Genomic DNA, 396,263 nt, shown 5'->3' on the forward strand with positions numbered 1-396,263 from the left:
GTGCACGGCATCCCGCGGCACCTTGCCGGAGCGGAGCGGCATGGAGACCTCCCTGCTAGGCGGACCTACCGGGATTGTCCCCCGCGCGACCCCGCCGCACCCCTGCCGCCGACAACGCGACTAGCCCAGACGGACCCGCCCCAGCACCGGAAGGTGGTCACTCCCGGTCGCGTCCAGGGCGAACACCTCCGTCACCTCGGCTCCTCTGCCCAGCACCTGGTCGATCCGCGCCACCGGGAAGGAGGCCGGCCAACTGAACGCGAACCTTGGGGAAGGGGCGTCCAGTTGGGAGGTGAGCGGTCCGAGTCCCCGGTCCCACACCGTGCCGTTGAGGTCGCCCACCAGCAGGAGCCTCTCGGCCGGGTCGTCCGCGATCCGCACCCCGAGCAGTGCCGCGCTCTGGTCACGGGCCGCCGACGCCAGACCCGTCGGGCCCAGCCGGACGGACGGCAGATGGACCACGTACACCGCGATCTCTCCGCCGGGCGCGGACACCGTGGCCCGCAGGCCGCGCTGCCAGCTCTCCGGAAAGCCCTCCGGCCGGATGTCGACGGGCCGCACGTCCGACAGGGGCCAGGCCGACCACAGACCCACCGTGCCGTGCACCGCCCGGTGCGGCCGGGAGGCGCCCAGGACCTCTTGGTACGCGGGCCGTGCGGCAGGCGTCAGTTCCTCGACGGCCACCAGCTCCGCACCCGTGGCGAGCAGCGCCCGTGCGGTGCCGGAGCGGTCGGCGTTGTCATCGGCCACGTTGTGCTGGACCACCGTCAGGTCGTGGGACTCCGGCGGCGAGGAGAACCACTGCCCGCCGAACATCCAGAACCAGACGGCCACGGGTGCCAGGCAGGCGAGCAGCCCCGCCTTCGACCGCTTGAGCGCGGCGAGACAGCCGAGCAGAGGAACGGCCACGCCCAGCCACGGCAGGAACGTCTCCAGGAGACTTCCGAGCCGTCCCGCCCCGTTGGGCACGGCGGAGTGCAGGGCCAGGAGGCCGGCGACACCGACGGCGCCCGCGACGAGCCAGGCGTCCCACGACCGCCCCTCTCTCACCCGTGCTCCCTAGCCCAGTTCCGACGCCAGCAGCGCGGCGGCCCCGGCCACCAGCGGGTTGTCGGACGGGGCGTCCTCCTCCGGCTGGGTGGTCAGGACGGACATCACGATCGGCGGACCGTCCGGCGGCCAGGTGATGCCCACGTCGTTGTTGCCGCCGTAGCGTCCGCCGCCGGTCTTGTCGGCGACCAGCCAGTCCGCGGGCAGCGCCTTGCGGAACTTCTCGCCGCTCGTGGTGTTGCGCAGCAGCCAGTCCGTGAGCCGCGCGCGGTCCCGGGGCTCCAGCACGTCGCCGAGCACCAGACGGGCGTAGGTCAGGCCGATGGCGCGCGGGGAGGTCGTGTCGGTCACGCGCCATGGCTCCGCGCTGTTGAGCTCGGGCTCCCAGCGGTCCAGCCGGGTGACCCGGTCACCGATCGAGCGGCAGAAGCGCGTGACGGCCTTCGGCCCGCCCAGCTCCACGAGCAGCAGGTTGCCCGCGGTGTTGTCGCTGAAGCGGATGGTGGCGTCGCAGAGTTCACCGACGGTCATGCCGGTCGCGACGTTCTCCTTGGTTATCGGGGAGTACCCCGATTTCGTGACGTAGTCCTGCGTGTAGTGGATCCGCTTGGCCAGGAACTCGCCGTCGCGGTCGAGATCGCGCAGGACGGCCGCGGCGGCCAGCGTCTTGAACACCGAGGCCATCGGGAACCGTTCGTCCGCCCGGTAGGCCACGGTCCGGCCCGTGCGCAGATTGCGGGCGTAGACGCCCAGCCGTGCGGTGTGCTTCTGCTCGAGCTCCCTCAGCCGTGCGGTGACACCGCCCGAGGCGGGCAACGCGTGGGCCGTGCCGCCGCCCAGCGAGAGAGCGGCGGCCGTGCCCACGGCGAGGGCCGTGCGGCGGGACAGGCGTGAGTGTGTCGCGTGCAAGGTGTTCCCTCCAGAGGTGATCACGTACGTAGTCCAACACGCGATCACGCCCGCGCCGGTTTCACCGCGCGCCCGCCGGGACTCAGGACGCCGAGGGCGCCTCCCGTACCCGGAACGCCTCCGCGTCCCACGTACCGTCCAGGCGAGGCGCCAGCCACTGCGGCGCGGCCGAGCGGAAACTGGCGGGGGAGAGGCCCCCCGACCCCGCGGGCACGGAACCCAGCAGCGGCGCCCCGGCCACGTCCGGCAGGTCGGCCAGATTGCAGCGGGCGGCAAGGTCCGGTGCCACGGGCCAGCTCCCGATCACGATCCCGGCCGGGTCCAGCCCCCGGGAGCGGAGTTCACGCGCTGTCAGCTCCGTCGTGTTCAGGGTGCCGAGTCCCGCCGGTGCCACGACCAGCACCGGCGCCGACAGCAGCCGGGCCGCGTCCGCCAGGGTGCCGCCGGCCGCGTCGAACCGTACGAGCAGTCCGCCCGCCCCCTCGACCAGCACCAGGTCGTGCTCGGTGGCCAGTTTGGCGGCGGCCTCCGCGATCTCGTGCGGATGCACCGGGGTGCGACCGGCCCGCCGGGCGGCCGTGGCCGGGGCCAACGGCTCGGGATACCGGGCGAGTTCGGCCGTCGTCACGGCGCCCGCGAGACGCGCGACCTCGGCGGCGTCGCCCGGCTCGTCCGGCCGTACGCCCGTCTGCGCGGCCTTCAGCACGGCCACCGAACGGCCGGCCGCCCTCGCCGTCGCGGCGACGGCGGCGGTCACGACCGTCTTGCCGACCTCCGTGCCCGTGCCCGTGATCACCAGTACCGTCATGTCATCCCTCCCGCGCCGCCGCGCACACCGCCCGCGCGATCCGCGCCACGTCCGCGTCGCCCGTGACGTACGGCGGCATCGTGTAGATCAGATCGCGGAACGGCCGCAGCCACACGCCCTCGCGTACGGCCGCCTCGGTGGCCGCCTTCATGTCCACGGCGTGGTCCAGCTGCACGACCCCGATCGCGCCGAGCACCCGCACGTCCGTCACCTGCGGCAGGTCCGCGACGGCCGAGAGCCCGTCCCGCAGCCCCGTCTCGATCCGCTTGACCTCCGCGAGCCAGTCCTGGCCGAGCAGCAGCTCGATCGAGGCACAGGCCACGGACGCGGCCAGCGGATTGCCCATGAAGGTCGGGCCGTGCGCGAGCACCGGCACCTCGCCCCGCGAGATCCCGTCGGCCACCCGCGCGGTGCACAGCGTCGCCGCCATGGTCAGATAACCGCCGGTCAGCGCCTTGCCCACGCACATCACATCCGGCGTCACGGCCGCGTGCTCCGCCGCGAACAGCGCGCCCGTACGGCCGAAACCGGTCGCGATCTCGTCGAACACCAGCAGCACGTCGTGCGCGTCGCACGCCTCGCGCAGCACCCGCAGATACGCGGGGGAGTGGAAGCGCATCCCGCCCGCGCCCTGCACCACCGGCTCGACGATCACCGCCGCCAGCTCGTCGGCGTGCCGCTCGACCGTCGTGCGCAGATGCTCGGCGTACGCCTCGTCGTACTCGGCGGGCGGCGCGTCCGCGAACACCTGACGCTGGAGCACCCCGGTCCACAGCTCGTGCATCCCGCCCTCGGGATCGCACACCGACATCGGCTGCCAGGTGTCCCCGTGATAGCCGCCACGCCAGGTCAGCAGCCGCTGTTTGCCGGGACGCCCCAGCGAACGCCAGTACTGCAGGCACATCTTGACCGCGACCTCGACCGACACGGACCCCGAGTCGGCGAGGAAGACATGCTCGAGCCCTTCGGGCGACATGTCGACAAGGAGCTTCGCCAGGCGTACGGCGGGCTCGTGGGTGAGCCCGCCGAACATCACATGGCTCATCCGCTCCAGCTGCCCGCGCGCCGCCTCGTTGAGCACCGGGTGGTTGTAGCCGTGGATCGCCGACCACCAGGACGACATGCCGTCGACCAGCTCTCCCGAGCCGTCGGCGAGCCGCAGCCGCACCCCGCTCGCCGACTCCACGACGAGCGGTTCCTGCCGTCCGGGCATCGGGCCGTACGGATGCCACACATGCCGCCGGTCGAGCTCCAGCAGCTCGGGCACCGTCAGCTCCGGCACCGTCCGCTCAGGCATTGGGCGCGAGGTCCGTTCCGGCGCCCCGGCGACGGACGGCGACCAGGTCCGTACGGGCGTCGCCGGCCGTACGGGGCTCGGAGACCTCCGGGGCGGCGTCGGCGGAACCGCAGCCCCCACCGCCCTCGGAGCCGCAGACCCCGCCGCCGTCGTGGCAGCCGCCGGACCGGTGCTCGGGCAGCGTCACCTGGTCGGTGCCCTCCACCTCGAACCCGGCGTCCGCGATCATCTCCAGGTCGGCCTTGCCCGCCTGGCCCTCGGTGGTCAGGTAGTCGCCGAGGAAGATCGAGTTGGCCAGGTTCAGGGCGAGCGGCTGCATCGAGCGCAGATGGACCTCCCGGCCGCCCGCGATGCGCACCTCGACGTCCGGGCAGACGAAGCGCACCATCGCCAGGATCCTGAGGCAGCGCTGCGGGGTGAGGTTCCACTCCTTGGCCAGCGGGGTGCCCTCGACCGGGATCAGGAAGTTGACCGGAACCGAGTCCGGGTCCAGCTCGCGCAGCGAGTAGACGACGTCCACCAGGTCCGCGTCCGACTCGCCCATGCCGGCGATCAGCCCGGAGCAGGCGGAGAGGCCCGCCGCATGGGCCTTCTCGACCGTGTCCACGCGGTCGGCGTAGGTGTGCGTGGTGGTGATCTCCCCGTACGTCGCCTCGGACGTGTTGAGGTTGTGGTTGTAGGCGTCGGCGCCCGCCTCGCGCAGCCGCTCGGCCTGCCCGTCGGAGAGCAGTCCGAGACAGGCGCACACCTCGACGCCCTCGTTGCTCTCCTTGATGGCCTTGATCGTGTCGGAGACCCGGTCCACGTCCCGGTCGGTCGGACCGCGCCCGCTGGCCACCAGGCACACGCGCTTGGCACCCCCGGCCACACCGGCCGCCGCCGCGTCGGAGGCCTGGTCGGGTTTGAGCCAGGTGTACTTCAGGATCCCGGCCTGGGAGCCGAGCCGCTGCGAACAGTAGGAGCAGTCCTCGGGGCACAGGCCGGACTTCAGGTTGACGAGATAGTTGAGTTTCACCCGTCGGCCGAACCAGTGCCGGCGCACCTTCCCGGCCGCGGCCACCACATCGAGCAGGTCGTCGTCGGACGTCGCCAGGACGGCGAGTGCCTCTTCGCGGGTCGGCAGCTCGCGCCGAAGCCCCTTGTCCACCAGCGTGTTCAGCAGGTCCATGAGAGCCGATCCTGTCCTACGGACCCGCTCCGGGCCAAGGAGAGTTCGTACAACAGAGTCGCTTCGACGTGTGGGTATTGCCACATACTGACCTGCTGGTGGTCCCGCTAGTGTCTGTGCACTGCCTACAAATTCTCCCGGAGGACCACCCATGGCGTTCGGCTGGATCGACGAGCAGGCGCGGGTGCGCCGCCGCGCCGGACTCGTACGGACTCTGCGCCCCCGTCCGGCAGCCTCACCGCTCCTCGATCTGGCGAGCAACGACTACCTGGGGCTGGCCCGGCACCCCGAGGTCACCGAGGGCGCGGCCCGTGCCGCGCGGGTCTGGGGCGGCGGTTCCACCGGCTCCCGGCTCGTCACCGGCAGCACCGAACTGCACGCGGAACTGGAACGGGAACTGGCCGAATTCTGCGGTGCCGAGGCGGCCCTCGTCTTCTCCTCCGGCTACGCGGCCAACCTCGCGGCGGTCACCGCGCTGGCCCCGCACGGCTCTCTGATCGTCTCCGACGCGGGCAACCATGCCTCGCTCATCGACGGCTGCCGGCTGGCCCGCGGCACGACCCAGGTGGTGGCGCACGCCGAGCCGGACGCCGTCCGCAAGGCACTCTCGGCACACGAGGGCGCCGCGATCGCCGTGTCCGACACGGTCTTCTCGGTCGACGGCGACGCGGCCCCGCTCGCGGCCCTCGCCGCGGCTTGCCGGGAGCACGGCGCCGGGCTGGTGGTCGACGACGCCCACGGCCTGGGCGTCCTCGGGGACGGCGGCCGGGGCGGCCCGCACGCGGCGGGGCTCGCGGGCGCCGACGACGTCGTCGTCACGGTCACGCTGTCCAAGTCGCTCGGCAGCCAGGGCGGAGCCGTCCTCGGCCCCGCCCGGGTGATCGACCACCTGGTCAACGCGGCACGGACGTTCATCTTCGACACGGGACTCGCCCCCGCGGCGGCGGGGGCGGCCCTGTCGGCCCTGCGGCTGCTGCGCCGCGAGCCGGAGCGGGCGGCACGGGCCCGCGCGGTGGCGGGCGAACTGCACGCACGCCTGACCGCCGCGGGTCTGGAAGCGGTACGTCCGGACGCCGCGGTGGTCTCGGTGCGTGCGCCCTCTCCCGAGGACGCCGTGCGCTGGGCGGCCGAGTGCCGCGCGGCGGGCCTGGCCGTGGGCTGCTTCCGTCCTCCTTCCGTGCCCGACGGCATCTCGCGACTCAGGCTGACCGCCCGCGCGGACCTGACCGGGGAACAGATCGAACGCGCTGTACGGCTGATCGGCGAGACGCGGCCATGAGTCGGCGTGACACGGCCGTGCGTCACACGATGACGGACTGATCAGAAACGGTCAGATGTGGTCGACCGCGGCCGTGAACTCCGCCCAGCTCCTCGATGAGAAGAGCAGCGCGGGCCCGGCCGGGTCCTTGGAGTCGCGCACGGCGAGCAGTCCGGCCCAGGGCGGGGTGTCCGGACACGCGGTCTCGACGCAGTTGTTCGCGCCGGTGCTGTAGCTGCTGCGCAACCACCGCACACCGTGCAGTTCGATGCTTGAGGGGACATGACGAGGCAGTGCACGCATGGTGCCTCCTTACGCGCCGGCGGCTGTCCCGGCGATGTAATCCAACGAGTCCTCGGGCGAAAGGGCGTGGATCTGAAGGGCGTTGAAGGCCTCCGTGTAGGCCTGGAGGTCTTCTTTCCGTTCGAGGTAGAGGCTACTCGTCAAGTGGTCGAGAACAACCACGTTCAGATCAGAAGTGCTCGAAAATGAGAAGACAACGAAAGGGCCGGTAACACCGATGTGTGCTCCGGCGGCGAACGGCAGTACCTGGAGCCGCACTTGGGGCAAGCGTGCGGCCTCGACCAGGCGTTCCAGCTGCCGGGACATGACCCCGGGCCCGCCCACCTCCCGCCGCAGCACGGCCTCGTCCAGGACGGCGCTCAGCTCCAGCGGCGGATCCGCGCGCAGCACGTCCTGCCGGGCCAGTCGCACCTCGACCAGCGTGTCGAGCCGGTCCTCCGACAGCCCCTCCACCGCGGCCTTCGTCACCGCGCGCGCGTACTCGGGCGTCTGGAGCAGCCCCGGGACGACGGTGGTCTCCAGCGTGCGCATGGCGGTGGCCTGCGACTCCAGGCTGATGAAGTCCCGGTAGGTCGGCGGCAGCACCCCGCGGTAGGCGTGCCACCAGTGGTGCCGGCCGCTCCCGTCGTCGGATTCCGCCAACACCAGGAGCAGTTCGCGAAGTTGGGAGTCCGTCACACCGTAGGTGTCGAGAAGTAACCGCACATCGGCCGGTTTCACCCCGCTCGTGCCCGTCTCGATCCGGCTGACCTTGGACTGGTGCCAGCCCACCAGCCGGGCGGCCTCACCGCTGGTGAGACCCGCCGAGGTGCGCAGCGCGCGCAGTTCGGCGCCCAGTTTCCGGCGGCGCACCGCGGGACCGTGCTGCATGGGCTTCTCCTTACTCCTTCCGAGCCACCCGAATACGGTCTCGCGTCGTAGAGTTCACCGCTTTGGGCGACAGATATATGCATATCTTGGTGGATCGCCGCCCTTCGCGGGTGTTCTGGTGGCACTCTGGCGGCGAAGCACCAGTCCGGGACCGTACTCGAACCGTCCGCTCCGTGTCGGGCTGCGGTCCCGTGGGAAAGGGACGACGTCGCCATGGCAGACCATTTGGAATCATCCGTCACTCTGCCGAGCGATCCCGCCTCGGTCTCCGCAGCGCGTGCCTACGTGGTGGACACGCTGGCGGAGTGGGGCCTGCCGGCGTACACGGAGGTGTCCGACACCGTCCGGCTGATCATCTCCGAGCTCGCCACCAACGCCGTCCAGCACACCTTCGGGCAGTCGCCCACGTTCACGGTGGACGTCGCCCTGGACCGCGACGAACGGCTGCGCATCGGTGTCACGGACAGCCACCCACGGCTCCCCAGACGGCTCCCCGCCGCCGTCCAGCAGGACAACGGCCGCGGCCTGGTCATCATCCGCTGGCTGACCGCCGAATGCGGCGGCAGGCTCAGGATCCGCCCCACCCGCGAGGGCGGCAAGACCATCTCCGTCGAACTTCCCTGGACCGTCCCGGCCCAGCCCATGACGGCGGCGGGACAGCAGGAGCCGTAGCCCCACCGCGCAGCCGCCGTGGGCGTGCGGCGGCGCGTCTCAGGCAGCGCCGCACGCCCGTGGGATCACTTCACGCGCCCGTACCAGACACTCTTGGTCCAGATCTTCTGCAGCCGCACCACGTCCCCGCTCTTCGGGGCGTGCCAGAGCTTGTTCTTACCCGCGTAGATACCCACGTGGTACACGTTCCGGCCCGAGTGGAAGAACACCAGGTCTCCCGCCTTGCGGTTCTGGGCGGAGATGTGGCGGGTCTTGTTGTACTGCTGGGCGGCAGTGCGCGGCAGCTTCTTGCCGACCTTCTTGAACGAGTACAGCGTGAGGCCCGAGCAGTCGAACCGGTGCGGGCCGGTGGCGCCGTACTTGTAGGGCGATCCCTTCTTCGAGGCCGCTATCTGGAGTGCCTTGGTCGCCGACGTGGCTGCCGATGCCTCGGAGGAGAGGCCGGGGGCCACGATCGAGCCGCCCACGGCGGCGATGGTGAGGGCCGAGGCCGTACCGGCCCGGACCATGAGCGACGGGACACGATTGAGCGCAGTCATGCGCAACCCTTCGTCAGCCGCCTGTGAAGGATGACCTGTCGGATTCGGGCTGGCGAAGTTGCCCGGCCGCTGACGCGGCTTCACCCCAAGGGCTGCTCGGTTCCGGTCATGGCGTGACCGTCCCGGCGACCCGTCGTGCTTGGGTCCTCCACTCCTGCCGATCCACTCCTGTCGACCGGTCATCCAGGCGGCGGCAGGACTCGGCGTCCGCCCGGATCGCCCCGCCGCTGTGGCGGGGTCTTGTCGTCAGTCAGGGATCTTGACTGATGGTTGTCATGAAATCCCAACGGAACCGGGGATTTGTGTTGTTACTCACCACTCACCCGTTCGGGTGGACACGTCTGTGTTCGACCGGGTGTCCACCACGCCGCGCACCGCCGGACCAGCGACGGAATGTCTAATTCCGCTCCTCCGGCGTGCGCGTCGCGCAACCGTGACGGTCCAAAAATTGGTGTCCCGTCTACTCCGAACAGCGGTACGTCGTTTGGCCCGTTTCGACTCAAGCCCGGACGCCACGTCGACAGAGCGCGCGTCCGGGCCGATGGATCGGCCGGCTCCGCGTCAACCGACGGACTCCGGGGGCAGGGTGACGCGGGCGGTGCGGCGCTCGCCGTCCAGCACCCGCAGCGCCCGGGCCAGTGTGTCGGCGTGCAGCTCCGTCTCGCCCCGCTGGTGCATCAGGGCCAGCGCGTCACGCAGCGCGGTCGCCTTGCCGACCAGGGCCTGGGCGGCGCGCAGTCCGCGGTAGGTGTCGCCGTGCAGCGCCGGATTGACGCGGCCGAGCAGGTCCACGACCTCCAGATAACGGTCGATCAGCTCCGCCTCCGCACGGGTCAGGGCGGGCAGCGGCGGCAGTTCGGGCGGCAGCACCGGCGGCTCACCTTCCGGTCGGCGCGGCCATGGTGGCCTTGCGGTCGGGGACGATCCGGTCCACCAGGCCGTACTCCACCGCCTCCCGGGCGGTGAGGATCTTGTCCCGCTCGATGTCCTCGCTCACCTGCTCCCGGGTGCGGCCCGTGTGCAGCGCGAGCATCTCCTCCATGCGGGTCCGGATCCGCAGCAGCTCGTCGGCCTGGATCGCCAGATCACTGGCCTGTCCCTGGACCGGCTCGGGCAGGGAAGGCTGATGGATCACCAGGCGCGCGTCCGGCAGCATGGACCGCTTGCCCGGCGTGCCGGCCGCCAGCAGCACCGTGGCGGCCGCCCCGGCCTGGCCCAGGCAGACCGTCTCCACGTCGCAGGTGACGTAGCGCATCGTGTCGTAGAGGGCCGTCATCGCGTGGAACGCGCCGCCGGGGGAGTTGATGTAGAGCTGGATGTCGCGGTCCGGGGCCTGGTGCTCGAGGTACATGAACTGAGCCATCACGTCGTTCGCCGAGATCTCGTCCACCGGCGTCCCGAGGAAGACGATCCGCTCCTCCAGCAGCTTCGAGTACGGGTCCATGGTCCGTTGCCCGGAACTCGTGCGTTCCGTGAGCTCGGGCAGCACATGACGGGCGGACGGTCGGGTCATGGTGAACCCCTCCTCGCGGCAGGGCTGTCCTCGGCGACAGCTTCCTCTGTAAAAAATGTACAGGACGTACGTCACGTTATGATGAGGACATGGCCTATGAGATTCCGGTGACGCAAGCCAGGGCTGAGCTCGCCGACCTGATCAACCGCGTGGTGTACGGCGGCGAGCGCGTCGTCGTCACCCGGCACGGCAAGCCCCTCGTCGCCCTCGTCTCAGCCGATGACCTGCGGCGACTCGAAGAGGCCCAGGAGCTCCCGGAGCCCGCCGAGGAGCAGGTGATCAGCGCCGTCTCCACGGTCCGCGAGGTCGCGTCCGCTCCTCGCGAACGACAGCGGTTCGGGATCGCGGCGGAGCATCGGGGGGCCGGCCCGGCGTAGCTGTCCGGGCGCGTCGCACAGGCCTGGAGGATCACAGCTCGGTTAACGTGCCCGAAACCCGGTCCAACTAGCCTGCCGCCACGCCACCAGGGCTTTTCCCCGGGGCTGCGGCAGCCGGGCCCCGCACGGTCCGGAGCGAGGACTGTGAGGTGGGACGTGCAACTGACCCCGCACGAGCAAGAGAGACTGCTGATCCACGTCGCGGCGGACGTGGCCGAGAAGCGCAGGGCCCGCGGGCTGAGGCTGAACCACCCCGAGGCGGTCGCGCTCATCACCTCGCACCTCCTCGAAGGCGCCCGTGACGGCCGTACCGTCGCCGAACTCATGTCCTCCGGACGCAAGCTGCTCACCCGGGACGACGTCATGGAGGGCATCCCGGAGATGATCCACGACGTCCAGGTCGAGGCCACCTTCCCGGACGGCACCAAGCTCGTCACCGTCCACGACCCGATCGTCTGACGGGGAGCCGCCGTGATTCCCGGAGAGATCCTCTTCGCCGAGGACCCGATTGCGTACAACGAGGGCCGCGAGGTCACCCGGCTGACCGTCCTCAACGCCGCCGACCGGCCCGTCCAGGTCGGCTCCCACTACCACTTCGCCGAGGCCAACCCCGGCCTGGAGTTCGACCGCGCCGCGGCCCGCGGCAGGCGGCTGAACGTCGCCGCCGGCACGGCCGTGCGCTTCGAACCCGGGATCCCCGTCGACGTCGAACTCGTTCCGCTCACCGGCGCCCGTGTCGTGCCCGGTCTGCGCGGTGAGACCGGAGGTGCCCTCGATGCCTGAGATCTCGCGTGCCGCGTACGCCGACCTGTTCGGCCCGACGACCGGCGACCGGATCCGGCTCGCCGACACCGACCTGCTGGTGGAGATCGAGGAGGACCGCTCCGGCGGCCCCGGCCTCGCCGGTGACGAGGCCGTGTTCGGCGGCGGCAAGGTCATCCGAGAGTCCATGGGCCAGGCGCGCGCCACGCGGGCGGAGGGCACCCCGGACACCGTGATCACCGGCGCGGTGATCATCGACCACTGGGGGATCGTCAAGGCCGACATCGGCGTCCGCGACGGCCGGATCACCGGCATCGGCAAGGCCGGCAACCCCGACACCATGGACGGCGTCCACCCGGACCTGGTCATCGGCCCGGAGACCGAGATCATCGCCGGCAACGGGCGGATCCTCACGGCCGGCGCGATCGACGCCCACGTCCACTTCATCTGCCCGCAGATCGCCGACGAGGCGCTCTCGGCGGGCATCACGACCCTCGTCGGCGGCGGTACGGGCCCGGCCGAGGGCTCCAAGGCCACCACCGTGACCCCGGGCCCCTGGCATCTCGCGCGGATGCTGGAGGCGATGGAGGCCTTCCCGCTCAACATCGGCCTGCTGGGCAAGGGCAACACCGTCTCGCACGAGGCGATGCTGTCGCAGATCCGCGGCGGCGCGCTCGGCCTGAAGCTGCACGAGGACTGGGGCTCGACCCCGGCCGTCATCGACGCCTCGCTGACCGTCGCCGAGCAGACCGGCATCCAGGTCGCCATCCACACGGACACGCTCAACGAGGCCGGCTTCGTCGGCGACACGCTCGCCGCGATCGCCGGGCGGGGCATCCACGCGTACCACACCGAGGGCGCGGGCGGCGGGCACGCGCCGGACATCATGACCGTGGTCTCCGAGTCCCACGTGCTGCCGAGCTCCACCAATCCGACCCGGCCGTTCACCGTCAACACCGCCGAGGAACACCTCGACATGCTGATGGTCTGCCACCACCTCAACCCGGCGGTGCCGGAGGACCTGGCCTTCGCCGAGTCCCGGATCCGGCCGTCCACGATCGGCGCGGAGGACGTGCTGCACGACCTGGGCGCGATCTCGATCATCTCCTCGGACTCCCAGGCCATGGGACGCGTCGGCGAGGTCGTCATGCGGACCTGGCAGACCGCGCATGTGATGAAGCGGCGGCGGGGCGCCCTGCCCGGGGACGGCCGCGCCGACAACCGCCGGGTACGCCGCTACGTCGCCAAGTACACGATCAACCCGGCGCTCGCCCAGGGCCTGGCCCGGGAGATCGGGTCGGTCGAGAGCGGCAAGCTGGCCGACCTGGTGCTGTGGGAACCGGCGTTCTTCGGCGTCAAGCCGCAGCTCGTCATCAAGGGCGGGCAGATCGCGTACGCGCAGATGGGCGACGCGAACGCCTCGATCCCCACACCGCAGCCGATCCTGCCCCGCCCGATGTACGGGGCGATCGGTCGGGCACCGGCCGCCAACTCCTTCAACTTCGTCGCCCCCTTGGCCGTCGAGGACGGGCTGCCGGAGCGGCTGGGCCTCGGCAAGCGGTTCGTGGCGATCGACTCGACGCGCGGGGTCACCAAGGCCGACATGCGGGAGAACGACGCGCGCCCGGACGTGCGGGTCGACCCCGACAGCTTCGCGGTGTACATCGACGGGGAAGCGGTCGAGGCGGAGCCCGCGTCCGAACTCCCCATGGCGCAGCGCTACTTCCTGTTCTGAGGACGCCCCCTATGTCACGAGCAGCGCTTCTCGTCCTGGCCGACGGCCGCTTTCCCGCCGGCGGCCACGCACACTCCGGCGGGGCCGAGGCCGCGGTCAAGGCCGGCCGGATCAAGGGGGCGGCGAGCCTCGCGGACTTCTGCCGGGGGCGCCTGCACACGGCCGGAGCGGTGGCGGCGGCGCTCTCGGCCGCCGCCGCGCTGGGGATCGACCCCGTCGCGCTGGACCGTGCCGCGGACGCCCGTACACCGTCACCCGCGCTGCGGGTCGCCGCGCGCAAGCTGGGTCGCCAGCTGATGCGGGCCGCCCGGTCGACCTGGCCGTCCGCCGAACTGGACGCGCTGGCACGCGAGTTCCCCAAGGGTGCCCATCAGCCGGTGGTGCTCGGCCTGACGGCCCGGGCGGCCGGACTGGGGCCGGTCGACGCGGCGTACTGCGCGGCCTACGAGAGCGTGAGCGGCCCCGCCACGGCGACCGTCCGGCTGCTGAGCCTGGACCCCTTCGACGCGACGGGCGTACTGGCCCGTCTGGCACCGGAGTTGGACCAGGTCGTGGACCGCGCGGTGGAGGCGGCGCGGCGGGTGGTCGACGAAGGGGTCGACGCACTGCCCGCCGCGTCGGCACCGCTGCTGGAGATCGGGGCGGAGGTGCACGCGTCCTGGGCGGTACGGCTGTTCGCGTCGTAGCTGCTCGCCCCAGGGGCGCGGGGAACTGCGCGAGAAACCCCCACCGACCCGCACCCCGAAACCAGCGCCCGCCACCCCGAACCGGTCGCCCCAAACCAGGAGCCGCACATGCACCTCGACCACCACCACGACGGCGCGCCAGCCGTCAGCGCCGACGCCCACCGCCCCGACGGCACCCGCCGCGCCCTGCGGATCGGCCTCGGCGGACCCGTCGGCTCAGGAAAGACCGCCACCGTCGCCGCCCTCTGCCGCGCGCTGCGTGACGAGCTGTCGATCGCGGTCGTCACCAACGACATCTACACCCGGGAGGACGCCGAGTTCCTGCTCCGGGAAGCCGTGCTGCCGCCCGAGCGGATCACCGCCGTGGAGACGGGCGCCTGCCCGCACACCGCGATCCGGGACGACATCTCCGCCAACCTGGAAGCGGTGGAGGACCTGGAGGACGCCGTCGGGCCGCTGGACCTGGTCCTCGTGGAGTCCGGCGGTGACAACCTCACCGCGACCTTCTCCAAGGGGCTCGTCGACGCGCAGATCTTCGTGATCGACGTGGCCGGGGGCGACGACATCCCGCGCAAGGGCGGACCGGGCGTCACCACCGCCGACCTGCTCGTCGTCAACAAGACCGACCTCGCACCGTACGTCGGCTCCGACCTCGCGCGCATGGCGGCCGACGCCAAGGCACAGCGGGCCGAACTGCCGGTCGTCTTCCAGTCGTTGCGGAGCGAGGCCGGCGTGACGGACGTCGCCGCGTGGGTGCGGGCGCAGCTCACCGCGTGGACGGCGTGAGCGTGCACGGTGCCGGGGTGCGGTCCGTGGCGCGGATCGTCGCCCGGGACGACGGCCGGGGCGGGACCTCTCTGCCCGTGCTGGAGAGCGACGGACCCCTGGCGCTGCGGCGGACCAGGGCCAGTGGCCCCGAGGCGCGGGTCATGCTCGTCGGGGCGATGAGCGGGCCGCTCGGCGGCGACCACTTCACCGTGGAGGCCCGGGTGGAGGAGGCGGCCCGGCTGTCGGTCGGGTCGGCCGCCGCCACCATCGCGCTGCCGGGGCAGTCGAAGAGCGAGGCACGCTACGACGTGCGGCTCGATGTCGCCGACGGTGCCGAACTGCACTGGCTTCCGGAGCAGTTGATCTCCGCCCAGGGCAGCGACCTGTATGTCACGACCCGCGTCGACCTCGCCGCCACGGCCCGGCTCGTGCTGCGCGAGGAGCAGGTGCTCGGGCGCGTCGGTGAGGAACCCGGACGGCTGACGAGCCGTCTGACCGTGCGGATCGCCGGGCGGGCCGTGCTCGACCAGGAGCTGGCCTGCGGGCCCGGCGCGCCGGGCGGCTGGGACGGGCCCGCCGTGCTCGCGGGGCACCGGGCGGTCGGACAACTGGTCGTCGTGCGGCCGGAGTTCGCCGCCGAGCCGGTGACGGCCCGGGCGCTGGGGGAGGGGGCCACGGTCGTGCCGCTCGCCGGCCCCGCCGCGCTGGTGACCGCCGTGGCGCCGGACGCGCTGCGGCTGCGGCGGCTGCTCGACGAGGCGTTGACGTCCCTCGCGTAGGCGCTCGCACGGCCGTCCGTAGAGCAGAATTCCTTCTCCGTTTATCGGATTGGCAAAGAAGCGCGACAGACCCTGTTCTCAGCGACCTCACAGCCGCGAGGATCCCCGTACTGATCGCAACGATGTACGGGGAGGTCCCCCTTGAGGGGTACGAGACCGAAGAGGCGGGTGGCGGCGCTCGGTTCGGCCGGAGCACTCGTCACGGCCACGCTGATAGCCGGCGCCGTCGCGGCGCCCTCGGCGAACGCCAGCGCGGACACCCGCCACGGCCAGGACCGCGAGGCCCGGGGTGTCGCGACAGCCGCCGCCCGGGCCGCGAAGGCCGGTATCGACTGGCAGGACTGCCCCGCCGACTGGAATCTGGCCAAGCCGATCCAGTGCGGGTACGTCACGGTGCCGCTCGACTACGCCAAGCCGCACGGCAAGCAGATCAAGCTCGCGGTCGACCGCATCGGCAACACGGGCACCAAGGCCGAGCGGCAGGGAGCGCTCCTCTACAACCCCGGTGGCCCCGGCGGCTCCGGACTGCGTTTCCCCGCCCGGGTCACGAGCAAGAACCCGGTGTGGGCCAACGCCGCCAAGGCCTACGACTTCGTGGGCTTCGACCCGCGCGGCGTCGGCAAGTCGGCGCCCATCTCCTGCGTCGACCCGCAGGAGTTCGTCAAGGCACCCAAGATGGACCCGGTGCCCGGCTCCGAGGCCGACAAGCTCGCCCAGCGCAAGCTGGCCCGCGAGTACGCCGAGGGCTGCCAGGACCGCAGCGGCGCGATGCTGCCGCACATGACCACGCCGAACACCGCACGCGACCTCGATGTCATCCGCGCCGCCCTCGGCGAGAAGAAGCTCAACTTCCTGGGCGTCTCCTACGGCACCTACCTCGGCGCCGTCTACGGCACCCTGTTCCCCGGCCATGTGCGCCGCATGGTCGTCGACAGCGTCGTCAACCCGTCCCGGGACAAGATCTGGTACCAGGCCAACCTGGACCAGGACGTCGCCTTCGAGGGCCGCTGGAAGGACTGGCAGGACTGGGTCGCCGCGAACGACGCGACCTACCACCTCGGCACCACCCGCGCCGCCGTCCAGGAGAAGTGGCTCGAGCTGCGCGCCACGGCGAAGAAGAACCCCCTCGGCGGGGTCGTCGGCCCGGCCGAGCTGATCTCCTTCTTCCAGAGCGCCCCGTACTACGACTCGGCATGGGCCTCGGTCGCCTCGGTCTTCAGCAAGTACGTCGCCGGAGACACCCAGGCGCTGATCGACGCCGCCGCCCCCGACCTGTCCGACACCGCGGGCAACGCCTCCGCCGAGAACGGCAACGCCGTCTACACGGCCGTGGAGTGCGCCGACGCCAAGTGGCCCACGAGCTGGCGCACCTGGGACCGGGACAACACCCGGCTCCACAAGGACCACCCGTTCATGACCTGGGCCAACGCCTGGATGAACCTGCCGTGCGCCACCTGGCCGTCCAAGCAGCACACGCCGCTGGACGTCAAGAGCGGCAAGGGCCTGCCCGGCGTGCTCATCGTCCAGTCGGAGCATGACGCGGCCACGCCGTACGAGGGCGCCGTCGAACTGCACAAGCGGTTCAAGGGCTCCCGCCTGATCACCGAGAAGGACGCCGGCTCGCACGGCGTCACCGGGCTGGTCAACCCGTGCGTCAACGAGCGGGTGGACAGCTACCTGCTCACCGGCAAGCTGGACCGTCGCGATGTGACCTGCACCCCGCACGCCACGCCCAAGCCGTAGTCACGGCCGGAGGGGGGCGGTCGTCCGGCCGCCCCCCTCAGTCGCCCCCTCAGCCGTCCCTCTCCGCCAGCCAGGCGTCCTCCGCCGCGTAGTCGAAGAGGTCGCCGTACGCCTGGACCATCTTCGGGTACGCCTCCCGCCAGTCCCGCCCGGCGAGTTGTTCCTCGATCGAGGCGACCGTCTCCGGCAGGGTGTCCGCGTACCGCACCACCGGCCGGTAGCCCAGCTCGCGTTCCGCCGCCGACATGTCGCACACCACGGGCACCGGCACCGACCAGGGCGTCTCGCCCACACCGGGTTCGGGCGGCGGGCCGTCCACGAGCACGTCCTCGGTCTTCACGCCCATCACCGCGTCGATCTCCGCCGCGATCCGGGCCACCGTCGGCGCGTCCGGGTCCACGGCGTTCAGGACGCGGGCCCCCGGCCGGGCGGCGGCCAGCCGGATCAGCTCGGCGATCGTGTGAACGCTCGCCGGATGGAACCGGCTCTCGCCGCCGTAGGCGAGCACGCGCCGCCTACGGCCGTCGAGGTTGCGCTTCACCATGTACAGCTCGCGCGGGGTGCGGCAGTACGCCCCGTGGATGGCGCCCGCGCGCAGCAGCGTGGCCGGCAACCGGTCGCCCGCCGCGAGGAGTTCGCGCTCCAGCGCTGCCTTCCGGGTGCTGTACGAGGCGTCGCCCGGCCGTACCGTGCGCTGGGCCTCCGTCATCGGCAGCGGATACTCGGGAAAGCCCCCGGGCTCGCTCTGCGTGTCGAAGCCGCGGCCCTGGTCGTCCTCGTACACCGACACACTGGAGATCACCACCGCCGAGCCGACCCGCCCGGCCAGCCCCGTCAACTGCCGTGCGTGCCCGGCGCCGAACGCCACCATGTCCACCAGGACGTCGCAGCCGTCACCGACCACCGCGGACAGCTCCGCGTCGTCCTCCCGGTCGGCCCGCACGGCCTGGACGCCCTCCGGCCACCGGGGGTCCCGGCCGCCGCCCCGCGAGACGGCCGTCACCTCCCAGCCGTCCCGGGCCAGTGCCCCGACCGCCACCCGTCCGATCTGTCCCGTCGCTCCGATCACCACAGCACGTGTCATACGGCGACCGTACGGCGGCCCAGGGCCGGGCCACCTGCGGTTCTGCCGACAGCAGAGGCATCAACCGAGCGGCATGCGCGGCAACTTCCGCTTCTTCGCGGCGGCGGCCTCCTCGGCCTTCACGACGGCCGCGTACTGGTCGACGTACTCCTGCCCGGACAGGGAGAGGATCGCGTACATGAGTTCGTCGGTGACGGCGCGCAGGATGGCCTTCTCGTTCTCCATGCCGGCGTAGCGGGAGAAGTCGAGGGGCTTTCCGAAGCGGATCGCGACGGGGTGGATGTTGGGGATGACCTTGCCGGGCGGCTGGGCCTCGAAGGTGCCGATCATCGCGCAGGGGATGATCGGGACGCCGGCCTTGAGGGCCATCACGGCGACCCCGACCTTGCCCTTGTAGAGCCGGCCGTCGTGCGAGCGCGTGCCCTCGGGGTAGATGCCGAGCAACTCGCCCTTGTCCAGCACGCCGAGGCCCTCGCGGATCGCGGCCTGGCCCGCGTCCTTGCCCGAGCGGTCGACCGGGATCTGCCCCGCGCTGCGGAAGAAGAAGGCCGTCAGCCGGCCCTTGAGGCCCGGGCCCGTGAAGTACTCGGCCTTCGCCAGGAAGGTGATGCGCCGCTTGAGGATCGCCGGCATCAGGAAGTGGTCCGAGAACGACAGGTGATTGCCGGCGACGATGGCGGCGCCCTCCGACGGCACGTGCTCCAGCCCCTCTATTCGAGGGCGGAAGACCAGTCGCAGCAGCGGGCCCAGCAGCACGTATTTCAGCAGGTAGTAGAACAAAGCGGGCGCTCCTCGACTCTGGCGGTGAACTCAACCGCCGCGTTCCAGCAGGTCAACCGGCGTGTCGTGGGGTGCCAGTGTAGGTGCAGGCGCAGCCACCGGGCACCTCGTGCGGCAGGACCTCGTCGATCCTTCACCTATTGACTGACGGTCAGTCAGTCGGGGGGCGGTGTCCGGTGGTGCTCATGCGGCTGGGGAGGGCCGCGGGACCAGCGTGCTGGTCCGTACGGGTGATCGGCAAGCCGAACGGGTGGCATGGCCGGGATGTGAAGGGTGCCTGGCCAACCGGTGGTTCTTGCGGCCCCGGCGAGTAGTCTGCGCAGCATGCGGATCTCTGTTTCCTCGGACATGGACGAGCCCGTCGCCCGCGCCCTCGTGGCCGTGCTGCGGGACCGAGGGCACGAGGTGCGCCCGCACGGTGCCCTCGGCTCCGGGGGCGACCCGCAGTGGGCGGTGTGCTCGGAGGCCGCGGCCCGCGAGGTCGCCGACGGCACGGCCGACCAGGCCGTGGTGTGCTGCTGGACCGGCACGGGCGCCTCGATCGCCGCGAACAAGGTGCCCGGCGTACGCGCCGCCCTGTGCACCGACGCCTACACGGCCGACGGGGCCCGCCGCTGGAACGACGCCAACGTCCTCGCGCTCAGCCTGCGGCTGACATCCGAGCCGCTGCTGACGGAGATCCTCGACGCGTGGTTCGCGGGCGAGCCCAGCGGCGACACCGAGGACCGGCAGAACGTGGACCGCGTCAGGCTCCTCGACCACGGACGGAACCGGCTGTAGGGCGCCCGGCCCCTGCCCCCCTGGTCGCAGCCGCTGGTCACAGCCGCACGATGACCAGCGCGGTGTCGTCCGTGGCGCCGCCGTGCGGCAGCAGCTCCAGCAGGACGGTGTCGGCGAGGGCCTCGGGGTCCTGGTCCCGGTTCCGGGCCAGCGCGTCGGCGAGGCGGCCCAGACCGGTGTCGATGTCCTCGCCGCGCCGTTCGATCAGCCCGTCGGTGTAGAGCACGAGGGTGGCGCCCGGCGCGTACGAGGTGTCCGCCTGGGGTCTGGGTATCGGGTCGGGGCGGGCGTCGAGCGGGGTGTCGGTGGCCCCGTCGAGCAGCTCCGTGCGGCCGTCGGCGTGGACCAGCACGGGCGGGGGATGGCCGGCGCTGCTGTAGGTGATGGCCTGCCGGTCGAAGTCGATGAAGGTCGTCACGGCGGTCGCCGACTCGGCGCCCTCGACGACGTGCGCGTAGCGCCCCAGCACGTCCAGCGCCTGGGCCGGGCCCTCGGCGACCCGGGAGGCCGCGCTGAGCGCGCTGCGCAGCTGGCCCATGACACCGGCGGCCTCCAGCCCGTGCCCGACCACGTCGCCCACCGACACCCCGACCCGGTGGCCGCCGACCAGGTCGACCAGGTCGTACCAGTCCCCGCACACGTTGAGCGCGCCCACGGCGGGCCGGTAGCGGACGGCGGCCCGGTGGTGGTGGCTGACCTGGCGGCGGTCGGGCAGCATCGCCTCCTGCAGTGCCAGGGCCACCTCCCGCTCCCGGGAGTGCGCCTGGCGCAGCCGGTCGTTGAGCTCCTGCAGCTCACGGGCGCGGGTGTACAACTCGGCCTCCAGGACCCGGGCGCGGCTGCCCCGATTTCCCCCGGAGCGGCCCCGGGCCCGGATCAGCTCCGTGACCTCCTCGACCCGGTGCAGGATCAGCACCACCTTGCCGTCGGGGCCGACCAGCGGGGCGTTCACGGGACTCCAGTAGCGCTCATGCCACTCCCCGGGCCGCTCGGGATCCTCGACGTCGTAGCGCTGCAGGGCCATGGCGTCGCGCTCCCCGGTCGCCAGCACCCGGTGCAGCGAGGCCTCCAGGTTGCGCATGCCCGTCGCGGCCGGGTCGTTGGGGTTGTCGGGGAAGACGTCGAACAGATAGCGGCCGATCAGCTGCTCGCGGGAGCGGCCGGACACCCGGATGAACTCCTCGTTGGCGTCCGCGTACATCAGCTCCGGCGTCAGCAGCGCCACCATGCCGGGCAGGGCCTGGAACACCGCCGCGTACTCGATCGACGAATCCGTCATGGCTGCCTCACCACTACCGGGACCAGACTATTTTCCCACGGTATGTCCGATTCTGGGCCTCGGCTTCACTCCGTGAGGTCCGTCAGTGACTGCTCCGCCCAGATGATCTTTCCGTCATGGACGAACCGGGTGCCCCACCGCTGGGTCAGCTGGGAGACCAGCAGCAGCCCGCGCCCGCCCTCGTCCGTCGTGCGGGGGTGGCGCAGATGGGGCGCGGTGGCGCCGCCGTCGAAGACCTCGCAGACCAGGGCGCGCTCCCGGATCAGCCGGAGCCGGATCGAGCCGGTGGCGTACCGGATGGCGTTGGTGACCAGCTCGCTCACCACCAGCTCTGTGGTGAAGACCAGCTCGTCCAGGCCCCAGTGCGCCAGCTGCCGGGTGGCCGTGCGGCGGGCGTCGGCGACGACGGCCGGGTCGGAGGGCAGGTCCCAGGCCGCGACCTGCTCGGTGTCGAGCCGCTTCGTCCGGGCCATCAGCAGGGCCACGTCGTCGTACGGGCGCGCCGGGACCAGCGCGTCGACCACGGTCAGGCAGTGCGACTCGAGCGGACCCGCCTGTTCCAGCGCCCCGCGCAGCCGTTCCCGGCCGGTGTCGACGGCCCAGGTGGTCTCGCCCCGGGCCAGCAGCCCGTCGGTGTGCAGGGCGAGCGTGCTGCCCTCCGCGAGGGACAGCTGGACCGCCTCGAAGGGCGGACCGCCCACGCCGAGCGGCGGCCCCTGCGGCAGATCCACGAACGTCACCGAGCGGTCGGGCGCCACCACGGCCGGGGCGGGGTGGCCCGCCGCCGCCATCGTGCAGCCGCCGTCGACCGGGTCGTAGACCACGTACAGACACCCGGAGCCCACGGACGACGACCGCCCGCTGTCGTGGCCCGCCGTGCCCGGTTCGACGCCCTCCTCCCGCGCCGACCGCGCCACCAGGTCGTCGAGGTGCGCCAGCACCTCCTCGGGCGGCAGATCCAGCGCGGCCAGGGTCCGTACGGCGGTCCGCAGCTGCCCCATGGCCGCCGCGGCGTCGATGCCGTGCCCGGGCACCTCGCCCACGACGAGCGCGACGCGGCCGCCGGACAGCGGGATGAGGTCGTACCAGTCGCCGCCCAGGCCGGTCAGCTCGTCGGCCGGCCGGTAGCACGCGGCCACCTCGACGGCGTCCTGCTCGGGCAGCCGGTGGGGGAGCAGACTGCGTTGCAGAACGAGGGCGGCGTCCCGCTCGCGGGTGTAGCGCCGGGCGTTGTCCAGACAGACGGCCGCGCGGGCGACGAGGTCCTCGGCCAGGTGCAGATCCTCCTCGTCGAACGGCTCCCGGCGGTGGCGGCGGAAGAAGGTGGTGACGCCCAGGGTGGTGCCCCGCGACCGGATCGGCACGGCCATCACGCTGTACAGGTCCAGCTCCAGAAACGTGGCGGTCCGGCGGCCTTCCGGGAGGTCCGTGGCCCATTCCCGGGTCACCGGATCGAGCCGCTCAGCGCGCCAGGAGCGTCCCGTGGTCAGGCAGCGGACCGGGGGCGACCCGGCCAGGTAGGTCGCGACGTCGCCGACCTCGAGGGCGCCCTGCGGGAGGTCTTCCTCCTCGGACCGCTGGCCGGCGCGGCGCAGCGCCACCGGATCCGTGTCCGCGAGCGGCCCGGGAGCCGGCTCGGCGCCGCGCAGCACCGCCTCCAACAGGTCCACGGTGACGAAGTCGGCCACTCCCGGCACGGCCACGTCGGCCAGCTCCTGCGCGGTACGCAGGACGTCGAGGCTGCGGCCGATGCTCTCGCCGGCCCGGTCGAGAAGCGCCAGCCGCTGCCGCGCGCGGTGCCGTTCGGTCATGTCGACGACCGTGTAGTACACGCCCAGCGGGTGGCCCCGGTCGTCCTCGAGCCGGGTGAACGACAGCATGTGCGCCGTCTCGCGCAGCGGCGCCGAGCGCACATGGCCCACGTGCTCGTAGCCGACGACCGCCTCGCCGGTCGCCAGGACGTGCCGCATCTGCGCCTCGACCGCCTGGGCGTCCATGCCCGGCTGGACGTCCGCGAAGCGCAGCCCGAGCCGTCGCGGTGCCGGTCCGCCGCCGAACTGCTCCAGGGCGGCGTTGGACCACACGAAACGCAGGTCGGTGTCCACGATGGCGATGCCGACGGAGGCGTCGGTCACCATCCGCTCCAGCACCGTACGGCTCATGTCCCAGCCGGGGGCCTGGCCCAGCTCCGACAGGAGCACCAGCCAGCGCGAGCCGCTGTGCGTCTCCTCGGTGGAGGTGATCCGGGCCACGACCCGCACCGACTGTCCGTGCTTGCGGCGGACCGTCAGCAGCCCCGTCCAGCCGCCGTCCCTGCGGCAGCGCTCGACCAGGTCCGGCACACGCTCCGCGTCCTCGGCGGCCAGCAGATCGGACAGCTTCCTGCCGACCGCCTCGGAAGCCGGGTAGGCCAGCAGCCGCCGGGCGTCGTCGGTCCAGCCCGTCACGACGCCCTGCGGATCGAGCAACAGGGGCACGGCGTCGGCCACGTCGAACCGCCGCCGGGCAACGCCGTACTCCTCGTGTGCGCCCACCGGCCGACCTCTCTGTCGCTGAGAGTGGTCTACCACCTCTTGCCCCCATCTTCACCCTTTCCCGCGTGCGGGGGCGGCTTGTGCAGGTCCGGTCGGGGCGGCCGGGGCGCCGCCCTACCCCAGCACCCGCTCCAGCGCGGTGAGCGCCCCCGCGAGCTCCTCGCCCGTGATCGTGAGCGGCGGTGCCAGGCGGATCGTGGAGCCGTGGGTGTCCTTGACCAGGACTCCCTCCCGCATGAGGCGTTCGCTGACCTCGCGTCCGGTGCCGAGGGCCGGGTCGATGTCGACGCCCGCCCACAGGCCCCGCGAGCGGAAGCCGACGACGCCCTTGCCGACCAGTTCGGTCAGGCCGTCCCGCAGGGTCGTGCCCAGCTCGGCCGCGCGGCGCTGGAACTCGCCCGTCTCCAGCAGTTCGACCACCGCCGTGCCGACCGCGGCGGCCAGCGGGTTGCCGCCGAAGGTCGAGCCGTGCTCGCCCGGCCGCAGCACCCCGAGGACCTCCCGGCGGGCCACCACCGCCGAGACCGGCACGATGCCACCGCCCAGCGCCTTCCCCAGCAGCACCATGTCCGGGACGACCGACTCGTGCTCCACCGCCAGGGTGCCGCCGGTACGGCCGAGCCCGGACTGGATCTCGTCGGCGATGAACAGGCATCCCTCGCGCCGGGTCAGCTCGCGCACGCCGGCCAGGTAGCCGTCGTCCGGGATGATGACCCCCGCCTCGCCCTGGATCGGCTCGATCAGCACCGCCGCCGTCGTCTCGTCGATCGCCGCCTCCAGCGCGGCCAGGTCGTTGTACGGCACGATCCGGAAGCCCGGCGTGAAGGGACCGAAGCCCTGCCGCGCCGTCTCGTCCGTGGAGAAGCTGACGATCGTCGTCGTACGCCCGTGGAAGTTGTCCGCGGCGACCACGATCGTCGCCCGGCCGTCCGGGACGCCCTTGACGTCGTAGGCCCACTTGCGGGCCACCTTCACGGCGCTCTCCACCGCCTCCGCGCCGGTGTTCATGGGCAGCACCATGTCCAGGCCCGTCAACGCGGCCAGCCGCTCGGCGAACTCGGCGAGCCGGTCGTTGTGGAAGGCGCGCGAGGTGAGGGTCAGCCGGTCGAGCTGGCGACGGGCCGCCTCGATCAGCGCCGGATGCCGGTGGCCGAAGTTGAGCGCCGAGTAGCCGGCCAGCAGGTCGAGGTAGCGCCGCCCCTCCACGTCCTCCACCCAGGTGCCCTCGGCGCGGGCGACGACCACGGGCAGCGGATGGTAGTTGTGGGCGAGGACCGGCTCCTCCGCGCGGATGAGTTCCTGCGAGTCACGGGTGCGGACAGGTGCGGTCATGAACGGATCTCCCGGATCTCCTGGGTGCAGCACTTGATGCCGCCACCGGCCTTCTGGAACTCGGACAGGTCGACGGGGACGGGGACGTAGCCGCGGTCGGCGAGCTGCCCGGCCAGGGCCGTCGCCCCCGGTGAGATGAACACATGGCGCCCGTCGGAGACGGAGTTGAGCCCGAACGCCATCGCGTCCTCGCGGGTGGCGAGCACCGCGTCCGGGTACAGCCGGGCCAGCACCTCGCGGCTGCCCGGGGAGAACGCCTCGGGGTAGTAGGCGATGTTCCCGTCGTGCCCGTCGTCGAGGACGAACAGCGCCGTGTCCAGGTGGTAGAAGTACGGGTCCACCAGCGTCAGGCTGATCACCGGCACCCCCAGGTACTCCTGCACCTCGCTGTGGGCCTCCCGGGTGGTACGGAAACCCGTCCCGGCCAGCATCCAGCGCCCGGCGGGCACCAGGTCGCCCTCGCCCTCGCACACCGACTCGGGGTGGTAGACCTCGTAGCCCTCCGACTTGAACCACGCCTCGTACGGCACGGACTCGGGACGGCGCTCGGGCGCGTGGAAGAGGGAGCCGAAGACGCGGCCGTCGACGACGACCGCCGCGTTCGCGGCGAAGACCATGTCGGGCAGGCCGGGAACCGGTTTCACACTGTCCACGGTATGGCCGTGGACCCGGTAGGCGTCGACCAGCGCCTGCCACTGGTCCAGGGCGCGGATGACATCGACGGGTTCGTCGGGGTGCATCCAGGGGTTGATCGCGTACTGCACGGCGAAGTGTCTGGGTTCGCAGACGAGATAGCGCCGCCGGCGCGGCACACGGGAGTCGGGCACAGAGGGGTACCTCCGCTTCCTAACGGTGTGTGACTGAGGGTTGACACCAAGGTAGGAAGTGACGGAGGCGGTCCACAAGAAACATCAGTTGCGTCTTCACGCAGGAACGCTGCGTCTTGAGCCCGGTCAGCGCACGTGTAGTGCGCCGCCTCCCGGGCTATTCCGGCGCGGGATGGCTGGCCCCCGCCTCCGGGCTCTCCGGAAGCAGATGCGACAGCACCATCACGCTGATCGTCTTCCGGATGAACGGCTCCTGGCGGATCCGCTCCAGCACCTCCTCGAAGTGCTCCACGTCCCGGGCCCGCACATGCAGCAGCGCGTCCGCGCCGCCGGTCACCGTCATCGCCGCCGTGATCTCCGGGTAGTCGCGCACGACCTCCGCGAGCCGTCGCGGCGGGGCCGCGCCCTCGCAGTACACCTCGACGTAGGCCTCCGTGCGCCAGCCCAGCGCCGACGGCTTCACCGTGGCCGTGAAACCGGTGATCACACCCGTTTCGCGCAGCCGGTCGACCCGGCGTTTGACCGCCGTGGCCGACAGCCCGATCGCCGTGCCGATCTCGGCGAAGGACGTCCTGGCGTTCGCCATCAGCGCGGTGATGATCTTCCGGTCGAGTTCGTCGAACGGCGTGGACCTGCTGTTCATGCGGGCACTGTATCCAGCGGGAACGTGCACCCCCGGCACATGTCCACACGTACGGATCGCCCCTACACTCCGGGTTCATGCTGCGCGCCCTGGCTGTCGACGACGAACGCCCCTCGCTGGAGGAACTGCTCTACCTGCTGCAGGCGGACCCCCGCATCGGCAGCGCGGAGGGCGCCGGCGACGCGACCGAGGCGCTGCGCCGCATCAACCGCGCCCTGGAGTCCGGCCCCGGCGGCCCCGAGGCGATCGACGTCGTCTTCCTCGACATCCAGATGCCCGGCCTCGACGGCCTCGACCTGGCCCGGCTGCTCACCGGCTTCGCCCGGCCCCCGCTCATCGTGTTCGTCACCGCCCACGAGGACTTCGCCGTCCAGGCCTTCGACCTCAAGGCCGTCGACTACGTCCTCAAGCCCGTCCGCAAGGAACGCCTCGCCGAGGCCGTCCGCCGCGCCGCCGAGCTGCGCGGCGCCGCCCCGCGCATACCCGTGCACGAACCCGACCCCGACCACCTGCCCGTCGAGCTCGGCGGCGTGACCCGCTTCGTCAGCGTCGACGACATCACCCACGTCGAGGCCCAGGGCGACTACGCCCGGCTGCACACCGGCCAGGGCAGCCATCTGGTCCGTATCCCGCTGTCCACCCTGGAGGAGCGCTGGCGCTCGCGCGGCTTCGTCCGCATCCACCGCCGCCACCTCGTCGCCCTGCGCCACATCGGCGAACTCCGCCTCGACGCGGGTACCGTCAGCGTCCTCGTCGGCTCCGAGGAACTCCAGGTCAGCCGCCGCCACACGCGCGAACTGCGCGACCTGCTCATGAGGAGGCCGTGACAGTGCCCCAGGACCACACCGAACGCCGCGTCGTCGTCACCGCCCCGCCCCGCCGCACCCGCCGCACCCACCGGGCCTCCGGCTACTACCGCCCGCGCACCGAGATCGACGAACAGACCACTCTCGGCCACACCTACGTCCGCTCCCTGATGCGCACCCAACTGCGCGCCGCCCTCACCGTGTTCGCGATCCTCGGCCTGCTCGTCGGCCCGCTGCCGCTGCTGTTCGCCGCGACGCCCGGCACCGGCCGCCTCGAATGGGCCGTCCTCGGCTTCGGCCTCTACCTCCCGCTCGTCCTGCTCGCCCACTGGTACGTCCGCCGCGCCGAGCGCAACGAACGCGACTTCGTACGCCTCGTCGAAGACCGCTGAAGCCGCCCCCATGAACTCCGGCTACGCCATACCCTCCGTCGCCCTGGTCGTCGTCGCCACGGTCCTGGTCGGCGCCTTCGGCCTGCGCATCTCCCGCACCACCTCCGACTTCTACGTCGCCTCCCGGACCGTCGGCCCCCGCCTCAACGCCGCCGCCATCAGCGGCGAGTACCTCTCCGCCGCCTCCTTCCTCGGCATAGCGGGACTCGTCCTGGTCCAGGGCCCCGAGATGCTCTGGTACCCGGTCGGCTACACCGCCGGCTACCTGGTCCTGCTGCTCTTCGTCGCCGCCCCGCTGCGCCGCTCCGGCGCCTACACCCTCCCCGACTTCGCCGAGGCCCGCCTCGCCTCCCAGGCGGTACGGCGCCTCGCCGGCGCCTTCGTCGTCGGGGTCGGCTGGCTGTACCTGCTGCCCCAGCTCCAGGGCGCCGGACTGACCCTGACCGTGCTGACCGGGGCGCCGGACTGGCTCGGCGGAGTGATCGTCGCCGTCGTCGTGACCGCCACCGTCGCCGCCGGCGGCATGCGCAGCATCACCTTCGTACAGGCCTTCCAGTACTGGCTGAAACTCACCGCCCTGCTCGTCCCCGCCCTGTTCCTGGTCCTCGCCTGGCAGCACGACGGAGCCCCGCGCCACGCCTTCGACGAACCGGCCACCTTCCGCGAACAGCGCGTCGTCCGGGTGGACGACAGCATCGCCCTCACGCTCGACCGACCACTGACGGTCACGGTGACCGGCACCGTGGACAGCCGTGCGCACACCGATTCCCGCCTCGAACTCCCCGCGGGCACCCACCACATCGAACGCGGCACCCGGCTCACGTTCGCCGCGGGGGCGACCGTCCCCGCGGCCGAGCGCAGCGGCGGCGGCGACCTGTCGCCCTCGCAGGACGAGGGCCGCGGGGAACGCCCGCTGTACGCCACGTACGGGCTGATCCTCGCCACGTTCCTCGGCACCATGGGCCTGCCGCACGTCGTGGTCCGCTTCTACACCAGCCCGCACGGCGTCGCCGCCCGCCGCACCACCGTCGTGGTCCTCGGCCTGATCGGCGCCTTCTACCTCCTGCCGCCCGTCTACGGCGCACTCGGCCGCCTTTACGCCCCCGAACTCACCCTCACCGGAGACCCGGACGCCGCCGTCCTGCTGCTGCCCGACCGCATGATCGGGGGAGTGGGCGGGGACCTGCTGGGCGCGCTGGTGGCGGGCGGTGCCTTCGCCGCGTTCCTGTCCACGGCCTCGGGGCTGACCATGGCGGTCGCGGGCGTCCTCACCCAGGACGTCCTGCCGTCCCGGGGCGTACGGCACTTCCGGCTCGGCACGGTCCTCGCCATGGCGGTGCCCCTCGTGGCCAGCGTCCTCGTCGGCGGGCTCCCGGTCGCCGACGCCGTCGGGCTCGCCTTCGCGGTGTCCGCCTCCTCCTTCTGCCCGCTGCTCGTCCTCGGCATCTGGTGGCGGCGGCTCACCCCGCCCGGTGCCGCCGCAGGCATGCTGGTCGGCGGCGGCTCCGCCCTGCTCGCCGTCGCCGCGACCATGGCGGGCTACCCGGGCAAGGGCGCGCTGCACGCCCTGCTCGCCTGGCCCGCCCTGTGGTCGGTGCCGCTGAGCTTCCTCACCATGATCCTGGTCTCCCTGGCGACCCCCGGCCGGGTGCCCCCGGGCACGGCGGCCGTCCTGGCCCGCTTCCACCTACCCGAGGAACTGCGCACGGAGGTGAAGACGCCATGAGCGGATTCCTGGCGGGCCTGTGCGTCGCCGTGCTCCCGGTGCTGGCCGCCGGGGTCTGGCTGGGCCGGCGCACCGCACGGGACAAGAGCCTCGGCGGCCTCGGCACCCCCGTCGAGCACGCCACCTTCGAGACCCTGCACACCGCCTCCCTCGCCGCACCCCCGCTGCGAGCCGGCCTGACCGAGGAGACCGCCCGCAAGTCCGCCCGCAAACTGCGCTCCCTGCTCGGCACGGACGCCCTCTGCCTCACGGACCGCGAACAGGTCCTGGTCTGGGACGGTGACGGCGCCCACCACCGCACCGAGATCATGGAACGCCTCGCGGGCGCCCTGGACACCGGCCGCGGCGAGGCCTTCCGGCTCACCTGCGACATCCTCGACTGCTCGGTGCGCTGGGCGGTCGTCGCCCCGCTCACCGTCGACGACCGCGTGCACGGCGCCCTCGTCGCCTGCGCGCCCCGTGAGTCGGCGGTCCTGGTCCGGGCGGCCGGTGAGGTGGCCCGCTGGGTGTCCGTCCAACTGGAGCTGGCCGACCTCGACCAGTCCCGCACCCGCCTCATCGAGGCCGAGATCAAGGCGCTGCGGGCCCAGATCTCCCCGCACTTCATCTTCAACTCGCTCGCGGTGATCGCCTCGTTCGTCCGCACCGACCCCGAGCGCGCCCGCGAACTGCTCCTGGAGTTCGCCGACTTCACCCGCTACTCGTTCCGCAGGCACGGCGACTTCACCGCCCTCGCCGACGAGCTCCACGCCATCGACCACTATCTGGCGCTCGTACGGGCACGCTTCGGCGACCGCCTCTCCGTCACCCTCCAGATCGCCCCGGAGGTGCTGCCCGTCGCCCTGCCCTTCCTCTGCCTCCAGCCGCTCGTCGAGAACGCCGTCAAACACGGCCTTGAGGGCAAGGCGGACAAATGCCGCATCCAGATCACGGCCCAGGACGCGGGTGCCGAGGCGCTCGTCGTCATCGAGGACGACGGCGCCGGCATGGACCCCGACCTGCTGCGCCGCATCCTCGCCCGCGAGGTCAGCCCCTCGGGCGGCATAGGGCTCTCCAACGTCGACGACCGGCTCCGCCAGGTCTACGGCGACGACTACGGCCTCGTCATCGAGACCGCCACGGGCGCGGGCATGAAGATCACCGTCCGGATCCCGAAGTACCAGCCGGGCGTGCACTCGGCGGGCCGGCTGACCCGGGAGTGAGCCGTCAGGTGCTGCGGGTGGTCACCACCAGCCCGAGGGTGATCAGTCCCAGGACGACCCAGCCGAACCACAGCCAGCCGTTGCTTCCGAGCGCCACCGTGTAGGCCGTCACCACGACGAGGCCACCGAGGGTGAGCACTCCCATGGTCTTGGTCGAGTTTGAACCGTGCGTGGAACCGGGCATCGCAACACCCTCCTCGTGGTCCGATGCCTCCATGGTGCCTGGTGGAGGCCCGGCGCGCACGGTCCTTACGAGAGCCGGCTTCAGCGCCCCTGCGTGTTCAACGAGGCCAGATAGGCGTTGTACGCCTCCAGCTCCTTGTCCCCGTCGCGGTCGGCGGCCCGGTCCTTGCGCCTGGCCTGGCGCTGGTCGGAGGCGTACCACTGGAACAGCAGGGCGATCAGCACCAGCACGGACGGGATCTCGCTGAACGCCCAGGCGATGCCGCCCGCCGCGTTCTGGTCGGAGAGCGCCTCGATGCCGAGCGAGGCGGGCGGGTTCTCGAACGTCCCGACCATCGGCTCGGACGCCATCATCAGCGCGATGCCGAAGAAGGCGTGGAACGGCATGCCCGCGAACAGCTCCAGCATCCGCATCAGGTAGCCGGGACGGTGCGGCCCCGGGTCCACGCCCATGATCGGCCAGAAGAACACCATGCCGACGGCGAAGAAGTGCACCATCATCCCGATGTGCCCCGGCTTGGAGCCCATCAGGGTGTCGAAGAGCGGCGTGAAGTACAGCCCGTACAGGCTCGCGATGAACAGCGGGATCGTGAACGCCGGGTGCGTGACGATCCGCATGTACCGGCTGTGCAGGAACATCAGCAGCAGCTCGCGGGGCCCCTTGCGACCCCGCCCCGCCGTCGGCAGGGCGCGCAGCGCCAGCGTGATCGGGGCGCCGAGCAGGACGAGGATCGGCGACACCATGCTGATCACCATGTGCTGCACCATGTGCACGCTGAACATGACCATGCCGTAGTCGTTCAGCCGGGTGCACATCATGAGCGCGATGGTCAGCACACCGATGACGAAGGCGACGGTCCGACCCACGGGCCACTTGTCCCCGCGCCGCACCAGCCGCACGACACCCCACCCGTAGAGCCCCAGACCGAGCAGGCAGGCGACGAGAAAGAACGGGTCCGCCGACCACTCCAGCCCTCGTCCCAGCGTGAACGGCGGCAGATCCATGGTCATGCCGTGCCCGCTGTGATCCATTCCGCCGGCTCCTGTTTCGTGGGGGTGTGCAGCAATCTGTCCGCCCACAAGAGTAGAACCGCCCCCGGCCACACATGTGACCGGGGGCGAAGTTACAGCAACCTCAGAGAACGGTCTCCGCCTCGGCGTACCGCTCATCCGGCACGGTCTTCAGCGTCTTCACGGCCTCGGCCAACGACACCATCACTATGTCGGTCCCGCGCAGCGCGGTCATCTGCCCGAACTCACCCCGGTGCACGGCCTCCACCGCATGCCACCCGAACCGCGTGGCGAGCACCCGGTCGTAGGCGGTGGGCGTACCACCCCGCTGCACATGCCCGAGAATGACGGGCCGGGCTTCCTTCCCCAGCCGCCCTTCCAGCTCCACGGACAGCTGCCGCGCGATCCCCGCGAACCGCTCGTGCCCGTAGATGTCCTTGCCGCCCTCGTCGAACTCCATGGACCCGGCCCGGGGCTTCGCCCCCTCCGCCGCCACGACGATCGCGAAGCGCTTGCCGGCCTCGAACCGCTCGCCGACCCGCCGGGTCAGTTCCTCTATGTCGAAGGGCCGTTCGGGGACGACGATGGCGTGCGCGCCGGCCGCCATGCCGGAGTGCAGCGCGATCCAGCCGGTGTGCCGCCCCATGACCTCGACGACCAGGACCCGCTGGTGGGACTCGGCGGTGGTCTTCAGCCGGTCCAGGGCCTCGGTCGCCACCCCCACGGCCGTGTCGAAGCCGAAGGTCACGTCCGTGACCGCGATGTCGTTGTCGATGGTCTTCGGCACACCCACGACGGGCAGGCCGCTGTCCGACATCAGCCGGGCGGCCTTGAGGGTGCCCTCACCGCCGATGGGGATGATCGCGTCGAGGCCGAGCTCCTCGACATGGCCCTTGGCCCGCTCCACACCGTCCCGCAGATGGGAGGGCTGGACCCGGGAGGACCCGAGAATCGTGCCGCCGCGGGCGAGGATGCCACCCACCGCGTCGAGGTCGAGCTTGAGGTAGTCGCACTCCAGGAGGCCCTTCCAGCCGTCCCGGAAGCCGATGACCTCGTCGCCGTGGTCCACGACGGCGCGGTGTACGACGGACCGGATGACGGCGTTCAGGCCGGGGCAGTCGCCGCCGGACGTGAGGACACCAATACGCATAGCCCGAAATACCTTCTCAACGTGGGCCGGGGACCGGACCACGTTGTCCGGCTCGAATTCCCGCCACCCTAGCGTCAGGAAGGGGCGGGACCGAACCGCGCGTCCGCCTGCTGGACTACCCCGCTCACCTGTGCGGATGTGCCGTCAGACGGGCTGTTGACCAGCAGGTTGACGCGTACCTCGGGCAGGCTGCGACGCAGTGCCTACGCAGGCTGCTGAGCAGCCGCGATGCGCTCGTCCCGCAGTGCCTCGTACCAGCGGTCGTCGGTCGGAGGCAGCGCGTTGACGTCGAGCGCCAGCTTCAGCAGCAGATCCGCGATCAGCGGGTTGCGCGCGAGCACGGGGCCGTGCATGTACGTGCCGAAGACGGTGTCGTTGTACGCGCCCTCCGTGCCGTCGCCCGTGCCGTTGCCGTTGCCGAAGCGCACCTGGGCGAGCGGGCGGGCGGTGGGGCCCAGGTGGGTCACGCCCTGGTGGTTCTCGAAGCCGGTCAGCGGGGGCAGACCGAGGCGCGGGTCGACGTCGCCCAGCACGTCACCGACGCACCGCTCGCCCTCGCCGCGCACCGACACCACGTCCAGCAGCCCGAGGCCGGGCTCGCGCTGGCCGAGGTCGTTGATGAACTCGTGGCCGAGGATCTGATAGCCGGCGCACACGGAGAACACGATGGCGCCGTTCTCCACGGCCCGCTGCAGACCGCCGTCCCGGCGCAGCCGCTCGGCCGCGAGCCGCTGCGGACGGTCCTCGCCGCCGCCGATCAGGTAGATGTCGCCGGAGGTCGGGATCGGCTGGTCGCTGCGCACGTCCAGCCGGGCCACGTCCAGGCCGCGCTGGTGGGCACGGCGCTCCACGACGAGGACGTTGCCCTGGTCGCCGTAGGTGCTGAGCAGGTCGGGATAGATCCAGACGACCCGCAGTTGGTTGTCGCTCACAAAAGTCCCCTGACGTCTCGTGCTCAGTTGCCGACGCGGCGGCGCAGATCCTGGAACGCCGTGTAGTTGGCGATGACCTCGATCCGGCCCGGCGGGCACGCCGCCACGGCCTGGTCGAGGTTCTCGTAGACCTGGAAGTGCTGGTCGGCGACCTCCAGCCGGACCGCGAGGTCCAGCCTCCGGTCGCCGACGACGCAGATCGGGTGACCGGTCAGACGCGTGTAGTCGACGTCCCACAGCCAGGAGGTGTCGGTGCCGTCGGCGCCGCGCGCGTTCACGGAGAGGATCACCGGGGTCGGCGGCGGGTCGATCAGCGAGAACGTCTCCAGCCAGCCGGCCGGGTTCTTCGCGAGCAGGAGCCGCAGGTCACGGCCCTGGAACTGGACGATGTCGTACCGCCCCGCCACCGCCTGCACCTGGTACATGCGCTCCAGCGCGACCTGCGGCGGCACCCCGAACACGGCGGCGACGGCGGCCGAGGAGGCGGCGTTGGCCTTGTTGGCGCGGCCGGGCAGCTGGAGGTGGATCGGCCAGGCCGAGCCGTGCGGGTCGAGGACGTGGTCGCCGGAGAGCGCCCAGCTCGGCGTCGGACGGCGGAAGCCGCACTCACCGCAGAACCAGTCGTCGCCCGGGCGCTGCATCACGCCACCGCACGACGGGCAGGACCAGGCGTCGTCCTTCCACATCTGCCCGGCCGCGACCCAGATCACATTGGGGGAGGAGGACGCCGCCCACACGACCAGCGGGTCGTCGCAGTTGGCCACGACCACGGCCTTGGAGCCCGCGAGTCCCTCCCGCCAGTTCTCGGCGAGCATCCGCGTCTCGGCGGCCCGGTCGAGCTGGTCGCGGGAGAGGTTCAGCAGGGCGATGCACTTGGGGGCGGTGTCCCGCGCGACACCGGCGAGGTACTTCTCGTCGACCTCGATCACGCCGTACCGGGCTTCCGAGCTGCCCGCCAGCGCCGAGGTGATGCCGGCCGGCATGTTGGCGCCGAGGGCGTTGGAGACGACCGGTCCGGCCGCCCGCAGTGCCTCGGCGATGAGCCGGGTGGTGGTGGTCTTGCCGTTCGTCGCCGAGACCAGGATCACGTCCAGGTTCTGCGCGAGCCGGGCGAGGAGGTCGGGGTCGAGTTTCAGCGCCACCCGGCCGCCGATCACCGAACCGCTGCCGCGCCCTGCGGCGCGGGATGCCGCTGCGACCGCCTTGCCCGCGGTCACGGCCAGCTTGGCCCGCGGCGAGAGCGGGTCCGAGTTGCCTGCCATCAGTTCTCGATCCTCCTTGCGTACGCGCCGCGCCTTGAAGCCTGACGGCCACGTGGTGTGGACCTCAGCCTATCGAGATCCATTAGCACTCCCGAACCGCGGCACTGTGGCGAACTCGTGTGGGAGGCGCGGACCGACAAGGACCTTACTCTTGCCGCCATGCGACACAGCCCCATCCCCGGCGCCCACGGCCGCGTGAGACCCCTCACGCTGCACGGCGACCCGCTCCTGCACACCCCCTGCGTCGAGGTCACCGACTTCGGCCCCGAACTGGCCCGGCTCGTCGAGGATTTGTTCGCGACCATGTACGCCGCCCAGGGCGTCGGCCTCGCCGCCAACCAGATCGGCGAGTCGCTGCGGGTCTTCGTCTACGACTGCCCGGACGACGAGGACGTCCGCCACCTGGGCCATGTGGTCAACCCGCGCCTGGTCGAGGCCGACGGAGTGGTGATCCGGGGCCCGGAGGGCTGCCTGTCCCTGCCGGGCCTGGAAGCGGGCACGGAGCGCCACGACCACGCGGTGGTCGAGGGCTTCACGATGACCGGAGACCCGGTCACCGTCCACGGCACGGGCTTCTTCGCCCGCTGCCTGCAACACGAGTGCGACCACCTGGAAGGCCGTATCTACGCAGATCACCTGACAGGCCGGCGCCACCGCAAACTGATGCGCCAGGTGGCCCGGGCTTCTTGGCGCCGAGCTGAGTAGTTCCTCAGGGGCGCGGGGAACTGCGCGAACAACCCCCACCGGCCGTCAGTCGAGACATGACGGTCAGAACCCCGGACCGCCGACCTTGTCTCCCGCAGCAGCAAGACGCCCCCACAACAGGTCCGCCAAACTCCGCACCAACTCACTACGGGAACAAGGCCGTTCTCCCAGCCACCAATCCCCGGCCGCATGCATCATGCCGACGATCCCATGCCCCCACACCCGCGCCAGCTGCTGTCCGCCCGGCCCGAGATCCAGCCGGTCCTCGATGACCTGCGCGAGTTCCTCACCCATCCGCCGCAACAACGGCGCACTGTGCTTGCCGACATCGAACCCCTGATCCCCCGGCTGGCTCCCCTCCGCCGGATGCATCAGAAACCGGTACACCTGGGGCCGCAGCTCGATCGCCGTGAGGTACGTGTCCAACGTCGCCTCGACCCGCTCCCGCCGGTCGGCCGGAGCGTCGAGCGCCGCCCGCAGTGAGTCCAGCAAGGCGTCCGTGTGCCGCTTGGCAAGGGCCGCGTAAAGTCCGCCCTTGTCGCCGAAGTGCCGGTACAGAATCGGCTTGGTGATGCCCGCCTCCGCGGCGATCGCGTTCATCGAGGCCTGCGGGCCGTCGCGCAGCACCACCCGGTCGGCGGCCTCCAGCAGCTCGCGCCGCCGGCGGTCGGCGGACCGTTGCTGATCGGTCCGCTGCGTGGTGTCCATGTGCTCTCCCCACCCGTGCTGATTCGATGACGCCAGCGCAAACTAACACCCAAGCATGCACCGCACATCGAACGGGTGCCGACCGGTCGGTAGGAGTTGACTTCGACTACCGACCGGTAACAGGATGGTGTTACCGCAAGTAACATGCACGTGTGCCGCCGCTGGAGGGGACGACATGGCCGAGTTCACCATGGAGCTCAACGACGAACAGAAGGAGGTCCGGGACTGGCTGCACGGCTTCGCCGCCGATGTGATCCGCCCCGCGGCGTCCGAATGGGACGAGCGTGAGGAGACTCCCTGGCCGGTCATCCAGGAGGCCGCCAAGGTCGGCATCTACTCCCTGGACTTCTACGCCCAGCAGTACTTCGACCCCACCGGCCTCGGCATACCGATGGCGATGGAGGAGCTGTTCTGGGGCGACGCGGGCATCGCCCTGTCCATCGTCGGCACCGGCCTCGCCGCCGTCGGCGTCCTCGCCAACGGCACCGAGGAGCAGATCGGCACCTGGATCCCCCAGATGTACGGCGACGCCAACGATGTCAAGGTCGCCGCCTTCTGCTCCTCCGAGCCCGACGCCGGCTCCGACGTGGCCTCCATGCGGACGCGGGCCGTGTACGACGAGGCCAAGGACGAGTGGGTGATCAACGGCACCAAGACCTGGGCGACCAACGGCGGCATCGCCAACGTCCATGTCGTGGTCGCGGTGGTCGACCCCGAGCTCGGCTCCAAGGGGCACGCGTCCTTCATCGTCCCGGCGGGCACCGCGGGTCTGGCCCAGGGGCAGAAGTTCAAGAAGCACGGCATCCGCGCCTCGCACACCGCCGAGGTCGTCCTGGACAACGTGCGCGTTCCCGGCTCCTGCCTGCTCGGCGGCAAGGAGAAGCTGGACGAACGCCTCGCCCGCGCCCGGGAGCGGGCCAAGCAGGGCGGGGAGCGCGTGAAGAACGCGGCGATGGCCACGTTCGAGGCGTCTCGCCCCGCGGTCGGCGCCATGGCGGTCGGTACCGCCCGGGCCGCGTACGAGGTCGCGTTGGACTACGCGAAGACACGCGAGCAGTTCGGCCGGCCGATCATCGACAACCAGGGCGTGGCGTTCCAGCTCGCCGACATGCGGACGTCCATCGACGCGGCCCGGCTCCTCGTCTGGCGCGCCTCCTGGATGGCGGTCAACGGCAAGCCGTTCACCGCCGCCGAGGGCTCGATGTCCAAGCTGTTCGCGAGCGAGACGGCCAAGCAGGTCACCGGCCAGGCGATCCAGATCCTGGGCGGCAACGGCTACACCAGGGAGTACCCGGTGGAGCGGATGCACCGCGATGCCGCGATCTACACCATCTTCGAGGGCACGAGCGAGATCCAGCGCCTCGTCATCGCCCGGACCCTGGCCGGTACGCCCATCCGCTAACGGTGTCTGAGCGGCGTCAGCTGCTCGATGTCGTACCTCGCCCGCAGCTCCTGGATCGCGGCGTGATCGGGCGGGCCCCCGCTGCCGAGGATCTCCAGCAGTTCCTCGAAGTACCGCTCGTGATCCGGCGGCGGGCTCGCCTGGAAGAACATCTTCGCGGGTTCGTCCGTCGGGTTGGCGAACGCGTGCGGGCAGCCCGGGGGTACGACGATCACCGTTCCGGGCGTCGCGCGCACCACCCGGTTGCCCGAAGGGGACTCCCACTTCTGCCAGGTGTCGGGGGTGCGGATGCGCGGTTCGAAGGCGAGGACGTCCAGCTCGCCCTCGAGTACGTAGAACAACTCCTCGCTGCGGGTGTGCACATGGGCGCCGACGTCGAAACCCGGCGGCACGACCACCTCGAAGGTGGACGCCATGCGCGAGTGCGAGCCGGTCACCTTGAACGTGACGTGCTGGGCAGGAGCCTGTACCACCCGGCCGTGGCCGGGTGGTACGAGCAGTCCTTCCGTCGTCGTCATCGCCCGCTCACCACGTCACGGGCAGGGCCTCGGGCCCGCGGATCAGCGCGCCCTTCCTGAACGGCACCTCTTCGGCGGGTACGGCGAGCCGCAGGCCCGGCACGCCGTCGAGGAGCGCGTCGACCAGGAGTTGCGACTCCAGCCGGGCCAACATGCCGCCCGGGCAGTAGTGCGGGCCGAACCCGAAGGACACATGCGGGTTGGGGCTGCGCAGGAAGTCGATCGTCTCCGGGTCGGGGAAGACGTCGGGGTCGCGGTTCGCGGCCAGGTACGACACATAGATCGCGTCGCCCGCCCGGATCCGCACCCCCTTGATCTCCACGTCCTCCAGGGCGATCCGCGACAGGCCGACCGCGTTGCGGTGCGGGATCCAGCGCAGCAGTTCGTCGATGGCCTGGGGGCGGATCTCCGGCTCGGCGCGCAGCCGGTCGGCCAGGTCGGGCCGGGTCAGCAGCACGTAGAACATCTGGCCGCTGTTGTTGGTGACCGCCTCGCCGCCGATCTGGAGGAGCACCGCGAGTCCCACCCCTTCCTCCAGGGTGATCTCGCCACGGCCCAGGGCGGCACCGAGCAGGGACGCGACGTCCTCGCCCGTGCTGCCCTCGCGCACACCGATCAGATCGGCGAAGTAGGAGCTCATCTCCTGCTTGGCCTTCTCGCTGACCTCGGCGCCGTGCGAGGAGGACAGGATGAACTGGGTCCAGCGGTGCATGTCCTGCCGGTCGGCGGCCGGGACGCCCATCAGCTCGCAGATGACCGCGATGGGGAACGGGCTGAGCACACTCTCCGTGAGGTCGGCGGGCGGGCCGTCCTGCAGCATCTCCTCGACCAGTTCCGCCAGCATGCGGCGGGACCGCTCGCGCACCCGCTCCACCCCGCGCGCCGTGAACGCGGCGGCGACACTGCGGCGCAGCCGGGTGTGGTCCGGCGGGTCCAGGAAGCCGACCGCGCCACGGGCCGGGATGAAGTGCGGGGCGAGCCGGGTGACCTGCCGGTCCATGACGGCCTCGCGGCTGAAGCGCGGATCGTTGGTCACCATCCGCGTGTCGTCGTAGCGGGTGACCAGCCAGGCCCAGCCCTCGCCGTTGGGCAGCTTGACGCGGGTGACCGGGCCCTCGTCCATCAGCTCCCGCAGGACCGGGTCGAAGTCCGCGCCGGACAGGTCGAGCGCGGGCCAGTCCCGGACCGGGGGCAGCGTTTCGGTGATCGTCTCGTCGCTCATCTCACATCGTCTCGTCCGCGCGGTGCCAGCGGCCCACGGTCATCTCGGCGGTGATGCCGGGTCCGAACCCGGCGAGCAGCCCGCGTGCCCGGTGCTGGGCGCCGCCCTCCTCGAACAGCCGGCGCAGCGCGTCCAGGACGACGCCGCTGGCGATGTTGCCGTACTCGGTGAGCGTGGCCCGGCTGAAGCGGAAGGCGTGCGGGTCGACCTTCAGGAAGGTGCTGAGGTCGTCGAGAATGCGGGGCCCGCCCGCGTGGACTATGTAGAAGTCCAGGTCGGAGGCGTCCCAGCCATGGTCTCCCGCCAGCTCCTTCAACGCCGGGGCGAGCGGCTCCATGGTGGCCGGCACCCGCTTGTCCAGCAGGAAGTGGAAGCCGGTGGCCCGTACGTCGTACATGATCCACTCTTCGGTCTTGGGGATCAGGTACGAGCCGTTGCGCTCCAGGCTGACGCCCTCGCCGCCCCGGCCGCGGACCACGGCGGCGGCGATACCGTCACCGAACAGGCCGTTGGACAGCAGCGAGCCGACACCGATGTCGGTGGGCTGGTAGCACAGCGAGCAGAACTCGCAGGCCACGATCAGCGCGTTGGCCTCGGGGTAGGCCGTGCAGAAGTCGTGCGCCCGGTTGATCGCCGCGCCGCCGGCCGCGCAGCCCAGCTGGGCTATGGGCAGTTGCCGCGTGGTCGGGTCGAAGCCCATCTCGTTGATCAGCCAGGCCGTGAGCGAGGGCATCATGAAGCCCGTGCACGACACGTAGATGATCACGTCCACATCGGTGGTGAGCAGCTCGGCGTGGTCGAGTGCCTCCTGGATGACCGCGGGCACCCGCGCCTTCGCCTCGGCCTCGTAGAGCTTGTTGCGGTCCTCGAACCCGGGGTGTTTCAGGGTCTCCTCGATGGGCTGGACGATGTGCCGCGTGCGTACGCCGGTGTTCTCGATCAGCCTGAGGGCCAGCGGCAGTTGGGGGTGATCGGCGTGGCGCTCCCGCGCCAGCTCAAGCGTCTCCTCCATCGTGATCACGTGCTCTGGAACGGACACCGAGGGTCTGCACAAAGTCGCCATGAACCGTGCCTGCTTTCGCCTCCCGGGAGGCCTTTCGCCTCCCGGTCAGAAGGTGGTTCACCTCAGAGGGTGGTCCCTCCACGATCACCCGGTGGGCCGCCGACTTCGCGTCGGACTGCTCCATTTCGGGGACCCCGTGCCAGGCTCGGGGCAGACCTGTCCACGGACACGCACCGACGGAGGACGCGATGACGCGCACGGCCCGGGACCTGCTGCGGACGACCACCACCCGACTCGCCCCGGACCCGCGGTCCAACCCGTTGGTCCCCCGGATCGCCCAGGGCACGGCCCCCCGAAGCGCCCTCGCCGCCCTCGCCCTGGAACAGTCCTGGGTGATCCCCGCGGACCGCCGCGCGTTCCTTCATCTGGCCGAGCGTTCCCTCGTCACCGCCCCCGAGGCCGCGGCCTTCTTCCGGAGCCTCGCGGAGGGCGAGGCACTGGCGGAGGAACTGCTGCCCTCGCTCAGCCAGGCGTGCGGCGTGGACGAGACGACGGCGGCGTCGTACGAACCCCTCGCCGGCTGCCAGGCCTACCCCGCGTACGTCGCCTGGCTGTCCCTCAACGGCTCACCGGCGGACGTCGTCCTGGCCCTGACCGCCAACTTCTCCGCGTGGGGCGGCTATTGCGCGACGATCGCGAAGGCCCTACGGGCTCACTACGGCTTCACGGACGAGGCCTGCGCCTTCTTCTACTTCTTCGCGGAACCGTCACCCGAGCTGGACGCGAAGGCCGTGGCGGCGGTACAGGCGGGCCTGGACACCGGGCAACTGAACGAGTCCCTGGCAGACGGATACGGCCGCCTGCTCCAGCACTACGAGGCGATGTTCTGGTCCACGCTGGCGGATCTGCCCCTTTAGGGGCGCGGGGAACTGCGCGATCAACCCCCCCCACACCCGCAGTCGCCGGCTCAGGTCGCACCCCCACTGCTGTGCGCAATACAGGCCACATCAATCCGATCGGCCAACTTGGCCAACTCGATCGTCAGCGCCGCGACCGTGTCCTCGTCCAGCCCCGACTCCCCGGCCTCCACCAACCGCACCCACCGACCCCCCAACGTCCGCAACAGCTTGCTGACATCCGCCGCAGCCACCTGCAAGGTCCCGTGGTCGTCGACGATCAACGGCAGAGTCACTTCGCGGTTCACAGACGGGATCGTAGCCCCGCAACACTCACGCACCATGCCAAACAGTCGTGATGTTGCAGAACTCCCGGATTCCGTGCCCGGACAGCTCACGGCCGTACCCGGACCGCTTCACCCCGCCGAAGGGGAACCCCGGATGGGAGGCCGTCATGCCGTTGAAGAACACGCCGCCCGCCTCCAGATCCCGTACGAACCGGTCCACCTCGGCCTCGTCCCGCGTCCACACGTTCGAACTCAGTCCGAAGGGTGAGTCGTTCGCGATCAGAACGGCCTCGTCGAAGTCGGCCGCCCGGTACAGCGTGGCGACCGGACCGAACGCCTCCTCCCGGTGGATGCGCATCTCGCGGGTGATGCCGGCGAGGATCGTCGGCGCGTAGTACCAGCCGGGCCCCTCGGGCCGTTCGCCACCGCACAGCACCTCCGCGCCGACGCGCACCGCGTCGTCGACGAGTTCCTCCACATCGCGCAGTCCCTGCTCGCTGGAGAGCGGCCCGACGTCGGTGTCCTCGGCCAGGGGGTCGCCGACCTTCAGCGCCCGCATGCCCTCGGCGAAACGCGCGGCGAAGGCGTCGTACACGTCCGTGTGCACGATGAAGCGCTTGGCGGCGATACAGGACTGCCCGGTGTTCTGCACCCGGGCGGTCACCGCGACCTTCGCCGCCCGGTCGATGTCGGCGGAGGGCATGACGACGAACGGATCGCTGCCGCCCAGCTCCAGCACGGTCTTCTTGACCATCTCGCCGGCGGTGGAGGCGACCGCGCGGCCCGCGGGCTCGCTGCCGGTGAGGGTGGCCGCCCTGACCCGCTCGTCGCGCAGGATCTCGTCGACCGCGCCCGAGCCGATCAGCAGGGTCTGGAAACAGCCCTCCGTGAAGCCCGCCCGGTGGAACAGGTCCTCCAGGTAGAGGGCGGTCTGCGGCACGTTCGAGGCGTGCTTGAGCAGGCCCACGTTCCCGGCCATCAGCGCGGGCGCGGCGAAGCGGATCACCTGCCACAGCGGGAAGTTCCACGGCATCACCGCCAGCACCGGCCCCAGCGGCCGGTAGCGCACGCGGACGCGTGAGGCGCCCGAGTCCTTCACATCGGTGGCGGCGGGTTCCTCGTCGGCGAGCAGTTCCTCGGCGTGCTCGGCGTACCAGCGCATCGCCTTGGCGCACTTCGCGGCCTCGGCCCGGGCCTGCTGGATCGGCTTGCCCATCTCGGTGGTCATCACGCGGGCGATGTCCTGCTGATCCTCTTCGAGGAGGTCTGCGGCCTTGTTCAGCAGCCGGGCGCGCTCGTCGAACGTCGTCGTCCGGTACGTGCGGAACGTGGCCTCCGCGAGCTGGAGCCGGCGCTCGATCTCCTCCTGGCCCATGGCCTCGTACGTCTTGAGCGTCTCGCCGTTCGCCGGGTTCACCGTCGCGATGGGCATGGCTGACCTCCCTCGGTGCGGGCTGTGTCTCGACCTTCCCGCGCGACGGAGGGGACCGCAACGCGGGCGCGTCTGCTCAGGGCGAGTGCTCAGCCAGGCGGTCGAGAAACGCCGTCTGCGCCTTGACGATCACCTCGCGGGCCCGGTCGAGACCGAACCACGCCACCCGGTCCAGCTCGGGGAACTCCTGGAGCCGTCCCGACCTCGGCGGCCACTCCATCCGGAACGTGCCGGGCGTGATCGTCGCCGGGTCGAGGTCCGCCTCGATCGCCCACGCCGTGACGATCTTGCCGCCCGTCTGCCGTACCTCGCCCAGGGCGATGGCCTCGCCGTCGGGCGGGGGCAGCCCCAGTTCCTCCTCGAACTCGCGGCGGGCGGCGGCCCAGGCCGACTCGTCGGACTCGTACTCGCCCTTGGGAACGGTCCACGCCCCGGCGTCGCGCCGGGCGAAGAACGGGCCGCCCATGTGGCCGAGCAACACCTGCGGGCCGTCGTCGGTGTGGCGGAAGAGCAGCAGGCCCGCACTGCGCTTCACGGGTGCACCTGCGGATGCGCGGCCAGCAGGGTCTCCACCGTGTCGGCGTCCTCCGGCCGCTTGTCCTCCCGGTAGCGGATCACGCGGGCGAAGCGGAGGGTGACGCCGGCCGGGTAGCGGGTGGAGCGTTGCAGGCCGTCGTAGGCGATCTCGACGACGAGTTCCGGGCGTACGGTCACGACATGGCCGTTGTCGTCGACGGCGAGCTGCTGGAGCCGCTCGGTCTGCCAGGCCAGCAGGGCGTCGGTCATGCCCTTGAAGGTCTTGCCGAGCATGGCGAGGCCGCCGTCGGCGGTGCGGGCGCCGAGGTGGAGGTTGGAGAGCTTGCCGGTGCGGCGGCCGTGGCCCCACTCGGCGGCCAGCACCACCAGGTCGAGGGTGTGGACGGGCTTGACCTTCAGCCAGGACGCGCCGCGCCGGCCCGCGCTGTAGGCGGCGTCCAGCGCCTTGACGACGACGCCCTCGTGGCCTCGCTTCAGGGTCTCGGCGAGGAACTCCTCCGCCGGGCCCACGTCGTCCGGGCCGGACATCGTCGTGCGCCGCACCCGCATCGGCTCGGGGACCAGCCGGGCCAGCTCCGTGTGCCGCTCGGCGAACGGCAGGTCGAGCAGGTCGCGGCCGTCCACGGACAGTGCGTCGAAGAAGACGGGGGAGACGGGTACCGCGCGGGCGGCCGTCGCCACGTCCGCGCGGGAGCCGACGCGACCGGCGGTCTCCTGGAACGAGCGGGGGCGGCCGCCCTCGTCGAAGGAGATCACCTCCCCGTCCAGGATGAACCGCTCGCCCCGCAACTCCAGGGCGGCGGCCGTCACTTCGGGAAGGCGGCCGGTGATGTCGTCGAGGGTGCGGGTGTAGAGCCGTACCGTGTCGCCGTCCCGGTGCACCTGGACACGGATGCCGTCCAGTTTCTCCTCGACCGCGCAGGCGCCGAGCTTGTCCACCGCCTCGGCGACCGAGGAGGCGCTGTGCGCCAGCATCGGCCAGACCGGGCGGCCGATCGTGAGGCGGAAGCGGTCCAGGGCGGCGGGGCCGTCCGCGAGCAGCGCCTCGGCCACCGTCTGGAGGGAGCCCGCGAGCATCACGGCCCGCCGTACGTCCGCCGGGGGCGTCCCGGTCGCCTGGGCCAGTCCCTCGACCGCGACGGCGTCCAGCGCGCCCTGCCGCACCTCACCGGTGAGCAGCCCGAGCAGGAACCGTTGCTCATCCTCGGTGGCCGCGCCCATCAACTCACCGACCAGCCGGGCCCGTTCCGCCTGGGAGCCGGGGCCGGACACCTTGCTCAGTTCCGCGAGCCGGGCGTCCACCTCCCGCACGGTCAGGCCCGGCTCGGTGGCCGGGGCGACCGGGCGGCTCAGCACCTTCCAGCCGACGCCGATCCGGCCCTGCGGCAGCCGTCCCGCCAGGTACGGGATGACGATCGGCACGTCTTCCGCCTCCGCGTCCCGGAACAGCTCCGCGAGCAGGGCCGTCTTCCGGGACCGCGCCGAGGTGGCGGCGACCTCCTGGGACACTCGGGCCAGCCGGTGCAGCAGCATGCAGCCATGGTGCACCGGAGGCGGCGCCTCTACACCCGGGCGGACTGCGGAGGCCGGTCATCGGAGCCTCTACCCCTGGGCAGCCGCGTCGAGGTCCTCCATCAGCAGATCCCCGACGATCGCGGACGCCGCCCGGTAGCCGCCGCTCGCCGCGTGCACGACCTGCTCGGCGAAGCCGATCGCGTTGCCCGCGGCCCACACGCCCGGCACGGTCGTCAGGCCGGTGGGGTCGACGACCGGGTACGCGCCGAAGGGCGTCTCCTGCAGCTCGGCGCCGAGCTGTTCCAGCAGGCCGGTCTGCGGCACGGCGTGCGGGGCCACGAACAGCACGGAGCGGGCATGCGTCGTACCGTCGGCGAGTCGGACGCCGGTGAGCCGGTCGTCCTCGACCACCAGCCCCGCGACCTCGCCCGGCACCACGTCGACCCCGGCCGCGGCGAGCCGGCGCAGATCCTCGTCGGACAACTCCTCCTCGGCGACCGTGTGCAGGAAGAACCGCACGTCCTTCGACCACTGGGACACCATCAGCGCCTGGTGCACGCTCTTGGCGGCCGTCCCGAGCACGCCGAACGGCAGGTCGCGCACCTCCCAGCCGTGGCAGAACGGGCAGTGCAGCACGTCCCGGCCGAACCGCTCGGCCAGGCCGGGGACCGCCGGCAGCTCGTCCTTCAGCCCGGTCGCGACGACCAGCCGCCGGGCCCGCACGGTCCGCCCGTCGGCCAGCACCACGGCGAAGTCCTCGCCGTTCGCCACTTCCACCACCCGGTCCCGCACGAGCTCGACGCCGTAGCGCGCGATCTCCTCCCGGCCGATGGCGAGGAACTCGGCGGGCGGCATGCCGTCCCGTGTCAGGAAGCCCTGCATGTGCGCGGCGGGCGCGTTGCGCGGTTCGCCCGCGTCGACGACCAGCGTGCGCTGCCGGGCCCGGCCCAGCACCAGCGCCGCCGACAGGCCCGCGGCACCGCCGCCGACGACCACGACGTCGTACGTCTCGGTGTGCTTCTCGGTCATGTGACCACCTCCACTGCCGAGAGTCGCCCCGGCCCCGCGGGATTGACAAACATGTTTGCCGAACCTGCAATACGACCATGACCACGGACGAGGTACTCGCGGGCGTCGGCCCCCGGCTGCGGCAGATGCGCAAGGAGCGGGAAGTGACCCTGGCGGCGCTCTCCGAGACCACCGGCATCTCCGTCAGCACCCTGTCGCGGCTGGAGTCCGGACTGCGTAAGCCCAGTCTGGAACTGCTGCTGCCGATCGCGCGCGCTCACCAGGTGGCCCTCGACGAGCTGGTCGGTGCCCCGCCGACGGGCGACCCGCGGGTGCGGGCGAAGCCGATCGTGATGGGCGGCCGCACCCACTGGCCGCTCACCCGCCAGCCCGGCGGCCTCCAGGCCTACAAGGTGCTGGAACCCCGGCGGAGCCTGGAGCCGGATCCGCGCACGCACGAGGGTTACGAGTGGCTGTACGTGCTGTCCGGGAAGCTGCGCCTGGTGCTGGGCGAGCACGACGTGGTGCTCACGGCGGGGGAGGCCGCCGAGTTCGACACGCGGGTGCCGCACTGGTTCGGGTCGACGGGGGAGGGGCCCGTGGAGTTCCTCAGCCTGTTCGGTCCGCAGGGGGAGCGGATGCATGTGCGGGCGCGGCCCAGGAAGTCATGACCCGATGACTGTTCCCTGATCGGCAAGCAACCGCTTAGTATGCGAACCGACCCCGGTCGTACGACGCAGTCGACGCAGTCCCGTGGAGGCCCCGCATGCAGGCATGGCAAGTGCACGAGAACGGCGAGCCGGGCGAGGTGTTGCGCCTGGCGGACGTGGCGCGCCCGGTGCCCGGCGACGGCCAGGTCCTGCTGAAGGTGCGCGCCGCGAACATCAACTTCCCGGACGCCCTGCTGTGCCGGGGCCACTACCAGGTCAGGCCGCCGCTGCCGTTCACCCCCGGCGTGGAGATCTGCGGCGAGACCGAGGACGGCCGCCGCGTGATCGCCAACCCGGCACTGCCCCACGGCGGCTTCGCCGAGTACGCCGTCGCCGATGCCGCCGCCCTGCTGCCCGCACCGGACGCCCTGGACGACGCGGAGGCCGCGGCCCTGCACATCGGCTACCAGACCGGCTGGTTCGGACTGCACCGCCGGGCCGGTCTGGAGGCCGGCGAGACCCTGCTCGTCCACGCTGCCGCAGGAGGGGTCGGCAGCGCGGCCGTGCAGCTCGGGAAGGCCGCCGGCGCCACCGTCATCGGTGTCGTCGGCGGCCCCGGGAAAGCGGCCGTCGCCCGTGAGCTGGGCTGCGACGTCGTGATCGACCGGCGCGCCGAGGACGTCGTCGCCGCCGTCAAGGAGGCCACCGGCGGCCGGGGCGCCGACGTCGTCTACGACCCGGTCGGCGGCGAGGCCTACACCCAGTCCGCCAAGGCCGTCGCCTTCGAGGGGCGCATCATCGTCGTCGGCTTCGCCGGCGGCACGATCCCCAGCCCGGCCCTGAACCACGCCCTGGTGAAGAACTACTCGATCATGGGCCTGCACTGGGGCCTCTACAACACCAAGAACCCGAAGCTGGTCCAGCACTGCCACGAGCAGCTCACCGAGCTGGCCGCAAGGGGCGCGATCAAGCCGCTGGTGAGCGAGCGCGTCCCGCTCCCGGGGGCGGCCGCCGCCGTGCAGAAGGTCGCGGACGGCCTGACCACCGGACGGATCGCCGTCGTCATGGAGGAGGCAGCAGCATGACCAGCGCCGAGGAACTGCGCCGTCGTACCCGGGAGTTGCTGGCCGCCCATCCGCCTGCCTCGACCGACCGCCTGGACTTCCTCCGGGCCCGCTTCGACGCCGGACTCGCCTGGGTGCACTACCCGGAGGGCCTCGGCGGGCTCGACGCCCCGCGCTCGCAGCAGGTCGTCGTGGACGCCGAACTGGAGGCGGCCGGCGCTCCCGACAACGACTCGCGCCGCAACGGCATCGGGCTCGGCATGGCCGCCCCGACGATCCTCAAGTACGGCACCGAGGAGCAGAAGCAGCGCTATCTGCGGCCGCTGTGGATCGGCGAGGAGGTCTGGTGCCAGCTGTTCAGCGAGCCCGGCGCCGGCTCCGACCTCGCCGCCCTCGGCACCCGCGCGGTACGCGAGGGCGACGAGTGGGTGGTCAACGGGCAGAAGGTGTGGACGTCCGGCGCGCACAACTCCCGCTGGGCGATCCTCATCGCCCGCACCGACCCGGACGTGCCCAAGCACCGGGGCATCACCTACTTCGTCTGCGACATGACCGACCCGGGCGTCGAGGTACGGCCGCTGCGGCAGGTCACCGGCGAGGCCGAGTTCAACGAGGTGTTCCTCACCGACGTCCGGATCCCCGACGCGCGCCGCCTCGGGGAGGTCGGCGACGGCTGGCGGGTCGCGCAGACCACGCTGAACAACGAACGCGTCGCCATCGGCGGCATGCGCCTGCCCCGAGAGGGCGGCATGATCGGACTCGTCTCCAAGACCTGGCGCGAGCGGCCCGAGCTGCGCACCCACGACCTGCACCAGCGGCTGCTGAAGCTCTGGGTGGAGGCCGAGGTCGCACGGCTCACCAGCGAACGGCTGCGCCAGCAGCTCGTCGTGGGCCAGCCCGGTCCCGAAGGCGCCGGCATGAAGCTCGCCTTCGCCCGCCTCAACCAGGAGATCAGCGGCCTGGACGTGGAACTCCTCGGCGAGGAGGGCCTGTTGTACGACGACTGGACGATGCGCCGCCCGGAACTGGTCGACTTCACCGGCCGCGAGGCCGGCTACCGCTATCTGCGCTCCAAGGGCAACAGCATCGAGGGCGGGACCACCGAGGTCCTGCTGAACATCGTCGCCGAACGCGTCCTCGGCCTGCCCGCCGAACCGCGCACCGACAAGGACGTCGCCTGGAAGGACCTGGCCCGATGACGGATCTTCTCTACTCCGAGGAGGAAGAGGCGCTGCGGGCCGCCGTACGGGACCTGCTCGCCGACCACTGCGACGCGCCCGGTGTGATCGCCCGCACCGAATCGGACACCCCGCACCACCGTGAGGCGTGGAAGGCGCTCGCCGACGGCATGGGCCTCGCGGGGCTCCTCGTGCCCGAGGACAAGGGCGGCCAGGGCGCCACGCACCGCGAAGCCGCCGTCGTCCTGGAGGAACTGGGCCGCGCGGTCGCTCCCGTGCCCTACCTGACCAGCGCCGTCGTCGCCACCGAGGCCCTGCTCGCCTGCGATGCCGACGACCTGCTCGCCGACCTGGCGTCCGGGCGGCGGATCGGCGCCCTCGCCGTCGCGCTGAACGTCGCACCGGGCACCGCTTACAAGGTGGTCCGGCACGAGGACGGCCGGCTGCGCGGGGAGCTGACCGGCATCGCGGACGCGGCCGTCGCGGACGTCCTGCTCGTGCCCGCCGACGACGGCGGCCTCTACGCGGTCGACACCACGGCGGTGACCGTCACACCCCAGGTCTCCCTGGACCTGACCCGGCCGCTGGCGACCGTCACGCTCGACGGCGTGCCCGGCCGTCTGCTGGGCGACGCCGAACCCGCCGTACGCCGGGCCCTGAACGCCGGAGCCGGACTGCTCGCCTCCGAACAGTTCGGGCTCGCCGACTGGGCGCTGACGGAGACCGTCCGCTATCTGAAGGAACGCAAGCAGTTCAACCGGCCCGTCGGCGGCTTCCAGGCGCTCAAGCACCGGCTGGCCCAGCTGTGGCTGGAGGTCGTCAACCTCCGCGCGGCCGCCCGCAACGCCGCCGACGCACTGGCCACGGGCGAGGACGTCGAGGTGGCCGTCACCGTCGCCCAGGCTTTCGCGGCACCCGTGGCCGTGCACGCCGCCGAGGAGGCACTGCAACTGCACGGCGGCATCGGCATGACGTGGGAGCACCCGGCGCACCTGTATCTGAAGCGCGCGAAGGCCGACTCGATCGCCTACGGCACGGCGGGCGCCCACCGCGAGGCCCTGGCCGGACTCGTCGACCTCCAGGCCCCCTGACGTACACCTGGTCGACGCGCGCGGAAAGCCCGTCCCACCTGGGGCGGGCTTTTTCGTGCGCACCGCTCCGGTGAAGTGAACGCGGGGCGGCAGTCCGGCCAACTCCGTGCACGGGCCTGCTTCTTGGACCTGCCCGGACCCCATACTCGCAGGGTTCCCGTACGGCACTTCCAGGGAGGCAGAGCATGGCCCTCACCACCCGTCGCAGAGCCCTCACCACCCTCGGCGCCGCCCTCGCGGGCTCGGTCGCCCTCCCCGCCACCCCCGCGGCGGCCGGCGAACGACGGCACGGGTGCCGCCCGTTGTGGCGCGCCCACGCCCACAACGACTACGAGCACCCGCGCCCACTCCTCGACGCCCTCGACCACCGGTTCGGCAGTGTCGAGGCCGACATCTACCTCGTGGGCGACCAGCTTCTCGTCGCCCACGACCCGGAGGACCTCGACCCGTCCCGCACCCTCGAGTCCCTCTACCTCGACCCGCTCGCCGCCCGCGTCCGGGCCGACCGAGGCCGTGTGTACCGGGGGTACCGCGGCTCGCTGCAACTCCTCGTCGACATCAAGACCGAGGGCTCGTCGACGTATCTCGAGCTCGACCGCCACCTCAGGCGCTACCGGCACCTGTTCACGACGTACGCCCACGGCCGGGTCCTCCCCGGCCCGGTCACCGCCGTGATCTCCGGCGACCGCGCGGCCCGCGCCCCCATGGAGGCCCAGAGCGTCCGGCGCGCCTTCTACGACGGCCGCCTCGCCGACCTCGGCAGCCAGGCCCCGGCCTCCTTCATCCCGCTGATCAGCGACAACTGGACGCTCAACTTCAGCTGGCAGGGCGTGGGCGCGTTCCCGGACGCCGAGCGGGAGAAGCTGCGGGGCATCGTCCGGGCCGCGCACGCGCGGCGCCAGAAGGTGCGGTTCTGGGCGACCCCGGATCTGGCCGGGCCCGCCCGTGACGCGGTGTGGGCCGAACTGCTCGCCGCGGACGTCGACCACCTCAACACCGACGACCTCGCCGGACTGGAAGCCTTCCTGGACGCCCGCCGGGCGGCGTAGGACTTCACACGTTCGGCGGACAGGTCAGCCCACCGGACGAACCCTCCGCTACGCCACACTTGCGGCCGAACGCCGTGAATCGGATAGGGCGGCGTGGCGGAGGAGTTGACGATGGCCATTTCCATCTCTGTGGTGCTGCTGCTCGTGATCCTTGCGGTGATCTTCCTGCGCAACGGCGGGCTGAAGGTCTCCCATGCGCTGGTCTGCCTGCTGCTCGGCTTCTACCTGGCCAGCACGAGCATCGCCCCCACCATCCACAGCGGCATCACGGCGACGGCGGAGATCGTCAGCAGCTTGCGGCCTTGAGGCCCTCAGCTCGAGAACACCCCGATGCCGTTCGGCACGGCGCGTTCGGCGCCGCCGCTGGGGTGGTTGCGTACGGACACGGTGCTCGCGCCCGACTTCCGGGCGACCAGCGTCGACGACCCGCCGCCGTCCAGGCTCAAGGCGTCCTGTGAGCCCAGGCGCCGCATGGTGTCGGCCACTTCGGCGATCGTCAGTCCGCTGCGGTAGGCGGTGCCGCCGTCCAGTGCGAGCAGCAGCATGCGCCGCCCGTCGTCGGCGAGCCCCACGGCCGTACGGACGGCGGACGTCCTGTCGTCCAGACCCGGCAGCGGCCGGCCGCCCGAGAGGACCGGGTAGCCGCCGACGGCGAGACGGTACGGGACGCCGCTGGTGGCCGCGACGAGAGCGTGCTCGATCTCGACCGGTTCACCGGTGGAGAACTTCCGCAGCTGCTGGGCGCCCGCCTCCCGGCCGACCAGCACGGTCGTCCCCGCGGCGATGGGGCCGCGGCCAGGGGTGTCGGCGGCCGATACGACCCTGCCGTCGCGGACCGTCACCTCGTAGGTGTCCGTGCTGCACGGAGCGGCCCGGTCCGTGTCCGTGCCGCAGGTGGCGCGCACCCGGGAGGCGCTGCCCCATTCGGAGGTGAACGCGCCGACGGACCCCACCGGCAGCGCGTACTGGTTGAGCCCGCCGAGCGGCAGCCGCGTCCCGGAGGCGCGGACCGAGCCGTCGAGGGCCAGCCGGTCCAGCCGGGCCCGTCCGTCGGTCCCCACACCGAGCACGTCCTCGGTGGTCGTGCCGGGCGGCAGCTCCGGGCCGAACCGCTGGCCGTTCGGCACGGCCGCCTTGAGCGTCCGCCCGGCCGTGATCGCCGGACCCACGCTCGCGCCGGTCGCCTCGACGCCCGGGTGCTGTGTCTCGGTGATGTTGAAGAAGTCGCCGTTGACACCGGCGACCGCGCCCTGCGCGTCGGCCATTCGCGAGACCGGCGCGCGCGAGGCCACCGCCCCGGGGTACAGCAGATCGACCTGTACGCGCGGGTTGCCCAGGTCGACCTTCAGCACATGCGCGTGAGTCACCCCCTTGGCCGCCTGGATGTCGAAGTGCTCGTAGGTGACGCCCGGCGCGACACGGACGCGCTTCTGGACGGCGTCGGCCTCAGCCGCCCCCGCCACACCCGCACCGACCAGCGCGCCGAACGCCGTGAGGAACGCCAGGACCGCTCTGCTTGCTCCGCGCCGCTTGTGACGACGTGTCACCGTGCCCCCTGATGTCTCGTCAGATGTCCTCAGGGCAGTGGACCAGACGTCGGGGCTCAGGAGTACGGCTGACTGCCGACTAAGCGGAAACAGTCGGAAAAACACACCCCTCCGGGTGCTTCAGCCGCCGTCCGTTCCGGTGGCGTACGGCGTGTAGTGCGCGGGCGTGTGGTCGATCGGCAGATCCGGCCGCCAGGCGGTGAGGGCCTGCGCGCTGCACACGAACAGCTGCTCCGGCAGCCGGTCCAGGCCGAACCAGCGCCAGCGGCCCACACTCTCCTCGGGCTGGTCCGCCGGCTCGCCCCGCCAGACGGTGACCCGGGCGGCGACGGTCACCCGGACGACCCCGCCGGCATCGTCGAGGAGCGTCCCCAGCAGCCGGACGTCCTCCGGCCGTGCCGCGAGCCCGGTCTCCTCGCGCAGTTCGCGCGCCACCGTCTCCCGCAACGACTCCCCGGGTTCCACCGTCCCGCCGGGCAGCTCCCACGTCCCGCGCCGGTGCCGGCCCAGGAGCAGTCCGCGGGGCCCGTACAGGATGGCCCCGACCCCGAGCGCGGCATGGGCCTGTGGCGGTCGGTCGACACGCGGCCGGGAGGAGACGCGGACGGGCCGGGTCACCTGGAAGAGCCGGTAGGAGGCGTGGTTGCCGGCCTGCGGTGTGTCGAGGACGTCGACGTGCTCCACGCGCAGCCCGTACTCGGTGAGCAGCTCCGTCCAGAGGTCCGGGGTGAGGACCCACATGTGGACGGTGGTGTCACCACCGCCGGCCAGCCTCAGGACCTCGGGCCGGGCCTCGGCCCGGTCCGAGGGGCCGTCACCGCGCGAGTTGGTGTGCAGCACCGTGAAGCAGAGCCTGCCGCCCGGCCTCAGCGCCGAGGCCACGGCGGGCAGCAGCCGGTGCGGGTCGAGGTACGGGACCGCATGCAGGGAGTAGATGACGTCGTACGGCTCCGCCGTGCGCAGATGCTCCACCGCGTCGGCCAGGACCAGCCGCAGCCCGGGCAGCGAGCCGTAGCGGGCACGGGCTCGTTCGTACTGCCCGTCCGAGGCGTCGACCGCGTCCACCAGCGCGCCGCGGTCACGCACCAGGTGGGCGGCATGCCGGGCCGGACCGCATCCGAGGTCCAGCACCCGCCGGCCCGCGAGTTCCCCGAGGACCTCGGCTCCGGGCCCGGCGCCCTCGCACCCCCAGTCGATCCGCGCCACCTCGGGCAGCTCCGTGCCCCGCCGCAGGTGGTGGGCTCCGTACGCGCGCCAGGCCTCGGCGTTGGCGTCCTCCGCGGGTGTCACCAAGGCTCAGCCGCCCGCGGCGGCGTCACGCGGAAGCACCCTGACCCGGTGGAAGTTGCATCCGAAGGGCCGCGGCTCGTCGGCGGCGGGCGGGGTCTGGTGGGCCTTGAGCGCGATGCTCACCAGGCTCAGCAGCAGGTCGACGTCGGCTTCGCAGTCGAGGTGGACCGTCACCCAGGACGATCCGGGAACCAGGTGGATCGCGCTCGAACCGGCGAGGTCGTAGTGGAAGCGCTGGATGGCCCGGCGGGTGAGGTGGAGGTCCACGTCCCGTGCCGAGTGGAAGTGGACGATCTCGTCACGGACGGAACGGAGCGCCCGTCCGGTGCCGCAACTCGCCGGGCCCGGCATCAGGTCGGGCCAGGCCTGCAGTCGCTCCATGGCGCGCTGGGCCAGAGTCATGGCCCCATCGTTGCGTGCTTACCGTGCCGCAACCAGAGGTTGAGCGCTTTGTAACCGGGACGTGAGGTGGGGTGAGGGGGTGGGCGGCCGCTCGGGCGGATACTTCTCAGCCGGAGTCCTGGACCAGTCTTATGTAGCGCTTCCAGTCCCAGTGGCGGCCCGGGTCGGTGTGGTCGCTGCCCGGTACCTCGTGGTGGCCGATGATGTGGGTCCGGTTCCGGGGTATGCGGTGCCGCGCGCAGATCGCCGCGGTGAGCCGGGCCGATTCCTCGTACACGGCGTCGGTGAAGTACGAGGGCTGGTCCACCCAGCCTTCGTGCTCGATGCCGATGCCGCGCTTGTTGTAGTCCCAGTTGCCCGCGTGCCACGCGATGTCGGCCTCGCGCACGCACTGCGCCACATGGCCGTCGGCCGAGCGCACCACGTAGTGCGCGGACACCTGCTTCCTCGGGTTCCGGAAGATGGACAGGGTGCCGGCGAACGTCGTCTGCGCGACATGGATGATCACGCGGTCGACGGGATGGCCGCGGGGTCGGTTCGACGCCGTGTAGTTGGCGCCGGTCGCCGGGTGCCACTCGGCTCCCGGATGGTCGGGGGCTTGGGGCCGGGCGGCGGCCCGTGTGCCGGGGAGCAGGACGTACGGGACGGCGGTGAGAGCGGCGCCCACGAGGACGCCCCGCCTGCTGGGGAGCGGCGATGCCTGGTCCATGACGGGATGCCTTTCGCTTCGACGGATCATCACGGTACGGCGCCTGCCGGTCCGTCAGAAGAGAGCGAGGTGTTTCGGTGGACGGGCCGGCGATTGTGGATAACTCGCCCACCCCAGCGGGTGATTCGGGCTGCCCTTAGGGTCAGGCCCGCCCGGCGACGGCCGCCGGATCGTCCAGCACCGCCCGCACGACCGAGTGCGCGGCCCCCAGCAGCGGCCCCTCCGGACCCAGCCGTGACACGGACACGGGACAGGCCGGACCCGCCGTGCGCCGCGCCAGCTCCTCCTGCAGCGAGGGCAGCAGCCAGGGTGCGAGACCGGACAGCTCCCCGCCGAGCACCACGCTCTGCGGGTCGAGCAGGTTGACCGCACCGGTCAGGGCGACACCGAGCGCGGTGCCCGCGTTGCGCAGGGCACGGCGTACGTCCTCGTCACCCTCGGCGGCGCGCCCCGCGAGCAGTCCCACGCGGTCCTCGTCCGGCTCCAGGCCCGCCGCACGCAGCACCGCCTCCTCACCGGCGTACTGCTCCAGGCATCCGCGCCCGCCGCACGCGCACGCCGGCCCGTCCGGCCGCACCGGCACATGTCCCAACTCGCCCGCGAACCCCCGTGTTCCGCGCAGCAGCCCGCCGTCCACGACGACGGCCGCGCCGATGCCGATCTCCGCCGACACATGCAGGAAGTCGCGCGGAGTGCCGTCCTCGAGCCAGAGTTCGGCGAGCGCGCCGAAGTTGGCCTCGTTGTCCACGGTCAGCGGCAGGTCCGCCGGCAGCAGGGCACCGAGGTCCGTGTCGTGCCAGCCGAGGTTCGGGGCGCGTACGACGGTCCGGGCGTCGCGCGCCACCAGACCCGGTACGGCCACGGCGAGCCCGGCGGGCCACAGGCCCTCGCCCTCCGCCTCGGCGACGACCCGGCCGATCAGTTCGGTGAGCTCCGCTGTCACGGGCCCGGGGGAGCGGCCGCGGTTCGCGCCCTGTCGTATCGCCCGTGCTCTGGTCGTGCCGCGCAGGTCGACGGCACAGACCGCGAGATGGTCGACGCCGATCTCCGCGCCGATCCCGGCCGGGCCCCGTCCGCTGACGGCGAGCGCGGAGCCGGGACGGCCCACCCGGCCGGGCCGCTCGGGCCCCAGCTCCTCGATCAGCCCCGAGCGGACGAGTTCGTCGACGAGCGTCGACACCGCGGCCCGGGTCAGCCCGATCCGCGACGCGACGGCGGCCCGGGACAACGGCGCCTCGGCGCGGACGGCGTGCAGGACACGGGCGAGATTGCGGCGGCGCATGCCCTGCTGGGTGTCGGGCAGCGCGCGTCCCGGCCCGGCGGGGTGAGCCTCGTGCGGCGGTGCGGTCATGCCTGACGCCAGTCCTCAGTGGGTGTCCGTGGGCCGCTCCAGCAGCGGGGCCGCGTCGGAGAGTACCCCGGCGATCCTGGCCAGCGTCTCCTCGTCCCGCTCGACGGCGTCGAGCACCGGCCCGGCCGCCGTGTCCCAGCGGCGTGCCACGGCCGCCGCGTCCTCCCCGGTCAGCAGCCCGGCCGCCTGCGCGGCCGCGCCGAGCGCCACCAGCTCCTTGGCCTCGGGCACCTGCACAGGACGTCCCGAGAGCCTTCGTACGGTCTGCTGCCAGGCCGCGCCCCGGGCGCCACCGCCGATCAGCAGCAGGGGCGCCGAGGGGTCGGCGTCCTGGTCCAGGACCAGGTCGAGCGCGCCGAGCAGGGAGTGCACGGCACCGTCGTAGGCGGCCTGGAGCAGCTGGCCGCCGGTGGTGTCGTGGCGCAGGCCGTGCAGCAGGCCGGAGGCGTTGGGCAGATTCGGGGTGCGTTCGCCGTCCAGATAGGGCAGCAGGGTGACGGCCGTGCCGGGCTCCACGGCGTCGCGGTCCAGGCCAAGGAGCGTCGCGACGCGGTCGACGGCGAGTGTGCAGTTCAGGGTGCAGGCCAGCGGCAGCCAGTCACCGCGGGCGTCGGCGAAGCCCGCCACCGTGCCGCTCGGGTCGGTGGGCCGGTGCCGCGAGACGGCGTACACCGTGCCCGAGGTGCCGAGGCTCATCACCGGCACGCCCGGACGCAGCCCGAGGCCCAGCGCCGCCGCGGCGTTGTCACCCGTCCCGGGCGCGACCAGAGTGCCCTTGGAGAACGGCAGACCGTGGCTGTGCACCGTGCCCGCCACCTCCCCGGGCCGGACCACACGGGGCAGCAGGGCCGGGTCGAGCCCCACGTGCGCCAGGATCTCCTCGTCGTACGACTCCGTCCCTGACGCCCACCAGCCCGTTCCGGAGACGTCGCCGCGGTCGGTCGTGCCCTGCCCGGTGAGCCGCTCGGTGAGGTAGTCGTGGGGGAGGCGCACGGCCTTCGTGGCCCGGACCGCCTCCGGCTCGCGCTCGGCCAGCCAGGCCCACTTGGTGACCGTGAAGGAGGCGGCGGGGACGCTTCCGGCGCGCTCGGCCCAGACCTTCGCGCCGCCCAGTTCCTCGGTCAGCCGGCGTGCCTGCGGCGCCGAGCGCACGTCGTTCCACAGCAGGGCCGGACGCACCGGCTCGCCCCGGTCGTCCAGGGTGACCAGGCCGTGCTGCTGCCCGCCGACCGACACCGCGGCGGCCTCGTGCGCCGCGTCACCGCACTGGCGCAGGGCCTCGCACAGCGCGTCCCACCACTGGCGCGGATCGCTTTCGCGTCCCGCCCCCGAGGAGACGGTGTGCGGGGCTTGGCCGCTCGCCACGACCCGGCCGGTGGCCGCGTCGACGACCAGCGCCTTGGTGGACTGGGTGGACGAGTCCACGCCGACGACGAGCGGACCCTCGGCTGCTGACATCGGGCTTCTCCCTCTTCTCTCGTCCATCTCCGGTCCTGCTTCTCTCGTTCCGAGACACCTTGTCTCTTCCCCGAGGAGTGTTGTCTCTTCCCAGAGAGGTGCTCGCATACTAATTTGTAAATCGCCATGACGAAATAGTCTCAGCGAGCGAGGAGCCGCGGCATGAGCTACCAGCCCACCCCCGAGGACAGGTTCACCTTCGGCCTGTGGACCGTCGGCTGGCAGGGACGGGATCCCTTCGGCGACGCCACGCGACGTGCACTCGACCCGGTCGAGACGGTGCGGCGTCTGTCCGAGCTCGGCGCGCACGGCGTCACCTTCCACGACGACGACCTGATCCCGTTCGGCTCGAGCGACACCGAGCGCGAGGCCCACATCAAGCGCTTCCGGCAGGCGCTGGACGCCACGGGCATGAAGGTCCCGATGGCCACCACCAACCTCTTCACCCACCCGGTCTTCAAGGACGGCGCGTTCACCGCCAACGACCGCGACGTACGCCGCTACGCGCTCCGCAAGACCATCCGCAACATCGACCTCGCCGCCGAGCTCGGCGCCCAGGTGTACGTGGCCTGGGGCGGCCGGGAGGGTGCCGAGTCCGGTGCCGCCAAGGACGTCCGCGCGGCCCTGGACCGGATGAAGGAGGCCTTCGACCTGCTCGGCGAGTACGTCACCTCCCAGGGCTACGACCTGCGCTTCGCGATCGAGCCCAAGCCGAACGAGCCGCGCGGCGACATCCTGCTGCCGACCGTCGGCCACGCCCTGGCGTTCATCGAGCGCCTGGAGCGTCCGGAGCTGTACGGCGTCAACCCCGAGGTCGGGCACGAGCAGATGGCCGGGCTGAACTTCCCGCACGGCATCGCGCAGGCGCTGTGGGCGGGCAAGCTGTTCCACATCGACCTCAACGGCCAGTCCGGCATCAAGTACGACCAGGACCTGCGCTTCGGCGCCGGCGATCTGCGTGCCGCGTTCTGGCTGGTCGACCTGCTGGAGTCGGCCGGCTACACCGGCCCGCGGCACTTCGACTTCAAGCCCCCGCGGACCGAGGACCTCGACGGGGTGTGGGCGTCGGCGGCCGGCTGTATGCGCAACTACCTCATCCTCAAGGACCGCGCAGCGGCCTTCCGTGCCGACCCGGAGGTCCAGGAGGCGCTGCGCGCGGCCCGCCTGGACGAGCTGACCCAGCCCACCGCCGCGGACGGCCTCCAGTCCCTGCTCGCCGACCGGTCGGCCTTCGAGGCCTTCGACGTCGACGCGGCCGCCGCCCGCGGCATGGCCTTCGAGCACCTGGACCAGCTGGCCATGGACCATCTTCTGGGAGCGCGCGGCTGAGTCCACCGCCTGGAATGCTACGGAATCGTGCGATCCACGCCATGAGTCCGTAGCAACTCCCGTGCACCGCTCGCGCCTTGAGCGGTGCACGGTGACCCTGGTCGGTATGGCCATGCCGCCCGTACCGCCTCAGCGGCGGAATCCGCTGCTCATCCTGATCACCGTGCTCGTGGCCGCCGCAGCCGTGTGCGCGGTGGTGCTGATGGCCAGGGGAGGCGACGACTCGCCGGACCGGGAGCCGCCCGCCGGGAGTACGAGCCGCACCCCTGCCCCGTCCTACGGCATCCCCACCGAACTGCCCACCAAGGTGCCCACCGAAGTGCCGAGCGAGCTGCGGACCCGGCTGCCGTCGGGCTTTCCGAGCCGGCTGCCGAGCGATCTGCCCAGCGACCTCGAATCGCTCCTCCCGTCCCTGGACACCGGCGAACTACTGCCGTAGGGGCGCCTCTTCCGGTGCGGCTCCGTCTCCGGCGGCGGGCTCAGCCGACGTCAGGGCCGTCGCCGGATCCTGTGCGGCACCTCCCGCCGGCACCCAGCGGCCGCGTTCCTTGCGGTACGGCCACCACCGGCCGTCCCGGCCGAGGCGCAGCTGGACCGGAGCGTCGGCGACCGTCCACCGGTTGCCCCGCGCCCGCAGCAGGGGCCTCTCGTCCGTGTCCCAGGCCGACTCCAGGGCGGCATGCGCGCGTGCGAGCGTTTCGCCCTGGACCCGCCACTCCTCGTCGAGCACGGCCAGCGCGGCCGTACCGCCGAGGTGCCAGGCACGGACCGCCGTCTCGAGCCCCTCCCGGCCGCGTCCCGACCCGTCGGCGAGACGGTCCGCCACATCGCCTCCGGGGGCGCCCGCGGCCAGCCGCACCGCGTCCTGCGCCACCGTCAACTCCACTTCGGAGGTGCCCCGGAGGGCCTCAGCGAGCAGACGGTGGGCCTGTACGGCGGTCCGTGCGGCCAGGAACTCCAGCGCGGCCGGGTCGATGCCGGGAGCGGGCGGCGTCTCGGCGTCCAGGGACGGCGGCACCCCCGGCACGTCGGGGAGCGCGGGCAGGTCCGGCAGTGGAGGCAGGATGTCACCGGCCGCATACGCCTCCACAGCGTCCACACCCTCCGGACCGGAGGACTCCGCTGCCGATCCACCGCCGCGGGTCTGGAGAGCGTCCAGCAGGGCGGCTTCGTCGCGGCCCCGCATCAGCATCAGGACGAACGGATCCTGGTCCAGCAGGCGCGCCACCTGATAGCAGAGCGCCGCCGTGTGCCCGCAGTGGTCCCAGGCACCGCAGTCGCACTCCGGCTCCAGATCGCCCAGGCCCGGCAGCAGTTCGACACCCGCGGCCGCCGCGTCCTCGACCAGGTGCGGCGGCATCTCCCGGTCCAGCAGCGCCGCCACATGCCCGGCCCGCTCCACCGTCATGTCCAGGAAGTGGTCCCACTGCTCGGGCGAGAGCTCCTCCAGCAGGACGTCGGCCCGGTGCGCCGTGCCGTCGCGGCCCTGGACGACGGCCGTGAGTCGTCCCGGGCGCACCGACACCGCGCCGACCGCTCCCGCGCGGGCGAGCCGTCGGCCCGTCTTGAGCTGCGCCGAGTCCAGCGCCGTGTCCTCCAGGGCCTTCAGCCAGGCCTGGCCCCACCAGGTCTCCGCGAAGCCGCGCCCGTGCGCGGGCGGCAGCGCGGCGAACGTGCGCTCCGTGTCACCGTCGTACCGAGTCATCACAGGCCCCCTCGCAGTTCGACCAGTTCCGCCAGCTCCGCGTCCGTCAGCTCCGTGAGCGCCGCCTCGCCGGAGCCCAGGACGGAATCCGCCAGCTCCCGCTTGCGGACCAGCAGTTCGGCGATGCGGTCCTCGATGGTTCCCTCCGCGATGATCCGGTGCACCTGCACGGGCCGGGTCTGGCCGATGCGGTAGGCGCGGTCGGTGGCCTGCGCCTCGACGGCCGGGTTCCACCAGCGGTCGTAGTGCACGACGTGCTCGGCCCGGGTGAGGTTCAGACCGGTGCCCGCCGCCTTCAACGACAGCAGGAACACCGGCACTTCGCCCTCCTGGAAGCGCCGCACCATGGCCTCGCGTTCGGCGACCGGCGTCCCGCCGTGCAGGAACTGCGAGGGCGTGCCGCGGGCGGCCAGATGCCGTTCGAGAAGGCGGGCCATCTGGACGTACTGCGTGAAGACCAGCACGCCCGCCTCCTCGGCGAGAATCGTGTCGAGCAGTTCGTCCAGCAGCTCCAGCTTCCCGGAGCGTCCGGCGATCACCGGGCGCTCCTCCTTGAGGTACTGCGCCGGGTGGTTGCAGATCTGCTTGAGGCCGGTCAGCAGCTTCACGATCAGGCCGCGTCGCGCCATGCTGCCGGCGCCGGAGATCTCCGCCAGCGCCTCGCGCACCACCGCCTCGTACAGACCCGTCTGCTCCTGGGTGAGCGACACGGCGTGATCGGTCTCGGTCTTCGGCGGCAGCTCGGGCGCGATCCCCGGGTCCGCCTTGCGGCGGCGGAGCAGGAACGGCCGGACGAGCCGGGCCAGCCGGTCCGCTGCGGCCGGGTCCTGACCGCCCTCGACGGCCTGCGCGTACCGCCTGCGGAAGGTGCCGAGCCGGCCCAGCAGTCCCGGAGTGGTCCAGTCGAGGATCGCCCACAGTTCCGACAGGTTGTTCTCCACCGGGGTGCCGGTGAGCGCCACGCGCGCGCGTGCGCCGATGGCACGCAGCTCCCGCGCGGTCGAGGAGTACGGGTTCTTCACGTGCTGGGCCTCGTCCGCCACGAGCAGGCCCCACGGCACCTGGGTGAGCCGGGGCGCGTCCAGGCGCATCGTGCCGTACGTGGTGAGCACGAACTCCCCGTCGGCCAGGTCGTCGAGGCTGCGCCGCGCACCGTGGAAGCGCCGCACGGGAGTGCCGGGCGCGAACCGCTCGATCTCCCGCTGCCAGTTGCCCATCAGGGACGTCGGACAGACCACCAGCGTGGGCCCGGCGGACTCGGCGTCGGTCTGCCGGTGCAGATGCAGGGCGATCAGCGTGATCGTCTTGCCGAGCCCCATGTCGTCGGCGAGGCAGCAGCCGAGGCCCAGGGAGGTCATGCCGGCGAGCCAGTTCAGGCCCCGCCGCTGGTAGTCCCGCAGGGTGGCCGCGAGCGCGGCGGGCTGCTCCACGGGCCGCTGTGCCTCGGGGTCCGCGAGCCGTTCCCGCAGGGCCGCCAGCCATCCGGTGGGCCGCACCTCGACCCGGCTGCCGTCCACCTCCGCCCAGCCCGTCAGGGCCGCGCCCAGCGCCTCCACCGGGGTGACCTTGTGGTCTTGCCGGGAGCGGGCGAGCCGTACCTCCTGAGGGTCGATCAGGACCCACTGGTCACGCAGCCGCACCACGGGGCGTTTGGCCTCGGCGAGCCGGTCCAGCTCCTCGCGGCTCAGCCGACGGTCGCCCAGCGCGAACGACCAGTTGAAGGCGAGCAGCGCGTCGGCGGACAGGAACGACGGAAGGGCCGCAGCGGACCTGCCGGGCTCCTCGGCCTCCTCCGAAGGCCCCACCGGCCCCACCTCCGCGCGCGTGCTGAACTCGCGGGGCAGTCCCTTCGGCCAGTGCACGTCGACCCCGGCCGCCGCCAGCGCACGGGCGCCCGTGCCGAGCAGCTCGGTGACCTCCTCGTCGGCGAGGTCGACGGCGTCCGGCACGGTCGCGGACAGCAGCGGCGCGAGCGGGGCCCAGGCCCGGGCCGCGCGCCGCAGGGCGAGCAGGACATCCATCCGCGCGCGCGGGCCGAAGGCCTCGCCCCTGGTGCCGGCCCAGACCTCCGCGGCGTCCGCGACCAGCGCGGGATCGCTCACGCCGTGCACCTGGAGCACGGCCCGGAACGAGACGTCCGCGTCGGCTGCCGTGTCCGTCAGGCCGGGCACCTCGATCAGACCGGGCGCCTCGATCCGCAGCGACAGCCGCACGCCCGCGTCGTGGCCCGCGGCGACGTCGGCGGCCCAGGCACGCTGCTCGGGCAGGTGCACCGGCTCGGGCGACGCGTAGGCGGGACCGCCGGTCACCAGCGGTGCGGCGGGGGAGCGGGGCAGGGTGTCGGCGACGGCGTCGAGGAAGGCGCGCAGGAGCCGCTCCGGGTCGGGCAGCCGCAGCGGTCCCGCGCCCGCGAGCGGCACGGCGTGCGCCTCGGGCGGCATCGCGGCGGCGAGCCGGCGCAGCGCCTCGATGTCCTGGGCGCGCAGGGGACCCGTGCGCCAGGAGTCGTGGTCGCCCGGGGACAGCCCCGGCAGCAGCAGCCCGCGCGCCACGAGGTGCAGGCCGTGCACGGCCGCCGCGCCCCAGAACACGGTGGACCGATGCCCCTGCCCGCTCAGCCGCGCGCGGGTGAGGACCGGCAGGGCCGCGTGCACCGGCATCAGGACGGCGGACACGCCCTCCGCCTCGATTCCGTCGCCGCCGGGCACGACGACGGTCAGGTTCGCGGCGGAGGCCGGTGCCACGGTCGGCGATGTCACGGACGCCGATGCCAGGGTCGGCGGGGCCACGGTCGGCGGGGCCTCGCCATCGGGCCGCCAGAAGGCGATGCCGCCGGTGCGGGCCGGGTCGCCGGGCAGGAACACGGCGCGGCAGTGGGCCAGTTCGGAGGAGACGGAGGCAGGTGCGGTGGAGGGCGAAGTGGAGGGCGAGGAGGACGGTGCCGGGGAAGTCGAGTACTCGGCTATGACTGATTCCTCAAATTTGACTAGTGGGTCGGAGCCGCCGAGGGTACAGCACGTCTGGCGCGCACGGGTATGACTAAGGTGTGAGCTGGGCCACTATGAGGGGGGCAGGGGTGTGTAGGGGTCGCACCTCAGGGATGTCTCAGGGTCGCGGTCAGGAACCGCCACGGGCGCGGGCCCGTTTTCGAGACAGAGAGCGGCAGTGGCCGCGAAGGAGGCGACACTCATGTCCAAGAACGCCAAGATCGCCGCAGGTGGTGTGGCGGTCGGGCTCATCCTGTTGATCTGGCTGCCCTGGTGGGCATCGCTCCTGATCATCCTGGGCGTCCCGGCCGCCGCGTATCTCATGCTCGACCCGTCGCAGCGGCGCAGGCTGCGCCGTGCCACCCGTAAGGAGATCGGTCGCTGAGGTGCCGGCCCGGCCCGGCGCGGCCCGGTCCGGCGCGGCCGAAGGTCGTCGCCGGATCAGTTCGGCCGCACGGCCATCTTGTCGAGCGCCTCGAGGAGCCCCGGCAGCTCCGGCCCCCGGCCCACCGGCAGGACCTCGCCGGGTTCCTCGTCGAGCAGCACGAAGGCGATGTCGTCGGTCCTGGCCACGAGCGACCAGCCCGGACCGTCCGCCCGCAGGATCCGCGCGTCACCCGTCGCGAACGACGACCGGACCCGGCCCAGCGGCGGCGGCGAGTCGATGTAGGTGCGGGCCTCCGCGAGGACCCGCCGGATGACGCTGTGGCCCGGCCGGCCGTTCTCCCCGCTCGTGTCCGGAGCGTCGGCCGCCTCGCCCTCGTCGTCCGGCGTGTCCGGGGATCCGGGCACCGGAAACGCCGAGTCGTTCACCTGCTCCCGCCAAGTCGCCCACTGCAGCGCGACCTCGTCCGCGCCCAGGCGCCGCTGCGCCGGCCCCCAGACGGTGGTGTCCGGCGGGGCCAGCGCAGGCCGTTCGTCGGCCTCCGGGTCGGGATCGTGCGGCGCGGGCACGCCGGGCGCCGCGACGGCGACCGCGAGCGGCCAGCCGGGCAGGGCCGCGACGACCGAGCGCTCGTCGGGCGACAGCTCGTACTCCATACCGCAGTCCCAGGACGCGATCGCGACGGCCACCAGGGAGACGTCGTCGATGGCGACGGTCCACCGGCAGCCGTCGCCGTCCTGGCCGAGCACCAGCCCGTACCCGTCGGCGAGCGGTGCCAGACCGAGCGCCGCGCACGCCTCCGGATAGTCGTCGCCCAGGACGCTCGGGAACTTCGCAGGCGTCAGCAGCACCGCCGTGAGCACATAGAGCGCGTCGTCCGCGGCGGCGACGGCGTCCTCGTCCGTCCCGGCCATCCCAGCCTCCCCATCGATTCGTCCAACGGCGCGCACCCTAGTGCGCGCGCAAGCCGCTTGTCACTGCCCGCCAGCGCACCCGAGCTGCAGTTTTCCGGCGGACGGGGCGAATCGGCCGTCCGGACCGCCCTCATCTCGCCGTCGGCAGCCCCAGCAGCTCACGGGCCACGGTCCGGGGGGACTCGCCGCGTTCCCGTGCGAGCGCGATGACGGCCCGGCAGGCCAGCTCGTTCACCCCGAACGACAATGCCTCCGGCGACACCCAGCCGGCCGCCTCGTCGGCCCGCTCCTGGTCGTCCTCCGCGCCCGCCGCGACATAGACCGCGGCGGCCTCGAAAAGATTGTGCGGACGTTTGTCCCCGTCGGTCTTCGTCTCCGTGCGCAAGGCATCGGCGACTCGTCCCCCGGCCTTGCGGAACCTGCCCCACATGCTGACCACCTTCCCCCTGTGCGGTTGTTGTGTCTGATCTTTCATCTCCCGGTCCCCAACGTAAAGTTGGAGAACCTGCGGCAGAAGGGGGACGGCACGGTGAAGCGCTTCGACCGGCTGGTTCGGATCCGGCGGATGGACCCGTATCGGGAGGCCACGGAGATCTACCGGCTGAGCGTGGCGTACGAGTTCCCCTGGGACTTCGCCCGCGCCTTGGAGCTGGCCCTGTACCGCACCTACGCGGTTCCGAGCATCGGCCGGCTGCTCGCGGAGACCGCGGAGCTCACGGAGCGGACGCAGAAGCGCTACGACGACACCTCGCTGCTCCTGGACGCCGTCGTCGAGCACGGCTTCGGCAGCGACCCGGGAAAGACAGCGATCCGCCGCATCAACCAGATGCACCGCGGTTACGACATCAGCGACGACGACATGCGCTACGTGCTCTGCACGTTCGTCGTGATGCCCAAACGGTGGATCGACGCCTACGGGTGGCGCAGGATGTCACGCCACGAGATCGTCGCCAGTGTCGTCCACTACGGCACGCTGGGGCGGCACATGGGCATCAAGGACATCCCGGAGACCTACGAGGAGTTCGAGACCTGCCTCGACGCCTACGAGGCGGCCCACTTCGCCTGGGACGCGGAAGCCCGGCGGGTCTCGGACGCCACGCTCGGCCTGATGGCGTCCTGGTACCCGCGCCCGCTCGCACCGCTGCTGCGCACCACGACCCTCGCGCTGCTCGACGACTCGCTCCTGCGCGCCTTCCGCTACACCCCGCCGAGCACCGCCACGCGCGCGTGGGTGCGTCGCGCGGTACGGCTTCGAGGGCGCGCCGTCCGCCTGATGGCGCCCCGGCGCGCCCCGCACTTCGCTCGCCAGAACCGGGAGATCAAGGGCTACCCGTACGGATACCGGCTCGCCGACCTCGGCACGCGTCCGGTCCCGGGCCTCAGGGGCTGCCCCGTGCGGCACGGGGAGGCGACGGAGACCGGGGCCGGGTGACACGGCAGCTCAGTCCTCGCGGACGGCGAGCGCCAGGAAGCGGGTGTCCTCGTCGACGTACGACGTCATGCGCCACCCGGAACCGGCCAGCAGCGGACGGAGGTTGGGCTCGGCGCGCAGGTCGTCCGGGGTGAGCGGGCGGCCGTGGCGAGCGGCCAGCGCCGCCCTGCCGATCGGATGGAACAGCGCCAGCACACCACCGGGACGCACCACACGCGCCAGCTCGCGCAGGTTCTCGGCCGGACTCGCCAGGTGCGAGACGAGGCCCGCCCCGAACACCGCGTCCAGCGACCGCGAACGCAAGGGCAGCGCGGCGACGTCCGTGAGCAGCAGATGCCCGTCACGGTCCCGTCCGGCCCGTACGGCCTCCCGCAGCATGGCCGGGGTCAGATCGGCCCCGAGGACCACCCCCGAGGGCCCCACGGCGGCCCGCAGCGGCGGCAGGGCCCGTCCGGTGCCGCAGCCCGCGTCGAGCACCCGGTCGCCCGCGCGCAGCCCGAGCTCGGCCACCGCCGCCGCGTAGGCCGGACCGTCGTCGGGGAACCGGCTGTCCCAGTCGGCGGCACGTGAGGTGAAGAACTCCTGGACACGCGTCTGGTCGTCGCTCATGTACCGCATGATTCCTCACCGGCACGGAAGGACGCCTCTGTGCACATGTTCGAGCGTGACGCGATCGTTCCGGTACATCCTTGCGTCATATTCCAACACCTTTCGAAATGCGCCCCTTTCGTGCGCCCTTGCCGGGTCTAGCGTCCCGGGGCCATGGGACACCTGGACCACGCCGCCCTGGGGTGGCTGACCCCCGCGCTGTCGTACGCGATGGCCTGCACAGGCGCCGCGCTCGGACTGCGCTGCACCGTCCGCGCGCTCGGCGCCACCGGGCGTTCGCGCCGCAACTGGCTCGTCACCGCCGCCTCGGCGATCGGCACCGGAATCTGGACCATGCACTTCGTGGCCATGCTCGGGTTCGGCGTCGCCGGCACCGACATCCGCTACGACGTACCGCTCACCCTGCTGAGCCTGCTCGTCGCCATGGTCGTCGTCTGCGCCGGCGTCTTCGCCGTCGGCTACGGCCGGGACCGCGGCCGGGCCCTCTTCCTCGGCGGCCTCACCACCGGCCTCGGCGTCGCGAGCATGCACTACCTGGGCATGGCGGCCGTCCGTCTGCACGGCGACGTGACCTACGACCCGGTGCTCGTCGGGCTCTCCCTCCTGATCGCCGTCGTCGCGGCGACGGCGGCCCTGTGGGCGGCTCTCAACATCAAGTCGCCCGTCGCGGTCACCCTCGCCTCCCTGATCATGGGCGCGGCCGTCAGCAGCATGCACTACACCGGGATGTTCGCGGTGAGCGTGCGGGTCACGCCCTCCGGGGAGGCACTGCCCGGGGCCACGGCGATGCAGTTCATCTTCCCCCTCGCCGTCGGCCTCGGGTCCTACCTCTTCCTGACCTCGGCCTTCGTCGCACTCTCGCCGACGGCGGGCGAGCGCGAGGCGTCCGCCTCGGCCCAGCGGCCGGTCGAGAGCGTCGCCCCCTAGGGGCTCCTGATGGCTCTCCGCGGCGCCACGACGCCCGGCACGCCCCCGAACACTCCCCAGCGAGGAGTCCATGCGTACACCCCGTAGGACCCCCACAACCGGCGCCGAGGCGCCGTCCCCGCCCGCGCGCGGCCGCCGCGCGCACGCCGGGCCACCGGCGGACGAGAGCCCGGAGACAGCCTCGGGCGCCGCACCGGACGGGGCGGCCACGCGCGCGGAGCGCTGGCACATACGTCCGCGCACCGTGCGCGCCAAGATCGTCTGCCTGCTGATGGTGCCGGTAGTCTCCCTCCTGGCCCTGTGGGCCTACGCCACCGTCACCACCGCCCAGGACGTCGCCCGGCTGCGGCAGGTCCAGCGCGTGGACGCCATGGTCCGCGCCCCCGTCTCCGCGGCGGTCGCCGCCCTCCAGGCCGAACGCGCGGCCGCGGTACGCCACGCCACCGAACCCTCGGCCGTACCCTCCGGCGAACTGGACGAGCTCGCGCGGCGCACCGACCGCGCCGTCGCGAAACTGCGGCTCGGCCAGGGCAACACCGTCGCCGACAGCGAGGAACTCCCCGCCGGAGTCGCCCACCGGCTGGAGGCGTTCGTCACCGGCACCGAGGAACTGCGGCCGCTGCGGACCGCGGTGCGGGACCGGAGCGTGGGCTGGGCCGAGACGTACAGCCGCTACACCCGGACCATCTCGGCGGCCTTCGGCGCCGGCGGTGCCCTCACCGGCATCCAGGACGCCGACCTCGGCTCCGACGCGCGCGTGCTGCTCGAATTCGCCCGCGCGGGCGAGGCGTTGGCCCAGGAGGACGCGGTGCTGGCCAGTGCCCGCCTGTCCGGCAGCCTGACCGGGGAGCGGCTCCGGCTCTTCACCGGCGCCGTCGACCTGCGCCGTACCCTCACCGAATCGGCCGTCGCCGACCTGCGCGGCACCGAACGCTCGGCATGGAACGCCCTCGCCGACAGCAGCGCCTATACGGTCCTGGGCGACGCCGAGGACGGGATCCTCGCCCGCGGGCCGGGCGCCAGGGCGGTCGAGGCGGCACCCGAGGGCACCTGGAACACCGCTCACACGCGCGTGCAGCACGAGATGCGCACCATCGAGGACGACGCGGCACGCGGCGTCGCGAAACGGGCCGACCCCTTCACCCGAGGAGTGCTCACCCCGGCCGGGGCCGCCGTCCTGCTCGGTCTCGCCGCCGTCGCCGCCTCGCTCGTCATCTCCGTACGCATCGGACGCGGCCTGGTCGTGGAACTGGTCGGCCTGCGCAACGGCGCGCTGGAGATCGCCCGGCGCAAACTCCCCGAAGCCATGCGGAGACTGCGCGCGGGCGAGGAGATCGACGTCCGCGCCGAGGCACCGCCCGGACCGCCCGCGGAGGACGAGGCCGGGCAGGTCGCCGAGGCCCTCGGAACGGTCCACCGCGCCGCGCTGCGGGCCGCTGTGGAGCGCGCGGAGCTCGCCAGCGGCATCTCCGGCGTCTTCGTCAACCTCGCCCGCCGCAGCCAGATCCTCGTCCACCGGCAGCTGAGCCTCCTCGACAGCATGGAACGCCGCTCCGACGACCCGAACGAGCTGAGCGACCTCTTCCGCCTCGACCACCTCACCACCCGCATGCGGCGCCACGCGGAGAGCCTGATCATCCTCTCGGGAGCCGCTCCCGGCCGGGCCTGGCGCATGCCCGTGGTCCTGACCAACGTGGTCCGTGCGGCCGTCTCCGAAGTCGAGGACTACGCGCGCGTGGAGGTACGGCCGCTCCCCGAGGCAGCCGTCATCGGCACGGCCGTCGCCGACCTCACCCACCTGCTCGCCGAGATCATCGAGAACGCCGCCCAGTTCTCGCCGCCCCACACGCGCGTGCGCGTCACCGGCGAACCCGTCGGCAACGGCTACGCCGTCGAGATCGAGGACCGCGGCCTCGGCATGGGCCAGGAGACCCTCGCCGAAGCCAACCGCCGCATCGCGCAGTCCGAGGCACTCGACCTGTTCGACAGCGACCGGCTCGGCCTGTTCGTCGTCAGCCGACTCGCCGCCCGGCACGATGTCAAGGTCCATCTGAAGACCTCGCCCTACGGCGGCACCACCGCCGTCGTCCTGCTGCCCACCGCCCTTCTGCACACCGGAGCGACGGAACGTTCCCCCGGCGCAGCGGAACACGCGCGGCAGCCCGAGGAACGCGCCTACGCGCGCGTGCCCGACGACACCCCGCTCCAGGATGTCGTCCCCGCCCCGGCCGACCGGCGTGCCCTCGTGGCTCCCGTACCGGCCGCGGCCGAGACCACGAGCCACACCCCACCCCCAGGAGTCGCCACCTTGCGACTGCACCGACCCCAGGAGCAGCCCGAAGGCTCCGAGGACCTCCCGCGTCGCGTACGACAGGCCAGCCTCGCCCCCCAACTGCGCGAGGGGCGCCCCGAGGAACCGCCACCGACGCCGGCTCCCCGGGACGACGAACGCACCCCCGAAGTCGTACGCGACCGCATGGCGGCCTACCACGACGGCTGGGCACGAGGCGGCGGCAGGCAACCCGGCCGCGGCACCACTCCCGGCCCCGCCAAGGGCAGAGACAGCAGCGAAGGAGACCCCGCATGATCCAGCACCCGAGCACGCATACCGCCCGGCGCTCCGGCGAACTCGACTGGCTGCTGGACGATCTGGTGCTCCGCGTGAGCGACATACGGCACGCCGTGGTCCTCTCCAACGACGGCCTCGCCGTAGGCGCCTCGACCGGCCTGCGGCGCGAGGACGCCGAACACCTAGCGGCGGTCGCCTCGGGCTTCCACAGCCTCGCCAAGGGAGCCGGACGGCACTTCGGCGCCGGCGGTGTCCGCCAGACCATGGTGGAGATGGACGAGGCATTCCTCTTCGTGGCCGCCGCCGGCGACGGCTCCTGCCTCGCCCTTCTCACCGCCGTGACAGCCGACATAGGCCTCGTGGCGTACGAGATGGCCCGCCTGGTCAAACGCGTCGGTGAACACCTCGGCACCGCGCCCCGAGCCGGCGCACGGCCGCCCGCCGCCGGATGAGCCGGGAGAGCGGTCCGCGCAGATGACCGAGGACACGACAGGCACCCTGAGCGAGCAGGGCAGCCAGTGGTACGACCACGAGGCCGGCCCGCTCGTCCGCCCCTACGCCATGACGGGCGGACGCACCCGGCCCGGGCCCACCGGCGTGCGGTTCGACCTGATCGCCCTGGTCACGCTGGACCCCGGCGCGCCCGGTGTGGACGACGCCCCGCTCGGCCCGGAACACCGGACCCTCCTCGACCTGTGCCGCCCGGAGACCCAGTCGGTCGCCGAACTCGCCGCCGGAGCGGACCTGCCCGTGGGCGTGATCAGGGTCCTCCTCGGCGACCTCCTGGAACTCGGCTGCGTCACCGTCAGCCGCCCCGTACCGCCGGCTCAACTGCCCGACGAACGGATCCTGCGCGAGGTGATCGCGGGACTGAGGGCGCTGTAGACGACCGACGACCGCACACCCCACCCGACACGAGAGAAGTGACTATGGTCTCCGAGCACTCCGACGCCTCCGACGCCTCCGACGCCTCCGACGCCTCAGGCGGCGACACCGGCGCACTGGCGTTGAAGATCCTGGTCGCCGGCGGCTTCGGCGTGGGCAAGACCACGCTGGTGGGCGCCGTCAGCGAGATCCGGCCGCTGCGCACCGAGGAACTGCTCAGCGAAGCGGGGCAGTCGGTGGACGACACCGGCGGCGTGGACCACAAGACCACCACGACCGTCGCCATGGACTTCGGGCGCATCACCATCCGGTCCGGCCTCTCCCTGTACCTGTTCGGCACACCGGGCCAGGACCGGTTCTGGTTCCTGTGGGACGAGTTGTCGCAAGGGGCGCTCGGCGCGGTGGTGCTCGCGGACACCCGACGCCTGGAGGACTGCTTCCCGGCGGTCGACTACTTCGAGCACCGGCGCATCCCGTTCGTGGTGGCCGTCAACTGCTTCGCGGGGGCCCGGCAGCACGGCGCCTCGGACATCTCGCGCGCCCTCGACCTCGACCGGGGGACGCCCGTGGTGCTGTGCGACGCCCGTGACCGAGACTCGGGGAAGGAGGTGCTGATCAGGCTCGTCGAGTACGCCGGGCGGATGCACACCGCCCGGCTCCTCGACTCGGTCGGCTGACCGGAGACACGGACTCTCCTTGAGGTCAGTCCGCGATGTCCCGCTCCGCCAGGACCCGGTCGACGGCGACACGGACGAGCAGCTCGCCCGGGACGCCGTTGCGCGTGCCGAACTCCTCGGCGCGGTCCTCGCCCATGTACCGGGCGCCGATCCGCGTCGCCCAGTGCCGCACCTCGTCGAGGTCGCTCACCAGTCGGGCACGGCCCTGGACCACCACGAAGGAGTAGGGCGGCCGGTCGTCGTCCACGCACAGGGCGACTCGGCCGTCACGGGCGAGATTGCGCCCTTTCACGGTGTTCTCGCCGGTGTTGAACACCACCTCGTCCCCGTCCAGCAGGAACCAGATCGGGGCCACGTGCGGACTCCCGTCGGCCCTGACGGTGGAGAGCTTCGCGGTGCGGGTGCCGTGGGAAACGAACTCCCGCCATTGCGCATCGGTCATCTTCTCTGCCATGGCTCCTATCCTCCTTGCCCCGGCAGCGGTCGTGGGGAAGGCTGGCCTGGAGATCCTCCGGCCAGGGGGAGAATCGCACGGGGAGAAAACGGGGAGATCGGAACATGGCGCAGAACCAGGGACTCGACTGGCTGCTGGACGACCTGACCGAGCGCGTCCACCAGGTGCGGCACGCACTGGTCCTGTCCAACGACGGCTTGGTGACCGGGGCGAGCACGGGACTGCGCCGCGAGGACGCGGAGCATCTCGCGGCCGTGTCGTCCGGGTTGCACAGCCTGGCCAAGGGGTCGGGACGGCATTTCGGCGCGGGCACCGTACGCCAGACGATGATCGAGTTCGACGACGCGGTGCTCTTCGTCACCGCCGCCGGCACGGGCAGTTGTCTGTGCGTCCTCAGCGGCGCCGAGGCCGACATAGGCCAGATCGCGTACGAGATGACACTTCTGGTCAACCGGGTCGGCGAGCATCTCGACGTGGATGCCCGCCAGCCGGAACGGAAACCGGCCACAGACGTCTGACCTGCAGATTCGCCCTTCCCCCGCGGAGTTATCCACAGGCTCGTCACGCAAAGTGCCGAAGCGGTTACGGTTTTCTCACGGCGACCGCACACGGCGTGAGCCGCCGACTCCACGGGGGAGACCGACCATGTCAGGCACCATCGCGAAACCCGACCGCCTCACCTGCGCCCCGAGCCGGGCCGCCCGCGAACTCGACCTCAGGCGCGCTGAGTTCGACCTCGCGGTGAATCTCGGGCTCATCCGGACCGTTCCCGACGAAGGCGGCGGAGGGCTACGCGTCGCCCGCTCCGAGATCGACCGGCTGCGCGCCGGGGACGGCTTCCCGGACGAGTTGCGTGAGCGGGTCGCGACCGTCGGCACCCATGAGGGCGCCGGGCTCCTGGGGGTGACCCCCGCCAGATTCACGAGTCTCGCCCGCTTCGGCCTGCTCGTGCCGGTGAAGTTCTACCTGAACCGCTACCGGGCGGTCGTATGGCTGTATCTGGCCGAGGAGCTACGACAGTTCGCGGCGGAGGAGAGCAACGCCGGACTGCTCAAGGGGCGCACCCCCGCACAGATCCGGGAAGGGCAGAAGGACGGACTGGACCGGCGGCCTCGCAACTGGCGGGGACGCCACATCGGATTCCTGACGCGAGAGGCGGGGGACGACGCCTGGGCTCGCGCGGCAGCCGTCGCCTGTCTTCTCGACCCCGCCGACGTGGCGGACGTCGTGGCGGACCCCCACGAGCGCGCCCACCTGTACCGCCTCCGTCCTCACCTCCCGGCGCACGGCACCCCCGGTTCACCCGCCGCCGAACGGGCCGAGACGCTGATGACGGCGGGCGAGCCGGACGAAGTGGCCTGGTTCCGAGCGGACCTGGCCCACACGATGGAGACAGCGCGAAGGCAGCACCCGGCACCGCGCCCCGCCCCGGAACCGGCACCACCGGCTCCACCGGCAGCGCCGACCGAGCCCCCGGACCGCGCCCCCTCACACGGCCTCCTGGGATGGCTGCATCGCAGAGGCCTGCGACGTCCAGGGTGAAGAGCGATGAGTTTTCGGACGCGTTCCGGTCGGAATTCCGAGGAGACAATCCCAGGAGGCGATCATGTTCAGTGAGACGAAGGCGTTCAGCGGGTTCTCGGTGAACGACATCGACGCGGCCAAAACGTTCTACGGCGACACCCTCGGGCTCCGGGTCTCCGAGGAGAACGGCCTGCTGTTCCTGCACATCGCGGGTGACCGGGACACCCTGGTCTATCCCAAGCAGGACCACACCCCGGCGACGTTCACCATTCTCAACTTCCCCGTCGACGACATCGAGGCCGCGGTCGACGAGCTGACGAAGAGAGGCGTGCGGTTCGAGCACTACGACCACCTCAAGGGGGACGACAAGGGCATCTTCCGAGGCGGCGGCCCGCTGATCGCCTGGTTCACCGACCCCGCGGGGAACGTGCTGTCCGTGCTCCAGGAATCCTGATCGGTCAGTCGGTCAGCCGGTCACGGTCAGTCGTCAGGATCCAGAACGGTCGGCGCCCCGGCGAGGACGCCGCCGTCCACGATGAACTCGCAGCCCGTCGAGAAGGTCGCCTCGGCGACGATGAAGAGCACCATGCGGGCGACCTCCTCGGGCTCACCGAACCGGGGAATGGGCTGCCCCTCGGTGTACGCGTCGCCGAAGCCGGCCGTCATCGGGGTGCGGATGGCGCCGGGGTGGACGGAGCAGACCCGGACCCGGTCGGGCGCGAGTTCCAGCGCGGCGACCTTCGTCAGACCCCGCAGGCCCCACTTGCTGGCCGCGTACGCCCCGACACCGGCGTAGGCGGTCAGCCCGGCAAGGGAGGACATGTTCACGATCACACCGCCCCCGGCCCGGCGCAGCGACGGTGCCACCGCCCGCATGCCCAGCCAGGCGCCCGTGAGGTTGACGTCGACGACCCGGCGGAAGGACTCGGGACTCTGCTCCTCCATCGGGCCCCAGTCGACGCCCCCCGCGTTGTTGACCAGGACCGAGACCGGGCCCAGGTCCCGCTCCGTCTCGGCGAGGGCCCGCTGCCAGTCGTCTTCGAGGGTGACGTCCAGGTGCAGGTAGCGAGAACGGCCACCGAGTTCGTCCGCGAGGTTCGCCCCCTCGGTGTCCCGGATGTCGGCGACCACCACGGAGGCGCCCTCGGCCGCTAGCGTGCGTGCCACCGCGGCCCCTATGCCTCCGACCCCGCCGGTGACGATCGCCACCCGCTCGCTGAGACGCTCCATCGTGACCTCCTCGACTCAGGGCGCTCCAGCCGTCTGACGTTCCTCGCCCGGAGCCTCACCCGGAGCCACCAGCGACTGGGTGAACGGAATCCGCGCCAGGGCGAACACCCCCGCGGCGATCAGTACGACGCCGACCAGCTGGGGCAGCAGCCACCACCCGGAGCGGATCGTCTCCTCGTACAGGAGGATGCCGAGGGCGAGGCTCACCAGCGCGTCGCCGAGGGTGAGCGCGGGCTGCGAGGCGACCAGCGGGCCGGCCTGCATGGCGTTCTCCAGCAGAAACAGGGCGCACACGCCGGTCATGGCGAAGGCGTACGTCTGCCAGGCGGTGAAGAAACCCACGAGTCCCTGTTCGTCGAGGATGTGCATGGCGGCTTTCATCAGGGCCGCGGTCACCGCGTAGCTGATCGCCGTCGCGGCGCCCAGGCATGCCGCCCGGGCGCGGCCCTCCGGGCGCTTGAGGGCGGCGAGGGCGAGGGCGACGACCGCTCCCGCGCACACGGCGAGGGCGGGGATCCAACGGTCCAGCTCCACATGGGTGCGATTGCCCGAGGGAGAGGCGGCGGCGAGCGCCACCGCCAGCCCAGCCACCACCACCGTCACGGCCAGCCAGCCCGCGCCCGGCAGATGCCGGTGCATCAACAGAGAGGCGACGATGAGAGTGAGCGGCAGCTCCAGAACGAACAGCGGCTGCACGATCGTCAGCGGCCCGGTCGCCAGCGCCAGCGCCTGGCAGACGGCGGCGGCGATCACCGCGAGGATGCCGGCCAGCCAGACGCGCCGTCGCAGCAGATCGAGGATCAGCCCGGCCCGGAAGCCTTCGGAGCGCGGCACGGTGAGCGCGGCCTTGCGCTGCAGCACCGTCGCCACGGCATTGCTGAAGGCCGCGCAGATCGCGAAGAGGACGGGGAGCACGGTGTGCAGCGTGGCCACCTCCCGGATCGGCGGGCGTGTGACGCCTGCGGTGCCTCCTCCTGCCATGGTCACCGGATCGGGGCACGGGCGCGAACGGAGTGCCGAAGCGCGCGTGCCCCGAGCGGCAGAAGGCCAGGTCGGGCCGGCTGCGGACCGGTCAGTCCAGCTTGCGGAAGAGTCCCTCCTGCACGACCGAGACGACCAGCCGGCCCTCACGGTCGTAGATCCGGCCCCGGGCCAGACCACGGCCGCCGACCGCGATCGGCGACTCCTGGTCGTACAGCAGCCAGTCGTCGGCGCGGAACGGGCGGTGGAACCACATCGCGTGGTCCAGGGACGCCATGTCGAAGCCCCGCGGGCCCCACAGCGGCTCGACCGGGATGCGGACGGCGTCCAGGAGGGTCATGTCGCTGGCGTAGGTGAGAGCGCAGGTGTGCACCAGCGGGTCGTCGCCCAGCGGTCCGACCGCGCGCATCCACACCGCGCTGCGCGGCTCGGAGTCCTCGACCTCCTCGGCGCTCCAGCGCAGCCGGTCCACGTAGCGGATGTCGAAGGGCTGGCGGCGGGCCATCCGCTCCAGCTGCTCGGGCAGCGCGCCCAGGTGCTCCCGGATCTCGTCCGTGACCGTGGGCAGCGACTCCGGGTCCGGGACCTTGCGGGCCGGCGGCAGCTGGTGCTCGAAGCTGCCGTCCTCCGGCTTGTGGAAGGAGGCGGTGAGATTGAATATCGTGCGGCCCTGCTGCACGGCCGTGACCCGGCGGGTCGTGAACGACCGCCCGTCGCGCACCCGCTCGACCTGGTAGACGATCGGCACCCCCGGGATGCCCGGGCGCAGGAAATACGCGTGCAGCGAGTGCACGGGGCGGTCGCCCTCCGTGGTGCGGCCGGCGGCGACCAGGGCCTGGCCCGCCACCTGGCCGCCGAAGACCCGCTGCAGGGACTCCTGCGGGCTGCGGCCGCGGAAGATGTTGACCTCGATCTGCTCCAGGTCGAGCAGGTCGACGAGTCTCTCGGCCGGGTTCGTCGTCATCGGTGGGATTCTCCTGTGCTCGCTGCGGTCCGGCCGTTCACAGCTGGCCGACGTCGGTGACGCGGACGATGGCACGGCCCTCCGCGTCGGAGGCCGTGAGGTCGACCTCCGCGCTGATGCCCCAGTCGTGGTCGCCGTTCGGGTCGTGGAAGATCTGCCGGACCCGCCACAGGGCGTTCTCCGGCTCCTCCTCGATGAGCAGAAGCTTGGGGCCGCGGGCGTCGGGGCCGGTGCCGAGGTCCTCGTACTCGTCGAAGTACTTGTCCAGCGCCTCGCCCCACGCGTCGGCGTCCCAGCCGGACTCCCCGTCCATCTCGCCCAGCGTCTCGACCTGGTCGAGGGCGGCCAGCTCGACCCGGCGGAACATGGCGTTGCGGACCAGCACGCGGAAGGCGCGGGCGTTGGCGGTGACCGGCTTGACCTCGTCGGCCTTCTCCTGGGCCTCCTCGGCGGTCATCTCCGCCGGGTTGGCCAGCTGCTCCCACTCGTCCAGCAGGCTGGAGTCGACCTGGCGCACCATCTCGCCCAGCCACGCGATCAGGTCTTCCAGATCCTCGGACTTGAGGTCGTCCGGGACGGTGTGGTCCAGGGCCTTGAAGGCGCTGGCGAGATAGCGCAGCACGATGCCCTCGGTGCGGGCCAGCTCGTAGTGGGACACCAGCTCCGTGAAGGACATCGCCCGTTCGTACATGTCGCGGATGACCGACTTCGGCGACAGCGGATGGTCGCCGACCCAGGGGTGGCTCTTGCGGTACGTGTCGTACGCGTGGAAGAGCAGCTCCTCCAGGGGCTTCGGGTACGTGATGTCCTGGAGGCGCTCCATGCGCTCCTCGTACTCGACCCCGTCGGCCTTCATCAGGGCGACGGCCTCGCCGCGCGCCTTGTTCTGCTGGGCGGCCAGGATCTGCCGCGGATCGTCGAGCGTCGACTCCACGACGGACACCATGTCGAGGGCGTACGACGGGGACTCGGGGTCCAGCAGCTCGAACGCGGCGAGCGCGAAGGTGGACAGCGGCTGGTTGAGTGCGAAGTCCTGCTGGAGGTCGACCGTGAGGCGGACGATGCGGCCCTCGGCGTCCGGCTGGTCGAGCTTCTCGACGATGCCGCCGTCCAGCAGCGAGCGGTAGATCGCGATGGCCCGGCGGATGTGCCGCAGCTGCTGCTTGCGCGGCTCGTGGTTGTCCTCCAGCATGCGGCGCATCGCCTCGAAGGCGTTGCCGGGGCGGGCGATCACCGACAGCAGCATCGTGTGCGTCACCCGGAACCGGGAGGCCAGGGGCTCCGGTTCGGAGCCGATCAGCTTCTCGAAGGTCTGCTCCGACCAGGCGACGAAGCCCTCCGGCGCCTTCTTGCGGACGACCTTGCGGCGCTTCTTCGGGTCGTCGCCCGCCTTGGCCAGCGCCTTCTCGTTCTCCACGACGTGCTCGGGCGCCTGCGCGACGACGAAGCCCTCCGTGTCGAAACCGGCCCGCCCGGCGCGGCCCGCGATCTGGTGGAACTCCCGGGCCCGCAGGGTGCGTACGCGAGTGCCGTCGTACTTGGTGAGAGCGGTGAACAGCACCGTGCGGATCGGGACGTTGACGCCCACGCCGAGCGTGTCCGTGCCGCAGATGACCTTCAGCAGACCGGCCTGCGCCAGCTTCTCCACCAGGCGGCGGTACTTGGGCAGCATGCCCGCGTGGTGGACGCCGATGCCGTGCCGGACGTAGCGGGAGAGGTTGCGGCCGAACTTCGTGGTGAAGCGGAAGTTGCCGATCAGCTCGGCGATCCGCTCCTTCTCCTCACGGGTGCACATGTTGATGCTCATCAGCGCCTGCGCCCGCTCCACGGCCTGCGCCTGCGTGAAGTGCACGATGTAGACGGGCGCCTGCCGGGCCTCCAGCAGGTCGGTGAGCGTCTCGGTGAGCGGGGTGTAGCGGTACTCGTAGGACAGCGGCACCGGACGGGTCGCCGAGCGGACCACCGCGGTCGGGCGGCCGGTGCGGCGGGTGAGGTCCTTCTCGAAGAAGGAGACGTCGCCGAGCGTCGCCGACATCAGCACGAACTGCGCCTGCGGCAGTTCCAGGATCGGGATCTGCCAGGCCCAGCCGCGGTCGCCCTCCGCGTAGAAGTGGAACTCGTCCATCACGACCTGGCCGACGTCCGCGTCCTTGCCGTCGCGCAGCGCGATCGACGCCAGCACCTCGGCGGTGCAGCAGATGACGGGGGCGTCGGAGTTCACGGACGCGTCGCCGGTCAGCATGCCGACGTTCTCCGTGCCGAAGATCTTGCACAGTTCGAAGAACTTCTCCGACACCAGCGCCTTGATCGGAGCCGTGTAGAAGGTGACCTCGTCGCGGGCCAGCGCGGCGAAGTGCGCACCCGCCGCGATCATGCTCTTGCCGGAACCGGTGGGCGTCGACACGATCACGTTCGCGCCGGAGACCACCTCGATCAGCGCCTCCTCCTGGTGGGGATAGAGCGTGAGACCCCGCTCGCCGGCCCACGACTCGAAGGCTTCGTACAAGGCGTCGGGGTCGGGGGTCCGCGGCAGCTGATCGATGAGGGTCACGCCCCCATCTTGCCTGGCCTGATGCCCGATGGGGGAATCGGCTGCGGGCCCGAAGATCACGAACGCTACGCTGGGTCGCCGACGACACGTCAGCGCACCCGGTCAACTGGACAGCGGCACACGAGGAATGGGGCGGGCAACTGCCATGATGGGACCAGCACACTCACTGTCGGGCGCCGCCGCCTGGCTCGGCGTCGGTGCGGCGGCCGCCGCGGCCGGGCACCCGATGCCCTGGCCGGTCCTCCTCGTGGGTGCCCTGATCTGCGCCGGTGCCGCGCTCGCCCCGGACCTCGACCACAAGGCGGCCACCATCTCCCGGTCCTTCGGCCCGCTCTCACGCTGGCTGTGCGAGATCGTGGACAAGCTGTCGTACGCCGTCTACAAGGCGACGAAGAAGCCGGGCGACCCGCGCCGCTCCGGGGGGCACCGGACGCTCACGCACACCTGGCTGTGGGCGGTCCTGATCGGTGCGGGCACCTCGGTCGTGGCGATCACCAGTGACCGCTGGGGCGTGCTGGCGATCCTCTTCGTGCACCTGGTCCTGGCCATCGAGGGGCTGCTGTGGCGGGCGGCGCGCGGCTCCAGCAGCGATGTCCTGGTGTGGCTGCTGGCCGCGACCACGGCGTGGATCCTCGCGGGTGTCCTGGACAAGTCGGGCAACGGCGCGGACTGGCTGTTCACGGCGCCGGGGCAGGAGTACCTGTGGCTGGGGCTGCCGGTCGTGCTGGGGGCGATCGTCCATGACATCGGGGACGCGCTGACCGTGTCCGGGTGCCCGATCCTGTGGCCCATACCCGTGGGGCGCAAGCGCTGGTACCCGCTCGGGCCGCCGAAGGCCCTGCGGTTCCGGGCGGGCAGCTGGGTCGAGCTCAGGGTGCTGATGCCGGTGTTCATGCTGCTCGGCGGGGTGGGCTGCGCGGCGGCGCTCAACGTCATCTGAGCGCGCCCCGGCCTGGCAGACGGGGCTCAGGCGCCGCCGTACCGCCGCTCGAACCGGGCGACCCGGCCCTCCGAGTCCACCGTGCGGGCCTTGCCCGTGTAGAAGGGGTGGCTCTCCGAGGAGATCTCCACGTCCACGACCGGGTACGTCTCGCCGTCGTCCCACTCGATGCGTTCGCCGCTGGTCGCGGTGGACCGGGTCAGGAAGGCGTATCCGGCGGTCCGGTCGCGGAAGACGACCGGGTGGTAGTCGGGGTGCTTGTCCTGCTGCATGGATGCTCCTTGCCTCAGCCGGACAGAGTGTCCTCGTCGACGACGTGCACGGCGGCCTCCTCGGCCGACGCCGCCGCGCCGTCGATGCCCACGTCCATGGCGACCAGCGCGCTCTCCTCGTCCTCGTGCGCGCCCTCGTCGGGTGCCACGAGCCGGCCGGAGCGGGCGTCGCCGACCTCGTTGTCCAGGAGTTCCCCGTCGGTGCCCTGGCAGTCCCCGAGACCGTCACCGTCCGGCGCGGCGGAATCCGGCAGCTCCTCGGAGAGCCGCTGGTCCAGCGTCTCGCCCGCGCGCCGCTCGGCCGCCGTCACACCGAGGTGCTCGACGGCCCAGGGCCGCTCGGGAGGGGACCAGCCCCGGTCCAGGGGATCGTCGACGCCGTCGTCCACCAGGGTGTCCTCGGCGTCGAGCAGCCCCGTGTCCTCTCGCTGCTCGTCTTGATCCGGTTGGTAGACGTCGTCTCCCCAACCGTCGGACCTGTTCACGGGTACCTCCAGGGGGTGGGGACGGGCCCGTTCCCCGAGCCGGTGCCTGATTCCAGCCTTCCACCGGGTCTCGTCCCCGCGCAACGCCACGGACCCCTGCCGGGGGCTTCGCCGCGTAGGCACCCAAGCCGCGTACGCACCCAAGCCGCCCGGCCTGCCGCAGACGCCGGCGATGGCGCCCTCCAGCCGACGGACCGATTCCTGCCCCCGGCGCCTCCCGGCCTCAGCCGTGCCAGGACCTCCACAGCGCCGCGTACGCCCCCTCCGCCGCTACCAGGTCGTCGTGACTGCCCAGCTCGCTGATCCGGCCGTTCTCGACGACGGCGATGACATCCGCGTCGTGGGCGGTGTGGAGGCGGTGGGCGATGGCCACGACCGTGCGGCCGTCGAGGACGCGAGCCAGGGAGCGTTCCAGGTGGCGGGCGGCTCGGGGGTCGAGCAGGGACGTCGCCTCGTCCAGGACCAGGGTGTGCGGGTCCGCGAGGACGAGGCGGGCCAGGGCGATCTGCTGGGCCTGGGCCGGGGTGAGCGCCAGGCCGCCGGAGCCGACCTCGGTGTCCAGACCGTCGTCGAGAGCCCGGGCCCAGCCGTCCGCGTCGACCGCGCCAAGCGCCGCCCAGAGCTCGGCCTCGACCGCGTCGGTCCGGGCGAGGCGCAGGTTGTCGCGCAGGGAGCCGACGAACACGTGGTGCTCCTGGTTGACCAGCGCGACATGGGCGCGGACGCGTTCCGCCGGCATCCGGGACAGCTCGGCGTCGCCCAGCGTGATCCGGCCGTCCCGGGGCGCGTAGATCCCGGCGAGCAGCCGCCCCAGCGTCGACTTGCCCGCACCCGAGGGCCCGACCAGGGCCAGCCGGGTGCCGGGGGAGACCTCCAGGGACACCTTGCGCAGGACGTCCACGCCCTCCAGATAGCCGAAGTGCACCCGGTCGGCCCGCACATGGCGTCCCTCGGGCGCCACGGAGGAGTCGCCGGCCTCCGGTTCGATGTCCCGGACCCCGACCAGCCGGGCCAGCGACACCTGGGCCACCTGCAGCTCGTCGTACCAGCGCAGGATCATGCCCACCGGGTCGACGAGCATCTGGGCGATCAGCGCCCCCGTCGTGAGCTGCCCGACGTCGATCCAGCCCCGGAGGGCGAACACACCGCCGACCAGCAGGACCGAGGCGAGCACGGTCACGTGGGTGACGTTGAAGACCGGGAAGAGCACCGACCGCAGCCACAGCGTGTAGCGCTCCCAGGCCGTCCACTCCTTGATCCGGCGCTCGGAGAGGGCCACCCGGCGATCACCGAGGCGGTGCGCCTCGACCGTACGCCCGGCATCCACCGTCTCGGCGAGCGCGGCGGCCACCGCGGCGTACCCGGCGGACTCCGAGCGGTAGGCGGCCGGCGCCCGCCGGAAGTACCAGCGGCAGCCGACCACCAGCACCGGCAGGGCGAGCAGCACGGCGAGCGCCAGCGGCGGCGCCGTGACCACCAGCCCGCCCATCAGCAGCACCACCCACACCACGCCGATCGACAACTGCGGCACGGCCTCGCGCATGGCGTTGCCCAGCCGGTCGATGTCGGTCGTGATCCGCGACAGCAGGTCCCCGGTCCCGGCCCGCTCCAGCACGCCGGGCGGCAGCCCGACCGACCGCACGAGGAAGTCCTCGCGCAGGTCGGCCAGCATCCGCTCACCGAGCATCGCGCCGCGCAGCCGCACCTGGTGGACGAACGCCGCCTGGACGGCCAGCGCGGCCACGAACAGCCCCGCCGTGAGTTCCAGGCGCAGGTCCCGCGCCCCGTCGGACACCCGCTCCACGAGCCCGCCCAGCAGCCACGGACCGGCCATCGAGGCGATGACGGCGACCGTGTTGACGGTGATGAGCAGCACGAACGCCCGGCGGTGCCGGCGCAGCAGTTCGCCCGCGTAGGCGCGGACGGTCGCGGGGGCGCCGACCGGCAGGGTGTTCGCCGTCGTCGGGGCGGCCGGGTCGTACGCCGGTGGCGCGACGCCGATCATGCCTTCTCCTCGATCTCTTCCAGTTCCGCCAGTACGTCGGTCAGGTCGGCCGCACCGTTCAGGGCGGCCTCGTCCTCGGTCTCGCGGGTGACCACCGCCCGGTAGCGGGGCTCGGTGCGCACCAGCTCGCGATGGGCGCCGACCGCGGCGACCTCGCCGTCGTGCAGGAACACGACCCGGTCGGCGCGGTCCAGCAGCAGCGGGGAGGAGGTGAACACCACGGTCGTGCGCCCCGCGCGCAGCTCCCGCACGCCTTCGGCGATCCGTGCCTCGGTGTGCGAGTCGACGGCCGAGGTCGGCTCGTCCAGGACCAGCACCTCCGGGTCCGTGATCAGCGACCGGGCGAGCGCGAGCCGCTGGCGCTGCCCGCCGGACAGGGACCGGCCGCGTTCGGTGATCCGGGCGTCCATGGGGTCGGCGGCGTCCAGCGAGCCCTGCACCAGCGCCGCCAGCACGTCGTCGCACTGCGCGGCGGCCAGCGCCTCCCGCGGCTCCACGGCACCCGACGCGGGTACGTCGAACAGTTCGCGCAGCGAGCCGGAGAGCAGCACCGGGTCCTTGTCCTGGACGAGGACGGCCGTACGGGCCGAGGCCAGCGGGAGTTCGTCGAGCGGCACACCGCCCAGCAGCACCGAGGTGCCCTCCTGCGAGGGGTGTCCGCCCAGCCGTTCCGCCAGCCGGCCCGCCGCGTCCGGGTCGCCGCAGACCACGGCGGTGAGCCGGCCGGGGGACGCGAGCAGCCCGGTGTCCGGGTCGTACAGGTCTCCGGCGGGGGCCTCGGCCGCGCGGGACCCGGCGGTGTCCGTGGCCCGCTCCAGCGACAGCACGCCCGCCGCCCGCTTGGCCGAGGGCCGGGAGAAGGAGTACGCCATGGCGATCTCCTCGAAGTGCCGCAGCGGATAGGTGAGCACCATCACCGAGCTGTAGACGGTGACCAGTTCGCCGACGGTGATCCGGCCCTGGCGGGCCAACTGCACGCCGTGCCAGACGACGGCGATGAGCAGCAGACCCGGCAGCAGGACCTGGATCGCGGAGATCAGCGACCACATCCGGGCGCTGCGCACGGCCGCGTGCCGGACCTCCTGGGAGGCGCTGCGGTAGCGGTCGAGGAACAGTTCCTCACCGCCGATGCCGCGCAGCACGCGCAGTCCGGCGACGGTGTCCGAGGCGAGTTCGGTGGCGCGTCCGGCCTTCTCGCGCTGGGTGTCGGCCCGCCGGGTGGCGCGGGGCAGCAGGGGCAGCACGGCGAGTGCCAGCACGGGCAGGCCGACGGCCACGACCACGCCGAGCGCGGGCTGGTAGACGAGCAGACCGACGCAGACCAGCACGATGGTGACCAGGGCCGCGGTGAACCGCGACAGGGCCTCCACGAACCAGCCGATCTTCTCGACGTCGCCCGTGGACACGGCGACGACCTCACCGGCCGCGACGCGCCGGGTCAGCGCCGAGCCCAGCTGGGCGGCCTTGCGGGCGAGCAGTTGCTGGACGCGGGCGGCCGCCGTGATCCAGTTGGTGATGGCGGTGCGGTGCAGGAAGGTGTCGCCGACCGCGTTGGTGACGCAGACCAGTGCCAGCAGACCGCCCGCCAGGGCGAGCCGCGTGCCGGAGCGGTCGACGACGGCCTGTACGGCGACACCGACGCAGAACGGCAGCGCGGCGACGGAGGCGAAGTGCAGCAGCCCCCAGGCCAGCGACTTGAGCTGCCCGCCGAGCTGATTGCGGAAGAGCCACCACAGGAATCGGGGACCCGAACGCGCGTCCGGCACGCCGGGGTCGGCGTAGGGAAGGTCTTGAATCTGCATGACGTCCCAGTGGCTCGTGTCAGGGTGATGGGGGGTTCGGCCGATGGCAGCAAACCGTGACAGGTTCGCGTCGCGGCATGGTCGGAGGCAACCGGTTTTCCGGTGCGCGAGCGGCCCACCGACCGGAACCGGCCGCCAGGGGTGGGAACAGCGCTGCCTCGACGGGCGGTTGCTCATTGCGGAGGCGGCGGACTCCCCGTAGAACACCGGCCATGAAGAGACGGATCGTCATGTCCATGCTTGCCGGGGCGACCCTCCTGGCGAGCACCCTCCTCGGAACCGGCCCCGCCCGGGCGGCCGACGTCCCCGCCGAGTTCGGCACCGACTGGCACGACCCGGTCACGGCCGCCCCGCCCGTCGTCAGGCCGGGCGGGAAGGCCTGCGAGGTCACCGTCGCCCAGGCGCAGTTCCGCGACTTCACCCCGTACCGGGGCACGTACACCCCGCCCGACGACTGCGGCGACCGCTGGAGCAAGGTCGTGCTGCGGCTCGACGGCAAGGTCAAGGGGCGCCAGTACGACCGCCTCGGCTATCTGCACGTCGGCGGGGTGGAGATCTTCCGTACGTCGACGCCGCAGCCCTCGCCCGACGGCATCGAGTGGTCCGTGGAGAAGGACGTCACGCGCTACGGCGACACCTTCCGCGGGAGCCAGGACGTCGAGATGCTCATCGGCAACGTCGTCGACGACACCTACACCGGCGTCCTCGACGTCAAGGTCACGCTGACGTTCTACGAGGGCCGCCCGGACAGCAGGAGCCCCGACCGGGTGCTCACCCTCGACGACGACTCGGCCCTCACCACCCCGCGCAACAGCGAGCGCATCGTCGCCGAGGTGTACGCCACCGGTTCCGGAGGCGGCTGCGAGGAGTACTGGTACCTCTCGGTGCCCGATCCCGCGCCGTACTCCTGCAAGGCCGGCCGGGGCCCCTACCGCGAGGTGCAGATCCGTATGGACGGCCGGCTCGCGGGCATCGCCACGCCGTTCCCGACCGTGTGGACCGGCGGCTGGTCCAACCCCTTCCTCTGGTACGTGACCCCGGGCCCGCGCGCCTTCGACATCAAACCGATCACCTACGATCTCACCCCCTTCGCCGGGCTCCTCAACGACGGCCGGTCGCACCGCGTCGAGGTCTCGGTCGTCGGCGTCCCGGAGGGGCAGGCCGGCTGGAGCACCCCCGTGAACGTCCTCGTCTGGCAGGACGAGCGGCGCACCCATGTCACCGGGAAGCTCACCGCGCACCGGGAGGGCGATCTCACCGACTCCTCGGACTACACGCCCGGTTCGGAGCACCGGGTGGACACCGAGGGCGCGCACCGGCTGACCGTCGCCGGATACGTGGACACCTCACACGGCCGCGTCACGACGACCGTCGGCCGCTCGCTCGCCCACACCTCCGAGCACCGCTGGACCGACGGTGAGACGACCGACGGGCTCGAGGCCACCTGGACCGACGACGAGTCCGTGACCGTCGACGGGCGCGGACCGGCCCGCAGCACCCGCACCCACCGGACTTACACGATGGACGGCACGACCACCCTCGGGGCGGGCGACCGGCTGCGCACTGTGCTGGCCCTCGGCGACCGTGCCGCGACCGTCGAGTCGCGGGGCGGTCGGCGCACCGCCTGGTCGCGCCTCGACGACTCCTACACGGGCGATGCCACGTACACGGCGAACGTGCCCCGCGATCAGCGGCACGCGGTCGGCACCACGAGTGAGCGCTACCGGCTGTACGGCTCGCACGGCTGCTACGACCGCACGCTGACCACGGTTCAGGGGGTGCTCACGGGAGACCGCGACCGGTGCTGAGGGGAGCGGTGTGGTCGGTGTGACATGCATCACTTAAGCCACTTTTACGTGTCCGAAACATTGCGGTCTTGTGCGCGATCAAGACAGCCTCCAGAGTGTTCGGTTACGGAAGCAGCTTTCCGTATCGCAGAAGTCCCCTCCGGCCTCTGTGTAGCCCGTCCCCCCAAGGAGGCCCCGTGCCACCGTCCGTACCGTCTCTGCCGCGACGTGTCGCACGCACACTGCGTACCTCACTTTTCGCGCAGGTTCTCTGCGCGCTCGTTCTCGGAATCGTCGTCGGAAAGCTGTGGCCGGACACGGCCACGGCTCTCCAGCCGCTCGGCGACGGTTTCACCCGCCTCATCAAGACCGTGATCTCGCCGCTGGTGTTCTGCGTGGTCGTCGTCGGCATCGCCAAGGCCGGTGACCTGAAGGCCTTCGGCCGGATCGGGGTCAAGGCCCTGATCTGGTTCGAGGTCGCCTCCACGGTCGCCCTGGTCATCGGTCTCCTCGCCGCCAACCTCGTCGGGCCCGGCAAGGGCATGAACGTCGACCCCGGCTCGCTGGACGCGGCCGCCGTGGAGAAGACGACCGGCGGCGGGCATCTGCCCTCGACGACCGAGTTCCTCCTCCACGCGCTGCCCGAGAGTTTCGTCGGCGCCTTCGCCGACAACGAGTTGCTCCAGGTCCTGATCCTGGCCTGTCTGGTGGGCGCCGCCCTGCTGCACCTCGGGCACACCAAGGTGCCGAAGATCCTGCCCGCCATCGACCAGGCCCAGGACGTCATCTTCGCGGTCGTCGGCTTCATCATGCGACTGGCGCCGATCGCGGTGTTCGGTGCGATGGCCCACCTCGTCGGCAACTACGGGCTGGGCGTGATGAAGACGTACGCCAAGCTCATCGTGCTCTGCTATGTCGCGGCGGCGCTGTTCATCGCGCTGCTCGCCGTCGCCCTGCGCCTGGTGACCGGGCTCAGCCTGTGGAAGTTCCTGCGCTACATCCGCGAGGAGATGCTGCTCGCGCTCGGTACCGCGTCCACCGAGGCGGTCATGCCGCGGGTGATGCAGAAGCTGCGGCGGGCCGGCGCCCGCGACGACGCCGTGGGTCTCGTGCTGCCCACGGGTTACTCCTTCAACCTCGACGGCGCCTCGCTCTACCTGTCCATCGGCACGCTGTTCATCGCCCAGGCGGTGGGCGTGGACCTGACCCTGGGGCAGCAGGTCACCGTGGTGCTGGTGCTGATGCTGACCAGCAAGGGCATGGCGGGCATCCCCGGCTCGGCGTTCCTCGCCCTGTCCGCGACCGCCTCCTCGCTGGGTGCGATTCCGGCCGGAGCGGTCGCCCTGCTGCTCGGTGTGGACCGCATCATGGACTCGATGCGCGTCGTCACGAACCTGCTCGGCAACTGCGTCGCCGTGTTCGCGGTGTCCCGCTGGGAGGGCGCCCTGGATACCGACAGGGCGAAGAAGACGCTCGACGGGGACTACGCGGCTCCGCCGGAGGACGACGACGAGGGCGACGGCGACGGCGGCAAGGGCGTCGGCGCCAGCGCCCCGGCGATCAAGCCGACGGCGGCCGATGCCCCAGCCTCGGGCATCCCCACCCAGAAGCCCAAGGAACCCGCCCCCGAGGTCGGTTGACCCAAGCTGAACGGCCCGCGGCCACCGCTCCAGCAACACGAGCGGCGGCCGCGCCCCGTTTCACGGGCCGTGGCGGGTCCAGGCTTCAGCGCCCCGGCGCCGCCACACGGGCCCCCGGCCGACCGGCGCGGCATGTGGCGCCGTCGTCGGGCCGTCGCCCAGCTGAAGGGATCGCCGCCGCCGGGCCGTCCCCCGCTTGACCGGTGAAGCCCTCAGCACCGCCGACCCACCCCCCCCGCCTGATCGGCGAAGCCCTCAGCACCGCCGTACCGGCGCCCCGTCGATCAGCGTGTCCAACAGCCCCCCGAGCGCCGCGCGCTGATCCTCGGCCAGCGGGGCGAGGATCTCCTCCGCTGCCGATCTGCGCGCCGCCCGCAGCTCGCGCAGCGCGCCATGCCCGTCGTCCGTGAGTTCGATGCGGATCACCCGGCGATTCGCCGGGTCCGGGACCCGCCGTACTTTCCCGCTCGCCTCCAGCGCGTCGACCAGCGTCGTCACGGCCCGCGGCACCACCTCCAGGCGCTCGGCCAGATCGGCCATGCGCGGCGGCGAGCCCCAGTGCGCGAGGGTGCGCAGCAGCCGGGACTGGGCCGGGGTGATACCGAGGTCGCGCTGCTCCAGATGGCGCTTCTGGATGCGATGGACCCGGCGGGTGAGCCGCAGCAACTGCTCGGCGAGCAGGCCGTCGGGATCGGGCGTGGTCATACGGGAACAATATCAGGATGCAGTTCATTGTGAGTATAGGTAACAATGAGCTACGATCCGACCCGCCCGGCGCCCGCCGGTGCCGTACCGCTCTCGAAGGAGCCCATGCCTCCCGATCACGAAACCCCCTGGACCCCACCCGACGGCTCGAAGGAACAGCCCCGGCAGGTCCGCCGCATCCTCAGGCTCTTCCGGCCCTACCGAGGCCGCCTCGCGATCGTCGGCCTGCTGGTCGGCGCCGCCTCGCTGGTCTCGGTCGCCACGCCCTTCATGCTGAAGGAGATCCTGGACGTCGCGATCCCCGAGGGGCGCACCGGCCTGCTCAGCCTGCTCGCCCTCGGCATGATCCTCAGCGCCGTCCTCACCAGCGTCTTCGGCGTGCTGCAGACCCTGATCTCGACGACGGTCGGCCAGCGCGTCATGCACGACCTGCGCACCGCCGTCTACGGCCGGCTCCAGCGCATGTCCCTGGCGTTCTTCACCCGTACGCGCACCGGCGAGGTGCAGTCCCGCATCGCCAACGACATCGGCGGCATGCAGGCCACCGTCACCTCCACCGCGACCTCCCTGGTCTCCAACCTGACAAGCGTCGTCGCGACGATCGTCGCGATGGTCGTCCTCGACTGGCGTCTGACCGTCGTCTCGCTGCTGTTGCTGCCGGTGTTCGTGTGGATCAGCCGCCGCGTCGGCAAGGAGCGCCGCAGGATCACCACCCAGCGCCAGAAGCAGATGGCCACCATGGCCGCCACGGTCACCGAGTCGCTCTCCGTCAGCGGCATCCTGCTCGGCCGCACGATGGGCCGCTCCGACTCGCTGACGAAGTCCTTCGCCGACGAGTCCGAGGAACTCGTCGACCTCGAGGTGCGGTCGAACATGGCCGGCCGCTGGCGCATGGCCGTGATCACGATCGTGATGGCCGCCCTGCCCGCCGTCATCTACTGGACCGCCGGCATGGCCCTCCAACTGGGCGGCCCCCAGGTCTCCCTCGGCACGATCGTCGCGTTCGTCTCGCTCCAGCAGGGCCTGTTCCGCCCGGCCGTGAGCCTGCTGTCGACCGGTGTGCAGATCCAGAGCTCGCTCGCCCTCTTCCAGCGCATCTTCGAGTACCTCGACCTGCCCGTGGACATCACCGAGCGCGCGGACCCGGTCCGCCTCGACCGGGTCAAGGGCGAGGTCCGCTTCGAGAACGTCTCCTTCGGCTACGACGACAAGGACGGCCCGGTCCTCGACGCCATCGACCTCACCGTCCCGGCGGGCAGCAGCCTCGCCCTCGTCGGCTCCACCGGCGCCGGCAAGTCCACCCTCGGCTATCTGGTGCCCCGGCTCTACGACGTGACCGGCGGCCGCGTCACCCTCGACGGGGTCGACGTCCGCGACCTCGACTTCGACACCCTGGCGCGCGCGGTCGGCGTCGTCTCGCAGGAGACGTACCTCTTCCACGCCCCGGTCGCCGACAATCTGCGCTTCGCCAGGCCCGACGCCACCGACGAGGAGCTGTACCAGGCGGCGAAGGCGGCGCAGATCCACGACCACATCGCGTCCCTGCCCGACGGCTACGACACCGTCGTCGGCGAACGCGGCCACCGCTTCTCCGGCGGTGAGAAGCAGCGCCTGGCCATCGCGCGCACGATCCTGCGCGACCCGCCGGTCCTCATCCTCGACGAGGCCACCAGCGCCCTGGACACCCGGACCGAGGCCGCCGTCCAGGAGGCCATCGACGCCCTGTCGGCCAACCGCACCACGGTGACCATCGCCCACCGGCTCTCCACGGTGCGGCATGCCGACCAGATCGTGGTCCTCGACTCGGGGCACGCCGTCGAACGCGGCACACACGAGGAACTCCTGGAGCGGGACGGACGGTACGCGGCGCTCGTACGCCGGGATGCCCAACTGGAACCGACAAACTGAAGATATGCCAGGTTTATGACGAAATGCGAGTTACCGTGCCCGCATGCAGACGAACACTCCGCCACGAAGCGCCATGCGACTGACGCGCCGGGGCCGTATCGTCCTCGTCGCGACCGGAGCCGTCCTGGTCGGCACCGCCGTGGCGGTGCCGCTGCTGATTCTGGGGCCCGGGGACGGCGACGGCCGGACCGCGACCCTGGTCATCCCCGAGGGCTGGCGCGCGAGCCAGGTCTACGCCGCCGTCGACAAGGCCCTCGCCCTGCCCGCCGGCAGCGCCAAGAAGTCCCTCGCGAAGGCCGCCGCGAAGCTGCCGGACGACGCCAACGGCAACCCGGAGGGCTACCTCTTCCCGGCGACCTATCCGCTCCCCTGGAAGACCAAGCCGGAGAATCTCCTGGCGCGGATGATCGACACGGCGAACGAGAAGTTCAACGGCGCGCCCATCGCCGCAGGGGCCCAGCGCAACGCGATGAACGTCTACCAGGCCGTCACCATCGCGAGCATCGTCCAGGCGGAGGCGGCCACCGCGGACGACATGGGCAAGGTGGCCCGGGTCGTCTTCAACCGCCTCGAACGCGGTATGCCGCTCCAGATGGACTCCACCGTCAACTACGCGCTGGGCCGCTCCACTCTGCGGACGACGGAGAGCGACACCCGGATCGAGAACCCCTACAACACGTACCAGCGCATGGGCCTGCCGCCCACACCCATCGACAACCCGGGCGAGGAGGCGATGCACGCCGCCGTCAACCCGCCCGCGGGCGACTGGCTGTACTTTGTCACGGTCCGGCCGGGCGACACCCGCTTCACCGCGGACTACGCGGAACACCAGCGCAATGTCGCGGAGTTCAACGCCCAGGTGAAGGGCACGGGCACGGCGGCGGCCCCTGAGGGGAGCGGGGCACTGCGCGACCAGCCGTGAACGGCCCGCAGCCCATAGCCGACATCACGTCACGTTGTCGTCACGCCGCGGCCGGCTCGGACGTCAGCAGTCGCCTGATGTCGCGGACGGCCGCCCGCCCGGCCCGGTTCGCGCCGATCGTGCTGGCCGACGGTCCGTAGCCGACGAGGTGGATCCGCGGGTCGGCGGCCGCGCGCGTGCCCTCGATACGGATGCCGCCGCCCGGCTCGCGCAGCCGCAGCGGGGCGAGGTGGTCGACGGCCGGCCGGAAGCCGGTGGCCCAGAGGATGACGTCGGCGTCGACATGCCGGCCGTCCTTCCAGTCCACCCCGGTGGGCGTGATCCGGTCGAACATCGGCTGCCGGTCGAGCACCCCGTCCTCGATGCCCTGCCGGATCGCGTCGTTGAGCGGCAGCCCGGTGACCGAGACGACACTCCTGGGCGGCAGCCCCTGCCGTACCCGCTCCTCGACGAGCGCGACCGCCGCCCGGCCCGCGTCCTCGTCGAAGGGCCCCTCACGGAAGACGGGCGGGCGCCGCGTCACCCAGGTGGTGGAAGCGGCGTACGCGGCGATCTCCAGCAGATGCTGCGTGCCCGACGCACCGCCGCCCACCACGACGACCCGCTGCCCGGCGAACTCCTCGGGTCCGGGGTACCGCGCGGTGTGCAACTGCCGTCCCCGGAAGGTCTCCTGCCCGGGGTAGCGCGGCAAGAACGGCCGGTCCCAGGTGCCGGTCGCGTTGATCAGCGCCCGCGTCGACCACACGCCGTCCGAGGTCTCCACGAGCAGCCGCCCGCCGGAACCCTCGCGCACCGCGCGTACGTCGACCGGGCGCCGCACGCGCAGGTCGAAGGTCCGTTCGTAGCGGTCGAAGTAGTCGCTGATCACCTCGGCGGACGGTCGTGCCGGGTCCGCGCCGGTGAGTTCCATCCCCGGCAGCGCGTGCATGCCGTGCACCTTGCCGTACGTCAGCGACGGCCAGCGGAACTGCCAGGCGCCGCCGGGCCCGGGGGAGTGGTCCAGCACGACGAAGTCGCGGTCCGGCTCGAAACCGGCCCGCCGCAGGTGAAAGGCGCCGGCCAGACCGGCCTGACCTGCGCCTATGACGACCACCTCGACCTCGCGCGTGTTGTTCACGCTTCTACCAACCGCGCCGCAGTCATGGATCTTCCCGCACGGTCGGGTCGGATCAGGTCAGGTCACGAGCCTTCCGACGGCCGGGGCGCGGTGGTCGACGGCGGCAGGTCGCCGTTGAACCGGGTGTCGGTGAAGTCGGCGAAGTCGACCTTGCGCGGGATGAGCTTCAACGCCGTGAACGTGTCGGCGATCTCCTGCTCTGAGGCGATCAACGGCTTGTCGACCGCGACCTCGACCCGGGTGGTGTAGGTGCGCTTCACCGCCGCGAGTGCCACGTCCTCGGGGAGCCCGGTGTCCTTCGCCCAGACCTTCGCCCACTCCTCCTCGTGGTCGTACACCCAGGTGTAGGCGCGACGCAGCCGCTCCAGGTAGTCCTTGACGGCGGCGGCCTTCTTCTTGTCCTTCAGCGCCTCCGGTGCCGCGACCTGGAAGGTGAGCCCGTTGGTCACACCGTCGCCGTCGCTCAGCACGCGGCCCTGCTTGGCCTTGAGCACCTGTGAGGTGTACGGGTCCCACACCGCCCACGCGTCGACCTTGCCGGCGGTGAACGCGGCGAGCGCGTCGGCCGGCTGGAGGTACTTGACCTTGACGTCGCTCAGCTTCAGCCCGACCTTCTTGAGGTTCGCGACCAGCTGGAAGTGCGCGGAGGATCCCTGGGCGACGGCGACCGACTTGCCCTTGAGCTGCGCGGGGTTCTTCAGGGACGAGTCGTTCGGGACGAGGATGGTGTCGCCCTTGGACGTGCCGTGCCATGCGGCCACGACCTTGATCTTCGAACCCGCCCCGGCGGCGAACACCGGCGGGGTGTTGCCGACGCCGCCGATGTCGACGGCCTTGGCGTTGACGGCCTCCAGCAGGGGCGGGCCGGAGGTGAACGTCGACCACTTGATCTTGTAGTCGAGGTTCTTCAGTTCCCCGGCGGCCCGCAGGATGGCCTCCGAACCGCCCTTCTGGTCACCGACGTTGATCGTGACGTCGCCCTGGCCGTCGGTGCCGCCGTCCGACGTGCTGGCGGCCGAGTTCCCGCCGCAGGCGGAGAGCAGCAGGGCGAGGGGGAGAAGCAGGGCGGCGGGGGCGAGGCGTCGTCGCATGGCGGTTCCGTTCATGTGGGTCGTACGGGTTGTACGGGTCGTGCGTGAGGGGTTCGCGCAGGTCAGGCGGCTTCGGCCGTAGGGTTCGTACGGTGCGGTGCGCGAGGTGGGTCAGGCGGCTTCGGCGGCCGTCGCCTCGACGCCCAGGCGTTCGAGGAGTCCGGCGCGCAGCGCGGCGAAGCGCGGGTCGGCGATGTCGCGGGGACGGTCGAGGTCGATGTGCTGCTCGTGGGCGATGACGCCGTTGTCCATCACCAGGACGCGGTCGGCGAGCAGCACGGCCTCCTCCACGTCATGGGTGACGAGGAGCACCGCGCACCCCCGGCGCTGCCACAGCTCGCCCACGAGCCGCTGGGCCTTGATGCGGGTGAGCGCGTCGAGCGCCCCGAACGGCTCGTCGAGCAGCAGCAGATCCGGCTCGCGCACCAACGCCCGTGCCAGGGAGGCGCGTTGGGCCTCGCCGCCGGAGAGGGTCTTGGGCCAGGCGTCCGAGCGGTGGCCGAGGCCGACCTCGTCGAGGGCCTGCTCGGCGACGGCCCGTTCGGGCTTGCCCGGCAGACCGAGAAGCACGTTGCGCCACACCTTCTTCCACGGCATCAGCCGCGGCGCCTGGAAGGCGACGGCCTTGCGGCGCGGCACCAGGACGCTGCCCTCGATGTCGCGGTCGAGCCCGGCGAGGATGCGCAGCAGCGTCGACTTGCCGCAGCCGCTGCGGCCGAGCAGGGCCACGAACTCGCCCGGTCGGACGTCCAGTCGCAGATCGTCGATGACGGCACGGCCGTCGAAGGAGCGGGTGAGCCCGTCGACATGGACGGCCTGGGGGGTCACCGGCCGGTGAACGTCGGTCGCCATTGCAGCAGCACCTTTTCGAGAGAGCGGACGATGAAGTCGGCGAGCAGGCCGAGAAAGGCGTAGACGACCAGGCAGACGATGATCACGTCGGTCCGCAGGAAGTCCCGCGCCTGCACCATGAGGAACCCGATGCCGGAATCGGCGTTGACCTGCTCGGCGAAGACCAGCGCGAGCCAGGCGATGCCGAGCGAGTAGCGCAGACCGGTCATCGCGCTCGGCAGCGCGCCGGGCAGTACGACATGCCGTACGAGGCCCCACCGCGACAGGCCGAGGGACTCCCCGGCCTCGATCAACTGGGAGTCCACGCCCCTGATCCCGGCGTAGACGTTGAGATAGAGCGGGAAGGTCACGCCGAGCGTGATGATGGCGACCTTGGGGGCCTCGCCGATGCCGAACCAGATGATGAACAGCGGGATGAGCCCCACGAACGGCACGGTCCGCAGCATCTGCAAGGGCGCGTCCACCAGGTCCTCGCCGATCCGGAACAGGCCCGAGAGCAGGGCGAGTCCGGTGCCGACGACCAGGCCGAACAGCAGCCCGACCGCGACCCGCTGGAGCGAGGTGCCCATCGCGGCGGGCAGCGAACCGTCGGCGACCATGTCCCCGCCGACCTGGGCGATACGGCCGGGCGAGGCGAGCACATCCGGCGGCAACGAGCCCGTGCTGCTCAGAAGTTGCCACAACACCAGCAGCAGAACCGGTCCGGTGGTGCGGCGCAGCCAGCGGGGGACGCGGGTGCGGCGGGAGGAGGTGGGGACGAGGGGCTGGAGGTCGAGATCAGAAGCCGATACAGGCGAAATATCGGGTACCGATGACCTCGGCGGGGCATGGCTGATGCTCATGAAGAGGCTCCACAGGGGGAGAGCGAGGGCCGTTGACGGCACGCCTCGTCCTCACCGCGCCCACGGGATCAGGGGAGACCGGCGGGCAGGCGCGACGAAGGCGAGGTGAGCGGAGAGGGGGGGGAGAGAAAGGGGCGTCAGCAGCCGCGGCGACACGCGGCGGAGGCCACCCGCAGCAGGTCGATGTGACCGCGCGTGGTGAGCAGGGCTGAACGCAACATGCGGCTGAACCTAGCCAGGTGGCATGCGCACGGTCAACGGCGTCTCGTCCAGTGGACGCCGGTATCGCCACTCGGTCCGGCCTGACCCGGTGAATCGTGGCGCGTGCGTCAGGATGGGGAGCATGTCAGATGTCTTCACCACCCGAGTTCTGAACATCACCTCCGGGTCCACTGAGAGGGTCGTCGACATCACCGGCGACTGCGAGTCCTTCCTGCGCGAGGCGGCCGCCGGCCGCGACGGCCTCCTCAATGTCTTCGTCCCCCACGCGACAGCCGGGATCGCCGTTCTCGAGACCGGCGCCGGCAGCGACGACGACCTCCTGGCCGCGCTGCACACACTGCTGCCCGCCGACGACCGCTGGCAGCACCGCCACGGCAGCCCCGGCCACGGCCGCGACCACGTCCTACCCGCCCTCGTCCCGCCCCACGCGACCCTGCCGGTGCTGGACGGCCGGCTGGAACTCGGCACGTGGCAGTCGGTCTGCCTGGTGGACACCAATAAAGACAATGTCAACCGTCAGATTCGACTGAGCTTCCTGGGCTGAGCAAGATCGTCCTGGGTGTGGCCGCCAAATCTCCGTACCTTGCGTGTTCGAAACGGAGAAGTCTTGCGCGGTACGGACCTGAACATGATCGAACGCCCCTACGACGGATGCGGGAAGTGCCTGCTCGGCGTGCGACGGCTGTCGCGGATGAAACTCGCTACGTCGTCGCCGGAGCGGCAACGCGAGGACGTGCTGACCGCCGCCGCGTCAGTCGGGGGGCACATCATCGGCTGGGCCGACGATTGGGAGGTGTCGGGCGCCACCGACCCGATGACCCGGCCGAAACTGGGCCCGTGGCTTCGCGATGAGCAGGGTCCGTACGACGGGTTGGTGGCCGCAGCCGTGGACCGGCTCGGCCGCAACGTCGTGGACTGCCTGAACACCGGCTACAAGATGCGTGACGAAGAGAAGCTGCTCGTCACCTACGGGCATGACGGTCCGTGGGATCTGGATGACCAGGTCGACGAGAACCGCTTCACTATGGAGGCCTGGGGCGCGCAGATGGAACTGCGGGCCATCCAGCGCCGAAACCGCAGCGCTACGGAGAAGACGCGGGCAGCGGGACGCCCGAAGGGGAAGCCTTCCTACGGGTGCAGGCGAGCCGGAGCCACGCCCGCGGGCGCCTGGACCGAACCGCCGTCGGCACCGGCCGCCAACTTCCTCTGCCTAATCTGCCTCCGAGGCGGAGCGGGGCTGGGAGACCCAGATGCGGATTCGATCAGCAGCAGGCTCAGCAGCCCGCCGTCGAAGACGCGGTAGCGCACCAGGTCGACCCGCTCATGCAGGCGCTTTACCGCGACCCGGTCGTGGTGAGAGAAACTGGCCGCAATACAAACCATCCGCGGGTTCCGCCAGTCGATCGACTGGGCGGCCTCGGAACCCAGCTGCTCCTTGACCAGCGCCTCGAACTCGTGACGCGCGGAGTCCAACCACGACAGGTAGGAGACGGCCTGCGAGAGGACACCGCTGTCGGCGCCTTTCTTGTACTCGATCAGCGCAGGCGTGCCGTTCTCGTCCAGGCCGAGCGAGTCGATACGGCCACGGTGCCACGGCCCGGTCGGGTACTCGGAGGCGAGGAAACGGATGCCGAGCATGGCCTCCATGCCGGCCTCGATCCGGCGCTGCAGATCGACCTCCAGCGCCATCGTTGAACCGCGCAGCTCGACGTCCCGGCCGTCTGCGTCGAGCCGGAACAGCTTCAGTTCGCTCACCAGCGGTTCCCCCTGTTGCGTCCGAGCCAACTACGGGAGAATCCGGCAGGGCTTCGATCTATTCCTGCGGGCACGGAACCGCTGGCTGGCCCTGTCGAAGCCCCCGACAGGACGTCAGAGCCGCTCTGTTCCTGATTCACCCGCTTGAGCAGCGTCTTGCGGGATCCGCTGCTCGAGGGGTGTCACTGGGCTGCCGTAGCCTGACTGGCATGCTGCTAAGTCGCCCCCGCGCGGCCCGAAAGGCCGCGCGGGGGCGGCTGATTTCGGCATGGCTTTGGGGCATAGGACATCGCCTGGGTGCTGCCAGCCACTCGGGTGGTCGCCGGACGATAACTCTGGATGTGATGCACCCTGCGGAAGAAGGCCGACGCGATGTGGGATGGTCTGAATAGCCGTCAGCGTAGCTACTTGCTCGCCTGCTTTCGTGAGGACCAGGAAGCGGAGCGCCGAGCTAGGGCGGCTCGGTCCACTTATCAGGACCCAGGGCCGGCCTCCGCATGGCGCAAGCTGCCGTTTTCGATCAAAGCCGACCTTCCGTTCGCGGAGTACACCACGATTCAGAGACGCCTTCGCGATGACGGTCGCCTCGACGCCGGAGCCGGAGCCACCCTGCACGCTCTCGCTCGCAGAGGGCTTCTGAAGATCACTGAAGATCGGATCGACGTTCCGGAGGTCGGTCTCGTTACCCGTGTTCTGGTGGAACTGACCCGTGCGGGCCGGGCATGTGCCCGTGTCGGACTAGGCATCGCCCCTGCGCCGCGCCGTCCCAAGCACCTGTTGTCGGAGTGGCTGTGGGGCAATCTGGCAAGGGTCGCCGCCGCCGGTCCAGACGGGCTGCCCGAGGACGTGATGGGAGGCAAGGCCAAGTACTACCTCGGTACCGATTACCGCCCCAACGGCAAGCCGAGTCGGGGTTACATCGATTGTTTCGCCGTTCGTACCGAGAAGGGGCGAGGGACGTTCGTCCTGGAGTACCGGTGGCGGATCACCGAGGCTGGAAGGCGGCACATTAACGCGTACCGCGCCGCATATCAGACTGCGTATCCAAATGTCCAGGTCAACGTCCCGGATTCGCTGTAACGGCCCTGATCGCCGCTCGATTGTCAGACCCCTGGTCTATGTTGCCGAGCGTGATGTTCACTTCCATGACCGAGCCGATCAGTCATGACGTAATCCGGCAGATGGTGATGCGGGCGGCGGCCATGTCGGCCGAGGCCTTCACGAACACTGAGCAGTCTCCCGAAGGCCGCCTGCGCACTCTGATGGAGGGCCACGGGGAGGTCCTCGCCGCCCGTGGACCCGGCCAGCCGCTCCCCTTTGACGCCTTCCTGGAGATACTGACCGGCGAGCTCGCCCTCCTCCTCCCTGACGGGGTGCCGCCGGAGGAGATGACCGGCGTCCAACTCATCAATGACGATGGCCTGTTCGAAGAGGACCTGTTCGACCTGGATCATGAACAGAGGGAGGTCGCGCGAGCCGTCCTCAAGGCGACCCGGGACGGCCGGTCCACCTCCCTCGCGGAACTCGAACAGGAGATGGACCAGGTCACTGTCTATGAGGGGTTACGGAAGCGAGGCACCCAAGAGGCATACGTCAAGGGTCGTTCCGACCTGTCTCGTATGCAGGCCGGGACCGAGACGGAGGTGCGGCGGCTGAACCTCCCTAGCGTCGTCGGCCAGTTCTACCGGCCCATCAGCTTTGCCGCGCTCTACGATCAGTGGTGGTTCGCCTGCCCCGTGTGCCGCTGGCCGATGAAGGTCACCCAACACCGTTCCCGCAAAACGGTCACTGGCAGGGTCCGCTGCTTCTACCGGCCGCACGCGGAGCTGATGGGAGCCTCCTACACTTTCAAGATCCCCGATGCCGGGAAGCCGCCGTCGCTGATCCCGGGCGCCCCACCCCCGGCCCCCACCGGAGCGGCGTCCGTCCTCGCCCCCGTCCTGCGCGGGCCCGTGCCGCAGCCGTTGCCAGCCGGCGGGCATCTCGCGCTGACGCGTGGCCCGTGGCGTTACACCACTGTTCCTGGCCTCGTCGAGATCGCCTTGTACGACGCGCTGCGCTCACGCGGTTTCGTCGCCGCCCCGGAGCCCTACATGAACCCCGTCGCCCTGGGCGTCGGGGCCGATTGTCCCGGCACGATCACCCTGTGGCCCTACCAGGATGCCTATGACCTGCACGTGGATGTGTGGCACCGCGACGACGAGACGGAGTCCTTCCTGCTCGACATCAAGGACTTCACCTCGGAGAAGCTGCTGGCGAAGAAGATCCAGGCTGACGGCGGCGATGCCGGTGGAGCGGAGTGGATTGTCGTCCCCGACCACCGCGAAGCCTCTCTTCCCCTGCTGCGCGGGGTGTGCGCGGAGTTCGGCCTGAACGTGGCCACCGCAGGTGACATGGGCGAGAAGATCTGCAGGAGGGCGGGAGTCCGATGGGCCTGACAAGCAAGCTCCGCAAGGACGACGCGGCGGTCTTCTGCGCGCTGGCACTCGCCGCCCACTACTTCCCCGGTCCGCCTGACGAGCACGGGCAGCCCACCGCGAGGTTCAGGTACGCCGCATTCCTCCTGTCCGGCCAGTACGACAAGTGGTCGGCCTGGGCGAGCCTGCCGCACGAGGAGAAACAACGACTCGCGGACGTTCTCGTCAACGCCCCCGGTGAGTTCGCCAGCGCGCCGCCCTTCACCCAGGCCGCCCGTAAAAGACTGGCAACGCCTCCTGCCGGGCAGGCCCCCCAGTTCGTTCCAGTCGGTGAACCGCCCGTGGCGGAAGCAGCCTCGCCCCGGGTCGGAGACGATCTTCTGGACTATGTGGACCGCACCCTGAAGCGGGTCCACAAGGATCACCCCCGTCCCAAACCTGCATCGCCCGCCGGGGCCGGGGTGTGGATGACACGCAAGCTCTACGCCGGAGGCATCGGGGAGATCCAGGGCCGCGCCCTCCTCCCCACGTTCGCGGGCACCTCCGAAACCGACCCGTGCCAGAGCTCGCCGCAGGTGAACACCGCGGCCTACACCCCGAACGTCGAGATCCCTACCAGCGGCCTACTCGATCTCGCCCGGCAGCTGGATCAGCGGCTCAAGCCCGAAGGCCGACACCTGCACCAGGTCCTCAAGGCGCTCTTCGGCCAGCTCAACACCACGGACACCATCTCTCCGAAGGAGATGATCCGCCTCCGCGCCGGTGCGACCGAGGTCTTCAACGCCCCCACCGGTACCGGGAAGAGCGTCCTCGTCCGCGTCATGGCGTCGTGGTTCGCCATCAACAGGCGGACTCTTGCGATCGTCCTGCCCACCGTGGAGGCGACACTCGCGGCAGCCTGGGATATCAGCCAGGACCTCGCATACCTTGGCCGCCCCGAGACGTGTACGCCCCTGATGTCTCCGTACGGACTGCACGAGCGGGCCATGAAGGTCGCCTCCCGCATCGAGGGCTCGATCGCCGAGCAGTCGGCCAAGATCCGGTGGAAGATCAGCCAGCTCTCCTACGGCTGCTCGCTGAACCGCTTCACCGAGTCCACGCACCCCTACCCGGTCGGCTCGGAATCCTGTATGAGCCTCTACCCGCTGCCCCCAGCCAAGGGAACCCGACGCTGCCCGTTCGTGCCGGTGTGCGGGAAGTACCAACAACACCACAACGCGTGCACCGCTTCCATCGTGGTGACCAACCACCACAACTTCATGATGGGCCGGATGCCCATCGGCATCGACCTCGACGGTCGGCCCACCGACGGCCTGAGCGTGGCCGAGTTCCTGCTGCGCCGGTGCCATGCCACCCTCATCGACGAGATCGACCAGTTCCAGTCCACGGCCATCGGGAAGTGCTCCAGCGAGCTGGTCCTGGACTCCCGCCTCGACAAGAAGATCCCGCTCCAGCAGCTCCACGACGAGCTTGGCAAGCAGCCGCCCGCCACGGTCAAGGAACTCGTCCCGCCGGTCACCTACGCCCGCTACCTCACCGAGTTCCTGTTGGCCGCCGTCTGCGAGGGGCAGCTCCACCTGCGGCACGACGAGGGCGATGGAGGCCCCGTCGGAGACCGGGCGGGTATGAACAGCACCGGATGGCACATCTCCGGGGGCCGGGACCGCCGTCTGATCCACCTGCTGTTCCCCGAATCAGGCATCACCAGCGAACACGAGATCCCGCAAGAGCTGTTCGACACACTCAATGCGCTCAGACCGCCCAAACCCGGACATGACCCGCTCGACGACCCGTTCAGCATGGTGGAACTGGAAGACCATCACCGGGAAGTGCGTAGCGTCCTTGGTGACCTTCTCGGCCACCGCGGTACTGATCTACTTACCCACGCACAGCACCGCCTGGACGACGTCCTCAGCGGCATCGTCAAGAACGAGCACGACCGCGCCGAGGCCGTCGAGCTGCTCATCGTCCGCACCTGGCTGTCCGAGCTGGACGACACCCTTAACGACCTTACGGGCAAGACGGCCCAACTTCGCTCCAGCGGTCTGGCCTCGGCCCGCGCCCTCGCCGAACGCCTCGAACGAGGCATCGGAGCCAACATCCTCCCGTTCGGCATGCTCGGCCGCGCCCTGTTCGGCTACCGCGTCACCGGCTTGGACGACCCGGCCAAGACCGGTGAGCTCACCTCCCAGAGCATCACCGGAGACCCGCACACTTACACCGCCCAGCTGGGCAGCATTGTCTCCCTCGCTCTCGCCGGCGTGGAGCGGCCCGTCATGGGCCTGTCCGCGACGGCGTACTTCCCGCAGGCCGTCCGCGAGCACATCCACAGCACCGTGAAGTGGTGGATGACCGACGCTGCGCCGGACAGTATCCGCGCGAAGAAGCACACCATCACCGACTCCCTCAACAACCCCATCCAGATCTCCGGGCTCCCCCAGAACCTCAAGGCCGCCGCCCTCAAGGCGCTCGGCGAGAACCTGTACGACACCCGCATCCACCCCGAGCTCGAACGCTTGGAGAAGGAGGACAAGGACCGCGCCCACGCCGCCGTGGTGGTCAACTCCTACCTGCACTGCCGCTACATCGCCCTTGGTATCTACAACTCCGGCAACTACACCGGCGGCCTGTGCGTCGCCGTCCCACCGGACAAGGAACGCCGCAGCGACCTGCCACCGCTACCCGCCGGCATCGTCGAGTTGACACCCGAGGAGTTCGAGACCTTCCCCACCAAGGGAAAGATCCTCGTCGTCCCCATGGCGCGCATCGCCCGCGGCCTGAACATCGTCATCGGCACCAAGTCAGCGATCACCCCCGTCTATTTGTGCACCCGCCCCCTGGCGCTCTTGAGCGATCCTCCGGAGATGTACGCCTCGGTCAACGCCGCTGGCCTCAACAGCCTGCCGAAGGAGCCCAGCGACGACCCCGTCAGCGCTCTCACCGCGGCACGCACCGAGGCGTGGAGACGCCTCAGCCTGATCATGCGCTCCGCGCCCGGCTTCGGGTCGACTCACAAGGTCCTGCAGGAGGAGATCGTCGCAGGCATGGTCGTGGACATGATCCAGCTCGCCGGACGAGCACGGCGCGGTGGAACGGACATGACTCTGCACCTCGTGGACTACGCCTTCCACCGCGACTCGTGGCAGGCCGACCTCGCCAGCATCCTCAAGCGGATGCACGACAACTGGGACGAGGACGAACGCCGCCGCATGAGGGACATTTACCGCGAAGCCCTCGCCGCCTTCCTTGCCTACGCCGGAATCGACCTTGCTGCATGACCTTCGAAGGAGAACCCGTCCCTATGTCCTCCCGCCCGCCCAAGGCGACCCAGCGTCTCGATCTCCTCGCCGTCCGGGTCACGCGCAGCCTCCTCTCGGACGCCTCCGTCCACGTCCGTGACTGCGGCCCGGCCGGCGTCAAGCTGTGGAACACCTTCGACAACGCCTACCGCCGCCGGGCAGGGCGGGACGAGGTCCAGGCCCCACACTCCGTTGCGACAACGGCCCTTCGCGCCCTCACCGGCGGGTACGTCTGGCTCGACGCCAAACGAGCCGTCCTGGCCAGCCGGGACCCCATCGACGACGACACGGTCCGCGACGTCTTCACGCTGCTGTACGGACTGGCGACCGGCGAAGACATCGACGACATCGACCTGAACCAGCCCGTCAGCATCGCGGAGAAGTTCGCCTCCACCACCCAGGAACAGCGCGCACTGGCCGACTACCTGGGGTCCTCGCCGAGCAGGCAGCCAGACGCCCCCAACTGGGTTTATGAGACTGTCGCCTGGGACCTCGCCCGCCGGATCTCGGCCGAACCCTGGGCGATCGACGGCCTGTCCGTCCGGCTCCGCCCCGACACGGCGGGTGGTCTCGTCGCATGGGACGACCCGTGGCCGGACGAGAGCGGAACTCGGTTCGCCCTTCCACGGATCCGGCTGCGTATGAAGACCGAGCCCAACGTGAAGGACCTCCTGATCCTCGTCTCCGCCTCGGCGACCCGTATCAGCAGCTCCATGGACTTCGCCCGCACCGTCCTCGCCGAGCAAGACCGTGCAGACCGGCCGCTGGTCGAGGTCGAACTCGATGGACGGGGCCGCCTACGTAACGTCAACCGGCTTGCCCTCCAGACCCTCTCCCGGCTCGGCATGGGCCGCTCAGTCATCCATGGGGTAGACCGGCAGATCCATGCCGACAGGCTGGCTCGCCAGCAAGCCCAGGAGAAGGGTGAGGAGAGGCCCGCCCCGCAGCCACTGGGCACCGTGCGGCCCATCATGGCCAAGAACTTCTATTTCCCCGTCGGCTCGGGTGTCGGCATGGGCTACTACCGGGGGTTGTACAACCACGTCCAGAGCACCCTCGGCGACAACTGCCAACCGTTGTACGGATTCTTCGAAGGTGGCAACTTCAAGCAGGCCAAGAAGGACGAAGTCCTCATGGAGCCGCTGGACGTCACCCGCTCCCTGGACGCCATGGGTCTCAAGCACCTGCGCATCGTGTGCCTGTGGGCGACCGACGAAATCCGTCAGCGGATGATCAACGCACTCGCCCGCGCCTACGGACTCGACCCCGCCGGTCTCAACCCCGCCGAAGGCAAGAGCGTCACGCTGCACGGCACCCGGGTCAGCGTCGTCTTCCACCACGTTCCCGAATTCCTCCAGCACGGGCCCGCAGCCGGCCGGTCCGCGCACACGGCCGACTTGGTCTCCTTGAAGGCGGCGTCGGGGGAGATCGTCGGTGTATGGGCGGAAACCGAGTACGGCGACGGGAAGAAGGGCTCCCCGCAGAGGCCGAAGGACAGCGAAGACGCAAAGCACCAGACCCACCGCGTCCTGGCCAGAATGGACCTGGTCGTCCAGTACATCGACCGGGCCGTCCAGACCGGCATCGACAAGTCCACCGGCATGGACCACCAGAGCCTGTCCTGCCTAATGGATCTCTACCGCAACCTCGGGTTCATCGACCGGCGGATCTCCCGTGTTCTGACCAAGCCCATCGGTGAGCTCCCGGCCGACGGTGTCGCGCACTGCGGCGTTCACGTCCGGAGGCAATCACGCCGCCAGGGCGAGAGGGACGCCAGGATCTCCGTCTCCGCAAGCGTCCTCAAGCCCCCCACCGCGCCGGACGGTGCGTGGACGCTCCACGGATGGTCCTACACCGACCGCACCTGGAGGCCATACCACCTGGCCGAAGCCGCCTTCCACGCCGCCGACTATCCGGCCGGGAAGATGACGGAGTTCATGGACAACTTCGCCGGCTACTCCAGCACTGCCAAGGTCATCGACCAGGCGCTGGAAGACCTCGCCGACTACCTGGGTGGCATCCCGTACACGGTCACGGTGGACGGCGTGGCCTGCCGGCGGCTGTGGAAGGGCCTGAACAACAGGACCCAAGGCCAGCCACCCGAGCCCAACACCACCTGGCTCCCGGGCTCCACGATCGCTCCCAAGTACCGGCCGATCGCCGTGATCCGCCTCAACACCACCGATGAGGAGGTCCCGCGCCCGGTGCAGGTGACCATCACGGACGAGGACGACAGCGAGATCAAGACCAAGGAACGCACCACGCAGGTCTTCCGGATCGACCCGGATCCGGATCTCGGGGAGCAGGGCACCTGGCTGCTGGTCAACACCACCCATCAGTTCGACGGCAACGGCGCCGGCAGACAGGGTTCGAAGAAAACTCGCTATGGCGCACTGCCCTGGAACAAGGGGAAGAACGAGATCAAGGCGAACTACTACGCCATGACCGCAACCGAGATCTTCCCGATCGCCGTGAACAATGAGCACCGCCGAGAACTGATGATGGTGACCGCCAGGCTCTGCCACCAGGCCCTCGCCTGGAAGCACCGCACCCGCTACCCGATCCCCCTCCACGCGGCCCTCCAGATGGACAAGGACCACCCGCAATACCGACGCACCGTCACGCCTGAGGATGTCGACGGCGAGACGAATAGCGAGGAGGAGTAGCCTCGTCGCCTCTTCCCTACAATCGCGGCCCCACCATGCAGAGGAATCGCACCTGCCGTCGTTCTATGGGGTTCGAGTGGTGGGCGGTGTCCGTGGCCTCTGGCGAGCCAACGGCTCTTTGCTGATCCAATGCGGTGTCGGCTGGTAGCAGCTGAGGAGTGCGCCCAGGCGGTCACCGCGCAAGCGCTGGCAAGCTATCAGGGCGGAGTGGACATGGAGGTGTTCATCGACGGCTCAGCGATGCCGCCATCGCCGAACGGCTGCGGATTGCCATCGGTGGGCGGGGTGCCTGCTGGCGCTTCAAGGACGTGCTCGCCCGTGATGAGCGAGCCTGGCGCCGGTTCTGCGATGAGCGGCAGCGTGGTCGCGCCCACGCCTGGCTGGCCGAGGAGGACCATCGCGCGATTGGTCTCCCCATTCTCCGGCGGACGGTGCGATCCTGACTCAGACAGGGGCAGGGGCAAGGGCAAGGGCAGGAGGAACTGGCTTGTACCGCTGTACCCGCAGCCGACGGCTCGCCGAATCTGTACTGCGCGGGACAGAGGGGGTGTGACGCTGGTTCGAGTGCCGCGATGATCGTATCCGACCATCGCATGATGGGGCTCGTAGAAGAACGGCAACCCCATGCTCGGGGATGACCCCGCACCTGCTCAGTGGATCTCCCCACTCGCCCTGGCCGTCTGGGGCGGTCTCGCCACCATGCTTCCGGGCGAATGGCGATCTTCCACCCTGCCGAGCTACGCGCTTTTCGGTACCCGGAACGTCCTGGCCATGCTGCCGATTTCCCGCAGGGCCAGTCTGCGCACTTCGCCGATCGGCGGATACATGCTGTCCATGGTGATGGGTTTGTCCAGGGCCTTCAGACGGTCGCGCAGTCCGCGTTTCCATTGGGCTTCTATACGCACCGTCCACGCCTTGGCAGGCCAATTTTTTCCGGGAACGGCGTAGTCCGGGAAGAAGATGTTGAGGTTGGTGATCTCGTCTTGTTGTTGTGCGGTGAGCCGTTTCCCCTCGAACCTCATAGGTCGGCCCGGATAGCTGGCGGTCAGCCCGCCGACGAGGAACCGACCCCTCTGGGCGCGCATGCGGGGGTCGAGATCGTTGGGGTGGATCACAGCGACCCGGTTCGTCCACGCGGACTTGGCGTTGCGCGGACCGAGCGCGGTGCCTTTCCACTCCAGCTCGTCCTGGGCGGTGAGGAGGATGGTGTCGGGCTGGCCATCCCTCGTCACGGCGGGGAGCTCGATGATGAAGAGGCGGCCATCAGTGTCTTCGGCGCGGTCGACAGCGAAGAACAAGGCTTCGTATGGCTCGGCGGAGACGTCGATGAGCCGGGTGGGGATCCCGTGGTGCTGGAGGACCGCGAGAAGTTCTCCGTCTGTCATCAGCCGCCCTATTCCTTCAATGTGCTTCATGACCATCAGGAGGTTCTTTTCAACCTCTTGCATTTTCATCTCGGTCACGTCGGGGTCATTGGCCCATATTTCGCGAAAGAGGCTGGAGGTGAGTGCATAGTCTGCATTTGGCTGCCCGCGATAGAACGTTCGCTTGGAACCTGGAGCTGGCGGTTTGGCTCCTTTCGGAACGGGAACAGGGGCGCCTGATTCCATCCATTCCCACAGGGCTCCCAGGGAATCGATGCCGAACTTCTTGTGGATTTCCCTCGTTCGGAAGAATCTGCCGGGGAGGGGGCCTTCATCTTCGGGGGGTTCGTCACGCTCCATGGCGGCTCCTCGCGCCGGTCCGCCCCTGGATCGAGCGTGCCACACGAGCCGCACGGGTGCGCGGCTACGAGCGGACTGTCCAGGGTGAGCGAAGCCCAGCGCGTAGCGCCGCGCGTGGAAACAAGGGATCTTCTGTACATCGGACAGACAACGACTACGCTCGATTACTCTTGATCGGCGCCCTGCCTCCAATGGTCGGCGCGGGGGCAAGGAGTGCTGAGTAGCAAATGGTGGGGATGCCCGAGCGGATCGGTCGGTACACCGTGGCCAAGGAGCTGGGCTCGGGCGGCATGGGAGAGGTGTATCTCGCGTACACCCCCGGTGGTGATCCGGTCGCGGTGAAGCGGATCCGGAGCGACAAGCTGGATCCCCTCATGCGGGCGCGATTCGAGAAGGAAGCGCTGATCGCGCGGACCGTGATCGGTACGAACAGGGTGGCGCGGTTCCTGGACGCCGACCCGTTTGCCGACCGGCCGTGGCTGGCCATGGAGTACGTGGCCGGGCGCACGCTTCTTGCGTGTGTCGACGAGGAGGGTGTCCTTCCCACGGCGCTGGTCGCCAGCCTTGGTGCGCTGCTTGCCGAGGGGCTGAGTGCTGTCCATTCAGCTGGACTGCTGCACCGGGATCTGAAGCCCCAGAACGTTGTCATGGGCAAGGACGGTCCCGTGATCATCGACTTCGGGCTCGGCGCGTTCATGGACGCCGCGACGGAGTCGCTGTCGCACAGCGGCATGATCATCGGGACCGTGCGCTGTATGCCGCCGGAGCAGGCGAGCGGGCAGCCGAAGGTGACGCCTGCCGCGGACGTGTACGCGCTGGGCACGGTGCTGTTGTACGCGGCGGCCCGGCACTATCCGTACGACGGCGCGGCGTGGGAAGCCGTCGCCGTGCAGGTGGCGAACCCCGCAATCGGACCGGATCTGAGCGGCGTACCGGACGCGATCAAGCCGTTGATCGCATCGATGCTGGCCCATGTCCCGGAGGAGCGGCCGACGCTCGGGGTCGTGACCGACGCGTGCGCGCAGCTGCTGAAGTCCGCCGGGCTGCCCCCGGCTGAAGCACGGCTTCAGCTGATCGCTCGTACGACCGCGGGTGGCACCCCTGATGCGGCCAAGGAGCCGCTGTCACCGTCGTTCGAGATGCTGCTTGAGGCACAGGGCAAGATCGTGGAGATCTCGGGTCCCGACTCACCCCTCGACGGTCTGAGGACAGATGCAAAAGCGGATGCCGATGCTGCCGAGGCGGACGTGGAGCAGAACGTCACGCCGGGGGAGCCCGCCAGGCCGGTCTCGGATGCACCCGCGGAGCCGAAGGTCCGGTCCAAGGCCGGGAGGTCGCCCGCCTCGAAACGGGTTGCGGACGAGCTGCGGACGGAGTACGCGGTTGATACCGCACTGTGACGGTCGAACCGTCCGTGGCTGGTGAGAAGCTTGGCGGGCACGCGTGTGGAGTGGCCTGGGGCTGCCCATACGTCGTGTGACCGGTGAACCGCGTGGGGTGTGCCGTAGGTGTGAGGATCGGAGCGAGTGTGGGCGTCGAGGCGGGGGCTGTGAGCGGTCGGAGCGTTACGGTGGAGCCGGACGAGGCCGCGGAGGGAACGCGGTCGCTGGGCTCGTCCGGGTACGCGCCGGGAGCGCAGGTCCTGATCCGTGACGAACTGTGGCTCGTGCGCCACTGCACGTGGACTCGTGACGGTTGGATGATCGAGGTCACCGGGATCTCGTCGTTCGTCCGCGGCATGGACGCCACGTTCTACGACCGGCTCGACGCCGTTCAGGAGCTGGATCCGCGCGAGACCGAGCTGGTCGCGGACGACTCGCCGAACCACCGCCGCTCCCGGCTCTTTCTCGAAGCGATCATGCGCAAGACGTTTCTGCCGCAGACCGAGCACGGGCTGGCGCTGGCGGACAACTTCCTCATGGACCAGCAGGTCCATCAGCTGCGGCCGGCGGAGCTGGCGCTCTCCATGAAGAATCCGCAGCCGCGGATCCTGATCGCCGACGTGGTGGGGCTCGGCAAGACCCTGGAGATCGGCGTGCTCCTGGCGGAGCTGATCCGGCGTGGGCGCGGTGAGCGGATTCTGGTGGTGACGCCGCAGCATGTCCTGGAGCAGTTCCAGCGGGAGCTGTGGACCCGGTTCGGGATCCCGCTGGTGCGGCTCGACTCGACCGGCATTCAGCGGGTGCAGCAGGACATCCCCGCGGGCCGTAATCCGTTCGCGTACTTCAAGCGCGTGATCATCTCCGTGGACACGCTGAAGAGCGATGTGTACGCGCACCACCTGGAGCACACCGACTGGGACGCCGTCGTCATCGACGAATCCCACAACCTCGTCAACCGCGGCACGAAGAACAACGCGTTGGCCCGTCTGCTGGCCCGCCGGACCGAAGCCCTGGTGCTGGCCTCGGCCACGCCGCACAACGGTGACGCCGAGTCGTTCGCCGAGCTGGTCAGGATGCTGGACGAGGCGGCGATCGCCAATCCGCGCCAGTACAAGGTGGAGAACCTCGACCACCTCTACATCCGGCGTACGAAGACTTCGCCCGAGGTCCGCGAGTCACTCAAGGGCGCGTGGGCCGACCGCGGCCCGTCCAAGCCGCTCCACGCCGCCGCCACCGACAAGGAACTGGCGGTCTTCAAGGAACTGGCCACGCGCTGGATCCCCGCCGACCCGTCGGCGCCGTCGGCCAGCAGGCATCAGCTCGTGCCGTACCGGCTGCTGAAATCGTTCCTGTCGTCGCACAAAGCCCTGCTGGAGACGATCAAGACCCGGATCGGGAACCTCGACAGCCCACCGCCCGACAAGGCCAACGGCACCAAGCGGCAGACCCGGACTGAGGATCCGGCGGTTCGTGAAGCGGCGCGGAAGGCGGAGAGGGCCGCGCTCGTCGACCTGCGGGACCTCGCCGAGCAGATCGATGACCAGGACTCCGCCAAGATGGCGGCGCTGGCCGAGGAACTGCGCGCCATGGGTGTCAAACCAGGCTCCGACACCCGGGTCGTGGTGTTCTCCGAGAGCATCCCCACTCTGAAGTGGCTGGCGGAGACCGTGCCGGCCGCGCTCGGCTTCCGGCTCGCCACCAGTCCGGACGAGAAGAAGCCCTGGCTGGGCTACGGCGGAGCCGTGCAGGTCATGCACGGCGAAGCCACCACGGACCAGGACCAGCAGGACATCGTCGAGAAGTTCGGCCTGCGCGACGACCCGGTGCGCATCCTGTTCACGGGCGATGTTGCCTCCGAGGGCGTCAACCTCCACCAGCAGTGCCATCTGCTGATCCACTACGACCTTCCGTGGTCCCTGATCCGCATCGAGCAGCGCAACGGCCGTATCGACCGCTACGGCCAGGAACACCGGCCCGAGTTCCGTGCCCTCGTCCTGACCAGCGACATCCCGTGGCGCACCGACGAGGCGACCGGGCAGCCGCGTACCCTGGACGACCGCCTGGTGGGGGAGAAGCTCCTCAAGCGTGAGGAGGAGGCGCACCGGATCGAGGGGTCGGCGGAGGCCGTCACCGGTCTCTACCGGGCCAAGGAGGAAGAGAACCGCCTCACCCAGGACCTGATCGCCGGCCACACGGTCGAGGAGTCCATCAAGCAGTCCCAGAAGGGCGGCGCCGCCTTCCTTGCTGGCCTGCTCGGCCAGGTGGGCGCGGTGCACGAACACCCCGAGGTAGCCCGCGCGGTGGTGCCGAAGCTCTTCCGGTCCACGGCCGACTACTTCGAGGAGGCGCTGCGGCAGGTCTGCCGCCCCAACCCCGAGGACATGCTGTCTCTGCGCCGCGACGACGACGGCACGATCGCCTTCGAACCCCCGCAGGACCTGCTGTACCGGCTCAAGGCGCTCCCCAAGTCGTACCTGGACGAGCAGCAGATCCTGCCGCGCAAAAACGAACCGGGGCGCATCCGCGTCACCTTCTCCAAGAATCTTGCCGGCACCCGACTGAAAGCGGCACGCGAGACCACCGAGTCGCAGTGGCCCAACGTCTCGTACGTCACCGACGTCCACCCCGTCCTGGACTGGCTCACGGACAAGGTGCTGATCGAGATCGGCCGCCACAAGGCACCTGTGCTCGCCGCCACCGTGGACAGCCCGACGTACCTGGTGCAGGGCATCTACTCCAACGCACTCGGCAAGCCTACGGTCGTCGAGTGGATGGCCGTATCCGGCCTGCCCGGCAGCCCCGTCGTCGAGAGGCTGACCGCGGAGGCGCTGGAACGCCACGGCGTCGGACCGAGCATGCCCGGCCGCGCCACTCCCCGTGACCTGCCCGGCCTCAGCGCACTCGTGCCCGACGCGATCGACGCGGCGCGAAGCCATCTCGTCGCCCTCGAAGCCGAGTACCGCAAGCAGATCGACGGCACCCTCGCCCCCTACCGCGAGCGGGTCGCGGAATGGCGGCAGGAAGCGCTCTTCGCCAGCGCACGGCCGAAGGAGGCGGAGCTCGACCGGACGGCCCAGCGGCGGCTGAAGCTGGTCAACTCCCTGGAGACGGCAGGCGAACCCATGCTGCGCCTGCTGGCCGTCCTCGAACCGTACACCGCCGCCGAAGGAGGCACCCAGCGATGAGCACCGACTTCGACTCCTTCGCCAACCGCGGCGAATACCTCTCCGCGCACTACTTCGCCGATCAACTCGGTACGGACCTGAAGAAGGGCCTGTTCGCCACCTGGGCCCTACGCGAGGGCGACGAGAACGACCCACGCAAGAGCGCGCGCGAACTGCTACGCACCCTGCGCACGCCCTACCTCGCCGAGGAGGTGCGCGGATACTTCGCCCAGACCACCCAGGCTGACGCCGATGACGAGGCCCGCCTCAACACGCACAACAACCCGGAGTGGGCCAAGCGGCTCGCCGAGTGGCACCAGACGGTTCTGCGGGGCCTCGGTTACGACTCCGCGCCGGCCGACCTCACCGTGCACCGCGCCGGACGCGACCACACCCTGCCTGTCGCCTACCACGGCCACGGCGTCATCGCCCTCGACTGCGGCTGGTCCGCCGACAACGACGCGGCCCTGGATGTCGACGGTGCCGGACGCCTGCTCACACCCTTCCGGGCTGGTTCGGGCGAGTCGTACGAGACGGGGGCGGCGCTGGCCTCCTGGCTCTTCCAGAGCGAACTCGGCGAGGCGGGCGGCCCGCACCCCCGCTTCGTCCTGCTGCTGTGTGGCGGCGTGATCATCCTCGCCGACCGCCGGTCCTGGAACGAGGGCCGCTACCTCGCCGCCAACCTCGACGCCGCGCTGGAACGCAACGACCGCACCCAGCAGGGCGAACTCGCCACCATCGCAGCCCTGTTCAGCCTGGACATGCTCCGCCCCGGCGAGAACGACCAGAGCCGGGCGATCGACGCCCTCCTCAAGTCCTCCGGCGACAACGCGGCCGGCGTCTCCAACGAACTCCGCTACGGCCTGCAGCATTCCGTGGAGCTCATCGCCAACGAGGTCCTGCACCGGATGGCCGAGCCGGACAACGACGTCACCCCAGCCGACGTCGAAGACCCCAAGATCCCCTTCACCAAGGAACTCACCCGCGAGTCGCTGCGCTACCTCTACCGCATCCTGTTCCTGCTGTACGCCGAGGCCCGCCCCGAACTGGGCATTCTGCCCGCCGACGACGGCTCGTACGAGGCCGGGTACTCCATGGCCCGGCTGCGCGACCTAGTCGAACGCGACGAGGAGTTGGTGGAGGAGGAGGCGAAGAACGGCTTCCACCTCCACGAATCCCTCGACGTCCTGTTCAACAAGGTCAACTACGGCCATCGCGCATACGGCACCGAAGCCGACGACGACCTGCCCGGCGACGACGAGGAGACCCGCAAGGCCAAGGCGGCCCGCCGTATCGAGGGCCGAGGCCTGCGCTTCGAGCCCTTGCGCAGCGAACTCTTCGAACCGGACGCCATCCGCCTCATCGGCCGCGGAGTCATCGACCCGCGCAGCGACGAGGACGAGGCGCCCCGCTGGCTCGACCTGCGCCTGCGCAACGAAGTCCTGCATGAGGTGCTGCGCCTGCTCACCATGAAGAAGGGTCGGCGCGGTGAGCGAGGCGGCTTCATCTCGTACCGCAACCTCGGCATCGACCAACTCGGCGCCGTCTACGAGGGGTTGATGTCCTACACCGGCATCATCGCCGAGGAGCAGCTGTGCGAGGTGGCCCGCGGCGGCGACCCGGAGCAGGGCTCCTGGCTCATCCCCGCGCGCAAGCGGGACCAGTACCCTGACAGGACCCTCGTCCAGTACGGCGAGCAGGACGCCCGCAAGGGCCTGCGCGGCGTGAAGAAGTACGAGAAGGGATCCTTCGTCTACCGGCTTGCCGGCCGCGACCGGGAGACCTCTGCCTCCTACTACACCCCCAAATCGCTGCGACAGGTCACGGTCGAACTCACCCTCAAGCATCGCCTCGACCAGGAACGGGACGGGCACGGCAACGTCATCAAGACGCGGGCCGCGGAGCTGCTGAAGTACAAGATCTGCGAACCGGCCCTCGGTTCGGGCGCGTTCCTCAACGAGGCCATCGACCAGGTCGCCGACGAATACCTCCGCCGCCGCCAGGAGGAACTCGGCATCACCATCCCGACCGCCGACGCGATCACCGAGAAGCAGAAGGCCAAGGCGTACATCGCGCTGCACAATGCGTACGGTGTCGACCTGAACGCCACGGGTGTCGAGCTGGCGGAGGTGTCGCTGTGGCTCAACACCATGCACCCCGGCATGCGAGCCCCCTGGTTCGGCCTGCACCTGCGTCGCGGCAACTCGCTCATCGGCGGGCGACGAGCCGTGTACGAGGGTGACGACGTCTCGGGCGCGGAGAAGGCGTGGCTGAAGGCGAAGGGAGCGCTCGCTCCTACGCCGCTGCCCTTCCTCAAGGACGGCGAAGCTCAGCCGCTGCCGGAGGACGCCGTTCACCAGTTCCTGCTGCCGTGTCCGGGGTGGGCGGCGGTTGCCGGGTCCAAGGAGGCCAAGGAGCTCGCGAAGACGGGCGTCGATCAGCTCGCCGCGTGGAAGAAGGGGATTCTCCAGCGCCCCAAGCGCAGCACCGCGCACCTCAATAAGGACGGCAGCCGCAAGATCGACAGCAAGACCGGGAAGCCCAAGGCGGAAGCGTCCTCGCAGTTCACGAAGTTGCGGGATGCTGCCCGGCGGGTCGAGTTCCTGTGGTCCGCCGTCGTCAAGCGCATGGAGTTGTCCGAGGAGGCGATCGCCCGGCGCATCGACGTATGGCAGGCCGACCCGGCCGATCCCGAGTACGCGTTCCTGCAACGTCCTAAGCAGGCGGTGCGGAAAGAGAAGGTGCTGGAGGATCTCTTCAACGCCGTCGACACGCCGTACTGGCGGCTGAAGACCGTCATGGACGCGTGGTGTGCGCTGTGGTTCTGGCCGGTGGAGAAGGCCGGGCTGCTGGATGGGGCCGATGGCGAGTACACGGTGGGGGCCGATGCCGCCGAGATCGGCGACGCGGAGGGGCTCAGCGAGGTGCTCGGCGGGGTGCCGCTGACGGGGGAGCGGGTTGAGGTCGTTCCCGCGGCTGTGGAACCGCGGTTCGTCGAGGCTACGGCGTTGTTCGCGATGGGGCCCGAGCAGACCTGCTTCGAGGACCTTGAGCTGAGTGCGGACGACGAAGGGGTCGTCGAACTGAAGCGGGTCGGGGCGTCTCGGTCCAAGTCGGGTACCTCGAAGGTGCGCGCGAAGGAGCCGGAACGGCGTTGGTTCGTGCCGCTCAAGAATCTCGACGACTGGATCGAGTTCCTGGAAGCGATGCTGGGTACGGCGGATGTGCCCGCGGGCACGCTGCTCGACAGTTTCACGAGCCTTGAGGCACTGAAGAGCTTCGAGGAGACGCTGCCTGGGTTCATGGGCATGGATGCCGGCAACCCGGAGGACCGGTTCCCGTGGGTGCGGGTGGTGCGGAACATCGCGAAGGAACAGGGGTTTCTGCACTGGGAGTTGGAGTTCGCTCTGGTGTTCGCGCGAGGTGGAGGCTTCGATCTTCAGGTGGGGAATCCGCCCTGGGTGCGACCGCGGTGGAACGAGTCGGCGGTGCTGGCTGAGCATGAGCCGTGGTTCGAGCTGGAGGCGAAGGCTTCTACGGCGGACAAGGGGCGTCGGCGGAATGAGGTGCTGGGGAGTGAGGGCGCTCGGCGGTATGTGCTGGGCGAGCTGACCAACACCAGTGCGCAGGTTGCCGTGTTCGGATCGTCGCAGATGTATCCGTTGCTGACGGGGACGCAGCCTGATGTGTACCGGGCTTTTATGTCACAGGTCTGGGCGCACTCTTCGGCTGACGGAACGGCAGGGATGGTCCATCCCGATACGCATTTCACTGGGGACAAAGAGGGAGCTCTTCGGGAGGCGGCATATCGACGGCTTCGGGTGCACGGGGACTTCGTCAACGCTGTCTGGCGCTTCTTCCCCAAGCCCGTTGGCCACACCACGCATTTCGGAGTCCATGTCTATGGCAAGGATGGGGAGATCAGCTTTGACCATCTCTCCTGGTTGGTCTCTGCAGATGCGTTGCGGCACTCCGCTCAGCATGACGGCTCGGGTGAGGTGCCTGGAGTGCGGTATCGCAACGGGGAGTTCGACGAGCGTCCGCATAAGGCGCGAGTTGTGCGAGTGGACGCGTATCAACTTGCTGTGTGGCAGCGGCTGTTGGACGAGGTCGACCGACCAGTCGAGCAGGCTCGCATGCTCTTCCCGGTCAGCACAGCTGAGGCAGCGGCGATCGAGGCGTTGGCGGATTATCCGCTGAGACTTCGGTCTCTGGCGCCGCAGATCACACGTGGCTACGAGGAGAGCGGAGCCAAGAAGGACAACCTGATCGACTACAACCAGCCCGATCCCAATACAGGTCAGCTGTACAAGCCAGAGCGGTGGCGCCGGGTGATCCTCAAGGGCACCCAATTCAGCGTCGCCACGCCGATTTTTAAGCGGCATGATGCCAGTACTAACGATCCGTACGGGGCTGATCTTGTCGCCCTTGCGCCGGACTTTGTTCCAGACACAGAGTACGTACGGGTGCCCGGCGAGACACAGGCGTATCTGAGCGAGCAGGACCGATGGATCGACCACCGTGCTCTTGCGCGTCTACAGACGAGTGAGAAGGGAATCGCCCGCACCCGGTGCAAGATTGCGCGCGATCTTGGCATTCCCGAAGCACAGGTGACGGTGGAGCAGATCGATGCCGCGCTGGAGGAGCGGGCTCGGCGGCGGTACGCTATCTTTCCTCGGCTGGCATGGCGTCGCCAGATTGCTCCTGACACCGAGCGGGCCTTGTACGCGGCGCTCGTTCCGCCGGGCACCGTGCACATCGACGCAGTACACAGCCTGGCAATGCCCAGCGCCTGTCTCACTGCCCTGGTGGCCGGGTTCTGGGCGGCGTTGCCGTTGGACTACTTCCTCCGGGCCACCGGCCGAGGTGACCTCCGCATCGCCGGTGCCAAGGCAATGCCGGCCCCCACTCACGATCACCCCTTGGCCCCTGCCCTCCTCCTCCGAACCCTCCGGCTCAACTGCCTAACCACCGCCTACGCCGGCCTCTGGCAAGACCTCCACGACCCCAGCTGGCGCACCCAGGAGCCCTGGGCCTGCACCTGGCCAGGCCTCCCGCCCCTCAACGACGTAACCCCCGACTGGACCCCCGACACCCCCCTCCGTACCGAACGCGCCCGCCGCTCCGCCCTAGTCGAGATCGACGCCCTCGTAGCCGTATGGCTGGGCATGGACGCTGACGCCCTCATCGCCGCGTACCGAGGTCGTTTCCCAGTCCTCCAGAAGTACGAGGCAGTCACCTGGTTCGACGCCGACGGATGGAAGCTCGCCGGTAACGCCCGCACGATCGGCCAGCGTCAGACGAAGGAGACCTGGAAGCAGTTCGAGGCGTACCAGGCCGCCCGGGACACCGCTCCCGTCCCCGACGGCTACACCCTCCCCTTCCACAGGGCGGACCGCGAGCAGGAGATGCGTGAGGCGCACGCCTACTTCAAGAAGCGGCTCGACGAAGCGGTCGCCGACGGCAAGTTGGACCCGGTGAAGCAGGAGGTACCGAACCCGTGAGGCCGACTCTCCAGGCGCGCGGGCTCAAGGAGAGCCTGCTGCAGTACCTGTCGACGACGTACGCACTCACCGACGAGGGCGCCCGAGAAGCCCTGCATCGGTTCCTCGGGGACGAGACGTCGGGGATGTTCCGGGGCCCGTACCTCCGCATCCGTACGCCCTTCACCACGGCCGACGACAGCTGGCGTGAACACCTCGAATGGCAGCGCGAGGGATTCACGCCGTACGCCCACCAGGCCCTCGCCTTCGCCCGGTTGGCCTCCGCCAACGGGCACACCCCGCAGCCGACCCTTGTCACGACCGGCACGGGCTCGGGCAAGACGGAGTCCTTCCTTTACCCGGTACTCGACCACTGCCGCCGGGAGCGCGAGGCCGGGAAGACCGGGGTCAAGGCGGTCTTCCTGTACCCGATGAACGCGCTTGCCACCGACCAGGCGCAGCGCATAAACGACCTGCTCACGCGGAACGAGGCCGGGCTCGGCAAGCTGTGGGCGGGGCTGTACATCGGGGACCGTGCGGCGACCAAGTACGAGAGGGTACGCACCCGGCGATCCGACATGCAGCTGTCGCCGCCGGACATCCTGATCACCAACTACAAGATGCTGGACCTGCTGCTGCAGCGTGAGGACGACGCCCCGCTGTGGCAGGGGGCGGACATCCGGTACGTGGTGGTCGACGAGTTCCACACGTATGACGGCGCTCAGGGCACCGACGTGGCCATGCTGCTGCGGCGGCTCGCCTCCGCCGTCGGGGTGTCCGAAGAGGGGCGCCCGCTCGGGTCCATTTGCCCGGTGGCGACCTCCGCGACGCTCGCGTCGGGGACGGACGACGACGGCATGGCGCGGCTGCTCGACGTGGCCACCGATGTCTTCGGCACCGAGTTCACGGCGGAGTCCATCGTCGGGGAGAACCGGCTGTCGGTCGAGGAGTTCGTTCCGCTCACCGACGTCAAGATGCAGGGCCTTCCCACGCCGGACGAGATGCTGGCGCTGCCCGATCCTGCCTCCGGCGAAGAGGCTCTGCTCGACCTCATCGAGTCCGTGACCGGCATCCGCGACAAGGATCCGCTCCTCCTCGGCGAGAACCTGAAGCGACACCTGTTCACCCGAGCCGTGATGCAGGCGCTGGACGGTGAGGTGAAGAACAGCGCCGAGGTGCTGGACGTCATGTGGCGGGCCGGTGCGGCTGGTTGGGCGGAGGCGGTGGCCCGGCAGCCGGAGAAGGCCGCCGAGGCGCTGGCCAGGTTCGTGGCGTTGTTGTCGTACGCGCGTGATCCGAAGTCTCCGCCGGGGGAGCCGCGGCCGTTCGTGCATGTCGAGGTGCACCAGTGGGCCCGGTCGGTGTCGAGGCTGCTGCGTGGCGTACTGCCGTGGCCGAAGGCGGAGTTCCGCTGGGACGCTGCCGGGCTGGCCGACGCGAGCGCGAGTGACAGCGGACGTCCGGCTCCCGTAACGACGGCGACCTCGGGGCAGAACGCCAACCTCTTCCTGCCGGCCGTCTACTGCCGTGACTGCGGGCGGTCAGGATGGGCGGTGTTCTCCCCGGAGAGCGACGACCACGACGTCCAGTTCGATACCTTCAAGATCCGGCGCGCCTCGCTCGGCCAGGACAAGGCGCGCGTGCGGAACCTGATCGCGGCTACCGACCGGGAGGCGCGGGAAGGGTCCGGCGCGGCGCCCATGGCCGGTGGGGGCAGGGGCACGAACGGCGCCTCGGCCGGGCAGGGTGCCGGCGGGCTGCTCATGGTGCTCGACGGTGTGCGCAAGCGGCTGCGGCTGCCCGACCCCCTCAACGACTACGACAAGGACACCAAGGAGCCGCGCCTTACGGCCCGCGACTCGGCCTTCGTGCTGGTCCACTTCGGCGGTACGGTCGCCAACACCGCGGCCAGAGAGGACTGGTGCCCGGCCTGCGGTGAGCGCAACGCGATCCGCTTCCTGGGTACTGGCTCGGCGGCGATGGCCGCGGCCTCGATCACGCAGCTGTTCACGGGCGGGGAGCTCGACAGGGAGCTACACGAGAACAAGACACTGATGTTCAACGACTCCGTGCAGGACGCCGCGCACCGGGCTGGGTTCGTCGCGAACCGGTCGTACACCTTCTCGTTGCGCGCGCTGCTGGCCAAGCACCTGAGTCACGACGAGCCGACCGCGCTCAACGATCTGATCGCGAACGTCGTCGAGGCCACCACGGACAAGGACACCCTTGCCGCCGTCGTGCCACCCGACCTGCACGTCTACAAGGGAGTTGAAAGGCTGCTGTCCGGTCAGGGGCGTGGTGGTGGCATGCCGGTGTGGCGGTTGATCGGGCAACGGCTCGCCTTCGAGGCGCTGATGGAGTTCGGGTTCCGGTCCCGCAATGGCCGTACGCTGGAGCTGACCCGTACCGCCGCAGCGCAGGTGCGCATCGACGACACGGCGGCCGTGGTGGCGCTGGTCCGGCGAATCCATGAGGAGTGCGTGCGCGACGGGGTGCCGTTGGTCGCCCAGGACGACGCCCGCTACTTGGCGTTCGTACGGATCTTCCTGGAGCGGCTGCGGACCCGCGGAGCGGTCGCGCACAAGTGGCTGAACAAGTACATGGACGAGGCGGGTACCAGCCGGTATTTCGTCTGGGGTGGGCGCGCGCCGGGGATGAAGGCGTTCCCCAAGCGGGTGGCGGCCCCGGTGTTCCTGCTCAACCAGCCCAAGGACGGCAGCGAGTTCGACTTCGCCACCGGCCGGCTGTCCTGGTACGAGCGGTGGGCCGGCCGCTGCCTTGAGCTACCGCGTGAGCTGGCACCGGAGTTCTGGTCGAAGCTGCTGCCCGAACTGGCCGCTCTCGGACTGCTGTCGGTACGCACTCCGCAGGACACGTCGCTGCGGGTCTACGGGCTCAAGCCGGGCAACATCGAGGCCCGGCTGCTGGACGACGAACAGGTGCGGCACGCCTATGTGCGCTGCCCGGTGTGCTTCTGGGAGCAGACGGTGCATCCGTCGCTGCTGGACCAGTGGCACGAGCAGCCCTGCCCCTCGTACCGCTGCCGCCGGGGCCGTCTGGTCGCCGGCGACCGGCCCGAGGGGCTCGGAGTCCACCACCGCGACCGGGACTACACCCGCGACTACTACCGGAGCCTCTACCGCCGGGCCGGCACCTATCAGGTGGTCACCGCCGAGCACACCGGCATGCTCACCCGCCCGCAGCGCGAGCAGGTCGAGCAGGCCTTCAAGCGGCGTGAGGGGTTCAAAGACCCGAACGTGCTGTCCTGCACGCCGACGCTGGAGATGGGCATCGACATCGGTGACCTGTCGGCGGTGGTGCTGGCCGCGCTGCCGCGCCGCCCGGCCTCGTACGCCCAGCAGGTCGGGCGAGCCGGACGCCGTACGGGCAACGCGTTCCTGCTGACCATCCCGGACCGCAGGCGCCGGGACCTGTACTTCCTGGAGCGTCCCAAGGACCTGATCGCGGGCACGATTGTGCCCCCGGGCTGCTACTTGTCGGCCATCGAAATCCTGCGCCGCCAGTACCTGGCCCATCTGCTCGACCACGCCGCCGCCGGGCGGCTGGTGCGCGCGGACGGGATCGTGCTGCGGGCCCTGCCGCACAAGGCGCCGCGCCTGTTCGGCCCGTCGGGGTATCTCGTCGACCTGGTGGAACTGGCCATCGCCCAGGGTGAAGAACTCGCCAAGCAATTCCTGGAGTTGTTCCCCACCGGTGTCAGCGACCAGGCCAAGGAGGACCTGATCAGGTACGCCACGCACGAACTGCGCGGCAAGGTCGAGGAGGCCGAACGAGAGTGGTTCCGGGGCGAACGCGCCCTGCGGGCCCGGCTGAAGGAGATCGACGAGGCCCACGACGAGCTGCACGACTCCGACCCGGACCAGGCCCGGCAGAAGGCCGAACTCGACGCCGAACGGCGCGGTGTCGGGCGGCGTCTGATGAACCTGGGCGAGACCCCGGCGCAGACCGCGCTGTGCGACCTGGGGCTGCTGCCGAACTACGCCCTGATCGACTCCACGACCATCCTGTCAGCGACCTTGTACGGCGAGGACGGTGTAGACCCCGAGACGAAGAAGACGAAGTACACCTCCGACACATACGCCTACGAGCGGCCCCGGCGTATCGCGCTGGAGGAACTGGCGCCCGGCAACACCTTCTACGTCAACGGCTACAAGCACCAGATAAGCGGCCTGGAGATCGCCACCGGTGGCAAGCAGGAGTGGCGCACCTGGCGGGTGTGCCCCGGCTGCGGCTACGTCCGTACCGAGAACGCCGCCGAGGACCGCTCGCCGTGCCCGCGATGCAAGACCGCGCACATCGCCGACGACGGCTCGTGCCTGTTCCAGATCGTCGAACCCGCCACCGTCACCTCGCGCGACAAGCGGGAGGATGCCCGGATCCGTGACGACAAGGACGACCGCGACCGCCGTTCCTATGCCGTCGTGGACGCGGTGGACATCCCGGAGGCCGACATCGAGCCCGGCTCGTGGCGGCACAAGCATCAGACGTTCGGGGTTGACTACTGCCGTCGGGCCATGATCCGGCGGATCAACGTCGGGCCGGTCCGCTACGACGCCCAGTCCCGTGACGACTTCGCCGGACACCTGGTGCGGCTCAACCCGTTCCACGTGTGCACGGCGTGCGGCGCGGCCAGCGCCGACGGACAGCCCGTCTTCGACCACGACACCGACGAACTGGACTCCCTCGCCGCCCGCAGCGGTCGCCTCAAGCACCACCGCCCGTGGTGCCCGCTGCGCCGCGGCAAGAAGACTGGCGCCCGCCAGGAGCCGGTGCTGCTCGCCCACCAGTTGCAGACCGAGGCACTGCGCGTGCTGATCCCGGCCGCCACCGCGGACGTCGACGCCAAGGTGCACTCCTTCCGGGCCGCACTGCGGCTCGGCGTGGACCTGCACTTCGGGGGCGACCCGCAGCACTTGGCCACCACGGTCGCCTCCATGCCGGACACCGGCAGCGGGGAACGACGCTGGTTTCTGGTGCTCTTCGACTCCCTGCCCGGCGGCACCGGCTACCTGGACCGGCTCACCGACCGGGATGCGTTCCGAGACACCCTCCTGGCGGCGTACGAGACGCTGAAGAACTGCCCGTGCGCCGAGGAGCAGCGCCGCGCCTGCCACCGCTGCCTGCACCGTTACACCCCGGAGCCCTTCCAGGACATCGTCTCGCGCCAGTCCGCGCTGACCATGCTGGAGTCCCTGCTGTTCACGAAGGACGGCGAGGACGGCTGGGAGATCGACGACGTCGAGCACACCGGGCTCGTCGGCCTGGACGCCCAGGTGGAGTCCGACCTGGAGGCCCGCTTCCTGGCCGCCCTGCGCGACTGGGTGAAGGTCACCGACGACGCCTCCCTGGACGAAGACGGCCACGCCAGCGGCCACCTCCGCTTCACCAGCAGTGCCGGCGAATCCAGCGGCTCCGGTGTGATGCACTGGCGGCTCACCGCCCAGCAGCAACTCCGGGGCACCGTCAGCGACTTCACCTTCACCCGCGTCGACGGACCGGCCCAGAGCGTCAAGGTCTACCTCGAAGGTTTCCGCTTCCACGCCAGCCGCGAGCACAACCAGATCGCCGCCGACGCGGCCAAGCGCACCCGCCTGCGCGCCGACGGTGAGATCGTCTTCCAGGTCACCTGGGCCGACATCGACCTGTTCGAGAACCGGCCCACCCGCACGAAGCCCGTTTGGCCGCCTTATCGAGGCACCGCGCAGGAGGGGGCCAAGACGGCGTACGAACAGTACGGCGGCCAGCGCGCCCACTTCGCCGGAGCCGTCTTCGCCAACCCCATCGACACGCTGATCGCCTACCTGCGCGACCCGGACCCCGAGCGCTGGACCCGCCGGGCCCGCGCGCTCGTCACCGGGCTGACGGCCCAGCCCGGCACGGCCCCGGTCGCCGCGACCGGACGGCGCAGTGAACTCGTCGCCGCCCTGCGCGGCCAGCTAGCCACGCTCTCCGCCGCCGACCGCCACGATCAGCCGGTCGCCCCGGACGCCGCCGGCATCGGACCCGTGCATGTCTTCCGCTCCCAGGACGACACCGGGCTGCCGATCGTGTTCGCGGTGGACGGTGCCGACCCTGAGAACCTGAAGTGGACCGCGCTCACCGTCCTCGACGACAGCGACGCCGTACTGGACACCGACGAGCACAAGGAACGCTGGCGGTCCTGGCTGTACTGGAGCAACCTCACCCAGTTCCTCTCGTCGGCTGGTGGCGACGGTGTGCAGCTCGCCACCAGCAAAGCCGCCGAATTCGAGGTCGAGATCCTTGCCGTCTGCGGCGGACTCGGTGAGCTCGACTCGCTCATCGGCGTACCAGCCGTCACGGTCAAGCCGGCAGACCCGAGCCCGGACGAGGACTCGGCGGCCGAGCAGGCCGTCGCCCGGCTCCTGCGTGACGCGGCCTGGGACGAGGAGATTCTGGAGCTCCTGCGCGAGGAGCCCGTCGAGGCGCCCGACCTGCTCCGCCTCGCCGAGCTGCTCGCCGACCGGGGCAAGCGGGCGCCCGTCTTCGGCTACGAACTGGGCAGCACCAGCCGCTGGCCGGCCGACTTCGCATGGCACGTCTCCGGCGTGAAGATCGCCGTGGTCCCCGCTCCCGCGAGCGAGGACGACGACGAGGCACACCGGCGCGACGGCGCCTACACCGCGGACGGCTGGACCGTACGGACCGCGGCCGCATGGCTCGACCACCTCGACGAGCTGATCGCCCAGATCCCCGACACGGAAGAAGGCACACCCCGATGACCGCCCGGCTCCGCCTGTACCGCAAGGCCGAACAGGAGCTGTACAAACTCGACCGCTCGGTGAAGTCGGACTTCTACAACTTCTGCCATCACTTCCGGGACAACCCCGAGCTGCCGGGCCTGCGCAAGAAGCAGCTCAAGGGCGACTCACGCATCTGGTCCGCCCGCGTCAGCAAGGACTACCGTGCTCTGCTGACCCCCACCGGCGTCGACGCGGACGGTATCGAGAGCTGGCTGCTCATCGCCGTCCGGCACCGCAAGGACGTCTACGAAGAGCTTCAGGTCGCCGTCAACCGCGTCACCGGTGAAATCGAATTCGTCGACCTGTCGGTCGTCGGCCAGAGTGCTCTGAGCAGGGCCGGCATCACGCTGACCCCGGCGGAGCCCGAGCCTGAGACGAAGCCGCAGGCCGTGAAGCCTGCCCCCGAGCCGGTACCCGCGGCACCGGCCCTGCTGTCCGCGTACGACGCCGGACAGCTGCGCGAGCTCGGCGTCGCGGACCAGCTCATCGAGCTGGCGCTGATCGTGACCACCAGCGAGGAGCTCGACCAGCTCCTGGAGGGTGCCCCGCTGCTGTCGAAGGACGTCCTGTACGGCCTCGCCGCGGGCATGGACATCGACGACGTACGCCGCGAGATCACCGCCCCCGTCGAGCTCGACGAGCGCCCCGACCTCGACGACTTCGCCGCCGCCCTATCGCGCACGAAGGTGACCACGGTCGACGACGATGTACGTGACGCCATCGAAGAAGGCGACTTCCGCGCCTGGAAGGTCTTCCTCCACCCGACCCAGGAACGCCTGGTCCACCGCCACTACAAAGGCCCCGCCCGGGTTTCCGGCGGCCCCGGCACCGGCAAGACCATCGTCGCCCTGCACCGCGTCAAGCACCTCGCCGAGCAGCTGCCTCCCGGCCACAGCAAGCCGATCCTGCTGACCACCTTCACCAAGAACCTCACCACCGACCTACGGCTCAGGCTCGCCTCCCTGATCGAACCCGAGCTCCTGGCCCGCGTCGACATCGCCCACATCGACCAGCTCGCCGCGCGCGTCCTCGGCGAGAACACCGCCCCCGGCCGCGGCAAGCAGCGCGTGTACGACCACGTGGCCCTCAACGAGATGCGCCAACTGCTTGCCGAGCTCGACGACCGGCGCTTCGAGCCGGAGTTCCTCCTGGAAGAGTGGGAACAGGTCATCCTCGGCCAGGCCGTCGCCACCCGCTCCGACTACTTCAACGCCCGCCGGGCCGGTCGCGGCCGGGCGCTGACCCGCCCCGAGCGCAACCACGTCTGGAAGCTCATCGAGCAGTTCACCGCCCGCCTCGACAAGCTGGGCGTGGAAACCTGGGGCCAGGCCGCCGAGCGCGCCGCCCGACACGAGATCGAGCGTGCCGCGAAGATCAGGGCCCGCCGCGAGTACAAAGAAGAGATCGGCGGCAAGGACCTCATCCACCGCGACAACAGCTCCGGCATGCGCTACCTCGGCTACCGCTACCGGCACATCGTCGTCGACGAGGCCCAGGACCTGCGCCCCGCGCACTGGAAGATGCTGCGGGCCATGGCCGACCCCGACCTGCCCAACGACCTGTTCATCGCTGGCGACACCCACCAGCGCATCTACGACCACCAAGTCGCCCTCGGCGCCCTCGGCATCAACATCCGCGGCCGAGCCTCCCGCCTGACCCTCAGCTACCGCACGACCAAGGAGATCCTCGCCGAGGCCCTCCGCGTCGTGGAGCCCAAGGAGAACAGCGGGAAGATCACCTACGACGATCTCGACGACGGCACCGACAGCCTCGCTGGATACCGTTCCGTGCTCCACGGCCCGAAGCCGGGCTTCGTTCCGTACGCGACCTGGGAGGACGAACTCGCCGGCCTCGCGGCCACCTTGGCGGCCTGGCGTGCAGAGCTGTCGACCGACGAGAACGGAGCGCCTCTCGACCCCAGCGGCCGGATCGCCGTGTGCGTCGCCGACCGCGACATGGTCAGCCAGACCATGTACTACCTGGAGACGAAGGCGGGCATCACCTGCGCCGAGCTCACCAAGGAAGGCCCCAAGGGCGACGGTGAGATTCACGTGGGCACCATGCATCGCTTCAAGGGCCTGGAATACCAACGCCTCGCCATCGTCGGCGCCAGCGACGGCATCATTCCGCGCACCAGCGTGATCGAGCGCTATCGCACCGAGGACCCGCCCCGCTACGAGCGCGAACAGCGCAAGGCCCGCTCTCTACTGTTCGTCGCCGCCACCCGCGCCCGCGACGCCCTCAACATCAGCTGGCACGACAAGCCCAGCCCCTTCCTGCCGATGTGAGGGGCCGGTGGCGCACCTGGGCCGGTAGCCGTTTATGGAGCTCCGGCCCGGGAGAGGGAACTCGGTTCGTAGCGCAGTTGGTAGGAACGTACGCCTGCGCCATTCATGCGGTAGAGCGTGATCGCGGACAGGAACTGCTCCTTGACCTGAACGGTGCGATGGCGTTCCTTCTCCCCAATGCCGCTGATCCATTCCTCGATGTGCTCTGGGAGCTTGAAGGCCAACTCATAGGCGCCGACCGCGTCTGCCGGTGAAAGCGTCCACTCTGCCGCGGTCCCCGTGCCCCGTCGCCTGATCCGCACCGTATGGTCGGGCTTTGCCTCGGCGTACTCCAGGAACCCTCGGTGATCATCGGCGGTGAGCGGCAGGATGAATGGCGCAGCCGGGAAACCGAGGAGTAGCTCTGCGTCGCTGTGCTGCCGGAGCACCGTGGCGAAGTCCTGAATCACGGTGCCGGCGGCCTGCTTGAACTTCCCCTCGGGAATGGAGACAGGTGGCAGCTCCAGCGGGGATGTCCCCAGCGCCTTACGTAGCTCCGATCGCATCCAATTCAGCGGAAAGGGGGCTGACTTCGGCAGATGCTGCTGTGCCGAGCACAGACTCGTTGCCGTAGCTCCGATGTGGCCAAGCAGCCAGGTGAAGGAGGCGCCGGACAGGTCCACGAGAGAGATCTGGTGGGCGAGCGCGTACTTCTGGGCGTCAGGTGTGAACCCGCTCGCGGAGAACAATGCGTATGAGTATTTGTACCGCTGCCGGGGCCGCGTCCCGGCGCCCGTCATGAAGTTCTCGTTCACGTCGTGCACGACACCGTGGGCGTTCCGGACGACCTCCAACTCGCAGCGTGTCTGGTAGTACTTGGCTTCCAGAAACAGCCGCACCGGCATGGAGAACGCCGGGGTGAAGGCGAACTCCCCGAGAACGTCGACCTGGTGGAGCGCGCCCCGCCCTCGGACCCGGAGAGTCTGGCCCTCCGTCACCAACTCGACCGGATCCTGATCTTCGTGGACGAGAAGCTGATAGCCGCTGAAGCGCAGCAGCCAGGCCAACGACTCTTCCAGTAAGTAGCCCCGCAACGACGAGTCCTTGAGCACTCTTGTGCTCCTTCCCGCTGAGCTGAACATGCACAGGCAACGTGATCATCTCATTCGGGCGGTGAGCGGCCATGTGACGAGTCACTGCAGGTTGGCGAACAGGTCGGCGAGGGCCTTCTTTTGCGCGTGTGGTTTGGGTGACCTTCGCAGGTGCAGAGCGGACAGACCCGTGGGCTCCAGAGACGTCGAGTCCAGCGGACCACCTCCGCGCGTTCGGAGCGGAGGTGGACCAGCAACCCATCGTGGAGAACACAAACAGGTGACCTCCGAGGGTTCGGAGGCGGACCAGGGATCGCGTCCCATGGAGCCCAGCGGGACATGACCTGCAGTCGAATGCCTAGGGACTGTCCAGTGGCCAGCAGCCTGGCAAACCGTGGCCATCACTGCCACTCCTTCGGCTCAACCGACCGCAGGTCCGTACCTCGATGCCACCGGCATGAGCGGACTGATCGCGGCCACTGCGTGGAACAGTGTGGGCCAGCTGCGGTCGTGTAGGGCGTCCCGCCGGCATTCCCGATATGGAGGCTCTGTGAAACTTGTTGATGGATTCAGCTAACCTGCCTGTGTGTACGACGCATTGGGGGAATCGGACCCTGCCGTCCGTCGGCAGGCCGCAATTGGCGAGAAGAAGGAACGTCTGGCCAGGGCGTGCAGAGGCGAAGATCGCGGGATCGCATGGGGCCAGCGGGTTCGTGCGCCGTAAGTGGGCGTGGCTCGAAGTGGACGGCGCCAGGGTTGTGGTTGCCGTGGCGGAGATCGCGCGCGTACTGGCGGGGATGCATGGGCTGCCGGAGCGGTCGCGAGTGGTGCTGCAGGCCGCAGCTGGCGCCAGGGCGGACGGGGAGGCGTTGCTGCCCGCCGAGGGGGGTGCGTCTTGGTGTGTTGTGCGCCGTTAAGTTGCGCCGAGCGGTAACGGTCAAGGGCTGCACGGCCGACGGGGACGGCGCCCGGGGGCGCTCGGCAGCAGACTGTTGGTGTCAATGGCGGGCTCTAGTGTGACGCGGAGGACCGTTCCATGCCCAGGGGGATTTCACGAACAGGGCATCGGACCCTCTCTTTTGGGGACAGAGTGGACCATTCTTATGGGGCGTGGCAGGAAGTGCTGGCCGAGGAGTTCTTCGGACGGCAGCACGCCGGCCACCCGACGTTGTTCTACGTTGACGACGACGTGGAGCAAGAGCTCAGGCGCGGATACGGAATAGAGGAGCCTCTCGCCCAGTGTGTGGGCAAGTTCCTGCGGTTGGGAACCGCGGAACCGTACAGCGCCCTCGAGGCCTACCGCTGGCGCAAGCGACAGCAGGACAAGGAGGGCGTACCCGCCTTCCTGCCGCTGCTGGCCTGCTCAGTGATGGCCGCGTCCCGTATGGTGAACGACCGGAACCACCGGGCTACCGCCTACCATGCCCGCTTCTCCGAGTTGCTGACCGGCGACGAGAAGCAACTGGGCAGCCAGCACTACGAGCCCATCTCTCGTATGTGGCAGGTGCTGGCCTCCTGGCAGTTCAGCCAGAGGGGCGCACGGGGTCTCTGCACCGTTCCCGCCCCCGCAGATTTGCCCTCCAATCGCAGCATGATCGGGTTCGCCCAGTCCCAGGCGCTCCTCAGCGGCGCGGACCGGTCCTTCATGCCGAAGCTCTTCCGGTCGCTGCGGGAGTACGGCACGACCTGGCCGCTGCCGGGGAAGACACTGCTGGCCCAGATCGAGATCCGGGGCATGGGGCAGCACTTCTCCAAAGGCTTCCGCAACGCTGTGCAGGAGGAGGAGTTCCGCCCCTTCCTCGCCAGGCTGATCGGCAACTACGCGGCATCCTGGGACGGTTCGGACGAGCTGGTGCCCACCGGTGTCACCCGGGCTGAACTCCTGGTGCGGTTGGACGCGGGGCGCCTCAGCTGGGTGGCGCGCCTGCGGTCCGCGGATCAGAAGAAGCGCATCAAGATTGAGGGTGGCGTCGTCCTCGAACAGCTCGGCGACACCGCCTACTACGAGGTGACGGGCCTGCCCGCCCCGAGCGCGGACACTCTCGCCAGCGGCATCCGCCGCGACGGGGACAACCTGGTGCTCAGCCGCCCCGCCTCCTCCGTCCTGGTGCTCGCACGGGACGACGTGCTCGGCGTCTGGGCTGGCACCGACGGCTTCCGCCCGGGAGAGGCACACGTGGTGCTCGCCGCCCCGACCGCGCAGCGGGACGTGCAACGGCTGCTGGACAAGGCCGCGACCACGGGCCGGAGCGCCGACACCAGCAAGCTGGCCTGGGTGCCGCACGGCTGGTCCATGCACAAGCCCGTCACCTTCGACGACGCGGTCACCCTGCGCCGGGCGCTGAAGGAGGTCCAAGGCGCGGTCGGCCTCCTGCAGCCCCCGGCCCAGTTCAAGCTGCGCCTCGAGGGCGGACTGAAGCTCGCGCCCTCGTTCGATTCCCACTTGTATCTGCGGGGAGGCGAGCCCCACGTGGTCCTGCCGGACGCCGTGGAGTGCACGGGCGCCCTCCTCGTCGACGGAAAGGAGCGGTCCGAGCTCAGGAAGGCGATCGCCGCGGGCCGCCCCGTCCCCCTGGCAGCGCTCAGGCTGGAGCCCGGCCGCCACACGGTGGGCTACGCAGGCGTGGAGATCGACTTCGTCACCGCGGACCAGGCCGTCGTAGAGCCGAAGATGACCAAGGTCTGCGGCTTCACCGTCGTGGACGGCGAGGCGTCGGAGTCGCCCTCCCTCCTAGTAGAGGAGACCCTGCCGACCGGCATCACCGGCGCCCACCGCGCGGGCGCCACCACCCAGGACGTGGCAGCCGGCATGGAGCTGTGCCGTCGGGACGCGGACGAGGTGCTGTTCGCGGCGGCTGACGGACGGCTGTGGACGTTGGAGGCCCCGGAACAACCGGACTGGTGGACGGAACGTCTACCCGACACTCCCGCCCCGTTCCGTTTCGAGGCCGACTTCCACGGCATCGGCGGCTGGCTCCTGGAGCGCCGGAGCGGACGCTGGAAGGGCCGCCCAGTCAACCCCGGGACGCCGAGTCCGAAGAGCGCCGGCAACCCGCGGGCATGGGCTCGCGCCGTCCTCAACGCCCAGCAGGCCTCCGCCGAGCCCTCGTGGGCCGCGTACGTGCAGGCAGCGAAGGAGCTGGACCGATGAGCAGCACCGACTTCGGTGGAATCCTCCTGCGCTGGCTGAGCGAGAGCCGCAGCGGCAAGGCGTCCGCACTGCGCGACGGGATCCGTAGCCAGGCCCAGGCATGGGGCCTGAAGCTGAAGGAGTACGCCGACTGGGACTGGATGCGCCAGGCCGCCGCCCTCGGCTTCATCGACGCGGACCTGCGCGCCGACCGCTGGTCGGTGGCACCGCCGGTACTGACCCGGCTGCCCCACGCCGACGGCCTCGCGTTGCTGACCGGTGCCCGAACCGCGCAGATCAGCACGCGCGTCGAGGAGGCGGCAGGGGAGTGGATGGAGCTGATCACCGTCCCCCACCGGCCGGAGGCCGGTGAGGCCCCGCTGCCCGACACCCTCCTGTTCCAGTACGAGGACCCGCGGACCCTGCGGGAAGCCGCGGAGTTCTTCGGGGCACGCTACGTGCCCTGCGCTGCCCTGCAGTTGATGGAGCTGCTTCCGCAGGCTGCGCCGGGCCCCGAGTCCGCACCGCCCGGTGGGAGCACCGCCAGCACGCTGGAGAGGTACGAGCCGCGCCTCCAGCGGTTCGTTCCCGTGGCAAGGGACGACGAGGACGGCCTGTACCGGTGGCGCGGAGCCGACTACGCACGCCTGACCCGCGTCCGCCGCAACGGCGTCTTCCACGCGGTGGAACGCGAGACGGGCATCTACCTGGAGCTCGCCCGCCACCGCACTGGCGTCATGCGCTGGCGCCCGGAACCAGGCAAGGGCCGTGCCGACATCGGCCGGCTCTTCGTCGACCGGTACGCGCCCCTGCCCGCCCTCCACGAGCGCGCGGCCGTCCTATGCAGCGGCTTTCCGCCCTCAGCGGGCAGGCAGACGCAGACCCGCGCGTACGACAACGTGCCAAGGGCGCTCGCCGAGGCGATCGCGGCCTCGCTGCGGCAGAACCTGGAGACCATGCCGCGACCGGTGGCGGCCACCGGCGGGAGGTCCAAGTGAGCGTGGAACGGCAGACAACGGCGGCGACGGGCACCGACGTCCAGGACGTCATGGGCACTTTCGACGACCTGCGCAGCGCGCTCTTCCGCTACTACGACACCCCGTTCAGCGTCGACGATCGTTCCGTCATGGACGAACGGCGCAACCTGCTGGACCGGGACAACGGGGCCTGGCGCGACCCGCTGATCGAGCTGCGCCCGCAGTACGCCTCCCGGGGCGTCAGCATCGCGAAGTCATTCGCGGAAGCAGGGGCACACCCCGACGCGGCCGAGTTCGCCCGCTTCACGCTCCCCGACGGCGTGACCAGCCTCTACCAGCATCAGCACGACGCCCTGGTCGCTGCCTGCGAGGGCAAGGACTTCGTGGTCACCGCAGGCACCGGTTCCGGCAAGACAGAGTCCTTTCTCCTGCCGGTCCTCGCCGACTTGGTCGCCGAGTCCGCCCACTGGCAGGGCACACGTGCGGCGCAGCGGGAATGGTGGCAGCAAGACGGCGACCACGTGCCCAGCCGACAGAATGAGCACGGGCACCCCGCCGCCCTGCGCGTGCTGATCCTCTACCCCACCAACGCCCTCGCCGACGACCAGCTGGTCCGGCTCCGCAAGTCGCTGGACAGCCGCGAGGCCCACGCATGGCTGGACCGCAAGCGCAACGGACACCGCTTCTACTTCGGCCGCTACACCGGAGCGACTCCCGTCTCCGGCAGCAGCGATTCCGAGCCGGCGAACTTCCGTCTCCGGCAATACCTGCGGGAGGTCCAGGAACGGCAGGGCAAGGCCGACGGGAAGCTCGACGAGGAGCTGCGGCCCTTCATCCCGCGCCTCGGCGGAGCGGAGATGCACGCCCGCTGGGACATGCAGGCCGCGCCGCCGGACATCATGGTCACCAACTACTCGATGCTGAACATCATGCTGCTCCGCAAGCAGGAGGAGCACATCTTCAGCGCCACGAGGAAGTGGCTGGAGAAGACCCCCGGCGCCCGTCTCACCCTGATCCTCGACGAGCTCCACATGTACCGGGGCACGGCCGGTACAGAGGTGGCCTACCTGCTGCGCAACCTCCGCCACCGCCTCGGCCTCGACAAGAACCCCGAGAAGCTGCGGGTGCTCGCTGCCTCCGCCTCCCTGGAGGCCGGCCGGGACGACGACTTCCTCGACGGATTCTTCGCCCTGCCCGGCTCCCGGCGCGTGATCATCCCCGGAAAGGCGAAGGAGATCCACGGCGGGGGCGACCTGGCCGCACACACCGCACGCCTCGCGCAGGCTGCGAAGGCCCCCGTCACCCAGGTCGGAGCCGTCGCCCTGGCCCGGGAGACCGGCCTCGGCCCGGCGCTCCAGCGCGCACTCACTCCCGGCGGCAAGCCTCGTGCTCTGCCCGCTCCCGAACTGGCGAAGAACCTCTTCCCGGACGTCCCTGAGGAACAGCGCAAGGACGCCCTCCACGGCGCTCTGCGCATACTCGGCTCTGCCCAGGACCCCGAACTTCCCCAGCTCCGCGCCCATTTCTTCTTCCGGAACATCGAGGGCATCTGGGCCTGCTCCGACCCCAGCTGCCGCCACATCCCCGTGGAGCACGGCCCTGAACGGCGGGTAGGCCGGCTCTTCGCCGAGCCCACGTCCCGCTGCACCTGCGGCTCCCGCGTACTTGAGCTTCTCTCCTGCCAGGCTTGCGGCGACCTCTTGCTCGGCGGGTACGCCAGCCCCAAGGACACCCAACGGCGTAAGTTCACCGGTGCCCTCCACACCGACTTCCCGGACATGGACCTGCTCCCCGACGAGGCCAGCGGCACGCCAACCGCGGCGAACTACGTCGTGTACTGGCCGCGCACCAAGGGCCTCGGCCTCGACGACCCCGGCTGGCACGCAGGCCTGTCCGACGGCGGGCCGCAGGTCGGGTTCGAGTTTCGTCGCAGCGCCTACCAGCCCGCCACCGGCCGCCTGGAGAACCGGGACGTCCAGCACACCGGATGGTCGTTCCACATCTCCGTGCCCCTGGACAAAGAGGGCAAGAAGGCGGCCTACGACCCGGCCCGGCTGCAGGCATTCCCCACCCGCTGCCCCGCCTGCGGCGACGACTGGGAGATCAAGTACGACAGGGACGGCCGTTTCGTTCCGCTGGAATCTCCGGACCGGCTGCGCAACGCGCCGGTCCGGCGGATGCGCACCGGTTTCTACAAGATCAACCAAGTGCTGGTGACCGAAGCCCTCGGCCACCTTCCCGACGGCCGGCGCAAGGCGATCGCCTTCTCCGACAGCCGCGACGATGCCTCCGAGCTCGCCAGCGGTCTTGCCCTCCGCCACCACCAGGACCTTCTCCGCCTGCTCAGCGCCCAGGTCGTCGAGAACCAGGGGGATCCGTTCGGAGACCTTCAGCTGGTGAAGGCCCACTATGCCGGGGAGCCGGTCGATCGTGCGGGCGCCCGTACCGCCATGGAACGGCTGAGGGACCGCAACCCAGCGGACTGGGGGCGCCTGAAGGCGATCCTTGCCGACGACCTCGACGCGGAACCGGAACTCTTGCCCGACCTGGAGCGGAAGTTCTCCGAGCTGCCCTCCCTGGACGACCTCGCCTCCGACCTCGAGGGCATGCTGCTGAAGTACGGCACCAACCCCGCCGGTCCCGCGGCCTCGCTCCAGCAGACCTCGGCCGGACAGCCTTGGACCGCGCTCTACAACTGGGAGCGAGACCGGGAAGCGGTGGTGGAGACCCAGGCACAGGAGGAACTCCTCAACCGCCTCCGTTCCCGCCTCCGCCTCGAGACCATCGGAAGCCTCTTCTCCGGCGGCGGCCGTGACTTCGAGTCGCTCGGACTCGGCTGGCTTTGCCTGCGCGACGACCGCTCGCCTCTGGAGACCGGCCCGGACAGCGATCAGGCAGTGGCGCGAGCCAGTCTGCGACTTCTCGGCCTGATGCGGCGCTTCACCCGCATACGTGCCTCTCTGCAGAGGCCGCCTGCGCCTCTGAAGCGTTTCTGGAAGCAGGTCGCCGAACGTCAGGGCACCGATGTGCAGACGATCGAAAACCGGGTGCTCGGCGTCTGGAAGGACGCCGTGGTCGACTACGTCATCAAGCCGGAGAAGGTGGCGCTCCGCCCCGGCGAGAGCAAGACCTGGACATGCCGTTCCTGCCACCGGCCGCACCTTCACCCAGGCGCGGGGCTATGCACCAAGTGCCTGGCCCCGCTGCCCGTCGTGCCCCAGCAACACAGCGGAGTCCTCGAAGACGACTACTACGCGTGGAAGGCCGCCCACCGCACCGGTGACTTCCCCCTGCGCACCGCGGAACTGACCGGTCAGACGGACCGGCTGGAGGCCCAGCGTCGGCAGAGCCTCTTCCAAGACGTCTTCCTCGGCGACAACGACGTTCCGCAGGCGGACGGCCTGGAACTGCTCTCCGTGACCACGACCATGGAGGCCGGTGTCGACATCGGCCCCCTCAACACCGTGATCATGGCCAACATGCCGCCCACCCGATTCAACTACCAGCAGCGGGTGGGGCGCGCAGGCCGACGCAACAGCCCGGTCGCCGTGGCCCTCACTGTCTGCCGCGGCCGCAGTCACGACGAGCACTACTTCGCCCGCCCGGAAGCCATCACCAACGATCCGACTCCGCCCCCCTACCTGGTCCTCGGCATGGTCTCCGTCTTCCGGCGGGTCCTGCTGGGAGAGGTCCTCCGCCAGGCCTTCGAGCCCCTGCAGCCGGAGGGCCGCCGGAAGGGGCCGGACATGACGAGCAACGTTCACGGACAGTTCGGCCTTGCCGCCGACTGGCCGACGCATCGCGGCGCCGTCCGCCGGTGGATCGCGGAGCACCCTAACCGCGTCAGAGCCGCTGCCGCCGCCCTCCGGGCCGGAACACCGGAGAGCATCGCTGCCATCGATTCGGTGGCCGCCATCGATGAACTCCTCGGCCAGGTCGACGAGGTGGCAGCCCGGACGGTCGGCCACTCCGACCTCAGCCAGCGTCTGGCAGAGGCGGGTCTGCTGCCCATGTTCGGCTTCCCGACCCGCTCCCGCCTCCTTTACCGGAGCATCCCTCAGAAGACCTTTCCCTGGCCGCCGGCCGATTCGGTCAACCGTGACCTGGCCGTCGCCCTCAGCAAGTTCGCACCGGGCAGCGAGACCCCGCAGGACGGCCGTCTGCTCCGTTCCAGGGGAGTGGTCTCCCTCGTCCCGAGCGGGCGCGGAGTACAGGCCGCCGAGGACCCGTTCGGACCGGAACAGTTGGTCGCCATGTGCCGGATCTGTTCCCACGTGGACCCACAAGCCGTCGTCGCCCCGGAAACCGGGAGCGCTGGCACCTGCCCCGCCTGCGGCGCGGAGAGCAAGTACTACAGGGCCATTCCCTTCCGGGAGCCCGCAGGCTTTAGGGCTGCCCACGAAGCACGGGACTACGACGGCTACCGGGAGCTCGGCTCCAACGCCACCAGCGCACGGACCGCCACCGACCTCGAGAAGACCGCCCCCCGCATCTACCGTGCCGCCGACGACTGGATGGTCGTCCACACCGGCAGCGGCGACCGCTACATCGTCAACACCAACGCCGGAAAGCTCTTCCGGTTCGTCAAGAACACCGGCGCGTGGCGCGGATACCTCGCTCTGGACAACCCCAAGGCGGAAGCTGACCTGGAGATCGCCCTCGGCGCCACCCAGCACACAGACATGCTCTTCATCGGGGCCAAGAACGCCCTCGACACGATCCGGGGCCTTCGCTTCGACATCTCGAAATCCCAGCAGATCGACGGCTTCCCCGAGGCCTACCACGGCCGGCGCGCCGCCTGGTACTCGCTGGCGGCCCTGCTGCGCCGTGCCGCCGCTCCGCACCTGGACGTTCAGCCGGAGGAACTCCTCAGCGGCATCCACGGTTCGGACGCCCCGGTGGCCGCTCCCGTCATGGCCTACCTGGCGGACAGCCTCGACAACGGCGCGGGCTTCAGCACCTACCTCGGTTCAGAGGAACACATCGAGGAGTTCCTCCAGGCGGTGGACCGCTACGTGCACGACCTGGAGGCCGACCATCATGCGCAGAACTGCCGCAGCTCCTGCTATGCCTGCCTGCGCGACTACTCCAACATGCGCCTCCACCCGCTGTACGACTGGCGGCTCGCCCGCGACCTGACCGACGCCCTGCGCGGCCGCAAACCGCGGATCGACCCGGACGAGCACGCCGTCCTGCTGAAGGGCTGGGCGGACGAGGAACCCACCGTCAGCCTGAAGGAGACCGCCGCTGGACCGGTGGCCTTCTTCACGTCGGACTTCACGGGCGAGCCCGTCGCGGTGGCCGTCAAACATCCGCTGGAGTCCGCCATCGAGGAGTTCGGGAACGAACGGCTCCAGGCCCTTCGTAACGAGGTCCGTGACGGTGGCCTCGCCACGAGGATCGCCTTCGCCGACTCCTACAGCATGGACCGGACCCCTGCCGCGGTGATCGAGCAGGTGCACACGTTCGCGGAGGAGCTCTGATGACGGCAGGAACCCCGCTGGGAGCGGGCCACGACGAGCAGGCCCGACTGGAGGAGCTGCGGCAGCGCGAGATCGCCCGCCGCCTCGCCCTCCGCCAGGCCCGCGCCCAGGGCCGGACCATCGGGAGAGCAACGCAGGGCGCGGAAGCCGCCGACGGCCCTGCTCCGGTCGTTTCGCCGCAGAAGCATCCGGGGCCGGAACCGGCCGTGCCCCAACCGGTCCCCGAGGGATTCGCCGACCAGGAGGCCTGGGAGCGAGCCCGCTCCTTCGCCGAAATCGTGCTGCCCGACGCGCTGAAAGCGGAGGCCGGGACGCTTTCCGCGCGGAAGCTGGCGCGGGCTGCGGCCGATGTGGCGTCCCGGCAGGACGATCCGGTCTCGGGCGTCTCCTTGCTCGTCATGGCAAAGGACCATGGGCTGGATGTCTTCAACGGCCCGCTCGACGACCGTGCCCGCGCCCTGCTGGAGGACAGACCACTGCCGCTCCTGGGGGAGCCGGACAGCATGTGGCAGATCTACCAGGACGACCGTCGCCTGATGGAGACCAACCTGCCGGCCCCTCGGCAAAGGGCGCTCCTGGCGAAACTTCCCCGGCCGCTTCTCGACGACTACATCGACGAGGAGTGGATCGGCGCGGTCCCCGAGCGCGACAGCACCGCCCGTGCCGCCTATTTCCGCGCCCGCCTGGACCCGGCGTCCCTCACCGACGAGGAGATGGACCTGTTGGCCTGGTCCCTGGAGCGGGAGCGCCGAGAGGCAGGCCCCGGAACCGAACCCGGCCGTGACTGGCCGCCGGACTGGCGCCTGCTGGTGAGGCTGCAGGCCGACGACGCCAAGGCCATCGCCGAGGAGTGGACCGACCTCCTGCCACCGACGCAGAAGGTTCTCGACGCCTTGCGCGAGGTGCGGCGGACCGGAGAGGTTCCGGACGACCTTGTCGCCGACGAGCGGCTGTGGGTCCTCCTGGAGAGGATCCACCCGAGTGTGCGCAGCGCGAGCAACAAGAAGTTCAACGGCTGGATCGGCGTGCGGACCCTGATCAGGGCCGTGCGGCAGATGCATCGTGCCCTCCTCCGCGGGGACGACGAGACGGCGGAACTGCGGAGGAAGGCGGCGCTCACCATGGCCGCGAGGCTCCGGCACCACTCACAGCCGGTGCGCTGGGAGGCCCAGAATGTTCAGGCCTACCTGCGCGCCGGCCAGGAGACGAGGGAGTGCCTCGAACTCCTGGAGCAGGATGCCGAAGGCCGACCCCCGGTGCGGGACCAGCTCGGGGGCGGCGCCATTGTCACGCTGCGGAAGAATCGGAGCCTCCTGGAGCGGCCCCGTGGGGAACGCGACCAGCCGCTCAACCCGTACATGGTGCTCGGCGTGCCAGACGGGGCGGACGACTGGAAGAAGGCCTGGCGAGCCCTGAGGAAGGAGCTCGACGACAGCGGCCGCGTTCGGATCAACCGCGCCAAGGACATGATCGAGAAGGCCGAGCGTGAGCAGCAGGAAGTACCCTGTTTCGCCGTCCCGCTCGCCCCGCACCGCTGGAAGGACCCCACCGGCACAAGCCACCGGCTGGAGCTCCCGCCCGAACCTCTGCAGCGACTCACCGAGCTGCCCACGGACAGCGACCGCGAGTGGTCTCGTACCGAGGCTGCCCGAGAAATAATCACCAGGGCGACAGAACGCCTTTCCCCGGCTGCTGACCAGCTCGCAGCCCTTGAAAACCCAGAGAGCAGCACATCATCGTGAACAACGGAGCCGGTAAAGGCGACAGTGGTTCTGGCCCCCGTGACGGATCCCAGCGGAACCGGAGACGCGGGCCGAACATCGGCAGTGTGCGTAATCGTGGGGAGCGCAGGGCAGCCGAGGCTGCTCCCTGGCGGTTCACCGAGAGCTGCCTGCCCGAGTTCACCCCGGGGACCCTGGACGCCTCCGCGATCCTGAAGTCGGTCAACGAGACGCTCCTGCCCGTGGTGGAGAAGGAGTTGGAGGAGGCGACGGAGAAACTGGGCGCAGCTCTGGCTGACAAGCAGACCGAGACAGATCTGGTCTCCGTCTTCCGGGCCGAGCTGATGCGCCGAGTGCTTCCCCAGTTCACCGAAGCGGTGCGCAAGGGGGTACTGGAGAGTATCCGCACGCGCCAGATGCACCTGGCCCAGCTGGCCGTTCTCCACCGGCAGGCGCTGGACGCGAAGACCTTGAAGGTGGTGCTGACCCGCCTCGACCACGAGGCGGCGAAGGCTGGCCTGCAGATTGTCGGCGACACCGGCGATCAGTCGCTGTTCAACGTCGTGGAGGACCAGCCCGGCGTGATGAAGACAGGCCCGGTCACCTTTGAACTCGTCGCGCCGGCCTACGTCGACAAGGAGTCCGGGAAGCTTGTCGAACGCGGCTGGTTGCGGGCCGTTGCCAAGGTCCCGCCCGAGGAACTGACGCGCCAGCAGAGGCGTAGAGCAAGCCATACCGAAGTCAAGAAGAGGCAGCCGGAGAAGGAGACTCCTGCACAGCAGGAGAGGAAGAAGCACCACCGGGGTCAGGAATCCGAGAAGCAACAGAGCAGAGGCAACGGACGGCGAAACGGCGGGTCGCGCCCGGGCCATGGTGGAAACGGGGACCGCCGGACGAAGCGGAGGGGAACGCGATGACTTTCGGTATCGACTTCGGCACCAGCAACTCCGTGGTGGCCCACTGGAACGGGCACACCACCGAAGTGCTGCCGGTCGACGGCGACAACGTGCCCGCCCAGTGGCAGATGTCCGAGTTCGAGCAGCTCTTCCCCTCCGTGCTGTCCGTCCGCGACCTCCAGCGCACACTCTGCTTCGGCTGGGAGGCAAAGACCGGCACCAGCGAGCCGCTCGACGCAGTGAAGCGCATGCTCGGCACGCGTTCCAGTGCCGCGAACGACGGCGACACCGACGGCCTCGAAGTCACAGCCCAGCTCGAGGAGCACCACGTCTGGGTCGGCTCCGAGAAGTTCCACAGCACGGTCGCGGCCGCCTCCCTCTTCAGCCGCATGAAGGAAGGCGTCTCCGCCCAACTGCTCGACCTCTCCGACGCGGTCGTCACCGTTCCCGCCAACGCCACAGGCGGCGCCCGCTACCGCACCCGTGCCGCGGCGGCACTCGGCGGAGTGAAGGTCCGGGCCTTGCTCAACGAGCCCACCGCGGCTGCGATCTCGTACGCCCACGACGTCCCGATTCCCGGCCGTTTCCTCGTTTTCGACTGGGGCGGCGGCACTATCGACGTCACCGTCCTCGAATACGACGACGGCCTCTTCGAGGAGCAGACCTCCCGCGGCATCACCGCTCTCGGAGGCTTGGAGTTCGACAACGCGCTGGCCAAGCTGATCCAGCAGAAGATCGGCCTGACCGCGGACCAGCTCACCAAGGCCGAACGCCGTCGGTGGCGCCGGTCGGTCGAGCTGACGAAGATCGCCCTGTCCTCCGTGCCGATGGACGGCGCGCTCTTCTTTGACCTCCCGGTCGGCCTCGCCCCCTCAATCTCGAGGCGCGAGGTCAGGATCACTGCGGCCGAGTACACCGAGGCGGTCACCCCGCTCATCACCCGCGCCATGGAGCCGGTCCAGCAGGCGCTGGAGGACCTGGCCATCACCGCGGACGACATCGACTCCGTCCTGATGATCGGCGGCACCTCGCAGATCCCCCAGGTGCGTCACGCCTTGGGCGAGTTCCTCGGCCACGACCGCATCGTCGACAGCGGCCTGTGCCGACCCATGACCGCCGTCGCCCGAGGCGCAGCCATCTACGCGGCCTCTCTCGACGGCGAACTCGGCGACGACAGTGACTTCTCCCTGGTGACCAGCTACGACCTGGGAACGGCCGTGAGCGCGGGCGGACAGAAGGGCTTCCGCGCCATCATCCGACGCAACGCCACCCTTCCCGCGGAGGGTTCGGCCAACTTCTACCCGGACACGCCGGGCGCCTCCTTCGTGCGCGTGCCGGTGATCGAGGGCGAGGTCGGCTTTCGGGCCGACAGCGACCGCGCCTTCCCCCTGGCCAACATCGAGGTGCCTCTCCCGACCCGCGAACAGGACGTCCGCCGGAACAAGATCGAGATCAAGTTCCGCTACAACGAGAGCGGCATCCTGCGCTTCACCGCCACCCACGCGGAGACCGGCGTGGTGCTTGAAGAGCGTGAGATCGACTCCTTCGGCCCCGACGGCACAACACTGCAACAGGGCCTCGACGACGAGCTGACCCGCCTTCTGGCCCACACCGTCCGTCCGTTCGCCGACGGCTCCTCCAACGTCCGACACCTCTCGGCAGCCGAAACGGCCAACGCCCGCCCCGCACCGATCGACATGTCCGTGCGCGTGGTGGAGGCCGACCCTGCAGTAACGGTCAACGGGGAGCCGCAGAGAGTTGTGACGGGGGGACTTTGACCAGCCGCTGGACTCTGTTGCGTAATTCCCGGGTACGCCAGTAGCTCGCTCCACTGCCAGCGACGGGACAGTACGGTCTTCTGCGCTGTAATTCCCGGTCATGGAAGAACCCCTGTCAAAGAAATCAAGGCAGGTAGGTCCTGCCACGATGACGCGTCAGATGAGGAAAGCGGGGCGACGTTAGCCATGCGGTACGAGCAGAGCCGGGCGGACAAGCTCGATGAGACGATGCTCGAACTGCTGCTGCCGGAAAGCGCGGTGGAGTCACTGGGGAGGTGGCTAGCCGACCCAGAGCGCGGTCAGCGGTACGCGAACGGAAGCGGCCCTCACAGCATCCCGTACACGCCATCCAAGTGGATATTCGTAGCGCCGTGGCCACGCACCTTCGCCGACCGGACGGCGGCCGATTCGGCCTCGGTGAGCCGAGCCCAGGTCGTGGCCGCGGTCCGGGCCGCGGAGCAGTCCGAGAGCTGGGCAGAGGCTTTCGTGGCCACGCAGGTGTGGGGCTACGGTGTTACAGGCTACGGCCCGTACCGAACTCGTCAGGTGCTCGCCCAGCCCAGCGCTGAGGCCGTACTCACCGAGGCGGTGTCCACGCTCGTCGATGAGGGCGCGGTCGCAGCCTACGAGGTGCTGAACACTCTCGATGGTCTCGGTCCGGCGTTCCTCACCAAATTCCTCTACTTCGCGGGCCAGGCGCTGCCAGAGGTAAAGGGCCCGCGTCCCTTGATCCTCGACAGCGTGCTCGCCGGGGCCCTGCGCCGGCACGCCACGAAGGTTGGACGCGCGGTTGGCTACGAGTGGTCCGAGGCGATCGCCAAGTGGATCTGGCGCGACAGCGGCTGGAGTTCCCACCGTTACGACGTCTACCTCCGGTGGATGTACGCCGCCAACGATCGACTCGCGGCCGCGTCGATCGACTGGCCCGCAGCCCCAGACGTGCTCGAGCTGGCCCTCTTCAGTGCCGTCTGGGACCCGGAATAACCGTATCGCCGGGGGTTCACCCTCCGATGCCCGCTTGGTTCAGGTGCTTGCCCAATGGCCGCAGCTAAGTCCCGAGGCCTCGAACGTCAGCAGACAATGACCGTCCACCATGGAGATGGTCCCGCCAGGTGGTGTAGGGGATCAAGGCGCCAGAACGGCTTCCGTGGACCCGAATGGCTCCAAGCTGCTCACGCCCAATTCGAGCAACTTCGCACGCGTCTCGGCATCAGTCGAGTAAATGACCGTTCCCACCATGCCGCGCGTCAGCAGCACCTTGTACGTGTTGCGGATCAGGCGGTCCACGTCCTCGTCGGACGTCGTCCTCTTGAAGACCGGGTCCCTGGACGCCGTACGGTCCGTGATCCAGCGGTCGCCGCGCCAAACCAGGTCGGGGCCGATGATGACGCCCGACCAGTCGTATTCGAAGCCCTGCGCGGTGTACACGCAGCCAACCTGACTGAAGCCGGCCGGGTCGGTGGCCCACAGGGCGGACGGGGGCGCGCCGGAGATAGTTCGGTCGCCGCGCAGGTTCCAGGGGCGGGCCCAGTCGCCGATCACTACGTCAGCCGGGAGGGGGTCGCCCGGCTTGGGTTCCGGGGACCAGGGCCAGCAGAAGCCAGCGGACATGCGGGCGCTGTACCCATCGGCGCGGCGGGTTTCGAGGAAGGCCTCCATCTTCCGCGGGCTGTCGGCGACCAGGAGATGCATGCGGTCGTCGGGATCCCACGCCACGGGTCCGCCCGGCTCCAGGCCGAGGAGGCGTACGACCCAGCGCAGGAAGGCGTCGCTGCCGCTGCGGAACTGGCTGTCCAGCGGCACGACGGTGCAGCGCAGGCCTCGCCTCGCGGCTGCTGCCATGATCTCAGCCACTGTTCCCATCTCGCCGGGGCGTACCACCTGATGCTCGTCGAGGAGGAAGACGGGGACGTACGCGACGTCGATGAGTTCGTCGATCTGGGCCTTGCCGGTGAGGTGCTCGGCGCGGGTGTAGCGGTTGGCGGAGGTCTCGCGGATGCTGTGGGCCTCGTCGCAGATCAGGGCGCCGAGGCTGTTCTTCTCGGCCGTCATGAAACTGTTGAAGTACTTGAAAAGATCCTGCACTTCGCGCTTGCGCTCGCCTGCGACCTTGCGCATGGTCTTGGTGAACGACTGCGATCCAGTGGCGTGCAGCGCTGGTACGCCACGCCGGTACAGCTCACCCAGCAGTTGGAGCGCGATGGCGCTCTTGCCCGTGCCGGGACCGCCTGTCACGACCACGACTTCCTTGTGGTCGGAGTGCTTCGCCTTCTCCACGGCGTTGAGCACCGTCCGGTAAGCGACCTGCTGCTGATCGAGGAGTACGAACTGCCGACGCTCTCTGACCTCTTTGGCAGCAACGGACATCAGCTGCTTAGACGGAAGCGTCTTGCCGGCAAGGAGTTCGTCGGCCGCCCGGACCCCCGGATGCTTGTCGCTCAGCTTCGACCGGAGGTAGTCGAGGAACTCCCGCCGGTGCTCGGCGGTGAACAGTTGGCCCTGCTCGTCGAGTTCGATCGCGCGCAGTCTGCTCGCTTCAAACTCGGTGGCGTTGTGGAGGTAGGCCACCCCGTGGACGCGATGCGGGCGCTCGGCCACCGCGGCGTTGAAGTTGACCAGGTACTGGCAATAGCGGCGTACCTGCTCGATGGGGTTGAGGACGGGGTGCTTGTAGGCGTCGACATGGCATAGGGCCGGGTCATCTTCGTCCGGCGTAGCTTGGAGCCACTGCTTCAGTTCGACTACTACGTAAGACGGTTCGCCGGTGACGGGGTGAACTCCGGCGAGTACGGCGTCGGCGCGCTTGCTGCTCAGTGGCAGGGCGAATTCGAGGATGACCTCGACATCGCCCAGTCCCGCCTCGTTCAGTGTGTTGGCCAGGGCGGGGATGCTCCGTTCCCAGTAGCGGGTCTGCGAGGCACTGGGCCTGTACCCGTGCGCATGTATGAATTGTTCGGTGAGTCGCAGCCTCAGTGACCCAGTGAGGCATTGGGCCGCAACTGCCTCGGCGGATGCCCGCAGCAGGAAATTCCCTGATGCAGCGGGCAGTGCTCGGACCTCGGCCGGTACAGTTGACGATCCTGGCGGCCGTATGTCGCGCGTTCTTTCTAGGGCGAGGTCGACGAGAACAGCGAAGGGCGACGCGCCCTCCGAGAGCCTGATGCTTCCCGTGGCGTCGGCCATGAGCGCAGGGAAATCTGGCAGTCGGCCGAGATAAGGCGTGAGTGCTCGGCCTACGGCCTCGACGACCTCCTGAGACTGTTGTCTGCTGAGTCCCGTGGACAGCAGTTCCCGTACACCAGGCCTGAAGTCGTAGGCATCTCCAAGCCCAACCCCCGGCAGCTGCTGGAGCTCGTGCTCGTCGTCGGTGACTGGCTGGAGCAGACCACCGAGCAGAACCTCGGCGACGTGTGCCGAGGTTCCCTCGGGAAGGGTGGTGATGCGGACTAGCTGCATCAGCAGCGGGCTGAGCGGCCTGATCGCGGACAGGCGGACTGCCAGACGATACGCCTGGGGCGAGAAGGATCCGCGGAACGCGGCGATCAGCTGGTCGGGGAGTAGCCCCTCGCGAGCCTGTGCCACATTCCATGTCTCGGTACCGAGGGATCCCAGCACAGCCGTCTCGACGAGCTGGGGCGTGCCGGGGCGGGTCAGTAGTTTTGCCCACGAGGCAAGCGAGGAGGGCGACAGGGAGACGATAGGCAAGGGCAGTTGGTCTGACGTGAGCTCTGTGGATTTCCCCGTCAGAGGATCCAGCATCAGCACGTCCTCCGACAGCGGGAACCGCTGGTGGGCCCTGAGAAGGTGCGGCAGAGGCTGGAATGCGGTGTAACGCCACAGTCGCTGTGGCAGGGGATTGAGAACGGCGACGGGACCACTTCGCCCCCAGGCCGCGACGGTCCGGCCCATCACAGGACTCCTCCAGGCCGGGTGAACTCCGTCAGTCAGAAGGAAGGTGACTGATGAGCCTGCACCGTAAGTGCGGTGCCGGTGGTGCAGCTCTCTTGGGTCAAATCTGCGGACATGGACCGTACGGAAAACTCCACTCCGTTCCAGCAGACGACCGACCTCTACGATGAGCGTTCGCCAGACCTGCATGGACGGAGCGTCGTCGACGAGAAGAACAGCGGCGTTCCGAAGCTCCCGTACGGGACGCAGAACCACATCGAGGATGCCGGATTCCGCGGTGAGCCTGACGGTGGCGTCCACATCGGCGACAGTGCGGTAAAGGTGCTCCCGGTGCTCGCGCAGTGGACGGAGCGACCGGGCGAGGCTGCGCGCGCCGGGCAGGGCACGCGGTCCAGGGACACGTATGGCACGGGCGGTGCGACCTTGGGCGGCATCGGCTGTCCCGCCAGCCGGGAAGAGCGCGTAGCGGGTGCCTGCTGGCTGTGATTCCGTGGCTGCACCCGACGATCGGTTCGTGCTCTTCGACGAGAGTTCCGGAGTCAGTGCTTCGTCGTCGTCGGTGTCTGTCGGCTCATCTCCAATCACGAGGCCGGTGTCCCATGTGTCCGCTGGCTCCTGAGCGGCGCCCAGACCGCTCGTCTGGCTTCCGGCCATGACACGGGCCAGCCAGAGGACGTCCAGGAGTTCCGCACCTCCGATCGGGTATCCGAGGTGGTCCAGTACCTGTCGCAGCCGTTCCATCAGGCGGGAAAGGCCTCGTCCAGACGATGCATGACGGCGTTGACCAGTTGATCTAGGGTCAGATCGGCTCCCGAAAGGCGAAGGTGAACTGCGGCAAGGAGCTGATCGGTCGCCAGTGTCTGCTTGGTTGCTCTGTGCAGGAAGTTCTGGATGAGGTCATCGGCCGTGGTAAGGGCTTCCTCGCCGAGATGGAGCCGGATGATCTCACGGAGCTTCGCTTCGTCAGGATCGGGCAGGTCAAGGCGTACACAACGACGAAGGAAGGCTGGAGGGAAGTCCTGCTCCCCGTTGCTGGTCATGATGACGATCGGAAAGTACTCGCATGACACCGTCCCGCGGTGTACGTGCACGCGTTTCCTGCTGCCCGTGGTAAGGACGGAGGCGCTCTGCTGCTCCTCGGGCAGGCGTGCGAGTTCGGGAATCTCGAACTCGCCTTCCTCCAGAACCACAAGGAGGTCGTTGGGGAGGTCGATGTCCGCCTTGTCCAATTCGTCGATGAGGAGGACGCGCGGCTGGTCCGTGGCTGCGAGGGCCGTGCCCAGCGGGCCGAGCCGCAGGTAGTTTCCGATGTCCGACTCCCGTCGAGCGCGGTATCTCAGCCTCATCGAAGGGCCGCGTGGGGACGGCCGTTCGCGATGCAATGATGCCTCGCGCAGACGGCCCACCGCGTCGTAGCGGTAGAGGGCGTCCGCCAGAGTCGAACGGCTGTTGACCGGCCAGTGCAGGACGTCGCCCAGCCCCAGGTCCTCAGCGACGGCATGGGCGAGGGAGCTCTTGCCGGTTCCGGGGCGCCCTGTGACCAGCAGCGGACGGCGAAGGTGCAGTGCGGCGTTGACGATTGCCACGTGCTCCGGGCTCATCAGGTAGTCCTGAGGCCGTCTCGCTCGGCGGGATGCGGGGAGGCGCCGCCAGGGCGGCGGGGGAGGCAGGTCCGCCGGACCGCGGAAGGCCCACCAGTGCTCGGCAGCCGCACTGCTGTCGTGGTCGGGCGCTGGGTTGTGCGACACAGTCGCTCTCCTTGGCATGGTGGGTTCAGGGCTGGGTCAGCGCCCAGGCGTCAGGTGCGAGCGGTGGCGGTCTGTGGTCCGGCCCGTCATACAGGAGCGACAAGCGGCGTCCGTGATGGGTCGGGCGGTCGGGCTCGGCCAGCGCTCTTGCGCGTTCCAGACGCACGTTTTCCGGAATGTCCGCGTGACTGATGCCTTCTACCAGGGAAAGTAGCTGCTTGGCCGACTCCGCGTCGTGTTCTTCCCGGTGCCACAGGACGGTGTGCACCCCTGCCTGGAGGCATTGCCGAAGTACCTTGCTCTGGTGCTGTTGGTCGCAGCATACGATGACGATGCCGGCTTCCGGAGCCGCTTCCAGCCTGGCCTGAACGACAGCTGGGTCCACTGAGCGCTGATCGAGAACGAGAGGCTGGGACGATGCGAGCGCTTCGGTGCGTCGCTTCCAGCTGGCGTATGTCTCTCTCGTCCGTCCGGAACTGCGGAGGACGACACGGCGGCTGATGCCCAAGAAGAACGCCCCGTCCTCTTCGTTGCCGCGCAGCTTCCAGGTGTCCACCTCGAGCCGCAACCATGCGGGTGCCACGAAGAACTCCACCAGAGCGTGATCCGGATGCTCGTGCACCTCGTTGCGCAGCACCGTGCGGATGGCCTCCACCACCTGCTCGCTGGAGACCTCTGAGTCTTGCGCCATGACGACCTCGTGGCGTCCGTCACTGCTCCAGACCCAGATCTGGTAAGTGAAGCGATTCCCCGGGGCGATAGGCAGGAGTTCGACCTGGATGCGCGGAGCGGCATTGATATGGGGTCCGTTGGGTCGAGCGCACACCGCGGGGCCGACATCTGCACGGAACTGGTCAAGGGCTGGTTCGGTTATCCCAAACCGCCGTGCCGTCCGCTCCACCCAAGCGTCCAGGTCGTCCGACACATGGTTTTCCGAAGAGCGCTCCGCAAGACCGATCCGGACGACTGCCTGGAGGAGCGGCGGCATCGGCTGACCGGGGAGCGGGTCATATCCCTCAAGGACGTCGGTCGCATCCGCAAGGCCGGAAACCAGCGGCAACTCGTCGGCGTACGGCAGCACGGCGCCCAGCAGCACCATGGGGTTGGTGCCGCGGCAATGCGTGAGCAAGCCGACCAGGTCCCGTCGCTGTTGCACCGTGAGCAACTCTCGCGGACTAACCGTGCGTGCCGCGTGAGTAAGGCGTTCCCAGTCGTCCGATGCCTGGCCCGATGTATCGACTGCGCCGGTGTCCGTCAGGTGGTGTCGGACCACCTCCAGAAGTTCCGGAACGCCGCGTCGCACACCCATGGCCAGTGCAAGCAACCGATGAAGGTCTGCCGCCGGTCCCCTTGATGGTCTGCCGAGCCTGGCAGACAGCCGCTGCTCGCACTCCAGGACAGGCCTCGTTCCGGGAAGAAGCCTTTCCAGGGCCGCCAGCATTTGCTGCCTGCCCCGCCCGGCCATGGGAACTGCCACCGGCGGCAGATCCGGCAACTCGGATTCGATCGTGGGCAGACCGATCGCGTACATCGTGCCCGGTGACCCGGTTGCTGCGCCGGGTCCTGTCAGGTGCATCGCGACCACGATTCCGACCACCGCCTCGCGCTTCCGGTCCCACAGCGGCCCCCCACTGAATCCCTCGTCGACCGAGCCTGCAACGACATCTAGCACGATCCAGGGCGGGGCCGCGGCCCGCGGTAATGCGCACACGGTGGTCAGCGTGTTGCCGCTCGCCCACAGCCCCGTGACCTCGTGGCCGTCGCGCTCGGGGAGAAAGGGTGCCGGCTCTGCACCCTCAGGAACCGGCCCATCGAGCTTGAGCACGGCCAGATCCCCGAAATACGGCAGCCTCCCGGCGGCCGGAGAGGCACCGATGGCGGGCGAAGGATGAGCACGCGGTGGACGCCACATAGTGCGTACGACCCGGCCGACCAGCTCCTGGTCGCGGGCTACATGGGGCATCCGCAGCCGAGCCACGTCTTCATGCCCCGGAACGGATGGATCGAACCGGTCCCGTCCCAATGCGCTATTGACGACATGGGCACAGGTGAGCACCAGGGTGTCGGTGATCAGTACAGCGGCACCGACGAACCCTTCCTGGCCGCGGACGGACACGAACGCCTTGAGATGCGCCGCGTCGGTCTGTGCTGAGTGGTGCACGTCGTTCAGCGTTCCTTCACGACACAGTCGGAGACATCGCTCCGTTCGTTGAAGGCGCCGACTCCGGTGCGGGAAGGAGATCGGGCGAGTTGTTGAGGTTCCAGGTTGCGGAAACCGTGAAACTCGCCTCGCCCTTGCCGGAAAACACCCCAAGGCTCAGATCGCTGCCCAAAGTCACCCCGAACTCCACCGTTACCTCGTCCGGACGCTGGGCGAACTGCGCGAACGACCGATGGATGCCGCCGAGTACTCCGCCTAGCGGACGAAGAGCGTCAGTAAGTGCTTCGCCTCCGCGAGTGAGCGCCTGCGCGGCACGTCCGTTGACACTCACGGGCTGCGCGGAGCCGAAGCCCTCCGGAAGCTCCAGAAGTTCGTCCGTCTCCGCCTCCTGTAAGCCGGCCACCGGCTCGCGCGCAGCAGAGGCCTCAGTGAACGTAGGAGTCAGGTGCAGACGCACGACTGAGCCGTCATCGAATGTGAGATTCACGTCCCCCATGCGCACCATCTTGGCATGATCGCGCCCCGCCCGTCGCCCGAACCTGAAGCCAAAGGCGCGATCCCTCAGGACCCGGGTCAGCACAGCTGCCGCCGCCCGCCGACGAGCGAGGCACGAGGACCACACCGCCGGGAGGACGACCCCGGCGCAGGAGCCGGACCCTCACGGCACACGAATGAGCCGGGAGCTAGGAGGCGTGGTGGCCTGCCGGTTAGTCAGGACGTCGATGCCGCGATGCCCAGGGCCCTGGGCGAAGTCACCCAAGGCGACCATCTGTAGCGCCCCGTCCTGCACATCGGGTGCGGCCCATCAGGTCGTTTATCCACTCCAGCCGCACCACGTGCACGATCCTCGACTTTTCGGATCGCCCATCCTTGTGCAGGCGGCGAATTTCGCCCGTAGAGACTCGACCAACGGCCGCCGATGGGCCACATAGGCTGCCCCTCCGTCGTCGCCAACGTTGGCAGATCGCAGCGAGTAGCCCCGCAGGGGAGATGGGTAGTCTGGGGTTGTCCTAACGGAGGTTGGCGGATACCAATAAAGACAACCCCGACCGTCAGGTGCGGCTGAGCTTCCTCGGCTAGGGATTCGCTTCGGCGGAACTGTGTCGGCGCGTCCGGCCCCGCCACTAGAGGTGACGGCGCATCACCTCGACGCACGTGGCCCGGGCCGCGATCGATTGGTCCCGCGGATATGGGACGCCGAGGTTCATCCCACCGTCGGTGGTGATCGGGGGTTGCCGCCAAGCGAGACTCATCTGCGCGCCGGCCTCCGCTCGGGCCGTGGCAACGAGGGTGGAGTAGGGGCCCGCGACGGCCGATGCCTCGATCTGGAGCCACGCTTGGTGGAAGGCCGTCCGGGCGAGTAGGCCGCTGACCTCGTCGGTGAGCTGTTGCCTTACGGCGGAAGAGGACTCGGGCCGGCGCCGTATGCGATACGGCATCTCCAGGTACGCCTCGACCGCTGTCAGCGCTTCGGCGAAGGTCTTGGCCCGGTGTTCCCTTCGTGTAGCCCGCTGGTTCAGGGTGTATGTCAGGAAGGCGCCGAAGAGGGCGATGCACGGGACGATCAGCGCGATTGTCTGGGCCCAGGTCCAGCCGCTGTCCGTCGTCCACGGTGGAGTTCGACGGCCCGCCGCGGCAGGCGACCACGTACCGGACCGGCCGGGCCCTGCTGGCCGGGGACGCGGCCCACGTGTACATGCCGGTCGGCGACCAGGGCCTCAACGTCGGTATCGTCGACGCGGCGAACCTCGGCTGGAAGCTCGCGGCCGTGGTATGCGGCTGGGTCGGCGAGGACATCCTCGACACGTACACCACCGAACAGCATCCGGTCGCGGCGCGCCTGCTGCAGAACACCCGGGCCCAGATCGCCCTGATGCGACCCGACCCGCAGGCGAGGGCGCTGTGGGAGATGTTCTCCGACCTGATGCACCTCGACGACGCCTACCGGTACGTCGCCGGCATGGACGGCCGGTACGACCTGGGCGACGACCACCGGCTCGTCGGCACCCTGTGCCCGGACATGAAGTTGACGCTGCAGCGGCCCGACCCGGACGTCGTCACCGCGGTGACCCGGTCGGCGGACCGGCTGCGTGAGGGTCGTGGGCTCCTGCTCGGCCGCGCGGACCGGACGGGACAACACCGTCACCGCCCGCACCGTACTAACGGTCGTCTCAGGTTCGCTCGTTAGGAAGTAGGCGTCCAGACAAGCGATGTAACCCGTATGTAGGAGGCCAGTGATGGCAGTCAACGCAGCGCCGTCCGGGGAAGCGCCGGCCGGTCGGTTGGCAGGCCGGTGGGTGCCGTGGTTAGTGATTGGCTTGTGGCTGGTGCTGGCTGCGGGCATGGTGCCGCTGAGCGGAATGTTGAGCTCGGTCACCACCGACAGCGCCGTGGACACCCTGCCGGCCAGTGCCGAGTCCACCAAGGTGGCGGTGCTGGACGACAGTCTCCCCGGCGGTGACAACAACACGTTCGTCTTCGTGTACCACCGCGCCGACGGCATGACCGACGCCGACCGCGCGACGGTCGAGCGCCACTACAACACCCTTGCCAAGCGGTACCCGCCGAAGGCGACGGCGGAGGCCGGCGAGGACGACGAGGGCTCACCGACGAGCCCCTCCACCGACCGCAGGGCGATGATGTTCACCCTCGAGGTGAGCACGGCCTACGGCGCACCGGAGGACATCGTCGGCCCGTTGCGTGACGCCGCGAAGGACCGCCCCTTGGGCCTGGAACTCGACGTGACCGGCCCGGCCGCGATCGACGGCGACATGGATGCCGTCTTCGACGGCATCGACGTGCAGGTCCTCCTCACCACCATCGTCGTCGTCACGCTCCTGCTCATCCTCACCTACCGCAGCCCGGTGTTGTGGATCATCCCGCTGGTGGCCGTGGGCGTGGCCGCACTGACCTCGATGGGGACCGTCTACCTGCTCGTCAAGGGCTTCGGCATCGTGGTCAACGACCAGAACTCGGCGCTGCTGACGATCCTGGTGTTCGGCGTCGGCACGGACTACGCGCTGTTGCTCATCGCTCGATATCGGGAGGCACTGCACCACCATGAGAACGTCCGGGTCGCGATGGTCCACGCGCTCCGCGGCGCGGCGCCGGCCATCGTCGCGTCCGCGGCCACCGTGGTCGCCGGCCTGCTCTGCCTGCTCGTCGCGGACCTGAACAGCACCAGCGGGTTGGGCCCGATCGGTGCGGCCGGCATCCTGTGCGCGCTGGTGGCCATGCTGACGCTGTTCCCGGCGGTGCTCGTGGTGCTCGGCAGGCGGATCTTCTGGCCGGCCATCCCGCGGTTCAGCACGGCCGTGGAGGAGAAGCCGGGGGTGTGGGGACGGCTCGGCACCGCCATCAGCCGCCGCCGGTGGGTGGCGACGCTCGGCTCGCTCGGAGTCCTCGGCGTGCTCGCCCTCGGGCTGGCGGGCAACACCGGCGCCCTGCGGGAGCAGGACCAGTTCCTGTCCGCGCCGGAGTCGGTCACCGGCTTCACCGTTCTCCGCCAGCACTTCCCGGAGCTCGGCGGCCAGCCGATGACGGTCTTCACGCGGCCGGCGCACCAGGAGCGGGTGCTCGACATCGCCAAGAACACTCGCGGTGTGGCCCTGGCCGTCCCGGAGCAGACCAGCGGTGGCTGGGCCAACATCTCCGTGTTCCCGAAGGACGCGCCGGACACCGTCGCGGAGTACGACACGATCAAGCGGGTGCGCACCGCCGTGCACGCGGTGAGCGGGGCGGAGGCGATCGTCGGCGGGCCGAGTGCGGAGAACCTCGACACCGAGGTGACCACCAAGCGCGACGAGAAGCTGGTGATCCCGCTGGTGCTCGCCGTCGTCCTGATCGTCCTCGGGCTGCTGCTGCGCGCGATCCTGGCCCCGCTGGTCCTGATGGCCACCGTGATCGTCTCATTCGCCGCAGCCTTCGGCGGCAGCGTGTTCGTCTTCGACACGATCCTCGGGTTCAAGGGTGTCGACTATTCGGTGCCGCTGCTGGCATTCCTGTTCCTGGTGGCGCTCGGCGTCGACTACAACATCTTCCTGGCCAGCCGGGCCCGGGAGGAGACCGTGCGTCTCGGCACCAGAGAGGGCATGCTCAAAGCCCTCTCGGCCACCGGTGGCGTCATCACCTCGGCGGGCCTGGTCCTGGCGGCCACGTTCGCGGTCCTCGCCACACTTCCGCTGGTGATGCTGATCGAGGTCGGGTTCCTGGTGGCCTTCGGCGTGCTGCTCGACGCCCTGCTGGTGCGGTCGGTCCTGGTGCCCGCCCTCACCTTGCTGATCGGCCGGCGGATCTGGTGGCCGAGCAGGCTGTCCCGGCCGGCGGCGGAGCTGCCGGACGGCCAACAGCCGCTCGCCGACGACGAGGAGCCCGCGCTGCAACGGTGAGCGCGGCGGCACGGACGAGATCCGGGACGGGGCCCCAGGCCCGTCCCGGATTTTTTCATGGGCCCGACGGCCGCCGCTCTTTGGTCCTGTGCCGTGCGGCCGGGCCGTGCGGCCGGGGCTGGGGTCGGGGCTGGGGTCGGCGCACCGCGGTGTCCTGCCCCGAGGGTGAGCCGCGCGGGGCCATGCCCGAGGGCCGCCGTCCCTTGTCCTGCGCCGCGCCGCCGGGGCGGTCAGCGCACCGCGGTGTCCTCCCCGGCGGTGAGCCGCGCGATCGGGGCGGGCGGGGCCGCGGCCGGAAGGTCGACCCGAAGCAGCGCGCCACCGCGTGCGGAGCGGGCGACGGTGGCCCGGCCGCCGTGGGCGTCGACGACCCGCTGCACGATCGACAGCCCCAGACCGGATCCCGGCAACGCCCGGGCGCTGTCGGCACGGTAGAACCGGTCGAACACCCGCGGTACGTCGGCGGCGTCGATGCCCGGCCCGGCGTCGTCGACCTCGAGCACCGCCGACGCGCCCTCGGTACGGAGCCGGACCTGGACCGGCTGGTCCGCGGGGGACCACTTGCCGGCGTTGTCGATGAGGTTGAGCACCGCCCGCTCGAGCGCAGCGGGACGCCCGCTCACCCACACAGAGGCCACGTCGAGCGCGACTTCGATGTCGGGCGCGCGGGAACGCGCCCGGGTCGCGGCGGCCGCCACCACGTCGGCGAGGTCGAGCAGCTCGGTGCTCTCGTCGCTGATGTCACCGCGCGCCAGGTCGGTCAGCTCGGCGGCAAGGGTGCTCAACTCGGCCACCTGGGCGCCGAGATCGTTGAGCAGCCGGGTCCGGCTCTCCGCCGGCAGTGCGCTGTCCAGGGTGCCGCGCCGATCGAGCCGGATCAGCAGCTCGACGTTGAGACGCAGGCTGGTGAGCGGGGTCTTGAGCTCGTGGGCGGCGTCCTCGGCGAGCAGCCGCTGGGCCCGCCGGGAGTCCCGGAGCGCGGCGAGCATGTCGTTGATCGACTGGATCAGCCGCCGGATCTCCCCACCGCCCTCATCCGGGATGTCGGCGTCGAGATCCCGGGTGTGCGCGACACGTACCGCGGCGGCGGTCAGCCGGTCGATCGGTGCCAGCCCGGTCCGCGCCACGGTCCGCCCGACAACGGCGCCGCCGACCACGCAGAACAGCCCGATCAGCAGCATGCCCAACCCGAACCGGTTGATCGGGCTGTCGTCGACGACCTGGGCCACCTGGACCGCGCCGTCGCCCGCCCGCAGCGTGTAGATGAGGTAGCCGTCCTCGTCGCTGTCGTTCGACTCCATCAGGTCGGCCGACGCGCCATGCGCCACGCGCCCGGCGTGCTCGCTGACCGGGGGCAGCGCGGGTTGGCCGGCCGGCGTCCGGGTCGAGCCGTCGGGCAGGATGACCCGCACCAGCCGACCGGATCCGGGATACGGCGGTAGCTGGACCTGCGCCGGACCGGCGCGCTCCGCGTTCGTCGCCAGGACGCGGGAGTCGGCGCGTAGCTGATTCTCGGCGGTGTCCTGCAACTCCCAGTCCAGTAGCTCGCTGGCCACCTGGAAGGCCACGAACACGCTGACCGCGATGGCCGTCGCCGCGATCACCGTCAGCCTGGTCCGCAGGGACCGCCGGCGCCACCATCGGGTCAGCCGGCGCGGTTCCCGGCCGGCGGGCCTGCTCACGGAGGAGTCTCCCGCAACGTGTATCCCAGGCCGCGCAGCGTGTAGATCAATCGCGGCTCACCCTCGGCCTCCATCTTGCGGCGCAGGTAGCTCACGTATACCTGGAGGTTGTTGGCGGTCGAGCTCATGCCGAAGCCCCAGATCGCCTCGAACAGCGCGTCGCGGGTCACGACCCGGGTCGCGTTGCACATGAGGACCTGCAGGAGGGAGAACTCGGTCCGGGTCAGGCGCAGCGGCCGCTCGCCCCGCCATGCCTCGAACCTGTCGGGATCGAGCCGGACGTCGGCGAACGACAGGATCTGCGACTCCTCGTCGGTCGGCGTGCGCCGGCGCAGCAGGGCCCGCACCCGGGCCAGTAACTCCTCGGTGGCGAACGGCTTGGGCAGGTAGTCGTCGGCGCCCGCGTCCAGCCCCGCGACCCGGTCGGAGACCTGGTCACGGGCGGTCAGCATCAGCACCGGCAGATCCCGACCCGCGGCCCGCAACCGCCGGCAGGTCTCCAACCCGCCGAGGCGGGGCATCATCACGTCGAGGAGCAGCAGATCCAGCGTGTCACCGCCGGCCCCACCGACCCCGTCGAGCACGGCGAAACCGTTGGCGACGGTGCTGGTGTCGTAACCCTCGACCTGGAGCACCCGCTCCAGCCCCTCACGGATGGCCACGTCATCATCCGCGATCATGATCCGCACGCCGGCCCGCCCCCTTCGAGTCGATGCTTTTTCCGCTCATTCTCCCCGATCAACCTGAGGCCAGGATTAGAGCGTCGCTGGGGACCGCGCTCTTACGGATACCTAAGAAATCGAACAGAGCCAGCGCCAGATCGGACGGCCGGACACTCCGCCGGGCCTGATGGGCGAGTGCGACCACCAGAACGAACGCCTCCTCCCGCGGAACCGACGCACCCCCCGCCCTCTGACCGAGCGACCGCGCCACGTTCCCCGGCAGCAGACCCGCCCGCGCCACATCTCGAGCCGCTTCACAGAGACCAGATGGCCGTGCTTCCGCGCGTGGTGGACGAGCTGCTGATCAGTGGGGCTCGGGGCACTCCTGGAAGGCATGTCGCGAGGCTAGCTCCCCTCGGTCCGCGGCGGGCCTTACGTCGTCATCGTCGGCGTCGCCCTGTTCCACCCCCGCTGCTCCCGCCGGAAGGAAGCCCGCGAGATCCTGGACTGCCAAAGACAATCCCGACCGTCAGGTGCGGCTGAGCTTCCTCGGCCAAGGGTTCGCTTCGGTGGAACCGTGTCGGAGCTGAACCCGCGACATCTACGTCCGAAACGAGGAGCACGCAGGTCGCCTCCCTGGCGCAGAGCCCTCATTCGCGCACAGTGACGTCCACGTCCGATGCGTCCAGCCGTACCTCGATCCCGGCTCGACCGCTCCAGTGGACCTCGAGCCCGCCGACGCCGTCCGCTCGCACGGACACCAGCTCGGTCAGCGGCAGTGGATGCGGCTCGGCGGTCAGTCGGGCCAATGCGACGAACAGAGCGTTCCCCTTCCCTGTGACCCCCTCGACCCCTTCGAGGGTGTCGGTCAGGCCGAGAGCAGGCAGGAGTTCGGCACTGACGCCTCCCTGCGGCGCCCATCCCGTGAGCCGCACCCGCGTCCCCGGCGGGGCACCGGCGACGAGATGAGCCCGCACCTCCACCGCCCCCTCGGCGAGGACCACGTTGGTCACGGTGATGCCGTCGCGCACGGTGTGCCGGGAGGCGATCCACCCCTCACCCGTGCCGAGCGGCTCGATCTCCGTCCGGGTGGCGTCCCCGCCGACGAACACGCTGTTGTCGTACGACGGTGCCGGCACGGTCGCGGTCGAGTAGGCCAGCCGCGTGTACAACGCCGCGTAGCGGGTGTCCTCGCTGCCGTGGTTGTGCAGCCGTACCAGGCCGTCCGAACAGGTTGATGCCAGCAGCCAGTTGGGCGCGGCCAGGGACCTGACCCGGTCGGCACGCTCGACCTGGGCCGGCTGTTCCGGTGCCGTCCACACCTCGTGGTCCGGCGGCAGCAGCAAGCCGAGGAAACCCTTGCTCGCCCAGTAAGGGGAGGCCGGGCCCGAGTAGGTCTGTACGAGCGACTCGTCGGGACCGAGCCAGCCGAGTGGCAGGAGACCTCGCTCGTCGACCGCCCCGCCGTCCAGGAAGTACCGCAGGGCGCCGGAGCCCAGTCGCCGTGTCTCGCCCGGGGACAGCGGGGTGTGCCCGGTCAGCGCGCCGAGCCAGAGCGGGGCCGTCGTGGCGAAACGATAGGTCAGGGAACGGCCCTGGAACACGGGTGCGCCGTCGCCGCCGAAGAGCGAGGGGTAGTCCTCGAGGTGCTGTGACAGCCGTCCGCCGTACAGGGAGAGCAGCGCGCTGTCGTCGGCCAGCCATGCGTGCAGGACCGGGTACAGGTGCATGGCCCAGCCGTTGTAGTAGTCGAACTTCCGGCCGTCGCCGTCCGTGTACCAGCCGTCGCCCCGGTACCAGTCCTCGATGCGTTCCAGGCCTCGGTCGATCGCCCGGCGCGCCGCGTCCGGCCGGTGGCCGATCTCCTGGAGGAAGCCGCCGACGGTGACCGGGAACAACTCCCAGTTGTTCGGCCAGGGTTCTGCGGTGAGCGCGTCCGACAGCCAGTCCGCCGTCCGCTCGCGCACCCGCTGCTCCAGGCGGTCCCACAGCAGCGGCCGGGTCAGCCGCAGGGCGAGAGCGATCGAGGCGGCTTCGACAAGCGGCTGGCTGTGGTCCTCGATCCGCGGCCACACGCCGCCGGGTCCGGCCGCGAGGCCCTCGGCGTAGCGGCCGAGAAGGGTCTCGTCCTGACGAAAGGCGGCCAGCAGCAGTGTGCGGGCGTACCCTTCCAGGCCGTCGGAGAGGCGGCCGGCCTGGCTCACATGGCTGCCGGGCAGGTGATAGAGGGCGCGGTCGGCGGTGGCGTACGGTGCCACGGCGGCGAGCAGGGCATCGGCCGCGGCCTCCCAGTGAGCACGGGTGTAGCCGGTGTACGGACTGGACTCGCGGTCATCGGCGTGCAGTTCGATCACTGTGGTCGCATTCCTTCCGGGGCGGCGGTGGCCGTCGGGATGGTCTTGTCGTACCGCCTTCACAAGGCCTCACAAGGGAGGAAGCCCCATCCGCGTCCGGTGCGCGTCCCGCAGCAGGCTCGCGGGGCTGACGGCCGACGCGCCGGCATCCAGGACGATCTCGCTGCCCGTCAGCATCGCCCCGTCCGGTGAGGCGACGAAGGCGACCGTGTTCGCGATCTGTTCGGGCTCGCACAACAGCCTCAGGGGATTGCTCTGACGCAGCCGTTCCAGATCGCGCTCGCCGTCCAGCCGGGACTCGGTGGCCGGCGTCCGGACCCATCCGGGGGAGACGGTGGCGAAATGAATTCCGTACTGGCCGTAGTCGACGGCGAGTTGGCGGGTGAGCGCGGCGATGGCGCCCTTGGACGCCGCGTAGGCGGGAAGACCCGGTGCGGCCGTCCGGTGCAGGACGGATCCGACCGTGATCACGGCACCGGTTCGCGCCGTCATCATGGCGGGCAGGACCTCGCGTACGTACAGGAAGACCGATGACAGATTGACTGTCATGACGGAGTTCCACTCCTCCAGGCTGGACTGGTGCAGCGGCCGGCCCTCGGTGATGCCGACACAGTTGACCAGGACGTCCACGGCGCCGCTCGCCGCCTGCGCCACGCGTACCGCCGAAACCACCTCCGCGGCGTCGGTCACGTTCGCGCGTCGATAGGTGACACCCGGAAGTTCGGGGTCCGTGATGTCGACGCCCACGACGCGGAAGCCGTCGGCGACGAAGCGGGCGGCGATGGCGCGGCCGATACCTCCGGCCGCTCCGGTGATCAAGGCGGTGCGGGTCATGGGCGGTGCCTCACAGGTAGCTGTCCGTGTCCCCGGGCAGGGCGAGGAGGGTTGAAGTCGGAGGGGAAGAGTATACGATCTACGAAACTCCCTCAATCGTGCCTCGGAGGCATCCGTGCGACCACACGACTTCCTTTACGCCCTGCAGACCCAGCGCCTCATGGCCATCGTCCGCGGGGCGGACCCCGAGGCGGCGCTCACCACGGTCCTGACCCTCGCCCGGACCGGGATTCCGCTCATCGAGGTGTCGTTGAGCGGCACGGACGCGGTGTGGGTGATCGAACAGGCCCGCAGCGTTCTCGGGCCGGAGGCGCTCCTGGGGGCGGGCACCGTGGTGACATCCGAGGACGCCTGGCGGGCGGCCAAGGCGGGCGCGGGGTACGTGGTCACACCCGGCCTCAGTGACGCCGTCGGCACGTCGCGCGCACTCGGCCTGCCCGTCCTCGCGGGCGCGGTGACGCCCACGGAAGTCGCGGCCGCGCTCGCGCAGGACGCCACCGCGGTGAAGCTCTTCCCGGCCGGGGCGGTCGGCGGGGTGAAGCTGCTGCGCGCGCTCCGGGCGCCCTTCCCCGACGTTCCGTTCGTGCCCGTCGGGGGCGTCGACGTCGCCCAGGCACGCGAGTACCTGGAAGCGGGTGCCGTCGCGGTCGGTGTCGGCTCGCCGCTCGTGGGGAACGCCGCCGACGGCGATTCCAGCGGACTCGCCGGACGGGTGCGCGCCTTCCGTGCCCTGACCGGGGTGGTGGCATGACCGACGTACTGACCTTCGGAGAAGCGCTCGTCACGCTGCGCGCCGACCGGCCGATCCGCAGCGGCGGGGCGCTGCACATGTCCGTCGCCGGAGCCGAGGTGAATGTCGCGATAGGCCTCGCCCGCCTCGGCCACCGTGCGCGCTGGGTGGGATGCAGGAGCCGTGACGAGTTCGGAGCGCTCGTGCTGCGCACCTTGCGCGCCGAGAACGTCGACGTGTCGAACGTGGAGCAGGCCGAAGGGCCCACCGGGCTGGCCGTCTTCGAATCCCGCATCGCGGATGTGACCCGCGTGTCGTACCACCGGTCCGGGTCCGCCGGTTCGCGGCTGACTCCCCGGCACCTCAAGGCACCCCTGCGCGAGGGGGCCAGGGTCGTGCACATGACCGGCATCACCGCGGCCCTGGGCCCCGGACCTCTGCGGGCAGTGCGCACGGCTGTGTCGGCCGTGCGGGCGAGCGGAGCCACGCTCTGCCTGGACGTGAACTATCGCGCCAAGCTCTGGTCCCGTGAGACGGCCACCGCCACACTGCGCCCGCTCGCGGCGCAGGCCGACATCCTGGTGGCGTCCGACGACGAACTCGCCCTGGCCGCGCCAGGCGGCACCGTGACCGAGGCGCAGCAGGTGGAGGCCCTGCTGGCGTGCGGTGTCCGGGAGATCGTCGTCAAGCGGGGGGCCGAAGGCGCCGAAGTCTTCAACGCCTCGGGTGCCGTCGCCCGCCCCGCCCTCGACGTGCCCGTGGAGGACACCGTGGGAGCCGGGGACGCCTTCGTGGCCGGCTATCTCTCGGCCCTCCTGGACGGCGAGCCCATCGACCGGCGCCTCGAACGCGCTGTGACCCTGGGTGCGTTCGCGGTCGCCTCCCGAGGAGACTGGGAAGGGCTTCCCGCGCGGGAAGAGCTCGGGCTGGTGCACGCCGTTCCGGGCAGCACGCTCCGATGAGGGCGGCAAGGGTCGCCAGGCGGTGGCGGCCCTGCGTCGCGGACCGGTATCAACTCGCCGAAGGCGCCCGATGGTTCGATGGCGGGCTGTTCTTCGTCGACCTTCTCCGCGGCGACCTGTACAGCTGCCGGGAGAGCTCCGGTGGCAGGCCGGAGCAAGTCCTCGGTCTCGGTATGCCGCTGGGCGCGGTGGCGCCTGCCGCCGTCGGGCGAAGGCGGGGCTGGATCGTCGCGGCCGGCGTCGGCATCGCGCTGACCGACGGCCGCGGCGCACCGGAGTGGCTGGCGCGGCCCGGCGGCAGAGCCGACCGGGCCATGCGGATGAACGACGGAGCCTGCGATCCGGCGGGCCGGTTCTGGGCCGGCAGCATGGAGATCCACGCCGCACGGGACGCGGGCTCGCTCTACCGCACGGATCCCGACGGCACGGTCCACGAGGTGCTCGACGGTCTCACCGTCCCCAACGGGCCTGCCTTCACCGCGGACGGAAGGCTCATGTACCTGGCCGACAGCGCCCGCGGCACCATCACGCGCTATGCGACGGACCCCGTCACGGGTGCGCTGGGCCCGCCCGAGTCGTTCGCCGAATTCACGCTCGCTGAGGGCCGTCCCGACGGCATGACGGTCGACGACCACGGCAACCTGTGGGTGGCGCTCTGGGGCGGGGGACGCGTCCTGTGTCTGGGGCCGGACGGGAAGCGTCTGCGCACCGTGCGCCTGCCCACGCCCCACGTCAGCAGCATCGCCTTCGGCGGCGGCCGGATGTATGTGACGACGGCTCTGCATCGTCTGGAGAGGCCGGGGTTGCTCGACGGTGCCGTGCTCACCAGCGCGACCGCCGTGACGGCGCCACCGGCGCTGCCGTTCGGGGCGACGCGTCCGGCTCATGCCCCGGCCGAGCCGTAGAGCCCCGCCGGTCGCAGGAAGCTGAAAAATTTCCCGCCGCACCTCTGGACGTTATTTCGTATACGGAATACCTTCAGCCTTCGCTGGATGTTCCTCCTGGCGTCCGGTCTTCCTCTCTAGGCGGTGTACGTCCCCATGAGCACGTTCTCGACCCCCAGATCCCCGGCGGTGAGCCGGCCGAAGCCCGCCGGCCGGCGGCGCACGATGGTCGCCAGCACAGTCGGCACGGTGATGGAGTGGTACGACTTCAATCTCTACGGCCTGGCCTCGGCGCTGGTCTTCGGCCCGCTGTTCTTCGGGTCGTCGTCGACCGGCGCGACCCTCGCCTCCTTCGCCACCTTCGCGGTGGGCTTCGCGGCCCGCCCCGTCGGCGGCATCGTCTTCGGCCACATCGGCGACCGGGTCGGCCGCAAGTACGTCCTGCTGGTCACGATGCTGGTCATGGGCGTGTCGACGGCGCTGGTCGGCATGCTGCCCACACACGCGATGATCGGCGTCGGGGCCCCGATCCTGCTGATCGTCCTGCGCATCGCCCAAGGCATCGCGGTCGGCGGCGAGTTCGCCGGGGCGACTCTGCTGACCGTGGAGAACGCCCCACCGGGGCGGCGCGGCCTGTACGGCGCGATCCCCGCGATGGGCACCGGAGCGGGCTTCGTCCTGGCCAGCGCGGTCTTCGGCCTGATCTCCCTGCTTCCCGAGGACGCGTTTCTCCAATGGGGCTGGCGCATCCCGTTCCTGCTGAGCTTCGGCCTGGTGATCTTCGGTGTGTGGGCCCGCCGCGGTATCGAGGAGACGCCCGTCTTCGCCGAGTTGGAGGAGCAGGACGACAAGGTCCGCTTCCCGCTGCTGCACACCCTGCGCACCCAGCCCGGCGCGGTCGTACGGACCATGGGGATCACCGTCTCCGGGTTCGTGTGGGGCTACCTGATCCAGGCGTTCACACTCGCCTACGCCACCAGCACGCTGGACATCCCGAAGTCCACACTGCTGTGGGCCATCGCCCTCGCCGCGACCCTGGAGATCGGGGCGATCCCGCTGTGGGGGCTGGTCTCCGACAAGATCGGCAGGCGGAGGACGGTCGCCCTCGGCCTGCTCGCCACCGCCGCGTTCGTCCACCCCTTCTTCCAGCTCCTGGAGACCCGCAGCACTCCGCTGGTCTTCCTCGCCTATGTCATCGCGATGCCGATCTGCAAGGACATGGTCTTCGGGCCGCAGGCCGCCCTGGTGGCCGAGCAGTTCGACGCCAAGGTCCGCTTCAGCGGTGTGAGCACCGGCCGTGAGATCGGTGGCGCGCTCTTCGGCGGCACCGCTCCCTTCATCGGCACGGCCCTGCACGCCTCGACGGGCTCGACCGCCCCGGTCGCCCTGTACGTCGTCGCCGGCTGCGTCGTCACCCTCGTCGCGGTCTTCACCGGGCGCGAGACCGCCCGCGACTGACCGGCACCCGCACCGACGCCGGGCGGCCGCCCACCCGCCCGGCGGCACGATCCACTGGAGAAACCACCTCATGTCCTCGCACCCCGTGCGCATAGCCAAGATCGAGGCCCTGGCCCTGTCCGCCAGCTTCGACGAGCTCTACGACTCACCGGACGACGTGCCCGACTGGCTGCGCTACCCGGCCTCCAGCCACCTCGTCCTGCCACGACGCGGCCAGTACGCCACGCTGGTCAAGGTCCATGCCGAGGACGGCACGGTCGGCATCGGCGAGTGCTACGGGCTCCCTTCCCCCCAGGTCACCGCGACCGTCGTCACCACCGTCCTCGCACCGCTCCTCATCGGCCAGGACGCCCTCGCGACCACCGCGGTCTGGGAGCGCCTCTACCAGGGCCAGGCGGCCGGCGGCCACAACCGCGGCTTCTACCTGGAGGCCCTGGCCGGGATCGACCTGGCCCTGTGGGACCTGCGGGGCAAGCTCGCCGGTGTCCCCGTGCACCGCCTCCTCGGCGGCCCGGTCCGGGAGCGGATCGACTGCTACGCCAGCCCGGTCGCCCTGCACGCCGACCCCGCCGACTCGGCCCGCCAGGCCCTCGGATTCGTCGAGGACGGGTTCAAGGCCCTCAAGGTCAAGATCGGCCGCGGTGAGCGCACGGACCGAGCCCATCTCACCGCCGTCCGCGAAGCGGTGGGCGAGGACATCGACATCCTCACCGACGTGAACTGCGCGTACGACCTCGACCAGGCCACCCGCGTCGGCGGCGTCCTGCGCGACCTCGGCATCTCCTGGTACGAGGAGCCCCTCCAGGTCGACGACCTGGCCAACCTCGGCGAGCTGCGCCGCCGTACCGGCCTCACGATCGTCAACGGCGAGACGCACTTCACCCGCTTCGACCTGCGCGACTCGCTGCTCAACCGGGCCATCGACGTCTTCATGCCGAACGTCGCCCGTTGCGGCGGCTTCACGGAGGCCACCCGGCTCGCCGCCCTCGCCTCGGCGTTCCACGTCGACATCGCCCCGCACGGCGTCGGTTCGGGAGTGAGCCTGTGCGCGGCGCTGCAGCTCTGCGCGGCCACCCCGAACCTGCGCACCTACGAGTACAACCGCCTGCCCAACCCGATCCGCGAGCGCATCCTCACCGAACCGCCCGAGTTCAAGGACGGCGCGCTGACGGTTCCCCAAGTTCCCGGCCTGGGCGCCGAGATCGACGACGACATCGTCGACCGCTACACGATCGCCCGGTTCTGACCCACCGCCGGTCCAGCGGCGTCCGGCCACGGGACGGCCGGGCGCCGCAGCGAAGTACTTCCTCCATCCGCCTCTCAGACACCTGGCTTTCAAAGGAGATCGCACAGTGTCCACACACCGAAGCCGCCCGAGCCGCAGGAAGATCATCGGCGGAATCGCCGCAGCGGGAGCCGTCGCCGCGGTCACCCCCTTCGCCGGGGCCTTCAGCGCCCAGGCGGCCGCCTCCGGCAGCTATGTCATCCGGTACGACAAGAAGCGTCAGCAGACGATCCTGGGTCTCGGGTTCGAGATCCAGTCCGATTCCATCGGCTCCAACAACAACGGGCTGCCGAAGGCCGTCAGCGCGGTACCGCACGACCTCACGAAGTCCGAGCGAACCCGGTTCTACCAGCAGATGCTCAAGGCGGGGCGTTCGGACCGCGGCTTCCGCTACTGCCGCCTCGCGATGGGCCTCTACTACCGGGGCCTCGACGACTCACGCCGCCATATGCGCGGGCGCTACCCCGGACAGGACGAGCTGCTCGCGGACATGATCAAGCAGGCCGGCATCGAGGGCACCTCCGTCGAGTACTGGTCCCCGGCACCCGCCTTCAAGAGCACCGACTCCTACCTCGGAGGCAGGCTCGCCTCCTTCGCCCGCAAGGACCTCGACGCGCTGGGCGACGCCATGGTGGCCGACCTGGATCACCTCACCGGCAACGGCATCCCGGTGTCCATGTGGGGACTGCAGAACGAACCCCGCCACAAGATCGACCGGTACTCGCACTGCCACTACAACGCCGACCAGTACCTGGCCGCCTTCAAGGCCGTGGCGCCGAAGATCCGCGCCAAGTACCCGGACGTGATGATCATGGCGGACAGCATCGACGGCTGGGAAGAAGCCATCGGACGGAAGCTCTCCAAGGATCCCGAGGCCATGTCCCACATCGATGCCTGGACGTATCACCGCATCGGTAACGACAGTAACGAGCAGATGACCAGGAACTTCCGGTCGGGTGCCGCCGGAAAGCCGGTCTTCAACAACGAGTTCGAGTACCTGGACAACAAGACCTCGGACCGGCGCTGCATCAACACCGCCCAGTCGATCATGAACTGGATGGTCTTCCAGGACGCGCCCACCTGGTTCTGGCTCCACGCCCTCAAGCCCATCGCCAACGCCGAGGCGGCCGGCTACTCCCTCGGCTTCTGGCGGCCGCCGTCCGACAAGGACTTCTCCCGCTTCCCGGACCTGAAGCCGGGTCACTGGACCTGGAACCCGCAGAACTGGAACGCCGTCGCGGGCTTCGTGAAGTACATGCCGTGGGACTCCGTGCGTTACATGGTCGACGAGTCGAAGCGACTGTCGGACCAGCGGATCATGGCCTGGAAGACGCCTTCCGACAAGCAGGTGTTCGCGATCACCAACCGGTCCAGGACCGAGTCGTTCACCTACACCGTGGACACCCAGACCTCCGCGTCTTTCGAGGGGCACCGCTACGGGCCGAAGACGAACGACCAGCGGATCGGCTCCAAGCAGGGCCCCAAGCTGACGCTCACCGTTCCGCCGCTCTCGATCGAGTTCTGGGTTCGCAGCGCCTGATCCCTCGCCTCCTCTCGTCCACATGGGAGAACGCACCATGGCACGCCCCCGATGTCGTTGGCTCACAGCCGTGTCCCTGGCGTCCGTATCCGCGATCACCGCCTCGGCCTGTTCTCCCTCCTCCGGTGGCTCCACCGGGTCGGCGGGTGACGGCAGGGGAACGGTCGAGTTCTGGTCCATGCCCTACTGGATCGGTCAGGACGACAAGGTCAAGGAACTCGTCGACGACTTCAACGCGTCGCAGAGCGAGGTGAAGGTCAACCTGACCCAGCTCGAGTGGAAGGACGGCCGCGAGAAGATCAAGCAGGCGATCGCCGCCGGCAAGGGCCCCGATGTGTGGCTCATGAACAACGGCCTCGAGCTCGACTACCTCAAGGCCCGGTCCCTCGCCCCGCTCGACAAGCTCGGCTACACCGCCGCCGACACCGCGCGGTTCAGCGACCTCGTCGAGGTCAACGAGTACGAGAACAAGCTGTACGGCGCTCCGCTCTACTTCGACGCCGGCGTCATGCTCTACCGCACCGACGTTCTCGAGAAGTACGGCCATGAGAAGCCGCCCGCCACCTGGGAGGAGCTCAAGCGGACCGCCTCGGCGATCACCGAGAAGTCCGCAGCGGACGGCGGCAAGATCAGCGGCTGGCAGTTCAAGGGCATGGACGACCACGTCAACGCCATCAACTCCACCTGGGAGAGCTTCCTCTGCCAGGCCGGCGGCAGCCTGACCTCGCCGGACCACAAGAAGTCGACGCAGCACACCGAAGCCGGCAAGACCACGATGAACCACATGCGCTCCTTCCACCGGGACAAGACGTCCCCGGTGGGAACCAGCGCGCTCAACGGGTTCATCGACGGCAAGGTCGCGATGTTCTCCTTCTTCCAGTCCGTCATCGCCAACGTCGAGGCGGGCGGGGACAAGACCGAGGGCAAGTGGGCCGTCGCAACGAGCTGATGCGGACCCTTCCGGTCGGACTGGCCCGCTTCCAGAATCAGTTCGCGCCTCGCTGGGACCTGCTGATGGCCGGGTCGGTCATGGCGGCCGTCCCCGTCGTGCTGGGCTTCGTGCTCCTGCAGCGCCTCTTCGTCCGAGGACTGACCGGCGGCGCTGTGAAGGAGTGAGTACGGAAGCGGCCGACGGCCAGGTACAGGGCTCCCGCCGACATCCGGCTGGCCGGATATCGGATACGATGGACGGATGGTGGAAAAGGCCTGGGTCGGGCGACTGCCCGCAGTGAAGAGCAAAGCCGATCTCGTCTACGACAGTCTGCGAGCGGCCATCGCCGAGGGGCAGCTGCGCCCGGGCGAGCGCGTCAACATGGACGAGCTCGCCCGGGACTTCGGCGTGAGCAAGATCCCTGTGCGCGAGGCGGTCAAGCGGCTGGAATCGGAAGGACTGCTCGTCGCCCGGGTCCATGCCGGCGTGACGGTCGCCGAGGTCGACGTCACCGAGATGAGGGGCGTCTTCCTCGCACGCGAGGCGATCGACGTCCTGGTGGCCCGCCTCGCGGCCGAGAGCGCCGACGACACGTTGCCGACGAGGCTCGAGGAGACTCAGCAGGCCATGCGCGCGGCGCTGGACGAAGCCGCCCTCGACCGTCTGCCGGAACTCAACACGGACTTCCACCAAGCGCTCGCCGGAGCGACCGGATACCGCATTTTCGGCGAACTGACCGAGCAGCTGCTGATGACCATCCGGCGCTATCGCATCGTCGCGCCGACCGACCCGGTCAACTGGCGGGCCGTGATCGAGGAACACGACACCATCATCGAGGCCTTGCGCACCGGCGACCCCGCCGCGGCGGCCGAGGCGGCGCGCGCCCACACCGTGTCGCAGGCCCGCCACGAGGTGGAGAGCGACTGAGGAAGTCCGGGTGCTCCCGGACGCGCCGATCCCCGGGGACGTGGAGTCCCCGGGGACATGTGTCGTGGCACCGAGCCCGTCGGGAGGACCGATCGGGCCCGTCGAACGGGCCGGACCGAACCGGGTCAGTGGGGCAGCCCGACGGCTCGTTCACCGCTGCGGCGTTGCTGGATGACGACGGCCACCACCAGCAGGGCGCCCTGGGCCACGTTCTGCCAGAAGGAGTTGATGCCCTCCACGGTCAGGCCGTTCTCCAGGCAGCCGAGCAGCGCGACGGCGAGGAGAGTGCCGCCGATTCCGCCCTTGCCGCCCTTGAGAGCGCAGCCGCCCAGAGCCGCCGCTGTGATCGCCTTGAGTTCCAGGCCCTCGCTGCCGGAGACGGGCTGGCCGGAGCCGGTGCGGGCGGTCAGCAGAACGCCGGCGACGGCGCACACCACGCCGATGAGGGCGTAGACGAAGACCAGGTACTTGTTGATGCCGATGCCGGCCAGGCGGGCGGCGGTGTCGTTGCCGCCGATGGCATAGAGGTTGCGGCCGATGTCGGTGTACTTGAGCAGCAGATGGACCACGAGGGCGGTGACGACCAGAATCCAGACCATCACCGGCAGCCCGGCGATCTTGCCGCGGCCCAGGAAGACGAAGACATCGTCGTTGAGGACGTAGCCCTGGGCCCGCCCGTCGGACAACAGCTGCGCGAGGCCCTTGTAGGCGGCGAGTCCGGCGAGCGTCGCGATCGTGGGGTTGACCCGGCCGTAGACGATGACGACGCCGTTGAGCAGACCCACCAGCAGGCCGACGCCGACCGCGGCCAGCATGCCGACGAACGCGTTGGAGCCGGAGGTGGTGAAGACCATGGCGCTGACGACGGAGGCCACGCCGACCTGGGAGCCGACCGAGATGTCCAGCCCGCCACAGATGATCACGACGGTCTGCACGATGGCGAGCAGCCCCGTGATGGTGGCGGCCTCCGCGATCACCTGCATGTTGGACAGGCTCAGGTAGTTGTCGTTGAGGAGGCCGAACAGGACGAGGACGAACACCAGGGCGCCGATGAGGCTGACGTTCTGTCCACCGAGGCCCGCGAACCGCTTCGGCCGAGGGGGCTCGGGGGTTTCCGCGTTCTTGATGTGCGGGGAGGTGTCGGTGATGCTCATGAGGATGCTCCAGAGGCGTCGGCGCCGACGATGTCGTCCGCCATCGCGAGGGCGAGTATGGATTCTTCGGTGGCTTCGTCGCGGTTGAGTTCGCCGGTGATCCGGCCTGACTGCATCACGACGACGCGGTCGGCGAGACCGAGGAGTTCGGGCAGTTCGGAGGAGATGACCAGCAGAGCCACGCCCTCCTTGGCCAGGTCGGCGATGATCTGGTAGATCTCCGCCTTCGCGCCGACGTCGATGCCGCGCGTGGGCTCGTCGAGGATCAGCACCTTCGGCTTACGGGCCAGCCATCGGGCCAGCACGACCTTCTGCTGATTGCCTCCGGACAGCTTGCGCACCTCGTGCTCGATCGAGGGGGTGCGCACCCGCAGCCGGTCCACGTACTGCTGTGCCAGTCGCCGCTCCGCGCCACGGCGCACGAAGCGGAAACGGCGCAGCCGGTCCAGGACCACCGTGGAGGTGTTGTCGCGGATCGAGCGGTGCAGGAACAGAGCCTGCGCCTTGCGCTCCTCCGGGGCCAGGCCGAGACCCGCCCGGATGGCCTCGCCGGGCCTGCCCTGCCGCAGATGCCGGCCGTCCAGGGTGACGACACCGCTGTGGACGGGCAGGTCACCGGCGAGGGCCAGGGCCAGCTCCGACCGTCCCGCCCCGATGAGTCCGGCCAGGCCGACCACCTCGCCGGCGTGCACCCGGAGGTCGATGCCGGTGACGTCGTCGGTGGTGACCCCCTGGACGTCCAGGACCAGGCGGCCGGGGGTGACGCGCTCGCGGGAGAACATCGTGGTCAGGTCGCGGCCGACCATGAGGCGTACGAGTTCGCCCTCGTCGGTGGCGTGGGCGTCCTGGACTCCGGCGAGAGCGCCGTCGCGCAGTACGGCGATCCGGTCGGCGAGCTGGAAGATCTCCTGCATCCGATGGGAGACGTACACGACCGCGATGCCCTGGTCCCGCAGTCGGCGGATCAGTGCGAAGAGCGCCTCGACCTCGTGCTCGGACAGCGAGGAGGTCGGCTCGTCGAAGGCGATCAGCCGCGCCTCCGTGTCTCCCGTCAACGCCCGCATGATCTCTACGAGTTGACGCTGCGCCGGAGTGAGCTGGGAGCCCAGCAGCCCGGGGTCGAGGACGCCGGCGAACCCCAGCCGCTCCAGGTCTGCCTCGACCCGGCGGCGCAGTTCGGCCCGGTCGAACCGTCGTCCGCGCCGACGGGGCAGTGAGCCGGCGTAGACGTTCTCGGCGACCGAGATGTGCGGGATGATCTCCGGCTCCTGCGGGATGATCCGGATGCCCGCGGCGCGGGCATCGGCGGGGGAGTCCAGTTCGACGCGCTCGCCGTCCACGACGACCCGGCCGTCGGTGGGCTGATGGTCACCGGTGAGGATCTTCAGCAGGGTGGACTTCCCGGCGCCGTTCTCGCCCATCAAGGCGGTGACCCGGCCGCCGGGGAAGTCGATCGAGACGCCGCCCAGCGCTTGGACGGCGCCGAACCGCTTGACCACCCCGGCCACGCCGACGGAGCCCGCCGGGGACGGGTCCGTGGCAGGACCGCCGGTGAGGCTCGGGTGGTTGTTCGGATCAGGCGCTCTGGTCATGTGTCGGTTCACCTCGAAGCCGTTGTGCGGTGGACAAGGGGGCCCCGGCCGGCCCGCTGGAGGAAGTGGCCGGCCGGGGCCCGGAGGGCCGGTGATCGCAGTGGTGACCACCGGCCGGCTCAGGGGGGTCAGCCGCAGGTGAGTCCGGCCTTCTTCCAGCTCGTGGAGTCGACCATGGTGGTGGGGGCGAAGGCCTCGAGCGGGAAGTCCATGCCGTTCTTGAGCTTGTCGTACATGGTCTGGACGGCGAGCGCGCCGACGTCCTTGCCGTTGATGAACAGCGCGGCCTTCATGCCCGTCGGCTTGTCCGACTGCCACTCCTTGCAGGCCAGGTATGCGCCGAGCCCGACGCCGACGACATGGGCGGGCTTGACGCCCGCGTTCTGCAGCGCCGTCACCCCGCCCATGACGTTCTCGTCGTTGCAGCCCCAGACGACCCAGTTCTTGACGCTCGGGTTGGCGGTGACGGTGGCCGCGATCTTGTCCTGCGCGCCGGTCGGGGTGTTGTCGGTGGCGACGTCGATGTTCCTGACGCCCGGCACGGCTGTCTCAAACGCCTTCTTGGCCCCGGCGACACGGTCGCCGCATACGGTGACGTCCTGCTTCCAGGCGGAGATGACGCGAGTCTCGGCCGCCTGCCAGCCGGCCTTCTCGAACTCGGCCGCCGCACGCTTGCCGACCTCCCTGCCCATCTGGACGCCGCTGAACCCGACCCGGGGCACGAGGTCGCCCTTGGCGCAGGCGGCCGGGTCCGGGCCGGTGGTGCAGATCTGGTCGTCCGAGGTCAGCAGGGCGACCTTGCCGTCCCTGGCGGTCTGGACGACCTGGGGGCCGACGGCCGGGTCCGGCACGACGACGATGACACCGTTGGTCTTCTGGGCGATGGCCGACTGGACCTCGCTGACCGTCTTGTTGGCGTCGTTGCCGAGGTTCACGACCTTGAGATCGATACCGAGCTCGGCGGCCTTCGCCTTGGCGCCGGCGGCCTCGCCGACGAAGTACTCCTGATCTCCCTGCTTCTGAAGGTACGTCAGGGTGATCTTGCCGTCCGCCTTGGCGACGGTGTCGTCCTTGGCCTCCTCCTTGCCGGAGGAACAAGCGGTCGTCGTCAGGCCCAGCGTGAGCAACAGGCTTGCGGCCACGGAGGCATGGCGGTGGGACAGGGACATGATGGAGGGCTCCTTGGATACGCACACCCGATCCGCCGGGCAGGCGGACATGAACACGGGTGGGAAGAGGCCGCGAGGGCGCCCGTCGTGGTGGTCGGTGACACGACGAGCGAACGATCTGGCGAAGCGGGCTGCCCGCTCCTGGACCAAAGTCAACAGATTCGAACGCGGCGTGGATATGACATCCCTGAAGCTCCGTCATGTCAAGCCCATGGGCTCGATTCGCTTCCGCAGCAGCTCTCCGACGAGGTGAACGGACCGGGGATCTGGTCGAGTTCAGGGGATTGACGTCCGCTCTACGGCACTCTACGTTCCATTCTGTTTGTTAATGGTTGGTCGTGTGTACGGTTGCTCGAACGCATTCCGTCACCGACGCCTCCCACATCCCCCGCTGGTATGCCGCTGTGCTCTCGCCTCAGCCTGGCTTCCGTCCTCATGCCCCCGCATGTCGCGGGTTGTCGCGGCGCGTCTCTCCCGGTCGGTCGCCACCGGTGGTCGCCGCTGCCATGGAACCTCGCCCAACCGATGAAGGGACCTTCATGACCCACAGACGCGAACTCGTCATCGCGGCCACGGCACTTGCCTTGACGGCCGGCCTCGTCACCGGAACCGCCGGCCCGACCTCGGCGTCGGCGCGGAACAGTTGGACCTCCGTCCAGCCCGGCGCCGGGCCCACCGGCTGTCAAGGCGTCCGAGCGACCGTCGAGCTCGACGGAAGCGGCAATCCGTCCTTGAGGGCCTCATGGAACTGCGGGCAGGTCCTGCGCCCGGCGCCGATCGGTCTGGTGACCGGCGACACCGACTTCGGTTCCGGCCTGGACTTCGTCAGCCGCGCGGACAGGAAGATCACGCAGACGTACCGGACCACCGTCGGGAACTCCCGGGTCCGCAAGCGCACCGCCACCGAGACACGCCTGGTCTTCGCCAAGGACGGGGAGCGGATCACCGTGACCGTGCGCACCTCAGCGGACGGTGTGGCGCTGCGCTACGAGTTGCCCTCCGGGGCGACCGTTCTGCGCGAGGCCACCTCCTTCGAACTCCCCGCCGACGCGCAGCTCAGCCACGACACGTTCTCATCCGCCCACGAAGCCCTCTACCGCACGTCGGCCGTGTCCGCGGTGCCGACCGGCGAGTACGGGATGAGCATGTTCGGCAGCCTGGCCAACGGGGCCCGGGTCCTGCTCTCCGAGTCCGGTGTCGACGGCGGCTACTCCGGCGGGCGCTTCACTCACGAACGGGGAACCGGCCGTTTCACCGTGAAGCTCGCCGATGCGCGGGTCGTGCGGGACTCCGCGTTCACCACACCGTGGCGGGTCGCGGCGATCGGGAGCACCGAGACCGTCGTGGAATCGACGCTGGAGGACGACGTCGCCCCTTCGTCCAAGGTCACCGACACCTCGTGGATCAAGCCGGGCGTCGCGGCCTGGCCCTGGTTCGACGGCAAGCACGCGACGCAGCGCGACCTCGCCAAGCTCAAGGGCTGGGCCGACTACGCCTCGACGCAAGGCTGGCCCTACCTGCTGGTCGACGACGGGTGGAAGGGCGTCACCTGGATGCCCGAGCTGGTCGAGTACGCCAAGGCCCGTGGTGTGCGCATCATGCTCTGGTACCACTGGAAGGACCTCGACACGGAGTCCGAGCGCCGGGCCGAGTTCTCCAGGATCAGCGACTGGGGTGTCGCCGGCGTGAAGATGGACTTCATGGGATCGGAGTCCCAGGAGCGCCACCGCTGGTACGACGAGGCGCTGGCGGACGCGGCCGAAGCGGAGCTGGTGGTCGACCTGCACGGATCCCGGCTGCCGGTCGGCGTGCACCGGACATGGCCGCATGTCCTCACCACCGAGGCCGTGCGCGGCGAGGAGTACAACACCGGCCGCACCATCGGGCACGTCACCGCGGTTCCGTTCACCCGGGGCGCGCTCGGCTCGGCCGACTACTCGCCGATGAGCTTCCAGCGCGCCAACCCGAACAGCGACGGCGCGGAACTCGCCCTGGGCGTGCTCTACGAGAGCGGCCTGATGCTGCCCGGAAGCAGGATCTCCGACTATCGGGCACGGCCCGAGGCCCAGCGCTGGCTGCGACAGCTGCCCACCGTCTGGGACGAGACCGAATTCGTCCAGGGCGACCCGGTGGGCGGCGCGGTCATCGCCCGCCGTGCGGGCGACCGCTGGTTCGTGGGCGCCATGACGGGCGGGGGTGCCGGCACCCTCACGTATCCGACCGCGTTCCTCGGCAGCGGGCGCTGGCACGCCGAGATCACCACGGACGGTCCCGACGGTCTCGTGCGCTCGAGCAGGATCATCCGGGCCGGTGACTCCCTGGAATTCCCGGCTGTGGCCCGGGGCGGCCATGCGGTCAAGCTCACGAAGGTGGCCGCGCCGCCGAACGGCTACCGCACCTTCACGCCCGTCGGCGGCGACGACGTGATGGCCGTCGAGGGAGGCGCGGCCGGGTGCGACGGACGCATCGTCCGGGCCCCGGGCGACGGCAGCACGGGCCGCCGGTTCCGGCTCGCACCGGTGGGCGACGGCCATGTGCGGATCGTCAGCGAAGGCAGCGGTGAGGACGTGGTCGTCGAGGGAGCCTCACGCGACGCCGGTGCCAAGGTCGTCCCATGCGAGTACGCGTCGGGTCCCAAGACCAACGACGAGTGGCTGGCGGAGGACGCGGGCAGGGGACGCGTCCGCTTCGTCAACCGGTACAGCGGGCTCTACCTGACGGCTGGCTCCACCAGGGGTAGCCAGTTCACCCAGCGGCCGTTCGACGGCTCCGGCCGGCAGATGTTCAGGCTGTCCTGACGGGTGGTGGTGGGTAGATCGTATATCCGATATCGTAGTTGGGCTGGGTCGGTCGGGCCCGGTCCTCCACTCACCCTCCGCAGTCCCAAGGAGCAGGACATGCCCCAGTCCGAGCAACGCGGCGCGAGTCGCGGATTGTTGCTCCTCGATACATCCCATCTTTAGGTAGAGGGCTTGATCTTAAGTCGACCGTCGTTGTCCTGATTGATGCATAAACTATGCCCATTTTCAGGATAACTTTTCACATGGGGTGGACGGAGTGACGGCGAGCGCTACAAGATACATCCCATGTCTCGCTCTCTGAGGCCTTGATCGGCATCCATTCGCATCCCGTCACGCCTTGAAAGGGCGGTGGGCATGAACCTCATCACCGGGGTCGACGCGCTGGACGTACGCTTCCCCACCTCGCGGCAGCGCGACGACGAGGGGCACGGCCTCGCGTTCATGGCCGCCGCCGCTGTCGTGAACGCCGTGCGGGACCGCTACGGCCGGCTCACCGGCACGCCGGTCTGGCGCCTGCCGGCCGAGACGAGCCCCGAACAGCTGTTAGCCCTCGTCGACTTCCGCTACCTCCACGACGCGCTGACCCCGCAAGAGGCTCTCGGCATCCTCCGGGGTGCCGAGCCCGGCCGGGCTGAACGACGGCAACGCCTGCTGGAGCACGGCTGCCCCGCCGACCCCGCCGCCGATCTGCGCCGGTTGCGCTCGGCACGCGAGACCGTCGGTCCCGGGGTGAGCCCACCTCCCCGGACGACCTCCTCGGCCACGTGGCCATCCGGGACCGCGCGGCCCCCGTCAAGGTCGCCACGGGGGAGCACTGCCACCACCAGGTCATGTTCAAGCAGCTGCTCCAGGCCGGCGCGATCGACATCCTCCAGCTCGACGCGAGCCGGGTCGCCGGGGTCACCGAGAACGTCGGGATCCTGCTGCTCGCCGCCGAGTTCGGCATACCCGTGTGCCCGCACGCCGGCGGCGTGGGCCTGTGCGAGATGGTCCAGCACCTGTCGATGTTCGACTGCGTGGCCGTCAGCGGCAGCACCGACGACCGTGTGATCGAGTACGTCGACCACCTCCACGAGCATTTCACCGCGCCCGCCCGGATCAGCGGCGGCCGCTGTGTGACGCCCACCGCCCCCGGCCTCGGAGCGCAGCTGCGCCCGGCCTCGGTGGCCGATCACCTGTACCCCGACGGCCCTGTCCGGAGCCGCTCCGCCAGGGGCTGAAACCCACCGCCACCGGTGCGCCCCCGCCGTGCTCGCTCACCTCACCCGCTTCTCCGCTCCACACTCCTGGATGGCAGATGCGATACCACCGACTCGGCCACACCGACTTGACCGTATCCGAACTCGCCTTCGGCGCCGCCCCGTTGGGCTCGATGTTCGGTGTGTTCGCCGAGCAGGACGGCGTCGACGCCGTCCGCACGGCCCTCGACGCGGGCGTCAACCTGTTCGACGTCGCCCCCTACTACGGAGCCACTACAGCCGAGACCGCGCTCGGCGACGCCCTGCGAGGTGTCGACCGCGACACCTATCTGCTCGCCACCAAAGTGGGGCGATACGGCCTGGCGGACTTCGACTTCAGCGCCCAGCGGGTCAGACGCAGCGTCACCGAGAGCCTGCGCCGCCTCGGCACCGACCACCTCGACCTGATCCAGTGCCACGACATCGAGTTCGGTTCGCCGGCGCAGATCGTCGCAGAGACCATTCCCGCACTGCGCGCACTCCAGACCGAAGGACTCGTCCGCCACGTGGGTATCACCGGATATCCGCTGCCCATGCTCGCCCATGTCGCCGCGCGAGCCCGTGTGGACACCGTGCTCTCCTACTGCCAGTACACCCTGCAAGACCGGCGGCTGGCCCGCTGGGAGGAGTACTTCACCGCGTGTGGAGCGGGCGTCGTCAATGCCGCGCCGCTCGCCATGGGGGCACTCACCCGGCAGGGAGCGCCGGACTGGCACCCCGGCTCCTTCGCGCTGCACGCCCGCTGTGCCGAGGCCGCCGATCTGTGTGAGGCCCTCGGCGGCGACCTCGCCAAACTGGCCTTGCAGTTCTCCGTCACCGCCACTCCCGCCGCCACCACGGTGGTCGGTACCAGCAGCCCTGACGAGGTCCGCCGCAACGTGGCCTGGCTGGCCGAGCCGATCGACCGGGAACTGCTCCGGGCCGTCGAGACCTGTCTCGAGCCGGTCCGCGATCGAGGCTGGAGCAGCGGTCGGGGCGCCGGCCCGCGCTGACCTCGGCCACCGCCCACGAGGCCTGACGCCCTCACCGCTCATCGACCACCCACCATCGGAGGCCCCGATGCGCCAAGCCACCTATACCGGCAAGGGGACGGTGCTCGTCCACCAGGCCGACCCGGTACCGCCCGCCGCCGGACAGGTCCGTATCGATGTCGCGTACACCGGTATCTGCGGCACGGACCTGCACATCTTCCACGGCGCGATGGACGACCGCGTCACCCCGCCCACCGTCCTCGGCCACGAGATGGCCGGCCGGATCGCCGAGGTCGGGGACGGTGTCACCCGCTGGAGAGCGGGCGACGCCGTCACCGTGATGCCGATCGCCTCGTGCGGTGACTGTCCTGCCTGCTCGGCGGGGCACGCCCATGTCTGCCACCGGCTGGTCTTCCTCGGCATCGACCGCGACGGAGCGATGCAGAGCAGCTGGACGGTCCCGGCCGACCTCCTGGTACGTCTGCCGGAGGGCCTGCGCCTCGACCACGCCGCGCTGGTGGAACCCACGGCCGTCGCCGTTCACGACGTACGCCGCGCTCAACTGTGCCCCGGCGAGAAGGCCGTCGTGTTCGGCGGCGGCCCGATCGGAGTCCTGATCGCCTCCGTGGCCCGCCGGGCCGGAGCCCAGGTGCTCATGTTCGAACCCAACGCCCAGCGACGGGCCATCGCCCAGCGCCTCGGACTGACCTGCGCCGATCCGCACACCAGCGACGTCCGTGCCCTGGTGGAGGAGTGGACCGGCGGCGTGGGCGCGGCAGTCGCCTTCGAGGTGTCCGGCTCCGCCGCGGGTGTCACCGGCGCCGTCGACTGCCTCCAGGTGCACGGACGTCTCGTGGTGGTGGCCATCCACCCCGTCGCGCGTGAAGTCGAACTGCACCGGATCTTCTGGCGGGAGCTGACCGTGCTGGGCGCCCGGCTCTACTGGCGCCAGGACTTCGAGCAGGCGGCCCGGCTGCTCGCCGCGGGCCGTGTCCCCGTCGGCCTGATCTCCAGGATCGAGCCGCTCACCCGCGCCGAGGTCGCCTTCGACGCTCTCGACTCCGGCGCCGGCGTGATGAAGGTCCTGATCGACTGTCAGAGAAGCGAAGGGAACGGACCGGCATGACCGCCGATTCACACCAGCGGCTCTTCGACCTGAGCGGTCGGCTCGCGGTCGTCACCGGCGCCAGCCGGGGCCTGGGTCTGGCCATCGCCGAGTCGTTCGCCGCCGCCGGAGCCGACATCATCGCCGTGAGCGCGAATCTGCCGGCCTCCGGAAGCGAGGTCTCCGAGCGGGTCACCGCCCTCGGACGGCAGTGCCGCACGCTGCGCGCCGACTTCGCGGACCGGTCGGCCGTCACGGCTCTCGCCGCCGAACTCGGCTGCCTGGAGCGGCCGGTGGACATCCTCGTCAACAACGCCGGCACCATAGCCCGCGCACCCGCGGCGGAACACACCGACGCCGATTGGGATCACGTCCTGGCCGTCGACCTCAGCAGCCAGTTCGTCCTCGCGCGCGAGATCGGCCGGCGGATGCTGCGCCGAGGATCCGGAAAGATCATTTTCACCGCCTCGCTCCTCAGCTACCAGGGCGGAATCTCCGTCCCGGGCTACGCCGCCGCCAAGTCCGGCATCGCCGGCCTCACCCGGGCCCTGGCCAACGAGTGGGCGGCCCGGGGCGTCAACGTCAACGCGCTCGTGCCCGGATACGTCGCCACCGACAACACCCGTGCCCTGCGCGAAGACCCGCGGCGCAACGCCGCCATCCTCGACCGCATCCCCGCCGGCCGCTGGGCCACGCCACAGGACATCGCCGGTGCCGCCGTCTTCCTCGCCTCTCCCGCCTCCGACTACGTCCACGGAACCCTGCTGCCCGTGGACGGCGGCTGGCTCGGCCGGTGACCGCCGACCGACACCGGCAAACCCGAAAGGACAGGCCCGGTCCGCCTCCCATCGCTGTGCCGTTCGATCACCCCTCGCGCCGAACCGAGCAGAGGACCCATGAACACCACCGACCCACGACCTTCCCCGGACCACCCGGCATCAAGAGACCGGCTTGTCACCCGCACCGACTGGCGGTGCTTCCTCAGCGGGCTCGACCCCGTGTGGCAGGCCGTCCCCACCGGCTTCCACGACGGCCCCTTCCTGGGCAACGGCGGTCTCTCGGTCTCCCTGCGCAGGCCGAGACACGCCACCCGGCTGACCCTCGTACTCGGGGACAGCCGGGTCCGCGACCACCAGGAGGCCGGCGGCCCCCTCTGGGGCGGGACACGATTACCGATCGGCCGCCTCGTCCTTACGACGCGGGGGGAGGTCACAGGCGTCGACCTGCGCCTCTCCCTCTGGGACGCGGAAGTCGCCGGCACCGTCGAGACCACCCGCGGCACCGTCACCATCAGGGTGTTCGTCCACGCCTCGAAGGATCTCCTCGTCGTGAACTGCCGCCCGCTGCGGGGCGCGGAGCAGGTGTCCTGGAGGTTCGTTCCGCAGGCGGCCGTCCCTCCCCGGGAGGCGTTCTACCCCGAACAGCGCCCGACCGGGCTCAAGGACAACCCGCTTCCCGTGCTGACCACACGCGACGGCGAGAGCGTCTGCACGCAGGATCTGGCGTGCGGCGGACGTACCGAGACCCGTTGGAGCACCCGCACCGAGCCGGACGGCGAGACCACCACCCTGCTGTGCACGGTGGCCCACAGCGCCACCGACCCCTCGGCGAGCCACACGGCGGTCGCCGCCATGGCCGACGCCGCCGAGCTGCCGACCGACCGGCTCGTCGCCACCCATCGCGACTGGTGGCACGCCTACTACCCGAAGAGCTTCCTCTCGGTCCCCGACGGCCGGTTGCAGAGCTTCTACTGGATCCAGATGTACAAGCTGGCCTGCGCCACCCGTGCGGACAGGCCGGTGCTCGCCACCCATGGCCCCTGGCTGGAGCACACCCCCTGGCCCGCCGCCTGGTGGAACCTCAACGTCCAGCTCGCGTACTGGCCGATCCACCCGACGGGTCACACGGAACTCGACTCCTTGCGCACCGCGTTGGAGAACGGCGAAGCCGGACTGCTCGCCTCGACCCCGCCCGCCTACCGCGGCGACTCCCTGGCCATCGGCCGCTCCAGCCAGGACGACCTGCGCAGCGAACCGGCCGGCGTCCCCGGGCGGACAGAAGTACTGCCCGAGACGGGCAACCTCCTCTGGGCCCTGCACAACGCCTGGCTCGCGTACCGGCACACCATGGACGAGACCTTCCTGCGCACGACGGTCTTCCCCCTGTTGCGCAGAGCCGTCAACTACCACCTGCACTTCCTCACCGAGGACGACTCCGGCCACCTGCACCTGCCGGCCACCTACTCGCCCGAGTACGGCATCACGGCCGACTGCAACTACGACCTCGCGCTGCTGCACTGGGGGTGCGGGACGCTCCTCGACGCAGCGGCCCGGCTCGGGATCACCGACCCGCCGGCGGACCGGTGGCAGTACGTCCTCGATCACCTCACCCCACCGCCGCGGAGCGCTGAAGAAGGCCTCCTCATCGGCCGCGACCTGCGGCTCACCAGCTCCCACCGGCACTACTCGCACCTGCTGTGGTTCCATCCACTCCACCGGCTCGACGTCGCCGACCCCGGCAACCGGGCCCTCCTGCAGCGGACCATGGAGCACTGGCTCAGCCTGACCGGCGAACTCCAGGGCTACAGCTTCACCGGGGCCGCGTCGATGCACGCGCTCCTCGGCGACGGCGACGCGGCACTGGTCCGGCTCGGCGAGCTGCTGGACACCTATGTCGAACCGAACACCATGTACGCCGAGACGGGCCCGGTCATCGAGACGCCGCTGTCCGGCGCGCAGAGCCTGCACGACATGCTGCTGCAGAGCTGGGGCGGCATCATCCGGATCTTCCCGGCCGTCCCCCGCGCCTGGGCGGACGTGACGGTGCACGACCTGGTCGCCGAGGGCGCCTTCCGGATCAGCGCCTGCCGGCGTGACGGTGTCACGCGCTGGATCCGCGTCCGCAGCGAGGCGGGGGAGCCCTGCCTTCTCGCACCGGGCCCCCTCACGGGCGCCGCGGCTGTCCGCCCGCTCGACGGGCTCCCCGGACCGGCCACCTGGAGCCGGTGTGACGACGGCCTGCTGCGGATCAGCCTTCCTCCCGGAGCCGAGTGCCTGATCACCGGTGCCGGCGACACCCCCGACCTCACCGTCGAGCCCGTCGACTGCCGCACCTTCCGCTGGGGCCTGCCCCATTCCTGAAGCGCCCATCGGGCCGCACCCCACCGCATCCACCTGATCGACCATCACCGAACAGGACACGCGTATGAACATCACCGCCCGTACCAGAAGAATCGCCGCCGTAGCGGCTCTCGCGCTCGCCACCGGCACGCTGAGCGGCTGCGGCTCCTCCTCCGATGACGAAGGCGACTCCCTCACCTACTGGTCGATGTGGAACCAGAACGAGCCGCAGGCCAAGGTCATCAAGACGGCGTCCGACCAGTTCACCAAGGACACCGGCATCAAGGTGAACATCCAGTGGCAGGGCCGGCAGGTCATCCAGAAGATCACCCCGACCCTGAGGAGCGGCGCGGCGGCAGACCTGGTCGACAACTCGGTCAACGCGCTCGGCACGCTGGTCTCCGCCGGTCAGAACGCCGACCTCAGCCCGGTCTACACGGCGAGGATTCCCGGCGAGAACAAGACCGTGGCCGAAGTCATCCCGGAGAAGTACAAGGCCTACCTCAACGACAAGAACGGCAAGCCGTTCATGGTGCCGTACTCCGTAGCCACCGAGGGCGTCTGGTTCGACGCCGCCAAGTACCCGGAGCTCGCGGCCACCCCGCCGAAGACCTGGGAGGACCTCGTCGAGAAGCTCGACGCCATCAAGGCGACCGGTGTCGCCCCGATCGCCCTGCCCAGCAACGACCCCTACTGGACCCTGCTCACCCTGCAGCGCCAGTTGGGCACCGAGGGCGTCCGCGAACTCGCCGCCGACAAGACCGGGGCCGCCTGGGACGACCCCGGGGTCCGCGCCGCCGTGGAGAAGGTCGAGCACCTGCGGGACAACCACTTCATCAAGGGCTACGAGTCCACACAGGGCACTCAGGCCCAGACCAGCTGGGCACAGGGCAAGGCCGCGTTCTATCTGAACGGCACCTGGGTGCCGGGCGAGAGCAAGCCCAACGTCGACGCCGATTTCAAGTACGGCAACTTCCAGCTCCCCGCGATCGACGGCGGCAACACCGCGGTCGGCGTCAACTTCTTCGGATTCGCCGTCCCCAAGACCGCCGAGCACGCGGCGGAGGCGGAGAAGTTCATCGCGTACTTCATGAACAAGAAGCACCTGACCGGGATCGCCACCCAGGCACTCAACATAGCCCCGCGCCCCGACGTCCCCGCTCCCGAAGAGCTCGCGGCGGTCGCCAAGGCGCTCGACGGCAACGACGTCTACGCCGATCAGGCACGGTTGTTCGTGGACTACGCGGCCTGGGCGACCAAGGCGTACACCCCGAACGTGGTGCGTTTCATCCAGGGCGTGACGAGCGCGGACGAGTTCATCGACCAGACCAAGCGGGCCTCTGTCGACTTCTGGAAGGCCAACCCGTGAGCGCGACCACCCGGTCGCCTTTGGAACGTCGCCGGGGACGGATCTTCGCACCGTTCCTGGCGCCGGCCGTGGCCCTGTACACCGCGCTGTTCATCGGGCCCACCCTGTACTCGCTGTACACCAGCTTCACCGACTGGGACGGGATCAACTCCCCCGAGTGGGCGGGCACCCGGAACTACACGCAGCTGCTGAACGACCCCGCCTTCCGCTCCGCGTTCGGCAACACCCTGAAGATCGTGTTCGGAGTCGGCGCCGCGATCTTCGTGCTGAGCTTCGGCTTCATGCTGATGCTCCGTGAGATGCGGGGCCGCCGGGTGATCCGCGGGGTGATCTTCCTGCCCCACATCGTCTCCTCCGTCGTCCTGGCGATCTTCTGGGGCGTCCTGCTCAGCCTGGACGGCTTGCTGAACCAGGCCCTCGACGGGATCGGGATCGACCCCGTCGAGTGGCTGAGGCCGGGCTGGACGATGAGCGCCATCCTCGTCGCCCTGGTCTGGATCAACACGGGCTACTACGTCACGATCCTGATGGCCGGCGTCGACCGGATCCCCGTCTCCTTCTACGAGGCGGCCCGGCTCGACGGCACCAACGCCTGGCAGCGTTTCCGCCATGTCACCCTGCCGCTGTCCTGGGACGTCACCGCGGCCGCAGCCGTGCTCTGGACCATCACCTCCGTGAAGATCTTCGAGTTCATCCTCGCCTTCGGCGGCAACCAGGGCGCTCTGCCGCCCACCTACCAGTGGAACAACGCCATGTTCGTCTACGGCGAGACAGTCGGCGGCATCACCCCGGTGAACCAGTTCGGATACGCGGCCGCGTCAGCCGTGACGACCCTTCTCTTCGTCGCGGTCCTGGTGATCGTGCTCCGTCGGCTGATGCGCCGTGAATCGCTGCAGTTCTGAAACCATCAGGAAGGTACCCGCGATGACCACCACCGTCGCGACCGAGCCGGCCGGGCCCCGGGCCCCGGCCAGGACCCCCCGCCGCAGACGCCTGGCGCGCGTCCTCGCACGCCTGCCGGGAACAACCGCCGTCTGGCTGTTCACCGGTTTCTGCCTGTTCGCCTTCGCCTTCATGCTGATCAGCTCGTTCAAGGCCAGCAGGGACATCCTGGAGCGCCCCTGGTCCCTTCCCGCCACCCCGCGCTTCGAGAACTGGGCGACGGCCTGGAACGACGGCGGCTTCGGGCCGGCGTTCATCAACTCGACGGTGCTGGTGGTCACCGCGTCGGCCGTGACCGTCGTCATCGCCGGTCCGGCAGCGTACGTGCTGGGCAGGAGGCCCGGCCGGCTGTCCAACGGCCTCAACCTGTACTTCGTCCTGGGCCTGGGAATTCCCGTCCAGGTGATGGTCCTCCCGCTCTACGCGCTGATGAACTCCCTGGAGCTGATCAACAGTCTGTTCGGCCTCTTCGTGCTCTATGTCGTCGTCTCCTTGCCGTTCACCGTCTTCCTGCTGACCTCGTTCTTCGCCTCGCTGCCCGCCGAACTGGAGGAGGCGGCGGCCCTCGACGGGGTGTCCGCGGCGATGACCTTCTGGCGGATCATGCTGCCGCTCGCCCGCGGGGGCCTGCTGACCGCGACCCTGCTGAACGCGATGGGAATCTGGAACGAGACTCTTCTGGCGCTGATGTTCATCCAGACCAACGACAAGTTCACCCTTCCCCTGGCCCTGCTGAACTACTTCCAGCAACAGCAGTTCACCGGCGCGGACTTCGGCGCCCTGTTCGCCGGGGTATCGATCTCGATCCTCCCGATGATCGGCCTCTACGCCTGGCTCGGACGCCGCATCACCGAGGGCATCACCATGGGCGCCGGCAAGTGACCACGAGGGCGGGCGCCCGGGGCACCGGCGCCCGCCCCTGTCCTCTCCACTGCCGACCTATCGAATTCGATGTCATTCGATCGAATGATAGATTCGACTATGTTGGGCAACCAAGGGAGGGGCGCCATGTCCGCTGCCGCCGACAGGCGCAGAGAGGGGATCCTCGCAGCGCTCCAGAGTCTGGGGACGATCCGGGTGACGGATCTGGCCCAGCACCTGAACATGCCGGCGGTCACGCTGCGCCGGGACGTGGCGGCACTCGCGGAAGCGGGTCTTGTCAGCCGGTCCCATGGCTCCGTCTCCCTGCCGAACAGAGAGGCGGGAGGGCCGGCCCTCGGCCTGCTCGTGCCGACGGTGGGGCAGTACTTCGGAGAGGTGATCGCTGGTGCGCGCGCTGCCGCCGGAGCCGCGGGCGCCCACCTGACGCTCGGGATCTCCTCCTATCAAGCAGAAGCCGACCGCGCCCAGGTGGAGCAACTGCTCGCCACGGGGGTTGAGGGGTTGCTGCTCGTTCCCCACTGGATGCCGACCCGGTCGGCGGACGACCTGCTCTGGGTCGGTGAACTGCCGGTCCCGGCCGTCCTGGTCGAACGCCGGGCGCCGCACGGAAGCCCTCTCGCCGAGCTGGACTCCGTCGGCTCCGACCACCACCACGGAGTGTTCATCGCCCTGCGGCACTTGGCCGCGCTCGGTCACGCGCGGGTCGCCCTGGCCGCCCGCAAGGACACCTGGACAGCCCTGAAGGTGCGCGATGCGTACGCCGAAGGCTGCGCGCTCCTCGGACTGCCGGCCGAGCCGGTGATCGACATCGATGACCCCGCCGCGCATGCCGAGGACGTCGCCCGGCAGATCGTCGAAGCCGTTGAAGGCGGGGTGCGAGGCGTGCTCGTTCACAATGACCAGGACGCCCTTCAACTGTCCCCGTCGCTGCGTGACAAGGGCCTGCGGATCCCCGAGGACATCGCGCTGATCAGCTACGACGATGTGGTCGCCGCCCTCGGCGCCCCACCCTTGACCGCCGTCTCACCTCCGAGGCACGCCGTGGGCGCCGCGGCCGTCGAGCTGATCCTGCGCCGGCTCAAGAGTGACTCGGCGCTGCCCGTCCACCACCTCGGCCTCCTGCCGGAGTTGAAGGTCCGAGCTTCCTGCGGCGGTGCACCGAGCGTGTGAGCCTGACTGCCCTGCCCCGGTCCAGTCAGATCACTGACCGCGATGAGGCGGATCATTCGCTCAATGTTCGGTCTTTTGATACGAACATGTTGACTCGCTCACATGCTCTACCTACGGTGCGAACGGGCCCCTCACTCCTCCCCGATCCGGGAGTCCGACCATGCTCCTGCCTGCCGTACTCAGACGCGCCGTACTCGTACCGCTGACCGCCGTGATCCTCGCTCTCCAGAGCCTCCTCCCGGCCGTGGCGGCGACTCCCACCACCTGGTACCTCGACTGCTCGGCATCCCGCAACGGCACCGGCCGCCATGCCAGCCCCTGGAACAGCCTGGCGACCGCCAACGCCCATCTGTTCCGGCCCGGTGACCGGTTGCTGCTCAAGCGCGGCACCACCTGCAAGGGCACTCTCAAGCCGCGAGGCTCCGGCACGGACGGCGCGCCCATCACCCTCGCCGGCTACGGCGCGGGCCGCGACCGCCCTGTCGTCTCGGGCGACGCCGCCGCCACCGAGAAGGCCGCGGTTCACCTCCACAACGTGGAGCAGTGGGAGATCCGCGACCTGGAGATCACCTTCCCCGACAGCTCCACCGCCAGGCGCGAGCGCAACGGCCTCCTGGTCGAGATCGCCGACCTCCCGGACGGCGTCGGCACCCACTACGTGGTCGACGACGTCCATGTGCACCACGTCGACGGCGACGCCACCAAGTGGTCCAACGGCATCCAGTTCCGTGTCTCCGGCACCACGAGGCCGACCAACTTCGACGACGTCCTGGTGCAGAACTCCCGGATCACCGCCGTGGACCGGGAAGGCCTCACCAACCGCACCACCTGGATGTGCAGGCCGATCTACGGCTCCGGCGACGGCTGCGGATCCACCGTCAACTGGCGTGCCAACACCGGGATCGTCTTCCGTGGCAACAGCGTCAGCAACACCGGCGGCGACGGCATCGTGGTCCGTGCCTCCAGCCACGCCCTGGTCGAGCACAACACCGTCCACGACATCGCGATGCGCCCCATGGGCTCCAACGTCGGTATCTGGACCATCAACAGCGATGACACCCTCATCCAGCACAACGAGGTCCACCACGTACGCAAGCTCCCCGGCAACGGCGACGGCCAGGCATTCGACTCCGACTACGGAAACAACCGGGCCGTGTTCCAGTACAACCACAGCCACGACAACGAGGGCGGTTTCATGCTCTTCTGCGGCGGCTGCGGAACAGGCTCCAGCAGTCACGGCACCGTCGTCCGGTACAACCTCAGCCGCTCCGACAAGGGCCGGGTCTTCGACGTCACCAAGGACGACAACGCCAGGGTCTACAACAACACCGTCTATCTCCCCGCAGGGTCGCGCACTGCCGTCGTCCATCAACGGGCGGCCACCACCAACATGGTGCTGAGCGGCAACATCTTCTACAACCTCGGCTCCGGCGGCTACTCCGGACCGAAGTACACGCCCTCCGACTTCCTCTGGAACGGCAACACCTTCTACGGCCACCACCCGGCCGACGAGCCTGTCGACGCAGCCAGGAACACAGCTGACCCGAAGATCGAGAACCCGGGCGGCACGAGGCCCGGCGACTACCGGCTGACCCCCGGCTCCCCGGCGCTCCGCGCAGGAGGACCGGTCGCGGCGGGCGCCACCGAGGACTACTTCGGGTCACCCGCCCCGGGAGTCTGCCGCCCCGACGCGGGGTTCCACCAACTGAGCGACTTCGACGACGGCGACTGCCCGGCCCCCGACCTCGCCATCGACACCGGATTCGAGTCGGGCACCCTCGCTGCCTGGTCCCCCTACGGGAGCGTCGGCGTCGTCACGACGCACACACACAGCGGACTCCACGCCGTACGAGTCGGTCCGGCTCAGGCCGCCGTCGAACAGGTCGTCCAGCTCAAGCCCCACACCACGTACCGGCTGAGCGGGTACGGAAAGGTCTCGTCCGCCGGCACCCAGGTCTCGCTCGGGGCCAAGGGTTACGACGGCGCCGGCTCCTCCACCCGCCATGTCTTCACCCGCACCTCCTACACCAGAGGTTCCACCACGTTCACCACCGGTGCCACGTCCGACACCGCCAAGATCTACTGCTACGCGCGCTCGGGCACCGGCAACGGGTACTGCGACGACATCACCCTCTTGGAGAACTAGCCGTCCCCCAGGTCAGGTTGGAGACCCATCCGTCATGCACACGGCTCAGCGAACAAGAAGCCGCAAAGCTCCCTGGATCCGGGCCGTCACCGGTCTGATCGTCTGCTGCGCACTCCTCTTCAGCGGGAACACCATGCCGGCCGCCACCGCGGCCCTAGCCTCGACGGAGATCACACTCGACGGGGACAGCGCCGGACGAACCTTCGACGGCATCGGGGCGATCAGCGGCGGCGGTGGCAACTCCCGCCTGCTGCGCGACTACCCCGAGCCACAACGGTCACAGATACTCGACCACCTCTTCAAGCCGGGCCACGGCGCGGCCCTCCAGATGCTCAAGGTGGAGATCGGCGGCGACACCAACTCCACCGACGGTGCCGAGAGCAGTCACCAGCACACCCGGGACACCGTCAACTGCGCCGCGGGATACGAATGGTGGCTGATGAAGGAGGCCAAGCAACGCAATCCGTCGGTCAAGCTCTACGCCCTGTCCTGGGGCGCGCCCGGTTGGATCGGCAACGGCGACTTCTGGTCCCGGGACATGATCGAGTACCTGATGAACTGGCTCGACTGCGCCAGGCAGCACGATCTGTCCATCGACTACCTCGGTGGCTGGAACGAGCGTGAGTACGACGCCGCCTGGTACAAGGACCTGGCAGCCACGCTCAGAGCGGAGGGCCACACCACCACCAAGGTGGTCGGCGCGGACGACAACTGGGACATCGCCACCAGCATGCGCGCCGACAGCGCCCTCCAGGACGCCGTCGACATCATCGGCGCTCACTACCCGTGCGGGTACCGGTCGCCGATGACCAACTGCGCCACCACCACCGACGCACTGGCCACCGGCAAGCAACTGTGGGCCGGCGAAACCGGCTCCGACGACGCCAACGCCGGAGCACCGGCCATCGCACGCGGCATCAACCGCGGGTACCTGGACGCCAGGATGACCGGCTTCCTCAACTGGCCGCTGGTCGCCTCCCTCTACCAGAACCTGCACTACAACACCATGGGCCTCGTCATCGCCGATCAGCCCTGGTCAGGGGCGTACAGCGTCGGACGCAGCACCTGGGCCACCGCACACACCACGCAGTTCACCCGGCCCGGCTGGAAGTACCTGGACACCGCGTCCGGCTATCTGGGCGGCAACCGCGCCCACGGCAGCCATGTCAGCTACCGGGCGGCGGACAAGTCGGCATGGAGCACCGTCTTCGAGACCATGGACGCCACCGCCCCTCAGAACGTGACCCTCAGGACGGCCGGCGGCCTGCCGGGCGGCGCGCTACGCGTCTGGTCCACCGACCTCTCGGACCGCACCACCACCAGCCACCTGGTGCGCGGCGGCGACCTCACCCCCACGGCCGGGGCCTACACCCTCACCCTCCGGCCCGGTCGGATCTACACCGTCACCACGACCACCGGCCAGGGCTCGGGAACCGGGACGGGTCCGATCCGCTCACCGCTCCCGCTGCCCTACGCGGACAGCCTCGCAGGCACCGGGCCAGGCCAAGAGGCGCGCCTCTTCTCCACCATGAACGGCGCCTTCGAGACGGCGCCCTGCGCCGGCGGGCGCGCCGGCCGGTGCCTGAGGCAGCAGGCCCCGCTCTCCCCGATCCGCTGGACCGACGAAGCGAGCAATCACCCGTACACCCTCATGGGCGGACTTCACTGGGCGGACTACACGGTCGGTTCGGACGTCCTGCTGGAACAGCCGGGCACCATCGAGATCCTCGGCCGCGTCGGCACCCAGCGCCGCAACAACAAGGGACTCAACGCCTATCACCTGCGTCTGTCCGACACCGGCCGCTGGTCGCTGCAGAAGACCGACAGGAACTGGAACTTCACCACTCTTGCCGACGGCAGGGTCGCGCCCCCCGGCACCGGCACATGGCACCACCTCGCCCTCACCTTCGAGGGCGACACCATCACCGCGCGCATCGACGGCACCGAGGTCGGCACCGCCAGGGACGGCAGCTACGGCGCCGGTCAGATCGGGCTCGGCACGGGCGGCTACCACGGCGCACAGTTCAGCAGGCTGAAGGTCACCCCCGGCTCCGATGCCGCCCTCGACGGCACCTACACCCTGGTCAACGCCAACAGCGGCAAGGTGCTCGACGCCCACGCCCGGGGTACGGCCGACGGGACGCCTGTCGTCCAGTGGGATGCCCACGGCGGCACCAACCAGCGGTGGCGCCTGACCTCGACCGGTGACGGGTACTACACGATCACCGGCGTCGCCGGCGGGAAGGTCCTGGCCGTCTCCGGGAACTCGGTTCTGCCCGAAGCACAGCTCAACTTGTCGACAGGCGACAAGAGTTCTGGTCAGCAGTGGCTGGTGGCGCGGTCCGACTCGGGTGGCTTCGTCCTCGAGAGCCGCCTGCACGGCCAACTGGCCGAGGTATCGAAGGCGTCGAAGGCCGCGGGTGCCAAGGTCGTCCAGCAGCCCGCGAGCGGCAGCTCGCACCAGCGCTGGAAACTCGTCCCCGTCCGCTGACCAGGGGGGCCGAGCCGATTCTCTGCCCCGTCCCCGGACCGGCCTGGTGGCGGCCGGACCGGGGACGGGAAGCGCGCCCGGTTGGGGGTAGCGGAGGCGGGCGGCTTGTCGAGGCGATTCGCCTCGGCGACGTGCGTTCGATATGGCTCCTTTCCTTCGCGGATCAGGTTGCGGTTCTGGACGGAGCGGAGGACCGATCCTCTTCGATCGGTCACTCCGTCCGGCGATCTCCAGCTCCGCGGTGCTGTTCCCTTCGACCGGTGTCCTGCTTCTTGAGGGGTTCTCGTGGGAGGGACCTGGAAATCCGCACCCCGTCCCGGTCGTTTACCAATCCTTTACCGTCGCTCACGTTTCTTGGCTTCATGCGCGCCATGCTGTACCTTCGCCGGGCGATCTCCAGAACTCCTTCCGATGCATCCCTGTCCCCGGGTCCTCCAACGTTGGAGAGCACGTGGCAAGGAACAAGCACAAGGCGACGCGCATGGCCGCGGTCCCCGTGGCCATGGCCGTCGCGGCCGCGCTGGGCTGGGCAGCTGTCGGTATGCCCGGGTGGGCGAGCGAGGAGCAGGCGGAGAAGAAGTCCTCGTCGGCCGCCGCCACCACGACGCCCCCGGTCGCCTGCGACCAGCAGGACAGTTCCAACAAGGGCTGGTACCAGCCGGTCTACGTTCACCGGGCAGGCAAGGACCCGGCGGCCGGGGTGAAGAGCGTCCGCCACATCATGTGGAGCGCCGACCAGATCTTCGAAGCCAGTGCCAAGCGCTTCGGCCAGGGGGACAGCCGCCGTCTGCGCTTCGTCCAGGACAAGGACTGCCAGATCGACGTCATGAGCGTCGCTGTTGACGGCTTGCCGGGCAGGCCCTCCTTCCCCCAGGCCCGCATGAAGGCGGAGGCGGCCGTTGCCGCCGAGATCCGCAAGGCTCCCGCGGCGGTCAAGAAGCGGTTCAAGCGCACCCGGCCGGTGTACTTCTTCGACACCAAGCCGCGTGGCTGCGGCGCCGCCACGACGCCGAAGGCACGCCTGCGATCCTCCATGTTCAGAGGGCGGGCCGCTGTCTCGTGGGGCTGTGCCACCGTCCCCGCGGTCACTCATGAGATGGTCCATCAGTTCGGTGTCAGTCACTGTGACAACAAGCGTGACCAGGGCGGCGATCCCATCTGCCGTGGATACGACCGCACCCCGCGCTGTGGTGACCTCATGGCGAACGTCTTCCTGGACTGCGCCAAGGACGAGTTCTCCTACTTCCGCCCCCGGCCCGAGTCGGGCAGCATGCTGGCCGAGCGGCCCGGGTACAACATCGCCAACAGCCCTTATCTGATCAAGGATCAGCCCGCTCCCGCCCTCGAGATGCGGCTCGCCGGGAAGCGGGGCGGACTCTGCCTGGGGCGCGGCGAGGGTGACTCGGTCGTCCAGCAGGACTGCGGCTCCGGCGACAAGCAGGTCTGGTCGAGGGCCATCGGCAAGGACGGTTACCTCACTGTGGCGCTGAAGGGCACCGACAAGTGCCTGACCGCGCCGTCCGGCAAGAGCGCGACGGTGCTCACCACCTGCGCAGCCGGTGACAAGCGTCAGCAGTGGTGGATGCCTTCGGGGCGGGGGAACGGAGCTGACGTCTATCAGCTCGTCAACCACGAGACCCGGAAGCCGCTTCGGATCGACGGCAAGGGCGAGGGAGCCTCTGTCGCCCCCTCCGGCCGTGGGCCGGCTGCCGGGTTCCGGATGCTGCTGACCAAGTAGAGCGGCACCTGAGCCGGGTGCCGACTCGGCACCCGGCTCAGGGTGACCCGCGGGGCACGGCAGGCAGGAAGTCGCCGTGCCCCTTGCTCCCTGGATCCTTCTGCCCCACCCCTCGCCTGGCCCTGCCCTGCCCAGATGCCCGACCCGTTCCACCAGGAGGTGGCTCCGATGCCGCCACGAACTTCTCTCGCACTCATTCGTCGCGCCGGTGACAGCGGCGTGACGCCGATGCGCCGCGCACCGAGCAGCGTCCAGTGCCCCGAGCCGCAGACCGGCCGACGTCGGCCTGGCTCACGGCCGGTTCGGCCGCTACGGCCCCTACGGGCTCGCCTCTCGGGCACCGTCGGCGGCTTGGAGACATCCGGTCTGTCCAGATGAGATCCCACTTCAGTGATCACGAACGAAAGGCGAACATGAACGAGCGCAAGCACAAGCGACATGGCTTGCTGAGATCCAAGGCGATGCTCGCGGTCGGTATGGCCGCGCTGCTCGGCGGCGCGGCTCTCACCGCACCTTCAGCGCTCGCCGAAGGCGACGGCGAGGTCTGGGCGGTGAAGCAGCCTCAGTCGTCCTCGGCGGCGCTCACCGCCACCGTCGCGCTGGACGGCTCCGGGGCACTGACCCTCGCGGTCCGCCGTGGTGACACGACCGTCCTGCAGCCCGCCCCCCTCGGGCTGGTGACCGACCAGGCCGACCTGACCACCGGACTACGGCCGAAGGGCGGCCGCAGCGACCGCGAGGTCACCGAGAAATACACGGCTACCACAGGCAAGCGACTGAAGCGCGAATCCCGGATGACCGAGACCCGGCTGTCGTTCACCGGCGCCGAGGGAGACCGCATGGACCTGATGGTCCGGGTCTCCGACCAAGGGGTCGCGTACCGCTACGTCCTGCCGGACGTGAAGAAGGGAACCGTGCGCCGAGAGGCGTCGGCATTCCAGCTGCCCGGCAACGCGAGAGCGTGGCTGACGAAGTACCACCCCGCTCATGAGCAGCACCACAGCGAGAGCACGGCCTCCCGTGCGCCCAGCGGCTCCTTCGGCTACCCCGCCCTGTTCCAGACGGGGGAGTCGTACGTGCTGCTGTCGGAGTCCGGCGTCAACGGCGGCTACGCCGCCGGCAGGCTCACGCACAAGTCCCGCAGTGGGCGGTACTCGGTCGCGTTCGCCGAGGGCAAGGTCGTCATCGGCGGCGCGCTGACCACCCCGTGGCGCGCCGCGGTCATCGGTGATCTTCAGACGGTCGTCCAGTCGACGTTCATCGACGACATCGCCCCGGCCTCCCGGATCAAGGACACCTCGTGGATCCGCCCGGGCAAGGTGGCCTGGTCCTGGCTGGCGGGGGCCAGGCCCGTGCAGCGCAGCCTGGAGGCCCAGAAGAAGTTCGTGGACTACAGCGCCGCCCACGGCTGGCCGTACACCCTGGTCGACGACGGCTGGGCCGACGAGAAGTGGATGCCCGAGCTCGTCGAGTACGCCTCCTCGCGCGGGGTGAGGATCCTGGCGTGGATGCCGTGGACCGACCTGGACACCGCGGCTGAGCGCGGCACCGTCCTCGCGCGGATGAACGAATGGGGCATCGCCGGACTGAAGATCGACTTCATAGGCTCCGAGTCCCAGGAGCGCTTCAAGTGGTACGACGAGGTCCTGAGGGCGACCGCCGACCACAAGCTGCTGGTCAACTTCCACGGCTCGACGGTGCCCAACGGCATGCAGCGCACGTGGCCCCATGTGATGACGCTCGAAGCGGTACTGGGGGCCGAGTACCGCCGGAACGGGCCGACCGCCAGGGACGTGGCGACGTACCCCTTCACCCGGAACGTCGTGGGATCCGCGGACTACACGCCCATGGCTCTCCAGCGGAAGAGCCATCCGCACTCCACGGCCGCCGAGCTGGCGCTGTCCGTCGTCCTTGAATCGGGCATGCAGAACTTCGCCGGATCGTTGGAGACCTACTCCGAGCACCCCGGGATGGAGCGCTTCCTGGCGCAGGTGCCGACCGTCTGGGACGAGACCCGTCTGCTGTCCGGCCGGCCGGGAAACGGTGCGACCTTCGCGCGCAAGAGCGGGGACCGATGGTTCCTCGGGGCCTACCTGACCGGTGCCGCGCACACGGAGCGCACGCGGCTGGACTTCCTCGGCGGCGGTCGCTGGCTGGTGGAGACGGTGCGGGACGGCAAGGACGGGCTTGTTCGCGAGACACAGCGGGTGGACAGCGCGGACACCCTCATGGTCCGCGTTCCGGCTAAGGGCGGATTCGTTGCCGTGGCGTGCCCGGACAAGCCGGACCTCAAGACATGTGACCGGCCGGTCAGGGGCGGCAAGGGGTAGCCGGGACCGACCCGGTGAGAGGAGCGGCCGGCCGTGCCGCACGGCTGCTCCGCCCCTGCGTACCAGGGAAGGAAATGAAGTTCGCACGCGCGAACAGATGAGGCCGTCCGCGGTCTCCGTCGTTCTCGTCCACGGGTCCGTTCAGGACCCTCCTAGGGGAAGCCAAGTGCCGATGTCCACAGCACAGAAACGTTCCATCGTGAACTGGACGGATGAGGAACTGGCCGCGCCCCTGCGTCGCGGTGAGTCCGGGGACGAGCAACTCGCGGAGCTGTACGAACGCCACCGCGGGGCCGTCCGCTCCTTTGCCGCGTCCTTCTGCCGAGACGGCTACACGGCTGACGACCTCACCTCCGAGGCGTTCACGCGAACGATCGACGCGATTCGAAAGGGTGGCGGCCCTCGTGGGCCATGGCGGCCCTACCTGATGACGGCGGTCCGTCACATAGCCGTGGACTGGGCCGCCGACAGGAACCGCACCCAGCCGAGCAGTCAGGTGCAGGACCGGGTCGACGAAGCGCCCGGGGGAGAGGAGCTGACGCTGGACCAGGAGGAGAACCACCTGGTCGTGCAGAGCTTCCAGCGGCTGCCCGAGCGCTGGCAGACCGTGCTGTGGTACACGGCCGTGAAGGGCGAGCCCACCGCCACGGTCGCGGGCCGACTCGGCATCAGCGCGAGCGGAGTCGCCTCCTTGGCCGAAAGGGCCCGCGAAGGCCTGCGCGAGGCCTACCTCAGCGTCCATGTGCACGACAACGGCGGGGAGGATTGCGGGCGTTACGGCCGACTCCTCGCTGCCGTCGTGCGGCGCAGGGCGAGACGGCCGGGCAGAGACCTGAAGCGTCATCTGGCCGACTGCGGCCACTGCCGCCAGGCCCTACGCGACCTGACCGACCTCAACTCCCGGCTGAGGGCCGTGCTGCCGGGAGCGATCCTGTTCGAAGAGAGTGTGAGAGTCCTGATCGCCAAAGGGGCGGCGGCCGGGGGGCCCATCCCGGCCTGGGCAGGCGGCTCCACGACCGCTCTCGTCAAGGGGGCGGTCACGGTGGGCGCTTCGGCCGCTCTCGGTATCGGTGGCTACTTCCTGCTCGCTCCGACCGAGACACCGCTGCCCGCGCCGCGCCCGCCCCAGTCGGCGTCAGCCTTGTCACCGTCCGCGACGCCCGCCCCCCAGCCCCCGCCGGACCTCCCGACGGAGAAACCGACACCTTCTCGCTCCCTCCCGGTCGCACCGTCGACGGACACGGCCGAGCGCGTACTCCGGGAAGGTCTTCGTACGACACTGCGCTCCGTCCCCGATGGGCGCTGTCTTGAGCCGGCAGGGCCCCGTGCGGGCTCCGCGGTGCGGGGCGGGGGCTGCGACGGCGGCGCCGGCCAGACGTGGGCGCAGCTTCACTTCCTGGGCTCCGAGGTGCTCCTGCGCAACTCGGCGACCGGCCTCTGCCTGCGTGCCCCCGGACCCGGCGCGGCGCGGGAGACCCAGGTGGCCTGTGACCAGAGCGACGACCGTCAAGTGTGGCGAGTGCAGTTCAGCCTGAAGCACCGTTCCATGGCCGTCAGCGGTGGCAAAAGGACCTACCTCACATGATCCGGAGCAGGCTCACGATCAATAAGGACACCAGCTCATGACCCGCGCGCAGGCACGTACTCGCCGTTCCACCCGCCGCCGGTCCTCGCCGGCCGAACAGGATCGACCGACCGCCGGCACACGCCGGGGCGAGGTGCCGGTGGGCGGCGGTCCCGGATCCGGCGGCGCCGGCTCGACACGTCATACAGGGACCACCGCCACAGCCGAACGCGTTCGGGCGGCGCTCGAGTGCCTGAAGCTGATGGCACTGCGGCAGCGCTGGGCCGCGGTCGGCGACACACTCGTCGTGGACCGTGTCTGCCGGGGCAGCGGTGAGGCGCTCAGTGTCCTCGTCGGACGCCACCAGGCCGCGGTATGCGGCTACTTGAGCACCTGTCTCATGGACCACGCGACAGTGGAGCGGGCCACGGAGGAGACATTCCGACGTGTCCTCGAGGCGGCCGAGCGAGAGGACGCGCTGGCGATCAACCGGATCCGGCTGCTCGCCACGGCGCGTACGGTGGCCGTCCAGACCTGGAACGCCGATCCCGGAGCCGGTGCGGCCACCCCGGAGTTCCTGGAGTGGATCGCGGCGGGCGGCGCGTGGCCCCTCGCGACTCCCGCGGCGCTGTACGACGCCTTCCGGTGTCTTCCTGTGCGCTGGCAGGTGACCTTGTGGCACATCGCCGTGGAAGAGGACGATCCCGCTCTGATCGGCGACGTGCTGGGCGTCTCGTCCACCCGGGTCAGATCACTGGGGCACAAGGCCCGCCATTCTCTTCGGGACTTCTACCTGGCCGCCTACGAACGAGCGGTCGTCGACCGCCCGGCGTGCCTCTCCTACGCGCGGGAGCAGGTGGTCCTGGCCACCCGCTCGCCGGGCACGACCATGACCGAGCATCCCCCGAACTGCCGCCCCTGTGCCCGTGTGGAGCGGAACCTCGCCGATATCGACGCCGGGCTCCGACGACAACTGCCGGGCATGTTGCTCGGCTGGTGGAACGACGGACGCTACCGGCAGATGAAGGCGCTGGCCCTCCGCGACGGAGACCCGCGTCCTGTGGCTCGACGGATCCGGGACACGTGACCGCGGCCGCCGGCGATCAGTTCCTCGAACGGAAGAGCCCCGCCGGCGTGGCCGAAACGGACACCGACGGGGCATGGAACGGTCTTCAACGCCGCGGCGAGACGGTTGCGTTGTCGTCGTCGCACCGTCTTGCCGGGCTCATGAGCCCGGAGTCCAGAATTCGATGGACAGCGGAGGAACGGTGAGGGTGAGCTTCGGTCCCTTCTGGCCATCGACGCTCACGTTGTTCGTCTCCGCGCGCGGACCGTACCGGTGGCCCGCGAAGGTACCCCGGCTCCGGGTGTCGACGGTGTAGGTGAACGCGTCCTTCTTGGACGCGTTGGTGACGACGAAGACCGGATCGCCCTTGGGGGTCTGCCAGGCCATGATGCGGTGCAGCGGGTCCGGCTTGCCGTCGGCGTTCGCCGGCTCGTCGACGTGGTAGCGGACGGAGTCCCACGGCATGTACCGAAGGAATCCTGCCACCGCGTTCCAGTTCAGCGGGTTGAAGGACCAGTGACGTGGCTTCAGGTCCGGGAACCGGTCGAGGTGCCTGCCGAGCGGCGAGCGCCAGTAGCCCAGCGCGTAGCCGGTCGCCTCCGCGTTGGACGTGGGCTTGAGGGCGTGCAGCCAGAACCAGGAGGGCGCGTTCTGGAACGTCATCCAGTTCATGATCGACTGGGCCGTGCGGATGGTGTGCTGCGGCGTCACGCTGCCGTAGTGGAGGTACTCGAACTCGTTGTTGAACACGGGCTTGCCCACGCGGCCGGAGGTGAAGTCGACCTCTATCTGCTCGGTGCTCGGCGTCCCTACTCGATGGAAGGTCCATGCGTCCACGTGACGGACGGCGTCGGGGTCCGCCTTGATCGCCGCGCCGATCTTTCCCTTCCAGCCATCCTGACTGTCCGCGATGACGAGCGTCTTCGGATACTTCTTCTTGATCTTGGGCGCGACGGCCTTGAAGGCCTTCACATATTCGTCGGGCGTGTACGTGCAGGACGAGTACTTGGTCGACTCGCGGGGCTCGTTCTGCAGGCCCCACATGGAGATCGGCACGCCCCGGGCGGCGAGGTAGTCCAGGTCGCCCACCATGGCGTCGCCGAGGGCGCCCAGGGCCTCGGGAGAGAACGAGGCGAGCTTCCCGCCGATGTAGGACTTGTTGTTCTTCCAGCCGGGGGCCGGTGACCAGTACTCCGCGGACACGCCCTCGATCCCTGTCCGCTTGATCATGTCGGCCAGCAGATCCGTCTGGCCCTTGTAGCGGTCGACGATGTGCTTCTTCGTGGGGTCCAGACCTCGGTGGTACAGCCCCATGGCCAGCCGGCAGTAGCGGAAGCCCCGGTCGCCGCCGCCCATGAGCATCTGCCGGTAGAACCGGTCGCGTTCGCTCTCCGTCAGGTCGTACGGGACGCCGCTGATCACCTTGTCGTCCATGCCGTTGTTGCCGGATCCGATGGAGTCCGACTGGATCTCGAAGCCCAGGCCCCAGATGGTCTGCCGGGGGGACTTGTCGAAGCGGATCGTGTACGCGCCCGCCTCGGCCTTCGACGCGCCCATGGCGTCGGACTGACCGAGCGTCGGCCAGAGAACCGCTCCCGCACCGGTCGCGGCTGCTCCGGCCAGCACGGTTCTGCGGGGGAACGCTTTGTGGGACGGCATGCGTGGGTCTCCTCAGGTGGGTGGTCGAGTGCGGGAGAAGCTGCTTCACTTCCGGCTCCGCGGCGCCGACGGCGGTAAAGTATGCGATATACGAAATCTTGGCCAGGGGGTGTGACAGCTGAAATTTCTTGAGCGCCTCGCGGTACCTGAACCGACGGCGCACGCTGGGCTGCATCCCGCCTCTTTCCCTGGTCTTTACCTTCTGTCCGGCGGCCGGTCGTTCCTCAGCGCGGTGAAGAGGTCCCGTGCCTTCTCCCGGTCCCATCTGATGGCGCTGCCCTTGGTGGTTCGCACGCCCACAGCGCCGACCGGGACGTTGACCCGCGCCCCGGAGCCGGGAGCCGAGACGCTCTTCATGGCGCGCAGCAGTCTCACCAGATCCCACAGCTCCATGTCCTCGTCCACCACCAGCGTCTCCAGCGCGTCCCGGGTCGCCGGGTAGATCCTGGACGGATCGAGCATGACGTCCCTCTGGGAGACCTTGTCGGCGAGCGCGGCGAGGAAACGCTGCTGGTTCCTCGTACGGCCCAGATCCCCCTGCAGCTCCTGATGGCGCTGGCGGACGAAGGCCAGGGCCTGGGCGCCATGGCGGTTGTGGCAGCCCTTGCGCAGGTTCGCGCCGGACTTCTCGTCCTTGATGTCGCGGTCCAGGCACAGCCGTACGCCCCCCACGTCATCCACGAGGTCGACGAAGCCGCGGAAGCCGATCTCGGCGTAGTGGTCGATACGCAGGCCCGTGCTGCGTTCCACGGTCCGCACCAGCAGCTCGGGACCGCCGATGGAGAAGGCGGCGTTCAGCTTGTCCGGTGCCGGATCGTGGCGCTTCCCCGTCTCGGGCTCGGTGTACGGCGGGAGGACGACCCAGGAGTCACGCGGCAGGCTGACCATGGTGGTGCCGTGCGCGCCGGTGTGCAGCAGGATCATCGAATCCGTACGGCGGCCCTCGGCCGTTCCGGTGTGCAGTTCCCGCCGGGCTCGAGAGGACAGGCCTTGGCGGCTGTCGGAGCCCACGATGAGGTAGTTCGTGCCCCTCCCTCGCGGTGGCCGTTCGGGGATTCCGCCCAGATCCACCTCGCGGTTGAGCCTGATATCGGCCCACAGACAGACACCCGGGGGTGTGAGCAGCAGCGCCGAGAGCACGAGGAGCAGCACTCGGCGCAGCGTCCTTCGGCGCCGGGGTGGAGCGGCTGTTCGTCCGCTGCCGCGGTGCCGCGGCGCCCGGGACGAGCCGGCGTGCGGCCGGTCGTCGTACCGCTCACGCATGGGGCCTCCTTTGCGCCGGCACGACATCCGGAACGGTCTGTCCAGGGGCCAACTGCCCATGGCCTGGGCCAAGACGACGGGAGCCGCGGTTCCCGGCTGTCCCGTCCGCGTCCCGTCGCAGGGCCTGGTTCGTGAGGTCTCCACCCAATTGCTCAACGGCGGTCCCGGTCCGCCTGATGCGCTGCCAGGTCAGACCGGTGCCGAACACGGCAGTCGCCAAGGACTGGATGACCACCAGATACATGAGCTGCCGGTAGGCGAGAAGCTGGAGCGGCAGCGCCCACAGCGCGCTCATCCGCTCACCGCCGAGCCGCAGCGCGTAGCCGGCGCACGCGATCTGCAGACCGAGGAAGCCGGCCCACAGAGCGCCGGCCCACGCCGAGTCGAGGAAGAGCGCCCCGTACAGGCCGAAGATGTCGACGACCGGTGCGAACAGGGGCAGCCCGACCTGGAAGACGGTGAGATACGTCAGTGCGCGCCGCGCGAAGCGCCCGGCAACCCCCACTTCGAGCATGGCGCGATGATGCTTGCGCATCGCCTGGAGCGTGCCGTAGCACCAACGGTAGCGCTGCCGCCACAGTTGGCGAAGGGTGGTCGGGACTTCGGTCCAGGCGATCGCGGAGTCCTCGTACACCACCCGCCAGCCCGCCCGCCACAGCGTCATGGCCAGGTCGGTGTCCTCCGCGAGGGTGTCCTCGCTGACCCCGCCCACGCCCATCAGCGCCTCGCGGCGGAAGGCGCCGATGGCGCCGGGCACCGTCGGCATGCACTCCAGTACCTCGAGCATGCGTAAGTCGAGATTGCACCCGCAGGCGTATTCCAGGTGCTGCCACCGGCCGAGCAGTCCGCGCCGGTTGCCGACCTTGATGTTTCCGCTGACCGCGCCGATGGCCGGGTGGGCCAGCGGCTGGATGAGCCGGTGAATGGCCTCGGGTTCGAAGAGGGTGTCGGCGTCGGCCATCACCACGATGCCGTGGCTCGCGCGGGCGAGTCCGTTGTTGAGCGCGGCGGCCTTGCCCGCGTTGCGTTGACGTATCACCGTGACACGGGGGTCGGGGATGTTCCTCACGATCTCCACGGTCCGGTCCGTCGACCCGTCGTCGATGACGATGATCTGAAGAAGGGAGTGGGTGGAGGCGAGCAGCGAACGGACGGTGGACGCGATGCCCACCTGTTCGTTGTACGCGGGAACGAGGACCGTCACCGGCTCATCGACTCCCCGCAACCACGGCGAGCCGGGGCGGAAACGGCCCAGACGCCGGACGTGGACGCGGGCGAAGACGACGAGGAGGAGCTGGCGGAGCGTGCCGAGTCCGCCCACGATCGCGAGCACCCACAGCGTCCCGTTCGCGACCGTGTGGCTGGCGGTGTCCATCCATGTCAGAGCCATGCCCTGCACCCGCTGGTCCGGCGGGGCCGGCGTGTTGGCGGAGCGGATCCCCAGTCCCGCCGTCACGGTGGTGAACCTGTCGGCATCACGGGCCCGGAGCAGCCCTTTGACCTGTCGGTAGGCGGCTTCGGACTGATCGAACTGCCGGACCACGCCCTTCGACGGTTTGACGGACCGCCGGTCGGCGGTGACCAGCAGATATCCGTCCCCGCCCGCGCGCAGGGCCGCCTGCCACTCGGCACCGCACAGTGTGTCCACCGACGTGGTTCCGGGCATCCGCAGCAGAGTGGTGGTGACGCCCGCGGTGCCGGCCAGTGCCTTCTGGTTGAGCGCCAATTCGATACCGGCGCGACTCGGCGAGGCGGAACCGAGGACAGCACCGGAGTAGGTGTGCAGTCCGATCTCATGGCCTTCGGTGAGGATGCGCCGCGCGAGCTCCGGATGGCGGCCGGCCTCGGAGCCGAGGAGGAAGAAGGTCGCACGCGCACCCTGTCCGCGCAGCAGACGGAGGATGCGGGGGGTCCATACCGGATCGGGTCCGCCGTCGAAGGTGAGCGCCACTGTATGAGCGGGCATCGACGCGGACTTGACCGAACCCCCGCTCAGGCGCAGCACCGGCCCTGCCTCGTGCAGCACTCGCGGAGCGGGCGTGACGCAGGGCCGGCGCGCCTCGGCGGCGTCGACCTCGTGGGCTGTCCAGCCCTGGAAGAGCAGTGCCGCGGCGATCGCGGCGTACAGCGTCCCCAGGAACAGCCAGTGCACCCGAGGCTGACGTCGTTGCGCGTGCCGGCCCGTCACCGCTCGGCTTCTCGATTCACGTGTTTCTCCAAGAGGGGGGTGCTCCGGTCGGTGGGCAAGGGCGTGCGGCCATGTGTCCCTTGCTGTGACGGGGTGAGGCGCACTATGTGAGTCACGCAGGCGCCGACGTCCTGATGAAGTCGGCGCACCACGTTTCCTTGACCCCCCTCCTGGACCGGACGCTCAGCCGACAGAGTCGCTGCGACGGTCAGAACTCAGTCGCTCGCTGTCGCCGCCGTTGTCGTTCCCGTTGTTGTTTCCGTTGTCCTGGCCGTCTCCGGCGCCGTTTTCGTTGCCATTGGCATTGCCGCTGTCCTGGCCGTCTCCCGTGCCGTTGACATTGCCGTTGTTGTTTCCGTTGTTCTGGCCCCTGCCATTCCCGTTGCCCTGACCGTTCCCGTTTCCGTTGTTCCGGCCGTCGCCGTTGCCGTTCCCATTGCCGTTCCCATTGCCGTTGCCGACTCCGGGCCTGCTCCCGCCGGCCCCTGGCGGGACGGCGTCGGTGTCGGCGATTCCCGTGCCCGGGGCGTCGGTCTCGGGCTCTTGTGCGGTGGTGCCGTCCGGGTCGGCGCGCAGCGTGCACACGGCCAGCTGCTCCAACTGCCCGGACACGCCGGCGTCGTCCGGCTGAGTCAGCGAAACGATTCTGCGGATGGCCGAGCGTCGTTCGTTCTCCAGGGGAGTCAGGATCTGCTCCCGCGCCAGGGCGGGATCGCTTTCGAGTCGCTCTCTGTCGTCGGAGAAGCGCTTGTTCGCGGCGATGACTTGGGCATCCAGAAGGATCAGAGCCTGCTGCACTTCTCCCCTGTGCTCCGTGGAGAACTGCGGGATCTCGCTTTCCACGTCCGGGCACTCGATGACACGTGCCGACGCCTCGTTGATGTCGTCGATGCCAGGAGGAAACGTTGCCGCGGCTTTTTCGCCGGACCTCTGTCCGCTTTCTCCCGCGGAGGCGGAGACACCGGCCATGACAATCCCGCCGCAGCCTACGAGAAGGACTGCCGAGAGGGCGGCCACTCGGATCCCGGGTATCGAATTCATGCGCGATGCGCGCTTCATGATTTCTCCCGTCGTGCGATTCTTTTCCGTTCTTTCGCTACATACGGGGTGCCCGGGACCTGTGTTCAGGGATCTCACAGGAAGGAGAGCGGCGCGGTGAGCGCCTGTGGACGCGCGGGCCGGCGAGCCGGCGTTCACATGGCGGGGTGGTGCGGCCCCGCCTTCGGCCGGCTGCTCCGGTCCCGGTCGTGCGACGAAGTCGTCGCGGCCGCCTGTTCCAGGGCTTCCGCGATGACGTGCGCGAGATCTCTCGGAGCTTCGCGGAGCAGATGGCTCACGGATTCGGCCGCCCTGACGGTGCCCTCGGCTCCGAGGTGCGCGCGCCAGTCGTCCGGCCGGTCGTGAATGAGCGAACCCAGTCCGCAGAGCACCGCCCACCAGGCCATCAGCGGATGCAACTCCGCCCGCAGAGAAGGGATCACCGGCATGAAGTACCGGTTTCCCGCGTATTCGGTGGTCATCGAGCGCAGCCGGTCGAGGCGGGCTGACCGGCCGGTTTCGCCCTGCGGCATGACCCAGTCCATGCGAATGCCTCCGCGGCCGTGCGGGAACGGGGAGAGTGCCGGAACCAGGGTTCCGCCCCGGACGTGACAGCCGTAGCCGTGGCAGGAGGCCGCGGGAGGAAAGAACTCCAGATGCTCGTCCAGTGCTTCGCGGGTTCCCGCCCGCATCACGTGGTCCGGGATGTCGCACACGGAAACGGTCAGGATCGCGCGCGGTTCGGCGTCTCCCACATCGCCGTGGACGTACAAGGGCGTACGCCGGCGCCTGTCCGTCAGCGGATGGTCCAGGTTGACGGGCAGAGCGTCCCAGGCGTCCTCCAGGCGCAGGGGCGTGTCTCCCCAGACCGGTGAGCCGAGGATCTCGCTCACCCGGGCGAAGCCACCCGCGGATCCGGACGGCTCCGTGACCAGCGCGATGTCCGCGAGGTCGCCGGGCAGGGGAGCGGTGGAGCGTATGCCGTTCGACGTGAGCCGCCAGCCGTCGTCGGCGAGTCCGGGTGCGCAACTGGCGATGGCGCGAGCGGCCTGGCACAGACCGTGGAGAAGGGGAAGGGGCCGAGCGGCCGGGGGCTGCTCCTCCGCTTGACGGAAGAGCCGCTCCATCGACTTGAGGGCGTCCACGAACGTGTGGTGACGCTCCTCGTGGGAGTGCACGGCTCTCGCCGGGACTCTGCGGTGGGCACGCAGCCGCCGCCAGGATCTTTCGGAACCGGCATGAAGATACATCGCCCGTCGTCCTCGCTGTTCAGGTTCAGGCAGGGGTCCATGGCTCCTGATGACCTGGTCCGGCCGCCGAGGGGAGCGGCGGCCGGACCAGGTCGGCTTGGCGCTCAGAAGCCGTGGCACATCTGGCCGTAGAAGTCGGCGCACGAGACGGTCGCCGTGGCCTTGGCGGTCTTGCCGTCGCGATCGGTGTAGGTCACCGTCGGCGCGTATGTTCCGAGGCCCTTCGGGAAGGCGTGGGTGACCTTCGCTCCGGTACCGGTCGTGCCGTCGCCGAAGTCCCAGGTGTAGGTGCCGTCCGCGCTGCCGAGGGTGCCGGCGTCCAGGTCACAGGACGTACCGGAGGAGTCGCAGGAGACCCCTATGCGACCGGTGCCCGGCTCGGACGGGGCTTCGGGGGTTCCCGGCTCGGACGGCTCTCCGGACGCGGTGGGCTCCCCGGACTTGGTGGGTTCCCCCGGCTCGGACGGCTCTCCGGGCCGGGTCGGCTCTCCCGGCTCGGTCGGCTTCCCGGGCTGCTCCGGGTCCTGGGCGTCGGCGAAGGCCGGCTTGAAGACTCCGGCGTCGTGCACGTCGAGCAGCGGCTCCTTCGTTCCGTCCTTCGACGTGTCCGTCCAGTTGTCCTGACCCGCCTTCAGCAGCTTGTCGCGCACGGCCATCACGCCCTCGCGGTCCTTCGGCTTCTCGGAACCGCTGACGATCAGCGCCGCGGCGCCGGCCACATGCGGCGCTGCCTGCGACGTACCGCTCCAGTTGGAGTAGTCGTTCTTGTTGCCCGTCGCCTGAATGCACTCGCCGGGAGCGGCGATGTCGATGCCCGGGCCGAAGTTGCTGCTGCCGGAGAGCGTGTCGTCCTTGTTCTTGTTGTCCTTGTTGCACCAGCCGAAGTCGCCCTGACCGCCGGCCTTTCCGTCGCCGTCGGCGAGGTTGGAGACGGTGATGGCGTCGGGGATGTTGGCCGGAGACGCCGACTTGACGTCCTTGCCGTCGTTGCCGGCGGACACCACGACCACGATCCCCTTGGCTATCGCACGGTTGACGGCGTCGGCGATCGCGCGGGTCTCGCCCGTGTATCCGGCGCTGATGTTGACCACGTCGATGGTGTCGGCGTGGGCGGTGACCCAGTCGAGGGCGCCCACGATCTCCGAGGTGCTGCCCCTGCCCTCTTCGTCCAGGATCTTGAGGGAGTGGATCCGCGCACCGGGCGCCACACCCGTGAAGCCCTGGTCGTTGTCGATCTCGGCGGCGATGCCCGCGACGTTGGAACCGTGTCCGTCGTCGTCCATGCCCTCGTCCTCGACACACTTGTCGACCTTGCTGCAGTTGACGCGCTTGACGACGTTCAGGTCGGGGTGGTCGGCGACTCCGGTGTCGAGGACGGCTATGTCCGCGTCGACGCGTTCGTCCTTGCCGTCACCCGTCTTCAGGGCCTTGTTCTCCAGGGCACGGATCCGGCTGACCCCCTTGGGCGTCTGCTGGCCGTTGATACGTCCTTCGCCGTCACGCTCGACATAGGCGACAGCCGGGTCCCCGCTGAGCTCGCTCACCTCGTCGCGGCTCAACTGTGCCGAGAAGCCGTCGAGCGCGGCGCCGTACGTCGCGGTGATGTCGACACGCGGCTTCCCCGAAGCGAAGAGCGCCGGGCGCTTGTCCTGTTCCTTCAGGACGACGATGTAGCCGTCCTTGCTCGGTGAGGGTGAGTCGGGTGGTGTTGCTCCGATGCCCTGAGCCACCGTCAGGCCGACGGCGGTGATCGACAGGGCCGTGATGACGACACGTCTTTTCACTCGGTGCCTCCAAGGAGGGATTCGGTGGGGGAGGAGGAACGGCGTCCGGGATCGGCCGGGGTGCCTGCGGAAGGCCCGGACGGTCGAGGGCCGGTGGCCCTCGGAACGGGTGGGTCCGTGCGGAGCGAGGCACAGACACACCCGCTCCGGGAAGGTGCGATCTCAGGGGCCGACGAGCCGGGAGTCAGGTGTGGGCGGTCGTCGGCCCGAAGCCGCGGTTACGCCGCGGGCTGGTCCGACGGCTGAGCGCCCTCGCCCGGTTCGCCCGGCTCTCCGGGCTGACCCGGCTCGCTCGGCTGACCGGGCTGACCCGGCTCTTCCGGCTGACCGGGCTCGCTCGGCTGACCGGGCTGACCCGGTTCCTCCGGCTGGCCGGGCTCTCCCGGCTGACCCGGCTCGGCCGGCTGGGACGGGTCGGCCGGCTCAGAAGGCTCGGCCGGCTCAGAGGGCTTGCCGCCGCCGCAGTCGTCGCTCGGGGGAGTGCCCGGAGCGTCGCCGCCGCCTATCTGGGACCCCGTTGCCTCAAGGGCTTCGAGCACCGGCTGGAAGAACGTCACGCCGCCGGAGGCGCAGTCGCCACTCCCGCCCGAGGTGAGCCCCACCGCCTTGTCGCCTGCGAACATCGCACCGCCGCTGTCGCCCGGCTCCGAGCAGACATCGGTCCGGATGAGTCCCTCGACCGTCTCTCCCGTCTGGTAGTTGACCGTCATGTCGAGGCCCGTGACCTTGCCGTCATGCAGCCCCGTCGTCGTGCCCATGCGCTTGACCTCCATGCCGACCACCGCCGCCGCGGCACCGGAGATCTTCTGGTTCCCCCCACTGCCCAGGTTCACGAGGCTCGGAGCGTCGGCCTTGGGGTCGTTGTACATGGCCAGAGCCCAGTCGCTGCCGGGCCATTCCTTGTCGGTGACCTTCGCGACCGGCTGACCACCCTGCTCGAGGGACCACTCGTCACCGCCGGCCGCGGTGCAGTGACCGGCCGTCAGGAACCCGGGCTTGCCGCCCTTGGTGACGTTGAATCCGAGCGAGCAGAGGCCACGGCCCGCGTAGATGGCGTCCCCGCCGCCGGCGAAGGGCTTGAACTCGCCGCCGACGCGCTTGACGGTGACCCGGTCACCCAGCCGCTCGGTCTGGCGCGACAGCTTCGCCCAGTCGTCGCCCTTGACCGTGCCGTCCACGATCACCGACAGCTTGTTGGTGCGCGGGTCGACGGACCAGGCGGTGCCCCCCACGGGCGACTCGCCCAGCTTCTCCGCCGCGGACTCGAGTTCCTGGGTGCTGTACTTCACGACCCGGGCCTCGGCACCCTCGGAGGAGGCCTGGTCGGCCTCGTCCTCACCCAGCACGTTCATGACCAGACGGTCGGAACGGTCGTCGTAGTACCAGCCGGCCGCCTTGTCGCCGAGGTCGGACGACAGGGTCTGGCCGAGTTCGGTCGCGGCTCGCAGACTGAGCTCACGAGGGTCGTCCGTGTCGGTGCTGGCGTTGGCGTGAGGCAGGAGGACCGCTGCCGCGGCGAGGGCCACCGCACTCGAGACCGCGATGGTTCCGGTCTTCTTGTTGATGCGGCGATGATTGGCTCGTCGCTGATGGGACATGGTGTGACCTCCAGTCGGACTTCGGCGGCACAGAACGGGGGGCTCGCCGAAGGAGATCCGGCTTCGACGCCGGAGCAATTGATTGCTGGGAATTGCTATCGCGCCGGATAACGATTCCGCAACCCGATCCCGTGAATTCTTCCGCTGGAGCCCCATCCAGGTCTCGGATTCCTGCACCGAGTATTGCCGGGGTGACCTGCGCGCTTCCCCGTTCGAGCCCCGGCCGCCGAACCCGGAAAAGAATCTTGAAGCTACACCGCATGCCGTTCATAAATGCACCGCATTCCGAATTTGGGCAGCGCTGTAGGGCTCCGCAGCATGACGTCGCAGCGCAGCTCAGGGGTGAGGGTTCGGCGTCGAACGCACTGAGGCGAATGTCGAGCGCACCTCCAGGCGTGTAAAGGGGAAAAGGAATAGAGGGTCGGCCCCCACTAATTCGGGCATTAGGCGTTAATGTGGCTCGTCCGGAATGCGGCTCACATGAAGAGCGGCGCGTGCTGTCCGAGCCCGCGGAAATCGCATGGGGAATCCGGGCAAGGCCTGGAAGTCTCCTCACTGTCCGGTCCTGCCATCAGTTCAGACCGGCGTGCACGCCACCCGTCCCGGCGCTTTGCCAATGCTTTGCCTGGGATGGCGGAAGGTAAGGGAATGGTCAAGTGGCAGGACTGTGCGCGGACGGATCCGTCTGTCCTGACGACCACCGCGACCGAGCAGAGGACCACGCGACGGACCACGACGCCGCGCGGGCCGTCCCCCGCCTCGCGGTGCCCGCATGTCCCTCGCCCCCGACGGAAAGGCCCGGCACCGATGCACAGCGCGGATGTTCCCAAACGGCTCCCCTTGCACCGCAAGGGCCTCATCGCCACGTCGAAGCGGCCCGCCCCCGGCGCTCTCGCCACTCCCTCGCTCGAACCCCCTCGTGCGTCGTTCGGGCCGGACCCGGCCCAACAGGCGCTGGCAGCCCGGGAGACAGGCAGTCGCATGCGGGAGCTGCTCGGGCAACTGCCGTGGACGCACCTGTCGCGGCGTCGGACGGCGGCAGGCGGCTCCCTGCTCGTCGACCGAGCGCACCGGGGCGGCGGTGAAGCGCTCAGCGTGCTCGTAGGACGGCATCAAGCCGCGGTCTGCGGCTACCTCAACACCTGCTTGACGGATCCGGCCATGGTGGACTGGGCCACTGAACTCACGTTCCGTCATGTGCTCCGGGCATCGGGGCATCACCCGTCGCATGCCGTCCCTCGAATCCATCTGCTGGACACGGCACGGTCGGTGGCGGCCGGGGCATGGCGTTCGCATCCCGAGTCCTGCGCGGTGACCGAAGGCTTCCGGGAGTGGATCGTCGAGTCCGTCGGCCCTTGGCCCCCGCAAGGGCCCACGCCGCTGTACGAGGCGTACCGCTGTCTGCCGGCTCGCTGGCAGACGGCTCTGTGGCACCTGGCCGTGGAGGACGACCACCCCGCGCTGATCTCCGACATGCTGGGCCTGTCGCCGGGCAGGCTGGCCCTGGCGCGTCAGCGCGCCCAGCACATGCTGAGTGACCTCTACCTGACCGCCTATCGGCGAGCGGTCAGCGGTCGTCCCTCGTGTACCTCGTTCGTACAGCACCTCACGGTGTACACGACCTCTCGCGACATCGCCGCGACAGGGCATGCGGAGTACTGCTCCTCGTGCTCACGGGCCGAGGCGGATCTCACCCATCTGGACATCGGAGTCCGGCTGCACCTGCCGGCCCTGCTCCTGGGGTGGTGGGACGACACGGCCTATCGGCAGATGCGGTATCTGGCACTCCGTAACTCCGACCCGAGAGGCATGGCCCGTCGGCTACGCCGGGACCTGGACTGATCCATCGCGCGACCGACTCGCGGAGCGGCCCGCTCGGCTGTCCACCCGCAGACGGCACGACGTACTCGTGCCCGAACGCTCTTGGGGCCAGGACGGCCGTCCTCCCCGACGGACGCCCTGCCCCCCTGGTTCGGTTGCCCACCCCTCCGTCCCGGCGCGGGTCCGGCCCCTTCGGCCAACCCCGTGCGTGTGCTGCCGTCACTGCCGTCACCAGGAAGAACGTGTGCGAGGCAACCGTGTCTCGCGACATTGCCCACGCTTTACCTTGACTCATGCCGAAACGTTTGGCCACGATGTGGCGACAGCCCCGTGGCCCTCCGTCGGCCTCCTCCCTGCTGGGCGAACCGCACCCGCCGCGCATGTGACCCCACTGCGCGCCGTCTGCGGCAAGTCCGCCACGCGTACGGCCCCTTCAAGGCTCGTACGCTCGGAAGTCAGGTGTTTGGATGTCTACGACGCAACAAGGCAGTCACGTCGACCGGACGGACGACGAACTGGCGGCACCGCTGCGCGGCGGTGAGGCCGCGGAAGAAGAGCTCGCCGAGCTGTACCGGCGTCATCACACCGCGGTGCGCGCGTACGCCGTGTCCCGCTGCCGGGACGCTCATACGGCGGACGACGCGGCATCCGAGGCCTTCGCCAGAACGATCGAAGCGGTCCGTCGCGGTGGTGGACCGCGTGGCCCGTGGCGCCCCTACCTCCTCACCGCGGTGAGACGCATCGTCATCGACTGGGCGGTCATGAACGGCCGGGCACTGCCCAGCGACGAACTTCAGGACGAGGTGGACGAGGCCCTCACAGGCGAGGAAATGGTCCTCAGCCGCGAGGAGGGTGCCCTCGTCGTCCGCAGCTTCCAGCAGTTGCCGGAGCGCTGGCAAACGGTCCTGTGGTACACGACGGTGCAAAAGGAGCCGACTGCGAAGGTCGCCGAGCGCCTCGGGATCAGTGAGAGCGGAGTGACGTCGCTCGCCGAGCGAGCGCGGGAGGGGTTGCGCGAGGCGTATCTCAGCGTCCACGCCCATGCGGGCGACCAGGACGAGGACAGCGTCTGCGGCAGGTACAGCGGTCTGCTGGCAGCGGCCGTACGACGCCGGCGGCGGCCGGGCAGGGACCTCAAGCGTCATCTCGGCGACTGCGCCGACTGCCGTCAGGCCTTCGTGGACCTCACCGACCTCAATGCCCGTCTGCGGGTCGTGCTGCCCGGCGCGATTCTGTTCGGGGTGGGCGCCGAGCTGGCTTCCGCCGCGGGCACGGCGAAGGCGTCGGCCGCCGCGCTGAGTGCGTCCGGGGCAGCGGTCTCCGACCCCACCGTGCTCGCCTCGTCGTGGCACGCCCTCCCCTTCGCCAAGAGCGCCGCGTCCGTCGGCGCGGGTGTGGCCGTGGTGACGGCGTGTTACTTCGCGCTGCAGCCCTACGAGTCGACGATCACACCGCCGCCCCCGAGCCCTTCGGCGTCGGCGACCACCACGCCGTCCTCGCCCCCGAGCGAAGTCACCAGGCCGGACATCCCGTACGGCCCGACCGCCGTGCTCCGGTCCGCGGCGGGCGGCGACTGTCTGGAACCGGTGCCGGGGCCGGCGAACAAGGTGCGCACGGCCGACTGCGACGGCAGCACGAACCAGACGTGGGTGGAGGACCACGTCCGAGGCGCTCGGCTGCTGCTGCACAACTCGGGAACAGGCCTGTGTCTGCGGGACTTGGAGGCCGGCACGGCCGCTGTCGCACAGGCGCGGTGCGACGCCGGCGACCCCCGTCAGGTGTGGGTGATCCGGTACAGCCGGGAGCATCGGTCGATGGTCGCCATCGGCAGGGACGGGGAGACGTACTTGGTTTGACCTCGGTCCGGGACATCGTCGGGCGGGGGGACCTTCGTGTCACTCGGCGGGTGGCACACGTGACCATTGCTGATTGCTCGCCACCACGCAGTCGTATATTTCGATGGGCGTGCCGGGATCGTTGAAGCCGTAGGTCACGTCGACACACATGCCCGCCTGCCGGATCGTGCCGTCGCCCGCCAGTCGCCATCGCTGCCGGGCGTCGGAGGTGCAGGGCGCGATGACGACCGGTGCGCTTCGGACGGCGCCCCCGCTCGCGGTCACGCAGCGGTCGCCATAGACGCGCAGTTCGCCGTCGACCGTGTGCGTGAACTGCTGATTGCTTCCTCCGTGGCAGGGCCAGATGGTGAGTTGTGTGCCCTCGGCCCGCGAAGCATTGGGGACATCGAGACAGAGGCTCGAGCGTGTTCCGACGTACGCATAGGGGAGCGGCTGACTGGTTGCTCGAGCGGTCGGTGACGGATCTGGCCGGCGGGTGGGCTCGGCACGCGACTCGGAAGCGGATGGAGTGGGCGACGCCTTTCTGCGTACGGGTGTGTGCGATTCCGCCGGCGAAGCGGTGACGAGCGGTGGTGGCGGGGGAGTCGGCAGTCGCGACGGCGGCAGTTCGGACGCAGGAGCGAGGCTGGTCGTAGGTGACCTCTCGGGAGAAGACACAAGGAGTGCAAGAAGAGAGGCCGCTCCGACGAATACCGCGACCAACACCGCCGTGCGGCGGAACGCGGGATGGTGCTCGCCGACCTCTTGGCTGTCGCTCGCCGGGACGGCCGGTGACGGCTCCTGGTGATCGAACGCCGACACGGACGCCGGGTCCAAGGGGGCAGCGGCGTTCGGGATGAAGACCGGCGGGACGGAATGCGAGCACACGTGCTGTCCGGCAACTGATTCCCCGGTACATGACGGGTCGTCACAGGGCTGGTACGACGTCATGACGCCCCCTTGTTTCGGTGAGTTCGAAGGTTCCTCATGGGCGCTTCGCGGCCAGCGCGTACAGGCCGAACGCCACGAGCACGAGCAGGAAGCCCAGGGTGGCCACGTACCAGTACCCTGGCGGCCGAGCACGACGTCGTCGTCCGCTCCGGGCGACGCGCCGGAACGCGCCGCGGGTACGTCGAGCGGTCGCCGAGACCGGGGCGGTGGCGCCGGCGACCTCGTACTTGGCGGAGCGGTAGGCTTCGGCCGGCCACCACCCCAGCAGTCGTTGCGGAAGCCGGGCGGCGAGCCGGACGCTCAGGTTGCTCAGTTCCCGGAAGACCTCGCGGCACTCCGGACACTCCCGCAGATGCGTCGTGTCAGCCGCATCGGCCCAGGACTCGGCCGAACCGAAGACGACGGCGTTCACGAAGCCCAGACAATCCTCCCGGTCCAGGCGCAACGCGTACCTCTCGGCACAGCCGCGACGAAGGGCGTGCACCGCTTGTGCGACATACTCGCTCACGCCGCCTGCCGGGATTCCCGCGATGCCGCCCACGGTGGCCGGACTGTCACCCTCGACCATCGCGTGCCACAGCAGACACTGTTGGGTGCCGGGCAACTCCTCGAAGGCGGAACGGAGTTCGGCGTCCTCCGTCAGTGACCACACCGCTCCGCCACCGACCCATCGGCCGAACGACGGAGTCAGCATGGTCGGATTCAGAGCCGCCCATTGGATGGCCACGCCGCGGATGCTGTTGAGAATGCTGATGCGGACGCAGCTCTCACCCGTCTCGGCCCGCCCGATCCTCAGGCGCAATCCGGTCAGGGCGTACGCGGTCACCGCTTGTGCGTCGCCAGGTGACTTCAAGCACGTGGAGGCATAGGCCCACGCCGCGCGTTCGTGGCGGCGTTGCAGCACACCGAATGCGTCGGGGGCTCCATCGCTCACCCTCTGCAGCAGTTCGGCATCGGACAACTCCTGCGGTTGCGAGCCGGAATTCCAGAGCACAAACCCACCTGCTCGTCGGGGTCGGATCCATTGGAATGCACAGTCAGCGGGCACTCGGGCGCGGGTCGGTTCACCGAACCGCGAGGCGCGGTCAGCCCTTCAGGGCGCCCTGCGTCAGATTGCCGACGATGCGTCGGCCGAACACCAGGAAGAGGAGCAGCAGCGGCAGGGTCCCGAGGAGCGCTCCAGCCATGATCACCGACTGGTCGGGGACGTAGCCCTGGGCCAGCTTGACCATCGCCACCTGCACGGTCGGGTTCTCCGAGGTGAGGATGACGAACGGCCAGAAGAAGTCGTTCCAGGACTGCACGAACGTGATCAGGAACAGCACCAGCATCCCGGGCCGAGCCGCGGGCAGGACCACGTGCCGATAGATCCGATGGGAGCCCGCGCCGTCCACCCGGGCCGCCTCGATGAGTTCGTCGGGCAGTGCCTCGGCGAGGTACTGGCGCATGAAGAACACACCGACCGCGCTGACCAGCGTCGGGGCGATCACCGCCGGCAGACGGCCGTACCAGCCCAGTGAGGTCATGATCTGGAACAGGGGAATCACACTGAGCTGGGGCGGCACCGCGGCGGTGGCGATGACGACCAGCAGAAGGGCGGTGCTCAACCGGAAACGAAGCTTGGCGAAGGCGTATCCGGCGAGGGTGGCGAACAGCACCGTGGACGCTGCCACCGACCCGGACACCACGAAGGAGTTGAGGACGGCCTTGCCCAGATCCGCGTCCCGCCAGGCAGCGCCCAGGTTGCTGATCAGCCTGTCGCCCGGCAGCAGCGGAGGGGCCGCTCGGTTGACGGCCTGGCTGGAGGTCGAGGCGGCGACGACCGTCCAGTACAGGGGGAACAGCGAGATCACGGCCATCAGACCGAGCAGCAGGTAGGCGACCGGGCCGCCGTGCGCCTGCCGGCCGGCACCGGGCCGGAACGGTGCCGCGGAGCGGCGGGGGCGGACACCGCGGGCATCGGGGCCGCGCACCCGCGAGGGCCGGCGGGAGAGGGTCGTCTCCGTCGGGGCGGTCATGGCGTCATCGCCTCCGTGCGCGTCGCGCGACAATCGCCTGGGCCAGCGCGATCAGGATGATCAGCAGAAACATCAGCCAGGCCAGCGCCGAGGCCCGCCCGGCGTTCCCGTTCGCCCACCCCGTCTGGTAGAGGAGCAGGCCCAGTGTCTGGTACTGGCCGTCGGCACCGCCCTGCACCGCTTGCGGCCCGCCCCCGAAGATCAGCGGTTCGCCGAACAGCTGGATGCTGCCGATGGTGGAGATCACGATGGTGAAGACGATGGTGGGGCGGATGCCGGGGATCGTCACGTTGAGGAGCTGCTGCCGGCGGGACGCGCCGTCCAGTGCCGCCGCCTCGTAGCGCTCCTGCGGGATCGCCTGGATCGCGGCCAGGAACAGCAGCGCGTTGTAGCCGGTCCAGCGCCAGATGACGATGGCGGAGACGGCCAGCTGGGAGGAGAGGGTGCCGCCCTCCCAGTCCACGGGGCCCAGGCCCAGGCTGTGCAGTGCCCAGTTCACCAGGCCGAAGTCGCGGCTGAACGCGAACTGGAAGAACAGCGCGGCGGCGCCTGTCGAGGTCGCGTACGGCACCAGTGACGCCACCCGCCACACCAGCGCGCCGCGCAGACGGTAGTTCAGCAGGTGTGCCAGGCCGAGCGCCATCATCAGTTGGGGAACCGCCGAAATGACCCCGATGGAGATCGTGTTGAGCGTCGCCTTCCAGAACCGCGGGCTGGTCAGCAGTTCGTCGTAGTTCCCCAGTCCGGTCCAGGACAGCGCGTTCAGCTCGACGAGCTGAACGTCGTGCAGGGACAGCCAGGCGGTGTACGCCAGGGGATAGAGGCCGAACGTACCGAACAGCACGAAGAACGGCGCCACATACGTGTACGGGGTGATCTTGAGGCCCCAGCGGTAGCGCCGGCCGCGCCGTGCGGAGCGCCGCGCGGAGGAGGAGATGGGCGCGAGGGGGGATGCCATTGCGGATCGCTCAGTCCTTCCCGATGGCCGACTCGACCTCGCCCAGGGACTGCCGCCAGGACTCGTCCGGATTCATTCCCTGTTGCTCGACCCGGGTCAGACCGCTGGAGATGACGTTGGTGATCAGGCCCTGATCCGGACCGATGTTCAGCGTCGGCATGTCCTTCGCCGCCGTCCCGAAGATGCGTCCCACGGGAGCGTTGCTGAAGTACCGGCTCCGGGTGCCGGCGACCGAGGGGTCGGCGGCGGCGGTGGGGGAGGACGGGAAGTTGCCCGCGGAGGCGCCGGCGAAGGTCTTGGCCTGCTGGGCCGGATCGGTCAGCCAGGCGGCGAGCTTCTCGGCCTCGCCGCGGACCTCGCTGTTCTCGGGAACGGTCAGGAAGGAACCGCCCCAGTTGGCGGGGGCAGGCGCGCTGGCGACGTCCCACTGACCCTCGCCCCCGGGACCGGCAGCCTGGGAGATCTGGCCGAGCATCCAGGAGGGGCAGACCACGGTGGCGAACTTCGCAGCCGAGAACGACTTCCGCCAGTTGGTCTGGAACTGCTGCAGCCTGGCGGTCATCCCCGAGGCGTTGGCCCGGGCGGCCAGGTCGTAGGCCCGTCGGACACCGGGGTTGCTGTCGTGGACCAGCTTGCCGGAGGAGTCGTAGTAGGACGTGGTCTGTCCGAAGATCATGGCGTTGTAGAGGCCGTTGCCGGTGTCCATGAAGCGCAGGCTCTTGTCCTCGGTCTGCTTCTGGAATCTCTCGCCGACGTCCACGTACCTCTCCCAGCCGGCTGCCCACAGGGCGCCCACGGCATCGCGCTGTGTCGGCAACCCGGCCTGCCGGAACAGGTCCTTGCGGTAACACACGGCCATGGGGCCGATGTCGGTCCCCAGACCGAGCACCCGGCCGGCCTCGGCCTTGGCCTGGGCCCACTTCCACGGGTAGAAGGAGTCGGCGCGCACACCCGGGGCCTGTGAGAGATCGGCGAACATGCCGGCCTTGCTCCCGGCGATGGTGCGAATGCGGCCCACCTCGACGCTGACGATGTCGCCCAGGCCCTGACCGCTGCTCAGTTTGGGCTGCAGAGCCTGCCAGTAGGTGGCCTCGTCGGCGGCGTTGTCCTCCTCGATGCTGATGCCGGGATGGAGTCTCTCGTACTCCTCGAACAGCCCTGACGTGTTGAAGCCCATGTTGGAGAAGGTGGAGATCCGGATGGTGACCCTTCCGGATTCCGGGCCGCCGGAGCTGTCGCAGCTTGTGGTGGCGACAGCCAGCGCCAGAGCTGAGGCGACGGTCGTGGTGACTCGCAGAGCACCGCCTGGATTCATCGAGGCACATCCCCCGTACGGCCGAAACATTCGGCAACTTTCCTTGTGCACGTCGGGCAAGTTAGGGGCACGTGCGGGGCGTCGTCAAGGGAAGGTGGCGGCAAGTACGCGCCCAGGGAGGGCGGATCGGCATAGCAAGGGCTTGCCGAAACTATCGGCGGCGCTGCGTATGCTTGCCGCAGCGAGCCGATACAGAGACGAGGTCATTCATGCCCGGCGGACGGAGCAGCAGCGGAGCGACGGTCCGGACCGGCGCTGCTGATCCCGCTGCGCGTGTCACCATCGCCGAGATCGCCCGGGAAGCCGGGGTCTCGGCACCGACGGTCTCCAAGGTCCTCAACGGCCACGAACAGGTGGCGCCGGAGACTCGGGCCCGTGTCGAGGAACTGCTGCGGCGGCACAACTACCTGCGCCGCCGCGCCCGCCCGAAGAGGACGGCCGGCTGGGTCGACCTGGTCATCCGGGAGGTGGACAGCCTGTGGGCGGGTGAGGTGATGCAGGGAGTGCAGAGCGCGGCCGCCGAGCACGGTGCCGAGGTGGTCGTGACCGCGGCCCACGGAACCACCACCGACACCGGGCGCTGGCTGGACAACGTGTCCACGCGCGGCTCCGACGGGATCATCCTGGCGGTCACCGATCTCACCCCGGCCCAGCGCGAGCAGGTCGATGCCCTTGGCATCCCGCTGGCCGTGGTCGACCCGGTCGGCAGCCCCGACGCCGGAGTGCCGACGGTCGGCGCGACGAACTGGCAGGGCGGCCTGGTCGCGACCCGGCATCTGCTCGATCTGGGGCACCGCAGGATCGGCATCCTGCGAGGCCTGGAGGACGCGCTGTGCGCGCGAGCACGCCTGGACGGGTACCGCGCGGCACTCGAGGGAGCGGGCATCGAGGTCGACCCGGCCCTGCAGCGGCCCGGCGACTTCTACTACACCACCGGGTTCTCCGGCATGCGTGACCTGCTCACCCTCCCCGACCCGCCCACCGCGGTCTTCGCCTGCAGCGATCTGATGGCCCTGGGCGCATACGAGGCGATCAGACAGGCCGGGCTACGGGTCGCGGCCGATGTGAGCATCGTCGGGTTCGACGACGTTCCGAACGCCGCCTGGGCTTCCCCGCCGCTGACCACGGTGAGCCAGCCGTTGCGCGAGATGGCGGCCCTCGCGGCGCGCATCGTGCTGCAGGGCGCGGACACCGTGCTCCCCGGCCCGACGCTGCGGATGGAGCTGGCCACCCACCTGGTCGTGCGGGAGAGTACCGCGACCGCGCCCGGCAGCTCCAACGCCTGAAACCCACGCCGGTACATGACCGACGAGCCGGCCCGGCCGGACGCGGAGCGCGGATCAGGGAACGGTGACGATGAGCACCTGGCCGTGAGCGGACAGATGTTGTGCGTCCTCCATACTGGCGACCCAGCTGGTCAGGGCGTAACGGCCTTGCTCGAGGGGCATTCCGAGGACCGCGCTCCGGCCCGGGGAGAGCGGTGGCGTGCCCAGTTGCGCGGCGAGGTTGAAAGGCGCGGCGCTCCGCGGGTCCTGGAAGAACCTCTGGATGTCGGCCTCGGTGACGGAGTCGTCCGTGAGGGGGTACACCGCGAGCTCGTCGACCTGTCCTCGCATCGCGTTCACATAGCGCACGGGCCGGCCCCGGTGCATGCGTCCTTCCAGGACGAAGCGCGGGCCCCGCTTCGTGTCGACGGCGGTGACGGTGGCGGACGGGCGCGGGCACCCGGCCCCGGCCTCGTCCGCCGCGTGGACGAGGAGCGGGCTGACGTGCTCCGCGCCGGGGAGGGGATCGCGTCCGACGTAGGGCCCCTCGAAGTCCTTGTACTCCAGGACGAGGTACCGGCCGGGCGGCAGCCACGCGGTGAAGGACGACTGCGAACCGCGGACCGCCATGGCGCCGCCGAACAGCTCGGCGTCGGCCATCAGATCCCTGGACGCCTGAATGACGTCCCGCGCTTTCTCCTTCTCGAAGACGTCGCGCAGGTGCCTGCGGAAGGCGGCCTCGCCGATGCCTCGGCGGAGCCGGGCGATGCCGACGATACCGGTACGGCCACTGGTCGTCCGTACCCGGAACGTCACCGCGCCGGCGGCCGCGGTCGCCGGCGCTCTGAACCCGTCCTCGCCGGTGACGATGTCGAGCGGCTCCGGCCCCCGCGTCGGCGATCCGGCGCCGACGAGCGCGGCGACTCCCGTCGCCGTTCCGGCGGCCAGAAGTCCGCGCCTGGTCCATGTGCTCATGATCTGCTCCTCTGCTTGCTGTGGCATCGGATGGTCGTGTGCCTCATAGGGGTTGGACGTGGGTTCAGGACCGGCCGGGCACGCACGGGTGCCGGGAGTTCACTGGCAGGTCAGACGAACGGGCCGCCCACCAGGCGGTACTGGAGCAGCATGCTCGCCATCGCGACCGCTGCCACCGCCGTGACGGTGAACAGGATGCGGCCGGACACGTTCCACCAACCGCGGAGCCAGGCCGCGATCGCCCCCGCCACCACACCCAGTGCCAACAGCACGAGTGCCGTTCCCAGCATCGTCACGATGGACAGCAGCGGCGGCCCCAGCAGCACCGCTTCCATCATCGCGTTGCCGTCCCGGACGACCGCGGCGAGTGCGGCCGTGAACGCGGCCGCGATCAGCCCGGTCGCCGAGGCCGTGGCGCGTGCGACCCGTGCCGCGGGAGGGTGCGGGGTTCGGCCCCGAAGCCGCCGTACCAGGGCGGTGACGGGAAGGGCGATCGCGGCGAGTACCAGCGTGCCCGTGCCGGCACCGAGCAGTCCCAGGTGCAGGGACGGGGACTGGCGCCAGGTCAGCTTCGCGTACGTGCTCGACGGCACCGCCGACGAGACGAGCATGCCGTCCCGGGTGAAGGCCAGGGTCGCGCGGCTTCCGCCGCGCTCCTGGAACAGGCCGTCGCCGAGCGCGAGCCAGCGCTGTTCCGGCTGGTCGGGGTCGAGGGAGAGCCCGGTGGTGCGCAGCCCGTTCTCGCCGTCCTCCCGGACGGTGACACTCGCGACCAGGCCCTCCAACGCCATGAGACCGGTGCGGCTGACCCGGCCCGGGCGGTAGGTGCCCGGGTACGAGGCGAGGGACGGATCGGTCACGGCGCCCGGGGTCGCGGATGCGGGGCCGTCCGGGACGAGGGCGTCCACGATCCGGTTGATCAGGTCCTTGCCGTCCCAGGAGGCGCGTCCGTCCCTGCCGTCGCCGTTGAAGACGACGAACACCCCCACGTCGCGGGCGGGGACGAGCAGCAGGTTGGAGTGGAAGCCGGGGATGTCGCCGTCCTTGAACCAACCGGTGCGCCCGCCGCGTCGCCACTCCTCGAATCCGTAGCCCAGGCCGGGCATGCGGGGATCCTGCCGGTAGTGGACCCGCTGCATGAGGCCGTTCGCCGTCGTGTCGTCGGTGAGCTGCCCCGTCATCCAGCGGCCCATGTCGACGGCGGTGCTGACCGCACCGGGCCCGGACGGGCTCCACGCACCGTACTGGCCCTTGTCCTCCGTCCAGCCGGACGTGCCGCTGGGGCGGTAGCCGCGGGCGAGGCCGGCGGCGATCGAGGCCGGCGGCGGCTGGGCGAACGTGGAACCGGTCATGCCCAGGGGCTCCAGAATGTGCTCGTCGACATAGGCGGGGAAGGACCGGCCGGAGACATCGGCGACGAGCCGGCCCGTGAGCGCGTAGCCGTAGTTGTCGTAGGCGGCGGTCGTGCCCGGGGCTCGGACCCGGGGCGGACGGCGTGTCACGAGGCTTTCGGCGAGCGGTTCGACGTCCTTCGCGCGGGTCCTGTTCCGGCCGACGAGGTCACTGTCGAAGCCCCCGGTGTGGGTGAGCAGTTGGTCCAGGGTGACGGGGCGCCCTGGGTATGTGTCGGGGACGGTGACCGCACGGAGGTGGTCGTTGACGTCCGCCTTCGGGTCGACCTTCCCCTCGGCGACGAGCTGGGCGGCGGCCTGCGCCGTGAACAGCTTGGCGAGTGAGCCGAGGAAGAAACCGGTGCGGTGCGGGTCGACCGGGGTCCGGGTGCGGACGTCGGCGACGCCGTAGCCCTTGGACAGGACGGTCCGGCCACCGGCCACGACGGTGACGGCCGCGCCGGGGATGCGGTCGTCTTCCAGGTGGTCGGCGACGGCGGCGTCGACGAGGGACTCGAGACGGGGCGGAGCCGCCGCGTGAGCGGGGGCCGCGACGGAGAGCAGCGCGGCGGAGGTGATCGTGAGGGCGGCTGCCATCGTGGTGAGGGTCCGTATCGACGTCGTACGCATGCGTCGACGATCTCGTTCGGGAACGGGGCGGCGGCAGTGCGAGGCGCATCAGCCGATGTGTATTTCACATGGGTGGGGCGGGTGCGGTGCACCGGCGTGCGTCTAACGTGACCTCATGAACGGGTGGGGCTGGGCATTTCGGTGCGGGCGGGGAACCAGGCCCAGGGGCACCGCTCCGAGGACTTTCACCGGTACGGATGCCGGCTCCGACGCCGGTCCGACGCCGGCGGTCGTATCGGTGATCCTCGTCGTCGTCGTTCTCGGCTTCGCCTTCGAGCCCGGTGTCGTCCTGCCGCGCCCGGCCGCCGTGCCGATGCTGCTGCTCCAGTTGGCCATCTGCCTGCCTTCGACGCGGCGGCTGCGCGGGGCCTGGACCCTCGCCGCGCAGATCCTGCTGATGCCCTGGTCGGGGCTGCCCGGCTTCCTGGGCGCCTCCGTGCTGCTGGTCTTCGAACGGCGCCTGCGATGGGCTCTGTTCACGGTCGTCGTGCTGGCGGCGGGGCCGCTCGCATCGGGCGACGGCAGTGTCCATTCCGTTCTCAACGGCATCGGGAATGCCCTCGCCCACGGACTGGTCCTCTACGCGCTGACCCGGCTCACCGACCTCTACACCGAACTCCGCGCCACGCGTGGCGCATTGGCGCGGGCCCGGGTCGCGGCCGAGCGGGAGCGCGCGGGGCGTGACCTGGACGCGGTACTGGGAGCGGCCCTGGCGGAGATCACCCGGCTGGCCGGGCAGGGTACGCGGGCGGCGCGGGAACTCGTGACGGTCGCGCGGGCGGCGACGGAGCGCGTACGCGCCGCGCCGCCCGCACAGTCGGCCGACGGAACGGACGTCCCGGCGGGTGACCTGGCGCACCGGCTGGTGTGGCCCATCGTGGTCGCCACCCACGTCGAGTACCTGATCGTGGGCACCGTCTTCCTGCTCGGTGCCGGGATGCCGGGCGGGCGGGTCGCCGCGTACGCGGCCGCCCTCGCGGCCGTGGTCGGACTCCAGGCGTACCACTCCCTGCCGCGTCCGCCCGGTGTGCGTCCCCCGTACGTCGCGTGGACCCTGGGCGCGCAGCTCACCGTCGCCCTGGGCGTGCTGGCCGCTCCGGACGGGCCGTACCCCCAGCCGGTGGGGTTCGCGGCCGCCTCGGTGCTGATCGTCCTCCCCGGGCGCACCGCCTGGCCGGCGGCCGGGGCGCTGACCGCACTGGCGGCGATCGCGATGCTGCTGAGGACGGACGGGCTCGGAGCTCATGGCACCGCTGTCCTCCTGCTGGACATCGTGGTGATCGCTTCGGTCTTCTACGGCCTTGCCCTGCTCAGCGGCCTTGTCCGCCAGGTGCGGGAGGCCCGCGGAGCGCTGGCGTCGCTGGCCGTGGCGCGAGAGCGCCGGCGCATCGCCCGGGACGTCCACGACCTGCTGGGCTACGGGCTGTCGGCGATTGCCCTGAAGGGCGAACTGGCGCTCCGCGACCCTGACCGGGAGCGGGCCGGCCGGCATCTCGCCGATGCGGCGGCGCTGGCGGACCAGGCGCTGACGGACCTTCGGGCGATCCCGGGGGAAGGCGTGGGGATCTCGCTGGCCGAGGAGGTGGCCTCCGCCCGGGAAGTACTGGCCGCCGCGGGCGTCGCCGTGCGGGTCCGGGGCGAGGCGGACGAGGTGGAGGGAATGCCGGAGGCACTGTTCGCGACGGTGTTGCGCGAGGCGGTGACGAACGTGCTGCGACACGCGGCGGGAGCGCGCCGGTGCGAGGTGTATGTCGGCCCCGGGCTGCTGCGGGTGGCGGACGACGGCCGCGTGGTTCCCCCACCGTCACGGGGGGAGGGCGGCCGAGCGGGTACCGGCGGCAACGGGCTGAGGAATCTACGGGAGCGCGCGACCGCACTCGGCGGGGTCCTGGAGGCCGGACCGGCCCCGCACGGCCGCGGCTACGTCCTGACCGTCCGTCTGGAATCCGCTCCGGTCCCCGTCGGCGGGTGACTCCGTGTCACCCCAACCAGCCGTGCTCCCGGGCGATCCGTACCGCGTCGAGCCGGTTGCGGGCATCGAGCTTGGTGACGGCCGCACCGAGATAGTTCCGTACGGTGCCCTGTGAGAGGTGCAACTCGCGGGCTATCTCGTGGAGTTCGGCGCCGCCTGCGGCCAGCCGCAGCACATCGGTCTCGCGTGGGGTGAGCGGGTTCACCTTGGCGGTGAGCGCCGCGGCGGCCAGTCTCGGATCGATGACATGCTCCCCGTCCGCCACGCTGCGGATCGCGGCGGCGAGTTGCTCCGGCTGGGCGTCCTTGAGCATGAACCCGCCCACCCGGGCGGCGAGGGCCGACCTCAGTGCCTCGGGCCGGCCCAACGCGGTGAGGATGAGGATCCGGCAGCCGGGAAGGGCGGCTCCGAGGTCGCGGGCGGCGGAGAGTCCGTCGGCGCCGGGCATTTCCAGGTCGAGCACCGCGACGGTGGGGTGGTGGGCGAGAGCGGCGGGGACGACGGCGTCCCCACGTGCCACCTCGGCCACGACCTCCATGTCCGGCTCCAGGCCCAGCAGGGCTGCCAGCGCCCCACGGATCATGTGCATGTCTTCGGCCAGCAGAATGCGGATCACAGTCCCCCCCGGCGAAGGATCGTACCTCCGGCCTGTGGGCGCGCACCGCGTCCGCCTCCATGCCGGCGCCTGAGGCCGCTCCTGCCGGCGGCTCGCCCGGATCGTCAGCGTCTGATCCGGGCGAGCATCCGGTCGGTGGGTCAGTCCGTGTCGCGCGGGTCGAAGGACTCGGTGTCGATGGTCAGCGGCTTCGGGAAGGCGGTGGCCACCGACTCCCAGCCGGTGAACTTGAAGTCGGTGCCCTCCCGGTCCCCGTCCGCGGGTGTGGCCTCGCCGTCATGGGTCACGAGCAGGCCCTGGGGGAAGGTCCGGCCCAGCGGCACGTTGACCACGGTGGCCCCGTCGGATTGCTGCACCCCGTCGGTGGCGGCGCCGTCGGTGACGGCGAAGGAGCCGAGGTAGGCGTTGCGGCCCTGGCGCTCGTACACGGCGAAGGTGTTGTCGCCCTGGCTGGAGGCGAGCAGATAGCCCTTGCCGTCGTCGGCGTGGTAGATCGTGGCGCCCTCGGCGTCGGCGCTCAAGTGCTCACCGCCGAAGCCCGGGTCGTTCGCGGTGTCGAGGACGCACTCCTCCTTCTCCGTGTCGTAGGTCCACGGCGTGCCGTACTCCCGCACCCGGTCGATCAGCTTCGGCCGCTCGAACTCCTCGTCGTCGAGGCCGATCCGCCACAGCCCGACGTCCTCCTGGGCCGCGTACAGCACCTGTTCCTCCTGGTCGACGACCATGCCCTCGACCTGGGCGTGGTCTCCGGGGTCGGCGCACGGCGTCCAGTTCCCGCCGTCGGGCAGGGTGAAGGAACGCGGAAGGTCGAGCGTGTCCTCGGCCTTGTAGCCGACGCGCCCGTCGTGGTCCTCCAGTTGCAGCAGCCGTACCCGGGTCTCCGAACGGCGGGACACCACCGCGTACGCGTGGTCGTCGTCGCTGAAGGCGGCCAGTCCGTAGGCGGTGCGCTGGTCGTCGACCTCGGCCTCGCTCGTGGCGAAGACCGGCGCGATGTCCGCCGCCGTCACGTCCTTCAGCGGGGGCGTTCCCGCGGCGACGGCGGCCGGGTCGATGGCGTAGGCCCGCACCCGGTCCCGGCCACGGTCGCTGACCAGGGCCAGGTCGGTCTTCTTGCCGCCCAGTGAGAAGCCGTAGACCACGTCGACGTTGTTGAAGCGGCCCGGGGCGGCGTCCTCGCCGGGCGCCGCGGGCGCGGTGAGGTGCTGCAGGCGCCGGCCGTCGAGTCCGTAGACATCGAGGCCGGCCTCCTTGAGGGTGCTGATCACGATGCTGCGGTCGGGATCGCGGGGGTCGACCCAGACGGCCGGGTCGTCGGCGTCGGCGTTGCCGCCCGCCTCGTCGTCGTACACGGCGGGTGTCTCCACGCGAGCGGAGACAGGGACCGGCTGCGGGGCGGCGGACGCGCCCGTGACCATCAGCAGGGCGGCGGTGAGAGTGCTCAGAGCAGAGGCGCTCACGATACTCCTCGGTTGGAAGAGGGTCTGGTGAGAACTTATGGGTGCGGCGTGTGGGTGAGCCGACCAAACCGTGAACACCGGATGGCTCTTGCGACCGGCGCGTCTGACCCAGGTGTCGAAGAAGGCCCCTTCCCGACGCTGACCGGGGGTGCGGCGGTGTCGGGAAGGAGCCCGGTCACGAGGGCGCCTCAGCAGTGGAAGGTGGCGTTGCCCCAGTCGGCGTGGTCGAAGCGGGTGCCGTCACCGGCGTCTGTCACCACGAGGCGGACGCTGTGGGCGCCGTGGATCGCGGCGGAGAGCGTCCGGGCGGGGTCCGTGGCCGGCACGGTTCCCGTCGAGGCCACCTTCCTGCCGTCGGCCCAGATCTCGAAGGTGACGCTGCCCGCCTGGCCGGTCTCGTCGTCCAAGCCGACCTGCGCGGTGAATGCGGAGCACCGGCCGCCCGTGTAGTAGGTGACCGTGCTCGCGGCGTGGACGCCGAGGCCCTTGGCGTAGGTGACGCCGCCGATGGTCAGCGTACGGCCGTCGCCGGGTGGTTGGTTCCCGTTGCTCATGTCCTTCTCCACCGGTCCGTATCCGTTCTGCGCGCTGACCCAGTCCAGGTCGCTCGCATGGCTGCTGCCGGTCGGTGGGGCCTTGGCCACGTGGACCTCCAGGGACGAGTCCTGGAGTCCCTTGACGCGCCTGGGCGAGTGGTAGTCGGCGCGCACCTTCACCGTGTACACGCCGGGCTTCGCGTCGACGGGCGGGGTGAGCCGCCAGCCCGTGGTCAGCGACTGGCCCGGTTGCACCCGCTTGTCGTACGGCTTCGAGGTGGGCGTGACGCGCCAGCCCTCCGGGGCGTCCACGTCGACCAGCACCGAACGGGCCTGGCCGCGGCCGAGGTTGGTGAAGACACTGCTCAGCTTGGCCGGGGCGCCCGGTTCGGCAATCGTGGTGCCGTCGAGGACGAGGTCGGCCGCGGGCGGGTAGGACTTCCCGTTCCGGTCGGCGGAGACGCGGTAGAGCACGGTGCCGTGCGCGGGCACGGTGGCTGAGACGGTTCCGCCGGACTGGTAGGTACGGTGCTTCCACAGGTCGCGCAGCGTGTACCCCTGGGCCTGGCCGAGCCCGACCTCGGCCGCGGAGGTGGAGATGCGCTGGGGCCGGTCGCTCTCGTTGAACAGGGCGACGGTGCGGCTGCCGTCCTGCATCTTCTTGGAGATGACCCAGCGGCCGTCCTCGGAGGAGACCACCGAGCCCTGGACGCCCAGTGGGTCCTGGTCGACGGCGATCACCTCGCGGTTGCCGAGGATCTCATAGGTCGCGGGAGTGGCCTTGCGCAGATCGGTGCCGATGAGCAGCGGCGCGGCCATGATCGACCAGAGGGAGAAATGGGTGCGGTACTCCGTGTCCGTCATCCCTCCGTTGCCGACCTCCAGCATGTCGGGGTCGTTCCAGCGGCCGGGACCCGCGTACTCCGCCAGCGGCAGGGTCTGCTTGGCGTTGCGGAGCATGGCGTCCCAGTTGTCCAGGATGTCGTAGGTCGTGCGCCAGAGGTGGCCGCCCGCGCCCTTGGCCCACTCCCAGGGCTTGTTCTCCCCCCATTCGCAGACGCTGTAGACGATGGGGTGGCCGGTGGCCTCGGATGCCTCCTTCAGGGCGTTGCCCATGTCCTGGTAGCGCTTCTTGGCGTCGATGCCGTTGTTGTTGCAGTTGTCGTACTTGAGGTAGTCGATGCCCCACTCGGCGAACTGCATGGCGTCGGACTTCTCGTGGCCCAGGGCGCCGGGGAAGCCGCGTGGGCGGTCGCAGGTCTTGGTGCCCGCGCTGGTGTAGATGCCGATCTTCAGGCCCTTGGAGTGGACGTATTCGGCGAGGGCCTTCATGCCGTTCGGGAAGCGCTCGGGTACCGGGACGAGCTTGCCGTTCCGGTCGCGCCGGGGCTGTGCCCAGCAGTCGTCGAGGTTGATGTACTCGTAGCCGGCGTCCTTCAGTCCCTTGGAGACGAAGAGATCGGCCGTGTTCTTGATCAGCTGTTCGTTGAAGTCCGGACCGCAGTGGGTGGCGTTCCAGTTGTTGAAACCCATCGGCGGGGTCAGTGCGAGTCCGTCCTGCCCGGGTGAGATGCCCCGAGCGTGCGATGCGGGGGAGGCCTCGGCAGCGGAAGCGGATGGGGCGGCGGGGAGGGACAGGCTCATGGCCGTGAAGGCCAGAACGCATAACCCTCCTGGTGATCTCAGCCGGCTCTTGCGAAGAGGTGAGCAGTGCACAGTGCGGCTCCTCTGACCTTCTCGCGCGCGGTCCGACCTGACCGCGCTGCTGATGTGCGCTCAAGTTAGGGCATGTTGGATGCTGTTGGAATAGGCGGGAGTGAAGTGTTCATGCGGCACGAAAATGCCGTTGAAAGTGGGAATAAGTGATCGCAATTGTTTGAGTGTGGGTGGTGCGGCGTGGACTACCCAGAGCGCCGGTATTTCGAGCTGGGCGCTGTGCGCGACCACGACGGCCCGGCCATCGGAGTTCCACCGTCAGTGGCCGACCGGCTGGGGCGTGCCGATGGACAGCAGGGCGGGTATGTCCGCCACGCTGGGAAGCAGGTGCGTGTGGCGGACCTTGCCGAGCGCCGTGGCGTCCAGACCGCCCGTGAGTACCCCGACAACCATGCCGGCGCCGGCGTTCGTGCCCGAGTCGAGGTCGCGGACCGTGTCACCGGCGGTGAGTACCTTGCTGACGTCCCGGACGCCGGTCCTCTCCATCGCGCGGAAGATCATGTACGGGTAGGGGCGGCCGGCTCGGACGTCGTCCACGCAGACGACTGCGTCGAGCACCGTCTCGTCCCAGCCGATCGTGCCGAGCAGCGCGTCGGTCACCGCGCGGTCGAATCCGGTGGTGAGTGCCACCTTGACCCCCGCCGCCCGCAGCGCGGCGATCGCCCCGGCGACGCCTGGCAGGGGCGTCGGCGGGCGTTCGGCGTACGCGGCCTCCAGCCGGCGACGGAAGTCGGCGTACGCGGTGTCGACCACGGCGGACTCCGGCGCCGTACCGAAGGCGTCGGTCAGCATTTCGGTGATGGCCTCGCGTTTGTCCGCGCCCATCCAGAGCTGTATGTCAGCGAGACCGGGATTCGCCCCCGCGGCGCGCACGGCCTCCTCGAGGGCGATGTACACGCAACCGTGCTCCTCGACGGTGGTGCCGGCTATGTCCAGAACGACCAGTTCGAACACGAGGGTTGTCCTCAGGGAAGTGCGGCGGCCCCGAGTGCTCGGGGCCCGGTGGTACAAGGTCAGTTGGGGCTGCGCAGCAGCGCCGGGTGAGACTGCTGGGAGTTCTCGATGGTGAAGGAGACGACGTCCGGGCGGTAGCGATCGTCGGAGTACTCGAGGGCCTCGCCCGTGAGGGAACGGGTGCGCCGGCGCTCCCGCAACAGAGGAGTTCCTTGAGGGGTCGTCAGCAGTGAGGCGTCGGTGCTGTCCGCGGCGACCGCGTCGATCACATGACGGGCCACACTGAGGTCCACGCCCTGGCCGCTCAGGTAGGCGTAGATCGACCCCGAGTCGCAGTCGAAGTCGAAGAGCAGGTGGCCGACCGGCCAGACGAATGTGGTTCTTTCGATCATCGCTGGCACGCCGTCAAGAAGCCGCAGCCGGAGGAGTTGGACGACGGGTTCGCCCTCCTCGAGTTCGAGGGCGTCGGCCGCCTCCGGCGACGCCGGGCGGCGGGCGACCTCGAGGGTGCGCTGGCCCGGCGTGCGGCCCAGTTCCTCGGCCCATCGCGAGAACGACCAGAAGGTCTCGAATGGCTGCGGCGCCACGTGGCTGCGCACCACCGGCGGCTTGCCCCGGCCGCCGCCGATGAGACCCTCCGCGCGCAGGGTGGCGAGCGCTTGCCGGACCGGACCGCGGGAGGCGTTCCATTGCTCGCACAACTGCGATTCGGAAGGTACCGGTGCGCCGAGTGGCAGCTCCTGAGAAGCGATCCGGCGGCGCAGGTCAGATGCGATGCGCCCGTGCAGAGGTCCGTCCATGACACTTGACCATACAGGTTGTGGAGGGGGTCGGAAAGGGCTGCCTGTCGTAAAGAAGTCCCTCTGAACTGCGAAAATGACCTCTCGATGAACTGTGGATGACTACATGCCCTTGAGTCTTGACGGCTGATTCGGCGTCCGCGACTTTACTTGTCATGACAAGTGCGCAGCAGCGGAACCAGCCTCTCGGCTCCGCCGACCTCGTGGTCGTCGGCGCGGGCATCGTGGGGCTCGCCCATGCCGTGGACGCGGTGCGCCGCGGCATGTCCGTGGCCGTCGTCGAGCGTGACGAGCGGGCCACCGGCGCATCGGTGCGCAACTTCGGGCACGGTTGTTTCACGGCGCAGGACGGCGACGCACTGCGGTACGCGCTCGAGGCACGGAGCCGCTGGCTGCGACTGGCCGACGAGGCCGGACTGAGGGTGCGCGAAAGCGGCACCGTGGTGGTTGCCCGGGCCGAGGACGAGTACGCCGTGCTCGAGGAGTTCCAAGCCGCCCGGGGCGGCGACCAGGTGGTGCTGCTCGACGCGGTGGGGGTGTCCCGGCGGATGCCCGTCGGCCTCGGGGTCCTCGGAGGCGCCTGGCTGCCGCTGGACATCCGCGTCGACCCGCGCCAGGCGGCCCACGCGATCGCCGACTGGCTCGCCCTCCAGGGCGTCCGCTTCCACTGGGCGACCACGGCGCACACGATCGAACCGGACCTGGTGGGCACCAGCAGGGGCCGGATCCGGGCCGGACGCACCGTGATGGCCGTCGGCCACGACGTCGACCGTCACTTCCCGGAACTCGCCGAGCAGGCCGGAGTACGGCGCTGCGCCCTGCACATGCTCCGCGTCGCCGACCCGCACGGCCGGGCCATCGACCCCGCGGTGCTCAGTGGTTTCTCGCTTCTGCGGTACGACGGCTTCGGGGTCTGCCCGACCCGGGCGAAGGTCCGGGACCGGCTGGGAGCGGACCACCCCGAGCTGATCGACATCGGGCTCAACCTGATGTTCACCCAGCGGCCCGACGGCGACCTGACCATCGGCGACACACATACCTACGCGACCACGCTCGATCCCTTCAACGCGGAGGCCCTCGACCAGCACGTCCTCAAGGAGACCGCGCGTCTCCTGGGGGCCGAGCGGCTCACCGTCCGGGAACGCTGGCGCGGCGTCTACGCGGCCGCCGACCGGCCGTTCCTGATCGCCTCGCCCATGCCCGGCGTCCGGGTGGTCTCCGTGACCGCCGGCATCGGCATGACCACCGCGCTCGGGCTGGCCCCGGAGGTCCTCGACGACCTGCTGCGCTGACCGGCGCCCGGCTGCCCGCCTCGCAGCCTCCTCCGCCCCACTCCCACCGCAACCCGTTACATCCGTTCCGCCCCTGCTGAACCCGCGCCGGACTGCCACCCGGTGGCCGGCGCCTCCCCCCGGAAGAGAGAACGACCATGCGCAGAACGCGCTCCCTGACGGCCCTCGCGGCCGTCTCGGCCCTGGCCCTGCTCGGCGCCGGCTGCAGCTCCGACCCGTCCGGCAGCAAGGACTCCGGCAAGGCCGCCGCTTCCTGCCCGGGCGGCAGGATCCGCTTCGGTATCGAGCCCTACGAGGACCCGGCCAAACTCACGCCTGCCTACGAGGTGCTGGCCAAGGCCCTGGAGAGCAAGCTGGACTGCCCGGTGGAACTGAAGGTCGTGGAGGACTACTCCGCCGAGGTGCTCGCCATGCGCAACGGCCAGCTCGAGATCGCCCAGTTCGGCCCCCTCGGCTACGTCTTCGCCAGCGAGAAGGCCCATGCGCGGGCCCTCGTCTCCTTCGCGGACGCCAAGGGCGCGCTGAGCACGTACACCGGGGGGATCTGGGTCCCCGCCGACTCGCCCGTCAAGTCTCTCAAGCACCTCAAGGGCAAGTCGCTCGCACTCTCCAGCCCCGGCTCGACCTCGGGTGACGCCTTGCCCCGGTACGCGCTGAAGACCACGAACGTCGACAAGGTGAAGATCAACTACGCGGGCGGTCACCCCGAGGCGCTGCTCGCCCTCACCAAGGGCAAGGCCGACGCAGCGGAGATCAACAGCCAACAGCTGGAGACAGCGAAGGCCGAGGGCAGCTTCGACCCCTCCGAGTACCGCCGGATCTGGACCTCTTCCCCCATCCCGAACGACCCGATCACTGTCTCGGACAGACTCGACCCGAAGTTCCAGGACGCGGTCAAGAAGGCTCTGCTCGACCTCGAGTCCGACGCTGTCGCCGAGGTCGGCGCCTTCCTCGACATCGACCCGCCCGGCCCGCTGGTAGCCGTCACCAAGGAGACCTACAAGCCGCTGTTCGAGCTCGCATCCGCCCTCGACCTGACCGAGAAGGACGTCTGATCGCCATGCCGACCGACGACGCGCCGTACTCGCCGGCAGCCGTCCGGGGGGTTCCGGGGGCGGGCAAGCCTGTCCCCGGCTCGCCCGGGGGTTCCGCCATGGAGCGGCCCACGGCATCGGGCACGCCGCTGGCGGTCCGCGGGCTGAGCAAGTCCTTCTCCGGAACGGCCGTGCTGGATTCGGTCGATCTGAACCTGCGGGCAGGGGAGTTCGTCAGCCTCCTCGGTGCCAACGGTTCGGGAAAGTCCACCGCGCTGCGCTGCATCATCGGGCTGGAGACCCCGGACGGCGGCTCCATCGCCCTTCACGGCCGTGAGCTCGGTGGACTGCATGGCGCCGAAAGGGCACGGCTGCGGTGGCGCACGGCCATGGTCTTCCAGGAGATCCATCTGGTCCGCCGCCGTTCCGCGCTGGACAACGTCTGTGCCGGGGCGCTGGGCCGTCTCCCGCTGCGATGCTCCCTGACCCCACTGCTGTTTCCAGCCGCGCTCCGCGAGGAGGCGATGGAGTGCCTGCACCGGGTCGGCCTGGCCGACCGCGCGGCCGAGCCGGTCGGACGGCTGTCCGGCGGGCAGCAGCAGCGAGTCGCCATCGCGCGGGCGCTGTGCCAGCGCGCCGACATCGTCCTCGCGGACGAGCCCGTATCGGCCCTCGATCCGGCCGCGGCCGAACAGGTGGTCGCCCTGCTGGCGGACCTGGCCCGAGAGAAGGGCCTGGCCGTCGCCGCCGTACTCCACCAGCCCGGACTGGCCCGCCGCCACGCCGACCGCATTGTCGGCCTGCTGGGCGGACGAGTGACGCTCGACGCGCCCGCCGACCAGGTGAGCGAGGCCGACCTGGACGCCCTCTACGCCCCTGATCGCCGTCTCCCCCGGCAGGAGTCCCGATGAGCACGGATGTTCTCACGCCGGTTGAGCGGCCGACCCCGCCGCGACGGCGATGGCCGTCCCCGGTGACGCTCACGATCACTGCCGTCCTGGTCGTCGCCCATGTCCTGGCCTGGCGGGGCACTGACTTCTCGCCGACGGCACTGGCGCAGGGATGGCGCGGAATGGCCGACTTCATCGGCCAGGCGCTGCCACCGGATCTGTCGTGGTCCGAGGTGCTGAAGCCGAGTATCGACGCCGCACTGGTCACGCTGTACATCGGGCTGCTCGGCACCACGCTGTCGGTGCCGTTCGCCCTGGCCCTGGCTCTCGCGGCGGCTCGGACGACCGCGCCGAACCGCTGGGTGTACCAGGCCGCGCGGTCGGTGCTGTCCTTCCTGCGCGCGGTGCCCGACGTCGTCTTCGCCCTGGTGTTCGTGACCGCGGTGGGCCTGGGGCCGTTCGCCGGTGTGCTGGCTCTCGTGTTCCACAACACCGGTGTGATGGGCAAGCTGTGGGCCGAGGCGATGGAGGAGATCGACCAGGGCCCCCGTGACGCCCTGCGCGCCAATGGCGCCTCAAGTCTGCAGGTTGCCGCGCACGCCGTGCTGCCGGCGGTTGTGCCCCAGTTCGTGGGCCTGCTGCTCTACAGGTTCGACGTCAACGTCCGCTCGTCCCTGGTCCTCGGCCTGGTCGGCGCCGGCGGCATCGGATTCCTCGTCAACAAGTCCATCAAGCTGTTCCGGTTCGACGAGATGGCCACCCATCTGCTGGTGGTCATGGTGCTCGTCGTGGCCGTCGATCAGCTCTCGGCCTTCGTACGCCGCCGCATCGGTACGTAGCACCCCGAGCCCGGGGCCCGGCGGCCTGGGTTCGGCGCGCGGTTCGGTCCGGTAGCCCGGGGCTTGAGACATGCGCAGGGCCGCGGGTTCGCCCGAAGGGCAAGCCGTCGTACGGCTTCCGGGTCCGGTATGTGTGGCCTGAGGTTGGCGCATCTCTTGTACGCCGTGGCCGAGTTGGGCGTGGCCGATCAACTCGCCGAAGGTCCGCTGCCGGTTGACGGTTCACCGAAGTGGCTCCGAACACCTTCGCGCTCAACACCTTGGCCGAGACATTGCGCTCGGAAATACCGGGTTCCTTGCGGGATCATTTCCGCTACGAGGGACAGCCGGCATTGCAGCAGGCGTACGCGGCGCTCGGGCACGTCATCCGGACCGGAGAGTGCCCTTTCGAGTACGTGCGCGGTACCGACCTGTTCTCGCATCTGATCGCTCGCCCGGAGCTGGGACAGATCTTCAACAACGCGATGGGGCGGCGGATCGTGGACATCGGTGGCGGTCATGGGTATCTGTTGGCTCGGATTCTCCGGCGCTACCCGGAAATGCGCGGCCTGGTCGAGCTGTACCAGGGTGACACCCTGCGCCGGGCGGGTGCGGGGCCAGACGCTTGATAGCGGCCCATCGGCGGTCGTCCGAGCGCTAACGTGCTGTGGGGGCGCTGTTGCAGCGCGTCCAGGGGGCGGGGTGGGACGTGGTTGAGATTCCTGCGCGGCTGCTGGCGTCGCTGGCGAGGCGCGACGCCGGGGAGCGTGAACGGCAGGCGTGGGCCGCGCTGAGTGACCTGGTGCGCGGCTCCGTTGGACTGGAGCAGCCGGACGCGGTCGGCATGACCCAGGCGGCCGGGTCGGGGGCTCGCGAGATGGCCGCACTGGAGGAGGAACCAACCCGGACAGAGCGTGCTCACCAGCTGAGAGCCGCTCTGTCCGCACGGGCCGCCGCGGACGTGGAATTCGCTGCGGCTCTGCGCGCATGGGCCGAGCGGACCGGTGAACCGGACATGCTGGCGGACCCGGTCGAATCCCGGTCAGGCCACGTGGCTCGAGATCACCATCGCAGCCGTCTGATCGCCTTGGTGCGACGGAGCGCGGCGGCGGCGCGTGCTCTCGGCAGGGGAGACACGGACGAACGGCTCCTGCGGCAATCCTCAGCCCTGGCGAACGACCGCTTCCGGGTCGCAGTGGTCGGCCCGAGCCGCGCGGGCAAGAGCACTCTGATCAACTCCCTCATGGGCGCCGAGGTGCTCTCCCACGAGCGCGGCAATGCGGTGGCAACCGAGGTCTCCTACGGACCGGCCCCCACGGCATATTTGTATCCAGCCCTCTCCGGCGGATCTCCTCCACCGCCCCGCACAGAGGTCGCCGTCCAGGACGTCGCGGCACACCTCACGCCCGGTTACGACAGCTTGAGGCCGGATGCGCGCTACGAACGCGCCGAGATCCGCTGGCCGGCGGAGCTGTGCCGGGACGGCCTGGTCCTTGTCGACTCACCCGGCCTGAACGCGGAGCGCCCCTATGGGTGGCACGACAGGGCCGAAGCCGTGCGAGACGCCGACCTGCTGATCGTGGTGCTGACGGCGGGTGCTCCGCTGTTGTACGAGGAATCCCGCTTTCTGGGCGATCGCCTACGAGCACGGCAGTCCGTCCCCGTGTTCCTCGTCGTCAACAAGGAGGACTTGGTGGCCGAGGACCAGCGGTCCGCCCTGCGCGCGCTCCTGCGCGAGCAGGTGACTCCGCTGATGCGCTCCGGCGACGAGCTGTTCTTCGTCCAGGCCCGAGGGGCGCTGATCGCCCGGGAAGGACAGGACGGTGCGGCGATCACCGACACCGGCGTTCCCGAACTCGAACGGGCACTGTTACAACGGGCCGCGACACAGCGCAGGCCCGCTCTTCTGCGGTCCGCTCGTGACCTGGGAATGGCTGTGGATTCCCTGGTGGGATCCGGGCACGACGCACTGGGGGTGCTTCGGAGCGAACAAGCCGTCCTCGCCGAACGACACCGGCAGGCCGTTCATGAGGGGGCCACTCTTGTCGAGCGGACCCGCGAGAGAGTCGTTCTGGAGGGGGAGCGCTTCTTCAACCACGTCGCTGACGAGTGCCCGCGATGGGCGGCGGAGGCCCAGCTCACGGCGAAAGTGACACTCCGGGTGCATGAATCCCTGCGGGCGCGGGCCGATGAACTGGCCAGCCTGCTTCTGCAGCGGGCCCAACAAGAGGTGGACATCTGGTCTGACGCCGTGCAGAACAGGCTGGAGGACGTCGTGCGTCAATTGGGGGATCTCTTCGGCACGGAGCCTGTCGGCCTACACGAGGACTCTTTCATGCCGCGCATACTGGCCGCCACGGTGACGCCGATCTCTGCTTCGACGCTTTACCGCATCCAGGGCAGTGTGCCCCTCCCCGGCATAGCCCAGGTGACCGCCTGGTTGATCTCCCTGGCGTCGTTCTCCGAACTGGAGGCGCGGCTGCGGGCCGATGTCGCCGCGAAGGTGGCCACGGCGCTGCGAAAGAGCGCATCGCACGACGCCGAGGAAGTGGCCGCATTGGCTGTGGAGCCGCTGCGCGGGTTCCTCCTTACCGCAGAGAGCCATGGGCCGGAAGGCATCATGCCGCGGGCCCGGACCGTGCGGCGACAGCAGGCGGACCTGGTGTCCTGCCTCGACTCGCTGCATGACATCGAGGCGGAGTATCGCCTGCTCGTCGAGGAGATGCGCGCCGCCGAGGAGGAGCACGCGGCTGAGCACCTCCGACTGGCCACGGGCGGGCGGCAGCCGTGGGCGCCTCGTCTGACACTGCGGTCTGTGGCCCTGCGAGTCGGTGAGCCGGTCGTGGTGGAGGTAAGGCTCGAGCCGACCATCCCCGGCGGGGCGGCAACGGAAGGCAAGCTGCCTCCGATGGTGTTGGTCTCCTCCGCCCTGTCTCCGGCTCTCCTGGAGCCGCCGGCGATCGAGTACGCCGCCGAAGGCGCCCCTGCGGCGTTCAACTTCATCGCGCGTGAACCCGGCGCTCACCGACTGCGCTTCACCGTGTACGACCGTGACCTCGGGCGGGTGCTCCAGGACTTCGAGGCGATCGTCGACGTACCGGCGCCCCTGCTCGCACCCGTCTCCGGCACTGCTGGAGGGGGAAGCAGTTGACCATGTCTCAGGAGGCGACGGTTCATGTTCTGCACAATCCGTCGCGCGACTTTACGGCTCTGCCCCCGCGCCGAGGAGCACCAGAGGCGGCACCGCGCGGGGTCGCCCCGCTGGACCTCATCGTGGCCCTGCGACGCAGCGGAACCGACGGGCTGCACATGACCGCTTTCAGGCCCGGCGAGCGCGGCCCCCGGACACGGATCCACCATGCGTACCTCACCGCGTCCGTCACCAGCGTCCTCAGGACGGCCGGGCGGCTGCGTACGACCTGGCGAGATCTGTTCGTACGGCATCAGCCGGTGGACGCCGACGGCACCGCCATCGCCGGTTTCCCCCTCGCCGAAGCAGCCGATCTGACCCCGCACTCGGCGGTTGCCGAACTGCTCACAGCCGAGCTCGCCAGGGAGGGCCAGTACTTGCTCGACCGGCTGCTCGCCGGGGAGAACCATGAGGTGAAGGAGTTCCGCTCCTACCTGTTGGGCGTACTCGGCGGGGAGGAAGGGCTGCGCATCAGCTTCGACTCCGATCTCCATCTGCCCTGGCCGATGCTCGCCGTCGAAAGGCCGGACGACCGTCACCCGTTCGCCGGTTTCCTCGGCTACCGGCATCAGGTGGAGCAGACCGGTGCGTCGTACCCGATGATCCAGGGGGAGATGGCGCGTCGTCGGTTGCCGGCGGCGAGCCTCAACACCGATGTGTCCCTTGCTCACGTGGGCCGAGCACCCCAGGTTCGCAAGCTGCTGGAAGAACGCGCGACCCTGACGGTGCGGGCGCAGTCCGCAACGCTGCTGAGCGCTTTGGCGGAGGCCGTCGTGGACGACGACATCATGTACTTCTGGTGTCACGGCCGCTTCGTCGACAACGGCTCGCAGCATCACCACCTCGCCGTCAAGCTCTCGGACGAACGGTGCATCGATGCGGATCTGGTCCTGCGGGAACGGACCAGATACCAAGGTTCCCCGGACGCGGTCTTCCGCCCTTTCGTGCTCCTCAACGCCTGCCACACCGGCCAGGCAGCCGCGTCGCCGGAACTCGAGCATCTGGGCAAGGCCCTTGTCGACATGGGTGCGTGCGGTGTGCTGGGCTCACAGATAGAAATTCCGCAGTGCTTCGCTGCGGAGTATGCGTACGCATTCCTCGATCTCTATCTGGGCAGTGGTCTGACGGCCGGCGAGATCACCATGGCCCTCGTGCACCGTTTCGCGCGCGAATTTGCCAACCCACTGGCGTTGACCTACTCGTTGCACTGCGGAATCGACAGCCGAATGGAGGCCACACGATGAGCCGTCGGTCCCCGGACATCGCCATGGTCGCCTCGGCCGTCGTCCGGCTCGACGACCAAGGCCGCCTACTCGGAGCCGACGGCCGAACACCGGTTCCTCAGCACCGGATCGCTGAACATCTCGCAGGGCACGTGGCCGTTCCGCCCCGAGCCACGGACATCTACGTCTACGTCCACGGCTGGCAGACGTCCCCGCGCACCGCCGTCCGCCATGCCACCGGCCTGATCCAGTCGGCCCGGGTACTGGCGACGACCCAACCGGGCCTGTACTCCGGACTGGAAGGCGGCTACCGGCCATGGGTCGTGGTCGTGTGCTGGCCGTCATCCAGCTCTCCCTCCCGGTCGGGATACCGGAAGATCCGCGACCGCGCCCACGCGATGAGCACTCCCGGGACAGGTCACGCGCCGCAGGTGCTCGGTCACCTCCTGGGATACCTGGAACACCATCGGACCGTCCCCGACGGACCGCCGGTCATGGCCAACAGCAACGGCCAATACCTGCATCTGCTCGGTCACTCCTTCGGGGGCCGCTTCCTGTGTGAGGCCGTGCAATGGGCGGCGGGCCACCCCGAGCTGCCCGCCGTGCTGGGATGGGCATGCACCCCGGGCGATCTCAGACGACCCTTCACGGTCGACAGCGCTTTGATCTTCCAGATGGCGGCACCCCGCGACGCCTTCTCCCAGATGTTCCCGGATCTCTTTCCGCAAGCCGGAAAGCCCGGAGCGCCCCTGGGAGGCCCACTCGTCCTGACGTACTCACGCTGGGACACCGCAACGGGCTTCTGGCATCTGAGAGCAGAGTCCGCTCCCGGCATCGGCCATTCCGGAGCAGCGGTCGCACCGGCGCCCCAATTCACCACCCGCCTGCTGCCGACCGACGAGCCCTACTCCCATGCAACGTTGGATTATCGGATCGTCAATGTGGATGCCGCATGGCGCTACCGCGGGCCCAGAGTCAGGTACCTGTCCGTGGGCGGTGCTCACTCCGATTTCCACCACCCGGAGTCCTCCCATCTACTCCTCAGCCTCTCTGCATTGTCCCGATGAGAGGACCACGTATGGGACCTTGAGACCACGAGCAGCCCATGGCAGGCTCATGCGGCATGATCGATGAGTTCGCGAAAGACAACCTGCACCGGAGACTGCGGCGGGACCGCGAGGCGCTGCTCTGGAAACTCGACGGCTTGTCCGAATACGACGCCCGTCGGCCTTTGACGGCGACCGGGACCAACCTCCTCGGCCTGGTCAAACACGTGGCCACCGTCGAGGCCAGATACTTCGGCGAGGTCTTCGACCGCCCTTCCCCGGAACCGCTGCCCGGGTGGCAGGACTACGACGGCAGCGATTTATGGGCGGCCGAGGACGAGACCCGTGATCAGATCATCGGGTTCTACCGGCGCACGTGGGAACACTCGGACGCGACGATCAACGAGCTTCCCCTCGACGCCCCCGGCCACGTGCCGTGGTGGCCGGAGCCTTATCTCAACACGAACCTGTTCGCCATCATGGTCCATGTCCTCGGCGAGTCCATCCGGCATACCGGGCACGCCGATATCCTGCGCGAGGGCCTCGACGGCCGGACCGGGGTGCGCGCCGAACACGAGCAGCAGATCGACGAGGAAGCCCGTGCGGCCTACTGCGCGAAGATCGAGCAGGCTGCCAGGTCGGCCTCACCAATCAAGGCTTAGAAGTTGTCTCACGTGACTTGATGTTCGTGCGGCATGTGCCGGTCGTGGGTGCTGATCCATCGAAGCGTCTGATTCCTGATGAACTCTGAGCGGTGCTGGACGAACTCGGGGCCCTGGGCGAGGTGGACTGAACCCCGGTGACCGTCGACGCGGCCTCCGTTCACACCAATAGGGGTAGGGCGGGACCATCGTGGTGCTCCTTCACCCGGTCGCGATCCGCCTTTGTGATCTCGTCGTCGATCCAGGCGAACGCCCGCACGCTCTTGCAAACAGCGGAGCGCGCAGGACCACTTCGCCGCGAGTCGTTTCGGACTGTCGACCGGCCGCTCAACGTTCGCTTCCCTCGCCGAGAGCGCTGTCGGTGATGTCACCGCCGGCCGTCATCCCGCCCCGCCGCGCGCGCACGTCATCACCGTCGCGCTGTGCCGGCGGGGTACGGGGTGGAACCGTCGCCGTCGGCTACGTGCTGCCGCTGGCGCCGCAGCGCGGTGAGGTCGGTGAGCCGGTCCATGACCTTGCACGGCCCCGGGCTCTTACTGCGACCTGCGACCCGCATGGAGCGGCTCCTTTCCACGGGCTGCCCGCTAGGCCGAGCCCCGTCCCGTCGCGTGTCCCGCCCTTGCCGAAGGCCCCTCGCCGCGGGCGAGGGCGCTGGGCCACCAGGCCCGGGGGCCGATGTCGATCACGAGTGCGGGTACCAGCAGCGAGCGGACCACGAGGGTGTCGAGCAGTACCCCGAAGGCCACGATGAAGGCGATCTGCACCAGGAACGCCAGGGGGATGACCATCAGCGCCGCGAACGTGGCGGCGAGCACCACACCCGCTGAAGTGATCACCCCACCGGTCGTGGTCAGCCCCCGCAGCACCCCCGCACGTGAGCCTCGTTCGAGCGCCTCTTCTCGTACCCGGGACATCAGGAAGATGTTGTAGTCGACGCCGAGAGCCACCAGGAAGACGAATCCGTACAGCGGGACGGACGCATCCGTGCCGCTGAACCCGAGGAGATGCTCGAAGACGAGCGCCGAGACTCCCAGCGTCGCCAGGAAGTTGAGCGCGACGGTCGCCACCAGCAGCACCGGTACCAGAATCGAGCGCAGAAGCAGGACCAGGATCAGCAGGATGATGCCGAGCACGACGGGAACGATCACCATGCGGTCCCGGGCCGCGGTCTGCTGGGTGTCGTACTGCTGCGCCGTGTAGCCGCCCACCAGCGCGTCGGCCGCGGGGACAGCGTGCACGTTCTCGCGCAGCCGCTCGACGGTCTCCTTGGCCGCGTCACTGTCCGCCGCCGCGTCCAGCGTGGCATCGATGCGGACACGTCCGTCGACGACCTGCGGCTCACCGGCCCCAGGCCGTCCCGAGGCGGAGACCGTGCCCGCCGATGCCACGCCCTCGGTGTTCCGGACGGCGGCCGTCACCGCATCGGCACGGTCGGCGTCGGCGATGACGACAGCCGGATTGCCGGAGCCCCCGGGGAAATGCTCGCTGATCGTCTCCTGGGCGGCGACGGAGGGAGCGTCGTTCACGAAGATCTCGTCGAGCGGCACGCCCTTGGCGGACAGCGTGGGTGAGAAGGCCGCGAAGACGGCGAGGCCGAGCACGGTCACGACCCAGGTCCGGCGCGGTCGCGCGTCCACCCGGGCGGCAACCCCGCGCCACACGGCGTGGCCTTCCGCGGACGCGTCCGGGGCTTTCGGACGCGAGGGCCAGTAGGCGGCACGGCCCAGCAGGGCCAGAGCGGCCGGCAGGAAGGTGAGCGTGGAGAGCACGGCGCACACGATGCCGATGGCGCCCACCGGTCCGAGGGCGCGATTGTTGGTGAGGTCACTGGCGAGCAGGGCCAGCAGCCCGAGGGCCACGGTGGCCGCGCTGGCGGTGATCGCACCGAACGAGCGGCGCACCGCGGCCCGGGCTGCCATGGCCCGGTCTCCGCTCACGGCGAGTTCCTCGCGGAAGCGCGCGGCCAGAAGCAGGGCGTAGTCGGTGGCGGCGCCGATCACCAGAATGGACAGGATGCCCTGCACCTGGCCGTCGACCCGGACCACGTCCCGCTCCGCCAGCGCGTAGACCACCGCACAGGCCAGTCCCAGGGCGAAGACGGAGCCGAGGATGATCAGGAACGGCAGCAGGACGCTGCGATAGACGAGCAGCAGGATCACCAGCACGGCGGCCAGCGCCACGCCCAGCAGCAGTCCGTCGATACCCGCGAACGCGTCCGACAGGTCGGCCTGGCTCGCCGCCGGGCCGGCGACCTGCGCCTCGGTGCCCGGTACCTTCCGCGCCGCGGCGCGCACCTCGTCGAGGACCTTGGGCAGTTCCTCGCCCAGTTCGGGCTTGAGTTGGACGACGGCCTGCAGCGCCTGCCCGTCGTCGGAGAGCAGGGCGGGGGAGGGCCGGCCAGCGACCCCGGCCCTTCCGGCCAGTGCGCCGACGGAGTCGGTGGCGGCTGCCCGCTGCGCCTCGGTGACCCGCTTCCCGTCCGTCGTCCAGACCACGATGGCCGGCAGGGTCTCGGACTGGTCGAACTTCTCACGGGCCGTGAGGACCTTGGTGGACTCGGCACTCCGCGGCAGGAATGCGGCCTGGTCGTTGGTGGCCACCTCGCTCAGCTTGCCCGCATACGGTCCGAGCGTTCCGCCCACCCCCAGCCAGACCAGCAGCAGCACGAGGGGCACGAGCCACCGGGCCCAGCGCGGTGCGCGGTTCCCGCGGTCATGCCCAGCACCGGAAGTAAGTCGACGAGTAAGTATCTCAATCATTGAGTGATCATATACTGGAGGCATGAGTGGCTCAGGCACCCCTTCGACACCTCTTCCGGGAGACGACCCGACGGGGTTGCAGTCCTTCGCCGTCCTGTTGCGCAGGATGAACGGCGAGTTCAACCGCATCGCCCACGAGTTCGCACAGGCGCACGGCCTTCATCTCACCGACATCCAGGCCCTGATCGCGATCCTGGACGCCGACCCGGACGGTGTGGGCGAGCCCATGACGCCCACCAGCCTGCGCAGGCAGCTCAACCTCACGTCCGGCGCGGTCACCGCGTGCCTCGACCGACTGGAGAAGGCGGGTCACATCCGCCGGGTCAGGGCCGCCGACGACCGGCGTGTGGTCCACCTGCACTTCGCGGAGGCGGCCAGGGGTCTGACCAGGGAATACTTTCGGCCGCTCGCGCGGAGCACCGACACCGCGCGGGCCCGCTTCACGCCCGAGGAACTCACGGTGATCGCACGATTCCTCGGGGAGATGAACCAGGAGCTCGTCCTGCTGCGTCGCGACCGGAGCTGAACGTCCTCGCCGTGCCGGACGGTCTCTCGCCCGCTGTCAGGCCGGTCGGGAGGTCACCGCGTCCGCTTGCGGGTCTGCTTCACTTCCCGGTCGACGGCCCAGGCGTCGGCGACTGGGCCGAGGTGGCCGAGCTTGTCGGGGTTGATGACCGAGCGGATGGTCTGGATCTGTCCGTCGAGCACATCGAGGGCGAGGATGTGGAGGACCTTGCCGTTGCGGTCGCGGAAGAGTGCGCCGGGCTGGCCGTTGACCTCGTGCAGTTCGAATGTGATGTCGACCCGTGCCATCAGCGGGTAGACGGTGGCGAGCAGCCTGGCCACATTTTCGGCGCCGGCGACAGCCCTGGCCAGCTGCGGGGCCTTGCCACCGCCGTCTCCGACGAGCTGGACGTCGGCGGACAGCAGGCTCCGCAGTCCGTCCACGTCTCCGTGCGCCAGTGCCTCGAAGAACTGCCTCGCCAGCTCCTGCCGCTCCTGGCGGTCCGCCTCGAACCGGGGCCGTCCCTCGTTCATGTGGCGGCGCGCCCGTACGACCAACTGTCGGCACGCCGCCTCCGAGCGCCCCACCGCCGCGGCGATCTCGTCGAAGCCGAAGCCGAAGACCTCTCGCAGCACGAACACCGACCGCTCCAGCGGGCTGAGCCGCTCCAGGAGCAGCAGCGCCGCCATCGACACCGAGTCGGCCAGCTCCGCCGCGCGCGCCGGGTCCTCGTACGGATCGTCCAGCAGCGGCTCGGGCAGCCAGGGTCCGACGTATTCCTCCCGCCGCACCCGGGCGGAGCGCAGCACGTCGATGGCGATCCGGGTCACCGTGGCCGACAGGAACGCCTTGGCCGACACGGGCCGGGTGGTCGAGGCGTCGTAGCGCAGCCAGGTCTCCTGCACCGCGTCCTCCGCCTCGCCCACGCTGCCCAGGATCCGGTACGCGATCGAGAACAGCAGCGGCCGCAGCTCCTCGAACTCCTCGACCTTGCTCACGCCGACTCCCCCTTGCGGTCCGAGCGCCCGGCCGGACGCGCGCCGACGAGGCATCCTTCGAGGATGATCCGATGCGCGAGCGGAGCGGGCAACGCTCGCACCCGCGACCGATCTCAGTGGAACCTGCCGACCTGGTGGTCGCCGGCGGGCTGCCGGCGCGGTGTGACCCACGTCTCTGCGCTGTCCGGGCTCGGGCATGTCACAGGCCGCGTCGCTGCCTCGTCTCGGGTGTGACAGTCCTCGATCAGGGAGTTGAGATGAACGTCGCGCTGTGGGTCGTCGCCGGAGTGCTCGCCACCGTCTGCCTGGTGGGCAGCTCCAAGATGTTCGTGCCGCGGGAGAAGCTGGCCGCGATGGGCTCCTCTGCGCAGTGGGTCCTGGAGTTCAGCCCCGGCGCTCTCAAGGCCATCGGTGCCGTCGAGCTGCTGGCCGCGGTCGGCCTGATACTTCCCGCGGTGCTCGACATCGCGCCGGTCCTGGTGCCACTGGCCGCCACCGGACTCGTCCTGCTGTTCGCCTGCGCGGTCACCATGCGTCTACGCCGTGGCGAGAGGGCCACGATCGCCGGCGACCTGATCTACCTGGCCCTGGCCGCCTTCGTCGCATGGGGCCGCTTCGGCCCCGAGTCCTTCACCGGCTGACCGGCTTCCCGTCACCTTTGGCAGTAGCCCGACCGCGTGACGTGCCCGGCCGAAGTGCGGCTGCGTTGCGCGCCGGTCGGTCCCACCCGCGACGCCGGGTGCTTTCGTCGAAGGGCCGGGTGTGCGACGGCTCCTGTGTCGATCCCGACGGGCCGGCCGACGTCCAGCAGAAGGAGAGATGGTGATGGCAGGAAACGTCAGCGAGCGCCGCGGGGTGGTGTCCGCGCAGCTTCTCAGGGGACAGAAGGCGCTGGTGACCGGTGCCAACTCGGGCATCGGTCTGGCGACCGCCATCGCTCTGGGCCGGGCCGGAGCGGACGTGGTGGTGAACTACGTCGCCGGCGCGCACGAGGCGGAGAACGTGGTGAAGGAGATCGAGGGCTTCGGGGTCCGCGCCTACGCCCACGAGGCCGACGTGTCCGACGAGGACCAGGTGGCCGCCATGGTCGCGCGGATGGTCGAGGAGTTCGGCACCATCGACATCATGGTGGCCAACGCGGGCCTCCAGCGGGACGCGGCCGTGACGGAGATGACGCTCGCCCAGTGGCGGAAGGTCATCGACGTCAACCTGACGGGCCAGTTCCTGTGCGCGCGGGAGGCCGCCAAGGAGTTCATCCGGCGCGGCGTGGTGGAGGAGGTCTCCCGGTCGGCGGGAAAGATCATCTGTATGAGCTCGGTCCACCAGATCATCCCGTGGGCGGGCCACGTGAACTACGCCTCCTCCAAGGGCGGTGTGGGCATGCTGATGCAGACCCTCGCCCAGGAGCTGGCCCCCCATCGGATCAGGGTCAACGCGGTCGCGCCCGGCGCCATCCGCACGCCGATCAACCGCGACGCCTGGTCCACCCCCGAGGCCGAGGCCGACCTCCTGCGCCTGATCCCGTACCGCCGCGTGGGCGACCCGGACGACATCGCCAACGCCGTGGTCGCCGTCGCGTCCGACCTGCTCGACTACGTCGTCGGCACCACCCTCTACGTCGATGGCGGAATGACGCTCTTCCCCGGCTTCGCCACCGGCGGCTGATCTTTGATGCAGGATCACATCACGCCACGCCGGGTGGTGATCCTCGGCGGAGGGTTCGCCGGGCTGTTCGCCGCCCGCGCCCTTCGGAAGTCACCGGTCGCGGTGACCGTGGTCGACCGCCGCGCCCACCACCTCTTCCAACCGCTGCTGTACCAGTGCGCCTCCGGGATCCTGTCCGAGGGGCAGATCGCACAGCCGCTCCGAGGGGTCCTGCGGCGTCACCACAACGTGAGGTGCGTGCTCGCCGAAGCCACCGACGTCGACGCCGGCGCCCGGCTGGTCCACGCCCGGCGACCCGAGGGCGAAGCAGTCGTCCTGCCGTACGACGATCTGATCGTCGCGGTGGGCATGCGTCAGTCCTACTTCGGGCACGACGAGTTCGCCGCGCACGCGCCCGGCATGAAGACCCTGGACGACGCGCTCGACATCCGCCGGCGGATCTACCGGGCGTTCGAGATGGCCGAAACGGCCGCGGACGAACGGGAACGTCGGCAGTGGCTCACCTTCGCGCTCGTCGGCGCCGGGCCGACCGGCGTCGAACTCGCGGGACAGATCCGGGAGATCGCCGGCCACACGCTCGACCGGGAGTTCCGGAAGATCGACTCCGCCGAGGCCCGGGTGCTGCTCTTCGAGGGGTCCGACGCGGTCCTGGGCGCGTTCGGCCCTCGACTGGCCCACCGCGCGGCCCGGACCCTCCAAGGGCTCGGTGTGGAACTCCACCTGGGCACGCGGGTCACCGGCATCGACTCGCGCGGCCTGACGGTACGGGACCATGACGGCAGGACGACCGGGTTCGAGGCCCGCACCGTGCTGTGGACGGCGGGCGTCGAGGCGCCGCCGATCGCGGCCGCGCTGGCCAAGGCGACCGGCGCCGAACAGGACCGGGCCGGACGCATTCTCGTCGCACCCGACCTCACCGTCCCCGGCCAACCGGAGATCCGCGTCACCGGCGACGTGATGAGCCTGGACAAGCTGCCGGGCCTGGCCGAGGTCGCCATGCAGTCGGGTGCCTACGCGGGCCGTAGCGTGCGGCACGCCGTCGAGGGCAGGACGAAGCAGCCGAAGCCCTTCACGTACGTGGATCTGGGCAGCGCCGCCTACATCGCCCGCGGCCGGGCCGTGGTCAAGGCCGGACCGCTGCATCTGTCGGGCTTCACCGGCTGGCTGGCCTGGCTCCTCATCCACCTGGCCTTCCTCACCGGCTTCCGCAGCAGGCTCGGAGCGTTGCTCAGCTGGTCCGTCGCCTTCGCCACCGGCTCTCGCCGCGAACGCGCCTTCACCCTGCCCGACGCCGAAGTGCCGACAGCCCGCGCGGCCGGGCCGAAGGCGTCTCCGCCCGTCTGAGAAGGCCCCGGCCGGCCCGCAACGCCCTCCCCACAGCCCCGCCACCCCGCACGGCAGATCATCGAGGCCCCCATGCTCAGCACCGCTGCCCTTCTGGCAAACAGCACCCCGGCCCAACTCCTGCCGGCCCGAGAGCTGATGGCCTTCACTCTGGCCTCGCACATCCTGCTGGTCCCCTTCGGCGTGGCACTGCCGTTCATCACGTTGCTCATGCACCACCGGGCGCTCCGCCGCAACGACCCCGTCGCCCTCACACTCGCCCGGCGCTGGTCGGCCGTGATGGCCGTCCAGTTCGCCATCGGTGTCGTCACCGGCACCGTGCTCTCCTTCGAGCTGGGCCTGCTGTGGCCCGGCATGATGGGCCGCTGGGGAGACGTCTTCGGCCTCGGCTTCGGCGTCGAGGCATGGGCGTTCTTCCTGGAGGCCGTCCTGATCGCCATCTACCTGTACGGATGGCGCCGGCTCAAGCCCTGGACCCACTTCTGGCTGGCCGTACCGCTGCCGCTGGCCGCCCTGATGGGGGCGTTCGGCATCATCGCGGCCAACTCCTGGATGAACACCCCGCAGGGATTCCGCCTGGACGCCCGGGGCAACCCCGTCGACGTCGATGTGCGGAAGGCCGTCTTCACCCCGATGTTCGGCCCGGAGTACTGGCACTTCGTCGTCGCGATGCTCCTGACCGCCGGCTACGTGGTCGCCGGTGTGTACGCGGTCGGCTGGCTGCGCGGGCGCCGTGACCGCTACCACCGGCTGGGCTTCACCCTGCCGTTCACGGTCGCCGCGATCCTCACTCCGGTCCAGTTCATGCTCGGCGACTCCGCGGCTCGCGCCGTCTTCCACAAGCAGCCGATCAAGTTCGCCGCCATGGAGATCGTCTGGAAGACCGACACCCACGTACCGGAGTACATGTTCGGGCGCCTGCATCCCGACGGGACGGTCACCGGCGGCCTCAAGATTCCCCAACTCGACTCGATCCTCGCCGGATTCAGCCCGGACACCAAGGTGACGGGCCTGTCCTCGGTCGCGGCGAGCGACCGCCCGACGGCCACGCAGGCCACCATCGCCCACTGGGCCTTCGACATCATGGTCACCATCGGCAGCGTGCTGATCCTGCTCGCGCTCTGGTACGCCTGGTCCTGGTGGCGGCATCGGGACAACCCGCGAAGCCGCTGGTTCTACCGGTGCGCCGCGCTCGCCGGAGTCGCCTGCCTGGTCACCGTCGAGTGCGGGTGGATCACCACGGAGGTCGGCCGGCAGCCCTGGATCGTCTACAACCACATGAGGGTCTCGGAGGCGGTGACCAGCACGGGCGCCGGATCGCTGTGGGCGATGCTCGGCATCGTCATGGTCGTGTACGTGGCCGTCTTCGGCGCGTTCCTCGCGGTCATCCTGAAGATGCGCACCCGCTGGCGCATCGCCGACGAGGGCTCGGCCGCGCGCGCCGAACCACCGCCGGAGACCGACACCCCCTACGGGCCCAGAAGCGAGCCCGAGCCCACAACCACCGGGGCCGCGCCCGGCGACGGGTCCGGCCACACCTCCGGCGGTGCGTCCTGATGGCCGACTTCATCGCCTGGGTGATGGTCCTCGCGATCGCCGCCTACGCCTGCGCCGGAGGCACCGACTACGGCGCGGGCTTCTGGGATCTCGTCGCCGGCGGCGCGGAGCGGGGCAAGCGGCCCCGCTGGCTGATCGACCATGCCATGGCACCGGTCTGGGAGGTCAACAACGTCTGGTTGATCTTCATTCTGGTGATCATGTGGACCGGTTTCCCCACGATGTTCCAGGCCGTCTTCTCCGCGATGTGGCTGCCGCTCACCCTGGCCGCCGTGGGCCTGGTCCTGCGCGGTGCCGGGTTCGCCCTGCGCAAGCCGACCCGCCGTCTGGCCCAACGACGTGTCTACGGCGTGGCGTTCGCCCTCTCGTCGCTGCTCACGCCGTTCTTCCTCGGGGCGGTGCTCGGCGGCATCGCCTCGGGTCGGGTGGAGCCCGGCACCACCGCCTCCGCCGACGCATGGGCCAATGGAACCTCCGTCCTGGCGGGCCTGCTGGCCATCGCCGCCGCCGCGTTCCTCGGGGCGGTCTTCCTCTGCTCCGACGCCCTGCGGTTCGGCGCCGACGACCTCGTCGACTACTTCCGCCCGCGGGCGATGATGGCCTTCGCCGCGGTCGTCGTCCTCGCGCTCATCGGCCTGCCCGTCACCCACGACGACGCCCGGTACGTCTGGGACGGCCTCACCGGGGGCCTGGGACTGCTGCTGATCATTCTGGCCGCGGTGTGCGGTCTGACCACGGTGCTGCTTCTGTGGCGCCGTTCGTACGGCTGGTCCCGCTACACCGCGGTGGGGAGCGTCGCCCTGGTCGTCGGCGCCTGGGGCTGCGCGCAGCGGCCCTACGTGCTGCCCACCTCGCTGACCGTGACCGAGGCGGCCGGGGCCGCCGACACCCTGATCTGGCTGATGATCGTCACGGGCATCGCGATCGTGCTGGTCGGTCCGGCGCTGGTCCTGCTCTACCGGCTCGACACCATGGGGGAGCTGGAGGAACTCACCGATGCCGACACCCGGGCCGCCAGGGCGCCCGGCGACAACGTGTAGCGGCGCCCGGCCGGCTCACCGGGCGCAGAGCCCCCGTCAGCTCAGCCGGCCGGCGATGTGGTCGCCCACCCGCAGGGCGTTGGCGATGGCGGTCAGTGACGGGTTCACCGCTCCGATGCTGGGGAAGAAGCTGGTGTCCACGACGTAGAGGTTGTCGAGGTCGTGGGCCTTGCAGTGGACGTCGAGGGCCGAACTCCTCGGGTCGTCGCCGAACCGCACGGTGCCGGCCTGGTGTGCGGTCGCGCCGATCGGCATGCCCTTGTGCAGATAGATGCTGTGATCCAGCAGGTGGTGCTCGTGCATGCCCAGGTGCCCGAGCATCCCCCGCAGCTTGTGCTGGAGGCGCTTCAACCCGGTGATGTTGTTCTTCTCGTCGAGAGTCAGATGGACGGCGTCGTCCTTGTCGAGGGTGACCCGGCTGTCGGGCAGGGGGAGGTCCTCCCCGCACAGCCAGAAGTCGACGGCGTGGTGCGCCAGCACCTCGAACGGCATGTCGGGGGAGACCGAGCCGGCCCAGCGCGGCGCCTCGCCGTGGATCTGGTCGGCGTCCGACTTGCCGAGCATCTGGATGCCGCCGAGCGGATAGTCCCAGTCGTCCGCGCCCAGGTACCAGTCGTTCAGCGCCAGGGTCTTCTGGAACCTGGTGGGGTTCGGTTCCTCCGACACCGCCATCAGCGCCAGGTTGTTGTGCCGCATGTAGTGGCGTCCCACCACGTCCGAACTGTTGGCCAGACCGCCGGGGTGTCTGTCGTTGGCCGAACGCAGCAGCAGAACGGCGGAGTTGACCGCGCCGGCGGCGACCACCACGATGTCGGCGCTGAAGCCCTCGGTCGCTCCGTTCCGGAGCTCGGCCACGACCCTGGTGACGGTGCGTCCGGTCGGGTCGGTCTCCAGGCGCCGCACATGGGCGTCGGTCACCATCGTGACGTTGTCGTACGTGCACGGGGAAGTCGACGCCCTCGGTGGAACTCGGGGCGGTGTCGTTGTTCCCGTCGCCTCCGAGCACGGCGACCCGCCGATCGGCGAGGAACTCCAGCGCGGACGGGTGGAGCCCGGCGCGCTCACGTGCCGCGTGCCACGCTCCCAGTTCGGCGCGGCGTCGGCGATGGCCCACCCGAACGAAGAGGAGGTCGCCCTCTCCCACGCGCAGGTGCTGGGCCGTCTCGGCCGCGGCGAGGTCGTCGGCGGTCACATGGTCACCCGGTTCGAGCCAGGGCACGCCGCGCAGCCGCGGAATGTCCAGCAACACGCCGCGGCCGACGATCCCGTCGCGCCCCGTCTCGACGGAGAGCGCGGTGGCCCCGTCCGCCGTGACGCTGCTCGCGGGCACGCCGCCGTGCAGTGTGCCGTCGTAGATCACGTGACACAGGGCGTCGAGGTGGCTGTCGGCGTCGCCGTGCACGTTCATCGCGAAGCTGTCCCTCGCGAACCGGAGCCCGCTGGAGGCGCCTTCGTCCGGCCGGCCGCTCATCCGGTGTCGCGCGGGCTCCGGATTGTCGGGGCCGGGCCGCGTCTCCACCGGCGCGGCGAGGGTCACCGTCCGGCCGGTCCGCACCTCCCGGGTGGCGGCCACCACCCGGGCGGGAGTGATCGCGTCCAGAGCGCCCCGGTCTCCCGAAGCCCAGGCGGCGCGCGAGAGCAAGCGCCGGTACAGCGCGTCGAACGCGTCCTCCGTCAGACGTGGCGGCCCTGCCGGGCGGGCACGGGCGCCCATGCGTCAGCGCCCTTGCTCGGCGTCGAGCGCCCCGTCGAGGGTGGTGGCCGCCATGATGAGCGACAGATGAGTGAACGCCTGCGGGAAGTTGCCCAGTTGCTCCCCGGTCGGACCGACCTCCTCGGCGAAGAGCCCGACGTGGTTGGCGTACGTCTGCATCTTCTCGAAGGTGTAGCGGGCCTGGGACAGCCGCCCTGCCCGGGCCAGCGCGTCGACGTAGAGGAAGGTGCACAGACTGAAGGTGCCCTCCGAGCCGCGCAGCCCGTCCGGCGACGCCGCCGGGTCATAGCGGTACACGAGGCTGTCGGAGACGAGCTTGCGGTCCATCGCGTCGAGCGTGGAGAGCCAGACGGGGTCCTTCGGGGCGATGAAGCCGACCCTCGGCATGAGCAGCAGGGAAGCGTCCAGGACGTCGCTGCCGAAGTGCTGGACGAAGGCGCCCTCCTGCTCGCTCCAGCCGCGTTCCATGACCTGTTCGAAGACGGCGTCCCTGGCGTTGCGCCACTTCTCCAGGTCGGCGGGCCTGCGGAACTGCTCGGCCAGACGGAGCGCGTGGTCGAAGGCGACCCAGGACATCACCCGGCTGTAGGTGAAGTCCTGGCCTCCGCCGCGGGTTTCCCAGATGCCTTCGTCCGGACGGTCCCAGGAGTCGGCGAACCAGTCCAGCATCCTGGCCAGCGCCTTCCACGCCGGGTAGGTGGCCTGCGGCATGATCTCGCGGCCCTGGGACAGCGCGTAGATGGCCTCGCCGTAGATGTCCAACTGGAGCTGGTCGGCGGCGCCGTTGCCGATACGGACCGGGAAGGAGCCCCGGTAGCCCTCGAAGTGTTCGAGGGTTTCCTCCGGCAGGTCGGGGTTGCCGTCGATCCGGTACATCGTCTGGAGCGGTTCTTCCTCCTTGCCCTCGCGCTCGTGCAGCCTGTCGACGAGCCAGTGGAGGAAGGCGGTGGCCTCCTCGACGAAGCCCAGGTCCAGCATGGCCCGCACGGACAGCGCACCATCGCGTACCCAGGTGAACCGGTAGTCCCAGTTGCGCTCTCCGCCGATCTGCTCGGGCAGGCCCATGGTGGCCGCCGCGACGAGGGCGCCGGTGGGGGCGTAGGTGAGGAGCTTGAGGGTGATGACCGAGCGGTGCACCAGCTCCGGCCAGCGGCCTCGGTAGCGGGACTGGTGCAGCCAGTTCTGCCAGAAGAGGCCGGTGTCGTCGAGCTGGGCGGTGAGCCCGTCGACCGTCAAGGGTGCGGGCGCCTCGCCGCCGGGGGCGCAGACCGTGAACACGGCGCCGCCCGACTCGCCGGCGTTCAGTGTCACCCTGCCGCGCACATCCTGGCCGTCCCGCTCCAGCGGGAAGGAGGTCTGCAGATGCGCGTCCATTCCCGGGGCACGGAACAGGCCGCCGCTCTCGCCGAGCTCCAGCCGGTGCTCGGCCCGGCCGTAGTCGAAGCGCGGCCGGCACTCGAGCGTGAAGTCGACGGTCCCCCGCACGGCACGCACCACGCGTATCAGGGTGTGACGGTCGGTAGCGGTGCGGGTCCGGTCCGGCGGCATGAGGTCAACCACCTCACCCACGCCGTCCGGTGACATGAACCGGGTCACCAGGATGGCCGTGTCGGGGTAGTAGAGCTGCTTGCACGTCGCCTCGGGGTGCTCGGGGGCCAACCGCATGTACCCGCCGCCGTCGTGGTCGAGCAGGGCGGCGAAGATGCTCGGCGAGTCGAACCGGGGAGCGGCGAACCAGTCCACGACACCCTGCGACGAGACGAGCGCCGCTGTCTGCAGGTCGCCCACCAGGCCGTGTTCGGCGATGGGAGGGTAGCGGTCCATGGCTGCTCCGAATGGCCGGAAAGAGCCCCCTACGTTCACTATCGGCCACTCGGGTGGTTCTTGCGCGTCGGAAGCGACCGCTGTGACGGGGGGCGATCATCGGAGCTTCCGTGAGTCGGTGAGGTGCCAGGGAAGGTGACGGCGGGCCCGCTTCGTGCGGGCCCGCTTCGACATGGGCATCAGTTCCGTTTCGTAGGGGGTGAGTTCAAGCGGTACGGCCGACGAGCAGGTCGGCGGACTGGATGGAGCCGGTGAGGTGCAGGGAGGACGAGACGTTGACGACCCGGCCGCCCGGCTCGCTGGTGAGTGCCGGTTCCAGCAGGCAGGTGAGCAGGTAGTGGGCGAGGAAGTTGTTGACGAGGACGTCGAGGTGCGGGTGTTCGGCGACGACACGCGCGGCCATGGCCTCGACCTCGTCGAGCCGTGCGAAGTCGGCGGCGCGCGCCTCTTCGGCGGTACGGCCGTGCAAGAGCACGGTGGCGCCGCGCCCGGCGAGTTGCCGGCGGTCTCCAGGCCGATGCCGGAGGTGGCGCCGGTGACGAGGACGGTACGGGACGAAAGGATTGCGTCAGACATGGTCAATCCGGGAGTACGCGTACGGGTTCGGATCCCGCACGACTGGGCGCACGGGCAGGAGAAAGTGCGCCGGACAGGAGTCGCGGCGCCCCAGGGGCTGCGGAACGCGCGTCAGCGACAGGCGGACGCGGGTGCTTCCGGGCAGCGGGGCACACGACGGGGCGCCTGATGAGGCGGCCGGTCGATGAGGAGCCACTCGCTGTCCATACGCCCATGGAACCCGTACGAGCCGCCCCGGACAAGCTCGTCCCGTGATCCCTTACGCGCTCCTGACGGACTAGCGGGCGGGTGACCCGTTCTGGGCGTCGGACGCGGACTGCCATGCCCGCAGACCCGCTCGGGACGCCTCCTTGGCCTGCTGCCACTTCGCGGCCGCCTGCTGGGTCGGGGGCACGTCCATGTCGCGGATCATGCGTCGGCCTGCCGTGAACACGGCGAAGGCCGCGATGGCCATTCCGGCGCACGCCACCACGGCACCGGCCGCGGTGAGCACGGCTCCGGTCGTGACGAGCCGGGTGTCGATCTCGATCGCCCGATGGGGCTGGTGGTGGTGCTGGTCCATGACTCCACCATCCAACGGGGCGAACCACCTCGCATCCCGACCGGCGGCACACGACGCCCCACTCCTGAGCACGGTCCAAGTCGTCCGGAGCACCGTCCGGAGGTAGGTTGTCAGTGGATGCGCCTGTCTCATCCGGCCGGGCCGTGACACCGTGCACCGTGGCCAACGCCCTGTGCGTCGGCCGTCACAATCGTGGAGCGTCCACCATGAGCGACAACCATCTGTCCGGCGGCGAGACACGACACCTCACCCCGCGCGAGCGGGTCGCCCGCGGCAAGGCGGCACGCGCCGACGTCCCCCGTTCCAGCCACGCCGAGTTCATGCCCCCACCGAAGCGCACGGACCCGGTGGAGATCATCGAGAAGCAGTCCGCGACGCGCGTGCCGGAACTCGTGCCGATCCGCTACGGCAGGATGAGCGAGGCGCCGTTCCGCTTCTACCGCGGGGCCGCCGCCATCATGGCCGCGGACCTCGCGGAGACGCCGCGTACCGGGATCAAGGTGCAGTGCTGCGGCGACGCACACATGCTGAACTTCCGGTTGCTCGCCTCTCCGGAGCGCCGGCTGATGTTCGACATCAACGACTTCGACGAGACGCTGCCCGGACCCTGGGAATGGGACGTCAAGCGGCTGTCGGCGAGCCTGGTCATCGCGGGCCGGGCCAACGGCTTCAGTTCCAAGGAGCGGGCGTCGGTGGTGCGGGCGGCCGTGTGGTCCTACCGCGAGCGCATGCGGAGCTTTGCCGGACTGGGCAATCTCGACGTCTGGTACACCCGCTTCGACGCGGACGAGCTGCAGGAGCAGTTCGCCCCGGTACTGAGCGCCGGGCAGCGCGATCGCTGGGAACGCGCCCGGGAACGGGCACGCGCGCATGACACGCTGCAGGTCTTCGAGAAGCTCACGCACGTCATCGACGGACGGCGTCAGATCGCTCCCGACCCGCCGCTGCTGGTGCGGCTCCAGGATCTGCTGCCGGATGCCGAGCGCGGCAGGCTGGAGCAGGAGATCAGCCGGCTGATCGAGCGCTACGGCCAGTCCCTGTCGACGGACCGCCGGTTCCTGCTGGAGAGCTATCGCCTTGCCGACATCGCCCGCAAGGTTGTCGGTGTGGGCAGTGTGGGAACCCGCTGCTGGATCGTCCTGCTGCTCGGCAAGGACGACGAGGATCCCCTGTTCCTCCAGGCCAAGGAGGCCGACGAGTCGGTTCTGGCGCCCTACGTCGGAGGCAGCGCGTTCAGCACGCAGGGCGAGCGCGTCGTCGCCGGCCAACGGCTCATGCAGGCCACCAGTGACATCTTCCTGGGCTGGGAACGCGTCACGGGCATGGACGGCAAGCGGCGGGACTTCTACGTACGCCAGCTGCGGGACTGGAAAGGCATCGCCGTGACCGAGAACATGTCGCCGAAGCGGATGGGCCTGTTCGGCCGGCTGTGCGGCGCCACGCTGGCCCGAGCCCACGCCAGATCCGGGGACCGTATCGCGATCGCCGCGTACCTGGGCGGCGGCGATGTCTTCGACCGCGCGCTGGCGACGTTCGCCGAGCTGTACGCGGACCAGAACGAGAAGGATCACCAGGCCTTGGTCGATGCGATTCGAGCCGGACGGGTCCCGGCGGAAGCGGCCTGACGGCCAGGCGGCCTGGGCGTGCCGACTGCTGCGGGCCCCGGGGCCGTGGACGACTAGGCGGTCCTGCGCAGCCCGTGCCGCGTATGCGTGGCGGACGCTGACGGCAGGAGGCTGTCAGCCGCCGCGCGCTGGCCGCCGCGACCCCCACTGGACGAGCGACTTCCGTGACGCGGGCCATCGCAGGAACACGACGGTGAACACAGAGCCGTCGTATGCGTGTTGTCGTACAGCAGCCCGTTCGTGGCGAGGCCGTCCATGTTGGGGGTTTCGATCGGGCTGCTGCAGCAGCCGAGTTGGCCGAACCCGGTGTCGAGCGGGCCCGGTGGCGTGGGTGTGTCCGCTGACGGGGCGGACCGTGGTCAGCAGCGGGAATCGTCGTTACGGGTGGAGGACCTTCTCCTTGGCCTGGCGGAACTCCTCGTCGGAGATGTCGCCGCGGGCGCGGATCTGCGAGAGCTTGGCGAGCTGGTCCGCCTCGCTGCTGGGGCCGGTGGCGCCGACGGTCTCGCGGATGTAGCGGTCCGTCTCGTCCATGCGGGCCTTGACGTGGTCCTGTTCCCGCTTGCCCATGCCCTTGCCCCTGGCGACGACGTAGACGAAGACGCCCAGGAAGGGCAGGACGATGGTGAAGACCAGCCAGCCCGTCTTGGCCCAGCCGCTCAGGGAGTCGTCGCGGAAGATGTCGACCACGACGCGGAAGAGCAGGAAGATCCACATGACCCAGAGGAAGATCCACATGACCGTCCAGAAGGCCCCGAGGACGGGGTAGTCGTAGGCCAGGTTCACGTAACTGTCCATTACTTCTCCTGTTCTGCGGGGAGGTCCAGCCCGAACGCGTCGCCGATGGCGCGTGCGGCGGACACGACGCGGGCGCTGCCCACCACGGGGGCGATGGCCACGAGCGTTCCCTGGATCTTCTCCAGCGGCACGCCGACCTCCGCGGCGGTGCCGATGTTGAGGAGGTAGGAGGGAGCGGAGGCGTCCATGGCCACCAGAGCGGCGATGCGTGCCAGCAGATACGTCTCCTCGTCCAGCCCGGACCGCTCGAAGGTGTCGAGCGTCATCTGGACGAGCGTCTCGAACACAGGCGCGTTCGCCTCGGCGAGAGCGGCGACGCCGCTCGCCCCTGTCTCTTGCTCAGCCATCTCAGGCTCCTTTCGCTGGTGGTTGGTGTGACGTGTCGTCGTCGGGGGCGGCGGGACGTGGTGCCGTGCCGGCGGCCGCGGCGAGGATTCCGAAGAGGATCAGTACGAGGAGGACGATGCCGAGGACGAGCGCCACCGACCCGGGTGTGGGGTAGTTCCACAGCACCAGGGCGAGCGCTCCGCCGGTGATGGCGATGCCGGTGGTCCACTTGCGGCGCGCGTCCAGGAGACGGCCGGTCTCCCCGGTGCGCAGACCGTGGCGCGCCATGGACCGGCCCGCCGCCCCGGTCCCGCCCGCCGCCGCCCGTCTGATCCACCGGGCACCGCGTCCGGGCCCGTACAGGTAGGCGGCCAAGGCGGTGATCACCGCGATGACCAGGACCGTGACCGTGCTGTTCTTGAGGAAGCGGAGGAAGACGTCGTAGATGTCGGCCGCGGTGTCCTGCGGGAGGGCGGTCGTGGCGACGGAGTCCAGATAGACCTGGCGCATCACGGCGAGGCCGACGAGCAGCACGATCATCATGACCCCGACGCCGATGGCCGTGGTCATCAGGGCGACGCGGTGCGCGGGCCCGCTCCAGACGGCGAGGGCCGCCAGGACCAGGACCAGGACCGGGAGCCAGACGCCGAGGATGTTCAGCAGACGCATGGCGCCCTGCGCCTCGTTGAGCTTGTCGGTCTGGAACAGGGTGATGGTCTTGTCGACATCGGGGATCTTCGAGGCTTGATCGAACCCGGCGTCCACCAGCCGCTGCTTGACGTTGTCGACGACGGTGCCGATGTTCAGGTCGATGCTGTCGTCGCCGGCCTGGACGGCGCTGCCGCCCTCGCCGGTGAGGACCTTGACCACGGCGGCGTGCGCCCGTCGGTTGGCGTCGTCCCACACTTCGGCGAACTGTTCGCTGGTCACCACTCGGTGCACGATGCTGTGGACAGCCGAGTTGAGCGCGCTCTTCAGCGGGCCGGTCAGCGCGTCGGCGCCCTGGACCACCCGAGGCGGGGCGCCTTCCCGCTGCAACGTCCGCGCGACGGCCTCGGTGAAGGCGGCGACATCGACGTTGTCGACCACGCGCTTGGTGAGCCGGTCGGTGACGGTGTTCTGGACGGAGGGCTCCGTGGCGATCGGAGCGACGGTCTGGACGTACCGGTCGGTGTCGGCGACCTGCGAGTCCACCCAGGCGGCGACCACGGCCAGCGGTGCCAGGAGGAAGGTCAGCACCAGCAGTACGGAGGTCGCGGTGTAGCGCAGACGCCGGTGGTGAACGGAGGCCGCCTTGCGCAGCCGCTCGTACTCCTCCCGTTCCACGGTGCTCAACGGAGGTCCGGAGGCCGGACGGTCAGCACCTTCGGAAGCCGACGACGAACCACCAGAGGAATCCATGAGGTGTTCCTTGGGCTTGGAGGTCGGTGGGAGAAGCGATGTCCCGCCGCCCGGTACGCCAACGCCGTTACAGGGGTCAGTGGTTGGGGAAGGGCGGTCCAACACGCTTTCGCCGGCCGCCGTTGCGTCCGATATCTCCGCTCCGTCGCCGACCACGGGCTCGTCGGAGCTGCGTTCTTGTGTTCTCCCTCCTGCCAACCATAACCAGGGGGTAAGGGCGGCGCATGGCCAAGCGGTGGGGCGTCCTGCCTGCCACCTGGCCCGTCTCGCGGCCACCGCCGCTACCGCCGGAAGGAAGCCCGCGGGAGTCGGCGCGTGACGACAGCGCGGCAGACGGGCGTGCCGGGCTCCGCGTCCGCGGCGTGATCCGAACGGCAGGCCCCCAGGTGCCGCCCGCCCTGACGGGCCAAGCGAATCGTGACTCATGCCCGCAATGCCCGTATCCTCATCAATGCACGATTCTTTCCGATGAGCGGATTCATCGCAGGCGCAGGTGAGGCGAAGCGTGGTTCGGTCCGGCGAGGAACCCAGGCCGGCGGGGCGTGCGACGGACGGCACGGGGCCCGCCCGCCCTCGCGAGCGGTTTCTCCAGGGCGAGTCCGTCGAGGCGGGCGTACGGACGTCCATCCTGAACTCGTGGCAGCGCTGCCGGACCCTGGGCCTGTCGCCGGACGAGTCCGACCTCCCCTTCCGGGACGACTTCGACCCGGCGGGCCGTATCGTCCGCGCGGCCGTTCCCGTGCTGGACCGGCTGCAGTCCGCGTTCTCCGGCAGCAAGGTCAACATCTCGGTCGCGGACGGGAACGGGACGGTTCTGCTGCGCCGCTTCGGGGATCCGGCGATGGCCAGGGACCTGCCGGCGATCCAGCGGGTCCCCGGGTTCGTGTTCGCCGAGCAGGTCGCCGGCACGAACGGCATCGGTCTGGCCCTCGCGGAGCGGCAGCTCATCCGCGTCCACGGTGCCGAGCACTTCGCGGAACGCGCCCAGCAGAGCGCCTGTGTCGCGCTTCCCGTCCGTGACCCGCTCAGCGGGCGCATCGAGGGCGTCCTGTGCTTCGGCTACCCGCGTGGTTTCGACCGCCCCGCGCTGGCCGCGGCGATCCGCCGGGCGGCCGAGATCATCGAGCGGCGGCTGCTGGGGCAGAGTTCCGCGCACGAGCGGGCGCTGCTGCGGGCGTATCTGGCGACCGGGGCCGGGGCCGGGGCTGGGGCCGTCGGCCTGCGCGGCGGTCCCGCGACGGGTGCGCCGGTGCGCGACTTCCCCCCTCGTGACCAGGCGATTCTCCGGGAGAAGGCCGCCGAGCTGATCTCCCGTGCGCAGCGGGCCGCCGTCGACGTGAACCTGCCCGACGGTCGGCGGGTGACGCTCGTGAGTCGCCCGATGGCGACTGCGTCCGGGGTGCAGGGCGTCGCCATCGAGGCAGTGCCGCACGACTCCTCGGCGAGCGGGTCCCTCCTCCTCCCGCGACGGGCTGACGAACTTCCGAGCCTTCCCGCCGTCCCGGCCGCACCCATGGCCGCCCGGCCCTCGATCACCCTCCCGTCCGGGCACCCCGCCGAACCCGGCCCGGTCCTCGCGACCGACGGCGGCCGGGGAGCCGGGAAGCCCGGCGGGGGCGTCACGGCCGACGGTGATCGGGGCGCCGCCGGGCTTGGGGAGGCCGTCACTGCCGGCCCTGGTGAGGCCGTCACGGGCGGGTCGGGCGACGCTGTTGTGGCTGACGGTGATCGGGGCGCCGCCGGGTTCGGCAAGCCCGCCACAGTCGACCCTGGTGAGACCGTCGCAGGCGGGCCGGGCGACGCTGTCGCGGCCGACGGCGGTCGGGGCACCGCCGGACCCGGCGGGACCGTCACGGGTGGACCGGGCGACGCCGTCGCGGCCGACGGAGGCCGCGACGCCAGGGCCCACGGGGCGCGCGACGCCGGGGCCGGCGGGGGCCGCGACGCCGGGGTCGGTGAGGGCCGCGACGCCAGGCCCCCCGGGGACCGCGACGCCGGGGACGATCGCGCCGAAGCACCCTTCCCTGCCCGAGGCCTCGTGATGCTGGGGGAGCCGCATGTCGGGGCCTACGCTCTGGCCGCGCGGCGGCGGCTGGAGTTGCTGTCCGAGGCCAGTGCCCGTATCGGCACCACCCTGGACGTGCGCCGCACCGCGGAGGAACTGGCCGAGACGGCGGTTCCGCGACTGGCCGACTTCGTCACCATCGACCTGCCCGACGCCGTCCTGCGCGGCGAGGAGTCCGCCGACCCCCTCGCCGACCTGCGTCGCACGGTGCTGTACGGCGTACGCGAGGGCCTGCCCTTCACCCCGCCCGGCAAGCGCGTCGACTTCGGTCCGACCTCGCCCCAGCTGCGCTGCATGGACAGCGGTGAGGCGGTGCTGGAACCGGATCTGAAGGCCGCCGCGGGCTGGCTCGCCCAGGACCCCGAGCACACCGCGCGCCTGCTGGCCCACGTCCACTCCCTCATCGCGGTGCCCCTGCTCGCCCGCGGTGTCCTCCTGGGCATCGCCAGCTTCTACCGGGCCGGGAGTTCCTTCGGCGACGACGACTGTTCCCTGGCCCAGGAACTCGCCACCCGCGCCGCCCTGTCCATCGACAACGCCCGGCGCTACACCCATGAACGCACCATGGTTCTGGCCCTCCAGCGCCGCCTCCTCCCGCACGGTCTGCCCGACCAGGACGCCGTCGAGGTCGCCCACCGCTATCTGCCCGCCGAGTCCGACGTGGGCGGGGACTGGTACGACGTCATCCCCCTCTCCGGTGCCCGCGTCGGACTCCTCGTCGGCGACGTCGTCGGCCACGGCATGCTCTCCGCGGCCACCATGGGCCGGCTGCGTACCGCCGCGCGCAGCTTCGCCGAGCTGGACTTCTCCCCGGACGAGGTCCTCGTCCACCTCGACAACCTCGTGGGGCGCCTGGACCGGGAGGACCCCGACGGCAAGGGCGCCGGCGTCATCGGCGCGACCTGCCTCTACGCCGTCTACGACCCCACCTCGCAGCGGTGCCTGATGGCCCGCGCCGGGCACCCGCCGCCCGCGCTCGTCCACCCCGACGGCACCGTCTCCTACCCCGACCTCCCGGCCGGACCCCCGCTCGGGCTCGGGGGCCTGCCCTTCGACGCCGTCGAGGTCGACCTCCCCGCGGGCAGCCAGCTGGTCCTCTACACCGACGGCCTCATCGAGGACCGCAACCGCGACGTCGACGTGGTCCTGGAGCAGTTGCGTACGGCCCTGGCCCACCCGGAGCGCGCACCCGAGGACACCTGCCAGGCGGTCCTCGACACCGTGGCGCCCGCGCACCCGCACGACGACATCGCCCTGCTCGTGGCCCGCGTCCACGCCCTGGACGCCGACCGGATCGCCGCCTGGGAGCTGCCCGCCGACCCGGCACTCGTCGGGGAGGTCCGCGCGGACGCCACGCGACGGCTGACCGCGTGGGGCCTCGAGGAGACCGCGTTCGCCGCGGAACTGATCCTCAGCGAGCTGATCACCAACGCCATCCGGCACGGCGCCGGGCCCATCCGGGTACGGCTGCTCCACGGCCACACCCTGATCTGCGAGGTCTCCGACGCCAGCAACACCGCGCCGCATCTGCGCCGGGCGGCCGGCACCGACGAGGGCGGGCGCGGACTGTTCCTCGTCGCGCAGCTCTCGCAGAGCTGGGGCACGCGTTACCTCCCGGAGGGCAAGGTCATCTGGGCCGAATGCGGGCTCGACGCCGCGTGACGCGTCCGAGGCCATGGGCGCCGCAGCGCCCCGGTGGAGCCTCAGCGCCCCGTGAAATGCCCGAAATGCTGTAATTTGATCGAGTGCGCGACGCTCCCGACATGCCGGCGAAGGCGGCTTCGCCCTTCGGACCGGAGCCCTTGGTCCGTATCCGCGGGCTCAGCAAGCGGTTCGGCGGGACCGTCGCGCTGGCCGGGGTCGACCTCGATGTGTACGCGGGCAGTGTGCTCGCCTTCCTCGGTCCCAACGGGGCCGGAAAGTCCACGCTCATCAAGGTGCTCGCCGGAGTCCATCACGCCGACGCGGGGCAGATCACGGTGGACGGTCAGCCCCTCGGCAGTCCCACCGCCTCCCGCGACATGTCCTTCATCCACCAGGACCTCGGTCTCGTGGAGTGGATGACGGTCGCCGAGAACATCGCCCTGACCACCGGCTACGGGCGCCGGACCGGGCTGATCTCCTGGCGCCGCACGCGTGCGCGCTGCGTCGACGCCCTGCGCGTCGTCGCCGCCCACCTCGACCCCGACGCCCCGGTCTCCGGGCTCGCACCGGCCGACCGCTCGCTGGTCGCCATCGCCAGGGCGCTGGCGGCCCGCGCGAAGCTCATCGTCCTCGACGAGCCCACCGCCCGCCTGCCCGCCACGGACAGCGCCCGGCTCTTCCACGTCCTGCACGACCTGCGCGACCGCGGCCACGCCGTCCTCTACGTCAGTCACCGCCTGGACGAGGTCTACCAGGTCGCCGACACCTTCGCCGTCCTGCGCGACGGCCACCTCGTCAGCCACGGCAGCCTGAGGGACCACAGCCCCGCCCGCCTGGTCCAGGACATCGTCGGCGAGGAGAAACCCCTCGCCGCCCGCCCCGCACCCGCCTACACGCCGACGCCCCCGGCGGCGCCACCCCCCGTCCTGACCCTCGACTCCGTACGCACCCCCCTGGCCGGACCCGTCAGTCTGGAACTCGCGGGCGGGGAGGTGCTCGGGCTGGTCGGGCTCTCCGACGCCGGGCACATGGACCTGGGCCGGGCCCTCGCCGGCGCCCGGCCGATCCTGGACGGGCGGGCCGTGCTGTACGGGCGGTCGTATCGCCCCCGTACGGTCGCCGAGGCCGTCGGTCTCGGTGTGGGGTTCGTGCCCGGGGACCGGCTGCGGGAGAGCTGCCTCGCCGAGTTGACCGTCCGGGAGAACCTCCTGGCCAACCCGCGCGCCGGCGGCGTGCCGGCGCCGCGCTGGATCGGCCCCCGGCGCGAACGTGCCACGGCCGCCGCTCTGATCGAACGGTTCTCGGTCCGCCCCCGCGACAGCGAGACCCCCGTCGCCACCCTCTCCGGCGGCAACCAGCAGAAGGTCGTGATCGGCCGCTGGCTGCGCACGGACCTGCGGCTGCTGATCCTCGAGGAGCCGACCGCGAGCGTCGACATCGGCGCCAAGGCGGCGATCCACCGCCTGCTCGACGAGGCCCTGGAGGCAGGCCTGGCGGTCCTGCTCCTGTCCACCGACTTCGAGGAGGTCGCGAGCGTGTGCCGGCGCACCCTGGTCTTCGTTCGCGGGGCGGTGACGGCCGAGCTCGGCGGCAGGGCGCTCACCGTCGCCGGACTCACCCGGGCCGCCTCGGCCATGCCCCCGTCCACCACCGCGACGAACCCATGAAGAGCCCCCGGACCCGACCGCGCAGGCCGGGCGGGCACCACATCGGCGCCTACGGGCTGCTCGCCCTCACCGCCGTGCTCTACCTGGTCTTCTCCCTCGCCCTGCCGAGCACCTTCCCCACGCTGGACACCGTCGACTCGATCCTGTCCAACCAGTCGATCCCCGCCGTCATGGCGCTCGCCGCCATGGTCCCCATCGTCACCGGCGCCTTCGACCTGTCCATCGGCTACGGCCTCGGCCTGGCCCACGTGATGGTGCTGCAGCTCATCGTCAACGAGTCCTGGCCCTGGCCGCTCGCCTGCCTCACGGTGCTCGCCGGAGGCCTGGTCGTGGGCGTCCTCAACGGCGTCATCGTCGAGTTCGGCCGCATCGACTCCTTCATCGCCACCCTGGGTACCGGCAGCATGCTGTACGCCGTGACCGGCTGGATCACCGACGGCAGCCGGATCGTCCCGGGTCCGCAGGGCCTCCCGCCCGCGTTCACCGACCTCTACGACTCCACGTTCCTCGGCCTCCCGGTGCCCGCCTTCTACGTGCTCGCCCTCGCGGGGGTCCTCTGGCTGGTGCTGGAACGGCTGCCGCTCGGCCGGTACCTGTACGTCGTCGGGTCCAACCCGCGCGCGGCCGACCTGGTCGGCATCTTGACCCGCAAGTACACCGTCTACGCGTTCGCCACCTCGGGGCTGATCGTCGGCTTCGCCGGGGTGCTGCTCGCGTCCCAGCAGCAGATCGGCAACCCGAGCGTCGGCCTCGACTACCTGCTGCCCGCCTTCGTCGGCGCCCTCCTCGGCTCCACGGCGATCAAGCCGGGCCGGCCCAACGCCCTCGGGACCGTCGTCGCCGTGGCCGTCCTCGCTGTCGGGCTCACCGGCATCGCCCAGCTCGGCGCCGACTTCTGGACCGTTCCGCTCTTCCACGGCGGCACCCTGCTCATCGCCGTGGGCCTGGCCGGATACGCCGCCCGGCGCAGGCTGCGCGGCGGGGCCGCGGCACGCGACTCGCCCGCGGCGCCGCCCCCGCCGCCGTCCTCCCCGACGCCCGAGGCCGGAACGGCGGGCACACCCCCCTGACCCCCGACACGTCCCGCCGCGTCGATCCCTCACAGGAGCTTCCGTGCACCGCAACCACAAGCCCGCCCCCGCGGCCCGCACCGCGCGGCTCGCCTCCTGCGCCCTGCTGGCGACGGCGGCCGCCCTCGTCGGCTGCGAACGCGGTTCGTCGGACGGCGCGGACGAGACCGCGACGGGCCCGAGCGGCTGCCCCGCCGTGAACGCCAGGGCCCAGGCCGCCGTCACCCGCGCCGAGCGGACCGACATCCCCTGGGGCGGGCCCACCGACGGCCCCGCGGCGGTGTCCGGCAAGACGATCGTCTACGTCGCCCAGACCATGACCAATCCCGGCGTCGCGGGCGCCGCGAAGGGCGTGCGGGAAGCCGCGCGGGTCATCGGCTGGGACGTCCGGGTGATCGACGGCGGAGGCACCCCGGCCGGTATCCAGGCGGCCATGAGCGAGGCCGTGGCCCTGCGGCCCGCGGGCATCGTCATCGGCGGGTTCGACCCCGACTCCACGGCACAGCAGGCCGCGCGGGCCAACGCCCAGGGCATCCCGCTCATCGGCTGGCACGCGGTCCCCGAGCCCGGACCCAGCCGCCGGCCCGACCTCTTCACCAACGTCACCACCCGGGTCCAGGACGTGGCCCGCATCAGCGCGCAGTGGATCATCTCCGACTCGGACGGCCGCGCCGGGGTCGTGGTCATCACCGACGCCTCGATCCCCTTCGCCAGGAACAAGTCCGACCTGATCAGGAAGGAACTCGCCGCCTGCTCCGGCGTGAAGCTGCTCTCGGTCGAGAACATCCCGATCCCCGACGCGAGCAGCCGCACCCCGCGGGAGATCTCCTCCCTGCTCTCCCGGTTCCAGGACCGCTGGACCCACTCCGTCGCCATCAACGACCTGTACTTCGCCGACGCCGCCCCCGCCTTCCGCGCGGCCGGCGAGAAGGGCTCGGGGCCGCCCTTCAACATCGGCGCCGGCGACGGCGACCCGTCCGCCTTCCAGCGCATCAACGGCGAGCAGTACCAGGCCGCCACCGTGCCGGAGCCGCTCACCCTCCAGGGCTGGCAGATCGTCGACGAGTTCAACCGCGCCTTCGCCGACCGCCCGGCCAGCGGGTACACGGCCCCCATCCACATCGCCACCGCCGGCAACAGCGACGGCGCCTCGACCTGGGACCCGTCGGGCTACCAGGACGCGTACCGGAAGATCTGGGGGAAGTGACGGCCGGTCAGGGTGCCGATCCCTTCACGGAACATGCACGGAACCTCGGAATCCCTTTAATTTTCAAGGGCTAGTCTCACCGTCAGTCGAGTGGCCGCCGGGGGTCGATCCGAGCGGGGCCCGTCCGCGGCGGCACTCGCACCCCCACCAGGCACAGGAGACTCGGTGTGTACGACGGCGACGTAGTGGTGATCGGCGGGGGCTACGCCGGTGTCCGGCTGGCGAAGCGGCTGGACGGCCTCGCCCGGGTCACGCTGGTGGACCGCAAGGAGGTCTTCTTCCACCGCGTCGCCTCCCTGCGCGCCGGCATCCGCCCCGAGTGGACCCACACCCCCTTCATCCCGTACGACCGGCTGCTCGGCAACGGCCGGGTGGTCGCGGGCAAGTGCGTCCGCATCGACACCGCCGAGCGGCAGGTCGTCCTCGCCACCGGAGAGCGGCTGCCCTACGACGTCGTCGTGATCGCCACCGGGGCCGACTACCCCGAGCCGGCCCGCTTCTCGGGCACCACCACCGAGGAGGCGGCCAAGTCCTTCGCCGAACACCAGCGCAACGTCGCCACGGCCGAACACGTCCTCGTCGTCGGCGGCGGCCCCGGGGGCGTCGAACTCAGCGCCGAGATCCGCCTCGCCCGCCCCGACGCCCGGGTCACGCTCGCCCACTCCGGGCCGGCGCTGCTCGACTCCACGGGCAGCACCCGGCCGGGACGCAAGGCCCTGGCCTGGCTGGAGTCCCACGACGTCGAGGTACGGCTCGACGCCTTCATGTCCCCGGGCAACGACTTCGGCACCTACCGCGACGCCCGCGGCGACATCATCGAGGCCGACCTGTCCTTCTGGGCGACCGGCACCACCCCCAACACCCTCTGGCTCCGCCTGGCCGGACACGGCGACTGGCTCAACCGGGACGGACACGTCAAGGTCGACCGGACGCTGCGCGTCGAGGGCAGGCTCGACGTGTTCGCCGTCGGCGACGTGAACGACGTCAGCGAACTCAAGATCACCCCCGCCGCCCTCGCCCAGGCGGACATCGCCGCCCACAACATCCGCGCCTACCTGCAGAGTTCCGGCAAGCACCGCAAGGAGCCGCGCTTCTACCGGCCGATCCAGCGCACCCCCCTCATCGTGCCGTTCGGCCCGGCCGACGGACTGACCGTGCTGCCCGTACCCGGCGGCGAGTCCGCCGTCCTCGGCAGCCGCACCACCACCCTCGCCAAGGCGAAGACGCTCATGACGCCCTACATGCGCCGCCAACTCGGCTACACGGCGGCCTGATCCGCCGTACCTCCCGCCGCCGGGCCGCCCTCGCCCACCCCCCGTCGTTACCCGCGAGTTCGCACTGGGGTAGGGTCCCCACCGTTTCCGGCTACCGGCTGATGGGGTGCCGGTACGGGGCGTGTCGGAGGGTGGCAAGACGATGGAATCCCAGTGGGGTGACGGCGGATCCGTGGACCTGGACGACACGCGGCTGGAGTCCCTGAGTCCTGAACCGCTGCTGACCCGGGACTACGAGACACGTCCCTCGCTCGTCTACGAGCGGCTGCGGCACGAACACGGCCCCGTCGCGCCGGTCGATCTGCTGGGCGTGCCCGCCTGGCTGGTCCTCGGCTACCGCGAGTCCCTCCAGGTGCTCCAGGACAACGACGGCTTCCCGAAGGGGCTGGAGAACTGGCGGGCCCGCTCCGAGGGCAGGGTGCCGGCCGACTGGCCGCTCGGCCCGTCCCTGGAGGTCAACCACATCCTGATCCAGGGCGGCCCCGGCTACCGGCCGCTGCGGTCCGCGTGGGACGTGGCCCTCAAGCCGTTCCAGGACCCGCGCCACCCGCAGGCCAAGCGACTGAAGTCCGCCGTCACCGCCTACGCCGACGAGCTGATCACCCTGGTGGGAGAGGGCGGCAAGACCGGCGTGGCGGACCTGTCCGCGCAGTTCTCCCGGCCGCTGCCGCTGATGGTGGCGAGCCATCTGCTCGGCTTCCCCGGCTCGCAGGGCGACGACGCGCTGATGGACATGTGGCGCGTGCTCGACGCGGGCCCGGACGCCGAGGCCGCGCTGGAGCGCCTGCTGGCGACCCTGGCGGAACTGGCCGCGGGGAAGCTCCAGAAGCCGGGCGACGACTTTCCCTCGTACCTGCTGGCCGCGCACCCGGACCTCTCGCTCGACCAGCTCGCCCGCGAACTGTTCATGCTGCTGGGCATGACCTCCGACCACGTCGGCATCCTCATCTCCAACACCGTCGTCGAGGTCATCTCGGGGGAGAGCAGCGTGCGCGCCAGCCTGTCCGCCGGGATGGTCAGGGAGACCATGAACCGGGTGGTCATGCGCAAGCCGCCCCTGGTGAACTTCGTCCCGCGCTTCGCGGCCCAGGACACCCCGCTCGGCAAGTACACGATCCACGCGGGCGACCCGGTGTGGGTCTCCTCGGCCGCGGCCCACGCCGACCCGCTCTTCGCCGACCACGTCGCCTCCGGCACCACCATCAGCACCCGGGCGCACCTGTCCTGGGGAGCCGGTCCGCGCCAGTGCCCGGCCCGGGAGCTCGCCTCGACGGTCGCGGCGGCCGGTGTGGGGCGCCTGTTCCAGCGGTTCGACCACCTCGACCTCGCGCTGCCCGCCGACCAACTGCCCTGGCGCTCCTCCCCGTTCATGCGGGGCCTGCGCTCGCTGCCCGTGCGGTACGAACTCGCCTCGGCGCCCGTGCGGCGGGCGGCGGACGACCCCGCGCCGGGGGTGGCGGAGGAGGTCCTGCCGGACCCGTCCGCCCGGCAGCGCTCCTCGCTGTGGCGCTATCTCACCGGCCTGATCCGCGGCGGCCGCTGACCACGAGGCCGGTCCGGCGACCGGCCTCGACACCCGCCTCGTATCGCCGGGTCGACCGACTCACGAGCAGAACGCGGAGTGAGGAGCTTTCCCATGCAGGCCGAGGTCACCGCCCCCGTCTTCGAACACCACCGGGAGCCGCTCGGCATCGGCGAGCCCCGCCCCCGGCTGAGCTGGCGCACCGAGACCGACGCACCCGGCTGGCGGCAGTCGGCGTACGAGATCGAGCTGCTCGACGACGCCGGCGCCCGGATCGGCGGGACGGACGGCCCGGTCGCCTCGGACGCGTCGGTGCTGGTGCCGTGGCCCGGGCCGGACCTGGCGTCGCGCACGCGGATCGGGGCACGGGTGCGCGTGCGGGACGCCGAGGACCGGGTCTCCGCCTGGTCGCCGGTCGCGTACGCGGAGACCGGACTGCTGGACGCGGCGGACTGGACGGCCCGCCCGATCGCCCCGCACCCGGACCTGGACATCGACCCGGGACGACCACAGCCCGTCGTCCTGCTGCGCCGCTCCTTCCGGCTGCGCGCACCGGTCGCCTCGGCCCGCCTGTACGTCACCGCCCTCGGCGTCTGCCGGCCGGAGCTCAACGGCCGCCCGGTCGGCGCGGACGTCCTCACCCCGGGCTGGTCCTCGTACCACCACCGGCTGCGCTACTCCACCTACGACGTGACGGAGCAGCTGCGCGAGGGCGTGAACGTGCTCGGCGCCCAGCTCGGCGAGGGCTGGTACAGCGGCCGGCTCGGCTTCCACGGCGGCCGGCGCGCCGTCTACGGCGACCGGCCCGCCCTGCTCGCCCAGCTGGAGATCCGCTACACCGACGGGAGCCGCGAGACCGTCGCCACCGACGGCCGCTGGCAGGCCGCGACCGGCCCGGCGCTGCGGTCCGAGCTGTACGACGGCGAGGAGTACGACGCCCGCCTGGAGCGCCCCGGCTGGTCCGCACCCGGCGAGACCGGCGACGGCTGGATGCCCGTCGTCGAACCGGACCTGCCCCGGGGCGACTTGGTGGCACCGACCGGCCCGCCCGTACGCCGCACGCAGACGCTGAAGCCCGTACACGTCCTGACCACCCCGGCCGGTCACACCGTGCTGGACTTCGGGCAGAACCTGGTCGGCCGGCTGCGGCTCAGGGTGCGGGGCGAGGCGGGGCGGACCCTCACCCTGAGCCACGCCGAGGTCCTGGAACACGGCGAACTCGCCCTGCGCCCCCTGCGGCAGGCCGAGGCCACCGACCGCTACACCCTCAAGGGCGCCCCCGAGGGCGAGACGTACGAGCCGCTCTTCACCTTCCACGGCTTCCGGTACGCACAAGTGGACAACTGGCCCGGCGCGTTGGACCCGGACGACATCGAAGCCGTCGTCCTGCACACCGACATGGAACGCACCGGCTGGTTCGCGTGCTCCGACCCCCTGGTCGAGCAGCTGCACGCGAACATCGTGTGGGGCATGCGCGGCAACTTCCTGGATCTGCCCACCGACTGCCCGCAGCGCGACGAACGCCTCGGCTGGACCGGCGACATCGCCGTCTTCGCCCCCACGGCCGCCTTCCTCTACGACTGCTCCGGCATGCTCGGCTCGTGGCTGCGCGACCTTGCCGCCGAGCAACTCGCCCGCCCCGACGGCGCGATCCCGCCGCTGGTCGTGCCCGACGCCCTGCCCGACGGCTTCCCGAGCGCGGCGAACGCGATCTGGGCCGACAGCGCGGTCCTCGTCCCCTGGGCGCTGTACCGGGCCTTCGGCGACGAGGGCCTGTTGCGCGCCCAGTGGGATTCGATGTCCGCCTGGGCCGACGAACTGGAGCGGTACGCGACGGAGGGCGGTGGCCTGTGGCGCGCCGCATTCCAGCTCGGCGACTGGCTGGACCCGGGCGCGCCGCCGGACCGGCCGGGAGACGCCCGGACCGACGGCGACCTGGTGGCCAACGCCTACGCGGCCCGCACGGCCGAGATCATGGCCGAAGTGGCGGACCTGCTGGGGGAGCGGGAGCACGCCGAGCGGTACACGCGGCTCGCCGGGCGGGTGCGGGCCGCCTTCGCCGACGAGTTCGTCACCCCGGGCGGCCTGCTGGCCTCGGACGCGCAGACCGCGTACGCGCTGGCCCTGCGGTTCGCGCTGCTGCCCACCGCACGGCAGCGCGAGCGGGCCGGTCGGCGCCTGGTGGAGATCGTCCGCCGGGCCGGGTTCCGGATCGCGACCGGGTTCGCCGGCACCCCGCTGATCTGCGACGCGCTCACCGAGGCGGGCGCGCCCGAGATCGCCTACCGGATGCTGCTGGAGACCGGCTGCCCCTCCTGGCTGTACCCGGTGACCATGGGCGCCACCACGGTCTGGGAGCGCTGGGACTCGCTGCTGCCCGACGGCACCGTCAACCCGGGCGAGATGACCTCCTTCAACCACTACGCCCTCGGCGCGGTCGCCGACTGGCTGCACCGCACCGTCGCCGGGCTCGGGCAGGCCGGGCCCGGCTGGAAGCGGCTGCGCGTCGCACCGGTGCCCGGCGGCACGCTGACCCGCGCGCACGCCGCGCACCTCACGCCGTACGGGCGCGCCGAGGCCGGGTGGGAGCGGCAGGGCGACACCGTCACGGTCACGGCGGTCGTCCCGCCCAACACCACCGCCCTGGTCGAACTCCCCGGCGGGACGCCCCCGTTCGAGGTCGGTTCGGGCAGCCACACCTTCACCGTGGAGGGCTGCACGACGCCTGAGTGGCCTCCGCTGCCGCTGCGCCACCCGTTCTCCTCACCGGAGACAGGGACGGCCGCGAGCAGCAGCCGGTGCCCTGGCGCATCACCGGCACGCCGTCGGTGATGGGCTGGACCACGGCCAGGTCGTGTCCGACGAAGACGAGGGCGACCCCGGTGTCCCGGCGGATCTCGTCGAGCAGCCGGCGGATCTATGCCTGGATCGACACGTCCAGGGCGGCCACGGCCTCGTCCAGGACCCTCACCCGGGCGATCGCGAGGCGCTGGCCCTGGCTGCGACCTCCCGTTTCGCCGAGACCGACCCCGTCGAGGAGGTCCGCGGCCAGGTCCTCGTCCCGGCCGGGCCGCCTTGCGCAGGTTTCCGTGCACCAGTAGACCGTCGGCCGGATGCATCCGCGTAGCCCGCGGGGGTCGTCCCCAGGTCGACGGCGCAGCCCTCGCGGCAGGTCAGCGGCGCGTTGGAGGCGATGTGGGCCCGGGCGAGGTGGACACATCGCACCAACTGACCGTCCTGCGCGAGCAACTGCTGTCACCGAAGGGCAACCGCAGGGGCTGACGGTGATCGAGTGGTGAGGTCCGGGAGGCGGGCGTACCGTCGAACGGTGGACACCGCAGGCAGCAGCCCGCAGCCGGCTTCACCACAGGCGACCACCACCAGGGAATCCGGTGGTGGCGGAAACGCGATGGCGCTGTTCGTCATCGCCTCCTGCCAGCTGATGGTGGTCCTCGACATCACCATCGTGAACATCGCGCTGCCGCACATCCAGAGTTCCCTGGACTTCTCCACCACCAGCCTGTCGTGGGTGGTCAACGCCTACACCCTCACCTTCGGCGGCCTGCTGCTGCTCGGCGGCCGGGCCGGCGACATCCTGGGCCGGCGGCGCGTCTTCATCTTCGGCGTGCTGCTGTTCGTGCTCGCCTCCCTGCTCGGCGGGTTCGCCCAGAACTCCGGCCAACTCCTCGGCGCACGCGCCCTCCAGGGCGTCGGCGGTGCCATCGCCTCCCCGACGTCCCTCGCCCTGATCAGCACCACCTTCCGCGAAGGGCCCGAACGCAACCGCGCCTTCGGCGTCTTCGCCGCGGTCTCCGCCGGCGGTGGCGCGATCGGCCTGCTCGCCGGCGGCATGCTCGTGGAGTGGCTGAACTGGCGGTGGGTGCTGTTCGTCAACGTGCCCATCGGCCTGCTCATCGTGCTCGCCACGCCCCGCTACATCAGGGAGTCCGAGCGCCACCCCGGACGCTTCGACATCGCCGGCGCGCTCACCTCCACCGCGGGCATGGTGCTGCTCGTCTACGGGTTCATCAGAGCCGCGCAGGACGGCTGGCGCGACCCGCTCACGGTGGCCTCGTTCGTCGGGGCGGTCGTCGTCCTGGCGGCCTTCATCCTGATCGAGCGGCGCTCCAGACAGCCCATCACGCCCCTGCACATGTTCGCCGACCGCAACCGCGCGGGCACCTACGGCATCATGCTGTGCCTCGCCGCCGCGATCTTCGGCATGTTCTTCTTCCTGACGCTCTTCGTGCAGAACGTGCTGGGCTTCAGCCCGCTCGCGGCCGGGCTCGCCTTCCTGCCGGTCAGCGCGGTCATCGCCGTCGGCGCCGGACTGGCGTCGCGCTTCCTGCCCGTCTACGGGCCCAAACCGTTCATGGTGGTGGGCGCGATCCTGGCCGCCGCGGGCCTCGCCTGGCTCACCCTGACCGACGTGGACTCCACCTACGCGGGCAGTGTCCTCGGCCCGATGCTCGTCTTCAGCCTCGGCATGGGCATGGAGTTCGTGTCGCTGACCCTCATGGCGCTGTCCAACGTGGCCACACCGGAGACCGGCGCGGCGTCCGGACTCCTCAACGCCACCCAGCAGGTCGGCGGCTCGCTCGGCCTGTCCATCCTGGTCACGATGTACGGCACGGCCAGCACCAACGAGGCGGAGAAGCAGATCCCGGACTTCCTCCGACAGGCGACCCCGGCCGAGCGACTGCGGTTCGAACAGACCGGACAACTGCCCAAACCCTGGTCCGACGAGATCCTCACCGCCGGTGTCTCGGCCGCCTTCATCATGGCGGCGATCTTCACCGCCGTCGCCGCGCTGATCGCCCTCGTCGTCATCCAGGTCCGCCCCTCCGACCTGGAACGCCTCAAGGGCGGGACGGGCCCCGGCCCGATGTGAGGCCCGCCCGGCCGACTACCGCCCCGGCCGGTGACAGTTCTCCAGGGCGTCGGCGAGGCCCGCCGTGTCCGTGCCGAGCTTGCGGTACACGGAGGACAGCAGATGCCGTACGCCCTGCTCGGTGATTTTCAGGTCCTGCGCGACCGCCGGCGCCGGGTGGCCCTGGGCCGTCTTCTCGGCGGCCCGGCGTTCCGGGCCGGTCAGCATGTCCGTCTGCGCGTAACGCAGGGGCAGCGGGCGCAGTCCCGCGGCGGAGAGTTCCCGTCTGGCCCGGTCGGCCAGGCCCTCGGCACCGCAGTGCACCGCCCCCTCCAGCCCCTGGTAGAGCCGGTCGGCGGCGTCGTGCAGGCGGCCGTTGCGGACCAGCGCGGCGCCATGGCCCACCAGGGCGCGGGCCAGTTCGTACGCCGCGGGCGACCGCTCCAGATGATCGACGGCCTGCGTGTGCAGATCGAGCGCGGCCTGCCCGCCCGTCACCTCTGCCTGGACGCGCAGCGCCTGGCCGATCGCCGAGGCCGCACCGAAGTCCCGGGCTCGCTTGGCGGCGTCCTGGGCGTGCAGCACCGCCTGGTCGGGAGCGGTGCGGGCGAGTGCCGAGGCCAGTCCCAGCTGCCAGGGGCACCACGAGGGGTTGTGCCAGTCCCGTGACTCCAGCCAGTCCCCGACCCTGGACAACAGGCGCGCCGCCTCGGTGAGTCGCCCCTCCGCCAGCAGCAGTTCGGCGTACACCGTGCGGGGGTCGGGGAAGATGACGGCGTTGGGGACCACGTCGCCGTAGTGGTGGGTGTCGGCGAGCCGGCGCGCGTCGCTGGTCCGCCCGCGGGCCAGCAGGATCTGGATGAGAATGCCGATGGCGAACCACTGTGCGGGCACCGCGCCTTCGACGCGCTCGGCGGTGTGCAGCCCGGCCCGGACGAGTTCCTCGGCCTCGGGCAGGCACCCTCGGCGGTAGCGGATGTAGCCCAGGAGCGTCTGCCCCTGCGCCAGATGGGAGCCGCGCCACCCCCTGTGCTCGCACTCGGCCATCCCGTCGGCGAACAGTTCCTCGGCCCGCCGCGGCTGGTCGCAGTACATGAACAGCAGGGCCACCGCGGCGGGCACCTCGAAGCCGCGGTTCTCGTCGGTCCAGCTCATCCCTCCGCTGAGGGCCTCCTCGGCATACCCGAGGGCGCTCCGCCGCGGCTCGCCGCGCACCAGGGCGTCCCACGCCCGCAGTCCGAGGATGTAACGCTCCTCCAGGCCCCGGCCGGTCAGCTTGTCGGCCAGCCGCGCCAGCCGGCGCGAGCGGGCGGACGAGTCCGACTCGTCGGCGCGAAAGGCGCTCCATACGAAGTGATCCGCCTGCATGCGCAGTCTGACGCGCGCGTTGGTGGCGCGCCGCGCCTCGTCGGCGGCCACGGTCGCGGCCTCGGTCAGCCGGTCGGTGTGGGCCAGCGCCTGGGTCAGCCGGTAGACCATGGAGGCACGCAGGTCGGGCTCGATCCCGGGTTCCTTCAGCGCCTCCTGGAGATGGCTCACCGTGGCCGTGGGGTCGAGGAGGAACGTCGAGCCGGCCAGCTCGTGGAGCAGGGCGGCGCGGTCCTCGGCCGGGGGTGGTTCCCGCAGCGCCCGGGTCAGCACGCGCCGCGCGGCCTCCGGGGCACCGGCGCGGAGGTACTCGCGCCCGGCGGCGCGCAGGCACGCGACCGTCTCGGGCCGGCTGTCGCAGGGCACCTGCAGCAGGTGACGGGCGGCGGCGGTGGGGTCGGACTGGACCGTCTGGGCGGCGTTGGCGGCCGCGTCGTGCATGCCGACGCGCAGGCCCGAGGGGATGTCGCGGTAGACCGTCGTGGCGATCAGCGGATGGACGAACTCCAGGGCGCCCGCGGTCTCGTCGGCGTTCGTGAGGATGCGGCAGGCGCGCAGTTTCTCGGTCGCCTCGACGGCCTCCTCGCTGCCGACCACCGCGAGGTCGGCGGCTGCCTCCGGTGAGAAGGGTCCGCCCAGGACGGCGCCGGCCCACGCGAAGCGGACCGTGCTCGGGCCGAGCCGCTTGAGGCGCTCGATCAGGCCGGGGCCCTTGACCGCGGCGGCGAGATCCCGCATCACGGGCACCTCGTCCTGGGTTCCCCTCAGCCGCCGCTCGCGGAGTCTGAAGGCCAGTTCGACGGCCTCGAAGGGGATGCCGTTGGTGGCCGTCCAGCACGCGCCGCAGAACTCGTCCTCGGCTTCCTCCCCCACTTCCTCCCTGATGATCCGCGCCACACCGGCCTCGCCGAGCGGGGACAGGACGTGCGGGCGCTCCTCGTGGCGTTCGACGAGCGTGCGGAAGGAGCTCGCGTCGGACGGGAGTTCGTCCGGCCGGTAGCCGACGACGATCAGGAGCGGGAGGTCCGCGACCCGGGGCGCGAACGAGGCGAGCCAGTCGAGGGATTCGGTGTCGGCCCAGTGCAGGTCGTCCAGGAGCAGGACGACAGGCGCGTTCAGCATCGTCAGGCGCGTCATGACCCAGTCGAGGCCGTCACGCACTCCGGTCGGGTCCGGCATCCGGGCGGGGTCCGTCGCCTCGAGGCCGAGCGCGGCGCCGACGATGTCGTACCAACTGCCCAGGAACTCCCGGCGCTCCGTCCCGCTCATGCCGGCCAGGACGGGCTGCATGACCTGGCGGACGACACGGAACGCCAGCCCCCGCTCGTTCTCGCCGCCCTTGCCCGAGAACACCGTGAACCCCTGTGCGGCGGCGCGGGCACGCACCGCCGCGATCAGGGTCGTCTTGCCCAGCCCGGCCTCACCCGTGAAGGCGAGCAGCCCGCCGCGCGGTACCCGGGGCACGCCGTCGACGGAGTCCCGGAGCCCCGCCACCGCACGGTCGATGGCCCGGAGTTCCTCGTCGCGTTCGAGCAGAGGCCGGTGTTCGGTGATCGGTTGCCGCAGCCCATGGGTCATGTGGTCTACCGCTTCCTGTCGTTGCTCCCCGCCGGACTGGGCGAGCGTACGCCCGGAAACAGGTCGTTTGGCCCGGACGTAACAGGAGGTAGACAGGGTGAGTGAATTTTCCGCAGGAGTGCTTTAGATCCCCGTCTTTCGGGGTAGCGTGGTCCGTTTCCGCCCCTTTCGGGAACCCTGTGGGGAGGCGACCGGTCGGCCTGCCGGCCAGAGCCCTGCCGGTGCCGCCATGGTGTCGGCGTATCGCGGCACGGTACGGGACCAGAAGTAGCATCCGCGGATCCAGCCGGCCATGCCCTCCACGTAGCCGACGCCGGCCGGACTCAGCTCCGGCCTGATCTCACCGAAGAGCTCCTCGAACTCGCGGATCGTGCGGTTGATGTGCCGTACGGCCAGGGTGACGGCCACCGGCAGGGAGCACCGGTGTGTCCGCCGGTAGGCGAGGGCCAGGTTGATCATGCCGCCCGAGCGCTGTTCCTTCACCGCGGAGAAGAGGTCGGGTATCCACACCGCCGCGTCGGCCGACAGCCGGCTCAGGCGTCGCATGGCGGGGTGATGGATCTCCTCCGGGGTCAGTTCGCACCGCTGCGCGGCCTCGCACAGCGGGTAGAACGGCTCGACGCCGGCGATGAGGGACCGTATGGACCGGCACAGCCCGCTGTTCACCGGTTCGGGATGGGCCTGGGCCACCGCTTCGTACAGGAGGCCGTGCACGTACTCCCGGCTGTTCCAGGCCCACCGCGCGGCCTGATCGGGTGTGCACCGCTCCCGTACCTGTCGATGGAGGTCGGCCAGGGCCGCGCCGAGCGGGGTGGCGGGCGGCTGGCCGTCCCGCAGGATCGCGACGCTCTCGCACAGCATGGGCAGCAGCCCGCCGGGCGAGCGCCGGCCGACGTCCTCCGCCCGGTCGTCGAAGACGAACTGGTAGGCGATCTGGTTGGCCACGATCTGGAGGAGCCCGGAATCCATGGACGGACTGTTGCAGGCCGCGAGTTCCGCGGGACGTGTATAGGAGATCATGGCCGCCACGGCCGGGTCATCGGTCAGCCCCCAGGTGCTCAGCCAGCTGTCGACGCCGGCCGACGCTTCGGACGCGTGGGGATTGCGCTCGTACGGGAAGGGCATGTAGAGGTTCGCGTCGATCAGGTCCCGCAGATTGACCGCCGGTATTCCGTCCTGCGCGGCGAGCGCGATTTCCTCATGCGTCGTGGACATCGTTGCCACCTGCCGTTCCGGAGTTGTGGACGACGGGTACGACAGCTGTGCCCACCGGCCTCCTGAGGCGTGGTTCGCAGGTCATGACCAGCCCCCTCGGTCCCAACGACGCCGCGGGGCGCAGCCGTTCCTCGTAGCCGGGCAGATGGCGCAGTCGCCAGTGGCGGGTGAGGAACGAGAGAGCCACCATGGCCTCCGTCATGGCGAGCGTCTCCCCGATGCATTTCCGGCGGCCCGCTCCGAACGGGATCATCGCTCCGGGGCGGGCGGCGGCGGCCTGTCCGGGCAGCCAGCGGTCGGGGGAGAAGCGGTCGGGGCCGGGGAACAGGGCGGGGTCGTGATGCAGGAGGTACGGGCTGAACACGACCGTGGCGCCGCGCGGGAGCCGGTACCCGGCGAGCTCCGTCTCCTTCGTGGTGACGCGGGTGAAGAGCCAGCCGGGCGGGCGATGGCGCAGCGTCTCGGTGAGGACGGCCCGCGTGTGCGCGAGGCGCGGCAGTTCGTCGTGGCCGGGCGGCCGTCCCGAAGCGAGCACGGCGTCGACCTCGGAGTGCAGACGGCGTTCCTCCTCGGGATGCCGCCCCACGAGGTCCAGGGCCGAGGAGAGGCACAGGGCGGTGCTCTCGGCGCCGGCGAACATCAGCGTGATCACCTGGCCGTGGACCTCCCTGTCGGTGATCGCCGACTCCACGCCGTCCCCCCGCGCCGCCGCCAGCAAGGTCCCCAGCAGATCGTCCCGGTCGTCATGGGAAGCGCCTCGCCGTCGCTCGGCGACAGCCGCGTCGACGATCGCGCGCAGGCGGTCGGAAGCGTGCCGGTAGCGCCGGTTCGCCGGGGTGGGAACACGGAACAGGGCGTCGACCGGCATCACCGTCCGGATGAACATGCCCCGCACCACTATGGCCAGGCACCTGCGCATCTCGTCGGCCGTGGCGGCGTCGAGCGAGTCGGAGAAGAGGACGCGGCTGATCACGCGGGTCGACAGGTCCATCATGGTCGCGCTGATGTCGACCGTCTGCCCGGCCCGCCATGTGCGGCACACCGACTCCGCTTCCTCGCCCATCAGTTGCACCTGGTCGGCGACGCGGGCCTTGCGGAAGCCGGGCTGGAGCATCCTGCGCTGACGGCGGTGATCCGCATGGCGGCAGGTGCCGACGCCGTCCCCCAGCAGTATCCGCAGCCGGTCGTAGAGCGGGCCGCCCTTGTCGAACGTCTCCGGGTCCCCGAGTACCTGGTGGACGAGATCCGGGTGACAGGCCATCCAGGCACGCTGCGGACCCAGGCGTATTTCGACCAGATCCCCGTGCGCGGGCAGAGATTCCAGAAAATCCAGCGGGCGACGGACCAAGTCGATACCGTGGCCCAGGAATGGGAATATGCCTGGAGCAGTGCCCACTGTCCAATTTCGGGCTGGTCCGGGAACGGAGCCGCTCATCGAAAACCACCTGCCTCGGTCGGCACACGGGATTGTGGTGCGATCGCCTCGATTTGACGCTCGCCCCAGTCCTGCCCAGTGAAATCCGCCGATGGCTCGCCGAATCCTTTCTCCGTAGGGGCGCACGGAAGCACGGAGGGGCGTCGAGCGCGCCACGATTGCTGCATGCATTCAGTTGGTCAATGCATTTCTGTGCACGGAGGAATCCGTGTTCCGTCTGTGTTCCTGAAGAGCGCGGCGGTCGTTCTGCATGCCTGGCATGAACATGAAGAACGCGGCGGGACATGGTCCAGCAGGATGTGTTCGTGCCGGGCGTGGGCACCGTCGCCCACCGCTCCCAGACCGTCGAGGACCCGACGGCCCAGCGCCGAGACGAAGTTGCCGTCGCTCGCTCCGCCGACGGAGGTCTCCCGCAGAGCCCACCCCAGTTCCGCCGCTGCCGCGCGCGCCTGATCGAACAGGAGCCGCGAGGCGGGCGTCGGCACCTTCGGGGGGCGGTTCCATTCGCCGGTGACCGAGACCCGTACCCGGGGATCGGAAGGGGCGAGGGAGACCGGCGCGGCGTCGACGCGGGCCGCTTCGGCGGGGTCGGCGACCCGTACCTCGATGCCGCAGCCCGCCCGGCCGGCGACGACGTTGCGCCCCGTGCCGCCGGTCCCTGACCCGTGTCGAGTCGCTGGCCCGGGCCGGCCTGCCGGAGATCACCGGTGATCTGCGGACGCATGACGAAGTAGGCGCTCATCGGGGTCGCCGCGGACGCGAACGACGCCCCGCGCCCTAGCCGACGTCCGGGCCGCTCTCGACGAACCGGGCCAGATTCGCCAGGGCCATGCGCGTGCCCGTCTCGTTGTCCGCGGCGGGCACGACGTCGGGGATGCCCTCGTGGACCACGAGGACGTCGGTGCCGCCGCCCTGCGCGTCGGTGAGCGTCGTCGTCATGGTCATCGAGCCGCCCAGCGCGGGGTCGGCGGACTCGAACGCGAGCACCTCGACCACCTGCTCGTCGGGCACGAGCCGCGCGAAGTGGCCGTGGTACGTGTCGGTGTGCCCGGCCGTCTTCCCGGTGGCGTCCGGTGCGTCGTACGTGAGCGAGACACGGAACCGGCCGCCCTCGCGGGCGTCGAACTCGTGCACCTCGGCGCGCATGTCGTCCGGTACCCGCCAGCGCTCGATCGCCTCCGCGCTCAGCAGCGCCCGGTAGACGGCCGGGCGCGGCGCGTCGACATGGCCCGAGACCCGCGTCGTGTACATGCGCCCACCCTATGGCGACGCGCGCACCGAGCCGTTCAGGCCCGGCCGGGCTCGTCCGCCCCGGTCGGCAGCGGTGGCTCCGCCTCGATGTGCCGCAGCTCCTCGTCGGTGAGCAGCCGGGAGCGGATCAGGAAACGGACGCCCTCCGGGGCCTCCAGGGAGAAGCCGCTGCCGCGGCCGGGGACGACGTCCACGGTGAGATGGGTGTGCGACCAGTAGGTGTACTGGTCCCCGCTCATCCAGAACGGCGTGTCCCCGGCCACCTGCCCCAGCAGGACGTCCGAGCCGCCGACCCGGAACTCACCGCGCGGGTAGCACATCGGGGCGCTGCCGTCGCAGCAGCCGCCGGACTGGTGGAACATCACCGGCCCGTGCGCACCGGTCAGCCGCCGCAGCAGTTCCTCGGCTGCCGGGGTCAGTTCGACACGTTCCGTGCGCGTGGGGTGGTTCGTCATGCGATCCCTCCTGGCCGGTCGGTCCGTCTATCTTGGCAATCGGTACGAGCATGTCGTTCCGAGCATGAGAAGTCGTTCCGAGCATGAGAACAGGAAGGCCCCATGACCGCCACCGATCCGTGGATACGACGCTTCTTCCCGAGCCCCGACGCCCCCGTACAACTGGTCTGTCTGCCCCACGCGGGCGGTTCGGCGTCCTTCTTCCGGCCGGTGGCCCAGGCGTTGAACCCCGGGGTCGAGGTGCTCTCCGTCCAGTACCCGGGCCGCCAGGACCGGCACAACGAGCCCATGATCGACACCATCGACGGTCTCGCGGACCATGTCAGCCGGGCCGTGACGCGCACGGTGGACCGCCCCTTCGCCCTGTTCGGGCACAGCATGGGAGCGACCCTGGCCTTCGAGGTCGCCGTACGGCTGGAGCGGGCCGGGCGATTCGCCGAGCGGGTCTTCGTCTCGGGGCGCCGCGCACCGTCGTGCCACCGCGACGAGCGGGTGCACCGGCGTGACGACGCCGGGATCATCGCCGAACTGCGCGGGCTCAGTGGCACCGACCAGCGGATCTTCGGAGACGAGGAGCTGATGCGCATGATCCTGCCGGCCCTCCGCAACGACTACCGCGCGGTGGAGACCTACGTATGGGCGTCGGACCACCGGCTCCACAGCCCCCTCACCGCCCTGACCGGAGACGACGACCCCAAGGCGAGCCACGACGAGGTACGCGCCTGGAGCGCCCACACCGCGGGCGACTTCGAGATGAAGCGCTACCCCGGCGGGCACTTCTTCCTCATCGACCACGCGCCGGACGTGATCGGCGTCATCGGCGAGCGTCTGGCCCGGCCCGCCGCCACCCCGCGCTGACTCACCGTCCGTTCAGATAGGCCAGCACCGCCAGCACCCTGCGGTGGCCGCTGTCACCGGTCGGGAGGCCGAGCTTCAGGAACACATTGCCGATGTGCTTGCTGACGGCGCGTTCGGTGACGACGAGGGTCTGCGCGATGGTGGTGTTGTCGTGGCCCTCCGCCATCAGCTTCAGCACCTCGCGCTCGCGCGGCGTCAGCGAGTCCAGGGGCGAGTCCCGGCGCCGGGTGAGCAACTCGGTGACCACCTCCGGGTCCAGGGCCGTACCACCGCCCGCCACCCGGTCCAGCGCCTCCAGGAACTCGTCCACCCGGCCCACCCGGTCCTTGAGCAGATAGCCCACCCCGCCCGCCCCGCCGCCCAGCAACTCGGCGGCGTACGACTCCTCCACGTACTGCGAGAGCACCAGCACGGGCAGCCCGGGAATCCTCTCGCGGGCCTCCAGGGCGGCGCGCAGGCCCTCGTCCCGGAAACCCGGCGGCATCCGGACGTCGAGCACGGCCGCGTCCGGACGGTGCTCCAGCAGGGCAGGGAGGACCTCGGGGCCGGTGCCGGCGACGGCCGCCACCTCATGCCCGGCCGAGGTCAGCAACAGCACGAGCCCCTCTCTGAGCAGGGCGTTGTCCTCGGCGATCACCACACGCACGGCAGCTCCACTTCGATCACGGTCGGCCCCCCGACGGGGCTGGTCACGGTCACGCTCCCGTCCAGGGCGGCGACGCGGCGGCGGATGCCCGGCAGCCCGGAACCGGCACCGGACTCGTCCGCGCCGCCCACGCCCTCGTCCCGGACGACGGCGCGCAGCCCGGTGCGCAGGCGTTCCAGGACGACCGACGCCCGCTCGGCGCCGCTGTACTTGGCGGCGTTGGTGAGCGCCTCCGCCACGGCGAAGTAGGTGGCCGCCTCGACCGCGGCCGGGGCCCGGACCCCCTCGCCCTCCAGACCGTCCACCCGCACGGTCACCTCGAGTCCACTGACCGCGGCCAGCGCCCGCACCGCACCGACCAGACCCCGGTCGGTGAGGATCGGCGGATGGATGCCGCGGACCACGTGCCGCAGTTCGGCCAGCGCCTCCTCGGCCTGGTCCTGCGCGTCGGCCAGCAGCCGCTGCGCGGCCCGCGGGTCACGGTCGTAGGCGCGTACCGCCAGCCCGATCCGCATGGACAGCGCCACCAGCCGGGCCTGCGCCCCGTCGTGCAGATCCCGCTCGATGCGGCGCAGTTCGGCCCCGTGCGCCGCGATCGCGTCCGCGCGGGTGGCGGCCAGCTCCTCGACCCGGGCGGCCAGCCGCGCCCGGGGCGAGGGCTTGAGCAGGGCCTCCGACCAGCCGGCCTCCACATCGGCGAGGCGGGTGATCAACGGCAGGACGAGCGCCTCACGGCGCCACAGCCCGCACCGCACGCCGTCGACGACCAGCCCCAGCGGCCACAGGGGCAGCGCCAGGGCGAGCATCGCGCCGTAGACATACGAGGCCGCCATCCAGCGCAGGTCGGTCAGGGTGCCGGGGTCCCGGACCGCGATCCGCAGCCGCTTGCGCAGCGGGCCGGTGACCGGCTCGTACGCCTCGGGGATCTGCCGGCCCGTCCAGGCGGTCACCAGGGTGCGCTTCGCCCCGGCGATCCGGCGGATCAGCAGCACCGTCTCGGGCAGCAGCCACGCCCCGACGACGGAGACGGTGGCGATCGCCGTGATGAGCAGCACGGTGATGAACAGGTAGAGGCCGAAGGCCAGCAGCGAGGCGAGGAACAGGTGGAGCGTGGCCCGCCCCGCCTGCCCCACCACCCTGCCCCAGCGGGCCGGTTCGGCCACCATCATCCGGGGCGCCGCATGTGCCGGCGGATCCAGGCCGCCTGCCCGCCGTCGACGAGCAGATCGGTGCCGGTGATGTACCGCGCCTCGGGGCCGGTGAGGAAGGCCACGGCGTCGGCGATCTCGCCCGGTGTGCCCGGCCGCCCCGCGCCGCACGCGTCGAGCATCTTGAGCATGTGCCCGTCGGCGTCCGAGTCGGCCTCCGCCTTCGCCATGGCGGTGGCGATGACGCCGGGGCTGAGGGTGTTGACGCGGGCGCCGAGCCGGTTCCACGCGAGGGCGGCGGCCTGCACACGCACGTGGTTGGCGCGCTTGGCGAGGATGTAGGCCGCGGTCGCGTCGTCACCGAGGCCCGTGACGGCGCCAAGACCGAGCAGCTCCTCGGCGGGAGCCGTCGCCAGGGCGGCCTCCTCCTCGGCACTGATCGAGGCCATGTGCCCGGCCAGACTGGCGACACAGACGAGCGAAGTGCCTCTGACGGCCACCTTCTCGAACGCCTCGATCACATACACCGTGCCGAGCAGGTCCACTTCGAGGATCCTGCCGACCGACGCGGTCGCGGCGGCGACCCCGGCGGTGTGCACCACGGCGGTGATCCGCCCCTGCTCCGCCGCGACTCTCGCGAGTTCCTCGACCGAGGCACGGTCGGAGACGTCGGTCGGTATGCCCCGCACCGCGTATCCCTCGGCGCTCAGCTCCGCCACGACCTGATCGAGCCGTTCGCGCGAGTGGTCGGCGAGGATCAGCGTCCGTCCGCTGCCCAGACGGCGCGCGACCGCCGTTCCCATCCCGCCCGCTCCGGTGACGACGACCACGTCGCGCGGGTCGTCCGTACGGTTCTGCATCTGCGTTCTCCTTCGCTGAAAGGGCGGGGGCGACAACGGGGCCGCCCCCGCCGGGAGTCGGGGAACCTGAGGTCAGGCCGCCTCGGTGCCTGCGGCCGGTACGGCGTCGCTCCAGGCCGTTCCGCCCGCGATGGCCTGCCGCCAGCCACGGACGGCCTTGGGCGGCATGCCGACCGCCAGGGCGCCGGTCAGCCGCTCGCCCGTGCGATAGGCGGCCACGAACCTGCGCTCGGCCAAGTCCCCTTCCACTACGGTGACTTCGTCGTGCCCGCGCAGATGGCCGTACGCCTGGATCTTCATGTCGTACTGGTCGGACCAGAAGTACGGCACCGGCGCGAACGGCCTGCGCGCATCCGGTGCGGCGAGCAGATTGCGGGCGGCGGCCATACCCTGCTCGGCGGCGTTCGTACGGTGCTCGATCCGCATCGACGTCCCGAACAGCGGGTTGTCCCAGCGGGCCACGTCCCCGGCCGCGTACACACCCGGCGCGGCTGCGCAGTACGCGTCGCAGAGCACCCCGTCGCCGACCGCGAGCCCGCTGCCCGCCAGCCACTCGGTGTTGGGCAGCGAGCCGATGGCGACCAGGACCGCGTCGGCCTCGACCGGTTCGCCGTCCGCGAGCCGTACGCCCCCGCCGGTCACCTCGGTCACGGTGACGCCGGTGCGCAGCTCCACGCCGTGATCGAGGTGGGCCCGCGAGAGCACCTGGCCGACCTCGCTGCCGACGGCGTGCGCCAGCGGCACGGGAGCCGGTTCCAGCAGGGTCACCCGGGCGCCCAGCCCCTGCGCCACCGCGGCGGCCTCGGCACCGAGGAACCCGGCGCCCACCACGACCAGCCGGCAGCCCGGCCTCAGACGGTCGCGCAGCGCGAGGGCGTCGTCCAGGGTGCGCAGCACGTGGGCGTTGCCGTCACCGGGCAGCCGCCGGGGACGCACCCCGGTGGCCACGATCAGCCCGTCGTACGGCACTCGCTCCCCGTCGGCCAGACACACCGTACGGTCCGTCATGTCCAGCCCGGTCGCCGCCGCTCCCAGCCGCAGGTCGAGGCCGAGGGCGTCGAGGTCGGCGCGCGGACGCAGCGGCAGGCGTTCGACCGGCCACTCGCCGGAGAGGATCTGCTTGGACAGCGGGGGACGGTCGTAGGGGGTCTGCGGCTCGTCACCGACGAGGGTGAGGGTGCCGTCGTAGCCCGACCGGCGCAGGGTCTCCGCCGCCGCGAGCCCGGCCGCGGAGGCACCGACGACCACGACGCGCCTCACGACTCGACCAGCCGGATCGCGGCGGCCGGGCAGATCGCCACGGCCTCCTCCACCTCACCGCGCAGTTCCTCGCCGGGCCGCTCCTCCAGCAGGATCGCGACACCGTCGTCGTCCCGCTGGTCGAAGACGTCGGGAGCGGCCATCACGCACTGGCCCGACGCCACGCACTTCGGTACGTCCAGTTCCACACGCATCGTTGTCACCTCGGTTCTTTCTGAGTGGGGGGATCTGAGGGGGGAGTGGTCACCAGGCCACGGGCAGGCTGTGCACGCCGTAGGTGGTCCCGGTGTGGTCGAACTCCAGGTCCTCGACGGCCGCGTCCAGCCGCAGGGTCGGGATACGGCGGTAGAGGGTGCCGTAGACGACCTGGAGCTCAAGGCGGGCCAGGTTCTGGCCCAGGCACTGGTGGGGGCCGTAGCCGAACGCCTGGTGGATACGGGCCGGGCGGGTGATGTCGAGGCGCTGGGCCTCGGGGAAGACCTCCGGGTCCCAGTTCGCGGCGTGCAGGTCGAAGATGATGCCGTCGCCCTTGCGGATGACGACGTCACCGATCTCGATGTCGTCCTTGGCGACCCTGCGTACGCCGGTCTGGACGATGGACAGATAGCGCAGCACCTCGTCCACCGCGTTCGCGACCAGCTTGGGGTCGTCGGTCTCGCGCAGCAGGGCCAGCTGGTCGGGGTGCTGGAGCAGGGCGAGGGTGCCGAGGCTGATCATCGTGGCGGTGGTCTCGTGACCGGCGATCAGCATCGCGACGCCCATGTGGACGGCCTCGGTGTGCGTCATCTCGCCGGCCTGGACGCGGCCGGCCATCTCCGACAGCACGTCGTCGTCCGGGTCGGCCGTCTTCAGCTCGATGAGGTTGTCCAGGTAGGCGGCCAGCGCGCCACTGGCCTTCCTGGCCTCCTCCGGTGCCGCCGAACCGTCCAGGACCAGGCTGCTGCTGCGCTGGAAGAAGTCGTGGTCCTCGTACGGCACTCCGAGCAGTTCGGCGATGACCAGGGACGGCACCGGCAGCGCGATCGCCTTGAGCAGATCGACCTGGCTGGGACCGGCGAGCATCCGGTCGATGAGGTCGTCGACGATCTTCTGGACCGGCTCGCGCATCTTCTCGATCCGCTTGACCACGAACGGCCCGTTGACGGTCCGCCGCAGCCGCGTGTGCTCCGGGGCGTCCGTGTTGGTGATCAGCCGAGGTGTGACCGGCGCGATCTCCGCCCGGTGCGCGTTGACGTACGGGAAGCCGGGGTCGAGGTCGTCGTCGCTGACGCGGGAGTCGGGCAGCAGGGCCCGCTGGTCGGCGTGACGGGTGACCAGCCAGGGCGTGCTGCCGTTCCAGATCCGCACCTTGGTGATCGGCTTCTCGTCCCGCAGTTCCTGGGCGACCGGGGCCGGGGCCAGCGGGCACTGCGCCGCGCGCGGCAGCGGGTACTCGGGCAGCGGGCCGGTGGCGCCGGTGACGGGGCAGGACAGGGCATCGGACATGACGTCTCCTCGGTGATGTGGGGTGGGGGAGGGGAAGAGTTCGGGCATCGGTATGGAAGCGGAGCGGGCTGACAGCTTCCGGTCAGCTCCCTGACCTCAAGCTGACGTGACTCACGTCACTCGCCGACAGGTGGCGGTGGTTCAGGCGTGGGCCGCATCGCGGTAGTTGGCGACGATCCCGCCGGCCGCTCCGAGCGACACCAGCCCCATGGCGGCAGCGGCGGCGACCGCCTTCACCCCGTCCAGGGCGAAGTACATCGCCACGGCCGCACCGCCGTTGAACAGGAACAGGAACCACAGCGTGCCCGGCCTGGACAGGAAGCCCTTGATCCTCGGCTTCTTCGCGAGCCGCATGCCGGTGACGAGCGCGAGGGCGGACCCGGCGATGGTGACCACGTCCTTCCGGGTGCCGTCGAGGTCGGCACCGGCACCCAGGGCGGCGCCGAGACCGACGGTGAAGAAGCTCCAGAGCAGCAGGTCGGCGACGAACGACTTGACGGTGGTGAGGAACGTAGACATGGAGGTGCCTCTCGAGTGGGAATGCGGGGGAGGGAAGGGTGGGTTCGGCGTTTCCGACCTGCTCACCACGATCCCGTCCGCCGCGTGCCGCGACGAGGGAGCGCGCTCCCGAACCGGGGGTGCAGCCTGCTGCACCACGGCCGTTCAGGGGTCGGCGCCTCAGCGGACGGGCACTAGGAGCGCGCCCCGGAGATCTCCGTCGGTTCAGCGGCTTCGACGGGCTCGGCCGGTTCCTCGGTGGTCTGCCGGCGCGGGAGGAACGAGGCGAGGAAGAAGGCCAGAAGGGCGGCGCCGGCGCCGATGGCCATGACCGTCTTGAAGCCGTTCTCGGAAGGCAGGGCGTGGCCCCCGAAGCCGGTGGTCATCTGCGCCAGGATGACGCCCGCGAGGGCACTGGCGAACGACGTTCCCATGGAGCGCATCAGGGTGTTGAGGCTGTTGGCCGCCGCCGTCTCGGAGGCCGGCACCGCGCCCATGATCAGGGCGGGCATGGCCCCGTAGGCGAAGCCGACACCGCCGCCGATGACACAGGCGACCAGGACGATGTGCCAGACCTCGGACATCAGCGCGAGGCTCAGCCCGTACCCGGCGGCCACGACGACCGCGCCGATCATCAGGGTGATTCTGGGGCCCTTCGCCTTGGTGAGGCCGGCGGACACGGCGGACATGGCCATCATCACCAGCCCCTGCGGGGCCAGGATCAGACCGACGGCCAGCATGGACTTGCCCAGCCCGTAACCGGTCTGCTCGGGCAGCTGCAGGACCTGCGGCAGGACGAGCGACATGGCGAACATCGAGAAGCCGAGCGCGACCGAGGCGAGGTTGGTGAACAGCACCTGGCGGCGGGCGGTGGTGCGCAGGTCCACCAGCGGCTGGGAGGTGCGCAGTTCGTACCGTCCCCACAGCAGGAAGACCAGGACCGCGCCGGCGAACAGACCCAGCGTCGTGCCGCTGGTCCAGCCCCAGTCGCCGCCCTTGGAGACGGCCAGCAGCAGGGACACCAGTGCGGCGGACAGGCCGAGGGAGCCGAGCAGATCGAAGCTGCCGCCGGTGCGGACTGTCGACTCGGGCACGATCAGCACCAGGAGCGCCAGGGCCACGACACCGAGCGCGGCGGAGATCCAGAACAGCATGTGCCAGTCGTAGCGGTCGGCGATGAAGGCGGCCGCGGGCAGGCCGAGGGCGCCGCCGACGCCCAGGGAGGCGCTCATCAGGGCGGTGGAGCCGGCGAGCCGCTCGGCGGGCAGGACGTCCCGCATGATGCTGATGCCGAGCGGGACGACGGCCGCCGCCAGGCCCTGGAGGGTCCGGCCGACGATCATCGGGACGAGCGAGTCGCTCAGGGCGCAGACGACCGAGCCGGACACCAGCAGCACGACGCTGACGAGCAGCATCCGGCGCTTGCCGAACATGTCACCGAGGCGGCCGACGACCGGAGTGGCGACGGCGGCGGCCAGCAGGGTGGCGGTGATCGCCCAGGCGGCGTTCGACGGCGAGGCGTTCAGGAATCCCGGCAGCTCGGGAACGATCGGGATGACCAGGGTCTGCATCAGCGAGACCACGATCCCGGCGAAGGCCAGTACCCCGACCACGGCGTTCGATCTGGGCGGGGCGGACGATCCGCCCTTCGCGTGGCGGGCGAGGGGGTGGGACATGGAAGCCTCCGTGGACGACGGGGGAGTGAGATTGCTTGACTTAGGCAAGCAGATTTCCATTGTCTAAGTCAAGCAACTTTTATATTGCTTAACTCAGGCAAATATGTCTACGCTGGGTGCATGCCCACACCGCATCCAGTGGCGGAGCCCGCCTCGACGGCCCTGGCCGAGATCGGGCAAGCCCTCACGCGCATCACGTACCTGGCCGGCCGGACCCGGCAGCACGAGCGTCTGATGGCCGAGTCGGGACTGAACCTGGACCGGGCCGCCGTGGCGATCCTGACGCACATCGCCGGGAGTGACCCGCCACGCCCCGGCGTGCTGGCCGCCCGGCTGTCGGTGGAGGCCTCCCACGTCACCCGGCAGCTGCGGCAGCTGGAGCGGGCCGGGTATGTCGTCCGCTTCCCCGACCCGGACGACCGGCGCGCCCAGCGCGTCCAGCTCACCGAGGCCGGGCTGGTCGCCGCCGAGCGCATGCGGGAGGTCCGGCGGCGGGGCATGGAGATGGCGCTGTCCGCCTGGCCCGCCGAGGAGCTGCTGCAGCTCGCCGGGTTCCTCCGCCGGCTCCTCGACGACTTCGTCACGCACACCGAGAGCGACCTCGACGCCGGGACCCCGGCACGCGGCTCGGGGGAGCGGCGGGCGTAGGGCCTGTCGTTCGGATCAGTCCGCAGGGAGTCGGTGAGTGACGACAACGCGGCAGATGTGCGTGCCAGACCCCGCGTCCGCGGCGTGATTCGAACGTCAGGCCCTGGGGCACAGAGCCGTCCGGGTCAGCCGGACGCCTCGGCCGGCAGGGGTTGTTCCGCCCAGATCGTCTTGCCCGTGGGGGTCTGGCGGGTGCCCCAGCGGTCGGAGAGCTGGGCGACCAGGAGCAGTCCGCGTCCGCCCTCGTCGAAGACGCGGGCCCGGCGCAGGTGGGGTGCGGTGTTGCTGCCGTCGGACACCTCGCAGATGAGGGTCGAGTCGCGGATCAGCCGCAGCTCGATGGGGGCGCCGCCGTAGCGCAGGGCGTTGGTGACCAGTTCGCTGACGATCAGTTCCGTGGTGAACGCCGCCTCCGTCAGTCCCCAGGAGGCCAGCTGCCCGCCCGCCAGCTTGCGGGCCCGGGCCACCGCGGCGGGGTCCGGTGGCAGCTGCCAGGTGTGCACCTGCCCGGCGCCGAGCGCGGCGGTCCGGGCCAGCATCAGCACGATGTCGTCGGCGGCGCGGCCCGCCAGCACGGTGCGCAGCACCTGGTCGCAGGTCTCCTCCAGTACCTCGGCGGGGCTGCTCAGCGCCCGGCGCAGCAGACCGAGCCCGACCTCGATGTCGTGGTCGGCGGCCTCGATCAGCCCGTCGGTGTAGAGGGCGAGCAGGCTGTTCTCCTCCAGCCGCACCTCGGCCGCTTCGAACGGCAGGCCGCCGAGGCCCAGTGGCGGCCCGGCCGGCAGGTCGAGAAAGCGCACGCCGCCGTCGGGCGTGACCAGCGCCGGCTGCGGATGCCCGGCGCGGGCCATGGTGCAGCGGCGGGACACCGGGTCGTACACGGCGTACAGACAGGTCGCTCCGACCTGCCCCGACGCCTCCGCCGACCGCCCGCGCACCTCCGGGCCCTCCTCCCGGTCGAGCCTCAGGACGAGATCGTCCAGCTGGGTGAGCAGCTCGTCGGGCGCGAGATCGACATCAGCGAGCGTCCGTACGGCGGTCCGCAGCCGGCCCATGGTGGCCGAGGCGTGGATGCCGTGGCCCACCACGTCGCCCACGACCAGGGCGACCCGGGCGCCGGACAGCGGGATCACGTCGAACCAGTCGCCGCCGATCTCCGCCCCGGAACCGGTCGGCAGATAGCGGTAGGCGACCTCCATGGCCGCCAGCTCCGGAGGCCGGTCGGGCAGCAGGCTGCGCTGGAGCGCCAGCGCCGTACGCCGTTCCCGGGTGTAGCGGCGGGCGTTGTCCACGCTCACCGCCGCTCTGGCGACGATCTCCTCCGCGAGCAGCAGGTCGTCCTCGCTGAACGGCTCCGGCGTCCGGTGCCGCAGGAAGTGCACCAGCCCCAGGGTCACCCCTCGGGCGCGCAGCGGGACCATCATCACCGAGTGGATCATGTACTTGGCCACGGACTCGGCGCGGGCGGGCGAGGACCTGATCCACTCCCGCATCCCCGGATCCCCGGGCCGGTGCCGGGTGCCCCGGCCGCCGACCAGCGTCCGCACCGGCAGCGTGCCCACGGGGTAGAGCGTCGTCTCGCCGGAGGGGATCACCGACTCGGGGCAGCCCTCCAGCACCGAGCGCTGCGCGGTGCGCCGCACGGTGACCGGCGCGGCCGGCGGCAGCGGTTCTGGCTCGTCCCCCAGGGCGACGGACTCCAGCAGGTCCACGGTGACGAAGTCCGCGAACCCGCTCACGGCCACCTCGGCCAGTTCGTCCGCCGTCCGGGCCACGTCCAGGGTGCTTCCGATGCGGAGACTGGCGTCGTTGAGCACCGCCAGCCGGCGGCGGGCCCAGGACTGCTCCGTGGTGTCGAACACGGTCGCGGACAGCCCCTGGACCCTGCCGGTCTCGTCCTTCAACGGCGACATGTACATGGACCAGGCATGCGGCCGGGTCTCACCCGGGGCCTGGCCGTGCTCCTCGTGGAAGATCGTCTCGCCGGTGCGCAGGACCTCCCGCTGGAGGCGGTCGTACTCGTCGAAGGGCCAACTGGGCTGGATCTCCCACAGCGTCAGGCCCTTCATCTCCTCCTCGGTCCGGCCCATCATCTGCGTCATGACCTCGTTGGCGGCCACGAGCCGGGCCTCGACGTCGTAGACGGCCACCGGTACCGGGAGCTGGGAGAGCGTGAGGTCCCACAGGGGCACGGTCCCGTGCTCGGGCCGCCGCGCCGTGTGCACCGGTGCGGCGCCGGTCACCAGCCAGAGCCGACGGTGGCCGGCATCCGTCAGGGGCGTGCCCTGCAGCAGGACCACGACACGGTCGCCGTCCCGGTGCCGGAGCGCCACCTCACCGGCCCACCGCTGCCCGGCGGCCACATGCCGCCGCGTGGATTCCGGGAGGTCGGCGGCGAGCAGTTCGCCGACGGCCCTGCCCACGATCTCGGCGGCGTCGTATCCGACCAGGCGGCGAGCGCCGTCGCTCCACACCATGATCGCCCCACGGGCGTCGACGACGACCGCGAGGTCCTCCGGTACGCGTCCCTCCACGGTGCCTCCGGGTGTGACGCCCTCGCCCTCGCTGGTTCCCCGGCCTTCTTTTCGGGGAGGGCCGTCGGGTACCCCGTTCCGGCTTTCCCCTACCCTCCCGTCGCCTGCGGGAGTGTTCTCAGATGGCCGCGCGAATCGCCCGCTCGAACCCCTCGACATGGCCGCGGGCGAGCTGTGCCGCCTTCTCCGGTTCACCCGCCACGATGGCCTCGATCAACGGCCCGTGCTCCTCGACGTGGCCGGCCATGTCGGACAGACGGTCGAGGAACAGGCACCAGATGCGGGTGGCGAGGTTGTCGTGGCGGACGAGGGTGTCCTCCAGGTAGGGGTTGTGCGCGGCGGCGTAGACGGCGCGGTGGACCCGGAGGTCCAGGTGCATGAGCCCGGTGTCGTCGTGCCGGCCGGAAGGGGCGCTCGCCAGCTCCTGCCGCAGGGCCGTCAGGGCCGCCCGGTCCGCGGCCGTGGCGCGGCGCGCGGCCTGGGCGGCGGCCAGCGGCTCCAGCTCCTGGCGCACCTCGGAGATATGGGCCAGGTCCGTGATGTTGACCTCGGTGGCGAAGGTGCCGCGCCGGGGGTAGGTCGTGATCAGCCGCTCGTACTGGAGCCGCTTGAGCGCCTCGCGCACCGGTGTCCGTCCGACGCCGAGGGACTGTGCCAGCTGCTCCTCGTGGATCGGCGCGCCCGGGCGGATCTCGAGCATGACGAGTCGGTCGCGGATGGCGCGGTAGGCCCGCTCGGCGAGCGACAGCTCCTCGCCCCCGGGCGCTCCACCGCTCGGCTCTCCGCCTTTGGGCTCGGTCGCCAGCTGCTGCATGAATGCCCCCTTGACCTGTCCGGCGAGCTCCCATACCGTACCGCAGAGTCTGATATATCAGTTGCGCATTAGTCGGCTACCAGGATGGTGCACACATGGCAACCAGCCCGTCGGCCAGTACACTCGCCTCCCCCCTCGCCCTCCCGCTCGGTGAACTCGACCCGGCCGTCGCCGCCGCGGTCGACGCCGAGCTGCACCGGCAGCAGTCCACCCTCGAGATGATCGCCTCGGAGAACTTCGCCCCGGCGGCCGTCCTGGAGGCCCAGGGCTCGGTCCTGACCAACAAGTACGCCGAGGGCTACCCGGGCCGCCGCTACTACGGCGGCTGCGCGCACGTCGACGCCGTCGAGCGGCTGGCCATCGCCCGGGTGACGGAGCTGTTCGGCGCCGAGCACGCCAACGTCCAGCCGCACTCCGGCGCCCAGGCCAACGCCGCCGCGATGTCCGCGCTGCTCGACCCGGGCGACACGATCCTCGGGCTCGACCTGGCGCACGGCGGCCATCTGACCCACGGCATGCGCCTCAACTACTCCGGCAAGCTGTACGGCGTCGTGCCGTACCACGTGCGCGCGTCCGATTTGCGCGTCGACATGGACGAGGTTGAGCGACTCGCCCTCGCGCACCGGCCCCGGATGATCGTCGCCGGCTGGTCGGCCTACGCCCGGCGGCTGGACTTCGCCGCGTTCCGGCGGATCGCCGACCGGGTGGGCGCGTATCTCCTGGTGGACATGGCGCACTTCGCCGGGCTGGTTGCCGCGGGCCTCCACCCCAGCCCGGTGCCGTACGCCGACGTCGTCACGACCACCACGCACAAGACCCTCGGCGGCCCGCGCGGCGGTGTGATCCTCAGCCGCGCCGGCCTGGCCAAGAAGATCGACTCGGCGGTCTTCCCCGGCCAGCAGGGCGGCCCGCTCCAGCATGTCATCGCGGCCAAGGCGGTCGCCTTCAAGGTGGCGGCGGGGGAGGAGTTCAGGGAACGCCAGCAGCGCACCCTGCACGGCGCCCGCATCCTCGCCGGACGGCTGCTCGCCGACGACGTAGCCGAGGCCGGGATCACGGTGCTCACCGGCGGCACCGAGGTCCATCTGGTCCTCGTCGACCTGCGCAACTCCGCGCTCGACGGGAAGCAGGCCGAGGACCGGCTGCACCGCGTCGGCATCACCGTCAACCGCAACGCGGTGCCGTTCGACCCACGCCCGCCGATGGTCTCGTCGGGGCTGCGCATCGGCACCCCGGCGCTGGCCACCCGCGGCTTCGGCGACGCGGAGTTCCGCGAGGTCGCCGACATCATCGCCCAGGCCCTGAAGGGCGAACAGCCCGAGGACGCACTGCGCGCCCGGGTCGGCAGGCTCGCCGCCGCCTTCCCTCTCTATCCCCACCTGTCCCACGCGAACGGAGGCGCGGCATGACCGCCCAGCCGCTGCCGGAGCACCCGGACTTCCTGTGGCGCACCCCCGAGCCGCGCTCCTCGTACGACGTCGTCATCGTCGGCGCGGGCGGCCACGGCCTGGCCACCGCCTACTACCTCGCCAAGAACCACGGCATCACCAACGTCGCCGTCCTGGAGAAGGGCTGGCTCGCCGGCGGCAACATGGCCCGCAACACCACGATCATCCGCTCCAACTACCTCTGGGACGAGAGCGCGGCGATCTACGAACACGCGCTGAAGCTGTGGGAGCGGCTCCCCGAGGAGCTGGACTACGACTTCCTGTTCAGCCAGCGAGGCGTCCTCAACCTCGCGCACACCCTCCAGGACGTCCGCGAGGGCGTGCGCCGGGCCAACGCCAACCGCCTCAACGGAGTCGACGCCCAGTGGCTCGAACCGGACGAGGTCGCCAAGGTCTGCCCCATCCTCAACGTGTCGTCCCGCACCCGCTATCCGGTCCTCGGCGCCACCTTCCAGCCCCGGGCCGGCATCGCCAAGCACGACCACGTCGCCTGGGCGCTGGCCCGCCGCGCCGACGAGCTGGGCGTGGACCTGATCCAGGGCTGCGAGGTCACCGGCTTCCTCAAGGACGGCGACCGCGTCGTGGGCGTCGAGACCAACCGGGGCCGCCTCCACGCCGGCCGGGTCGGCCTCGCGGCGGCCGGGCACAGCAGCGTGCTGGCCGAGCGGGCGGGCGTACGGCTGCCGGTGCAGTCCCATCCGTTGCAGGCGCTGGTCTCCGAGCTGCACGAGCCGGTCCACCCGACGGTGGTGATGTCGAACCACGTCCATGTCTACGTCTCCCAGGCCCACAAGGGCGAGCTGGTGATGGGCGCGGGCGTCGACTCCTACAACGGCTACGGGCAGCGCGGCTCCTTCCACGTCATCGAGCGGCAGATGGCCGCCGCCGTCGAGCTGTTCCCCGTCTTCGCCCGCGCGCACGTCCTGCGCACCTGGGGCGGGATCGTCGACGTCACCCCGGACGCGTCCCCGATCATCGGCCGGACCCCCGTCGAGAACCTCTACGTCAACTGCGGCTGGGGCACCGGCGGTTTCAAGGCCACCCCGGCCGCCGGCTGGACCTTCGCGCACACCCTCGCCACCGGCGAGCCGCATCCGCTGAACGCCCCCTTCGCCCTCGAACGCTTCACCACGGGCGCCCTGATCGACGAACACGGCGCGGCGGCCGTGGCCCACTGAGGAGGACACCGTGCTGCTCATCACCTGCCCCTGGTGCGGTCCGCGCGACGAGACCGAGTACCACTACGGCGGCCAGGCCCACGTCCCCCACCCCGAGAACCCGGGCGAGCTCACCGACGAGCAGTGGGCCGCGTACGTCTTCTACCGGGACAACCCCAAGGGCCCCTTCGCCGAACGGTGGATGCACACCATCGGCTGCCGCCGCTGGTTCAACGTCCTGCGCGACACCGCCACCCACGAGGTGCTGACCTCGTACCGCCTCGACGAGCCCCGCCCCGGAGGGAACCGATGACCGACCAGCGCTTCCGGCTCCCGCAGGGCGGCCGTGTCGACCGCGGCACCGTGCTGCGGTTCACCGTCGACGGCCGGGAACTGACCGGCCACCCCGGCGACACCCTCGCCTCGGCCCTGCTGGCGAACGGCCTCGTCGAGGTCGCCCCGTCCCTCTACCGGGGACGCCCGCGCGGCATCGTCGCCGCGGGGCCCGAGGAACCCAACGCCCTGGTGCAGCTCGACGGCCCCTGCTCGGAGGGCATGCTCCCGGCGACGACGGTGGAGCTGTACGACGGCCTGTCCGCCCGCACCCTGTCGGGAATGGGCCGGCTCGACCCGACCCCCGACCCCGCCGTCTACGACAAGAAGTACGCACACACCGATGTCCTGATCGTCGGCGCCGGACCGGCCGGACTCGCGGCCGCCGCCGCTGCCGCCGGTTCCGGCGCCCGGGTGGTCCTCGTCGACGACCGGCCCGAGGCCGGTGGTTCGCTGTTCTCCGAACCCGAGTGGGTCGCCGACGTCCGGGCGGCCCTCGACGCCGCCCCGGAGGTCGTCGTGCTGCCCCGCACCACGGCCTTCGGCTCCTACGACGACAACTACGTGCTCGCTCTCCAGCGGCGCACCGACCACCTGGGAACGCTGGAAGACGTCTCCCGGCAGCGGCTGTGGCACATCCGGGCCCGTCAGGTGGTCCTGGCGACCGGCGCGCACGAGCGTCCGCTGGTCTTCGCCGGCAACGACCGGCCCGGGGTGATGCTCGCCGGGGCCGTGCGGACGTACCTCAACCGGTATGCCGTGGCCCCGGGTTCGCGGGCCGTGGTGAGCACGACCAACGACAGCGCCTACGACACGGTCGCCGATCTGCACGGCGCGGGCATCCCCGTCGCCGCCGTCGTGGACGCGCGCGCCGAGCTGTCCTCCCGGGCCGCCGAGGTCGCCGCGGCGACCGGGGTGCGGGTGCTGACGGGCAGTGCGGTGGTCGGGACCGAGGGGGACGGCCGGATCACGGGTGTCACCGTCCGGGCCCTCGACGGGGGTGAACCGGAGTCGTTCGACTGCGACCTGCTGGCCGTCTCCGGCGGGTGGAGCCCGGTGGTGCATCTGCACAGCCAGCGGCAGGGGCGGCTGCGCTGGGACGAGGAGCTGGTCGCGTTCGTCCCCGAGGGCGCCGTACGGGATCAGCAGGTCGTGGGGGCGGCGCGGGGATCGCACGACCTCGACGACTGCCTGGCCGAGGGAGCGCGGGCGGGTGCGCGGGCCGCGACGGAGGCCGGGTTCCCGGTGCGGGTGCCGCCCGCTCCGCCCGAGCCGACGCGGCCCGAGGTGCGCGCCCTGTGGCTGGTGCCCGGTGGTGACTCCTGGGACACCCACTTCGTCGACCTGCAACGCGATGTCACCGTCGCCGACGTCCTGCGCTCGACCGGGGCCGGGATGCGGGGCGTCGAGCACATCAAGCGCTACACGTCGCTCGGCACGGCGGGCGACCAGGGCAAGACGTCCGGTGTCAACGCGATCGGGGTGATCGCCGAGATCCTCGGCGGTTCGCCGGGCGAGATCGGCACCACGGCCTACCGGGCGCCGTACACACCGATCGCCTTCGCCGCACTGGCCGGGCGGGACCGCGGCGAGCTGTTCGACCCGGAGCGCACCACCTCGATCCACGGCTGGCATGTCGCGCACGGCGCGGAGTTCGAGGACGTCGGGCAGTGGAGGCGCCCCCGCTACTACCCGCGGCACGACGAGGACATGGACACGGCCGTGGCCCGGGAGTGCCGGGCGGCCCGCGAGGGAGTGGCGTTCATGGACGCCTCCACCCTCGGCAAGATCGAGATCCGGGGCGCGGACGCGGGCGAGTTCCTCAACCGCGTCTACACCAACGCCTTCAAGAAGCTGAAGCCCGGCACGGCCCGCTACGGCGTGATGTGCAAGCCCGACGGCATGATCTTCGACGACGGCGTCACGCTGCGCCTCGACGACGACCGCTACTTCATGACCACCACGACCGGCGGCGCCGCCGGGGTCCTGGACTGGCTGGAGGAGTGGCTGCAGACCGAGTGGCCCGAACTCGACGTGCACTGCACCTCGGTGACCGAGCAGTGGGCGACGATCGCCGTCGTGGGCCCGCAGTCGCGCGAGGTCCTCGCCCATCTCGCCCCCGACGTCGACCTGTCGAACGAGGCCTTCCCCTTCATGGCCTTCCGCGAGACGACCCTGGCCTCCGGTATCCCGGCCCGCATCTGCCGGATCTCCTTCTCCGGTGAACTCGCCTACGAGATCAATGTCTCCGCGTGGTACGGCCTCGCGGTGTGGGAGGAGGTGGACGCGATCGGTCGGCCGTACGACATCACCCCCTACGGCACCGAGACCATGCACGTCCTGCGGGCCGAGAAGGGCTACATCATCGTCGGCCAGGACACCGACGGCACCGTCACCCCGCAGGACGCGGGCATGTCCTGGGTGGTCTCCCAGCGGAAGGACTTCATCGGCAAGAGGTCCTTCGCCCGCGCGGACACCTCCCGCACCGACCGCAAGCACCTGGTCGGCCTGCTGCCGAGCGACCGTACGACGCGGCTGCCCGAGGGCACCCAACTCGTCGCGCCGGACGTCTCCTTGGAGACGGTGCCCGTGCCGATGCTCGGCCATGTCACCTCCAGCTACCACAGCCCGGCCCTCGGCCGCCCCTTCGCCCTGGCCCTCGTCGCCGACGGGCGGTCCAGGATCGGCGCGACCCTGCTCGCCCCGGTGGGCGAGGTATTGGTGCCCGTCGAGGTGGCCGACTGCGTCCTCTACGACCCCGAAGGGACCAAGCGAGATGGCTGAGCAGACGAACGACACAGGCCCGGTGGCCCTGCGCAGAAGTCCCCTCGCGCATCTGGAGGACCGGATGCGGGCCGCCGCGGTCACCGGCGCCCGGGGAGTCACGTTGATGGAGCGGCCGTTCCTCACCATGGTGAATGTGCGCGTCGCCCCCGCTTCCGACACGGCCGGGCGCATCGAGAAGACCCTGGGGGCGCGACTCCCGCGCGAGTGCGGCCACACCACCGCGTCCGGCCCGCACACGGCCGTCTGGCTGGGACCCGACGAGTGGCTCGTCGTCTCCCGGGCCGACGGGACCGCCCTGACCGCCGAGTTGCGGGAGGCACTCGGGGGAGACCCGGGCTCGGTCGTGGACGTCTCCGCCAACCGCACCACGCTGGAGCTGCGCGGCCCGTCCGCCCGCCAGGTGCTGGAGAAGGGCTGCCCCCTGGACCTGCATCCCCGGGCCTTCGGTCCGGGCCGGGCGGTGTCGACCACGGTGGGCCCGGTCGCGGTGCTGCTCCGGCAGCTCGACGACGCGCCCGCCTACCACCTGCTTCCGCGCTCCTCGTTCGCCGACCACCTGGGGCGCTGGCTCATCGACGCGATGAGTGAGTTCCGCGGCGCGGAGGTGCCCTGATGAGCACGTCACCCCACACCGAGCACGTCCTGACCCTCGACTGCCCCGAGGCTCCCGGCATCGTCCACGCCGTCTCACGGTTCCTGCTGGAGCACGGCAGCGACATCATCGACAACCAGCAGTTCGGCGACCGCCGCGACGGACACTTCTTCATGCGGGTGCGCTTCGCCGCCACCGCCGACGAGACCGCGACGGAGACTCTGCGCCGCGACTTCGCCGCCGTGGCCGCCCCCTTCGCCATGCGGTGGCACCTCGAACCCGTCAGCACACGGCGCCGGGTGCTGGTCATGGTGTCCCGCTATGGCCACTGCCTCAACGACCTGCTCTTCCGCGCCCGCAGCGGTGACCTGCCCGTCGACGTGGTCGCGGTGGTCTCCAACCACCGCGACCACGAGGCGCTCGTCACCTGGCACGGCATCCCGTTCTTCCACGTCCCGGTCACCGCCGCGACCAAGCCGGAAGCGGAGGCCCGGCTCCTCGGCCTCGTCGACTCGTTCGACGTCGACCTGGTCGTGCTGGCGCGCTACATGCAGGTCCTCTCGGACAGCCTGTGTTCTCGGCTGGCCGGACGGGCGATCAACATCCACCACTCGTTCCTGCCGAGCTTCAAGGGAGCCAAGCCCTACCACCAGGCCCACGAACGCGGCGTCAAACTCGTCGGGGCGACGGCCCACTACGTCACGGCCGACCTCGACGAAGGCCCGATCATCGCCCAGGAGGTCAGGGACGTCGACCACAGCCACACCCCCGAGAACCTCGTCGCCATCGGCCGGGACGCGGAGTCGGCGGCCCTGGCCCGGGCGGTGCGCTGGCACTGCGAGGGCCGGGTGTTCGTCCAGGGCAGACGTACGGTGATCCTCCGCTGACGCCCGCGGACCTGTCTCAGCTCGGGTTCACACGGATCAGGGTCTGCTGCCCGCTCGCGACGAGCCCGGTCCGGCCGTCCTGGACGCCGAACACCTCCAGCCGGCACACGGTCAGCGTCCGCCCGGACTTCAGGACCGTACCGACCGCTTCGAGGTGGTCACCGACGGCCGGGGCGAGGAGGTTGATCTTGTACTCGACGGTGAGCACGTCCGTGCCCTCGGGGAAGAGGGTGAGCGCCGCGTAGCCGCCGGCGCTGTCCGCGATCGCGCTGGTGGCGCCCGCGTGGAAGTAGCCGTGCTGCTGCGTGACTTCCGGGCGGCCCGGGAGCTCGATGTGGACGCGGCCGGGCGCGATCCGCGTGATCCGGGCACCCAGATGCGCCATCAGCCCCTGCCGCCCGAAGCTCTCGCGGATCCGGGCCTCCGTCTCCGGGCTCGCCTGCTCCTGCTGCTCCTGCTGTTCCACGTGCTCTCCTTCGGGCGGACATCGCGGGGTTGCGCACCAGGGTGCGCCGGGTTCGTCAGCCGACGAGGCGTTCCAGCAGCAGGAACCCGCCGATGGCGATCATCAGCGCACCGGACGTGCGGGTGACCGCCAGGGCCGCGGACGGCCTGGTGCTCAGGACGGTACGGGCCAGGACGCCGACGGTGAGGTAGACGACGGCGCAGACGGTCATGTGCAGCGTGCCGAACAGCCCGGTCTGCGTGGCGACCGGCCAGCCGCCCGCGGGGTCGATGAACTGCGGGAACAGCGAGAAGTACAGCAGCAGCGCCTTCGGATTGAGGCCGCTGATCCCGGCTCCCTTGAGCATGATCCGCAAACGGGAGGCGCCCGCCCCCGAGCCCGCGCCCACCTCCGCCTCGGAGGCCGTCAGCGTGGCCGGCTGCCGCAGCACGCCCCAGCCGAGCCACACCAGATAGCCGGCCCCGGCCACGGTCAGCGCCGTGAGCAGGGTCGCCGAACTCGCCACGATCACCACCAGACCCGCGACCGCGAGCAGTGTGTATCCCGCGTACCCGGCTATCAGCCCGGCGACCGCCGGCACGACCGACCGGTCCCGGAGCCCCGCGGCGATCGCGTAGGCCCAGTCCGCGCCGGGCGTGAACACCAGCAGCAGATCCACGGCCAGAAATGCCGCCAGCGTCGTCGTGTCCATGGATCGGCCCCTCTCACGTGCAGTGTTGCGAGAGGAAGGCTAGGCCGGATCTGCCCGAAGGTGTTCCCTTCTTTACCCCTTGATCGCGTGATCTGAGGCAGAATCTTCTCCATGGATGCCCTGGACCGGAAAATTCTTACCGAGCTGCAGTTGGACGGCCGCCTCACGGTCACCGAGCTGGCCGCCCGCGTGAAGCTGAGCGTCTCGCCCTGCCACCGCCGCCTGCGCGATCTCGAACGCGAGGGCGCGATCCGGGGCTACCGCGCGGTCGTCGACCCGGTCGCCGTGGGCCTCAACTTCGAGGCCCTCGTCTTCGTCACCCTGCGCTGGGAGGACGCCGACACCGTCACCGCCTTCGAGGAGGGCGTGGCCGCCGTCCCCCACGTCCTCCAGGCCCAGCGTCTGTTCGGCGACCCCGACTACCTCCTGCGCGTCGCCACCACCGACCTCGCCGCCTTCCAGCAGCTCTACGACCAGCAGCTCGCCCGCCTCCCCGGCATCCAGCGGCTGACGTCCACCCTCGTCATGAAGCACGTGGTCGACGACCGGCCCTTGCCGGAGTGAGCAGGGCCTCGCTCACTCAGCGCCCAGACCGCCCGCGAACGGCATCGTCCGCCACTGCTCCACCGCCGGCTTCAGCGCCTCCACGAGCAGGGGGAGCCGCGGGGCGAGGGCGAGACAGGCCACCGCGCGGGACATGCCGACGGCGTTGACGAAGCGCAGCACGCCCTCGTCCAGCTGCCGCAGACCCCGGCGCTCGGCGGCCGTGTTGTACGCGGCCTCGCACTCGGGGCCGAGGGCCGCCAGGTCCCATTCGACCGGGCCGAGGGTGGCCAGCTCGAAGTCGGAGTACAGCTCGCCGTCCGTGGCGGAGACGATGTTGGCGGCGGGGGAGTCCCCGTGGATCGGCTGGAACCCGATGCCGGGGAACGCCGCCTCGAATGCCGCGCGTGAGCTGACGACCGGCTCCAGGATCTCCCACTCGCGCCGGGCGCGGTCGAGGTCGGCCGGCTCCAGGAGGTCGGGCCGCCCTTCGAGCACGGCAAGCCCCTCGGAGACGAACCGCGGTTCCGCCGCCGACAGGAACGGCAGCTCGCCGGGGTACTCGCGCAGCGCGGCGTGCAGGTCGGCCGCCAGACCGGCGTGGTGCGCGTAATCCGGCTCGACGCTCTGGTCCAGCTCGACGAACTGCCAGAACGTCATCGAGAAACCGTCGCGCAGCACCGGCTCGCGCGGCACGAGCGGGCTCGGCGGAATCACCGGGTGGCCCTGCTCCGCGAGCCACGCCACGACATCGAGCTCCAGCCGCTGCCGCGCCGCCTGGGACCCGGGGTCGGAGTACGACGGCAGGACGGTCGGCACCCGCACCACCACCGGTGACGGAGCGAGGTGCACCACGACGGAGAACACGTCGTAGATCACCCTCGCGTCCGACACCGCGAGCCCCAGGTCCCGACCCGCGGCGACGGCGGCTGCGAAAGCACGGGACTTACGGGCCTCGATCTGATCAGGAGCTAAGAATCCATCCATGCCGCCGATCGTGTCACGCCAGGGACGCGCGGTGCGATGAAATAGCGATCAGTCAGGTGGGAGCAAGTCCCGTGTGCGCACCGGGAGTCCGGTCTCGAAGGAGCGGTTCGCGGCCAGGCCGGTGACCAGGGACTGGGCACCGTCTGCCGCGTCCGCCGCGCGCCGCAGGGGGTCCGGGGCCCGGGTGCCGAAAAGATCCTCCAGCATGCGTACGTCACCGCCGCCGTGCCCGCCCTCGCCGGACGCCACCTTGATCTCGCGCGGCTCCTCCCAGAAGGGGCGCAGCAGCAGCTCGGTACGTCCGGCGGTGTCCTCGGCCTCGGCACCGTGCAGGACGGGCTCGGAGCTGTGCGTCCGCACCCGGGGCGGGGTCCATGTCGACTCCTCCACCAGCAGCTCCAGGCGACCCTTGCTGCCGTTGAAGGCGACCCGGTAGCCCTCCCACGGGGAGTACGCGGTGAGGTGGTACGTCAGGGTCGCGCCGGTGGCGTAGCGGACCAGCACCGCCATGTCGTCCTCGATCGTCACCCCGGGGCCGAACACGTTCTGGTCGCGGTGGTAGCCGTCCTCCGCCTCCGCGTCCAGGTACAGCGCGCTGAGCACCGACGAGTCGGAGAGGTGTACGGCGAACGGGTCGGCCTCGGCGGCCGGGGAGCCATGAGCGCGCTCGTACTCCCGGGCGAGGTTCCGGCGCCGGCCGGCCTCGTCGCCGTAGAAGAACAGGCCGCCCTGTGCGAAGACGGTCTCGGGGCGGGTGCCCAGCCACCAGTTGACCAGGTCGAAGTGGTGGGTGGACTTGTGCACCATCAGGCCGCCGGAGTTGGCCTTGTCACGGTGCCAGCGGCGGAAGTAGTCGGCGCCGTGTCGCAGGTCGAGCAGCCACTCGAAGTGCACCGAGCCGACCTCGCCGATCTCCCCGGAGGAGATCAGTTCCCGTACGGCCGAATGCGCCGGGTTGTAGCGGTAGTTGAAGGCGACCCGGACCTCGCGCCCGGTGCGCCGCTGCGCTTCCAGGATGCGGCGGGCCTTCTCGGCGTCCGTGGTCATGGGCTTCTCGGTGACCACGTCGCAGCCCGCTTCCAGGGCAGCCACGATGTAGTGGTCGTGGGTGTGGTCCACCGTGCACACCACGACCAGGTCGATGCGCTCGCGGCGCAACATCTCCTCGAAGTCCTCGGCCGCGTACGCCGGTACGGGAGGAAGGCCCGGGCGGGCGTCCGCGATCCAGGCGTTGTGGACCGCCATGCGGTGGGAGTTGACATCGCAGAAGCCGGCCAGTTCGAACCGGTCCGCGTAGGGACCGGCCAGCGCCTGGGCGAACAGCCGGGCGCGGGCACCCAGGCCGACGACGGCGGCTCGGCGGCGTGCGGTGTCGGACGACATGCAGGTCTCCTTCGGTTGAGGGGAGGGACGGGAGGGGACGGGACGGGAGGGGAAGGTGCGGGGTGGCTCAGGGTGTCACGGGCCGCCAGGCGTCCGCCGCCGTCGCGGCGAAGGCCAGCGGGCCGAGGACGACGAGCAGCACGACCGGGGTCAGGGCGAGCAGTACGACCGTGGCGCCGACGGCCCCGGCGAGCAGGACGGGCGCGAGCGGGTGCCGCGGCACCGACCGGAACACGACGGCCAGGGTCGTACGCCAGGGCGTCCCCTCCCGCCAGGCGGCGGCGCAGCGCAGGCCGAGCGCCGCGAGGACGGCCGTGGCGGCGGCGAAGACGAGCCCGGGTCCGGGGCCGCGGGCGTCCAGGGCCAACGCGTCCAGCCACAGCAGCGCCAGTACTGCGGTGGGCACGGCCCACACGGCGGGGCCCGACCTCAGCACCGCACGCAATCGCCTCAGGAAGTGCCTGACCGTCACCCCCTCGCCGTCACCGGCCTGTTCGCGCAGCACCGCGCACCCCGCGACCAGCGCCGGGAAGGCCGTGACCACCGGCAGCGAGGCGAGCAGCAGCAGGACGCCGAGCAGCAGACAGTCGGCGAAGCGGGCGAACCACGTACGGGTCATGGCGTGTCGTCCTCTCAGCCCTTCAGACCGGTGGTCTGCACGCCCTCCACCAGCAGCCGCTGGAAGGCGAGGAAGAACAACAGCACGGGAACCAGGGTCAGGACCGACATCGCGAACATCGGGCCGAACATGGCGCTGCCGTCCATGTCGACGAACATCCGCAGCCCGAGCTGGAGCGTGTAGGTCTCCGGCTCGACCAGGTAGATCACCTGGGAGAAGAAGTCGTTCCAGCTCCAGATGAAGGAGAAGATCGTCGTGGTGACGATCGCCGGCTTGAGCAGCGGCATGATCACATGCCAGAAGGTGCGGTACGGGCCGCAGCCGTCGATCGCCGCCGCCTGGTCGAGCTCGGCCGGCAGCGAGCGGATGAACTGGACGACGAGGAAGACGAAGAACGCCTCCGTGGCGAGGAACTTCGGCAGGATCAGCGGCAGATACGTACCCACCATGCCGAGTTCCTGGAAGATCACGTACTGCGGGATCAGCATCAGATGCGCCGGCAGCATGAGGGTGCCGATCATCAGCGCGAAGTACAGGCCCCGGCCTCGGAAGCGGAGCCGGGCGAAGGCGTAGGCGGCGAGCGAGCAGGACAGGACATTGCCGATGACCGTGCCGACGGAGATGAGCAGCGAGTTGCCGAACAGCCTCCACAGGGTCAGGCCGCTGACACCGTCGACCGCCTCGGTGTAGTTGCCCGGCGTGAACAGCTTCGGAATCGGGCTCAGGTTGGAGATGACCTCCTCCCCGGACTTGAACGACGCGGTGAGCAGCCACAGCACCGGGTAGAGCAGGACGAGCCCGATCACCACACAGACGGCGTGCCAGGCCGCGGTCCGCAGCGGAGTGCGCCCGGCGGGGGCTTGAGCGGGAGCGGGGGATGCCGCGGTCGTCGTCACGACGCGTCCTCCTGTGCGTAGAAGACCCACAGCCGGGCGCTGCGGAAGACGGCGTACGTGATCAGCGCGATGACGGCCAGCAGCACCCACGCCATCGCCGAGGCATAGCCCATGTGGAAGCTCGCGAACGCCTGTTGGTAGAGGTAGAGCGAGTACAGCAGCGTCGAGTCCGACGGGCCTCCGGTGCCGCCGCTGATCACGAACGCCGGGGTGAAGGCCTGGAACGAGTGGATGATCTCCAGCACCAGGTTGAAGAACAGCACCGGGGACAGCATCGGCAGCGTGATCGAGAAGAACGTCCGCATCCGGCCGGCGCCGTCCAGCGAGGCCGACTCGTACAGCTCCTTCGGGATCTGCTTCAGCCCCGCCAGGAACACCACCATCGGCGCGCCGAACTGCCAGACCGTCAGCAGGACCAGGGGATACAGGGCGTAGTCCGGGTTGTCGGTGAAGCCGCCGACGTGCACACCGAAGAACGCCAGCGAACGGTCGGTCGCACCGTCCGTGGCGAACAGCGCCCGCCACACCAGGGCGACGCTGACGCTCGCACCGAGCAGCGAGGGCGCGTAGAACGCCGCCCGGTACACGCCCACCCCACGGCTCGCCCGGTTCAGCAGCAGCGCCACGGCGAGCGCGGCGGCCAGCTTCAACGGGGTACCGATCAGGGCGTACTCGAGGGTGACGCCGGCCGAGGTGAGGAACCGGTCGTCCTCCAGCATGTAGCGGTAGTTCGCCAGTCCCACCCAGCGGGGCCGGGAGAACAAGTCGTAGTCGGTGAACGACAGATACAGCGAGATCACCATCGGACCCAGCGTCAGCACCAGGGTGCCGATCAGCCAGGGCGCCAGGAACACATGACCCGACAGGGCTTGTGAACGACGGCGCCGACCCGGATGCCGCGCGGCGGGGAGGGCACCGCTCGGCGGCGGCATGGGACGGGGCGGAGCGGTCGCCTGGCTCATCGGAGCCCTCCTACACGGCGGGGCTGGACAACGGGTGGCAACGATTGCATGCGGTGTTTTCAGTCGGCAAGAGGTCGGGCGAACCTGTCTGCCTCCCTCCGCCGACCCTTCACTCCGCAGGTCAAATTCGGTCGGCACGATTGACGGAGCCCTCGCGAGGGGCGTAGCTTCCCGGCCAACCGGAAACAGAGTGGCAACGTTTGCACTCCAGCCGACCGAAGGGCCGCGATGTCTCCAGCACGCCGTTCCCCGTCCCCGCTCCCGACCACCGGGCTGTCGCGCCGGCGGTTGCTGGCCTCGCTCGCGGCCCTCCCGGTGGCCTCGGCCGCCGCCGGCTGCGGCGCGCGCGATGTCTCCGCCGACGGCACGGTGACGCTCGACTTCCAGTGGTGGGGCTCCGAGGACCGCAACCTGGCCACCGAGAAGGCCGTGCGGCTCTTCGAGCTGCGCCATCCGAAGATCAAGGTGGCCACCTCGTACGCCGGGTACGACGCCTACCTCCAGCGGCTCGCCACCCAGGTCGCGGCCGGCGGCGGGCCCGACGTCATGCAGATGGACGTCGCCTACCTGCGCACCTACGCGGACCGTGACGTCCTCGCGGACCTCGCCGAGCCGCGGTTCTCGGCGATCTCCCGCAGCCGCATCCCCCGGCTCTTCCAGCAGACCGGCCAGGTCGACGGGAAGCTGGTCGGCATCCCGACGGGCGTCGCCACCACCGCCGTGTTCATCGACCCCGCGCTGTGGCGCAAGGCCGGGGTCGGCATCCCCAAGGCGGGCTGGACCTGGGACGACCTGCTGAACGACGTCGGCCCGAAGCTGAAGCGGGCCGTACCCGGCCGTTCACCGCTGACCGACTTCGGCGGCTACGTCGAGTGCTTCCACGTCTGGCTGGTGCAGCGCGGCAAGTCGCTCTACACCGGCGACGGCTCCACCGGCTTCACCGAGGCCGATCTGCGCGGCTACTGGGAACTCATGGAGCGCTTGCTGGACAAGGGCGTCTTCACGCCGCCGCCCGTCACCGCGTCCTCGCTCAGCGGCGGGGCCGGCGACCGGGCGCTCGTGCGGAAGCTGTCCACCGCCGAGTTCCAGATCACCTCCTCGGGCACGTCGTACTGGGAGACCTACGGCGAGGTCACCCCCATCCCCTTCCCGACGGTGTCGGCCTCGGCACCGCCGGGGATGGCCGTCGCGGCCTCGTCGTCACTGTGCGTCCGGCGCACGTCCCCGCACCGGCGTGAGGCCGCGCTGCTGATCGACTTCCTGGTCAACGACCCCGGGGCGGCCGAGGCGCTCGGCGTGGTGCGCGGGCTGCCGCCCAACCAGCGCAACCTCGACCGGCTGGCACCGAAACTCACCGGCGGCGACCGGGTCATCGCCCGCTACGTCGACGACGTCCGGGACGACCTCGCACCGCCCCTGCCCCCGGCCCCGTCCGGCGCGGACGAGGACAAGAACGAGTTCCGGCGCGTCTACCAGGACATCATCTTCGGCAAGTCCGAAGTACGGGAGGCCGCGGGCGAGATGTGGGACAAGTTCCACACGAGCGTGCCGCAGGGCTGAGCGCCGACGCGGCGCGGGCCCGGCTCGGGGCCTGGCCTGTGCCGGCGCGAGAGTGGCGGGGCGCGCCGTGCTGGTCCGGCTCAGCGCTTCGCCGTGCTGGCGTGGAAGCGGCGGGTCACGCTGTACCGGCTCGGCTCAGTCCTTGGCCTGTGCCGGCGTGGGAGTGGCGGGGCGCGCCGTGCTGGTCCGGCTCAGCGCTTCGCCTGTGCTGTCGTCGAGACGGCGGCACGCCACTCCGGCTCTTGGCCTGTGCTGTCGTGGAACCCGCGGGCCGTGCCGTGCCGGCCCGGATCAGGGTCTGGCCCGGGCCCGCCGTCGGGACGGCGGGGCGCGCCCCGTGCCGGCCCCGTTCAGCGCTTCGTCAGCGCCGCCGTCGAACCGCGTACGACGAGGTGGGTCGGCAGCACCCGCTGCATCGGTTCCTCGCCCTCGACCTCGGGTGTCCTGAGGGTGCGGAACAGCAGGTCCACGGCGGCTCGCGCCGCGTGTGCCTTGGGTACCGAGACCGTGGTGAGCGGGGGCGCGGCCATGCCGGACAGGGCGATGTCGTCGCAGCCCACCACGCTCATGTCGTCCGGGACCCGGACCCCGCGCGCGGTGAAGCGGCTGATCAGCCCGAAGGCGACGATGTCGTTGAACGCGACCACCGCGGTCGCCCCGCTGGCCAGCACCACGTCCGCCGCACCCGTGATGCCCCCGTCGAAGTGCGGGGCCACGCTGCCCACCCGCACCAGATCGATCGTGCCGCCCTGTGCCATCGCCTCGACCCCGGCCGCCCGCTCCCGCGCCTCCCACGTGCTGCGGGGACCGCCCACGTAGGCGATCCGGCGGTGGCCGAGCGCGTGCAGATGCGTCAGGGCGTCCGTCATCCCCTCGGCCAGGTCGGCCGTGACACTCGGGAACCCGGGCTCCCGGCGATGCAGCAGCACCACCGGCTTGGCGGTGAGCCGGCCCAGCGATCCCAGCTCCTCGTCGCTCAGCTGGGACGCGGTCAGCACGATGCCGTCCACCTGCGGGGCCAGCGTGCGGATGGCGTCCATCTCGAGGCCCTCGTCGCGCTCGGCGTCACTCACGATCAGCGAGTGACCGAGCCCCCGGGCCCGGGCCTGTGCCCCCTTGCAGGCCTCCGCGTAGAACGGGTTCAGCAGATCCGGCACGATCAGACCCACGGCCCCGGTACGCCCGGTGATCAGACCCCGTGCCGCACGGTTCGGCTGGTAGCCGAGACGGTCGGCCGCCGCCTGCACCCGGTCCCGGGTGGCCGCGCTCACCGTCCCGTCCGGCGCCAGCGCCCGGGACACGGTGGACGGGGAGACGCCGGCCGCCTGTGCGACCTCTCGAATTGTCACCTGCACGCCCCGAGATTTTCACTCCGTGCCATTCCCGTCAATGAGAAGGGCGGGCCAGGCCCATTTCCTGCGGAGTCGTGACGGCAAACCTTTCCGCTCCTGTTGCAGACTGACGGGAGTGCGCGCCCGGTCAAGGAGTCGTGCGCTGCACGGCAACCGCCCGCCCGGCCTCCGGCCTAGCGTGGCCGCATCCCTTCCAACCGCCCTCCCGAAACGAGGAAGCAGCGCATGCCGTACATCACCGTGGGCCAGGAGAACTCCACCGCCATCGACCTGTACTACGAGGACCACGGATCCGGGCAGCCGGTCGTCCTCATCCACGGCTTCCCGCTCGACGGGCACTCCTGGGAGCGGCAGAGCGCCGTACTGCTGGACGCCGGGTACCGCGTGATCACGTACGACCGGCGCGGCTTCGGTCAGTCCTCCCAGCCGACGACCGGCTACGACTACGACACCTTCGCGGCCGACCTGAACACCGTGATGGAGACCCTCGACCTGCGCGACGCCGTCCTCGTCGGCTTCTCGATGGGCACCGGCGAGGTCGCCCGCTACGTGTCGGCCCACGGCTCCGGCCGGGTCGCCAAGGTCGCCTTCCTCGCCTCGCTGGAGCCCTGCCTGCTCAAGTCGGACGACAACCCGGGCGGGGTCGCCCCGAAGGAGTTCTTCGACGAGATCGTCGCGGCCGTGAAGGCGGACCGGTACGCGTACTACACGAACTTCTACAACGACTTCTACAACCTCGACGAGAACCTGGGCACGAGGATCAGCGAGGAGGCCGTCCGCAACAGCTGGAACGTCGCCGCGGGCGGCGGGTTCTTCGCGGCGTCCGCCGCACCCTCCACCTGGTACACCGACTTCCGGGCCGACATCCCGGCGATCGACGTGCCGGCTCTGATCCTGCACGGCACCGGCGACCGCATCCTGCCGGTGGACGGGACGGCGCGGCGGTTCCACAAGGCCCTTCCGGCCGCGGACTACGTGGAGATCGAGGGCGCTCCGCACGGTCTGCTCTGGACCCACGCGGAGGAGGTCAACGCGGCACTGCTCGCCTTCCTGCAGAAGTGACCGAGCAGAAGTGACCGAGCAGAAGTGATCGAATTCTTCCTCCGATTCTTCCTGGACGGCCCTCGGCCGGGGTGGTGACATCGTCAGGGCCGGCAGCGGAACCGAGCTGCCGGCCCTCGATGATGCCCAGGAGGGAACCGGATGGCCGTCGTCCTTTGCACCGCGTCACTGTCGGCGGCCGACCGCGGTGAGCGCTGGCACCACGCCGTGTCACGCACCTTCGTCCCGCTCGATGTGCACCTGCTCGAGAAGGACCCGTCCCCCGGGAAGATCGTCAGCAACGAGCTGGGTTCCTTACGGGTCTCGCACGTCCAGGCGGGCCCGCAGGTCGTGACGCGCAGCAGGCGCCTGATCGCCCGGGACGGGAAGGAGCACCTCATCCTCACCCTTCAGCAGCGAGGCAGCTCCCTCAAGGAGCAGGACGGGAGGGAGGCCCGGATAGGGCCGGGTGACTTCTCCCTCTCGGACTCCTCCCGTCTGTTCCGCAAGAAGGTGCAGGACAGGTTCAGTTTCACCTCCTTCCACTTCCCTCGCGAGGATCTCCGCGTACGGGACGACGATCTGCGGGCGATGACCGCCACGGCGTTCTCCGGCCGGGAGGGCGGTGCCGCACTGGTGGCGACCTACTTCGCGCAACTGGCCCGCGAAGCGGCCGGTTTCGACGCCGTCGCGGGCCGTCAGTTCGCCGCCACCGCGCTCGACCTGCTGGCGCTGCTGATCAACGAGCGCCGAGGCCGCTTCACCACCCAGGCACCGGAGACCGCCGCGGCCACCCTCGTGCGCGTGCAGGACCACATCCTGCGCCACCTCTCCGACCCGGGCCTCTCTCCGCCGGGGATCGCCGCCGCGCACTTCATGTCGGTCCGCTACCTGCACAAGCTGTTCCAGCTTGAGGGCGTCACGGTGGGGGAGTGGATCCGGACCCAGCGCCTCGAACGGTGCCGCAAGGATCTCCTGCGGTCCCCGGCCCTGGGACACGGGGTCGCGACCGTCGCCCGGCGCTGGGGGTTCGTGAGCCCCAGCCACTTCAGCCGTGCCTTCCGGGCGGCCTACGGGGTGACGCCCCGTGAGTGGCAGCGGAACGGTCTTTCCGGCCGATGTGATGCCTGATTCCGGGAACGTCCCGGCAGCCCGCCGCGTTGCCTCACTGTTCACGCCGCCGACCCAGGGAGCATCGTGCCCGAGACCACGCCCGGAACCACCGCTGTTCTGCCCGTACTCCCGGCCCTGAGCGCACAGGCAGAGCGACTGATCGAGTCGGGGGTCCACGAGATCGCCGGGCTGCCGGCCGCCGAGATCCGTACGTACGCAGCCGACGCCGAGGCCTCGGTGGGCAGCGAGGGCGCCCTGCTCGCCGTGCACCCGGACCGGGCCCCCGCCTCCGCCCTCGCGCCGCTGCTCCGCCGCGTGGGAAAGCCGGGCTTCGTCGTCGTCGACATGCCCGACGTCGATGAGTTCACCCCCACCGGCATCGAGCTGCCCGACGCCCCGCTCTACGTCCTCACCGGCCTCGACCGCGGCGACCACATGAGCAACTGGAGCCCGGACGAGGCACTGCCCGCCCTCACCAAGGAGGACCGCACCCCGCTGCTGCTCACCGAGGGCATCCACTGGGTGCTCCAGCAACCGGCGGCCCTGGAGCGCAACCTGTGCTTCATGACCATCGGCTCCCGGCTGCGCAAGCCGAACGGCACGTTCGACGCCCGCACCCCGGCGATCTGGATCAGCAACGGCACCGGCCGCGACGGCCGCGAGCGCCGCGACGCCCCGAAGGTCGGCTGGTGCTGGTGGAACAACCGCCACACCTGGCTCGGCTTCGGCTCCGCCACGGGCCGCAAGCCCTAGCCTCCGGACGCACCGGCCGCCCCTCACTGCACGAGCGGGCCGGCCGGTGCCGGCCGGCCCGTGGCCAGGGCGGCGAGACCCGCCCTGGCCTCGTCCCGTACGTCGGCGGGGACGCGGTCGCCGAGGTCGAGCACGGCGCGGTACTCGGCGGCGGCCTCGGTCCTCTCGCCGAGGTGGGCGAGGGCCTGGCCCAGGTGAAGATGGACCTTGCCCGCCTGCTTGTGCCAGCCACGGGCGTCGAACTGCCCGCGGATGGAGCGCAGCGCGTCGGCCGCCTCCTGCCAGTGCCCCTGGCCGAGATGGACGAACGACACCGAGTAGACGGCCGACAGGAGGGTGAAGTCCCGTACGTTGGGCGGGATCCGGTCGTGATGACGGGGATCCGCGAGGGCGTCCAGGATGCCCTGGTAGGTCTCGACCGCCGCCCGGGCCCGGCCCGCCCCGCGCAGCACCCTGATCACCCCGCAGGACACCTGCAGATACCCGGTGACGTCGTCCGCCTCGGTGAACAGCTCCAGGGCGCGGTGGTAGTGGTCGGCGGCGGGCGGCATGTCGCCGACGGCGTCCCGCAGCCAGCCGAGATAGGCGTGGGCCCAGGCCTGCTGGAGGACGTTCCCGGCCGTACCCGCGAGCCGCAGCGCGGCCGTGGCCGACTCCACCGCCTCGTCGTGCCGGCGGGCGCAGGCCCAGTACGCCCAGGCGAGGTAGTTGCGGTGGGTCGCCTCCAGACCGGCGTCGTCCAGCGCCGCCCCGGCCGTCGCGGCACGCTCGTAGACCTCGGTCCAGTGGCCCCAGGACACCCAGTGGTCGGAGAACCAGTGCATGGCCTCCGCGACCTCGACGACCCGTCTGTGCTCGCCCCGTGCCGCGGCCTCGCGGAACGCGGCCAGCCAGGTGTCGGCCTCCGCCTTGATCCAGCGCGCCGCCCGCTCACGGTCGTCGAGGGCGACCAGCCGGCCGGGGTCCGGCGCGGGCATGCCGTAGTCCGGCTCGTACCAGCGGCCCGCGAGGACGGCGGTCTCCAGCAGCCAGTGCCGCAGCCGGGACCGCGCGGCGAGCGACCTCTCCTCCCCGTCCTCCAGCCGGTGACGGGAGACCGCGTACAGCCGGAGCAGGTCGTGCAGCCGGTAGCGGTCCTGACGGGACGTCATCAGCAGCCCCGCCTCCAGCAGTTCCTCCAGGAGGTCCTCGGCGTCGGGCAGCGGGACATCCGCGAGCACCGCGGCCGGTGCCACGCTGAAGTCCCCTCCCGGGACGAGCGACAGCAGCCGGAACATCCGGGCGGCCTCGGGGGCGAGACGGGAGTAGGAGAGCGCGAAGGCGGAGTTGATCCGCAGGTCGCCCGCGCTGAGCGCGTCCAGCCTGCGGTCCTCGTCGGCGAGCCGGTCGGCGAGGCGCCGCAGGCTCCAGTTGGTGCGGGTGGCGGCCCAGTTGGCGGCCACCCTGAGGGCCAGCGGCAGATGACCGCACAGCTCGGTCACGACGTCCGCCGCCGCCGGCTCGGCCTCCACGCGCCCGGCGCCCACCACGGCCCGCAGCAGGGCGGCGGACTCCTGCCGGCTCAGCCCACCGAGCTCGACCCGACGCACCCCCTCGAGACCGGCGAGGGCACGGCGGCTCGTCACCACCACGAGCAGCCGCCCCTCGCGCGGCAGCAGCGGCCTGACCTGTTCCTCGCCGCCCGCGTTGTCCAGCACCAGGACCGCGCGGAGCCCGGCGGCGATCTCGTGGTAGCGGGCGAGCCGCTCCTCCGCGCCGAGCCGGGCCAGTTCGGCGTCCCCCACGCCCCACGAGGCCAGCAGCCCCGACAAGGCCTGCTCCGCGGGGAGCGGCCGCTCGTCCAGACCCCGCATGTCCACCAGGAACGCCCCGTCGGGGCAGGACGACGCCGGCTCCTCGGCCAGCCGGACCGCCAGGGTCGTCTTGCCGCTTCCGGGCGGGCCGGACACCACGGCCGCCGGCGGTGCGAGCAGCCCCCGGCCCCGCGCCGGCCCGCTGCCGTCGGCCTCCCGCGCGAGGGCGCGCAGCACGGCCAGTTCCGCCTGCCGCCCGACGAAGTCGCGCACGCCCCTCGGCAGTGTGTGCGGCGAGGCCCTGACGGCCCCGGCGGCCCGTGTGCCGGGACGGGCGGCGCGGGCGGCGCCCAGGAGTTCCGCGTGCGCCGCCTCGTCCAGCCCCAGGCCCTGGGCGAGCGCGGTGACGGTGCCCCGGTGCGGACGCCGGCTCTTGCCCCGCTCCATGTCACCGATGGCGCGCCCCGACACCCCGGAGGCCTCGGCCAGTTCCTCGATCGTCAGCCGCCTGCTCTGCCGTAACGCGCGCAGCAGCCGTCCGAACGGCGCCGCGGTCCCCACCCCGGTGTCCACCGCGCGATGATACGTGCGGCGGCCACCGGCCCGGCGGGCATCAGCCGGCGGCGTGGGCGCCGATGACGGCCTGCGCGTAGACGATGCCGAGGCCGTAGGCGCCGCCGTACTCCTTCACCACGTCCGTCACCGCGCCGTACGTCTCGGTTCGGGCCCAGTCGCGCTGCAGCTCCAGGAGCACCTGCACCCAGGTGACCGGGACGGCCCCGGCCTGGACCATGCGCTGGACCGCGTGGTCGTGGGCCTGCGGGCTGACACCGCCGGACGCGTCGGTGACGACGTAGACCTCGTAGCCCTGGGCGAGCGCGGAGAGCGCGGGCAGGACGACGCACACCTCGGTCCACAGACCGGCGATGACGAGCTTGCGCCGCCCGGTGGCCTTGACCGCCTCCACGAACTCCCGGTCCTCCCAGGCGTTCATGGAGGTGCGGTCGACGGGCTTCCGCCCGGGGAAGACCTCCGCCAGCTGCGGCAGGAGCGGGCCGGAGAAGGACTCGGCGGCCACGGTGCTCAGCACGACCGGCACGTCGAAGGTCCGGGCGGCTCTGGCCAGACCGACGGTGGCGTTGATGATGGCGGTACGGTCGCCGCTGCCGGTGCCGAAGAACATCTGCGGCTGGTGGTCCACGAACAGCACCGCGCAGTTGTCCGGCGTGAGCAGATCGGGGCTGGGGGTGGCGGTGACGTCGGCGATGCTGACCATCTCTGTCCTCCGGGGAGCGTGACTCCGGCTCGGATCTCGGCCGGTTCGCTCCTCACGCTAGGCACGCCGGACGAGCGCCGGAGGGGTTCGGGGCCGCCCGTGCACGGTGGGGACAGCAGGGGTGCGTCCCGGGGCAATTCCCGGGCCGGGGCGCCGTATCAGGGCGGGCTCTCAGACCGCGGCGCGCCGGATCTCGATGTTGCCGTAGCGGGTGCGGGCCCGCACCTCCACCCTGTCGTCGCTCTCCGCGGGGCGGTCGGAGGCGGTGAGCAGATTGCGCACCCGGCCGTGGCCCGAACTCGCGTCCAGCCATGCCGCGGTACCGGCCCGCACCCCGACCTCGATGTCCCCGTAGGACGTCTCCAACCGCACGGAACCCCGGGCGACGTCATCGACCCGGAGCATCCCGTGCGCGGTGGTGGCGCGCACTCCGGCGCCGGCCCGCCCGACGGTGATGTTGCCGTTGGCGCCGCTGAGCCTGGCCTCTCCGGTGACGGAGCCGACGGTCGTCGTGCCGTGCGAGTTCTTCAGTACGACACCGCCCTCGACCGCGCGGATACCGATGCTGCCGGAACCGGTCTGGGCCTCGACGTCGCCCAGGGCGTGCTCCACCGTGATGCGCCCGTGCGCGGTGTGCAGATGCAGCGGCCCCGTCTCGGCCAGCCGGATGTCGCCGGTCGAGGTCTTCACCCGGGTCCGGCCGAGCCGTCCCTCGGCGCGGAAGTCGGCCCGGGCCGCCTCCGCCTCCACCCGGGAACCGGCGGGCAGTTCGATGACGATGTCCACGGACGGCGGCCGCCCGAACAGGGTGCGCTGCCGGGGCGCCTCGATGTGCAGGCGCCCGCCCGCGCAGCTCACCTGGGTCTGCCCGGCGAGCCGCACATCGGCGTCCCGCTCCGGATCCGTGGGCAGCACCTCCACGACGGTGTCGGCGCGGTCGTCGGCGAGGAACCGCACGAGGCCCGTGCCGATGCGGAGGGTCACCGCGACGGGTTCCGGGGTCTCGAAGGCGGGCATCAGCGCACCCAGCCGGTGTAGCGGTTGCCGCCGCTGCGGGTCGACTCGGTGGGGCGGGCCCGGACGTCGCCGCTCTCCACGGCCGCGTTCACGGCGCGCACCAGCCAGGCGTTGACCGACAGGCCCTCGCGTGCGGCGGCCTCCTCGGCGCGCCCCTTGAGGTGGGCGGGCAGACGCAGATTGATCCGCGCGGTGGTGCCGTCGTCGGCGTCGGCGGGCGCCGGGGCCCTGGGCGGCTCAGGGCGCGTGTCCGGCTCCTCGAATCCGGCGCCGGCCGGCGGCGGTGTCACGACGAAGGCGGGGTCGAGCCCGCGCAGCCGTACGTCGACCGAGCCGGGGGCGAGTTCGCGGGTGATCTCGTCCATGGCGGCGGACAGCACGTTCAGCAGTGTCAGGCGGGTCGCCGACTCCAGCGGAGCGGTCAGCCGCTCGGCCAGCTCGCGGGCGTCCTCCCCACCGGCTTCGGCAGCCACCGCGAGTTCCCGGCGGAGTGAGTCGACGTAGGGCGTGAGGTCCATGGCGGCATGATGGCATCAAGGTGGCGCCATGAGAAAACCCCAGGTCGAAGGACCTGGGGTTCCCGTCTCGCGTGCGTCACACGAAGGCGCTCTGGCCGGTGATCGACTTGCCGACGATCAGGGTGTTCATCTCGCGGGTGCCCTCGAAGGAGTAGATGGCCTCGGCGTCGGCGAAGAACCGGGCGATGTCGTGCTCCAGGAGGATTCCGTTGCCGCCGAAGATCTCCCGGCTCCAGGCCACGACCTCCCGCATCCGGGAGGTGACGAACGCCTTGGCCAGCGCGGAGTGTTCGTCACGGAAGATGCCCGCGTCCTGCAGCCGGGCGAGCTGCACCAGCATGCCCCAGGACGCCGTGATGTTGCCCAGGCTCTTCACCAGCAGGTCCTGCACCAGCTGGAAGCCGCCGATCGGGCGGCCGAACTGGCGGCGCTCCCGGGCGTAGTCCAGGGCCAGTTCGTAGGCGCCGACCATGACGCCCAGCGCCTGCCAGGCGACCCCGCTGCGGGTGGCGCGCAGGATCTCGGCGACGTCCCGGAACGAGTTGATGTTCTGCAGCCGGTTCGCCTCCGGCACCCGGACGTCGGTCAGGGTGATCTCGGCGTTCTCCACGATCCGGAAGGCGATCTTGCCCTCGATCTTCACCGGCTCGAAGCCGGGCATGCCCTTCTCGACGACGAAGCCCTTGACGTGGTTGTCGTCGACGTCGCGGGCCCAGACCACGACGTAGTCGGCGAAGGTCGCGTTGCCGATCCACTTCTTGGCGCCGTTCAGGACCCAGCTGTCGCCCTCGCGCCGGGCGGTGGTGCGCATGCCGCCCGCGACGTCGGAGCCGCCGAGCGGCTCGGTCATGGCGAACGCGCCGATCTTGTCCATCGCGGCCATCTCCGGGAGCCAGCGGTCGCGCTGCTCCTGGTCGCCGCCCGAGTGGATCGAGTACATCGCCAGGCCGTTGTGGACGCCGAAGAAGGTGGACACCGAGGCGTCGGTGCGGGTCATCTCCAGGGCGAGCATGCCGCTGAGGAGGTTGCTGACGGCGGGGCGGTGTTCGCCGTAGCCCTCGTAGGGCAGTCCGGCGAGGCCGCTGTCGCGGAACAGGGAGATGAGTTCGGTGGGGAACTCGCCCTTGGCCCAGTTCTCGTTCACCAGCGGCTTGACCTCGTCCCGCATGAGGGCGCGGGCCTTGAGGAGGATCTTGCGCTCCTCGTCCGGCAGCAGGGCCTCGTAGGTGTAGAAGTCGGCGGTCAGCTGGTCCTCGAGGGGTTCCATGGGGGTGGTCATCTCAGTTCTCCTCCTTGTCGGCGCCGTCCAGGGCGGACAGCACCGCGAGTTGCCTGCGGTCGCGCGTCTCGGTGAGTTCCGGGTACGTGGAGGAGCCGTAGGCCTTTTCCACGGCTTCGATGAGCCGTTCCTGTTCTTCCTTGTCCTGCGACGGGCTGCCGAGGCCCGGCTCGTCTCCCCATATCCGCTGCATCGACGCGCCGATGTGCTCGACGAGGTGCCGGTAGCCGCCGGGTCCGCCGCCCAGGTGCGAGCCGAGGAACGGCCCGACCGTGGCCCAGCGCAGGCCCAGCGAGTTCGTCATCACCTTGTCGAGGTCCTCGGGGGTCACCACGCCCTGCTCGACGAGGTACACCGCCTCGCGGCTGAGCGCGTTCTGCAGCCGGTTCCCGACGAAGCCGGGGATCTCCTTGCGCTCGACGACCGGGGTGCGGCTGACCGAGGTGTAGAAGTCCACCGCGTCCTGCACGGCGTCCTCGCCGGTGCGCTCCCCGGGCACCACCTCGACGAGCGGGACCAGGTGCGGCGGGTTGAAGGGGTGGCCGATCAGGACCCGGGCGGCGGCCTCGTCCGGCAGCTCACGCGTGAACGCGCTGGACGGGATCGCCGACGAGGAGCTGAGCAGCAGCGCGTGGTCGGGCGCCTCCCGGACCAGCGTGGCGAACAGGTCCTGCTTGAACTCGACCCGCTCGGGGCCGTTCTCCTGGACGACGTCCGCGTCCCGGACCGCCTCGGCGACATCGGCCGCGATGTGCACCCGGTCGGCGAGGCCCGTCACGTCCAGGCCGCGCGCGGCCAGATGCGGGGCGTTCAGGTCGAGGGCCTCGGCCAGGGCGTCGGCGAGGTCCGGCCGCGGGTCGGTCACCTTGACGGTCAGGCCGTGCGCGGCGAACAGCGTCGCCCAGGACAGTCCGATGGTCCCGGCGCCGATCACGGCGGCCGTACGGAAAGCGCGGGTCATGACAGGGCGCCCTTCAGGTAGTCGTGGACCGGCTCGACGCCCGCGAGCGTCAGGTCGGTGAGGATGTGGCTGGCGGAGACGACCTCCAGCACCGGCAGGTCGGCCAGTGGGGCGAGCACGTGCTGGAACAGCTGCAGCCGGGCGGGGCCGGTCCAGGCCTCCTTGACGGTGAGGTCGGTGATGCGGGTGCGGACGAGTTCCTGCACACGCGGCAGACCGTCGTAGCCGGGAATGGTCTTGAGCATGAAGGTCGGCACGGTGATCTGCGCCGCCGCCTCGGCCCGGTCCAGCTCGTGGTGCTTGTAGCCCATGGTCGCGGTGGCGACCCGCAGGGCGCCGTGGTCGAGGGTGCCGACGAGCGCGCCGGTGTCGACGCGGAGCGCCGGGGAGCCCATGACCTTCGGGTAGGCGGAGACCTCGCGGCCGGAGGCGGTCGCCGGGAAGTTGTCGAGGTACATCGCGTGCAGGTACTCGCCCCGCTCGCCCTCGAAGCTGATGGGGATCGCCTGCCCGGCCTCCGTGTAGGGGCCGTAGCCGCTGACGTCGCCCATCTTCATGACCTCGAACCGGACCAGCGGCTCATCGATCCGCAGCGGCTCCGGGACGACCGCCCGCAGCGCCTCGGGGTCGGTGCGGTAGACGACGTTGAGGTACTCCCGGTCGGTGAACCGCGGGACCGTTGGCGCGAACGCCGGGCTGGTGAGGGGGGTGGTGACGTGCTGTCGTACGTCCTCGGCCTGCATCGCGCCTCACCGTCCCGTCCACTGCGCGGGGCGGCGCTCGGCGAAGGCCGTCATGCCCTCGCGGACGTCGGCGGAGGCCATCAGGGTCTTCATCTGCTCACGCTGGAAGGCGAAGGCCTCGGCGTCGGGCGCCCCGTCGGCGGCGCGGACGACGCGCTTGACGGTGGCGAGCGCGAGCGGGGCGTTCTCCGCGAGCCGCTCGGCCAGCCGCAGCGCCTCGGCGACCGCCTGGCCGGTGGCCGTGACCCGGTTGGCCAGGCCCAGTTCGCCGGCACGGCGGCCGTCGACGGGCTCGCCGGTCAGCAGCAGTTCCATGGCGAGGTGGTGCGGGATCCGCTTGGGCAGCCGGATCACGCCGCCGCCCGCCGCGATCAGCCCGCGCTTGACCTCGGGCAGACCGAACCGGGCGTCCTCGGCCGTGACGATCAGGTCGCAGGCCAGGGCCAGTTCGAAGCCGCCGCCCATGGCGAAGCCCTCCACGGCGGCGATCAGCGGCTTGGCCGGCTCCGACTCGGTCAGTCCGCCGAACCCGCGGTCCTCGATCTCGGGCGACTCGCCGCGCAGCGCCGCCTTGAGGTCCATGCCGGCGCTGAAGGTGCCGCCCTCACCGGTCAGGACACCGGCCCGCAGCGCCGGGTCGGCCTCCAACTCGTCCAGCGCGCCGGCCAGTCCGGTGGCCACCGCCGCGTTCACGGCGTTGCGGGCCTCGGGCCGGTCGAGGGTGATCAGCAGGGCGGAACCGATGCGTTCGGTCCGCACGACAGGGGTTTCGGGGGTGCTCATGGTTGTCCTTCTGTGACGGCCGTCGGGGGGCGCGGGCCGCTCCCCGACGGCGAGAGGGGGAGGGGTTTCGCTCAGCGGGCGGCGTCGAGTTCGGCGAGGACGTCCGCGGTGTCCTGGCCCGCGACCGGCGCCAGCCGGCGGATCGAGCCGGGGGTCGCGGAGAAGCGCACCGGGATGCCGATGGTGCGGACGGTGCCCTCGGTCGGGTGCTCCACGGTGTCGAGCAGGTGGCCGTCGCGCACGTAGGGGTCCTCGTGGGCGTTCTCCAGCTCCAGCACCGGGGCCATCGGGATGCTGTGCTTGGCGCACACCTCGGCCCACTCCTCGGTGGTCAGCGCCGGGGCGCACACGCCGATCAGCTCGGCCAGGTCCTCGTGGTCGGCGCTGTCGATGGCGTCCCCGCCGACCCGCGGGTCCTCGGCGAGGTCCGGGCGTCCGGCGGCCGAGAAGAAGTCACGGTAGTTGCGCGGGTTGTACGGGATGACACAGGCGAGGCCGTCCTTGGTGCGCACCGCCTTGTGGCCCTTGAGCATCGACAGCGGAAAGCCGGTGGGGCTGCTCTCGGGGACGTGGGTGTGGCCCGCCAGGTGCTCGACGAGGTTGAAGGCGATCAGCGTGTCCGTCATCGGGATCTCGACCTGCTGGCCCCGGCCGGTCCGGTCCCGGTGCAGCAGGGCCGCGAGCACGCTGTAGGCGATGGTCAGCGAGGAGACCTTGTCGCCGATGATGGTCGGCAGGTAGACGGGCTCGCCCAGCGCGCGGTCGGCGATGTCGACCAGGCCGGACGCGGCCTGCACGGTCTCGTCGTAGGCGGCGTTGCCGGCCCGGTCCGAGTCGCCGCGGAAGCCCTGGGCGTGCGCGTAGACGAGCCGCGGGTTGCGGGCGGCGATGTCGTCGTACGACAGGCCCAGGCGGTGCAGCGCGCCGGGCCGCATGTTCGTGATGAGCACGTCCGCGGTGTCGACCAGTGCGAGCGCGTGCTCCCGGTCGGTCTCGTCCTTGAGGTTGAGGGCCACGCTCCGCTTGTTGCGGTTGACGTTCAGGTTGAGCGGGGTCATGCCCGGCGTGGTGCGGTAGTGGCCCACGCGCACGGTGTCGGCGGGCGACTCGATCTTGATCACGTCGGCGCCCAGGTCACCGAGGATCTGGGCGGCGTACGGGCCCATCACCACGGTCGAGAGGTCGATCACGCGCACGCCGTCCAGAGGACCGGCGGTGGTGTCCGTGATTTCCGTCATCGTTACCTTCACTCCTAGCTTCGCCGCATGTGTGTATCTGGAAACTAAGTTAGCAAGGGCCGGTCTGGAACGGAATGACCAAATGGCGAAAGGCGGTATGACCACAGTGGTCATACCGCCTTTTCGGGAATTATTTAGAATTCAGGCGTGCAGAGGCTCGGTGAATACCTCGCGGGCCGCTGCGACGACTTCTTCCAGGTCACCGCCGTCCGCCCGGTCCTTGCGCCAGAACAGTCCGGTCTCCAGCATCGGGTGGAAATCGGAGAAGGGGAGCACCGTCACATTGTCCAGACGGTAATTCTGTACTGGGCTTCTCGAATCCAGCATGGAAACGGAGAAAGCCAGTCCACTGGCCACTATCTCGGAAACTCCGTCGAAAGTGACACTGCTCAGCTCGATCCGCTTCTTGATGCCGAGATCGGACAGCTGCTGGTCGAGCCCGCGGAAATACGCGTTGGTCACGGCCGTGGGGGAGCCCGCGTAGGCCAGGTCGGCCAGCTCCGCCAGTGCGATCGACTCCCGCCCCGGGAACCGGTCCCTGGGCACGACCGCGCCGAGCCGCTCCGACATCACCGGCAACTGCTCCAGGGCGGGGTCGCCGCCGACCGGCAGCCGGGCCAGCGTCAGCGCGAGCCGGCCGTCGCACACCGCGTCGACCAGCCGGTCGGTGCCGCCCGGCCAGCGTTTGATCTCGAACCGGTCGCCGACCCGCTCGGCGAGGGCGTCCATCCGTTCGCGCAGGTCCGGATGGATGCCGCTGGGGACGCCGAGCAGCAACGTGGTCCGCTGCGGCCGGGCCGTCTCGTCCAGCCGCCACCGGATGGAATCGACCTGCTCCAGAACACCGCGCGCGATCGGCAGCAGCGCCGTGCCGGCCGGGGTGAGCCGCACCCGATGCGTGTCGCGGTCGAACAGCCGGTGCCCGAGTTCGCTCTCGAGATCCTTGATCCGCCGGCTCAACGGGGACGCCGCCATGTGCAGTTTGCGGGCCGCGGTGGAGAAGTTCAGTTCTTGGGCGACGGCGACGAAATAACGCAGGTGTAGGAGCTCCACGGCACCCACCCTAGCCACCTTCTGCCCAACCCATTGACAAGCCCTCCCCGGGGGCTGAAGATCGCGCCTGCAAGACCATGACTGAATCGATTCAACGCGCAGTTCCCAGTTGGTCGCCTCCCTTACCCCCCTCGACAGCACTCCCGGGAAGGTCCCCCTCGATGTATAACGTTTCCCGTCGGGCTGCCCTGCGCTCGGCCATTGCCGTGGCCCTCGCACCCACGCTCGGCTCCCTGGTCCTTCCCGGCCTCGCACCGGCGGCGGCCGCCGCTGAGTCGTGGACCGCGAAGTGGATCTGGGCCCCGTCCAGTTCGACGAACCAGTGGGTCGCCTTCCGCAGGTCGTTCCGGCTGGCTTCCGCGCCGTCCGAGGCCGTGACGCGGATCGCGGCGGACTCCAAGTACTGGCTGTGGGTGAACGGCGCCCTGGTCGTCTTCGAGGGCGGCCTCAAACGCGGCCCCGACCGCACCGGCACCTACTACGACGAGATCGACCTCGCCCCGTACCTCGACGGCGGCGACAACACGATCGCACTGCTCGTCCGGCACTTCGGCAAGCAGGGCTTCTCACACCACAGCAGCGGCAAGGGCGGCCTGCTGTTCCAGTCGGACCTGCGGACCGGCACGACGACCACCCGTCTGGTCAGTGACACCGCCTGGAAGCACACCGTCCACCCCGGCTACTCCCACGACACCAGCGGTCCGCAGGCGAACTTCCGGCTGCCCGAGTCGAACATCCACTACGACGCCCGCGACGCCACCGCCATGACGGGCTGGCGGTCCCCGGGCTTCGACGACAGCGGCTGGACGGCGCCCACCGACTCCGGAGCCGCCGGCTCCGCGCCCTGGAACGACCTCGTCCGGCGGCCCATCCCGCTGTTCCGCCACTCCGGCCTGAAGCCCTACACCAACGCCTCCGCCCTCCCGGGCACCGGCCAGGGCTCCACCGCGATCTCGGCCGCCCTCCCGTCCAACATCCAGGTCACCCCGTACCTCAAGGTGGACGCCCCGGCCGGCGCGGTCATCGACATCCGGACCGACCACTACGACGACGGCGCCGGCCTGACCGGGATCGAGCCCGGGACCGCCTACAACGTCCGCTCCACCTACGTCTGCACCGGCGGAGTCCAGGAGTTCGAGTCGCTGGGATGGATGAGCGGCACCGCGGTCCGGTACACCGTTCCGGCCGGTGTGACCATCCTGGAGCTGAAGTACCGGGAGAGCGGCTACGACACCGACTTCGCGGGCTCCTTCAGCAGCGACGACGCCTTCTTCGACACCCTGTGGTCCAAGGCCGCACGCACGATGTACGTCAACATGCGGGACAACTACATGGACTGCCCGACCCGCGAGCGCGCCCAGTGGTGGGGCGACGTCGTCAACCAGCTGAAGGAGGGCTTCTACACCTTCGACACCAGATCCCACGCGCTCGGCGCGAAGGCCATCTCCCAGCTGGTCTCCTGGCAGGAGTCCGGCGGGGTGCTCTACTCCCCGATGCCGTCGGTGATCTGGACCGCCGAACTGCCCGTCCAGATGCTCGCCTCGGTCTGGTCCTTCTGGACCTACTACCTCCACACCGGCAACGCCGACGCCGTCACCGGCGCCTACCCGGCGGTGAGGAAGTACCTGAACCTGTGGAGCCTGGACGGCGACGGCCTGGTCGCCCACCGCGCGGGGGACTGGGACTGGGAGGACTGGGGCAGCGACATCGACGCCCGTGTCCTCGACAACTGCTGGTACTACCTGGCCCTGGACACGGCCGCCAAGCTGGCCGACCTCAGTGGCAACAGCGGCGATGCGGCCGGCTGGAAGGCCCAACGGGACAGCATCAAGGCCAACTTCGACCGCGTGCTGTGGAACGCGTCCGGCAGCGAATACCGCTCACCCGGCTACACCCGCGACACCGACGACCGGGCCAACGCCCTGGCCGTCGTCGCGGGTCTGGCCCCCGCCTCCCGCCACCGTGCCGTCACCGAGGTCCTGCGCACCCACCTCAACGCCAGCCCGTACATGGAGTTCTACGTCCTGGAGGCGCTGTATCTGATGGGCGCGGCCACCGTCGCCGAGGAGCGGATGCGCAACCGTTTCGCCGCCCAGGTCGCCGACCCCGCCTGCCACACCCTGTGGGAGCTGTGGGACAAGGCGGCGGGCACCGACAACCACGCCTGGAACGGGGGCCCGCTGTACGCGCTGTCCGCATACGCCGCCGGGGTGCGCCCCACCCGGCCCGGCTGGACGACGTACGAGGTGATCCCGCAGACCGGCACGCTCACGAAGATCGACACGGTCACGCCCACCGTCCGGGGCGACATCCGCTTCGGCATCCGGCGCGACGGCACCCGGGTCACCCTGACGCTCACCTCGCCGAACGGAACGACCGCTCGCGTGGGCGTCCCCACCTACGGCGGCTCACAGCCCCTCATCAAGGCGAACGGCACCACCGTCTTCAGCGGCGGCTCCTTCACGGGCGGCGTCAGCGGTCTCGGCCGGGACGGCAAGGACTCCTCGTACGTGTACTTCACCGTCCGGCCCGGCACGTGGACCTTCACGGCGACGGGCACCGGCCGACTCGACAACCTCGCTCTGGGCAGGCCCGTCACCAGCAACAGCAGCCTGGAGAACAGGGACTGGGGCAGGAACCGCCTCACCGACGGCAAGCTCACGAGCGTGAACGGGGCGAAGGGCTTCACCAGCGACGAGTTCGCCTCCGCCGACGTCGGCGCGAACCCCGTGTGGGTGGAGATCGACCTCGGTTCGGACACCGACCTCGACGCCGTACGGCTCTTCCCCCGCACCGACACGTCCGCGACGGGCGGTGGCACGGCGGGCTTCCCCGTCGACTTCACCCTGCAGACCCGGGGCGACGGCTCCAGCACGTACACCACCGTCCGCACGGTCACCGGCCGGCCGAACCCCCGCGGGCTCGTCCAGACGTACGGCTTCAAGACGACCACTGCCCGCTACATCCGTCTGCGGGCCACCAGGCTCGGCGCGCCCGCCGCCGACGAGACGACCAAGTACCGTCTCCAACTCGCCGAACTCACGGTCCCCACCGCCGCGACCACGGTCACCGCCAACTACACCCTGGAGAACGGCGACTGGGGCAAGACCCGGGTCCTGGACGGCGCCACCACCAGCGTGACCGGCGCCAAGGGCTTCACCAGCATCGACTTCGCCTCCGCCGACATCGCTGACACCCCCGTGTGGATCGAGGTCGACCTGGGCGCCGACCGGGCGATCGGCACCGTCACCCTGCACCCGCGCACCGACACGTCCGCGACGGGCGGTGGCACAGCCGGCTTCCCCGTCGACTTCACGCTCCAGACCCGGGGCGACGGCTCCAGCACGTACACCACCGTCCGCACCGTCACCGGCCAGAGCAACCCCCAGGGAGCCGCCCAGACCTACACCCTCACCTCCGCGACCGGCCGCTACCTGCGCCTGCGCGCCACCAGGCTGGGTGCGCCCGCCGCCGACGAGGCGGCCAAGTACCGCTTGCAGCTCGCCGAGATGCGCGTCGGGTAGCGGACGGCGCGGGCCGACCCCGGCTCGGCCGGGTCGGCCTACGACGACGGCGGTGCCGTGGTCCGGCGCGGCACGAGCGTGGGGGAGAGCATGACCCGGCTCGACGGTCGGTGACGGTCGGCGATCCGGTCCAGCAGGAGGCGTACGGCGTTCCTGCCCATCTCGTGCCCCGCCTGGTCGACGCTGGTCAGTGAGATCGGCCCGAGTGCGGCGAAGGTGGTGTTGTCGTAGCCGGCCACCGAGAGGTCGCCGGGGACGGTCAACCCGGCCTCGCCGACCGCTTCCAGGACACCCATCGCGACGACGTCGGCCCCGGCGAAGACGGCCGTGGGCCGGTGCGGGCGGGCCAGCAGCCGCTTCGCGCCCTCGTAGCCGCCTTCCTGGGTGTAGCTGGTGGAGACGACGTCGATCGACTCCTCCAGACCGTGCGCCCGCATGGCCTGCCGGTATCCGTCGGCACGCCGGGCGTTGGGCATCTCCGCGAGGCGTGCGGGATCGGTTTCGTGGTGGTCGATGTGGGCGATCCGGCGATGCCCGAGACCGGCGAGGTGGCCGACGACCAGGGACGCGCCCTCGATGTCGTCGTCGGCCACCGTGTCGTATCGCGAAGACGACCCGTGCCGGCCGATGACGACGGTCGGCACGGCGGAGGCCACCTGCTCCAGGCGGGCTCGCGACGACACGGGGGCGACCAGGGCGATGCCGTCCATGCCGCGGTCGATCATCGCCTCGGTGACGCGGGCCTCGGCCTTCTCGCCGTTGCAGCCCGGTCCGAGGAGCACCTGGTACTCGGTGTCCTCCAGCGAACCCGTGATGCCGTCGAGGATCTCGGGGAAGAAGGGGTTGCGGATGTCGGGCAGCATCACGCCGATGGTGTACGTCTGACCGCGCAGGGCCCTGGCGCCCGCGTGCGGACGGTAGCCCAGTTCGTCGATCGCGCTCCGCACCTTGGCCCGCATCTCGGGGCTGGCGCCGTAGGCGCCCCGCAGCACTTTGGAGACGGCGGTCGTGGAGACCTGGGCGTGACGCGCGACGTCGACGATGGTGACTCTGCGACGTGCTGCTGGCGGCTCCATCCGGTCCCTTGCCTCTCTGGGAAACGCTGCCGCCGAGTGTATGCCCGGCATCTTGACGTCCCGCAGGGTGCTCTCTAGGGTCGGGCCCACTCTTCTTTGGAAAACGTTACCCACGATCGACCGGAGGGCGACACCCTCCTTGCGTGTCAGGTCGGACAGGGGGGTCGACGGCGCAATTTTGAATCGATTCAACACTGGAGGAGGCAGACGTGAGTCATGATGCAGTGCGTCGCCGGACCGTGCTCGCCGCGACGGCCGGTGTCGTCTCGGTAGGGGCCGGTGCCACGGGAGGCGGCACGAGTGCCGCCGCGGAAGCGTCCCGGCTTCCGGAGGGCCACGCGGTGGGGGCGCTGACCGTCGAACACCGCACCGATCCCCTGGGCATGGACGCGAGCAGGCCGCGCTTCGGATGGTGCATCCGGTCGGCAACGCGCGGCCGGAGCCAAGGGTCGTACCGGATCCTCGTGGCGAGCTCGCCCGACAAGCTCTCCGCCACCCGCGCGGACATCTGGAACAGCGGGCGGGTCCGCTCCTCCGATTCGGTGGCCGTCCGCTACGGGGGCAAGCCGCTCAGCGCCTCCACCCGCTACCACTGGACCGTCACCGTCTGGGACACGGAAGGCCGTCCGGTCGGTGCCGCGTTCCCGTCCGCGTTCGAGACCGGCCTGCTGAGCACCGACGGCGTGGCCGGATGGGACGGCGCGCTGTGGATCGGGATGAAGGGGAAGGCGCCCCACTCGGCCGGTGCCCCCATGCTGCGGAGGGAGACACCCCTCAGGACCGACGGCCGGCGGCGGGTGCGCGAGGCGCGGCTGTACGTCTCGGCCCTCGGGGTCTACGACGCCTACGTCAACGGACGGCACGTGACCGTCCCGCAGGACGGCGGCACCACGATCGAACTGCTGCCCCCGGGCTGGACCAACTACGACGCGCGCGTCAACTACCTGACGTACGACGTCACGGAACTCCTGACACGGGAGCGCGCGGTCACCCTCGCCTTCGTCCTGGGCAACGGCTGGTACAACGGCCGTGTCTCCGAGGGAAGCACGTACTACTCCAAGGACGGCAACGCCCTCGCGGTCAAGGCCAAGCTGCTGCTCCGGTACACCGACGGCACCTTGCAGACGGTCGTCACCGGGCCGGACGGCACCTGGAAGGCCACCGACACCGGCCCCTACCGGGCTGACGACATCTACGACGGCCAGACCTATGACGCCCGTAGGGAACTGCCGGGCTGGACGGCGCCCGGATTCGACGACAGCGCGTGGGCGGACGTGGAACGCGTCGCCTTCGAGGACAAGTACCCGGACGCGCGACTCCTCGCCTACCCGGCCGAGACGGCACGCCTGATGCCGAAGTGGGACCGCCGGCCGCATTCGATCACGGTCGCCACCGGAGTGACCGGCCAGGACGGCAGCCCCAACGGCAAGGGGCGCATCATCGTGGACCCCGACCGGACGGTGACCGACCCGGAGCAGGCGGCCTCCGCCGCCGTCACCATCGGCGGCGGCGAGACCGCCGTCTTCGACCTCGGACAGAACATGGTCGGCGTCGCCCGCTACCGCCTGCGCGGCCCCGCCGGCGCCCGGGTCGAGTTCAGGTTCGGCGAGATGCTCAACGACGACAGCGCCGGCGCGGACGGCCCCGAGGGCTCCGTCTACCGGGCCAACCTCCGCAGCGCCAAGGCCACCAGCACGTACATCCTCAAAGGCGACCGGCACGGCGAGACCCATCAGGACACCCTGACCTTCTACGGCTTCCGCTACGTGTCGGTCACCGCGACGGACACCGTCACGATCACCGGGCTGACCGGCAGGACCGCCACGTCCGCGATCCGCGAGACCGGCAGCCTCACCACGAACGATCCCGACATCAACCGGCTGATGAGCAACATCCGTTGGGGTCAGCGCGGCAACTACCTCTGGGTGCCCACCGACTGCCCCCAGCGCGACGAACGCCTCGGCTGGACCGGCGACACCCAGGTCTTCGCCACGACCGGCCTGTACAACGCCGACGCCGGTGTCTTCCTCGGCCAGTTCCAGGACACGATCGTCGACTCCCAGACCATCTACGGCACGGACCGGGCACAGTTCACCGGAGTCGCTCCCGGCGGACGGTACAACTTCCCCGACGGCGGGAGCGGTTGGGCGGACTGCGGTGTCGTCCTCCCGTGGACCGTGTGGCAGATGACGGGGGACGCGAGCATCGTCGAGAGCAGCTGGCCGGCGATGACCCGCTATCTGGACTGGATCCGTGAGCAGACCGGTGACACCCACACCGGCCAGGGGTCCCTCACCGGCGACTGGCTGGCACCGCAGAAGACCAGCGCCCAGCTCATGAGCGACGTCTACTACGGCTACTCCGCGCGGTTGATGGAGCAGATGGCCCGGGCGATCGGCCGGACGGCGGAAGCGGAGACGTACCAGCGCCTCTTCGGGCGCATCCGGCAGGCGTTCATCGCCAAGTACCTGAGCACCGAGGGCGGCCAGGTCACGGTGCGGTCCAGCCTGGGTGAGGCCTCCCCGATCGAACCGGGCGCCGACCCCAACCAGAAGACGGAGGACAACAGCCAGACCGCGCTGCTGTGGGTCCTCAAGCTCGGTTTCTACGAGACTCAGGCGCAACGCCGCGCGCTCGTCGGGCACCTGGCCGACAACATCGGCAACGACGCGGCCTACAAGGCGGCGCACCCGGACAGCAGCCGGGTCAAGTACGCCGAGAACACGCTGTCCGTCGGCTTCCTGGGCGTCAACGTCCTGGCCCCCGTCCTGTCCGACGAGGGCCGAGCCGACCTGGCGTACGAGCTGCTGCACCAGGACGCACTGCCGTCCTGGCTGTACTCGGTGAAGAACGGCGCCACCACCGTCTGGGAGCGCTGGAACTCCTACTCCGAGGACGCCGGCTTCGGCCCGGTCAGCATGAACTCCTTCAACCACTACGCCTATGGCGCGATCATGGAGTGGATGTACACGCACATGGCCGGCATCGCCCGCGACCCGGACAGCCCCGGCTTCAAGCACTTCCTGCTCCGGCCCCACCTCGATCCCACGGGGAGGATCACGCGGGTGGCGGGCTCGTACGAGTCGCCCTACGGCGAGATCAGGAGTGCGTGGGAGGTCGTCGAGGCGGGGCGGGCCCTGGCGTACGAGGCCGTCGTGCCCGCCAACAGCGAGGCGACCCTGCGCCTTCCGGCGACATCCGCCGATGCCGTCCGCGAGGGACGCACCCCACTGGCACGGGTGCCCGGAGTGCGTTTCCTCGGATCCGAGGGCGGGGTCTGCGGGTACCGCCTGCCGTCCGGTCGGTACCGGCTGACTGCCGCGTTGCGCTGATGTCCCGACCGGGCCCGACGTAGTTCGCGGCGCCTGGTGTCCGGGGCGGCGTCACCGGCGAAGCCAACGCGTTCAGGTCGAGCCCAGCGATCGGATCGCCCCGTCCAGTTGTGGTCGACCTCGTCGGCAAGCTCGAAGCCGCGGACATCAACGTCCTGGAGTACTCCCCGGTGGGGACCGAACCGTCCCATGCGCACGCCGGCAGCACGGCCTGGTCGCGCTGTCTGGTGCGACCCGCGGCTCGCCGACGTCAACGCCGCCGCGGCGCTGCGCAACCGGCGGCCGGCCATCGGACACGTAAGCCGGGCAGCGGACGAGCCCGCTGAGCCGGCACCGGACCGGCCTGTTCCGATGCCGCGAACGGCATGTGTTCATCTCTGGACGGTACCGGGACCGACCGGGGAGTCAGGCTGAGCGATTCGGCACGAGAACCACACACACCTACCCGAAACGTGTGTCTCCGCCTCTGGACCGTCCCTCCCCCACCCCCGGTCGGAGAGCGAACTCATCGAAGCCGGGGTCAGCCCCATCAACGACCAGAACCGCGCCCTGCTGGACGCCCTGCACTGACGGCGTGAAGGCGTCGGAGCTCTGTCTGCCGAGGTGGCGAAGGGTTTGTGGGCGGAACTCATCGCCCGTGGTCGGGGGCGCTGCCGGCCGGGAGGGCCTTCGTGTGTCAGCCGGATGCCTCGGCCCGGGTCCGGCGTGCGTAGGCGCGGGCCGCGCGTGCGCGGTCGCCGCAGCGGGTCGAGCACCAGTGGCGGCGGCCGTGCCGCAGCAGATAGCGGCCGCAGGGCGGGGAGCCGCAAGCGGTGAGCCGCTCGGCGTCGGGCCCGGTGAGCAGGTCGGCGGCGTCGGCGGCGAGGGTCGCGAGGGCGTGGTCGACGATCTCGGTGGTGGGGTGCGGGGGCGTGCGGTAGGGGCCGTTCTTCTCGTCCCACCGGAGCAGTGAGGCGGTGGGCACCTTGGTCATGGCGTCGTTGACGGCGGAGAGCGCGGCGGGCAGGGCCGGCACGGCCTCGACGCGGGAGGCGAGCAGTGACCTGATCTGTTCGCGCAGCGACCGCAGTTGGGCCGTGCACATCTCCCGGAGGCCCGCGTCCACGGGGGCGAGACCGCGGTCCGCCAGCCACTGATTCGCCTGCGCCGGCGTACCGAGGAAGTCGGTGAACTTCCCGCCGGGCGACGCGATGGCGCTGTTGGCGAAGGCGAGGGCCGGGTACTGCTCCTCGCCGGGCGCGGGGGGCACGGCGGGCTCGACGGATCCGGCGGGCTCGGCGGCGGCGTTCACATCCATGGCTCTCATGGTACGGCTCGCCCGTATCCGTGAGAAGCGTGCTACGGTCTCTCACGGATAAGCCGATTCCATCCGTGAGGTGATTCTCTGTGGCTCCTTCAGTGACGCCCCGTGAGCAGTTCCCCGTCCGCGTCTTCGGCGGCCCGACCGCTCTCTTCGAGTACGGCGGCCTGCGGTTCCTGACCGACCCCACCTTCGACGCCCCCGGCGACTACCCGGAGTCGACCGGCCCCGTCCTGACCAAGACCGCCCCCGCCTCCGGCAGCCCCGCCGAACTCGGCCCCGTCGACGTGGTCCTGCTGTCCCACGACGAGCATGCCGACAACCTCGACCGCGCCGGCCGGGCCCTGCTCGCCGACATACCGCTGACCCTCACCACCCCCGGTGGCGGCAAGCGGCTCGGCGGCAAGGCCAGGGGGCTGGCCGACTGGGAGTCGGTCGAGCTGGACCGCCCCGGCGGCGGCACGGTCACCGTGACCGGCGTCCCCGCCATCCACGGCCCCGGCACGCGCGAGGAGACCGAGGCGATCACCGGACAGGTCGTCGGATTCGTCCTGTCCGGAGACGGACTGCCCACCGTGTACGTCAGCGGTGACAACGCCTCCCTCGACGCGGTCAGGGAGACCGCCGGGCGCCTCGGGCCGGTGGACACCGCCGTCCTCTTCGCGGGCGCACCCCGCTTCGCCGCCCTCTTCGACGGAGGCGCCCTCGTGCTGGACAGCGCCCGGGCCGCCGAAGCCACCCGGATCCTCGGCGCCCGCCGGGTCGTCCCCGTCCACTACGACAGCTGGACCCACTTCACCGAGGGCCGCGACGAACTCCAGGCCGCCTTCGCCGCGGCGGGGCTGGCCGACCGCCTGGACTGGGGGCACCCGGGCTGATCACGGCGGACGCCCTTCGGGGACCCGGCCGACGACGCGGGACGGTCGGGAGCCGGGTTCCGTCGTAGGGTGAGTGCCGCTCGTGAGGGACAGGGAGGCCGAGGTGGCCGAGACGACGCCGGCACGGACGACGGTCGCCGAGGTGATGGCCGAGCTGGCCGCGCTCGAGGACCCGAAGGCGCGCGAGGTGAACGAGAGGCACGGCGACGATCACGGTGTGAACCTCGGCAAGCTGCGCGCGCTCGCGAAACGGTTGAAGACCCAGCAGGAACTCGCGCTCCGGCTCTGGGAGACGGATGACACCGCGGCGAGACTGCTGGCGCTCCTGATCTGCCGCCCGAAGGCATTCGAGCGTGATCAATTGGACGTCATGCTGCGCGAGGCGCGCACCCCCGAGGTGCACGACTGGCTCGTGAACTACGTGGTGAAGAAGAGCCCGCACTCCGAAGAGCTGCGCTCGGCCTGGTTCGCCGATCCGGATCCCGTGGTCGCGAGCGCCGGCTGGGCGCTGACCACCGAACGCGTGGCGAAGAAGCCCGAGAGCCTCGACCTCACAGGACTGCTCGACGTCATCGAGGCGCAGATGAAGGACGCCCCGGACCGCTTGCAGTGGGCGATGAACCACTGCCTGGCCCGGATCGGGATCGAACACCCCGAGCACCGCGCCCGTGCCATCGGCATCGGCGAGCGCCTGGAGGTGCTCAAGGACTATCCGACGTCCCCCGGCTGTACATCCCCGTTCGCGCCCGTCTGGATCGCCGAGATGGTGCGCCGGCGGAACGGTTGGCCGGGCGTCGGCGCGACAGGCTCTCGCTACAGCTCTGCCTCTCGCCAGTGGAGGCAGCGGCTGTAGTCGAAGTTCCACTTCAGGCAGAGCTGGGCCTTGACGCTCGTGCCTCGGTCCCGGAACTCGGTGATGATCTTGTTGCCGTCGATCCGGGAGAACCCGACCTGGGTCTCGAAGTCGATGCCCATCTCGTTCTCGAGTTGCAGGCTCGCAAGGGCATATCTGCTCTGCGCCTCGGGGTACTTGAGGAAAACGTCCATGATGGCGCTGCGGAACTCGACATCCCCGTTCGGTGCCTCTGCCACGACTGTCTCCTGACCTGCCGGTGTGGTGAGTCGTCTACCTACGCGCATTCTGTCCGTATATCCATGGAAGTGCGCGTCCGGAGTCACCCGAACAGGCCTGTACGACAGTGCTCCCGCCCAGCACGGGGTCTGGGCGGGAGCGGTGCGGTCCCTTCCGGTCGTTCTTCAGCACGAAGGGACTGCTCGTCCTTCCAGACTGGAAGGTCCGACGCCCGGGGAGGCGTCCGCGCTCCATGGTGCGCCTTGCCCCCGGTGTCGCGAGGAGAAGTACGTTTCCGCCTTCAAAAGCGTTCAATCCGCCATGTTTTGCGCGTGCGGGTGACCGACCTGGCCCAGTGCGGCGCGCTGTGGGCGCCGGGGCGCCCGGCGGCATTGTTCCGTAACTTCATGATCACGTTGAGTGTCCGGCGGTCGACGCACCATGCTGACGTCCAACTCTTCCGCAGCGCCTCAGCACCGCCGGGGAAGAGCCTTCCAGACGCCTCGAGTTGAGAGACAAGGTGCGATGTCCAGTAAGCAGGTGTTGACCGTCGTCGTGATGGTGGCGGTCTTCGCGTGGAGCACGGTGATGACCGTGCTGGGGCACCTCGCGGCCGTGGCCGCGCTGCTGCCGTCGCTCGGACTGCTCGTACAGCAGATCGTCGCCGCCCTCCACGCCACGCAGTCCCCGCGCCACACCACGGTGGACGCCGCCCCGACGGCCATAGCGGCCGGACCCGAGGAGTCGGTGCGATGACCCCGTTCTCCGCGTACGAGCAGCCCGACGGCGAGCCGCCGAGCAGGCGCGGCCGCAAACCGGAGTCGATCGGCGAGCAGGTGGGCCCCTCCCACCGGGCCTGGCTGGAGCCGGTGCGCAACAGGCTCTTCGCCACGGGGCTCACCCTCGACGACCTCGTCGGCCGCTCCGGCTACTCCAAGGCCCGCATCAGCGAACTGCTGCGCGGCAAGGGCTACTACCCCGGCTGGGAGATCACCTACAGCGTGGTCCGGGCCCTGGACATCCCCGTCTGGCCGCTGCGCCGGCTGTGGACGGCGGCGGCACGCGAGGCGGCCAAGGACCCCGCGTGGATCGAGAGCCGCATACACGCCGTCCAGCCGCTGCCGCCGGAACGGCCCCCGCTCGCGCACCAGGGCTTCACCGAGGCCATGCGCCGCCCCTACACCGCCTACGCCCGCGCCTTCCTGCAGAGCGACCGGCGCGCCCATTGGGTCGTCTCGGAGGCCAGCGACATCCTCTGGCTGGGCTGGGACGACGCCGTCGCCGGCCCCAACGTCCCCCGCCACGCCTGGCGGCTGCTGCGCTCCCGCGTCCTCTTACGCGCGCACCTTCACCCGGCCGGACATCCCGACCTGCGCCCGGCGGCGTTCCAGACCGTCGACCAGAGCCGGATCGACGACCTCACCGCCCGGTTCGCCCGCATCGGCCGGCTCGCCGACTTCTTCGACGCCGTCGCCCGGCTGCCCCAGAACCAGCTCGACATCACCGTCCTGCGCTATCTGTGCGGCATCCACCCCGACGCCATCCCCGACGTCGTCGGCCTGTCCACGGCCATCACCCAGTCCATCGACCACCACGCCCGAGGCGCCCTGGAAGGCACCTACCACCGCCATGACAACCGGGAGTGAGCACCCCGCCATGACCGCCATCGACGATCTCCTCTCCCGCTCGCTTCTGCTGCACGATCCCCAGGTGCCGTCGGACACCGTCCCGTACGAGGACACCGCCTACCCGGCCTTCGCCCCGGACGGCACCCCGCTGTGGGACGTCGGCGGCGGTGACCTGGCCGACGACAACGCCGCCCGGAGTCTGCGGGCCCTGTGCGAGGCGGTCGTCGTCCACTCCACGCCCCGCCAGCTCGCCGACTTCGTCACCGAACAGCTGCCCTCCCCGCGCGGCGCCTGGATCCTGGGCTGCGTCCTGCAACTCGCCGACGCGCGGGACGGCGCGCGCTTCTGGTGGCAGTACGCCGCCGGGGCCGGCGAACCCGCCGCCTCCTACTGCCTCCACCTGCATCACCTCGCGCTCGGCGACCGGCAGGCGGCCGCCCTGTGGCACCAGCAGGCCGGCGACGACGCACCGGCCGACAGCGGCCTCGGCGTCGACACGAGCATCCCCACGGTCCTGCGCATCCTCAGCCGCCTGGCGCCGACCGCCCCCCGCGACCACACCGAGACCTTCACCGCGGTGAAGTCCTACGTCACCAACGCCGTCGCCGCCGGATACGCCCGCAACCCCGGCTACGAAATCCCGCTCCCCGGCCCTCACTTCGCGGAACAGCTCGAGATCATCCTGGCCGCCACGACAGCGGTCTCCCGGTCCGTACGACAGGCCGAGCCGCCGGCCACCGACCTGCCCAACCGCACCAGGCCGCGAGCCGACGCCGCGGATCGCTCCGACGAGTCCGCGCACGAGCCGGAACGGGTCCTGGTGGAGACCGCCGCACGCGACGAGTCCGCCTCCAGCTTCTTCCGGGAAGCCATCGCGGCCTGCTGGGAAACGGCCGTCGCGGACCGCACGGCCAGGGGAGCGGACCGTCGCGATGTGCGGCTGCGTTACCTCCTGGACCGCCGGCCCACCGCACCTACTTCGTGGCGTTGAGCGGCTGCGTCGCCAGGGCCAGGTTCTTGTCGTCGGCGCTGCCCCAGGCGTAGACGACATTGGCCGTCCCGTCCTTGAGGGGCAGGTCGGCCGGGCCGATGGCCACGGTGTCCGTGCCGGCGAGCACGACATCGGCCTTCACGGTCCCTGCCTCGACCTCGGTGGTGTCCTCCTTGGGGTTCTCCAGGCCGGTGAAGAGCGGCTGCCCGTTCGCGCGGACGTCGACGGCCGGTGCGGCGGCGACGTGACGCACCGTGAGGCGTGCCTTGCCGTCGTCGACCTGCGAGACATCGTTGGTGTAGGCCGTCAGCTGGGGCTTGCCGTCGGCGGTGAGGTGGGCGGCGATCGTGGCGTTACCGCCCTCGGCCACGTTGACCTCCTTCTGGAGGGCGGGTGTGCCGTCCGGGTTCTGGCCCGCCTCGAAGATCTCTATGTCGTAGGTCCCGGCTTTGAGGGCCTGCGGGTCGGTCACCGTGCCGGGCTTGAAGTCGCCGATCAGCTCGTCACCGTTGGCGTACACATCGACGGTCATCCCGGGGATGCCGTGGAACACGGACACCATGGCCTCGTTCTGTGAGGCGGGAGCGGCCATGGCGGACGCGGTGGCGCCCAGGGCCAGCGCACAGGCGGCGGCCGAAGCGGCGACAGCGAGAGAGGTCCGGGAAGTCATGGGGGTCATCCCTTCGAAAGCGCCTCCGCACGTTGCGGGGTCTCGATGTCGTTTCGCGCACGGCGACCGCCGCGGATGCGCGGGCGGCACCTTTCGTCGGCCGGTTCGGCGGCGCGCCTAGACGCTCGTCCAGCGCACCTGGCCCGGTTCGATCGCCCTGCGCAGCCGCTGCAGGCCACGGCGGGCGTGACTCTTCACCGTGCCCAGGGGCATCCCGGTCCGTTCCGCGATCTGCGCCTGGGTCAGGTCCTCGTAGAAGGCCAGGCACAGCACGTGCCGCTGGTGCCGGGGCAGACAGGACAACTCGTTCACCAGCAGGACCCGGTCCAGGACGTCCTCCGCCGCCGACTCGTCCCGGCCGAGCGTGTCGTTCGTGTGGGCGAGCGAGTCGGCGAGAGCCAGCCGTCTGGTCCGGGCGGCCAGCGCATCGACGATCTTGCGTCGGGTGATGCCCACGAGCCAGGCGCCCAGCGGGCCCCGCTCCGGGCGGAAGCCGGCCTGACCGCGCCAGGCGCCGAGGAACACCTGCTGGGTGACGTCGTCGGCCTCGTACGTGTCGCCGAGCGACCGGGTGGCCATGGTGTGGACCAAGGGCGCCCAGCGCCTGTAGACCGCGGCGAAGGCGTCCTCGTCGGCGGCACGGAATCCAAGGGCCAGCTCGTCCTCGTACCTGGTTTCTTCTCGGGTGTCGGTGATCATGGCCTGGTTCCTCCTGCCATGCGCGAGGTGCGGCAGTCCGCACGCGTCCCAGTGTTGTGACGCACAAACGACGCAGGCAACATGCGTCGTTTGTGCGTCGTACAGTGGGGCCCGTGAGCAGAGGTGACGGCGATGGCCGGCACGACGAGGACCCAGGGCACGGCGGGCTCACCACCGGAGAAGTGGCGAGGCGCCTCGGGGTGGCGCCCACCACGGTCCGTTCCTGGGACCGCCGCTACGGCATCGGTCCCGACGCGCACACCGGCGGCAGGCACCGGCGCTGGACCGCCGCGGACGTGGCCCGTCTGGAGCGGATGTGCGCCCTGACGGCGACCGGTCTGCCCCCTGCCGAGGCCGCGCGTATGGCGCTCGGCGATGCGCCGCCGGACGCGGTCCCGCGCACCTGGGCCCCCCTCCCGCAGCCGCGACCCCTGACCCGCGGCCGCAGCCGGGCCGGGAGCGGCATGCGGCTCGGCGGCGTACGCCAGGAGTCCCGGGGGATAGCCCGTGCCGCCCTGCGTCTCGACGCCGCGGCCCTGGACGAACTGCTGCTGTCGGCGATCGCCGACCACGGTCTGGTCACCGCCTGGACCGAGGTGATCATGCCGACCCTGCAGGCGACCGGCCGCAAGTGGGAGAGCTCGGGCGAGAAGTACGTCGAGGTGGAGCACTTCCTGTCCTGGCACATCTCCGGGGCGCTGCGGCGCAGCGCGCCGCCCGTGGTCGCCGACGGCCCCGGCATCACCACGGTGCTCGCCTGCGTACCGGGGGAGAACCACACCCTGCCGCTGGAGGTGCTGGCCGCCGCACTGGCCGAACGCGGTCTGCCGGTGCGCATGTTCGGTGCCGCGCTGCCCGTCGAATCGGTCGTCGCGGCGGTGCGCCGTACCGGACCGGCCGCGGTGGGCCTGTGGGCGCAGTCCCGCACCACGGCCAGCCGGCCGCTGGCCCAGCACGTGGCGGCGATGGAATGGGGGGTGCGCGGTGCCCGCAGGAAGCCGGTCGTCCTGACCCTGGGGCCGGGCTGGGCCGGTCAGACCCTTGCCGGGCTGCCCCATCCCCCCGGCCTGGCCGAGGCCCTGGCGGTGGTGGAGTCGGTCGTGTCAGGGCGGTGAGTCCCCGCGTGCCCGCTCCTGGCGCCGTACGTCGGCGAGGTCGGCGAGCCGGTCCAGGCCGCGCACCGCCTGTGCCATGCGGTGGTTGCGCTCCAGCCCGGAGCGGTGCCGGTCGAGGAAGGCCCAGTAGCCCGCGGTGTAGGGGCACGCGTGCGCGCCGGTCCGCTCCGTGGGCCGGTAGACGCACGAGCCGCACAGGTCGCTCATCCGGTTCACATAGGCACCGCCGGACGTGTACGGCTTGGTGGTCATACGGCCGCCGTCGGCGTACTGGGACATGCCGACGACATTGGGCACCATCACCCAGTCGTAGCCGTCGACGAAGCAGCGGTGGAACCAGTCCGTGACCGCGGCCGGATCCCAGCCCCGCTGAAGTGCGTAGCTGCCGAGGATCATCAGCCGGGGGATGTGGTGGGTCCAGCCCGTGTCGCGTACCTGGGACAGCACCGTGCGCAGACAGCGCGCCTCCACGTCGTCGGCGTCCAGGTCGTTCCACCAGTCCGGCAACGGGGCGGTGTGGCGCAGCACGTTGGAGTTCCGGTAGTCCTCGCCGAAGTGCCAGTACAGCTGCCACACGTACTCGCGCCAGCCGGCGATCTGCCGGACGAAGCCCTCCACGCTGTTCAACGGTGCTTGTCCCTCGTGCCACGCCGCTTCGGCCCGCTCGACGCACTCTGCGGGATCGAGCAGCCCCAGGTTGAGCGAGGACGACAGCAGGCTGTGGCTCATGACGGGGTCGGCGGCGAGCATGGCGTCCTCGTACGGCCCGAAGGCGGTGAGCCGGCGTTCGACGAAGCGACGCAGCGCCGCCCGGGCCTCGGTGCGGGTCGCGGGGAACAGGCGTGGCCCGTCGCGCCCGACGAAGCGCACGTCGCCGTCCTTCTCCCAGCGGTCGAGGTCGTGGCGGACCTCCTCGTCGATGTCGTCCTCGCGCGGCCGGTAGGGACGGTCGACCGGCAGGGTGGCCGCGTCACGGGGCGGCGGCTCCCGGTTGTCGTGATCGAGGTTCCAGCGGCCGCCCGCGGGCCGGTCGCCGTCCATCAGCAGGTCGTGTCCGCGCCGGACCCAGCGGTAGAAGTCCTCCTGACGCAGGCTCCTGCCGCCCTGGCCGTCGGCCCAGGCGGCGAAGGCGTCCATGGGCACCAGGAATCCGCGCGCCGGGCCCGTCGTGACCTGCGGCAGCGAGCGCACCAGCCGCAGCGCGGCGTTCGAGGTCGGGTGGTGAACGGTCAGGGCCCGGCCGCGCGCCGCCCGGTCGAGCCCTTCCCGGTAGGTGTCACTGCGCACATAGGTGACGCGGTCGCCGAGTTCGGCCGCCCGGTGACGCATGGCGGACAGGACCAGGTGTGCCTTGGCACGGTGGAAGCGGCGGCGCCGGAACACCGACCGGGCCTCGATCATCAGCAGCGGTGTGTCACGGGCGAGGCCGCTGTCGTCGGACGGCCGCAGGAAGTGCGGACCGAGCTGATCACCGAAGAGCCAGTGCATGAGGCGCTCCCGCCGTCAGTCCCGGCCGCGCGCGTGCTTGAACCGTGCCAGGCCCTCACCGAGGTCGATCAGCGGCTGCGGGTAGTCCACCCGCGCCCGTTCCTCTTCGGGCAGCCGCCAGGGCTCATGGATGCGGGCATCGGGCACGTCCGTCAGTTCCGGCACCCACCGCCGTACGTATCCGCCCGCCGGGTCGAAGCGCTTGCCCTGGACGACCGGGTTGAGGACACGGTGAGGGCGGGTGTCGGTGCCGGTCCCGGCGACCCACTGCCAGTTGAGCTGGTTGTTGACGATGTCGCCGTCCACCAGCAGGTCCAGGAAGTGCCGGGCGCCGATCCGCCAGTCCACGTACAGGGTCTTGGCCAGGAAGCTCGCCACCAGCAGCCGCGCCCGGTTGTGCATCCAGCCCTCGTGGCGCAGCTGGCGCATGGCCGCGTCGACGACCGGGTAGCCGGTGCGGCCGTCCCGCCACGCGGCGATGTCCTCGGCGGCCTCGTCCTCGGTCCGCCACCGGTCGTGCCGGGTCCGGTAGTCCTCATGCGAGGCCTCCGGGCGCGCCGCCAGCACCTGGTGGTGGAAGTCGCGCCAGCACAGCTGCCGTACGAACGCCTCCGCCCCCGGCCCGCCGCGCTCGCGGGCCCGCTGGATCAGCTCCACCGGCGACAGGGCACCGAAGTGCAGATACGGCGAGAGCCTGGAGGTCGCGTCGCCCGCCAGATCGTCGTGCCGGTCCTCGTACGCGGACAGGCCGCTCCGCACCCAGCGGGTGAACCGGTCGCGCCCAGGAGCCTCGCCCCCGGTGGGCAGGCCCGGCGAGATGCCGGACAGCTCGTCCCGGGAGGGCAGCGGCTCGCCCTGTACGGCGTCAGGGACGCGCACGACGCGCGGCGCCGGGGAGATGTCCCTCAGCCGCTCCTGCGACCAGCGGCGGAAGTAGGGGGTGAACACGGCGAAGTGGTCGTTGCCGGCGGGCGTCACGGCGCCGGGCGCCACGGCCGTGATCACACTGTCGTGCACGTGCAGCGCCACGCCCTGTCCCCGCAGCGCGTCCCGCAACTGCTCCTCCCGCCGGTGGGCGTAGCCGGTGACGCCCGCCGCGATGTGCACCTCCGTCGCCTCGCACTCCGCGGCCACCGCGCAGACCTCCTGGGCGACCGGGCCCTTGCGTACGACGAGCCGGCCGCCGCGCCGGCGCAGCGAGGCGTCGAGGTCGGCCAGGCAGTCGGCGAGGAAGGCGCTGCGGTTGGGCACGTCGAAGCCCGCCGCGTGGACACCGGGGTCGCGGACGAAGAGCGGCACCACCTCGTCCGCCCACGCCAGCGCGGCGCGCAGCGGCGGATGGTCGTGCACCCGCAGATCCGAGGTGAACAAGACGACCGCGACGGTCATGGCGACTCTCCTGAGGGTGCCGTGCGATGTGGATCGCGATGTGGATCTCTACTGCCTGACTCTTCGTGCGCGGCGCGTGATCCGGATGCGGCCGGGACGCGGACCGGCCCGGCGCGCGCTCATGCCCTTGGCGGCGGCCTGTGTGATGTTGCGGGCCATGCCGCCGAAGACGACGGCGTGAAACGGGGAGAGGGACCACCAGTAGGCGTGCCCCAGCAGACCCCGGGGGTGGAAGAGGGCGCGCTGCCGGTAGCGGGTGCGGCCCGTGTCGTCCGTCTCCGCGTACATCTCCAGCCACGCCAGGCCGGGCAGGCGCATCTCCGCCCGCAGTCGCAGCAGCCGGCCCGGCTCGATCTCCTCGACCCGCCAGAAGTCCAGGGAGTCGCCGGCCCGCAGGCGCTCGGCGTCACGTCGTCCGCGGCGCAGGCCGACACCGCCGACGAAACGGTCCAGCCAGCCCCGGACCGTCCAGGCGAGCGGGAAGGAGTACCAGCCGTTGTCGCCGCCGATGCCCTCGATCACCTTCCACAGCGACTCCCGGGACGCGTCCACCGAGAGGTGCCGCTCGTCGTCGTAGAGGCTGCCGCCCGCCCAGTCCGGGTCGGTGGGCAGGGGATCGCTGGGCGCCCCGGGCACGGCGGCGGACGACCAGCGGGTGACGACCTGCGCCTCCCGCACCTTGCGCAACGCCAGTGCCAGCGCGGCGTCGAACGGCAGGGGCCGGCCCGGAAGGTCGGGCACGTACCGGGCGATGTCGTGCTCGCGGCACACGACCTCGTGGCGCAGCGACTCCGTCAGCGGCCGGGCCAGCGCGGCGGGCACCGGGGTGACCAGGCCGACCCAGTGGCTGGACAGCCTCGGGGTGAGCACCGGCACCGGAACGATGAGCCTGCGCCGCAGCCCGGCCACCTTGGCGTACTGGTCCATCATCTCCCGGTACGTGAGGACGTCCGGCCCCCCGATGTCGAACGCGCGGTCGACGTCATCCGGCATCGTGGCCGAACCGACGAGGTACCGCAGCACGTCCCCTACGCCGATCGGCTGAGTCCGGGTGTGCACCCAACTGGGCGTCACCATGACCGGCAGCCGCTCGGTCAGATAGCGCAGCATCTCGAAGGACGCCGATCCCGAGCCGATGACGACCGCCGCCCGCAGCACGGTGGCCGGGACCGGCGTGTCGAGGAAGACGCGTCCCACCTCGGCCCTGGACCGCAGATGCGGGGAGAGGGACTCCTCGGGAACGTCCTGGGGCGTGAGCCCGCCCAGGTAGACGATCCGCCGCACACCGGCGGCGCGCGCCTGCTCGGCGAAGACCCGGGCCGCCCTCCGGTCGGTGTCCTCGAAGCCCGGACCGGTCCCCAGGGCGTGCACCAGGTAGTACGCGACATCGATACCTCGCATCGCGGCGGCGACCGAATCGGCGTCCGTGACATCGCCCCGGACCGTCTCGGCGTGCCCCGCCCAGGGGTGATCGCGAAGCTTGCCCGGGGAGCGGGCCAGACACCGGACCCGGTGGCCGGCCTGGAGCAGTTCCGGCACCAGACGCCCGCCGACGTAACCGGACGCTCCGGTCACCAGACAGTGCAGCTGTGCGTCCCGTTGTCCGCCTGTCTCCACGATCGGCTCCTCCACGTGTGCGCTCCGGCGTAGTGGCCCGGCTCCCTCGATCATGGCCGCGCCAGCGGGACCGCGCCTGTCGCGGCGGGGCGAGGGGCCGCGTTCGCTCTCACACGACCACTTCGGACGCGTCGCGGCCGACGGATGCACGACATCGCCGGGCGGGCGTTCAACCGGGTGGAGCGTCGACGCCGGCCGCCTGGTCGGCACGGCCTCCGGCACCGAGCAGCCCCGTGGCCGTGAAGGGTTCACGGGCGGCGAGACGCGGCAGTTCACGGCGCGACAGCCGCGTGACGACCGGCGGCATCGCCGCGCGCACCAGCTGGGTGTACCGCAGCCAACGGGGCATGTAGACCGAGGGCCGACGCCGTTCGGCCGCCGTGACCAGCCGGCCGGCGACATACGAGACGGGATACACCTTGCGCGCCGGCCGCGGCATGTGGCCGCGCAACTCCCGCAGCACCGCGTGCGCGTCGGCGTCGCGGACCATGTCCGTGTCCGTCCAGTTGATGTACGCGATTCCCACGCCCACACCCTGATGGGCGACCTCCGCCTGCAGCGCGTGAGCGAACGACTCGACCCCGGCCTTCGACGCGCAGTAGGCGCTCATCATCGGCGCGGCCCCGATGGAGGCGAGCGACGCGACCTGGAGGAAGTAGCCCCGCGTGTCCAGGAGATCCGCCAGGAACGTCCGCGCGGTGACGGCACTGCCGACGAGGTTCACCTCGACGACCCGGCGCCAGACGTCGAGATCGGCCTCGGCGAACGGTCCGCCCTCGGCGACTCCCGCGTTGGCGATCACCACCGAGGGCGGCCCGAACCGGGCGCGGATCTCGTCGGCGACGCGAGCCATCCGGCGCTCGTCCGTGACATCGGCCTCCCAGCACTCGGACACGCCCTGAAGGCTGTCCCGCACCAGGGCCAGCGTCCGCTCCTCACGGCCGAGCAGCGCCACCCGCGCGCCCCGGCGGCACAGCTCCCGGGCCATCGCCTCCCCGAGGCCGCGCGCCGCACCGGTCACGACGGCGGTCCGACCGTGCAGGGGGCTCTGAGCGACCGGCATGGCGCGTTCCTCTCCGCGGCGGCGCTGGCCCGGTCCACGTTAGGCGCGGACCGGGCCGTCGGCACGCCGGGCATCCCGGCCCCGTCGCCGTTCCGGTCAGGAATCGAGAAGCGCGGACTCCGGAGCCGACCTAGCGTCGACTCATGACTTCCATCGCATCCGTCACCCTCGAGGTGGCCGACCCCACCGCCGCCGAGCGCTTCCTCACCACCGCCTTCGGCCTGGGCGGTCAGGTACGCCTGCGGGCCTCGGAGACACCGAGCACCGGCTTCCGCGGGTTCACCCTGTCGCTCGTGGTGTCCCAGCCGGCCAATGTGGACGCCCTCGTCGACGCCGCCGTGGACGCCGGTGCCGCGACCCTGAAGCCCGCCGCCAAGTCGCTCTGGGGCTATGGGGGCGTCGTGCAGGCCCCGGACGGGACGATCTGGCAGGTGGCCTCGTCGTCCAAGAAGAACACCGGCCCGGCCACCCGGCAGATCGACGAGATCGTGCTCCTGCTCGGCGTCGAGGACGTGAAGGCCAGCAAGCAGTTCTACGCCGATCACGGCCTCGCCGTGGCGAAGAGCTTCGGCGGCAAGTACGTCGAGTTCGCCACCGGTCCGGGTCCGGTCAAGCTGGCCCTGTACAAGCGCCGCGGCCTCGCCAAGCTCGTCGGCATCTCACCCGACGGCACCGGATCGCACCGGCTCACGGTCGACAGCGACGCCGGGACCTTCACCGACCCGGACGGCTTCGCCTGGGCGACGGCGCCGGAGAACGCGTCGCTGTGAACCGCACGAAGCCGTATCCCCAGATGCGGTGCCGGCTTCACCGGGCGGGCGTGCGCGGTGTGCGGGACGCCAGTTCCAGCAGTTCGTCGACCGGCCACTGGTCGTAGACGTGCTCGCCGTACTTGGCGGCGAGGACACGGCCGCCGGGCGCGATGAGGAAGTCGGCGGGCAGGCCGAGCCGACCGCCGTGCGGGCTGGTCGAGGGCAGGCGCTCCCGCCCGCGGGCGACCTCCCGTGCGCCGCTGAGGACCGCCCGGACGATCGGCCCCCAGGCCCGCGGGCTGAGCAGGGCGCGGGGCGACCGCTCCACACCGAACTCCGTGTACAGCCTCCTGGTGGGGTCGGCGACGACGGCGAACGGGAGATCGGCCGTATGGGGCGACAGTTCCTCGGCGGGCGAGTGGAAGACCACGACCTCGCGTACACCGGCGGCCTCGATCTCCCCGTGGCGCCTGACGACCGACCGCAGGTGCAGATTGCAGACCGGGCAGCCGGCGAACCGCCGGAACTGGAGGTGGATCAGCCGGTCCGGATCGGGAACGGCGACCCGGTCGCCGGAGACGGCGGTGAGAGTGCGTGCGTTCACGGTGGAACCGGGCTCCACCGGACTGCGGGACAGGCGCATGGACGTTCCCCTCCGTTGGCGTACGGTGTACGCCTACCAGCGTAAGCGTATGCCGTACGCTGTCAACCGTCATGCCACGCCCGCGTTCCCTCACCCCCGATCAGCTCGCCTCGGCCGCTCTCGCCGTCATCGACCGCGAAGGGCTCGCCGGGCTGTCGATGCGCGCCGTCGCCCAGGAGCTCGGCATGAGCACCATGGGGCTCTACCGGTACGTGCACGACCGCGAGGAACTCGAACGGCTCGTCGTCGAGCTCGTGCTGAACGCCGTGGACGCCGAGCCCCCGGATCCCGCCGCGTCACGGCGCGAGCGGATCGAGGTCATGGCGCGGCGTCTGCGCGACACCGTGGGCGCCCATCCGGCGGTCGTCCCCCTGACCATCACCCACCGGCACCACTCCCGCGGAGTACTGCGCTGGTCGGAGACCGTGACCGCGCTCCTCACCGAGGCCGGCGTCGAGGGCGACCGTCGGGTCGTCGCCCTGCGCGGCCTGCTCGCCTACGTCATCGGAGCGATCCAGCTGGAACACCTCGGGCCCCTGTCCGGGCCGGGGACGACAGCCATCACCGAGCTGCCGCCCGCCGAGTTCCCGCACATGATCGAGACCGCCCAACACGCCCGCGACATCGGCGCCGATCAGGAGTTCACGGGAGGGCTCGCCCTGTTCCTCGACGGTCTCGGCGCATGAGGCCGTCGGGCCACCGCGCGCGTCAGGCCGCTGTCCTGAGCGGTGACTCCGTCCCGGCCGGCTGCCGGACGACGTGGCGGCGGCGGGTCGGCAGGCCGAGCATCGGGTTGGCGACACCCCAGGCCGCGCCCTTGCAGATCAGTTCCTTGTAGACGGCGGCGAACCGGCCCGTCAGAGCCGTCCGGACGGCGCGGTCGTCGGCGGTGACGTACTGGATCAGGCCTTCCTTGCGGCCCAGCGAGATGCACTGGTTGAAGTAGCGCAGCGGCACGGTCGGGAGCTTCCCGCCGGTCAGGCGGGCCGCGATGGCGTCGGCGGCCTGCCATGCCATGGGGGTGCCGGAGGCGCACGACATCCGCAGCGGCTTGTCGCCGGGGCCCATGGCCAGGGCCGCGTCGCCGACGGCGTACACGTCCGGGTGCGAGACCGAGCGCATGGTGCCGTCGACCAGGATCTGCCCGGTGTCGTCGACGTCCAGGGTGGTGGCCTGCGCGATCGGGTGGACGGCGAAGCCGGTGGTCCACACAGTGACCGCGGCGGGGATCGGCTCGCCGTCGGCGGTGGTGACGCGGTCGGCCTCGACGCCGGTGACGGAGGAGTTCTCGTGGACGGTGATGCCGAGCTTGCCGCAGACCTTCCTCAGGTGTCGGCGGCCCTTGGGGGAGAGCCAGTCGCCGAGCTCGCCGCGGGCGGCGAGGGCGACGTCGAGGTCCGGGCGGGCCTCGGCGAGCTCGGTCGCGGCCTCCAGGCCGGTGAGCCCGCCGCCGACCACGACCACGGACTCTCCGGCGTCCAGGCGGGACAAGCGCTCGCGCAACCGCAGTGCCCCGGGGCGGCCGGCGATCTGGTGGGCGTGCTCGGCGACGCCGGGGACGCCCTGGTCGTTCCAGTCGCTGCCGAGGGCGTACACGAGGGTGTCGTACGCCAGCTCCTCGGCCTGCGGCTCCCCGGGGCCCTTCGCGTCGACGACGGTGACGGTCCTGCGGTCGACGTCGACGCCGGTGACCTTCGCGAGCTTCAGCGCGACGCCGGTGCCCGCGAACATCTCGCCGAAGGGCCGGGGCCTGAGGTCCTGGCCGGCCGCGAGCTGGTGCATCCGGACCCGCTCGACGAAGTCGGGCTCGGCATTGACGAGGGTGATGGCGACGTCTTCACGGTGCAGCCGCCTGGCGAGGCGGCCGGCGGCGATGGCTCCGGTGTAGCCGGCTCCGAGAACGACGATGCGGTGCTGCATTTCGGGCTCCTGTCTCGAACGGGATTCGCCCCTTGAACCGGACGGCCCGCTGTTTCCTGACAGGAACGCGGTGTGAAGCACGTCACATCATCGTCGGCGGTGTCAGAAGACCGTGAGCAGCGGGTCGCCGTGCTCGGTGGCCGCCCACTGCCTGGTCGCGCGTTCGAGCTTGTCGGGGTTGACCTGGTTGCGGAAGGCGGCGATGCCCTCGGCGGTGATCTCCAGGCACATCACGCCGATGACCCGGCCGCCGAGGACCACCACGAGGGCGGGGCCGCCGTTGGCGGTCGTGGCGTAGACGTCGGGCGAGCCGCCGACCAGGTCGCGCTTGGCCTTGCCGGGCTTGAACAGACCCCGCATGAACTTCGCGACCGCGAGGGCGCCCTCGAAGGCCCTGGCGCGGGCCGGGACCTTCCCGCCGCCGTCGCCGACCGCGATGGCGTCCTGGGTGAGCAGCCGCACGAGCGGCTCGGTCCGGCCACTGGTGGCGGCCGCGAGGAACTCGTCGACGATCCGCCGGGCGGCGGCCTCGTCGACCTCGGTGCGGGCCTTGCCGTCCGCGACGTGCTTCTTGGCGCGGTGGAGGATCTGCTGGCCGGCGGCCTCGGTGATGTCGAGGATCTCGGCGATCTCCCGGTGCGGGTAGCCGAACGCCTCCCGCAGGACGTACACCGCCCGCTCGTTGGGGGAGAGGCGTTCCAGCAGGGCGAGGACCGCGTACGAGACCGATTCGCGCTGTTCGGCGGTGTCGGCCGGGCCGAGCATGGGGTCACCGGCGAGGACCGGCTCGGGGAGCCACTGGCCCACATAGGTCTCACGCCGCGCGCGGGCCGAGGTGAGCTGGTTGAGGCACAGGTTGGTGAGCACCTTCGTCAGCCAGGCCTCGGGGACCTCGATGTGGTCGCTGCCGGCGGCCTGCCAGCGCAGGAAGGTCTCCTGCACGGCGTCCTCGGCCTCGCTCGCGGAACCGAGGAGACGGTAGGCGATGGCCTCCAGGCGGGGCCTGGCAGCTTCGAACCGGTCCACGTCGCTCATGGTCAGGGCCATGACCGGGATCTTAGCCCGCGCGCGGCTGCCGAGGGACGGCGCGGCCGCTGAGGGACAGCGGCCAAGCGGCTTCGCTAGCCGTGCAGTTCGCGATAGGCGGCGACCGCCCCCGGGTGCAGGGGGACGGCGCCCGTGGAGATCAGGCTGCGGGCGTCGAGGAACTGCGTGCCGAGGGCCGGGACCGGGACCAGGCGGGCGGCCCGGCGGACCAGGACGTGGGTGAGGGCGGCGGCCACGGGGGCGGGGAGGCCGGGCCGGCAGAGCAGGAGGTTGGCGACGCCGATGGTGGGGACCTCGGGGGTCCTCCGGTACGCCCTGGCCGGCACCGACACCGCCTCCAGACCCGATCCCGCCGGGCCGAGGCCGGCGCGCAGCCGGGGCAGCAGACCGGACAGGGGCAGCAGGCGGATACCGGGGTCCGTGTCGAGCCAGGAGAGCACCGGGAGCGGTACGCCCCCGGCGACCAGCAGGGCGTCGATCGTTCCGGCCCGCATCGCACGGGCCGCCTCCGGCATCAGCAGATGCCGGACCCGTACGTCGGTGCCGGGGGTCAGGCCCGCGACGCGCAGCAGCCGGTCGCCGAGCACCGCTCCGCCGGACGCGGCCGCGCCCAGCGAGACGGTGCGGCCCGCCAGGTCGGTCACCGTGTGGAGGGGGGCGTCGGCGCGCACGGCCAGTTGCACGTAGTTCTCGTAGACCCGGCCGATCGCACGCAGCGGGACGCGGCGGCCGAAGGGCGGGGTGCCGCCGTACGCCGCCCACGCGATGTCCGACAGGGCCGGTGCCACATCGGCCCGCCGGGCCTGGAGCAGCCGTACGTTGTCCACGCTGCCCTCGCTGCTGACCACCTCGCAGGACAGCCGCGGGTAGGCGGCCGTGACCTGGGCGGCGAGCAGTCGGCCGAAGGCCGCGTAGAAGCCGTCGGTCTCGCCGGTCGCGATCCGCAGCTCTCCCTGCGGGCCGCTGTCCGCGCGCCGGGCGTCGGCCGCCGCCGAGCCCGCGAGCAGGCCGGTGCCCGCCACGCCGAGTGCGGCGCGCAGCGCGGTGCGGCGGGTCGTGCCGCGGACGGGGCCGGTCATGCCGTGTGCCCCTTCGGGAGTACGACCCGGACGCGCAGGCCGTGCGGTCGGGCCGCCGTGAACTCGACGTGTCCGGCGTGACCGGCGACCAGCCGCTCGGCGATCGCCAGACCGAGACCGCTGCCGCGTACCTCGCGGTGCCGCTCCGAGCGCCAGAAGCGGGTGCCCGCCCGGGGGAGTTCGCCGGTCGCGAGGCCCGGCCCGTCGTCCCGTACCTCCAGCACCGCGTCCGGGCCCTCGGCGAGGCAGCGCGCCTCCACACGGGCGCCGCTCCCGGCGTACTTGATCGCGTTGTCGAAGAGGATGTCGGCCACCTGGGCCAGCTCTCCCTCCGGACAGGCCATGAGAACGGCGGGGCCGGGAACGAACTCCAGGCGGACTCCGGCCTGTTCCGCCACCGGCTGCCACAGCCGGGCCTGGGCCGCGGCGACCGCCGTCGCGTCGCAGCACGCCTCCCGCGTGTCCGTGACGGCCAGTTCGCCGGCCCGGTGCTCGGCGTTCGCCAGGGTGAGCAGGTCGTCGAGGAGAAGCTCCATGCGTTCGAGTTCGGAGGTCACCCCGTTGTAGGTACGGGTGGCGGAGGTGCGCAGATGGGGCTGGAGCGAGTCGACGCGCAGCCGCAGGGCGGCCAGAGGGTTGCGCAGCTGGTGCGAGGTGTCGGCGACGAGCCGGCGCTGCTGTTCCAGCGCGGTGGTGACCCCGTCGGCCATGCGGTTGAAGCCGGTGGCCAGCTGGCGCAGCTCCGGCGGACCGCCGGCCCGCGCGTGCTCGGGCGGCAGCCCGGCGGCCAGGGTGCCGACCGCGCGGTCCAGGCGGTGCAGCGGCCGTACGACCCACTGCGTGGCCCGGCGGGCGAGCAGCACACAGGCCATGGCGAACAGACCCGCCCCGGCCAGGACAAGCGCCCAGCGCAGGGCGATGTCGTCCGCCGCGACCCGCACCGAGGCCCGCAGCACCACGGCACCGGACACCCTGGTGCCGGTGCCCACGGGACGGGCGAGCAGCCGGTCGGCCCGCGACCAGGGCCGCAGCGTCCCTCCGGGAGAGACGGGCTGGTTGCGCAGCGCCGCGTCGACCAGCCGGGCGACGGCCGGGTCGGCGGCGCGCAGGCCGCCCGTCTGCACCACCGGGGCGCGGCGGGCGTCCACGACCACGACGGCCTCGCCGTACAGCTCGGTGTAGCGCCGCACGTCGGCGGTGAGCGCGCCGGTGTCGTCGCTCTCTGCGGCCTGCTCGGCCAGCCCGGCGAAACGGTCGAGGTCGGCGGTGCGCGCCGAGACGAGCTGCTGGGTGCGCTGCGCCGAGGTGACGGCCAGCAGCGGGACGGCGAAGCCGGCCACCGCGAGGACCACGAAGGCCAGGACCACGGTGAGGACGCGGGTGCGCATGAACAGGGCCTGCCGTGAGAAAGCGGCTCAGTCGCCGAAGCGGTAGCCGAAGCCGCGGATGGTGGTCAGCACCTCGGGGCGGCCGAGCTTGGCCCGCACCTGGGTGAGGTGCACGTCGAGCGAGCGGGACACGGCGAGGAACGCGTCGCCCCACACCTCGTCCATCAGCTGCTGGCGGCTGACCGCCGTGCCGGCCCGGGCCGCCAGCGCGGCGAGCACCTCGAACTCCTTGGTGGTCAGCCGCACCTCCGCGCCGCCGACCGTCACCCGGCGGGCGTCGAGGTCGACCTCGACATCGGCGACGCGGACGGTGCGCGCCGCCGGGGCGGCGGGCGCCGCGCGGCGGGTGACGGCCTCGATACGGGCCAGCAGCTCGGCCAGCCGGACCGGCTTGACCAGGTAGTCGTCGGCGCCCAGCCGCAGGCCGCGCACCACCGACCGTTCGTCGCCCCGCGCGGTCAGCACCACCACCGGCAGGGGGCTGACCGCGCGCAGCTTGCGCAGCACCTCCAGACCGTCCAGGTCGGGCAGGCCGAGGTCGAGCAGCAGCAGGTCCGCCTGCCGGTGGCGGGCGAGGACGTCCTCGCCGCGCTTGACCCTGGCCGGCGTGTGGCCGTTGTCGTACAGGGCCTCGGTCAGCGCGCCCGCCACACCGTCGTCGTCCTCGGCCAGCAGCACCCGCACGGCTGCCTCCCTTCCCGCCTCGTCAGTCGCGAGACCGGGAATCGTCCTCGTCCAGCGGGGACGCGTCGGAGGTCTCGCGCATCCGAATGTAGACGAGCAGCGAGATCAGGACACAGGCGGTCACGTAGTAGAAGTACCAGTTCTCGTGTCCGGCCTTCTTGAACCAGAGGGCGATGTACTCGGCGGTACCGCCGAACACGGCCACGGTCAGCGCGTACGGCAGGCCGACGCCGAGCGCCCGGATCGAGGTCGGGAACAGCTCGGCCTTCACCACCGCGCTGATCGAGGTGTACAGGGAGCTGACGGCCAGCGGCCCGACCATGAGCAGGAACGCGTACACGGGGTCGCTGGTGTGCGACAGCAGGGTGAGCGAGGGCACCACCACCACGGTGCCCAGCGCCCCGAACGCGATCAGCAGGGGACGCCGCCCCACCCGGTCGGAGAGCAGCCCCATCACCGGCTGGAGCAGGACGAACACGAGCAGTGCGAAGAAGTTGATCCAGGCAGCGGTCGGCTTGGCGATGCCGCTGGTGTTGACCATGAACTTCTGCAGATAGGTCGTGTACGTGTAGAAGAACAGCGTGCCGCCCATGGTCAGCCCCACCACGACCAGGCACTGGCGCGGGTAGGACAGCAGCAGCCGCAGGCTGCCGCGGGCCGGGCCGTCCTGCTCCTTCTCGCCCTCCGAGGCGGCGCGCTCGAAGCTCTCGGACTCGTCCATGCCGCGCCGCAGCCACAGCACGATCACCGCTCCCGCGGCGCCGACGACGAACGCGATCCGCCATCCCCAGGAGTCCATCTGCGCGGGGCTGAGCACCTGCTGCAGCACGATCTGCAGGCCGAGCGCCGTCAGCTGGCCGGCGATCAAGGTGACGTACTGGAAACTCGAGTAATAGCCGCGGCGGCCTGGCGTGGCCACCTCGGACATATAGGTGGCGGAGGTCGAGTACTCACCTCCCACCGAGAGCCCCTGCAGCAGCCGCGCGGTGACCAGGAGGACCGGCGCGGCGACCCCGATCGAGCCGTACGACGGGGTCAGCGCGACGATCAGCGAACCGGCCGCCATCAGCGTCACCGACAGCGTCAGCGCCGCGCGGCGGCCACGGCGGTCGGCGTAGCGGCCCAGCACCCAGCCACCGATCGGCCGCATCAGGAAGCCGACGGCGAACACCGCCGCGGTGTTCAGCAGCTGGGCCGTCTGGTCGCCTGAGGGGAAGAAGACGGACGCGAAATACACACTGAACGCGGTGTACGCGTACCAGTCGTACCACTCGATCAGATTGCCGATCGATCCGCGGACGATGTTGCTGACGACCCTGCGTTCGTCGCGGCGCGGTTTCCGCGCACGCTCGGCGGTGGTCTGTGTGGCCATCGGAACTCCCTTGTCTGCGGCCCGGAAGCACACAGAGTCGACGGCGCGCACAGGGCCGCTCAATGTCGGGAGCCAAGTCCTTACAGTCCCTTAGGGAGGTCCCTCGCCATATGGTGACCACGGATGAATACTCAATTATCCTGGTTTGCACTCAATACCGTGTATAGCGATCAGGGTCCGGTGCTTCTTTGGGCAGGATGGCGCGATGACGCAACCGGGAACCACCGGGGACGAGCCGGTGGCGGAGCCGGTGCAGGCCGACGGCGAGGCGGCAACGGCCAGAGCGGTCGTGGACGCACACGGCAGGCTGACCGGGTGGAGCGAAGGCGCACGACGGCTGCTGGGGTACCAGGAGGCGGAGGTCACGGGCCGCTCCGCCACCCTGCTGCTCGCCGAAGAGCCGCCCGCCGACACGCTGCGGTCCATCACGGGACTGCGCCGGTGGAACGGCTCGGTGAGCCTCCGCCACAGGGACGGCCGCCTCGTCCGGGTGAGTCTGCTGGCCCACCGCCGTGAACGGGGCCCCTCGGGCGACGGCCACAGCCCCGAGTGGCTTCTCGTCTCGCCGGTCGCCCGCTCCCGTGCGGAGGTCGACGAGGACAGCCTGCTCGGGTGGTCACTCACCCAGTCCCCGTGCACCACGGCGCTCTACGACACGCGGCTGCGGCTGCTGCGGGCCAACGCGGACATGGAACGCGTGATGGGTCTGACCGAAGCCGAGATGCGCGGGCTACGGGTGTCGGAGATCGTCCTCGACGCGGAGAGCGACCGCACCGAGCACCTGATGCTGCGGGTCCTGGAGACCGGCGAACGACAGCACCTGCGGGCCGCACTGCAACTGTCCGGCGACCGGTGGGAGAGCCTGTGGTCGGTGACCCTGGCACCGGTGCGCGAACCCGACGGCACGGTGCAGGGCGTTCTGCTGTCCGCCCACAACATGACCGAGGAGCACCTGGCCCGGCAGCGCCTCGCCCTGGTCGCCGAGGCCGGGGTCCGTATCGGCACCACCCTCGACCTGACCCAGACCGCTCAGGAACTGGCCGACGTCGCCGTCGGGCAGCTGGCGGACTTCGTCACCGTGGACCTGCTCCCCGACATCGAGGACGACCAGGAGCTGCGCGCCATGACCCTGCCCAGTTCGGTCACGCTGCGCCGGGTGGCCAACCAGTCGGTCCTTCCGGGGTGCCCCGAAGCCGTGGTGGAGCTGGGTACGGTCGCCGTCTACCCGAACGTGTCACCGGCCGCCGAGGTCCTCGCCTCGGGACAGCCCCTGATCCATCAGGTGACCCCGGCCGGGGTGGCGAAATGGGAGAGCCAGGCCCCGGACCGGGCGGAACGGGTACGACGCTTCGGCTTCCACTCGGTCCTGGCGGTGCCGATGCGGGCCCGCGGCCACACGCTCGGCGTGGCCACCTTCACCCGGCACCGCAGTCCGGAACCCTTCATGGAGGACGATCTGCTCCTGGCACAGGAGATCACCGCCCGGGCCGCTCTGAGCATCGACAACGCCCGCCGCTACACCCGGGAGCGCACCACCGCGCTGACCCTGCAGAGCAGCCTGCTGCCGCAGGGCCATCCCCGGCAGCCCGCGGTCGACACCGCCTCGCGCTATCTGCCGGCCAGTGCCCAGGCCGGTGTGGGAGGCGACTGGTTCGACGTCATCCCGCTCTCCGGCGCCCGGGTGGCGCTCGTCGTCGGCGATGTCGTCGGGCACGGGATCCAGGCCTCGGCCTCCATGGGGCGGCTGCGCGCGACCGTGCGCACCCTGGCCGACGTCGACCTCCCGCCCGACGAGCTCATGACGCACCTGGACGATCTGGTGGACCGGCTGTCGGCCGAGAGCGAGGACGCACCCGGCAGCGTCGCCGACATAGGCGCCACCTGTCTCTACGCCGTCTACGACCCGGTCAACCGGCGCTGCTGCGTGGCCCGCGCGGGCCATCCCGCGCCGGCGCTGCTCATCCCCGGCAGCGAGCCGTTTCTGCTCGACCTTCCCGCCGGGCCGCCCCTGGGACTGGGCGGCCTGCCGTTCGAGTCGACCGAGATCGAGCTGCCCGAAGGCAGCCTGCTCGCGCTCTACACCGACGGTCTCGTCGAGGCGCGCGGACGCGACATCGACCAGGGGGTCGACGACCTGCTCAAGACGCTGGCCCGAGCGGGTTCCTCGTTGGAGAGCACCTGCGACGACGTGCTGCAGGCCCTGCTCCCGGACCGCGCGGCCGACGACGTGGCGCTGCTGCTGGCCCGGACGAAGGCCCTGGACTCCGCCCATGTGGCCACCTGGGACGTACCCCCGGAACCGTCCGAGGTCGCCCGGATCCGGAGCAGCGTCACTCGGCAGTTGCAGGAGTGGAACCTGGAGGAGGACGCGTTCGTCACCGAACTCGTGGTCAGCGAACTGATCACCAACGCCATCCGCTACGCCGAGCCGCCCATCGAACTGCGCCTCATCCTCGACCGCAACCTGATCTGCGAGGTCTCCGACGCCAGCAGCACCGCACCCCACCTCCGCCGCGCCCTCACCTACGACGAAGGCGGCCGCGGCCTGCTCCTGGTCGCCCAACTCAGCCGCAGATGGGGCACCCGCCACGCACGCCGCGGAAAGACCATCTGGGCGGAACAGGCCCTGTCGACCGGCGACTCGGGGCCGGGCGCGATGTGACCGGGGGAATCGCGTAGGCGGCACGTCCACAGACAGGCCCTACAACCCCGCGATCCCGTTCCACCGCTTCCCGAACTCCACCCGCTCCCTCGACGTGATGTCACGCGCGACGGCGAGCCGTCCGCGCAGCTCCGCGTCAGGGAAGATCAGCGGGTTCTCGGCGAGCGCGGCCGTCTCCTCGTCCTTGGCGGAGGCGAGGACCTCCCGGGCGGCAGGGACCGGGCAGACGTAGTTGACCCAGGCGGCGAGTTCGGCGGCGACCTCGGGATCGTAGTAGTAGTCGATCAGCCGCTCGGCATTCGCCTTGTGGCGGGCGAGGTTGGGAATCATCAGCGACTCGGCCCACAGTTCGGCGCCCCCTTCGGGGACGACGAACTCGATGTCCGGGTCGTCCGCCTGGAGCTGGATCACATCACCCGAGTACGCCTGACAGGCCAGGACGTCCCCGCTCGACAGATCCTTGATGTAGTCGTTGCCGGTGAAGCGCCGGATCTGACCCCGGTTCACCTGCTCCTCCACCTGGTCGCAGACCGTGTGGAAGTCGTCGGCCGTCCACCGGGTGATGTCGACGCCGTTGCCCTGCATCAGCAGGGCGAAGGCCTCGTCCAAGCCCGACAACAGCGTGACCCGGCCCTTCAGGTCGCTCGCCCACAGATCGGAGACCTGCCGTATCTCCCGGCCGGTCCTGCGCCGGTTGTACGCGATCCCGGTGATCCCGGACTGCCACGGCACCGTGCACCTACGGCCGGGATCGAAGGCCGGCGAACGCAACTGCGGGTCCAGGTACCTGGTCACGTTGGGCTGCCGCGCCCGGTCCATCTCCTGCACCCAGCCGAGCCGTACGAACCGCGCGCACATCCAGTCGCTGATGACGATCAGATCGCGCCCGGTGGACTGATGGTTCATCAGCGCGGGGCTGATCTTGCCGAAGAACTCGTCGTTGTCGTTGATCTCCTCGACGTAGTCCACCGATACGCCGGTGCGCTTCTCGAAGCCCTCCAGGGTCGGTCGCCGCGCCTGGTTCTCGTCGTCGGTGTCGATGTACAGCGGCCAGTTCGCCCAGATCAGCCGCCGGTCGGTGGCGGAGAGATCGGCGGCGGCACGGTCGCCGGGGCGCACATACGCTGCCGGCACACCGCACCCGGCCAGTCCGCCGAGCACCGCGCCGGAACCCAGCGCACGCAGCAGGGTGCGGCGGGAGAGCGGAGGGATCGTCGTCAGGGGCATTCGGGCAGCATGCCCCGCCCTTCCCCGACCGAACAGTCGAGATAGCATCCTGCGAGCTCGACCATCACGATCCGGGGGGATCCCTATGCACCGCACCATCCGCGCGGCCGTCTGTTCCGTCGCCGTCGTCGGTCTCGCGCTCGGCCTCAGTTCCTGTTCCGAGGCGGTGGACCAGGTCGACAAGGCCGTGGACGAGACGTACGAGGTCACCTACGAGGTGACGGGGAAGAACGTCGACTCGATCGAGTTCCACGGCGGTGGTGGCAAGGCCTTGGAGCCGAAGATCGATTCGGTGTCGAAGCCCGAGCTGCCCTGGAAGAAGACGGTCAAGCTGCGCGGCATCATGCCGGCGGCGGTCATGCCGGTCGCCGCGGATCCCGAGGGCGCACAGGTCGCGTGCAAGATCACCTACAAGGGCAAGGTGCTTGAGGAGCAGAGCGCCAAGGGGCTGGTGACCGCAGGCGGTTGCACCGCGGAGTCACCGGTCACGGGGTGACTCCGGGCAGGCCTGAGCGGGACCCCGCCAGGAGGTCCCGCCGTGCGACCGGGATCAGAAACGGTCCGGGGCGCGCTCCGGGAGCGGAGACCCGGGGAGTGCGTCCTGCTTCCGGTTCTTCCGTGCCTCCGCGTTCGAGTCGGCCGTCGCCTCGCAGGTCACGTCCTTCGCGGGGAGCTTGCCCGAGATCAGGTAGCCGGTGACCGTGCCGTCCGTGCAGGCGTTGCCGTTCGGGTAGACGCCATGGCCCTCGCCGCCGAGGACGGTGAGCATCTTCGACCCCTTCAGGGCGGCGTGCAGGGCCTGGCCGCTGGGCAGCGGGGTCTGCGAGTCCCACTCGTTCTGGACGACCAGGGAGCGGACCTTGTTGTTCACCTTGGTCGCCGGTTCCGCGGACTTGTCCCAGAACGCACAGGGCTTGATGCTGGACGCGAAGTCACCGTAGAGCGGGTATCGGCCCTTGTCCTCGATGGCGTCCTGCCGGTAGCTCTCGGGATCGCGGGACCACGCGGCCGAGTTGTCGCCGCACACCACGGCCCAGAAGCTCGCCGTCATGTTGTCGGACGGCACCTCGGCGGCATCGGCGGCGGCGCCCGCCGTCCCGGTCCCCACGGATCCGGTGAACGCCGCGAGCCTCTTCGCGGAGGCGGGCTCGCCGGCCGCCGCCTTCTTCAACTCCACGAACGCCTCGGTGGCTTCCTGAGGGCTGAAGACCGCACCGCGCATACCGCTGCGGATGTCATCACCCGTGATCGGCTGCCCCTCGAGTTCGATGGGCTTCTCGTCGGCCTGTGCGACCAAGTCCCAGAAGGTCCGGTCGACCTCCTTCGGGGTGTCACCGAGGCCGTACTTCTCCGAACGCTCGGCGGCCCACCCGGTCCACCGGTCGAACGCGGGCTCGGCGCCCTCCGCCCACCACTGGATCATCCCCCGCCAGGCGCGTGCCGGATCGACCGCGCTGTCCAGCACGAACCGGTCGGCCCGCCCCGGGAAGAGCTGGGTGTAGACCGCGCCCAGGTAGGTGCCGTACGAGTAACCCACGTACGAGATCTTCTTCTCACCGAGGATCGCCCGGAGCAGATCCATGTCGCGCGCGGTGTTGCGCGTGGTGATGTGCGCGAGCGTGTCGCCCGCCTTCTCCTCGCACTTGTTCGCGACGTCGCGTGCCCAGGCGACGTCCTTGTCGAACGTCTCCTCCTTGTACGGCCGCAGCCAGTTCTCCTCCTCCGGCGTCAGATCGCAGGAGACCGGGCTGCTCCGTCCCACACCGCGCGGGTCGAAACCGATGAGGTCGTACTTCCGCTGCGCGGACTCGGGGAGCGTTTCCCGCAGCCCCAGCGGCATGTAGAGCCCCGGCCCCCCGGGGCCGCCCGGGTTGGAGAACAGGACACCGCGGCGCTTGTCGGGCGCGGTGCTCCTGATCCTGGATATGGCTAAGTCGATCCGCTTGCCCCCGGGAACCCGGTAGTCCAGCGGGACTTTGATCGTGGCGCACTCGAACTCCGCCGGAGCGTCGGCTTCGCAGCGCTTCCACCGCGGCTTCTGCTGCACATACCGGTCCAGCGCGCCCTTGGCGGAGGCGGACGAAGGGGCGGTCGACGGGGTGGCGGCCGGAGCGGCGGTGGCCGTCGAGGTGGCGAGCGCGGGAGCCAGCATTGCCGTGACACTCACGGCCAACAGGGGCGCGAGACGTCGTCTGCGCACGATATCGATCCTTCCGGTCGCATGTTCGGACGGAAAAGATCCTTCCGGAACGGGCGACGCATGCGGATCACTCCCTGGGGTTGCGCTCCCCTCCACCCTGGGGATGACACAACATCCCTGTGTGGTACCCGAGTTGTAGGGCAACGCTCAACCGCGCCGGTGCCGGGCCGCCGGATGGGAGGCGGGCAGGCGGTCGCCCCGGCCGAACAGCTTCTGGCGCAGAGTGCCCTCCTCGTACGCCGTCTTCAGCAGGCCCCGCTTCTGCAGGACCGGCGCCAGCTGGTCGGCGAAGTCCGTGAAGGTGCCGGGGCTGGTGACGTACGCGAGGTTGATGCCGTCGACGCCGGCGTTCCGCCAGCGCTCGAGCTCGTCGGCGATCCGCTCCGGCACCCCGGCGACCGGCCGCGTCCAGGCGCGCGCCCGCAGCACCTCGCCGAACGTCCAGGTCTTGTCCGGCGCCCCCTCCACGAGTGACCGTACGAAGCCCTGCACGCCGTTCGTGTCGATCTCGCCGACCGGGGCGTCGAAGTCCACCTGTGACAGGTCGAGTTGGAGCGAGCCCGACATGTGCGCGGCGAAACCTTCGAGGCTGGTGTGCTCCCGGTAGTCGGCGAGCTTGCGCCGCGCCTCCTCCTCGGTGCTGCCCACGATGAGGGTCAGCCCCTGGAAGAAGAGGATGTCGCCGCCCTGCCTGCCGTACGCCGTCGCCCGCGCCCGGACGTCCTCCACCTGGGTCCGCGCGCCCTCCGGGGACACGGCCCCGAGGAACACGGCCTCCGCGTTCCGCGCCGCGAACTCCCGTCCACGCTCGGACGATCCGGCCTGGAAGAGGATCGGCGTGCGCTGCGGGGACGGCTCCGAGAGGTGGGGGCCGTTCACGCGGTAGAAGCGGCCCTCGTGGTGGACGTCGTGAATGCGGGCCGGGTCGGCGTAGACGCGTCGCTCACGGTCACGCAGGACGGCGTTCTCCTCCCAACTCCCCTCCAGGAGCTGGTAGAGCACGTCCGTGTACTCCTCGGCCCGCTCGTACCGCTCGTCATGGAGGGGAAGTCCGTCGAGTCCGAGCCCCTTCGCCGCCGACTCCAGGTACGACGTGACGATGTTCCAGGCGACGCGGCCCTTGGTGAGGTGGTCGAGGGTGGAGAGGCGGCGCGCGAAGTTGTACGGGGGTTCCTGGAGGACCGACTGGGTGAAGGCGAGGCCGAGATGCTCGGTGGCGTGGGCGAGGGCGGCGACGAGCAGCGACGGGTCGTTGACCGGGATCTGGAGCCCTTCGCGCACGGCCGTGTCGCGGGAGCCGCGGTAGGTGTCGTACGTCCCGATGACATCGGCGAGGAAGAGCGCGTCGAAGTACCCGCGCTCCAGGGTTCGCGCCAGCTCCGTCCAGGTCTCCAGGTCGGTGTACGAGGTCTGGCTCGTGTCGTCGCGCACCCACTGGCCGTGGTTGATGTGCGAGACGCAGTTCATGGCGAAGGCGTTGAAGCGCAGTGGGCGGGGTGCGGAGGCTTCGTCGGTCATCGGGTGGCTCCGGCGGTTGTGGTGGCGTGGTGCGGGTGCACGGCATCCAGCAGGGTTCGGGTGTACGGGTGTTGGGGTGCCGAGAACAGCTCCTCGGCGGGGCCCGACTCCACGACGCGGCCGTCCTTCATCACGAGGACGTCGTCGCTGACGTGCCGTACGACGCCGAGATCGTGCGAGATGAACAGATAGGCCAGGCCGAGGGAGTCCTGCAGTTCGGCGAGCAGGTCGAGGACCTGGGCCTGTACGGAGACGTCGAGCGCGGACACCGGCTCGTCGAGGACCAGGACGGCCGGGCTCGGCGCCAACGCCCGTGCCAGCGCGGCGCGTTGGCGCTGTCCTCCGGAGAGGGACAGCGGGTGCCGGTCGAGGGTGTCGTCCGGGAGGCCGACCTGTGCGGCGAGTTCCCTCACCCGGCGCGCGGCCTCGTCGGGCGTCGGCACCGGGTGTCCGGTACGCCGCAGTCGTACGGCGTCGATCAGCGAGCGGCGCACGGTCCAGCGCGGATCGAACGCGGACAGTGCGTCCTGGTGCACGAGTTGGATGCCGTGCCGACGCGGGCGCCGCTCCCGCTCCGGCAGCTCGCTCCACGGTTCGCCGTGCAGGGTGACCGTGCCGGCGTCGGGGCGGGTCAGCCCGAGCGCGATCCGGGCCGTGGTCGACTTGCCGGACCCCGACTCGCCCACGATGCCCAGGGTGCGCCCCGCCGCGAGCGCGAACGACACGTCACGCACGGCGTCCCGGTCGCCGAAGGCCTTGTGGACCCGGTCGGCCGTGAGCACGGCCCCATGGGGGCGCCCGCCGCTCTCGCGTGGGGCGGGGGCGTGCCGGGGTGCCTCTTCGGCCGGAGGGGTACCGTTCGCGTCCTCGGGCGACCGCGGGTCGGCGGGGGCGGGTCCCGGCGTGAGGCGCGTGCCCTTGGGATGACGAGCCGGGTCCGCGGCGAGCAGCGTCCGTGTGTACGGGTGCCGCGGGTCCTCCAGTACGGCCGCCGCCTCTCCCTCCTCGACGATCTCGCCGCCGCGCATCACCGCCACCCGGTCCGCGAGCCGTCGTACGACCCCCAGATCGTGGGTGATGAACAGCAGACCGCGCTCCCGGCTGCGGGCCGCCGCCAGGAGGTCGAGGATCTGGGCCTGCACCGTCGCGTCCAGGGCGGTCGTCGGCTCGTCCGCGATCAGCAGCGGCGGGTCGAGCGCGAGCGCGGTGGCGATCAGGGCGCGCTGGCGCAGCCCGCCGGACAGCTCGTGCGGACGCTGGGCGGCACGCAGCTCGGGGTCCGGGATGCCGACCTGCGTCATCACCTCCAGGACGCGGGCCCGCCGCGTGGCCCGGTCGCCGCCGCCGTGCAGCCGCAGGGCGTCCTCGATCTCCTTGCCGACCGGGCGCAGCGGGTCGAGCGAGACGAGCGCGTCCTGGAGGACGAAGCCGATGCCCCGGCCGCGGACGCGGCGCCAGCGCCGTTCACCCCAGCCGCGGACGTCCTCGCCCTGCCAGGTCAGCCCGTCCGCCGACACCCGCGCACCGGCACCGGTCAGGCCGACCAGGGTGCGGGCCGTGACGCTCTTGCCGGAGCCGGACTCGCCGACCAGGGCGACGGTCTCGCCGCGCCGCACGGTGAGGGACACACCGCGCACGACCTCGCGGTCGCCGAAGCCGACGGTCAGGTTCCGCGCGGAGATCAACGTGTCGTGAAGATCAGGGGCGTTGGAGGTCATCAGCTGCTCCTCACGTCGAGCCACGCCTGCAGACGGCGGCCGAGAACGGTCGTGGACAAGGTGGTCAGGACGATGAACAGGCCCGGGAAGAACGACGTCCACCAGGCGTACTGGAGGAAGGTGCGGCCGTCCGCGAGCATCGCGCCCCACTCCGCCGCGGGCGGCTGCGCGCCGAGGCCCAGGAACGACAGCGACGACGCCCACACCACGGACTGGCCGATCCCGAGCGTCGCGAGGGCGGCCAGCGGCCGCAGCACGTTGGGCAGGACGGTGCGCCGCACGACGCGCGCGGGGGAGTGCCCGAGGCCGCGCGCCGCCTCGACGTAGCCGGAGCGGACGACGGTGGTGGCCTGGGAGCGGATGAGCCGCGCGTACCCGGCGGCCTCCCCGATCCCGACCGCGATCGCCGCCGTCACCGCACCCGTACCGAACACGGCGATGAACAGCAGCGCGAGCAGCAGCCCCGGGAAGGCGAAGAGGACTTCGAGGACCCGGCCGACGGCGAAGTCCACGCGACGCCCGCCGAGTGCCGCGCTCAGTCCGAGCAGGATGCCGAGGCTCAGGGAGATCGCGGTGGCGCCCAGGCCGATGAGGAGGGACTGCCCCGCGCCGTACACGACGCGTGTGTACACGTCGCGGCCGTTCTGGTCCGTGCCGAACCAGTGCTCGGCGGAGGGGGAACGGAAGAACTCCGCGGGCTTGATCCCGTCCGGGGCGTACGACGTGAGCAGGCCGGGGACGAGCGCGGCGACGACCACCAGGGTCAGGAAGAGGCCGGCGGCGAACAGGCCGGGCCGCAGCCGCGTACGGGTACGGGCCGGGGCCAGAGATGTGGTCAGGGCGGTCACGGTCAGATCTCCCGGGGGGTGCGGACGCGCGGGTCGACCACCGCGTACAGCAGGTCGACGGCGAGGTTGACGAGGACGTACACCGTGGCGATGAGCAGCACGATCCCGGTGACGAGCGGCAGGTCACGGGCGATCACGGCGTTCAGCAGCGCCCGGCCGACACCCTGGCGCGCGAACACCGCCTCCACGACGACCTCGCTGGAGAACAGCGCGCCGACCGCCCAGCCGGACAGAGTGAGCGGCGGCAGCAGCGCGTGGCGCAGGGCACGCCGGGCGCGTACGGCCCCCGCGCTCATGCCGCGCAGCCGCGCCGACGTGACGAACGGCTGGTCGAGGGCGGTGAGCAGCGCGACACGCGTCACTTGCCCGAGATACCCGGCGAGCGGCACGGCCAGGGTCAGCGCGGGCAGGACCAGGCCGACGAACCCGGTGCCGCCCGCGACCGGGAACCAGCCCAGGCGGAACGCGAACACGTACAGCAGCACCACCCCGAGCCAGAAGTGCGGAAGCCCCGCGGCGACCGTCTCCAGCCCGGAGCCGAGGGCCCGCCCGACGGTCCCCTTGCCGGTCGACAGGAGGATCACGGCCGCACCGATCACCCACGCGAACAACAAGGCCAAGGCGGTGAGTTGGAGCGTCGAGGGCAGTTGCTCGGTGATGACCGTGCCCACCGACTCCTTCAAGGAGGTGGACACGCCCAGGTCTCCGGTGAGCAGCCGCCCGAGGTGCTGCGCGTACTGGACGTACAGCGGCTGGTCGAGGCCGTACGCGTGGCGTGTCGCGGCGATCGTCTCCGGTGTCGGATTGGCTCCGGAACCGCCGCCCAGCAGTACGAGCACCGGGTCGCCCGGCACCAGATGCAGCGCGAAGAACGTGACCGTGGCCGCCGCCCACAGGACTAGCGCGGCGCCCGCCACGCGGACCAGGACCCGGCGGTACAAGGGAGGTGTCGTCATCGGGAGCTCACCCAGGCGTCGTAGAGGTAGGGCAGGGAAAGGGCCGGTTCGAGGGCGGCGCCGCGCACCGAGCCGTTGTGCGCGGCGAGGCGGGTCGTCTGCGGGTACAGGGTCAACTGGTAGGCGCCCGCGGAGATCAGCCGCTGTGCCTCGCCGTAGAGCCGCTGCTGCTCGGCCGGGTCCGTGGTGGCCTGAGCGGCACGGAACAGCTTGTCGAGGGCGGGGTCCTTCGCGTACGTCGCGTTGGAGTGGATGCCGTTCCTCACGGCGTACTCGCTGCCGAAGACGGTGTGCAGCACGTCGGGGGTGTTGGTGTTCCAGTAGCCGTCGCGCAGGTCGTACTTCCCCGCCTGGTAACGGGTGTTGACGCTCGCGGCGTCCAGGCGCAGCAGCTTCAGCTGGAAGCCGACGTCCTTGGCGGTGGCCTGGACCTGCTCCATCAGGGCCAGTTGGTTCGGGGTGATGTCCGACTTGAGGAGGACCTCGGCGGTGAGGCGTACGCCGTTCTTGACGCGGTAGCCGTCGCCGTCGCGCTTGCGCCAACCAGCTTGGTCCAGGAGGGAATTGGCCTTCCTCGGGTCATAAGGCCAGGCGGTCTCGTGGGCGTCCGAGTAGTGCGGTGTCACATAGCTGAGCGGGCCGCCCGCCCGTCGGTACTGGCCGAAGAACACGCTCTTGAGGCCGTCCGCGACATCCGCCGAGTACAGGAACGCCTTGCGGACGCGCAGGTCGTCGAAGGGCGTGCGGGAGGTGTTCAGGGCGAGATTCGTCGGATTGCCCGGGCGGTCGCGCACGACGACCTTCAGCCGGTCGTCGTGCTCGGCGGTCCGCTGGTCCTCCGGCGGGAGCGCGTCGATCACGTCGACCTGCCCCGACTGCACGGCCGCGAACCGTGTCGCGGGTTCCGGAATGAACCGCCAGATCACCTTGTCCGCGTAAGCCGGACCGGAGTGCTTCGCATACGGCGGCGGTGAGTTGTAGCGTGGATTGCGGACGAGGACGACGTCCGACTGCCGGTTCCACTTCCGCACGACGAACGGGCCGGTGCCGACGGGCGCCGCGCAGTTCGCCTCCTTGCCCCGGGCGAGGGCCTTCGGCGACTGGATGCCGAGGAACGCCTGCGCGAGCATGTTCAGGAACGGCGAGTACGGGCGGTCCAGATGGACGCGCGCCGTGAACGCGTCGACCACGTCGGTCCTCTGGTAGGGAGCGAGATAGCCGCCCGCCGTGCCGGACTGGGTGTCGGGGTCGACCATGTGGTCGAAGTTGGCCTTGACGGCCGCCGCGTCGAAACGGGTGCCGTCGGTGAACCGGACATCACGCCGCAGATGGAAGGTGTAGGTCCGGCCGCCCTTCGCGATGTCCCAGGAGGTGGCCAGCCACGGCTGGGCCCTGCCCTTGGCGTCGAGCGCGACGAGCGAGTCCAGGACCTGCTGGGCGACGTACGCCTGCGGCATGTCACCGGCCACATGCGGGTCCAGGCAGGTGGGTTCCCGGTCGGTGGCATAGGTGAGGGTGCCGCCTGCGGCGGGCCGCGCAGTGACGGACGTGGTGGCTTCGCCGGTTCCGCAGGCGGTGGCGAGGAGCAGGAGCGGGAGGGCGAGGAGAAGAGGGGAGGGCGGTTTCACGGGGACTCCGGGGGTCTGCGTGCGTGCGCGTGCGCGGTGAGGACGCGGTGCGGCCGGTCAGAAGAAGCCGTTGAGCGGGGGAGGGGTGCCGTTGAGCAGCCAGTCGCCGGACACGCGCGCCTTGTGCGCGATCGGGTTGTGGGAGGCGACGGTGCGGGCGTTGCGCCAGTGCCGGTCCAGGTGGTGCTCGCGGAGCGTGGCGGACGCCCCGCCGACGTCGTAGAGGCGCTCACCCGCGTCCAACGCAGCGCGGGCGGCCGTGATTTGGGCTTGCCCGACCGTGGCGGCCGCCGCGTGCAGGGCGTCCGGGTCGCCGGTGATGCCGTCGTCGGCGGGGACCGCGAGCGCCGCGTCGATCGCGGCGGCGGCGTGCAGCACCACCGCCTCGGCGGCCAGCGCCCCGGCCGCGATGTCGCCGACGGCGAGCTGTACCACGGGGTCCTCGACCGCCCGGTCGACGCCGGCGTGCTGCACGGCACGCGCCTTCTCGCGGGCGTACGTCACAGCGTCCGCCAAGGCCGCCTTGGCGATCCCGGCGTGCACGGCGGCCAGGAACAGCTGGTAGTACGGGCCCAGATGGGTCCGCCGCTGCCGGCCGGTCGCGTCGACCGCGACCTCGTTGTCGTACGCGACCACCTGGCGAAGACGCGTCGTACCGGAGGCCGTGGTGCGCTGGCCCAGCGCGTCCCAGTCGTCGACCAGTTCGATGCCCTCGCGCGAGCGCGGCAGCACGACCCGTACCCGCCGGTCCTGGTCGTCGAGCGCGATCACGACGACGTGGTCGGCGAAGAGCGCGCCGGTCGAGTAGAACTTCGTGCCGTCCACGCGGAACGCCGCGCCGTCCCGGGTGATGCGGGTGCGGATCTCACCGGGGTGCGCGGTGCCGCGCTCGGAAGCGGCGTTGCCGAACAGCTCACCGGCGACGACCGCCGGATACCAGCGGGCACGCTCTTCCACGGTGCCCTGACTGATGAGCAGTTCCACGAAACCGAAATGCGGGCGCAACGCCTGGGCCACGTTCGAGTCGGCCTCGGCCAGATCGATCACGAGGCGGAACAGATCGACGAGCGAGCCGCCCGCGCCACCCTGCTCCCGAGGCACCCGCAACGCGCCGAGCCCGCTGTCGCGAACCAAGTCGACGCTCTTGTACGGCAGTTCACGCACGGCCTCCAGGGCTGCGGCGTCGGCGCGGATCCGGTCGAGAAGCTCGGGCGGTGCCACGGAGAGGGCGTGCGGAGGGACGCGAGAGGGCATGAAGGGGCCTCCGAGGACGGGGCGGGGCGCGTGTCGGCGAGCGCGCGGGGGCGGAAGACGGCACGGCGTGGAGCCGCAGCGAAACTGGATGGGGGAGCGCGCGGAGGTGGGCGCGGACGCCGGCCTGCGGAGAGGGGCTGTGCTCAGCCCTCCGGGCTTGCCGTCACCTTCGGACCGGAGGACCGGATCTCACGGGCCGCGACGCATCGTCGGGGCTGTTCCGGGACGTCAGGGAGGTGACGCGCGACCTACGCGGCGGCGCTGCGACAGACGGCACTCGAGACACGCGACAGATCGACATGACGTCGCTGTGTGAGCTTCTGCCGGTCGAACATGATCGACATTGAACCAGACGGCTGTTCCCGTAGTCGAGACGGCTTTGACGAAGCGGCTATCGGGATTCCCTTCCACGGAAGGCCGTCGGGTGACCAAGCCCCGGGTTCCCCGCGCGAGTTGACAGGGAATCCCGATCGACTTCGGCAGACCCTGCGACCTTGCGATACGATACGTCTCGTCTAGCTATCGTCTCGCTCTGGAGGAGTGCCCGCCATGGAACGCTTCATCGACCCAGCACCCGGTGTACGCCTCTGGACGGAAGACCGGGGCCCCGCCGACGCGCCTCCGCTGCTTCTGATCATGGGAGCGCAAGCACCCGGCCCGGGCTGGCCGGACGAACTGGTGGACATGCTCACCTCCCGTCATCGCGTGATCCGCTACGACCACCGCGACACCGGTCGCTCCACCTGGGCGTTCGACCAGCGGCCCTATCCCCTCCACCAGCTCGCGGATGACGCCCTCGCGGTGCTGGACGGCCTCGGCGCAGAACGAGCCCACGTGGTGGGCATGTCGCTGGGCGGCATGCTCGCCCAACTCCTCATGGCCGACCACCCCGACCGGTTGCTCAGCGTGACGCTGATCGGCACGAGCGCGCTCAGCGCCGTCCCCTACGTCCAGCCGGACGGAACCCGGACCCCGCCCGAGGAACTCCCCGGTATCGCACCCCGCCTGCTGGAGATGTGGTCGCGTCCCGTGACGGACCTCGGCCTGGAAGCGGAGTTGGAACGGCGGGTCGAGCACTGGCGGATCCTGGGCGGCGGTCAGCTTCCCTTCGACGCCGAATACGCCCGCGCCTTGGAGCGAAGGGTCATCGAGCACACCGGGCACTACGCCACCAGCACCGCGCATGCCCGCGCCGATGCGTCCGGCCTGGATCGCACCGAGCAACTCGCCCGGACCACCGTGCCCACCCTCGTCACCTCTGCTCCCGCCGAACCGGTCTTCCCGCCGCCGCATCCCCACCACCTCGCCCAGGCGATTCGGGGCGCACGCCTCGTCGAGATCCCCGGCATGGGGCACGCACTCCCACGCGAGGTGCACACGCCGCTCGCCGCCGCGATCCTGGACCACACCGCCCCACGCTGATGCGGAGGGCTCTCGCCGGTCGGCCGGGGGCGAGTCGGCGTCAATAATGCGACCCGACCGTGGTGGTGGCTGTGCCAGGCTGGCGGATCGCCCAGGCCAGTTCGACACAGGAGTGTCCGATGACGACGCCGTCCCGCCTGTCTCCGTTGCTGGAGCAGTTCGACTTCGCACGCGAGCGCCTCACCCACCGCATGGCAGGGCCGGTCATGGACAGCGGCGACGGGGCAGACACCAAAGTCGGGCCCATGACCGATGAGGAATACCTCTGGGAGCCGGTGCCCGACTGCTGGTCGGTACGGCGGCGCGTGAACGGGCCGGGGCCCCGCGCGACTTTCCTCGCCGGTACCGGCGACTGGGGGCGCGACGCCGCCTCCTACCCGCACCCCTGGCCCCCGCCCTTCACCACCCTCGCATGGCGTCTCAGCCACCTCAGCGAGATGCTGACCCTGCGCGCCGACCACACGGCCGGCGCCCACGCCCTGACCCGTGACGACCATCGGGTCGTCGGGGACGCCGCAGGCGCGGTCGCCGCCTTTGACGCCGGTGCCGCGGCCTGGCGGAAGGCGCTGCTGGGCGTGGACGACGCGGCACTCGACACCGTGGGGTACTGCACCTACCCGCACGGCAGTGACTCGGAAGAACCGTTCATCGACATCGTGTGGTGGGTCAACCAGGAGCTGCTCCACCACGGGGCCGAGATCGCCCTGATGCGCGACCTCTTCCGCGCCCGGCATCACTGAGCCGTCCCGGGGTCTCACTCCGCGGTGATCGCCGGGCATGTGACCTGGAGCGGCGCGGACGCGGTCTTCGAGGGGCTGAAGACGTTGAAGGCCGACGACGCCGTCGAGGTGAAGCGCCAGGACGGGAAGACGGCCTGAGGCTGGTCACCTGCGGAGGTGAGTTCGACGCGGACCGGCACTACTACCCCGACAACGTCGTGGTGTTCGCGAGCATGACGGGCGTCGCGTAGGGGCGCTGGGGCACGGTTGTCTCTCGGTCACGGTTGTCACTCGCCCGCCCGCTGGGCCCGGCGATGCGTGGACCGCACCCGGAACAGACGTGGCTGTACGTCCGTCGCGATCTTCGCGGCCTGCTCCATGTGGACGCGGGCTTCCGGGTTGGCCGGCATCGCGCGGTAGTGCTCCTCGGACTCCCACTGGGCGTAGTTGATGACGCGCTCGCCGTCGTGGGAGGAGTGGAAGTTGGCGTGGAGGAAGCCCGGTTGGTGCTTCATCGTCTCCTCCGTGGCGCGGGTGAGCAGCTCGATGAGCTCGTCCTGACGGTCGGGCGAGACGGTGAAGACATGGATGAGCGTCGCCACCGGGCGGGTGCTGTCGATCTGAGCCGTAACGGCCATGCGACTATTTCTCCCCTTACGGGAGAGATGGTCGACCGAGGCGGGTCCGTGTTCCCCCGATCGGACGCGGGCCCGCGCCGCCCTTGCAGGTCCGGACCGTGGGCCCGGGCTCTACTGCGCTCGATGAGTTGTTGCGAGTGGCGGCTGGTCGAATCTCAACGCGATGCCGACACGTGCCAGGTGCGGGGCGCCGTCCCGGCTGACAGCGTCCGTTCCAGGAGGCCGTCGCCTGCCGACCGCTGCTCCGCGACACGGTATCGGTCCTAGGTCCAAGGCCTGATCGAAAAGGAGTCGCTCCTACTGTTAGCGTGCAGCTGCATACTATTCGCAATAACGTCGGAGGACGTTGGACATGGCGGTTTACACGCTCCCGGAGCTTCCGTACGACTACTCGTCGCTGGCGCCGGTGATCAGCCCCGAGATCATCGAACTGCACCACGACAAGCACCACGCGGCATACGTGAAGGGTGCCAACGACACGCTCGAGCAGCTCGCCGAGGCGCGGGACAAGGAGACCTGGGGCTCGATCAACGGCCTGGAGAAGAACCTGGCCTTCCACCTCTCCGGCCACATCCTGCACTCCATCTACTGGCACAACATGACCGGCGACGGCGGCGGCGAGCCCCTGGAGAAGGACGGCGTCGGTGAGCTGGCGGACGCCATCGCCGAATCCTTCGGTTCGTTCGCGGGCTTCAAGGCGCAGCTGACCAAGGCGTCGGCGACGACGCAGGGTTCCGGCTGGGGTGTCCTCGCCTACGAGCCGCTGAGCGGGCGCCTGATCGTCGAGCAGATCTACGACCACCAGGGCAACGTCGGCCAGGGTTCGACCCCGATCCTGGTCTTCGACGCCTGGGAGCACGCCTTCTACCTCCAGTACAAGAACCAGAAGGTCGACTTCATCGAGGCGATGTGGCAGGTCGTCAACTGGCAGGACGTGGCCAAGCGCTACGCCGCCGCCAAAGAGCGGGGCGACAGCCTCCTCCTCGCGCCGTGACGCCGTAACACCCCGCAGTCGTCCTGCTCGTGATCGTCTTCTCAACCTTCACCGGGCAGGCGGCACCACGAAGGGCTCTCGCAAGGACGTGACTTGCGGGAGCCCTTCGCCGTTCCCTCAGCTCGCGCTCCGCGTGGACTCGTTGAGCAGTCGGTGGTACGCCGGTCAGCGGGCGAGGAGTTCGTCGTGCGGACCGGTGTCGATGATGCGGCCCTCTTCGAGGAGGACGACGGTGTCTGCGGTGCGGAGGGTGGAGGGCCGGTGGGCGACGATCAGGGTGGTGCGGCCGGTGCGTGCGGTGCGCACGGCCCGGTCGACCTCGGCCTCGCTCTCGGCGTCGAGGCCGGAGACGGCCTCGACGAGCACCAGGACGGGGGCGCCGGACCGCACTTCAGTGGCCGCGCACCATGCCGGCACCGGGGGAGCGCTACGACACCCCCGTGATCGCCGAACTCGACCTGTATCCCGGCGAGTCCGTCCACATCACCTTCAGCGGCGACACCCCACCCATGTGTGCCGACGTCCTGCACGACCTCGTCGACCGGGCAGCCGCCTCCGACCCCGCCCCGCGTGAGACCTTCCCCTGGCGGTTCGGCGACTCTCCCGACACGGTCGCCGCCCAGGCCAAGGACCGCCTCGTCGCGCTGTGCGCCTTCCTGAGTACCGTCGACACCGACCGACTGGCGGCGGACATCATCGACCGCGACGCCAAGCTCCCCGCCCCGGCACCCCGAGGACGCCTGTGGACCCGCGCCTCACTCACACCGCACATCCGAGAGGCCGGCTTCGAGGTGGCCGAGGGCCTCCCGGTCGTGCCCCGCGACGATGCGCTGGGGCGGGTGGACGCCGAGACCCATCTCAGCCGCGCCGTTTCAGCGCGTGTGTGATGCGGGGGAGCTCTTCGTACAGCAGGCGGCCGACCAGTGCCCCGCCGAAGACGACGACACCGACACCGACCAGCCAGGACTGGATGACCAGGACGGTTCCGACGGGTCCGTAGGTGACGGCGTTGGAGGCGATCAACGGCGAGAAGACGAGCCTGGAGAAGGCCCTCAGGCCGAGCAGCCCGAGCACGGTGACCACGGCGCCGGGCAACAGGGCGGGCCAGCGGACCCTCCCGCCGAGCAGCAGGCGCTGGGACCACCACAGGAACAGCACGGCGCTCAGCGACGCCACGGCTCCGCCCGCCAGAGGTTCGCGCAGCAGTGAGGTGGTGGCGGAGAGGTAGAGGTATCCGGTGAGGACACAGAGCCACACCACATGCCGCCAGCCGGCCCACCAGCGGGCCGACGGCAGGTCCCAGACCTTCTCGTAGCCGGTCTGCACGGCCGCCCCGAAGGTCAGGCCGAACGCGGCAAGGGCGGCGATACCGAACGCGGTGGTGGTCCGCAGGGCCTGTCCGGGCCCGGCGAACAACTGCTCGACCCGCTGCTTGGAGGCCGTCGACACACCGAGCCCTTCTCCCAGCCACTGCGCGAACCCCCGCCCGTGTTCGGGATCAGCCGCCGAGACGATGATCAGCAGCGGCACCAGCGTGAGGAACCCCAGTGCCGCGAAGCCCAGCGAACGCGACCCCAGCTCGATGTCCCTGCTCCGCCGCCATCCCCGCCCGACGGGTGAACGGCTGATCGCGCGGTGCAGCGGCCCGAGCCGAGCTGGACGGTCCGCGGCACCGGAAGGCTTCATCGGCATGCCTGTCGAGTACCACGTTCGGAACCCGTGCCGTGCGAGGGCACGACACAAAGGCCCCCGGATCACCTGGACCCCTCGACACGGCGCCCCACGGGCCCGGCTCCGTCACCCGCTGCCGCCCGCGCGGAGGCGAGTGCTCATGCCTCGCCGCGTACCTTCAGCACCGCCTTGTTGAGCGCCCACAGCCCGATTCCGATGGCCAGCAGCACGCCCGCCCGGATGTAGACGTCCGCAGGCCGGTCGGACAACGGGCTGGCGAGGATCAGCGCGCTGATCGCACCGAGCACGGGCAGGGCGGTCGGCGTACGGAAGTGCTCGTGATCGACAGGGTCGCGGCGCAGGACGAGGACGGCGATGTTGACGACGGCGAAGACGCACAGGAGGAGGAAGGACGTGGTGTCGCCGAGGCCCGCGATCTCCCCGGTGGAGACCAGGCCGATCGCCAGGAGCGAGACGAAGACGATGCCGACGACCGGGGTGCGGCGCCGGGGCAGCACGCGGCCCAGGGCACTCGGCAGGATGCGTTCGTTCGCCATGCCGTAGCAGAGGCGGGACGCCATCATGATGTTGATCAGTGCCGAGTTGGTCACCGCGAACAGCGCGATCAGAGCGAAGAGTTTGGGCGGGAAGTCGAGCCCGCTCGCCTTGACCACCTCCAGCAGCGGGCCGCTGGAGCCCTCCAGCACCCGATAGTCGACGAGCAGCGAGGACACCAGGGCGACCAGGACGTAGACGGTGCCCGTGACGGCGACGCCGATGAAGATGGCGCGCGGGAACGTCCGTACCGGATCCTTGGTCTCCTCGGCCATGTTGACGGAGTCCTCGAAGCCCACGAAGGCGAAGAACCCGAGGGCTGTCGCCCCGAGCACGCTGGTGAGCAGCGCGAAACTCGTGCCCTCCGACTGAAACTCGCCCAGCCGTGAGGGTTCACCGTCGCCGGCCAGGACGGCCCAGGCGCCGATCGTGAGAATGACGAGCAGGCCGGTCAGTTCGACCACGGTGAGGACCACGTTGGTCTTCACGGACTCCGACACGCCTCGCAGGTTCAGGGCCGCCAGGGCGAGGATGAACAGGATCGCGATGAGGGTGGGCGGAAAGACGTCCGTGAATTCGGACAGGTAGTCACCGCTGAAGGCGCGGGCCGCCGCACTCGCCGAGGAAAGGCCCGAGCACATGACCATGAAGGCGATGATGAACGTGAGGAACGGGACCTTGAACGCCTTCTGGGTGTAGAGCGCGGCACCGGCCGCCTTCGGGTACTTGCCGACGAGTTCGACGTACGAGGCGGCTGTCAGGACGGCGACGACGAAGCCGATGACGAACGGCAGCCACAGTGCCCCGCCGACCTTGCCGGCGACCTGACCGGTGGTGGCGTAGATGCCGGTGCCGAGGATGTCGCCGATCACGAACAGGATGAGCAGTCTGGGGCCGATGGCGCGCCGCAGCGGCGTGTCGTCCCCGCTCTCCGGCGCGGCGGCTGCGTCGTTCCCGGTTTCGGTCACGGAAACACTCCCTGAGGCGGTCGGCACGGAACGGATCAACCTCTCGCCTGCCCGGCGGGCCCGAGAGTGATGCCTTGGCGTAGTGCGATCGGGGACTGCCCCGGGCTGACGGGCCCGGGCCGCCGCGCCCGGCGCCTGGGTCGCTCACCGCTGCGGATTGCCGCAGACTCCTGTATGAGGGGCCGTGTACGGGCGTGGGCCCCGGAGAGGGTGACCGGCGTGCTCGAGGTCCCGCTCTGGCTCTGGGGAGCGTTCGCCGCGACGGTGGTGGTGTCGCTGGCGGTGGACCTGCTGGCCCACCGCACCGCGCACGTCATCGGCTTCAAGGAGGCCGCCGCGTGGAGCGGCCTGTGGGTGGGCCTCGCCCTGACCTTCGCGGGCGTCGTCTTCCTCGTCCTGGGCGGGACGGCCGGCACCGAGTACACCACCGCGTGGCTGCTGGAGAAGAGCCTGTCGGTGGACAACCTCTTCGTCTTCGCGGTGATCTTCGCCTATTTCAAGGTGCCCCGCGCCTATCAGCACCGCGTGCTGTTCTTCGGTGTGATGGGCGCCCTGGTCTTCCGCGGGATCTTCCTCTCCCTCGGCGTCGCCGTGGTCAGCCGCTTCACCGCCGTGCTGTTCGCCTTCGCCGCCATCCTCTTCTACAGCACCTACAAACTCCTCAAGGGCGAGGAGGAGACCTTCGATCCCGGCAAGAGTTTCGCCCTGCGGCTGCTCCGCAAGATCGTCCCCGTCAGGGACGAGTACGCCGGCATGAAGTTCTTCGTGAAGGAAGCCGGCAAGCGCGTGGCCACCCCGCTCCTCGCGGTGGTGGCCGCGATCGAGGCCGCGGACCTGATCTTCGCGGTCGACAGCGTCCCCGCCGTCCTGGCCGTCAGCGACGACGCCTTCATCGTCTACACCAGCAACGCGTTCGCGATCCTGGGGCTGCGAGCCCTGTACTTCATGCTCGCGGGCCTGCTGGACCGCTTCCACTACCTGAACAAGGGCCTCGCGATCATCCTCGGCTTCATCGGCGTCAAGCTCATCCTGCAGGCCTCGCACAAGCTGATCAGCCCCAGCATCCCGGAGATTCCCTCACCGATCAGCCTCGCCGTCATCGTCCTCGTCCTGGCCGCTTCCGTCACCCTCAGCCTGCTGCGCCCCGCCCCGGCACCTGCCGCCGCTGCCCAGGAGAAGCAGCCGGCCCAGCGGCTACCGGACGCGGCCGCCGAGAACACGGATGATCCGCCGCGCGGAGCGCGCTGACCATGCCGCAGGACGACTGGGGGATTTCTCCCTTTTCTTGCATAAACGGCATATTGTTAAAGAATGAGCAAAGCCGAGCAGGGGACCGGTCCGAAAGGGACGCCTGCGTGCCCGGTCTGCCGGCACTCCCTGAGCATGATCATCGAAAGGCGGCACAAGACCCTCGGGATCTACGTGCCCGTGTGGGCCCCTGGGCCCTGCCGCAACCCTGACTGCCGCGCATACCTGGAGCAGCCGGAACGCGACACTTCCCCGAAGCGCGGACATCACGTCCGTCGGTAGGGAGTGATGCTTGCGGACGGCTCATGCCTGGAGGCGGGCAGCGGTTCCACGGGCTTCGGGACCAGTGCGCGGACGGAGGGGGTGGCGACCATGGTGAGGGTGGCCAGGAGGATGAGCGCGGTGGCCGCGTAGAGGGTGGCGTGGAGGCCGAGGAGGAGCACGGCGGGTCCGGCGGCGAACTGGGCGAGCGGCAGCGCGAGGTAGGAGCCGAGGTCGTCGTAGGCGTAGACGCGGGCGAGGCGGTCCTCGGGTATCTGCTCGTTGAGGGTCGAGTACCAGGCGACGCCGGCCTGCTCGACGCCCACGCCTGCCACGAAGTTGGCCACGACCAGAACCCAGGTGTACGGCGCGAGCGCGAGCAGCAGCGGAGTCATCGCCGTCAGGCTCATCAGCGCGCAGCCGACCAGGATCGCGCGCCGGGGTCGCCATCTCAGCGACAGCACGCCGCCGGCGACCGCACCGAGCGAGCCCGCGGCGACGGCCAGGCCCCAGCCGGTGCGGCCGATCCCGGTGGTGTCGGCGACGGCCGGGCCGAGAACGGTGAACGAGGCGGTGACACCGGCGTTGAGGAAGCAGAAGGCCACCACGATCACCCACACCCAGCTGCGAGAGGTGAACTCTCGCCAGCCGACGCGCAGTTCATGTACCACGCCGGGGCTGCGCGCGGGCGGCGTGACCTGGACGCGGACCAGCGCGAAGGCGGCCGCGGCGAGCGTGAAGCTGAGCGCGTCGACGGCCAGGCCCCAGCCCGGGCCCACCGCGGCGACCAGTACGCCGCCCAGCGAGGCGCCCACGATCGTCGCGCTGCTGCCCGCGATCCGGGAGAGCGCGAGGGCGGCGCGGCGGGACTCGGCCGGCACGGTCTGGGGCAGCAGGGACTGGGCGGCGGGCTGGTAGCAGGAACTCGACGCCCCGTTGACCGCGGCGAGCGCCATGAGCAGGGGGATGGCGGCGCTGTGGGTGAGGACCAGGGCTGCGATCACCGCCTGGCTCACGGCGCTGACCACGCTGCTGCCGACCAGCAGCGGGCCGCGCGGCAGCCGGTCCGCCAACACCCCGCCGTACAGCAGGAAGAGGATGCCGGTGAGGGAGTGGGCACCGACCACCAACCCGAGCGAGCCGACCGAGCCGGTGGCGTCCAGCACGGCGAAGGCCAGGGCGATCGGCGCCACCCCGTTGCCGAGCAGATTGGCCGTCGTACCGATGAAGAGGTGACGGAACGGGCGGTGACGCAGAGGCGCCAGGGCGGCAGACATGCGCCTGATCGTCGGGACTGGGCGGCGCGCCCGTCAACGGGATATGGGACTGGCCCCGGGCCGGGTGTGCGGCTATGCGCATCAAGAGAGGCTCTGACCCGCGGGCCCGATGCCCTCGATCTCGCCGGGGTGTTCGGGCTCGACGAGATGACCGCGTGCGCTACGCGGTCTCCGCACGCACTCTCCGGGAACAGGGCGCTGAACAGCAACTTCGATGAGACCTGCTCGACGGTGCTCCGCAGCTCCGGCCTTCCGTGCTGCCGGCCAGAGCTGAGACGATCCTCCGAGATCGCGGAACTTGGTGGGCACAGGGGGGCACGTGACTAGCCCGTATGGCTCCCCGGCACCGGCCCTGGTGCCGTCATCCAGCGCCACTGGGTGAACTGTTCCAGGCTGGCCGTGCCGCCGATGCGGGAGCCGTTGCCGGAGATGCCCATGCCTCCGAAGGGGGCGTTCGCTGCGTCTTTGGCGGAGACGTCGTTGACGTGGACCATGCCGGTGCGCAGCTGCTCGGCGACAGCGGTCGCCCTCGGTACGGAGCCGGAGTGCACGGCGGCCGTCAGACCGTACGCGGTGTCGTTGGCGATCTCGACGGCCTCCGCCTCGCTGTGAAACGGAATGACCGGGGCGACGGGACCGAAGATCTCCTCGGTGAAGGCGGGCATGGCTCGTCCGACGTGGTCCAGGACGGTGGGCGGGTAGAAGAGTCCGTCGCGTCGGCCGCCCGTGAGCACCCGCGCCCCGACGGCCACGCTCTCGTCGACGATGCGCTCGATCCTCGTGGCCTGCTGCTCGCTGATGACCGGGCCGACGCTGACGCCCGCCACACGGGGGTCGCCGACGCGCAGGGCCCGCGCGTGGCCGACCAGCGCGTCGGTGTACGCCTCGACCAGGTCGGCGTGGATCAGGTGCCGGCCGGCGGCGACGCACGCCTGCCCCTGGTACCCGAAGGTACTCACGGCTCCGGCCAGGGCGGCCGCCTCCACGTCCGCGTCGTCGAGCACGACGAGCGAGTTCTTGCCGCCGAGCTCCAGGGAGACCCGCTTCAGCCCCTCACCCGCCACACGGGCCACCATGCGTCCGGCCTCGGTGGAGCCGGTGAACGCGACCATGCCGACATGGGGATCCGCCGCGACCGCCTGCCCGGTCTCCGCGCCGCCCGGCAGGACGTGCAGCACTCCGTCGGGCAGTCCGGCGTCCTCGAAGAGCCGCGCGACGAGGACACCCCCGGACACCGGGGTGAGCGGGTCGGGTTTGAGCAGCACGGTGTTGCCCAGCGCGAGGGCGGGTGCCAGCGCGCGCATCGCGAACAGGAGCGGCGCGTTCCAAGGATTGATGACACCGACGACGCCGACCGGCACCCGCCACGCCAGACTCGTTCCACCGGGGGCCTGAGGGGCCAGGACCTCACCCCGAGGCAGGGAGGCCAGTCCGACGGCGTGCGTCAGTTGCGCGAGGGCGGCGACGATCTCGTAGTCGCCCTTGGCGGGGACGCCCGCCGACTCGCGGACGATCCAGTCGCGGAAGGTGTCGCTGCGTTCACGCAGTGCGGCGGAGGCGCGTAGCAGGACCTCGACCCGTTCGGAAGGATCCGCCGCCCAGTCACCGGCGGCCTGGGCGGCCCGAGCGCCGGCCTGAGTGACGTCCGCGGGGGAGGCGATGCCGACGTCGGCCAGCGCGTGCCCCGTAGCTGGTTCGATCACTTGGCGGGTGCCGCCCTCGGACTGGCGCCAGCCCGCGCTGTAGATCTTCCCGGACCACTCGGCTGGGTCCGGCCACCTCGTGCCGTTGACAGCCATGGATGCCGCCCTCCACCCCGGGATCGGTGCTGCCGTCTGCCCTGAGGATCATTCGCACATATCGGCCACTCTTACTATCCAGTGTCGTAATAAGTGCAGGTGCGACGCACCTCGGGTTCAGGGCTGGGGATCGAGGGGTCAGTACGTCAGCGGCCGGAGTGGTGAGAGGGCCCCGCGCTGTCAGGGGACGAGGACGATCCGGCCGCGGATGCCGCCGTGGCCATGGTCTGGTAGGCGTCGGCTGCCTTGTCGAGGCCCGGACGGCACCCGGACCACGGCCCGCCGGGACGTCATCTGCTGCATCTCATTCATCGCCATCTGCTCCTTCGTGGAGGCACGGTGCGCTGGTCTTGCCCTCGCTGTTGGTGCAGCACCACCATGGAGGCACCTACTTCCCGACGGGAAGCAGGCACCTTGAGGTACGTAAGTCACCGAGCGGAGAGATGAGCCATGCCGACCACCACCGCCGCCCAACGGCGGGCCGCAGCCAAAGCGGACTACGACGCATTCCTCGCGGCATGTCCCAGCCGCCGGCTCCTGGAGCGGATCTCCGACAAATGGGTAGCCCTCGTGCTTGCCGCCCTGGGCGGGGACGGCCCGCACCCCGGCACCGCCCCCGGCGGCGAACCACGGCCCATGCGCTTCTCCGAGCTGTCCCGCCGGATCTCGGGCGTGAGCCAGAAGATGCTGACCCAGACGTTGCGCTCACTCGAACGCGACGGGATGGTGACCCGCACCGTCACCCCCACGGTGCCCGTCACCGTCACCTATGAGCTGACCGACCTCGGCCGCTCACTCCAGCACGTCATGCGGGGCATCAAGCAATGGGCGGAGGGCCACATGGAGGAAGTCCTCACCCACCGCGACCACTACGACCACAAGCAAGACACCGGTACCGACTGATTCGAAGAGAAGTCGACCGTCATGTCTTGACGATGACAGCGAGCGCTCTTCGCTGCACCCGCCGTCGGGAAACAGCCCTCGCGCATCCGCGCGGCGGACCAGGAAAAGGGGTCGCCCACGGCGAAACGCATGCCCACAGGTGTGATGGGGCGTGGCTCACCCTTCGTCGGACTCGGTGGTCCGACGGCGTTCGGTCCGCAAGGATGCGGCGGATGAGGGCGAGTCGAACGTGTGAGGTGTGCGGGGCTGAGCTGCCCGACCGCGGCCGGCGGGAGGGGGATGGACCGGCACCGCCCGGCCGGCCCGCCCGATACTGCTCCGACGCCTGTCGGCAGCGCGCCTTCCGCCGGCGCTCGGCACGGCACCACGCCCAGGACCGGGAGCAGGGCAGTAGCGCTGGCCGGGACCAGGACCGTTCGCGGGCGGAAGGCCAGGAGCTGCCACGTGCGCTGGACTCCTTCATCGGACGCAGGCGCGAACTGTCCCGGCTGCGCACCCTGGTGAAGTCCGCTCGGCTGCTGACGCTCACCGGTCCGGGGGGAGTCGGCAAGACCCGTCTGGCGACGGAGTTCGCCACCGGCCTGCGCGGTGGCGACAGCACGGCCCGGCTGGTCGAACTGGACTCGCTCCACGACGGCGACCGGCTGCCGCAGGCCGTGGCCGCAGCGCTGGGCGTGGGCGAGCGCGGCGGCCGGACGGGTGTCACGCTGCTCGCCCATGAGCTCGGCGACCGTCCGACGCTGCTCATCCTGGACAACTGCGAACACCTCGTCGAGCCCTGCGCACAGCTGGTAGCGACCCTCCTCGGCCGATGCCCCCGGCTGCGGATCCTCGCCACCAGCCGGGAAGTACTGCGGGTGCCCGGCGAAGTCGTGTTCCGGGTGGGTGAACTGTCCCTGTCGCCGACCGGCGCGGACGACGACCCGGCGGCCGTGCTTCAGGCAGATGCCGTCCGGCTCTTCGTGGACCGCGCGGGCAGCAGCGCACCCGGTTTCGAGCTGCACAGCGGCAACGCCCGTACCGTGGCCGAGATCTGCCGACGCCTCGACGGAATGCCGCTGGCGATCGAACTGGCGGCGCGCCGTACGGGCGTCCTCCCGCTCAGCGACATCCTGACCGGCCTGGACGATCAGCTCACCCTCCTCACCGACGGCAGCAGAACCGGGCCCGGACGACACCGCGAGCTGGCGGCCGCGATCGACTGGAGCCATCGATTACTGGATCCGGAGGAGCAGGCCCTCTTTCGCCGGCTCTCCGTCCTCGTCGGCGGATTCGACGCCGTGGGTGCGGCGGCGGTCTGCGCCGACGGCCAGATGCAGCCGCGGCACGTCCTGCGGGTGCTGTGCGCGCTGGAGGCCAAGTCCCTGATCGTACGGATTCCGGCACCGGACGCCGAAATCAGCGCGCGATTCCGGCAGTTGAGCTCCATCCGCGCCTACGCCCTGGAGCGCCTCGCCGACTCCGGTGAACTGCCCGGCACCTGGCAACGGGCCGTCGACTGGCTGACCGGGCTGATGGAGCCGGCCGCGGACCAGGTCTTCGTCGACCAGGCGGGCGGCCCCCTGACCGAGGAGCGGGAGAACCTCGCCGCTGCCGTCGACCACATCGACGGCCTCGGCGGCGCACCGCATGTACCGCTGACGCTGGCACTGGCGAGGGTGCGCTTCCAGCAGGAGCAGCTGACCACCGCCCGGGCGCTGCTGACGCGCGTACTGGAGCACAGAGACGACCCGATGAGCCCGCAGGACTCCCAAGGACTCCGGATGTCACAGGAGTCAACCGGCTCGCGGTGCTCCCGGCACGTCGGGGCGACCCTGGCGCTCGCCGCCCGCGCGGCCTGCCAGCAGGCGGACGAGGGCGCCGCACTGCGCTTCGCCGAGCAGGCGGTCGCCGTGGAGCGGCACAGAGGCGACCCCGCCGGACTCGCAAACGCCCTGGACGCCCGCGCTGCCGCACTGCTGTGCCGCGGCGAGTTCGCACAGGCCGTCGACGACTTCGCGGAATGTCTGGCCGTCGTCGCCGCACTCTGCAGCCCCCGCGACACGGCATGGTGCCGCCACCATCTGGCCTGGGCGCTGCTGCACATCGGCAAGGCGGCCGAGGCCGACGAGCTGATGGCGGCCTGCCTGCCGCAACTGCGCGGACAGCACCCCTGGTGCCAGTCGGCGGCCGCCCTGCACACCGCCGGCGCGATCCGGCTCGCCCTGGGCGATGTCGCCGCGGCCCACGACCTGTTCGCCGAGGGCCTGCGCACAGTGCCCGGCGAGAGCTTCCACGCGCTGTATCCGCTGGAGGGGCTTGCCGTCGTGGCGGCCGAGCGCGGCCGGATGAAGCGGTCGCTACGGCTGTTCGCGGCCGCCGCGCAGGCGCGCAGGCGGCTGGACACCGAGCCGGAGGCCGAATGGCGACGGCAGGTCGAATCGGCGACGGCCCGCGCCGCCGCGGCCCTGCCACCAGCGGGTCGGGACGCCGCGGTGACCCAGGGCCGCGGGATGAGCTGGGAGCACCTGATCGCCCACGCCCTGCTCGGCACCGACGAAGAACCGGTGCCGGTCGACCGCGCGGACGAAGGCCGATCCCCGCTCACGGGCCGGGAGATGATGGTGGCCTCGCTGGTCGCCGAAGGGCTGACCAACCGCGAGGTCGCCGCCCGGCTGGATCTGTCGGCGAGCACCGTCTCGACCCACCTCGACCACGTACGGGACAAGCTGGGCATGCGCTCCCGTACGCAGATCGCGCTGTGGGTGGCCAGAAGGGAACAGCGCCGGGCCGCTGCCGAGGACGATCCGCGCCGGGGCGAGGTTTCGTAACGCCGCCGGGCCACCGGTCATCCGATCGATCCGCGCGGGCGCCCCAGCGACCAAGCTGATGCGGAACAGGGAATTCCCGAGGACCCGAAGGCGTAGAGCCGCTACCCGACGGGCCTTCCCCCCACGGAATGCCCTGTCCGGCGAGTAGATCCGGCGAGGAGACGCGATGCGGCACGACCATGATCCGGACGGTGAACAGACGAACTCGAGGAGGGCATTCATCAGAAGGAGTTCGGTGGGAATGACCGCGGCCCTCGTGGCGACGACCGGGGCCAACGTCGCCTTGGCGGCACCGGTGAGTACGGTGCAGAAGGCGCGAGCCGCGGGACGCCCGTTGGCGGTCACGCCTGCCTGCGACGGTCACGAGACCCCGGCGGCGATGGAGGGACCGCTCTTCAAGCCGCAGTCGCCCGAGCGGACGGACCTGGTCACCCCCGCGATCCGCGGAGTGCGGCTCGATCTGAGCGGCGTCGTCTACGACACCGCCTGCAAGCCCCTGCCCGGGGCGCTCATCGAGTTCTGGCAGTGCGACCAGAACGGCGACTACGACACCGCCGGCTTCTCGCTGCGCGGACACCAGTACACCGACGGCAGGGGCGCGTTCGGGCTGCGCACGATCATCCCCCGTGACTACTGGGGCCGATGGGGCCAACGGGCGCCGCACATCCACACCCAGGTCCAGGCGCCCGGCGGACCGGCCCTCATCACGCAGCTGTACTTCCCCGACGACACCCAGGCGTACGGCCGGGACTTCGCCGCGCTCAACGCCGCGGACCGGCTCATCAACCGGGCCTGCACGATCACGCTCGCGGGCCCGAAGGGCGGCCGCTACACCGGCGCCTTCGACTTCGTCATCCAGACCACGGCCACATAGCCGACCGCCGATCACCCAAGGATTTCCGTGATGCATACGAACACGTCATCCCGGCGCCGGCAGTTCGGCCGGTCGTCCATGGCGGCGGCGCTGGCCGCGGGCGTCGTCGCGGTCGGGGGCCTGATCGCCGCCGGCACCGTCTGGGCCGGCCCCGCCCCCGCCCCCGCCGGAGCCGCCAAGGACGTGGGGGCCGCACCGGCGCGCGTCGCCGGACAGTGGCAGCCGACCGCGGTCCCGGTGGCCAAGGGCGACCTCACGGCCGTGGCCGCACTCAGCGACAAGCAGGTCTGGTCCGTCGGCTATCGGCTGAAGAGCGACACCCAGTTGGAGGCCGTGGCCCTGAAGTGGGACGGCACGTCCTGGAAGCAGCAGTCGACCCTGCCGAACGGCACCTTCCCGCAGGCGCTCGCCGTCCGGTCGGCCTCCGACATCTGGACGGTCGGCGCGACGGCGGCCCACTGGGACGGCACCTCCTGGACCACGCGCAGCCTCGACCGCGACCCCGCGGGCCGGGTGACACCCGACGCGGTGGTCACGACCTCCGACGGGAAGGCCTGGACGGCCGGCCGCGCCGTGCCGCAGGGCATCAAGAACGGGGTGCCCGCCATACAGGCCTGGGACGGCACGGCGTGGCGCCGACAGACCCTGCCCGACGTCGGCAAGGGCGAACTGACCAGCCTCACCGCCGTCGCACCGGACGACATCTGGGCGGCGGGCACGTCCTTCGCCACCGACAGCACCGCGCAGACGGCTCTGCTGCTGCACTGGGACGGCACCTCCTGGACACGGGTCGCCGCGCCGGCGGGGGCCACGGGCGAGCACCGCTGGCTCAGCGGCATCACCGCACTGGGTGCCGACGACATCTGGGCGGTGGGCGGTTCTGCGTCCACGGGCGCCGACAGCCCCTACGCGGTGCACTGGGACGGCAAGAAGTGGACCGACGCCAAGGCACCCGCGATCGCCGACGGGCGGCTTAGGGCCGTCGGTATGGCCGGGGACGGCACGCTGTGGGCGGTCGGCGGCCAGGGTGCCGTCTCCGTCGCCCTGCGCTTCGACGCGCAGCAGCGCCGCTGGGAGCAGGCAGCCGACCCCGGAGTGGTGGTGCGAGGGTTCACCACGGTGCCGGGCAGCGCGGACCTGTGGACCGTGGGCATCGCCAAACAGGGCGACCTGCTTCCGGCGGTGACCCGCTTCACGGGCTGACCGGCACACCCGACCCGGGCCCGGGCCCCGCGCCAGGACCGGTTCCGGCGGCGGACGGTCCGTCCGCCGCCGGAGATCACTAGATCACTGGTAGATGCCCTGGCTCACCTCGGCGTGCCGGGGAAACGGCGTCAAAGTGCTGTGCCAGGTCCTTCGGACCGCCGAGGATGGCCAGATGACGATCACTTCGCAGGCCCGTTCCTTCGACAGCGCCGCCGCTAGCTATGCAGCGAACCGCCCTTCGTATCCGCCCGCCTTGCTCGATGCGATCGAGGAACTCGCCGACCGCCCGTTACACGGCGCCCGCGTCGCGGACATCGGCGCAGGCACGGGACTGGCGACCGCCCTCCTGCACGCCCGCGGTTCGCGCGTCATCGCGGTCGAGCCGGGGCCTGGAATGGCCTCCCAGTTCCGCCGCGGACTGCCCGACGTCCCCGTCGTGCTCGGTGACGGCAACAACCTGCCACTCGCCTCCGAGTCCATCGACGTTCTCACCTATGCCCAGGCATGGCACTGGACCGACCCGCACAAGTCCGTTCCCGAAGCACTCCGAGTACTGCACCCCGGCGGCGCGCTCGCCCTCTGGTGGAACGACTCGGACAGCGCTGTCGGTTGGATCGCCGACCAAGACGCCCGCCTGCGCCGCCTCTTCGGCGCCGAGGACGGCGCACCCGACCCGATGGCCCGATTCCGCCGGCTGCCGCCCGAACTGAGCTTCGTCACCCGGCAGGTGTCGTGGACGAGGAGCGTCCCACTCGAAACGCATCTCGCGAACCTTGCCAGCTACTCCGACTTCCTCGTCCTCGGCAAGAACGCCACCGAGACGTTCCTGACCGCTGAGCGCGACCTCCTGACCGAAGCCTTCCCGGACGGGAAGATCGAGGAGCACTACGTGGTCAGCCTGGCCGTTCACCGACGGGCCGGTGCGGACCCTGGAAGCCGGGCGACCTCGATCGAAGACTCCATGCGCGCCGAGAAGGGCGCCTGACGGGCATCCGCCCTGGGCAGGCGCCCTTATCCCGCGTCGAGAAGAAGCCCAGCTTCTTCGCCGAGTACGACACCAACAGGTTCTTCGTCTGCTGGTGGTACACGTCTTGCATTTCACTGACCTGGTGAAATGGCATGAGGCTGGACAGGTTGCGAATCGTCGGTCCGCGTATGGTCCGGATCTTGGACTGAGGCATGATCCGACTCGCAGGCTTTGCGCAGCAGACGCAACGTCCCCTGGTCTGTCCGTGTGAGTGTCTGGTCAGGGAGGCGCGGGGTGTGGTGGACCTGTCCTGGGCTCGCCGCGTGGTGGCGGGGGAGCAGCGCACGCGCCGAGCGCCGGTGGCGGCGTTGGTGAAGGTGGTGCGGCTCCGGACCATTGGGTGCGGGCGCCAGGTCGGTGAGCACGTTCTCGTGATGGTCCCGGTTCTCGAAGCGCCCTGCATGCGGGCACCCACGCTCCTTGCCCCGGACCGGTGGGTCTGGTTCTGTTCCGCGCTACAAGTGCGTGATCACGGAGAGGCGAGGAGGAACGAGCGGCGTGGAGCGGGGAACGCAGACGAGTACCAGGGACTCCCTGCCGGAAGGACTCGGTCAGGCGATACGGGAGACCGCCAGTGCCATCGCCGCGCTTTTGGACGGCGCGGCGGACATGACCGTTCCTGTACCGGGGTTGGAGTGGACCGTCGGCGAGACGGCCGCCCACCTGGCACTGGCCAACGGCCTGATGGCCGATCTCGCGTCCGGCCAAGAACGCGTCTACGGAGACGGCATGCCGCAGAGCCTCGCGGCGGCCAATGCGCAGAGTCTCATCGAGTTCCCCGAGCGCAGGGCGGAACCACTGGCCGCGATGATCGTGGAACAGGCCGACGTGTTCCTGGACGCGGTGCAGTACGCAGCCGGTTCGTGATGGCGAACCACCGGTCCGGATGCTTGATGTCGGGCTTTCAAGCGTGGGTCAGGGAGATTGCGGTCACCTGGTGCACGATCACATCCCTCCGGGCCGCGGCCACCGCCTTACCGACCGACGCCGCGTCCAGCCCGTCCATCACGACCCCGTCCGCGCCCAGCCGCGCCAGCTGGCCCAGCTCGGCAGCGCTCGTCGTCGTGGCCGTCACCTGATGGCCGCGGCCAGGAGCTGCGGCAACAGCCGCTGCCCCAGGACCCCGCTCCCGCCTGCCACGAACACCTGCATGACCATCACCCTCCCCACGTGAGTGTCTGCCTTCACCACTGGGACAAGACAGCCCGGCCGTCTGTGACATGAGAGGGAGGGAAGTTGGGAGAAACGAGACTGGTGCCGCCGATTCCAGCGGTGGCGACAGCGGTTGTCCGGACGCCGATGTCGCCCGCGACGTGGGTGAACGTGATGGTGCCGGCCGTCCGGCTTGGTACTGCCAGTTCAGGAGGACAGTACTCCCGATTCAGTAGCCGAAGTGTCGGCGGGAGCAGGCAGACGGGAGCGATCGGGACGGAGAGCCTGGGGAGGTACCCGAATCAGATGTGGAGACTTCCGTCCCGTGGCTGCTCTTCTCTACCGACTGGGCCGAATGGCCTTTCGACGACGCTGGCTTGTGGCTGCCCTGTGGGTGGTCGTGCTGGGCGCCGTCGGGTTCGCCTCGACCAAGGCGCCCGCACCTCCCGATGACACCGCTTCGATGAACGGCATCGAAGCGCAGAGTGCCTATGACCTGCTGCAGAGGCGTTTCCCGGGCACCTCCGACAATGCTGACACGGCATCGGCCAAGATTGTCTTCGTCGCTCCGGAGGGACAGAAGGTCACTGCCTCCGACAACCGCGCCACGATCGAGAAGCTGGTCGATACGGCCAGCGAGGGAAGTCAGGTCGAGGCCACGGTCAGCCCCTTCCGGGCGGGTGCGGTCAGCAAGAGCGGTTCCACCGCCTATGCGATCGTCACCTACAAGGCGAAGTCCAAGGACGTCACCGACTCCACCAAGCAGCACCTGCAGACCGCGGTGGACGAGGCCCGCAAGGCGGGTCTGACGGTGGATGTCGGCGGCCCGGTGTTGGCCGCTCAGGCCGCGGCCGGCGGTTCGAGTGAGGCGATCGGTATCGCCATCGCCGCGCTGGTGCTGCTGGTGACCTTCGGATCCATGACGGCTGCCGGACTGCCGCTGCTGACGGCCGTCCTCGGTGTCGGCCTCAGCATGGTGTCGATCATGGCGCTCGGCAGTACGTTCGGGCTGTCCACGACGAGCAGCAGCCTGGCGTCGATGCTGGGTCTGGCGGTCGGTATCGACTATGCGCTGTTCGTCGTGTCCCGGTATCGCGAGGAACGAGCCAAAGACCGCGGCCCGCAGGAGGCCGCCGGTGTGGCCGTCGGAACGGCTGGATCGGCGGTGGTGTTCGCCGGGCTGACGGTGGTGATCGCGCTGGCGGGGCTCTCGGTGGTCGGGGTTCCGACTCTGACGAAGATGGGTCTGTCGGCGGCCGGGGCCGTCGTGATCGCCGTCCTGGTCGCCCTGACTCTCGTACCAGCCCTGCTTGGACTGTTCCCGAACGCCGTTCTGTCCCGCCGCATCAGGAAGGGCAAACAGAAGAGCGGCACGAGGCGGAACGCTGGAACCCGCTGGGCCCGGTTCGTGCTGCGCCGCCCGCTGCCGGTGTTGCTGGCCTCGGTCGCGGTACTGGGGGCGCTGGCGCTGCCGGTGATGGACATGCAGTTGGGCATGCCCGGGGATGAGTCGAAGTCCACCGCGACCACGGAACGGCGCGCCTACGACGAGCTCGCCGAGGGGTTCGGTCCCGGCTTCAACGGTCCGCTGACCGTTGTCGTGGACGCGCAGGGCGCGAAGGACCCGAGGACGGCGGTCACCGCGATCACAGAGGAGATCAGCGACACAGCGGGTGTTGTGTCCGTCTCAAACGCGAGATTCAATCCGGCCGGGGACACCGCCCTCTTCACCGCTACTCCTTCCACTGCGCCCACCAGTGAGAAGACCAAGGACCTGGTCCGGGCGATCCGTGGCGAGCGCGAGAGTCTGCGGTCCGAAACCGGTGCGACGTTCCTGGTCTCCGGCACCACGGCCGTGAACATCGACGTCGCGCAGAAGATGCAGAGCGCTCTGGTCCCCTATCTGGCCGTCGTGGTGGGGCTGGCCTTTCTGCTGCTCCTCGTGATCTTCCGTTCGGTACTCGTGCCGCTCAAGGCCGCCGTCGGGTTTCTGCTGTCCGTGCTCGCAGCCCTCGGCGCGGTCGTCGCCGTCTTCCAGTGGGGCTGGGCGGCCGATCTGATCGGCCTGCAGCAGACCGGGCCGATCATGAGCACCATGCCGATCATGATGGTGGGCATCGTCTTCGGTCTGGCCATGGACTACGAGGTGTTCCTGGTCTCCCGGATGCGGGAGGCGTACATCCACGGAGAGCGGCCCGCCGATTCCGTGGTCAGCGGGTTCCGGCACAGCGCCCGGGTCGTGGTGGCCGCCGCACTGATCATGATCGCTGTCTTCTCCGGGTTCGTCGGGGCCGGGCTGGCCATGATCAAGATGATCGGCTTCAGCCTGGCCGTGGCTGTGCTGTTCGATGCCTTCCTGGTCCGGATGGTCTTTGTCCCGGCAGTGTTGGCCCTACTCGCAAAGAGGGCCTGGTGGCTGCCGCACCGGCTCGACCGGCGCCTGCCTCACGTCGACATCGAGGGTGAGGCTCTGACCGGCGGAAGGGCCGCAACCCCGGAGCCGGCCGTCGACAAGGCAGCGGCATCGGCGCTGAACTGAACCGGCATCTGCGTGCGCAGCCCGCAGGGCTCTCCTTGGCTTCACGGGAAGCTCTGCGGGTGTCGCCGCGCTCAGTGACCGATCATGGACGACATATCCCCCGACCGGAGCATCTGATGACCGCCCGCTGGCAGCAACACGCGCACAATCATCCGCACGCCGTCGACGCGGCGCTCATCGCAGTGCTGTGCGTACTGTCCGGGCCGGTAGCCCTCTACAGCAGCGACAGCTATGCCCAGGGACTGGGCTGGTGGTCCGCCCTGCCCCTGGCTGTTGTGGCCTCCTTCGCCCTGCTGTGGCGCCGGAGCCACCCCCGCACCGTACTCGTCGTCACGGTGGTGTGCGCCAGCGCGGCTGGCGGAGTCGGCTACCTGCTCACTCCCATGCTGCTGGCGCCGGTCATCGCGGCCTTGTACGAGCTGGGCGTGCAGATCCCGCGCAGGACCGCATACACGTGGTGCCTTGCCATGACGGCGATGATCGTGCTGTCAGCGGTCATCGGTAACCGCGACGGACACCCCTGGCCCCTCGCCATCATCAACCCGATCCTGTGTCTCCTGCTGCCGGTGGCCCTGGGGACGGCGGCGCAGACCAGGCACGCATACCTCGAAGCGGTCAAGGTGCGAGCCGAATACGCCGAACGCAGCCGTGAGGAGGAAGCCCGTCACCGCGTCGCCGAAGAGCGCGTGCGGATCGCCCGCGAGCTGCACGACGTCGTCGCCCACCACCTGGCGCTTGCCAACGCGCAGGCCGGTACCGCCACCTTCCTCGCGCAGACCAGCCCGCACAAAGTTGCCCCCATGGTCGCCCAGCTCGCCTCCACCACCTCCTCGGCACTGCGGGAGCTCAAGGCCGCCGTCGGGCTCCTGCGTCAGCCGGACGATCCCGACTCACCTCTGGAACCGACTCCCGGCCTGTACCAACTGCCCCGCCTCGTTGACTCCTTCGCCGCGGCCGGACTTGGTGTCGAGGTCGCCGTTGACGGTGAACAGCAGCAGCTGTCGCCCGGCGTGGACCTGACCGCGTACCGGATCGTGCAGGAGGCCCTCACCAATGTCACCAAGCACGCGCCGAAAAGCACCACGCAGGTCAGGCTCGCCTACGGCCGCGACAGACTGACCGTCACCATCACCAACGAGCCCTCCGCCCGCGAGTCGGTCCCGGCCGGTCCCGGCGACGGGTTCGGCCTGATCGGCATGCGCGAACGCGCCCGCTCCGCCGGCGGGCGCTTCGAGGCCGGCAGACGCCCCGACGGCGGCTTCACCGTGACCACCGAACTGCCGATCCTCCACTGACCCCGGAGAAGACAACACCCATGCCCATCCGCATCCTGCTCGCCGACGACCAAGAACTCCTGCGCACGACCTTCCGGATCCTCATCCAGGAAAATCCCGATATGGAGGTGGTCGGCGAAGCATCCGACGGAGCACAAGCCGTCGCCCTCACCCGCACCCACCGTCCCGACATCGTCCTGATGGACATCCGCATGCCCGGCACCGACGGCCTCGCCGCCACCACCGCCATCTGCCGGGACCCGAACCTCGCCGCCACCCGGGTGCTCATCCTCACCACCTTCGAGACCGACGAATACGTCGCCCGGGCGCTGCGAGCCGGGGCCAGCGGATTCCTCGGCAAGGACGTCTCCGCATACACCCTGCTGGACGGCATCCGCACCGTCTCCTCCGGTGAGGCCCTTCTGTCTCCCACGGCCACCCAAACCCTCATCACTCGCTTCCTCACCACAGCTGACCCCCAGTCGGACCCACCGCCGGAACTGACGGCACTCACCACTCGGGAACGCGAAGTGATGGCCCTGGCCGCTGAAGGCAAGACCAATACAGAGATCGCCGACGACCTCGTCCTCAGCCCTCTGACCGTCCGCACCCACATCCAGCGCGCGATGAACAAACTCGGCGCCCGCGACCGCGCCCAACTCGTCGTCATCGCCTACCAGAGCGGCCTTGTACACCCCCGGCCACGCACGAACGGCACCACCGACGACCGGTGACAGCAGCAACACAGAGCTCGCCCGAACAGATTAGAGGCGCCGCCGACCGGGCCGGCGACAGTCGGCCACGGAACTCCGAGCAACTGTCGGTTGCCATGCGTCACACGTTCGTCAGGGCGTCGGTTGCGAGTCCGCCCCCTTGAACAGCTTCAGCGGCACCGGCTGAGATCGGAATCCAGGGAGGAGCCGTTGCGCCCGTCGACCCACGTGACGTACACGTAGCCGTCGGCGAGGGTGATCCCTCACGACAGAGAACGCGGTCGCCGTGGTGGTCCGCCACATGACACCTAAGTCGCCGTTGGCGCCGAAGTCGATCGCCCGACGCTGGGCGTTCGGGGTGGAGATCGTCGCCGGTCCGGTCCACGTCTTGCCGTCGTTCCGGCTGAAGTTCACCGGCTTGCCCACCTCCTGGGAGGCGGAGTCGAGGATCCCGTTGTACACGGCGATCTCACGCCCCGGGGAGCCGCACACGAGCGGGATACTCCCGCATCGCCCCGGCGACCGAGTAGACCTTGCCCGTGACGATGTCCAACCGCATCTTCCGGGCACCGCCGAGCAGAAGCGGTGTGGACACCGGGTCGGTCCAGGTATCGGCTATGACGAAGGCGTCGCGGGCGTCCGTCTTGGCCTTGCGGGGATAGAGATCGGCGATCCGCCGCATGGTGAGACCGGGCAGATAGGCGACCACGAGCACGGTGCCGTGTTTGGCCGGCAACTTCGCTAAGGCCTCGCGGAGTTTGGGCTCGCTGGTGGGCAGCCGCTTGTCGAGGGCTTTCTCCCCGGCCGGGGTGACGGGCGTTGGCGTGGTGTTCGCCCTGGCCGACGTCTAAGCCGAGGAAGACGCCGATGCCGCTGGTGTCGGTCTCACTGATCGTTTCAGAATGAGATTCGGGAGCGGCCTGCAATGTCGGGTCTGACCTACGGCGACGCCGACGGCGCCCCCGTTCGGTTTGCCTCGCCGTCCGTCCGTGCCGGCTCATTGCAGCACACCATTCCCGAGGGCACGACGGTGACGAGCACCCTGCCGGGCAGGTGCGACGGAACCACACCGCAGTCCGCCACCGGAATAATGCGTTGACGCCCCAGGGAGGTGTCTTGTTAGCCTCAAGGGGTCGTTCTGATTGGTTCTGGGCCTGCGCGCCCTGGAAGAGGTGTACTGATGTCCCGGCCCGCGCCGAGTGCGCCTCGCCGTACCGCGTAACCGTCCGCCACCTTCCGCTCCCCGTTTCTCCGGGCTGCTGCCGGACGTGTCCTCCGGTGCTCTGACCTGCCTGTCCGCCGTTCCGCGGTGTTATCGGGCTGTCTTCTGACGAGGCCACTCGGCCTGCTCTTGCTGTCCTGATCGACTTCCAGCAAGGAGCACCCGGGTGTCCAGCCACACCACCACCAACACTCTCAGCCTCAGCACCTTCGCCTGCACCTGGTGCGGGCTGACCGTGTCCGCGTACGCCGCCGACGGCGCTCTGCGCAACCACTGCCCCTCCTGCCTGCACTCCCGGCACGTCCTCGACCACGTCGAGGACGGTCCGAGCGACTGCGAGGGCCGGATGTCCCCGATCGCCATCGCCGTGCTTCGCACAGGTGACTGGATGGTGATCCACCGCTGCGTGCGCTGCGACGAGCTCACCTCGAACCCGGTGTGCGCGGACGACAACCAGCTGATCCTGATGCGCATGGCGGTCCGCCCGCTGGCCCAACCGCCCTTTCCGCTCGAAGCGTTCGGAACCCTCTGACCGCCCGACAGGAAAGGAGCACCGCCATGTCACGCGCCAACAGCGGTCGCGGGCGGCGCCGTCCGCAGCGGCACAAGGATGTCCTGCACACCCAGGGTGGGCACCGGGCAGGCGACTTCCGGTGCACGTCCTGCCGGCTCGACGTGTCGCTGGACGCGCCCGGCACCGCGCACCGCAACCACTGCCCCAACTGCCTGGCCAGTCTGCACGTCGACCGGAAGATCCCGGGCGACCGCGACGCGGACTGCCGCGGCCGGATGGAGGCGCTGGGCATGTCCGTCCGCCCGGACGGCGAGTGGATGATCATCCACCAGTGCGTCTCCTGCGGCGAGCTCAGCGCCAACCGCATCGCCGGTGACGACAACCCGCTCGCCCTGGTCCGCCTCGCCCTCAGGCCCCTCGCCGACCCCAAGCACGCCAGCCGCGCCCTGCTCACCCTGTGACCCGGCGGCCGTGCCGACCGTGGGCGGGGCGCTCCGCCCACGGCCCCCGCCCACGAACATCACCACTACCGAAAAGGAGCACCCCTGCAGTGAACCTGGGGCTTCGTCATGAAGCGCATGGCCACCTGCACTGCCAGAACACCAGCATGGGCCGCTTCAACGCGAGGTTCGCAGCCGGCGGAGGCATATGAGGCTGCAGGCCAGAAAGAGCAGGCCCTGATGGAGGTCAGCGCGTCGCTCGTAGCGGGTGCGGAGCCGTTGAACTGGTGCAGCCAGGCGAAGGCACCTCCACCACCCAACGGACCTTGTCCAGTCCCGAACCGTGGGCCACACCGCGTCGGGCGATCACGGGCTTGATACCGCGCTTCCACAGCAAGCGGCGGTACTTGTCGAAGTCGTAGCCCCGGTCGGCGTACAGCCGCCGCGGCTTGCGACGAGGTCGCCCTCGTAAACCCCGTATCGGCGGGACGGCCTCGAGCAGCGGTAGGAGTTGGTTGACATCGTGCCGGTTACCGCCGGTGAGCGTGACGGCGAGCGGGTTTCCGTGACGGTCGACGATCAAGTGATGCTTGGAGCCGGGGCGGGCGCGGTCGACAGGCGAGGGGCCGACATGATCCCCCCTTTCAGGGCCCGGGCGTGCGAGCCGTCGACGGCACAGTCGTCCAGGTCCACCAGGCCGGCGCGGCGAAGTTCGGTCAGCAGGACGGCGTGCAGGCGCGGCCACACACCGATCTCGGTCCAGTCCCGCAGTCGGCGCCAGGCCGTCACCCTGGAACAGCCCACTGTCTCCGCAGGCACATCACGCCAGGCCACACCGGTCCGCAACACGTAGAGGATGCCCGCGAGAGCCGCCCGGTCGGGAACCCGCAGCCGCCCGGGATGACGTCGGCGCCGCTCGGGAGCGGGTGGCAGCAGCGGAGCCACCCGCTCCCACAGGCACACGG

At 70.6% G+C, this 396,263-nt stretch carries 319 protein-coding genes, 9 pseudogenes and 1 riboswitch (1 of these 329 cut by a window edge); of the genes and pseudogenes, 156 read left to right on the top strand and 172 right to left on the bottom strand.

What is annotated here, in order from left to right; all coding sequences use genetic code 11:
• The 6 genes from ACFT4A_RS00785 to bioB all read right to left on the bottom strand — a co-directional run.
• Nucleotides 1-42: the start of a class I SAM-dependent methyltransferase gene (locus ACFT4A_RS00785; RefSeq protein WP_382824677.1), read on the bottom strand. The gene continues 633 nt to the left of window position 1, outside the view; 42 of the gene's 675 nt are visible here — the first part of the coding sequence; it begins with the start codon at nucleotides 40-42; its stop codon lies beyond the left edge, outside the window.
• Nucleotides 43-120: 78 nt separating this feature from the next.
• Entirely contained in the window at nucleotides 121-1,050 is a 930-nt protein-coding gene (locus ACFT4A_RS00790) for an endonuclease/exonuclease/phosphatase family protein (RefSeq protein WP_382824679.1), read from the bottom strand.
• 9 nt (nucleotides 1,051-1,059) lie between these two features.
• Nucleotides 1,060-1,959 carry a class A beta-lactamase gene (gene bla, locus ACFT4A_RS00795; RefSeq protein WP_382824681.1) on the bottom strand — a complete coding sequence of 300 codons (900 nt, stop codon included), beginning with the start codon at nucleotides 1,957-1,959 and terminating at the stop codon, nucleotides 1,060-1,062.
• A gap of 82 nt (nucleotides 1,960-2,041) precedes the next feature.
• Entirely contained in the window at nucleotides 2,042-2,767 is a 726-nt protein-coding gene (gene bioD / locus ACFT4A_RS00800) for a dethiobiotin synthase (RefSeq protein WP_382824683.1), read from the bottom strand.
• A 1-nt stretch (nucleotide 2,768) separates the two neighbouring features.
• Nucleotides 2,769-4,049: an adenosylmethionine--8-amino-7-oxononanoate transaminase gene (locus ACFT4A_RS00805; protein WP_382825205.1), complete on the bottom strand. Its 1,281-nt coding sequence runs from the start codon at nucleotides 4,047-4,049 to the stop codon at nucleotides 2,769-2,771.
• A 7-nt stretch (nucleotides 4,050-4,056) separates the two neighbouring features.
• Entirely contained in the window at nucleotides 4,057-5,232 is a 1,176-nt protein-coding gene (gene bioB / locus ACFT4A_RS00810; protein ID WP_382824685.1) for a biotin synthase BioB, read from the bottom strand.
• 151 nt (nucleotides 5,233-5,383) lie between these two features.
• On the opposite strand from bioB, the gene ACFT4A_RS00815 reads away from it, so the two are divergent.
• Nucleotides 5,384-6,511 carry an 8-amino-7-oxononanoate synthase gene (locus ACFT4A_RS00815; protein ID WP_382824687.1) on the top strand — a complete coding sequence of 376 codons (1,128 nt, stop codon included), beginning with the start codon at nucleotides 5,384-5,386 and terminating at the stop codon, nucleotides 6,509-6,511.
• Between the two features lie 51 nt (nucleotides 6,512-6,562).
• Here the strand turns inward: ACFT4A_RS00815 and ACFT4A_RS00820 are convergent, their stop codons facing one another.
• Nucleotides 6,563-6,793: a DUF397 domain-containing protein gene (locus ACFT4A_RS00820; protein ID WP_382824689.1), complete on the bottom strand. Its 231-nt coding sequence runs from the start codon at nucleotides 6,791-6,793 to the stop codon at nucleotides 6,563-6,565.
• A 9-nt stretch (nucleotides 6,794-6,802) separates the two neighbouring features.
• Nucleotides 6,803-7,663, bottom strand: a complete 861-nt coding sequence (locus ACFT4A_RS00825; protein ID WP_382824691.1) for a helix-turn-helix domain-containing protein — start codon at nucleotides 7,661-7,663, stop codon at nucleotides 6,803-6,805.
• 213 nt (nucleotides 7,664-7,876) lie between these two features.
• Here ACFT4A_RS00825 and ACFT4A_RS00830 point away from each other — a divergent pair, with 213 nt between their 5' ends.
• Nucleotides 7,877-8,335, top strand: a complete 459-nt coding sequence (locus tag ACFT4A_RS00830; protein ID WP_382824693.1) for an ATP-binding protein — start codon at nucleotides 7,877-7,879, stop codon at nucleotides 8,333-8,335.
• Between the two features lie 65 nt (nucleotides 8,336-8,400).
• Here ACFT4A_RS00830 and ACFT4A_RS00835 read toward each other — a convergent pair whose 3' ends face one another.
• The 3 genes from ACFT4A_RS00835 to ACFT4A_RS00845 all read right to left on the bottom strand — a co-directional run bounded on the left by ACFT4A_RS00835 (nucleotide 8,401) and on the right by ACFT4A_RS00845 (nucleotide 10,387).
• Nucleotides 8,401-8,874, bottom strand: a complete 474-nt coding sequence (locus ACFT4A_RS00835; RefSeq protein WP_382824695.1) for a C40 family peptidase — start codon at nucleotides 8,872-8,874, stop codon at nucleotides 8,401-8,403.
• Between the two features lie 3 nt (nucleotides 8,875-8,877).
• Nucleotides 8,878-9,090: riboswitch (cyclic di-AMP (ydaO/yuaA leader) on the bottom strand.
• A gap of 345 nt (nucleotides 9,091-9,435) precedes the next feature.
• Nucleotides 9,436-9,744 carry a hypothetical protein gene (locus ACFT4A_RS00840; RefSeq protein ID WP_382824697.1) on the bottom strand — a complete coding sequence of 103 codons (309 nt, stop codon included), beginning with the start codon at nucleotides 9,742-9,744 and terminating at the stop codon, nucleotides 9,436-9,438.
• Between the two features lie 7 nt (nucleotides 9,745-9,751).
• Nucleotides 9,752-10,387 carry an ATP-dependent Clp protease proteolytic subunit gene (locus ACFT4A_RS00845; protein WP_382824699.1) on the bottom strand — a complete coding sequence of 212 codons (636 nt, stop codon included), beginning with the start codon at nucleotides 10,385-10,387 and terminating at the stop codon, nucleotides 9,752-9,754.
• 89 nt (nucleotides 10,388-10,476) lie between these two features.
• Between ACFT4A_RS00845 and ACFT4A_RS00850 the strand changes: the two genes are divergently transcribed.
• The 8 genes from ACFT4A_RS00850 (at nucleotide 10,477) to ACFT4A_RS00885 (ending at nucleotide 17,237) form a co-directional block, all read left to right on the top strand.
• Complete coding sequence (locus ACFT4A_RS00850) at nucleotides 10,477-10,764, top strand: type II toxin-antitoxin system Phd/YefM family antitoxin (protein WP_382824701.1); 288 nt, start codon at nucleotides 10,477-10,479, stop codon at nucleotides 10,762-10,764.
• Between the two features lie 156 nt (nucleotides 10,765-10,920).
• Entirely contained in the window at nucleotides 10,921-11,223 is a 303-nt protein-coding gene (locus ACFT4A_RS00855; protein ID WP_184599242.1) for an urease subunit gamma, read from the top strand.
• Between the two features lie 12 nt (nucleotides 11,224-11,235).
• Nucleotides 11,236-11,547 carry an urease subunit beta gene (locus ACFT4A_RS00860; RefSeq protein ID WP_382487300.1) on the top strand — a complete coding sequence of 104 codons (312 nt, stop codon included), beginning with the start codon at nucleotides 11,236-11,238 and terminating at the stop codon, nucleotides 11,545-11,547.
• Nucleotides 11,540-13,261: an urease subunit alpha gene (locus ACFT4A_RS00865; protein WP_382824703.1), complete on the top strand. Its 1,722-nt coding sequence runs from the start codon at nucleotides 11,540-11,542 to the stop codon at nucleotides 13,259-13,261. The genes ACFT4A_RS00860 and ACFT4A_RS00865 overlap by 8 nt, the downstream gene beginning before the upstream one ends.
• Nucleotides 13,262-13,272: 11 nt before the next feature.
• Nucleotides 13,273-13,947: an urease accessory protein UreF gene (locus ACFT4A_RS00870; protein ID WP_382824705.1), complete on the top strand. Its 675-nt coding sequence runs from the start codon at nucleotides 13,273-13,275 to the stop codon at nucleotides 13,945-13,947.
• Between the two features lie 108 nt (nucleotides 13,948-14,055).
• Nucleotides 14,056-14,733: an urease accessory protein UreG gene (gene ureG / locus ACFT4A_RS00875; RefSeq protein ID WP_382824707.1), complete on the top strand. Its 678-nt coding sequence runs from the start codon at nucleotides 14,056-14,058 to the stop codon at nucleotides 14,731-14,733.
• Nucleotides 14,721-15,494: an urease accessory protein UreD gene (locus tag ACFT4A_RS00880; protein WP_382824709.1), complete on the top strand. Its 774-nt coding sequence runs from the start codon at nucleotides 14,721-14,723 to the stop codon at nucleotides 15,492-15,494. Before ureG ends, ACFT4A_RS00880 begins: the two co-directional genes overlap by 13 nt.
• Nucleotides 15,495-15,635: 141 nt before the next feature.
• Complete coding sequence (locus ACFT4A_RS00885) at nucleotides 15,636-17,237, top strand: alpha/beta hydrolase (RefSeq protein ID WP_382824710.1); 1,602 nt, start codon at nucleotides 15,636-15,638, stop codon at nucleotides 17,235-17,237.
• A gap of 49 nt (nucleotides 17,238-17,286) precedes the next feature.
• On the opposite strand, the gene ACFT4A_RS00890 is transcribed toward ACFT4A_RS00885, so the two are convergent.
• Nucleotides 17,287-18,321 carry an NAD-dependent epimerase/dehydratase family protein gene (locus tag ACFT4A_RS00890; protein ID WP_382824712.1) on the bottom strand — a complete coding sequence of 345 codons (1,035 nt, stop codon included), beginning with the start codon at nucleotides 18,319-18,321 and terminating at the stop codon, nucleotides 17,287-17,289.
• A gap of 60 nt (nucleotides 18,322-18,381) precedes the next feature.
• Nucleotides 18,382-19,101: a lysophospholipid acyltransferase family protein gene (locus ACFT4A_RS00895; RefSeq protein WP_382824714.1), complete on the bottom strand. Its 720-nt coding sequence runs from the start codon at nucleotides 19,099-19,101 to the stop codon at nucleotides 18,382-18,384.
• Nucleotides 19,102-19,425: 324 nt separating this feature from the next.
• Between ACFT4A_RS00895 and ACFT4A_RS00900 the strand changes: the two genes are divergently transcribed.
• Nucleotides 19,426-19,881 carry an RpiB/LacA/LacB family sugar-phosphate isomerase gene (locus ACFT4A_RS00900; protein ID WP_382824716.1) on the top strand — a complete coding sequence of 152 codons (456 nt, stop codon included), beginning with the start codon at nucleotides 19,426-19,428 and terminating at the stop codon, nucleotides 19,879-19,881.
• Between the two features lie 37 nt (nucleotides 19,882-19,918).
• Here the strand turns inward: ACFT4A_RS00900 and ACFT4A_RS00905 are convergent, their stop codons facing one another.
• The 5 genes from ACFT4A_RS00905 to ACFT4A_RS00925 form a co-directional block, all read right to left on the bottom strand.
• Nucleotides 19,919-21,160, bottom strand: a complete 1,242-nt coding sequence (locus tag ACFT4A_RS00905; RefSeq protein ID WP_382824718.1) for a PP2C family protein-serine/threonine phosphatase — start codon at nucleotides 21,158-21,160, stop codon at nucleotides 19,919-19,921.
• A 65-nt stretch (nucleotides 21,161-21,225) separates the two neighbouring features.
• The gene (locus tag ACFT4A_RS00910) at nucleotides 21,226-23,694 is read right to left on the bottom strand and encodes a SpoIIE family protein phosphatase (RefSeq protein WP_382824719.1); all 2,469 of its coding nucleotides are present in this window, start codon (nucleotides 23,692-23,694) and stop codon (nucleotides 21,226-21,228) included.
• A gap of 114 nt (nucleotides 23,695-23,808) precedes the next feature.
• Complete coding sequence (gene rocD / locus ACFT4A_RS00915; protein ID WP_382824721.1) at nucleotides 23,809-25,026, bottom strand: ornithine--oxo-acid transaminase; 1,218 nt, start codon at nucleotides 25,024-25,026, stop codon at nucleotides 23,809-23,811.
• Nucleotides 25,023-25,853 (bottom strand): dimethylargininase, encoded by an 831-nt coding sequence (gene ddaH / locus ACFT4A_RS00920; RefSeq protein WP_382824723.1) that lies wholly within the window; start codon nucleotides 25,851-25,853, stop codon nucleotides 25,023-25,025. Before ddaH ends, rocD begins: the two co-directional genes overlap by 4 nt.
• Before the next feature lie 157 nt (nucleotides 25,854-26,010).
• Nucleotides 26,011-26,496 carry an Lrp/AsnC family transcriptional regulator gene (locus ACFT4A_RS00925; protein ID WP_184599229.1) on the bottom strand — a complete coding sequence of 162 codons (486 nt, stop codon included), beginning with the start codon at nucleotides 26,494-26,496 and terminating at the stop codon, nucleotides 26,011-26,013.
• 77 nt (nucleotides 26,497-26,573) lie between these two features.
• Between ACFT4A_RS00925 and ACFT4A_RS00930 the strand changes: the two genes are divergently transcribed.
• From ACFT4A_RS00930 to ACFT4A_RS00945, 4 genes are read left to right on the top strand one after another with little or no spacing between them, the layout of a single operon-like run.
• On the top strand, nucleotides 26,574-27,323 hold the full coding sequence (locus ACFT4A_RS00930) for a LytR/AlgR family response regulator transcription factor (RefSeq protein ID WP_382824724.1): 750 nt from the start codon (nucleotides 26,574-26,576) through the stop codon (nucleotides 27,321-27,323).
• Between the two features lie 2 nt (nucleotides 27,324-27,325).
• Entirely contained in the window at nucleotides 27,326-27,694 is a 369-nt protein-coding gene (locus ACFT4A_RS00935; RefSeq protein WP_382825206.1) for a hypothetical protein, read from the top strand.
• A 10-nt stretch (nucleotides 27,695-27,704) separates the two neighbouring features.
• On the top strand, nucleotides 27,705-29,420 hold the full coding sequence (locus ACFT4A_RS00940; RefSeq protein WP_382824726.1) for a cation acetate symporter: 1,716 nt from the start codon (nucleotides 27,705-27,707) through the stop codon (nucleotides 29,418-29,420).
• Nucleotides 29,417-30,622, top strand: a complete 1,206-nt coding sequence (locus ACFT4A_RS00945) for a sensor histidine kinase (protein ID WP_382824727.1) — start codon at nucleotides 29,417-29,419, stop codon at nucleotides 30,620-30,622. Before ACFT4A_RS00940 ends, ACFT4A_RS00945 begins: the two co-directional genes overlap by 4 nt.
• Before the next feature lie 4 nt (nucleotides 30,623-30,626).
• On the opposite strand, the gene ACFT4A_RS00950 is transcribed toward ACFT4A_RS00945, so the two are convergent.
• The 5 genes from ACFT4A_RS00950 to ACFT4A_RS00970 all read right to left on the bottom strand — a co-directional run bounded on the left by ACFT4A_RS00950 (nucleotide 30,627) and on the right by ACFT4A_RS00970 (nucleotide 35,160).
• Nucleotides 30,627-30,806, bottom strand: a complete 180-nt coding sequence (locus tag ACFT4A_RS00950; protein ID WP_382824728.1) for a hypothetical protein — start codon at nucleotides 30,804-30,806, stop codon at nucleotides 30,627-30,629.
• Nucleotides 30,807-30,886: 80 nt separating this feature from the next.
• Complete coding sequence (locus tag ACFT4A_RS00955; RefSeq protein ID WP_382824729.1) at nucleotides 30,887-31,837, bottom strand: cytochrome c oxidase assembly protein; 951 nt, start codon at nucleotides 31,835-31,837, stop codon at nucleotides 30,887-30,889.
• Between the two features lie 103 nt (nucleotides 31,838-31,940).
• Entirely contained in the window at nucleotides 31,941-32,966 is a 1,026-nt protein-coding gene (locus ACFT4A_RS00960; protein WP_356663673.1) for a 6-phosphofructokinase, read from the bottom strand.
• A 203-nt stretch (nucleotides 32,967-33,169) separates the two neighbouring features.
• On the bottom strand, nucleotides 33,170-33,898 hold the full coding sequence (locus tag ACFT4A_RS00965; protein ID WP_382824730.1) for a type 1 glutamine amidotransferase: 729 nt from the start codon (nucleotides 33,896-33,898) through the stop codon (nucleotides 33,170-33,172).
• A gap of 23 nt (nucleotides 33,899-33,921) precedes the next feature.
• Nucleotides 33,922-35,160 (bottom strand): MurT ligase domain-containing protein, encoded by a 1,239-nt coding sequence (locus tag ACFT4A_RS00970; RefSeq protein ID WP_189724382.1) that lies wholly within the window; start codon nucleotides 35,158-35,160, stop codon nucleotides 33,922-33,924.
• Nucleotides 35,161-35,319: 159 nt separating this feature from the next.
• Here ACFT4A_RS00970 and def point away from each other — a divergent pair, with 159 nt between their 5' ends.
• Nucleotides 35,320-35,865, top strand: coding sequence for a peptide deformylase (gene def / locus ACFT4A_RS00975; RefSeq protein WP_382824731.1), 546 nt, complete (start codon nucleotides 35,320-35,322; stop codon nucleotides 35,863-35,865).
• Nucleotides 35,866-35,928: 63 nt separating this feature from the next.
• On the opposite strand, the gene ACFT4A_RS00980 is transcribed toward def, so the two are convergent.
• Nucleotides 35,929-36,573, bottom strand: a complete 645-nt coding sequence (locus ACFT4A_RS00980; RefSeq protein WP_382824732.1) for a TetR family transcriptional regulator — start codon at nucleotides 36,571-36,573, stop codon at nucleotides 35,929-35,931.
• Between the two features lie 175 nt (nucleotides 36,574-36,748).
• On the opposite strand from ACFT4A_RS00980, the gene ACFT4A_RS00985 reads away from it, so the two are divergent.
• Nucleotides 36,749-37,975: an acyl-CoA dehydrogenase family protein gene (locus ACFT4A_RS00985; RefSeq protein ID WP_382824733.1), complete on the top strand. Its 1,227-nt coding sequence runs from the start codon at nucleotides 36,749-36,751 to the stop codon at nucleotides 37,973-37,975.
• Here the strand turns inward: ACFT4A_RS00985 and ACFT4A_RS00990 are convergent.
• From ACFT4A_RS00990 to ACFT4A_RS01000, 3 genes and pseudogenes are all read right to left on the bottom strand, one after another.
• On the bottom strand, nucleotides 37,972-38,493 hold the full coding sequence (locus ACFT4A_RS00990; protein WP_382824734.1) for a cupin domain-containing protein: 522 nt from the start codon (nucleotides 38,491-38,493) through the stop codon (nucleotides 37,972-37,974). The two genes, ACFT4A_RS00985 and ACFT4A_RS00990, sit on opposite strands and share 4 nt — an antisense overlap.
• Nucleotides 38,494-38,500: 7 nt before the next feature.
• Nucleotides 38,501-39,715 carry a cytochrome P450 gene (locus ACFT4A_RS00995; RefSeq protein WP_382824736.1) on the bottom strand — a complete coding sequence of 405 codons (1,215 nt, stop codon included), beginning with the start codon at nucleotides 39,713-39,715 and terminating at the stop codon, nucleotides 38,501-38,503.
• A 1-nt stretch (nucleotide 39,716) separates the two neighbouring features.
• Nucleotides 39,717-40,784 (bottom strand): annotated as a pseudogene (locus ACFT4A_RS01000) (type III polyketide synthase); the annotation flags it as partial.
• A gap of 182 nt (nucleotides 40,785-40,966) precedes the next feature.
• On the opposite strand from ACFT4A_RS01000, the gene ACFT4A_RS01005 reads away from it, so the two are divergent.
• Entirely contained in the window at nucleotides 40,967-41,635 is a 669-nt protein-coding gene (locus ACFT4A_RS01005) for a transcriptional regulator (protein WP_382824738.1), read from the top strand.
• A 50-nt stretch (nucleotides 41,636-41,685) separates the two neighbouring features.
• Here the strand turns inward: ACFT4A_RS01005 and ACFT4A_RS01010 are convergent, their stop codons facing one another.
• The 5 genes from ACFT4A_RS01010 to ACFT4A_RS01030 form a co-directional block, all read right to left on the bottom strand.
• Nucleotides 41,686-41,922, bottom strand: a complete 237-nt coding sequence (locus ACFT4A_RS01010; RefSeq protein WP_215122895.1) for a DUF6213 family protein — start codon at nucleotides 41,920-41,922, stop codon at nucleotides 41,686-41,688.
• A 25-nt stretch (nucleotides 41,923-41,947) separates the two neighbouring features.
• The gene (locus ACFT4A_RS01015) at nucleotides 41,948-43,333 is read right to left on the bottom strand and encodes an NADP-dependent succinic semialdehyde dehydrogenase (protein WP_382824740.1); all 1,386 of its coding nucleotides are present in this window, start codon (nucleotides 43,331-43,333) and stop codon (nucleotides 41,948-41,950) included.
• 76 nt (nucleotides 43,334-43,409) lie between these two features.
• Nucleotides 43,410-43,868 carry an NUDIX domain-containing protein gene (locus ACFT4A_RS01020; RefSeq protein ID WP_382824741.1) on the bottom strand — a complete coding sequence of 153 codons (459 nt, stop codon included), beginning with the start codon at nucleotides 43,866-43,868 and terminating at the stop codon, nucleotides 43,410-43,412.
• On the bottom strand, nucleotides 43,865-45,403 hold the full coding sequence (locus ACFT4A_RS01025) for an ATP-dependent DNA ligase (protein ID WP_382824743.1): 1,539 nt from the start codon (nucleotides 45,401-45,403) through the stop codon (nucleotides 43,865-43,867). The genes ACFT4A_RS01020 and ACFT4A_RS01025 overlap by 4 nt, the downstream gene beginning before the upstream one ends.
• A 69-nt stretch (nucleotides 45,404-45,472) precedes the next feature.
• Nucleotides 45,473-46,414, bottom strand: coding sequence for an NAD(P)/FAD-dependent oxidoreductase (locus ACFT4A_RS01030; protein WP_382824744.1), 942 nt, complete (start codon nucleotides 46,412-46,414; stop codon nucleotides 45,473-45,475).
• Nucleotides 46,415-46,491: 77 nt separating this feature from the next.
• On the opposite strand from ACFT4A_RS01030, the gene ACFT4A_RS01035 reads away from it, so the two are divergent.
• The 6 genes from ACFT4A_RS01035 (at nucleotide 46,492) to ACFT4A_RS01060 (ending at nucleotide 51,731) form a co-directional block, all read left to right on the top strand.
• Entirely contained in the window at nucleotides 46,492-47,064 is a 573-nt protein-coding gene (locus tag ACFT4A_RS01035) for a helix-turn-helix domain-containing protein (RefSeq protein WP_215122900.1), read from the top strand.
• A 95-nt stretch (nucleotides 47,065-47,159) separates the two neighbouring features.
• Entirely contained in the window at nucleotides 47,160-48,128 is a 969-nt protein-coding gene (locus tag ACFT4A_RS01040; protein ID WP_382824746.1) for an NADPH:quinone oxidoreductase family protein, read from the top strand.
• Complete coding sequence (locus ACFT4A_RS01045) at nucleotides 48,125-49,306, top strand: acyl-CoA dehydrogenase family protein (RefSeq protein ID WP_382824748.1); 1,182 nt, start codon at nucleotides 48,125-48,127, stop codon at nucleotides 49,304-49,306. The genes ACFT4A_RS01040 and ACFT4A_RS01045 overlap by 4 nt, the downstream gene beginning before the upstream one ends.
• Entirely contained in the window at nucleotides 49,303-50,376 is a 1,074-nt protein-coding gene (locus tag ACFT4A_RS01050; protein WP_382824750.1) for an acyl-CoA dehydrogenase family protein, read from the top strand. The genes ACFT4A_RS01045 and ACFT4A_RS01050 overlap by 4 nt, the downstream gene beginning before the upstream one ends.
• Before the next feature lie 185 nt (nucleotides 50,377-50,561).
• On the top strand, nucleotides 50,562-51,425 hold the full coding sequence (locus ACFT4A_RS01055) for a phosphatidylinositol-specific phospholipase C/glycerophosphodiester phosphodiesterase family protein (protein ID WP_382824752.1): 864 nt from the start codon (nucleotides 50,562-50,564) through the stop codon (nucleotides 51,423-51,425).
• A gap of 111 nt (nucleotides 51,426-51,536) precedes the next feature.
• Nucleotides 51,537-51,731: a hypothetical protein gene (locus ACFT4A_RS01060; RefSeq protein WP_189724366.1), complete on the top strand. Its 195-nt coding sequence runs from the start codon at nucleotides 51,537-51,539 to the stop codon at nucleotides 51,729-51,731.
• A 5-nt stretch (nucleotides 51,732-51,736) separates the two neighbouring features.
• Here the strand turns inward: ACFT4A_RS01060 and ACFT4A_RS01065 are convergent, their stop codons facing one another.
• The 6 genes from ACFT4A_RS01065 to xylB form a co-directional block, all read right to left on the bottom strand.
• Nucleotides 51,737-52,972, bottom strand: coding sequence for a phosphodiester glycosidase family protein (locus ACFT4A_RS01065; RefSeq protein WP_382824754.1), 1,236 nt, complete (start codon nucleotides 52,970-52,972; stop codon nucleotides 51,737-51,739).
• 120 nt (nucleotides 52,973-53,092) lie between these two features.
• On the bottom strand, nucleotides 53,093-54,262 hold the full coding sequence (locus ACFT4A_RS01070; RefSeq protein ID WP_382824755.1) for an NUDIX domain-containing protein: 1,170 nt from the start codon (nucleotides 54,260-54,262) through the stop codon (nucleotides 53,093-53,095).
• A 6-nt stretch (nucleotides 54,263-54,268) separates the two neighbouring features.
• Nucleotides 54,269-54,664, bottom strand: a complete 396-nt coding sequence (locus tag ACFT4A_RS01075; protein WP_382824756.1) for a luciferase family protein — start codon at nucleotides 54,662-54,664, stop codon at nucleotides 54,269-54,271.
• A gap of 106 nt (nucleotides 54,665-54,770) precedes the next feature.
• Entirely contained in the window at nucleotides 54,771-55,373 is a 603-nt protein-coding gene (locus ACFT4A_RS01080; protein ID WP_382824758.1) for an N-acetylmuramoyl-L-alanine amidase, read from the bottom strand.
• A gap of 142 nt (nucleotides 55,374-55,515) precedes the next feature.
• Nucleotides 55,516-56,724: an ROK family protein gene (locus tag ACFT4A_RS01085; protein ID WP_382824760.1), complete on the bottom strand. Its 1,209-nt coding sequence runs from the start codon at nucleotides 56,722-56,724 to the stop codon at nucleotides 55,516-55,518.
• A 15-nt stretch (nucleotides 56,725-56,739) separates the two neighbouring features.
• The gene (gene xylB, locus ACFT4A_RS01090) at nucleotides 56,740-58,182 is read right to left on the bottom strand and encodes a xylulokinase (protein ID WP_382824762.1); all 1,443 of its coding nucleotides are present in this window, start codon (nucleotides 58,180-58,182) and stop codon (nucleotides 56,740-56,742) included.
• Between the two features lie 162 nt (nucleotides 58,183-58,344).
• Between xylB and xylA the strand changes: the two genes are divergently transcribed.
• Both xylA and ACFT4A_RS01100 read left to right on the top strand, forming a co-directional pair.
• Nucleotides 58,345-59,511, top strand: coding sequence for a xylose isomerase (gene xylA / locus ACFT4A_RS01095; RefSeq protein WP_382824763.1), 1,167 nt, complete (start codon nucleotides 58,345-58,347; stop codon nucleotides 59,509-59,511).
• 106 nt (nucleotides 59,512-59,617) lie between these two features.
• Nucleotides 59,618-59,950: a hypothetical protein gene (locus ACFT4A_RS01100; RefSeq protein ID WP_382824765.1), complete on the top strand. Its 333-nt coding sequence runs from the start codon at nucleotides 59,618-59,620 to the stop codon at nucleotides 59,948-59,950.
• Here the strand turns inward: ACFT4A_RS01100 and ACFT4A_RS01105 are convergent.
• Nucleotides 59,939-61,216, bottom strand: coding sequence for an SWF or SNF family helicase (locus tag ACFT4A_RS01105; protein WP_382824767.1), 1,278 nt, complete (start codon nucleotides 61,214-61,216; stop codon nucleotides 59,939-59,941). The two genes, ACFT4A_RS01100 and ACFT4A_RS01105, sit on opposite strands and share 12 nt — an antisense overlap.
• Nucleotides 61,216-64,080, bottom strand: coding sequence for a DEAD/DEAH box helicase (locus ACFT4A_RS01110; protein ID WP_382824769.1), 2,865 nt, complete (start codon nucleotides 64,078-64,080; stop codon nucleotides 61,216-61,218). The genes ACFT4A_RS01105 and ACFT4A_RS01110 overlap by 1 nt, the downstream gene beginning before the upstream one ends.
• Before the next feature lie 325 nt (nucleotides 64,081-64,405).
• Between ACFT4A_RS01110 and ACFT4A_RS01115 the strand changes: the two genes are divergently transcribed.
• Nucleotides 64,406-64,588, top strand: a complete 183-nt coding sequence (locus tag ACFT4A_RS01115) for a hypothetical protein (RefSeq protein ID WP_261683932.1) — start codon at nucleotides 64,406-64,408, stop codon at nucleotides 64,586-64,588.
• Between the two features lie 56 nt (nucleotides 64,589-64,644).
• Here the strand turns inward: ACFT4A_RS01115 and ACFT4A_RS01120 are convergent, their stop codons facing one another.
• Together ACFT4A_RS01120 and ACFT4A_RS01125 are read right to left on the bottom strand one after the other, a co-directional pair.
• Entirely contained in the window at nucleotides 64,645-65,502 is an 858-nt protein-coding gene (locus ACFT4A_RS01120) for a hypothetical protein (RefSeq protein WP_382824772.1), read from the bottom strand.
• A gap of 130 nt (nucleotides 65,503-65,632) precedes the next feature.
• On the bottom strand, nucleotides 65,633-65,932 hold the full coding sequence (locus ACFT4A_RS01125) for a hypothetical protein (RefSeq protein ID WP_382824773.1): 300 nt from the start codon (nucleotides 65,930-65,932) through the stop codon (nucleotides 65,633-65,635).
• A gap of 99 nt (nucleotides 65,933-66,031) precedes the next feature.
• Here ACFT4A_RS01125 and ACFT4A_RS01130 point away from each other — a divergent pair, with 99 nt between their 5' ends.
• A complete protein-coding gene (locus tag ACFT4A_RS01130) occupies nucleotides 66,032-66,934 on the top strand; it encodes an oxygenase MpaB family protein (RefSeq protein ID WP_382824775.1) in 903 nt (300 codons plus the stop codon).
• Between the two features lie 9 nt (nucleotides 66,935-66,943).
• Here the strand turns inward: ACFT4A_RS01130 and ACFT4A_RS01135 are convergent, their stop codons facing one another.
• Entirely contained in the window at nucleotides 66,944-67,543 is a 600-nt protein-coding gene (locus tag ACFT4A_RS01135; protein WP_382824777.1) for a class I SAM-dependent methyltransferase, read from the bottom strand.
• 153 nt (nucleotides 67,544-67,696) lie between these two features.
• Here ACFT4A_RS01135 and ACFT4A_RS01140 point away from each other — a divergent pair, with 153 nt between their 5' ends.
• The 5 genes from ACFT4A_RS01140 (at nucleotide 67,697) to ACFT4A_RS01160 (ending at nucleotide 72,601) form a co-directional block, all read left to right on the top strand.
• Complete coding sequence (locus tag ACFT4A_RS01140) at nucleotides 67,697-68,470, top strand: MHYT domain-containing protein (protein WP_382824779.1); 774 nt, start codon at nucleotides 67,697-67,699, stop codon at nucleotides 68,468-68,470.
• 70 nt (nucleotides 68,471-68,540) lie between these two features.
• Nucleotides 68,541-71,057: a nitrate- and nitrite sensing domain-containing protein gene (locus ACFT4A_RS01145; RefSeq protein WP_382824781.1), complete on the top strand. Its 2,517-nt coding sequence runs from the start codon at nucleotides 68,541-68,543 to the stop codon at nucleotides 71,055-71,057.
• Nucleotides 71,054-71,491 carry a roadblock/LC7 domain-containing protein gene (locus tag ACFT4A_RS01150; protein ID WP_382824783.1) on the top strand — a complete coding sequence of 146 codons (438 nt, stop codon included), beginning with the start codon at nucleotides 71,054-71,056 and terminating at the stop codon, nucleotides 71,489-71,491. Before ACFT4A_RS01145 ends, ACFT4A_RS01150 begins: the two co-directional genes overlap by 4 nt.
• A gap of 22 nt (nucleotides 71,492-71,513) precedes the next feature.
• A complete protein-coding gene (locus ACFT4A_RS01155) occupies nucleotides 71,514-71,924 on the top strand; it encodes a DUF742 domain-containing protein (RefSeq protein ID WP_382824785.1) in 411 nt (136 codons plus the stop codon).
• Nucleotides 71,925-71,968: 44 nt separating this feature from the next.
• Nucleotides 71,969-72,601, top strand: coding sequence for an ATP/GTP-binding protein (locus tag ACFT4A_RS01160; protein WP_382824787.1), 633 nt, complete (start codon nucleotides 71,969-71,971; stop codon nucleotides 72,599-72,601).
• A gap of 25 nt (nucleotides 72,602-72,626) precedes the next feature.
• On the opposite strand, the gene ACFT4A_RS01165 is transcribed toward ACFT4A_RS01160, so the two are convergent.
• Entirely contained in the window at nucleotides 72,627-73,055 is a 429-nt protein-coding gene (locus tag ACFT4A_RS01165; protein WP_382824788.1) for a PPOX class F420-dependent oxidoreductase, read from the bottom strand.
• A gap of 104 nt (nucleotides 73,056-73,159) precedes the next feature.
• On the opposite strand from ACFT4A_RS01165, the gene ACFT4A_RS01170 reads away from it, so the two are divergent.
• The 3 genes from ACFT4A_RS01170 to ACFT4A_RS01180 all read left to right on the top strand — a co-directional run bounded on the left by ACFT4A_RS01170 (nucleotide 73,160) and on the right by ACFT4A_RS01180 (nucleotide 75,033).
• Nucleotides 73,160-73,573, top strand: a complete 414-nt coding sequence (locus ACFT4A_RS01170) for a roadblock/LC7 domain-containing protein (RefSeq protein WP_382824790.1) — start codon at nucleotides 73,160-73,162, stop codon at nucleotides 73,571-73,573.
• Between the two features lie 127 nt (nucleotides 73,574-73,700).
• Nucleotides 73,701-74,597: a DUF6397 family protein gene (locus ACFT4A_RS01175; RefSeq protein WP_382824792.1), complete on the top strand. Its 897-nt coding sequence runs from the start codon at nucleotides 73,701-73,703 to the stop codon at nucleotides 74,595-74,597.
• A gap of 64 nt (nucleotides 74,598-74,661) precedes the next feature.
• Nucleotides 74,662-75,033 (top strand): VOC family protein, encoded by a 372-nt coding sequence (locus tag ACFT4A_RS01180; protein WP_382824794.1) that lies wholly within the window; start codon nucleotides 74,662-74,664, stop codon nucleotides 75,031-75,033.
• A gap of 26 nt (nucleotides 75,034-75,059) precedes the next feature.
• On the opposite strand, the gene ACFT4A_RS01185 is transcribed toward ACFT4A_RS01180, so the two are convergent.
• The 4 genes from ACFT4A_RS01185 to ACFT4A_RS01200 all read right to left on the bottom strand — a co-directional run bounded on the left by ACFT4A_RS01185 (nucleotide 75,060) and on the right by ACFT4A_RS01200 (nucleotide 80,305).
• A complete protein-coding gene (locus ACFT4A_RS01185; protein ID WP_382824796.1) occupies nucleotides 75,060-75,809 on the bottom strand; it encodes an SDR family oxidoreductase in 750 nt (249 codons plus the stop codon).
• Between the two features lie 15 nt (nucleotides 75,810-75,824).
• The gene (locus tag ACFT4A_RS01190) at nucleotides 75,825-76,733 is read right to left on the bottom strand and encodes a DMT family transporter (protein WP_382825208.1); all 909 of its coding nucleotides are present in this window, start codon (nucleotides 76,731-76,733) and stop codon (nucleotides 75,825-75,827) included.
• 148 nt (nucleotides 76,734-76,881) lie between these two features.
• Entirely contained in the window at nucleotides 76,882-77,754 is an 873-nt protein-coding gene (locus ACFT4A_RS01195) for an acyl-CoA thioesterase (RefSeq protein ID WP_382824798.1), read from the bottom strand.
• 37 nt (nucleotides 77,755-77,791) lie between these two features.
• Complete coding sequence (locus tag ACFT4A_RS01200; protein WP_376384041.1) at nucleotides 77,792-80,305, bottom strand: DEAD/DEAH box helicase; 2,514 nt, start codon at nucleotides 80,303-80,305, stop codon at nucleotides 77,792-77,794.
• Between the two features lie 145 nt (nucleotides 80,306-80,450).
• On the opposite strand from ACFT4A_RS01200, the gene ACFT4A_RS01205 reads away from it, so the two are divergent.
• Nucleotides 80,451-81,245, top strand: a complete 795-nt coding sequence (locus ACFT4A_RS01205; protein WP_382824800.1) for a metal-dependent hydrolase — start codon at nucleotides 80,451-80,453, stop codon at nucleotides 81,243-81,245.
• Between the two features lie 26 nt (nucleotides 81,246-81,271).
• On the opposite strand, the gene ACFT4A_RS01210 is transcribed toward ACFT4A_RS01205, so the two are convergent.
• The 4 genes from ACFT4A_RS01210 to ACFT4A_RS01225 all read right to left on the bottom strand — a co-directional run bounded on the left by ACFT4A_RS01210 (nucleotide 81,272) and on the right by ACFT4A_RS01225 (nucleotide 85,809).
• On the bottom strand, nucleotides 81,272-81,517 hold the full coding sequence (locus ACFT4A_RS01210) for a type B 50S ribosomal protein L31 (protein WP_184599177.1): 246 nt from the start codon (nucleotides 81,515-81,517) through the stop codon (nucleotides 81,272-81,274).
• A 14-nt stretch (nucleotides 81,518-81,531) separates the two neighbouring features.
• Nucleotides 81,532-82,002 carry a DUF5709 domain-containing protein gene (locus ACFT4A_RS01215; RefSeq protein ID WP_382824802.1) on the bottom strand — a complete coding sequence of 157 codons (471 nt, stop codon included), beginning with the start codon at nucleotides 82,000-82,002 and terminating at the stop codon, nucleotides 81,532-81,534.
• Nucleotides 82,003-82,225: 223 nt separating this feature from the next.
• The gene (locus ACFT4A_RS01220) at nucleotides 82,226-84,007 is read right to left on the bottom strand and encodes an ABC transporter ATP-binding protein (RefSeq protein ID WP_382824804.1); all 1,782 of its coding nucleotides are present in this window, start codon (nucleotides 84,005-84,007) and stop codon (nucleotides 82,226-82,228) included.
• Complete coding sequence (locus tag ACFT4A_RS01225) at nucleotides 84,004-85,809, bottom strand: ABC transporter ATP-binding protein (RefSeq protein ID WP_382824807.1); 1,806 nt, start codon at nucleotides 85,807-85,809, stop codon at nucleotides 84,004-84,006. Before ACFT4A_RS01225 ends, ACFT4A_RS01220 begins: the two co-directional genes overlap by 4 nt.
• Nucleotides 85,810-86,021: 212 nt before the next feature.
• Between ACFT4A_RS01225 and ACFT4A_RS01230 the strand changes: the two genes are divergently transcribed.
• Nucleotides 86,022-87,617 (top strand): peptide-N4-asparagine amidase, encoded by a 1,596-nt coding sequence (locus tag ACFT4A_RS01230; RefSeq protein ID WP_382824809.1) that lies wholly within the window; start codon nucleotides 86,022-86,024, stop codon nucleotides 87,615-87,617.
• Nucleotides 87,618-87,793: 176 nt separating this feature from the next.
• On the top strand, nucleotides 87,794-89,236 hold the full coding sequence (locus ACFT4A_RS01235) for a cation:dicarboxylate symporter family transporter (protein WP_382824811.1): 1,443 nt from the start codon (nucleotides 87,794-87,796) through the stop codon (nucleotides 89,234-89,236).
• 255 nt (nucleotides 89,237-89,491) lie between these two features.
• Here the strand turns inward: ACFT4A_RS01235 and ACFT4A_RS01240 are convergent, their stop codons facing one another.
• Nucleotides 89,492-89,941, bottom strand: coding sequence for a MarR family winged helix-turn-helix transcriptional regulator (locus ACFT4A_RS01240; protein ID WP_382824813.1), 450 nt, complete (start codon nucleotides 89,939-89,941; stop codon nucleotides 89,492-89,494).
• Between the two features lie 105 nt (nucleotides 89,942-90,046).
• Between ACFT4A_RS01240 and ACFT4A_RS01245 the strand changes: the two genes are divergently transcribed.
• Both ACFT4A_RS01245 and mltG read left to right on the top strand, forming a co-directional pair.
• The gene (locus ACFT4A_RS01245) at nucleotides 90,047-91,849 is read left to right on the top strand and encodes an ABC transporter ATP-binding protein (protein ID WP_382824815.1); all 1,803 of its coding nucleotides are present in this window, start codon (nucleotides 90,047-90,049) and stop codon (nucleotides 91,847-91,849) included.
• 43 nt (nucleotides 91,850-91,892) lie between these two features.
• A complete protein-coding gene (gene mltG, locus ACFT4A_RS01250) occupies nucleotides 91,893-92,771 on the top strand; it encodes an endolytic transglycosylase MltG (RefSeq protein ID WP_382824817.1) in 879 nt (292 codons plus the stop codon).
• Between the two features lie 40 nt (nucleotides 92,772-92,811).
• Here the strand turns inward: mltG and ACFT4A_RS01255 are convergent, their stop codons facing one another.
• The 5 genes from ACFT4A_RS01255 to ACFT4A_RS01275 all read right to left on the bottom strand — a co-directional run bounded on the left by ACFT4A_RS01255 (nucleotide 92,812) and on the right by ACFT4A_RS01275 (nucleotide 96,894).
• Nucleotides 92,812-93,888 (bottom strand): NAD(P)-binding domain-containing protein, encoded by a 1,077-nt coding sequence (locus tag ACFT4A_RS01255; protein WP_382824818.1) that lies wholly within the window; start codon nucleotides 93,886-93,888, stop codon nucleotides 92,812-92,814.
• A gap of 62 nt (nucleotides 93,889-93,950) precedes the next feature.
• Nucleotides 93,951-94,979: an ABC transporter substrate-binding protein gene (locus ACFT4A_RS01260; RefSeq protein ID WP_382824820.1), complete on the bottom strand. Its 1,029-nt coding sequence runs from the start codon at nucleotides 94,977-94,979 to the stop codon at nucleotides 93,951-93,953.
• A gap of 111 nt (nucleotides 94,980-95,090) precedes the next feature.
• The gene (locus ACFT4A_RS01265) at nucleotides 95,091-95,831 is read right to left on the bottom strand and encodes an ABC transporter ATP-binding protein (RefSeq protein WP_382824821.1); all 741 of its coding nucleotides are present in this window, start codon (nucleotides 95,829-95,831) and stop codon (nucleotides 95,091-95,093) included.
• Nucleotides 95,804-96,673, bottom strand: a complete 870-nt coding sequence (locus tag ACFT4A_RS01270) for an ABC transporter permease (protein WP_382824823.1) — start codon at nucleotides 96,671-96,673, stop codon at nucleotides 95,804-95,806. Before ACFT4A_RS01270 ends, ACFT4A_RS01265 begins: the two co-directional genes overlap by 28 nt.
• Nucleotides 96,674-96,810: 137 nt before the next feature.
• Nucleotides 96,811-96,894: a putative leader peptide gene (locus ACFT4A_RS01275; RefSeq protein ID WP_349817350.1), complete on the bottom strand. Its 84-nt coding sequence runs from the start codon at nucleotides 96,892-96,894 to the stop codon at nucleotides 96,811-96,813.
• A 122-nt stretch (nucleotides 96,895-97,016) separates the two neighbouring features.
• Between ACFT4A_RS01275 and ACFT4A_RS01280 the strand changes: the two genes are divergently transcribed.
• Together ACFT4A_RS01280 and ACFT4A_RS01285 are read left to right on the top strand one after the other, a co-directional pair.
• A complete protein-coding gene (locus ACFT4A_RS01280) occupies nucleotides 97,017-97,439 on the top strand; it encodes a secondary thiamine-phosphate synthase enzyme YjbQ (RefSeq protein ID WP_382824825.1) in 423 nt (140 codons plus the stop codon).
• A 147-nt stretch (nucleotides 97,440-97,586) separates the two neighbouring features.
• A pseudogene (locus ACFT4A_RS01285) lies at nucleotides 97,587-97,946 on the top strand (recombinase family protein); the annotation flags it as partial.
• A 77-nt stretch (nucleotides 97,947-98,023) separates the two neighbouring features.
• Here the strand turns inward: ACFT4A_RS01285 and ACFT4A_RS01290 are convergent.
• Nucleotides 98,024-98,650, bottom strand: coding sequence for a hypothetical protein (locus ACFT4A_RS01290; RefSeq protein WP_382824827.1), 627 nt, complete (start codon nucleotides 98,648-98,650; stop codon nucleotides 98,024-98,026).
• 372 nt (nucleotides 98,651-99,022) lie between these two features.
• On the opposite strand from ACFT4A_RS01290, the gene ACFT4A_RS01295 reads away from it, so the two are divergent.
• From ACFT4A_RS01295 to ACFT4A_RS01310, 4 genes are all read left to right on the top strand, one after another.
• A complete protein-coding gene (locus ACFT4A_RS01295; protein ID WP_382824829.1) occupies nucleotides 99,023-99,730 on the top strand; it encodes a hypothetical protein in 708 nt (235 codons plus the stop codon).
• A gap of 65 nt (nucleotides 99,731-99,795) precedes the next feature.
• Nucleotides 99,796-101,088 carry a hypothetical protein gene (locus ACFT4A_RS01300; protein WP_382824831.1) on the top strand — a complete coding sequence of 431 codons (1,293 nt, stop codon included), beginning with the start codon at nucleotides 99,796-99,798 and terminating at the stop codon, nucleotides 101,086-101,088.
• Nucleotides 101,079-104,345, top strand: coding sequence for a hypothetical protein (locus tag ACFT4A_RS01305; RefSeq protein ID WP_382824833.1), 3,267 nt, complete (start codon nucleotides 101,079-101,081; stop codon nucleotides 104,343-104,345). The genes ACFT4A_RS01300 and ACFT4A_RS01305 overlap by 10 nt, the downstream gene beginning before the upstream one ends.
• 23 nt (nucleotides 104,346-104,368) lie before the next feature.
• Complete coding sequence (locus ACFT4A_RS01310) at nucleotides 104,369-107,032, top strand: RNaseH domain-containing protein (protein ID WP_382824835.1); 2,664 nt, start codon at nucleotides 104,369-104,371, stop codon at nucleotides 107,030-107,032.
• A 197-nt stretch (nucleotides 107,033-107,229) separates the two neighbouring features.
• On the opposite strand, the gene ACFT4A_RS01315 is transcribed toward ACFT4A_RS01310, so the two are convergent.
• Nucleotides 107,230-107,430, bottom strand: a complete 201-nt coding sequence (locus ACFT4A_RS01315) for a hypothetical protein (protein ID WP_382824836.1) — start codon at nucleotides 107,428-107,430, stop codon at nucleotides 107,230-107,232.
• A gap of 339 nt (nucleotides 107,431-107,769) precedes the next feature.
• Nucleotides 107,770-108,756, bottom strand: a complete 987-nt coding sequence (locus tag ACFT4A_RS01320) for an FRG domain-containing protein (protein WP_382824838.1) — start codon at nucleotides 108,754-108,756, stop codon at nucleotides 107,770-107,772.
• Nucleotides 108,757-108,992: 236 nt separating this feature from the next.
• On the opposite strand from ACFT4A_RS01320, the gene ACFT4A_RS01325 reads away from it, so the two are divergent.
• The 5 genes from ACFT4A_RS01325 (at nucleotide 108,993) to ACFT4A_RS01345 (ending at nucleotide 127,855) form a co-directional block, all read left to right on the top strand.
• Nucleotides 108,993-110,156: a serine/threonine-protein kinase gene (locus tag ACFT4A_RS01325; RefSeq protein WP_382824839.1), complete on the top strand. Its 1,164-nt coding sequence runs from the start codon at nucleotides 108,993-108,995 to the stop codon at nucleotides 110,154-110,156.
• A gap of 170 nt (nucleotides 110,157-110,326) precedes the next feature.
• On the top strand, nucleotides 110,327-113,323 hold the full coding sequence (locus ACFT4A_RS01330) for an SNF2-related protein (RefSeq protein ID WP_382824840.1): 2,997 nt from the start codon (nucleotides 110,327-110,329) through the stop codon (nucleotides 113,321-113,323).
• Nucleotides 113,320-118,806 carry a hypothetical protein gene (locus ACFT4A_RS01335; protein WP_382824841.1) on the top strand — a complete coding sequence of 1,829 codons (5,487 nt, stop codon included), beginning with the start codon at nucleotides 113,320-113,322 and terminating at the stop codon, nucleotides 118,804-118,806. Before ACFT4A_RS01330 ends, ACFT4A_RS01335 begins: the two co-directional genes overlap by 4 nt.
• A complete protein-coding gene (locus ACFT4A_RS01340; RefSeq protein ID WP_382824842.1) occupies nucleotides 118,803-125,546 on the top strand; it encodes a DEAD/DEAH box helicase in 6,744 nt (2,247 codons plus the stop codon). The genes ACFT4A_RS01335 and ACFT4A_RS01340 overlap by 4 nt, the downstream gene beginning before the upstream one ends.
• Complete coding sequence (locus ACFT4A_RS01345) at nucleotides 125,543-127,855, top strand: UvrD-helicase domain-containing protein (RefSeq protein WP_382824844.1); 2,313 nt, start codon at nucleotides 125,543-125,545, stop codon at nucleotides 127,853-127,855. The genes ACFT4A_RS01340 and ACFT4A_RS01345 overlap by 4 nt, the downstream gene beginning before the upstream one ends.
• 32 nt (nucleotides 127,856-127,887) lie before the next feature.
• Here ACFT4A_RS01345 and ACFT4A_RS01350 read toward each other — a convergent pair whose 3' ends face one another.
• Nucleotides 127,888-128,946 carry a hypothetical protein gene (locus ACFT4A_RS01350; protein WP_382824846.1) on the bottom strand — a complete coding sequence of 353 codons (1,059 nt, stop codon included), beginning with the start codon at nucleotides 128,944-128,946 and terminating at the stop codon, nucleotides 127,888-127,890.
• A 1,069-nt stretch (nucleotides 128,947-130,015) separates the two neighbouring features.
• Here ACFT4A_RS01350 and ACFT4A_RS01355 point away from each other — a divergent pair.
• The 7 genes from ACFT4A_RS01355 to ACFT4A_RS01385 all read left to right on the top strand — a co-directional run bounded on the left by ACFT4A_RS01355 (nucleotide 130,016) and on the right by ACFT4A_RS01385 (nucleotide 143,894).
• Entirely contained in the window at nucleotides 130,016-132,076 is a 2,061-nt protein-coding gene (locus ACFT4A_RS01355) for a hypothetical protein (RefSeq protein WP_382824848.1), read from the top strand.
• Nucleotides 132,073-133,053, top strand: coding sequence for a hypothetical protein (locus ACFT4A_RS01360; RefSeq protein WP_328336990.1), 981 nt, complete (start codon nucleotides 132,073-132,075; stop codon nucleotides 133,051-133,053). Before ACFT4A_RS01355 ends, ACFT4A_RS01360 begins: the two co-directional genes overlap by 4 nt.
• Nucleotides 133,050-138,515, top strand: coding sequence for a DEAD/DEAH box helicase (locus ACFT4A_RS01365; RefSeq protein ID WP_382824850.1), 5,466 nt, complete (start codon nucleotides 133,050-133,052; stop codon nucleotides 138,513-138,515). Before ACFT4A_RS01360 ends, ACFT4A_RS01365 begins: the two co-directional genes overlap by 4 nt.
• Nucleotides 138,515-140,257: a hypothetical protein gene (locus ACFT4A_RS01370; RefSeq protein ID WP_382824852.1), complete on the top strand. Its 1,743-nt coding sequence runs from the start codon at nucleotides 138,515-138,517 to the stop codon at nucleotides 140,255-140,257. Before ACFT4A_RS01365 ends, ACFT4A_RS01370 begins: the two co-directional genes overlap by 1 nt.
• A gap of 86 nt (nucleotides 140,258-140,343) precedes the next feature.
• Nucleotides 140,344-141,153 carry a hypothetical protein gene (locus ACFT4A_RS01375; RefSeq protein ID WP_382824854.1) on the top strand — a complete coding sequence of 270 codons (810 nt, stop codon included), beginning with the start codon at nucleotides 140,344-140,346 and terminating at the stop codon, nucleotides 141,151-141,153.
• A complete protein-coding gene (locus ACFT4A_RS01380; RefSeq protein WP_382824856.1) occupies nucleotides 141,150-142,910 on the top strand; it encodes an Hsp70 family protein in 1,761 nt (586 codons plus the stop codon). Before ACFT4A_RS01375 ends, ACFT4A_RS01380 begins: the two co-directional genes overlap by 4 nt.
• 186 nt (nucleotides 142,911-143,096) lie before the next feature.
• Nucleotides 143,097-143,894, top strand: coding sequence for a hypothetical protein (locus ACFT4A_RS01385; RefSeq protein ID WP_382824857.1), 798 nt, complete (start codon nucleotides 143,097-143,099; stop codon nucleotides 143,892-143,894).
• A 141-nt stretch (nucleotides 143,895-144,035) separates the two neighbouring features.
• Here ACFT4A_RS01385 and ACFT4A_RS01390 read toward each other — a convergent pair whose 3' ends face one another.
• The 5 genes and pseudogenes from ACFT4A_RS01390 to ACFT4A_RS01410 all read right to left on the bottom strand — a co-directional run bounded on the left by ACFT4A_RS01390 (nucleotide 144,036) and on the right by ACFT4A_RS01410 (nucleotide 151,233).
• Complete coding sequence (locus ACFT4A_RS01390; protein WP_382825210.1) at nucleotides 144,036-145,934, bottom strand: DNA/RNA helicase domain-containing protein; 1,899 nt, start codon at nucleotides 145,932-145,934, stop codon at nucleotides 144,036-144,038.
• A 246-nt stretch (nucleotides 145,935-146,180) separates the two neighbouring features.
• Nucleotides 146,181-147,560, bottom strand: a pseudogene (locus tag ACFT4A_RS01395) (SAV_2336 N-terminal domain-related protein); the annotation flags it as partial.
• Nucleotides 147,560-148,585, bottom strand: a complete 1,026-nt coding sequence (locus tag ACFT4A_RS01400; RefSeq protein WP_382824859.1) for an AAA family ATPase — start codon at nucleotides 148,583-148,585, stop codon at nucleotides 147,560-147,562. The gene ACFT4A_RS01400 and the pseudogene ACFT4A_RS01395, both read right to left, overlap by 1 nt.
• A 7-nt stretch (nucleotides 148,586-148,592) precedes the next feature.
• Nucleotides 148,593-150,728 (bottom strand): trypsin-like peptidase domain-containing protein, encoded by a 2,136-nt coding sequence (locus ACFT4A_RS01405; protein ID WP_382824861.1) that lies wholly within the window; start codon nucleotides 150,726-150,728, stop codon nucleotides 148,593-148,595.
• A gap of 16 nt (nucleotides 150,729-150,744) precedes the next feature.
• On the bottom strand, nucleotides 150,745-151,233 hold the full coding sequence (locus ACFT4A_RS01410; protein ID WP_382824862.1) for a CU044_2847 family protein: 489 nt from the start codon (nucleotides 151,231-151,233) through the stop codon (nucleotides 150,745-150,747).
• Nucleotides 151,234-152,301: 1,068 nt separating this feature from the next.
• On the opposite strand from ACFT4A_RS01410, the gene ACFT4A_RS01415 reads away from it, so the two are divergent.
• Complete coding sequence (locus ACFT4A_RS01415; protein ID WP_382824864.1) at nucleotides 152,302-152,916, top strand: FAD-dependent monooxygenase; 615 nt, start codon at nucleotides 152,302-152,304, stop codon at nucleotides 152,914-152,916.
• A 49-nt stretch (nucleotides 152,917-152,965) separates the two neighbouring features.
• Complete coding sequence (locus ACFT4A_RS01420) at nucleotides 152,966-155,116, top strand: MMPL family transporter (RefSeq protein WP_382824866.1); 2,151 nt, start codon at nucleotides 152,966-152,968, stop codon at nucleotides 155,114-155,116.
• A gap of 230 nt (nucleotides 155,117-155,346) precedes the next feature.
• Here ACFT4A_RS01420 and ACFT4A_RS01425 read toward each other — a convergent pair whose 3' ends face one another.
• From ACFT4A_RS01425 to ACFT4A_RS01440, 4 genes are all read right to left on the bottom strand, one after another.
• Nucleotides 155,347-156,798 carry an ATP-binding protein gene (locus ACFT4A_RS01425; protein ID WP_382824867.1) on the bottom strand — a complete coding sequence of 484 codons (1,452 nt, stop codon included), beginning with the start codon at nucleotides 156,796-156,798 and terminating at the stop codon, nucleotides 155,347-155,349.
• Nucleotides 156,795-157,487, bottom strand: a complete 693-nt coding sequence (locus tag ACFT4A_RS01430) for a response regulator transcription factor (RefSeq protein WP_382824869.1) — start codon at nucleotides 157,485-157,487, stop codon at nucleotides 156,795-156,797. The genes ACFT4A_RS01425 and ACFT4A_RS01430 overlap by 4 nt, the downstream gene beginning before the upstream one ends.
• Nucleotides 157,488-158,110: 623 nt before the next feature.
• On the bottom strand, nucleotides 158,111-159,811 hold the full coding sequence (locus ACFT4A_RS01435) for a DUF2264 domain-containing protein (RefSeq protein ID WP_382825212.1): 1,701 nt from the start codon (nucleotides 159,809-159,811) through the stop codon (nucleotides 158,111-158,113).
• Between the two features lie 72 nt (nucleotides 159,812-159,883).
• Complete coding sequence (locus tag ACFT4A_RS01440; protein ID WP_382824870.1) at nucleotides 159,884-160,648, bottom strand: SDR family NAD(P)-dependent oxidoreductase; 765 nt, start codon at nucleotides 160,646-160,648, stop codon at nucleotides 159,884-159,886.
• Nucleotides 160,649-160,763: 115 nt separating this feature from the next.
• Here ACFT4A_RS01440 and ACFT4A_RS01445 point away from each other — a divergent pair, with 115 nt between their 5' ends.
• From ACFT4A_RS01445 to ACFT4A_RS01485, 9 genes are all read left to right on the top strand, one after another.
• Nucleotides 160,764-161,399, top strand: coding sequence for a bifunctional 4-hydroxy-2-oxoglutarate aldolase/2-dehydro-3-deoxy-phosphogluconate aldolase (locus ACFT4A_RS01445; RefSeq protein WP_382824872.1), 636 nt, complete (start codon nucleotides 160,764-160,766; stop codon nucleotides 161,397-161,399).
• On the top strand, nucleotides 161,396-162,340 hold the full coding sequence (locus tag ACFT4A_RS01450) for a sugar kinase (protein WP_382824874.1): 945 nt from the start codon (nucleotides 161,396-161,398) through the stop codon (nucleotides 162,338-162,340). The genes ACFT4A_RS01445 and ACFT4A_RS01450 overlap by 4 nt, the downstream gene beginning before the upstream one ends.
• On the top strand, nucleotides 162,337-163,245 hold the full coding sequence (locus tag ACFT4A_RS01455) for an SMP-30/gluconolactonase/LRE family protein (RefSeq protein ID WP_382824876.1): 909 nt from the start codon (nucleotides 162,337-162,339) through the stop codon (nucleotides 163,243-163,245). Before ACFT4A_RS01450 ends, ACFT4A_RS01455 begins: the two co-directional genes overlap by 4 nt.
• A 204-nt stretch (nucleotides 163,246-163,449) precedes the next feature.
• Nucleotides 163,450-164,682 (top strand): MFS transporter, encoded by a 1,233-nt coding sequence (locus tag ACFT4A_RS01460; RefSeq protein WP_382824878.1) that lies wholly within the window; start codon nucleotides 163,450-163,452, stop codon nucleotides 164,680-164,682.
• 70 nt (nucleotides 164,683-164,752) lie between these two features.
• Complete coding sequence (locus tag ACFT4A_RS01465; RefSeq protein ID WP_382824879.1) at nucleotides 164,753-165,928, top strand: mandelate racemase/muconate lactonizing enzyme family protein; 1,176 nt, start codon at nucleotides 164,753-164,755, stop codon at nucleotides 165,926-165,928.
• A gap of 106 nt (nucleotides 165,929-166,034) precedes the next feature.
• The gene (locus ACFT4A_RS01470; protein ID WP_382824881.1) at nucleotides 166,035-167,507 is read left to right on the top strand and encodes a hypothetical protein; all 1,473 of its coding nucleotides are present in this window, start codon (nucleotides 166,035-166,037) and stop codon (nucleotides 167,505-167,507) included.
• 70 nt (nucleotides 167,508-167,577) lie between these two features.
• Nucleotides 167,578-168,456, top strand: a complete 879-nt coding sequence (locus tag ACFT4A_RS01475) for an ABC transporter substrate-binding protein (protein WP_382824883.1) — start codon at nucleotides 167,578-167,580, stop codon at nucleotides 168,454-168,456.
• Nucleotides 168,456-168,623 (top strand): hypothetical protein, encoded by a 168-nt coding sequence (locus tag ACFT4A_RS01480; RefSeq protein WP_382824885.1) that lies wholly within the window; start codon nucleotides 168,456-168,458, stop codon nucleotides 168,621-168,623. The genes ACFT4A_RS01475 and ACFT4A_RS01480 overlap by 1 nt, the downstream gene beginning before the upstream one ends.
• 76 nt (nucleotides 168,624-168,699) lie before the next feature.
• Entirely contained in the window at nucleotides 168,700-169,365 is a 666-nt protein-coding gene (locus tag ACFT4A_RS01485) for a GntR family transcriptional regulator (RefSeq protein ID WP_382824887.1), read from the top strand.
• Nucleotides 169,366-169,490: 125 nt separating this feature from the next.
• Here the strand turns inward: ACFT4A_RS01485 and ACFT4A_RS01490 are convergent, their stop codons facing one another.
• The 3 genes from ACFT4A_RS01490 to ACFT4A_RS01500 form a co-directional block, all read right to left on the bottom strand.
• Nucleotides 169,491-170,519, bottom strand: a complete 1,029-nt coding sequence (locus ACFT4A_RS01490; protein WP_382824889.1) for an ABC transporter permease — start codon at nucleotides 170,517-170,519, stop codon at nucleotides 169,491-169,493.
• Complete coding sequence (locus tag ACFT4A_RS01495; RefSeq protein WP_382824890.1) at nucleotides 170,516-172,111, bottom strand: sugar ABC transporter ATP-binding protein; 1,596 nt, start codon at nucleotides 172,109-172,111, stop codon at nucleotides 170,516-170,518. Before ACFT4A_RS01495 ends, ACFT4A_RS01490 begins: the two co-directional genes overlap by 4 nt.
• A 128-nt stretch (nucleotides 172,112-172,239) precedes the next feature.
• Nucleotides 172,240-173,280, bottom strand: a complete 1,041-nt coding sequence (locus ACFT4A_RS01500; RefSeq protein WP_382824892.1) for a substrate-binding domain-containing protein — start codon at nucleotides 173,278-173,280, stop codon at nucleotides 172,240-172,242.
• A 539-nt stretch (nucleotides 173,281-173,819) separates the two neighbouring features.
• Between ACFT4A_RS01500 and ACFT4A_RS01505 the strand changes: the two genes are divergently transcribed.
• The 16 genes and pseudogenes from ACFT4A_RS01505 to ACFT4A_RS01580 all read left to right on the top strand — a co-directional run bounded on the left by ACFT4A_RS01505 (nucleotide 173,820) and on the right by ACFT4A_RS01580 (nucleotide 198,233).
• Nucleotides 173,820-176,078, top strand: a complete 2,259-nt coding sequence (locus ACFT4A_RS01505; protein WP_382824894.1) for a glycoside hydrolase family 97 catalytic domain-containing protein — start codon at nucleotides 173,820-173,822, stop codon at nucleotides 176,076-176,078.
• A gap of 432 nt (nucleotides 176,079-176,510) precedes the next feature.
• Nucleotides 176,511-177,301: pseudogene (locus ACFT4A_RS01510) on the top strand (enolase C-terminal domain-like protein); the annotation flags it as partial.
• A 77-nt stretch (nucleotides 177,302-177,378) separates the two neighbouring features.
• Nucleotides 177,379-178,311, top strand: a complete 933-nt coding sequence (locus ACFT4A_RS01515) for an aldo/keto reductase (protein ID WP_382824896.1) — start codon at nucleotides 177,379-177,381, stop codon at nucleotides 178,309-178,311.
• A 67-nt stretch (nucleotides 178,312-178,378) separates the two neighbouring features.
• Nucleotides 178,379-179,416, top strand: coding sequence for a zinc-binding dehydrogenase (locus tag ACFT4A_RS01520; RefSeq protein WP_382824898.1), 1,038 nt, complete (start codon nucleotides 178,379-178,381; stop codon nucleotides 179,414-179,416).
• Entirely contained in the window at nucleotides 179,413-180,192 is a 780-nt protein-coding gene (locus ACFT4A_RS01525; RefSeq protein ID WP_382824900.1) for an SDR family oxidoreductase, read from the top strand. The genes ACFT4A_RS01520 and ACFT4A_RS01525 overlap by 4 nt, the downstream gene beginning before the upstream one ends.
• Before the next feature lie 99 nt (nucleotides 180,193-180,291).
• The gene (locus ACFT4A_RS01530; RefSeq protein ID WP_382824902.1) at nucleotides 180,292-182,535 is read left to right on the top strand and encodes a glycoside hydrolase family 95-like protein; all 2,244 of its coding nucleotides are present in this window, start codon (nucleotides 180,292-180,294) and stop codon (nucleotides 182,533-182,535) included.
• 64 nt (nucleotides 182,536-182,599) lie between these two features.
• Nucleotides 182,600-183,883, top strand: coding sequence for an ABC transporter substrate-binding protein (locus ACFT4A_RS01535; protein WP_382824904.1), 1,284 nt, complete (start codon nucleotides 182,600-182,602; stop codon nucleotides 183,881-183,883).
• Entirely contained in the window at nucleotides 183,880-184,785 is a 906-nt protein-coding gene (locus tag ACFT4A_RS01540) for a carbohydrate ABC transporter permease (protein ID WP_382824906.1), read from the top strand. The genes ACFT4A_RS01535 and ACFT4A_RS01540 overlap by 4 nt, the downstream gene beginning before the upstream one ends.
• A 22-nt stretch (nucleotides 184,786-184,807) precedes the next feature.
• Nucleotides 184,808-185,707, top strand: coding sequence for a carbohydrate ABC transporter permease (locus ACFT4A_RS01545; protein ID WP_382824908.1), 900 nt, complete (start codon nucleotides 184,808-184,810; stop codon nucleotides 185,705-185,707).
• Nucleotides 185,708-185,833: 126 nt separating this feature from the next.
• On the top strand, nucleotides 185,834-186,877 hold the full coding sequence (locus tag ACFT4A_RS01550; protein ID WP_382824909.1) for a substrate-binding domain-containing protein: 1,044 nt from the start codon (nucleotides 185,834-185,836) through the stop codon (nucleotides 186,875-186,877).
• A gap of 160 nt (nucleotides 186,878-187,037) precedes the next feature.
• Complete coding sequence (locus ACFT4A_RS01555) at nucleotides 187,038-189,023, top strand: carbohydrate binding domain-containing protein (RefSeq protein ID WP_382824911.1); 1,986 nt, start codon at nucleotides 187,038-187,040, stop codon at nucleotides 189,021-189,023.
• A gap of 34 nt (nucleotides 189,024-189,057) precedes the next feature.
• Nucleotides 189,058-191,514 carry an RICIN domain-containing protein gene (locus ACFT4A_RS01560; protein WP_382824912.1) on the top strand — a complete coding sequence of 819 codons (2,457 nt, stop codon included), beginning with the start codon at nucleotides 189,058-189,060 and terminating at the stop codon, nucleotides 191,512-191,514.
• Nucleotides 191,515-191,965: 451 nt separating this feature from the next.
• Complete coding sequence (locus tag ACFT4A_RS01565) at nucleotides 191,966-193,252, top strand: RICIN domain-containing protein (protein WP_382824913.1); 1,287 nt, start codon at nucleotides 191,966-191,968, stop codon at nucleotides 193,250-193,252.
• 443 nt (nucleotides 193,253-193,695) lie between these two features.
• Nucleotides 193,696-195,582, top strand: a complete 1,887-nt coding sequence (locus ACFT4A_RS01570; protein ID WP_382824914.1) for a glycoside hydrolase family 97 catalytic domain-containing protein — start codon at nucleotides 193,696-193,698, stop codon at nucleotides 195,580-195,582.
• Between the two features lie 199 nt (nucleotides 195,583-195,781).
• Nucleotides 195,782-197,167, top strand: coding sequence for a sigma-70 family RNA polymerase sigma factor (locus tag ACFT4A_RS01575; protein ID WP_382824916.1), 1,386 nt, complete (start codon nucleotides 195,782-195,784; stop codon nucleotides 197,165-197,167).
• 241 nt (nucleotides 197,168-197,408) lie between these two features.
• A complete protein-coding gene (locus tag ACFT4A_RS01580; RefSeq protein WP_382824918.1) occupies nucleotides 197,409-198,233 on the top strand; it encodes an RNA polymerase sigma factor in 825 nt (274 codons plus the stop codon).
• Between the two features lie 138 nt (nucleotides 198,234-198,371).
• Here ACFT4A_RS01580 and ACFT4A_RS01585 read toward each other — a convergent pair whose 3' ends face one another.
• The 7 genes from ACFT4A_RS01585 to ACFT4A_RS01615 form a co-directional block, all read right to left on the bottom strand.
• A complete protein-coding gene (locus ACFT4A_RS01585) occupies nucleotides 198,372-199,871 on the bottom strand; it encodes a hypothetical protein (RefSeq protein ID WP_382824920.1) in 1,500 nt (499 codons plus the stop codon).
• Between the two features lie 195 nt (nucleotides 199,872-200,066).
• Entirely contained in the window at nucleotides 200,067-201,134 is a 1,068-nt protein-coding gene (locus ACFT4A_RS01590) for an LCP family protein (protein ID WP_382824922.1), read from the bottom strand.
• Nucleotides 201,127-203,322, bottom strand: coding sequence for a bifunctional polysaccharide deacetylase/glycosyltransferase family 2 protein (locus tag ACFT4A_RS01595; RefSeq protein ID WP_382824924.1), 2,196 nt, complete (start codon nucleotides 203,320-203,322; stop codon nucleotides 201,127-201,129). The genes ACFT4A_RS01590 and ACFT4A_RS01595 overlap by 8 nt, the downstream gene beginning before the upstream one ends.
• 183 nt (nucleotides 203,323-203,505) lie before the next feature.
• Entirely contained in the window at nucleotides 203,506-204,381 is an 876-nt protein-coding gene (locus ACFT4A_RS01600) for a hypothetical protein (RefSeq protein ID WP_382824926.1), read from the bottom strand.
• 134 nt (nucleotides 204,382-204,515) lie between these two features.
• Nucleotides 204,516-205,538 carry a YaaC family protein gene (locus tag ACFT4A_RS01605; protein WP_382824928.1) on the bottom strand — a complete coding sequence of 341 codons (1,023 nt, stop codon included), beginning with the start codon at nucleotides 205,536-205,538 and terminating at the stop codon, nucleotides 204,516-204,518.
• Between the two features lie 176 nt (nucleotides 205,539-205,714).
• Nucleotides 205,715-207,394: a S8 family serine peptidase gene (locus tag ACFT4A_RS01610; RefSeq protein WP_382824929.1), complete on the bottom strand. Its 1,680-nt coding sequence runs from the start codon at nucleotides 207,392-207,394 to the stop codon at nucleotides 205,715-205,717.
• 218 nt (nucleotides 207,395-207,612) lie between these two features.
• Nucleotides 207,613-208,992: an alpha-lytic protease prodomain-containing protein gene (locus ACFT4A_RS01615; RefSeq protein WP_382824931.1), complete on the bottom strand. Its 1,380-nt coding sequence runs from the start codon at nucleotides 208,990-208,992 to the stop codon at nucleotides 207,613-207,615.
• Between the two features lie 981 nt (nucleotides 208,993-209,973).
• Here ACFT4A_RS01615 and ACFT4A_RS01620 point away from each other — a divergent pair.
• Complete coding sequence (locus ACFT4A_RS01620) at nucleotides 209,974-210,834, top strand: hypothetical protein (protein ID WP_382824933.1); 861 nt, start codon at nucleotides 209,974-209,976, stop codon at nucleotides 210,832-210,834.
• A 446-nt stretch (nucleotides 210,835-211,280) separates the two neighbouring features.
• Complete coding sequence (locus ACFT4A_RS01625) at nucleotides 211,281-212,669, top strand: sigma-70 family RNA polymerase sigma factor (RefSeq protein ID WP_382824935.1); 1,389 nt, start codon at nucleotides 211,281-211,283, stop codon at nucleotides 212,667-212,669.
• Nucleotides 212,670-212,708: 39 nt separating this feature from the next.
• Here the strand turns inward: ACFT4A_RS01625 and ACFT4A_RS01630 are convergent, their stop codons facing one another.
• From ACFT4A_RS01630 to ACFT4A_RS01650, 5 genes are all read right to left on the bottom strand, one after another.
• Entirely contained in the window at nucleotides 212,709-213,599 is an 891-nt protein-coding gene (locus ACFT4A_RS01630) for a ricin-type beta-trefoil lectin domain protein (protein WP_382824936.1), read from the bottom strand.
• Nucleotides 213,600-213,633: 34 nt separating this feature from the next.
• Nucleotides 213,634-214,593, bottom strand: coding sequence for a hypothetical protein (locus ACFT4A_RS01635; protein ID WP_382824938.1), 960 nt, complete (start codon nucleotides 214,591-214,593; stop codon nucleotides 213,634-213,636).
• A 91-nt stretch (nucleotides 214,594-214,684) separates the two neighbouring features.
• Nucleotides 214,685-215,617, bottom strand: coding sequence for a carbohydrate ABC transporter permease (locus ACFT4A_RS01640; RefSeq protein ID WP_382824940.1), 933 nt, complete (start codon nucleotides 215,615-215,617; stop codon nucleotides 214,685-214,687).
• A gap of 4 nt (nucleotides 215,618-215,621) precedes the next feature.
• Nucleotides 215,622-216,575 (bottom strand): carbohydrate ABC transporter permease, encoded by a 954-nt coding sequence (locus ACFT4A_RS01645; RefSeq protein WP_382824941.1) that lies wholly within the window; start codon nucleotides 216,573-216,575, stop codon nucleotides 215,622-215,624.
• A gap of 10 nt (nucleotides 216,576-216,585) precedes the next feature.
• The gene (locus ACFT4A_RS01650) at nucleotides 216,586-217,890 is read right to left on the bottom strand and encodes an ABC transporter substrate-binding protein (RefSeq protein WP_382824942.1); all 1,305 of its coding nucleotides are present in this window, start codon (nucleotides 217,888-217,890) and stop codon (nucleotides 216,586-216,588) included.
• 209 nt (nucleotides 217,891-218,099) lie between these two features.
• On the opposite strand from ACFT4A_RS01650, the gene ACFT4A_RS01655 reads away from it, so the two are divergent.
• Complete coding sequence (locus tag ACFT4A_RS01655; protein ID WP_382824944.1) at nucleotides 218,100-219,176, top strand: LacI family DNA-binding transcriptional regulator; 1,077 nt, start codon at nucleotides 218,100-218,102, stop codon at nucleotides 219,174-219,176.
• Nucleotides 219,177-219,230: 54 nt separating this feature from the next.
• On the opposite strand, the gene ACFT4A_RS01660 is transcribed toward ACFT4A_RS01655, so the two are convergent.
• Nucleotides 219,231-220,130, bottom strand: coding sequence for a hypothetical protein (locus tag ACFT4A_RS01660; protein WP_382824945.1), 900 nt, complete (start codon nucleotides 220,128-220,130; stop codon nucleotides 219,231-219,233).
• 110 nt (nucleotides 220,131-220,240) lie between these two features.
• Nucleotides 220,241-222,151, bottom strand: coding sequence for a serine hydrolase domain-containing protein (locus ACFT4A_RS01665; RefSeq protein WP_382824946.1), 1,911 nt, complete (start codon nucleotides 222,149-222,151; stop codon nucleotides 220,241-220,243).
• A 238-nt stretch (nucleotides 222,152-222,389) separates the two neighbouring features.
• Here ACFT4A_RS01665 and ACFT4A_RS01670 point away from each other — a divergent pair, with 238 nt between their 5' ends.
• A complete protein-coding gene (locus ACFT4A_RS01670) occupies nucleotides 222,390-224,123 on the top strand; it encodes a sensor histidine kinase (RefSeq protein ID WP_382824948.1) in 1,734 nt (577 codons plus the stop codon).
• A 7-nt stretch (nucleotides 224,124-224,130) separates the two neighbouring features.
• Here ACFT4A_RS01670 and ACFT4A_RS01675 read toward each other — a convergent pair whose 3' ends face one another.
• The 5 genes from ACFT4A_RS01675 to ACFT4A_RS01695 form a co-directional block, all read right to left on the bottom strand.
• Nucleotides 224,131-224,739 carry a DNA-binding response regulator gene (locus tag ACFT4A_RS01675; RefSeq protein ID WP_382824950.1) on the bottom strand — a complete coding sequence of 203 codons (609 nt, stop codon included), beginning with the start codon at nucleotides 224,737-224,739 and terminating at the stop codon, nucleotides 224,131-224,133.
• A 140-nt stretch (nucleotides 224,740-224,879) separates the two neighbouring features.
• A complete protein-coding gene (locus tag ACFT4A_RS01680; protein ID WP_382824952.1) occupies nucleotides 224,880-226,199 on the bottom strand; it encodes a phytase in 1,320 nt (439 codons plus the stop codon).
• A 188-nt stretch (nucleotides 226,200-226,387) separates the two neighbouring features.
• Complete coding sequence (locus ACFT4A_RS01685; RefSeq protein ID WP_382824953.1) at nucleotides 226,388-228,379, bottom strand: NPCBM/NEW2 domain-containing protein; 1,992 nt, start codon at nucleotides 228,377-228,379, stop codon at nucleotides 226,388-226,390.
• Nucleotides 228,380-228,709: 330 nt separating this feature from the next.
• Entirely contained in the window at nucleotides 228,710-229,405 is a 696-nt protein-coding gene (locus tag ACFT4A_RS01690) for a phosphonatase-like hydrolase (protein ID WP_382824955.1), read from the bottom strand.
• A gap of 59 nt (nucleotides 229,406-229,464) precedes the next feature.
• Nucleotides 229,465-230,205 carry a GntR family transcriptional regulator gene (locus ACFT4A_RS01695; protein WP_382824957.1) on the bottom strand — a complete coding sequence of 247 codons (741 nt, stop codon included), beginning with the start codon at nucleotides 230,203-230,205 and terminating at the stop codon, nucleotides 229,465-229,467.
• A 155-nt stretch (nucleotides 230,206-230,360) separates the two neighbouring features.
• Here ACFT4A_RS01695 and ACFT4A_RS01700 point away from each other — a divergent pair, with 155 nt between their 5' ends.
• From ACFT4A_RS01700 to ACFT4A_RS01740, 9 genes are all read left to right on the top strand, one after another.
• The gene (locus ACFT4A_RS01700) at nucleotides 230,361-231,497 is read left to right on the top strand and encodes a TIGR03364 family FAD-dependent oxidoreductase (RefSeq protein WP_382824959.1); all 1,137 of its coding nucleotides are present in this window, start codon (nucleotides 230,361-230,363) and stop codon (nucleotides 231,495-231,497) included.
• A 137-nt stretch (nucleotides 231,498-231,634) separates the two neighbouring features.
• A complete protein-coding gene (locus ACFT4A_RS01705) occupies nucleotides 231,635-232,552 on the top strand; it encodes a phosphate/phosphite/phosphonate ABC transporter substrate-binding protein (protein ID WP_382824961.1) in 918 nt (305 codons plus the stop codon).
• Between the two features lie 5 nt (nucleotides 232,553-232,557).
• Nucleotides 232,558-233,442 carry a phosphonate ABC transporter ATP-binding protein gene (locus ACFT4A_RS01710; RefSeq protein ID WP_382824963.1) on the top strand — a complete coding sequence of 295 codons (885 nt, stop codon included), beginning with the start codon at nucleotides 232,558-232,560 and terminating at the stop codon, nucleotides 233,440-233,442.
• Nucleotides 233,439-234,260 carry a phosphonate ABC transporter, permease protein PhnE gene (gene phnE / locus ACFT4A_RS01715; protein ID WP_382824965.1) on the top strand — a complete coding sequence of 274 codons (822 nt, stop codon included), beginning with the start codon at nucleotides 233,439-233,441 and terminating at the stop codon, nucleotides 234,258-234,260. The genes ACFT4A_RS01710 and phnE overlap by 4 nt, the downstream gene beginning before the upstream one ends.
• A gap of 230 nt (nucleotides 234,261-234,490) precedes the next feature.
• The gene (locus ACFT4A_RS01720; RefSeq protein WP_382824966.1) at nucleotides 234,491-234,868 is read left to right on the top strand and encodes a hypothetical protein; all 378 of its coding nucleotides are present in this window, start codon (nucleotides 234,491-234,493) and stop codon (nucleotides 234,866-234,868) included.
• A gap of 50 nt (nucleotides 234,869-234,918) precedes the next feature.
• On the top strand, nucleotides 234,919-237,390 hold the full coding sequence (locus ACFT4A_RS01725) for a dynamin family protein (protein WP_382824968.1): 2,472 nt from the start codon (nucleotides 234,919-234,921) through the stop codon (nucleotides 237,388-237,390).
• Between the two features lie 2 nt (nucleotides 237,391-237,392).
• Nucleotides 237,393-238,673: a CHAT domain-containing protein gene (locus tag ACFT4A_RS01730; RefSeq protein ID WP_382824970.1), complete on the top strand. Its 1,281-nt coding sequence runs from the start codon at nucleotides 237,393-237,395 to the stop codon at nucleotides 238,671-238,673.
• A 23-nt stretch (nucleotides 238,674-238,696) separates the two neighbouring features.
• Complete coding sequence (locus ACFT4A_RS01735; protein WP_382824972.1) at nucleotides 238,697-239,719, top strand: hypothetical protein; 1,023 nt, start codon at nucleotides 238,697-238,699, stop codon at nucleotides 239,717-239,719.
• A 56-nt stretch (nucleotides 239,720-239,775) separates the two neighbouring features.
• Nucleotides 239,776-240,360, top strand: a complete 585-nt coding sequence (locus ACFT4A_RS01740; RefSeq protein ID WP_382824974.1) for a DinB family protein — start codon at nucleotides 239,776-239,778, stop codon at nucleotides 240,358-240,360.
• Nucleotides 240,361-240,769: 409 nt separating this feature from the next.
• Here ACFT4A_RS01740 and ACFT4A_RS01745 read toward each other — a convergent pair whose 3' ends face one another.
• Together ACFT4A_RS01745 and ACFT4A_RS01750 are read right to left on the bottom strand one after the other, a co-directional pair.
• Nucleotides 240,770-240,916: a hypothetical protein gene (locus tag ACFT4A_RS01745; RefSeq protein ID WP_382824976.1), complete on the bottom strand. Its 147-nt coding sequence runs from the start codon at nucleotides 240,914-240,916 to the stop codon at nucleotides 240,770-240,772.
• A gap of 28 nt (nucleotides 240,917-240,944) precedes the next feature.
• Nucleotides 240,945-243,119, bottom strand: a complete 2,175-nt coding sequence (locus ACFT4A_RS01750) for an MMPL family transporter (protein ID WP_382824978.1) — start codon at nucleotides 243,117-243,119, stop codon at nucleotides 240,945-240,947.
• 22 nt (nucleotides 243,120-243,141) lie between these two features.
• Between ACFT4A_RS01750 and ACFT4A_RS01755 the strand changes: the two genes are divergently transcribed.
• Complete coding sequence (locus tag ACFT4A_RS01755; protein WP_382824980.1) at nucleotides 243,142-243,645, top strand: MarR family winged helix-turn-helix transcriptional regulator; 504 nt, start codon at nucleotides 243,142-243,144, stop codon at nucleotides 243,643-243,645.
• A 53-nt stretch (nucleotides 243,646-243,698) separates the two neighbouring features.
• Here ACFT4A_RS01755 and ACFT4A_RS01760 read toward each other — a convergent pair whose 3' ends face one another.
• The gene (locus ACFT4A_RS01760; protein WP_382824982.1) at nucleotides 243,699-244,622 is read right to left on the bottom strand and encodes an RNA polymerase sigma-70 factor; all 924 of its coding nucleotides are present in this window, start codon (nucleotides 244,620-244,622) and stop codon (nucleotides 243,699-243,701) included.
• 257 nt (nucleotides 244,623-244,879) lie between these two features.
• Between ACFT4A_RS01760 and ACFT4A_RS01765 the strand changes: the two genes are divergently transcribed.
• From ACFT4A_RS01765 to ACFT4A_RS01785, 5 genes are all read left to right on the top strand, one after another.
• Nucleotides 244,880-245,263, top strand: a complete 384-nt coding sequence (locus ACFT4A_RS01765) for a DoxX family protein (protein WP_382824984.1) — start codon at nucleotides 244,880-244,882, stop codon at nucleotides 245,261-245,263.
• Nucleotides 245,264-245,447: 184 nt separating this feature from the next.
• Nucleotides 245,448-246,287, top strand: a complete 840-nt coding sequence (locus ACFT4A_RS01770; protein ID WP_382824985.1) for an SDR family oxidoreductase — start codon at nucleotides 245,448-245,450, stop codon at nucleotides 246,285-246,287.
• Nucleotides 246,288-246,293: 6 nt separating this feature from the next.
• The gene (locus tag ACFT4A_RS01775) at nucleotides 246,294-247,631 is read left to right on the top strand and encodes an NAD(P)/FAD-dependent oxidoreductase (protein WP_382824987.1); all 1,338 of its coding nucleotides are present in this window, start codon (nucleotides 246,294-246,296) and stop codon (nucleotides 247,629-247,631) included.
• A 72-nt stretch (nucleotides 247,632-247,703) separates the two neighbouring features.
• The gene (locus ACFT4A_RS01780; protein ID WP_382824989.1) at nucleotides 247,704-249,188 is read left to right on the top strand and encodes a cytochrome ubiquinol oxidase subunit I; all 1,485 of its coding nucleotides are present in this window, start codon (nucleotides 247,704-247,706) and stop codon (nucleotides 249,186-249,188) included.
• The gene (locus ACFT4A_RS01785) at nucleotides 249,188-250,228 is read left to right on the top strand and encodes a cytochrome d ubiquinol oxidase subunit II (protein WP_382824990.1); all 1,041 of its coding nucleotides are present in this window, start codon (nucleotides 249,188-249,190) and stop codon (nucleotides 250,226-250,228) included. The genes ACFT4A_RS01780 and ACFT4A_RS01785 overlap by 1 nt, the downstream gene beginning before the upstream one ends.
• Nucleotides 250,229-250,264: 36 nt before the next feature.
• On the opposite strand, the pseudogene ACFT4A_RS01790 reads toward ACFT4A_RS01785, so the two are convergent.
• The 5 genes and pseudogenes from ACFT4A_RS01790 to ACFT4A_RS01810 form a co-directional block, all read right to left on the bottom strand.
• Nucleotides 250,265-251,164, bottom strand: a pseudogene (locus ACFT4A_RS01790) (GMC oxidoreductase); the annotation flags it as partial.
• Nucleotides 251,151-251,942: pseudogene (locus tag ACFT4A_RS01795) on the bottom strand (cyclase family protein); the annotation flags it as partial. The pseudogenes ACFT4A_RS01795 and ACFT4A_RS01790, both read right to left, overlap by 14 nt.
• Before the next feature lie 3 nt (nucleotides 251,943-251,945).
• The gene (locus ACFT4A_RS01800) at nucleotides 251,946-253,766 is read right to left on the bottom strand and encodes a glycoside hydrolase family 15 protein (RefSeq protein WP_382824992.1); all 1,821 of its coding nucleotides are present in this window, start codon (nucleotides 253,764-253,766) and stop codon (nucleotides 251,946-251,948) included.
• Between the two features lie 229 nt (nucleotides 253,767-253,995).
• A pseudogene (locus ACFT4A_RS01805) lies at nucleotides 253,996-254,342 on the bottom strand (SDR family NAD(P)-dependent oxidoreductase); the annotation flags it as partial.
• A gap of 277 nt (nucleotides 254,343-254,619) precedes the next feature.
• Nucleotides 254,620-254,904, bottom strand: a complete 285-nt coding sequence (locus ACFT4A_RS01810) for a hypothetical protein (RefSeq protein ID WP_382824994.1) — start codon at nucleotides 254,902-254,904, stop codon at nucleotides 254,620-254,622.
• 206 nt (nucleotides 254,905-255,110) lie between these two features.
• Here ACFT4A_RS01810 and ACFT4A_RS01815 point away from each other — a divergent pair, with 206 nt between their 5' ends.
• Nucleotides 255,111-256,529, top strand: coding sequence for a DUF2252 domain-containing protein (locus ACFT4A_RS01815; protein ID WP_382824996.1), 1,419 nt, complete (start codon nucleotides 255,111-255,113; stop codon nucleotides 256,527-256,529).
• A gap of 378 nt (nucleotides 256,530-256,907) precedes the next feature.
• Here ACFT4A_RS01815 and ACFT4A_RS01820 read toward each other — a convergent pair whose 3' ends face one another.
• From ACFT4A_RS01820 to ACFT4A_RS01830, 3 genes are read right to left on the bottom strand one after another with little or no spacing between them, the layout of a single operon-like run.
• On the bottom strand, nucleotides 256,908-257,327 hold the full coding sequence (locus ACFT4A_RS01820; RefSeq protein WP_382824997.1) for an SHOCT domain-containing protein: 420 nt from the start codon (nucleotides 257,325-257,327) through the stop codon (nucleotides 256,908-256,910).
• Nucleotides 257,327-257,674: a carboxymuconolactone decarboxylase family protein gene (locus ACFT4A_RS01825; protein ID WP_382824999.1), complete on the bottom strand. Its 348-nt coding sequence runs from the start codon at nucleotides 257,672-257,674 to the stop codon at nucleotides 257,327-257,329. Before ACFT4A_RS01825 ends, ACFT4A_RS01820 begins: the two co-directional genes overlap by 1 nt.
• 1 nt (nucleotide 257,675) lies before the next feature.
• Nucleotides 257,676-258,980, bottom strand: a complete 1,305-nt coding sequence (locus ACFT4A_RS01830; RefSeq protein WP_382825214.1) for a hypothetical protein — start codon at nucleotides 258,978-258,980, stop codon at nucleotides 257,676-257,678.
• Nucleotides 258,981-259,560: 580 nt separating this feature from the next.
• Between ACFT4A_RS01830 and ACFT4A_RS01835 the strand changes: the two genes are divergently transcribed.
• The 8 genes from ACFT4A_RS01835 to ACFT4A_RS01870 all read left to right on the top strand — a co-directional run bounded on the left by ACFT4A_RS01835 (nucleotide 259,561) and on the right by ACFT4A_RS01870 (nucleotide 274,395).
• Entirely contained in the window at nucleotides 259,561-262,782 is a 3,222-nt protein-coding gene (locus tag ACFT4A_RS01835; RefSeq protein WP_382825001.1) for a SpoIIE family protein phosphatase, read from the top strand.
• Between the two features lie 83 nt (nucleotides 262,783-262,865).
• Nucleotides 262,866-264,431: a sugar ABC transporter ATP-binding protein gene (locus ACFT4A_RS01840; protein WP_382825003.1), complete on the top strand. Its 1,566-nt coding sequence runs from the start codon at nucleotides 262,866-262,868 to the stop codon at nucleotides 264,429-264,431.
• On the top strand, nucleotides 264,428-265,501 hold the full coding sequence (locus ACFT4A_RS01845; protein WP_382825005.1) for an ABC transporter permease: 1,074 nt from the start codon (nucleotides 264,428-264,430) through the stop codon (nucleotides 265,499-265,501). The genes ACFT4A_RS01840 and ACFT4A_RS01845 overlap by 4 nt, the downstream gene beginning before the upstream one ends.
• Nucleotides 265,502-265,544: 43 nt before the next feature.
• The gene (locus ACFT4A_RS01850; RefSeq protein WP_382825007.1) at nucleotides 265,545-266,708 is read left to right on the top strand and encodes a substrate-binding domain-containing protein; all 1,164 of its coding nucleotides are present in this window, start codon (nucleotides 265,545-265,547) and stop codon (nucleotides 266,706-266,708) included.
• A gap of 167 nt (nucleotides 266,709-266,875) precedes the next feature.
• Nucleotides 266,876-267,982 (top strand): NAD(P)/FAD-dependent oxidoreductase, encoded by a 1,107-nt coding sequence (locus ACFT4A_RS01855; protein ID WP_382825008.1) that lies wholly within the window; start codon nucleotides 266,876-266,878, stop codon nucleotides 267,980-267,982.
• 142 nt (nucleotides 267,983-268,124) lie between these two features.
• Entirely contained in the window at nucleotides 268,125-269,525 is a 1,401-nt protein-coding gene (locus ACFT4A_RS01860) for a cytochrome P450 (RefSeq protein WP_382825010.1), read from the top strand.
• A 93-nt stretch (nucleotides 269,526-269,618) separates the two neighbouring features.
• On the top strand, nucleotides 269,619-272,336 hold the full coding sequence (locus ACFT4A_RS01865) for a family 78 glycoside hydrolase catalytic domain (RefSeq protein WP_382825012.1): 2,718 nt from the start codon (nucleotides 269,619-269,621) through the stop codon (nucleotides 272,334-272,336).
• Between the two features lie 577 nt (nucleotides 272,337-272,913).
• Complete coding sequence (locus ACFT4A_RS01870; RefSeq protein WP_382825215.1) at nucleotides 272,914-274,395, top strand: MFS transporter; 1,482 nt, start codon at nucleotides 272,914-272,916, stop codon at nucleotides 274,393-274,395.
• A gap of 15 nt (nucleotides 274,396-274,410) precedes the next feature.
• On the opposite strand, the gene ACFT4A_RS01875 is transcribed toward ACFT4A_RS01870, so the two are convergent.
• From ACFT4A_RS01875 to ACFT4A_RS01900, 6 genes are all read right to left on the bottom strand, one after another.
• A complete protein-coding gene (locus tag ACFT4A_RS01875) occupies nucleotides 274,411-277,320 on the bottom strand; it encodes an AAA family ATPase (RefSeq protein ID WP_382825014.1) in 2,910 nt (969 codons plus the stop codon).
• 123 nt (nucleotides 277,321-277,443) lie between these two features.
• A complete protein-coding gene (locus ACFT4A_RS01880) occupies nucleotides 277,444-278,535 on the bottom strand; it encodes a (-)-alpha-amorphene synthase (RefSeq protein ID WP_382825015.1) in 1,092 nt (363 codons plus the stop codon).
• The gene (locus tag ACFT4A_RS01885) at nucleotides 278,519-279,970 is read right to left on the bottom strand and encodes a cytochrome P450 (protein ID WP_382825017.1); all 1,452 of its coding nucleotides are present in this window, start codon (nucleotides 279,968-279,970) and stop codon (nucleotides 278,519-278,521) included. Before ACFT4A_RS01885 ends, ACFT4A_RS01880 begins: the two co-directional genes overlap by 17 nt.
• A 179-nt stretch (nucleotides 279,971-280,149) precedes the next feature.
• Nucleotides 280,150-280,578, bottom strand: coding sequence for a M20/M25/M40 family metallo-hydrolase (locus ACFT4A_RS01890; protein WP_382825217.1), 429 nt, complete (start codon nucleotides 280,576-280,578; stop codon nucleotides 280,150-280,152).
• Nucleotides 280,579-280,747: 169 nt separating this feature from the next.
• Nucleotides 280,748-281,221, bottom strand: coding sequence for an SRPBCC family protein (locus tag ACFT4A_RS01895; RefSeq protein WP_382825018.1), 474 nt, complete (start codon nucleotides 281,219-281,221; stop codon nucleotides 280,748-280,750).
• 35 nt (nucleotides 281,222-281,256) lie between these two features.
• Complete coding sequence (locus tag ACFT4A_RS01900; protein WP_382825020.1) at nucleotides 281,257-281,676, bottom strand: DUF779 domain-containing protein; 420 nt, start codon at nucleotides 281,674-281,676, stop codon at nucleotides 281,257-281,259.
• A gap of 102 nt (nucleotides 281,677-281,778) precedes the next feature.
• Between ACFT4A_RS01900 and ACFT4A_RS01905 the strand changes: the two genes are divergently transcribed.
• On the top strand, nucleotides 281,779-282,534 hold the full coding sequence (locus ACFT4A_RS01905) for a thioesterase II family protein (protein ID WP_382825021.1): 756 nt from the start codon (nucleotides 281,779-281,781) through the stop codon (nucleotides 282,532-282,534).
• Nucleotide 282,535: 1 nt separating this feature from the next.
• Here ACFT4A_RS01905 and ACFT4A_RS01910 read toward each other — a convergent pair whose 3' ends face one another.
• From ACFT4A_RS01910 to ACFT4A_RS01945, 8 genes are all read right to left on the bottom strand, one after another.
• Nucleotides 282,536-283,180: a LuxR C-terminal-related transcriptional regulator gene (locus ACFT4A_RS01910; protein ID WP_382825023.1), complete on the bottom strand. Its 645-nt coding sequence runs from the start codon at nucleotides 283,178-283,180 to the stop codon at nucleotides 282,536-282,538.
• Complete coding sequence (locus tag ACFT4A_RS01915) at nucleotides 283,168-284,349, bottom strand: histidine kinase (protein ID WP_382825024.1); 1,182 nt, start codon at nucleotides 284,347-284,349, stop codon at nucleotides 283,168-283,170. The genes ACFT4A_RS01910 and ACFT4A_RS01915 overlap by 13 nt, the downstream gene beginning before the upstream one ends.
• Entirely contained in the window at nucleotides 284,346-285,188 is an 843-nt protein-coding gene (locus ACFT4A_RS01920) for an SDR family oxidoreductase (protein ID WP_382825026.1), read from the bottom strand. The genes ACFT4A_RS01915 and ACFT4A_RS01920 overlap by 4 nt, the downstream gene beginning before the upstream one ends.
• Before the next feature lie 72 nt (nucleotides 285,189-285,260).
• A complete protein-coding gene (locus ACFT4A_RS01925; RefSeq protein WP_382825028.1) occupies nucleotides 285,261-286,448 on the bottom strand; it encodes an NAD(P)/FAD-dependent oxidoreductase in 1,188 nt (395 codons plus the stop codon).
• The gene (locus ACFT4A_RS01930) at nucleotides 286,445-286,642 is read right to left on the bottom strand and encodes a ferredoxin (protein ID WP_184599145.1); all 198 of its coding nucleotides are present in this window, start codon (nucleotides 286,640-286,642) and stop codon (nucleotides 286,445-286,447) included. The genes ACFT4A_RS01925 and ACFT4A_RS01930 overlap by 4 nt, the downstream gene beginning before the upstream one ends.
• Nucleotides 286,643-286,691: 49 nt before the next feature.
• Nucleotides 286,692-287,933: a cytochrome P450 gene (locus ACFT4A_RS01935; RefSeq protein WP_382825030.1), complete on the bottom strand. Its 1,242-nt coding sequence runs from the start codon at nucleotides 287,931-287,933 to the stop codon at nucleotides 286,692-286,694.
• Between the two features lie 141 nt (nucleotides 287,934-288,074).
• Nucleotides 288,075-288,452 carry a hypothetical protein gene (locus ACFT4A_RS01940; protein ID WP_382825032.1) on the bottom strand — a complete coding sequence of 126 codons (378 nt, stop codon included), beginning with the start codon at nucleotides 288,450-288,452 and terminating at the stop codon, nucleotides 288,075-288,077.
• 173 nt (nucleotides 288,453-288,625) lie between these two features.
• Nucleotides 288,626-290,107 carry an MFS transporter gene (locus tag ACFT4A_RS01945; protein WP_382825034.1) on the bottom strand — a complete coding sequence of 494 codons (1,482 nt, stop codon included), beginning with the start codon at nucleotides 290,105-290,107 and terminating at the stop codon, nucleotides 288,626-288,628.
• Between the two features lie 120 nt (nucleotides 290,108-290,227).
• Here ACFT4A_RS01945 and ACFT4A_RS01950 point away from each other — a divergent pair, with 120 nt between their 5' ends.
• Nucleotides 290,228-290,755, top strand: coding sequence for a MarR family winged helix-turn-helix transcriptional regulator (locus ACFT4A_RS01950; RefSeq protein ID WP_382825036.1), 528 nt, complete (start codon nucleotides 290,228-290,230; stop codon nucleotides 290,753-290,755).
• Nucleotides 290,756-290,880: 125 nt separating this feature from the next.
• Here ACFT4A_RS01950 and ACFT4A_RS01955 read toward each other — a convergent pair whose 3' ends face one another.
• Nucleotides 290,881-293,289, bottom strand: coding sequence for a SpoIIE family protein phosphatase (locus tag ACFT4A_RS01955; RefSeq protein ID WP_382825038.1), 2,409 nt, complete (start codon nucleotides 293,287-293,289; stop codon nucleotides 290,881-290,883).
• A 118-nt stretch (nucleotides 293,290-293,407) separates the two neighbouring features.
• A complete protein-coding gene (locus ACFT4A_RS01960; protein ID WP_382825040.1) occupies nucleotides 293,408-294,103 on the bottom strand; it encodes a GntR family transcriptional regulator in 696 nt (231 codons plus the stop codon).
• A gap of 95 nt (nucleotides 294,104-294,198) precedes the next feature.
• Between ACFT4A_RS01960 and glyA the strand changes: the two genes are divergently transcribed.
• Genes glyA through purU form a run of 6 tightly spaced genes read left to right on the top strand, consistent with a single transcriptional unit; the run spans nucleotide 294,199 to nucleotide 301,307 of the window.
• The gene (gene glyA / locus ACFT4A_RS01965) at nucleotides 294,199-295,512 is read left to right on the top strand and encodes a serine hydroxymethyltransferase (RefSeq protein WP_382825042.1); all 1,314 of its coding nucleotides are present in this window, start codon (nucleotides 294,199-294,201) and stop codon (nucleotides 295,510-295,512) included.
• Nucleotides 295,509-296,729: a sarcosine oxidase subunit beta family protein gene (locus tag ACFT4A_RS01970; RefSeq protein WP_382825044.1), complete on the top strand. Its 1,221-nt coding sequence runs from the start codon at nucleotides 295,509-295,511 to the stop codon at nucleotides 296,727-296,729. Before glyA ends, ACFT4A_RS01970 begins: the two co-directional genes overlap by 4 nt.
• 10 nt (nucleotides 296,730-296,739) lie before the next feature.
• Nucleotides 296,740-297,021: a sarcosine oxidase subunit delta gene (locus ACFT4A_RS01975; protein WP_382825046.1), complete on the top strand. Its 282-nt coding sequence runs from the start codon at nucleotides 296,740-296,742 to the stop codon at nucleotides 297,019-297,021.
• Nucleotides 297,018-299,825 carry a sarcosine oxidase subunit alpha family protein gene (locus ACFT4A_RS01980; protein ID WP_382825048.1) on the top strand — a complete coding sequence of 936 codons (2,808 nt, stop codon included), beginning with the start codon at nucleotides 297,018-297,020 and terminating at the stop codon, nucleotides 299,823-299,825. Before ACFT4A_RS01975 ends, ACFT4A_RS01980 begins: the two co-directional genes overlap by 4 nt.
• A complete protein-coding gene (locus ACFT4A_RS01985; protein WP_382825050.1) occupies nucleotides 299,818-300,441 on the top strand; it encodes a sarcosine oxidase subunit gamma in 624 nt (207 codons plus the stop codon). Before ACFT4A_RS01980 ends, ACFT4A_RS01985 begins: the two co-directional genes overlap by 8 nt.
• Nucleotides 300,441-301,307, top strand: coding sequence for a formyltetrahydrofolate deformylase (gene purU / locus ACFT4A_RS01990; RefSeq protein WP_382825052.1), 867 nt, complete (start codon nucleotides 300,441-300,443; stop codon nucleotides 301,305-301,307). Before ACFT4A_RS01985 ends, purU begins: the two co-directional genes overlap by 1 nt.
• A 16-nt stretch (nucleotides 301,308-301,323) precedes the next feature.
• Here the strand turns inward: purU and ACFT4A_RS01995 are convergent, their stop codons facing one another.
• Nucleotides 301,324-301,773, bottom strand: a complete 450-nt coding sequence (locus tag ACFT4A_RS01995; protein WP_382825053.1) for a PaaI family thioesterase — start codon at nucleotides 301,771-301,773, stop codon at nucleotides 301,324-301,326.
• A gap of 55 nt (nucleotides 301,774-301,828) precedes the next feature.
• On the bottom strand, nucleotides 301,829-302,464 hold the full coding sequence (locus tag ACFT4A_RS02000) for a LysE family translocator (protein WP_382825055.1): 636 nt from the start codon (nucleotides 302,462-302,464) through the stop codon (nucleotides 301,829-301,831).
• A 111-nt stretch (nucleotides 302,465-302,575) separates the two neighbouring features.
• Here ACFT4A_RS02000 and ACFT4A_RS02005 point away from each other — a divergent pair, with 111 nt between their 5' ends.
• Nucleotides 302,576-303,028 carry an Lrp/AsnC family transcriptional regulator gene (locus ACFT4A_RS02005; RefSeq protein WP_184599130.1) on the top strand — a complete coding sequence of 151 codons (453 nt, stop codon included), beginning with the start codon at nucleotides 302,576-302,578 and terminating at the stop codon, nucleotides 303,026-303,028.
• A 12-nt stretch (nucleotides 303,029-303,040) separates the two neighbouring features.
• Here the strand turns inward: ACFT4A_RS02005 and ACFT4A_RS02010 are convergent, their stop codons facing one another.
• From ACFT4A_RS02010 to ACFT4A_RS02030, 5 genes are all read right to left on the bottom strand, one after another.
• Nucleotides 303,041-303,994, bottom strand: a complete 954-nt coding sequence (locus tag ACFT4A_RS02010; protein ID WP_382825057.1) for a phosphotransferase family protein — start codon at nucleotides 303,992-303,994, stop codon at nucleotides 303,041-303,043.
• A 48-nt stretch (nucleotides 303,995-304,042) separates the two neighbouring features.
• Nucleotides 304,043-305,377 carry a Gfo/Idh/MocA family protein gene (locus ACFT4A_RS02015; protein WP_382825059.1) on the bottom strand — a complete coding sequence of 445 codons (1,335 nt, stop codon included), beginning with the start codon at nucleotides 305,375-305,377 and terminating at the stop codon, nucleotides 304,043-304,045.
• Between the two features lie 67 nt (nucleotides 305,378-305,444).
• On the bottom strand, nucleotides 305,445-305,996 hold the full coding sequence (locus tag ACFT4A_RS02020; protein ID WP_382825061.1) for a DUF624 domain-containing protein: 552 nt from the start codon (nucleotides 305,994-305,996) through the stop codon (nucleotides 305,445-305,447).
• Nucleotides 305,997-306,010: 14 nt separating this feature from the next.
• Complete coding sequence (locus ACFT4A_RS02025; RefSeq protein ID WP_382825063.1) at nucleotides 306,011-306,892, bottom strand: carbohydrate ABC transporter permease; 882 nt, start codon at nucleotides 306,890-306,892, stop codon at nucleotides 306,011-306,013.
• Nucleotides 306,889-307,854 (bottom strand): carbohydrate ABC transporter permease, encoded by a 966-nt coding sequence (locus tag ACFT4A_RS02030; RefSeq protein WP_382825065.1) that lies wholly within the window; start codon nucleotides 307,852-307,854, stop codon nucleotides 306,889-306,891. Before ACFT4A_RS02030 ends, ACFT4A_RS02025 begins: the two co-directional genes overlap by 4 nt.
• A gap of 228 nt (nucleotides 307,855-308,082) precedes the next feature.
• On the opposite strand from ACFT4A_RS02030, the gene ACFT4A_RS02035 reads away from it, so the two are divergent.
• Complete coding sequence (locus ACFT4A_RS02035; RefSeq protein WP_382825067.1) at nucleotides 308,083-309,414, top strand: ABC transporter substrate-binding protein; 1,332 nt, start codon at nucleotides 308,083-308,085, stop codon at nucleotides 309,412-309,414.
• Between the two features lie 350 nt (nucleotides 309,415-309,764).
• On the opposite strand, the gene ACFT4A_RS02040 is transcribed toward ACFT4A_RS02035, so the two are convergent.
• Nucleotides 309,765-310,769, bottom strand: a complete 1,005-nt coding sequence (locus ACFT4A_RS02040) for a LacI family DNA-binding transcriptional regulator (protein ID WP_382825069.1) — start codon at nucleotides 310,767-310,769, stop codon at nucleotides 309,765-309,767.
• Nucleotides 310,770-310,991: 222 nt separating this feature from the next.
• Here ACFT4A_RS02040 and ACFT4A_RS02045 point away from each other — a divergent pair, with 222 nt between their 5' ends.
• From ACFT4A_RS02045 to ACFT4A_RS02055, 3 genes are all read left to right on the top strand, one after another.
• Nucleotides 310,992-311,828: an alpha/beta fold hydrolase gene (locus ACFT4A_RS02045; RefSeq protein WP_382825070.1), complete on the top strand. Its 837-nt coding sequence runs from the start codon at nucleotides 310,992-310,994 to the stop codon at nucleotides 311,826-311,828.
• A 141-nt stretch (nucleotides 311,829-311,969) separates the two neighbouring features.
• Complete coding sequence (locus ACFT4A_RS02050; RefSeq protein WP_382825072.1) at nucleotides 311,970-312,938, top strand: helix-turn-helix domain-containing protein; 969 nt, start codon at nucleotides 311,970-311,972, stop codon at nucleotides 312,936-312,938.
• 66 nt (nucleotides 312,939-313,004) lie between these two features.
• Nucleotides 313,005-313,673 (top strand): DUF5701 family protein, encoded by a 669-nt coding sequence (locus ACFT4A_RS02055; protein WP_382825074.1) that lies wholly within the window; start codon nucleotides 313,005-313,007, stop codon nucleotides 313,671-313,673.
• Between the two features lie 23 nt (nucleotides 313,674-313,696).
• On the opposite strand, the gene ACFT4A_RS02060 is transcribed toward ACFT4A_RS02055, so the two are convergent.
• From ACFT4A_RS02060 to ACFT4A_RS02105, 10 genes are all read right to left on the bottom strand, one after another.
• The gene (locus ACFT4A_RS02060; protein ID WP_382825076.1) at nucleotides 313,697-316,039 is read right to left on the bottom strand and encodes an ATP-binding protein; all 2,343 of its coding nucleotides are present in this window, start codon (nucleotides 316,037-316,039) and stop codon (nucleotides 313,697-313,699) included.
• A 40-nt stretch (nucleotides 316,040-316,079) separates the two neighbouring features.
• Complete coding sequence (locus tag ACFT4A_RS02065; RefSeq protein ID WP_382825078.1) at nucleotides 316,080-316,742, bottom strand: hydrolase; 663 nt, start codon at nucleotides 316,740-316,742, stop codon at nucleotides 316,080-316,082.
• Between the two features lie 171 nt (nucleotides 316,743-316,913).
• Nucleotides 316,914-317,759 carry a DUF4097 domain-containing protein gene (locus ACFT4A_RS02070; RefSeq protein WP_382825080.1) on the bottom strand — a complete coding sequence of 282 codons (846 nt, stop codon included), beginning with the start codon at nucleotides 317,757-317,759 and terminating at the stop codon, nucleotides 316,914-316,916.
• Complete coding sequence (locus tag ACFT4A_RS02075) at nucleotides 317,759-318,277, bottom strand: toxin-antitoxin system HicB family antitoxin (RefSeq protein WP_382825082.1); 519 nt, start codon at nucleotides 318,275-318,277, stop codon at nucleotides 317,759-317,761. Before ACFT4A_RS02075 ends, ACFT4A_RS02070 begins: the two co-directional genes overlap by 1 nt.
• A 76-nt stretch (nucleotides 318,278-318,353) precedes the next feature.
• Entirely contained in the window at nucleotides 318,354-319,556 is a 1,203-nt protein-coding gene (locus ACFT4A_RS02080; protein ID WP_382825084.1) for an acyl-CoA dehydrogenase family protein, read from the bottom strand.
• 1 nt (nucleotide 319,557) lies between these two features.
• A complete protein-coding gene (locus ACFT4A_RS02085; protein ID WP_382825085.1) occupies nucleotides 319,558-320,517 on the bottom strand; it encodes a 3-hydroxyacyl-CoA dehydrogenase NAD-binding domain-containing protein in 960 nt (319 codons plus the stop codon).
• On the bottom strand, nucleotides 320,514-321,260 hold the full coding sequence (locus ACFT4A_RS02090) for an acetoacetate decarboxylase (protein ID WP_382825087.1): 747 nt from the start codon (nucleotides 321,258-321,260) through the stop codon (nucleotides 320,514-320,516). Before ACFT4A_RS02090 ends, ACFT4A_RS02085 begins: the two co-directional genes overlap by 4 nt.
• Nucleotides 321,261-321,266: 6 nt before the next feature.
• Entirely contained in the window at nucleotides 321,267-322,043 is a 777-nt protein-coding gene (locus tag ACFT4A_RS02095) for a crotonase/enoyl-CoA hydratase family protein (RefSeq protein ID WP_382825089.1), read from the bottom strand.
• A gap of 71 nt (nucleotides 322,044-322,114) precedes the next feature.
• On the bottom strand, nucleotides 322,115-323,281 hold the full coding sequence (locus ACFT4A_RS02100) for a CaiB/BaiF CoA transferase family protein (RefSeq protein ID WP_382825091.1): 1,167 nt from the start codon (nucleotides 323,279-323,281) through the stop codon (nucleotides 322,115-322,117).
• A 141-nt stretch (nucleotides 323,282-323,422) separates the two neighbouring features.
• The gene (locus ACFT4A_RS02105; RefSeq protein WP_382825092.1) at nucleotides 323,423-324,334 is read right to left on the bottom strand and encodes a LysR family transcriptional regulator; all 912 of its coding nucleotides are present in this window, start codon (nucleotides 324,332-324,334) and stop codon (nucleotides 323,423-323,425) included.
• 161 nt (nucleotides 324,335-324,495) lie between these two features.
• Between ACFT4A_RS02105 and ACFT4A_RS02110 the strand changes: the two genes are divergently transcribed.
• The gene (locus tag ACFT4A_RS02110) at nucleotides 324,496-327,858 is read left to right on the top strand and encodes a discoidin domain-containing protein (protein ID WP_382825093.1); all 3,363 of its coding nucleotides are present in this window, start codon (nucleotides 324,496-324,498) and stop codon (nucleotides 327,856-327,858) included.
• Between the two features lie 38 nt (nucleotides 327,859-327,896).
• On the opposite strand, the gene ACFT4A_RS02115 is transcribed toward ACFT4A_RS02110, so the two are convergent.
• Nucleotides 327,897-328,934: a LacI family DNA-binding transcriptional regulator gene (locus tag ACFT4A_RS02115; protein WP_382825095.1), complete on the bottom strand. Its 1,038-nt coding sequence runs from the start codon at nucleotides 328,932-328,934 to the stop codon at nucleotides 327,897-327,899.
• A gap of 209 nt (nucleotides 328,935-329,143) precedes the next feature.
• On the opposite strand from ACFT4A_RS02115, the gene ACFT4A_RS02120 reads away from it, so the two are divergent.
• Nucleotides 329,144-332,266, top strand: coding sequence for a family 78 glycoside hydrolase catalytic domain (locus ACFT4A_RS02120; RefSeq protein ID WP_382825097.1), 3,123 nt, complete (start codon nucleotides 329,144-329,146; stop codon nucleotides 332,264-332,266).
• 676 nt (nucleotides 332,267-332,942) lie between these two features.
• Here ACFT4A_RS02120 and ACFT4A_RS02125 read toward each other — a convergent pair.
• Nucleotides 332,943-333,572: a CGNR zinc finger domain-containing protein gene (locus ACFT4A_RS02125; protein ID WP_382825099.1), complete on the bottom strand. Its 630-nt coding sequence runs from the start codon at nucleotides 333,570-333,572 to the stop codon at nucleotides 332,943-332,945.
• 80 nt (nucleotides 333,573-333,652) lie between these two features.
• Here ACFT4A_RS02125 and ACFT4A_RS02130 point away from each other — a divergent pair, with 80 nt between their 5' ends.
• On the top strand, nucleotides 333,653-334,444 hold the full coding sequence (locus tag ACFT4A_RS02130; protein ID WP_382825101.1) for an MBL fold metallo-hydrolase: 792 nt from the start codon (nucleotides 333,653-333,655) through the stop codon (nucleotides 334,442-334,444).
• Between the two features lie 103 nt (nucleotides 334,445-334,547).
• Entirely contained in the window at nucleotides 334,548-335,297 is a 750-nt protein-coding gene (locus tag ACFT4A_RS02135; RefSeq protein WP_382825103.1) for a DNA alkylation repair protein, read from the top strand.
• Here ACFT4A_RS02135 and ACFT4A_RS02140 read toward each other — a convergent pair.
• On the bottom strand, nucleotides 335,258-335,536 hold the full coding sequence (locus ACFT4A_RS02140; RefSeq protein WP_382825105.1) for a hypothetical protein: 279 nt from the start codon (nucleotides 335,534-335,536) through the stop codon (nucleotides 335,258-335,260). The genes ACFT4A_RS02135 and ACFT4A_RS02140 overlap by 40 nt on opposite strands.
• 505 nt (nucleotides 335,537-336,041) lie before the next feature.
• On the opposite strand from ACFT4A_RS02140, the gene ACFT4A_RS02145 reads away from it, so the two are divergent.
• Genes ACFT4A_RS02145 through ACFT4A_RS02155 form a run of 3 tightly spaced genes read left to right on the top strand, consistent with a single transcriptional unit; the run spans nucleotide 336,042 to nucleotide 338,135 of the window.
• Nucleotides 336,042-336,272, top strand: a complete 231-nt coding sequence (locus ACFT4A_RS02145) for a hypothetical protein (RefSeq protein WP_382825107.1) — start codon at nucleotides 336,042-336,044, stop codon at nucleotides 336,270-336,272.
• Nucleotides 336,269-337,162, top strand: a complete 894-nt coding sequence (locus ACFT4A_RS02150) for an XRE family transcriptional regulator (protein ID WP_382825109.1) — start codon at nucleotides 336,269-336,271, stop codon at nucleotides 337,160-337,162. Before ACFT4A_RS02145 ends, ACFT4A_RS02150 begins: the two co-directional genes overlap by 4 nt.
• Nucleotides 337,163-337,172: 10 nt before the next feature.
• A complete protein-coding gene (locus ACFT4A_RS02155; RefSeq protein WP_382825110.1) occupies nucleotides 337,173-338,135 on the top strand; it encodes a DUF6207 family protein in 963 nt (320 codons plus the stop codon).
• Here the strand turns inward: ACFT4A_RS02155 and ACFT4A_RS02160 are convergent.
• A complete protein-coding gene (locus ACFT4A_RS02160) occupies nucleotides 338,119-338,805 on the bottom strand; it encodes a DUF4397 domain-containing protein (protein ID WP_382825112.1) in 687 nt (228 codons plus the stop codon). The two genes, ACFT4A_RS02155 and ACFT4A_RS02160, sit on opposite strands and share 17 nt — an antisense overlap.
• A 117-nt stretch (nucleotides 338,806-338,922) precedes the next feature.
• Entirely contained in the window at nucleotides 338,923-339,504 is a 582-nt protein-coding gene (locus tag ACFT4A_RS02165) for an RNA polymerase sigma factor (RefSeq protein ID WP_382825114.1), read from the bottom strand.
• A gap of 113 nt (nucleotides 339,505-339,617) precedes the next feature.
• On the opposite strand from ACFT4A_RS02165, the gene ACFT4A_RS02170 reads away from it, so the two are divergent.
• Nucleotides 339,618-340,619, top strand: a complete 1,002-nt coding sequence (locus tag ACFT4A_RS02170) for a MerR family transcriptional regulator (RefSeq protein WP_382825116.1) — start codon at nucleotides 339,618-339,620, stop codon at nucleotides 340,617-340,619.
• On the opposite strand, the gene ACFT4A_RS02175 is transcribed toward ACFT4A_RS02170, so the two are convergent.
• The 4 genes from ACFT4A_RS02175 to ACFT4A_RS02190 all read right to left on the bottom strand — a co-directional run bounded on the left by ACFT4A_RS02175 (nucleotide 340,608) and on the right by ACFT4A_RS02190 (nucleotide 346,176).
• Nucleotides 340,608-342,107: a cryptochrome/photolyase family protein gene (locus ACFT4A_RS02175; RefSeq protein ID WP_382825118.1), complete on the bottom strand. Its 1,500-nt coding sequence runs from the start codon at nucleotides 342,105-342,107 to the stop codon at nucleotides 340,608-340,610. The genes ACFT4A_RS02170 and ACFT4A_RS02175 overlap by 12 nt on opposite strands.
• A 15-nt stretch (nucleotides 342,108-342,122) precedes the next feature.
• Entirely contained in the window at nucleotides 342,123-343,496 is a 1,374-nt protein-coding gene (locus ACFT4A_RS02180) for a cryptochrome/photolyase family protein (RefSeq protein ID WP_382825120.1), read from the bottom strand.
• A 48-nt stretch (nucleotides 343,497-343,544) separates the two neighbouring features.
• Nucleotides 343,545-345,113: an SDR family oxidoreductase gene (locus ACFT4A_RS02185; RefSeq protein WP_382825122.1), complete on the bottom strand. Its 1,569-nt coding sequence runs from the start codon at nucleotides 345,111-345,113 to the stop codon at nucleotides 343,545-343,547.
• Nucleotides 345,114-345,282: 169 nt separating this feature from the next.
• Nucleotides 345,283-346,176 carry an SDR family oxidoreductase gene (locus ACFT4A_RS02190; RefSeq protein ID WP_382825123.1) on the bottom strand — a complete coding sequence of 298 codons (894 nt, stop codon included), beginning with the start codon at nucleotides 346,174-346,176 and terminating at the stop codon, nucleotides 345,283-345,285.
• 143 nt (nucleotides 346,177-346,319) lie between these two features.
• Between ACFT4A_RS02190 and ACFT4A_RS02195 the strand changes: the two genes are divergently transcribed.
• Complete coding sequence (locus ACFT4A_RS02195) at nucleotides 346,320-346,946, top strand: glyoxalase (RefSeq protein ID WP_382825125.1); 627 nt, start codon at nucleotides 346,320-346,322, stop codon at nucleotides 346,944-346,946.
• A 37-nt stretch (nucleotides 346,947-346,983) separates the two neighbouring features.
• Here the strand turns inward: ACFT4A_RS02195 and ACFT4A_RS02200 are convergent, their stop codons facing one another.
• Entirely contained in the window at nucleotides 346,984-347,571 is a 588-nt protein-coding gene (locus ACFT4A_RS02200; RefSeq protein ID WP_382825127.1) for a peroxiredoxin-like family protein, read from the bottom strand.
• 71 nt (nucleotides 347,572-347,642) lie between these two features.
• Between ACFT4A_RS02200 and ACFT4A_RS02205 the strand changes: the two genes are divergently transcribed.
• Complete coding sequence (locus tag ACFT4A_RS02205) at nucleotides 347,643-348,257, top strand: TetR/AcrR family transcriptional regulator (protein ID WP_382825129.1); 615 nt, start codon at nucleotides 347,643-347,645, stop codon at nucleotides 348,255-348,257.
• Between the two features lie 22 nt (nucleotides 348,258-348,279).
• Here the strand turns inward: ACFT4A_RS02205 and ACFT4A_RS02210 are convergent, their stop codons facing one another.
• The 6 genes from ACFT4A_RS02210 to ACFT4A_RS02235 all read right to left on the bottom strand — a co-directional run bounded on the left by ACFT4A_RS02210 (nucleotide 348,280) and on the right by ACFT4A_RS02235 (nucleotide 355,061).
• Complete coding sequence (locus ACFT4A_RS02210; protein ID WP_382825131.1) at nucleotides 348,280-349,491, bottom strand: NAD(P)/FAD-dependent oxidoreductase; 1,212 nt, start codon at nucleotides 349,489-349,491, stop codon at nucleotides 348,280-348,282.
• 102 nt (nucleotides 349,492-349,593) lie between these two features.
• Nucleotides 349,594-350,538: an RNA polymerase sigma factor SigJ gene (gene sigJ / locus ACFT4A_RS02215; protein WP_382825133.1), complete on the bottom strand. Its 945-nt coding sequence runs from the start codon at nucleotides 350,536-350,538 to the stop codon at nucleotides 349,594-349,596.
• Between the two features lie 74 nt (nucleotides 350,539-350,612).
• Nucleotides 350,613-351,617: a TAXI family TRAP transporter solute-binding subunit gene (locus tag ACFT4A_RS02220; RefSeq protein WP_382825135.1), complete on the bottom strand. Its 1,005-nt coding sequence runs from the start codon at nucleotides 351,615-351,617 to the stop codon at nucleotides 350,613-350,615.
• The gene (locus ACFT4A_RS02225; protein WP_382825137.1) at nucleotides 351,614-353,005 is read right to left on the bottom strand and encodes a sensor histidine kinase; all 1,392 of its coding nucleotides are present in this window, start codon (nucleotides 353,003-353,005) and stop codon (nucleotides 351,614-351,616) included. Before ACFT4A_RS02225 ends, ACFT4A_RS02220 begins: the two co-directional genes overlap by 4 nt.
• Nucleotides 353,006-353,032: 27 nt before the next feature.
• Nucleotides 353,033-353,689, bottom strand: a complete 657-nt coding sequence (locus ACFT4A_RS02230) for a response regulator transcription factor (RefSeq protein ID WP_382825139.1) — start codon at nucleotides 353,687-353,689, stop codon at nucleotides 353,033-353,035.
• A 22-nt stretch (nucleotides 353,690-353,711) separates the two neighbouring features.
• Nucleotides 353,712-355,061: an MFS transporter gene (locus tag ACFT4A_RS02235; RefSeq protein ID WP_382825141.1), complete on the bottom strand. Its 1,350-nt coding sequence runs from the start codon at nucleotides 355,059-355,061 to the stop codon at nucleotides 353,712-353,714.
• 205 nt (nucleotides 355,062-355,266) lie between these two features.
• On the opposite strand from ACFT4A_RS02235, the gene ACFT4A_RS02240 reads away from it, so the two are divergent.
• Nucleotides 355,267-357,723, top strand: a complete 2,457-nt coding sequence (locus tag ACFT4A_RS02240; RefSeq protein ID WP_382825143.1) for a SpoIIE family protein phosphatase — start codon at nucleotides 355,267-355,269, stop codon at nucleotides 357,721-357,723.
• A 39-nt stretch (nucleotides 357,724-357,762) separates the two neighbouring features.
• Here ACFT4A_RS02240 and ACFT4A_RS02245 read toward each other — a convergent pair whose 3' ends face one another.
• Complete coding sequence (locus tag ACFT4A_RS02245; protein WP_382825145.1) at nucleotides 357,763-358,950, bottom strand: spermidine/putrescine ABC transporter substrate-binding protein; 1,188 nt, start codon at nucleotides 358,948-358,950, stop codon at nucleotides 357,763-357,765.
• 85 nt (nucleotides 358,951-359,035) lie between these two features.
• Between ACFT4A_RS02245 and ACFT4A_RS02250 the strand changes: the two genes are divergently transcribed.
• Nucleotides 359,036-359,446 carry an MmpS family transport accessory protein gene (locus tag ACFT4A_RS02250; protein ID WP_382825147.1) on the top strand — a complete coding sequence of 137 codons (411 nt, stop codon included), beginning with the start codon at nucleotides 359,036-359,038 and terminating at the stop codon, nucleotides 359,444-359,446.
• Between the two features lie 54 nt (nucleotides 359,447-359,500).
• On the opposite strand, the gene ACFT4A_RS02255 is transcribed toward ACFT4A_RS02250, so the two are convergent.
• The 8 genes from ACFT4A_RS02255 to ACFT4A_RS02290 form a co-directional block, all read right to left on the bottom strand.
• A complete protein-coding gene (locus ACFT4A_RS02255; RefSeq protein ID WP_382825149.1) occupies nucleotides 359,501-361,150 on the bottom strand; it encodes an alpha/beta hydrolase in 1,650 nt (549 codons plus the stop codon).
• Nucleotides 361,151-361,297: 147 nt separating this feature from the next.
• Nucleotides 361,298-362,668 carry an LLM class flavin-dependent oxidoreductase gene (locus ACFT4A_RS02260; protein WP_382825151.1) on the bottom strand — a complete coding sequence of 457 codons (1,371 nt, stop codon included), beginning with the start codon at nucleotides 362,666-362,668 and terminating at the stop codon, nucleotides 361,298-361,300.
• Nucleotides 362,665-364,386, bottom strand: coding sequence for a dipeptide ABC transporter ATP-binding protein (locus ACFT4A_RS02265; protein ID WP_382825153.1), 1,722 nt, complete (start codon nucleotides 364,384-364,386; stop codon nucleotides 362,665-362,667). Before ACFT4A_RS02265 ends, ACFT4A_RS02260 begins: the two co-directional genes overlap by 4 nt.
• Nucleotides 364,386-365,234, bottom strand: coding sequence for an ABC transporter permease (locus ACFT4A_RS02270; RefSeq protein WP_382825155.1), 849 nt, complete (start codon nucleotides 365,232-365,234; stop codon nucleotides 364,386-364,388). The genes ACFT4A_RS02265 and ACFT4A_RS02270 overlap by 1 nt, the downstream gene beginning before the upstream one ends.
• A gap of 2 nt (nucleotides 365,235-365,236) precedes the next feature.
• Complete coding sequence (locus tag ACFT4A_RS02275) at nucleotides 365,237-366,190, bottom strand: ABC transporter permease (RefSeq protein ID WP_382825157.1); 954 nt, start codon at nucleotides 366,188-366,190, stop codon at nucleotides 365,237-365,239.
• Nucleotides 366,187-367,818, bottom strand: coding sequence for an ABC transporter substrate-binding protein (locus ACFT4A_RS02280; RefSeq protein WP_382825158.1), 1,632 nt, complete (start codon nucleotides 367,816-367,818; stop codon nucleotides 366,187-366,189). Before ACFT4A_RS02280 ends, ACFT4A_RS02275 begins: the two co-directional genes overlap by 4 nt.
• A gap of 57 nt (nucleotides 367,819-367,875) precedes the next feature.
• On the bottom strand, nucleotides 367,876-369,072 hold the full coding sequence (locus ACFT4A_RS02285; RefSeq protein WP_382825159.1) for an acyl-CoA dehydrogenase family protein: 1,197 nt from the start codon (nucleotides 369,070-369,072) through the stop codon (nucleotides 367,876-367,878).
• A 248-nt stretch (nucleotides 369,073-369,320) separates the two neighbouring features.
• Nucleotides 369,321-369,416, bottom strand: a complete 96-nt coding sequence (locus ACFT4A_RS02290) for a putative leader peptide (RefSeq protein ID WP_382487681.1) — start codon at nucleotides 369,414-369,416, stop codon at nucleotides 369,321-369,323.
• A gap of 205 nt (nucleotides 369,417-369,621) precedes the next feature.
• On the opposite strand from ACFT4A_RS02290, the gene ACFT4A_RS02295 reads away from it, so the two are divergent.
• The 3 genes from ACFT4A_RS02295 (at nucleotide 369,622) to ACFT4A_RS02305 (ending at nucleotide 371,372) form a co-directional block, all read left to right on the top strand.
• Nucleotides 369,622-370,494 (top strand): alpha/beta fold hydrolase, encoded by an 873-nt coding sequence (locus tag ACFT4A_RS02295; RefSeq protein ID WP_382825160.1) that lies wholly within the window; start codon nucleotides 369,622-369,624, stop codon nucleotides 370,492-370,494.
• A gap of 119 nt (nucleotides 370,495-370,613) precedes the next feature.
• Nucleotides 370,614-371,234 carry a DinB family protein gene (locus ACFT4A_RS02300; RefSeq protein WP_382825161.1) on the top strand — a complete coding sequence of 207 codons (621 nt, stop codon included), beginning with the start codon at nucleotides 370,614-370,616 and terminating at the stop codon, nucleotides 371,232-371,234.
• Between the two features lie 24 nt (nucleotides 371,235-371,258).
• Complete coding sequence (locus ACFT4A_RS02305) at nucleotides 371,259-371,372, top strand: hypothetical protein (RefSeq protein ID WP_382825163.1); 114 nt, start codon at nucleotides 371,259-371,261, stop codon at nucleotides 371,370-371,372.
• Between the two features lie 128 nt (nucleotides 371,373-371,500).
• Here the strand turns inward: ACFT4A_RS02305 and ACFT4A_RS02310 are convergent, their stop codons facing one another.
• Complete coding sequence (locus ACFT4A_RS02310; RefSeq protein WP_382825165.1) at nucleotides 371,501-371,851, bottom strand: antibiotic biosynthesis monooxygenase family protein; 351 nt, start codon at nucleotides 371,849-371,851, stop codon at nucleotides 371,501-371,503.
• Between the two features lie 352 nt (nucleotides 371,852-372,203).
• Here ACFT4A_RS02310 and ACFT4A_RS02315 point away from each other — a divergent pair, with 352 nt between their 5' ends.
• Nucleotides 372,204-372,845 carry a superoxide dismutase gene (locus ACFT4A_RS02315; RefSeq protein WP_215116639.1) on the top strand — a complete coding sequence of 214 codons (642 nt, stop codon included), beginning with the start codon at nucleotides 372,204-372,206 and terminating at the stop codon, nucleotides 372,843-372,845.
• A 165-nt stretch (nucleotides 372,846-373,010) separates the two neighbouring features.
• Here ACFT4A_RS02315 and ACFT4A_RS02320 read toward each other — a convergent pair whose 3' ends face one another.
• On the bottom strand, nucleotides 373,011-373,235 hold the full coding sequence (locus ACFT4A_RS02320; RefSeq protein WP_382825167.1) for a hypothetical protein: 225 nt from the start codon (nucleotides 373,233-373,235) through the stop codon (nucleotides 373,011-373,013).
• 17 nt (nucleotides 373,236-373,252) lie between these two features.
• Between ACFT4A_RS02320 and ACFT4A_RS02325 the strand changes: the two genes are divergently transcribed.
• Nucleotides 373,253-373,732 carry a hypothetical protein gene (locus ACFT4A_RS02325; protein ID WP_382825169.1) on the top strand — a complete coding sequence of 160 codons (480 nt, stop codon included), beginning with the start codon at nucleotides 373,253-373,255 and terminating at the stop codon, nucleotides 373,730-373,732.
• Here the strand turns inward: ACFT4A_RS02325 and ACFT4A_RS02330 are convergent.
• Both ACFT4A_RS02330 and ACFT4A_RS02335 read right to left on the bottom strand, forming a co-directional pair.
• Nucleotides 373,704-374,537 (bottom strand): ribonuclease BN, encoded by an 834-nt coding sequence (locus ACFT4A_RS02330; protein ID WP_382825171.1) that lies wholly within the window; start codon nucleotides 374,535-374,537, stop codon nucleotides 373,704-373,706. The genes ACFT4A_RS02325 and ACFT4A_RS02330 overlap by 29 nt on opposite strands.
• A gap of 137 nt (nucleotides 374,538-374,674) precedes the next feature.
• Nucleotides 374,675-376,039, bottom strand: coding sequence for an APC family permease (locus tag ACFT4A_RS02335; protein WP_382825172.1), 1,365 nt, complete (start codon nucleotides 376,037-376,039; stop codon nucleotides 374,675-374,677).
• A 219-nt stretch (nucleotides 376,040-376,258) separates the two neighbouring features.
• Between ACFT4A_RS02335 and ACFT4A_RS02340 the strand changes: the two genes are divergently transcribed.
• A complete protein-coding gene (locus ACFT4A_RS02340) occupies nucleotides 376,259-377,287 on the top strand; it encodes a TerC family protein (RefSeq protein ID WP_382825174.1) in 1,029 nt (342 codons plus the stop codon).
• A gap of 266 nt (nucleotides 377,288-377,553) precedes the next feature.
• Here ACFT4A_RS02340 and ACFT4A_RS02345 read toward each other — a convergent pair whose 3' ends face one another.
• Nucleotides 377,554-378,825, bottom strand: coding sequence for an MFS transporter (locus ACFT4A_RS02345; RefSeq protein ID WP_382825176.1), 1,272 nt, complete (start codon nucleotides 378,823-378,825; stop codon nucleotides 377,554-377,556).
• 323 nt (nucleotides 378,826-379,148) lie between these two features.
• Nucleotides 379,149-380,624: an aldehyde dehydrogenase family protein gene (locus ACFT4A_RS02350; protein WP_382825178.1), complete on the bottom strand. Its 1,476-nt coding sequence runs from the start codon at nucleotides 380,622-380,624 to the stop codon at nucleotides 379,149-379,151.
• Between the two features lie 450 nt (nucleotides 380,625-381,074).
• Between ACFT4A_RS02350 and ACFT4A_RS02355 the strand changes: the two genes are divergently transcribed.
• From ACFT4A_RS02355 to ACFT4A_RS02380, 6 genes are all read left to right on the top strand, one after another.
• The gene (locus ACFT4A_RS02355; RefSeq protein WP_382825180.1) at nucleotides 381,075-381,527 is read left to right on the top strand and encodes a winged helix-turn-helix transcriptional regulator; all 453 of its coding nucleotides are present in this window, start codon (nucleotides 381,075-381,077) and stop codon (nucleotides 381,525-381,527) included.
• A gap of 212 nt (nucleotides 381,528-381,739) precedes the next feature.
• Complete coding sequence (locus ACFT4A_RS02360) at nucleotides 381,740-384,337, top strand: ATP-binding protein (protein ID WP_382825182.1); 2,598 nt, start codon at nucleotides 381,740-381,742, stop codon at nucleotides 384,335-384,337.
• Nucleotides 384,338-384,578: 241 nt separating this feature from the next.
• Nucleotides 384,579-385,211 (top strand): dioxygenase, encoded by a 633-nt coding sequence (locus ACFT4A_RS02365; RefSeq protein WP_382825184.1) that lies wholly within the window; start codon nucleotides 384,579-384,581, stop codon nucleotides 385,209-385,211.
• A 30-nt stretch (nucleotides 385,212-385,241) separates the two neighbouring features.
• On the top strand, nucleotides 385,242-386,414 hold the full coding sequence (locus ACFT4A_RS02370; protein ID WP_382825185.1) for a hypothetical protein: 1,173 nt from the start codon (nucleotides 385,242-385,244) through the stop codon (nucleotides 386,412-386,414).
• Between the two features lie 175 nt (nucleotides 386,415-386,589).
• A complete protein-coding gene (locus ACFT4A_RS02375) occupies nucleotides 386,590-387,402 on the top strand; it encodes a class I SAM-dependent methyltransferase (protein WP_382825187.1) in 813 nt (270 codons plus the stop codon).
• 540 nt (nucleotides 387,403-387,942) lie between these two features.
• Nucleotides 387,943-388,311 (top strand): hypothetical protein, encoded by a 369-nt coding sequence (locus ACFT4A_RS02380; RefSeq protein WP_382825188.1) that lies wholly within the window; start codon nucleotides 387,943-387,945, stop codon nucleotides 388,309-388,311.
• Between the two features lie 37 nt (nucleotides 388,312-388,348).
• Here ACFT4A_RS02380 and ACFT4A_RS02385 read toward each other — a convergent pair whose 3' ends face one another.
• Entirely contained in the window at nucleotides 388,349-388,519 is a 171-nt protein-coding gene (locus tag ACFT4A_RS02385; RefSeq protein WP_382825189.1) for a hypothetical protein, read from the bottom strand.
• Between the two features lie 402 nt (nucleotides 388,520-388,921).
• On the opposite strand from ACFT4A_RS02385, the gene ACFT4A_RS02390 reads away from it, so the two are divergent.
• From ACFT4A_RS02390 to ACFT4A_RS02400, 3 genes are all read left to right on the top strand, one after another.
• Nucleotides 388,922-391,135, top strand: coding sequence for an MMPL family transporter (locus ACFT4A_RS02390; protein WP_382825219.1), 2,214 nt, complete (start codon nucleotides 388,922-388,924; stop codon nucleotides 391,133-391,135).
• 116 nt (nucleotides 391,136-391,251) lie between these two features.
• Nucleotides 391,252-392,430, top strand: a complete 1,179-nt coding sequence (locus ACFT4A_RS02395) for a sensor histidine kinase (RefSeq protein ID WP_382825190.1) — start codon at nucleotides 391,252-391,254, stop codon at nucleotides 392,428-392,430.
• Between the two features lie 20 nt (nucleotides 392,431-392,450).
• Nucleotides 392,451-393,143 carry a response regulator gene (locus ACFT4A_RS02400; protein WP_382825191.1) on the top strand — a complete coding sequence of 231 codons (693 nt, stop codon included), beginning with the start codon at nucleotides 392,451-392,453 and terminating at the stop codon, nucleotides 393,141-393,143.
• A 589-nt stretch (nucleotides 393,144-393,732) separates the two neighbouring features.
• Here the strand turns inward: ACFT4A_RS02400 and ACFT4A_RS02405 are convergent.
• Nucleotides 393,733-394,015: pseudogene (locus ACFT4A_RS02405) on the bottom strand (transposase); the annotation flags it as partial.
• Between the two features lie 495 nt (nucleotides 394,016-394,510).
• Here ACFT4A_RS02405 and ACFT4A_RS02410 point away from each other — a divergent pair.
• Together ACFT4A_RS02410 and ACFT4A_RS02415 are read left to right on the top strand one after the other, a co-directional pair.
• Entirely contained in the window at nucleotides 394,511-394,876 is a 366-nt protein-coding gene (locus tag ACFT4A_RS02410; protein ID WP_351838430.1) for an RNHCP domain-containing protein, read from the top strand.
• Nucleotides 394,877-394,902: 26 nt separating this feature from the next.
• Nucleotides 394,903-395,319 (top strand): RNHCP domain-containing protein, encoded by a 417-nt coding sequence (locus ACFT4A_RS02415; protein ID WP_382825192.1) that lies wholly within the window; start codon nucleotides 394,903-394,905, stop codon nucleotides 395,317-395,319.
• A 156-nt stretch (nucleotides 395,320-395,475) separates the two neighbouring features.
• On the opposite strand, the pseudogene ACFT4A_RS02420 reads toward ACFT4A_RS02415, so the two are convergent.
• Nucleotides 395,476-396,261, bottom strand: a pseudogene (locus ACFT4A_RS02420) (IS5 family transposase).
• Between the last annotated feature and the right edge of the window lie 2 nt (nucleotides 396,262-396,263).

It is taken from the genome of Streptomyces sp. NPDC057099 (assembly GCF_042671245.1).
GTDB lineage: Bacteria > Actinomycetota > Actinomycetes > Streptomycetales > Streptomycetaceae > Streptomyces > Streptomyces purpurascens.

What these genes read in the sequence shown, in the direction of transcription:
- bioD (WP_382824683.1), bottom strand. Translation starts at nt 2,767, where the DNA reads ATGACGGTACTGGTGATCACGGGCACGGGCACGGAGGTCGGCAAGACG.
- bioB (WP_382824685.1), bottom strand. Translation starts at nt 5,232, where the DNA reads ATGGACCTGCTGAACACGCTGGTGGACAAGGGGCTTCGGCGCGAGCTG.
- ACFT4A_RS00815 (WP_382824687.1), top strand. Translation starts at nt 5,384, where the DNA reads ATGGCGTTCGGCTGGATCGACGAGCAGGCGCGGGTGCGCCGCCGCGCC.
- ACFT4A_RS00820 (WP_382824689.1), bottom strand. Translation starts at nt 6,793, where the DNA reads ATGCGTGCACTGCCTCGTCATGTCCCCTCAAGCATCGAACTGCACGGT.
- ACFT4A_RS00825 (WP_382824691.1), bottom strand. Translation starts at nt 7,663, where the DNA reads ATGCAGCACGGTCCCGCGGTGCGCCGCCGGAAACTGGGCGCCGAACTG.
- ACFT4A_RS00830 (WP_382824693.1), top strand. Translation starts at nt 7,877, where the DNA reads ATGGCAGACCATTTGGAATCATCCGTCACTCTGCCGAGCGATCCCGCC.
- ACFT4A_RS00835 (WP_382824695.1), bottom strand. Translation starts at nt 8,874, where the DNA reads ATGACTGCGCTCAATCGTGTCCCGTCGCTCATGGTCCGGGCCGGTACG.
- ACFT4A_RS00845 (WP_382824699.1), bottom strand. Translation starts at nt 10,387, where the DNA reads ATGACCCGACCGTCCGCCCGTCATGTGCTGCCCGAGCTCACGGAACGC.
- ACFT4A_RS00850 (WP_382824701.1), top strand. Translation starts at nt 10,477, where the DNA reads ATGGCCTATGAGATTCCGGTGACGCAAGCCAGGGCTGAGCTCGCCGAC.
- ACFT4A_RS00865 (WP_382824703.1), top strand. Translation starts at nt 11,540, where the DNA reads ATGCCTGAGATCTCGCGTGCCGCGTACGCCGACCTGTTCGGCCCGACG.
- ACFT4A_RS00870 (WP_382824705.1), top strand. Translation starts at nt 13,273, where the DNA reads ATGTCACGAGCAGCGCTTCTCGTCCTGGCCGACGGCCGCTTTCCCGCC.
- ureG (WP_382824707.1), top strand. Translation starts at nt 14,056, where the DNA reads ATGCACCTCGACCACCACCACGACGGCGCGCCAGCCGTCAGCGCCGAC.
- ACFT4A_RS00890 (WP_382824712.1), bottom strand. Translation starts at nt 18,321, where the DNA reads ATGACACGTGCTGTGGTGATCGGAGCGACGGGACAGATCGGACGGGTG.
- ACFT4A_RS00900 (WP_382824716.1), top strand. Translation starts at nt 19,426, where the DNA reads ATGCGGATCTCTGTTTCCTCGGACATGGACGAGCCCGTCGCCCGCGCC.
- ACFT4A_RS00905 (WP_382824718.1), bottom strand. Translation starts at nt 21,160, where the DNA reads ATGACGGATTCGTCGATCGAGTACGCGGCGGTGTTCCAGGCCCTGCCC.
- rocD (WP_382824721.1), bottom strand. Translation starts at nt 25,026, where the DNA reads ATGACCGCACCTGTCCGCACCCGTGACTCGCAGGAACTCATCCGCGCG.
- ACFT4A_RS00925 (WP_184599229.1), bottom strand. Translation starts at nt 26,496, where the DNA reads ATGAACAGCAGGTCCACGCCGTTCGACGAACTCGACCGGAAGATCATC.
- ACFT4A_RS00930 (WP_382824724.1), top strand. Translation starts at nt 26,574, where the DNA reads ATGCTGCGCGCCCTGGCTGTCGACGACGAACGCCCCTCGCTGGAGGAA.
- ACFT4A_RS00940 (WP_382824726.1), top strand. Translation starts at nt 27,705, where the DNA reads ATGAACTCCGGCTACGCCATACCCTCCGTCGCCCTGGTCGTCGTCGCC.
- ACFT4A_RS00945 (WP_382824727.1), top strand. Translation starts at nt 29,417, where the DNA reads ATGAGCGGATTCCTGGCGGGCCTGTGCGTCGCCGTGCTCCCGGTGCTG.
- ACFT4A_RS00950 (WP_382824728.1), bottom strand. Translation starts at nt 30,806, where the DNA reads ATGCCCGGTTCCACGCACGGTTCAAACTCGACCAAGACCATGGGAGTG.
- ACFT4A_RS00955 (WP_382824729.1), bottom strand. Translation starts at nt 31,837, where the DNA reads ATGGATCACAGCGGGCACGGCATGACCATGGATCTGCCGCCGTTCACG.
- ACFT4A_RS00960 (WP_356663673.1), bottom strand. Translation starts at nt 32,966, where the DNA reads ATGCGTATTGGTGTCCTCACGTCCGGCGGCGACTGCCCCGGCCTGAAC.
- ACFT4A_RS00970 (WP_189724382.1), bottom strand. Translation starts at nt 35,160, where the DNA reads ATGGCAGGCAACTCGGACCCGCTCTCGCCGCGGGCCAAGCTGGCCGTG.
- def (WP_382824731.1), top strand. Translation starts at nt 35,320, where the DNA reads ATGCGACACAGCCCCATCCCCGGCGCCCACGGCCGCGTGAGACCCCTC.
- ACFT4A_RS00980 (WP_382824732.1), bottom strand. Translation starts at nt 36,573, where the DNA reads ATGGACACCACGCAGCGGACCGATCAGCAACGGTCCGCCGACCGCCGG.
- ACFT4A_RS00985 (WP_382824733.1), top strand. Translation starts at nt 36,749, where the DNA reads ATGGCCGAGTTCACCATGGAGCTCAACGACGAACAGAAGGAGGTCCGG.
- ACFT4A_RS00990 (WP_382824734.1), bottom strand. Translation starts at nt 38,493, where the DNA reads ATGACGACGACGGAAGGACTGCTCGTACCACCCGGCCACGGCCGGGTG.
- ACFT4A_RS00995 (WP_382824736.1), bottom strand. Translation starts at nt 39,715, where the DNA reads ATGAGCGACGAGACGATCACCGAAACGCTGCCCCCGGTCCGGGACTGG.
- ACFT4A_RS01005 (WP_382824738.1), top strand. Translation starts at nt 40,967, where the DNA reads ATGACGCGCACGGCCCGGGACCTGCTGCGGACGACCACCACCCGACTC.
- ACFT4A_RS01015 (WP_382824740.1), bottom strand. Translation starts at nt 43,333, where the DNA reads ATGCCCATCGCGACGGTGAACCCGGCGAACGGCGAGACGCTCAAGACG.
- ACFT4A_RS01025 (WP_382824743.1), bottom strand. Translation starts at nt 45,403, where the DNA reads ATGCTGCTGCACCGGCTGGCCCGAGTGTCCCAGGAGGTCGCCGCCACC.
- ACFT4A_RS01030 (WP_382824744.1), bottom strand. Translation starts at nt 46,414, where the DNA reads ATGACCGAGAAGCACACCGAGACGTACGACGTCGTGGTCGTCGGCGGC.
- ACFT4A_RS01035 (WP_215122900.1), top strand. Translation starts at nt 46,492, where the DNA reads ATGACCACGGACGAGGTACTCGCGGGCGTCGGCCCCCGGCTGCGGCAG.
- ACFT4A_RS01040 (WP_382824746.1), top strand. Translation starts at nt 47,160, where the DNA reads ATGCAGGCATGGCAAGTGCACGAGAACGGCGAGCCGGGCGAGGTGTTG.
- ACFT4A_RS01045 (WP_382824748.1), top strand. Translation starts at nt 48,125, where the DNA reads ATGACCAGCGCCGAGGAACTGCGCCGTCGTACCCGGGAGTTGCTGGCC.
- ACFT4A_RS01050 (WP_382824750.1), top strand. Translation starts at nt 49,303, where the DNA reads ATGACGGATCTTCTCTACTCCGAGGAGGAAGAGGCGCTGCGGGCCGCC.
- ACFT4A_RS01055 (WP_382824752.1), top strand. Translation starts at nt 50,562, where the DNA reads ATGGCCCTCACCACCCGTCGCAGAGCCCTCACCACCCTCGGCGCCGCC.
- ACFT4A_RS01060 (WP_189724366.1), top strand. Translation starts at nt 51,537, where the DNA reads ATGGCCATTTCCATCTCTGTGGTGCTGCTGCTCGTGATCCTTGCGGTG.
- ACFT4A_RS01075 (WP_382824756.1), bottom strand. Translation starts at nt 54,664, where the DNA reads ATGACTCTGGCCCAGCGCGCCATGGAGCGACTGCAGGCCTGGCCCGAC.
- ACFT4A_RS01080 (WP_382824758.1), bottom strand. Translation starts at nt 55,373, where the DNA reads ATGGACCAGGCATCGCCGCTCCCCAGCAGGCGGGGCGTCCTCGTGGGC.
- ACFT4A_RS01085 (WP_382824760.1), bottom strand. Translation starts at nt 56,724, where the DNA reads ATGACCGCACCGCCGCACGAGGCTCACCCCGCCGGGCCGGGACGCGCG.
- xylB (WP_382824762.1), bottom strand. Translation starts at nt 58,182, where the DNA reads ATGTCAGCAGCCGAGGGTCCGCTCGTCGTCGGCGTGGACTCGTCCACC.
- xylA (WP_382824763.1), top strand. Translation starts at nt 58,345, where the DNA reads ATGAGCTACCAGCCCACCCCCGAGGACAGGTTCACCTTCGGCCTGTGG.
- ACFT4A_RS01100 (WP_382824765.1), top strand. Translation starts at nt 59,618, where the DNA reads ATGGCCATGCCGCCCGTACCGCCTCAGCGGCGGAATCCGCTGCTCATC.
- ACFT4A_RS01105 (WP_382824767.1), bottom strand. Translation starts at nt 61,216, where the DNA reads ATGACTCGGTACGACGGTGACACGGAGCGCACGTTCGCCGCGCTGCCG.
- ACFT4A_RS01115 (WP_261683932.1), top strand. Translation starts at nt 64,406, where the DNA reads ATGTCCAAGAACGCCAAGATCGCCGCAGGTGGTGTGGCGGTCGGGCTC.
- ACFT4A_RS01120 (WP_382824772.1), bottom strand. Translation starts at nt 65,502, where the DNA reads ATGGCCGGGACGGACGAGGACGCCGTCGCCGCCGCGGACGACGCGCTC.
- ACFT4A_RS01125 (WP_382824773.1), bottom strand. Translation starts at nt 65,932, where the DNA reads ATGTGGGGCAGGTTCCGCAAGGCCGGGGGACGAGTCGCCGATGCCTTG.
- ACFT4A_RS01135 (WP_382824777.1), bottom strand. Translation starts at nt 67,543, where the DNA reads ATGAGCGACGACCAGACGCGTGTCCAGGAGTTCTTCACCTCACGTGCC.
- ACFT4A_RS01140 (WP_382824779.1), top strand. Translation starts at nt 67,697, where the DNA reads ATGGGACACCTGGACCACGCCGCCCTGGGGTGGCTGACCCCCGCGCTG.
- ACFT4A_RS01145 (WP_382824781.1), top strand. Translation starts at nt 68,541, where the DNA reads ATGCGTACACCCCGTAGGACCCCCACAACCGGCGCCGAGGCGCCGTCC.
- ACFT4A_RS01150 (WP_382824783.1), top strand. Translation starts at nt 71,054, where the DNA reads ATGATCCAGCACCCGAGCACGCATACCGCCCGGCGCTCCGGCGAACTC.
- ACFT4A_RS01155 (WP_382824785.1), top strand. Translation starts at nt 71,514, where the DNA reads ATGACCGAGGACACGACAGGCACCCTGAGCGAGCAGGGCAGCCAGTGG.
- ACFT4A_RS01160 (WP_382824787.1), top strand. Translation starts at nt 71,969, where the DNA reads ATGGTCTCCGAGCACTCCGACGCCTCCGACGCCTCCGACGCCTCCGAC.
- ACFT4A_RS01165 (WP_382824788.1), bottom strand. Translation starts at nt 73,055, where the DNA reads ATGGCAGAGAAGATGACCGATGCGCAATGGCGGGAGTTCGTTTCCCAC.
- ACFT4A_RS01170 (WP_382824790.1), top strand. Translation starts at nt 73,160, where the DNA reads ATGGCGCAGAACCAGGGACTCGACTGGCTGCTGGACGACCTGACCGAG.
- ACFT4A_RS01175 (WP_382824792.1), top strand. Translation starts at nt 73,701, where the DNA reads ATGTCAGGCACCATCGCGAAACCCGACCGCCTCACCTGCGCCCCGAGC.
- ACFT4A_RS01180 (WP_382824794.1), top strand. Translation starts at nt 74,662, where the DNA reads ATGTTCAGTGAGACGAAGGCGTTCAGCGGGTTCTCGGTGAACGACATC.
- ACFT4A_RS01185 (WP_382824796.1), bottom strand. Translation starts at nt 75,809, where the DNA reads ATGGAGCGTCTCAGCGAGCGGGTGGCGATCGTCACCGGCGGGGTCGGA.
- ACFT4A_RS01195 (WP_382824798.1), bottom strand. Translation starts at nt 77,754, where the DNA reads ATGACGACGAACCCGGCCGAGAGACTCGTCGACCTGCTCGACCTGGAG.
- ACFT4A_RS01205 (WP_382824800.1), top strand. Translation starts at nt 80,451, where the DNA reads ATGATGGGACCAGCACACTCACTGTCGGGCGCCGCCGCCTGGCTCGGC.
- ACFT4A_RS01210 (WP_184599177.1), bottom strand. Translation starts at nt 81,517, where the DNA reads ATGCAGCAGGACAAGCACCCCGACTACCACCCGGTCGTCTTCCGCGAC.
- ACFT4A_RS01220 (WP_382824804.1), bottom strand. Translation starts at nt 84,007, where the DNA reads ATGATCGGCGTCGCGCCACCGGCGTACGACCCGGCCGCCCCGACGACG.
- ACFT4A_RS01225 (WP_382824807.1), bottom strand. Translation starts at nt 85,809, where the DNA reads ATGCAGATTCAAGACCTTCCCTACGCCGACCCCGGCGTGCCGGACGCG.
- ACFT4A_RS01230 (WP_382824809.1), top strand. Translation starts at nt 86,022, where the DNA reads ATGAAGAGACGGATCGTCATGTCCATGCTTGCCGGGGCGACCCTCCTG.
- ACFT4A_RS01240 (WP_382824813.1), bottom strand. Translation starts at nt 89,941, where the DNA reads ATGACCACGCCCGATCCCGACGGCCTGCTCGCCGAGCAGTTGCTGCGG.
- ACFT4A_RS01245 (WP_382824815.1), top strand. Translation starts at nt 90,047, where the DNA reads ATGCCTCCCGATCACGAAACCCCCTGGACCCCACCCGACGGCTCGAAG.
- mltG (WP_382824817.1), top strand. Translation starts at nt 91,893, where the DNA reads ATGCAGACGAACACTCCGCCACGAAGCGCCATGCGACTGACGCGCCGG.
- ACFT4A_RS01260 (WP_382824820.1), bottom strand. Translation starts at nt 94,979, where the DNA reads ATGCGACGACGCCTCGCCCCCGCCGCCCTGCTTCTCCCCCTCGCCCTG.
- ACFT4A_RS01265 (WP_382824821.1), bottom strand. Translation starts at nt 95,831, where the DNA reads ATGGCGACCGACGTTCACCGGCCGGTGACCCCCCAGGCCGTCCATGTC.
- ACFT4A_RS01270 (WP_382824823.1), bottom strand. Translation starts at nt 96,673, where the DNA reads ATGAGCATCAGCCATGCCCCGCCGAGGTCATCGGTACCCGATATTTCG.
- ACFT4A_RS01275 (WP_349817350.1), bottom strand. Translation starts at nt 96,894, where the DNA reads ATGTTGCGTTCAGCCCTGCTCACCACGCGCGGTCACATCGACCTGCTG.
- ACFT4A_RS01280 (WP_382824825.1), top strand. Translation starts at nt 97,017, where the DNA reads ATGTCAGATGTCTTCACCACCCGAGTTCTGAACATCACCTCCGGGTCC.
- ACFT4A_RS01295 (WP_382824829.1), top strand. Translation starts at nt 99,023, where the DNA reads ATGTGGGATGGTCTGAATAGCCGTCAGCGTAGCTACTTGCTCGCCTGC.
- ACFT4A_RS01300 (WP_382824831.1), top strand. Translation starts at nt 99,796, where the DNA reads ATGACCGAGCCGATCAGTCATGACGTAATCCGGCAGATGGTGATGCGG.
- ACFT4A_RS01305 (WP_382824833.1), top strand. Translation starts at nt 101,079, where the DNA reads ATGGGCCTGACAAGCAAGCTCCGCAAGGACGACGCGGCGGTCTTCTGC.
- ACFT4A_RS01310 (WP_382824835.1), top strand. Translation starts at nt 104,369, where the DNA reads ATGTCCTCCCGCCCGCCCAAGGCGACCCAGCGTCTCGATCTCCTCGCC.
- ACFT4A_RS01315 (WP_382824836.1), bottom strand. Translation starts at nt 107,430, where the DNA reads ATGGTCCTCCTCGGCCAGCCAGGCGTGGGCGCGACCACGCTGCCGCTC.
- ACFT4A_RS01320 (WP_382824838.1), bottom strand. Translation starts at nt 108,756, where the DNA reads ATGGAGCGTGACGAACCCCCCGAAGATGAAGGCCCCCTCCCCGGCAGA.
- ACFT4A_RS01325 (WP_382824839.1), top strand. Translation starts at nt 108,993, where the DNA reads ATGCCCGAGCGGATCGGTCGGTACACCGTGGCCAAGGAGCTGGGCTCG.
- ACFT4A_RS01335 (WP_382824841.1), top strand. Translation starts at nt 113,320, where the DNA reads ATGAGCACCGACTTCGACTCCTTCGCCAACCGCGGCGAATACCTCTCC.
- ACFT4A_RS01345 (WP_382824844.1), top strand. Translation starts at nt 125,543, where the DNA reads ATGACCGCCCGGCTCCGCCTGTACCGCAAGGCCGAACAGGAGCTGTAC.
- ACFT4A_RS01360 (WP_328336990.1), top strand. Translation starts at nt 132,073, where the DNA reads ATGAGCAGCACCGACTTCGGTGGAATCCTCCTGCGCTGGCTGAGCGAG.
- ACFT4A_RS01370 (WP_382824852.1), top strand. Translation starts at nt 138,515, where the DNA reads ATGACGGCAGGAACCCCGCTGGGAGCGGGCCACGACGAGCAGGCCCGA.
- ACFT4A_RS01380 (WP_382824856.1), top strand. Translation starts at nt 141,150, where the DNA reads ATGACTTTCGGTATCGACTTCGGCACCAGCAACTCCGTGGTGGCCCAC.
- ACFT4A_RS01385 (WP_382824857.1), top strand. Translation starts at nt 143,097, where the DNA reads ATGCGGTACGAGCAGAGCCGGGCGGACAAGCTCGATGAGACGATGCTC.
- ACFT4A_RS01400 (WP_382824859.1), bottom strand. Translation starts at nt 148,585, where the DNA reads ATGCCAAGGAGAGCGACTGTGTCGCACAACCCAGCGCCCGACCACGAC.
- ACFT4A_RS01410 (WP_382824862.1), bottom strand. Translation starts at nt 151,233, where the DNA reads ATGGTGCGCATGGGGGACGTGAATCTCACATTCGATGACGGCTCAGTC.
- ACFT4A_RS01420 (WP_382824866.1), top strand. Translation starts at nt 152,966, where the DNA reads ATGGCAGTCAACGCAGCGCCGTCCGGGGAAGCGCCGGCCGGTCGGTTG.
- ACFT4A_RS01440 (WP_382824870.1), bottom strand. Translation starts at nt 160,648, where the DNA reads ATGACCCGCACCGCCTTGATCACCGGAGCGGCCGGAGGTATCGGCCGC.
- ACFT4A_RS01450 (WP_382824874.1), top strand. Translation starts at nt 161,396, where the DNA reads ATGACCGACGTACTGACCTTCGGAGAAGCGCTCGTCACGCTGCGCGCC.
- ACFT4A_RS01455 (WP_382824876.1), top strand. Translation starts at nt 162,337, where the DNA reads ATGAGGGCGGCAAGGGTCGCCAGGCGGTGGCGGCCCTGCGTCGCGGAC.
- ACFT4A_RS01460 (WP_382824878.1), top strand. Translation starts at nt 163,450, where the DNA reads ATGGTCGCCAGCACAGTCGGCACGGTGATGGAGTGGTACGACTTCAAT.
- ACFT4A_RS01465 (WP_382824879.1), top strand. Translation starts at nt 164,753, where the DNA reads ATGTCCTCGCACCCCGTGCGCATAGCCAAGATCGAGGCCCTGGCCCTG.
- ACFT4A_RS01480 (WP_382824885.1), top strand. Translation starts at nt 168,456, where the DNA reads ATGCGGACCCTTCCGGTCGGACTGGCCCGCTTCCAGAATCAGTTCGCG.
- ACFT4A_RS01485 (WP_382824887.1), top strand. Translation starts at nt 168,700, where the DNA reads ATGGTGGAAAAGGCCTGGGTCGGGCGACTGCCCGCAGTGAAGAGCAAA.
- ACFT4A_RS01490 (WP_382824889.1), bottom strand. Translation starts at nt 170,519, where the DNA reads ATGAGCATCACCGACACCTCCCCGCACATCAAGAACGCGGAAACCCCC.
- ACFT4A_RS01495 (WP_382824890.1), bottom strand. Translation starts at nt 172,111, where the DNA reads ATGACCAGAGCGCCTGATCCGAACAACCACCCGAGCCTCACCGGCGGT.
- ACFT4A_RS01500 (WP_382824892.1), bottom strand. Translation starts at nt 173,280, where the DNA reads ATGTCCCTGTCCCACCGCCATGCCTCCGTGGCCGCAAGCCTGTTGCTC.
- ACFT4A_RS01505 (WP_382824894.1), top strand. Translation starts at nt 173,820, where the DNA reads ATGACCCACAGACGCGAACTCGTCATCGCGGCCACGGCACTTGCCTTG.
- ACFT4A_RS01515 (WP_382824896.1), top strand. Translation starts at nt 177,379, where the DNA reads ATGCGATACCACCGACTCGGCCACACCGACTTGACCGTATCCGAACTC.
- ACFT4A_RS01520 (WP_382824898.1), top strand. Translation starts at nt 178,379, where the DNA reads ATGCGCCAAGCCACCTATACCGGCAAGGGGACGGTGCTCGTCCACCAG.
- ACFT4A_RS01525 (WP_382824900.1), top strand. Translation starts at nt 179,413, where the DNA reads ATGACCGCCGATTCACACCAGCGGCTCTTCGACCTGAGCGGTCGGCTC.
- ACFT4A_RS01530 (WP_382824902.1), top strand. Translation starts at nt 180,292, where the DNA reads ATGAACACCACCGACCCACGACCTTCCCCGGACCACCCGGCATCAAGA.
- ACFT4A_RS01535 (WP_382824904.1), top strand. Translation starts at nt 182,600, where the DNA reads ATGAACATCACCGCCCGTACCAGAAGAATCGCCGCCGTAGCGGCTCTC.
- ACFT4A_RS01545 (WP_382824908.1), top strand. Translation starts at nt 184,808, where the DNA reads ATGACCACCACCGTCGCGACCGAGCCGGCCGGGCCCCGGGCCCCGGCC.
- ACFT4A_RS01550 (WP_382824909.1), top strand. Translation starts at nt 185,834, where the DNA reads ATGTCCGCTGCCGCCGACAGGCGCAGAGAGGGGATCCTCGCAGCGCTC.
- ACFT4A_RS01555 (WP_382824911.1), top strand. Translation starts at nt 187,038, where the DNA reads ATGCTCCTGCCTGCCGTACTCAGACGCGCCGTACTCGTACCGCTGACC.
- ACFT4A_RS01560 (WP_382824912.1), top strand. Translation starts at nt 189,058, where the DNA reads ATGCACACGGCTCAGCGAACAAGAAGCCGCAAAGCTCCCTGGATCCGG.
- ACFT4A_RS01580 (WP_382824918.1), top strand. Translation starts at nt 197,409, where the DNA reads ATGGCACTGCGGCAGCGCTGGGCCGCGGTCGGCGACACACTCGTCGTG.
- ACFT4A_RS01585 (WP_382824920.1), bottom strand. Translation starts at nt 199,871, where the DNA reads ATGCCGTCCCACAAAGCGTTCCCCCGCAGAACCGTGCTGGCCGGAGCA.
- ACFT4A_RS01590 (WP_382824922.1), bottom strand. Translation starts at nt 201,134, where the DNA reads ATGCGTGAGCGGTACGACGACCGGCCGCACGCCGGCTCGTCCCGGGCG.
- ACFT4A_RS01600 (WP_382824926.1), bottom strand. Translation starts at nt 204,381, where the DNA reads ATGAAGCGCGCATCGCGCATGAATTCGATACCCGGGATCCGAGTGGCC.
- ACFT4A_RS01615 (WP_382824931.1), bottom strand. Translation starts at nt 208,992, where the DNA reads ATGTCCCATCAGCGACGAGCCAATCATCGCCGCATCAACAAGAAGACC.
- ACFT4A_RS01620 (WP_382824933.1), top strand. Translation starts at nt 209,974, where the DNA reads ATGCGGGAGCTGCTCGGGCAACTGCCGTGGACGCACCTGTCGCGGCGT.
- ACFT4A_RS01625 (WP_382824935.1), top strand. Translation starts at nt 211,281, where the DNA reads ATGTCTACGACGCAACAAGGCAGTCACGTCGACCGGACGGACGACGAA.
- ACFT4A_RS01630 (WP_382824936.1), bottom strand. Translation starts at nt 213,599, where the DNA reads ATGACGTCGTACCAGCCCTGTGACGACCCGTCATGTACCGGGGAATCA.
- ACFT4A_RS01640 (WP_382824940.1), bottom strand. Translation starts at nt 215,617, where the DNA reads ATGACCGCCCCGACGGAGACGACCCTCTCCCGCCGGCCCTCGCGGGTG.
- ACFT4A_RS01645 (WP_382824941.1), bottom strand. Translation starts at nt 216,575, where the DNA reads ATGGCATCCCCCCTCGCGCCCATCTCCTCCTCCGCGCGGCGCTCCGCA.
- ACFT4A_RS01650 (WP_382824942.1), bottom strand. Translation starts at nt 217,890, where the DNA reads ATGAATCCAGGCGGTGCTCTGCGAGTCACCACGACCGTCGCCTCAGCT.
- ACFT4A_RS01655 (WP_382824944.1), top strand. Translation starts at nt 218,100, where the DNA reads ATGCCCGGCGGACGGAGCAGCAGCGGAGCGACGGTCCGGACCGGCGCT.
- ACFT4A_RS01660 (WP_382824945.1), bottom strand. Translation starts at nt 220,130, where the DNA reads ATGAGCACATGGACCAGGCGCGGACTTCTGGCCGCCGGAACGGCGACG.
- ACFT4A_RS01665 (WP_382824946.1), bottom strand. Translation starts at nt 222,151, where the DNA reads ATGCGTACGACGTCGATACGGACCCTCACCACGATGGCAGCCGCCCTC.
- ACFT4A_RS01685 (WP_382824953.1), bottom strand. Translation starts at nt 228,379, where the DNA reads ATGAGCCTGTCCCTCCCCGCCGCCCCATCCGCTTCCGCTGCCGAGGCC.
- ACFT4A_RS01695 (WP_382824957.1), bottom strand. Translation starts at nt 230,205, where the DNA reads ATGGACGGACCTCTGCACGGGCGCATCGCATCTGACCTGCGCCGCCGG.
- ACFT4A_RS01700 (WP_382824959.1), top strand. Translation starts at nt 230,361, where the DNA reads ATGACAAGTGCGCAGCAGCGGAACCAGCCTCTCGGCTCCGCCGACCTC.
- ACFT4A_RS01705 (WP_382824961.1), top strand. Translation starts at nt 231,635, where the DNA reads ATGCGCAGAACGCGCTCCCTGACGGCCCTCGCGGCCGTCTCGGCCCTG.
- ACFT4A_RS01710 (WP_382824963.1), top strand. Translation starts at nt 232,558, where the DNA reads ATGCCGACCGACGACGCGCCGTACTCGCCGGCAGCCGTCCGGGGGGTT.
- phnE (WP_382824965.1), top strand. Translation starts at nt 233,439, where the DNA reads ATGAGCACGGATGTTCTCACGCCGGTTGAGCGGCCGACCCCGCCGCGA.
- ACFT4A_RS01730 (WP_382824970.1), top strand. Translation starts at nt 237,393, where the DNA reads ATGTCTCAGGAGGCGACGGTTCATGTTCTGCACAATCCGTCGCGCGAC.
- ACFT4A_RS01735 (WP_382824972.1), top strand. Translation starts at nt 238,697, where the DNA reads ATGGTCGCCTCGGCCGTCGTCCGGCTCGACGACCAAGGCCGCCTACTC.
- ACFT4A_RS01740 (WP_382824974.1), top strand. Translation starts at nt 239,776, where the DNA reads ATGATCGATGAGTTCGCGAAAGACAACCTGCACCGGAGACTGCGGCGG.
- ACFT4A_RS01745 (WP_382824976.1), bottom strand. Translation starts at nt 240,916, where the DNA reads ATGCGGGTCGCAGGTCGCAGTAAGAGCCCGGGGCCGTGCAAGGTCATG.
- ACFT4A_RS01750 (WP_382824978.1), bottom strand. Translation starts at nt 243,119, where the DNA reads ATGATTGAGATACTTACTCGTCGACTTACTTCCGGTGCTGGGCATGAC.
- ACFT4A_RS01755 (WP_382824980.1), top strand. Translation starts at nt 243,142, where the DNA reads ATGAGTGGCTCAGGCACCCCTTCGACACCTCTTCCGGGAGACGACCCG.
- ACFT4A_RS01765 (WP_382824984.1), top strand. Translation starts at nt 244,880, where the DNA reads ATGAACGTCGCGCTGTGGGTCGTCGCCGGAGTGCTCGCCACCGTCTGC.
- ACFT4A_RS01770 (WP_382824985.1), top strand. Translation starts at nt 245,448, where the DNA reads ATGGCAGGAAACGTCAGCGAGCGCCGCGGGGTGGTGTCCGCGCAGCTT.
- ACFT4A_RS01775 (WP_382824987.1), top strand. Translation starts at nt 246,294, where the DNA reads ATGCAGGATCACATCACGCCACGCCGGGTGGTGATCCTCGGCGGAGGG.
- ACFT4A_RS01780 (WP_382824989.1), top strand. Translation starts at nt 247,704, where the DNA reads ATGCTCAGCACCGCTGCCCTTCTGGCAAACAGCACCCCGGCCCAACTC.
- ACFT4A_RS01785 (WP_382824990.1), top strand. Translation starts at nt 249,188, where the DNA reads ATGGCCGACTTCATCGCCTGGGTGATGGTCCTCGCGATCGCCGCCTAC.
- ACFT4A_RS01800 (WP_382824992.1), bottom strand. Translation starts at nt 253,766, where the DNA reads ATGGACCGCTACCCTCCCATCGCCGAACACGGCCTGGTGGGCGACCTG.
- ACFT4A_RS01810 (WP_382824994.1), bottom strand. Translation starts at nt 254,904, where the DNA reads ATGGACCAGCACCACCACCAGCCCCATCGGGCGATCGAGATCGACACC.
- ACFT4A_RS01815 (WP_382824996.1), top strand. Translation starts at nt 255,111, where the DNA reads ATGAGCGACAACCATCTGTCCGGCGGCGAGACACGACACCTCACCCCG.
- ACFT4A_RS01820 (WP_382824997.1), bottom strand. Translation starts at nt 257,327, where the DNA reads ATGGACAGTTACGTGAACCTGGCCTACGACTACCCCGTCCTCGGGGCC.
- ACFT4A_RS01825 (WP_382824999.1), bottom strand. Translation starts at nt 257,674, where the DNA reads ATGGCTGAGCAAGAGACAGGGGCGAGCGGCGTCGCCGCTCTCGCCGAG.
- ACFT4A_RS01845 (WP_382825005.1), top strand. Translation starts at nt 264,428, where the DNA reads ATGAAGAGCCCCCGGACCCGACCGCGCAGGCCGGGCGGGCACCACATC.
- ACFT4A_RS01860 (WP_382825010.1), top strand. Translation starts at nt 268,125, where the DNA reads ATGGAATCCCAGTGGGGTGACGGCGGATCCGTGGACCTGGACGACACG.
- ACFT4A_RS01865 (WP_382825012.1), top strand. Translation starts at nt 269,619, where the DNA reads ATGCAGGCCGAGGTCACCGCCCCCGTCTTCGAACACCACCGGGAGCCG.
- ACFT4A_RS01870 (WP_382825215.1), top strand. Translation starts at nt 272,914, where the DNA reads ATGGCGCTGTTCGTCATCGCCTCCTGCCAGCTGATGGTGGTCCTCGAC.
- ACFT4A_RS01875 (WP_382825014.1), bottom strand. Translation starts at nt 277,320, where the DNA reads ATGACCCATGGGCTGCGGCAACCGATCACCGAACACCGGCCTCTGCTC.
- ACFT4A_RS01880 (WP_382825015.1), bottom strand. Translation starts at nt 278,535, where the DNA reads ATGTCCACGACGCATGAGGAAATCGCGCTCGCCGCGCAGGACGGAATA.
- ACFT4A_RS01885 (WP_382825017.1), bottom strand. Translation starts at nt 279,970, where the DNA reads ATGAGCGGCTCCGTTCCCGGACCAGCCCGAAATTGGACAGTGGGCACT.
- ACFT4A_RS01895 (WP_382825018.1), bottom strand. Translation starts at nt 281,221, where the DNA reads ATGTACACGACGCGGGTCTCGGGCCATGTCGACGCGCCGCGCCCGGCC.
- ACFT4A_RS01900 (WP_382825020.1), bottom strand. Translation starts at nt 281,676, where the DNA reads ATGACGAACCACCCCACGCGCACGGAACGTGTCGAACTGACCCCGGCA.
- ACFT4A_RS01905 (WP_382825021.1), top strand. Translation starts at nt 281,779, where the DNA reads ATGACCGCCACCGATCCGTGGATACGACGCTTCTTCCCGAGCCCCGAC.
- ACFT4A_RS01915 (WP_382825024.1), bottom strand. Translation starts at nt 284,349, where the DNA reads ATGATGGTGGCCGAACCGGCCCGCTGGGGCAGGGTGGTGGGGCAGGCG.
- ACFT4A_RS01920 (WP_382825026.1), bottom strand. Translation starts at nt 285,188, where the DNA reads ATGCAGAACCGTACGGACGACCCGCGCGACGTGGTCGTCGTCACCGGA.
- ACFT4A_RS01930 (WP_184599145.1), bottom strand. Translation starts at nt 286,642, where the DNA reads ATGCGTGTGGAACTGGACGTACCGAAGTGCGTGGCGTCGGGCCAGTGC.
- ACFT4A_RS01935 (WP_382825030.1), bottom strand. Translation starts at nt 287,933, where the DNA reads ATGTCCGATGCCCTGTCCTGCCCCGTCACCGGCGCCACCGGCCCGCTG.
- ACFT4A_RS01940 (WP_382825032.1), bottom strand. Translation starts at nt 288,452, where the DNA reads ATGTCTACGTTCCTCACCACCGTCAAGTCGTTCGTCGCCGACCTGCTG.
- ACFT4A_RS01945 (WP_382825034.1), bottom strand. Translation starts at nt 290,107, where the DNA reads ATGTCCCACCCCCTCGCCCGCCACGCGAAGGGCGGATCGTCCGCCCCG.
- ACFT4A_RS01950 (WP_382825036.1), top strand. Translation starts at nt 290,228, where the DNA reads ATGCCCACACCGCATCCAGTGGCGGAGCCCGCCTCGACGGCCCTGGCC.
- ACFT4A_RS01960 (WP_382825040.1), bottom strand. Translation starts at nt 294,103, where the DNA reads ATGCAGCAGCTGGCGACCGAGCCCAAAGGCGGAGAGCCGAGCGGTGGA.
- glyA (WP_382825042.1), top strand. Translation starts at nt 294,199, where the DNA reads ATGGCAACCAGCCCGTCGGCCAGTACACTCGCCTCCCCCCTCGCCCTC.
- ACFT4A_RS01970 (WP_382825044.1), top strand. Translation starts at nt 295,509, where the DNA reads ATGACCGCCCAGCCGCTGCCGGAGCACCCGGACTTCCTGTGGCGCACC.
- ACFT4A_RS01980 (WP_382825048.1), top strand. Translation starts at nt 297,018, where the DNA reads ATGACCGACCAGCGCTTCCGGCTCCCGCAGGGCGGCCGTGTCGACCGC.
- ACFT4A_RS01985 (WP_382825050.1), top strand. Translation starts at nt 299,818, where the DNA reads ATGGCTGAGCAGACGAACGACACAGGCCCGGTGGCCCTGCGCAGAAGT.
- purU (WP_382825052.1), top strand. Translation starts at nt 300,441, where the DNA reads ATGAGCACGTCACCCCACACCGAGCACGTCCTGACCCTCGACTGCCCC.
- ACFT4A_RS02000 (WP_382825055.1), bottom strand. Translation starts at nt 302,464, where the DNA reads ATGGACACGACGACGCTGGCGGCATTTCTGGCCGTGGATCTGCTGCTG.
- ACFT4A_RS02005 (WP_184599130.1), top strand. Translation starts at nt 302,576, where the DNA reads ATGGATGCCCTGGACCGGAAAATTCTTACCGAGCTGCAGTTGGACGGC.
- ACFT4A_RS02010 (WP_382825057.1), bottom strand. Translation starts at nt 303,994, where the DNA reads ATGGATGGATTCTTAGCTCCTGATCAGATCGAGGCCCGTAAGTCCCGT.
- ACFT4A_RS02015 (WP_382825059.1), bottom strand. Translation starts at nt 305,377, where the DNA reads ATGTCGTCCGACACCGCACGCCGCCGAGCCGCCGTCGTCGGCCTGGGT.
- ACFT4A_RS02020 (WP_382825061.1), bottom strand. Translation starts at nt 305,996, where the DNA reads ATGACCCGTACGTGGTTCGCCCGCTTCGCCGACTGTCTGCTGCTCGGC.
- ACFT4A_RS02030 (WP_382825065.1), bottom strand. Translation starts at nt 307,854, where the DNA reads ATGAGCCAGGCGACCGCTCCGCCCCGTCCCATGCCGCCGCCGAGCGGT.
- ACFT4A_RS02035 (WP_382825067.1), top strand. Translation starts at nt 308,083, where the DNA reads ATGTCTCCAGCACGCCGTTCCCCGTCCCCGCTCCCGACCACCGGGCTG.
- ACFT4A_RS02045 (WP_382825070.1), top strand. Translation starts at nt 310,992, where the DNA reads ATGCCGTACATCACCGTGGGCCAGGAGAACTCCACCGCCATCGACCTG.
- ACFT4A_RS02050 (WP_382825072.1), top strand. Translation starts at nt 311,970, where the DNA reads ATGGCCGTCGTCCTTTGCACCGCGTCACTGTCGGCGGCCGACCGCGGT.
- ACFT4A_RS02065 (WP_382825078.1), bottom strand. Translation starts at nt 316,742, where the DNA reads ATGGTCAGCATCGCCGACGTCACCGCCACCCCCAGCCCCGATCTGCTC.
- ACFT4A_RS02070 (WP_382825080.1), bottom strand. Translation starts at nt 317,759, where the DNA reads ATGCCCGCCTTCGAGACCCCGGAACCCGTCGCGGTGACCCTCCGCATC.
- ACFT4A_RS02075 (WP_382825082.1), bottom strand. Translation starts at nt 318,277, where the DNA reads ATGGACCTCACGCCCTACGTCGACTCACTCCGCCGGGAACTCGCGGTG.
- ACFT4A_RS02080 (WP_382825084.1), bottom strand. Translation starts at nt 319,556, where the DNA reads ATGACCACCCCCATGGAACCCCTCGAGGACCAGCTGACCGCCGACTTC.
- ACFT4A_RS02085 (WP_382825085.1), bottom strand. Translation starts at nt 320,517, where the DNA reads ATGACCCGCGCTTTCCGTACGGCCGCCGTGATCGGCGCCGGGACCATC.
- ACFT4A_RS02090 (WP_382825087.1), bottom strand. Translation starts at nt 321,260, where the DNA reads ATGCAGGCCGAGGACGTACGACAGCACGTCACCACCCCCCTCACCAGC.
- ACFT4A_RS02095 (WP_382825089.1), bottom strand. Translation starts at nt 322,043, where the DNA reads ATGAGCACCCCCGAAACCCCTGTCGTGCGGACCGAACGCATCGGTTCC.
- ACFT4A_RS02100 (WP_382825091.1), bottom strand. Translation starts at nt 323,281, where the DNA reads ATGACGGAAATCACGGACACCACCGCCGGTCCTCTGGACGGCGTGCGC.
- ACFT4A_RS02110 (WP_382825093.1), top strand. Translation starts at nt 324,496, where the DNA reads ATGTATAACGTTTCCCGTCGGGCTGCCCTGCGCTCGGCCATTGCCGTG.
- ACFT4A_RS02115 (WP_382825095.1), bottom strand. Translation starts at nt 328,934, where the DNA reads ATGGAGCCGCCAGCAGCACGTCGCAGAGTCACCATCGTCGACGTCGCG.
- ACFT4A_RS02125 (WP_382825099.1), bottom strand. Translation starts at nt 333,572, where the DNA reads ATGAGAGCCATGGATGTGAACGCCGCCGCCGAGCCCGCCGGATCCGTC.
- ACFT4A_RS02145 (WP_382825107.1), top strand. Translation starts at nt 336,042, where the DNA reads ATGTCCAGTAAGCAGGTGTTGACCGTCGTCGTGATGGTGGCGGTCTTC.
- ACFT4A_RS02150 (WP_382825109.1), top strand. Translation starts at nt 336,269, where the DNA reads ATGACCCCGTTCTCCGCGTACGAGCAGCCCGACGGCGAGCCGCCGAGC.
- ACFT4A_RS02155 (WP_382825110.1), top strand. Translation starts at nt 337,173, where the DNA reads ATGACCGCCATCGACGATCTCCTCTCCCGCTCGCTTCTGCTGCACGAT.
- ACFT4A_RS02160 (WP_382825112.1), bottom strand. Translation starts at nt 338,805, where the DNA reads ATGACTTCCCGGACCTCTCTCGCTGTCGCCGCTTCGGCCGCCGCCTGT.
- ACFT4A_RS02165 (WP_382825114.1), bottom strand. Translation starts at nt 339,504, where the DNA reads ATGATCACCGACACCCGAGAAGAAACCAGGTACGAGGACGAGCTGGCC.
- ACFT4A_RS02175 (WP_382825118.1), bottom strand. Translation starts at nt 342,107, where the DNA reads ATGCACTGGCTCTTCGGTGATCAGCTCGGTCCGCACTTCCTGCGGCCG.
- ACFT4A_RS02180 (WP_382825120.1), bottom strand. Translation starts at nt 343,496, where the DNA reads ATGACCGTCGCGGTCGTCTTGTTCACCTCGGATCTGCGGGTGCACGAC.
- ACFT4A_RS02190 (WP_382825123.1), bottom strand. Translation starts at nt 346,176, where the DNA reads ATGCCGGTCGCTCAGAGCCCCCTGCACGGTCGGACCGCCGTCGTGACC.
- ACFT4A_RS02195 (WP_382825125.1), top strand. Translation starts at nt 346,320, where the DNA reads ATGACTTCCATCGCATCCGTCACCCTCGAGGTGGCCGACCCCACCGCC.
- ACFT4A_RS02200 (WP_382825127.1), bottom strand. Translation starts at nt 347,571, where the DNA reads ATGCGCCTGTCCCGCAGTCCGGTGGAGCCCGGTTCCACCGTGAACGCA.
- ACFT4A_RS02205 (WP_382825129.1), top strand. Translation starts at nt 347,643, where the DNA reads ATGCCACGCCCGCGTTCCCTCACCCCCGATCAGCTCGCCTCGGCCGCT.
- ACFT4A_RS02210 (WP_382825131.1), bottom strand. Translation starts at nt 349,491, where the DNA reads ATGCAGCACCGCATCGTCGTTCTCGGAGCCGGCTACACCGGAGCCATC.
- sigJ (WP_382825133.1), bottom strand. Translation starts at nt 350,538, where the DNA reads ATGGCCCTGACCATGAGCGACGTGGACCGGTTCGAAGCTGCCAGGCCC.
- ACFT4A_RS02220 (WP_382825135.1), bottom strand. Translation starts at nt 351,617, where the DNA reads ATGACCGGCCCCGTCCGCGGCACGACCCGCCGCACCGCGCTGCGCGCC.
- ACFT4A_RS02225 (WP_382825137.1), bottom strand. Translation starts at nt 353,005, where the DNA reads ATGCGCACCCGCGTCCTCACCGTGGTCCTGGCCTTCGTGGTCCTCGCG.
- ACFT4A_RS02235 (WP_382825141.1), bottom strand. Translation starts at nt 355,061, where the DNA reads ATGGCCACACAGACCACCGCCGAGCGTGCGCGGAAACCGCGCCGCGAC.
- ACFT4A_RS02240 (WP_382825143.1), top strand. Translation starts at nt 355,267, where the DNA reads ATGACGCAACCGGGAACCACCGGGGACGAGCCGGTGGCGGAGCCGGTG.
- ACFT4A_RS02245 (WP_382825145.1), bottom strand. Translation starts at nt 358,950, where the DNA reads ATGCCCCTGACGACGATCCCTCCGCTCTCCCGCCGCACCCTGCTGCGT.
- ACFT4A_RS02250 (WP_382825147.1), top strand. Translation starts at nt 359,036, where the DNA reads ATGCACCGCACCATCCGCGCGGCCGTCTGTTCCGTCGCCGTCGTCGGT.
- ACFT4A_RS02260 (WP_382825151.1), bottom strand. Translation starts at nt 362,668, where the DNA reads ATGACCGACGAAGCCTCCGCACCCCGCCCACTGCGCTTCAACGCCTTC.
- ACFT4A_RS02265 (WP_382825153.1), bottom strand. Translation starts at nt 364,386, where the DNA reads ATGACCTCCAACGCCCCTGATCTTCACGACACGTTGATCTCCGCGCGG.
- ACFT4A_RS02275 (WP_382825157.1), bottom strand. Translation starts at nt 366,190, where the DNA reads ATGACGACACCTCCCTTGTACCGCCGGGTCCTGGTCCGCGTGGCGGGC.
- ACFT4A_RS02285 (WP_382825159.1), bottom strand. Translation starts at nt 369,072, where the DNA reads ATGCCCTCTCGCGTCCCTCCGCACGCCCTCTCCGTGGCACCGCCCGAG.
- ACFT4A_RS02290 (WP_382487681.1), bottom strand. Translation starts at nt 369,416, where the DNA reads ATGTCGATCATGTTCGACCGGCAGAAGCTCACACAGCGACGTCATGTC.
- ACFT4A_RS02295 (WP_382825160.1), top strand. Translation starts at nt 369,622, where the DNA reads ATGGAACGCTTCATCGACCCAGCACCCGGTGTACGCCTCTGGACGGAA.
- ACFT4A_RS02300 (WP_382825161.1), top strand. Translation starts at nt 370,614, where the DNA reads ATGACGACGCCGTCCCGCCTGTCTCCGTTGCTGGAGCAGTTCGACTTC.
- ACFT4A_RS02310 (WP_382825165.1), bottom strand. Translation starts at nt 371,851, where the DNA reads ATGGCCGTTACGGCTCAGATCGACAGCACCCGCCCGGTGGCGACGCTC.
- ACFT4A_RS02315 (WP_215116639.1), top strand. Translation starts at nt 372,204, where the DNA reads ATGGCGGTTTACACGCTCCCGGAGCTTCCGTACGACTACTCGTCGCTG.
- ACFT4A_RS02325 (WP_382825169.1), top strand. Translation starts at nt 373,253, where the DNA reads ATGCCGGCACCGGGGGAGCGCTACGACACCCCCGTGATCGCCGAACTC.
- ACFT4A_RS02330 (WP_382825171.1), bottom strand. Translation starts at nt 374,537, where the DNA reads ATGCCGATGAAGCCTTCCGGTGCCGCGGACCGTCCAGCTCGGCTCGGG.
- ACFT4A_RS02345 (WP_382825176.1), bottom strand. Translation starts at nt 378,825, where the DNA reads ATGTCTGCCGCCCTGGCGCCTCTGCGTCACCGCCCGTTCCGTCACCTC.
- ACFT4A_RS02350 (WP_382825178.1), bottom strand. Translation starts at nt 380,624, where the DNA reads ATGGCTGTCAACGGCACGAGGTGGCCGGACCCAGCCGAGTGGTCCGGG.
- ACFT4A_RS02355 (WP_382825180.1), top strand. Translation starts at nt 381,075, where the DNA reads ATGCCGACCACCACCGCCGCCCAACGGCGGGCCGCAGCCAAAGCGGAC.
- ACFT4A_RS02360 (WP_382825182.1), top strand. Translation starts at nt 381,740, where the DNA reads ATGAGGGCGAGTCGAACGTGTGAGGTGTGCGGGGCTGAGCTGCCCGAC.
- ACFT4A_RS02365 (WP_382825184.1), top strand. Translation starts at nt 384,579, where the DNA reads ATGACCGCGGCCCTCGTGGCGACGACCGGGGCCAACGTCGCCTTGGCG.
- ACFT4A_RS02370 (WP_382825185.1), top strand. Translation starts at nt 385,242, where the DNA reads ATGCATACGAACACGTCATCCCGGCGCCGGCAGTTCGGCCGGTCGTCC.
- ACFT4A_RS02375 (WP_382825187.1), top strand. Translation starts at nt 386,590, where the DNA reads ATGACGATCACTTCGCAGGCCCGTTCCTTCGACAGCGCCGCCGCTAGC.
- ACFT4A_RS02395 (WP_382825190.1), top strand. Translation starts at nt 391,252, where the DNA reads ATGACCGCCCGCTGGCAGCAACACGCGCACAATCATCCGCACGCCGTC.
- ACFT4A_RS02400 (WP_382825191.1), top strand. Translation starts at nt 392,451, where the DNA reads ATGCCCATCCGCATCCTGCTCGCCGACGACCAAGAACTCCTGCGCACG.
- ACFT4A_RS02415 (WP_382825192.1), top strand. Translation starts at nt 394,903, where the DNA reads ATGTCACGCGCCAACAGCGGTCGCGGGCGGCGCCGTCCGCAGCGGCAC.